Consider the following 461,373-nt stretch of genomic DNA (forward strand, 5'->3'; position numbering starts at 1 on the left):
GGGCGTTCACAGCCGTGCTGCTGTTCTTCCCGGTGTCGCTCGGCGTCTATCGCAGCGCGGCGGCGGAAGGCCAGCTGTCAGCGCTGACCCTCATCGGGGCCATCGTCGGCGGGGTGTTGCTGGCGGTGTACCCGCTCGTCCTGCTGCGGCTGAGGAGCCTGCCCTATTTCAGGCAGGCCCCCTAGCCGGGCCGTCCTCAGGCGCCGACGCTCTCCAGCGTGGGATAGTCGATGTAGCCCTTGGCGCCGCCACCATAGAGATGGTCGCGGTCGAGCTCGTTGAAGGCCGCGTCCTGCTTCAGGCGCTCAACGAGATCCGGGTTGGAGATGAAGAGCTTGCCGAAGGCGACGAGGTCGGCCTTGCCGGAGGCGAGCGCCTGTTCGGCCATGGCCTTGTCGTAGCCGTTATTGACCATCCAGGTGCCGCTGTAGCGCTGGTGCAGGGCCTCGAAGTCAAAGCCGGGCACCACGTCGCGCGGGCCGCCGGTGGCGCCCTCGATCATGTGGACATAGACCGGGGCGATCGTCTCCAGCACGTCCATGACATGGGCGAAGAGCGCGGCCGGGTCGCTGTCGGTCAGCCCGTTGGCCGGGGTGACCGGGGAGATGCGCACGCCGGTGCGGCTGGCGCCGATCTCGCCGACGACGGCCTCCATGACTTCCTTCAGGAACCGCACGCGGTTCTCGATCGAGCCGCCATAGGCGTCGGTGCGCTGGTTGGCGCCGTCGCGCAGGAACTGGTCGATCAGGTAGCCGTTCGCGGCATGGATCTCGACGCCGTCGAAGCCGGCGCGGATGGCGTTGGCGGCGGCCTTGCGGAAGTCGTCGACGATGCCGGGGATCTCGTCGAGCGTGAGCGCGCGGGGCTCGTCGACCTCGACGAAGGTGTTGTTCACGTAGGTCTTGGTCTCGGCGCGGATGGCCGAGGGCGCCAGCGGGGCGGCCCCGCCGGGCTGTAGCGAGCGGTGCGAGACGCGCCCGACATGCCAGAGCTGCACGAACATGCGCCCGCCCTTGGCGCGGACGGCGCTGGTGATCGCCTTCCAGCCCTCGACCTGGGCGTCGGTGAAGATGCCGGGCGTGTCCTGGTAGCCCTGCGCGGTGGCGGAGACCTGCGTGGCTTCGGTGACGATGAGGCCGGCCGAGGCGCGCTGGGCGTAATACTCGACCGCGAGCGGGGAGGGCACCAGCCCGGCGACGGCGCGGTTGCGCGTCAGCGGCGCCATGACGATGCGGTTCGCCAGCGTGATGTCACCGAGGCGATAGCTTTCAAACAGGTCGGGTGTGGAGGTCATGCTCAGATCCTTCTGGACCATGTGAGGAGTAAATCTCGGGGGACATAAGCATTGCGGTGCAGCATGCCAGGGGTAATCCCCGCGCGGGGCAGACATGCGAAATTCGCATAACATATCATATCGACGCATATAATAACGCGAGTTATATTATGCCTCGTAAAGGAGGTGGTGATGCCCCATCTGCCCGAGGACGACATTCTCACGGTCATTCACGAGGTCGCGCATCTGATGCGCACCCGTTTCGACCAGCGCGCCCGCGCCCATGGCATGACGCGCGCGCAGTGGGTGATCCTGGTCAAGCTGCGTCGCGGCCCGGCGCCGACACAGAACGAGCTGGCCGCGATGGTCGAGGTGGAGCCGATCACCGTCGCGCGCCTGATCGACCGTCTGGAGGCGCGTGGTTTTGTCGAGCGTCGCCATGACCCCGAGGACCGCAGGGCCTGGCGTCTGCACCTGCTGCCGGCCGCCGAACCGATCCTCGAGGAGATCGCGGTCGCGCGGGCCGAGATGCTTGCCCAGTTGCTGGGAAGTGATGTGGACGCGCGGGAAGCCGCCTCCACCGAGACCACGCTGCGCAAGATGAAATCGAACCTGCAATCGGCGGACGGGCGCTCCTGCGCCGCCGTCTCCTGAAGAGAACCGCCATGCTCGACCGTACCCGCACGCCCGGCGATGCCGAGGCCCCCAACGAGACCCTTTCAACTGCCGCGACCCCGGTGGCGGCGCCGCCGCTTCAGCCGGCGCTGGCGCCCAAGCGCCGCTCGCGGCTGCGTTCCGTGCTGATGCTGGGCGGCATCGCCGTGGTGGCGATCGGCTCCGGCTATTTCTGGCTCACCGGCGGTCGCTACGTCTCGACCGACGACGCCTATGTGCGCGCGGCCAAGCTGATGGTGTCGACCGATGTCTCGGGCCTCGTGAGCGATGTCGACGTCAAGGAAGGCCAGAAGGTGAAGGCGGGCGATGTGCTGTTCCGCATCGACCCGCGCCAGTACCAGATCGCGCTTGAGAATGCGCGGGCCAACCTCGCCGAGACCGCGCTGGATCTGAAGGCGGAGAAGGTCGACTACCAGCGCATGCTGAGCGACATCGCGGCGCAGGAGGCGACGGTCGACAACGACCAGGCCACCTTCGACCGCTACGCCACGCTGGTGAAGGACACCGCCGCGCTGTCCAAGGCGCAGTACGACCAGGCGCGCTTCGCCCTTGAAGGTGACCAGCACAAGCTGGATGCGCTTCGCCAGCAGGCCCAGGTCGCCCTCGCCAAGCTGGGCGGGAACCCCGACGTCGACGTGGAGCAGCACCCGCAATATCTGCAGGCCAAGGCCGCGGTCGACGAGGCGCAGCGCCAGTTCGACCACGCCACGGTGCGTGCGCCTTTCGCCGGCACGGTGACGGGCGTCGACAGCCTCCAGCCCGGCCTCTACCTCGTCGCCGCCACGGCGGCGCTGACCAACCAGGGCGCGGTGGGATTGGTCTCCAGCGCCAAGGTCTGGATCGATGCCAACATCAAGGAAACCGACCTCACCTATGTGAAGCCCGGCGACAGCGTGGATGTGACCATCGACGCGTATCCCGGCCGTACCTGGAAGGGCACGGTCCAGAGCATCGCCCCGGCGAGCGGCTCGGAATTCTCGATCCTGCCGGCGCAGAATGCGAGCGGCAACTGGGTCAAGGTGGTGCAGCGCGTGCCGGTGCGCGTGGTGGTGGAGAGCGCGGCCGCCGAGCCCGGTTCGCCCGCCGCGCCGGACTTGCGCGCGGGAATGAGCGCGCAGGTGTCGATCGACACCGGCCACGAACTCTCACTGCGGCAGACGCTGACCGGACTGATCTGACGGGCCGGGAGGCCGGCCGCGAACCGGAACAACGTCAACACGGCCCGCTCGCCTGACGGGTGAGCGGACGGCAACGCCGGCAACGGGTAGCCCCGATCCGGAGGTTCATCATCATGTCCACCACAGCTGCGATGCCCGCACAGGTTCCGGCCGACAAGGCCGGGACGACCCGGATCCTGGTCACCATCTGCGCCATGATGGCGACGCTGATGCAGGCGCTGGATTCCACCATCGCCAATGTCGCGCTGCCTTACATGCAGGGCTCGCTTTCGGCGACGGCGGACCAGATCACCTGGGTGCTGACCTCCTATATCGTCGCCGCCGCGATCATGACCGCGCCGGTGGGCTGGCTGTCGGCGCGCTTCGGCCGCAAGACCATCTTCATCGTCAGTCTCGTCGGCTTCACCGTGGCCTCGATGCTGTGCGGGGTGGCGCAGTCGCTGACGCAGATCGTGGTGTTCCGTCTCGCGCAGGGCGTCTTCGGCGCCGCGCTGGTGCCGCTGTCGCAGGCGACCATGCTCGACCTCTATCCCGAGGAGCAGCGCGGGCAGGCAATGGCGGTGTGGGGCATGGGCGTGATGCTCGGCCCGATCCTGGGCCCGACGCTCGGCGGCTGGCTGACCGATGCCTATAACTGGCGCTGGGTGTTCTATGTGAACCTGCCTTTCGGCGTGCTCGCGACGACCGGGCTGGTGCTGTTTCTCAAGGATGAGAAGCGCGACAGCGGCCTGCGCTTCGACTGGATCGGGTTCGGCGTGCTCGCGCTCGGCATCGGTGCCTTGCAGCTGATGCTGGACCGGGGCGAGCAGAAGGACTGGTTCGGCTCCACTGAGATCATCGCCGAGGCGGTGCTGGCCGGGCTCGGCCTCTATCTCTTCACCGTCCACATGATCACGGCGGAGAAACCGTTTCTCAGCCCGCGCCTGTTCAAGGACCGCAATTTCGTGAGCGGGCTGGTGATCATGTTCGCCATCGGCATGGTGCTGCTGGCGACCTCGGCGCTGCTTGCGCCCTATCTCCAGCGTCTGGGCGGCTACCCGGTCGCGACGGCGGGCCTGCTGATGGCGCCGCGCGGCTTCGGCACGATGATGGCGATGATGGTGGCGGGGCGGCTGGTGTCGAGAATGGACCCGCGGTGGCTCATGCTGCTCGGGCTCGGGCTGATCGCCTGGAGCCTGTGGGACATGACGAGCTGGAATCCGGATGTCAGCGCCTTTGGGCTGCTCTCCAACAGCATCTTCCAGGGAGCGGGGCTGGGCTTTGTGTTCACGCCCCTGACCGTGGTCGCCTTCGCCACGCTGGCGCCGGAACTGCGCACCGACGGCACCTCGCTGTTCAGCCTGGTGCGCAATGTGGGCAGCGCGATCGGCGTGTCGGTGACCTCGTTCCTGCTGGCGCAGAACACCCAGATCATGCACGCCTCGCTCGCCGCGCATGTGACGCCGTTCAACCGGATGCTCCAGTCCGGGGGCGCGTTCGAGTTCTGGAACATCGCCAATCCCGCGACGCTGGGCGCGCTCAATGCGGAGATCACCCGCCAGGCCACCGCCATCGCCTATCTGGACGATTTCAGGTTCATGATGTGGGTGACGCTGCCCACCGCCCTGCTGCTGCTGCTGATGCGGGCCCCGCGCAAGACGCCCGGCGGGCAGGCCCATGTCGAGGTGCTGGACTGAGAAGAGAGGGCGAACGGAGCCTTCCGCGCGTTCGGCGCTAGGAAGGGCCGGTCCGCTTCGGCTAGAAGGGGGGACCCGCAGTTTCAGAGCCCCGCCATGATCGACATCGCTTCCCGCGTCTATAACCACACCTGGAAGATCGACCCGATCGTGCGCTCGGTGCTGGACACCGATTTTTACAAGCTGCTGATGGCGCAGACGATCTATCGCCGCCATTTCCAGACCCGCGTGACCTTCGGCATCATCAACCGCACGTCGCAGATCCGCATCGCCGATTTCGTCGACGAGGGCGAACTGCGCGAGCAGCTCGACCATGTGCGCTCGCTCTCGCTGACGCGGGGCGAATCGACCTGGCTGCGCGGCAACACCTTCTATGGCCGGCGGCAGATGTTCTCGCCCGACTTCATGGCCTGGTTCGAGGGCTTCCGGTTCCCGGACTATCATCTGGAGCGGCGCGACGGGCAGTACGAGCTGACCTTCGAGGGGCCGTGGATCGAGACTACCATGTGGGAGATCCCCGCGCTCGCCATCATCAACGAGCTGCGCTCGCGCGCCGTGCTGCGCAGCATGGGGCGGTTCGAGCTGCAGGTGCTCTATGCGCGCGCCATGACCCGCGTATGGGAGAAGGTGGAGCGGCTGCAGCGGCTCGGCGATGTAAACGTGGCCGATTTCGGCACCCGCCGGCGCCACGGCTTCCTGTGGCAGGACTGGTGCGTGCAGGCGATGATGGAAGGGCTCGGCGAGCGCTTCCTCGGCACCTCGAACTGCCTCATCGCCCTGCGCCGCGAGGTCGAGGCGACGGGCACCAACGCCCATGAGCTGCCGATGGTCTATGCCGCCCTTACCGACAGTGACGCGGCGCTGGCCGAGGCGCCCTACAAGGTGCTGGCCGACTGGCAGACCGACTATGAGGGCAATCTCAGGGTGATCCTGCCCGACACGTTCGGCACCGAGCATTTTCTCGCCCACGCCCCCGACTGGGTGGCGCGCTGGACCGGCATCCGCATCGACAGCAAGGAGCCGATCGAGGGCGGGGAGGAGGCGATCGCCTGGTGGCGGGCGCGTGGGCAGGACCCGCGCGAGAAGCTTGCCATTTTCTCCGATGGCCTCGATATCGACGACATCGAGCGGATCTACCGCCATTTCAACGGCCGCATGCGGATGGGCTTCGGCTGGGGGACGCTGCTGACCAACGATTTCCGGGGCTTCGCGCCGGACGGGGCGCTGGATCCGATCTCCATCGTCTGCAAGGTGATTTCCGCCGACGGCCGGCCGACCGTGAAACTGTCGGATAATCCGACCAAGTCCATGGGCCCGCCCGAGGAGGTCGCGCGCTATCGGCGGGTGTTCGATTCCAAGCCGGAGCACGCCCGCGCGGTGCTGGTGTGACGCGGTACGCGGGTGCCCAGTTTGGAGGTATTAAAATATGCTGAAAGATTCGAATTAATTGCCGACCAAGAGTTGCCGCAATCTGCGGTCAGGTTGATATTTCAAGGTCTGTGGTTTTCTTGCATCAAGCGCCTGATGCCTTTAGTTAGGCATTGAGCTCAGAACGGTGGTGCGGAACGGGCGCGGCGGTCTTGCGACGGCGGCCCACAACGAACTGGACGTAAGGCATGCGAAGTGGTCAGCACCGTGCAACCGAACATGAGGCCACAGGTGTTACCCGATCCTGTGCCTGCGCAACCGGACCTGATGCAGACAGCTTTGTAATTCCTCGGTTTTCGACCGTATCGCGCGGGTCCAAACCCGTCCTGTTCGGGTGAGCCGCGCCATGACCGTCTCATCACCGGAGCCGCGCGGGAACGGGCTCTCGACGTCGCTTGTCACCGATTTCCGCGCCATTCTCGATGCGCTCGAAAAAGAAAAGTGCGCCCGCTCGGGAACCGCTCCCCACGAATCAGCCGGCGCTGCCGGCGCTGCCAGCGGCGAGGGTGGAGCCGAGAGCCCGGCCACTTCGCCCACCGATTCCACGGTTCCTGCTTCGCCGGTTGCCGCCGGCTCCGATCCGACGCCGGTTGAAGGCGGTCGGTCTGCCGTTCCGGTGGAGCCCTCGGTGCCGATGATGCGCGACCGGACCCGGAGCGTACGCGGGGAGGCCGCGCCGAAGCCGACGCCGATGGCGCTCTCCGATGTCCGCAGCCGGATCTCCGCTCTGGGGGACGTGCGCGACATGTTCCCGCAGCGTTCGTCTCCCCGCGACAGCGAAGGGGTGGCCGAGGCTGCCGCTGCCGCCGCCGAGATTTCCGAGGCCCGGAACCCCGAAACAGGGGCCTCGCTGATCACCCGGCTGCTGGCGAGGAAGCAGCCTCCGGCCGCTGCCGCCGCCGTGACCGAGATGCCGACGCCCCGCCGGCGCGCCTTTGGTGCCTCGGGCCGTGGGGGAGAGGCCGAACAGCCGGTGCGCCGCCGCAAGTCCGCCTCCAAGGATGTCATCACCTGGCAGCGGCTGGGTGTTCTGGCGGTGTGCGTGGCGGTGTTCGGCGGCGGGCTCGTGGCCCTGCAGCGCCTTGCCGCCCGCGAGGAAGCCGTCGTCGCCCCCGAAGAGATCGGCAATGCGGCGATCGCCAGTGTCGCTCCTTCGGCGCCGCTCGCTGTCGCGGCCATTCCGGCGGCGGAGACGGTTGCCGTCGCCGCGGCTCCGGTTTCGCAGCCGATGGCCGAGCGGACGACGCCGGCCAGCGTTGCCGATGTGGTCGCCGAAATTCCCAAGCTCAATCTGCGCGATGCCGAGCCGGTGTTCGACGGTCCGGCAACGCCCGCCGCCCCCGCCGGCGTGACCGCCTTCGCCGCCCCCGAGCCCCCCGCCTCGCCGCGCCTCAGCGAGACCGCCGATGCCGGCGCGGCAGACGGCGCGGAGGCCGCCCATGTGGCGCTGCCCAAGCAGGCGCCGCTGCCGCCGGTCAAGCTGGCCGCGCTGGAGACCCCCGAAGCCACCACCGCCGCCGCCGAGCCGGAAACCGAGGATACCGCTGTCGAGGCCGGTGATGCCTCCGGCGCCGATCCTGTCGGCACCGCGGTGGTGCGCAGCGCCGTGACCATGCGCGCCGGCCCCAAGAAGAGCTCGGCGGCGGTGCTGAACCTGCAGGGCGGGGAGAAGGTGGAGCTGGTGGCCTGCAAGGGCTGGTGCGAGGTCGTCGCCGAGGGCAAGCGCGGCTTCATCTACAAGAGCTTCCTCAACACCCAGGCCGTGCAGCAGGCGGAAGCCGCGGCGGAATGAGCACCGGGGCGCGAGCGCCGGCGCGGTAACATCCTGAATCAATGATTGAACCTGAGCGGGCGGTGAATTGCACCGCTTTGCCTCGTCACGTTCCGGGGCGCGTGTTAGACCCCGGTCACCTTCAAAGAGCCGACACAGGAACCGATCATGTCGAAAAGCCCGACCGAGACGCCCCCGCCGATCCGCGTCGGAGTCATCGGAGTCGGTGTGATGGGCTACAATCATGCCCGCGTGCTTTCCGACCTGCCGGGCGCGACGCTGGTGGGAATCGCCGATCCCGATGACGGGCAGCGTGGCAAGGTTGCCGCATTGCTCGGTTGCGAGGCGGTGCCGGGCATCGAAGACCTGATCGAGCGCGGCGTCGATGCGCTCGTGGTGGCCGCACCTACCCATCTTCACCACGACATCGCCCTTACCGCGATCCGCGCGGGCAAGCATGTGCTGGTTGAAAAGCCCATCGCCCCCGTGGTGGCCGAGGCCGAGGCGATCGTCGCCGCCGCCCGCGCCAAGGGCGTCGCGCTGATGGTCGGCCATGTCGAACGCTTCAACCCGGCGGTCGACGCCATCAAGAACGCGATCCGTGGCGAGGAGATCCTCTCCATCGGCATCACCCGCGTCGGGCCGTTTCCCCCGCGCATGTCCAATGTGGGAGTGGTGATCGATCTCGCGGTGCACGACATCGACCTGATCTGCCATTTCACCGGCTCGCACATCACCGAGATCCAGCCGCAGGTGAAGGCGGCGGTGGCCGACCGCGAGGACATCGCCCTGCTGCAGTTCCGCACCGCCAATGGCGTGCTGGCGCACATCAACACCAACTGGCTGACGCCGTTCAAGGCGCGCACGGTTCACGTGGCGACGCGCAACAAATACGTCATCGGCGATCTGCTGACCCGGCAGGTGACCGAGTGTTTCGATTACAAGCCGGATGGCAGCTATTCCATGCGCCACCTGCCTGTCGCCTATGCCGAGCCGCTGCGCGTGGAACTGACCCGCTTTCTCGAAGCCGTGCGCGGCGAGAAGCCGGCGGCGGTGACCGGCGAGGACGGCGTCGCGGCCATCGCCACTGCCATACGCTGCCTCGGTGTCGAGGACGATGCCACGCCGCGCCTCGTGAAGGTCGCAGGCTGAGCCAGGAAGACATGATGAACACGCATGTGAAGACCGAGTTGGCCCCGATCCCCTTCATCGACATCGCGGCCCAGCGGGCCCGGCTCGGCACGCGGATCGACGAGGCGGTGATGCGGGTGCTGAACCACTGCCGCTTCGTCAATGGGCCGGAAGTGACCGAGCTGGAGAGCCAGCTTGCCGCCTTCGCCGGGGCCAAGCACGCGATCTCCTGCTCCAGTGGCACGGACGCGCTGGCGATGCTGCTGATGGCGTGGGGCGTGAAGGCGGGAGATGCGGTGTTCTGCCCGTCCTTCACCTTCTGCGCGACCGCCGAGGTGGTGCCGTGGGTCGGCGCGACTCCGGTGTTCGTCGATGTGCTGGCGGACACGTTCAACATGGACCCTGCGAGCCTGGAAGCCGCGATCGAGGTCGCCAAGCGCCAGGGGCTGACGCCGAAGGTCGTGGTGCCGGTCGACCTGTTCGGCCAGCCGGCCGACCTCGACGCGATTATCGCGATCGCCAGGGCGCATGGGCTGAAAGTGCTGTGCGACACCGCGCAGGGCTTCGGCGCGACCTGGAACGGCAAGCGCACCGGCTCGTTCGGCGATGCCACGGCGACCAGCTTCTTCCCGGCCAAGCCGCTGGGCTGCTTCGGCGATGGCGGGGCGGTGTTCACCGACGATGACGAGCTGGTTCCCGTGCTCAAGAGCGTGCGCGAGCACGGGCAGGGCGTCGACAAGTACCAGAACGTGCGCATCGGCATGACCGGGCGACTGGACACCATTCAGGCGGCGATCCTGCTGGAAAAGCTCGCGATCTTCGAGGACGAGATCGCGGCGCGCCAGAAGGTCGCGGCGCGCTACAACGAGGCGCTGAAGGACGTGTGCATCGTGCCGGCGGTGGATCCGCGCGCGACGTCGGTCTGGGCGCAGTACACCATCCGGCTGCCGCAGGGCGTGCGCGACGGGCTTGGCGTGGCGCTGCAGAAGGAAGGCGTGCCGACTGCGGTGTACTACCGGATCCCGATGCACCAGCAGCCGGCCTATGAGCAGTTTCCCTCCGCGGGCAACGGCCTGCCGGTGTGCGAGCAGCTCTCCGGTGAGGTGATCAGCCTGCCCATGCACGCCTATCTTGACGAGGCGAGCCAGGCGCGGGTGATTGCTGCCGTGCGGGGTGCGCTGGGCAAGTGAGCGTGCGGGCGGCCTAGACGTTCTTCGCCAGCGCGGGCTGGCGGGGCGCGGCGCGGGCGGCTAGCTTCTGCGCCGCGCGATTTTCCTCGCGACGATCCCTTCGTGACCGGCTCGCTGGCGTTCCATGATTCGTTCGATCTTTTCCGTCGGTGGCTGGACGCTGCTCTCGCGGCTGACGGGCTTCGTGCGCGACATCGTGATGGCCGCCGTGCTCGGCGCGGGGCCGGTGGCGGACGCGTTCTACATCGCCTTCCGCCTGCCCAACCATTTTCGCTCCATCTTTGCCGAAGGGGCGTTCAACACCGCCTTCATTCCCGCCTATGCGCGGGTGAAGACGGTGGAGGGCGACGCGCAGGCGCGCCGCTTCGCCGATGGCATTCTCACCGCCGTGGTGCTGGTGCAGCTCGTGATCCTCGCCTTCGCGCTGACGGCGACGGACTGGGTGGTGGCGACGCTGGCGCCGGGGCTTTCGGGCGACCTTGAGCGTTTCGCGCTGACGGTGGATTTCACCCGTATCACCTTCCCCTATCTCGGCCTGATCGCGGTGGTGACGCTGGTCGGGGGCGTGCTGAACGCCAATGAGCGGTTCTGGGCGGCGGCGGCGGCCTCGATACTGCTCAACGTGTCGATGGTGGGCACGCTGACCGCGGTCGGGCTGTTTCCCAATGCCGGCGCGGCGGCGGCGTGGGGCGTGCTGATCTCCGGTTTCCTGCAGGTCGCGCTTCTGGTGTTCGACGCCGAGACCCACGGGCTGCGCCTGCGCTTCGGGAGGCCGCGCCTCGATCCGGAGACGCGGCGCTTTCTCATCGCGCTCGGACCGGCGATCATCGGCTCGGCAGGGGTGCAGCTGGCGATCTTTGCCGACACCATCATCGCCTCGTTCCTGCCGCAGGGCGCGATCGCGGCGCTGTTCTATGCCGACCGGCTGAACCAGCTGCCCATCGGTGTGGTCGGCATTGCCGCGGGCATCGTGCTGCTGCCGGAACTGTCGCGGAAGATCGCGGCGGAGGATTTCGAGGGCGCGCGCCACGCGCAGTCCCGCGCCATCGAGCTGACGATCCTGCTGGTGCTGCCGTTCCTGGCCGCGTCGCTGGTCATTCCCGAACTGATGATGCGGGCGCTGTTCATGCGTGGCGCGTTCACGCCCGAGGCGGCGACGGCGGCGGGCGCGACGCTGGCGGCCTATGGGCTGGGGCTGCTGCCTTTCGTGGTCATGCGCGCCTTTATGGCGCCGTTCTACGCCCGCGGCGATACCCGCACGCCGGTGATGGCGACCCTGGGCGCCGCTGTCGTGAACATCCTCCTCAAGATCTGGCTGATGGACAGCCTGGCGCAGGTGGGGCTGGCCTTCGCCACCTCGGTCGGCGGCTGGATCACGGTGCTGCTGCTGGCCTTCCTCGCCCGGCGGCGCGGCTATGAATGCGGCGACGCCCAGCTGCTGCGCATTCTGCCCCGGCTCGTCGCGATCGGCCTGGCGGTGGCGGCGACGCTCTATGGGGCGGCGGCGCTGTCGGAGCCGCTGGTCGCGCATCTCAGCTCGCTGCGGAACGAGACCCGGCTGCTCTTGTGCATCGCAATGGCCGGGGCGGTGTATGGGGGGCTGGTGTTGACGCTGATCGGCCCCCGCTATCTGCGCGCGCTGCTCAGCGGGAGGCCCAACCCGAAGGCGGGCTGATGCTTTTACCGCTTACGCGGTGCAGCAAAAACGTGCTACGTGCGTGGCACGCTGAGCGTTCCCGCGTGCGGGGCGGGTCGCCTTGCGTTGCTTCGGGTGGGGGCCGCCGAAGCGCTTGTTTGCCTTTCTCGGAGACGGCTCAATGAACACCGCGTTGTCGCGCCTGCCTGCCATTGTCACCGTTGTCGGCGTGCTGTCGCTCGCGGCCTGTTCCGAGCAGCAGGCCCCGCCGCCGGCGCCCCAGGCCCCGCAGGTAACCGTCGCCAAGCCCATCTCGCGCAACATCACCGACTATGACGAGTATGTCGGCCGTTTCGCGGCGGTCGATCTCATCAACATGTATGCCCGCGTCTCCGGCTATCTGGCCTCGATCAACTTCACCGACGGCCAGCTGGTGAATAAGGGCGACCTGCTGTTCACCATCGACAAGCGCCCGTTCCAGATCGCGCTGGATCAGGCGGAGGCGAACCTCGCCAAGGCGCAGGCCGACGTCGATTTCTCGACCTCCGATCTGCAGCGCGCCCAGACCCTGCTCCAGGACAAGACCTCGACCGCGATCTCGAAGCAGACCTTCGACCAGCGCCTGCAGACCGAGCGCGCCGCACACGCAGCGGCGGCCGGGGCGGAAGCCGCCGTGCAGGCGGCGAAGCTGGACCTTGAATTCACCGATCTGCGCGCGCCCGTCACCGGCCGTATCGGCGACCGCAAGGTGGCGGTCGGCAATCTCGTGACCGGCGGCTCGGGCGGCACCAACACCAATACGCTGCTCGCCACCATCGTCTCGATCGACCCGATCTATTTCGAGTTCACCTATGACGAGGCCTCGTATCTGCGCTACCAGCGCATGGCCAAGGAAATGGGCGACGCCGGCCAGTCGATCCCGGTGAGGCTGGAGCTGATCGACGAGAAGGGCTTCCCCCATAAGGGCGTGCTCGACTTCGTCGACAACAAGATCAGCGAGACGACCGGCACGATCCGTGGCCGGGCCCAGTTTGCCAATCCCGACAGCGTGTTCACGCCGGGCATGTTCGGGCGCATCCAGGTGCCCACGTCCGCCGAGCATCCGGCGCTGACCGTGCCGGACGTCGCGATCGCGACCGAGCAGACCCGCAAGTTCGTCTATGTGCTCCAGCCCGGCGACGCGCCGCAGGTGCCGACGATGAAGTATGTGACGCTGGGGCGTGTCTATGACGGCCAGCGCGTGATCGATTCCGGCCTCGATAAGGACGATCTCGTCGTGGTCAACGGTCTCTCGCGGATCCGGCCGGGCGCCAAGGTTGTCGGCAAGCTGGAGGCGCCGGCTGCGCCTGCTGCGTCGGCTGGGACTGCCACGCCGGCTGCGCCCGCCAAGCCGGCCACGCCGGCCGCGGGCACGGCGCCCGCCAAGCCCGCCAACTGAGCGCGGGAACCGGATCCATGCGATTTTCACATTTCTTCATCGACCGCCCGATCTTCGCTTCGGTGGTTTCCGTCGTCGTGATGATCCTCGGTGCGGTGGCCTATGTCGGGCTGCCCGTCGCTCAGTATCCCGACATCGCCCCGCCGGTGGTCAACGTCTCCGGTCAGTATCCCGGCGCGAGCGCGGAAACCGTCGCCGACACGGTGGTTGCGCCAATCGAGCAACAGATCAACGGCGTGGAGGGGATGCTCTACATCTCCTCCAACTCCACCGCCGATGGCCGTTTCTCGATCGCGGTGACCTTCGACATCGGCACCGATCTCGATATCGCGCAGGTTCAGGTGCAGAACCGGGTGGCCACGGCAACGCCGCGCCTGCCCCAGGAAGTGCAACAGATCGGCGTCACCGTCGCGAAGGCCTCGCCTGACATCCTGATGGTGGTCAGCCTGTTCTCGCCGGACAATTCGCGCGACTCGCTGTTCATCTCCAACTACGCCAATTTGCAGATCAAGGATCAGCTCCAGCGCGTGACGGGCGTGGGCTCGATCACGGTGTTCGGCTCGCGCGACTATGCGATGCAGGTGTGGCTCGACCCGATGAAGCTGCAGGCGCTGAACCTGACTGCGTCGGACGTTACCGCCGCGCTCCAGGCGCAGAACCTGCAAGTTGCCTCGGGCGTGCTGAATGCGCCCCCGGTGCCGAACCAGCTCGCCTTCCAGGTCGCGGTGCGAACGCTCGGGCGGCTGTCCACGCCGGAAGAGTTCGGCGACATCGTGGTGCGCGAGACGGGCGATGCGGTGGTGCGCCTGCGCGACGTCGCGCGTATCGGCATCGAAGCGCAGGACAATTCGTCGATCTCCTACTTCGATTCCAAGCCCTCCGTGGCGCTCGGCATCTTCCAGCTTCCCGGCTCGAACGCACTGGCGACCGGCCAGGCGATCGAGAAGGAAATCGCGGAGATCGCCAAGAGCTTCCCGGCGGGCATGACCTATTCCACGGCGTACAACCCGACGCAGTTCATTGCGGAATCGGTGCGCGCGGTGGAGGACACGATCATCGAGGCGATCGTGCTCGTCGTGATCGTGGTGATCCTGTTCCTGCAGACATGGCGCGCGGCGATCATTCCGATTCTCGCGATTCCGGTTTCGCTGATCGGCACCTTCTTCATCATGAGCCTGTTCGGCTTCTCGCTGAACAACCTGTCGCTGTTCGGACTGGTGCTCGCCATCGGTATCGTGGTCGACGACGCGATCGTCGTCGTGGAGAGCGTGGAGCACAACATCTCCACCGGCCTGAGCCCGCGCGACGCCGCTTACAAGACGATGGACGAGGTGGGCGGGGCGCTGGTCGCGATCTCGCTGGTGCTGGCCTCGGTGTTCATTCCCTCGGCCTTCATCACCGGCATTTCCGGCCAGTTCTACCGGCAGTTCGCCCTGACCATCGCGGGCTCCACGCTGATCTCGCTGCTGGTCTCGCTGACGCTGTCGCCGGCGATGTGCGCGCTGCTGCTGCGCCCGCACAAGGGGCCGGACCATAAGCCGGCCTGGTATGCGCGCCCGTTTACCGGCTTCTTCTATTATTTCAACAAGGGCTTCGACGGGCTCTCGCGCGGCTATGGCCGGTTCACCGGCCGGGTGGTGCGCTTCGCCGTGATCGTGCTGGTGGTCTATGCCGGCATCCTCGCCGGCGGCTTCCAGCTGTTCCGCATGACGCCGCAGGGCTTCATCCCCTCGCAGGATCGCGGCTATCTCATCGTCGCCGCCCAGCTTCCCGGCGGCGCGGCGCTGGCGCGAACCAATGACGTGATGACGCGGGCGGCGAAGATTGCCCTCGACACGCCCGGCGTCGCCCATGTGGTGAACATTGTCGGCTTCTCCGGCGCGACCTTCACCAACGCGCCGAATGCCGGTGCCATGTTCATCATTCTCGGCCCCGCCGCCGAGCGCGCCCTGCATCCGGGCCAGTCCGCCGCCGCGATCCAGGGCCAGCTCTTCGGCAAGCTCGCCTCGATCGAGGAAGCGTTCATGATCGTCGTCATGCCGCCGCCCGTTCAGGGCATCGGCAATGCCGGCGGCTACCGGATGATGATCGAGGACCGCAACGGCGCCGGCTATGGCGCGCTGCAGAACGCGGTCTATGCGATGATGGGCAGGGCGAACCAGACGCCGGGCCTCAAGCAGGTCTACTCGCTGTTCGAGACCTCCACGCCGCAGATCTTCCTCGATATCGACCGGACCAAGGCGCAGCTGCTCGGCGTCAACATGGCGGACGTGTTCTCGACGCTGCAGACCTATATCGGCTCGGCCTATGTCAACGACTTCAACCTGTTCGGGCGAACCTACCGGGTGCAGGCGCAGGCCGACGCGCCGTTCCGCCTGACCCAGGACGATTTGCTCCAGCTCCGCGTCAGAAACTCGCATGACGAGACGGTCCCGATCGGCTCGTTCGCGACGGTGAAGGACATTGCCGGCCCCTACCGCGTGCCGCGCTACAACCTCTATCCGGCGGCGGAACTCGACGGCGACACCATGCCCGGCACCTCGCAGGGCGAGGCGATCCAGATGATGCAGAAGATCGCCGCCGAGACCCTGCCCAGTGGCTTCTCCTATGAGTGGACGACGCTGGCCTACCAGCAGGTGAGGGCAGGCAACACCGCGATCTTCGCCTTTGCGCTCGGCGTGGTGTTCGTCTTCCTGGTGCTCGCGGCGCAGTATGAAAGCCTGACGCTGCCTCTTGCGGTCATCCTCATCGTGCCGATGTGTCTGATCGCGGCGGTTGCGGGCATTTTGCTGCGAGGGCAGGACAACAACATCCTGTCCCAGGTGGGCTTCATCGTGCTCATCGGTCTGGCGGCGAAGAACGCGATTCTGATCGTGGAATTCGCCAAGCAGCTCGAGGATCGCGGCGAGGACCGCTTCACCGCCGCCCAGCATGCCGCGCAGCTGCGCCTGCGCCCGATCATCATGACCTCGCTCGCCTTCATCCTCGGCGTGGTGCCGCTGGTGCGGGCGACCGGCGCGGGCTCGGAACTGCGCCAGGCGCTCGGCACGGCGGTGTTCTCCGGCATGATCGGGGTGACCTTCTTCGGCCTGCTGTTCACGCCGACCTTCTACGTGGTGTGCCGCTGGCTCGCGGGCTTCGGCGAGCGCCGCCGCCAGCGCAAGGCGGAAGCGGCGAGCGGCTCGCACTGACCTCAATGCAAAAGGGCGCCCCGTCGGGCGCCTTTTTCGTCTCGCGAGGTGGGGCCGCGATCAGTCGAGAACCGCGGCTTTGAGCAGGCACACCATGGTCGCGTGGGCCGGCTCGGTGCCGGTGTTGCGGATCACGTGGCGGCGGTCGCAGCGATAGCGCAAGGTTTCGCCCGCACGGGCGGTTTCCAGCACATCGGCACATTCCACCTGAAGCTCGCCCGCCAGAACCGACAGGCACTCGATCGAGCCGCGCTGGTGTCCGTCCGAAATAAGCTCGCCGCCGGGCTCGGCGACGAAGTCGAACCACTGCAGCCATTCCACCGTCTTGATCCATCCGGTGATGGTGAGGCGGCACTTGCCGTCTTCGGAGACCAGCATCGGGGTGTCGGCGCGGGTCAGGTGCTCGACAAAGGGCTCGTCATCGGTGGCGGCCATGAAGCGGTCGATGGACACGTCCAGGGCCTGCGACAGACGCCACACGGTGGCAAGGGTGGGGTTGGTTTCGTTGCGCTCGATCTGGCTGATGATCGACTTGGCCACGCCCGACTGCTCCGAAAGTTCGGAGAGCGAGAGATTATACGCCTTGCGCAGGCGCTGGATGGTTCGCCCGAGCTGGCCGGTAATGGCCTGGGCACCCGCCTCCATGCCGCTCCGGTCGATACTTCGCGTGCGGCCCGACATGCCTGCTCCCGTTTGTGTTCAAAGCGACATTAGGTTGAGCCGAGCGAACGGCGCAAGTCGCCGAAAGACGCGCTCAACCGCCGCCCGTCCTCGTGATGAACGGCATGATTTGCCGTGCGCGGCGCGCCGACCGGGGCTAGACTTGCCTCATGATGCAAAGCAACGCCCTCCCCACCATTGATGACGTCACCTCTGCCGCCGAGCGGCTGGCCGGTGTGGCGGTTCGCACGCGGCTGGTCAACTCGTCCCGGCTCGACGAGATTACCGGCGGCCGGATCTTCCTGAAGCCCGAGCCGTTGCAGCGGACCGGTTCGTTCAAGTTCCGCGGCGCCTATAACCGCATCTCGCGCCTTCCCGCCGAGCAGCGCGCGGGCGGGGTGGTGGCCTGTTCGTCGGGAAACCACGCCCAGGGCGTGGCGGCGGCGGCGACGCTGATGGGCATGCCCTCGGTGATCGTGATGCCCAAGGACGCACCGGCGATGAAGCGGGCGCGCACCATCGCCTTCGGGGGCGAGGTGGTGGAGTATGACCGCGAGACCGAGGACCGCGACGCCATCGCCGACAGGATCGCCCGCGAGCGCGGGGCGGTGTTCGTGCCGCCCTATGACGATTTCTACATCATCGCCGGGCAGGGCACGGTGGGGCTGGAGATCGCCGAGGATTTCGCCGCCATGGACCTCGCGCCGGATGTCGTGCTCGCCAATGCCTCCGGCGGCGGGCTGATTTCCGGCACCGCCATCGCGGTGAAGAGCCGGTTCCCGCAGGCGCGGGTCATGACCGCCGAGCCGGCGGGGTTCGATGACCACGCGCGCTCCTTCGTCTCGGGCGGGCGTGAGCGCAACGCGCGCGTCAGCGGCTCGATCTGCGATGCGCTGCTGGCGGCGACGCCGGGGCGGCTGACCTTCGAGATCAGCTCCCGCATCGTCGGCGAGGGGGTTTCGGCCAGCGACGAGGAAGTCGCCCGCGCCGTGGCCTTCGCCTTCGAGGAACTGAAGATCGTGGTGGAGCCGGGTGGCGCGGTTGCACTTGCCGCCGTGCTGGCCGGTCGGCTCGACCTCAGGGGCAAGGTTGCCGCCATCGTGTTGTCCGGCGGCAATGTCGACCGCGAGATGTTCACGCGCTGCCTCGCGGCGGCGTGACGGGGATCAGCCGGCGGCTGCCTTCGGCGCCAGCACGCGGTGCTGCGCCGTGGCGATGTTGTTGAGGAACTGCTCGGTGCAGGCGCGCCAGGAATAGCCGAGTGCGTAGGTGCGGGCATTGGCGCGGTCGATGTCGAGCGCACCGAGCGCGGCGCGGCGCAGGTCCGGGTCAAGCACGCCCACCGGCGCATCGGCGGGCGCGGCGTCGATCACGTCCCGCGGGCCGGTGACGGGAAAGGCCGCCACCGGCAGGCCGCTCGCCATCGCTTCCAGCAGGACGATGCCGAAGGTGTCGGTGAGGCTTGGAAAGACGAAGACGTCGGCGGCGGCGTAGATGCGCGCGAGGGCCTCGCCTTCCTTCATGCCGAGAAAATGGGTGTCCGGGTACTGGGCCCGCAGCGAGGCGAGAGCGGGGCCGTCGCCGACCACCACCTTGCTGCCGGGAAGGTCCAGCTTGAGGAAGGCGCCGATGTTCTTCTCCACCGCGACACGGCCGACCGAGACGAAGATGGGGCGCGGCAGGGCCTGCACGAAGGCGTCGCAGTCCTCCGGCGGGCGCGGCTGGAACAGCGTGGCGTCCACGCCGCGCGACCAGCGCATGATGTTGTGGAAGCCGCGACCGCGCAGCTCCGTCTCCAGCGTCGGCGTCGAGACCATGATGCCCGCGCCGGCATTGTGAAAGCGGCGCAGCCACGCATAGGAGAGCTTCTCGGGCACCGGGGCCCGCGCGGCGAGATACTCGGGAAAGCGGGTGTGGTAGCTGGTGGTGAAGGGCTGGCCGCGCGACAGGCACAGGCGCCGCGCCATGATGCCGACCGGGCCTTCGGTGGCGATATGCACGCATTCGGCGCCGATCTCGTCCATCCGGCGGGCCACCCGTGAAGGGGTTGCCAGCGCCAGGCGGATTTCCGGGTAGGTCGGCATCGGCAGGGTTCGGAAATCGGCGGGCGTCAGAAACTGAATGTCGGCGCCGAGAGCGGCCGCCTCGCGGGCGGTGTTCTGCAGCGAGCGGACGACGCCGTTGACCTGCGGCGACCAGGCATCCGTCGCAATGACAATGCGCATCAGGCAGCGACCTTCGGCCGTTCCAGCAGCAGGGGCGCGCCGGTCCGGGCGCGGGTCTGGCGGGCCCAGTCGATAAGCTCGAAGCGGCCATCCTCGTGCTCGACGATCGCCGTGCAGCTCTCGACCCAGTCGCCGCAGTTAATATAGCCCACGCCGAAATCATTATGCATCGTGGCATGATGGATGTGGCCGCAGATCACGCCATCCACCTTGTGCCGGCGCGCCTCGGTGGCCACGGCCTCCTCGAAGCGGCCGATGAAGCTGACCGCGTTCTTTACCTTGAGCTTGGCCCACTGGCTCAGAGACCAATAGGGAAATCCGAGCTTCCGGCGCACCCAGTTAAGGTAGGTGTTGATGCCGAGCGCGAAGGAGTAGGCGCCGTCGCCGAGGAAGGCGAGCCATTTGGCATGGCGCACGACGACGTCGAAGACGTCGCCATGGATGACAAGATAGCGCTTGCCGTCGGCGGCTTCGTGGATCGCGGTTTCAACCACTTCAATGCCGCCGAAATGGCTGCCGTAATAGTCGCGCAGGAACTCATCGTGGTTTCCCGGCAGGTAGACGATGCGGGTGCCCTTGCGGCCCTTGCGGAGCAATTTCTGCACCACGTCGTTGTGGCTCTGCGGCCAGTACCAGCCCGAGCGCAGGCGCCAGCCATCGACGATGTCGCCGACGAGATAGAGCGTCTCGGCGTCGTGGTATCTCAGGAAGTCGAGCAGAAGGTCGGCCTGACAGCCCTTGGTGCCGAGATGGATGTCGGACAGGAACAGGCTGCGGAACCGGCGCCCGTCAGGTGCATCGCTCAAATCGGGGGCTGTCTGTGCCATGCCTTCCCCTATGAGGTGCGAAGGTTTCATGAGCGACATAAGCCCGACTCGCATCACGCTTTTATGACGGATGCTGCGGTGCGGCTTTCAGAGGAAAAGCATGACCACGCTGGCGGCGACCAGGGCCGCCATCAGATAGTTGACGATGCGGCGCTGGCGCGGCTCGGCGAGCAGGTGGGCGAGCAGCGAGCCGAAGCCGGCCCACAGGCACAGGCAGGGAAAGCTGACGGCGCCGGATACGGCCGCGATCACCAGCACCTCGGCCAGGACGTTTTCGGCGCCCACGCTGGTAAAGGCCGGCACGATGCTGAGCGCGATGGTCCAGGCCTTGGGATTGACCCACTGGAACAGCGCCGACTGAAGCATCGTCATCGGCTTTTCGATCGCCGCGCCGCCGGCCGGGCCGGTGGCATTGGCGATCTTCCAGGCGAGATAGAGCAGATAGAGCGAGCCGGCGATCTTCAGCGTCTCGTGCAGGTAGGGCACCGCCGTGAACAGGGCGCCGAGCCCCATGCCGACCGCCAGCACCATGATGGTGAAGCCGACACTGACCCCCCAGATCTGCGGCATGGTGCGCCGGAAGCCGAAGGCGGCGCCGGAGCCGGCGGAAATCATGTTGTTGGGGCCAGGTGTCAGCGCGCCGGCAATCGCGAACAGGAACAGCGAAACGATTTGCACGGACACGATGTTCTCTCCCGGCCAACGCCTGCCGCGTGGCCCGGCAAGCTGCTAGCGGGCGCGCGGGCGCGGGGCAACCCGAAACCGACCGGGGAGAGCCGCTGTCTTCGGTGCGAAGGGCGCCGGCGGCGTGCCGACGCCCTTCCTCATGCGATCAGTGCGCGCAGAACAGCGGCGCGGGAGGCTTGGCCAGCATGGAGGCGGTGACACCGCCCAGCACCATCTCGGCAAGGCGCGAGTGGCTGTACGCGCCCAGCACGATGAGGTCGGCGCCGAACGTCCCGGCCTCGGCGGCGATGGCCTTCGCGGCGGAGGGCGCCTCGAGGTGGACGTGCGCGGCCTTGACCCCATGGGTGCCGAGGAAGGTGACGAGCTTTTCACCGGAGGCCGAGGCGCCCGGGGTGCCTTCATCAATGGTGAGAACCTCCACCTTGTCCGCCAGCGCCAGCAGCGGCAGGGCGAAGCGCACCGCGTGACCGGCCTCGCGCGAGGGCTTCCACGCAATCAGGACGCGGCCGATACGCTCGGGCACCTTGACGCCTGTCGGCACCACGACGAGGGGGCCATTGCAGGCGAGGGCGAGACTCTCGGGGAGGGTGGCGGCCAGCTGGTCGTCGACGGTGCCTTCCGAGGTCTCGCTGACGACGGTGAGGTCGGAGAACGTCACGGCGTTGCGCAGCTCCCGGGTGACGTCGCCTTCCACCGTCTCCCAGCTTCCGGTGACGCCGGCGGCGGCCGTGGCGCTTTCGAACCGGGCCTTCACCTCGCCTTCCTTCGCCTTGGCTTCGTGCACCAGCTCGTTGATGTAGATCGACAGGGCCCGGCCCACATGCGGCACGCCGGCCGGGTGGAAGGTGTAGACCGCCCGTATGGCCGCGCCGGACTGGCGCGCGAGCGCGACGGCGAAGGTGAGGCGATCGGTAAAGCCGCTATCGGGAGCGGCATGAAGGAGGATGGTGCGCAACGACATGGCAGGCTTCTTTCGTAGTTGGCGTTTGCAGTGGGCGTTTCGCTTCGCAGCTTATGACGTTAGGTCAAACATTGCCGATGGAAATCAGGGGAATCCCCATCCGCACCCGTTAGTATAGGGCGGTCGTTCCCATAGGTAACAGGCGTTCATCACGAGCGCGCGACGAACGGCACGACCCGATTGCCATCGTTTGGAGCCTTACTAAGGTGGGTCGGGAGGTTTGCGCTGCAGCAAACCGCCGAATCAGGAGCTGCCTATGAGTCGCCGTCTGGCCTTCGCCGTGACCACACTTTCCCTCGTCGCCCTTGCAACGACCGCCGTCGTCGCACAATCCGACGTCGTCAAGCAGCGCGAGGCGCTGATGAAGGAATATGGCAAGGCCACCAAGGCGGCCGGCGGCATGCTGCGCGGCGCCGCCCCGTTCGATCTCGCCACGGTTCAGGCCACGCTGGCGCTTTACGTCAAGAACGCCAAGGAGCTGAAGCCGCTGTTCCCGGAAGGCTCCGGCGAGGGGACGGACGCGCTGCCGGCGATCTGGGAAAAGAAGGCGGAATTCGACGGATTGCTCGACAAGCTGGCCACCGATGCCGACGCGGCGCGTGCCACGATAACGGACGAGGCAAGCTTCAAGGCGAATTTCCCCACCGTGATCCGCACCTGCGGCACCTGCCACGATTCCTTCCGCAAGAAGAGCTGACGTGAGCGTCGTCCTCGGGGAAAGCGCCTCCACGCCGGCCTCCGTGCTGGCGTGGGACCTGCCGACGCGTCTGGCCAAATGGCTTCTGGCCGCGCTGGTCGGGCTCGCCTTCGCCAGCAAGTATTTCGGCGATGTCGGCATGGTCTGGCACCAGTGGAACGGGCTGGCGATCCTGGTAGTGCTGGTGTTCCGGCTGCTGTGGGGGATTGTCGGCGGCAGCACGGCGCGGTTCTCCCGCTTCGTGCGCGGGCCGCTGGCGGCGCTGCGCTACGGCATGGACCTGCTGCGCGGGCGGCCGGGGCATTATCTCGGGCACAATCCGCTCGGCGGGTGGATGGTGGTCGCGCTGCTGCTCATTGTCGGCGCGCAGGCGCTGACCGGCCTGTTCACCACCGACGACATCATCGTCTACGGACCGATGACAGCCGTGGCCAGCGACGAGACCATCGCCCGCGCCTCGGCCCTGCACCAGCAGATCTACCCGATCCTGCTGGCGCTGATCGGGCTGCATGTGGCGGCAAACCTCGCCTATTCGGTGCTTGGCCGCGACAATCTGATCCGCGCCATGATCGTCGGCCGCAAGCCGGCGGAGCGCTATGCCGACCCGGCGCCGGCGACGCCGGGCTCGGTCGTGGCGGCGCTTCTTTGCCTCGCGCTGGCCATTGCCGTCGTCTTCGGCGGTATTGCCATGGCGGGAGGAAATCCTTTTCCCTGATTGTGCCCTCGACCCGCTTGCGGGGCGAGGGGGACTCGTGCTCCTTGGCGCCATCATGAATGCGCTCAGGGGGATCGCGCTGCAGGTTTGCGCGACCTTCATCTTCACCATCATGTCTGCGCTGGTCCGTATCGTCTCGGGACGAATCCCGACAGGCGAAATCGTGTTCGCGCGCTCGTTCTTTGCGCTGTTTCCGCTGCTGGCGCTGCTCGCCTTCCGGCGCGAGATCAGTTCCGCGGTGCGCACGGCCAATCCGGTCGGACACATCGTGCGAGGCTCGGTCGGCGTTCTGGCGATGTCGTCGAGCTTCGCCGCGCTGGCGCTCATCCCGCTGGCCGACGTAACGGCGATCGGCTTCACCGCGCCGCTGCTGACCGTGGCGCTGGCGGCGGTGATGTTGCGGGAGAAGGTCCACGTCTATCGCTGGAGCGCGGTGTGCGTCGGCCTGGTTGGCGTCGTGATCATGCTGTCGCCGCATATCGACGGGGGCTATGGCTCCGGCCAGGGCGGCATGGGGGCTCTGATCGCGCTGTTCGGCGCGGCCTGCACCGCCGTGGCGATGATCCAGGTGCGGCGTCTCACCTCGACGGAAACCACGGCCGCCATCGTGTTCTATTTCCAGGCCCTCGCCGCCGTGGCGGGGCTCGCGACGGCGGCCTGGGGCTGGGTGCTGCCGGACGCGGGAGATGCGCTGATGCTGCTCTCGATCGGTATTCTCGGCGGAATCGGGCAGATCCTGCTGACCGAGAGCTACCGCCACGCGCCAGCCTCGGTGGTCGCGCCCTTCACCTATTCGGCGATGCTGTGGTCGCTGCTGCTGGGCTTCATCCTGTTCAGCGAAATCCCGCCCTTGACGGTGCTGGCGGGCGCCGTGATCGTCATCGGCGCCGGGCTGTTCGTCATCTGGCGCGAGCAGAGGCTCGGCATCGAGCGCGCGAAAGCGATCGAGGCGGCGCCGCCGGCCGGACCCGCGGTCTAGCCGGCCGCGCTAGCTGGCGAAGGCCTTGAAGGTGATGATGGTGCGCGTGTCCTGAATTCCGGAGATGCGCTGCACCTTCTCGTTCACGAAGTGGCCGATATCGGTGCCTTCGGCGACATAGAACTTCACCAGGAGATCGAACTCGCCGGCGGTCGAGTAGATCTCGGAAGCGATCTCCGCATCGGCGATGGCGTTGGCCACTTCATAGGAGCGGCCAAGCTGGCATTTGATCTGGACGAAGAACGGGACCATCGCGGCTTCCAGGCACGTTTAAGGGAGCGCAACAGGAACAGAAGCGCGCGGCGCGCGCAAGCCCCGTGCCGGCATCGCGGGAAGGCCATGGCGCGGGCGCGGGTGCGCCTATCTTGCAAGCCGCCGAGGCTTCGCCTATGCCTCCGATAACGATCGCGTTGGGGTGCCGTAGAGGCTGAGAGGCAATCCTGCCAACCCACGAACCTGATCCGGGTCATGCCGGCGGAGGAAACGGGTCGCGCTCACCAGGCGGCGTGCCGCGGCAGTGGGCTGCTTCTCTTCCTCGCTTGTGTTGGGGGGCGTGCCGATGAGTGAAGCACAGGCGCAGAGCGCAATCGCGGTGACCATAGCCGGTTCGGATTCCGGCGGCGGGGCCGGCATTCAGGCGGATATCAAGACGTTTTCGGCACTCGGGGTCTACGGGGCCAGCGTGATCACGGCGCTGACCGCGCAGAACACGCTGGGCGTGACCGGTATTCATGACGTGCCGGCCGACTTCATCACCCAGCAGATGGAAGCGGTCTATTCCGATCTCGATGTCGGCGCGACCAAGATCGGCATGCTGTCGCGTCCGCAGGCCATCCTTGCCGTGGCGGCGGGGCTCGATCGTCACCAGGTGACCAATGTGGTGCTGGACCCGGTGATGGTGGCGGCATCCGGCGACCGGCTGCTGGTGGCTGAGGCGATCGCGACGCTGCGCGCCGAGCTGCTGCCGCGCGCCTCCATCATCACCCCGAACCTTCCCGAAGCGGCGGCATTGCTCGACGAGGCGATGGCGACGAATCTCGAGGAAGTGCATGCCCAGGCGGAACGGCTGCGCGCGCTTGGCGCCAAGGCGGTGCTGATCAAGGGCGGGCACAGCGAAGGGCCGGAAAGCGTCGACGTGTTGCTCGACGACGAGGGCTTCATGGAGTTCCGTGGCCCCCGGATCGTCACCGAGAATACCCATGGTACCGGCTGCACGCTGTCGTCGGCGATCGCGGCCGGGCTTGCCAAGGGCGAGGGGCTGCGCGCGGCGGTGCAGGCTGCCAAGCATTACCTTTCGCGGGCGCTGGCGCGTTCCGATGAGCTGCATATCGGCCACGGCCACGGGCCGGTTCATCACTTCCACGCCTGGTGGAGCTGACCCGGCAGGGCGGTTCGCACGCGGCCTGCCGGGCCGCTCGCGAGGCCGCTCGCCAGCGCGCTGCCGGACTGCTAACGAAGGGCTCCCGCGCCCTTTGAGTCGTCCATCGTGCCCGTTGTCGCGCCGCGCTATTCCATCGCCGTCGTCTATGCTGGGCTGTTCTTCGGCATTGGTGTCTATCTGCCCTTCTTTCCGGTCTGGCTGGCCGGGCGGGATTTCGATGCCAACATGATCGGGTTCGCCCTCGCGGTGCCGATGGCGGTGCGGCTTTTCACCATGCCTCTGGGTGGGTTGCTGGCGGACCGCACCGGGCGGCCGCGCGCGACGCTGATCCTATACGCGCTTGGGACGGCGCTCTGTTTCATCGGTGTCGCGCTGGCGCCGAATGCCGTGATCATGCTTGTCGCGCTCGGGCTCGCCGCCAGCTTCTGGCAGCCCAGCCTGCCGGTGCTCGACGCCTACACGATGGCCCGGCGCGCCGAGGGGCTGGTCGATTACGGCCGGGTGCGGCTGTGGGGGTCGCTGTCGTTCATTCTCGGCAATATCGCCGCCGGCCTCGCGCTGCGGGCGCTCTCGGCCGACACGCTGATCTGGATGATCGTCGGCGGCGGGCTGGTGTCGGCGCTGGCGGCCTACATGCTGCAGGAGAGCACGCTGCCGCCCCGGCCGGCATCGGCGGGCACGCCGGCGATGCCCACCGTCCTGAAGGTCGGCATAGCCGCCGCCGCGCTGGTGCAGGCGTCTCACGCGCTGCTCTACGCGTTCGGGTCGATCCGATGGCGGGAAGAGGGTCTGTCGGATACGGCGATCGGCCTTCTGTGGTCGGTGGGGGTGCTGGCGGAGGTGATCCTGTTCCGCTTCGGCACCCGCGTGACCGCGCGGATCGGACCGGAGCGCCTTTTGCTGTTGGGCGGGTTGGCCGGGCTGGTGCGTTTCGGCGCGATGGCGTTCGATCCGCCGGCCGCGGTGCTCCCGGTGCTGCAACTGCTCCACGCGGCCACTTTCGGCTGCACGTATCTTGGCACCGTCGAACTGGTGGCCCGCTTTGCCCCGCCCGGCCGGGGCGCCGCGATACAGGCTGTCGCCGCCTGGGGCATCGCGATCGCCATGACCGGCGCGACGCTGCTTTCCGGCCCGCTCTGGCAGGCGTTCGGGCCGCTCGCCTTCGTGTTTTCGGCGGCGCTGGCCGGCTGCGGCGCGGGGCTCGCGCTGCTGGCGTGGTCGGGATTGGCGGGTCAGCCCCAGAGCGCGGGCTCGGGAGGGTAGACCAGGCTGCCCTCGTAGCGCAGGGCGGGCGTGCGGTCGCGGGCGAGCAGCAGCGGCCCGTCGAGATCGACAAACCGGGCAAGTGGGGCGAGCAGCAGCGCCGGTGCCATCGCCAGCGAGGTGGCGACCATGCAGCCGACCATGATGTCGAGCCCGGCCGCGCGGGCCTCGCGGGCGAGCGCCAGTGCCTCGGTCAGCCCGCCGGTCTTGTCCAGCTTCACATTGATGGCGTCGTAGCGGCCGATGAGCTGGGGGAGCGTGTCGCGCCCATGCACGCTCTCGTCGGCGCAGACGGGAACCGGGCGCTCGATCTCGCCGAGAAGCGCGTCCGCGCCGGCGGGAAGCGGCTGCTCGACCAGTTCGACGCCGGCATCGGCGCAGGCCGCGAGGTTTTCGGCGAGATCACCGGGCGTCCAGCCCTCATTGGCGTCGACGATGAGCCTTGCCGTGGGCACGGCGGCGCGGATGGCGGACAGACGCGCTGGGTCGCCCGCGCTGCCCAGCTTGAGCTTGAGGAGCGAATGCCCGCAGCTGCGCGCGGCCTCCGCCATCGCTTCAGGGGCGTCGAGGCTGAGGGTGTAGGCGGTCACCACGGGAGCCGGGCCGGGGAGGCCGGCAAGGGCGTGAACCGGTCGGCCGGCATGCTTGGCCTCAAGGTCCCACAGCGCGCAGTCGAGCGCGTTCCGCGCCGCGCCGGGCGGCATCAGGCGCTGAAGCGCGCGCCGGTCGAGGCCGGCCGCGAGCGCGCCACCGACGGCCTCGATGGCGGCCACCACGCCTTCGGTGCTTTCTCCATAGCGGGCATAGGGCACGCATTCGCCGCGCCCCGTGAAATCGCCGTCGCGCAGCTCGGCAAGCACCACCACCGCCTCGGTCTTCGAGCCGCGCGCGATGGTGAAGCGTCCACGGATCGGAAAGCGCTCGATTGTGGTCTCAAGGACAGGCATGGCGGGGTCCGGGCAGGGCGTCTACGCGAATCACCTCGGCGGTGAACCGGCAGGATAACCGCGCCCCTCGCGCTCCGCCGTCACAGGGAAAGCACAGTCCCCGGCCGGACAGCCGGAATGAGCTACTATAATACCTCAATCCAGAGCTATCGCTCGACAGGACGGAAGACCTGCCGTTAAGAAGTCGGTAGGGGATTTCGCAAGCACCGGACGGGCTTAAGGGCTGAGTCCACGGTCTTTGCGGAGCCGGCATCGGACCAGGGAAAGGGCCGGATCTTGGGAGCAGCCGAAGCGCCGCTTCTGGCTACTGCGCGCAACGGACGCGAGCTTGTGTTCGTCGGCAACGGCCGATGGATCGCGACGCAGAGCCGTGCGCTCGAAGGCGCCGTTGAAGCCGGTCTCGCCGAATTGGCGGCGGGACAGGTGGAGAAGGCGCGCGTCGACTTGTCCGGGGTGCGGGCTCTCGACACGCTCGGTGCCGTCATGGCCGACCGGCTGGTGCGCGAGCTGGAAGCGGCGGGCGTCCAGTGCCAGCTGATCGGGCTTGAGCGCCGGTTCCAGCCGCTGATCGAGGAAATCGGGCGCGGCTGCCATCAGGTGCCGCCCCGGAAGAAGCCGGGCAGTGCCGTCGGCGACGGGTTGGAGACGATCGGCCATACCGTCGACCTGATGTACGACGACGCGCTGCGCTTTCTCTCCTTCGTCGGCTCCGTGATCACTTCCGTGCTGCGCGTGGTGGTTCGCCCGCACACCTTTCGCTGGACGTCGATGGTGTACCACCTCGAGCGGACCGGGCTGCGGGCGGTGCCGATCATCGCGCTGATCACCTTTCTGATCGGCTGCATCATCGCCCAGCAGGGCATCTTCCACTTCCGCAAATTCGGCGCGACGACCTATGTCGTGGACATGGTCGGCATCTTGACCCTGCGCGAGCTGGGCGTGCTGATAGTGTCGATCATGGTGGCCGGCCGCTCCGGCAGCGCGTTCACGGCCGAGCTCGGTTCGATGAAGATGCGCGAGGAGGTCGACGCGTTGCGCGTGATGGGCTTCGATCCGAATGAGGTGCTGGTGCTGCCGCGCCTGGTATCGCTGATCATCGCCGTGCCGCTGCTGACCTTCATCGGCAACATGTGCGCGCTGTTCGGCGGCGGTCTCGTGGCCTGGTTATATGGCGGCATCTCGCCGGACATCTTCCTCAACCGGCTGCGTGAGGCGATTGCGCTCAACACCTTCGAGGTCGGCATGATCAAGGCGCCGTTCATGGCGGCGATCATTGGCCTGATCGCGTGCATGGAAGGCATGAGGGTCGGCGGCAGTGCCGAATCGCTCGGGTCGCACACCACCTCTTCGGTGGTGAAGGCGATCTTTCTCGTCATCGTGGTGGACGGGCTGTTCGCCATGTTCTTCGCCGCGGTCGACATGTGAGGCGCCCGGTGAATTCTGGAACCACCACAGCGAACCTCGCCACTCCCCGCCCGGGCCGCAACCCGCCCGCCAGGGCGGCGGACGACGTCGTCATCAGCGTGCGCGATATCGTCGTGGGTTTCGGCGACAAGATCATTCTCAAGGGCCTCTCGCTCGACGTGATGCGTGGCGAGATCCTCGGCTTCGTCGGCGCCTCGGGCGGCGGCAAGTCGGTGCTGACCCGCACCATTCTCGGGCTGACGAGGAAGCGTTCCGGCACGGTCGACGTGTTCGGCCAGAACCTCGACACGCTGTCCTATATGCAGCGCCGCCAGCTTGAGCAGCGCTGGGGCGTGCTGTTCCAGCAGGGGGCGCTGTTCTCGTCGCTTTCCGTGCGGCAGAACATCCAGTTTCCGATGCGCGAATATCTCGACATGTCGCCGCGGCTCATGGACGAACTGACCGTCGCCAAGATCGAGATGGTCGGCCTGTCACCGGATGTCGCGGAGAAGGCGCCGTCCGAACTGTCGGGCGGCATGATCAAGCGCGCGGCCCTGGCGCGAGCGCTGGCTCTCGATCCGGAAATTCTGTTCCTCGACGAGCCGACATCGGGGCTCGATCCCATCGGCGCCGCCGAGTTCGACGAACTGATTGCGACATTGCAGCAGACTTTGGGGCTGACCGTATTCATGGTAACGCACGATCTCGACAGCCTTCATACGGTGTGTGACCGAATCGCCGCGCTCGCGGATGGACAGGTCGTCGCCGTTGGTCCGATCGAAACCATGCTGGCCTCGGATCATCCTTGGGTTTCTGCCTATTTTCATGGGAAGCGGGCGCGCGCGGCCGGCTTCGGTCAGAACGGCGGGCGGTGAGGTCGGAAGATGGAAACACGCGCCCACTACATAGTTATCGGCCTGTTCACGATCGCTGTCATCGCGGCCGGTTTCGGCTTCGTCTGGTGGTTCTCCAACGCGAGCAGCCGGGGGCCGCGTACCAATTATGACGTCGTGTTCAATGGTGCGGTGAGCGGCCTGCAGACCGGCTCTCAGGTGACCTTCAACGGCATTCCCGTTGGCGAGGTGACCAAGCTGCGGCTTGACGCTAAGGACCCGCGCCGGGTGATCGCGACCATTGCCGTTCAGCCCGACACGCCTATTCGCGACGACACCCGCGCCAATCTCGACAGCCAGCTCCTGACCGGCCTTGCCTCCGTGGGGCTGATCGGTGGTTCGACCAACGCCCAGCCGCTGCCGACACCGGAAGAGGGGGAGCTTCCGCGTATCGATGCCAATACGTCCGCCGTGCAGGACCTTGTGAAAAGCGCGCGCGAGGTCATGGGCCGGGTCGATGACATCGCCACGCGGGTGGACGATCTGCTGCGGGCCAATGACGCCAAGATCACGTCGGTGATCGACAATGTCGACAAATTCAGCAAGGCGCTGGGCGACAATGCCGACAACATCGATTCCTTCCTGAAGGGTGTTGGCGGCGCCGCCGACCAGGTCAAGCAGCTCGCGGCGAACATGGACAAGGTGGTGACATCGTTCGACCCGGACAAGGTGGGGCAGACGGTCGACGACATCAGCAGCTTCACCGCCAAGCTGGACGGCATGGCGGCGAAGTTCGACGAGATACTTAACAATGTCGATGCCCTGACCAAGAGCGACGAGGGCAAGGGCATGTTCTCCGAGATTACGGCCGCCGCCGCCGAAGTGCGCAAGCTGGCCGCCAATCTCGACACGCGCACGGCCGAGCTGTCGGACAATCTGAACAAGTTCACAGGTCCGGGCCTGCGCCAGTATGAAGCGTTGGCGGCGGATGGCCGGCGGACACTGGCTGAAATTGAACGCGTGTTCCGCAGGCTGGAGCGTAATCCGCGTCAGTTCATCTTTGGGGGCTCATCCGTTCCCGGCTACAATGGACAATAGGCATGGGAACGCTGGGTACGTTCGGGGGCAGGGGACGACGATTGACCGTGAGTGAGAACCAGTCCCGCGGGAGGCTGAAGGGCACCGTGGCCACGTTGTGTCTTGCCCTGGCGCTGGGCGGCTGCGCCTCGGCGCTGTCGGGCGGCGACAAGGCGGTGCCGACCTTCGACCTGACGGCGCCGAACGACTTCTCGGTGCCGAATTCGGGCCGTGGGCAGCTCGTGATTGCCATGCCGACCGCCCTGCAGGTGCTTGATACCGAGCGGATCGTGGTCGAGCCGGCGTCCGGGCAGATCACCTATCTCAACAAGGCGCAGTGGGGCGACCGGCTGCCGGCGCTGTTTCAGGCGCGGCTGATCGAGAGTTTCGAGAATGGCAGCCGGGCGCGAGCCGTGGCGCGCGCGGACAGTGCGATCACCGCCGACTACCTGCTGCTGACCGATATCCGCACCTTCGGTATCCAGACCTTCGGCGGCGGGCCCGAGGCGGTGGTCGAGGTCTCGGCCAAGATCGTCGGCAACAATTCCGGCCGCATCGCCGCCGCGCAGGTGTTCAGGGCGCGGGTGGCGGCCGGCGGAACCGACGGGGTTCAGGCGACGCAGGCACTGGATCAGGCCTCTGACGAGGTTTTCGTTGCGATCGTGCGCTGGGCCGCGAGCCGCTGATCACGGCGCCGGCCCGGGGTCGGCTCGACGTTCAGATCAAAGCGCGCTGACCCGAGTTTTGAGCGCGCGGGCGAGCGGGGTTGTCCTGGCTTCCCTTGTCGATCCGGAGAACGAAAAAGGGCCCCTTCCGGGGCCCTTTTCATGTCTGGAGACCGCCGTGTCTGGCGAGGGCTTCGAGATCACTCGAAGCGGCCGGCGGCGTGGGCCAGCAGGGTGTAGACCTTACCGGTATCCGAGGTGAGGTAGGTGTTGGTCAGCTGCTGGCCGCGATCGTCGCGGGCAACCTGCTCCAGCAGCCGCTCGAACTCGCCGATGTAACGATCGACGGTGTCGCGGAATTCGAGGTCGCGGCGGTACTTGCGGCGAATTTCCTCGAAGGTCTGCTGACCCTGCATGGTGTAGAGCCGGCGCGTGAACACGTTGCGTTCGCCGCGCTTGTAGCGCTCCCACAGGTCGACGGCGGCCTCATGATCAATCATGCGGGCGATGTCGACCGAGAGCGAATCCAGCGACTCGATGGTGTGGTGCACCGGGCGCTCGGGCTGGGGGTTGCTCGCCTCGCGGCCCCGCGCGTTGCGCGGCACGCCGGGAGCCATTGACGGGCTCTCGGAATCGGACGCGCGGGCGAGGAGGTCGGAAAGCCAACCGCTCTGTGTCTCGCCACCTGCCGGGGCACTGCGCGTCGCCGCCGGACGGGCCGGAGCGGCGGGTGCGGGCGCCTGACGGCGGACCGGCTGGGGCGCCGGCGCCGCCGGGCGGGCGGCGGCGGGACGCGGCGCGGGCGCCGGACGCGCGGCTTCGAAGCGCGGGGCAGGGGCCGGCTGAGCGGCTTCCTGACGGGCGGGCGCGGGCCGGGGTACCACGGGTGCGGCAGGTGCCGGCGCGGCGGGAGCGACCGGTGCCGCGCTGACGGGCGCTGCATGGACGGCTGCCACGCCCGCCTGGGCGACAGGACGATTGCGCGAGCCGGTGTCCGCATCGAGAGAGCGGCCGTGACGGGCAACGATCTCGTTCAGCTCGGCCAGGGCCTTGATCTGCTCGGCGACCGTGCGCCGCATCGCGGCGGCATTGGCTTCGGTCTCCTCGGGCAGTTCGAGGATGTTGCGCTTGAGCTCCTCGCGGGTGGTCTCAAGCACACGCTGCACCTCGGTGGCCGAGCTGCGAAGCTCGCCGGCCGCGGTGGTGAAGCCCTCATTGGCACGACCCAGCAGCGCGTTGACCTCGCCGACCGCCTGTTCGTAGGTGGCCCGAAGGGCCGCGAGGGTCCGCTCCTGCTCGCTCTCGCTGATGGTGCGGATCTTCTCGTGCTCGCTGATGACGGCCTCGGCGGAGGCGCCGGTCTTGTCGAGGATCGACTTTGCAATCTCCGCCGCACGGCTCTCCGCCCGACCGAAGGTCTCTTCGATGGTGCGGGTGTAGTGCGCCAGGCGCTCGTCGAGTTCCGAGGTGCGGCTTCCAACCTGCTCCGCGAGCGTCAGCAGGGCCTCATGGCGCCCGCCAAGGGTCTCGTCGAGGTTCTCATGGGCCGAGCCGAGCGCGTTGGCGACACCGGTGATGATGTTGGCCTGCTCGGTGAAGTTCTGGCTGAGCGAGGCGACATCCTGCAACACGTCGGTGGACACCGAGCGCAGGTCGCGGATCTGCTCGTCCATGCGGCTGGAGGCGAGGCGGCTGGCCTCGTCGACATTGTTGACCGTGCTGTGGAAGGTCGTGAGGCGCTCGGTGATGGCGCTCTCGATCGCGGCGAGGTTCGTGACCGAACTCGCGAGCACGTCCTGCAGCTGGATGTTGACGGTGCCGAGCCGCTCCAGCAGGGCGGAGACGTCGCCCTGCAAGGCCTCGTTGGTGCTGGCGATCTCGGTCACGGCGTTGCGGCCGCTCTCGGTGATCGCCTGGATGAGGCCGCTGCCGCGTCCTTCCAGCGTGTTGACCATTTCCTCCGACAGCCGCGAAAGCTCGTGGGTGGCGAATTCCGTGGTCTGGGTCGCCGCGTCGAGCATGGCGCTGCCGCGTTCGTCCAGGGTCCGCACGAACTGCTCGGTCAAGCGGGTGAATTCCGCCGAGGTGACGTCGCCGGAACGGCGGGCGGTATCGACAAGCTGCGAGCCGCGGCTGTCGAACTCGGTCAGCAGTTCGCTGCTGGCCCGCGAGATTTCGCCGGTCACCTGGGAGGACAACTGCTGGAGGCCGGAGACCACCTCGCCGCCCTGATTGTGCAGGATGGAGAGGAGATCGTCGCCGACCCGGGCGAGTTCGGTCGCCGCAGTGCTGCCCGAACGCTGGAAGGCGTCGAGAATCCCGGCGGTGCGGTTCTCGACCGTGCCGATCATCTCCTCGCTCATCTGAACGAACTGGTGGGCACGGCCGCCCGTCGCCTGCTCGAAGGCGGCGACAATGGTGTCGGCGCGGCTCTCAAGCGTGTTCAGGAGCTCCTCGCTGGCCCGCATGATCTGGTCGGCGCGCCCGTCCGTCGCCTGCTCGAAGGCGGCGGTGATGGCGCTGGCCCGCGTCTCAAGCGTGCTGAGGATCTCGTCGCTCATCTGCAGGATCTGGTCGGCACGGCCGCCCGTCGCCTGTTCGAAAGCGGCTGCGATGGCACCGGCGCGGGTGTCCATCGTGTTGAGGACCTCCTCGCTCAGCTGGATCAGCTGGTCGGTACGCCCGGCGGTGGCCTGTTCGAAGGCGGCCGCGATGGCCCCGGCGCGGGTGTCCATCGTGTCGAGCAGGTCTTCGCTCATGCGCATGACCTGATCGGTGCGGCCGGAGGTTGCCTGCTCGAAGGCGGCGGCGATGGCTTCGGCGCGTGAATCCAGCGTGCCGAGAAGCTCCTCGCTCATGCGCACGATCTGGTCGGTGCGGCCGGCGGTGGCCTGTTCGAAGGCCGCCGCGATGGCACCGGCGCGGGTGTCCATCGTGTTGAGCAGTTCCTCGCTCATCTGCACGATCTGCTCGGAACGCCCGGAGGTGGCATTCTCGAAGGCCGAGACGATGGCGCCGGAGCGCGACTCGAGGGTGTGCAGCAGTTCCTCGCTGGCGCGGCCGATGTCATCGACGGCGCTGGCGCGGGTGTTCTCCAGCGCCCGGACGAGGTCGTCGCGGTGGTCGTCGATCGCCGCGAGCAGGTCGCCGCTGGCGCGCGAGATTTCGCTGGTGATGCCGAGGCTGCGGTCTTCGAGGGCCGTGAGCAGGCCGTTGCCGCGCTCGTCGACGATGCGGGCGATGGCTTCGGTACGGGTGTCGAACATCTCGGCGACTTCGCCGGCGCGGTCGACCAGCGTGCGGCTGACATTGTCGACGAGCGAGCTGAGGCTGGTCTCGATCTCCGAGGCCTCGCCGCGAAGCTGCCCCGCGACGGCGCCGATCCGCTGGCCGAGCAGGTCGGCCATCGCCGCGCCGCGCACCTCGACCGAGGTCGCGACACTGTCCATGCGGCCGATGACGGTCTCTTCGAACCGACCGACGCGGGTATCGAGGGTTTCCGCGATGTCCTGAGCGCGGGCCGCGAGCGTGCGGTCCGCCTGCTCGATGCGGTCGGTGAGCTGCTCGGAGATGGTGCTGGCGCGATCGTCGAAGAAGTTGCTCAGCACATCCAGCGAACGGTTCATGGCGTCGTTCGCACGATGGGCGCCATCGGTCAGCGCGCGGGCCGCCTGGTCCATGCGGTCGCTGATATTGGTGGTGACGTCCTGTGCATGCTGCGTGAAGAAGCCGTCCAGCACGTTCAGGGACTTGTCCATGGCATCGGTGGCGAGGCGCGCACCTTCGGTCATGGTCTGGGCGAATTCCTGGGTGCGTCCGGCAAGCGTTTCGTTGATGCCCTCGAGGCCGCGGTCGAGCACGCCTTCGACATTGGCGATGCGCAGGTCCAGCGACGAGGCGATCTGCTCCGCCTTGGCGGAGACCTGATCGTCGAAACCGGTCAGATTGTCGTCCATGGCGCGGGTGACGGCGTCGACGCGCTCGGTAACGAGGCGGACCATGTCCGAGCCGTGGGTCTGCATGACGGTGTCGAAGTCGCGCAGCCCGTCCGTGATCTGGCGGCCGAGGAGGGTGGTGTCGCTGGAAATGCGATCCGCCAACTCGTTGCCGCGCACGGAAATGGTTTCTTCCAGCGCCTTGAGGCGGGAGTTGAGCATTTCGCGGGCGGATTCGCTCTTGCTGGTGAGCGTCGCGGTAAGCTCTTCGGCCGTCTCACGGAACTGGTCGTTGACCTTGTTGCCCCGCGCCGAGATGGACTGAACCAGTTCCGCGCCAACCTGGGTGAACTGGTCGTTCATCGACTGGCTGCGATAGGCGACTTCCTGCGCGAAGCGATCGGCGGATTCGGCGAGCGAATCGTGGACGCCCGCGCCGGCCTCGGAAATCTGATGGACCACGCGCTGCCCGGTCTCGCCGAGCAGGTGCTCCAGCTCGCCACCGCGCACGGCGATGGTGTCGTAGATGCGATTGCCGGTCTCGGCGATGCGGTCGGCCAGATCGTCGCCGCGCACGGTGATGGTGTCGGCCACGCGGTTGCCGGTCTCTTCCAGCTTGCGCACCACGTCGCCGCCGCGCACCGAGAGGTCGAGCACCAGCGCGTCGCCGCTGGTCTTCAGGGTCTGGTTGACCTCGTTGGCGCGGATGGCGATCTCGTCGGCGAGGCGGGTGCCGGTTTCGACCAGCGCGTCGGTGATCTCGCTGGAGCGCGCCGACAGCGTCTCGGTCAGGTTGTGGGTGGTTGCGGTGAGCTTCTCGCCCATTTCGTCGGTGCGGCTCGTCACCACGCCGGACAGCTCGGAAGCGGTACGCAGCAGCTGGGCGCTGATCTCGTCGGTGCGGGTGGCGAGCTGATCGGTGAGATTCGCGGTAACGCCCGACAGGCGCAGCGAAATCTCTTCGGTCTGGCCGGTCAGCGTCGTGATGAGGTGCTCGCTGGCGTCCGACAGGTTGGTGTTGACGTCGGAGCCGGTCGACTGCAGGCGATCGATCAGGTCGCCGCCCTTGTCGGTCAGCGCGTCGATGATGGTGTCGCCCACGCGGCCGAGGGCGAGAGTGATGTGCTCGCCCTTCTCGGAGAGCGTGCCGGTGACACGATCCGCCGCTTCCATCACGGTCATGCTTATGCGTTCGCTGACGCCGTCGACCTCGTGGCTGAAGGAGAAGTGCGCGGAGGCGATGGCCTCGCGGATGTGCTCGGAATGGGAGAGGATGACCTCACGCTCGGACTGGAGCCGGTCGATGAGGTTGCGCATGCGCGCCTCGTTCTCTTCGAACGCGTGCTCAAGCGAGGAAATCTCGGTGCGCACCAGCGCTTCGAGCTCGCTGGCGCGGGCGAAGGTGCGCTCGACGCCGTCGCCCATCGCGGCGACCTCGCGGCGCACGACCTGGCCGACATTCACCACCGCGTCGGTGGACACGGGGTCGGGTTCGGCAAGGCGGATCGCGACCTGCGCCATCGAATGGGCGACGATGCGCATTTCCTGCATGCGGCTGATCATGGTGGCCAGCATGAAGAAGAAGATCGGCGGCACCAGCAGGCCCGCCGCCGTCGCCAGAAGTGTCGGAGAGGACAACAGGGAGCCGTCCGGACCCGGCTGGACATGCGAATAGGCAAGCAGGCCGCCGACCACGATCCACAGCACCGACGCCGCGGCCGCGATGTAGAGCGGGGTCGCGGCGGGGCGGCGCTGAAGCGCGGAGAGCAACTGGCCGATGGTCTGGCGGTCGTCATTGGCCGCACGCCGGCCCTGCGGGGCGGCGGGACGGGGCGCAGGCGCCGACGGTTGGGCGGTGGAAGCCGCCGCGGCGCCGGCAGCCATGCCCGCGGCCACGTCGAGACCGGGATGGACGTCGTGGGCCTGACGATCCTCTTCGGTGATCTCGGGCGCCTCGAACGTATGTTCGGGACCGAAGTCGAAATGGGGCTCTTGCTCGTCCGTACGCGTTTCGGCATCCGGCGCGGCCTCGAACCCGTCATCGCCGATGCTTGGCTCGGGGGCGGTGAACTCGGTTTCGAAATCGCTGTCGAGATCGCGCGCCGAGAGGAACGGCGTCTCGTCGCCGTCATCCTCGAAGGGAGAGCGCATCCGTGCCTCGATCCGTGGCCCGCCAGGCTCTCGCGCAGGCGGCAGATCGTATTCGTCGTCCGAAGCGGGCGGCGTCGTGGACTCGTCTTCTAGGGTCAGGTCGAGGTTAAGAGCTTCCTCGATAGCGGATAGCGCGGCCTCGGCCGGATCCTGCTGAACCTTCTTCGTGCTCGTCGACATGGGCGCCTGCCTCCGGTCCGTACGCTACTCCGACCGGCTTGCGCCGTCGGGCCGGGGTTTCGCGATCAACTGAAAAATCCCCTCTTTCCGACAAGTGCCGGAAGAGGCGGGGAAACGTCAGTTCACCGCACCTTCATCCTACGCTCTAGGGGAGTAAAAATGGAACTGGGGTTAACAGGCCGATTGAGGTTATCGTTAACGGCCTGTTCACCATGTCCGCTAACCGTTGATTCTGTTCCTCTCGTGACCATGAGAGGGCGGCAGGAATCTTTCGTATGCGGCATGCTGGCGTTAGCCCGCGACGGGCGTTATCTAGGTCAGCCTACCTTGTAGTCCTTCAAGATCGTTGAAGCTGTCCATGCCCAAGATCACCTATATCGACACCGCCGGCACTGAACGTCCCGTGGAAGCACAGAGCGGCTCGACCGTCATGGAAGCGGCGATCCGCAACGGAGTGCCGGGCATCGACGCCGAATGCGGGGGCGCCTGCGCCTGCGCCACCTGCCATGTCTATGTCGACGAGGCCTGGGTGGAAAAGGTCGGTGAGCCGGGACCGATGGAAGAGGACATGCTGGACTTCGCGTCCGACGTGCGGCCGAATTCCAGGCTGTCCTGCCAGATCAAGGTGACGGATGAGCTTGACGGCCTGATCGTGCGCACGCCCGAACATCAGGGCTGAGCGCGCCTTTCCGGCCTCAACTCAGTTCGGGGACGGGTCCTTCTCGGTCACCTTTTTGGCTGCAGGCTCCTTGCCTGCCGGGTCCCGCGTGATCAGGCCGGAGGCGACATCCGACAGTGCCGGAGCCGGCAGCGCGGCAAACGGCAGGGGGCGGGTGACCTCGATCGCGGCGAGGCCCAGACGGGCGGTGAGCAGCCCGTTCACGACACCTTCGCCGAGGCGGGCGGAAAGCTTCGCCGCCAGGCCGTGACCGATCACCTGCTGAATCAGGGAATCGCTCGCCGCCATGCCGCCGGTCACGGCGAGATGGGCGATGACCTGCCGGAACAACCGCACCATGCCGAGCGTGCCGGGCCGTCCGCCATAGAGCAGGGCCAGCCGGCGAATGAGCCCGACCGCCGTCAGCGCGACGAAGACGAGATCCACCGCCGCCCGCGGCGACACCGCCGTGACCACGGACACCCGCTTGGCGGCGTTCGAGACCAAGCGGGTGGCCTCGGCATCGAGCGGGGACATGAGATGGCGCTCGGTCAGGCGGATCAGATCGGCGCCGTCGATGATCGCGTCGAGGTGGCTTGAGAGCTCGGTGCGGGCGCGCAGCAGGCCGGGAGAGGCGCGCGAGAGCGTGATCAGCTCCTTCGTCACGCCTTCGGCGATCCGGCGGTCGTCCTTCTCCAGCGCCTTGGCGGCCCTTTCTCGCAGATTGTTGAGCGTGCGAAGGCGCATGAGCCCGAACATCTCGCGCGCCAGCAGACCGAGGCAGGCGACGACGAAGACGCTGGCGAAGCCGAGCCCGACATAGCCGAGCCAGTCGGCACGGGCGAACAGGTCCTCGACCAGTCGGGCGACGGCGAGGCCGAGACCGAGGCTGACGAGCCCCCCGAGCCCGGACCAGAACAGCACGCCCCAGCGCGAGGTTTTCGCGGGAGCGGGGGGAAGCGCGACCTCTTCCGCCATCTCGGGAAGCGACGCCGTGGGCGTGACCACGACGGCCCCGCGCGGGGTGGGCTGGCCTTCCTCGGCCAGCACCACGCCGGGGTCGTCGAGGCGGAAGGCCTGGGGGCGGCGATGGGTTTTGTCGGTCATGGCGTCACCTCAGCCGGTCGCCGATGAGGAATTCCAGCGCGCGGTCGAGCCGGATGTGGGGCAGCGGCAGGGCCTGCCCCGTGCCGTTGCGCTCGACAAGGGGCGGGCGGAAACGCAGGAAGCGGAAGTCGCCGCCCTCGGCGTCCGAAAGCCCTTTGAATCCAAGCGACTGGTCGAACAGCGCCGAGGGGTTTTCCGGCAGGTCGCCGGGGAAGACGGCGGCTTCCGCGAGGCCGTCGAATGCGTTGGCGTCGTGCTGCCCGGCTTCCGGAACGCCGACAATGGCGGGCAGATGGGCACGGCCGCGCTTGACCATGGCCTCGCGCGTGGCGCGCACGGCGGCCAGCGCCACCACGTCGATATCCGCACCCGCGCCTTCCGCCCGCGAAAGAGCGCGCTCGACGAGGCGGCGCAGGATGGCTTCCAGCGGGTCATGGCTGGTGTGATGAAGATGGTCGGCCTTGGTGGCGGCGAACAGCACCTTGCCGATGCGGTGCCGGAACAGCGCGCCGAGCCAGGAATTGCGCCCGACGCGGAACGCGGCGAGGATTCCGTCGAGCGCGGCTTCGAGGTCGGCGAGCGCCGCCGGGCCGGCATTCAGCGCGGCCAGAACGTCGATCAGCACGATCTGCCGGTCGAGCCTCGCGAAATGGTCGCGGAAGAAGGGGCGCACGACGCGGTCCTTATAGGACTCGTAGCGGCGCTGCATCATCGCCGCCAGCGAACCGGGCGGCGCGTGTGTGTACGCACCCTGGTCGGTGAGGCGCGTTAGGTCGATGGGGGCGAAGGTGAGCGCGGGAGAGCCTTCGAGGTCGCCCGGCATCAGGAAGCGACCGGGCGGGAGCAGGCTCATCGACACCGCTTCCGCGCGGCAGGCGGCGAGATAGCTGGTGAACAGCTCCGCCAGCCGGCGGGCCGTGCCCTCATCGGCGGACGCGGCCGGATCGACCTCGGCCAGCGCGGCAAGGAAGGGGGCGGCGAGTTCCCGGCGGGCGGGGGCGCTAGCAAGGCGCAGGCTCTCGGCGGCGAAGTCACCATAGGAACTGTCCAGCAGCGGAAGGTCGAGCAGCCACTCGCCGGGGTAGTCCACAATGTCGAGGGTGAGCGTGCGCCGCCCGCCACGGGCCGGCGCGTAATCGATGGCGAGGCGCAGCTCGCTGATGCGCCGTGTCGATTCCGGCCAGCGGCGTTCATCGACCAGCGCGGCGAGGTGCCCCTCGTAATCGAACCGCGGCACGTTGTCGTCGGGCTGAGGTTCCAGCGTGGCGCGGGCGATGCGGCCCTCGTGCATGGCGCGGAAGACGGGAAGCCGGCCGCCGCGCGTCAGGGCGTGGATCAGCGCGGTGGTGAACACGGTCTTGCCCGAACGCGACAGGCCCGTAATGCCAAGCCGCAGGGTCGGGCTTGCCAGATCTTCCGCCCGATCGAGCAGCGTCAGCGCGGTGAGGCGCGCCTCGTCGATCAGGTCCTCGTACCAGCTCGGCACTTTCAGTCCTCTCCTTCCTTCACCACGCCGATCGCTCGCGGGGTGATGAAGCGTTCCAGCGTGCCCTTGCCCGCCTTTGGCTGCGACCAGTCCTCGATCGGCAGGTCGATGACCGCGAGCGCCCCGGTCGGGTATTTCGCCAGCAGCGGCGCACGCTGCTCGCGGGGCAACAGGCGCGCGGCCAGCTGCTCCATGCCGGGATTGTGCCCGACCAGCATCAGCGGGGAGGCGGTGCCCTGGTTCCCGATGAGGGCGAGGAGCGCCTCGGCCGAGGCGTCATAGATCGCCTCCTCGTACAGCGCGTGCGGAGCGGAGGCCACGCGCGCGGAGACGAGGTCCCAGGTCTCTATGGTGCGCCGCGCCGGCGAGACGAGAACGCGGGCGGGTACCAGACCTTCCTTCGCCATATAGTCACCCATGGCCGGCGCGCCACGCCGGCCGCGGGGGCCAAGCGGCCGATCACGGTCGGGCACGTTGTCGGGCCATGCCGATTTGGCGTGGCGCAGCAGGAAGAGGCGCAGCATGGGCACTCCGGTCTCGGCTGAATCGACGGCGCATATTCCCCCCACATATAGTGAGCCTTGAGATGTTTGCGCGATGTGGAGTGCGATGCAGCCGACAATGGTGACCGGATCGCCCTTCGATACCTTCTATGGAGCCCTTGCCTTCGGCCGGGACGAGGTGCCCGCGCCGCGACGTCGGCTGACGCAGGATATCGACTGCGACGTCTGCGTGATCGGGGCCGGCTTCGCCGGGCTGTGGACGGCGCGGGCGCTGGCCGCGCGCGGGCACGAGGTGGTGGTGATCGACCGTGCGCGGGTCGGCGCCGGGGCCTCGGGGCGCAATGCCGGCTTTGTCGGTCCGGGCTTCTCGCTGGATCTGGAACAGCTGGTGCGCCGTGTCGGCATCGAGCCGGCGCGCGCCTTGTGGGCGCTGTCGCGTGAGGGCGTCGAAATGGTGCGTGCGCTGGCCCATGGCGCCGGGCCGGACGCCGCCCTTCGACCCGTCGCCGGCCGGCTCGACGTATGGATGAATGAAGACGAGGCGCGCAACCGGCGCCGCGCCGACTGGCTGGCGCACCGGTTCGACACGCCCTGCGAGCCCTGGTCGACGCGCGAATTGCAGGATGTGCTGCGCACGCCGACCTACCAGCAGGCGCTGCACTTCCCCGAGGCGTTTCATCTCGATCCGCTCGCGCTGGCCCTGCATCTGGCGAACGACCTCGAAACGCAGGGCGTGCGCCTGTTCGAGGCCACCGAGGCGCGCGAAGGCGACCTTGCCGGCGTGCGCAAGCACGTACAGACCGAATCCGGGCGGGTGCGCGCCCACCATGTTGTGCTCTGCGCCGGCGTGCCGAGCGGCAGGGTGCTGCCGGCAGCGGGGCGGGCGGTGATGCCGATCTCCTCCGCGATCGGGGTGAGCGAGGACCTTGGCGACCGGCTGGGCGCGGTGGTGCAGTATGCCGGCGGCGTCTGCGACCCGCGCCGGGCCGGTCCCTCTTTCCGCCGGATCGGCGACCGGCTGCTGTGGGGAAGCGGCGCCTCGACCCGCGCCGCCCCGCCGCGTCGGCTGGCCGCGCGGCTGGCCGGGGAGATCGGCGCCGTGTTCCCGACGCTGAAGGGGGTGCGGATCGAGCACGCCTGGGTGGGGACCATGGCCTATGCGGTCCATGCCATGCCGCTGATCGGTCGGCTCGAACCGGGGGTATGGATCGCCTCGGGCCTTGGCGGGCGCGGCGTGGCGATGGCTGCGATCGCGGGCGAGCTGGTCGCGGCCGGAATCGTGGAGAGCGACGAGCGCTGGAAGATGTTCGCTCCCTTCGGCCTGGTCGACACCGGCGGCGCGCTCGGGCGGCTTGCCGCCGAGCTGCGTTTGCGGGCGGCTTCCCTGCGCAGGCAATAAGTTAACGTGACTTTTCGGCAACCAATGGCATGCGCTCATGTTGTAATAAGGCTGACATGACGAATGGGATGTGAGTGATGCGGGCGAGCGGCGTTGCCGGGTTTTTTGTAGTCGCGGGGATGTTGGGGCTGGCTCTGCCGGCGCAGGCCGCTGATCTTGACATTGAAACGTCGCCCATGGCGGTGGAGAAGGCTCCGGCCTCGATCGACCGTGAGTGGACGCTGACGCTTGGCGGCTACGCCATGGTCCAGCCCGATTATGCCGGCTCGGACGACTATGAGTTCGCCTTCAAGCCGATCATCTACATCAGCCGCGCCGACAAGCTGAGCCGCTGGCGCAGCTTCAACGACAGCGCCAGCATTGCGCTCTGGGACACCGGCGCGTTCGAGGCCGGTGTCGTCGGACAGATCAACTGGAAGCGCGACGCGAGCGATTCCGATGACCTGCGCGGCATGAACAATGTCGATTACGCCTACCAGGTCGGTGGTTACGCCCAGTGGTGGCCTGCGGACTGGCTGCGCCTGCGCACCGAACTGCGCTACGGCTTCGGCGGTTTCGACGGCGTGGTGGCCGACTTCGCGGTCGACGCCGTGCACTTCACCGAATTCTGGGGCGGCATGGCGCTTTCCGCCGGTCCGCGCATGACGCTGGCAAGCTCGGGCTACACCGATGCCTATTTCGGCGTGTCGAACGAGGAAGCTGCGGCGGCGCAGGCGCTCGGCAACAATCTGACGCCTTACGAAGCCGGCGGCGGCATCTATTCCGTGGGCTTCGGCGGCCAGATCCTGAAGCGCTTCACGCCGAACATTCTCGGTTCGGTGTTCGCAGAGTACAAATATCTGATGGACGACGCCGCCGACAGCCCGCTGGTTGTCCAGAACGGCGACCGCAATCAGTTCCAGGCGGGCGTCTCGCTCTCCTACACCTTCTTCCTCGGCTTCGAGTGAGACCGGGCCGCGGGCTTTTCGCCCCGGCTTCCGTGTGATCCACCGCCCCGTCCGCACGCGCTCTTGCGCCGCCGCTGACGGGGCGGTTGTCGTTTGGGGTGCGTGTCGGCGCGTGGCGCGCGAATCACATCCGCTCAGGCGGGCAATGCGTGGGCGCGGCGGGCGCGCTCCGGGCCGTCCGGAAATCGGCGCGGGGACCCGCTGCAGGCCCGGCACGCCCAGCCTTGGGCGACTCATGCGCCTAGCGTGACGCCAAGAAAACAACACTCGGCCGCGCCGTCCCGCCACGGGCCGCCGAGAGTGAAGACGTGGTTTGGCGAGGGCAGCCAAGATCACACCCGTGTTCTCTCACGCAAGTCCATGCCTGCCGCAGGTGTCTCCACGTAGAGGCATCACAGCCTGTGCTTGACCCAGCGCAAAGACGCCAAGTAACGCTGGTCTACCATCGCGTGGATGCTCTACTCGACAGAACAGTCTGCGTTCCGGCGCGATGATCGCACTGCGAACAACATGAGGGCGGGGCGGGGTGGGGATGTAGACACCGCCGACGGTCTCGATCCGGACGGCGGGCGATGAGAACTGCTTGTCCCCACCTTTGTGAATTGCCCGCTTTTGGCGCGCAAGGTGCTGAAAAATCCAGCATTTCGTGTCGTTGTGATGACGATGAGAACTGTTGTACGGCACGGTGCGTAAGGCTATAAGCACCGCCCAAGAGGGGTGGCCCCCGAAAACGAGGACGAAGGCCGATGTCGGTGGAGATCGACCAGGAATATCGCCCGCGCGAGGACGAGCCTTTCATGAATGAGCGGCAGCGCGAATATTTTCGCCTGAAGCTGCTGCACTGGAAGGACGACATCCTGCGGGAAGCGCGCGAGACGTTGCAGCATCTTCAGGACGAAAATCAGAATCACCCGGACATTGCCGATCGCGCCTCGTCGGAAACCGACCGCGCCATCGAGCTGCGGGCCCGGGACCGGCAGCGCAAGCTGATCGCCAAGATCGACGCGGCGCTGGAGCGGATCGACGACAACTCCTACGGCTATTGCGAGGAGACCGGCGAGCCGATCTCGCTCAAGCGGCTGGAAGCCCGTCCGATCGCGACCCTGTCGATCGAGGCGCAGGAGCGCCACGAACGGCGCGAGCGGGTGTATCGCGACGACTGATCCGCTTTCGGGGCGGTGCCGAACCGGACCGGCCCCCGCGAGGGAATATCAAACTGGAAACGGCGGCCCCGGCATTCTGCGGGCCGCCGTTTTCGTTTCCGTAGCTCTCGGGCGCGCCCCGAATCAGGTGCGCCGGGTGCGGCCGAGAAGGCTCGCCATTTCGGCCTCGAAAGCCTCGTTGGAGGCGGCGCGGTCGGTCGCGGAGGGGGGAAGCACCTCCGGCGGGCGGCCGGCGGCCGAGGGGGCCGAGGCCGGGGGAAGAACCTCGGGAGCGGGAACGTCGGATGGGCGCGCCTCGGACGGGCGCGCTCCCGAAAGTCGCGCTTCCGGCCGTGGGGCAACCGTCATGGGGGCCTCGCTCGCCGCCGCCGCAGGCGGAGCGCCGGGCGCGTCACCATTCGCCGCGGTGAGCGGGGGCAGGATCTCGGGCGCCCGGTCCGCCGGCCGGCTGTCGGCGAAGGACAGGGGAGCGATGATTGGCTCCGGGCGCTCGCCGGCCGCGTTCTCGGCGGGAGGAGCGCTGGCGGGAGACGGCGCCGGCGCCGCAGGAGGCGCCGAACGGGCCGTGCGCGGGGAGGTCTCGGTGGCCGGGTTGGGGCGGCGCAGTGTCTCCTCCAGCTGGTCCACCATGCCGGCGAAGAAGGCGTCCACCTTCACCGCGACACGCGGCCCACCCTCGCTGCCGCGCGTGGCGGAGGTGATGACGGGGCTCGGCCGCGCCGGCTCTTCCGGTGCCGCACGCCGGGCCGGGGCCTGCGTCGCGAGCGGAGCGGGGGCCGGCTCGGGAGCCTTCGCGAGAGGGGCCGTGGGGGCCGGGTGGGCGGCAACGGGCGCCGTGGAGGCGATGGGAGGCGCGGAGGCAATGGGAGGCGCGGAAGGATGCGTCGCCGTGGCGGGCGCCGCCCCGATGCCGCTTTCCACCAGAAAATCGCTGCCCCCGCCGAGAATGACGAGATGCTGGACCTCGTCGCGCTGGATCAGCACCAGCCGCCGCGTATCGTCGATCTGGACATGATCGAGCACGGCCAGTCGGTGCCCGCCCGCCGTGCCATGCATGCCCCGCCGGCGCGAACGCCGGCCGAACACGATCACGATGAGAACGAGCACGATGGCGCCGCCAAGCGCCAGCATCAGGCCTGTATTGCCTGCGCCGGTCAGTGCGGACAGCATTTCCGTCATGGGGTGCTTCTCCTCAGCCAAGCCTCGCGCCGCATGTGTTGCGCCGCCGATGGCTCTTTTCCCGCACTTTGTGTCGCGGAAGCGGCGGAGCGGCAAGGGGGAAGGCTGTTGCGGCGATGATTGTGGAGGGGGCAGGCCCGTGGCGCGGGCGCTCCAAGCCGGCCGCGCGGCACCGGTTTGCGCGCCGCCGCCGTGAAGGTGGAAGCCGGATAAGCGCGCCTCCGGCCGAATCGGCCCTTGCCCGATGAGGCCGGGTCAGGCACCAAGGTATGAGGTTGAATCGCCCGCTTCGAGCCCGGCGGCGAGGGGGGCCCTAAGCATCGACATGGCGGAAAGCGCACCTGACGATCCCACCACTGGTCGCCCGGAAATCGGCGGCAGCATCCGGCTCGTGCTGGTTGTTGCGCTTGCGCTCGTGGGGGCGGTCGCCTCCCTGTTGCTGCTGGGCCGAGACAAGGCGGATCCCTGGATCATAGGACTTCTGACGGTTCTGGCGGTGGTCGGCGTGTTCGCGCTGTTCGCCTATGCCGCGGGTCTGCTGCGCTTCGGCGTGCCCGATCCGTGCGACGAGCTTGCGCGGCGCATCGTCGACAGTTCGGGCGAGGGCATGAGCATCGTCGACCCGCTCGGCCGCGTGCTCTACGCCAACCCGCGCTATGGCGAGATCACCGGCGCCGCGAGCCCGGACGAGATTCGCCCGGTCGAACGCCTGTTCACCAGCGATCCCGACGCATCGGAGGCGATCTACCGCCTGGCGCAGGGTGTGCGCGAGGGGCGGGCGCTGACCGAGGAGGTGCGCGTCGCGGTTCCCGGCCTGCCGGTGCGCTGGCTCCGGCTCGGCGCGCGCCCGGCGGGCCGTGCCGCGCGGGGCGGGCGGGCCGTGGTGTGGACGGTGAGCGACCTGACCCGCGAACGCGAGCGGCAGGAAAACGCCTTCCTCGAACTTCAGCACGCCATCGATTATCTCGATCACGCCCCGGCTGGCTTCTTCTCGGCCGCGGCAGGCGGGGCGATCCACTACATCAATGCCACCCTGGTGGACTGGCTCGGCTACGACCTGGCCGAGTTCGGGCCGGGTGGTCTGTCGGTTACCGACATCGTGCCCGGTCCGGCGGCGGCGCTGCTGACCGGCATGGCCCCGGTGCCGGGTGGGGTGCGAACCGAGGTGCTCGACCTCGATCTCCGGCGCAAGAACGGGCAGGCGCTGCCGGTGCGCATCTGGCACCGGGTCGCCTTCGCCTCCGACAGCACGCCAGGCGCCTCGCGGACGCTGGTGGTCAACCGCTCGCGCGAAGATGCGGCCGGCGACCCCGCGCGGGCGGCGGAGGTGCGTTTCGCTCGCTTCTTCCACAATTCGCCGGTGGCCATCGCCACGGTGGACGGGGAGGGCCGCATCGCCCGCGCCAACGCGATGTTCGCCCGGCTGTTCGGCGGGCCGGACGCGGCGGAGGGGCGCAGGGTCGCCAATCTGGTCGGCGGAGCGGCACGGGCGCCGCTGGAGGCCGCCGTGGCGGAGGCGGTGCAGGGCCATGCCCCGCCAGGGCCGATCGACCTTGCGCTCGACCGCGACAGCGGGCGCTCGGCGCGGTTCTATCTCGCCCCGGTGAAGGATGGCGAGGCCAGCGAGGCGGCGATCCTCTACGTGGTCGAGACCACCGAGCAGCGCGCGCTGGAGGCCCAGTTCGCCCAATCGCAGAAGATGCAGGCGGTCGGCCAGCTCGCGGGCGGGGTGGCGCACGATTTCAACAATGTGCTGACCGCGATCATCGGCTATTCGGACCTGTTGCTGGCCAATAGCCGGCCGACCGACCCGTCCTTCCAGGACGTGATGCAGATCAAGCAGAACGCCAACCGCGCCGCCGGGCTGGTGCGCCAGCTGCTCGCCTTCTCCCGCCGCCAGACGCTGCGTCCGCAGGTGCTGAACCTGGGCGACGTGATGAGCGACCTGTCCATGCTGCTGCGCCGGCTTCTGGGCGAGACCATCAAGCTGGAGGTCAAGGAAGGGCGCGATCTGTGGCCGGTGAAGGCCGACCTCAACCAGTTCGAACAGGTGGTGGTGAACCTCGCGGTGAACGCGCGCGACGCCATGCCCGAGGGCGGCCTGCTAACCATCCGCACCGTCAATCTCAGCGCCGACGAACTGGAGCCCTATGGCGAGGCGGGCGAGTCCGGGGTGCCGCGCGCCGACCACGTGCTGGTGGAGGTGATCGACACCGGCACCGGCATTCCTCCCGCCATTCTGGACAAGATCTTCGAGCCGTTCTTCTCCACCAAGGAAGTGGGCAAGGGCACCGGGCTCGGCCTTTCCACCGTCTACGGCATCGTCAAGCAGACCGGCGGCACGCTGCAGGTGGAGAGCGAGCTGGGGCGCGGGACGGTGTTCCGGGTGTTCCTGCCGCGCCATGTGCCCGATGTGGTGGAAATCGCGCCGAAGGTGGCCGAGCCCGAACCGGCGGCCAAGGCGGCCGACCTGACCGGGCGCGGCACCGTGCTGCTGGTGGAGGACGAGGAGGCGGTGCGCGCCTTCGCCGCCCGCGCGCTGGTGTCCCGCGGCTACCAGGTGCTGGAAGCGGGCTCGGGCGTCGAGGCGCTGGAGGTGATGGCCGAGCATGGCGGCGACGTCGAGCTGGTGCTTTCCGACGTGGTGATGCCGGAAATGGACGGGCCCTCGCTGCTGAAGGAGTTGCGCGCGGCCAATCCCGACATCAAGGTGATATTCATGTCGGGTTATGCCGAGGAAGCCTTCGCCAAGAACCTGCCGGAGGGCGCGGATTTCGGCTTCCTGCCGAAACCCTTTACGCTCAAGCAGCTTATCGAGGCGGTGAAGAAGAGTATGGGGCGAAGCGAGTGACGCGCCGTCCCTCCTATGTGTCCGGAGGATCGCATGAGTGACAAGATCGACGACGCCTTCATGGCGCTGGCCGCGGACCATGCGGCGCGCAAGAGCCAGCACGTCGCCGATCTGTTCGCGGCGGACCCCAATCGCTTCGCCGACTTCTCGGTGCGGCTGGACGACCTGCTGCTCGACTTCTCCAAATGCTCGCTGACCGGCGACACGCTGGCGATACTGATCGAACTGGCGCAGGCCGCCGGCGTCGAGGAAAAGCGCGACGCGATGTTCGCGGGCGTGCACATCAACGTCACCGAGGATCGTGCGGTTCTTCACACCGCGCTGCGCGACACGAGCACCACGCCGCTGAACGTGGACGGGCAGGATGTGCGCGCCGACGTGGCGCAGGTTCTGGCCGACATGGCGCGCTTCGCCGAGGGTATCCGCTCCGGCAAGCTCGCCGGATGGACCGGCAAGCCGATCACCGACGTGGTGAATATCGGCATTGGCGGCTCGGACCTTGGCCCCGCCATGGCGACGCTGGCGCTGGCGCCTTATCATGATGGCCCGCGCTCGCATTACGTTTCCAATGTCGACGGGGCGCACCTGTTCGACACGATTTCGCCGCTCGACCCGGCCTCGACGCTGTTCATCGTCGCCTCCAAGACCTTCACCACGCAGGAGACCATGTCCAATGCCGCCTCCGCGCGGGCGTGGCTGGTGGAGGCGCTGGGCGAGCCGGCGGTGGGGCACCATTTCGCAGCGGTTTCCACCGCGCTCGACAAGGTGGCGGCCTTCGGCATCGCGCCGGACCGGGTATTCGGCTTTTGGGACTGGGTCGGCGGGCGCTATTCGGTGTGGTCGGCGATCGGCCTGCCGGTGATGCTGGCGGTCGGCCCGGCCAATTTCCGCCGCTTCCTCGATGGCGGCCATGCGATGGACGAGCATTTCCGCTCCGCGCCGCTGGCGCAGAACCTGCCGGTGCTGCTCGCCCTCGTCGGTGTCTGGCATCGCGATGTCTGTGGCTACGCCACCCGCGCGGTCATTCCCTATGACCAGCACCTGTCGCGCCTGCCGGCCTATTTCCAGCAGCTCGACATGGAGAGCAACGGCAAGCGGGTGACGCTGGAGGGTAAGCCGGTGGCGTATGACACCGGGCCGGTGATGTGGGGCGAGCCGGGCACCAACGGGCAGCACGCCTTCTTCCAGCTGATCCACCAGGGCACCAGCCCGATTCCGGTCGAGTTCCTGATCGCGGCCCATGGGCATAACGAAGACAAGGATCCGCTGCTGAAGCGCCAGCACGCCATGCTGATCGCCAACTGCCTGGCGCAGTCCGAGGCGCTGATGCGCGGGCGCACCGAGGCCGAGGCCAAGGCGCAGCTGCTCGCCGCCGGTCGCGATGAGGACACCGCCGACCGCATTGCCCCGCACCGGGTGTTTCCCGGCAGCCGGCCCTCGGTGACGCTGGCCTATGACAAGCTCGACCCCTTCGCGCTCGGCCGCATCATCGCGCTGTACGAGCACCGCGTGTTCGTGGAAGGCGCGATCTGGGGCATCAACAGCTTCGACCAGTGGGGCGTGGAGCTTGGCAAGGAGCTGGCCAGCACCTTGCTGCCGGCGGTGGAGAGTGGCACGGCGCCGGACAGCCTTTCCGGCTCGTCGGCCGGTTTGCTGCAGCATCTCACGGCCAAGTAGGCGCGGACGCGCCGTGAACCTGTGTGTCCTGCCCGGCCTGTCGCCGTGCGGGATCGAGTTGAGTGGAATTCGGGGGAAACCATGATCCGCGTCGTCGCCACAACGCCTTTCGACGGCCAGAAGCCCGGCACCTCGGGCCTGCGCAAGAAGGTCGCGGTGTTCCAGCAGCCGCATTATGTCGAGAACTTCGTGCAGTCGATCTTCGACAGCCTCGAGGGGTTCGAGGGCGAGACGCTGGTGATCGGCGGCGATGGCCGCTTCTACAATCGCGAGGCGATCCAGATCGTTCTCAAGATGGCGGCGGCGGCGGGCTTTGGCCGGGTGATGATCGGCAAGGGCGGCATTCTCTCCACCCCCGCGGCCTCCTGCGTGATCCGCAAGCACGAGGCTTTCGGCGGCATCATCCTTTCCGCCAGCCACAACCCCGGCGGCGTGCATGGCGATTTCGGCATCAAGTACAATGTCGGCAATGGCGGCCCCGCGCCCGAGCATGTGACCGACGCGATCTTCGAGCGCACCACGTCGATCCGCGAGTACCGCATCTTCGACGCGCCGGACATCGATCTCGACACGCTCGGCATCACCCGGGTCGGGGACATGGTGGTCGATGTCGTCGATCCGGTGGACGACTATGCCGAGCTGATGGGGACGCTGTTCGACTTCGACGCCATTCGCGACCTGTTCGCGTCCGGCTTCACCATGCGTTTCGACGCCATGAGCGCGGTGACCGGGCCCTATGCCCACGCGATCCTGGAGGACACGCTGGGCGCCGCGCACGGCACGGTGGTGAATGGCGAGCCGCTGCCCGATTTCGGTGGGCATCACCCCGACCCGAACCTGGTGCACGCCAAGGAACTCGCCGACCTGTTGATGTCCGACCACGCGCCGGATCTGGGGGCGGCCTCGGATGGCGATGGTGACCGCAACATGATCATCGGCCGGGGGCGCTTCGTCACGCCGTCGGATTCGCTTGCCATCATCGCCGCCAATGCGCATCTGACACCGGGCTACAAGGCGGGGATAAAGGGCATCGCGCGCTCGATGCCGACCAGCGGCTCGGCCGACCGCGTGGCCGCCAAGCTCGGCGTTGCCTGCTACGAGACGCCGACGGGGTGGAAGTTCTTCGGCAACCTGCTCGATGCCGGCCTGGCCACTGTCTGTGGCGAGGAGAGCTTCGGCACCGGCTCCAACCATGTGCGCGAGAAGGACGGCCTGTGGGCGGTGCTGATGTGGCTGAACATCATCGCCGTGCGCCGGCAGGGTGTAGACGAGATCGTGCGCGCGCACTGGGCGGAATATGGCCGCAACTACTACACCCGGCACGACTATGAAGAGGTCGATTCCGCGGCTGTCGACGGGCTTATGGAGACTCTGCGCGGCCAGCTGGAAAGCCTGCCGGGAACGGTGGTGAAGGGGCTGACGATCGCGCGCGCGGACGATTTCGCCTATCACGACCCGGTGGATGGCTCCGTGACGACGAAGCAGGGCGTGCGGGTGTTCTTCACCGACCAGTCGCGCATCGTCTATCGCCTCTCCGGCACGGGGACGGCGGGGGCGACGCTGCGGGTCTATATCGAGCGTTTCGAGCCCGACCCGGCGCGCCACGACCAGGAGACGCAGGCGGCGCTCGCCGATCTGATCTCGGTGGCGCGGGTGCTGCCCGATATCGAGGGCCGTACCGGCCGCACAGAGCCGAGCGTGATCACCTGAGACGGAGCGTCACGCGGGAGCGTTGCGAGCGGCAGAAGGCCGGGAGCGGGGAGGGCCGGCGCTGGCCTCAGCCGGTTTCGCCGTAGCGCAGCGCGCTGGTCCAGAGCAGCTCAAGCCGCCTCAGCACCGTGAACGCCGTGACGAGGTCGTTGGCGTCGATCGAGTTCTGACTATTCGGGCGATGAACATTGTCCTGCATGGTGCGGACAGCGTCGCATAGCCGCTGCGCCTTGTCCGTCAGCCGGAGCCGGGCCGAGCGTCGATCGCGCTGGGAGGCGGCGCGGTGCACATAGTCCGCCTCGACCAGCTGCTTGAGATTGTAGGACGCATTGGAGCCGAGATAGTGGCCGCGCTCCAGAAGGTCGCGCACCGACAGTTCGTCATTGCCGATGGTGAAGAGAAGCATGACCTGCGAGGGGCTGATGTCGTCCGTGCCCAGCCGGGTCAACTCTACCCGCAGAAGATCCAGAAACCGGCGATGCGAACGCTCGATAAGGCGCGCAATCTCCAGATGGGTGACCTGGGTCTCGACCGGGTTATCGAGGACCGTGTCGATGGACGTTATGCCAGGGACGGTGAATGCCAGCCCCTCGGGAGCGGGTGCGCTCAAGGAATCGTTGCGTTCATTCGCCGGCTTGGCTGCCATGCGCCCACTCCCACACAAAGCTACTATCGGGCCGTTCGTCCAAGAATCGTGACGCCACGGCGCGGCGCGAGTATGACACAAACAATGCGGGAAGGTCTTTTCCCCTCACGCCGACAAGACTAGGCAAACTAAAGAAAACCGGATCATGCACTACACAACGGGAGGCGTACTTCCTGTCGCCGTCTCCCGAGTGGTTTTTGGTTACCGTTGCCACCTCTCGCGCCGCCGTTTGCCGTGCCGCAGCCGGCAACTGACGCGGCGCCAGGGACGAATCAGCGTGCGCGGTTGTGCAGGATGCGGCCGATGAAATTGAGCAGCACCTGCGCGGCGAGAATCGATGTCACGCCGGCCGGGTCGTATTCGCGGGCCACTTCGACGAGGTCGATGCCCACGACGGTGCCGCGTTTGGTGAGCCCGTCGAGCAGCTCCAGCACCTCGTAATAGGCGAACCCGCCATGGCTGGGCGTGCCGGTGCCGGGAGCGATCGAGGGATCGAAGCCGTCGATATCGATGGTGACGTAGTAGCGCCGGCCCTCGGGAATGCGTGCCAGCACCGCCTCGGTACCGAGCTTGCGGATCTGCCGCACGCTCAGGATATCGCTGCCCATGGCGCGAGCCGCCTCATAGCCTTCGCGGGCGGTGGAGGAGACGTTGCGGATCCCAAGCTGGGTGAGGCCGGTGACGTAGGGCTTCTCGGCCGCCCGGCGCAGCGGATTGCCATGGCCGCGCCGCACGCCGTGGCGCTCGTCGACGAAGTCGAGGTGGGCGTCGAACTGCACCAGATGGATCGGCTCCTCGTCGGAGAACGCCTCGATGCAGGGGATGTTGATCGAGTGGTCGCCGCCGAGCACGACCGGGAGCGCGCCCGCCTTCAGGATCTTGCGCACGCCATACTCGATGTTGGCGTGGCTCTGCTCGGTGTCGGTGTGCACCATGTCGGCGTCGCCGATGTCGACGATGCGCGTGGTCTCGGCGGCCAGATAGGTGACGTCGTCCTCGTGGTCGTAGGCGCCGGCATGGCCGAAGGCGAACAGCGTGGACGCCTCGCGGATGGCGCGCGGGCCCGAGCGGGCGCCCGAGCGCCATTGGGTGCCGAGGTCGAACGGCGCGCCGAGCACGGCGACGTCGGCATCGATCAGGTCCCAGTCGAGCTGGAGCGGGTATTTTCCGAAGGTGCAGATGCCGACAAAAGGCAGGTCCAGCCGGCCGCTCTCATAACCGTGAGCCATCAGAGCTTTCCTTTCGTTTCCACGACGCCGGCGAGCACGCACAGCAGCTCGAACATGATGGTGGCGCCCGTCAGGGCCGTGAGGCCAGAGGGATCGAAGGGCGGGGCGACCTCGACGAGGTCGGCGCCGATGATGTTCAGCCCGTCGAGCAGGCGCACCATGGCCTGCGCCTCGCGGGTCGAGAAGCCGCCGATCTCGGGCGTGCCGGTGCCGGGGGCCTGCGAGGGATCGATGCCGTCAATGTCGAAGGTGACATAGGTTTTCTGGTCGCCGACGATGGCGCGGACCTCGGCCATGACATCGGCGACGCCGCGCTCGATGAACTCCTCGATGAAGATGATGCGCACACCGACATCGCGGGCGTAGTCGTAATTGCCGGCATCCGAGATCGCCCCGCGCAGACCCACCTGCACGAAGCGCTTCGGGTCGACCAGTCCTTCCTCGATGGCGCGGCGGAACGGGGTGCCGTGGGTGTAGCGGCTGCCGTTGAAGAAGGTGTCGTAAGTGTCCGAATGGGCGTCGAACTGGATCAGCCCGACGGGTCCGTCGCTGGCCAGCCCGCGCAGGATCGGCAGGCTGATGAGGTGGTCGCCGCCGGCGGTGAGCGGCAGCGCGCCGGCGGTGCGTACGCCGGCATAATGGGCGGTGATGAGGTCCAGCGAGCGCATCAGGTCGAACGGATCGATGATGACGTCGCCGCAATCGGCCACGCGGGCGCGGTCATAGGGCGAGAGGCCGGTGACATGGTGCACGCGGCGCATCAGGCTCGACTGGTTGCGCAATTCGCGCGGGCCGTGGCGGGTGCCGGCGCGGTTGGTGGTGCCCAGATCGAAGGGCAGCCCGATGATCGCGATGTCGACCTCCGCCGGCTCGGCGACCGGCAGGCGCATGAAGGTGGGCAGTCCGGCAAAGCGGGGGATGGTGCCGGAATCAAGCGGCTCGAACTTGCCTGTCATGGGGCTCTCGAAGGGGCGATGGGAGGGGGCGTGAGGAGGCGCGCGCAAGGCTTCCGGCCCGGCGACCTGCCGGGTGAGGCGCCGGGCCGGAAGAGGGCGCGGCTAGAGGCGGAATTCCTTGCGGATCGCCTCCGATATGCGGGTGACGTAGTCGTCCATCAGCAACTCGCCCTTCTCGGCGGTCGAGCCGGTGGCGACGGCAAGGACGCCGGAATGGGGCAGCCCGAAGTCTTCCGGCAGGGGGAACTTGTCGTAGGGCGGGAAGGTCGCGGGGCCATCGTCCGGCACCTTCTCCATCTCGACCAGATCCGGCCGCAGCATCAGCATCAGCGAGGTTTCCAGCAGGCTGGCATGCTCAAGGTCGATGCCGGGGAAACCGTCCGGGAACAGGGTGTCGAGCGTGGCGCGCTGGGCGAAGTCCCAGTACTCCAGGCGCATCACTTCCATGTCGTAGATGCCGTCGCGGCGCAGTTCGCGCATGCCCAGGTCGAGCCCTTCGATCGAGGGACCCATATTCTCGTAATGGCCGTTGACCAGCACCAGCCGGCGCACGCCCTGGCGGCCGAGATTGCGGATCACGTCGCGGATGATCAGCGCGAAGGTGTGCGCGTCAAGGCTCAGCGTTCCGGGGAAATGCTCGCCCCCGCCCGAACGCGGCATCGATTTGCAGCCATAGGCCAAGGTGGGGGCAACGAGGCCGCCGACCTCCTTCGCCACCCGCTCGCACACGCCGGTGGGCAGGGTGACATCCACGTTCAGCGGCAGATGGGGTCCGTGCTGCTCGGTGGAGCCGAGCGGCAGCAGCACCGGAGCGCCTGCGGCAACCCTTGCCGCGAATTCGAGCCAGTTGAGTTCGTCGAGACGGACGCTGTCGACCATGTGGTTTCCCCCGATGGATCGCTCAGTGCATGGCCGCGCCGCCATCGACGCTGATGCACTGGCCAGTGATGAATGTCGTGTGGCGGCTGATGAGGAACAGCACCGCCTGGGCTACTTCGGCCGGACGACCGATGCGGGCAGAGGGATTGCTAATCTCCAGCCGCTTCAGTTCTTCGCTCATATTCTCGAAATCGAGCAGGGGCGTGTCCACCGGGCCCGGCGCGACCGCATTTACCTGCACGCGCGGACCCAGCTCGCGGGCCCAGGAGCGGGTGAGGGTAAGAATCGCGCCTTTGGTGGCGGCATAGCCGGAGAAGCCGGCGCGGCCGAGATAGGCCAGCTCCGAGGCGATGTTGACGATGCGCCCGCTCTCGCCGAAATGGCGCAGCGCCTCCCGCGCCATCAGGATCGGTCCGCGCACATTGATCGCGGCCATGCGCTCAAAGGTATCGATATCGAAGCTGTCGAGGGGGGTCTCCACGCAGATGCCGGCGCAGTTCACGATGGCATCGAGACCGCCGAGCTGGTCGACGGCGACCTCCATTCCGTTCACCACCGCGTTCTCGTCGGTGACGTTGGTGATGATCGTCGGCCAGCTCGACTGCTCCGCCGGGTGCAGGTCGAAGCCGATCACGCGCGCGCCCGCCGCCGCGAGCGCATCCGCGCTGGCCCGGCCGATGCCGCTTCCCGCACCGGTGACAATGATGCGCAGGCCTTCGTGGGGCTTCACCATGGGTATTCTCCGCGATCGACCCCGAGACTCTGGCCGGTGATGTTGGCGGCGAGATCGGAGGCCAGGAACAGATAGGTGCCGGCGACGTCGTCCGGGTCCATGAAGCCCGGAAGAATCTGCGCCGCGACGATTTCGTCCAGCAGCGTATCAGGTGCGACCTTCATGCGCGCCGCCATTGCGTGCAGCGAGCGCAGCGAGGCCTCGGTGCGCACCCAGCCCGGGCAGACCGCATTGACGGTGATTCCGCGCGGGCCGAGTTCCTTCGCCCAGGTCTTGGTCAGCCCGATCACCGCGTGCTTGGAGGCGACATAGGCGCTGAACAGCGCCTCCGCCCCGCGCGACCAGATGGAGGCGGTGTTGATGATGCGTCCGCCATGGCCGAGGCTTGGCAACAGTGCGCGGGTGACGAGGAAGGTGCCGACCACGTTGATCTCGACCACGCGGCGGAACGTCGCCTCGTTGCCCGAGCTGCCATCGTCCAACGGCGTGACGAGCTCGAGGCCGGCATTGTTCACCAGCACGTCGAGATGGGGCAGGGAGGCGGCCACTTCGGCAACAGCCTCGGACGAGGTGATGTCCGCGCGATGGGCCTGCGCGCCCAGCCGCTCGGCGGCTTCCGCGATGCCCTCGTCCTCGGCCAGCATGTGAAGCTCGACACCCGCCGCGGCGAAGGCGCGGGCAATGCCGAAGCCGATGCCCCGACTGGAGCCGGTGACAAGGACGGTGCGTCCGGACAGTCCGTCCAGGGTCACGGCAAGCTCCCGGTTCAGCGGTGGAGGAAGGGGCGGCTTTTCAGGGCAGCGGCATCGTCTCGCAGATTCACTTTCAGGAAAATAGGAATTAGTGGAAACTTACATCGACAAATCTCAATGTGAATGGCTCGCCCCATGCGCCGGCTCGACAATATCGACCTCAGGCTGCTGCGCGTTTTCCTCGTGCTCGCGGAAGAGGGCGGCTTTCAGGATGCGCAGATCGCGCTGAATCTCTCGCAATCGACGCTGTCCACCCATCTCGCCGCGCTGGAACGCAAGCTGGGTGGCCAGCTGTGCGAGCGTGGGCGCTCCGGTTTCCGGCTCACGCCGTTCGGCCAGTCGGTGTTTACCGCCGCGCGGGAGCTGTTCGACGAGGTCGAGGCGTTTCAGGGGCGCATCGGGCGGGGCCGGGGGCATCTGGTCGGGCGGCTGCGGCTCGGCATTGTCGACGGCGTTGTCACCAATCCGCGCCTTGGCCTGCAGACCGCGCTGTCGCGCTACATGACCTATGCGTCCGAAGTGTTCGTCGACCTGGAGCTGGGCACGCCGTTGGCGCTGGAGCGGGCGCTGATCGAGGGCGCGCGGGATATCGTGGTCGGGCCGCTGTCGCAGAAGCTGCCCGGCGTCACCTACATTCCCCTGCACCGCGAATCGCAGGCGCTCTATTGCGGGGCCGGCCACGCACTGTTCGCGCTGGAAGACGGCGAGATCACCCATCAGCGGATCGAGCAGGCGCTGTTCTCGGTGCGCAGCTATCGCCACCTCGACGACCTCTACCGGGTGAACCATCCCCGCGCCAGCGCCGCCATCGTGCAGATGGAGGCGCAGGTGATGATGATCCTGTCCGGGCACTTCATCGGCTACCTACCGCGCCATATCGGCGAGGACTGGGCGCGGCGCGGCCAGATGCGGGTGTTGCGACCGGAAAGCTACGGCTTCGATTCCGCCCATTTCGCCGCGACACGGCGCCTGAAGGGCGAGCAGCCGCTGGTCGACGCCTTCGTCCGGGAACTGAAGGCGCAGGCGCAGGCCTCCGAGCCGGCGACGGTTCAGGTAAGCCGGTAGATCCAGGCGGGAAGCAGGTAGCGCCGGCCGAGAAAGACGAAGCCGAGCGGGACGCCGCCGCTCTCGGTCACCGCCGTGCCGAGCGCGAGGGCCTGCTGCTTGCGGGTTTTTTCCGCCCGCAGCACCAGGACATTGCCATCGACGAGCGGGGCAAGCCGCGCGGTGACGCCGGTGGGGTCCTGGGCGGTGGAGCAGAACACGACCGCCTCGAACTCACCGCCGAGCTGCTCCATCAGTTGCCGGGCCTGGGTCATGGGCAGGCGCACGTCGAGCAGCGTGGAACCCTGGCGGCTCGCCAGCGTCCACAGCAGCGGCGTCGTGGTCGGCATCACCGTCAGGCCACCCTTCTCGCGGGCGGAGGGATCGGGTGCGGTTTCCGCGGTGCCGGCCAGATCCACCAGCAGGGTGCGCAGGCCGCGCTGGACGGTGATCTCGTTGGCGACGCCGGCGGCGAGGGGCGACAGCGCCTCGTCCTCACCCGGCGCGACCAATTGCATGGTGCGCACGGGGCGCTCGTCGACCTGGGTGTCGAGCAGCAGGGCCGCGAGGGCGGCGACATCGTGCTGGTTCGCCAGCGGATCGTCGGCACGCGACTGGTTGCCCACCTCGCCCAGCAATGGCAGGGCGAGGGCGCGCTCGGCCTCGACCGGCATGATGAAGGACGAGCGCAGGGCCGAGGCGACGGCACCGGCGGCGGCGCCGAACAGAACGCCGCCCAGAAGGCCCGCGGCCAGGAATGGCAGGCGCATGCTGCGGTTGGTGACGGCGGCGCCGGCCTCCTGCACCAGCCGGATATTGGATTCGCGCTCGGCGGCGGCGGCCTCCTCGATCTGTGCGGCGGTGGCCCGGCGCAGATACTCGCGATAGCCCTCATTGAGGGTGTCGCGGCGGCGGTCGAGTTCGACAAGCTGGGTTTCCGCGGTGCGTAGCTCGGTCAGCCGTTTCTCGGCCTCGACCTGCTGCTGCGCCAGCTCCTTTTCCTGCTGGTCCAGCGCGTCCCGCTCGATGCGCAGGGACAGCACCATGTTGTTCACGTAGCCGATCGAGGGGTTTCGCACGTCGCGGCTGGTCTGGTAGTTGCGCTCATTGCGGCTGGCGATCTGAGCGCGGATGGTGTCGATCTTGCGGTTGATCTCCCGCATCATCGAGCCATTCGCCGCGTACTGCATCGACAGCCGGTCGCGCTCGACAAGCAGCCGCGAGAGGGCGTTGTTGTCGTCGTCATTGCCGAGGGCGTCGCTGTTCTGACTGAAGTCGAACACCGTCTCGGGCAGCTCCTTGAGCTGGCGCTCGGCTTCCGCGATCTGGCCGGCGACCGCGACCCGGCGCTCCGCGACCTGCCGGCGGCGCTGCACCACGGCGTCGACCTGGTTGGCCGCGAGCACGGCATCCTGTGCGAAATCGATGATGCCCACGCGCGTCTTCAGGTCCTCGATGGCGGCATCGGCGGCGGAAAGCTCGCGCTTGAAGCGCTCCACCTCGTTCATGAGAATGCGGGCGGTGGGGTTCTCCATGATGGCGCGCCGGCGCGCCATGTAGACCTCGACCACCTTGTCCGACGCCTCGATCGCCAGTTCGCGATCGGGGTTCGTATAGGACACCTGAATCACGTTGGAGCCGTCCAGCACGCTGGCCCGCAACTCGCGGCGGAACCGCTCGATGGCGGTGTCCATCACGCTGCCATTGCTTGAGAGCATGTCCTTGAGCCGCGACACCAGGCTGGGCGGGAACAGCCGCTCGCGGCCGATGGCCTCGATCACGGTGCGGATGACATCCGCGCTTTCGAGGATCTGCACCTCGGATTCAACCTGCTTCAGCCCTTCGATGGACAGGACCGAGGGGCCGGAGCCGGTGACGTTCTGGTTGTTGGTGACCTCGCGACTGACGATCACCATGACCAGGCTGGACGCGGTGTATTCGGTCTTGGAGAGGGTCGCGGCGGCCACGCCAAGGCCGATGGGCACGAGGGCGACGAGCAGCACGATGCGGATGTGGAAGAACGCGGCGATGAGGAAATCGCGCAGGGTGAAGCTCGACGGACGCTGTTCGCCTCCGGGGTGGGGATGAGTCCCCTCCATCTGGCCGGCAAAGCTGGACGTCATCGACATATTCAGGGCCCATTGCCTCGATCGCGCAGTATCGCGCAGCTCACTCTTCGAGGATCGTACGGCGCAAATCTGAAGAACCGTGGCTAACGGGACGTAAACATGGCAGCAAATACTGCGCTATTTTGCGATTATAGCGCCTGGGGTAAGCGGCAGCGCACCATCAACGTGGTTCCCACGGCGCCCTGGGCGATGACGAGTGCGCTCAGAACCGCCGCGCCGGTCATGCCGAAGGCCGGCACCAGCAGCGCGCCCGCCACGATGCAGGTGCCGAGCTGGGCGAAGTTCAGCCAGCGCAGGACGCTGCCCTGGCCTGTCATCGCCAGCATGATGTCCTGGCACGGCAGCAGGCAGTTGACCAACTGGCCGAGGCACATGATCGCCAGCGCGGTCGCGGCGATCTCGTAGCCCGGGCCGATGAGACCCAGGATGGTGGCGGGGAACAGCATCATCAGCGCGATGGGGGGCAGGCCGGCCAGTGCCACCAGAAGCCGCGCCCGCCGGTTCTGCGCCCGCAGCCCGGCCCAGTCCTGCAGGCGGTGCAGGGCGGCGAAACGCGGCGCGGCGATGGAGCCGATGGCGATGATGACGACCCAGATCAGCTGTGAAAGCCGGTTCGCCACGCTGAAGGCGCCGACCACGCTCGGCGCGGCGACGGCGGCGAGCAGCATGATCGGTATCGCCGTCAGCGATACCTGGACCACCTCCACGACGCCCAGCGGCAGCGCGGTGCGCCACAGCTCGGGCAGGGTCGAAGCGCTCTTGGGACCTTTGCGCACCGCGATCCGGTCCGGACGCGCGCGCACCAGAAATACGACGCCGATCAGCATGGAGGCGAGATTGGCGGCTGCGAGCGCGTAGAGGATGCCATCGAGCGAACGAACACCGGCCAGCATGGCGCCGAGAGTAAAGATCGGCCAGGACGCATTCTGGACGAACTGGCCGGCCACGCCTCGGTCGAGACCGAACAGGGCATGGGCGACGAAGAAGCACAGCGCCTGCGGGAGAATGGCGACGGCGGCGATGAGCAGCGGCGGGGCGAGGCTGGGGTCGGCGAAGATGAGGGTCGCCGCGGGAGTGGCGATGATGAGGGTGAGGAACGTGGCGACGACGCCCCCAAGGAAGACCCACAGGGCGCCGGTCCGCATGGCTGCGCGGGCCGTATCCAGCCGGCCGAGGGCGATTTCGCTGGCGATATGCCGCACCGTCGCCTTTTCGAACCCCGCCCGTGCCGCTGTCGCGGCAAGGCCGACCCAGGTGATGCAAAGAAAGAACAGACCCGCCTCATGCGCGCCCAGAATGCGGGCCGCCAGCATGTAGAGGCCCAGCTTGCCGACAAGCTCGGTACCGCGCACCATCAGCGCGCCCGCATACACGCCATACGTGGCGACATGCCGGTGCAGAGTGGAAAGGCCTGGGAGCTTCATGTTCGAAATCAAAGATTCGACCGGCGGGCGAGGGAAACTGCGCGCAGGATCCATCGTCGCGTATCGCAGGACCCGCGCGGCATGAACCATGCGAGACGCCATGCCGCAAGGCCATTGTTGAAGCAATTGCTGGTCGTCACGCTGCTGGCGTGCGCTGGCGCCTCGCCGCTGCGGGCCCAGGCGGGTATTACCGACCTACCGACGGCGGAGATCGATCCGCGGATCGATCCGTTCCCCTATGACGCGCGAAAATCGCTGCGCGACTATCTCCGCGTCGTCCTGCCCACACGCTGGTGGGCCAATGAGCCCCAGTTCTCGCTGGGGGTGCTGTCGGCGCAGGTCCATGTTCCCGATGGGTGGAAGGGCAACCCGACCTCGGCGATGATGAATTTGTGCCCGCCCTACGAGAACGCGATCTGGCGCCACGTGTCGCGGATCGATCTGGTTCCATTTTACCAGAAGGTGCTCCGGCCGGGGGTGCGCTGCGAGCGCTAAGCCGGCTTAAAAATTCTATTTCTACAATGGGTTAACCATTAAACGTTCATTAACTGCGTTCGTTTAGGTTTTGGCTCACCAGACTGAACCGCCCAGCCGCGTTTCCCAGGCACACCTCCGCCGTTCCCGGCGGCGGCCGGGGTGGCGTTGCGTCTGGGGTGGTGTGCTGGCCGATCGGGAGCCGACACGATGCTTTTTCGCCCGCATGGCGAGCCTTTCTCCACCGTGGGCCACGCGCCGGCGCGCTCGCGAGCGCCGCGCCCGCTCGCGGCCCGATGGGCGGGGCTGGCGGGTGTGGCGCTGTGTGCGCTGGTGCTGGCCGGGTGTCAGACCACCAGTTCGCAGACCACCGGCTCGGTCGGCAAGCCGCAATCGCCGAATGATACCTTCACCACCGGGCAGGAACTGCGCTTCACCGAGGTGAACCCGCAGGGCTTCCGCCCGTGGAGCAGCCAGCTGCCGCCCTACCGGATCGGGGCGGGCGACAAGCTGAAGATCAAGTACTTCCTGACCCGCGAGATGGACGAGGAACTCACCGTCTCGCCGGATGGCACCATCGCGCCGCGCGCGATCGGTCAGCTCAAGGTCGAGGGACTGACGCTGGCCGGGGCCCAGCAGGTGGTGCGCAGCGCCTCCCGCGCGGAACTGGCGGACCAGAAGGTGGTGATCGCGCTGGAAGATGCGGTCTCCGCCAAGGTCTATATCGGCGGCATGGTCGAGCGGCCCGGTCCCTACAACATCTCCGAGATGCGCGCGGGCACGCTTCAGAGCATCCTGACCGCCGGCGGCTTCACCGACGAGGCGCGTACCGGGCAGGTGGCGATCATTCGCCGTGGCCCGGACAATATGCCGATGCTGCGGCTGGTGAATGTGCAGGACATCATCCAGACCGGCTTCACGCTGGACGACGTTCAGCTCGCCGCCGGCGACATTGTCTATGTGCCGCGCAGCTCTGTGGCCGAGCTCAATGTCTGGATCGACCAGTTCATCAACAAAGTTGTGCCGTTCCAGCGGAGCTTCAACTATACGCTCGGCACTCAAAGCAGCGTGGTGCCCTGATCGGGCGGGCTTCAAGGATCCTTTGCCGGTGGCACCTATGTTCACCGATATGGCCGACATGCACAGCGATGCGCCCAAGGGCGAGATTGAGGAGGTCGTGTATCTCGGCGTCCCGATTGCCCGGCTCGGCACGCACGCTGCCGCCGCGCACATTGCCGCGCGCAGGCCGGGCCTGCCCTTCGCCTATGTGGTGACGCCGAATGCGGCGCATTTCACGCGCCTGATCCGGCTGCGCGACCGGCGTTTTCGCGACGCGGTGTCCCATGCCTGGCTGCGGCTGCTCGACGGGCACGTGCCGCATATGCTGGCGCGGCGGCTCTTCGGGCTCGACCTGCCGCTGGCTCCGGGAAGCGACGTGACCGCGGTGCTGCTCGGCGAGCACATGAAGCCGGACGATGCGGTGACCGTGATCGGAGGCGGGAACGGGGTGCGCGAGGCGCTCATGGCGCGCTTCGGCTTGACGCGGGTGGCGCAGCACGAGCCGCCCATGGGCTTCATCGAGCAGCCCGCCGCGGTCGAGGCCTGCGTCGATTTCGTGCTCGCCCATCCCGCGCGCTATGTCTTTCTGGTCACCGGGGCGCCGCAGTCGGAATATCTGGCCTTGCGGATCCTGGAGCGTGGCGGCGCGGTGGGAACCGGGCTGTGCGTGGGCAGCGCGCTCAACTTCGCCACCGGACGGACGCCGCGCGCGCCGCAGTGGGTGCGCAATGCGGGCCTGGAATGGGCTTACAGGCTGATGCGAAACCCGTTGGGTCATGCGCGGCGGGTCTTCGTGGATTCCCTGCCGATCTTCCGGATCGCCATCGAGGCTCGCCTGAAGCCGGCCGCGTTCGGCATGGCAGATCCCCGAAAGGACCGGCCGTGAGCGCCGCCGGCGGGCGGGCGCGCGAGGCCGTGGTCAGCCTCCCGCGCAGCTTCAGCCCGATGCCGGCGGTGATCTCCAACGAACGTTTTCCGGGGCTGATGACGACCTTCATCCTGGTCGCGACCCTGCCGCTGTTCGCGCAGACCTTCTACTACCTCAATGAACTGCCCGTTCCCTACCTGCTCTCCAAGGCATGGCCCATTCTCGTCGTGCCCTTCAGCGTCTACGGGCTGGTCTGGCTGCGCCTGCCGGGCAAGACGGCCTTCATGCTGTTCTTCGCCTACACGCTTGGGTTCAACCCGTTCATCTCCATGGTGAACCTGGGGAACGGCATCACCGACGCGCTGCTGACGACGGTGAAGATCTGGCCGCTCACCTATTATTTCGCGCTGTCGGGAATGCTGGTCTGGGTAGCGCCGAGCTATCGGCGCACGCGGGCGGTGCTGATCGGCCTCGGCGTCGCGACCTTCGCGATCATGCTGCTGCTGTGGCTGGTCGTGCCCTTGAGCTGGTACGTGAACAATCCCGAGCTGGGCAAGCTGTTCATGATCGAGGAAGAGCGCGGCTATCGCATCTACATGCCGATGTTCTTCGGGGCGCTGCTGTTGTTCTTTCTCACGCGCAGCTTCATGCGTCGCCCGCATTGGCTGCCGGCGGTGGGCGTGGCGATCGGCTTCGTGCTGCTGCTGACCATCTTCAAGCAGCGCACCTCCATCGGCGCGATGTTCCTGGTGTGCGGCTACATCATCGTGACGTCGATGGCCCCGCAGCGCCGGCTGGTCGCGATCGGCCTGTTCCTCGCGATCGTGCCGCTCGGCATCGGCTATCTCGCGGTGGAGAATGCGCAGAACCTCGCGCAGTCGCTGGGTGGCTCGCTGACGGTGCGCCAGACCTCGCTGGGCCTCGCGGCGAATTTCCTGGGCGACAATCCCTGGCGCTGGCTGTTCGGCGTCGGCGGCACCACGCGCTTTGGCAGCGTGACGCTGGCGGACATCTTCGGCAACACCCAGTTCTATATCGCCGATATCGGCTGGTTCGGGGTCATCTTCGAGTATGGCCTGGTTGGCGCCGCGCTGCTCGCCATGCTGTATGGCTGGGGGCTCTACCTGGTGCTGAAGGCCACGCGCGGGGTGGACGATCCCATCGTGCTGGCGCTGTCGGACTATATCGTCTTCATGCTGGTGACGTCGGCGGTGTATTCGCTGGTGTTCACGCCGGGCGAGTTCGCCATCTCAATGGCGCTTGCGGTCTATCTCAGCCGCGAAATCGGGCGGCCTGAGTCCGTGGCGCGGCCGGTTCATCGCATTCGTTTCATGGCGCCCTTCTCCCGAAGTGCGCGCGATCATTCAAGGACCTGACATGCTGCGGCGAATTTGCAAGCTGGTGAATCAACCTGCGTTCCGCGAGGCGCCGCTTACCGTGATCGGGCGAGGCGTGGCCTGGTCGTTCGCCGTGCTGACGGGGCGCAGCCCGGTGTTCGAGCTGGTGAAGGGCGGGGCGAAGCTGCGGGTGCCGCCGGACCTGCGCTACACCTCGGTGTCGACCTTCCTGCTGCGCGACACGTCGGAACCGGAACTGCGCTATGTGCAGAAATTCGTCGGCCCGGGTGACGTCTTCGTCGATGTCGGCGCGAATATCGGCCTGTTCACGCTCAAGGTCGCCCCGGCGGCGGCGCGTGTCGTGGCGGTGGAGCCCGGCAAGGAGGCGGGCGAGCAGCTTGACGCCAATGTCGCGCTCAACGGCTTCACCCATGTCAGCGTCGTACGCAAGGCGCTGTCGGACCAGCCCGGCCGGGCGGCGCTGTTCCACAATCCGCTCGGCCACGACCCGCAGGCGTTCTCCCTGCTCAATGACGGCCACGATGCCGAAAGCGAGACGGTGGAGCTGACCACGCTCGACACGCTGGTGGAGCAACTCGGTCTGCCCCGCCTCGATTGCGTGAAGATCGACGTGGAGGGTGGCGAGGGCGCGGTCATTGCCGGGGGGCTGAGCGCGCTGGGCAGGTTCCATCCGACGGTGATCTTCGAGATGAACTGCCCGACGCTGTTCAGGGCCGGCGGCGACCCGGCCGCGGCATGGAACCTGCTGGCGGGGCTCGGCTACCGCTTCTTCCAGCTCGGCAAGGATGGCCAGCTGGCGCCGCTGGCGGCACGGCCGCTGGAGTTCTGCAATGTGGTGGCCCGCCATGAGGCGAGCCCGGCCCTGCGCGCCGCCTAAGGCACCGGTGCCGAGCAGTCGGCAAGGTCGAGCGTGACGCATATGGCGGCGGCCATCGCGCGATAGTCCGGGTTGTCGGGGCCGGGAGGGCCCGGTGGCTCCAGTCGCAACGCGTACAGCATGGCGCCGGCCAGCGGATCGTCCCGCACCGCGCTGAGGATCTCGCCGGTATAGGCGAAGCTGAACCGGGGACCGTTGCCGGGCAACACCTGGACACCGAGCGCCAGCGGGCCCTTCCACAGCGCGCGATAGGCGCGGAAGGCCTGGTCCGGCCGATAGCTGGGGCCGGCGTCGTAGCTCATGATCGACACCAGATCGAGCTTGGCCGCGGCGGGGGAGCGCAGCAGCGCCAGCATCGAGCCACGCCAGGGGCTGCGTGGGGGCGCGGTGGCGAATGCGCCTTCACCATAGGCGCCCACGCTCCAGCCGGCGGCGCTGACCACGAGCGGGCGCGGCAGCGCGCTGCGGATCGTCTCCACGAGCTGGATCGACAGCAGATCGTTGGCGCAGTGCACGCGTGCGGACACGACCACGCAGGAGGGGTTGGCGGGCTCGTAGTCGATGTCGACACCGTCGGCGCCGAGATCGCGCACGAGACGCGCGAGCGCGTCGGCGTCGAGCCGGCTCCAGCCGCCATAGGTCGCACCGCCCACCGCGAGCAGCACCTTCGTGCCGGGCTGGCGCTGCTTCAGCGCGAGGATTCCTGCGCGCAATATGGCGCCGGAATAGGGATATTCGAGCCCGGTTCCCGACAGGTCGAGCGCGCCGGCATAGGTGAGGTCCGGCTTCACGAAGCTCAGCGCCACATGGGTGATGTAGCCCGGCAGGCCGGCCAGCGTGGTGGTGTCGCCCGAGGTGGCCGGCGTCTCGGCCCAGCTGGCATGATAGGCGAGGAACGGGCGCGGCGGCGGGGCCGCCTGTGCCGGCGAAAGCGGCGCCATCAGAAGCAGCGCCAGGAGGGTGCGCCGCGCCGCCTGCCTCAGAATGCCGAGTTGTCGGACAGTCCTCGGGTGACGGTCAGCAGCAGGATGCGGATGTCGAACCATATCGACCAATGCTCGATATAATAGAGGTCGAGCTCGACGCCCCGCTCGGCCTTCTCCACCGTGTAGATACCGCCGCGCATGCCGTTGATCTGGGCCCAGCCGGTAACGCCGGGCTTCATGCGGTAGCGGGCGACGTAGTCACTCACTGCTTCATAGCGCAGATTCTCGGTGATGAGCATGTTCGGGACGTGCGGGCGCGGGCCGACCACCGACATATCGCCCTTGAGCACGTTGAGAAGCTGGGGAATCTCGTCGAAGGAGAGGCTGCGCAGCACCGCGCCGACGCGGGTCACGCGCGGGTCCTGCTTCACGGCGCCGACCGATCCGTCGTCGGTGGGGTCGAAGCGCATGGTGCGCAGCTTGTAGACCATGAAGGGACGGTTGTTCAGGCCAACGCGTGCCTGCCGGAACAGCACCGGACCGGGCGAATCCAGCTTCACCGCGATCGCCGCCAGAAGCAGGATCGGGGACAGGATGATGAGGCCCGCAGTCGCGACCACATAGTCCTCGGCCGCCTTCAGAATGGCGAGCGAGCCCTTGAGGGGACGCTGCTGGACCTGAAGCGCGGCGTGGTCCGCCACCGCGGTCATCCGCGCGTAGTAGGGATAGAAAACCTTCGGCTCCAGCGTGATGATCACGTCCGCCGCGACGCGGCGCATCTCGGTCGCCAGCTGTTCGATGGCGGCCGGATCTTTCCACGGCTTGGTGATGACGACGACGTCCACCGGTGACTTCTTGGCATATTCCAGAAGTTCCTTCAGGCCGCCCAGCATCGGGGGGGCGGAATCCTGCGGCGCGTATTCTTCCTGCTCGCCGTCCTGGAACACGGCGACGAAATCGAGGAGATTGAGGTTCTCCTTGGTTATGGAATAGCTGCGTATGAGCTCATAGGCCCGGCCCAGATCACCGATGACCACGGCGTCCCGCCTGAGCAGATCGTTGCGCATGATCCATTTCATGCCGGCCCGCACCAGCACGAAACGCCCGAAGGCGAGAGCGAGGAGAGTGAAACCGGCCCAGACGGCGAGAAGGTAGATATCATCGTCGCGGGTCTGCACCAGCGCGTAGCAGGCGATCAGCACGGCCAGCATCGCCGGGATGCTGCCGATCACCAGATGCCGGATCGCACGCGTCCATTTCGCGTAATGCTCAACGCGATACGCGTGTCCCGCGGTCAGTGTGCTGAGGAAGGTGGCGGCGCCCAGAACGGCCAGCACGAGGATCTGGCTCCAGCTGAATCGCGGGCAGTAGAAATAGAAGGCGGCCGCCGCCGCCAGGATCATCGCGAGATCGCAGAGTCGGACCAGCCGGTTGACCAGTCCGTGGGTCCAGCGCGTCATCAGCCCGCCACTCCTTCGTACCCGGACTGACGCGAGGTCGTGCGTCCGTTCAGGGCGCCGTCGCGGAATGCAGATCCCTCGATCATCTTGTCCATTGATTGTGGCTAGCGGGCAGGATTGGCGAATGGCGGCTGAAAGGCGGCGCCCGATCTACCTAGCAAGCAATTATTACCATTCGGTCTATGTGACATATCTCGACCTTCGTGGGACGCCGCGGTGCTGTTCCTCGCGGTGGGATATCGTCGCGGATGAAGCGTCAGCGCCTACAGATAGCTTCGTGCCTGCCTGTACCACGCGACGAAGGCGCCGACGCCCTCAATCAGGGGCGTGTCGGGGGTGTAGCCGGTGAGGGCCTGGAGAAGGGCCGGGCTGGCGAAGGTGCGCGGCACGTCGCCCTTCTGCATCGGCAGCATCTTGCGGCGCGCGGGCTGACCGAGAATCTGCTCGATGGTCTCGACGAAATCGAGCAGCCCTACCGGCCTTCCCCCGCCGATGTTCACGACGCGGAACGGGCCCTGATGGGAGAGCGTATCCTCGGCCCGTGCCGGATCGACGCGATTGCTCTCGTCGGGCGGAAGGGCGGAAAGCGCAATGACGGCTTTGATCAGGTCGTCAATATAGGTGAAATCGCGGCTCATCCGGCCTTCGCCATAGATCTCGATCTCGCGGTCGTCGAGCATGGCCTCGACGAACTTGAACAGCGCCATGTCGGGACGCCCCCATGGCCCATAGACCGTGAAGAATCGAAAGGCGGTGGTGGGGATCCTGTGCAGATGGGCATAGGAATGGCCCATGGCCTCCATGCCCTTCTTGCTGGCGGCGTAGAAGGTCAGGGGCTCGTCGGCCCGGTCGCTCTCAAGAAACGGCACCGTGGGGCTGGCGCCATAGATCGAGGAGGTGGAGGCCAGCATCAGGTGCTTGACGCCGATCTGCCGGGCGGCCTCGATGACGTTCCAGGAACCGACGAGGTTCGAGTCCAGATAGGCTTTCGGATTTTCGAGGCTGTAGCGCACACCCGCCTGGGCGGCGAGGTGGAAGATCACCTCGGGACGCGCGGCCTCGGCCAGGCGCATCACCCGCTCACCGTCCTCCAGCCGCCCGATATGGGCCTCGAAGCCGGGGAAGCGAGCAAGCTCGGCGTGGCGCGCTTCCTTGAGCCGCACATTGTAATAGGGCGTCATGCCATCGAAACCGACGACGTGATGGCCCTGCTCCAGCAAGCGGCGGGCTAGATGGTATCCGATGAAGCCGGCGGTGCCGGTGATGAAGTATCGCATACACCCTCGCGCTTCGCGTCGGCAGGCGAGGTGCAGCCTGCAAGCCCTTCGAGCCCGCTGCCGTCCGCGACGGTCTAGATACCGCGTCGTACCCGATCGCTCAGGTTTCGCCTATCCCGGATAATGGCGTTGAGCACAATCTGCTGTTCGGGCGTGCGCGGCAGCAAGGCGAGCTGGTCGATCTGGTTGAGAGCGATGAGCCGCAGCAGGTCATCGCGCACCTCGCCGCGGTCGTCGCGGGGGAGAGCGTCGACAATCTGGATATGCTCGGGCGCAAGAACGTCGGGCAGGCTGGTCGCCAGATGGGTGCGCAGCGCCTGCTCGTCCAGCGAGCCGCCGGATTCGACAAACGCATAGAGCCCGAAGCTGTGACCGGCGGTCGGGAAATCGGCGACATGAGCCGCGCGCACGCCCTGCGCTTCGGCCAGCGTGGCGGCGATGCGCGGACCCTGCTCCATCGCGCGCGGGCCGCGCCCTTCGGTGTCGTGGTAGTTGAGCAGGCGGCGGGTGACGAAATTATAGACCCGCTTGCCGGTGTTCATCCAAATCCGGTTGAACAGGCTCTTGCGGGCGAGGATGCGCCGTTCGCTCGCGGTCAGGGCGTCGCGGCAGTAGCTGCGCTTCTGCTTCAGCAGATGGCGGATGTCCTCATAGGCGGCGATGCGAAACAGCTTGCTCCGCCGATTGAAGCAGACGGCAAGCTGGAAATCCATCAGCACCGCGCGCCCGTCGGCGGCGTAGAGCCAATTCTGCGGCTTGGCGAGATCGTTATGGGCGATGCGGCGGCGGTGGATCTCACGCAGTCCCCGGCGCGCGGAGGCGAAGTAGGCCACGTCGCCATAGGGACGCGCGATCTGCAGCGGCACGCCATCGACGAAGCCGCGCACCAGATGACCCTCTTCCAGCGCGTAGACCGGCACGGTATGGCCGCCGCCCTCGGCGCGGCGCAGCGCGCGGGCCTCGCGATGGGCGAAGTGACGGGCCAGCGGCTTCACCCACCACGCGACCTCGGCATAGTTCCGGCGCACGGCAGGGAAGGCCTGCCCGGCATCATCGTGCCACATGCCGCGCTCGATGGTGCTGAAGATGTCGCGCTTGAGCACGCTGTCGAGCTCGAAACGTCCGGGGGCAGAGGTCCTCTCGTTCACGCCGCAGCCTCGCCGTTGGGGTCGGCATGGGCGCGGGCCCAGGCGTCCATGTCCTCAAGGGCGCGGGCGGCCATGACCTGTTTCTTGGCCACCGTCTTGGCCGTGCCGCGAAGCCGGTTCCCCTCGGCGTCGCGCGTGGGCGCGGTATCGAGCGGCGGGAACAGGCCGAAATTGATGTTCATCGGCTGGAACGAGCGCGGGCCGGCATCGAGGGTTTCGATGTGGCCGCCGGTGATGTGATTGAGCAGCGCGCCGTGCGCCGTGGTCGGCGGGGGCACCGCGGCCGTGCCGCCCGTAAATTCGGCCGCCGTGAACAGGCCCGCGGCGAGCCCCATGGCGGCGCTTTCCACATAACCCTCGCAGCCGGTGATCTGGCCGGCGAAGCGCAGGCGCGGCTGGGCCTTGAGCCGCAGCGTGCCATCCAGCAGCTTGGGCGAATTGAGATAGGTGTTGCGGTGCAGCCCGCCGAGCCGCGCGAACTCGGCGTTCTCGAGGCCGGGAATCATGCGGAACAGCTTCACCTGGTCGGCGTAGCGGGTTTTGGTCTGGAACCCGACCATGTTGTAGAGCGTGCCCAGCGCGTTGTCCTGGCGGAGCTGGACGACGGCGTAGGACTTCACGGTGGGGTTGCGCGGATTGGTGAGACCCATCGGCTTCATTGGCCCGTGACGAAGCGTCTCCGGGCCACGCGCGGCCATGATCTCGACCGGAAGGCAGCCGTCGAAATAGGGCGTGTTGGCCTCGAATTCGCGGAACGGCACGGTGTTGCTGGCGACAAGGGCGGCGACGAAGGTGTCGTACTGCTCCTTGTCCATCGGGCAGTTGATGTAGTCCGCCCCGGTGCCGCCCGGTCCCGCCTTGTCGTAGCGCGACTGGAACCAGCACACGTCCATGTCGATGGAATCGAAATGGACGATCGGCGCGATGGCGTCGAAGAAGGCCAGGGCGTTCTCATCGGTGACGGTGCGCAGGGCGGCTGCCAGGTCCGGGGAGGTGAGGGGGCCGGTGGCGATGATCACCCGCTCCCAGTCCTCGGGCGGCAGTCCCGCAACCTCACCGCGCGCGACGGTGATCTCGGGGCGGGAGGCGATGGCGGCGGTCACGGCTTCGGAAAAGCCGTCCCGATCCACCGCGAGGGCGCCGCCTGCGGGAATCTTGCAGCGATCCGCGCAGGCCATGATCAGCGAACCGAGCCGGCGCATTTCAGCATGCAGCACGCCGACGGCGTTGGACGTGGAATCGTCCGACCGGAAGGAATTGGAGCAGACCAGCTCGGCCAGTCCTTCGCCCTTATGTGCGTCAGTGCCGCGTTCGGGGCGCATCTCGTGGATGATGACGGGAACGCCGCGGCGCGCAAGCTGCCATGCAGCCTCGGAGCCGGCGAGGCCGCCGCCGATGATGTGGACGGGGCGTTGGTCGGTTCTGCTCATTCCCACCCGGTGCGGTTTCTTCTGCCTCTGCCGAGCGGCCCCTTAGCACGGAACACGGCCAAAAAAGAAACGGCCCCGGAGGATATCCGAGGCCGGTTCGTCAGATCGATCGGTTCGGTGATCTGTATGATCAGGCCGCAGCCGCCGCCTGGCGCGCAACACTGACGATCTCGCCACGCGAGACGTTGATGTCGGCAAGGGTGCGGTCGTCGAGCTGCGACAGCTCGGCGAGAGTGCGACGATACGCATTCCAACGGCGGATCTGCTTGGCAACAAGGCCCCAGAGCAGCATTTCAAGTCTCCATCAGGTTCGGAAACGGATCGTGGCCGCCGGGCATTCCCGGTAAGCTGCATGTCCGTTAATCATTCCGTTGCCTAGATATTCGACACTCTGCCCATTTGGTAGGATGTATACCGCATTTCAGACCTGCGCCGCGCGCATGCCGCGCTCATAGTTCATTCACAATCCGCAAAGCTTACCGTCGCGCCTGCGGCGCCGCTGCGCTTAGGCGGCGGCGAGCGCCTGCTCAAGATCGGCGATGATATCGGCCGGCTCCTCGATGCCGATCGACACCCGCACCACGTCCGGCCCCGCGCCTGCCGCCACCTTCTGCGCATCGGCCAGCTGGCGGTGCGTGGTGGAGGCGGGATGGATGATCAGCGAACGGGTATCGCCGACATTGGCGAGATGCGAGAACAGCTTGACGTTCGATACCACGGCCGTGCCGGCGTCATAGCCACCCTTCAGCCCGAAGGTGAATACCGCGCCGGCCCCATTGGGCAGGTAGCGCTGGGCAAGGTTGTGGTAGCGATCGCCCGGAAGGCCGGGATAGCTGACCCATTCCACCTTGGGATGCTCGGCGAGGAAGGTGGCGACCGCAAGCGCGTTGTCGCAGTGGCGCCGCATGCGCAGCGGCAGCGTCTCGATGCCGGTGAGCAGCAGGAAGGCATTGAAGGGCGAGATGGCCGGGCCGAGATCGCGCAGGCCGAGCACGCGCGCGGCGATGGCGAAGGCAAAATTGCCGAAGGTCTCGCCGATCACCATGCCCTGATATTCCGGACGCGGCTGGGACAGCATGGGAAAGCGTTCGTCGCGCAGCCAGTTGAAGCTGCCGGCGTCGACGAGCACGCCGCCGATGGAATTGCCGTGGCCGCCGAGGAACTTTGTCGCCGAATGCACCACGATGTCGGCGCCGTGCTCGATCGGGCGGACGAGATAGGGGGTGGCCAGCGTGTTGTCGACGATGAGAGGCACGCCGGCGCGCTTGGCGACTTTCGAGATCGCGGCGATGTCGACCACGACGCCGCCCGGATTGGCGATCGATTCGATGAAGATCGCCTTGGTGCGCGGCGACACGGCCTTCTCGAACGAGTCCGGATCGTCGGCATTGGCCCACACCACGTTCCAGCCGAAGCTCTTGAAGGCGTGGTTGAACTGGTTGATCGAGCCGCCATAGAGCTTGTTGGCGGCGATGAACTCGTCACCCGGCGACAGCAGGGTCTGGAAGGCGAGCAACTGGGCCGCATGACCGGACGCCGCCGCTACCGCGGCGGTCCCGCCCTCCAGCGCCGCGACGCGCTCTTCAAGCACGGCGGTCGTCGGGTTGGTGATGCGCGTGTAGATATTGCCGAAGGCCTGGAGCCCGAACAGCGCTGCCGCGTGGTCCGCATCGTCAAACACGAAGGACGTGGTCTGGTAGATCGGCGTCGCCCGCGCTTTGGTCGTCGGGTCCGGCTGGGCGCCGGCATGGACGGCGAGGGTGGCGAATCCGGGTGAGCTGGCGTCAGTCATAGGCGTCCTCCTGTGGCGCGGCGGCCGGGCATTCACGCCCGGCGGCTCCGGCAGCATAATGAACGTATAAAAATAGGCATTATATTTTAATAACGAAATTTATATGTTTATTTGACGGACCCGATGGCGGGCAGGCGCAGGCGCGGGATATCTATGGCGGGGCAGCGATTCATGATCATGGCGACGCCCGCCGCCTCGGCCGTCGCGGCGGCCGTGTCGTCCCGCACGCCGAGCTGGCTCCAGATCAGCTTTGGGACCGGCGAGAGGGCGAGCGTTTCTTTGACAACGGCGGCCAGATATTCCGGCGCGCGGAAAACGTCGACCATGTCGATCGGCTCGGGGACATCGGCAAGGCGGGCATAGGTCGGCAGGCCCGCAATGTCGCGGCCGGCCTGTCCGGGATTGATGGCGAACACCTTATAGCCGTGCAGCGCGAGGAAACGCGCGACGCCATGGCTCGGGCGCGCCGGATTCGGGCTGGCGCCGACCACGGCGATGGTGCGGACCTTGCCGAGCCAGTCGGCGATGAAGGCATCGTCATAATGATCATGGTTCATGACCGCGCTTTCCTCTTGCTGTCGCGGGCGAGCCCGCGAAGGGGGCACGGGCCCCATATGGTTATGGCCGCCATCAAAACTATTGGCGTGCGCGTCCTCCGCTCACGCGGCCTAATGCCGATGTCGAGCGGGAGGAAGAAGAGATGCGTATGAACGCGGAAGAACTGCACGCCTATCTCGTCGCCGAGTTTCCCCAGGCCTTCGGCGAGGATCGGCCCCACCGCGTGGTGCGGGTGGATGGCGCGGGGGTCGGGCTCACCCTGTCGGCGAGCGAGGAGCATCTGAGGCCGGGCGACACGGTGTCGGGCCCCTCGATGATGGGGCTGGCGGATATCGCCGCCTATGCCGTGATCCTCGCCGCCATTGGCCCGGTGCCGCTCGCGGTGACGACCAGTTTCTCGATCAACTTCCTGCGCAAGCCGCCGGCGGGGCTGCTGGTCGCCGATGCGCGGCTGATGAAGCTCGGCAAGCGGCTCGCCGTCTGCGAGGTGGGGCTGCGCGCGCCGCATGAGGGAGGCAACCCCTTCGCGGTGACCGGCGAGGAGGAACTGTGTGCGCACGCCGTGACGACCTACTCGATCCCAAGCTGAGACATCAGGAAGCCGCGAAGCCGGCGATAAGGTGATGGCGAAGGGATCATTTCAATGGGTTAGAAGTGGGTATTAAAATACCTATTTTGTAATCCATTGAAATATATGGGATATTTGCGAAGTTGTTGCATTGACGTTGCGCGCGCGCTCGGCTAGAAGCCCCGCCATGAGAGAAGTGTGGCCGCGAAGGGCCGCACGCCCTGCATACGGACATTCCCATGAAGACCTTTTCGGCGAAACCTGCCGATATTCAGAAGAAGTGGATCGTGATCGACGCTTCCGGCCTCGTGGTCGGCCGTCTCGCGACCCTCATCGCGACCCGCCTCAAGGGTAAGCACAAGCCGATCTACACCCCCCACGTCGATTGCGGCGACAACATCGTCGTCATCAACGCCGACAAGGTGGTTCTGACCGGCAACAAGCGCAACGCCAAGGTGTATTACCACCACACCGGCTTCCCGGGCGGCATCAAGGAGCGGACTGCCAAGTTCGTGCTCGATGGCCGTTTCCCCGAGCGTGTTGTCGAGAAGGCAGTTGAGCGCATGCTGGCGCGTGGCCCGCTTGGCCGCAAGCTCATGGGCAACCTGCGCGTCTACAAGGGCGCCAGCCACCCGCACGAGGCTCAGCAGCCTGAGACGCTCGACGTCGGCGCGCTCAACCGTAAGAATGTGGGGATCTGATCATGGCTGAGCTCATCCAGTCGCTCGACGGGCTCGAGGCCCTGAAGTCGCAGGACGCCGAGGCGCCCAAGCACGTCCAGAAGCTCGACAAGTACGGTCGCGCCTATGCCACCGGCAAGCGCAAGAACGCGGTTGCCCGCGTGTGGGTTCGCCCCGGCACCGGCAAGATCGTTGTCAACGAGCGCCCGGTCGAGACCTACTTCGCTCGCCCGGTGCTGCGCCTCATCATCCAGCAGCCCTTCACCACCGCGGCCCGCACCGGTCAGTATGACGTGGTGTGCACGGTTTCCGGCGGCGGGCTTTCCGGCCAGGCCGGCGCGCTGCGCCACGGCATTTCGCGCGCGCTCACCTATTACGAGCCCGAGCTGCGTGCGCCCCTGAAGAAGGGTGGCTTCCTGACCCGCGATTCGCGCGTCGTCGAGCGTAAGAAGTACGGCAAGGCGAAGGCCCGCCGCAGCTTCCAGTTCTCGAAGCGTTGATCGGTTCGCGTTTACGACGATCAGAAGGGCAAGCCGCAAGGCTTGCCCTTTTTTCGTTTCTATCGGGGTCTTGCCGAATCTGTTCGGGAGCGGTTTGGTTCTATGATGAGGGCGGGCCCGTTTCGGGCCCGTGCCCTCAGTGTGCCGAGGGTATCAAGGTCTCAAGAGGTATTGAGCAGTTTCCGGTTGCTATAGAAGGGGCTAGAATGTTGATGCTTCATACCTTGCACGCTGCCTGAACATGCTCGATCCGTGGACGCTCTGGGCGGTCCTCATATCCATCTCATTCCTGCTCGCCTGTGCGATGCTTTATGTGTGGTGGCTGACGCCAGCCGAGCCGGCGCTGGTGCAATGGTCCGCCGCCCTCCTGTTGCTGGCGCTGGGACTTCTTGGCAGCGTACTGCACCGGCAGGTCCCTCATTTTGTGGTGGTGTCGCTGAGCAATAGTGCGCTTCTGGCCGCCTATGGGCTGCTCTGGAGCGGACTGAGGCGTTTCGACCGAAAGCCGGGCCGTCCGACCTATGTGCTGGTGGCGCCGGCCATATGGATCGTGCTCACCCAGCTTCCGCCCTTCAGCCATGACCTCGTGGCACGCGTGATCGTGCTCTCGCTCATGGTATGCGCGCTGTTGGGGCTCTCGATCCGCCAGGCCTGGCGGGGCATGGGCCTGACCAGCAAGGCGCGGCAGGCGCTGGTCGGGCTACTGGGCCTGTCCATCCTGATGAATCTCGCCCGTATCCTGATTGTCGGCCATGAGCCCGATAACAATGATCTGGAGCTGTTCACCAATCCGAACATGGTGTGGTTCGGGCTGGTCGGCGTGGCGATGACCATGTTCCTGAGCTTCACGCTGGTGCTGCTGGTGCGTGAGCGCGTCGAGCTGGTCTACAAGAGCGCGGCCCTGCTGGATTCCCTTACCGGCGTGCTCAACCGGCGCGGTTTCCTTGAGCAGGCGCTGCTATCGGCCGCGAATGGCGGGCTGTTTGCGGTGATGGTTCTGGATCTCGATCATTTCAAGAACATCAACGACCGTTTCGGCCATGCCGAGGGCGATCGGATGCTGGCGGCGTTCGCTCGGGCGATGAGGGAGAGTCTGCGCCAGAGCGACATCATTGGCCGGAGCGGCGGCGAGGAATTCATCGCGCTGCTGCCGGGAGCCGAACCGGCGGCGGCACGGGAGGCGGCGGTCCGGATCCAGCGCACCTTCGCGCAGACCAGTCTTCAGGTGGGGCTAAGGGATGCGGACGGCCCGGTGGTCGGCACGGTCAGCATCGGTCTCGCCTTCATGAATCTGCCGGCGGACATCCCCCTGTTTGAGATCGAGGCCAAGCTTCAACTCTTCATCGCGGAGGCGGATGGCGCGCTTTACGGCGCCAAGGATGCCGGGCGCAACCGGATCGAGGCGGTCGGGGTGCGCGGGGCGGCGGCGGGTTCCGCGCCCGGCGCGGCGACGGGCGTCGCCTGAAACGAAAAGGGGCGCCTTAAGGGCGCCCCTTCCGTGGGAGATCCTGACGGATCAGACCGAGTAGTACATCTCGAACTCGACCGGATGCGGCGTCATTTCGAAGCGCGCAACCTCGACCATCTTCAGCTCGATATAGGAGTTGATGAAGTCGTCGTCGAAGACACCGCCCTTCTTGAGGTAGTCGCGGTCCTTGTCGAGCGAGGACAGCGCCTCACGCAGCGAGGCGCACACGGTCGGGATCTTCTTCAGCTCCTTCGGAGGAAGGTCGTACAGATCCTTGTCCATGGCCGGGCCCGGATCGATCTTGTTCGCGATACCGTCAAGTCCCGCCATCAGCAGCGCCGAGAAGCAGAGATAGGGGTTCGCACCGGGGTCCGGGAAGCGGGTCTCGACGCGCTTGGCCTTCGGCGAGGTGGTGTAGGGGATGCGGCACGAGGCCGAACGGTTGCGCGAGGAATAGGCCAGCAGCACCGGCGCCTCGTAGCCCGGCACCAGACGCTTGTAGGAATTGGTGAGCGGGTTGGTGAAGGCGTTGAGCGACTTGGCGTGCTTGATGATGCCGCCGATGTACCACAGGCATTCCTGGCTCAGGTCGGCATACTTGTTGCCGGCAAACATCGGCTTGCCGCCCTTCCAGATCGACTGGTGCACATGCATGCCCGAGCCGTTGTCGCCGAAGACGGGCTTCGGCATGAAGGTCGCGGTCTTGCCGTAGACGTTGGCCACCTGGTGGATGCAGTACTTATAGATCTGCAGGTGGTCGGCCATGGTGACGAGCGGGCCGAACTTCAGGCCGAGCTCGTGCTGGGCGGAAGCCACTTCGTGGTGGTGCTTCTCGACCTTGGCACCCATGCGGGCCATCGCCGCCAGCATTTCGCCGCGCATGTCCTGGCCGCTGTCGATCGGGGGAACGGGGAAGTAGCCGCCCTTGGTCCGGACATGGTGGCCGAGATTGCCGCCTTCATAGTCGGTATCGGTGTTGGTGGGCAGCTCGACCGAATCCAGCTTGAAGCCGGTGTTGTAGGGGTCGGCCTTGTAGCGCACGTCGTCGAAGATGAAGAACTCGGCTTCGGGGCCGAAATAGACCGTATCGCCGATGCCCGTGGAGTTGAGATAGGCCTCGGCCTTCTTGGCGATGCCGCGCGGGTCGCGCCCATAGGGCTCACCCGTGGTCGGTTCCAGCACGTCGCAGACAACGACGAGCGTGGTTTCCGAGAAGAAGGGATCGATGCATGCGGAATCGAGATCCGGCTGGAGGTGCATGTCGGACTCGTTAATCGCCTTCCAGCCGGCGATGGACGAGCCATCAAATGCCTGACCTTCGGCGAAGAAGTCTTCATCGACCATCGTAATGTCGAAGGTCACATGCTGCCACTTGCCGCGCGGATCGGTGAAGCGGAGGTCGACGTATTTCACGTCGTTGTCCTTAATCAGCTTCATTACATCCTTGGCCGTCGTCATTATATCCGTACCTCTGTTTAATACTGCAGCGCGCTGCGGACAGCGTGGCGCCTGCGATGGTCGAACAACGATACGCGCCGCATCGCGAACGATGCGGCGCGTCCTGTCGGCCCAGGCATATTACGCGTGCAGTCAGATGGCGTCGACGCCCGACTCGCCCGTACGAATGCGAATGGCTTCTTCAATGTTCGAGACGAAGATTTTGCCATCGCCAATGCGGCCGGTCTGGGCGGCGCGGCGGATGGCGTCGATGGCGGTTTCCACCATGTCGTCACCCACGACGACCTCGATCTTCACCTTGGGCAAAAAATCGACGACGTATTCCGCCCCGCGGTAAAGCTCGGTGTGACCCTTCTGGCGGCCAAACCCCTTGGCCTCGGTGACCGTGATTCCCTGCAGCCCTACTTCCTGCAGCGCCTCCTTCACCTCATCCAGCTTGAAGGGTTTAATGATGGCCTCAATCTTCTTCATGTATCTCGTCTCCCTGACCCGACGTTCCGCGACACCCGGTCGAGCCGGATCGCGATCAAGCAGAACCCATGCCAAGCGATGGGTTTCCGGGAAAATAGCGGGATATCCGGCCATTGCGAGCGGGAAAGACCGCATGGTTGCGGGATAATTCCGGGGTATGATCAATAAGTAAGCAAAATGATTATAAAACGTGCAGTTTTGTCAGGTTCGATAGGCGCGGGGGCGCGCGGATATTAGGCAAAGGCGAAGAAATGCCGCGTCGACGTCCGCGGAGGCTCGCCCGGCGGCGCCGAGAGCGCCTAGTCTGGCCGCTCCCGGCCGCCAATTTTTCGCGATGAGACACTCTATGGAACTGCTGACACCTGACGAGATGGGGCGCGCCGACGCGCTGAGGATCGCTTCCGGGGTCGCCGGCGAGCGTTTGATGGAGCGCGCCGGCGCGGCGGTGGCGCGGGTCGCCGGGCTCCATTGCACCGCGGGCGGGCGGGTGCTGGTGCTGTGCGGACCGGGGAACAACGGCGGCGATGGCTTCGTGGCGGCGCGCCTGCTGGCGGGCATGGGCTACCGGGTTCGCCTCGCGCTGCTCGGTACCGTCGACAGGCTGCGTGGCGACGCCGCGACGATGGCGGGGCAGTGGCGGGGCCCTGTCGAGGCGGCGGCTGATGCCTCGCTCGACGCCGTGGATTTTGTGATCGATGCGCTGTTCGGTGCTGGCCTCGCGCGCGATCTCGATGGAGATGCGCGCGCCCTGGTGGAGCGGCTCAATGCCCGCGACCTGCCGGTTCTCGCCGTGGACCTGCCGTCGGGGATCGATGGGGCGACCGGCGCGATACGTGGCGCGGCGGTGCGGGCGCGCTGGAGCGTCACGTTCTTTCGCGCCAAGCCCGGACATCTGCTGATGCCGGGTCGGCTGTCCTGCGGCGAGCTCAGCGTTGCCGATATCGGCATCGGTCCCGAGGTTCTGGACGTCATCCGCCCGTGCGCCTTCGAGAACAGGCCCGCGCTCTGGGCGTCGTCGTTCCCGGTGCCGCGCGCGCAGGGGCACAAGTACACGCGTGGCCACCTCGTCGCGGTTTCCGGTCCGCCGCAGGCGACAGGGGCGACGCGACTCGCCGCCCGTGCCGCGCTGCGGGCAGGGGCGGGGCTGGTGACGGTTGCGTGCCCCGCCGCGGCGCTGCCGATCCATGCGGCAAACCTTTCCGCGATCATGGTGCGTGCGGTCGATCATGCCGGGGAACTGGCGCAGCTTCTTGCCGACCGGCGGCTCGCGACGGTGGTGATCGGGCCCGGGCTTGGGGTCGGGCAGGGTGCGCGTGACCGGCTTCAAGCCTGCGCCGACCGCCGGCTGGTGGTGGATGCCGATCTCCTCAGCAGCTTCGCCGGGGCGCCGGATGAACTGGCCGCCGCGCTGAAGGAATCGCCCGCCGCCATTGCCACGCCCCATGACGGCGAGTTCGCCCGGCTGTTCGCGCGGTGCCCGCAGGTGCTGGAGCCTGTGTCGAAGATCGAGCGGGTGCGGGCGGCGGCCCGCCGGCTGGGGATCGTGGTGGTGCTCAAGGGACCCGACACGGTAGTGGCGGCCCCCGATGGCCGGGCCGCGGTGGCCGCCAACGCGCCGCCCTGGCTGGCGACCGCAGGGGCCGGGGATGTGCTTTCGGGAATCATCGCCGGGCTGCTCTCGCAGGCCATGCCCGCCTTCGAGGCCGCCTGCGCCGGTGTGTGGGTGCACGGCGAGGCGGCGCGGGAGGCGGGGCCTGGCCTTGTGGCGGATGACCTGATCGACGCTCTGCGACCTGTCTACCGGCGGCTGTTCGCCCAGCTTTAGAATTGCGAGCGCGAAGGGCAGGCGGGCGGGCAACGCGCCCGTGTCTCGTTGCAGCGGCATTCCCATGCATTTTGGGCTGGCGCTGCGGCATCGCCGTGCTATAAGCCCGCACCCGGCAGGCGGCACCCTCGCGGGTGCGCGTGTCCGCGCGTCTTCGCGAGCTATTCTCGGGCATACGATGCCCGGACGGCGGTGGGGACGAAGGCACGTATGCGGGCGTGGCGGAACTGGTAGACGCGCGGGATTTAGGTTCCCGTGATGAAAGTCGTGGGGGTTCGAGCCCCTCCGCCCGCACCAGGACCCGCGATCGCCCGCAGCCTCCCGACCGAATTCGCAGCGACGAGGGCCCGCGGCGCAAGAGCGACGTGCCTCGCACAACCATTTCGAGACTCCCCATCCGGGGAAAAAGACGAAGGCCGATAGAACATGCAGGTCACCGAACTCCTCGCCGAAGGTCTGAAGCGCGAATACCGCGTGGTGCTGCCGGCCGCCGAACTCGACGCCAAGGCCAATGAGCGCCTCGCGGAGATGAAGGACAAGGTCCGCCTCAACGGGTTCCGTCCCGGCAAGGTGCCCGTGGCGCATCTCAAGCGCATGTATGGCAAGTCGGTTCTGGCCGAGGTCATCGACCAGGCGGTGAACGACGCCAACTCCAAGATCGTCGAGGAAAACGGCTTCAAGCTCGCCCTGCAGCCCAAGGTGGAGCTGCCGCAGGACGAGGAAGCGGTGAAGGAAGTGATCGAGGGCAAGGCGGACCTGTCCTACACGGTCGGCCTTGAGGTGCTTCCCAAGATCGAGCTCGGCGACTTCAAGTCCATCGCGCTCGACAAGCCGGTTCTGGCCGTGACCGACGAGGAAGTCGGCGAGATGGTCAACCGCATCGCCGAGGGTAACCGCCCCTACGCCGCCAAGGAAGATGTCGCCGCCAACGGCGACCGCGTCACCGTTTCCTTCGTCGGAACGCTGGATGGCGAGAAGTTCGAGGGCGGCTCGGGTGAGGATGTGCAGGTCGTGATCGGCTCAAACACCTTCATTCCCGGCTTCGAAGAGCAGCTTATCGGCATCAAGGCGGACGAGACCCGCACCGTCAACGTGACCTTCCCCGAGAACTACCAGGCCGCGAATCTCGCCGGCAAGGCAGCCTCGTTCGAAGTGACCGCCCAGATGGTCGAAGTGCCGAGCGAGATGACGCTCGACGACGAGTTCGCCAAGACGCTCGGCATGGACAGCCTCGACGCTCTCAAGGAGCAGGTGAAGAGCCGTATCGCCCAGGAGCACAACGCCCAGAGCCGCGCCAAGGTGAAGCGCAAGCTGCTCGATGCGCTGGACGGCCTGCACCAGTTCGAGGTGCCCCCGACCCTCGCCGAGCAGGAATTCGAGGGCATCTGGAATTCGGTGACCACCGAGATGGAACAGCAGAAGCGTTCCTTCGAGGATGAAGGCACGACCGAGGAAGCCGCCCGCGCCGACTACAAGAAGATCGCCGATCGCCGTGTGCGTCTCGGCCTGGTGCTTGCCGAAATCGGCGAGAAGAACAACATCCAGGTCAGCGAGGACGAGGTGACCCGCGCCGTTGTCGAGCGGGCCCGCCAGTTCCCCGGCCAGGAGCAGCAGGTGTGGGAGTTCTACCGCCAGAACGCCCAGGCGCTGGCCAGCCTGCGCGCGCCGATTTTCGAGGAGAAGGTCGTCGATTTCCTCATCGAGCTCGCCAAGGTGAACGAGGTCCCCGTGACCCGTGAAGAGCTCTATGCCGAGGACGAGGCCGACAAGGCCGCGTGAGTTCGGCGTAGCCGGCTCAGCCTGGCGCCTGCGCCCGACTGTTACGGCGGAATAGAAGGGGTCGGCGCAGGCCGGCCCCTTTTTCGTTGCCGGGCAGGCGGACGCCCGCTTCGGTCCGCCCGTCAGAGGTCGCGCGTTCAAGGGGCGCTAGCGAGGGCGCGGCGACCCGTCCGGTCGCGCACGATCTTCGATTGGGCTATCCAGAGATCCCGAATTGCGACCCCACTCTAGCGGGAACGGACTTTCCGCTTATGTTGGGAAAGATGGATTCGCGGCCGGCGCCTTCCGCCGGATCGCTTAGGAGCGGAATATGCGTGACCCTATCGATACCTATATGAACTATCTCGTCCCCATGGTGGTCGAGCAGACCAACCGGGGCGAGCGCTCCTACGACATTTACTCGCGCCTCCTGAAAGAGCGCATCATCTTCCTGACCGGGCCGGTCGAGGACGGCATGGCGACCCTGATGGTCGCGCAGCTGCTGTTCCTCGAGGCGGAGAACCCCAAGAAGGAAATCTCGATGTACATCAACTCGCCGGGCGGGGTGGTGACATCGGGGCTGGCGATCTACGACACCATGCAGTTCATCAAGCCTGCCGTGTCTACGCTGTGCATCGGCCAGGCGGCCTCCATGGGCTCGCTGCTGTTGACCGCCGGCGAGAAGGGCATGCGCTTCGCGCTGCCGAACGCGCGAATCATGGTGCACCAGCCTTCGGGTGGCTTCCAGGGCCAGGTGACCGACATCATGCTGCACGCGCAGGAAATCCTGAGCCTCAAGAAGCGGCTCAACGAGATCTATGTGAAGCATACCGGCCAGACGCTCGGCGCAGTGGAAGACGCCCTGGAGCGCGACAACTTCATGACGTCGGAAGCTGCCAAGTCCTTTGGACTTATCGACAATGTGATCGACAAGCGCCCCGACGACGCCCCCGCCAAGCCCTGATGGGGTCTAGGCTGGGTGATTGGGAAAGCCGTTTCGGCTTCCTATATTAAGGTGCAGGCCCGCCGTCTCTTCAATGGCGGGCTTGCGTGCATCGCGGTATCGCGCTTGCATGACGAACGGATGAAGTGTCGCCGGGAGGCGTGACGGGGTTACGGCAAAGGCGGGTAGAACCGCTGAAGTCGGGGATGGCGAGAATGCCGTCTTGATCGAGCCGCTTCTAGCATGCTTGGCTAGCGCGAACGGTCTAAGCCTTAAGTCGCTTCTTTTTGACGGCCAAAGGTGCCGTCGCGTTTCTCCCCACCTGGAGGCCCGCGGCGGCCTTCGAGACTGGGGCGGTACGGGCAAATGCCTGGCCCGCTGAGCGGACGGAGAGACGCATGAGCAAGGTTGGCGGCGGCGACAGCAAGAATACTCTTTATTGCTCGTTCTGCGGCAAAAGCCAGCACGAGGTTCGCAAGCTTATTGCGGGACCTACCGTGTTCATCTGCGATGAATGCGTCGAGCTGTGCATGGACATCATTCGCGAGGAGAACAAATCCTCGCTGGTGAAGTCGCGCGACGGGATTCCCACCCCTAAGGAAATCTGCAAGGTTCTGGACGATTACGTTATCGGCCAGTTCCATGCCAAGCGTGTGCTTTCGGTGGCGGTTCACAACCACTACAAGCGCCTGAACCACGCAACGAAGCACGCGGGCGATGTCGAGCTCGCCAAGTCGAACATCATGCTGATCGGGCCGACAGGCTCGGGAAAGACGCTGCTCGCGCAGACGCTCGCCCGAATCCTCGACGTGCCCTTCACCATGGCGGACGCGACGACGCTCACCGAAGCGGGCTATGTCGGCGAGGATGTGGAGAACATCATCCTCAAGCTGCTGCAGTCGGCCGACTACAATGTCGAGCGGGCCCAGCGCGGCATCGTCTACATCGACGAGATCGACAAGATCAGCCGCAAGTCCGACAACCCGTCGATCACGCGGGATGTCTCGGGCGAGGGCGTGCAGCAGGCGCTGCTGAAGATCATGGAAGGCACGGTCGCTTCCGTCCCCCCGCAGGGCGGACGCAAGCATCCCCAGCAGGAGTTCCTGCAGGTGGACACGACCAACATCCTGTTCATCTGCGGCGGCGCCTTTGCGGGACTCGACAAGATCATCTCCTCGCGCGGTAAGGGCACCTCGATCGGCTTCGCGGCGGTGGTTTCCGCCCCCGAGGATCGCCGGCCGGGTGAAGTGTTCCGTGAGGTCGAGCCGGAAGATCTGCTGAAATACGGGCTGATCCCCGAATTCATCGGCCGTCTGCCGGTGATCGCGACGCTCGAGGATCTCGACGAGACGGCGCTGAAGCAGATTCTCTCGGAACCGAAGAACGCGCTGGTGAAGCAGTACCAGCGTCTCTTCGAAATGGAGAATGTCGAGCTGTCGATCCACGAGGAAGCGCTGGGCGCCATCGCCCGCAAGGCTATCGAGCGCAAGACCGGCGCGCGTGGCCTGCGGTCGATCATGGAAGGCATTCTGCTCGACACGATGTACGACCTGCCGGGCCTTGAGGGCGTGGAAGAGGTCGTTATCTCCAAGGAAGTCGTCGAGCAGAACGCGCGACCGCTCTACATCTACGCGGACCGGGCGGCGACCGGCGACGCGGGCGCGAGTGCCTGAGGGCCCGCGCGCATATCGCCCGGCCGGATCTCCGGCCGGGGCCATGCCCGGCTCCCTTGACGGAGGCGGGACGCGTCTCCATCTGAATCGAGACCCCCGGTCCACGACCGCATCGACGTGCCCCGCCAGGACGAGCCTGTTCCGGCCTGATCCTCTTCCGCACAGAGATTTCCGTTCGCGTTCCGGCCGCTTCGCGGCCCGGCTCACCTCTTGCATGCCCTCCATGGCAGCAGGAGCGGCCAGTCGCTCATAGAAAGGAAAGAGCCATGACGAGCTCCAAGCCTCGCGCCGCGCTCCCGCCTGGTGTCGCGCAGACCTTTCCCGTGCTTCCGCTGCGCGACATCGTGGTTTTTCCGCACATGATCGTCCCGCTGTTCGTCGGCCGGGAGAAGTCGATCCGCGCCCTCGAAGAGGTGATGCGCAACGACACCTTCATCCTGCTGGCGACGCAGGAAAACGCTTCCGACGACGATCCGGCGACGGACTCCATCTACAAGATCGGCACGCTGGCCTCGGTACTGCAGCTTCTCAAGCTGCCGGACGGCACGGTCAAGGTGCTGGTCGAGGGCATCTCGCGCGCCAGGGTCGATCACTACACCGACCGCACCGACCTCTATGAGGCCGAGGCCGTGGCGATGGAGGAAGAACTCGGCGCCAAGGTCGAGGCCGAAGCGCTCGGCCGCTCGGTGCTGGCCGAGTTCGACAGCTATGTGAAGCTGAACAAGAAGGTGTCGCCGGAAGTCGTCGGCGTGGTCACCCAGATCGAGGATCACTCGAAGCTGGCGGACACCGTCGCCTCGCATCTGGCGGTGAAGATCCCCGAGAAGCAGGCCGTGCTGGAGATCCTCAAGGTCACCGCGCGGCTTGAGAAGGTTCTCTCGCTCATGGAGTCCGAGATTTCGGTGCTCCAGGTGGAAAAGCGCATCCGCAGCCGCGTGAAGCGGCAGATGGAGAAGACCCAGCGCGAGTACTATCTCAACGAGCAGATGAAGGCGATCCAGAAGGAACTCGGCGACGGCGAGGACGGCCGCGACGAGCTGGCCGAGCTGGAAGAGCGCATCAAGACCGTGAAGCTCTCCAAGGAGGCCCGCGAGAAGGCGACGCATGAGCTGAAGAAGCTCCGGCAGATGTCGCCGATGTCGGCCGAGGCCACCGTGGTGCGCAACTATCTCGACTGGCTGCTCTCGATCCCGTGGAGCAACAAGAGCAAGGTGAAGAAGGATCTTCCCTACGCCCAGGGGATCCTGGATTCCGAGCATTTCGGCCTCGACAAGGTGAAGGACCGTATCGTCGAGTATCTCGCGGTGCAGACCCGCCAGAACAAGCTCGCGGGCCCGATCCTGTGCCTCGTCGGTCCGCCCGGCGTGGGCAAGACCTCGCTCGCCAAGTCCATCGCCAAGGCGACGGGACGCGAATTCGTGCGCGTTTCGCTCGGTGGCGTGCGCGACGAGGCCGAGATCCGCGGCCATCGGCGCACCTATATCGGCTCGATGCCCGGCAAGGTGATCCAGTCGATGCGCAAGGCCAAGAAGTCCAACCCGCTCTTCCTGCTCGACGAGATCGACAAGATGGGCATGGACTTCCGCGGCGATCCGTCCTCGGCGCTTCTTGAGGTGCTGGACCCCGAGCAGAACACGACCTTCGCCGATCACTATCTGGAGGTGGACTATGACCTCTCGAGCGTGATGTTCGTGACGACGGCCAACACGCTGAACATCCCGCCGGCCCTTCTGGACCGCATGGAGGTGATCCGCATCGCCGGCTACACGGAAGACGAGAAGGTCGAGATCGCCCGCCGCCACCTGATTCCGTCCGCGCTCACCAAGCACGGGCTGCAGGCCAAGGAATGGTCGATCGACAATGAAGCGTTGCTGACCCTCGTTCGCCGCTACACGCGGGAAGCGGGCGTGCGCAACCTTGAGCGCGAGATCTCCAACCTCGCCCGCAAGGCGGTGAAGGACCTCATCCTCACCAAGCGCAAGACCGTGAAGGTGACGGTCAAGCAGCTCGAGGACTATCTCGGTGCGCCGCGCTTCCGCTATGGCGAGGCTGAGGCGGAGGATCAGGTCGGTGTGGTCACCGGACTTGCCTGGACGGAAGTCGGCGGCGAGATCCTGACCATCGAAGGCGTCATGATGCCCGGCAAGGGCAAGATGACGGTGACCGGCAACCTGCGCGACGTGATGAAGGAATCGATCTCGGCGGCGGCGTCCTATGTCCGCTCGCGCGCGCTCGATTTCGGCATCGAGCCGCCGCTGTTCGACCGCCGGGACATCCATGTCCACGTTCCCGAGGGTGCGACCCCGAAGGATGGCCCCTCGGCCGGCGTGGCCATGGCCACGGTGCTGACCTCGGTGCTCACCGGCATCCCGATTCGTCGCGATGTCGCCATGACCGGCGAGATCACGCTGCGTGGCCGGGTGCTGCCGATCGGCGGGCTCAAGGAAAAGCTGCTCGCGGCGCTGCGCGCGGGCATCAAGAAGGTGCTGATACCCGAGGAGAACGCCAAGGATCTGGCGGAAATCCCGGACAACGTGAAGAACGCCCTGGAGATCGTCCCGGTCTCGCGCATGGATGAGGTGCTGCACCACGCCCTGACGCGCCAGCCCGAGCCGATCGTGTGGGAAGAGAAAGTGATCCCGACCCCCGAGCCGGTGATCGGCCATGACGAGGCCAGCGGGATCGCGGCCCACTGATCCGGCCCCGCTGATCCCGGCTGCGTAGCCCGGAGTCTCGGCTCTTCGAAGGTGACAGGCGGCGGCATCCGAAAGGGTGCCGCCGCTTCCATGTTGAACCCTCGCCATGACCGTTGTGCAACGAATCGGCAGGGCCGCCTAAATTGCAGGCCCTGGCATGCCAGCCTGCGGAGGCCTCAGAATACCTATAACAGCTTCAAAATCGTGTATTCGTGCGGGTTTCTGGCCTCCAGCGCTTGCATTCGCCGCAATTTGGAGAAAGGGTCGCGCCCGTCGTCGATGCATGCAACCGACGATTCTTGTTCAATCAAGGGAAGGACGGTCATATGACCACGAAGAATGAACTCGTCGCCGCCGTGGCCGAGCAGGCCAAGCTGACGAAGGCTGCCGCTGCGGCTGCGGTCGACGCAACCTTCGACGCCATTGCCGCTTCGCTGAAGGCTGGCGAGGAAGTGAAGCTCATCGGCTTCGGCAGCTTCTCGGTTGTGACGCGCGCCGCTCGCGAGGGCCGCAACCCGCGCACCGGTATGCCTGTGAAGATCGAGGCGTCCAAGGCCCCGAAGTTTACGCCCGGCAAGGGCCTCAAGGAAACCGTCAACGGCTGACGTGCGCTTCCACGGCGCTCTTGCGCGCCGCGCCGTCTGGAGAGGTCGTGCTTTCGCGCTTCTCCGCCGGCGGTGATCCGTTGCTTCCCGGACGGCACGCCCGTCCGGTCTGCCCCGGCAATGAGCGCTCGCCGCTCGCCGGGCGTGCCGATGGCGGCGCGGATGCGGCATGCCTGACGCAATGCCACATCCCCGTCACGGGTCTTGAAGCCTCATCGCACTGATGCTTTATGGCGAACGCGCCGCTCCGGTTGATCCGGGGCGGTCGCGCATTCTCGCCGAAGCCCGCGATGATCGTCGCGGGCGATGTGCTTCGGGCGGTTAGCTCAGTTGGTAGAGCATCTCGTTTACACCGAGAGGGTCGGCGGTTCGAGCCCGTCACCGCCCACCACCGGCGTCCTGCTTCTTGTCCGCGGCCTCGCGCCGTAGCGCCGGATGGATCTGACGTGAAACTCGCCTTGTTCGATTGCGACGGTACGCTGGTGGACAGCCAGAATGTCATCGTCGCCGCCATGACCCGTGCCTTTGCGCGCGCGCAGATCGATCTGCCGCCCCGCAAGGCGCTGCTCGGCATTGTCGGTCTCTCGCTGGTCGAGGCGATGCGGCGGCTTGGCGATGGCGACCCGCAGTTTCCCGCCGAGCAGCTGGCGCAGTTCTACCGCGAGGCCTTTCATGCGCTGCGCGGGGAGCCTGATTTCGCCGAACCGCTCTTTCCCGACATTCGCATGGTGCTCGACCATCTCAGTGCGCGCGAGGACGTGGTTCTGGGTATCGCCACCGGCAAGTCGCAGCGGGGCGTCGCCGCCGTGCTGAGCCATCATGGGCTGGAAGGGCGTTTCATCACCATTCAGACGGCCGACGACGCACCTTCCAAGCCGCACCCGGCCATGGTGCTGCAGGCCATGCAGGCCACGGGCGCCGCGCCGATGGATACGATACTGATCGGCGACACCAGTTTCGACATGACGATGGCCCGTGCAGCGGGCGCGCGCGCGATCGGCGTGACGTGGGGCTATCATGCCTCGGATCTGCTGCGCTCTTCCGGCGCTGAGCGCCTCGTTTCCGACGGCACCGCGCTGCTGACGGCAATGGACGAGCTGTGGACCTGGCCCGCGCAGGGTGGGCACGCCGAGACGGCGGCCAGCCGGGCGGCACCCGCGGAGTCGAACGATGAACGCGGATGACGCGCCGGCCGGCAGCGGCCTGCCCAAGGTCCGGCCGCTCCCCAAGCGATTCTACTCGCAGGCCGGTGTTGCGGACGCGGGCGAGGGGCTGTTCCGTGTCGAGCTGGACGGGCGCCCGGTGCGCACGCCCGGACGCCGCCTGCTGGCGGTTCCCAGCCGGCGGCTGGCGGAAGCGCTGGCGGGCGAGTGGGCGGAGCAGGGCGAGCAAATCGACCCGATGACCATGCCCCTGACCCGGCTGGCCAACTCCGCGCTCGACGGGGTGGAAGACGCGCGCGAGGCGGTGGCCGCCGAGATCGTCCGTTATGCTGCCAGCGACCTGCTGTGCTACCGCGCCGACTCGCCCAGGCGACTGGTCGAGCGGCAGGCCGAGCACTGGGACCCGCTGCTCGGCTGGGCGCGGGAGACACTCGGCGCCACGTTCATCCTGAGTGAGGGGATTCGATTCGTCAGCCAGCCTGAGCGCTCGCTGGACGCTATCCGCCGATCCTTGCCGGATGATTCTCTGCGACTCGCCGCGCTCAACCTGATGACGACGCTCAGCGGGTCGGCCGTGATCGCCCTTGCCGTCTGGCATCGGCGCCTCACGCCCGAGGCGGCCTGGCATACGGCACACTTAGATGAGTTGACGCAGGAGGAGGCCTGGGGTGCTGACGCGGAAGCAATGTTGCGGCGCGATAGTCGTTACCGGGATTTCCGAGGCGCGTCGGAGTGCCTCTTGCACCTCACTTGAAGATAGGCCGGCAGTATTATTTTTCTTATTGTTTGCGTAAATGTGCGTGTACATTATCGAAATGATCGAATTAACCCGAAGTTAAGCCTACGTTCTTTTGATTGTTATCCGAATATCGCCCATATGCTGATGTCCGGGGTGGCGGTCATGGTGTCGTTATCTAGAGATTCGAAGTAAAATACGGTCATGTTTGAGTCGGTTGATTGCGCGAGTCCCTTTGAGAGGCACTCATGTACCTAGAGGTTACGCATCAACGGGGTTTGGTGTGACATTCTTGCACTAGCGAGGGTGGGGATCTGTGCTATCGTCACGGAAGGAATTAATGGGTAGTGGGGCGAATATGAAAAGCGGGTCTCTGCGGTCAGCCGTCTTGGCAATCGCTACCGGTTCGCTGGTGGCGTGGATGAGTGTCGCTCATGTCGCTCCTGCGTTTGCGCAGGGGGTTTTTGCGCAGGGGGGTTCTGTGCCCCAGCGGCCAGCTCGGATAACGGATGCCGCGTCGGCCAAAACTGCGGTGGAGGCTCTTGTCGTTGCCTTCGTGCAGTCCGGGGAGAACAGCGCCGAGCAGTTGCGTAGGGCGATTGCGCGGCTGCTCTTGACCAATCCGGGGTTTGCGCAGGAAATTACGGCCGCGGTGATTGCCGTGAGCGAGAGTGGTGTTCCCGGGTTGCCGGCGAATGACAGTCTTACTGGTGTGCTCGCGGACGGTGTTGCCATCGCGGTGGCGTACTGGCAACGGACCGGCGCTAACGGCTCTCCGGTGGCGCAGGCGGCGATAGAAGGTGTCAACCTCGCCTTCGTTGCTGGTGGTGTTTCGAACGGTTCGGTTTTTGGTGTGGCCTTCACATCCCAGCTGGGTCGTTATGGTGGGGCTATCCTGCCTCCGGTTCTCCGTCCTCCGTCGGAGATCCTGACTGCGGCGATCCTCTTTGTTCCCAAAGATGAAACTTCCAACGTAAGTCCGAATTCCGGCGGAAACCTCTGAGGGGCATGGGCATGAAATTGGGGCGTATTGCGGCTTTTGGCGCCGTATCTGGTTTTCTGGTGTTGCCTTTCACCGGTGTTGCGATGGCAGCGGACTATCCTGCTTCGTCGCGTGCGTCGGTTGAAGTGGACCCTTCGATGGCGGCTGTTGGCGAGCGTGTTCCCGAAGGGTACGACGCGGTCGGCATTCCGGTCGGGACGTTCGTTTTCCTCCCGTCTTTGTTCCTCGGGGCAGGCTACGACAGCAACATCACCGCTTCCGGCACCAACGAGAAGAGCGACTGGGTCTTCACGGTTCAGCCGGCCTTCCAGCTGCAGTCGGACTGGGTTCGCCATTATCTGTCCTTTGACGGTTACTTCCAGAGCGGAAGCTACGCCAAGTACAGCGATGCGGACTATCAGAACTGGTCTCTCGGTTCTAACGGTCGTATCGATGTCACCGAGGACTTCGAGCTGATCGGGTATGTCAATTACGCACACCTGAACGAGCTGCCGGGTGACGACGAGACGCAGACGGGCCTGACTTCGCCCCTGCCATATGACCGCACCACCGCCGGTGTTGGCTTCCGCAAGGAATTCAACCGTCTCTGGACCAAGGCCACGTTCGATTTCCGCGATCGTGACTATGACAACTTCCTTGACGGTGTCCCGACCGACCAGAGCTATCGTGACGGTCAGACCTATTCGGTGAACGGCCGTATCGGCTACGAGATCAGCCCGCTGACGAGCGTGTTCGTCGGTGGTAGCTACCTCTGGTACGACATGCAGAACGTCGATTACGACGCCGAAGAGTACAATGTTGTAACCGGCCTCAAGTTCGAGCCGTCCCGTCTGCTGCGCGGCGAGGCCTATATCGGCTACCGCGACTGGTCGTCGGACAACGGCTACTTCGAAAGCGCTTCCGGCGTGACCTATGGTGCGGACCTGAACTGGTTCGTTACCCCGCTCGCGACGGTGACGTTCACCGCGCTGCAGGAAGTTCTGACGTCGAACTACATTTATGGCGGCTACAACGGCTCTGCCGTCAACAGCAACGAGGTTGGTATCCGGCTCGACTACGAGCTGCGCCGGAATATCCTGCTCTCGGGCTGGGTGAATTATCAGAAGCAGGACTACGAAGAGTATCCCCGCGACGACGACACCTACTTTGTTGGCGCCGAGGTTCGTTACCTGATCAACCGCTACGCCACGGCCAAGCTGAACTACACCTACACGGACTTCAGCTCCAACTTCAACAACGTGGGCGGTGTTGAAGACTACAACCGGAGCGTTGTGACCGCTGGTGTTACGCTCAGCTACTGAGGGCTCGACACCGTCGCCTTTGGTTTAGAGTTGAACTCCCCGCTACGGCGGGGAGTTCTGTTTTGAGCGGCGTTCGTGCCGTGCTTGAAGCGCATGCCTCTGATATAAGGGGCGTCTCCAGCTAGTAAGCGGCCAGGCAGGGCATGTTCTTTTCCCGCTTTCGCGGATACGCGTCGCAAAAATCCAATCCCCGTATTCCTGACGGTCAGCGTGTCTACGCCATCGGCGACGTTCACGGTCGCTATGACCTGCTTCGCACTCTTCTGGACCGGATCGAGCAGGACAGCACGGGCGGAGAGACCGCCACGCCGGCCGGCGTCTCGCCGCGCATCATCCTGCTGGGCGATTACATCGATAGGGGCACCGAGAGCGACAAGGTCATCGAGACCGTGCTCGGCGGGCACGATGTCCGGGGCTGGGACTGCCTGAAGGGCAACCACGAAGCCATGCTCCTCGCCGCGCTCGATGGCCAGATGGACTGGGAGATGTGGCTGGCGAATGGCGGGGTGGAGACGGCATTCGCCTATGGCGTCGCCACGCGGGAATACACCTCCACCGGACGGACGGCTGAACTTGGCGGCGCCTTGGCGGAGGCCATCCCTGAGGCCCATCTCGCCTTCCTGCGCAGCCTGCCCACCCATGTTGAGCTGGGCGACTATTTTTTCTGCCATGCCGGCATCCGCCCCGGCGTGGCGATCGATGCGCAGATGCCGGAAGATCTGATGTGGATCCGCGATCTGTTCCTGGATTCCCGTGCGGACCATGGCAAGCGTATCGTGCACGGCCACACGCCGAAGATGGAACCGGAAATCCTGCCGAACCGGATCAACGTCGATACGGGTGCGTATCTGACCCACCGCCTGTCATGCGTCGTGCTCGAGGCTGATCAGGTGAGGGTCATCCATACATGAACCGGCCCCGGCCGCCTCTAGCGCCTGGAAGATCTGCACCGCCGCGCCAGGAGGCGAGGGGCGGGGCGTTCCTTCGGCGGCGTGATCTCGCCGATACATATGACGACGCCCTCTTTCTCGGTCTGCTGATGGTTCTTGCCTGGGTGCCGTTCCGGTTCGGCTCCAACCATCTGATCAGCTGGAGCATCAATGCCGTTCTGCTCAGTCTCCTGCTGGTGGCGTTCGAGGCGGGCAAGCTTGTCCTGGGTGCGAAAAGGCCGGTCGCGATCCGCCACATCGCCTGGGCGGGGGCGGTGCTGGCGGGTTTGATCGGCTGGATCCTGTTCCAGCTGTCGCCTTACGCGCCGTCCGCATGGCAGAACGACTTCTGGTCTTTGACGCGCGACGTGCTCGCACAGATACCGGGCGCCGAGGTGGTGCAGGGCCGCATTTCGGTAACGCCGGATGCGGGTTTGATCGGGCTCATGAAGCTGGTGACATGTGCGGCGGCGTTCTATCTGGCGCTTCAGCTTTGCCGCGATCAGCGCCGGGCCGATTTTTTGATGATCGGATTCGTCCTCATTGCCCTCGGTTACGCGATTTTTGGCATCGTCCAGGAGGTGGCCTTTCCGGACAGGGTGCTTTGGATCCAGAAGACGGCGTATGAGCACTTCGTCGTCTCCACCTTCATCAACCGGAACAATTACGCGACCTATGCCGGCATGGGTGTCATCGTGACACTTGGGGTGCTGTTCGAGAGCTATCGCCGCGCCGGCGTCGGGCGCAGGCTGCCTTTCGGGCAGCGGCTGGCGACCTTGATCGAGGTGACGCCGCGGACGGGTCTGCCGATCGCCGTCGCTCTTGTCACGATCATGATCTCGTTGATCTGGACGGGATCACGCGGGGGCGTGCTGACGACCCTTGGCGGCGTGACCATGCTGCTTTTGCCGCTGTTTCTGATGGCGGGGAGCCGGAAGACCATGCTGGTGGCGACGCTGGCCGTCGTCGCGGCGGTCCTGCTGGTCATGGTGGGCTATGGCGGGGATCTCGCCGAGCGGTTCGCCGACAGCGCGGGAGCAGGAGAGCGGCGCTTCGATGTGGTCCGTCGTGTGTGGGAAGCTGCCCTCGATGTGCCGTGGACCGGCTTCGGCTATGGCAGCTTCGATCGGATGTTCGCGGTCTACCGCAATACGGACATGCTGCTGCGGGCGCATTGGGACAAGGCCCATAATACCTATGTCGAGCTGCTGTTCGATCTCGGCTTTCCGGCGGCCATCGCTTTCTTCGGGCTGGTCGGGGGGCTGATCGGTTCCATCGTGTTCCGGCTCTCGCAGCGCGAGACGCGGCCGATCTACTGCCTTGTGGTGCTGGCGGTCAGCTTCCAGGTGCTGATGCATGCGGTCGTCGACTTCAGCCTCCAGATCCAGGGGGTAACGATCACATTCTGGATTTTGCTCGGCGCCGGGGTGGCGCAGAGCTGGAGCCGGCAGGTGGATACGTCGATCTAGCGGGTGCTCAGGCCGGTCTGGGGCCCGTAGATGCAAACGGCCAAGGGCCGCGCTGCCAGGTTCAAATCAGGGCGATCATCTGGGGAGTAGGTCGCGCGGCATGAACGCCGGGAAGGGCCGAGCTCGCGGCCCTCTGGGGATCAGACTGCCCGGCGCCACGGCCGGGCAGAGGATCGTTCGGCAGGTTGCCCGGCTCTAGAAGAGCCGCTCGGACACGCGGACGATATCGCCCGGGAACACCATTGTCGTCGTCGTCGCGGGGTAGGAGTATTCCTGGCTCTGGCCGGCACGACGGATATAGACCGTCTGATCATTGGCGCGGTAGGTGAACCCGCCGGCAACCGCCACGGCGCTCATGAGATTCATGCCGTTGCGGTAGGGGTACTCGCCAGGCTTGGAGACCTCGCCGATGATGTAGAACGGCCGGTATTTGAGGACTTCAACGTTGACCCGGGGGTCGCGCATGTAGCCGGAGGAAAGCTTGGCGGTGATCGCCTGCTCCAGAGCGCGGGGCGTTTCGCCGGATGCCTTCACGTTTCCGATCAGTGGAATCGAGATCATGCCGGAGGCATCAATCTCGAATTCGCCAGAAAGGGTGGGTTCATTGAAGACGGTAAGCCGAATCCGGTCGCCCGTTCCCAGCGTGTATTCCGCAACGGAGGCCCCCTCGGTGGAGGCTGCGGGTGGCGCGCTGGGCACGACAGAGCATGCCGCCAGGAGAATGAGGGCGGGTAGCAACAGGCAGATTTGCCGGATCAGTGAGCCGAGCCCGCGGGAAGTTAACTGCACGACAGCTTTTCCAATACGCATCTTTCTACCAGGATACCTATAGCATGAGGCTCTTACGAACCGTCCCTATATCGGCTTTATCGAGGTGTGTCTCGGAGGCGGTATGAGAGACATTCGAACTAATCTTCAGCATGCCGATTTTTATAGCATTCCTGTCGGCCTGTCGTCTCTATGAATCCAAGCAGGCATGGCTATAATGTGTTAGGTCCGCGCCGTCAGTGAGCCTGGCTCGCAAATCAGTATGCGGTGTGCGAACTGCCGCGTTGATGTGCCGGCTCGGAACGAAGTCTTAGGAACGAGTTTAAGATGCACGGGCAGATTGCGGCCGGACAACAGGTCGAAGACGGGGATCGCTTCGACCTCCATTTTATCGTCGATTTTCTCGCGCGTCGGTGGATGCTGATCCTGGCGGTCATGCTGTCAGTTCTGGCTCTGACGTTCGTGATCGTGATGACGCTGACACCGCGCTACACCAGCAGCGCGCAAATTCTGCTTGATCCCAATTCGCGCCAGAATCTGGGTGGCGATCTGGCCGGCATCGGCGTCTCGATCGACAGTGCGGTGTTCGACAACCAGACGTCGATCATCAGCTCGGTGAACTTTCTCCGCCGGGTGGTCGAGAAGCAGAATCTGACCAAGGATCCCGAGTTCGGGGTGTCGTCGAATTCGCCATCTTTCTTTTCGGCGATCGTCTCCTCCATAATGTCGCTGTTCTCGTCGTCCGATATGCCGGAACAGGACAAGAGCATCGCTGACGGGACCATTCCGCCCGACGTGCGCACGAGCATCGCCAAGCTGAAAGCTGGGATGTCGGTGAACCGGCTCCAGCGGACCGCAATTCTGAACGTTTCCGTGACCTCGACGGATCCGGAACGCGCCGCCCGGCTGGCCAATGCCATTGCGGACGAGTTCATCGTCGATCAGCTCGAGAACAGGTTCGAGTCAGCCCGGCGTGCCTCGGACTGGTTGACCGATCGCTTGCAGTCTCTGCGCGAGGCGCTGCGCCAGTCGGAAGAGGCTGTCACGAAATTCCGCACCGAGAACAAGCTGTTCCAGGTCACTGGGTCTACGACGCTGAACCAGCAGCAGCTCTCGGAGGTCAATGCCGAGCTGCTGAAGATCCAGACCGAAACCGCCGCAAAACGCGCGAAGTACGAGCAGGCCCAGCAGATCACCAAGGAAGGTGGCAGTGTCGAATCGCTGCCGGACGTGATCCAGTCTCCCGTGATCGGCTCCTTGCGCGGCAGGCTGGCGGAAGTGTCGTCGCGCGAAGCCGATCTTGTGACGCGTTACGGTGCGCGTCATCCGATGGTGGTCAATGTGCGCGCGGAGCGCCGGGAGATCGAGAACCAGATCAACGCCGAGGTCCAGCGCATCGTCGCGAACCTCAAGAACGACTATGAGGTGGCGCAGAGCCGCGCCGATGCGATGTCTGCGAACGTCGCGGCGGCTTCCGGCCAGACCGGGGCCGAATCCTCCCTGGCCGTGCGCCTGCGCGAATTGGAGCGCGACGCTTCGGCCAACCGCGTTCTCTATGAGACCTTCCTCAATCAGTCGAAGCTGACCGAAGAACAGTCGCAGGTCACCATTCAGGAAGCGCGCATCATTACCCCGGCGCTGCCGAGTTCGGTCCCCTCATTCCCGAGCAAGTCTCTGTTCCTGACGATCGGTGGGGCCTTCGGGTTGGCCTTCGGGCTTGGTCTTGCCGTGCTGCTGGATATGCTCAATGTCGGCTTCAGCAGTCCGCGCCAGGTTGAGGAACAGACCGGCCTCGCCGTCCTGTCCACGATCGAATGGGTGGATCTGACCGAAGGTGGTGGCCAGGGTGGCGTTCCGTCCGTTGACTACCTCGTCAGCAAACCCCTGTCGCGCTTCAGTGAATCCATCCGCAGCCTTCGAGCGGGCATCCAGATGTCGAACGTCGACAATCCTCCCCGGATCGTCGAGGTCACGTCGGCCGCGCCGGGCGAGGGCAAGTCGATGCTCGCCATCTCGCTTGCTGTTTCAGCGGCCACCTCGGGCAAGCGCGTGCTTCTGATCGACTGTGACCTGCGGCGTCCTTCCGTGACGCAGCAGTTCGGTCTGCAGGACCGGCCCGGGCTGGTCGAGCTGCTGGCGCAGAGCGCTTCCACGGAGGGCATTCTGCATCGCGACAAGGCGTCAGGGGTCTATGTGCTCGCTTCGGGTGCCAAGACGCAGAACCCGCCCGACCTGCTGGGTTCGGCGCGCATGCAGCATCTTATCGAGCAGCTGCGGGAGAGCTTCGATTTCGTCGTGCTGGATGCGCCCCCCATCGGGCCCGTGATCGACGCGTCGGTGCTCGCCCCGCTGGTCGACAAGGTGCTGTTCGTGGTGCGCTGGAACGCGACGGCACGCGAATTCGTCAAGCACGCGATCGATCGGATTCCCGGCGATCGCAAGATCTGCGGCCTCGCCCTCAACATGGTGGATCTGCGCCGCACGCCGCGTTATGGGCGCTATTCGTACTACTCGTCCGCTTACTACAAGAAGTACTACGTCGGATGAGTGGAGCCGCTCCGCTGGCATCGCCCCGGCTCGCCGGCGCGGCGTGGTCGGTGCTGCTTATCGTGGTGTCCTTCGTCACCGTGTACTACGCGGTCCAGTTCCTGCGCTTCGATCAACTCGATCGTGCCATCAGCGCGCAGACGTCGGGTGCGTACTGGGAACGCGATTATGTCGGTGAGCTGACCACGCTGCGGGAAGATATCGCGCCGTGGCGCGAGATGCCTGGTGTGCGGTCGCGTGCCCGGAAAGTGTACGAGACGGCAGGAAAGGTCCTGAATCTGCCGTCGCAGACGACCTTCCTCGACACGGCGAACCTGCTGCAGATCGATCCGGTAAATGGCTGGACGTGGCTTGATATCGCGCGCGAGGGTGTGTTGACGGGCGCGCCTTTGACCTTGGTGGCTCAGGCCCTGACAATGTCGTCGGTCTCCACACCGCGCGAATACACGGCTCTTGTCGGGCGGGTGAACCTGATTATGGACTTGTGGGACGTGGCCACCGACGAGCAGAAACGGCAGTTTTTGTCGGAGGCGAACCTGCTTTCCCGCATGTGGGCTCATTACGGAGGCCTGAAAACGTCGACCTGGTGGCGTGACGCGCTGGCAAGGCAGCCGGACGCGCGTCGCGATGAAATCGAAGACGCGTACCGGGCGTACGATTCAACCTACTGAATGCGGTCCTTCTGAACGCTGGCGCATGGGGGACGTGTATTCCCGGCATGCCGGAGCAGTGATCATTGCCGCATTGTGAGCAGGCGAAGCGTGTGCCGAGCGATCATCAGTTCCTCGTCGGTCGGGATCGCGAACACACGGGTGGTGCTGCCCAGGCCGAGGTCGATCTCATTTGTGATATTGCGCCCTTCATCGATGCCGACGCCGAGAAAGCGCAGTCGAGCGCAAATACGGGCGCGTACGTCAGGTGAATGCTCGCCGATGCCGGCGGTGAAGATGAGCGCATCCAGTCCGCCAAGTGTCACGGCATGGCGCGCAACGGCCTGGGCCACGTGAAGCGCGAAATAGTCGATGGCCAGCGCTGCCTCGGGCGCGTCGCTCGCCAGCAACTCGCGTATGTCGCCGCTGATACCGGAAAGACCCTTCAGCCCGCTGTCGTGATAGAGCATATGGCCGACTTCGGCGGGGCTCATGCCCATCTGTTCGATCAGATGCAGCACCACGCCGGCGTCGAGAGAGCCGCAGCGCGTGGCCATGGGCAGGCCGTCCAGCGCGGTGAAGCTCATGGTGCAGTCCATGCTGCGGCCCCCCAGCAGCGCGCAGGCCGACGCGCCTGAGCCGAGATGGGCAATGACGACGCGCCCCCCGGCGATATCGGGGGCAATCTCCGTGAACCGGCTGGCGACGTATTCGTAGGAGAGTCCGTGGAAACCGTAGCGCCGGACGCCGTCGTCATAGAGCGCGCGGGGCAGGGCGAATCGGTCGGCGATTTCGGGATGGTCGCGGTGGAAGGCGGTGTCGAAGCATGCCACCTGGGGCAGATCGGGCCGGCGCTGACGGATAACGCGGATCGGGTCGAGATTGGTGAGCTGGTGGAGCGGTGCCAGCGGGATGAAACTCTCCAGCGTGCCGAGCACCGCGTCGTCGACCAATACCGGGTGATGGTACGTCGCGCCGCCATGGACGACACGGTGGCCGATCCCGATGAGCCGTTGCTCGGCAAGGAGAGGCGCCAGCCAGTCGCCTATGGCGTGCTGGGCGTCGGCCGAGTTGGCGATCTCGGCCGGCTCAAACGCGCGGTCCACCATCACGGCGCCGTCGCCATCGCGCGCGCGGAGCTTCGGGTGGGAGCCGATGCCGTCGAGCGCGCCGCCGATCATGAGCGAGAGGTGGTCACCTTCGACGCCGAACAGCTTGAACTTGATGCTGGACGAACCGGCATTGACGACGAAAAGAGCCTCCGTCACCGCTAGCCTCCCAATCTCGGCTCGCGCAACAGCGCCTGCGCATAGAGGACCGCCACGGCGCAGGATGCCAGGCGGGTTTTGAGGGTATCGGCGCGGCTCGTGAGGATGATGGGTACACGGGCGCCGAGCACGATGCCGGCCGCATCCGCACCAGACATGAAGGTGAGGTTCTTGGCCAGCATGTTGCCGGCTTCAAGATCGGGAACCACCAGGATCTGGGCGCGTCCCGCCACCGGCGAGACGATGCCCTTGATGAGGGCCGCCTGCGGGCTGATCGCGTTGTCTAGCGCTAGCGGACCGTCAATATCGGCGCCGGTGATCTGACCCCGCTCGGCCATCTTGCACAGTGCCGCCGCCTCGATCGTGCTCGGAATGCGGGTCGTCACCGTCTCGACGGCCGAGAGCACCGCCACACGCGGGCGCCCGAGGCCCAGACCAATGTGAAGGTCGATGGCGTTCTGCACGATGTCGCGCTTGGCATCGAGATCGGGAAAGATGTTCACGGCCGCATCGGTGATGAACAGTGGTTCGGCGTAGGACGGCACGTCCATAATGAAGACGTGGCTGACGCGTCTGGCCGTGCGCAGGCCGGTATCATGTGCCGTGACGGCGGCGAGCAACTCGTCGCTGTGAAGGCTGCCCTTCATCATCAGCGCGGCGCGGCCGCGCCTGACCAGTTCCACCGCCATGGCGGCGGAAGCGACGCTGTGCGGGGTGTCCACGATCTCGAAGCCGGCGAGGTCCACGCCCGCCGCCTCGGCCGCCGAAATGATCCGTGCCGAGGGGCCGACCAGTACCGGGGTGATCATTCCCGCTTTGGCGGCGTCGACCGTGCCCTGAAGGGAGGACACGTCGCAAGGATGGGCGACAGCGGTCGTTAGCGGGCCGGCCTGCGCGGCGCGGGTGATGAGGTCGCTATAGCGACCATGCCTGTGCGTGGCGTCTTGGGTGCTGGCGTCCATCCGGCGGTCTCCGTTCCGGGCACAGCCTAGGGCAGACGCGCCGGCATTGCGATGACACAGACCCGTTCGGGACCTGCGCCTCCTTGACCTGCCGCAATCAGGGACGATTCCGTTCCGCGCGAGCCAACCGAAAGACGGAATGCCGGGGCTGGGGAGGAGGCGTTCAGCCCTCGTTGGCCGCACGCATCTGCTTTTCCAGCAGTTTGCGTTCCACGGAATGGAGGTGGGCACGCATCGCGATCGCAGCGCCCGCCATGTCACGATGTTCGATGGCGTCGACCAGCGTCTCGTGCTCGACGAAGCTGTGGTGGCTGGGCAGCGGGCGTACCGGTGCCGTGCGCAGCCGGCCCCAGGTGACCGCCCGGCGGACGGCGTTCAGCGTGTCGAACAGACCAACCAGCAGGCTGTTCTGCGTGGCTTCAGCAATGGTGCGGTGAAGCCGGGTGTCCCAGCCCTCATATTGCCGCCAGGTCTCGGCCTGCCGTGAGCGGGACAGGCAAAGACGCATTTCCGAGATCGAGGCGGGTGTCGCGGTGAACGCGGCGGCTCGCGCGATTTCCGGCTCGATGACGAGGCGGGCGCGCATCACTTCCGCAGGATTGGACCGGCGGGCCAGGGCGGCAATGTCTGCGAAAGTGTCGAGTGGGCGGCTGCCCACAAAAGTGCCCTTGCCGACGTGCCGCCAGAGCTGCCCCTCCGATTCCAACACATCCAACGCCTTGCGCAATTCGGTGCGGGACACGCCGAGCGCGGCCGAAAGCTCGCGCTCCGGCGGCAGCCGGCCGTCTTCAGGCAGGTCTGTTTGCGCAAGGTAGGCGCGCAATTGGGTTACAATGGTCTTTTCGGGATGTGCGTCGTTGGGCGTGAGCATTGCTTGAATCGGTTTGACCAAGTTTAACATTGGTCCAATCTATGAAATGCAATTAGCCCTAGGTCAAGCGTTTCGCCTTGACCAAACAGCACAGCCAATATAAACCAAAAGATAATTGGTTTCCAACCTCGCGGGGTTGGAGGCGTCTGCGGATCAACCGCGGATATGAAAGGGAACCAGGAATGCTCAGGAATCTGCCAATGAAATTCTCACGCATCACCGGAACAGCTGCCGCGCTTGCCTGCGGCGCCATGATCGCTCTTGCCGCGCCGGCGGAAGCCAAGGTGCGCGTCGCCTATGGCGACATCGCCAGCGTCGAGAACCTCCATCTGCTCGCGGCGTTCGAGCTTGCCAAGCAGAGGGGTGTCGAGATCGAGATGACCTATCTGAAGTCCGAGGATATCGCGGCGCAGGCCGTGGTGGGCGGACAGGCGGATATCGGCGTCGGCGGTCCCTACGCACTGATCCAGAAGGTTAAGGTGCCCGTGCGCATCTTCCTGCAGCTTTCCACGCTGCGCTTCTACCCGGCGGTCAACGCCGAGTTCTACAAGACCTGGAAGGACCTCGACGGCCAGGAAGTCGCGGTGCATTCGCGCGGTTCCGGTACCGAGGCGATCATGAAGCTGATGGAAGAACGCGAGGGGATCAAGTTCTCCAAGATCAGCTACATCCCGGGCTCCGAAGTGCGTACCGGCGCCCTGCTTCAGGGCAATGTGAAGGCCACCATCGTCGATTCCTCCGGCCGCCGCCTGCTGCAGGAAAAGGCGCCGGGCAAGTTCATTATCCTTCCGATGGAAGGCGTGAACGCAACCGACGAGGCGCTGTTCGCCCGCCAGGACTTCCTCGACAAGAACCAGAAGGACGTCGACATCATCGTCGAGTCCATCCTCACCACCTGGCGCGAAGTGACGGCCAACCCGGCGATCGTCGCCGAGTGGCGCACCAAGTACAACCTGCTGCCCGATCTGCCGGCCGACCAGGTCGCCGAGATCACGCCGTACTTCACCGAACTCGCGGAAGGCAAGGCGTTCCCGGTCAATGGCGGCGGCGAGGCCGCGGCGAAGGATGACTTCGCCTTCTACACGATTTCCGGCCAGCTTCAGGGCAAGCCGGCAGAGCTGAAGGTGGAAGATTTCTGGGCCCTGGAGCCTCTGAATCGCGCCCTCGGCAAGGTCGGAACGAACTGAGGCGGAGTGAATGGTGGCTCCCGCACATCTGGACGGCTCCTCGCGAGCCGTCCACCCGCCCGAGGTCTCGCCGCTGCGGCAGAGACTGACGCGGCATCGCGCATCGATCTGGCGCATCGCGTCGATCGGTCTCTTCTTCCTGGCCTGGGAGATCGCCGGCCGCATTCCGATCAGCTACGCCTTCCCGACCTTCCTGGAGACGCTACGCGCCTTCTTGACCATGCTGTTCGACGGTTCGCTTGTTGCCGCTTATGCGGAAACGCTGCAGCCGCTGATCATCGGCGTTGCCGTCTCCGCCGTGGTCGGCGTGAGCCTGGGTATCGTGATGGGTCTGTCGCGCTTTTCCGAATGGCTGATCGCGCCGGTGTTCATCGTGCTGCAGGCGGCGCCCATGGCGGCGCTGATCCCGCTGATCACCTTCGTCTACGGCATCGGTCTGTTGTCGAAGACGCTGGCGGTGATCATGCTCGCTCTGCCGGTGATCGTGCTGAATGGCTACAAGGCGGTGCGCAACGCCAATCCCTCGCTGGTGGCCATGTGCTACTCGTTCCAGGGCAATTGGTGGCAGCGGATCACCAAGATCATCATTCCCGACGCCAGCCCGGTGATCTTCGCCGGTTTGCGTCTCGGCCTCGCGGCGGGCTTCATCGGCGTCATCCTTGCCGAACTGCTGATCACCCCCACGGGTATTGGCGATCTCATCACCTATCACCGCTCGGTGGCGGACTATCCCGAGATGTATGCCGCCGTCGTCTCCATCATCCTCGTGTCCACCCTGACGCTGGCCGCGCTTGAGGCTTTCGAGCTTCGCGTGCTGCGCCCCGAGAAGAGGAAGTCCTGATCATGCGGAACATCACCGCCCAGGCGAGCGCCGCCGCCGCCAAGCCCGCCGGATCCGACGTCGCCGTCGAGGTGCGCGGCGTGTGCAAGATGTATAACGAGGTCGAGGCGCTGCGCTCCATCGATCTCGACTTCCCGGTCGGCAAACTGACGACGCTGCTGGGCCCTTCCGGCTGCGGCAAGACCACGCTTTTGAAGATCATCGCCGGCCTGATTCCGGCGACGTCCGGCGAGATCCGGGTCAACGGCAACGTCGTCACCGGCCCCGGCCCCGAGCGCGCCTTCGTGTTTCAGGACTTCGCCCTGATGCCCTGGGCGACCGTGATGCGCAACGTCGCCTTCGGTCTCGAACTGAAGGGGATGGGCAAGGATGAACGCCAGTCGATCGCCCGCAAGTACATCGCCGAGGTCGGGCTTAGCGGCTTCGAGAACAAGTACCCGCACGAGCTTTCTGGCGGCATGCGCCAGCGCGTCGGCCTCGCCCGCGCCTTCGCGGCGAACGCGGACGTGCTGCTGCTCGACGAGCCGTTCTCGGCCGTCGACGAACAGAACCGCCGCAAGTTCCAGGAGGACCTGCTGCGCCTTGTCGAGCTGGAGAAGAAGACCTTTATCTTCGTCACCCACTCGATCGAGGAGGCGGTCTACTGCTCCGACCGCATCGTCATCCTCTCGCGCCGTCCGGGCCGTATCGCGCAGGTGATCGAGCCCGATATCGACCGCGAGGCCGATCCCGATGCCATCCGCCGTGACCAGGGTTACCTCGATACGGTCGAGGAAATCTGGCAGGGCCTCAAGCGCTACGTCGACTGAGGACACCGCCATGAAACTCTTCGGCTATCGAATTCCGATGATGGCATCGCTCATCGTCTGGTGCGTGATCTGGGAACTGGTCGGGCGCTCGGGGATAATGTTCCTCATTCCTCCGCTGTCCGATGTGCTGGTGGCGGCCGTGCACCTGGTGCAGACCGGCACCTGGCAGTCGGCCGCGATCACCACGCTGAACAGCTTCCTTCTCGGCATGTTCTTCTCGGTCGTCGTCGGCATAACCCTCGGCGTGCTGATGGGGCGCTCGAAGACCGCCGACGACCTGTTCGGCATCTGGGTCAACATCTTCGTCTCCGCGCCGCTCTCGGCTCTGGTGCCGGTGCTGATGATCCTGTTCGGCATGGGAGAGACCACGGTGGTGGTCACCGTGTTCCTGTTCGCGGTGTGGATCATCGTGCTCGACACCCGCGCCGGCATCCAGAGCGTGCCGCCCTCGCTGATCGAGATGGGGCGCAGCTATGGCGCCTCGCGCTTCGAAATGTATACGAAGATCATCCTGCTTGCGGCGCTGCCGGAGATTCTGGCCGGTATCCGGCTGGGTGTGATCCGCGGCGTCAAGGGCGTGGTGATCGGCCAGCTGCTGGTCTCGATCATCGGCTATGGCGAGCTGTTCGAACTCTATTCACGCAACTTCGACATGGACAACTTCTGGGCGCTGACGATCATCCTGTTCGCTGCCGCCATGCTGCTGTCCACCATTATCGAATCCATTGAGAAACGCGTCGACTATTACGCTGGAGTACGCTGATGAACGCGCCTATCGACACTTCCGCCTACGTGATCACGCCTCCCGGCATCCCGACGCTCCCGATCGTGGATTCGGACAAGCTGTTCCCGATCCACCGCATCTACTGCGTCGGCCGCAACTATGCCGAGCACGCCATCGAGATGGGCCACGATCCCGACAAGGAGCCGCCCTTCTTCTTCCAGAAGAACCCCGACAACGTCATCACCAACGGCACGTTCCCGTACCCCGACAAGTCCAGCGACGTTCATTTCGAGATGGAGATGCTGGTCGCGCTCGGTAAGGGCGGCGTCAACATTCCGCTCGACAAGGCGATGGAGCATGTGTGGGGCTACGGCGTCGGTCTCGACATGACCCGCCGCGACCTGCAGGGCGAGGCCAAGAAGCTCGGCCGTCCGTGGGAAGTGGGCAAGTCATTCGAGGCATCCGCCCCGTGCTCGGCGCTGGTGCCGGCCTCGAAGATCGGCCATCCCGACCATGGCAAGGTGTGGCTGAACGTGAATGGCAAGCCGCGCCAGGTGGGTGACCTCAACCAGATGATCTGGAAGGTGCCGGAGATGATCTCCTACCTGTCGGGCCTCTTTGAACTGCAGCCCGGCGACATCATCATGTCGGGCACGCCCGCCGGCGTGGGCGCCATCGTGCGCGGCGATCTGATGGAAGGCGGCGTCGACGGCGTCGGCACGCTGAACTTCAAGGTCGTCTGAACCCACAGATTCCCGCCTGCCCACCCGTCGGCCCATGTGGCCGGCGGGTTTTTTTGTTCCTCCGACTATGTCCGCCAGCATCGACCCGACGGTGCGCGGGAACCGAAAACCGCTTCGGCGCTTTTACTCCTGTCGCGACGCAACATGTCCGGCAGAGCAGGAAGCGAGGTCGTGAATGCATCGTCGGGACGTAATGATGGGCGCGGCTCTTTTGCCGCTGTTGGCAGCGCTACCGGCGGCGTTTCTGTCGGGGACCTCCGAGCCAGCGCAGGCAAAGGCCGCCGACAAGGCGCCGTCCACCGAACCCGTGCCGTTCGATGCCCAGACCGTGCGCCAGCTCGCCCGCGACCTCGCCGCCAAGCCCTTTGTCGACAGCGATCGTGATCTGCCTGCCGAGCTCGACAAGCTGAGCTACGACGACTACCGCAACATCCGTTTCAACACCGACCAGTCGCTCTGGCGCGGCCAGGGGACGGCGTTTGAGATGCAGCTCCTGCATCGGGGCTTCCTGTTCCGGGACAAGGTGGCCATCAATCTCGTCACGGACGGACAGGCGCGTCCGCTTCCCTACACGCCGAGCATGTTCCGCTTCGAGCACGGGTTGAAGGCGCCTGATCCCACGCTCGATCTCGGCTTTTCCGGTTTCCGCCTGCACAGCCCGATCAACAAGCCGGACTATTTCGACGAGGTCGCGGTGTTCCAGGGCGCGAGCTATTTTCGCGCCGTCGGCAAGGGGCAGGGCTACGGCACCTCCGCGCGCGGCTTGTCGATCAAGACCGGCGATGCCGGTGGCGAGGAATTCCCGCTGTTCAAGGCCTTCTGGATCGAGGAGCCGCGACCGGGAGTGGATTCGATCGTCGTGCACGCGCTGCTCGACAGTCCCAGCGCTGCGGCGGCGCACCGCTTCACCATTCGCCCCGGCGACCCGACGCTGATGAGCGTCGAGATGACGCTGTACCCGCGTGTCGACGTCGACCAGGCCGGGTTGGCCTCGCTCACCAGCATGTTCATGTTCGGGCCCAACGATCGGGACAACATCGACGACTTTCGGCCCATGGTCTGCGACTCCAGCGGGCTCGCCATCCTCACCGGCACGGGTGAGCGGCTGTGGCGCCCGCTGACGAATCCATCGCGGCTGCAGATCTCGTCCTTTGCCAGCACCAATATGCGTGGCTTCGGGCTGATGCAGCGCCAGCGCTCATTCTTCGACTATCAGGACCTTGAGGCGCGCTATGAACGGCGCCCGAGCGTGTGGGTGGAGCCCATCGGCGACTGGGGCGATGGCGCGGTGGTGTTGGTCGAGATCCCGACCCCCGAGGAGGTGCACGACAACATCGTCGCCTTCTGGCGGCCGAAGGAGCCGCTGCGCAAGGGGCGCGAATATGCCTACACCTACCGCCTGCACTGGGGGTGGGATGGCCCCGACAAGGCGGACATCGCGCGCTTCGGCCAGACGCGTGTCGGCGGTACAGATGAGCGCCGCCTGTTCGTGCTGGACGTGGTGGGCGACAAGGTGAAGGGCCTGTCGCCGGAGGGGCTCTCCGCCGCTGTCACGGCGAGCGAGGGCGCGGTGTCGGACATCGTGCTCCAGCCTAATCCCGACATACAGGGCTGGCGCATCTCCTTCACCTTCGCGCCGCAGGGCGCGGATCTTTCGGAACTGCGCGCCGAGTTCCGGCGTGGGGAAGAAAAACTCTCCGAGAGCTGGGTCTACCGATGGACGGCCTAGCGACGTTGCCGGCGCGCGCGCGATTGAACGACGAGGAGGTCGCGCCGCAGACCGTTGCGCCGGCTCTTCCCGAAAGCTCACCACTGGACATGCCGGTTCAGTCGCTGGCCGCCCATACGCCCGCGCCGCGACCGCCAAGCCGGCGGGCGGTGCTGTTCGCCCGGCGGACCTTTGTGATTGGCGGTGCGGGGCTGATGACCGCCTTCGCGGCCTATGAGATGTATCGCGTGCTTGAGGTCGGCGGGCTGACGGTGCTCGAAGCGTTGGTGCTCGGTCTTTTCGTGGTGCTGTTCGCCTGGATCGGCTTTTCCTTCACCAATGCGCTCGGCGGCGCGATTGCCGTGCTGGGACGCAGTACCGGCGAACTCGGCATCACGCCGGGGGCGGCATTGCCGTCGCTGTCGCAGCGCACGGCGATCCTGATGCCGACCTATAACGAGGCGCCCGCGCGCGTGTTTGCCGGCTTGCAGGCGACGTATGAATCGATCGAGGCGACGGGCGCGATCGAGGCTTTCGACTTTTTCATCCTCAGCGACACCACCAGCGCCGATGTCTGGATTGCCGAGGAAGCAGAATTCCTGGCGCTGCGCGCCCGCACCGGCGGGGCAGGGCGTATCTTCTACCGGCGCCGGGTTCGAAACACGGACCGCAAGGCCGGCAATATCGGCGAATGGGTGACGCGCTTCGGCGGCGCTTATGAGTGCATGCTGGTGCTCGACGCCGACAGCGTGATGAACGGGGACTGCGTGGTACGCATCGCCAGCGCGATGGAGTGCAATCCGCGCGTCGGCCTGATCCAGACGCTGCCGGTCATCGTGGGCGGGCGGACACTGTTTGCGCGCATGCAGCAGTTCGCCGGCCGGCTCTATGGGCCGCTGATCGCGCGCGGCCTTGGCTGGTGGCACGGGCCCGACAGCAACTACTGGGGCCACAACGCGATCATCCGCACGCGGGCCTTCGCGGGGTGCGCCGGCCTGCCTCACCTGCAGGGGCGCAAGCCCTTTGGCGGGCACATTCTCAGCCATGACTTCGTTGAGGCCGCGCTCATGCGGCGCGGGGGCTGGGCGGTGCACATGGTGCCGTGGCTCGAAGGTTCCTATGAGGAGGGGCCACCCTCGCTGACCGACCTTGCCGTGCGTGACCGGCGCTGGTGCCAGGGCAATCTCCAGCACGCGGCGGTGCTGACCGGACGGGGGCTGAACCCCGTGAGCCGGCTGCACATGCTCACGGGCATCGGCTCCTACGTCACCGCGCCGCTATGGCTCGCCATGCTGCTTGCGGGGTTGCTGACCGCACTGCAGGCGCGCTTCGTACCCCCGGATTATTTTCCCTCCCAGTTCTCGCTGTTCCCGAGCTGGCCGGCGCAGGATCCGATCCGCGCCGCCTGGGTGTTCGCCGGCACCATGGCGGTGCTGCTGCTGCCCAAATTCATCGGCTATGGGCTGATGCTGTGGCAGCGCTCGGAGCGGACGGGATTCGGCGGTGGCTTTCGCGCCCTCGCGGGGCTGCTGGCGGAGACGCTGATCGCGGGCCTCGCGGCGCCGGTGATGATGCTGGCGCAGTCCGCCGCGGTGGCCGGCATTCTCGCCGGCCATGATGGCGGCTGGCAGCCGCAGCGCCGCGACGATGGCAGTGTGAGCGTGAGGGAGACGCTGAGGCACTTCCTGCCGCATACTCTGTTCGGCCTCCTTCTCGGTGTGGCGGCACTGGCCATCTCGCTGCCGCTGCTGCTGTGGATGACGCCGGTGGTGCTGGGTCTGCTGCTCGCTATCCCGTTGGTGGTATGGACCGGGGGCGTGCGGAATTCGTTTCGTGGCCTGCTGGCGATACCCGAGGAGGCGAACCCGCCGCCGGTGCTGCAACGCGCCTGGGAACTCACGCGGCAGATCGGCGGGGGCGAGGAGCCGGAAGAGAGCGTAGCGCGACTTGCGGGCGAGCCGGAGTTGCTCGCCGCCCATCGTGCCATGTTGCCCAATGAGGGGCTGCGTCCGGCGGGCGATCACGCCCCGGAACGACTGGTGGCACGGGCCAAGGCCGAAGACGCGCCGGACCTTGCCGCCGCGCTGGCGTCGCTCAACCCGCGCGAGAAGGCCGCCGCGCTGGGCGACGCGCAGGCGCTGGGACGGCTGCTGGAACTGGCGCGGCGCTGAGGCTCAGGGCCGGCGGGCGATGAGGTCGATCTCCACCAGCGCGTCGCGGGCGAGCCCGGTAACACCGACGCAGGTGCGTGCCGGACGGCGATCCGCCGGGAAGTAGGACGCATAGGTCGCGTTCATCGCCGGATAGTCGCGCTTGAATTCGGTGAGATAGACCCGCGCCTGCACGACATGGCTCATGTCGAGGCCGACGCCGTTCAGCACCAGAATGAGGTTGTCCATGACACGCCGCGTCTGGGCCTCAACGCCCTCGGGCAGGGGACGGGAATCGTCGTCGGGCCAGGTCGGCATCTGGCCGGTGATGAAGACGAAGCCGTCCGTCTCGACGGCATGGCTGAAGGGAGCAACCGGCGTCGGAGCGCCGGAAACCATCAAGAACTGCGGCGCCATGGGTATCTCCATCAGGACGCGATTTTGGTGAGCGCGGCGCGGAAGCGCGCCTCGACGGCGTGGCGGGCGCGGTGGCGACCGTTTTCGACCAGCTTGTCGCCGCGCCGCCAGACACAGTCAACGGCCGGACGCGCGGCCGCGAAGATCCAGGCGTCGAGAGCGGCAGCGCCGGTGCGACCGGCGAGGGCGGGATGCTCGACGTCCAGGCTCACAAGATCCGCCGGGGCGCCGACGGTGAGTGCAGCCACCGCGCCGAGCGCCTGTGCGCCGCCATTCAGCGAGGCGTCGAACAGCGCACCGCCGGTCGAGCGGCCCTCACTCAGGGCAAGCACGTTGCGGGCGCGGTGGGCGAGGCGCTGGGAGTACTCCAGCAACCGCAGCTCGCCAGCCGCGTCGATCTGCACGTTGGAATCGGAGCCGACGCCATAGCGTCCACCCGCCGCGAGGAAATCGGGGGCGGGGAAGATGCCGTCACCGAGATTGGCCTCGGTGATCGGGCAGAGCCCTGCGACGGCGCCACTTTGAGCCATGCGGCGAGTCTCGTCATCGCTCATATGGGTGGCATGGATGAAGCACCAGTGCGCATCGACCGGCGCATGGTCGAGGAGGTACTCAACCGGGCGCTGGCCGCTCCAGCCGAGGCAGTCGTCCACCTCCTTGGTCTGTTCGGCGACATGGATGTGTATCGGGCCGCCCTCCGCCAGCGGCAGGATGGCGCCGATCTCCCCGGCGGTGGCCGCACGCAGACTGTGCGGGGCAATGCCGACAACTGCATCGGGAAGGGAGGACGTGGCGCGGCGGGCGGACTCGATGAGGCGGCCGAAGCTGTCCACCGAATTGATGAAACGGCGCTGGCCGTGGTTCGGCGCCTGGGCGCCGAAGCCGCCATGGGCGTAGAAAACTGGCAGCAAGGTGAGGGCGATGCCTGTCTCCTGCGCCGCCGCCGCGATGCGATGGGCGAGTTCGCCGATATCGGCGTAAGGGGCGCCGTCACGGTCGTGGTGGAGATAATGAAACTCGCCGACACGGATGAAGCCGGCTTCCAGCATCTCGACATAGACTTGCGCGGCGATCGCCTGGATGTGCTCCGGGTCCATGCGGTCGACGGCGCGGTACATCGCCTCGCGCCAGGTCCAGAAGCTGTCGCCGGTGGGCCCGCGCACTTCCGTGCCGCCGGCGAAGGCGCGCTGGAAGGCATGGCTGTGCAGATTGGGAAGGCCGGGAAGGGCAAGAGCGTGGCGTTCATCCCCCTGTCCGGGCACGGCGCCAGACGTGATGGCCTCGATGCGCCCTTCCGCGATGTCGATGGCGACATCGTTCGCCCAACCGGTGGGAAGGAGGGCGGTTTCGAACCAGAGGCGGGTCATCACGTCATCTCTCTCCGGGAGCTATGGACAAGCGAAAGTGGATGTTATTATGTATAGACATTAATGGCAGAGCTGCCAAACGCATTCGTTGCAATCGAGAGGGGAACCGATGCGCTGCGACCGGGTATGGCGAGGGGCGACGCTGGCGACGCTGGATCCCGCACGGCCGGGCCTCGGGGTCGTCGAGGACGGGCTGATTGCCGCCAGTGACGGGCGCATTGCCTATGCCGGGCCGGCCCTGGACGCACCCGCCTTCGAGGCCGACGAGGTTATCGACTGCGAGGGGCGCTGGATCACGCCCGGTCTGATCGACTGTCATACGCATCTGGTCTTCGGCGGGAATCGGGCCCATGAGTTCGAACTGCGCCTCGCCGGCGCCTCCTATGAGGAGATCGCCCGCGCGGGCGGCGGCATCGTATCCACCATGAAGGCCACGCGCGAGGCGAGCGAGGCCGAACTTGTGGCTTCCGCCGTGCGCCGGCTTGATGCGTTGCTCGCCGAGGGTGTCACCACCATCGAGGTGAAGTCCGGATATGGGCTTTCGCAGGCGGCCGAACTGAAGAGCCTGCGCGCCGCCCGTGCGCTGGGCGCGGCGCGGCCGGTGAGCGTGACGACGACGTTTCTCGGTGCTCATGCCCTGCCTCCCGAGTTCAGGAACGACCGGGGCGCCTATGTGGACGCCGTCATCGCCATGCTGCCGGAAATCGCCGAGGCGGGGTTGGCAGACGCCGTCGATGCGTTCTGCGAGGGCATCGCCTTCCAGCCCGACGAGATCGCGCGGGTGTTTGCGGCGGCGACCGCTCTAGGTCTGCCGGTGAAGCTGCACGCCGACCAGCTCTCGAACCTTCACGGCGCAAAGCTCGCCGCCAGCTTTGGTGCGCTCTCCGCCGACCATCTCGAACACACCGATGAAGAGGGTGCGGCCGCGATGGCGAAGGCGGGCACGGTCGCCGTGCTGCTGCCGGGCGCGTGCTATTTCATCCGCGAAACCAAGATGCCGCCGGTCGAGCTGTTCCGGAAGCACGGCACCCCTATCGCCTTGGCGACCGACTGCAACCCGGGCACCTCGCCGCTGACCTCGCTGCTGCTGACCATGAATATGGGCGCAACCCTGTTCCGCATGACGGTGGACGAGTGCCTTGCGGGCGTCACGCGCGAGGCGGCGCGGGCGCTGGGACGTCTTGACGATATCGGCACGCTGGAAGCCGGCAAGAGCTGCGATCTCGCGATCTGGGACATCGAGCGCCCGGCCGAGCTTGTCTATCGCATCGGATTCAACCCGCTTTATGCGCGGGTTTGGAGGGGCAAATGAACGACATCGTGCTGAAGCCGGGCAACGTCTCGCTCGCCGAGTGGCGCGCCATCTATCTAGGCGCCGGCCTTGCGCTCGATCCTGCATGCCTGCCGGCCGTGGAGCGGTCGGCCAAGGCGGTGGCCGATATTCTGGCCAAGGGCGAGCCGGTTTACGGGATCAATACCGGCTTCGGTAAGCTCGCCACGGTAAAGATCGGCGACGAGGATCTGGCGAAGCTTCAGCGCAACATCGTGCTGTCCCACGCGGCGGGCGTTGGTGAGCCGATGCCGGTTCCGGTGGCGCGGCTGATGATGGCGCTCAAGCTCGCCAGCCTGGCGCAGGGTGCCTCCGGCATCCAGCCGGCGACGCTCCGCTTGCTGGAGGCCATGCTGGTGAAGGGCCTCACGCCGGTCGTGCCCTGCAAGGGTTCGGTCGGTGCTTCCGGTGACCTCGCGCCGCTGTCGCACATGACCGCGACCATGATCGGTGTCGGCGAGATCTTTGTGGGCGGAAAGCGGCTGCCCGCCGCCACAGCGCTGGCGCAGGCCGGTCTGGCACCGGTGGAGCTGGGTCCGAAGGAAGGCCTTGCCCTTCTCAACGGCACGCAGTTCTCGACCGCCAATGCGCTGGCCGGGCTGTTCGGCGCCGAGAACCTCTTCCGCTCGGCACTGGTGACGGGCGCACTGTCCACCGACGCGGCGCGGGGTTCGGACGCGCCGTTCGACCCGCGCATCCACGCCCTGCGCAAGCATCGTGGCCAGATCGAAACCGCCGACGCGCTGCGCAATCTGATGGCGGGTTCGGCAATCCGCGCCTCCCATCTCATCGGCGACGAACGCGTGCAGGACCCCTATTGTCTGCGTTGTCAGCCGCAGGTGATGGGCGCCGCGCTCGACGTGCTGCGGCAGGCGGCGACCACGCTGGAGACGGAGGCCAACGGCGTTTCCGACAACCCGCTTATCTTCGCCGAGGATGGTGTTGCGCTTTCCGGCGGCAATTTCCACGCCGAGCCGGTGGCCTTTGCCGCCGATATGATCGCGCTGGCAGTGTGCGAGATCGGCTCGCTCAGCGAGCGGCGCATCGCCATGCTGGTGGACCCGGCGCTGTCCACCATGCCGGCCTTCCTGACGCCGAAACCGGGTCTCAATTCCGGGTTCATGATCCCGCAGGTGACGGCAGCAGCGCTGGTCTCGGAGAACAAGCAGCGCGCCTATCCGGCCAGTGTCGACTCCATTCCCACCTCCGCGAACCAGGAAGACCATGTGTCCATGGCCGCCCATGGCGCGCGCCGGCTGGCGGAGATGGTTGAGAACGCGGTCTGCGTCGTCGGCATCGAGTTGCTGGCGAGCGCGCAGGGCTGCGATTTCCATCAGCCGCTGGCTTCCAGCCCGGTGCTGGAAAAGGTTCGGGCGCGGCTGCGGGCCGAGGTGCCCCATCTCGACGAGGACCGCCACTTCGCCCCCGATATGGAGGCGGCGAACGCGCTTGTGCGCTCGGGTGTCATCGCCGCACTGGCCGCTGATATGCTGCCGGCGATCAGTGGAGAGTGAGCCGTGACGCATCCCGAATTCATCACCATCCATCGCGGGAATGCGCCGCTTGTGATGTCGCTGCCGCATACGGGCACCGACCTGCCGCCCGAGATCGTCGACGACCTCGTCTCGCCGTGGATCGCCCGCAAGGACTGTGACTGGTGGATCGAGAAGCTCTATGACGTCGCCGTCGAGCTGGGGGCGAGCGTGGTGCGGACCTCGATCTCGCGCACCGCTATCGACGTCAATCGCGATCCGTCGGGCGTGTCGCTCTATCCCGGGCAGGCAACCACGGAGCTGTGCCCGACGACGACCTTCGACGGCGAGCCGCTCTACAAGGAGGGCAGGGCGCCGGATGTGGCGATGCGCCGGGCCCGCTGGTTCGATCCCTATCACGCCGCGCTCGGTGCCGAGATCGCGCACGTGCGCGAGAGGCACGGCACCGTGGTGCTGTATGACTGCCACTCGATCCGTTCGGTAATTCCGCGCCTTTTCGAGGGTACGCTGCCGAATTTCAACATCGGCAGCAATTCGGGGGCGAGCTGCGCGCCCGAGTTGCAGGCCGACGTCGAGCGCATCTGCGACGCCACCGATTTCAGCCGCGTCAGCAATGCCCGCTTCAAGGGTGGCTATATCACCCGGCACTATGGCGCGCCTGACAAGGGCGTTCATGCGGTGCAAATGGAACTGGCCTGCCGCACCTACATGCCCGAGCCGCTGGGGCCTGTGGGACCGGAAAACTGGCCGAGTGCCTACGATCCCGCCTATGCCGCGCCCTGTCGTGCGGCCGTGACCGATATTCTCAAAGCGTGCCTCGCCTTCGCACGCTCGCGCGCCTGAGGAGAGCCCCATGTCCCGTCTCGACAATTCCCGTGTTGTCCGCGCCCCCCACGGCACCGAGCTGTCCGCCAAGAGCTGGCTGACCGAAGCGCCGTTGCGCATGCTGATGAACAACCTCGACCCCGACGTCGCCGAAAAGCCCGGCGAGCTGGTGGTTTATGGCGGCATCGGGCGTGCGGCGCGGGACTGGGAGTGCTTCGACAAGATCGTCGCGACGCTAAGGACACTGGAGACCGACCAGACACTTCTGGTGCAGTCCGGCAAGCCGGTGGGCGTGTTCCGCACCCACAAGGACGCGCCACGGGTTCTGATCGCCAACTCAAACCTGGTGCCGCGCTGGGCGACCTGGGAGCACTTCAACGAGCTCGATAAGAAGGGGCTCATGATGTACGGCCAGATGACGGCCGGTTCTTGGATCTATATCGGCGCCCAGGGCATCGTGCAGGGCACCTACGAGACCTTTGTGGAGATGGGTCGCCAGCATTTCGGCGGTTCGCTGAAGGGCAAGTGGATCCTCACGGGCGGGCTTGGTGGCATGGGCGGCGCGCAGCCGCTGGCGGCGACGATGGCGGGTGCGAGCTGCCTCGCCATCGAGTGCCGGCCGTCTTCCATCGAGTTTCGCCTGCGCACCGGCTATCTCGACACCTCGACCACCAGCCTCGACGAAGCGCTGATGATGATTGAGAAGTCCTGCGCGGAGGGCAAGCCGCTCTCGGTCGGCCTTCTCGGCAACACGGCCGAAATTCTGCCCGAGCTGGTGAGGCGTGGGGTGAAGCCGGACGTGGTGACCGACCAGACCTCCGCGCATGACCCGGTGAACGGCTATCTGCCGATCGGCTGGACGCTCGCTGAGTGGGAGGACCGCAAGCAGAGTGACCCGGCCGGCGTTTCCAAGGCCGCCAAGGCTTCGATGGCCGTTCATGTGAAGGCGATGCTCGACTTCTACCATGCGGGCATCCCGACGGTGGACTATGGCAACAACATCCGCCAGATGGCGCTGGAAGAGGGCGTGTCGAACGCCTTCGACTTCCCCGGCTTCGTTCCGGCCTATATCCGCCCGCTGTTCTGCCGCGGTATCGGTCCGTTCCGCTGGGCGGCGCTCTCGGGCGACCCGGAAGACATTTACAAGACCGATGCCAAGGTGAAGGAGCTGATCCCGGATAACGCCCATCTGCACAACTGGCTGGACATGGCGCGCGAGCGCATCCACTTCCAGGGGCTGCCGGCGCGCATCTGCTGGGTAGGCCTGGGCGATCGCCACCGGCTTGGCCTCGCCTTCAACGAGATGGTGCGCAAGGGCGAACTGAAGGCACCGATCGTGATCGGCCGTGACCATCTCGACAGCGGCTCCGTCGCCTCGCCCAATCGCGAGACCGAGGCGATGCGCGACGGCTCGGACGCGGTGTCCGACTGGCCACTGCTCAACGCGCTTCTCAACACCGCCTCGGGCGCCACCTGGGTGTCGCTGCACCATGGCGGCGGTGTCGGCATGGGCTTCTCCCAGCATGCGGGTATGGTGATCTGCTGCGACGGCACCGCGGATGCCGATGCACGCCTCGCCCGCGTTCTGTGGAACGACCCGGCGACCGGCGTGATGCGCCATGCGGACGCCGGCTATCAGATCGCCATCGATTGCGCCCGGGAGCACCAGCTCAACCTGCCGGGCATCCTCGGCTAAGGGGCGCCCGATGCGGATCCTTCGCGCCGCCGATCATGCGGTCATGCCCTGGAAGAACGGCGCCGGCGCGACGACGCAGATCGCGGTCGCGCCGACCGGTGCCGGGCTCGACAGCTTCGACTGGCGTGTGAGCATGGCAGCGGTGATCGAGGACGGGCCGTTCTCGACCTTTCCGGGCGTCGACCGCACGCTTGCGGTGCTGGAGGGGGAGGGGATCGTGCTGGACGTCGCAGGCCGTGCGCCGTGCGAGTTGACGCGGGAGAGCCCGCCGGCGGCCTTTCCCGGCGATGCGCCGACCCATGGCCGGCTGATCAACGGACCCATCACCGATCTCAACGTCATGAGCCGGCGCGGGCGCCTGAGTCACCGGCTGACGCGGTGTGTCATCGACCAACCCGCGATGATCGCGCCGGAACAGGGCATCATGATGCTGCTCACTCTGGCGCCGGGCCTCGTGGTTGACGGCGAGCGGCTGGGCACGCTGGACGCGGTCCTGTTCGACACCCCGGTGGCGGTCGAGGGAGATGCGCCGGCAGGGGCGGGCGTCGTCTGCTTTCTGGTGGAGCTGTGGGAAACGGCCGGCGACCTCGACAAATAAGTCTATACAAATAACAATGACATTTCGGCCTTGAATGAACGTCTTCAGGATGTGTGACTTGGAAAGGCTCAGGTTCGGACGGATCGTCCACCCTCGCGGCGCCGCCGCGCGGGGGCGTCGTGGCCTTTCGAGGACTGCGGACCGACGTCCCGTGCCCGCGCGCTTGGCTGGCATCTTGCTTTCCATACGTTCCTTTACGTTATCCCTGGTGGGCTTTTCGACGTTCCCCAGGGGCGTTGGAGCGCACGTGCCGGCATCGTGTAAGGATGACGGGGCGGCGTGGAACAAGACGCGTCTCAGCCTGGAGCCTTGATGTTCAATACCGAGATCATCATCAAATCCCTGCCGCTGCTGCTGCACGCCTCGATATGGACCGTGGTCTACTCGCTGACGTCGGTCGCGATCGGCTTCTGCATCGGCACACTGATGTGCGCGGCAGGGCTGTCCTCCTCGCGCGTCGGCCGGGGTATTTCCACCTTCTACGTCAGCTTCTTCCGAGGCGTGCCACTGCTGGTGCAGCTTCTCATCTCCTATTACTGCCTGCCGCTGATCGGGATTAACGTACCGTCATCGGTGGCGGCGGTCGGCACGTTGGCACTGTGCACGGGGGCCTATATCGCGGAGATCCTGCGCGGCGGTTTTCTCGGCATCCCTGCGGGCCTGGTCGAAGCCGCGCGGATGGTAGGACTGTCGCGCGCCCAGATCATCACCCGCATCGAAGTGCCGCTCGCCGTGCGCTTCACGCTGCCGTCGCTGATCAATGAGACGACGATGATGGTGAAGGCCTCGTCGCTGATCTCAGTCGTCGGCGTGCTGGAACTGACGCGCCTTGCCCAGAACATCGCCACTTCCACTTTCCAGCCGCTTGAAATCTATCTGACGGCGGGCGCGATTTATTTCGCCATCAACGGCGTGATCACCATGCTCGGTTCGCTCGTCGAGAGCCGCTTCCAGCTGGAGAAAGCGCGATGACGTTCAATCCAGCTATATTGACCGACCACTGGCGTGAACTGCTCGACGGCATGATACTGACCATCCTGATCTGGGTGGGCGGCACGGTGCTTGGGCTGGCCATCGGGCTTGTGGTGGCGACGCTGCAGCTTTTTACCAATCGCTGGGTGGCGGCCCCACTGACCTTCTACGTCGCGCTGATGCGCGGCACTCCGTTCCTGATCCAGCTCTTCGTGATCTACTATGGCGGCCCCTCCTTCGGCCTCGACCTGACGCCGATGGTTGCCGGCGTAGCCGGTCTTGCGCTCTATGGCGGGGCCTACTTCTCGGAGATCTTCCGCGCCGGCTTCCTCTCGGTTCCGCCCGGCCAGATCGAGGCGGCGCGGATGATGGGCATCAGCCGGTTGAGCATCGTTCGCCATGTGCAGCTGCCCCAGATGCTGGTGATCATCCTGCCGGCACTCGCCAACATGACGGTGCTGCTCTCCAAGGAGACTGCGGTGCTCTCGGTCATCACCGTGAACGAGCTGACCTCGGTGGTGCAGTCGATCGGCTCCACCACCTTCGCTTTTGCCGAGACGCTGCTGTTCCTTGCGCTCGTCTACTGGGCATTCCTCGAAATCGTCACCGCCGCCGCGCGCCGACTGGAAAAGCGGGTTGGCCGCTTCATGCTGCGTGGACAGGGCTAACGGGAGATGACGGATATGAGCAACCGGCCGATCATCGACGTGCGCGAGGTCTGGAAACGCTTCGGCAATGTGGAGGTGCTGAAGGGCATCGACCTGTCGATCAACAAGTCCGACGTGACCTGCATTATCGGACCGTCGGGTTCGGGCAAGAGCACCTTGCTGCGCTGCATCGCCTTCCTTGAGGAATACAGCGAGGGCGAGATCTATATCGAGGGCGAACTGCTCGGCTTCTCGCTGGAGGGCGGCAAGCGGCGGCGCGTTTCCGATGCCGAGGTGCAGCGCGTGCGCCGCAATGTCGGATTCGTGTTTCAGCAGTTCAATCTGTGGCCGCATATGACGGCGCAGGAGAACGTGGCGGCGCCGTTGAGGCTGGGCCGCGGCATCGGGCCGGCCGAGGCGGCGCAGCGTGCCGGCGCCATGCTGGAGAAAGTCGGCCTCTCCGCGCGGGCCAACGCCTATCCGAGCCAGCTTTCCGGTGGCCAGCAGCAGCGTGTCGGTATCGCCCGCGCGCTCGCCATGGAGCCGCATATCATGCTGTTCGACGAGCCGACCTCGGCGCTGGACCCCGAGCTTGTCGGCGAAGTGCTTCAGGTGATGCGCGACCTGGCAGCCGAAGGCATGACCATGGCGGTGGTGACACACGAGATGGGCTTCGCCGCGCAGGTGGCGGACACGGTGGTCTTCATCGACGAGGGAAAGATCGCAGTGAGCGGCTCGCCGGACCATGTGTTCCGCCGCGATCCCAATCCCCGGCTCCGGCAGTTCCTGCAAAACTATTTCGAGCGTAACGTATTCTGGCAATCGGAAGAGACGCCCTCGTCATGAGCGCCGGGCACGCACCGTAAGTGGTCATGTTGCGGCTCTCGACCTCTTATGTCTATACTTAATAGTCAAAGAAACACGGACGGCCGCTGCGTCACCCGTGACAATCCGTTGGGGAACAGGAGAGACCTATGCAGCTTCTCGATCGGCGCTCCGCCGTGATCCGCACCGTTCGGCTCGCCGCCCTGGGCGTGGCCGCTTCCATGACCTTCGCCGGGCTTGCCCACGCTGAGGATCTACTTGCCAAGGTTAAGGCCAAGGGCGAACTGACCGTCGGCACTGAGCTGCAGTTTGCGCCATTCGACTTCATCGAGGACGGCAAGCAGGCCGGCATGAACAAGGAGATCTTTGCCGAGATCGGTAAGGAACTCGGCGTGAAGATCACCTTCCTCGACCTGCCGTGGCCGAGCGTGCTTCCCGGCCTCGAGGCGGGCAAGTTCGACATGGTGGCCGGTCCTGCGACGATCACCAATGCCCGCATGGAACGCTACCGCTTCTCTTCGCCGATCGCGAACGCGACCGTCGCGATCCTGAAGAAGAAGGGCGACACCTCGATCACCAAGCCGGCAGATATTGCAGGCAAGAAGGTTGGTTCAGGCAAGGCGACCGCCCAGCTCGCGCAGCTTCAGGAGTTCGGCAAGACGCTGTCGCCGGAGCCGACGATCCAGGAATATGTCGACTTCAGCCAGTCCTATGCGGATCTGGGCGCTGGCCGCATCGTCGCGGTGGCGAACTCGCTCCCGAACATCGCCTTCCTCGCCAAGCAGAAGCCCGATGTGTTCGAGGTGGTCGAGCCGCCTTTCGGCAAGCCGGTCTATTTCGGCTTTATCGGCGCCAAGTCCGAGGACGCCAAGTCGCTGATGGATGCGGTGGACGCGGTCATCATCAAGATGAAGCATGACGGGCGTCTGGCCGCGCTGCAGAAGAAGTGGTTCGGCACCGAGATGTCGACGCCGGATACTGTCGAGAAGGCCAGCTTCTGACGCTGCTTCCCGGCACCGCGTGAGAATTTTGTTGGAGGCCGTCGCATCTTCGGGTGCGGCGGTCTTTTTCTTTTTCGGTGCTTGCTCAACCCTGCGGCGAGAAGCGGGCGATAAGATCGTAGAGATCGCCACGAAAGACCTGCCGGACGAAGGTGACGGTGGCGTTGTTGCGCCAGGTGCGCCGTTCCAGGGTCAGGCAGGCCGCTCCCTTCGGGATCGCGAGCGACTGCGCAACGCGCGCGGAAGCGTTCACCGCGCTGATGCGGTGCTCGGCCTCCGTCCAGGGAACATGACGCAGAAGCCAGGAGCCTGGCGTTTCGCTGGCGAAATCGACCTTCGCCGCTTCCGGCACGGTGTCGAGGCCGATAAGCCGTTCCTCCAGCGCGAAGGGCCGGCCGTTGGACAGGTGGCGGCAGGTGATGTCGAGTACTTCCGCGCCAGCGGCCAGCGCTGTTTCCAGCCGGTCGTGGGCGTTGGCGAGCCGGCGGTGGCAGGCGATCAGTTCGTATCCATAGGTCTCGCCGCGTGCCGCGATCTCGACGGGAATGTCCGGAATACGCAGCACGGCCGAATGAATGCGCGGCTGCGCCACGAATGAGCCGGCGCGCCGCCGTCGCTCGATGAGGCCCGCCGCGACCAAACCGGCGATGACCTTGTTGACGGTCATGCGGGCGCAGCCATACTGAGCCATCAACTCGTGCTCGAACGGGATACGATGGCCCGGCGGCCATTCGCCTGAGAGAATGCGCGCTTCCAGATCCGCGCGGATCCGTTGATTAAGCGTGACGCCGGCCGTGTTCGTGGGGCGGAGATCGGGGCGGGCTGTCACGGCGCGATGCTCCCTCTTCACTCAACGGAGGGGAGTATTCTAACCCACACGCCTCATATGTATAGACATTAATCTCCGTCGACCCGCTGCCGGCAATAAACGACGGTCGGGCGCGCGTGGCCAAGCCGACTTTGCGGCCGACGCGGGCACCGCATGAGGAGAGGCGCCCGCGCCGAGCTAATTGATCGGGCCCATGACCTGATCCGGCAGCCAGGTAACGATGCCGGGGAATATACTCAGGATCACGATACCCAGGAGCATCAGCAGCACATACGGCACGGCGCCGCTGAGCACCTGTCCCGACGGCACCTGCGGAGCTATCGCCTTGACCACGAACAGGTTGAGCCCCACCGGCGGCGTGATCAGTCCGATTTCCATGTTGATGGTGAGGACGACCGCGAACCAGTAGGGGTCGAAGCCGGACGAGACGATGATCGGATAGAGCAGGGGCGCCGACATCACGATGATGGCGACGGGTGGCAGGAACATGCCCGCCAGCAGCAGGAACAGGTTGATCACCCCCATCAGTACCCAGCGGTTCACGTCGAGCGCGGCAATCTCGGCGGCGATGGTCTGGGTGATGAAGAGCGAAGACAGCGCGAAGGCGAACAGCTCCGCCGAGGCCATGATCATCATGATCATGACGCTCTCGCGCAGGGTCGTCGAGAAGATGTCGAAGATCGGCTTGGGCCGGCTCAGCCGGTACATGACGATGACGACGCCGAGGGTGAGAAAGGCGCCCGCGCCCGCAGCCTCGGAGGGCGTCGCCACCCCGCCATAGAGCACGTAGAGCGTGCCTAGAATGATGACCAGAAAGGGGGCCACCTTAGGCAGGGCCGTGAGCTTCTGCACGAAGGTGAACCGGGAGCCCTGAACGTCGAAGCGAAAGCCCTTGCGCCGGCAGTCATAAACCGCCCAGCTCATGAACATCGTGGTGAGCATCAGGCCGGGCAGCACGCCGGCGAGAAATAGCCGGCCGATCGATGTCTCGGTCGCGATACCGTAGACGATCATTGTCACCGACGGTGGGATAAGGATGCCCAGCGTGCCGCCCGCGCAGATGGAGCCCGTCGCGACGCTGGCCGGATATCCCCGCTTGAGCATTTCGGGGATGCCCATCTTGCCGATGGCGGCGCAGGTTGCCGGGCTCGATCCGGTCATGCCGGCGAAGATGGCGCAGGCGCCTATATTCGACAGTACCAGACCTCCGGGGACGCGGCTCAGCCATCGGTCAAGCGCCTCGTACAGGTCGCGGCCGGCCGGGGTCGCGGCAACCGCCGCGCCCATCAGCACGAACATCGGGATCGACACATAGGCGAGGTTGGCGATCCCTGAGAACATGGTCTCGGCCAGCACATCGAACACGCCGATGCCGTTGGCGAACACCAGCCCACCAATGGCCGTGAGGCCAAGGGCGAAGGCGATGGGCATGCCGGTGGCCAACAGGAACAGCAGCAGCCCGATGATCAACATGCCCGAGGAGGTGGGAGACAGGGTCATCATGCCTCAACTCCCGCGGTGCGGGGGCCACGGACGCGGCGGATCAGCTCGGCAACATATTGCAGCGAGAGCAGCGCGAAACTGACGGGCAGGGGAAGCAGCGGAATCCACAAGGTGATCGCGGCCACGGACGAGGTGTGCCAGTCGTTCACATAGGCCTCATGGAAAAACATCGCGCTTGCGATCGTCATCAGCACGGCGAAGAGCAGTCCGAGCAGCGCGCCGAATATGCCGAGCCAGCGCTGCGCGGGCGGCGCGAACATCAATTCCACGACGTCGACCCCAACATGGCCGCGCGTGTGAAGCACATAGGGCGAGCCGAGGAACATCGCGGCAGTGGCAGCGAAGACCACGAAGTCCGTTTGCCAGATGGTGGGGGAACGGAACACATATCGCAGGAAGATCATCTCGCAGATCACCAGCATGGCGGCGACCAGCAGCAGGCCGGCAAAGATGGCACAGGCTTTGGAGATGAAGTCCACCGTTCGCAGGAACAGGTTTGTCATCTGGGCGCTTTCGTCCGTAGGGGTGGGCTGGTTCGCTGCGCTGGGGCGGTCCGGGCCGGTGCTTGCGTGACGGATCGGCGGCACGGGGCGGTCGGGCGTCGGCGGCGGATGGACCGTGCGCGCTCCCCATCGGCAGCGCGCACGGTCAGCGTGTGATCACTGAACGGCGAGCGCCTTCTTGATCAACTCGTCGCCGCCCTTCACCTTCTCGGAGAAGTTCTTGTAGGCGCTTTCCTGAGCGACCTTCAGCCAGGCGTCGTAATCGGCGCCCGACATCTCGACCACTTCGACGCCCGCACCCTTGAAGGTATCGATGAGCTTCTGGTCGGCCTTGCGCACTTCGACCGCGAACCAGGCCTGGGCCTTTTTGCCGGCGGCGAGAATGGCCTTCTGCTGGTCCGGGTTCAGGCGATCGAACACGCGCTTCGACATCAGCACCGGCTCATACATGAACCAGAGCGCGTTCTCGCCCGGTGCGGTCAGGCACTTCACCTGCTCGAACAGACGGTAGGAGACGAAGCTCGAAGACGACGTGTTGGTGGCATCGAGCACGCCGGTCTGCATGCCGGAATAGATTTCAGACGAGGGCATCGAGGAAATCGAGGCACCGGCCGCGGCTAGCATCTGCTCGAAGGCCGGTCCGGCGGCGCGCGTCACCTGACCCTTGATGCTCTCCGGATTGGTGATGCAGTTCTTCTTGGAGGCAAAGGCGCCGGAGAGCCACGCATCGGCGATGACGATAGCCCCCTGTTCCTCGATGATCTGCTTGATTTCCTTCATGAACGGCGAGTCGTTCATCCGGTCCGCGCGGTCGAAGTTGCGCACCAGCCCCGGCATCAGCGTGGCCGAAAACTGCGGCACGCGGCCGGAGGCATAGTCGAGCGGGAAGCTCGACATGTCGAGCTGCCCCTTTGTCAGGGCGCCCCACTGCTCGTTCGCCTTGAAGAGCGAGGAGCCGGGAAAGACCTGGATCTTGATCCCGACATTCGCCGCCTCTACGTCGCGGGCGATCATCTGCACCATCTCGTCGCGCGGGTCGCCCTTGCCACCGGGAAACTGGTGCGAGGCGCGCAGGGTGATGTCCTGGGCGAAAGTGGACGAGGCAAAGGCGAGAGCGCAGGTGAGTGTGAGCGCACGCGCAATGGAACGCGTTCCGGTCATGACTTTCCTCCTTTTTGGCCCGCTGTATGGCGGACTGCTGGCGTTTCCAATGTTATTTAGATGTCGCGGAAGTTGACCCACCGTCGACTTTTCCGCCCTTTCCCAGGCGGCGGTATCTTAGGCAATATTGCGGTAGATGTCCCGATAGGTGTCCCTCAGGATGTTCTTCTGCACCTTACCCATGGTATTGCGGGGAAGTTCATTCACAAAGAAGACCCGCTTGGGTTGCTTGAAGCGGGCAAGGCGACTTTCAAGGGCCTTCTGGATGCCCTGCTCGGAAAGATCGGCGCCCTTGGCCATCACCACCACGGCGGTCACGCCCTCGCCAAAATCGGGATGGGGAACACCGATGATCGCGCTTTCCACCACGCCGGGCAGGGCGTCGATCTCGCCTTCCACCTCCTTCGGATAGACGTTGAAGCCGCCGGTGATGACAAGATCCTTGCCGCGCCCAACAATGTGCACATAGTCGTTCGCGTCGATCTTCCCGAGGTCGCCCGTGACGAAGAATCCGTCATGGAACTCGCTCGCGGTCTTTTCCGGCATCCGCCAGTAGCCCTTGGTGACGTTCGGACCCTTCACCTCGATCATGCCAATCTCATCGGAGCCGAGCACCGTGCCTGATTCAGGATCGACGACCCGCACGCTGACCCCGGGCAGGGGTAAGCCAACGGTGCCGGCGATCCGCTCGCCCTCATAGGGATTGGACGTGTTCATGCCCGTCTCGGTCATGCCGTAACGCTCGAGAATGGCGTGGCCGGTCCGTTCGCGGAAGGCGCGGTGGGTTTCGGCCAGCAAGGGCGCCGAGCCAGAGGTGAACAGCCTCATATGCTGCGTCGCCTCGCGGGTGAGGCCCGGCTGGTCAAGAAGGCGGGTGTAGAAGGTGGGAACGCCCATCAGGCATGTCGCCTGCGGCATCAGCTCTATGGCTTCGCGGGCATCGAACTTGGTGCGGAACAGCATGGATGCGCCGGACATGAAAATGACGTTGGCGGCGACGAACAGTCCGTGCGTGTGGAACAGCGGCAGGGCGTGGATCAGCACGTCATTCGAGGTGAAGCGCCAGTAGTCCTTCAACGTCACAGCGTTGGAAAGCAGGTTGCGATGCGTGAGCATGGCTCCCTTGGCGCGCCCGGTGGTGCCTGACGTGTAAAGGATGCAGGCGAGTTCATCGGGCCCGCGCGCCACATCGGGGAACGTGGGCGACAACGCCGCTGCGGAAACCGTCAGCGATCCGACACCATCGTTTCCAAGGGTTTCGACGCAGGGAACGCCGATCTCGGTGGCGAGTGCGCGCGCCTCGGTCTCGATCTCGGGGCGGCAGACGAACAGCGCCGGCTCGGCGTCGGTCAGGAAGTATTTCACCTCGTTGAGTGTGTAGGCCGTGTTGAGGGGCAGGTAGACGGCGCCCGCCCGGATGGTGGCGAGATAAAGGGCAAGGCTCGGCCAGGACTTTTCCACCTGTACCGCCACGCGGTCCCCCGGTTTCACGCCGCGCGATACCAGCAGATGAGCAAGCCGGGCGGAGAGCGCGAAAGCGTCGCCATAGGTCTCGATGCTGCCGTCGGCGAGCCGGGCCAGCGGCGCGTCGAGAGAAGGGACGGCCGCGACGATGGCGGAAAACAGGTGGTTGTCAGACGCGGTTTTGGACATGGTGGTTCTCAGGCGGCTTTCAGGAGGCCGAAACGAGGGATCGGGAACTCGTATCGGCCTTGACCAGCTTTCGCACGGCCGGGCTCGATACCACTTCACCCTTGCCGGCAAAGGCTTCGTGATTCCGTTCGATATCGGAGAGGATGTAGCGATAGTTCACCATCAGGCCGGCGGCCTGGGCGATGCCCTTGGGCGACAGATCGCCCATGGGATTGATGCGCTCAAGGCGCGCGCCATTGCCGAGATGGAAACGGGCGACCGGATCGAGCGGCTTGTTCTTCGGGGTGCGGGCGGTAAGGAAATAATAGGCCGCGAGCGGGCTCAGCACCGCGGCAAGTTCCTGGCGAACCTCGGGCTTTTCGGTCCAGTCCGATGTGTCGAGTTTTTCCAGTGCCTTCCGGTCCGCGCCTGAGAGGGCGACGCTGTGCTCGGACGCGCGTTCGCCGTCCAGCCATTTGCGAAAGCCGGGAGCAGGCGACAGCGTGACGAAGGTGGTGAGGGATGGCAATTCGCGGGATATCTCCTCGACCACCTGCTTGATCAGCAGATTGCCGAAGGACACGCCGGCGAGGCCTTTCTGGCAGTTGGAGATGGAGTAGAAGACGGCGGTCTTCGCCTCTTGCGGCTTCAGGTGCCGGCGCGACTGGTCGAGGACCGGGGCGATGGCGCCCGGTGTATCCTTCGTCAGCGCGACTTCCACGAAGATCAGTGGTTCGTCGATCAGCGCGGGATGGAAGAAGGCGTAGCAGCGTCGGTCGGGGCTATCGACGCGCGCGCGCAGGTCGTTCCAGTCCTGAATGGCGTGCACCGCCTCGTAGCGGATGATCTTCTCCAGCACGTTGGCGGGCGTCGACCAGTCAATGCGCCGAAGGACGAGGAAGCCGCGATTGAACCAGGACGAGAACAGATGAGCGAAGTCGCGATCGACCACGGCGAGCTCGGCGTGCAGGGGGAGTACCTGCATCAGTTGCTCGCGCATGTGCACCAGTGAACGCGTGCCACCCGGCGCCAGATTGAAGCGGCGAAACAACTCCTGGCGGCGAGGTTCGCTGGCGACGTGAATCTCGGCCGCGTCGAGGGGCGAGCCGGTGCGCGCATAGGTCTGGATCGCTGCATCGAGGCGTGCGCGGTCCGGGCCAAAGTCGCGGGCGAGGGCCTCGAAAAAGGCAAGGCCTTCCGCAGGCTTCACACGGGTGTAACGGTCAAGAATGTCAGCCGCGAGGGCCACTCCCGAGGCTTCGCCCTGACCGGACAGAAGGGCCTCGCAGCGATCGATCAGCGTCTCCAGCCGCGTGGTGCCACTGCTGCGATTCGAACGCTCGAGCAGCGTGCGACCATGCTCCGCGATGGAGTTAAGCAAACCCGTGACGAACGATGTGTTCGAACCCATGGCATTTTCCCGCGCTGGGGCACCGCCCGCCGCTGTTCCATGTCCGGTTTTCCACGCCCAAGGTCGCGAAAGTCGCCATCAGGTGAGCTTCACGTGCCGGCTGGACGTTGGCGTATGTATCGAATGAAGAGCAATGCGCACGCGATGTCAACGATCTTGTATACATGAAGTTCGATCTTGCATCTTTGATCGAAACGCGGCTTTCTTCGGACAGAGGTGACCCGTGCGTGGTGAACAAACGCCCAGGCTTCGCGAAGCACTGGAAGAAGACATCGTCGTGGGACGGCTTCGGCCGGGACAGCGGCTTGACGAGGTTGGTCTCGCCGAGCGTTTCGGCGTGTCGCGGACGCCGATCCGGGAAGCGCTGATCCAGCTCGCGGCATCGGGCATGGTCGAGATGCGCCCTCGGCGTGGCACCTTCGTCACGCTGCTCGGACCGCGCGAATTGGTCGAGTCTTTCGAGTTGATGGCCGAAGTGGAGGCCTCCTGCGCCCGTCTCGCGGCCCAGCGCATGGGGCCTTCCGATCAGAAGGCGATTTCCGAGGCGCACGCTGCCTGTTGCCAGGCGGTGGCGGACGGTGATGAGGCGGCCTACTACCCCGCGAACGCGCTCTTTCACGCGGCAATCTATGCCGCGACCAATAATCGCGTGCTTCGCGCGGAGGCTCTGCGCCTTCAGCTCACCTTGCAGCCCTATCGTCGCCTGCAACTGAAGGTCCCTCGGCGGATAGATGCTTCGCTCGCCGAACATGAATCCATTCTTGAGGCCCTGCTCAAGGGCGATGGTGCGTCGGCATCCGAACGGATCCGTGCGCATGTGCTCGTGCAGGGCGAGCGCTTCATGTCGCTGCTCGCCGCGCTGCAGGCCGAGACCGAAGACGCGATCTGAGAGGCGCTGTTCGGTGGGGCCTGCCTCATTGTGCAGGTGACGAGAGCCCCCAAGGCGTGGCCCTGCGGGCACGGTTGCCGCAAACGCGGGTGCGCTGCGCGTGGCATGCCCTTCCCCCGGCCGGCCAAATGGCCTAAGCGCGCTGCAACATCATTTGAAGGTTGCGTGCACGCATGATCCGTCTCGATTCCATCGGCAAACAGAATGGCAAGCAGATCGTCTTCATCGAGGCGTCTGCGACCCTGCTGAAGGGGGAGAAGGTCGGCCTCGTCGGCCCCAATGGCGCGGGCAAGACGACGCTGTTCCGTCTGGTCACCGGTGAGGAGCAGCCCGATGAAGGGCAGGTCTCCGTCGATCGCGGCCTGACGATCGGCTATTTCAGCCAGGACGTGGGCGAGATGGCGGGTCAGACGGTGCTGGCCGAGGTGATGGACGGGGCTGGCCCGGTGAGCGCCATCGCCGCCGAACTGCGCGAACTGGAAGCCGCGATGGTCGACCCCGACCGCGCCGACGAGATGGACGCGGTCATCGAGCGCTACGGCGAGGTTCAGGCCCGCTTTGAGGAACTCGACGGCTATTCGCTCGAGGGCCGCGCGAGCGAGGTGCTGGCCGGTCTCGGCTTCAGCCAGGAAATGATCGAGGGTGACGTCGGCAAACTCTCCGGCGGATGGAAGATGCGCGTCGCGCTCGCACGCATCCTGCTGATGCGTCCGGACGTGATGCTGCTCGACGAGCCGTCCAACCATCTCGACATCGAAAGCCTCATCTGGCTGGAGGCGTTCCTGAAGAATTTCGACGGTGCGTTGATGATGACCTCGCACGATCGCGCATTCATGAACCGCATCGTCAACAAGGTGGTCGAAATCGACGCCGGCACGCTGACCTCCTATTCCGGCGACTACGAGTTCTACGCCCAGCAGCGCGCGCTGGCGGAGAAGCAGCAGCAGGCCCAGTTCGAGCGCCAGCAGGCGATGCTGGCCAAGGAGATCGCCTTCATCGAGCGTTTCAAGGCCCGTGCCTCCCATGCCGCGCAGGTGCAGAGCCGGGTCAAGAAGCTCGACAAGATCGAGCGCGTCGAGCCGCCGCGCCGCCGCCAGACCGTTGCGTTCGAGTTCCAGCCGGCCCCGCGTTCCGGGGAGGACGTTGTCAGCCTGAAGAACGTGCATAAGAGCTATGGCGCGCGGAGCATCTATGAGGGGCTGGACTTCCACGTGCGCCGGCGCGAGCGCTGGGCAGTGATGGGCGTTAATGGCGCCGGCAAGTCGACGTTGCTGAAGCTGGTGACGGGATCCACCGAGCCGGATATCGGGACGGTGGCGATCGGCGGCAGCGTGAAGATGGCCTATTTCGCCCAGCACGCCATGGAAGTGCTGGAGGGTGAGCGTACCGTGTTCCAGTCGCTGGAAGACGCGTTCCCCCAGGCCGCGCAGGGCTCCTTGCGTGCGCTTGCCGGCTGCTTCGGCTTCTCGGGCGATGATGTGGACAAGCGCTGCCGGGTGCTCTCAGGCGGCGAGAAAGCCCGTCTCGTGATGGCGAAGATGCTGTTCGATCCGCCGAACTTCCTCGTGCTCGACGAGCCGACCAACCATCTCGACATCGCCACCAAGGAGATGCTGATCGCGGCGCTGGCGAGTTACGAGGGCACGATGCTGTTCGTCAGCCATGATCGGCATTTTCTGGCCGCGCTGTCGAACCGCGTGCTGGAGCTGACGCCTGACGGCATTCATCAGTATGGCGGCGGCTATACGGAGTATGTCGCCCATACCGGCAGCGAGGCGCCCGGACTGCGCAGCTGAGGCGCAGCGAGCCTGGTGAAGAATGCCCTGCGGAAACGAAAACGGGCGGCGCTGGAAGCGCCGCCCGTTTCGTATTGTTCTGAAGCCTGACGTGGTCTTGCCCGTTCAGCACGGGCACAATGCCGGTGACAGGTCAGGAAGGGGCGGTGAACCCTTGAGCTTCTTCCGCCCGTTGCAGTCTCACTGACCCTTCGCCTTCGCGAGGAACGAACCGTCGAAGGTCTTCGACAGGTCGATGCTGGCGGCATCGAACTTCGGGTCCGTAGTGGTGAGCAGGTTGAGGGCGATCTTCATGCTGGCTTCGTCGATGTTGCCGTCGGTCGAATAGGCCTGGCGGGTCGCGTTGAACGCCTTGATGTAGAGGTTCTTGTCACCGAGCCAATAGGCCTCCGGCACCGTCGCGGCGACCTCTTCCGGCGTTGCCTTCTCCAGCCACTTGAGCGTGCGGTAGAAGGCATTGGTGAGCGCCTGCACGGTGTTCGGGTTATCCTTGATGAAGCTCTCCTTGAAGTAGAGCACGGCCGCCGGGTTCATGCCGCCGAACACCTGTTCGGTGCCTTCGGTGGTGCGGGTGTCGACCAGGATCTTCAGCTCGCCCATGTCCTCCAGCTTGGAGATGACGGGGTCGAGATGCGAGATGGCGTCGATCTCGCCATTCTGCATTGCGGCCACCGCGGAGGCGCCACCGCCCACGCCGATGAAGGAGGCCTCGTCCGGGTTGAGCCCCGCCTTCTGCATCAGGTACTGCACCAGGATGTAGGTGGACGAGCCCGGAGCCGTCACGCCGATCTTGGCGCCCTTCAGGTCGGCGACGGACTTGATCTTGTCCGCCTCGGCGGTGCGCACGCCGACGACGATGCCGGGATAGCGCCCGAGGTCGATGACCGCACGTACGTCCTGCTTCTTCTGCTGCATGCGGATGGTGTGCTCATAGGCACCGGTCACGCCGTCGACCGAGCCGCCGATAAGCGCCTGGAGCGACTTGGAGCCGCCGCCGAAATCGTTGATCTCGACATTCAGCCCTTCATCCTTAAAGTAGCCGAGCCGCTCCGCCAGCGTCAGGGGGAGATAGTAGAGCAGGGGCTTTCCGCCAACGCCCAGGGTGACGTTCGGCTTCTCGATTTCGCCCGCCTGCGCGGCGCCGAGCGCGGGGATGAGAAGGCTCGCTGCAAGCAGCAATGTGCGTATTTTCATTGTCTTTCCTCCCGTTTCTTGTCGGTTTCGTTGTCAGTTCTGCTCGCCCGTCGGCTGGGGCCGCCACACGAGAAGGCGTCGCTCGACCCGGGTCACGCCCACGTCGATGACAAGCACGAAGGCGGCGAGAATGACCATGCCGGCAAACACGCCGGTCACGTCGAAAACGCCCTCTGCCTGATGGATGAGGTAGCCCAGCCCCGCCGACGAGCCGAGATATTCGCCCACCACCGCACCGACCAGCGCGAAGCCGACCGAGGTGTGCAGCGAAGAGAACATCCAGGACAGGGCAGAGGGCCAGTACACGTTACGAAACAGCTGGCGCTCGTTCATTCCCATCATGCGGGCATTGGCGAGAACGACCGGGCTCACCTCTTTCACGCCCTGATAGACGTTGAAGAACACGATGAAGAACACCAGCGTGACGCCCAGCGCGACCTTCGACCAGATGCCGAGGCCGAGCCACAGCATGAAGATCGGCGCCAGAACAACGCGCGGAAGGGCGTTAGCCATCTTCACATAGGGGTCGAATACCGCCGCAACGGTCGGCTTGCGGGCGAACCAGAAGCCGATGACGATGCCGCCTACCGAGCCGATGATGAAGGCCAGCACAGTTTCGGTGAGGGTGATCCGCAGGTGCTTCCAGATCACGCCGGTCGCGAACAGTTCGTAGACCCGGGAGATCACATCCCAGGGCTTGGAGAAGAAGAACTCCGGCAGCAGATAGTCGCCGCCGATCGGCACGGTCGCGCCGAACTGCCAGAAGGCGATCACGGCAACGGCGACGAGGATCTGCAGCAGAAGCAGCTTCGCGGGGTGCGTCTTCATGAGGGCATGTCCTCCCCGTAGGTCTTTGCAACTTCGCTCTTCAGCTGATCCCAGATCTGCCGGTGCAGATCATGGAAGCCCGGGTCGAGCCGGATCTCGGCGGTATCGCGCGGACGAGCGAGATCAATCGGGAAGTTACCGATGATCCGCGCCTCGGGTCCGGCCGACATGATGACGACGCGATCCGACAGCGCGATGGCTTCCTCCAGATCGTGGGTGACGAACATCACCGCCTTGCGGTCCTGAGCCCACAGGTTCAGCAGCAGCGTTCCCATTATCTGCCGCGTCTGGGCATCGAGTGGGCCGAACGGCTCGTCCATCAGCAGGATCTTGGGGTGACGCACCAGCACCTGGGCGAGGCCGACGCGTTTGCGCTGGCCGCCGGAAAGCTGATGGGGGTAGCGGTCGGCGAAACGCGACAGTCCGACCTTCTTCAGCCAGTTCTGGGCCTCGGCCAGCGCGTCGGCGCGGCGCGTGCCATTGATCTCGAGCGCGATCGCGACATTGTCGAGCGCCGATTTCCACGGCATCAGCGCGTCCTGCTGGAACAGGTAGCCGGCCTGCGGGTTCAGCCCGGCGAGAGGCTCGCCGAAGATCGTGACCTTGCCGCCAGCAGGCGTCAGTAGCCCGGCCGTCGCGTTGAGCAGGGTCGACTTTCCGCAGCCCGTCGGGCCGACAATGGCGACGAACTCGCCTTCGCGCACGTGGAGCGATGTCGGCGCAACCGCTTTGTAGACGGGCTGCCCCTTCATCGCGAAGCTGATGCTCACGTCGTCGAGCGCCACCGCCAGCGGTGCGGTGGCGGCGACGGGCGACATCGGCTCGGCGGGCTGGTGCCGCACGGCTGTGTCCATGTCATATCCTCCCATTCGGCGCTTCTTGTTATTTCGCCGCGAGGTGAATGTCTGCCGGGGCAGGGTGGAGATCACCGCTCCGACCCGCTTTGGCAACCTGTCCGGGGATGTCGTGACCGAGCAAGGCTGGCAGGCTCCGCGCGAGCGCGAGGAGACCTGCAAGATCGACCCCGGTGGGGATGCCCATCTCGTCCAGCATGTGGACCAGATCCTCGGTCGAGATGTTGCCGGTCGCGCCCGGCGCGAAAGGGCAGCCGCCAATGCCGCCGAGCGAGGCATCGAAACGGTCCGCGCCGACACTGAGCGCGGAGACGACGTTGGCCAGTCCCATCCCGCGCGTATTGTGAAAATGAAGCGTCAGCGGCACGGATCCGAACCGGCGGCGAAATGCCGATACGAGGTCCGCGACCTGCCGGGGATTGGCCATGCCGGTGGTGTCGGCAAGGGTGATGGAATCGAGGCCTAGGGAGAGGTAGTCCTCCGCCAGCTTCAGCACCTTCGCCTCGGGCTGCTTCCCCTCAAAGGGGCAGCCGAAGGCGGTGGCGATGGAGCCGTTAAGCGTGGCTGGCGTACCGCGGGCGGATTCGACGATCGTGCGGAAACCTTCAAGCGACTGCTCGGGCGTCATGCGCATGTTCGCGCGATTGTGGGTCTCGCTCACCGACATGACGAGGTTGAGCTCGTCCATATTGGCCGTCAGCGCCTCCTGCGCGCCGCGCAGGTTCGGCACCAGCGCGACATAGGTGACGCCGGGGCGGCGCTTGATCAACTTTGCCACGTCGCGCGCATCGGCGAGGTTCGGGACCGCCTTGGGCGAGACAAAGGACGTCACCTCGATCTTCGCCACTCCGGTCTGCGACAGCGCGTCAATCAGCGCGACCTTGTCCTGGGTCGGCAGGAAGCGGGGCTCGATCTGAAGACCGTCGCGCGTCACGACTTCCTGAATATAGACGTGCCCGGGTAAGTTCTCCCACGTCATGCGCCGTCTCCTTCGGCGTCCGAGCGCGCCACCACGCCGCTGGCGACGAGGGTTTCTATCTCACTGGGGTCATAGCCGAGCCCGGCCATCAGTGCGGATGTGTGTTCGCCGAGCCTGGGGCCGGCCCAGTTCACCACGCCGGGCGTTTCCGACAGTTTGGGCACGATGCCAGGCATCTTCACGTTGGTCCCATCGGGAAGCTGCGAGGGCAGGATCATATCGCGGCTGAGGTATTGCGGGTCGCTAATGATGTCGGCGACCGAATAGATCCGCCCGTTGGGAACGTCGGCTCGGTCCAGCGCCGCGGTGACCTCCTCGATGGAATGACGCCGCGTCCATTCGGTGATGACGCCGTCGATCTCCTCGACATGGGTCACACGGCCATCATTCGAAGCGAGGCGGGGGTCGTTGGCGAGATCCGCGCGACCGATCGCCGTCATAAGTCTCTTGAAGATGGCGTCGCCATTGCCGGCGACGATCACATAGCTGCCTTCGGCAGTGGGGTAGGAGTTCGACGGCGCAATGCCCGGAAGAGAGCCGCCGGACCGTTCGCGCACATATCCCATGAGGTCGTATTCGGGAACGAGGCTCTCCATCATGTTGAAGACGCTCTCGAACAGCGACACGTCGACCACCTGTCCCGCCCCGTGCCCCGACTTGATGCGCACCAGCGCCATCAAGGCGCCCATCACCGCGTGAAGGGCGGCGAGGGAGTCGCCGATGGAAATGCCGGTGCGCGCCGGCGGGCGATCCGGGTCACCGGTGGTGAAGCGCATGCCACCCATCGCCTCGCCCACCGAGCCGAAGCCGGGGCGCTCGCGGTAGGGGCCGTCCTGGCCGAAGCCGGAAATCCGGACCATGACCAGGTTGGGATTGATCTCCTTGAGGACATCCCAACCCATGCCCCAGCGCTCCAGCGTGCCGGGACGAAAATTCTCGATCAGCACATCCGCGTCCCGCACTAGGCGGCGGACGATCTCCTGGCCCTCAGGCACGCGAAGATTGATGGCAATGGACTTCTTGTTGCGCGACTGCAGGTACCACCACAGGGATGTGCCGTTGTGGAGCTTGCGCCATTTGCGAATGGGATCGCCTTCGCCCGGAGCTTCGACCTTGATGACTTCCGCACCGAATTCCGCCATCAGCCGCGCAGCAAAAGGGGCGGCGATCAGGTTGCCGAGCTCGACAACGCGAATTCCGGCAAGCGGACCCCCATTCGGGATCTCTGCGGATCCTTCCATATGCGACGCTCCTCCCAGATATGCTTTTTTTTGCTCTATCGGTCGAAAGCCGCCGCAGGTCCAATAGTCTTTAGACAAAGACCGTTCGCGATACGCGAACGGTCTCAGTCGATCGTGCGGCGCACACGACGCTCCGACCGGTCCTTGGCACGCAGGTGTTCGAGCAACAACCGCGCCGTCGGCGGCAGGCTCTCGACCTCGCGCACGACCAGCTTGAGCTGTCGCCGGGCCCATGGGTCGCGCAGCGGAATCGCTTTCAAATTCATGCTCTTGCCCAGAATATCGAAGGCTCGATCGGGAATGATGCCAAGGCCCATATTGGCTTGCACCATGCGGCACACGGCGTCGAAGCCGGGTACATGCACGCGCAGCTTGATGCTTCGTCCCGCGAGGCTGGCGGCGTATTGCGAGCGCAGGAAGATGGAACTGGCCGCGTGCAGGCCGATGAAGTCGAAATCAAGCGTCTCCTCGAAAGAGACGCGCTCGTGGCCGGCCAGTGGATGATCCCGGCGGGCGACGACGACCAGCCGGTCCCGGCGGTAGCGGAAGGTCTCAAGCGACCGGCTTTCGATGTCTCCTGCGCATATGCCGATGTCGGCCGCGCCCTCCTCGATGCCGCGCACCACGTCCGAGCTGGGGCATTCCTGGAGGTCGAAGCGCAGCAAGCTGTGCGTTTCCAGAAACGCCGGCAGGTCCTCCGGCAGGAATTGGACGATGGCGGAGAGGTTGGCCAGCATGCGCACGTGACCGCGCACGCCCATCGAGTATTCTCCCAGTTCGGCGCCCATCTTCTCGATGGTTCGTATTGTGATGCGGGCATGGTGCAACAGCGTTTCGCCGGCCGGGGTAAGCGCCATGCCGCGCGCTAACCGGTCGAATAGGGACACGCCGAGGATCCCCTCCAGATCGGACAGTCGCTTGGAGACCGCGGAGGCGGCAATCCCTTCACGCAGGGCCGCGCGTGTCAGCGAGCCCTCCTCGCAAATGGCGATGAAAAGCCGAAGCGACGTCAGGTCGACGCGCCGGAGAAACTGCTGCATCGCCGATTCCGACGGTTCTGCCGGTGCGGCCTCTGTCAGTGTGATCTGCATGAGGCCCTCCCGGTGCCACATCGTGCCTCTCGGCCGGCAAGACTGGCTGCTCTATCGTTCGGATCGTGGCGACCAATATGACCGTTTGACCCTTGGCTTCATTGCCGTCATGCCGGTCGGTAGCATTTATAGCCACTCCTATGAGTGTGCGACCAGAACAGCCACCGTGGCCGCCCAGGCTTTCGATGGTGGGGAGCACTGTAGGGTCGCTCCCCGCACTGTCACTTTGTGCGCCGCGGCGGCGAATTTGCGTGCGCTCCTTGCCCAGCAAGGGACGAGGTGATCGGCGATGTCGACCTCTCGCCGGTGACAAATCGTGGGAAGCTCAATGGCTGGCGTTGGCTTGGGGTGGTTTCGCTTCCCCCCCGCGGGGTGGAGGTGTTGGCAGCCTGCGCGGCCGGCAAAGTACTCAAGCGGCGACGGCGCAAGGAGCGGTCGGGTGCGTTGTGCTGGGTGATCTCGGCCACTACTGTTGCTTCGGGTACGAAAGCGACGTCTTACTGCGATAGGAAAGGCCTCTCCGGGAGCGCTTTTTGCCGATGAGGTGCGGTGCCCGTGCGCCGGTTGCTGGAATGACCGCCAGACAGCGTTCGGCAGACACCACTTCGGACTTCATCGGGTTTCAGCTGCCGGTACGTCGCGGACGGAAACCTCCACCTCCATCGCTTCGAACGCATTGCTCATGCCAATAAACTCGCCGATTACCGGCATCACCTGACGGATGTCCCGGCCCACCGCGACAGGAATGAGGTTGGCCCCGCCGACGCTTTGGTTCGTCGGATCAAAGGTGATCCATCCGGCTCCGGGTACATAGACCTCCGCCCATGCATGAGTGGTTCCTGCGCCGGTTGAGCCCACGATCTCCTGGGAGGGATTGTGCAGATAGCCGGAGACGATCCGCGCACCGAACCCCAGCGTGCGGACAGCCTCGATGAGCAGCACGGCCATGTCGCGGCATGATCCCCAGCCGCGGTCGAGGGTCTCTATCGGCGACTGGGTGCCTTCATCGTCGCGACCCTGATAGGAAATCCACGCAGCGACGCCGGAATTGATGTCCTTCAATAATGCCAGAGTGTCGGTGGGAGCGCTTCGGACGAACGCCTGGCTCCATGCTCGCAGTCTTCCCGTCGGATCGGGATATTGGGGCGTCGTCAGGGCGCCGAGATCTGTCCATTCGTCCAGGCTGTACTGGAAGGGATAGAAAATCGCCGATGCGGCGACCTCGAAGACCGGCCATTCCACGGCATCGAGTTCGATCTCAGAGATGCTCTCGATCATCAGCCTGTCGGTCATCGCGTGAAATGTCGCGGTCGCGACCATGTTTCCGGCGACGTCGTGCGCCCATGTCACCATCGCCTCCGGTTCGACGATCAGTTCCATGGAGCCCAGTCTAAGCTCGCGGGACTCCCGCGGGCGCAACATGAGGCAATGGGGGCGCAGGCTCACGGAGCGGTTGTAGCGATAGGTCGTCCGGTGCCGAATTCTCAACCTGATCACTGAAATCTCCCGCTTCATCTGCTGCCGCCTTCAATGGGCAACGCCGCGTCTCGAGCCGGTGCTCGCTGTGCCTCATGTTCCGCAATGCGCGAACACGTTGGGGGCCATTCTCAATGCTGGAACGACACCAGGCATAAGAAAAAATGGTTCGAATATTAAAAACCCGCCGCGCTTGTAATATCCATCTTGAGAGCACATATTAATTCAGTCGATAAACGGCAAGATGAACGTCTATCTCTCGAACGCTTTTTCGGGTCATTAGGTTCTCTCTTCCTGAAAATGCGATTTCGACGGTCTGCGTTTTTGCGGGCAAGCCAGAATAATAATTATAAAGGGGTTTCCCATGACCACGGGAACCGTAAAATGGTTCAACGCTCAGAAGGGCTTTGGATTCATCGCGCCGGATGACGGCGGTAGCGACGCGTTTGTTCACATCAGTGCTGTGGAGCGCGCCGGCATGAGCGATCTGCGCGAAGGTCAGAAGGTGGGCTTTGAGCTCGTCGCTGACCAGAGAAGCGGTAAGATGTCCGCCGACAGGCTCCAGTCGATCAGTTGATGGCACGACATCGGCGGGCGCCCGATCTTCGGGTTCGCCGATAACACATCGCCTCGCCGGTCGACCACGGATGTACTGGCGGCCAGGACGAACGATGAATATGCGATCCGAGGCGCCTTGCGCCTTGTGGCCCCGTGCCTCCCGCAGGTCGCGGGGCTTTTCGTTCTGACGTCGCCCGGTCAATGCGACATGGAGAGTACGTCAGGGCCAAGGGCCAGCTGCGCGGTAATCGCGAGGCGAGGAAGCCGAAGAAAATCAGGGGGCCTGTCGTCGTTGGCTCGCCCGAAGACAGGCAGCTCGCATCGATCAGGCCGCCGAAAAAGAAGGGCTGAGCATCGCCATGACGATTCGAACCCGCGAAACCACGGTGACGTTCAGGCATCCATTCAAGTTGAGCGGCATCGATAGTCCGCAGCCGGCCGGGACTTATCGACTTGTGATCGACGAAGAGGCGATTCCGGACCTCACCTTCCTCGCTTATCGGCGTTCCGCAACGATGCTCCATACGCCGGCCATCATCACACCGGGCAATTCCGGCCAGGTCCATGTGGTCAATTCCGACGAGCTGACAAAAGCGCTGGAAGACGACGCCCGGACCTAACAGCACACCCGACAAGGAGAAAGCGGCCATGGACTATCTTGGTGGACTTCGTGGGACCGGCCAGCTTCTCTGCGCAGGAGCAGCGGTCGCGCTGACGCACTATGATTTCGACGGTTATCTCTCAAATTCCGGCCAGGTCATGAGCTGCGGCGAGATCCGCCTGCCGGCCTCGACGCTGAAACAGGTATTCGGTCGGGACGATCTGAGCCTGCGCACGGACGAAGGTCGATTGCTGAATCTTCGCTTCTCCGAGAAGCGCCTGTCGCCGGACGGGGGCGCCGCGCATGTCGACCTCGTGGGCGAACTGCCGGCGGCTCAACATTGGCACCGGCGTTCAGGCTGGCGCGCGCCTCAGGCTGCTGCTGCGGTGCCGTCTTCGAACCGTCCGCTTCATTCCGGCGTCGCACGCGCATAGCCGGCACGCCTCGGTCGCGCCGTCGTCCGTCCTTCGGCCACGTTGCGTTCGAACAGACTTGCTGTTTGTCGACGGCTATGGCCCTCGACCGCCGCCTGCCCATGCCTCTCGCGCCACGCCGGACCGGAAGGTATCCATGAACCCGATCGCTGATCTTCGCCGCTGCTATGAAACCCAGCTTTCGACGTGGCGGGGGCGCCCGTGGAGAGGCTCTGTCTGGGACGACACGTCGCCAATCCGCGAGGAGCTGTTCGGCGCCGAGCGGTTGGAACAACATGCAAGAAGTCTGGCGAGAGCCCAGTCGATCACGTTGCCACCGCCATCCGTGCCCTCGCTGCACGCGCGGCTGAGAAGCAACGCCAGCGTCCTGCTCACTGCCTATCGGGCGACAGCGGGAGACGCAGAAGCCCATCGCACCGTGGTGCCCGCGGCTGAATGGCTGCTCGACAATTATCATCTCATCGAGGAGCAGATCCGCGAAATTCGCGATGACCTGCCACCGGGTTACTACAGGCAGCTACCCAAGCTCGCCGACGGGCCGTTCGCCGGCTATCCCAGGGTGCTTGGCCTTGCATGGGCTTATGTTGCCCATACCGACAGCCATTTCGATCCCGAGATGCTGCGCCGCTTTATCGCGGCCTATCAACAGGTACAGCCGCTGACCATCGGCGAACTGTGGGCGGTGGCGATCACGCTGCGCATCGTACTCATCGAAAACCTGCGTCGGCTAGCCGACCAGATCACCGCTGGACGCCAGGCGCGTCGTGAGGCCGACCTCCTTGCGGACCAGCTGCGCGCCTCCGGAGAGGCCCGGACGGCGCTCGACGCGGACATACTGATCCGTTCTCCGGAGCCTTTGTCGGCAGCGTTCGCGGCCCAGCTGGTCAAGCGTCTCAGGGACCAGGACCCCCGGACGACTCCCGCGCTGGGATGGCTGGAGACGCGACTGGCAGCACAGGGCAGCTCGGTCGAGGGCGTGGTCCAGCACGCTCAGCAGCGGCTGGGCGCTTCCAATGTCAGCGTGCGGAATGTCATCACCAGCATGCGGCTGATCTCGGACATCGACTGGGCCGAACTGTTCGAGAGCGTCAGCCTGGTCGATGAAAGGCTGGGTGCGGGCAGCGCCTTCGCCACGATGGATTTCCCCACACGCGATCTCTACCGAAACGCGATCGAGCAACTTGCCCGCGCCTCGTCGGAGTCCGAGTTGGGCATTGCCAATTTGGCACTGGAAGCCGTGGCTGCCGCACAATCTGCCCAGTCACAGCAGGGGTCGTCCGACCCGGCCTGCGATCCCGGCTACTATCTCATCGGCTATGGGCGGAATGCGTTCGAGCGGACGGTCAACTTCCGCCCGCCGGTGCGTCTTCGTCTCAGTCGCCTCAGCATCCGGCTGGGGATCGGGGGCTATGTCGGCACCATTCTCGCGGTTACCTGCGTACTGGTCGGGCTGGCGCTTTACGCTCTTTCGTCGTCGGGACTGTCGCTGGGGTGGCTGGTGACACTCGCCCTGGTTGGCTTCATCCCGGCCAGCGAGGTTGCGACCGCCATGGTGAACCGCGCCGTCGCCTTGTTGTTCGGCGCGACCAGTCTGCCCGGTTTGGAACTTGCGGGCGGCGTGCCGCCCTCGCTGCGCACCCTTGTCGCCGTGCCGACGCTCCTCACCAACGAGGCGGATCTTCGCGAACAGGTCGAGCGGCTCGAGGTTCACTTTCTCTCCGGTGCCGGCGGGGATCTCACTTTTGCCTTGCTCTCTGACGGCGTCGATGCCGATGGCGAAGTCATGATTGGCGACGCGCCGCTTTTGGAGTGCGCGTCGCAGGCGATCGAGCAGTTGAACCTGCGTCACGGGCCAGGTCCGGGTGGCGATCGCTTCCTGCTGTTGCATCGTCGACGCCGGTTCAATCCAGCCGAAGGCAAATGGATGGGATGGGAGCGCAAGCGGGGCAAGCTGCATGAGCTCAACCGTCTGCTGCGCGGAGCCGACGATACGTCCTTCATGACTGTCGCGGGGCATGCGCCTCGCGTTCCGGCGGACGTGCGCTACGTCATCACACTCGACGCCGATACGCGGCTTCCGCGTGACGCGGCGCTCCGACTGATCGGCAAGATGGCACATCCGCTGAACCGGCCGATGTTCAGCCCCGCTGAGCAGCGTGTCGTCGGGGGCTACGGCATTCTCCAGCCGCGGGTCACGCCCTCGCTGCCGATAGGCCGCGAAGGCTCATTCTACCAGAGGGTCATTTCCGGCGGCGGTGGCATGGACCCTTATGCCGCGGCGGTTTCCGACGTCTATCAGGATCTGTTCGGTGAAGGTTCCTACACCGGCAAGGGCATCTATGAGGTGGACGCCTTCGAGGCCTCGCTGGCGGGACGCATTCCTGAGAATACGCTGCTCAGCCACGATCTCTTCGAGGGTGTCTTCGCACGCGCGGGGCTGGCCTCGGATGTCGAGGTCGTGGAGGAGTTCCCCTCGCGGTATGATGTCGTCGCCAAGCGGCAACATCGCTGGATGCGCGGCGACTGGCAGCTGCTCCCGTGGATCTTCGGACACGGAACCGGACCGCGTGCGCTGACCCCGGTGGGGCGGGGGAAGATGCTCGACAACCTCCGGCGCTCCACGCATGCGCCGCTCACATTGTCGGCCATGTGCCTCTGCTGGCTGTTTCCGATGCCTGCAGCGCTTATCGGTACGCTGTTGACCCTTGGCACTATAGCCGTTCCCGCTTTCCTGCCGATCGTCTTCCGCCTGATCCCGCGCCGCCCCGATGTGCGGATGCGAAGTCACCTCGCCGGGTTGATGGATGATGTGAATCTTGCCGCCGCCCAGACATGGCTGGCGCTCGTCTTTCTTCCCGATCAGGCTTGGCGTGCCGCTGATGCAGGGGTTCGCACACTGGTGCGGGTGCTTGTGACGCGCCGACATCTGCTGGAATGGACGACGTCCGCCACGTCCTCCGCTGGCCCGCAACTGGACCTCCTCGGTTTCTACCGGCAGATGGCGTGCTCCAGCGTCCTGACCCTCGTCTTGGCGGCTGGCGCTCTCGCGCTGGCGCCGTCCTCCTGGCCTCTTGTCTTGCCGTTTACGTTGCTCTGGTCGAGCGCGCCCCTTATCGCGCGATGGGCGAGCCGCTCCCCCAAAGTGTCGCGTCGGCTGGTGCTCGGAAATTCCGACGCGCGTGACTTGCGGCTGATCGCTCGGCGTACCTGGAGGTATTTTGAGACCTTCGTGACGCCGGACGACAACATGCTGCCGCCGGACAATTTCCAGGAGGTGCCGAAGCCGGTCATCGCCCATCGGACGTCACCGACGAATATCGGCCTTTATCTACTCGCTGCCGTCGCCGCCCGTGACTTTGGCTGGGCCGGCACCATCGAGACTATCGAGCGGCTGGAAGCGACGTTCGGGACGCTGAAGAAGTTGCCGCGCTTCCGCGGGCACTTTTTCAACTGGTATGAAACCCGTCACCTTGCGGCACTGCCGCCGGACTATGTCTCATCGGTCGACAGCGGTAATTTCGCCGGCCACCTCATCGCGCTGGCCAATGCCTGCGAAGAATGGACGGACGCACCAGTCGCCGAGAATGCGCGCTCAGGGATTGCCGATGTGCTCGCGTTGGCGCGAGCGGCAATCGCTGCCTTGCCGACAGCCGGGAGCCTGCAGGGGCGAGCGTTGACCGAGGCCCTGGACGAAATCGACGCCCAGCTTAACGGCGTGCAGGCCTTCGAGGCCGTAGCTCCGATTCTGAAACGGCTGGCGGACAGGGCCGCGCGTATCGCGCAGGAGATGTTCCCCGCGACCGGCAACAAGAGCTTCGCGGACTTCGCGTACTGGATCGACGCGCTTGGCAAAGCGGTTGGCGAGCATGAACGCGACCGACGGCACCTCTTGCAGAGCGATGCAGCGACAAGAACTCGCCTGACCGTGCTCGCCGACACGGCGCGGACCATGGCGATGGAGATGGATTTCGCTTTCCTGCTCGATCCCGAGCGGAAACTGCTGTCGATCGGCTATTCGCTCGCCGAGAACGGTCTCGATCCAAGTTGCTACGACCTTCTGGCCTCCGAAGCACGGCTGGCCAGCCTGTTTGCCATCGCAAAGGGCGATGTCCCCAGCCGCCATTGGTTCCGGCTCGGTCGGTTGGCGACCCCGCTGGGCAATGGTTCCGCACTGATTTCGTGGTCCGGATCCATGTTCGAGTACCTCATGCCGTCGCTGGTGATGCGGGCGCCAGCGGGGAGCGTACTCGAACAGACCAACCGCCTCGTGGTTCAGCGGCAGCAATCCTATGGGCGGTCGCTTGGCATTCCGTGGGGCATGTCCGAATCCGCCTATAATGCGCGCGATATCGAGTTCACCTATCAGTATGCCAATTTCGGTGTGCCGGGGCTCGGCCTGAAGCGCGGTCTGTCGGAGAACGTCGTGGTCGCTCCCTATGCCACCGGGCTCGCCAGCATGGTGGATCCCGAGCACGCACGGGAAAACTATGCCCGGCTCGCGGGATTGGGCGCGCAGGGCATCTATGGCTTCTATGAGGCCCTGGATTTCACGCGGTCACGGCTGCCGGAAGGTGAGGAGGTGGCCATTGTCCGCAGCTTCATGGCGCACCACCAGGGCATGACCATCGTTGCGATCGCCAACACGCTTCTGGGTGGCGAGATGCGGGCCAGATTCCATCGTGAACCGATGATCCGCGCCAGCGAGCTTCTGCTGCAGGAACGCTCGCCGCGCGACGTTGTTGTGGCCCGTCCCCGCGCCGAAGAGGTTCGGGCCGCCGCTGCCGATGCCCGAAGCGAGAGCGTGACGGTGCGCCGCCTGACCACGCCTGCCGACGGCGCGCCGGTGACGCATCTGCTCTCCAATGGCAGCTACGCCGTCATGATGACGGCGGATGGTGGCGGCTACAGCCGTTGGCGAGATATCGCGGTGACCCGCTGGCGCGAGGACGCCACATGTGACGACTGGGGCTCCTTCATTTTCCTTCGGGACATGAAGAGCGGCAACGTCTGGTCCGCCACGACACGGCCGATGGCGGGCGAAACGGGCGAAAGTAACGTTGTATTCGGCGAGGACCATGCCGAGTTCATCCGTCACGATGCCGGCCTGACGACGACGATGGATGTCATCGTTTCCGGCGAACACAATGGCGAGGTGCGCCGCGTTTCGCTGACCAATACCGGACGGCGAAGCCGCGAGGTCGAACTGACCTCGTATGCGGAGCTGGTTCTCGCGACCCCGGCCACCGACAATGCTCACCCGGCCTTTGCCAAAATGTTCGTCGAGACGGAGCATCTGCCGGAATTCGGCGCCCTCGTCGCCACACGGCGACTGCGCACGCCGGGTGAGACGCAGATATGGGCCGCGCATTTCGCGGTGGTGGAGGGCGAGGTCGCTTCCGATCCGCAGTACGAGACCGCCCGAGCCAATTTCATTGGACGCGGGCGCCGCATCAATGCCGCCGAAGCGATGTCGGATGGTTGTCCGCTGTCGAACACCGTCGGCCGGGTGCTGGACCCGGTCTTCTCGCTACGCCAGAGCGTACGTATCGCCCCCGGCAAGATTGCGCGTGTCGCCTTCTGGACCGTGGTGGCGTCGACGCGGGAGGAGCTTCTCGATCTGATCGACACGCATCATGATCGCAGTGCATTCGACCGTGCGCGGACACTGGCCTGGACCCAGGCCCAGGTTCAGCTCCGCCATATCGATGTGGACATGGGTGAGGCTGCCGACTTCCAGTGGCTTGCCGCGCCATTGCTCTATGCCGACCGGCGTTTCAGGTCGGCATCGGAGACCATCATTCGCGGAGCCGGCCCGCAACAGGGGCTCTGGCAGCACGCGATCTCCGGTGATCTGCCGATCGTGCTCCTGCGAATCGACGATATCGAGGACATTGCCCAGGTTCGCCAGTTGCTGCGCGCGCGTGAATATTGGCGAATGAAGCGGCTCGCCGTCGACCTCGTCATCATCAATGAGCGCGCCTCCTCTTATGTGCAGGACCTTCAGATCGCCATAGAGACGGCCGTGCGCACCAACGCGTCTCATCCGCTCGTCGGCGACGAACAGGCCAAGGGCTCGATCCACGTGCTTCGTGCCGACCTCATGAGTGTGGAGTCGCGCGCACTGCTGCAGTCTGTCGCTCGTGTCGTGCTTGTGGCGCGGCGTGGAACCATCGCCGATCAGCTCGCTCGCGTGCGCCGAACGTCGGCTGCTCCCTCCGTTCGTCCGCGTGTCCGGCTGCTGCCCGCGATGCAGAATCCGACGCCGTGGCGCCAGCCACTGAGTCTCGAGTTCTTCAATGGCCTTGGAGGCTTCGATAAGGATGGGCGTGAGTACGTGACCATCCTGGAGCGGGGGGCCACGACACCCGCTCCCTGGATCAACGTTGTTGCCAATGCCGGCTTCGGATTCCAGGTGTCCGCGGAGGGCGGCGGTTACAGCTGGGCCCAGAATAGCCGGGAAAACCAGCTCACCCAATGGTCGAACGACGCGGTCGTGGATCCCGTGGGCGAGGCGATCTATGTGCGCGACGAAGTGAGTGGGGATCTTTGGTGCCCGACCGCGCTCCCCATCCGCGACAAGGGGGTTTATGTCGCGCGACATGGCTTCGGCTATAGCCGTTTTGAGCATGAGGCGAACGGTGTGGCGCTCGACCTGCTGCAGTTCGTGCCGCTGGACGATCCCATCAAGATTTCCCGGTTGACGTTGACCAACCGCTCGGGGCGGCCGCGACGGCTTTCCATCACGGCCTACACAGAATGGGTGCTCGGTGCCCTGCGTGGTGTCTCCGCTCCGTTCATCACGACAGAAATTGACGAACAGAACGGGGCGATGCTGGCGCGCAACCGCTGGAATGCGACCTACGGCTCCCGCGTCGCCTTCGCCGATCTCGCTGGGCGGCAGACGGCCTGGACCGCTGACCGTGCGGAATTCCTCGGCCGCGACGGCGGCCTCATCTCACCGCTCGGTCTCGTGGGCACGGTGCCACTTTCGGGCACGACCGGCGCGGGACTTGATCCGTGTGCCGCGCTGCAGACGGTGGTCGAACTCGGCATAGACGAGACGGTGGAGGTGGTGGCGTTCCTTGGCCAATGCGGGTCAGCGGATGAAACACGGGCACTGATTTCACGCTATCGCCAGGCCGACCTCGACGCCGTTCTCGCAACGGTGACGGCTCACTGGAGGGAGGTGCTCGGCACCGTTCAAGTGAAGACGCCGGACCGGGCGATGGACATCATGCTCAACGGCTGGCTGCTCTACCAGACGCTTGCCTGCCGCATCACTGCGCGTTCGGCCTTCTACCAGGCCAGCGGCGCGTACGGGTTCCGTGACCAATTGCAGGACGGCATGGCCCTGACACTGGCGCTGCCGGCGGAGGCCCGCAGCCATATCCTGCGCGCCGCCGGGCGGCAGTTCGTCGAGGGCGACGTCCAGCATTGGTGGCTGCCCCAATCGGGCCAAGGTGTACGCACACGCATATCCGACGATCACGTGTGGCTTGCCTTCGCGGCAGCGACCTATGTCGACAGCACAGGCGATGCCACCATTCTCGACCAGAGTGTGCCCTATCTCGACGGGCCGAAATTGCGGCCGGAAGAGCATGAGCATTTCTTCCAACCCATGCCAGCGGAGACGTCAGATACGCTCTTCGAGCATTGCGCCCGCGGTCTCGATCATGCCGTCACGCTTACCGGCCCTCTCGGCCTGCCATTGATGGGCACCGGCGACTGGAATGACGGCATGAATCGCGTCGGTGAAGGTGGCAAGGGCGAGAGTGTCTGGCTCGGATGGCTGCTGATCCGCACCATTGAGCTGTTCGCACCGATGGCCGAAAGCCGTGATCCCGAACGCGCGCGGCTGTGGCGCCGGCATGCGGCATCCGTCCGGCGGGCGCTGGAGCGCTCGGCCTGGGACGGGGACTGGTATCGCCGGGCCACCTTCGACGATGGGACCTGGCTTGGTTCGAAAGACAGCGGAGAGTGCCGGATCGACTCAATCGCGCAGTCCTGGGCGGTCTTGTCTGGCGCCGCCGATTCCCTGCGCGCCACGACGGCCATGGCCTCCCTCGAGCGCCATCTGGTTCTTACCGACGATAAGCTCGCTCTCCTGTTCACCCCTCCATTCGACCAGACGCCGCTGGATCCGGGTTACATCAAGGGTTATCCGCCCGGCTTGCGGGAAAATGGCGGTCAGTACAGTCATGCGGCCATGTGGGCGGTCCTCGCCTTTGCCAGGCTCGGCGCGGGCGACAGGGCTCACAACCTCTTCACACTTCTCAACCCGATCAACCACGCCCGCACGGCCCAAGACGCCCAGCGCTATAAGGTCGAGCCCTATGTGGTTGCCGCCGACATCTACTCCGTCGCCCCGCATGTCGGGCGCGGTGGCTGGACCTGGTACACCGGCTCAGCGGCCTGGATGCATCGGGCCGGCATTGAGGGCATCCTGGGCCTACGCCGGGAAGACGGCGTCCTCGTCATCGCGCCCTGCCTGCCTGTCGCATGGCCAGGATTCACGGCGACGGTGAGGATCGACTCCGCGGACTATAAGATCGACGTTCGCTCCCTCGACAAGGCCGACGAGGAGGGCAAACCTTATGCGGTGCTGGACGGTGTGCGCGTGCCGTCGCCCGATCGGTCCGTGAGAATACCGATTGATGGCGGGACCCATGACTTGGTGATGTTCATATGACCAGCGGCGCGCGCGGCCCGGAGCCGCGAAATGGCTCTGAAGTCGCATGCCGCCGATGCCTGGCAATCTGGGTATCCGAGGCCCGGCGCCTGACACAACGTGAAGCCGATCGCGCCCCACCACCGCGAGTTCTCGCGAAGACATACATGGAACATATTGCGAACATCGAACAAAACAGGTACATATTCGCCAAATGCCGACGAACCTATCTCCCACCCCTTGCGCGCGAACCGGAGCCCGGCAATGACTCAATCGACTTTGCGACTCGTCGAAGGATCTTCCATGGACAAGGCCAAGGCGCTCGACGCCGCGCTTACCCAGATTGAGCGCCATTTCGGCAAGGGCTCCATCATGCGGCTCGGTAAGAACGATCGCATAATGGAGATAGAAACCGTATCGACCGGTTCGATCGGGCTGGATATTGCGCTCGGCATCGGCGGGTTGCCGCGCGGGCGTGTCGTCGAGATCTTCGGCCCGGAATCTTCCGGCAAGACCACGCTTGCGCTGCACACCATCGCCGAAGCGCAGAAGAAGGGTGGGGTTTGCGCCTTCATCGACGCCGAGCACGCGCTGGACCCGATCTATGCCCGCAAGCTGGGTGTCGATCTGGACAACCTTCTGATTTCGCAGCCCGATGCCGGTGAGCAGGCTCTCGAGATTGCGGATACGCTGGTGCGTTCGGGTGCCGTCGATGTGCTGGTGGTGGATTCGGTGGCTGCGCTGACCCCGCGCGCCGAACTTGATGGCGAGATGGGCGACAGTCAGCCCGGCATGCAGGCGCGGCTGATGAGCCAGGCTTTGCGCAAGCTCACCGCCTCGATCAACCGTTCCCATACGATGGTGATATTCATCAACCAGATCCGCATGAAGATCGGTGTGATGTATGGCAGTCCTGAGACGACGACGGGTGGCAATGCGTTGAAGTTCTACGCCTCTGTGCGTCTTGATATTCGCCGTATCGGAGCGATCAAGGATCGCGACGAGGTGGTCGGCAACCAGACGCGCGTCAAGGTGGTGAAGAACAAGCTGGCGCCGCCCTTCAAGCAGGTCGAATTCGACATCATGTATGGCGAAGGCGTTTCGAAGATGGGTGAACTGATCGATCTCGGCATCAAGGCCGGGGTGGTCGAAAAATCGGGCGCCTGGTTCTCGCATGACAGTCAGCGGCTCGGTCAGGGGCGTGAGAACGCGAAGTCGTTCCTGCGCCAGCATCCGGATGTCGCCGGGCGTATCGAGGCTACGATCCGGCAGAATGCCGGCCTGATCGCGGAGCAGATTCTTGCTGGCGAGAAGGAAGAAGATGACGACGCTGGGGATGGCGACGGCGAGGCGTGACCCGTTCTGGCGCGCGCCTTGTTTTGTCGTGATTTTTCCACGCCTGCCCGGCGCAGCGTGGCTTGTGCATTCGCGGTAATCCGTCGTCATTGAGCAGCGGCCATGTGCCTTTCTGGACAAGGTCTTGGCTCGTCGTTAGAACCTTCCACTCGCGCCCAGCGGCGCGAGCCGGCGTCCTTTCGGTGCCGGTTGTGTAGATTGCGACGGACCGGATTCAATGAGCGGTGTTAACGAGATACGTTCGACCTTCCTCGACTATTTCGCGAAGAACGGTCATCAAGTGGTCGAGTCATCGCCGCTCGTGCCGCGCAACGATCCGACATTGATGTTCACCAATGCCGGGATGGTTCAGTTCAAGAACGTCTTCACGGGTATTGAGAAGCGGCCTTATTCACGCGCGGCAACGTCCCAGAAGTGCGTGCGAGCGGGTGGCAAGCACAATGATCTCGACAATGTTGGCTACACGGCCCGTCATCATACATTTTTCGAGATGCTCGGAAATTTCTCCTTTGGCGATTATTTCAAGGAGAATGCAATCGAGTTTGCTTGGAATCTGATCACGCGCGAGTTCGAGCTTCCGGTCGAGAAGCTTCTCGTTACGGTCTATTCCGAGGATGATGAGGCTTTTTCGCTGTGGAAGCGCATTGCGGGCCTGTCGGATTCGAAGATTATTCGTATCCCGACGTCGGATAATTTTTGGCAAATGGGAGATACGGGCCCGTGCGGTCCGTGTTCTGAGATATTTTATGATCATGGCTCGCATATTGCTGGCGGACCTCCAGGCTCGCCTGATGCGGATGGCGACCGGTTCATCGAAATCTGGAATCTCGTTTTCATGCAGTTCGAGCAACTGCCGGGCGGCGAGAGGGTAAATCTTCCGAGGCCTTCGATCGATACCGGCATGGGCTTGGAGCGCATCTCAGCTGTGCTTCAAGGCACGCATGACAATTATGAGATCGACCTCATGCGCGCGCTCACTGGCGCGGTTGAGGAGATGACCAATATTCCTGCCGATGGTCCGCAGAAGGCGAGCCATCGCGTCATTGCCGATCATCTGCGTGCCGCTACATTCCTGGTTGCGGACGGCGTGCTTCCCTCGAATGAGGGGCGCGGCTATGTGCTGCGTCGCATCATGCGCCGTGCCATGCGCCATGCACAGCTGCTGGGTGCTCAGGACCCGCTGATGCATCGTCTCGTTTCGGTTCTCGTTCGCGAAATGGGCAGAGCCTATCCCGAGATTGTTCGGGCTGAATCTCTGGTCACGGAAACGCTTCGGCTTGAGGAAACACGTTTCCGCAAGACGCTCGAGCGCGGATTGTCGATTTTGGAGACGGAGAGCCAGGGGCTCGGGTTCGGCGCGAAGTTTTCCGGCGAAACGGCGTTTAAGCTCTACGACACCTATGGTTTTCCGCTCGACCTCACTGAAGACGCGCTGCGTGCGCGTGGCGTCAGCGTGGATGTTGCCGCCTTTGACACAGCGATGGAGCGCCAGAAGGCAGAGGCGCGCGCCTCCTGGTCTGGGTCCGGCGAAGCCACGACCGATACCGTGTGGTTCGCGGTGCGCGAGGAGGTCGGTTCGACCGAATTCCTTGGATACGAGACGGAAGTTGCTGAAGGTGCGGTAACGGCGCTCGTTTCGCAGGGCCGTCAGGTCAAGGAAATCTCCGCGGGTGCGCAGGGCGGCGTTGTGCTCAATCAGACGCCGTTCTATGCGGAGTCTGGTGGCCAGGTTGGCGATACCGGCCAGATGATCGGAGAGGACGGTCTGGTTGTTCGCGTGCTGGGCACGCAGAAGAAGCTGGGTGACGTTTTCGTTCACGACGTCGAGGTCACTGCGGGCACTCTCACCGTTGGTACAGCTGTTGCCCTTTCAGTCGATGGTGATCGGCGCCGTGCCATCCGAGCCAACCACTCCGCGACGCATTTGCTGCATGAGGCGCTGCGCCGTGTGCTGGGAGACCATGTGGCGCAGAAGGGATCGCTCGTCGCGCCGGATCGCCTGCGTTTCGATTTCAGCCATCCGAAGCCGGTTGATGAGGCCGAATTGGCAAAGGTGGAGGACGTGGCCAACCGCATCGTGCTCCGTAATGAGCCGGTGGTGACACGTTTGATGGCGGTCGACGACGCCATAGAGTCCGGTGCAAGGGCGTTGTTTGGCGAGAAATATGGCGATGAAGTTCGCGTCGTCTCCATGGGTACGGATCCGGGAGATGGAACGGCTTACTCAATCGAGCTTTGCGGCGGCACGCATGTGTCGCGCACCGGAGATATCGGGATTATCAGCGTCGTCGCGGAAGGCGCGGTTGGCTCAGGTGTGCGGCGCATCGAGGCGATTTCCGGTGACGCCGCCCGTCACCACCTCAACGGGGAGAGCCGTGCACTGCGTAGCGCTGCCGCCTTGCTCAAGGCTCCACTTGGTGAAGTGGAGGCGCGTGTCGCTCAGCTTGTCGATGAGCGCCGCAAGCTTGAGCGTGAGCTCGGCGAGGCCCGCCGCAAACTTGCCATGGGTGGCGGTGATGCCGTTGGCGAGGAGGCACGGACGGTCGGTTCGGTGAAGCTGTTGGCGCGGCAGGTTTCGGGCATCGATCTGAAGGATCTGAAGAGCCTGGTCGACGAGGGCAAGAAGCGGCTCGGGTCCGGCGTGGTGGCGATCATCGGTGTGACAGATGAAGGTCGCGCAGGGATCGTGGTCGGCGTGACCAGCGACCTGACGGGTACCTATGACGCGGTTGCCCTGGTGCGCCGGGGGGCCGAGGCTTTGGGCGGCAAGGGTGGCGGTGGCCGTCCGGACATGGCTCAGGCCGGTGGGCCTGACGGTGGTCGTGCAGCGGAGGCCCTGGCCGCTATTGAGAGTGCGCTGGCGGGCTGACGTCCGCCGGAATGGGCCTGAGGGAGTGACGGGCATGAACGCCGGCGAACGCGAAGCGGGCTGGCTTTCTGCATCCTGGCGCCGTCGCCGTCGCCGGCGCGCCTATGAGGTGCTTGAACGTGATTCCGCAAAGGATCGGTTCGCTGAGAGGGTCAATCTCGGCTTAATCGCACTTATCCTGCTTAACGTGCTGTCGGCTGTGCTGGAGACGGAGCGGAGCTTGATGCTTCGCGATGCGGTGCTGCTTCGTGCGTTTGAACTGTTCTCTCTTGCCGTCTTCGCCATCGAGTACGTGATGCGTGTCTGGGTCGCGCCGGAGAATCCGCGGTACCGTGGACTCTCGGATCGTCAGGCACGTTTGGTCTATATCCGCACGCCGGCGGCGATCATCGATCTGATCGCGTGGCTGCCTTTCGTGCTCACGATGTTCTTTGGCATTAATCTTCGTACGTTAGCGATCCTGCGGCTTCTCAGATTCGTGAAGCTTGCGCGGTATTCACCCGGAATGCAGTCGTTGTTCGAGGTGCTGCATAGCGAACGGCAGTCTTTGACCGCCTGCTTCTGGTTGCTGGCCGCGTCCGTGTTGATTTCTGCGTCCGCGATGTATGTCGCCGAGGGTGCCGTTCAACCAGACCGTTTGGGTTCGATACCTGCCGCCATGTGGTGGGCCATGGCGACGGTGACGACGGTCGGCTATGGCGACGTCTATCCGGTCACAATTCCTGGTCGCATCGTGGCCGCGTTCACGATGGTCACCGGTATCATCATGATCGCGCTACCGGTCGGCATCATCGCGACGGCCTTCGTCGATGTGATCAAGCGGCGCGACTTTGTCGTCACCTGGGGCATGGTCGCGCGTGTGCCGTTGTTCGCCGATCTTGATGCCAAGGGTATCGGCGAGATCCACAAAGTGCTTTCAGCGCATACGGCCAAGCCGGGAGAGCTGATCGTTCGGCGCGGGGATGATGCGACGTCGATGTATTTCATCGCGTCTGGAGAGGTCGCCCTGGAACTCGCGACGGAAACAGTTGTGTTGTCGGATGGCCAGTTCTTCGGCGAGATGGCGTTGCTGCAGCATGCCAAACGGGCCGCAACGGCGCGTGCACGCACGCGCACCATGCTCCTGATGCTTGCTTCAAGGGATCTTGAGGACGTCATCAGTCGCCATCCGGAGATTGGCGAACGCATTCAGGCGATGATCGCGGCCGAGGAAGGGCCGCGCGCGGTCCGGCGAAAGAGCGATATCGCGGTGCATGAACTTGAGACGAAGGACGCGGCGGACGAGTGATCGCCCGCCGCGTGTGTTCCGGTCGAGGCCGTTGAGCTCAGGCGAGCGCCTTCTGCAGATTCTCGGAGATCTTGTCGAGGAATCCGGTGGTCGAGAGCCACTTCTGGTCAGCGCCGACGAGCAGGGCAAGATCCTTGGTCATGTAGCCGCTCTCGACCGTGTCGACACAGACCTTCTCAAGCGTCTTGGCGAATTCGGCCAGTTCCGTGTTGCTGTCGAGCTTGGCGCGATGGGCGAGGCCACGGGTCCAGGCGAAGATCGATGCGATGGAGTTGGTCGAGGTCTCCTTGCCCTTCTGATGTTCGCGATAATGGCGCGTCACCGTGCCATGCGCGGCTTCGGCTTCGACGACTTTGCCATCCGGCGTCATCAGAACCGAGGTCATGAGCCCGAGCGATCCGAAGCCCTGCGCGACGATGTCGGACTGCACGTCGCCATCATAGTTCTTGCAGGCCCACACATAGCCGCCGGACCACTTCAACGCCGAAGCGACCATGTCGTCGATCAGGCGATGCTCGTACCAGATCTTGTTCTTTTCGAATTCGGCCTTGAACTCGGTCTCGTAGATTTCCTGGAAAATCTGGCGGAAGCGGCCATCGTACTGCTTGAGAATGGTGTCCTTTGTGGACAGGTACACCGGGTACTTTCGCATGAGGCCGTAGTTCAACGAGGCGCGGGCGAACTCGACGATGGATTCGTCGACGTTGTACATCGACATCGCAACGCCGGAGCTCTTGAAGTCGTAGACCTCGTGCTCGATCGTGTCGCCGTTCTCGCCGACGAACTTGATGGTCAGCTTGCCCGGGCCGGGAACGGTGAAGTCGGTCGCGCGATACTGATCGCCGAACGCATGACGGCCGACGATGATCGGCTGGGTCCAGCCGGGAACAAGGCGGGGCACGTTCTTGCAGATGATCGGCTCGCGGAAGATCACGCCGCCGAGAATGTTGCGGATGGTGCCGTTGGGCGAACGCCACATCTTCTTGAGGTTGAATTCGGTCATGCGGCCGGCATCAGGGGTGATGGTGGCGCATTTCACGCCCACGCCAACCCGCTTGATGGCCTCGGCGGCATCGATAGTGATCTGGTCATCGGTGGCATCCCGGCTCTCGACGCCGAGATCATAATATTCCAGATCGATATCGAGATAGGGATGGATCAGCTTGTCCTTGATGTACTGCCAGATGATCCGCGTCATCTCATCGCCATCGAGTTCGACGACGGGATTCGCCACCTTGATCTTCGCCATGAATAGCCACCTCGCACGGAAATCGTTGTCGGAGGGTCGGCGTCGTGTCCGCGCGGCAGACGCCGGGTGCGCGGGTGATAGCGCGCCACGGACGCGAGGGAAAGCACGAGGCGGGCCAATTTTCGACCAATAGGGCGATCGGCGTGATTTATTGCGCCTGTCCAATCGCGCAGAGGACTGTGGCTTCGCTTTCGGCGGCGCGCCCACTATATCAGCGGACTTTCGACGACAGAGGCAGGAGGAGGGGACAATGCCCGGCGCGGGGACGGACAGCACCAAGCCATGGCACGAAGGTGGGCCCGTGGTGATTCTGGTTGAGCCGCAGCTCGGCGAGAACATCGGTTCAGCGGTGCGGGCGATGGGAAATTTCGGTCTCTCGCAGCTTCGTATCGTCAATCCGCGGGAGGGGTGGCCCAACCCCAAGGCAGTGACCTTTGCCTCCGGTGCCGACCGCATTCTGGAAGAGGCGCAGATTTTCCCCGATCTGCGTTCGGCCATCGCCGACCTGAACTTCCTCGCCGCCGCGACCGCCCGCGAGCGCGGAATGCAGAAGACGGTGATTGGGGCCGACACCATGGCCACCGAGGCTGCCGAACGAATCTCCGCTGGCGAGAAGGTCGGTCTTCTGTTCGGGCGTGAACGCACGGGGCTCTATACGGAGGAGGTTTCGCTTGCCGATGTCATCCTCACCCTGCCGGTCAATCCTGCCTTCGCCTCGCTCAATCTGGGCATGGCGGTTGCCGTGGTGAGCTACGAGTGGTTCAAGCTCGTCTCCGCAGGTGCGCTACCGTTCCAGCAGCCGGATCGCTATGTCCTCGCCGACAAGGGCGATCTCCTCGCGTTCTTTGACCATGTCGAGCGTGAACTGGATGCGGCGCTGTTCTTTCGGTCGAAGGAAAAGCAGCCGGTGACAACGCGCAATATCCGCAACATTTTCCACCGGGTGGGGCTGACCCGCCAGGATGTGGCGACGCTGCATGGCATGGTGGCAGCCCTCGTCGAAGGGCGTGAAAAGCGCGTGGCCCGCACCGCTGCGCGGCTCGGCACGGGGGCCGAGGCGGGCGCGAGGGGCGAAGACGACGGGGGCTGACCCGCCTCGGCGTGTCAGTAGCCGAGGACTGAAAGATTCCGTTCACCAGAATGCGTCACAATGCTGCCGGGGATGGAGGACATCAGATGCGTATCGAGGCTTCACCCGTTTTCGGCCCAGGCCCAGGCCCGCGCGGCGTCTCGCTCTCTTCTTCAGGGCCTTCTCAGGTTTCCGCGCTCGTGTCTTCGGCGACGACCCATCCTCCCGCACCGGCACTGCGAGCGCCCACGATACTGGTATTCGATTCCGGTCTCGGTGGACTGTCGGTTTTCCGCGAGCTGGCACGCACGCGACCGGATGCGCGCTTCGTCTATGCCGCCGACGATGCGGGCTTTCCCTATGGGGGACGTGACGCCGCCGATCTTGTCGCCCGTGTGCTCGCGGTGATGGAGGCGTTGATGGCGCGCGTGGCACCCGACGCCGTGGTTATCGCCTGCAATACCGCTTCAACGCTCGTTCTGCCTGCACTGAGAGCGCGCTACTCGATTCCCTTTGTCGGAACGGTTCCCGCCATCAAGCCGGCCTGCGAAGCCTCGCTGTCGCGTCGTGTGAGCGTGCTGGCAACACCTGGCACAGTGCATCGCGACTACACGCAGGCGCTTATCCGGGACTTTGCCGGTGGCTGTTCTGTCAATCTGGTAGGCGCCCCGCGTCTTGCCGCTCTGGCCGAGGCAGCGATGCGGGGTGATGCTGTGGCCGATGAAGAGATCGCCGCTGAAATCGCGCCGGCTTTTCTGCGTGAAGGCAAGGCGCGTACGGATACGATTGTGCTGGCCTGCACGCACTATCCGCTCATCCTCAGCCGATTGGAAAAGCTCGCGCCCTGGCCGGTTCGCTGGATCGATCCAGCGGCGGCGATCGCGCGCCGTCTCAGTTCCCTGATCGGCCCGGTGGCATTCGCGTCGAGCCCTCTCCCGCTTCGACTGTTCTCTACGGGCGCTGTGCTGGATGCGACTCTGGTCGAGCGTATCGTGGGCCGCTCAGCGCGTCCGGGCGAGGTGGTTCCGGGCTCCGCGGCGATGGCGTGAGACGAGCGCGGCAACAACGCCTTGCCGCCGACACGATCCGCCCCCAGCATGACGAAACGGCAGGTTTGTCCAAGGGAGTCGTTTCGTGAGCGGTGACTGCGAAAATGGCGTGAGTCGCGCTGCGCGAGCCGCATTGTCGCGTCGCGATCTTCTCCTCGCCGGCGGGGTGACCGTGCTGCTCGGCGGCCGAGCTCAGGCGCAATCGTCCAAGCAGCCCTTTCATGTCTGGGTGGCCGAGTTCCGCGCCAAGGCGCGTGCGCGGGGCATTAGCGATCAGGTCTATGACCATGTGACGAGCGGGCTGCAGCCCGATCTCTCCGTCTATGCCAAGGATGGAGCGCAGCCGGAATTCCGAGAGCAGCTTTGGCAGTATCTGAACAGGCGCATCTCGGAATGGCGGCTGATAACCGGAGCCGCCGCGGCGAAGGACAATGCGAAGCTCCTGAAGCAGCTCCACGCCGACTATGGTGTCGAGCCGGATGTTCTGCTCGGGCTCTGGGGCATGGAGAGCGCGTTCGGCGAACTGGTACGCGATCCCGACCACATGCACCCGGTTTTTCCTTCCCTTGCTGCGCTGGCCTGGGGCGAGCCGCGCCGGCGGCGCTACTGGGAAACCGAGTATCTCAACGCCCTGGCAATTGTTCAGCGCGGGTGGGGAAGACCGGACGACATGCTTGGCTCCTGGGCCGGCGCGATGGGGCATACCCAGTGGATGCCTGAGGTGTGGCTGAATCTCGGTGTCGCCTATGACGGCAAGGGGTATCCCTCGCCCTATTCCGTCGCGGATGCGCTGGCGGGCAGTTCTCGCTACCTGATCAAGCGCGGCAAGTATCAGCGTGGCCTGCCGTGGGGTATCGAGGTCACGATGGCGGGCGTGCCGTCGAAGTATGCGGACGCGAAGACGTGGCGTACGGTCGAGGACTGGGCGAAGCTGGGTATCAAACCAGCGGCTGGCGGCCGGTTCGCCTTTACCAAGGCTCGCACACGGCTGTGGGCGCCGGTAGGTGACGAGGGGCCGTGCTTTCTGCTGACGCAGAACTTCTATGCGGTGCGCAGCTACAACCCGTCCATGAACTACGCGCTTGCGGTTTGCTATCTCGGGGATCGGGTGCTTGGTGGCGAGCCCTTCATCACGCCCTTCCCGGGCGGTGAACGAGCGCTCACCCTCGCTGAGATCCAGGAGGTCCAGCGCCGCCTGACACAGATCGGGCTGGACACGGGCGGCGTCGACGGGCGCGTCGGCAACATGACGATGAAGGCCGTTGCCAGCTTCCAGCGCCGCATGGGTGTCAATCCCGACGGCTACGCCGGCCTCGACATGCTGGCCGCGCTCCGGAAGGGGCAGTGACGCTTTTTGTCGGCCAGCCGCGTCGGGGCAGTGGTGACAAAATACCTTCATTGGCGGCCGCGAAGGCGATAACTAACGAGCCCGCTCGTCTGCCGGACGGCATATTTGTCCCCCAGGGCGATGGCGCCGTTCGCTCGGATGGCAATCCATTGACTCGAGGCGGTTTCGCGACTAGAAGGCGGCCACCTTGCGGGCCAGATCGGCCCGCTTGGCGTTTCACGCACCCGTGGATCCGTCCGGCGCGTTCGGAAGGTCCTGTCAGCCCGAGAGGGCAGAGGAGGGGGCGCGATCCAACCCGCAACGTTATGCGAAGAGGACCAGCGCATGAGCAAGCGCGTTTCGGCCAAGCACAAGCTTGACCGCCGTATGGGCGAGAATATCTGGGGTCGTTCCAAGAGCCCCATCAATAAGCGTGAATACGGCCCCGGCCAGCATGGCCAGCGCCGCAAGGGCAAGCTCTCCGACTTCGGCGTGCAGCTGCGCGCCAAGCAGAAGCTGAAGGGCTATTACGGCTCGATCGGCGAAAAGCAGTTCTATGCCGTTTATGTCGAGGCTTCGCGTCTCAAGGGCGATACCGGCGCCAACCTGATTGGCCTGCTGGAGCGTCGCCTTGACGCCGTCATCTATCGCGCCAAGTTCGTTCCCACCGTGTTCGCTGCTCGCCAGTTCGTGAGCCACGGCCACATCAAGGTGAACGGTCGTCGCGTCAACGTCCCGAGCTACAAGGTCAAGGTCGGTGACGTGATCGAGGTCAAGGAAGCCTCCAAGCAGCTTGCGCTGGTGATCGAGGCTAATGCCTCGGGCGAGCGTGATGTGCCGGATTACCTCGAGGTCGATCACTCCAAGATGACCGCGAAGTACACCCGCGTGCCCGAGCTGAACGAGGTGCCCTATCCGGTTGTGATGGAGCCGAACCTCGTGGTCGAGTTCTATTCACGCTGATCCTTCGTCGGATCGCCGAATACACGGAAGCCGCCCGAAAGGGCGGCTTTTTTGTTGTGCGCCAGGGCGATGAATCATTTTGCTGAAGTGCTACTTCAGCGTGACTCTCCCGTACGGCAGGCATGTCGTGTCGCCAGACCGAGAAGGTCTTAAGGCTTGGGCTCCCCCCGCTGCCGTCTCCTGCGACCCGTGGACTCGCCTCAGGTCTTCCCGCGCTCCCGGCGATCTTTCTGGATCACCTAAAGAAAAAGCCGCCCCGAGAGGCGGCTCTTCGTATTGTCGCTCGCGCGCATATCTCAGGCGCTGGCGCGGCCCATGACCGGAATGCCCTTCTCTTCGAGCAGGGTCTGAAGTTCGCCCGACTGGTACATCTCACGTACAATGTCGCAGCCTCCGACGAACTCGCCTTTCACGAAAATCTGGGGAATGGTCGGCCAGTTGGTGTAGGCCTTGATACCCTGACGCATCTCGTCGGAATCGAGGACGTTGATGCCCTTATAATCGGTGCCGAGCAGCGTGAAGATCTGCGCCACCTGGCCCGAGAAGCCGCACATGGGGAACTGGGGGGTTCCCTTCATGAAAACAACGACGTCGTTGCTTTTCACCTGGCTATCAATGAAATCCTGGATGCTCATCTAACGTTCACCCGTTGGCGGCCCAGGGCCGCATGGTCATGTACCAGAATAAAGTGATGGCACCGCCGCGCCATTCAACCCTTGAGCCCAATATAAACGAAGCCCCGTGCGCTGTCGCTTCCGGGCTCCTTCAAACATCTGCCAGTCAGGGCTTCGGCAGCTCGGTCTGCAGGGCGAGAGCGTGCAGTACGCCCCCCATGGGCTCACCAATAGCGGCATACACCATCTGATGCTGCTGCACGCGGGACTTGCCGCGAAAGCTCTCGCTCACCACCGTGGCGTGCCAATGGTTACCGTCGCCAGCCAGATCCCGCATCGTCACCTCGGAATCCGGCAGGCCCGCCTTGATCAGTGCAACGATTTCCGACGCTTCCATTGCCATGGTCAGGGCTCCCTCACATCATGCCCGCGCCCATATAGATGGGCAGCCAGGCTTCATTACGCTCGCGCAGCGCTTCCAGCACGATCGCCCGCTCGCCGGGAACGGCGATCTTGTCGCCGCCGGTAGTGCCGAGCTTGGCAAGGGCGATGCCGGCCGCCTCGGCGCGTTTGACGACGATCGACTTGGCGCCACCGGTCACGGTGAGCACATAGCGGGCCTGATCCTCGCCGAACCAGTAGGCGAAAGGATTCGTATCGGCAGGCGGAGACGCGAGTGTCACGCCGATTCCCGAAGCCATAGCCATCTCGGCTACTGCGACCAGCAGGCCGCCATCCGAGACGTCATGCACCGCCGTAACGAGACCTTCCTCGATGAGCGCGCGCACGAAATCGCCATTGCGCCTCTCATGGGCGAGGTCGACCGGCGGCGGCGCGCCTTCTTCGCTGTCCAGCACTTCGGCGAGAAAAGCGGACTGACCGAGCCAGCCCACGGTTTCGCCGACAAGCAGGACGGTCTCGCCATTTGCCTTGAAAGCGAGCGTGGCCATCTTGTCGATGTCGGCCAGCAGGCCGACGCCGCCAATGGTCGGCGTGGGCAGGATACCGCGGCCGTGGGTCTCGTTGTAGAGGCTGACATTGCCGGAGACGACAGGGAAGTCGAGCTCACGCGCGGCTTCCCCGATACCCCGCAGACAGCCCACAAGCTGACCCATGATCTCCGGCTTCTCGGGATTGCCGAAGTTCAGATTATCCGTGAGCGCGAGAGGCTTGGCGCCGACCGCGGTAATGTTGCGCCAGACCTCGGCCACCGCTTGCTTGCCACCCTCGAACGGGTCCGCCTCGCAGTAGCGCGGGGTAACGTCGCACGCCATGGCAAGGGCCTTCGGGCCGTCCCCGACGCGCACGACGGCAGAGTCACCACCCGGCCGCTGCACCGTGTTGTTGAGGATCAGGTGGTCGTACTGCTCCCAGATCCAGCGCTTGGACGCGAAGTCGGGCGAGCCCATGAGCCGCTCCAGAGAGCCGGCAACGCTGTCGGAAATCTCGAGCGAGGCGGGATCAATGCGCTGCTGCTTGGGCGTTTCGACCCAGGGGCGATCATAAAGCGGGGCTTCGTCGCCCAGTTCCTTGATCGGCAGGTCGGCCTTAACCTCACCCTTATGCTTCACGATGAAGCGCAGGTCGTCCGTGGTGCGGCCGACAATCGCGAAGTCGAGGCCCCATTTCTTGAAGATCGCCTCGGCCTGCTCTTCCTTGCCAGGTGCGATGACCATGAGCATGCGCTCCTGGCTCTCGGAGAGCATCATTTCGTAGGCGCTCATACCCGCCTCGCGGCAGGGGATGGCGTCGAGGTCGAGCTCGATGCCGAGATCGCCCTTCGCGCCCATCTCCACCGCCGAGCAGGTAAGGCCGGCGGCGCCCATGTCCTGGATCGCGACGACGCAGCCCGCATCCATGATCTCGAGACACGCCTCGAGAAGCAGCTTCTCGGCGAAGGGGTCTCCGACCTGGACGGTCGGGCGCTTTTCTTCCGCGCCCTCACCGAACTCGGCTGAGGCCATGGTGGCGCCGTGGATGCCGTCGCGGCCTGTCTTGGAGCCGAGATAGACCACGGGCAGGCCGACGCCCGTCGCCGCTGCGTAAAAGATCTTGTCCGTATCGGCCAGGCCAACCGCCATGGCATTCACCAGGCAATTGCCGTCATAGCGCGTGTGGAAGCCCACCAGTCCGCCCACCGTCGGAACACCGAAGGAGTTGCCATAGCCGCCAATGCCCGCGACCACGCCGGCCACCAGATGGCGTGTGCGCGGGTGCTTCGGGTCGCCGAAGCGCAGGGCATTCAGCGCCGCTATGGGGCGCGCGCCCATGGTGAACACGTCGCGCAGAATACCGCCAACGCCCGTCCCAGCTCCCTGATAGGGCTCGATGTAGGACGGGTGATTGTGGCTCTCCATCTTGAAGACGGCCGCCTGTCCGTCCCCGATGTCGATCACGCCGGCATTTTCGCCCGGTCCCTGGATCACCCAGGGCGCCTTGGTGGGCAGGCCGCGCAGATGCAGGCGTGATGATTTGTAGGAGCAGTGCTCGTTCCACATTGCCGAGAAGATGCCGAGCTCGGTGAAACTCGGCTCCCGGCCGATGAGCTCCAGAATGCGCTGATACTCATCAGGCTTCAGGCCGTGTTCGGCGATGAGCTCGGGGGTGATTTTCGGTTCGGTGGCTGTCATGCGGAATCAGTCATTCTGTTGCGCGAGGTGAGGGCAGGGGGCTGCGGGTCTCACACCCGCTCCAGCGCATCCACCATGCTCTCGAACAGGCCGCATCCGTCGGTGGAACCGAGGAGAGGGTCGACATGGTTCTCAGGGTGCGGCATCAGCCCGAGCACATTCAGCTTGCTCGAAACAATGCCGGCGATCGAATTGGCAGCGCCATTCAGCACCTGCGTGTCGTCCCGCCTGCCGTTTGGCATGACATAGCGAAACACCACGCGGCCCTCGCCCTCAAGGCGTTTCAGGGTTTCAGCGTCGGCCGTGTAGTTGCCCTCGCCGTGAGCGACGGGATAGCGAACGATGGCGCCCTTGGCGTAGCGACTGGTGAAGGGGGTATCTGTGCGCTCGACCTTCAGCAGGGCTTCGCGGCAGATAAAGCGAAGACGGGCATTGCGCACGAGTACCCCCGGCAGCAGCCCGCTCTCGCACAGGATCTGAAAGCCGTTGCAGATGCCGAGCACCAGCCCGCCACGTTCGGCGTGGGCGCGCACCGAGTCCATGATGGCAGCGCGCGCGGCGATGGCGCCGCAGCGGAGATAGTCGCCATAGGAAAAACCGCCCGGCAGAACGACCAGGTCGGTACCGGCGGGAAGTTCGGTGTCGGCGTGCCAGACCACGGTCGGGGTGGCGCCGGCCACATGCTTCAGCGCGCGGGCAACGTCGCCTTCGCGATTTGAGCCGGGGAAGAGGATAACGGCGGCTTTCATCGGTGCGGCCTCATCCGACGAATTCGATGCGGTAGGTTTCAATCACCGTATTGGCGAGGAGCTTCTCGCAGGCCTCCTTCAGCGTCGCCTCAGCCTTAGCCTGGTCAGTGCCGTCGATCTCGATGTCGAAGACCTTGCCCTGGCGGACGCTGGCGATGCTCGGGACGCCAAGTGAGCGCAGCGCGCCCTCAATGGCCTTGCCCTGCGGATCGAGCACGGCGGATTTCAGGGTGACGAGTACGCGTGCCTTCATCAGACCACTCTTGACGACAATGGTTCAGGAACAAAGAAGCGGGGGCTTTCGTGCCCCCGCCTATCATCTGACCGCGAACGGCTCAATGCAGGAATGCGAATGGCTGCCGAGTGAACCGCGCATCGCAATGCGCGTTCCCGGCAGACCGATCATCATTCTTCCGGTTCGGATTTCACCAGGACCGGGCCATTGCCCTGGAGCCGCTCGTTCTCGGACATGATGCCGAGACGGCGCGCGACCTCGGAATAGGCCTCGACAAGGCCGCCCATGTCGCGCCGGAAACGATCCTTGTCGAGCTTGTCGTTCGACTTGATGTCCCACAACCGGCACGAATCCGGGCTGATCTCATCGGCCACGACAATGCGCATCATGTCGTTTTCCCACAGCCGGCCGCATTCCATCTTGAAGTCGACCAGACGGATGCCGACGCCAAGGAAGAGGCCGGAGAGGAAGTCGTTGACGCGAATCGCAAGCGCGATGATGTCATCGATTTCCTGGGTCGTGGCCCAGCCGAACGCCGTGATGTGCTCTTCCGACACCATCGGGTCATTGAGCTGGTCGTTCTTGTAATAGAACTCAATGATCGAGCGCGGGAGTTGCGTACCCTCCTCGATGCCGAGGCGTGTCGACAGCGAGCCGGCAGCAACGTTGCGCACGACCACTTCGAGAGGAATGATCTCCACCTCGCGGATGAGCTGCTCGCGCATGTTCAACCGTCGGATGAAGTGGGTGGGGACGCCAATCTCGTTCAGCTTCTGGAATACATATTCCGAGATGCGATTGTTGAGGACGCCCTTGCCATCGATGACGTCGTGCTTCTTGTTATTGAAAGCAGTGGCGTCATCTTTGAAGTGCTGAATCAGGGTGCCGGGCTCAGGACCTTCATACAGGACCTTCGCCTTACCTTCGTAAATGCGGCGGCGGCGGCTCATGGGGGGGTACCGTCGGTTGAGGAAGTCCATTGGTGTGCCGAGGCTCCGGTGTGTACGGCTTCACGGCGGGGGCGCCGGACTTTCTGCGCGACCCCTCGCGTCACGATTCGCGTCGCATAGGCACGGCACCCACGGTTCGACACTAGCCGATCGGGGGAGCGGATACAAACGCATCGACGAGCAGCATAGCTGTAGGCTTCGTTTTGCAACGGCTCGGGGAGGGTGAGCGTCACATTGACGTAGGGGCTCCGATGTCGCGTCGACGCCGTTGATTTGGGGGCAAGGGCGCGATAATCAACCCCGCAACTTTCGGAACACGGGGGCGGAGCCGCATGAGCACGTTCGATAAGCGCGAAGATGCGTTCGAAGCTAAGTTCGCCCACGACGAGACGCTGCGCTTTAAGGCGCAGGCGCGTCGTAACAAGGCACTCGGTATGTGGGCCGCCGAGAAGCTCGGGCTGACCGGCGCTGAGGCTGAGGCCTATGCGCTGACACTGGTCGAAGCCGACCTTCAGGAGGCTGGCGACGAGGATGTCTACCAGAAGGTCAGGAACGATTTCGACGCCAAGGGCGTAGAGGTTTCCGAGCACCGTATCCGCCGCACCATGGACGAACTGCTGTCCGAGGCCGTTCAGGCGCTCAAGGCCGAAGGCTGAGGCGGTTCAAACGTTTCTGGCGGCGAATCGCAGTGGCACGCATGAAGGTTGCAGGTTGGCAACCATCTTTTTGACATTTGATTGCGCAGGGAGGTGATTCCGGGCAAGCGTGAAGGTGGGCTGTTGCCGTCTGGGTAGGGCGACAGCATCAGGAGGACCCGATGCGGTTCACGACATCCTTCGCGCTGGCATCTGGGATCGTGTTGGCCGGCACATTGGCTGCGAGCGCGTGGCCGGCGACGACGCGCGCAAATTCGAATGTGCGTAGCGGCCCCAGCGGCGCGTCCAGTGTGCTGGGTACGCTCCCGGCTGGAGCGCCGGTTGAGGTTGTCTCCTGCAGGGCAAACTGGTGCCAGACCCAGTACGGCTATGTCAGCTCCAGCCTGCTGACGCAGGTCGCAGGGGTGGGGTCCTACATGGCTGCCCCCACCTATTCTTCCCAGCCTGGCGTTGTGCCGTCGGTCGTGCCCTATGTGGCGCCGGGGGTGACGCCCCAGCCTGGGATAACGGGCGATGCGGCGCATCCGGGTGATGACGCCACCATGTCCGGAACCCGGACCACGGTTGGCACCGCCAATGTACGCAACGGGCCCGGCACACAATACGAGATCATCAAGACCTTGCCGGACGCGACCTCGGTCGAGGTGAAGGGCTGTGCCGATTCATGGTGCCAGACCAATGAAGGCTATATCAGCCTGTATGTGCTCTCACGTGGCGCGGTGCGGCAGGTTTTGACGCCGCAGGCCCAACCGCGACTTCCCGGCACGCAGCCGCAGGGCATGGTGACGGGCTACAATCCGGCCCTTGTGACCGGGCGCGGCTATGCGCCCGGTGTCGTCGGAGCCGTTGCCGCGACCACGGCGACGACCGCGACGGTGAATGTGCGCTCGGGGCCCGGCGTTGGTTATGATGTTCTTGGCACGCTGCCGGCGGGTTCCCCGGTCAGCGTGGTCGGCTGTTCGGGCGCCTGGTGCCAGACCCAGTACGGCTATGTGAGCGCGCGCTATGTCGGCCAGGGCTATCAGGGCGCGGCCAGCGGCATGCTCGCGCGCCAGCCGATCTCCGCCGCGCCAGCGGCGACCTACGTGCCTCCCTCCTATCGCCAGCCTGTGACAGCGGTGCCGGTGGGTGTTCCTGCCTATTCTCCCCAGCCTGGCGTTGTGCCGTCGGTGGCGCCCTACGGGGCGCCGGGGATCGCACCCCAGCCTGGGATAGCGGGGGATGCGGCGCATCCGGGCGATGACGCCACCATGTCGGGAACCCGGACCACGGTTGGCACGGCCAATGTGCGCAACGGGCCCGGCACACAATACGAGATCATCAAGACCTTGCCGGACGCGACCTCGGTCGAGGTGAAGGGCTGTGCCGATTCATGGTGCCAGACCAATGAGGGCTATATCAGCCTGTATGTGCTCTCACGCGGCGCGGTGCGGCAGGTTCTGACGCCGCAGGCCCAACCGCGACTTCCCGGCACGCAGCCGCAGGGCATGGTGACGGGCTACGATCCGGCCCTTGTGACCGGGCGCGGCTATGCGCCCGGCGTCGTCGGTGCCGTTGCCGCGACCACGGCGACGACAGCGACGGTGAATGTGCGCTCGGGGCCTGGCGTTGGTTATGATGTTCTTGGCACGCTGCCGGCGGGTTCCCCGGTCAGCGTGGTCGGCTGCTCGGGCGCCTGGTGTCAGACCCAGTACGGCTATGTGAGCGCGCGCTATGTCGGCCAGGGCTATCAGGGCGCGGCCAGCGGCATGCTCGCGCGCCAGCCGATCTCCGCCGCGCCGGCGGCGGCGCAGGTTCCGAACTATGGTTCGGTAACTGCCGGGCGCGCCTATGCGCTTCCCTCCAGCTCTTTCCAAGCCAGTCTGCCTGCCCAGGGACCCGCCGGAGGTCGTTTGACGCAGATGCCCGCGGGCTACGCGGCTGTCACCGTTTCCAATGTGAATGTCAGGACGGGGCCGGGTACTGGCTATGATGTTATCGGCACCCTGCCGAGTGGCAGCAATGTCGACGTGCGCTCATGCAGTGGAAGCTGGTGCGAGACCGTCTACGGCTATGTCAGCGCTCCGCACCTTTCGACGAACGGCGGCGGCGCGACACGTGTGACTGTGCGTCCTTCGCGGGTTTCGTCGGGCGGCTATTCCAACGTGGCGTCTTCGGTTCCCGTCTATGCCGACACCGCAGATTACGGCTATGCGGCCCAGAACTACCCCCTCCAGAATTATCCAGGACAGTACTATCCGGGCGGAACCTACCCGGTCTATTCGGGCTCGCCGATCCTCGCCGCACTCGCCGCGCCGGTCGTCGGCGTGGTGGCTGCCGTCGACACCCTTGCAAGTGGCTTCGATGGCTGGTCCGGCGGTGCGCCAACCTATGGCTATGGCTACGGTTTCAACTATCGTTGGCGGGCGAGCTGGGGACCCGGTTATTGGGGCCCGGGGCTGAATGGAAGAAATCGTCCCTCATCCTGGGGCGCCCGGCCGAGCTATTGGGGCGGACGTCCCACCTACTGGAACATGCACCCTGGCTACGCCAACAACGCCCGGTTTGGCGACCGAAAGGGTAACACCTATTGGTCGGCGCGCGGCGGCGGGCGACTGCCGCAACGGCCGAGCTACTATTCAAGCCTTGGACCCAATTGGCAGGGGCCGTTTCGCGAAGGCCCGGGTTACCGCGGCAGACCGGTCGTGTGGCGCTCGCCCTCGCTTTCATACTGACGATGACGTGATCGTCCGGGTTGAGCGCATAGGTGGTGCAACCGATTGCCGATTCGGTGGTTGCATTCTCACATGACGTTCAACGCTGCCTTTAGGGCAGTGCACGCGGGCATGAGGCCCGGCGTCGTGAGGAGAGTGCCATGTTCGTGCGCAGCCGCATTTTACCCCGATCACTGGCGTTGGCCTTTGGCCTGCTCGTGTTCGGCACCGTCGCCGCGCTCGCGCGGCCAGCGATCGTTACAACCGATCTCAACGTGCGTAGCGGACCAGGCACGCGCTACAAGATCGTCGGTGCCCTGCGGGCTGGCCAGAGAGTGGATGTCGGACAATGCACCAGTGGCTGGTGCCGTGTTGGTCGTGGCTATGCGAGTTCCCGTTATCTCTCAACGGGCAGTTCCGGTGCCCAGATCATCGTACGGCCTGACTATTATGACGATGACGACTTCGGCTACACTTATGGGCCGGCGTTCGGACTGGGCTGGGGTGGCGGCTATTGGGGGCCATGGGGCAACTACGGCGGTCCGCCTCGCTATTACGGACGCAATTACTGGGGTCCCAATCCGTCACCGGGCTACAATCCCCGACACGGCGTGAGGCCGCCGCCGGGCTATAAGCCTCAGCACGGCTACAGGAAACCTCCGGGATATCGTCCCAATCCGGGGAACAGGCCCCGTCCGCCGCATGCGGGCGGCCGGCCGCCGGGTAATGGACCAAGGCCTGGCTACCGTCCGCCGAATCGGAGCGCACATGTGCCCACCAACGTGCCGCACGCTGCGCCGCGTGCGATGCGACCCGGTGGAGGCGGTGGCGGACGTCCGCCGGTGTACCGGCCGGGTATGTCCCGCCACTGAGGGGTAACCGCGGCTTCAGGCGCGTCCAAAGACGCGCTTGAAGATCGTGTCGACATGCTTGAGGTGATAGCCGAGGTCGAATTTCTCGGCGATCTCCTCGGCGGTCATGAAGTTGCGCACCTCGGGGTCGTTGGTGAGCAGCGTCTGGAAATCGCCTTCTCCCCGCCAGACCGGCATCGCGTTGCGCTGTACGAGGCGGTACGCGTCCTCGCGCGAGGCGCCCTTCTGGGTGAGTGCCAGCAGCACGCGCTGCGAGTGCACAAGCCCGCCCAGAAGGTCCAGATTCTTCTGCATGTTCTCTGGATAAACCACCAGCTTCTCGACGACGCCCGCGAGCCGGTTCAGGGCGAAGTCGAGCGTGACCGTCGCATCCGGGCCGATCATGCGTTCGACCGACGAGTGCGAGATGTCGCGCTCGTGCCAGAGCGCGACGTTCTCGAGAGCCGGCGTGACCATGCCGCGCACAAGGCGAGCGAGGCCGGTGATGTTCTCGGTGAGAACCGGGTTGCGCTTATGCGGCATGGCTGAAGAGCCCTTCTGGCCCGCGGAGAAGAACTCCTCGGCTTCCAGGACTTCGGTGCGCTGGAGATGGCGGATCTCGGTCGCCACACGCTCCATGGACGATGCGACGACGCCAAGGGTGGCGAAGAACATGGCGTGGCGGTCGCGCGGGATCACCTGCGTCGAGACGGGCTCGACGGCGAGGCCCATTTTCTCCGCCACATACTCCTCAACACGAGGGTCGATCTGGGCAAAGGTGCCGACCGCGCCCGAAATCGCGCAGGTGGCGACTTCGGTCCGTGCCGCGACGAGACGGGCACGGTTACGCTGGAACTCCGCATGGGCTTGGGCCAGCTTGAGGCCGAAAGTGGTCGGCTCGGCATGGATGCCGTGCGAGCGGCCGATTGTTGGCGTGAGCTTGTGCTCGAATGCGCGCGCCTCGAGTGCGGCGAGCAGCCGGTCCACATCCTTGATGAGGATGTCGGCGGCACGCACGAGCTGGACGTTCAGGCACGTGTCGAGCACGTCAGACGAGGTCATGCCCTGATGAACGAAGCGCGCTTCGGGGCCAACGATTTCGGCGAGATGCGTGAGAAAAGCGATCACATCGTGCTTGGTGACGGCTTCGATCTCATCAATGCGATCAACGTCGAAGGTGGCGTCCTGCGCCATCTCCCAGATCTTGGCCGCAGCTTCCTTCGGCACCACGCCGATCTCGGCGAGGGCATCGGTGGCATTGGCCTCAATCTCGAACCAGATGCGGAAGCGGGTCTGCGGCTCCCAGATGGCGGCCATCTCGGGACGGGTATAGCGCGGGATCACGGGCGGCTCTTTCGGCAAGCGGCGATGGATGTCGCGCATTAGCAGATAGGAGAGTGCGGGACAAACCTTCGCTCGCGCTCGACGTTCAGTACCTAGCCTTCTTCATACCATTTCGCCCCGCTCGCGCGCAGCGGCTTCGCGAATGGCGGCGATGTTCGCGGCGTAGGCCGAGGGGCCGCCCTTGAAGACGGCGGAGCCCGCTACCAGGGCGTTCGCACCGGCGGCCATGCAGGCGGGCGACGTTGTCGGGGTGACGCCGCCGTCGATCTCTATGTCGATCGGCCGGTCGCCGATCATCGCGGCGATCCGGCTTACCTTCTCCATGACCGGGGTGATGAAGGCCTGTCCGCCGAAGCCGGGGTTCACCGTCATGACGATGACGAGATCGATGATATCGAGCACGTACTCGATCGTCTCGGCCGGTGTCGCGGGATTGATTGCCACACCTGCCTTCTTGCCCAGTGCGCGTATCGCCTGCAGCGAGCGGTGGAGATGCGGTCCGGCCTCGACATGGACCGAAATGTGATCGGCGCCCGCCTTCGCAAAGGCTTCCAGATAGGGATCGACCGGCTCGATCATCAGATGCACGTCGAAAGGTTTGGAGGAGAACGGCCGAATGGCCTTTACCACATCCGGACCGAAGGAGATGTTGGGCACGAAATGGCCGTCCATCACGTCGATGTGGATCCAGTCCGCACCGGCGGCATCCACCGCGCGTACCTCCTCGCCGAACTTGGCGAAGTCACTGGCAAGAATGGAAGGGGCGATGATGAGCGGTCGGGTGATCATGGCAACGTCTCCGGCTGGGGCGGCCCGTAGCACGCGATGGTATGACCGGCAATAATACCAACAATGTGGATAAAGCCCGGATGCGCGAATGACGTAGGGGCGCTAGGCTTCGATTCGTGACGATGCGGTCGGCCGCGCAAGCGAGAATGGTCGAGGAGGAGAGCCGGTTATGAAACGTGCACGTTATCTGGCCGCGGGCGCTGTGTTTGCGTTCGCTGGCCTTTTCGCTGCGATGCCGGAGGCGAATGCCTGGCGCGCCGGGGCCTGTGGGGCTCGCGGCTGCGTCGGTGCGGCCGGTCCGGGTCGCTATTATGGCAATCCCGGCCATTATTATGGAGCGGGGCGCTATTACGGGCCGGTTCCGCGCGGCGGTGGCGTCGTGGTGGTGAATCCGCGCCGCTACTGGGCGCCCGGCGGGGCTGTCGCGGCCGGTGCCGCGCTCGGCTTCCTGACCGGTGTGGCTGCGGCGAGCCTCGCTGGCCCGCCCCCCCAGCCGAATTATTGCTGGTTCTACACCAACCCTCAGCGCACGACCGGCTTCTGGGAGCCTTGCCCCTGAGTTCACGGTTTCCGGCCTGAAGACACAACGCGGTCGGGATTGCCTCCTGACCGCGTTCTTGTTGGTGGCGTCTGTCTGTGCCGGACTGCGCTTCGACCAGGCCTCGACCTTGCCGTGGCAGCGGGGTCGCCGCCGGGGTTTATGCCGATCGTCTTGCCGCCGAACATGTCTTCCTTGCCCTTGATGCCCTCAATTAGGCTGATGTCGACAAGCGTGGGCATAGCGAGACCGATCTTGGCCCCGGTTCGTTCGGGCCGAGATCGATCACCTTGTCATTCAGCATCTTGTCGCAGGCGGCGTGTGGCGCCGGCAGTCAGGCCGCTGCCATGGCGCCCGCCTCGCCGGTCGCGACCGGCTGCCACATGGCAGCCCCGGAAAGCGGGACGATCTTCGCGGTGTCGCCTTTGTCCTCCAGCGCGGCCTTGATGACGTTGGTGGCCACAACGGCATCTGACCATTCGACACAGGCGATGGTCAGATCCTTCTTTTCCGCGTGCGCGGCGCCTGTGGTGAGAACGAAGGCGGCAGCGGCCGCTCCCCTTCCTTGCCGGGCATCGTGATCAGCTGCCCCAGCGCTCGCGCCAGCTCGCCATGGTTCCCTGCTGCGGCAGAGCCGTGGCCTCAAATACAGCTCTGGCGCAAGCGCGGGCCAAAGTCTGCACCACGGCCGAGCCGATGAGAGCGAGGTCAAAGACCGGATCCGCAAGCGAGTGTTTCCCGGTAGCCGCGGCGAAAATGGTGTCGCCGTCGAGAGGGGTATGAACCGGCCAGATGGCGCGCGCGTAGCCGTCGTGAGCCATGATGGCGAGGCGTTTGCACTGTGCCTTGGTCAGGATGGCATCGGTCGCGACGACCGCGATCGTGGTATTGGCAATCGCCGCTTCAGATCCGGCAGGCAATCCCTTCAGTGCCGGCCGATCCGGCAGGGCGGGGAGGGGGCTCGGCAGGCCGAGGCCTCCGAATTCCCCGTTGCGCTCAAACGGCGCCGACCAGAAATGCGGGCCATCACCCACATTGGTCGCTCCGCAGGCGTTCACGGCGACCAGCGCACCCACGACATGGCCTGACGCCGCCACCATCGAGGCGGAGCCAAGCCCGCCCTTGAGATTCACCGTCGTCGCACCGGTGCCGGCGCCGACGGTGCCTAGTGGAAAATTGAGGCTCGCCGCATTCGCGGCCTCGAAGCCGAGCTCGCGGTAGGGGGTGAAACGGCCCCAGTTCTTGTTTCCTCCATTGAGCAGATCGAACAGAACCGCCCCGGGCACGATGGGAATCCGCGCATCGCCGACGGGGAAGCCGATGCCCCGCTCTGCGAGTGCCGCCACTACGCCGGCTGCCGCATCGAGTCCGAAGGCGGATCCTCCGGAAAGGGTGAGGGCGTGGATCGCGCCGACCGTCTCATCGGGAGCCAGCAGATCGGTCTCTCTCGTCCCCGGACCACCGCCACGCACATCGACCGAGGCCACGGTCGGTTCGTCGAAGACAACGACCGTAACGCCGGAGGCGAGCGCGAGATCGGTGGAGTTGCCAACCCGAAGGCCGGCGACATCTGTAATAAGATTACGCAAGGGAAGTCTCCGGTCGTCGCTATCACATCACGGGGAGTGTCTAAGGGGCCGCATTGCATAAGCCAGAGTGGGCGTGCATTGGGAAGCTCTCGAAACGATGCAAGGTTGCCCAGCTTCATGGCCGACGTCACGCTTCCGGCCGCTTTCGTGGCCGGCATCGCCAGCTTCGCCTCTCCCTGCGTCCTGCCGCTGGTGCCTCCGTATCTATGCTATCTCGCCGGTACGAGCCTTGACCAGATTACGCACAAAGCCCCGACCGACGCCGCCGCGCGCCGCACCTTGGGGGCGGCTCTGCTGTTCGTCGCTGGCTTTTCCACGGTTTTCGTCGCGCTTGGGGCAGGGGCCTCGGTCGTGGGCGGCTACCTGCGTCTTTATTCGCAAGAGTTCGCCTTCGTGGCCGGGATCGCGATCCTTTTGATGGGGTTACACTTTCTCGGTATTCTTCGGTTCAATTGGCTCACACATACCAAACGCGTTCATGTCGATGCACCGTCGACGCTCGCCGGTGCCTATGTCATGGGGCTTGCCTTCGCCTTCGGGTGGACCCCCTGCATCGGGCCGGTGTTGGCGGCGATCCTCGCGGTGGCGGCGAGCGAGCAGACGCTGGCCCGTGGCGCCGGGCTGCTCGCGGTCTACTCGGCGGGGCTTGGTGTCCCCTTCATCCTGGTCGCCGCGATGGCACGACCCGCCCTCGCCCTTCTCAGCCGCACGCGGCGCTATCTCCCGATGGTCGAGAAGGCCATGGGTGCTCTGCTGGTGCTCACCGGCATCGGCTTCCTCTCGGGATGGATGTCGACGCTGAGTTACTGGATGCTTGAGACGTTTCCCGCGTTGGCGAATTTCGGCTGAGACCCTCAAGGACGGTCGTTCGGCGACGGCGGGCTATAGGAGTTCAGCTTCGAGCACGCTCAAGCTGCCCCGTGAGAGGCCTGGACGCGCGTGGGTCGATAGCTTCTGCGCAGCCCGCCGCTTTGTGGCAGCACCGCTGCCTGCTCGCACCATTTCAGGAGCGGTGGCGCTCCCACGCTTTGGCGACGCCGGCACAAGCGCACGCGTTCGGCTGTTCCCGCGCGGTCATTCCGGCGCGGAGACCTTCCCGGGAAGATGGACCGACGATTTCTCTTAAGTTCTTATTCCCGGCAACAAAAAACCCACCGGCGTTAGCCGGTGGGTCTGATGTTTAGCCTTCTTCCAGGCGCCTTGAGGGCGCTTGGACTCAGAGCTCGCTGTAGCCGCCGTCCTTCCAGACGTAGACGACATAGTCGCCGCTGGTACGGTCACCCTTCTTGTCGAAGGAGAGCTTGCCCAGCACCGTGTCGAACGTCTTGCCGGAGTGCATGTACTCGGCAACCTTCATCGGATCGAGCGACTTGGTGGCTTCAACGGACTGCTGGAGCACCTGACCAGCGGCGTAGGTGTAGAGAACGTAGCCTTCCGGATCGATATTGTTCTTGGTGAACTCCTCGACAACCTTGGCGGCCGAGGGGATCTTGCGCGGATCCGAGCCGAAGGTCATGAGGGTGCCAGCAGCGCCCGGACCGGCGATGGTCCAGAACTCCTTGTCGGTGATGCCGTCACCCGAGAAGAGCACGGTGTCCATGCCCTGGTCGCGCATCTGGCGCACCAGCAGGCCGGCTTCGGTGTGCAGGCCGCCGAAGTAGAGCACTTCAACGCCGGCCGCCTTGAGCTTGGAAACGAGAGCGGAGTAATCCTTCTCGCCGGGGTTGATGCCTTCATAGACGACTTCTTCGACGCCGCCCGTGTTCATCGCCTTCTTGGTCTCGTCGGCCAGACCCTTGCCGTAGGGGGTCTTGTCGTGGACGATCGCGACCTTCTTGTCCTTAAGGTTCTTAAGGATGTACTCGGCGGCGATGGCGCCCTGCTGGTCGTCACGACCGCAGGTGCGGAACACCGCGGCAAGGCCACGCTCGGTGAGGGTCGGGTTGGTCGAGGCCGGCGAGATCATCAGAACGCCAGCTTCGTCATACTGCTCGGAAGCGGGGATCGACACGCCCGAGTTGAAGTGGCCGAGCACGAATTTCACGCCGTCGGCAATGAACTTGTTGGCCACCGAAATGCCCTGCTCGGGCTTGGAAGCGTCGTCACCGACGACGATCTCCACCTTCTGGCCGAGAAGGCCACCGCCGGCGTTTACGTCGGTCGCCCACTGCTCGGCACCGTTCTTGAGCTGCGCGCCGAACGTGGCGTTCGCTCCGGTGATCGGGCCGGCAACGCCGACCTTGACCTGTGCCGAGGCCGGTACGGCCAAAGCCGCCATAGCGCCGAGCGCGATGCCGGCAAACAGAAGCTTCTTCATGAACTTCTCTCCTGGTTATCCAAGGTTGGTGTTCTAACGGCCTCAACGGCGCGGTGGCTCTGCCCCCGGGCCGATATCATGTCCATTTCCCTGCTCGTGTCGATGTCGAACCAAAGCATGGTGAACGTAGCTCAAGCCGAAGTCTCGGCGGTTGTCTGGCCGGGGGTATCCCTCCAGCCGAACGGTCCTGCCCGACGGTAAATCCAACCATAGCGCGTCGTCATCTGGTTTGCTCGTTCGGCGCGAAAGCCGAGCGTCGTGAGGGCGACGAGGAAGGCTGTGTCGGTAAGGAAGTAATGGAGGGAAAGCAGCGTCCCCTCGAACAAGGCGAAATGGAAGAAGCGGACGACGCAGCCCAACAGCAGCGCGTAAAGCACCGCTTGCCGATAGCTGCGCCAAGTGCGCGCCATGGATTGCCCGGACAGCCACGCTGCGCCGCCGCCAAGGAAGACGGTGACCAGCGCAAAGTCGCCGCGGGAGATCTCGACGACCATTGACGGCGCAACGATCGCCGCGAGCAAAACCGCAATGGACACGACGATCGGCACCACGACAGCAAGGCTGGTCGGGGCGCCCTGGGAAATGAGGGTGCCGTCGCGATCGGACATCAGTGTTTTCCGCCTTCGAGATAGGCTGCCCGGACTTCCGGGCGCTCCAACAATTCGCGCCCGCCGCCCGAAAGCGTAACCTCTCCATTGACGAGCACATAGCCGCGATGGGCGAGCTTGAGCGCATGGAACGCATTCTGCTCGACGAGGAATACGGTCAGGCCCTCGGCCCTGTTCAACTCGCGGATCGCATCGAAGATCAGCTTGACGATAAGGGGCGCCAGGCCGAGCGATGGTTCGTCCAGCATGAGCAGGCGTGGGCGGCTCATTAGTGCCCGGCCGATGGCGAGCATCTGCTGCTCTCCGCCCGACAAGGTGCCGCCGCGCTGGTTGATGCGCTCCTTGAGCCGGGGGAACAGATCGAACACCTTGCGCAGGTCGTCGTCGAAATGGCTGAAGCCGTCGACCGAAGCGCCCATCTGCAGGTTTTCGAACACGGTCATGCGCGGGAAAATGCGTCGGCCTTCGGGCGACTGGGCGATTCTGAGCTGCGCGATCTCGTGGGTCGGCATCTTGGTAATGTCGCGCCCTTCGTAGACGATCGCCCCTTCGCGAGCACGCGGTTGGCCGAAGATGGTCATCATCAGCGTCGATTTGCCGGCGCCGTTGGAGCCGATGAGGGTGACGATCTCGCCCTTGTAGACGTCGACGTCCACGCCCTTCAGCGCCATGATGTTTCCGTAGAACGTCTTGACGCCCCGAACCGACAGCATCGGGGTCGCCTCGCCATTACCCGAGGGCCGGGATGCCGCCAGGGGGGCCGCAGCCAAGGTGTCGCTTACACTCACGATGTCACCCCTGTGGTGCTGCCGGCGACTTCGGCCTCGATCTCCGCCTCGACTTCCTCCACCGCGTCCTCGTCGACGCCGAGATAGGCGGCAATGACGCGCGGATCATTCTTCACGTGGTCGGGCGTGCCGTCGGAAATCTTGGTTCCGTAGTCGAGCACGATGACGTGGTCGGAAATTTCCATCACGACGCTCATGTCGTGCTCGATGAGCAGGATCGAGGTGCCATGCTCGGCACGGATCGAGCGCAGCAGGTCATTCAGTTCCAGACTCTCGCGGGGGTTGAGGCCTGCGGCGGGCTCGTCAAGACATAGGAGGATGGGCCCCGAGCACATGGCGCGAGCGATCTCAAGGCGCCGCTGGGCACCGTAGGGCAGGTCACCAGCGGGGTCGTCGGCGCGGTCGGTGAGGCCGACCTTATCCAGCCAATACGTCGCCGTCTCAGTGGCCTCGAACTGCGCCCGCGTCCAGCTGGGCAGTCCGAACAGTCCCTTCAGAGAATAGCCCGAGGCGGCCATCAGCGCATTGTGCTGAGCAACCATCAGATTTTCCAGCACCGTCATGCCCGTGAACAGCCGGATATTCTGGAAAGTACGCGCGACCTTTGCCTCGCCCGACACGCTGTGGTCGGGCATGCGCTCGAGCAGGAAGACGCCCGAGCTGGCGCCGACCAGCGAACGTTCGCCGATCAGCGTCACGCTGGCCAGCTCGTGCGGGGTCGGCGCCCGGCCATGGGCGAGCACAAGACGGCCCTCGCTCGGCTTGTAGAAGCCGGTGATGCAGTTGAAGACCGTGGTCTTGCCCGCGCCGTTCGGCCCGATCAGCGCGGTGATGTCGCCACGCCCAACCTTGAAGCTGAGATCGTTGACCGCGACCAAGCCACCGAACCGCATGAACAGGTGTTCGACCATGAGGATCGGATCGGCTTCCCATCGCGGGAGACTGCTGTCGAGAACGGGTGCCATCAGCCATGGCCCTCCTTCACGAGATCACCCGAGACCGCTTTCTTCTCCTTGAGGAAGATCGTCGGGTCGCGTGTCGATACCAAACCTCGGGGTTTCCAGACCATGATAGCGACCATAGCGAAGCCGAAGATGAGCATGCGATAGAGGCTGGGATCGAACTCGTCGCCAAAGATCTCGCGCAGGAAGCCGAGATTGCGGAGCATCTCCATCCCGCCCATCATTACCGCCGCGGCAACAGCCACGCCGATCTGCGAGCCCATTCCACCGAGCACCACGATGGCGAGGATCATCGCCGAGATGTCGAAGGTGAAGCTCTCCGGGCTTACGAAGCCGGCCCGCACGGCGAAGAAGCAGCCGGCAAAGCCGCCGAACATGGCGCCGGTGGCGAAAGCGGAAAGCTTGGTCGTTGTGGTGTTGATGCCAAGTGAGCGGCAGGCGATCTCGTCCTCGCGCAGCGCTTCCCACGCCCGGCCGACCGGCAGTCGCCGCAGCCGGACCGTTGCGAAGGCCGTGATCAGGGCAAGTGCCAGGATCACGAAGTAGAGGAAGATGATGCGATGCATCGGGCTATAGGTCAGCCCGAACAGAGCGGCGAACCCGTTATCGCCCCTTTCGAAGGGGATGCCGAAAAACGTGGCCCGCGGGATGGACGCGATGCCGGCGCCACCACCGGTGAAGTCGACCCAGTTGATCAGCACGAGGCGGATGATTTCGCCAAAGGCGAGCGTCACGATGGCGAGATAGTCACCGCGCAGGCGAAGCACCGGGAATCCCAAGATCATGCCCCAAAGACCTGAGAAAATTCCGGCCATCGGCAGGCAGAACCAAAACGCCCAGTCAGCCCAGAAGTCCTCTCCGACCAAGGCGGCAAAGAAATTGTGGATCGGCTCCGAGGTGGCGAGCAGGGCGTAGGTGTAAGCGCCCACGGCATAGAAGGCGACGTAGCCGAGGTCCAGCAGCCCTGCCAGCCCGACCACGATGTTGAGGCCCCAGCCGAGCATCACATAGGTCAGGATGAGGATGCCGAGATCGATCAGGTAGCGGCTCTGGCTGAGCCCGCCCGTCGCATAGATCGAAATAAACGGGAAACACACGGCGAAGGCAAGCAGGGCCGGTTTGACCCCCGGTCCAATGAATGTGCCGGCCCGATCCATGATCGAGGGGCCGCTGCGTACTTTCGGCTGACGGTGGGGTGACCACACCGTCAGGTTGAGCAGAAGACGGCCCACGAAGATGATGCCGACCATGACCGCCAGAATGAACGGGCGGTAATGAAGACCCAGCGCGCCATCGATGATGACGGTCTCGAAGCCGATCAGCGGCCCAAGCAGACCGACGGCGATGAGGCCGGTGATGAACGCGTCCTTCAGCGCATGGGCGAGAAGGGAAACGGAGTCTGAAGACGGCGCCGAGGCGGGCGCGGTATCGGCGATCTGCGCCATGACGACCTACCTCAGACCTTCTCGACTTCGGGACGGCCGAGCAGGCCTTGAGGCATGAAGATGAGGGTGATGGCCAGGATCGAGAAAGCTGCAACGTCCTTGTATTCAATGGAGAAATAGGCGGACCAGAAGACCTCGATCAGGCCGATCAGGAGCCCCCCGAGCACCGCGCCGGGCAACGAGCCGATGCCCCCGAGCACGGCGGCCGTAAACGCCTTCACGCCGGGAACGAACCCGTCCGCGAAGTGCGATACGCCGTAGTACATCAGGTACATGACGCCCGCGACTGAGGCGAGCGCGGCGCCGATGACGAACGTCAGCGAGATGGTGTGGTCGACGTTGATGCCCAGCAGCGCGGCCATCTTGCGGTCCTGTTCGCAGGCACGCTGCGCGCGGCCGAGCGACGTCTTCTGCACAAGGTACCAGAAGGCAGCAAGGAGAACGGCGGTCGAGGCCATGATGATGACCTGCTTCCAGGCCAAGGTGACCTGATAGCCGTCGCGTTCCATCAGCACGATGACGTCGGTGACCATCGGCGGAATGGGCTTGTTGCGCGGGCCCTGCGTGACCTGCACGAAGTTCGCCAGGAAGATCGACATGCCGATCGCCGAGATCATCGGCGCGAGGCGGAAGGAGCCACGCAGCGGGCGATAGGCAACACGCTCGATCGCCCAGTTGGTCAGCGAGGTGAAGAACATCGCCACCACCAACACAATCGCCAGCGCCAGGAAGATCGATGTGATGCCGATAACGGTGGTCAGGAACAGAAAGCAGATCAGGCCGATGAAGGTCGACACCATGAACACGTCGCCATGGGCGAAGTTCACCATGCCGATGATGCCAAAGACCATGGTATAGCCGATCGCGATGAGCCCGTAGATCGAGCCCAGCGTCAGCCCGTTGATGAGCTGCTGAACAAATATTTCCATTGTGCTTTCCGGCTCCCCTCAGCCGCATCGGGTAAGCGCGCACGCCGGGCCTTGCACATATTATGATCGTGCCCGTGTCGTGTGCGCTCCCTGACTCTTAGCGCGCACCGAGATCCGATACAATTCGATCAAAAGACGAAATGCAATTCATCGAAACAAATGATACAACGGTATTATAGTAGCGATATGTCGCTAAGCCGTTGTGTTTCAATCACTTGCACGCCGACGTTGCCGTCGTGAAGTTGCCATGATTCTCAACGCAAGGCTGTTGGCAAACGCGGATCGCCGCCTTCCCGAGGTGATTTGAGGGCTGGCTGTGCGAAATTGACAGCCGGCTTAAGCAGCAACCGTGTGGATATCGGAGGTGGGTGTGGACGATGCGAACAACCACGGGCCGGTTCATGGGGCTGAGCATCATGTCGAGGCGGGACTTTATCGCGAGGCGATGAGCCGGCTTGTGGCCGCGGTCCACGTGGTTACGACCCGCACGTCCGAGGGGCGGACCGGTTTCACGGCGACAGCCGTCGTCTCGGTCTCCGACAGTCCTCCCACGCTTCTGGTCTGCCTCAACCGGCGCAACCACTCCGCGCCGGCGTTTCGTCGTGCGGGTGTGTTCGCGGTGAACATGCTGGCGGGGGACCAGCAGCCCGTCGCGCTGGGGTTCGGAGGGCGGAATGATCTTGCCGGTGAACAGCGATTCGCCATCGGTCACTGGCATGAAGGTCATCTCGGCATCCCGGTTCTCGCGGGGGCCGTCGTGGTCTTCGAGTGCCGGCTGGTCGAGGCCCGCACAATCGCCACCCATGACGTGCTGGTTGGCCGCGTGGAGGCCGTCACACTTGGACGGGATGGGCCAAGGCTGGCTTATCTTGGGCGGGAATTCCTCGTCGTCTGATCTTTCAGACGAACTGGCCGGCAACCCAGCCGGAGGACCATGCCCATTGAAAGTTGTAGCCGCCCAGCCAGCCGGTGACGTCGACGACCTCGCCGATAAAGTAGAGCCCGGGAACGCTGCGAGCCTGCATGCTGCGTGAGTCCAGATCGGCAGTATCGACCCCGCCCAGCGTCACCTCCGCTGTGCGGTAGCCTTCCGAGCCGGCGGGCTTGATCTTCCAGCCATTCACCGCTGCGTCGAGGCGGCGCAACGCCTTGTCAGACAGATCTGCCAGTCGCGCGGGGCCTGTCTCACGTTCGCCGATCGCGTGGGCGAGGCGCTTTGGTAGTATCGTCGAGAGCAAGCTCGCGGCCGCCTGCTTGCCATTTGCCGCTCGGGCGTCGCGCAGCTGCGCAAAGACGTCGAGATGCGGGGCGAGGGCGAGTTCAATCTCGTCACCTTCATGCCAGTAGGACGAGATCTGCAGGATTGCCGGGCCGCTGAGGCCGCGATGGGTGAAGAGCAGCCCCTCTTCGAACGCGATCCGGCCATGCCGCGCGCGCGCCTCGACCGCAACGCCGGCAAGTGGTGCGAGCCGCTCCAGTAAGGCCGGGTCGAGTGTGAGCGGCACGAGGCCCGGTCGGGTCGGCACGATATTCAGCCCGAAACGCGACGCGGTATCGTAGCCGAAGCCCGTGGCGCCCATTTTCGGGATCGACTTCCCGCCGGAGGCGACGACCAGCGAGCGGCAGGCGAGCGAGCCCCGGTCCGTGGTGACGAGAAAGCCGTTGCCCGTTTTCTCGATGTCTCGAATGGAGGTTGAGAGCCTCAGCTCGGCGCCCACATCGGACAGACCGTCAGTAAGCAGGTCGACGATCTGCCGGGAGGAGCCATCGCAGAAGAGCTGGCCGAGCGTCTTCTCGTGATAGGCAATGCCGCGCCGCTCAACCTCGGTGATGAACGCCTGCGCCGGGAAGCGTTTCAGCGCTGAAATGCAAAAGCTGGGATTGGCGGACAGATAGTTGTGCGGGGACGCATCGCGATTGGTGAAATTGCACCGCCCACCGCCAGAGATGCGGATCTTCTCGCCCGGCGCACGGGCATGATCGATCACGCTCACGCGGCGTCCACGTCGTCCCGCTTCGATGGCGCACATCATGCCGGCCGCGCCCGCGCCGATGACGACGACGTCGGTTTCTGTCGCAGGCGGGTTCACGTCGCCTCGCCATACGAATGCACGCCGCCGCAGTAATCCGTGACGTGCCATCCGTCGGGGGTGGGTTCCAGATATGATGAGCTGATTGGCACCTTGCCGTGGCCGCCGGGAATGTCGAGCACGTAGGTCGGCAGGGCGATCCCCGACAGCCTGCCGCGCAAGGCTCGCATAAGCTCCTGGCCGCGGGCGATGGGCAGGCGAAAATGCGCCGTGCCGGGTGCAAGATCAGGGTGGTGCAGGTAGTACGGCTTCACCCGGCACTCGACGAAGGTGCGGAACAGGTCGGCAAGCGTGGTGGCCTCGTCGTTCACGCCGGCGAGAAGAACGGTCTGGCCTAACAACACGATACCCGCATCCGCAATGTGGGCGAGGGCAGCGCGGGCTTCGGGTCCGAACTCGCGCGCATGATTGGCGTGGACCGCAACATAAGTGGTCGCGCCATCCACACGCAGTGCCTCGATCAATGCCGGCGTCACCCGTTCCGGCGCGGCGATCGGTACGCGGGTATGGAAGCGGATGATCTTCACATGCTCGATGGCGGCCAAGCGCGCCATCAGCGCTGCGAGGCGGCGTGGTGCGACCACCAGGGGATCGCCCCCGGTTAGGATCACCTCCCAGATATCCGGGTGTCCGGCGATATAGGCCAGGGCGGTTTCGAGGGCGTCGTCCGAGAGATTGCTCTGCGCGCCCGGTCCCACCATCTCGCGCCGGAAGCAGAAGCGGCAGTAGACGGCGCACACGCCCACCAGCTTCAGCAGCACCCGGTCCGGGTAGCGATGGACGATGCCGGGCACGGGGCTATGCGCCTCGTCGCCTATCGGGTCCGTAAGCTCCCGAGGATGGGTGTCCAACTCGCGCACATCCGGCAGGAATTGCCGGCCGATCGGATCTTCCGGGTTCGTCGGATCGATCAGGCCGGCGAGCGTCGGAGTGACCGCGATGGCATAGCGATCCGCGACGGCTTCAAGACCCTCATGCCCGACCAGCAGGCCGGCATCGGCCAGCTCCTCCACGCCACGCAGCGTTCGGGGCGGGAGGGGAAGCGTCGGGGCGGACCGTTGGCGGATGGCACTCATGGCCGTCCTTTTGATAGCATCCGTCTTTATGGGCAAGGTGCTGCATGCTGCGCTGCGCTATATTCGCTCGCGTACGACCCATTCGACAGGCTACCGGAGACTCTGATGTTCGCGCGCGAGGAAGACGTGCTGGAGGCCGCCGCCGGCTGGCGCCGCGAGGGACGGGGAGTTGTTTTAGCGACCGTCGTTGAAACCTGGGGGTCGGCGCCGCGTCCGGTTGGCAGCCACCTCGCTGTCGATGAAGCGGGTAATTTCCTTGGCTCGGTGTCGGGCGGCTGCGTCGAGGGCGCGGTGGTCGCGGAAGCCGCCGAGGTCATCGCGGACGGCCGGCCGCGACTGCTGGAATTCGGCGTTGCCGACGAGACGGCATGGCAGGTCGGGTTGTCCTGTGGCGGGCGCATCCGCGTCTATGTCGAGAAGGTTTCCTGATGGACCTCGCCGTTCTCGAACGTCTGAATGCCGAGCGCGCCGCCCGTCGCGCCACGATACTGGTCACCGAGCTTGGTAGCGGGCGGCAAAGAATGGTCACTCCGCTCGACGTGGCCGCCGATCCGCTTGCCGACCGTCTTGCCGAAGGATTTCGCACCGGACGCAGCGCGCTGGTGGAGGTGGGCGATGACAAGGTGTTCCTGACCGTTCAGGTGCCTTCGCCACGACTGGTTATCGCGGGCGCTGTTCATATTTCGCAGGCGCTGGTTCCGATGGCCAAGAGCGCAGGATTTGATGTGACCATCATCGATCCACGTACGGCTTTTGCCACGCCCGAGCGTTTCCCGCAGGTCGATCTGCGGGCCGAATGGCCGGACATCGTGCTGCCCGCCCTTGCACTCGACCCCTTCACCGCGGTTGCCGCCTTGACGCATGACCCGAAGATCGACGATGCCGTTCTTGTCGACGCGCTGGCGAGGGATTGCTTCTACGTCGGCGCACTGGGCTCGCGCCGCACCCACGCCGCGCGTGTTGAGCGGCTTGTCGAAAGGGGTGTCACGCGGGAGAAGCTGGCGCGTCTGCACGCCCCGATTGGTCTCGACATCGGGGCGGTGAGCCCTTCCGAAATCGCGGTATCGATTCTTGCCGAGGTCATCGGCGTGCTTCGGCGCCGCCCGGTCGCAACGGAGCGGACAGGTTGAAATTCGGGCGTATTGCCGCCGCCGAGGCGGAAGGTGCGGTCAATGTGCACGGGTTGCGGTTGCCCGGGCTGGCCCTGAAGAAGGGCGCGGTGATCGATCGACGCACGGTCGAGGCGCTTGGCGCGGCGGGCATTGAGAACCTGGTCGTGGCACGGCTGGAACCGGGCGATGTTGGCGAGAACGAAGCCGCGACGCTGATCGCCGCGGCGATCGCCGGGAACGACGTGCAGGTGGAGCGGGCATTTACCGGGCGGGTCAATCTTCGCGCGGAAGCTTCTGGCCTGCTGGTTGTCGACCGAGCCGGCGTCGATGCCTTCAACCACATTGACGAGGCGGTGACGCTCGCCACCTTGCCGGCGTTCCATCCGGTCGACGTCGGCACGATGGTCGCGACGGTCAAGATCATTCCCTTCGCTGTACCTGCCCGGGCCATGGAGCGTATCCGCGACACCTTTCGACCCATGGTACGCGTCGCGCCCTACCGGCTTGATCGGGTGGCGGTGATCTGCACCAAGTTGCCGGGTTTCGCTGAAAAGGTCGTATCGGCCACCCTGCGCACGACGGCGGCCCGGCTTTCGTCCGCCGGCGCGCGGATCGTCAGCGAAGAGAGCGTCCGCCATGACGAAATGGAGGTCGCGTCCGCGCTCCGCCGCGCGTCGGCCAGCGGCGCACAGATCGCACTCGTATTCGGTGCCTCGGCGATAGCTGACCGGGCTGATGTGATCCCTGCGGCGATTGAGGCGGTGGGAGGGCGCGTCGAGCATTTCGGGATGCCAGTCGATCCGGGCAACCTGCTGCTGCTCGGCCGCATCGGCTCCATGCCGGTGCTCGGCGCACCGGGGTGTGCCCGTAGCCCGAAGGAGAACGGCTTCGATTGGGTGCTTCGTCGGTTGCTGGCCGGCCTTGACGTGACGTCGCCGGACATCATGTCGATGGGAGTTGGAGGTCTGCTCATGGAAATTCCCTCACGCCCGCAACCTCGCGAGAAGACATCCGCCGGGAAGGATGGTGTCGGTGTGGTCGTGCTCGCGGCGGGGCGAGGCACACGCATGCCTCAGTCCTACAAGCTGACCGCGACCATCGGCGGGGAGGCCTTGGTGAGGCGTGTCGTTCGCGCGGCACTCGCTTCGCGGCAGCGCCCGGTTGTCGTTGTTACCGGTCATGAGGCCGAGCAGGTGAGGCAGGCGCTTTCCGGCCTTGATATCAAGTTCGTCCATAATCCCGACTTTGCCGAGGGGCTGTCGACCTCGCTCAAAGCTGGCATCATGGCGCTCCAGCCGGAGGCCGCCGGCGCCGTGGTCATGCTCGCGGATATGCCGAAAGTCGGCGCTCCCCTCGTCGATCGCCTTGCGGAGGCGCTCGCTCCGGAGACGGGCGGGTTGATCGCCGTGCCGGTTGCTGACGGGAGGCGCGGCAACCCTGTCGCCTGGTCACGTCGCCTGTTTCCGGAATTGATTGCGCTGAGCGGCGATATCGGGGCGCGCCATCTCATCGCGGAAAACCCCGAGGCGGTGGTCGAGGTGCCGGTCGAAGGAGACGCAGCGTTCGTCGATGTCGATACGCGGGAGCAACTGGAAGCGCTGGAGATTCACGAGATCGCAGCGGGTGCCGACGTCGACGCCCGGGCGGCGCTCGATGCCATGAAGGCCGAGGACGCTTGAGGCCGCACGTGGTCGCATCCAGGCCAGTGTCCCTATCCGACGCGCATGCTCCGCTAGAAGGGCGCGTAGAGCGACAGGCTCGCATAGGGACCATCGTCGCTGTCGCTGCTCCAGCGCCATCCGCCGCTGGCGCGCCACTGTCGGCCGGGCAGGGGTGCCGCAATGAACAGGCCCGCGCGTGCATCCTGGGAGAGCCAGTCGGTCGAGGCACCGACCTCGGTGCCGAGATCGAACAGTTCGTGGACATGCCGGCCGGCCGTGCCGCGAATGAACGCCCTGCCATCGGCCGTTGACCCGCCGATGGTTCCTGTGAATGTCCAGTGAGGGTCGTAGCTACAGTACCATTCTGCGAGTGCCTTCGCGCCGACTGCCGTGCCCTGTTCGCGATTCAACGGGTCGGGCTGATCGAGAAGGTTCTGGGTGACATTGACCCCGCCATACACCGCGAGCGCATGGGGCCCGCGCAGGAACTGCCAGCCGACAAGCAGTTCGCCTTCTGTCTTGTTGACCGTGTTCCAGCCGCCCGCCACGTCGGGGGTTCTGTAGCGGTACTGGCCACCACCTCCCTGCAGGCGGATGCGTAGCCCTTCCTGATCCATCAGGCCGGAAGGCGACCAGGCAGCTCCGGCCCAGCCATAGACGTTGTCTCGGGCGACATCGACGCCGGAGTAGAAGTACAACCTGTCGGTGAAGGCGTTGGGTGGCGTCTTGTCGATGCCAACATCTCCGCCCATTGCTGCCCGGACACTGAGAGCAAGCAAGGTGCCAGACGTAAGACATGATGCGGCAAACCCCGACAACCCGGCCGCCCCCCAGCCCCGTTGAATATCGAAAGTTCGCGCCCTTGGGCGCACAACTCATCCGAGCATTTCGGGTGGGTTGTGCTCAATCAATCGAGGATTGAAATGTTCGCGCCTATGGTTGTGCGTGCGTGCCAATTTGTCGCATTGGGCCGTCGAGATCACACCGGAGGCGCCGCAAGGTGCTGGATTGGAACGCCAATCCTCTCGCAGATGAGTTCGGCGATGATCTGCCTGTGGCAGTGTTCCGGGTGGCGCTCATAGCAGAGGAGGCACACAGGACGCCCGGTGGCGACAAGGCGGCTGAGTTCGTCGAGCTGGTCCTGCGCGGTTGGCGTCGCAATATGCTCGGCAAAAATGCGCCGCATCTCTTCATGTCGGCCGGCTCGGGCGGCTTGGCGACCCTCCGCCGGCGTTCCAAGGCCGCGCAGATGGAGATAGCCCATGCCACGACTGGCGACGCCGGCGGACAGCAGGCTCTTGGAGAATCCGGCGCGCCGGGATGAAGCAACAGCTCGTACGTCGACCAGAAGTCCGACACCGGCATCGGCGAGTGTGTCGAGCACGGAGGACGCTGAAACCTGTTCGTAGCCAATCGTGAAGAGCGGCGGCATCGGTCGGGCCTCACATTAAAGGCCGCCGCCGCGCCTCGACGGGGCCGCGCTGCCTTCTTTTTTGTCGATTGTCCCCGGAGCGGAAACGCCGAGTCAACAGCCGTGGGCGGGTGGCCGTTGAAGTTATCGAGCACAGCCCCGGTCATGATAACGATCGCACATTGCGGCTAGCAGCACGGTGCCATCGGCGCGCGGCGGACAACAGCCTAATGCTCGGAACAGCCAGAGACTGGCTGCCACGCACGTTTCTCGAGCCCAGAACTCGGATGCCCCGCTCCGGTATGAGATCGCTCGGCGTCTGAATGAACCAGCGTGAGGAAATTGCGGAACGCTCAGGATGCCCCTTTGCCGCGATGGGTGTCGAACATGTCGTACCCGGCGCAGAGCAGCGTGACAGCGACCCACACAGCCAGGTCGACGCGAGGTACCCAGATCACGAGTATCGAGAGAAACGCGGCAAGTGCCGCGAAGGCAAGCAGAGCCATCAGCCGGTCGATCATGAGGCTTCTCCCTCGGTTGCGGCAACGCGCTCCATAAGCCAGAGTGCGGCGCGCAGAAGCCTGCCATCATCGCCGCGGCGGCCCACGAGCTGCACGCCCATCGGCAGACCGTCGACCTGCAGCACCGGAAGGGTGACGGCAGGCACGCCGAGCAGCGTCCAGAGCGAATTGAAGACGGCGTCGCCTGTGCTCTCAATGCCGAGAGGTGCTGGGCCGGGGGCTGCCGCAGTGAGGATCACGTCGCAGCGATTGAAGACCTCGGAGAGACCGGCATAGAGCACGTCCGGCCAGTCGAGAGCGGCTATGTAGTCCCGCGCGGGAATAGCCTTGCCGGCGTCGATCGCGGTTCGAAGCTCTTCCGACAGCAGATCGCGGCCGCGGCGTTCATAGGTGTGGTAGCACTTCGCCATCTCGGCCAGATAGATCCGCCCATGCGCGGCTCGTGCGCCATCGAAGGCCACTGGCAGGTCCACTTCAAAGCACTGCTGGCCAAGAAACTCGGCAATTTCAGCCAGCGCGTCCTGTGTCTCCTGCGTGGCCATCTCCCAGTTGGGGGGCTTTACGAAGGCGAAGACCGGCGGCAGGGGAGGCGATGTGCTGGCCGTCTCCAGCAGTCGTGGCGCAGGTGCCAGGCTGGTCGCTCGGTCGTTCTGGTCGTGACCAAAGATCACGTCGGCGATGAGCGCGACGTCGCGGACCGTGCGCGCAAAAACGCCGACCGTGTCGAGACTGGGGCTCTGGGCAAGGATGCCTGTTCGCGGAATCGCGCCAAAGGTCGGCTTAAAGCCCACGGTGCCGCAGAAGGCGGCCGGGCGGATCAAGGAGCCGCCCGTCTGGGTGCCGATGGACAGCGGCACCTGGCCCGCCGCTACCGCCGCGGCCGAACCAGACGACGAGCCGCCGGGAGTGTGCTCCGGGTTGACCGGGTTGCGGGTTGGTCCCGGATGCAGATAGGCGAGCTCGGTGATTGCCGTCTTGCCCATGATAACAGCCCCCGCCGCCTTCAGCTTGGCGGCGACGAACGAGTCATGTTCCGGCATGCGTCCTTCGTCGAGGGAGGTGCCGTTCGCCGTCGGGATCTTGACTGCGTCGATGATGTCCTTCAGGCCCACCGGTACGCCGTGCAACGGTCCGATCGGTCGGCCGGTGCCGCGATAGGCATCAAGCGAGCGAGCCTGAGCCCGCGCATGGTCGGGATCAAACCACGCCCAGGCGTGGATGTCCGGCTCGGTCGCGTTGATGCGCGCGATATAGGCTTCGGTCACTTCTTCGGCTCGTAGAGCGCCGGAGGCGATGCGGTCGCGCTGGTCGACTGCGCTGAGGCTGATGATCGCCTCTGCGCCGCGGAAGGCTGGTTTTGCTGTCATCGGCCATACACCAGGTTCGGCAGGTAATAGACCACGTCAGGCACCGCATAGACGATCGCCATGGCGATGAAGACCATCAGCAGGAACGGCATGACGCCTCGGAAAATGTCGGTGAGCTGCACCTCTGGAGGGGCTATCCCCTTGAGATAGTAGGCCGACATGGCCATGGGTGGCGTGAGGAAGCTGGTCTGCAGATTCAGCGCGACAAGAATGCCGAAGAACAGTGGATCAATGTTGAAGTGCGCCAGCAGCGGCAGGAAGATCGGCACGAAGATGATGATGATCTCCGACCATTCCAGTGGCCAGCCGAGGAGAAAGATAATCAGCTGGGCAAGGATCAGGAAGGCGAGGGGCGAGAGATTGAGGCCGGTCACGAACTCCGAGATGACCTGCTCGCCGCCGAGATAGGAGAACACCGAGGAGAAGGTGTAGGAGCCGACGAAGAGCCAGCAGACCATCGCCGTGGTGCGTGCCGTCAGATAGACCGATTCACGCAGCCGCTGGAAGGTGAGTGCGCGGTAGGCGACCGCCAGCAGGATTCCGCCCAACGCGCCGATCGAGGCGGCCTCGGTCGGTGTCGCGAGCCCGAAGAGGATCGAGCCGAGCACGGAAAGAATCAGCACCGCGAGCGGGAAGAATGAGGTCGCCAGCATCCAAAGCACGCGGCCGAGGGGCACATCCGGCACTTCATCGTCCGTGGGGCGCGGCGCCGAACTGGGCTGGAGGATGGAGCGGCCCACCACGTAGATGAGATAAAGCCCGACCAGAAGGAAGCCCGGCAGCAGAGCGCCCGCGTACAGCCGGACGATGGAGACGCCCGAGGCGGCGGCATAGACGATCAGCATGATGGAAGGTGGGATCAGGATGCCCAGCGTACCGCCCGCGCAGATGATGCCGGTCGCGAAGCTCTTATCGTAGCGCGCCTTCAGCATGGCGGGCAGGGCGAGCAGGCCCATGAGCGTTACCACGGCGCCGACGATGCCGGTGGCCGTTGCGAAAAGCGCGCAGGTGATAAGCGCCGCGACGCCCATTGAGCCGGGGACGTTCTTGGAAGCGACATTGAGGGTGGAGAACAACCGGTCGACGATGTTCGCGCGTTCGACGATGTAGCCCATGAACAGGAACAGGGGGACCGCTGTCAGCACTTCATTCGACATGACCGTATAGGTCTGGTTGATGAAGAGATCGAAGATACGGTTATTGAAGAAACCCGCTATCCAATCTGACCATTGGTCCCACGCACCCGCTGTTTCGGAGAGCCTATTATAGGCCCTCCACATGCGGTCGCCGTCGAAATAGGCGAAATAGCCAAAGCCGATGCCCATCGCCATCAGTGTAAAGGCGATAGGAAAGCCCAAAAATACTACGAAAATGAAGAGCCCCAGCATCAGCAGGGCGACTTGAGGATCAGTCACAGACGTGCTCCGTCGGGATCTCTAAGCGGGCGGTCACGAATGGGCCCGCTGCTCGAGTTCTTGCTCGCGCTGATGGATGAGGGCTTCCTCGGTCTCCTCGACGTCCTTTTCGGCGCGCAGCCATTCGCCCGTTCGCAGGCAAAGCACGCAGCGGAAAATCTGGGCGACGCCCTGGATCGCGAGCAGGAGACCGGCGGCTACCATCACCGACTTGAACTGGAAGATAGGCACGCCGGCAGGGCTGTTGATGCTGACTTCGCCATAGCTCCACGAGCGGCTCGAGTACTTCCAACCGGTGATGATCAGGGCGAGCACACCAGGGAAGAAGAAGATCAGGTAGAGGACGAGGTCGACGGCCGCCTGCGTTCGGGGTTTCCAGAGCCGGTAGACAAAGTCGCCTCGGACGTGGCCACCCTGAGAAAGCGTGTAAGCGCCCGCCATCAGAAAGAGCGTGCCGTACATTATGAAGGACATGTCGAACGCCCAGGGCGTCGGCGCGTTCAGCACATAGCGCACGAAGACTTCGTAGCTGGTGCCGAATGTCATCAGCAGGATCAGCCACGCGAATGTCTTGCCAAACCAGCCGGACAGCCGATCGGCCAAACGTATGAATCCAATCAATGGAAGGTGCTCCCCGGTCACTAAGCCGGGAGCGCCACAGGCGCTCCCGGCAGGTGCAGGCTCCGAGTGAAGGTCAGATCGCGAGTTTTCCGGGGAAGTAGTGATTGTAGGCGAGGCCGAGATCGGCCGCGTTCATCAGCTCATAGTAGGTGACCCGTTCCACCCACGCGCGCTGGCTCTCCATCACCCGGCGCATGTAATCGTCCTTCGAGAGCGTCTCGATCAGCGCGTCCCAAGCGACCAGCTGTGCCGCGAGGATGTCCTTGGGCGTGCGGTACACCGTGACGCCGAGCTGTTCCTGGAGCTTCTTGAGGTCGGCCGAGTAGTTGTCGAGCGCGAAATAGGTGTTCGACGCCGCCGAGGCATCGACGCCGTGCCGCAGGATCGCCTGCAGGTCGGGGTCGAGATCGTCCATGAAGTCCCGGTTGAACAGGAATTCGAAGGCTTCAGATGCCTGATGATAGGAGCTGAGATAGTAGTTGGTGGCCACGTCTGCCGTGCCGAAGCGCAGGTCCGACGAGGGATTGTTGAACTCGAACGCATCGATGACGCCGCGTTCCATCGCTGGCACGATTTCGCCGCCTGGAAGCTGGGCGACGCTCATGCCCATCTGCTGCATCAGGTCGGCCGCCAGTCCGACGGTACGGTACTTGATGCCCTGAATGTCGGCGACGCCGTTGATCGGCTTCTTGAACCAGCCAAAGGGCTGCGCCGGCATCGGGAAGCCGAACAGGCCGTAGACGTTGAGGCCGAGGATGTCCTGGGTAAGCTCGCGATAAAGTTCCTGTCCGCCGCCCTGGTAATACCAGCCGAGCATCGTGGTGGCGGAGCCGCCAAAGACGGGGCCGGTTCCGAAGAAGGACGCGCCCTTGTGCTTGCCGTACCAATAGGAAGACACGCTGTGCGCGGCGTCGATCACGCCGTCATTGACGCCGTCGAGCACCTGGAAGGCACCGACCACCGCGCCAGCGGGCAGGAGATCGATCTTGAGACGTCCGCCCGACATTTCCTCAACGGCGACGACATACTGACGGGCGAAGTCCATCCAGATGTCCGATGCCGGCCAGGAAGTCTGCATCTTTACCACTACCGGGGCCTGGGCAAGCACGGCCGGTGCGGCGAGAGCGCTGGCGGCGACGCCACCCGCGAGAGCGCCCGAGCTGAGAAATGAGCGACGCGAGAGCGCCTTCGTAGACTTCGACATTCGTTCCTCCCGTTTTCGGATTCCGGATATTGATCCGGTTGAATTCGGCACTTTAAGCGGCCGATTTACATTTAGGTGATCGAGTAGGCGATATTACGAGTGATCGGCAAATGACGTTTAGTTCAGTCCGTAGAAGTTGTTATTAGCTTTCAGGTTCTCCAGAGCAGACAAGAAAAAGCTGTCGGTCGAGCGAAGTGCTGACCGTTATACATGCTGTGCTGGACCCCAATGCTGATCCCTCGGCAGTCCTACAGGTGGTTCAGTTGCGGGTCTTCAGTTACGCAACGACGTCAGCGGCGTGGATTACCTTGTCGCGCCACCTCATGCTCCCATGGCGATCGTCACATGCGTCTCGCAAGCAACTAGGAGCGTGTTGTGGAGATACGCAGCATCCACTTCAGCGTCGCTTGAACCGCAGCCTGCAGGCCATTGGCTCGGAGCGGGTGTTACGCGCGTCCCGAACCGTTGGAACCCCGTCTAGCAACGTGCAGCCCGTCATCGGGCCAATACGTGCTTGCGGCACTGCCGTGGAATAAATGGCTCATACTTCCTCCCAATGTGCGTACCCAGATGAACTGAGTTCTCCACACTGCGAGACCGGGCATCCGGTCTCGCCGGGCAGCGCTTGTGCGCCTTGTCCCGATGGCACAAGGAGACGATGCCCGGGGGGCAAGCGCAAGTACTAAATTGTAGCTTTTTACCCAATCGGATTGGACGAAAGTCGTAGACGGCGGCGCTATCGCAACGATTCCGCGTGATTTCGTCATCCCCTTGTCATTCGCAGATACTTGAAGTGCGCCCCAAGGCGGACTCGGGGTCCGCGCCACCAGGGATCTCACTCATGCGCTCCATTCTTCTCGCAGGCGTGTCGGCCATCGTGCTTGGCCTTGCGGCTTCCGCAGCTGTTGCCCAGTCGCCGGCGCCGTTCAATCGCATTGCGACGTTCAATGTCATCGACAACCTGCCCGCAGGCGCGGATCCGTCAAAGTCGACAGCGGCCGAGATCATCACCTTTACCGAGGATGGCAACACGCTGATCTACAGCGACAGCCCCGGGCATCGGATCGGCTTCGTCGACATCACCGATCCGAATATGCCGAAGGCCGCCGGTGTGGTGGCTCTGGACGGCGAGCCGACGACGACCGTCGTTATCGGTGGCAAGGCCTATGTCGGCGTGAACACCTCGGTGACGAAGTCGAACCCTTCAGGCCATCTCGCGGTGGTCGACATCGCCACGCGCAAGGTCGAAGACAAGATCGACCTGGGCGGCCAGCCTGATGCCGTGGCCAAGAGTCCGGATGGCAGCTACCTGGCCATCGCCATCGAGAATGAGCGCGATGAGGAGATCAATGACGGCGCGATGCCCCAGCTGCCGCCGGGCAACCTGACCTATTTCGAGGTCAAGAACGGCCGCGTGGTCGACGAGTCCAAGAAGGTTGTTGATCTCACGGGCCTCGCCGCCGTAGTGCCCGAGGACCCCGAGCCTGAATATGTCGACATCAACTCCCGCAACGAAGTCGTCGTGACGCTGCAGGAGAACAATCACATCGTTATCGTGGACCTGCCCACCGGCAAGGTGACGAACAGCTTCTCCGCTGGCACGGTGGACCTCGACCAGATCGATACCAAGAAGGACAAGGTGATCGACCTGTCCGGCTCGATGAAGGATGTGCCGCGCGAGCCCGACACCGTTCAGTGGATCGATGACAACCGCTTTGTCATTGCCAATGAAGGCGACTGGAAAGGCGGCACGCGCGGCTTCAGCATCTTCGACAAGACCGGCAAGCTGCTGTTCGAGTCCGGCAACGTGCCGGAGCACATGGCGGTGAGCCTTGGGCACTACCCCGACAAGCGCAACAAGAAGGGCATCGAGATGGAGGGCGCAGAAGTCGCGACCTTCGGTGATGACCGCCTGATCTTCGTTGCCTCCGAGCGCGGCTCCATTGTTTTTGTGTACCGCGACAAGGGTGGTGCCGAGGCACCGGAATTCCTGCAGGTGCTGCCGGGTGGCATCGGGCCGGAGGGGCTGATGGCCATTCCGAGCCGCAACCTGTTCGTCACCGCCAGCGAAACGGACCTGCGCGATGAAGGCGGGATTGGTTCCGTCGTGACGGTCTACGAGCGCCAGGCTGGCAAGAGCTCGACCTATCCGACCATCAAGTCGGTGAACGGGCCTGACGGTCTGCCGATCTGGTGGTCCGCGCTCTCCGGCTTCGCGGCGGATCCCGCAACGCCTGCCAAGCTCTATGCCGTGACCGACAGCGCGTATGCGCAGGCCCGGGTACTGACCGTCGACGCTTCGTCGATCCCGGCGAAGATCACCGACGCGATGGTGCTGACCCGCGACGGGCAGCCGGCCAAGGGGCTCGACCTCGAAGGCATCGCGGTTCGGCCGGAAGGGGGCTTCTGGATCGTTTCCGAAGGCAATCCGGAGAAGAAGGAAAATCCGACGCAGAATCTTCTGCTGCGCGTGGGTGCCGATGGCGCGATCGCCGAGGAGATTGCCCTTCCTGAAGCCGTCGCCGCACAGGCCAAGCGCTTCGGCTTCGAGGGTGTGGCCGTGGTCGGTTCCGGCGCGAACGAGACGGTCTGGATCGCCGTTCAGCGGGAGTGGAAGGACGATCCCAAGGGCTTCGTGAAGCTGATCGCCTACACGCCCGCAACGATGAGCTGGGCTTATGTGCGCTATCCGCTCGACCAGCCCGAAAAGGGGTGGATCGGCCTCTCTGAGCTGACCGCCTACAAGGACGGCTTTCTGGTGATCGAGCGCGACAACCAGATCGGCCCCAGCGCCAAGGTGAAGAAGCTCACCTATGTCTCGCTCAAGGGAGTGACCCCGGTCGCCCTGGGGTCGGAGGCCCAGCCGCCGGTGCTGGTCAAAACCGACGCGAAGGACCTTCTGCCGCTTCTCAAGGCTCCCAACGGCTATGTGCTCGACAAGATCGAGAGCTTTGCCATCGACAAGGACGGCAATGCGTTTCTCGTGACGGACAATGACGGCGTCGACGGTTCTTCCGGCGAAACCCAGTTCTTCGCCATCGGCAAGATGAACTGATCGCATAACCATAGCCATCAAGGTGGACGGGCGCCCTCGCGGCGCCCGTTTTGCGTTTGGCCTGGGTGCATTCCGGCGAGGGGCCTGCCTGTCATGAAGGAACCCTCGTCAAACGGACCATGTTGATTTATGACTGACTGGTCAGTCATAGAAGGAGGGCGGCGTGGCCGACGAATCCGACGCGCACGGAGGTACTGTTTCGCCGGCGCGTGGCCGGAAAGCGGGCAGGGACCCGGCCGATCGCCGTCGGGCGATACTCGACGCCGCCCTTGTGGTGTTCGCAGAGCGCGGTTTCGCCGGGGCGCGCATGCAGGACGTGGCCACCCGCGCCGGCGTCGCGAAAGGCACGCTTTACCTCTATTTCAAGGCCAAGGAGGCGCTCTTCGAAGGGCTTGTGCGTGAAGCGATCGATCCGGTTTTGGGCCGGATGGAGCGCGAATTCGCGGAGTTTACCGGCAGCACACGGCAGTTCCTCTCGGTGCTGTTCGCGCATCTGGCCAACGAAGCGGTGCGTTCACCGCGCCGGCATGTCATTCGGCTGCTGCTTGGCGAGGGGGAGCGCTTTCCCGAGCTTGCCGATTTCTATTATCGCGAGGTGGTATCGCGGGGGCTCGGCCTGTTGCGTGCGATCAACGCGCGTGCGCTGGAGCGCGGTGAGATCTCCTCCGACGCGGGACTGCGCTTTCCCCAGCTTCTCGTCGCCCCTCTTCTCGTCGCCACGGCGTGGGAGGGCTTGTTTCAGCGCAACGAAACACTGGACGTGGCGGGCATGTTGGAAGCGCATGCTGAGATCGTGCTGAGGGGGCTAGGGTGGAGGGATTCATGAGGCGCATCCGCTCAAAGGGGGGCCTCGGTGCGCTGCTGCTCGCCCTTGCGCTGGCGGCGTGCGCCGACAAAGGCCCGCCGCGCTATCAGGGCTATGCCGAATCCGAGCTTATTTTCGTTGGCCCCGATGAGAGCGGTCGGGTGACGCGGCTTGATGTCGATGAGGGCGACCGTGTGCAGAAGGGCCAGATGCTCTTCCAGATCGACCCTGTGCTGCAACAGTCCGAGGTCGATTCAGCTGTGGCCAATCTGGACGAGGCCAAGGCCCAACTCGCCGATCTCAAGGCCAGCGCCCAGCGCCCTGAAGAGATCGCGGTGCTGGAGGCCAGCCAGCGGCGCGCTCAGGCGGCGCTGGAACTGTCGCGCATCGAGCTTGGAAGGCAGCAGGATCTTTACGCCAAGAAAGTCGGCTCCAAGGCGGCGCTGGACAGCGCGCAGGCGAGTTTCGACCAGAACCAGGCGGCGCTGGACGAAATCAGCAAGCAGATGGATGTCGGGCGCCTGGCATCGCGTGATGAGCGGGTGACGGCCGCTGAGAAGGCCGTGCTCGTCGCGCAGGCAAACCTCGACGCGGCGACAACGAGGCTTGAACGCCGCAAGCTCACCGCGCCTTCCGATGGCTCGGTGGAGACGGTTTATTTCCGCCCAGGCGAATTGGTGCCGGTCGGGCGACCGGTGCTGTCGCTGCTGCCGCCGGAACTCATCAAGATGCGCTTCTTCGTGCCCGAACCGGACCTGAACCGTTTCAAGCTCGGCACAAAAGTGCAGGTGAGCTGCGACGGCTGCGGGGAGGGCGTTGCCGCCACGGTAAGCTACATTGCCGAGGAGGCCGAATACACGCCACCGGTCATCTATAGTCTCGACGAGCGCGCCAAGCTTGTCTTCATGCTGGAGGCCAGGCCGGAAGATCCGCTGAAGTTGCGCCCCGGCCAGCCAATCACCGTCGAGATCGCGCAATGACGGAGGGCGGGCGAGACGTCGACTATGCCATCGAGGTCGAAGGACTCAGCAAGAAGTTCGGCGACCGCGTGGTGGTACGTGACCTCACCATGCGGGTCCGCCGCGGGCAGATCTACGGATTTCTGGGGCCCAACGGCTCAGGCAAGACGACGACCATTCGCATGCTGTGCGGCCTGCTTACCCCGGATTCCGGACGCGGCACCTGCCTCGGCATGGATATCCTCACCCAGTCACGCGCCATCCGGCGTCATGTCGGCTACATGACGCAGCGCTTCAGCCTCTATGCGGACCTCTCCGTTCGCGAGAATCTGGAATTCGTCGCACGGGTCTATGGTGTGCCGGATCCGGTGGGCGCTGCACGGGCGGCGGTGCAACGGTTGGGGCTGGAAGGGCGCGGACGGCAGCTCGCAGGATCGCTTTCCGGCGGTTGGAAGCAGCGGCTCGCGCTTGGCGCCTGCATATTGCCCTCGCCGAAAGTGCTGCTGCTCGACGAGCCGACAGCGGGCGTGGACCCCAAGGCGCGGCGTGAGTTCTGGGCGCAGATTCACGAACTGGCGGCCGAGGGGCTGACCGTGCTGGTGTCGACCCACTACATGGACGAGGCGGAGCGATGCCATGAGATCGCGTATATCGCCTATGGCGATCTGCTCGCGCAGGGCACGGTCGATCAGGTGATCGCGTCTGTCGGGCTGGTGACATGGAACGTCTCCGGACCCGATCCCGCCGCGCTGGCGCGTGAACTCGCCGAACTGCCCGGCGTTGAGATGGTTGCACCGTTCGGCAACTCCGTTCACGTGGGCGGGCACGATGCTGCCGCGCTGGAGGCGGCCATCGCGCCGCTGCGCGAACGTCCCGGCCTGGTCTGGCGGCGGGATGAGCCCACGCTGGAAGACGTCTTCATCGACCTCATGAGCCGGTCGAAGGACAATTTCCAATGATCCTGAGCGGCTTCTTCCAGCGCGTCGGGGCGATGGTGCGCAAGGAGTTCCTTCAGCTTGCCCGTGATCGGGTGTCCTTCGCCACCATGATCAGCATCCCTCTGCTGCAACTGGTGCTGTTCGGTTACGCGATCAACACGACCCCGCGTCATCTGCCGACCGCCGTGCTCGCCTACGAAAACACGTCGCTGACGCGCTCCATTCTCGCCGCGATCGAGAACACCAAGTATTTCGCCGTCGTCGCACAGCCATCCAGTGCGGTCGAGGCGGACCATTTGATGCGCTCAGGTGATGTGTCTTTCATCGTGGAAATCCCGGCGGGTTTCGAGCGCGCGGTGCGGCGGGGTGAAAGCCCATCCATGCTGGTCGCGGCCGACGCCACCGACCCCGTCGCGTCCGGCAGCGCGGTCGCAGCGCTGAGGGCGCTGGTGGATACGGCGGTTCAGCGGGAACGCTTCACCAAGGAGGGAGGACCATCGGGATCGGGTCTCGAGGCCGCGCCGCCCCCGTTTCAGATCATCACCCACGCCCGCTACAACCCGGCGGCGGTGACGCAGCTGAACATCGTGCCCGGATTGCTCGGCACTATTCTCACCATGACGATGCTGATCTTCACCGCCCTCTCCGTTACGCGCGAGATCGAGCGGGGGACCATGGAATCGCTGCTGGCCATGCCGATCCGGCCAGTGGAGGTGATGCTCGGCAAGATCGCGCCCTATGTGCTGGTGGGGGCGATGCAGGCGGCGATGATCGTGCTGGCAGGCCTGTTCCTGTTCAACGTCCCCATGATCGGGTCTCTGGGGCTGCTTACCACGCTCACCGTGCTGTTCATCGTCGCCAACCTGTCGATTGGCTACACATTCTCGACGCTGGCCCAGAACCAGCTCCAGGCGGTGCAGATGACGTTCATGTACTTCCTGCCCAACATCCTGCTTTCCGGTTTCATGTTCCCCTTCGCAGGCATGCCGGACTGGGCGCAATGGATCGGAGAAACGCTGCCGCTGACGCACTACCTGCGCATGGTGCGCGGCATTCTGTTGAAGGGCGCGGATGCCGCCGACCTGATGAACAACATCCTCGCGCTGTCCGCCATCATGGTGGTGGCGATGGTGATCGCCGTTAAGCGCTTCCGGCAAACGCTGGACTGAGGCGCCGCTACACAAAGTTGGATGGCATCGCACCTCGATTTCCCGAGCCCGAGTATCCGGCTCGACCTGTCACAGCGCATTCACGCCGCTCGCCGTAACTGATGTCTGCCAGCTTATTGGGGGATGAAATGACGCGAGAGAGTTCAACCGGACGTGCGGCGGGTGCCGGGAGAAGGGTGCAGGACTACATCGACGAGTTTCCCCTCTGGCCCGATGGGACCCCCGTCGGGCGGGCGCCGATGACGGCCATGCAATGGCGCATCTGGTGGCTCGCCGCCTTCGGCAAGTTCTTCGAGGGCCTCGTCGTCTTTATGACGGGCGTCGCCCTGCCGCTGATTTCGGCTGAGTTCGACATGGACGCCACCCAGCACGGCTTCGTCGGCGCGGCTTCGCTGGCGGGTATCCTGGTTGGCGCACTCGCTCTCGGCGGGCTTTCGGACACATTCGGCCGCAAGTTCATGTTCGTGGTCGAGATGATCATCTTCATGGTTTTCCTCGTCCTGCTGTCGGTGAGCCCCAGCTACTTCTGGCTCGTCGTCTTCCTGTTCGGCGTTGGGGTGGCTCTGGGCTGTGACTACCCAACCGCGCATCTCATCATTTCCGAGAGCATTCCGAGCGCATCGCGCGGGCGTCTGGTTCTGGGGGCGTTCGGCTTTCAGGCGCTTGGAGCACTGGTCGGCAGCGCCGTTGGCTACGTGGTTCTGGTCAATCTTCCAGACGTCTCGGCCTGGCGCTGGATGTACGCGACAGCCATCATCCCGGCCGCCCTGGTCACGCTTGGTCGCTTCTACGTCACCGAAAGCGCCCCGTGGCTGTTCGCCCATGGCCGCATCGATGAAGCCGAGCGCGAGGCTGCCAGGCTCCTCAAGCGCGATCCCACCTATCCCCGCACAGTCATGCTTGTCCGCCAAAGTGCTCGACACCATCAGCACCCTTCCCAGATGGGCTGGTCGGCGCTGTTCAACAGGCAGAACCGCCGGGCCACCATTCTGGCTTCAGTGCCCTGGTTTCTGCAGGATCTTGGCACCTATGGCATCGGCCTGTTCACGCCGACCATCCTGGCCGCCGCCCTGGGCCATTCGGCTGTCCAGGTGCACAACGTCACCGATATTATCGGCAATCAGATCCTTGCGGCGCAGGGCGTGGCGCTGGTCGACGTGCTGTTGATCGTGGGTGTTGTCGGAGCGGTAATGCTGGCGGACCGGGTAGGACGTATTCCGCTGCAGGTGCTCGGCTTCATCGGTTGCGCCGCTGGGCTGCTGATCGCGTCCTTCTCCACCCAGTACACCGGCGTGGCGCAGACAGTGCTCATCTTCGCCGGGTTCATGCTGTTCAATTTCATGACCAATCTCGGTCCGAACGCACAGACTTACCTTCTGGCCGGTGAGGTGTTTCCGACTGAGGTTCGCGGCAAGGGTGCCGGCTTTGCGGCGGCCTTCGCCAAGATTGGCGCGGTCTCGACCGCCTTCCTGTGCCCCATCCTGCTGGCCGATATCGGCACGACCAATCTTCTCTACGGCCTGGCGGGAACCTCGTTGCTGGGCGCTCTCATCACCTGGCTGTTTCGTATCGAGACAGCAGGCGTCAATCTCGATCGCGCTCACGAGCGGGAACTGGATGCCGGGTACGACGCGGCGGCGGGCGAGGGACGCGAGGCCGCGTGATCCCGGCGCTTCGGTCGCAATCGCCCATACAACGAAAAAGGCGCGGCTTTCGCCGCGCCTTTCCCATTCAGAAGCGTGGAACGTCGATCAGAAGTCCATGCCGCCCATGCCGCCGCCCGGCATGGCCGGGGCCGCGCCGCCCTTCTTGGGCAGTTCGGCGATCATGGCTTCGGTGGTGATCAGCAGCGAAGCCACCGACGCCGCGTTCTGGATCGAGGAACGCAGCACCTTGGCCGGATCGATCACGCCCGCCTTGAACATGTCGACATATTCGCCGGACTGGGCGTTGAAGCCGAAGGAGTAGCTGTCCTTCTCAAGGATCTTGCCGACGATGACGGAGCCGTCCTCGCCCGCATTGCTGGCGATCTGGCGAGCCGGAGCCTGGATCGCCTTGCGGACGATATCCACGCCGGTCTTCTGGTCGGAATTGGCGGTCTTGACGCCTTCCAGCACCTTGGTGGCACGCAGCAGAGCAACGCCGCCGCCCGGAAGGATGCCTTCTTCGACGGCCGCACGGGTGGCGTGCAGGGCGTCGTCGACGCGGTCCTTCTTCTCCTTGACTTCGACTTCGGTCGCGCCGCCGACGCGGATCACCGCGACGCCGCCCGCGAGCTTGGCCAGACGCTCCTGGAGCTTCTCACGGTCGTAGTCCGAGGTGGTCTCCTCGATCTGCGCCTTGATCTGGGCAACGCGGCCCTCGATGTCCTTCTTCTTGCCGGCACCGTCGACAATCGTGGTGTTTTCCTTCTCGATCACCACCTTCTTGGCGCGGCCGAGCATGTCGAGCGTCACCGAGTCGAGCTTGATGCCGAGGTCCTCGGAGATGGCGTCGCCACCGGTCAGGATCGCGATATCCTGCAGCATGGCCTTGCGGCGGTCGCCGAAGCCGGGAGCCTTCACGGCCGCGACCTTGAGGCCGCCGCGCAGCTTGTTGACGACGAGCGTGGCCAGAGCCTCGCCCTCGACGTCCTCAGCGATGATCAGGAGCGGCTTGCCCGACTGGACAACAGCCTCGAGGACCGGGAGCAATTCCTGCAGGCCCGAGAGCTTCTTCTCGTGGATGAGGATGTAGGGGTCCTCGAACTCAACGCGCATCTTCTCGGCGTTGGTCACGAAGTAGGGCGAAAGGTAGCCACGGTCGAACTGCATGCCCTCGACGACGTCGAGCTCGGTCTCGGCGGTCTTGGCTTCCTCGACGGTGATGACACCCTCGTTGCCGACCTTCTGCATCGCCTCGGCGAGGAACTTGCCGACATCGGCGTCGCCATTGGCGGAGATGGTGCCGACCTGGGCGATCTCGCTGTTGGACGTCACCTTGCGGGCGTTCTTCTTGAGATCGGCAACGATCGCCTCGACAGCGAGGTCGATGCCGCGCTTGAGGTCCATCGGGTTCATGCCGGCGGCAACCGCCTTGGTGCCTTCCTTGACGATCGCCTGGGCGAGCACGGTGGCGGTGGTGGTGCCGTCGCCTGCGAGGTCATTGGTACGCGAGGCCACTTCGCGCACCATCTGGGCGCCCATGTTCTCGAACTTGTCCTCGAGCTCGATCTCCTTGGCGACGGTGACGCCGTCCTTGGTGATGCGCGGGGCGCCGAAGCTCTTCTCGATGACGACGTTACGACCCTTGGGGCCGAGCGTGACCTTCACCGCATTGGCGAGGATGTCGACGCCGCGCAGCATCTTGTCGCGCGCATCCGTCGAGAATTTTACTTCTTTGGCAGACATGTATTTTCACTCCGGTGAAGTGTGGCGAGCCGCGTTAAAGCGTGCTCACGCGGCCTTCTTGGCCGATGCGGTGGCTTCCAGGACGCCGAGAATGTCGGATTCCTTCATGATCAGATAATCGACGCCGTCGATCTTGACCTCGGTGCCGGACCACTTGCCGAACAGCACCTTGTCGCCCGCCTTGACGTCGGGCGGGACCAGCTTGCCGGCCTCGTCACGCGCGCCGGGACCAACCGCGACCACCTCGCCCTGGGAGGGCTTTTCCTTGGCGCTGTCGGGGATGATGATGCCGCCGGCGCTCTTCTCTTCCGCGTCGATGCGCTTGACCACTACCCGGTCATGCAGGGGACGGAACTTCATCGGTTCTCTCCAGAATTCGTATCGATCGCTAAATCTGTTGCGGCACGATTCCGGGATCGTCACCGTACCGCTGGCCGACATCTAGGAGTCGTCCAAATGCGACGCAAGGGCCGGACGGCAAAAAACTGGCAGTCACGAGGTGAGAGTGCCAGCGGGTGACGGCGGCGTCCTGTCAGCACTCCGTCAAACATGCTGCCAATGCATTGATATTGAACAGGAAATGCAAATTTTAACCTTGCGGGACGGTCGAGGGGTCCACACAATTGGAATCATCGCGACAGGAGGTTCCACATGGCATTCCAAGACGCGTCGAACGGGCCCACCACGGAAGCGCGCGCGCCGCGAGGTGTTGCATCACCGGACTTCATTCGGCAACTCACCGGCTATGGACTGACAACCGCGCAGATTCTCTATCGCATGCCCGACCACCCGGCGCTTCTACAGACCTATCTCTGGCAGCACTATGATCTGAGCCCGCATTTCCCGGAGTTGAACCGCTTTCTTGAATTCTGGGCGCGTGAACTGGAAGGCCCGCTGCACTCGGTCACGGTAGCCCACTCGCAACTCATCAAGCCGGCCGAATTGCGTCGCGTGGACGGAGTGTTCCGGTTGAACTGAGCGCTCCGGTGGTCGACCTGTGAGCGGAGGGCCGAGGCCTTTTTCACGCCGATGCCCTCTCCTTGCCGCTTTCCCCGTGCTATGAGGTCGGCGAAACGGGGGCCGGTTGGGTCATCCGTGGCATGAGGTGTCAGGTCGACCCGTGGATCACCGCTCCCCGCGCACGTCGGAGCTGCTCTCCGCGATCGTGACCGCCCATTCGGCGGAACGCATCGGCGTTGGCGAAGTCGTGCACGCATTGCGAAACCGTGCGTTCGGCCTCTCGCTCCTTCTGCTCGGCCTGCCGAACTGCCTGCCCATGCCTCCCGGAATTCCGGTGATCTGCGGCGTGCTGCTGAGCTTCGTCGGCGTGCAGATGATGCTTGGGCGGGATGAGCTGTGGCTCCCGCGCTGGCTTGCCAGTCGCACGTTCTCACGCAGCCTGCTCGAGAAAATCATCAACGGCGCCTTGAAATGGATACGCCGTTTCGAAGGGTATTCCCGGCCCCGGCTGATCTATTTCTCCAGCGCCTCCGCGCGCCTGGTGCTGGGGGGAATGGTGCTCGTCCTAGGGTTGTTGCTGCTGCTGCCGATACCGATCTTCGGCAACCTGCCGCCCGGTATCGCAGTCTGCATCCTTGGGCTCGGTCTGGTGGAGCGCGACGGCGCCTTCATTTGTGCGGGCATCGTCGCGACGCTGATCAGCCTTGGCGTGATGGGCTTTTTGAGCTGGATCCTGTTCCAGGGTGCTCTCGCCTATCTGTGAGGCCGAAATTCGGGCTTATCCCCGTCCCACGAACGGTGCGGCCGAGGCCATGATCGTCATGGTCAGCACATTGGCTTCAAGTGGCAGACTTGCCATGTAGGCCACCGCCCGGCCGGCATCGGCGGGATCGAAGGTCGGCTCGACCATGATCTGACCGTTCGGCTGGAGGATGCCGGTTTTCATCTTCACCGCCATGTCCGTATCGGCATTGCCGATATCGATCTGCCCGCAGGCGATGTTGTGGGCGCGTCCTTCCAGCGCGACCTGCTTGGTGAGGCCGGTCACAGCGTGCTTGGTCGCCGTGTAGGGGCCCGTCAGAGGGCGCGGCGCATGCGCCGAGATCGACCCGTTATTGATGATCCGTCCGCCCTTTGGATTCTGCGCCTTCATCATCCGCATCGCATGCTGGATGCACAGAAACACGCCTGTCAGGTTGACGTTCACGACGCGCTGCCAATCCTCCAGCGGAATGTCTTCGATAGGCGTCGCGGCTGACCAGCCACCTGCATTGTTGAACAGCAGGTCGAGCCGTCCATGGCGATCGGCGACCGTGTCGAACAGCGTTGCCACAGACTGAGGATCGGAAACGTCCGCTGGAATGACGTCAGTGCCCGCTCCGATCGCCTTGGCAACCGCCTCAAGAGGCTCAGGGCGGCGACCCGTGAGCACCACGGTGAACCCGGCTTCGACAAGGGCGATGGCGGCGGCCTTGCCGATGCCGGTGCCGGCGCCGGTGACGAGGGCGATGCGTGTGCGATTCATGGCGTTCTCCTCCGCGAGCGCGGAAGATGAACGAGCCTCACGGAAGGGGCAAGGCGTGCGCACGCACCACGAGCGAACCGATGCGCCTCACAAAAGCGTGGGAACCAGTTATCGCTGTCCGCGTTGTTACTGCGAAAGAGGTTGAACAACCCAAGTCATAGAACGAACATCAAGATTAATGAGGACGAAGGAGGCTCAATATGCCCGCTATTCTGATGTGGCTCATCGGCATTCCCATTCCGATCATCATTCTTCTGTACTTGCTGACCTGACGGTCTTTCGTCCGCCCGCGGATGTGGGCGGTAATACAACATAGGGACGACCGGAAGGCTGAACATCTTCCGGTCGTCTTTTGTATTTTTACGCGTCAGCGCACATCGCCATAGGGCGGACGTGGGATGGAAGTGTGCGCTGCCCTCAGTGCCGCCGACCAGCGCTCGCGAAGATCATGGAAATAGGGTTCGCCCGGCTCGATCCGGTAGCTCAGTTCCGCCTGGGCAGCATCACGCCGGGCGACCAGAATATCGATCGGCATGCCAACACCCAGATTGGAGCGCATGGTCGAATCCATTGAGATCAGCCCGGACTTCAGCGCGTCGTACAGATCGGTGTCGAACGTGATCGAGCGGTCGAGAACCGGCTTCCCATATTTGTGCTCGCCGATCTGCAGGAAAGGCGTGTCGTTCGTGCACTCGATGAAATTGCCCGCTGCGTAGATCATGAACATCCGCAGCCGTCCGCCATTCACCTGGCCGCCGAACAGGAACGACACGTCGAACCGAACATCGGCCGCCTTCAGGCTTTCGCCGTAGAGGCTGTAGACGTAGCGCGTCGCGCGACCGACCAGTTGCGTCGCCCGGAACATGCTGGTGCAGCCGACCAGCGTTTCCTTCTTGCCGGTCTCGGGGTTTTCGAGGCCTTCCTGAAGAGTGCTGATCACCGCCTGCGAGATGGACAGATTGCCGGCTGTGGCGAGAGCCATGATATGGCGGCCCGGCTCCTCGAAGATGTGGAGCTTGCGGAAGGTCGAGACGTTGTCCAGTCCGGCATTGGTCCGCGTGTCGGCGATCATGACCAGACCGTCATTCACGAGAATCCCGCAACAATAGGTCATGGAAGGCACTTCCCCTTAGATCCGCAGCGCCAAGGCGTGCGGACTCGCCCCCTGCGCGCCCTTATAGCGGGGCGCTTTCCTGATCGGCAACACGTCAGCCCTGAATCTGCCGGCTTGATTGGTCGACCTGCAGGGCGACAGAAAGTTGCTCGTCGCCTCCGCCATAGCGGTTGCCGCGAACCGGCGCGGCGCCCAGATAGTCCAGTCCTATGGCGAGCCGGATATAGGCGTCGGTCGGGCATTGCTTGTTCGTGGCGTCGAACCCAATCCAGCCCAGATCCTCGACATAGGCTTCTGCCCAGGCGTGGCCTGCCTGATGGCCAGCGCCGGTGTCGGCTGCCGCTCCATCCCCGACCAGATAGCCGCTGACATAGCGGGCAGGAATGCCAAGATGGCGCGAGCACGCGATAAAAATGTGCGCAAAGTCCTGGCACACTCCGCGTTTCAACGCGAATGACTCGGCTGCGGTGGTCGAGGCGTGGGTCGGGTCAGGGTCATAGCTCATGACGTCGCCTATCGCGTCCATGAGGGCATGAAGCGTCGCCAGTCGGCTAGTGTCGTCGGTAACGATGGAATCAGCCAGGGCGCACAGTTCCGCTTCGGGCGCTGTCAGCTCCGTCTCGCGCATGAACAGCGATGGCGGAAAGCGCTCCTTGATACCGCGGACCACGCCGGCGGTGTCCTGGGTTTCCACCTCGCCTTCGACCAGCACACGCAGCTCGGAGATTGGCCCGTCTACGGCAAAGCTGTGGGTTATGTTGCCGAACGCGTCCTGATGGGCACGCAGCCGGCACCCCTCCGACACATCGATACGCCACCGGACGACATACTGGCCGTCATAGTTGCCAGGCGTCAGCCGTAATACCTGAATCGCTCCATTGGCAGGTGGATCGTACGTATAGGTCGTGGCGTGGTTTACATTAATACGCATGACGCAAGGACCCGTGGGCTGTTCACAGCAAGTACTGTTCGGTGACCGTGCCACCGACGCGGTTGTTCTCAAAAACGAAATTATCGATGTATTCGTGCAGGCCCGTCTGAAAAATGTCGTCCATGCGACTGTTGCCGAGCTTGGTCAGCGTCGACCGCGCAAGGCGCTGCGCTTGCCCCTGTCTCCCGTAGTAAGCGGCGATATCGTCGAGATAGCGGGTGATGTTCTGATAGCAGCTGGTCAGGGAGCGCGGCATCTGCCCGTTGAGAATGAGAAGATCGGCAACGAGCCAAGGCTTCACACTCTCGCGGTAAACCCAGTGGAAGCTGGTCAGAGCGGAGACCGAGCGAAGGATCGATGCCCACTGGAAATAGTCCAGAGGGCCGCCGACATGCTCGGAATCCGGCAGGAGCACATGATACTTCACATCAAGGATGCGGGCGGTGTTGTCTGCCCGCTCCACATACATTCCCACGCGTGAGAACCAGAACGCATCGTTGCGCAGCATGGTGCGGTACGCGGCGCCGTCGAAGCGCAGCGAGGTCTCCTTGACGAAGTTGAGGAACCGGGCAAGTTCCTCACGGGTCATGCTCTTGGTCGAGTATCGCTTCAGCTCAAGCCATGCGGAATTGATCGTCTCCCACATCTCGATGGTCAGCGCCGTCCGCACGGAGCGGGCATTTGTGCGCGCGGTTTCGAAGCAGTTGCGGATGGAGGACGGGTTTTCCTGCGCGAACGCCAGGAAGGCGATCACATTCTGCTCGTTCGCCTCATCGCCATGAAACTGCTTGAAAAGATCGGCGCATCCTGCGGTCAGAAGTGCCGAGCGCCACTCATTGGTCGAGCCGCCGTAAGCGGTCGGGAGCTGCGCCAGCCGCTGTGTCACATCGATGATGCGGGCGAGGCAGTCCGCTCGCTCCATGTAGCGGGCAAGCCAGTAAAGATTGTCTGCTGTGCGTGAAAGCATGGGACCCGCGTCTATTTGGCGTTGCGCCAGGCGAGCGTGGCGACGCCCGCCCCGATCAGAAGGGAGCCGCCGACACGATTGATGGCGGCGATGATGGATGGACGGCCGATCGTCTCACGCATGCGGCCAGCAACCAGCGCGAAACCAAAGGCATTGGCGCCGGCGAGGACGAGAAAGGTCAATTCAAGAATGACCATCTGCGAAAAGAAGTTCCGTCCAGGGTCGAGAAATTGGGGCAGGAAGGCAACGAAGAACGTGATGCTCTTCGGGTTGAGAGCGGTCACGATCCAGGAATGGGCGATGAGCCTTCCCGTTGATCCGGTCGATCGGGCTTCGCCGAGCCGAGCCTGTCCGCCGCTGCGCCACAGCTTGATGCCAAGCCAGATCAGATAACACGCACCGATCCATTTCAGTGCCGTGAACAGGGCAGCCGAAGTCGCCAGCAGGGCGCCAAGGCCAAGCATAGAAAGAGTCATGGCGGTGAAATCGCCAAGTGTCACGCCGATGGCGACCGGCAGTGCAACACGCCGTCCTTGGCCAAGAGCATAGGACACGACGAGCAATATCGTTGGGCCCGGAATCATCAGGAGAACCGCAGAAGCGGCGACGAAGGTCAGCCATGTTTCAATCGGCATCGATTCGCTCCAACCCACACTCGTGCGTATCGACATCCCAACACCGGGGAGACCGGACTGAAGGGACACTCTCTCGTTGCGGGCGGAAACCGGAACGACCGGCAGCCGTTCCGCCCCTCACCCTTATCACTAACCCGCCGTCAGCTCTCCTCCAGGACCCAGGTGTCCTTGGTGCCACCACCCTGGCTCGAATTGACGACCAACGAACCCGCCTGGAGTGCCACGCGGGTGAGCCCACCCGGCACAATGCGCACGCGATCCGAGCCGGTCAGTACAAACGGACGCAGATCCACATGGCGCGGAGCAATGCCTTCTTCCACGAAGGTCGGGCACGTCGACAGCGCCAGGGTCGGCTGGGCGATGAAGTTGTTCGGGTCTTCGATGAGCTTCGCGCGGAACAGTTCAATCTGTGCCTTGTCCGCACGTGGGCCGATCAGCATGCCGTAGCCGCCCGATCCGTGGACCTCCTTGACGACAAGCTCACTCAGATGATCGAGCACGTATTTCAGGTGGTCCGGCTCGCGGCAGCGCCAGGTCGGCACGTTCTTCAGCAGTGGCTCCTCGCCGAGATAGAAGCGGATGATATCCGGCATGTAGCTGTAGACCGCCTTGTCGTCGGCGACGCCGGTACCGACCGCGTTGGTCAGCGTGACATTGCCGGCGTTATAGGCGCTCATCAGCCCGGGCACGCCCAGAGCGCTGTCCGGCCTGAAGGCGAGGGGGTCGAGAAAGTCGTCGTCGAGGCGGCGATAAATCACGTCGACGCGGCGCGGCCCCTCGGTGGTGCGCATGAACACCACGTCGTTGCGTACGAACAGGTCCCGGCCTTCAACGAGTTCCACGCCGAGCTTGTCGGCAAGGAAGGAGTGCTCGTAATAGGCCGAGTTGTAGATGCCGGGCGTCAGCACGACCACAACCGGATCGCTCGTCGCCGTGTTCGGTGCGAGTGACTTCAGCGTCGCCAGCAATTCATCGGTGTAGTTCTCGACCGGGGCGACGCGGTTGTCCGCGAACAGTTCGGGGAAAAGCCGCATCATGATTTCGCGGTTTTCCAGCATGTAGGAAACGCCGGATGGCGTGCGGGCGTTGTCCTCCAGAACATAGAACGTCTCGGAATCCACACGCACCACATCGATGCCGGCGATATGGACGTAAAGATCGTGCGGGACCTTCTGGCCATTCATCTCTGGCCGGAAAACAGGGTTCTGGTAGACGAGATCCTCGGGCACCACACCCGCCTTCAGGATGTCGCGCTTGGTGTAAACGTCCTTGATATAGAGGTTCAGCGCCTTGGAGCGCTGTTCCAGTCCGCGTGACAGTCGACCCCACTCGCTGCTCGTCAGAATGCGCGGAATGATGTCGAACGGGATCAGCCTTTCCTGCGCATCGCTGTCGCCATACACCGCGAAGGTGATGCCGATGCGGCGAAATATGAACTCCGCCTCCTTCCGGCGATAGTCCAGGACATCAGGCGGAACTTCGCTGAGCCAGCGAGCCAGGGCGGAATACGCGGCACGGATAGAACCGTCCGGATTGGTCATTTCGTCGAAAGCGACGCTCATCGGTTCAAATCTACTCCCCAACTCCCACAAGTTAGCTACAAACGCGGGGCCAGAGGAAGAGGCGGAAGTTTCCAGATGGCGATATTCGACGAAAAGGCGAGCATTTGCCTAATCGATAGGCTTCGTGCCCTTGCTTGCGGCGTGGGCTGCGTTCATTTGTGGCGAAATGGCCGGTCGGCGGGGGCCATGGGTCATCATTCTGGAGTGGAATCGGATGAGCGGCGCGGTTGAGCCGGTCACGGCAGCCATCATGGTCGTGGGCGATGAAATTCTGTCGGGACGCACCAAGGACAGAAACATCGGCTACATCGCTGAGTATCTCACAGCCATCGGTATCGACGTCTGCGAGGTGCGTGTGGTGCCTGATATCGAGGAAGAGATCGTTGCTGCCGTGAACGCTCTTCGCGCGCGCTACACCTATGTGTTCTCGACCGGTGGCATCGGGCCCACCCACGACGACATCACGGCCGACTCGATCGCGAAGGCGTTCGGCGTGGCTATCGATGTCGATCCGAGGGCCCGCGCTATGTTACTCGAGCGCATTGCTGAGGCCGACCTGAACGAGGCGCGCCTGCGCATGGCGCGCATTCCCGCCGGGGCGGAACTGGTGCCGAATCCGGTTTCAAAGGCGCCGGGATTCTGGATCGAGAACGTGATCGTCATGGCGGGCGTGCCGACCATCATGCAGGCCATGCTCGACGAGGTGGCGCCGAAGCTTAAGACCGGCATCCGCATGCTCTCGGAAACCATTCCCGCCAATGCGAAGGAGGGCGATGTCGGAGGTCCGCTGCGCCTGATCGCGCAGGCCCATCCTGATGTCACCATAGGTTCCTATCCGTTCATCGCGGAGGATGGCCGGCCGAACACGAACCTCGTGGTTCGTTCGCGTGACCCCGGCAAGCTTGCCGCCGCCATGTTCGATGTTCGCGCGATGGTCGCTGACATTGCGATGAAGCTTGCACCCTGACGCGCGCGAACGGGGATATCGTGTGCTGCCACTGGAGTAGCGGCGGCGCCGCAGCTAATGATCTTGAACGCCTTTGCTGAGACCATTCGAGGTAAACTGATCCATGTCAGACGACCGCCAGACCAAGGCCTTCCCGGTCTCCTGGGATCAGTTCCATCGCGACGCGCGTGCGCTGGCCTGGCGGTTGGCGGGGGCCGGTCCCTTTTCCGGGATCGTGTGCATAACGCGCGGAGGTCTGGTGCCTGCCGCGATCGTGGCGCGGGAACTCGGCGTTCGGCTTATCGAAACGGTCTGCATCGCCAGCTATCACGACTACAAGAACCAGGGTGACACTGAGGTCCTGAAGCCGATCGCCGAAGCGGTGATCAAGGCCGCCGGGGCCAATGGCAGGGGCATCCTCGTAATCGATGACCTCGTGGACACCGGCAAGACGGCGAAAGTGGTGCGCGACATGCTGCCCGAGGCGCATTTCGCGACGGTCTATGCCAAGCCACTCGGAAGGCCCATCATCGACACCTTCATAACCGAGGTGAGCCAGGATACCTGGATCTACTTCCCTTGGGACATGGGGCTGACCTTCCAGCCCCCGATACGCGACGGCGTTGCCTGACAGAAGGCATTGAGAGGCTGGTATGGCTGACTGGAACGAGACGCCGCAAGACGAAGAAGAGAGCTATGAGGAAGTCTATGAAGAGCACCGCTCGGCGCTCTACGACCAGCTCATGGCGTACGCGGACGCGCATGATCTGAGCGATGGCTTCATGTCCGACCTCGTCTCGGATCTCGGCCTGTCGCTGCGCATGGTCGCTTATGCTGCCGAGACGGAGAAGCCTTCCGTCGGGGGGCTGAGGCTGGATCTCGAACGGTATACGCGCGAACTTGCAGAAAGCGTACGCGAGGCCAAGCGACAGGCCGCCGAGTTCATCGCCGAGGCCAAGGCCGCCCGCGAGCAGGACGAGGCTGAGAACCCGGACGAGCCGACGGATGCACAGGAGACGCGCCAGTAGCGTCCGCGGCGCCATGGGGGCGCTCGCCTTCAACTGTGCGTTACGCTATTTCTTCGGGTCGTAGCTCCACAAGGAACGACGTCATGACACCGGCTCTCATCTCCGGAATCCTGCGGTCCCCCATCACGGCCTTCGTCGCGCGACTTCTGTTGGTTTTCATGTTTCTCGGAAGTGGTATCGACAAGCTCGTGAACTTCGGCAACGCGCAGGAAGAGATGGCCTATTTCGGGCTGAATCCGCCGGCGCTTTTTGCGGTGCTCACCATCATCGCCCAACTCGGTGGCGCGGCGCTCATTTTGATCAACCGGGCTACCTGGCTCGGGGCAGGTGGGCTGGCGATCTTCACCGTCCTGACCATCCCCATCGCCCATCACTTCTGGACCATGGAAGGCGAAGCGCGGCTGATCGAATTTTACTTTGTCGTCGAGCATCTGGCGGTTGTCGGCGGCATGATGCTCGTGGCCATTCTGGCCGAACGCACACGCGTGGCCTGAGGGCGAGGGAGGAGCGGCAATCATCATGAACAAGGCAGTGCGTGAGATCGATCCGAACAGCGACGCGGCAATCGCGGCGCGGGTCGACCCTCGTCCGATCGAAGAGATTGGCGCCAAACTCGGCGTGCCGGTCGACGCCCTTTTTCGCTATGGCCACTACAAGGCCAAAATCGCGCTGGACTTCGCCCGCCGAGCCGAGGTCAGGGCTGACGGCAAACTGATCCTGGTCACTGCCATTAATCCCACACCGGCAGGTGAGGGCAAAACCACGACGACGATCGGTCTTGGCGACGCATTGGCGCGCGCGGGCAAGAAGGTCGCCATCGCCCTGCGTGAGCCCAGTCTCGGACCGGTCTTCGGTTCGAAGGGGGGCGCTACCGGCGGCGGGCATTCGCAGATCATCCCGATGCAGGATATCAACCTGCATTTCACCGGGGACTTTCATGCCATCAGCGCCGCGCATAATCTTCTCGCGGCAGCGATCGACAATCATGTCTACTGGGGAAATGCGCTCGATATCGACACGCGCCGCATCAATTGGCGTCGTGTCGTCGATCTGAATGACCGTGCGCTGCGCAGCGTCGTGGTGGGTCTCGGCGGTCCCGCCAATGGCTTCTCGCGCGAAGACGGCTTCGACATCACGGTCGCCAGCGAAGTGATGGCGATCTTCTGTCTTGCTCGCTCGCTGAATGATCTTGAAGAGCGTCTTGGCCGTATGGTGGTGGCCCAGACCCGCGCCCGTCAGCCGGTGACAGCCAGCCAACTGAAGATCACGGGCTCGATGACGGCGCTGCTGCGCGACGCCTTCCAGCCGAACCTCGTGCAGACGCTGGAAGGTACGCCCGCCTTTGTCCATGGCGGTCCTTTCGCCAACATCGCCCATGGCTGCAATTCGGTGATCGCTACGCGCACGGCTCTCGGGCTTGCCGATTATGTCGTCACGGAAGCGGGCTTTGGTGCGGATCTTGGTGCGGAGAAGTTCCTTGACATCAAGTGCCGGCAGGCGGGCCTTGCGCCTTCGGCGGTGGTGATTGTGGCGACGGTGCGTGCGCTGAAAATGCATGGCGGTGTGGCGCAGAAGGATCTGGGCCCGGAGAATGTCGAGGCCGTACAGCGCGGCGCGGGCAACCTCGTGCGGCACATCGAGAACATGAAGGCATTCGGCGTTCCGGTGGTAGTCGCGATCAACCGCTTCACCAGCGACACTCCCTCGGAGATCGCCGCGATCGAGGCTGCTTGCGCGGCGGTGGATGCAAGCGTGCACCTTTGCTCGCATTGGGCCGACGGATCGGCCGGCGCTGTTGCGCTTGCAGAAGAGGTCGTGAGCCTTACGCAGCAGGCGTCCAATTTTAGCCCGCTCTATGAGAGCGGGCTTCCGTTGGTGCAGAAGATCGAGACCATCGCGCGGCGCATCTACCGCGCCGGTGGGGTCTCGATCGAGCCGGGCGCGCTAAAGAAGCTCTCGGAGTTCGAAGCCATGGGTTATGGCGATCTGCCGATCTGCATGGCCAAGACCCAATATAGCTTCTCCGCCGACCCCACGAGGCGCGGGACGCCGGAGGATTTCATCCTGCCGATCCGGGATGTGCGACTGTCGGCCGGAGCTGGCTTCGTCGTTGCGCTGTGCGGCGAGGTGATGACCATGCCGGGTCTGCCCTCGCACCCTGCCGCCGAAAATATCTTCGTCGACGAGACCGGTTTTATCGGCGGCCTGAGCTAAGGCGCTTCTGGGCGTCTGGTGAGGGTGGCGAAGATACAGAAAACGCTGATAAGCAGAGACGTGCTCTCAGGCCAATTCGGGCTGGTCTTCGTGGGGCCGTGGCTGAGAGCAGGGGCGGGCGTGGCGAAACGGGTAGACGCAACGAACTTAAAATTCGTTTCTCTATGAGAGTGCCGGTTCGAGTCCGGCCGCCCGCACCAAAGACAAGCGTCACGGAGAAGCATCCGTTTTACCGACCCACAAGGCAGTCCCCGCTGGATGACAGACAGGGCTCACAGCAAGGGCGGTCTGGGGTCCGCCCACGTTTGACGCTTCGGAATCCAATGGTAGCATGCGGCCGCTTGGGGAGTGGGGCATGCACTTTCGCAGTCGGGTGGGTGAGCGCGCTGTGAGGCATGGCTTCAGCGCTATTTCTGCTATTGGCATGGGACTCGCGGTCATCGCGCCTTGCCGCGCCCAGGTAGCCGAGGAGTCAGCTTATATTCCGCTCCACCCGGCAAATGGGCAGACCGCGACCGTTTCGGTGGAGGTCGGCGGTGGACCTGCCACGCAGGTTTTGTTCGACACCGGCTCGAACGGTCTCCGGATATTGTCCAGTGAGGTCGGTTCCGACATTGTCGTGACGTCGACGCAGATCATTTATGGATACGGTTCCGGCCTCCAGTTCGAGGGCAGCCTCGCTTATGGGAGCGTGACCTTCAACGAGGCGTCGACGCCGAACGGTCAACCGCTGACCACGGCAGATCCGATTCCCTTCCAGTATGTGACAAGCTGCAACGGTTCCACCAACCTCGCCACGTGCCAGGTACCTACCGGTACGAGCGGCATCATGGGAGTGGGCTATGAGAACCGGGTTACCAGCAGTCAGGACGTCTCGTTCAATCCGCTCGCCCAGCTTCCCGGCAATTTCGCGAACGGCTTCATTGTGGAAGGGTGGAACACCCTGACCACGGCGAGTCCCAACGCACAGGTTGTGGTGGGCCTTACCTCTGCAAATACCGCGGACTTCATGTTTGTCCCGCTCTCGCCTTCGCCGAACTCGACTCCGCCAGACGGAGTGAACGCCTGGGACACCACGCTCTATACCTGTTTTTCGGTGAATGGTGCGGCACCCATCTGCGGTCCAGCGCTCCTCGATACGGGCGAGACCACCGGGCATTTCGATGGCACGGTTGATCCGGCCCTGCTGGAGCAGGGGGACATTATCAAGAGCGGAAACAGTGTCGCTGTAAGCGTGGGTAGCTTGCCAACCCTGGTCATCACCACCGGTGGCGAAGGCGCAACATATAAGACAACTTCGGAAGAGCGTGGAAATACCGGCCAGCTTATCTATCAATACTATACGGTGGCCTTCGACAATGTGAACGGGCGCCTCGGTTTCGCGCCTCTTATGAGTCTGGTCTACGGGGAGTTCTACCCTGATAGCGATGCCAGTTTCGGAGCGCCAGGCATCTCAGTCGGTCTTGATGCGAAGCTATTCCTCAATGACGGCTTCTCCAGCTCTCGAGCCTTCCTGATCGGCTCGGATGCCGAAATAAAAGTACACGAAGGTGCGACGGCCGTGCTCTCCGGCACGCTGTCGGGCGCCAACGGCTTGGTTGTCACGGGGCAGGGCACGCTGGTTCTCGATGGCCTCAATACCTATACCGGCGGTACCCTGGTGAGTGGCGGGGGCGCCTTGCTGGCAACCGGGGATGGCGCGTTGGGAGTCGCGGGTGAGGGGGTCGTGCTGCAGGGAGCGACCCTTGCCACGACAGATGGATTCCTTTCCCCCAACCGCGCGCTGGTGATCGGCGGTCTTGGCGGGGCTCTGGCCAGCGAGGGCCGCACCACCTGGGGCGGCCTCATTAGGGGCGACGGCGAACTGCACTTTGAACAGGGGGTGTGGAACCTCACCGGCAGTGGTGCGACCGAGGGAGGCGCACATGTCGAGGCCGGCGCCAGTCTGGCTGCGAACGGCGACTTTTCCGAATGGAATGTGCTGGTTCACCAAGGCGGGACGCTTTCGGGCACAGGCGTGGTGGGCGCAACCGAGGTTCTAGGCGTTTTTGCGCCGGGTAATTCCATCGGTACGCTCACGGTCAACGGATCGCTGGCGCTTCAGCCCGGTTCGGCGCTCGCGATTGAACTCGGCGCGCCGGGGAGCAGCGACCGTGTCGACGTGGAGGGCCCCGTCACCATTGAAGGCGCCGTTCTCCAACTCACTGGCACCGGCGGGATGGTGCCGGCCTTGGGCAGCAGCTATACGATCCTCACCTCCACAGGCGGCATTTCGGGTGCCGGTTTTTCCGATGTGGGGGATCCCTTCGGCTCCCTTTATCCCTTTCTCGATGCGCAGCTGAACTCCGGCCCGAAGAGCCTTGCGGTCGATGTGGTTCGCAGTACCACGCCGTTCGCCTCGCTGGCCGGCACCGCCAATCAGCGCTCAGTCGCACAGGCGCTCGATCAACTGCCGGCGACGAATCTTCTGGCCGAGCAGGCGGCTTCCCTTACCGGAGTGCAGGCGCCAACAGCATTTTCCGCCTTATCCGGCGGGATCTACCCCAGCGTATCGACGGTGCTGGTCGACCAGAGCACGATGCTGCGGGGTATCATTGCGGAGCGTGCCCATGTTGCCGCAGGGGTTCCACCGACGGCCGCCGCGAGCCCGCTCTCTTCTGGTAAGGCGAATAGGGATCGGGCCGATGGCGCAACGGGCGACAGTGGTGCGTTCTGGGCCGAGGCATTCGGCAATTCCGGCAACATCGATGGCACAGGCAATACGGCCGCGGTGGGGATCCGTACCGGGGGCATCCTCGTGGGTTACGACCGAACTTTCGGCGAGGGATGGCGAATTGGCGTAGCGGGCGGTTACAGCCACGATAGTTTTTCCGCGGACAGCCTTTCCTCGTCGGGTTCGTCGGACAATTACCACATAGCGGCGTATGGCGGCGCCGTAGCGGGGGCATGGGGGCTGAGGCTCGGCGGGGTCTTCAGTTGGAACGACCTTTCCACTGACCGCAGCATTCTGTTCGGTAACTTCGCCGATCAGCTTACCGCGGATTATTCCGCTCATACGGGGCAGGTATTCGGAGAACTTGGCTACACGACGTCCGTCGGCGAACTCGGTATCGAGCCATTCGCCGGGCTGGCTTATGTGAAGGTGGACACCGATGCCTTCCAGGAGGCGGGTGGGCCCGCGGCGCTCTACGGTTATTCGGAAAGCACCGCCGTCACCTATTCAACGCTTGGCGCACGAATTGCCGTTCCGCTGCCCCTCGGCGTGCCCGCCACGTTGCGAACGATGCTCGCCTGGCAGCACGCCTTCGGCGATACGGATCCGGTCTCGCAGCTGGCATTCGGCGCCTCAAACGCGTCCTTTACCGAGAGCGGTGCTCCTATTGCCACCGACTCCGCCCTGATCGATGTGGGTTTGGAGATGGCGCCGACCGAAAACGCCCGGCTCAGGATTTCCTATTTCGGTCAGCTCGCGGAAAACACATCGATCAATGCGGTGAAAGGGAGCTTTACACTGCGCTTCTGAATCCGGGATGCGGTAAGAGACTGAAGCCCACCTGTTCGCCACCCGACACATGGACACCTGCGCCAAACGATCGCTGGTGCTGTCGGCGCCACGGGCATTGCGAACTGGGGAGCTAGACTCTGGCGAGCGGCCATGGCGGACTGAATTCTATGGCACCGTGGTGCTGGACGTCATGGCGCCGACGACAAAGGCGAGATTGGCGGCGCCGATGAGAGACGCTGCATGGGCGTCAGCCAGTGCTTCCCGCGCGTCGAGCAAGCCGCTGTCGGCTGCTGTGGCCGCCGTTACCGTCCCAACGCCGTTCTTGTAGGCTTCCAGCGCCGCGTCATAGGTCGTGGCCGCCGCCTTGGTGAGTGCCGTCGCTGCGCGGTAAGACTCGAGGGCCGTGCGCAGCTGGTTGTTCGCGGCGACGATTTCCGTCACAGCGAGGGTCTGTGTGCGCCGGAAGGCGCTTTCAGCGGCATCGGAACGGGATTGCGCTTGCTTGAGCTGCGCGGCGCGAAGTCCCGCGTCATAGAGTGGCACGCTCGCGCCGACCAGTACACCTGATCCTGTCGCCTGCTGGCCGATTGTCGGCAGTCCGTTCGCGTTGAAGCTTCCCTCGCCGGACGCCACCGCGCCTGCGACGAACACCTTGGGCATGAACTCGGCCTCAGCCGCCGTGATGCCGGCCTTGCTGGCCTGTAGCGCTGAATAGCTGGCAACCACGTCCGGCCGCTGCGCCAATGCGAGTTTGATCACGGCATCGAGCGGCACCTTCGAGGCATCGGGAAGGTTGCGACGGTCTGCATTTCCCACGCGAATGCGCAGCGTCGCGTTGATGCCCATGGCGGCGAGAAGTGTCTGGTAGGCATCCCGCTCCTGACCCTCTGCCTGCACGCGTCGAAGCTCAGATTGCGCCACCTGTTGGCGCGCCTGGGCGACCTCCACCGTCGTCGCCAGCCCTCTGGCCTGTCGGCCTTCGGCTGCATCTCGGATCGCGATGGAGTTTCGCCGGGTCTGCTGGGTGATCTTCGTGCGCTGTACGGACGCCCCGTAGGCATAATAGGCACGGGTGACATCGAAGATCAGCTTCTGATGCTCGCCGTTGAAAAGCACATTGGCAGCGAAGGCGCCGTGCTTTGCGGCGTCGGCGACGGCGGCACGCTGGCCGAAGTCGAAAATGAGCCATTGCAGCGCAATGGAGGGTGACACGCCCTCTGCGGTCGTCTCGAAATAACGTTGGTTGCCAAGCGCTACCGGCAGGGGCGTTTCGACGTCTTGCCGCCCACCGATAACATTGGCGGTGATGAGCGGCAGATAGGTCGCCTCGACCATGCCAACCGCAAGCGCGGCCTCGCGTGCTCGCTGCCAGGCGATACGGGTCGTCGGGTTGTTGCGCTGGGCGATGTCGATGAGCTGAGGCAGCTCATAGGTGCGATTGAGATCCAAATCCGGCGTATTGGGCAGCTCGGCCAAAGTGGGGCTGGCGGGTACGCTGAAATCCCTCGGCGCGCCGGGTGCCTCGGCACCATCCGTCATCGGCCGAGCTGTGCTCCAAAGGCCACCTTCCTCACCGCTTGGGTGCCATGGCCGGTCGGGGGAGGGCGATGCCATGTTCACCGCATTCGGCGCACAGCCGGCGATCATCATGGCCGCGAGGATCGCGGTCCATCGGCTGGATCTGGAAGCGCCATGCGCGGGGGACAAGGTCATTGGCCCTACTTCACCACGGCCGTTTCAAGGCGGTCCAGACTCACGTTTATGAGGGAGGAGTTCCCTGTTGCTGGGCGGGCGGTGGTCACGGGGGTGTCCGTGGTCGGTTCACGGATGACCCGCGAAAGTTCTTCGAGCCGCGATGCCAGTGGAGAGAGGTCGCCGCGGTCGAGATAAATGCCACGGGCGAGAGCCTCTATTTCTTCGGCCGCTACATGCAGTGCGTTTTCCCTCGCCTGCGATGGTCGGATTGCACGAGGCTCGAAGGCAATGAGTTCAAGAGACGCGCCGCATTTGGCGAGCGTGTTCTCGATCGCTGCGACGTGAGGAACAGCACCAAGCCTTCTCGCTGGCTCCATGTGGGCGAGCCTGGCAAGCGCGGAGAGCGCATCTGCCAGCTGATTGCGCACCGTCTTCTCGATCGAAACAGCCCAGACCTGCGTGAAGATGACATAGACGACAAAATTGCCCAGCAGGATGCCGAAGATGCGGTCGCGCGCGGCATCGAGGTCCAGACTGGGACCAAAGCCCTGTACCACGGTGAGCAGGAAGGCTAGGGCGATCTGCACACCGCCATAAGAGATCCGTTCATTGCCACTGGAGACCCAACCTCCGACCAATGTGCCGACGAAGACCAAGGTCATCAGTCCGCCAACAGATTCGAGGTGGGGCATGACGAACAGAATCGCGCCAATTCCCATCGCCGCGCCGATCAGGCAGCCAACAATGCGCAACCCCAGTTTATGGACGGTCTCACCCGTCGTTCCCAGTGCCGCCACGTAGCAGGTGATCATCGCCGTGTGGATGCCCTGCCAGTCGATGCCGGTGTAAATGACGTAGCAGACCATCGCGGCGGCTGTCGTCTTCAGGGCGAAGCGCTGATAGTCGGGATTGGTGAACGCGTCGGGATTGAAGAAGGAAGGCTTTGCGGCGGAAACAACGGTTCCTTCCAGTTCGCCGGCGAGAACGGCGAGAGCTTTCCATATCTCCTGCTCGGCCACATTCAGCGGCGTTGCCTGGTCCATAGGCGTTGGTGGAAGCAAGCCCTGGTCCAGTGCCAGGAGCGTGTGTTCGATTTGGGTAGCGATCGCCGCCCGACGGGTGGGATCCAAATCCTCCGGCAGGCAGGCTACGGCGACCATGAGACGATAGGCGGCGCGCACGTCCCGGGCGACCTGCCCGGCAGCATCGGAAGAGACGAGGTGAAGCACGCGCACGAAGGTCGCTTGCTTCTCAACATCCTCATTGCCCTCTCCGAGGAGGTCGGCGAGCGCGCGGCGAGTCTGGGCGGTATCATCGGAGATGACACGCAAGGAAGCCTGGAGGCGCTGCCGCAGCTTTTCGCGCAGAAGGCGGACGGGGGACATGCCGACAAACAGATTAAAGACGATCATCAGCGCCATCGGCATCGCGGCCATATACCACGCGTAGCGCAGGGCCATCGTCACGGCATCGCCGAACGGAGCATTGCTCAACAGTGTCAGCACGAATGCTATGACGAGGGCGATGACGCCTCCTATTTCGCCAAGCTGGCTCGCCGCACCGATAAACAGGAAGCCGAACGAAATCAGCGCGATCAACGCCAGACGCAGCGCTGGGGACTCGATGGCCACGTGGGTCAGCAGCACGACGAACGCGACGACCAACGTGACGAGGACGATGAGACCGAGGGCGGTTCCGATGTTGACCACGGCGTCGGGCTTCATGAGGAAGATGATCAGATAGCAGCTGATCGATGCTTCCGGCAGTTCGTAGACCATGGCAACCAGGGTCACCAGCGCACATAGGAGAGCGACACGCCAGGTGAGCGCCGCGCGGCCGGGAAACGGTGCGAGGTCGGCGAGTGCCTGACGGAGCAGGCCGCCTGCGCGATCAGCAGCTATTGCCATGGCGCACGATCGCTACGGCGGATGCCCCCATCCGCATGAGGTCCTCGGGAGGGTCGATCAGTTTGATACGCACTGGAAAACGCTGAACGATCCTGACCCAGTTCAGGGACTTGGGGACGTAGGGTAGGTTGCGGGGGATGTTGAGAATATCCTCCGATACAACGCCCCAACCAATGCCCTCGACCCTGCCGTCGATCGGGGTCGCGCGGTTCGCCAGGGCGAACACGCGAGCACAATCACCAACGTTGATGTTCTCAAGCTCTGTCTCCCGGAAGAAGGCGGAGGCATACCAACTTTCGGTATTGATGAGGGTGAACACCGACTGCCCCGGCGCCACGATTTCTCCGGTCGAGATCGCGAGCCCGACGACCCGGCCGTCGTGAGGCGCGCGCGTTTCGGTGTTGGCGAGATTGCGCTCGGCAATAGCGAGCGCCGCTTGGCGGGCCTCCACAAGGGCATCCGCCGCGTCGAGAGAGGTCACCAGACTGTCCGCTGCCGCCGCCTGCTTCACGGATTGGCTGAGGCTGAGTGCTGCGTCGTCGCGGGCGGTGCGGGCGTCGTCGACCTGCTGGGCGGTCACGTAGCCTTTAGGCAGCAGGGGCAGGAGACGCGCGAGGGTCTGTTCGGCGAGGGCGAGATTGGTACGTGCACGGTTGATCTGCTCAGCCGCGATTGCCGCGTTGGATTGTTCGGCCGCAATGGTACGTCTCTGAGTGTCTCGGGCCGCCTCGGCAATCCTCAGGTCCGCCTTCGCCTGATCCACGGCGAGCCGATAGGGCTCCGGGTCTATGACGAACAACACGTCGTTCCGGGATACTTTTTGATTCTCGGAGACGGAGATGTCGACGATACGGCCAGCGACGGTGGAGGCGACGTTGACGATGCTCGCGGTCAGTACCGCATCTTCGGAAAGCGGATTGCGTTCTGCCTGCCGAAAATAGAGCCAGCCAACCGTGATCGCGCCGACAATTATCAGAGCGCCGAGCGTTGAGCCCAAGAGGCTCCTGCGATGAGAGTAGGCGGAAGAAGCCATGGCCTAACGCCCGTACACGAGGAGGGCGAGGCTGAAGCCGATGACCGCAGCAAGACAGGTGTACACGACAAGCCGCCAGGGCAGCGCATCGTCAACGCCCAAGGGGATGAAGAGGGCGCGTATCGCGAGCGCGCCTATTACGCCTGCTGCTGCGCAGAAAAGCCAGAATGGGAAATAAGCACCGAACAGGGGTAGGGAGGGGCTGGCGTGCCGGGTGCATCCCCCGAGGCCGAACAGGCCAATCGCAAGAACGCTGGATATGCGAGCAATAGGTACTCCGCGCATCTCGCCCCCGGTCATCACGCGCTTGATCGCACAGTTAACAGGCGCTGCCGGCCAATCCAACCCTGATGCCTGGTCATGTGCCGTGTTTTGAACGGGTTGCGCGTTGTATCGCACGCTGCGTGGCAAATCTGTCAGAGGGTCGCGGCTCATTCGGCGCTCGCCTGCCGACTTTCGCGCATTGACAGGACGGCGCCGACGAAGAAGCAGAGTGCGCCGACAAAGAGATGGGCAGTGGATACGTTCATGATCCACGCTGCTTCGGGGCCGCGCGGGACGTAAGCGAGGACGGCAGCGGTCATGAAGGCAATGCAGCCAAGGAGATTTATGAAGACGATCTGCCAGTCCAGGCGCCGAGGATTCCAGCTCCAGTAGCCATGGCCGGCTTCTATGAAAGCGAGATAGGCAGAGACGAGGAACAGGATCGACCCCACCATGTCGGGTAGCCAGATGGCGATATCCTGCATGTACCAGCGGCTCGGCGCGTGGATCGTGTCGTAGGTGTTGATGTTGAACGCGAGGGTGCCGACGAACTGCGTGAACGTGCTCAACCAGCCCGGACTGTGTGGGTGCCAGCCAAGTAGAGCCGGGCGGTTGCGTGGCATATGAGACGCGGGGTCGAGCGCAAACGCGCTGGCATTCGCCGCCTGCAAGTGCTGCATATAGGCAGCCGTTGTGAAGGGAACAGAACCGGCGAAGAAGATGCTGTTGATCACGTGAAGTGGCACGCCGGCCCCACCCGGGATGAGCGAAAGCGCGCTTCCCAGCATGAAGAGGAACGAGCCCGCCGCAAAGATCAGGCCGACGTACCAGTTGTAGATCTGGGTCTGCCAGAACGCGATGGGAACCGTCTCAAGTGCCCGCGATTCGCGATCAAGACCCTTGCGATGCTGGCGGTCGCGCCAGACAATGTGGCGGCCGGCCAGACTGTAGCTATGGAACGTGATGAACGGCCAGGGGCCGGCTCCTTTCACGCGCGCGCCGTGCTGCCGGCCGGTAGCGTCCTTCATGCGCGCGGTCCGGATCGGCAATCGTTGCGCTGGGTCCTCAGGGCCGTCGTAGCCCGGATCGCGGCTGAACTCATGAAGGCGTCGCGCCCTTGAGTATTTCGGTCGCGTCCATGGCAGCTCCATTGAGCTTCTTTAGTGGCAGCACCTTCGGCTGCGCCGTGCCGGCGAGTGCGCCCAAATCGATGCAGCTGAAGTTCAGACTCTGATAGTCGCGAACGAAGAACAGTCGTCGGTCGAGGTCGGCGAGGCTGGTCCAGGTGGTGAATTCGGTCGCGTATTCAGTCGTCTTGTCATTCTCCAGGCCCGCCACCTCCAGGTGCCCGCCTGACAGCTCCGGATAGTCGATTGTAATGCCGCGCGGCCTGTCAAAATTGTTCATGATGTGGGCGACAGCGCGCACGGCGAGGTCAGGCGTCGCCGCTTTCTCGGCAAACTGAGCGTAGAAGGCGGCGCGTACAAAGCGGCCAACCGATGTGTTGGAGGCCGGCAGGCCAGCCGTCGCAATACCGGAATCCGGCTGTGCCACTTTCAGCGAACCAAAGCTTGCGCTGGACTGGTCCACATTGGAAAGGAACGTGTAGTTGCTGAGGTTGGTAAGGTGCCAGCGGAAGTCCGGCCCGTTGGTCATGACGCCGACGGGGTTGTCATGGACCGACATCTCTCCGCGGTTAAACTCGATAACGGCCGAGGCGCCGGTGGCGTCGTGCATGACATAGTGGAAGGGGGATTCCACGCCGCCGAGAATGGCAAGTGGCGTCAGCAGGATGGGCTGCTCCGCCAGCGCGGCTTTCACCTCCGCTACGGTTGAGAACTGACCGAGTACCCAGGTTCCAAGATCGGAAGCTGAAAGGACGCTTTGCGTCATCGCGACCGAATGATGCCCGCCACCGGCAGTAGGATAGGACAGAAGGCTGAAAGTGAGGCCTTGATCATTGATGCCCTCAAGAACCTTCAGATCTTCGATGCCGATCGGTGAATCGGCTGTAGGCACCCGGCATGGCATGGTCACCGACAGCATGGCCCGTTTGGCCTTGTACTCGACGGCAGGGTGCCCCGCGATCTGCGAGCGGGTTGGGAAGCCGGCCGGCAAGTAGACGATCTGGTAGGGCAGATCGATCGTGAGTTCCAAGGTGCGGCCGAAATAGGCCTTTCCGGCCGCGTCGCTATAAACCAGTGACGTGCACATATCCGCATACTCCCTGAACGCTGCCGGTGGAGGTTGGCCGCCATATGCCAAGCTCCCTTGCTTTCACGGCCTGAATGTTTCTTACTCTAGGTATATGGGAATGGGTAGGGTGTCTATCGTGCCGGAATTGAAGAATATGGCCTGTCTGATTGTCAATCTTGTTGATTGGTAACTGCCATGTGAGATCTATATATAGATGGATAGTTTATGGCATGAAGATGAAATTTAATTAATGTTAAAGACAGAATTTTACTGTATTGTTGTTGTTTGTTTGGATGAACTATCATCTTAAAGGAGGCCAGCCTTGACATCCCACCGTTCCGGCAGGGAGTTGCGCAGCGAGGTTCTCGATGACGTCTACTCGTCGAGCGATCTGCTGAAGCAGCTGCCAAAGTTCCACTTTCCCAAGGCTGAGAGGGATCCGCGGCATGTCTTTGCCGCCGTGCGCGACGAGTTGATGCTGGACGGGAATTCGCGCCAGAACCTGGCCACCTTCTGCCAGACATGGGTGGACGACGAGATCCAGGACCTGATGTCCTTGTCGATCGACAAGAACATGATCGACAAGGATGAGTACCCCCAGACCGCCGAGATCGAGGCGCGCTGCGTACACATGCTGGCCGATCTGTGGAACTCGCCCGACCCGAAGGGTACGGTTGGTTGCTCTACGGTTGGTTCTTCAGAGGCGGCGATGCTCGGCGGGCTGGCGCTCAAGTGGCAGTGGCGCAAGAGGCGCGCTGCTGCTGGGCTTTCCGCGGACAGGCCGAACATGATCTGTGGTCCAGTGCAGATTTGCTGGCATAAGTTCGCCCGCTATTTCGACGTGGAGCTGCGCGAAATTCCGCTTGAGGGCGACCGCCTCATCATGACGCCGGAGGAAGTGCTCAAGCGCGTCGATGAGAACACGATCGGGGTCGTGCCCACCCTCGGCGTGACGTTCACCTGCCAGTACGAGCCGGTGAAGGCCGTGAGTGACGCGCTCGATGATCTGCAGACGCGGACGGGATTGGATATCCCCATCCATGTGGATGGTGCGAGCGGCGGCTTCCTGGCGCCCTTCTGCGCGCCCGAACTGGAATGGGACTTCCGGCTGCCTCGGGTGAAGTCGATCAACACCTCCGGTCACAAGTTCGGTCTTGCTCCCCTCGGCGTAGGCTGGGTGGTATGGCGTGAGGTCGAGGATCTGCCGAAGGAGCTTATCTTCGATGTGAACTATCTCGGCGGCGACATGCCGACCTTCGCGCTCAATTTCTCGCGCCCGGGCGGTCAGGTGATCACCCAGTACTACAATTTCCTGCGGCTGGGCCGGGAGGGGTACCGGAAGATTCACACGGCCTGCTACGACGCGGCCCAGTTTCTTTCCAAGCAGATAGCGGCCATCGGTCCCTTCGAGATCCTGTTCGACGGCGACAGCAAGAAGGGCATTCCTGCGCTGTGCTGGAAGTTGAAGGACGAGGCTGCGATCGGGGGGTATACACTTTACGATCTGGCTGATCGCCTGCGCAGTCGAGGCTGGCAGGTTCCGGCCTATTCCATGCCTGCGGACCGAGAGGATCTGGTGATCCAGCGCATTCTGGTGCGCCACGGCGTCAGCTTCGATCTCGCATGCCTGCTCCTCGACGATATCAAGCGGTCGGTCGAGTTCTTCGCGATGCATCCGGTAACGCGGCCGATGACCTCGGATGAGGCGGGCGGTTTCAACCACAACTGAAGGCAGGTTCTGCCTCATTGATTAGTGGCCTCGTCGGCACGTCGTCGGCGGGGCCGTTTTGTTGGGTCGATTGATGTTTGCCGGGACAGGAGCAGGATGCTTTTGCGCCGTCTCTATAGCGTGTCAATCTGGAACTAGTCCAAATTAAAATCCATCTATATTTTTAATTTATCAAAATTGTTGCAAATGCTGAAGTCAGAAATTGCCTATTTTTGAAGTATTATACTTAAAGAACATAACGTTTGACTCATTTTTTAACAAAATTTACTCCACCTCATAGGTGGATGTAATGTCCCGTTCGAGTTCGGGCGACGCGACGTTCATTCCCTACAAGACTGTTCTGCCTTCTGTCAGGGGATGATTGATGGACCGCGTAGTCCGCCGCTCGTTTGGGTATTCCTTTTCATCGTGTGCCCGTGGAATCGGGGGCGGCATTTCGTTGCTGGCGCTGGCGGCCGCGACGCCGGCCTTGGCTCAGGAAACGGGCGTCACCGCTGGGTCGACGGCGGCGGTCGTGGTGACCGACGAGGTCGTCGAGCTGGATCCGATCACCGTGGTCGCGACACGGACGCAGGAAAACTGGATCGATACCCTCGCTGCCGTGAGCGTCGTGCGCCCGAGCGAAATTGAGATGATGATGCCCACGCGCACGGAGGATCTTTTCCGTGGCATGCCCGGCGTCACCGCGATCCAGAACGGCAATTCGCCTCAGACGGCGATCAACATCCGCGGCCTGCAGGATTTCGGTCGGGTTGCCGTGTTCGTGGATGGTGCCCGGCAGAACTTCACCCAGCTCGGGCATGGCAACGGTGCCGGAACCTTCTTTCTCGAGCCGGGATTGATCGCCGATGTCGACGTGGTGCGCGGGCCGGTGTCGAACATCTACGGTTCGGGGGCGATCGGTGGCGTGGTGACGATGCGCACCAAGGACGCCAATGACATCATGAAGCCGAATGAAACCTGGGGCGTCGAGGCCGATGGTGAGTTCGCCGGCAATGGGCCAATGGGTTACGGCTCCCTGCTAGGTGCGGCCAGGGTGGGTGAGAATGTCGACCTCTTTGTCGGCGGAACCTATCGCAACCAGGGCAACTACAAGGACGGCAACGGGGAAGAGGTTGCCTATACGGGGTACGAGACCTGGACCGGTATCGCCAAGGCTACCATTCGCCCGGCGGACTTCCATGAGCTGAAATTCGAGGTCATGAACTATGAGAGCCAGTTCACCACCGGAAGTTCCGCCTCTTCGACCGCCACGCAATATGCAACCGATGTGACGAACACCACAGCGACAGCGAGCTGGAGCTACTCGAATCCCGACGACAATCTGTTCGACTGGCGCTCCAGCGTCTACTGGAACCGCGTGGACGAGGATCAGGTGAAGGTTGCAGGAAGTTCCAGCCTGATCACCGGCGATATCGGCGATCCCCGGAGCTTCGTGGTCGACACCGTCGGCTTCGACGCCAATAATACCAGCCGCTTCACCTGGGGGGCGGTGGAGAACGCCATCACCTATGGTGGCGACTATTTCCACGATGACGTTGATAACACTGACGCCTACGGGTTCGGCGAGGGCTACAATCCCTCGGGCGAGCGGGGCGTGGGCGGTGCCTTCGTGCAGTGGAAGGCCAACTATTCGACGTGGCTCGAGGCGGTCGCCGCGCTGCGCTACGACGCTTATTCGCTCAGCTCCGACGATGGCGGCACCAGCGGTGACCGCCTCTCGCCCAAGTTCACACTCGGCGTTACCCCTGTCGAATGGCTGACAATCTACGGCACCTATGCGGAGGGCTATCGCGCGCCAAGTGTTACCGAGGCGCTGGTGGCGGGCCAGCATCCGGCTTTCTTCAGCGGCGGCCTCGCGCCCTTCACCTTCCTGCCGAACCCGGGTCTTGAAGCGGAAACCGGAAAGAACAAGGAAGTCGGCGTCAATATCCGGAAGGACGACCTTTTTGTCACTGGTGATCGGCTACGTATCAAGGCGAATTATTACCAGAACGATGTCGAGAACTATATCGAGCTGGTGACCTATGGCGATCCTGCCTGCATCTATTCGGTGCGTGGTCGCTGCTTCGCCTATAATGACTACTCACTAGCCCAGTATCAGAATGTCGATGAAGCGCGGCTGCGTGGATTCGAATTCGAGGGTACGTATGATGCGGGCGCGTGGTTCCTGGGCCTGCAGGGCCAGGCGATGACCGGCGAGGTGACGGCCGGGCCGGACGAGGGGCAGCCGCTCTCCACCGTGCCGCCGGACCAGATCACAACGACGCTCGGCTTCCGGTTCTTCGAAGGCAAACTTACCGTCGCCGCACGCTGGACCGCAGTCGCGGCTGTGACGGCCGCCGACCTGCCGACCAATTCAGTCTACGACCCGACCGACAGCTTCAACCTCGTCAGCCTCTACGCCGGCTACCAGCCGAACGAGAACACGCTTGTTCGGCTGTCAGTCGAGAATCTGCTCGACGAGCAGTACACCCAGTACCAGAACTTTCTTCCGAGCGCGGGGCTGACGATCAAGGCCGGACTTACGGTTCGTTTCGGCGGCGGACAGGTCGCGCAAGCCTCGCCCGATCTCATTACCAAGTAGGCCCGCGGCGTCGAAGAGCACAAGCAGGACAGATGATGACGATTATTACTGACGCCGAGCCGCAGACGCGGGCCAAGCGGCTTCGCGCGGCCACCAACGCCCTCCATGAGCGTGTCGACCACGCCGTGATGGCTGCGAAGCCCTTCGCTACCAAGGAAAGCTATGTCCGGTTCCTGCGCTTTCAATATCGGCTACACCGTCATGTCGAACCGCTTTATGCGGATCCCTCGATGCAGATCCTGCTTCCCGATCTGTCGTCTCGCTCGCGTCTTGCGGCCCTGGAGCAGGACTTTGCGGATCTCGGGCTGTCCTTGCCGGAGGCGGCATTCGGGCCCGAGCTTCCAAAGGCCGAGGCGTTGGGCTGGCTGTATGTTGTGGAGGGCTCCAACATGGGCGCGGCGTTTCTTGCCAAGGATGCCGCCCGGATCGGCTTCTCCGACACTTTCGGCGCGCGCCATCTGGCCGGGCATGCCGAGGGGAGAGGTCTGCACTGGCGTCGTTTCACCACCGCGCTCGATACTGTCGACCTTACCGAGGAGGAGGACAAGCGGGCGCAGGCTGCCGCCGCCTTGGCATTCGAGCACGTCTACCGCCTTGTCGAGCAGGAACTCCGCTAGTCCGAGTGGACGCATCGGTCCGGGTGGCGGCCTGAGAAAGCCCTGGGTATCCTCGATGCGGCTTTTGGACGTCCCACCGACTTGGAGGGCGGCGACGTCCACCAGGACGGCGAATCGGGAACTGTTCCACGCGTTGACGCCATTCAAGGCGACGCTTCCGCGACGAGGGGCCAAGGTCCGCCACAGCTGGCCGTTTCCCGTGCTCCTTTCGCCGGACCTGGCGGCTCCATCGGCAACCACAACGACGCACCCATTCGGGGTCGTGCTGCCGTAGAGATCGGTGGTGGGATAGGCGCCGGGGACGCTGTAGGTTCTGACGGCCTTGAACGTGGTCACCTTCTGCTCGCCAATCATCCATGATGAGCTTGTGCCGGTTTCATCCGTTCAGGGCGCTCCGCCCGCTTTCTCCGCCTTGGACAGGCCCCGCGCGGTCCCGAGTGAGCTTCCGTGCAAGGGATCAGTCCACGATCGATTGTGGTAGCAGGAATGGCGTTTCCGGTGCCCAGCTGACACGGGCCGGAACGCCGTACAATGTGCCGATCGCCGCGTCAGTGAGGATTTCTTTCGGTGTTCCGCAGGCGACGACATGTCCGTTTTTCAGGGCCGTGATGTGGTCCGCTGCCATGGCCGCGAGGTTAAGGTCGTGGAGGACGGCGAGTATTCCGATGCCGCGCTCGGCGGCAAGCCGGCGCATCAGGCGAACGACGAGAACCTGCTGGGCGAGGTCAAGACTGGCGGTTGGCTCATCGAGCAGTAGATAGCCGGCGCTCCGACCTCGATCGAGTTGAGCCAGTGCGCGCGCGAGCTGGACCCGCTGGCGCTCTCCGCCCGAGAGCCGGTCGTAGGGGCGCTGCTCGAATCCCGAAAGTTCGACCTCCTTCAGTGCCCGCGCGACGGGTGCGGAACCGATGCGGTCGCTCCCCGCGCCGATCGCCACGACTTCGGCGACTGTGAAGGGAAAAGCAATCTGCGCATGCTGGGGCACCACCGCGCGGAGCATGGCGAGACGTGCCGGTGGCAGGGTCGAAATGTCTGCGCCGTCCAGCAGGACGTGCCCGCTTTGGGGGCGAAGCTCGCCCGCCATGACTTTCAGAAGCGTGGACTTGCCTGCCCCGTTGGGACCAATGAGGACAGAGACACGGCCAGGCGTGATTGCCGCGCCCGCATCGGTTAGCAGGGCACGTCCTCCCAGCCGAAATGTGATGCCGTGGGCGCGGTACATTGTGCCTAACCGAACAGAGCGCCGCGGCGGCGCATCAGGAGGCCGATGAAGAACGGTGCGCCAAGCGCCGCGGTGACGACGCCCAGCGGAAGTTCGGCCGGGCTGGCAATAGTGCGCGCTATGACATCCGCGCCAAGCAGGAGCGCACCACCAAGGAGGGCGGTTGCGGGAAGGAGCGTTCGATGTGCGGGGCCGAGCGCCAGTCGGACGAGATGGGGAACGACGAGGCCGATAAAGCCGATCACGCCAGCCACCGCGACCGCTGCCCCCGCGCCCGCCGCGATGCCGGCAATGGCCACGCGCTTCGTGCGCTGAACATCCACGCCGACGTGAAAGGCTTCGGCCTCGCCGAGCGCCAAGGCGTCGAGCGGGCGGCCGAGACGGGAAGCGATGAGCGCGAGGAACAACATGAAGGGCAATGCGGCCAGCACCTTGCGCCACGTCGCCCCACCAAGGCTGCCAAACGACCAGAAGGTGAAGTCGCGCAGTTGCTGATCCGAGGCCATGAAGATCATGATCCCCGTGCCGGCGGATGCCAGCGCTCCGATTGCAATGCCGGCAAACAGCATGGTCGGCACGGACGTACGACCTTGATACGTGGCGATGAGATAAAGCGTCACGGTAGCGAAGAGCGCACCAAGGAATGAGACGAGGGGCAGTCCCGCATCCGCCAGCATCGGCGGTAGCAGGTCGGCGACATGCGCGCCGAGCACGATCCATATGACAGCGGCCAGCGCGGCTCCATTTGAAACGCCGATCAGGCCGGGATCGGCCAGCGGATTGCGAAAAATGCCCTGCATCACGGCACCGGCCGTCGCGATCCCGCTACCAACAAGCAGCCCCAGTAGCGTGCGCGGCAGGCGGATGTCGAGAACGATCACGGTCTCGCGCAGCGCCGCGCCACTCGCTGACCGCTGGCCGACAAGCGCATCCAGCAGGATAGTCACCACCTGCCTTGGCGGCACCCTGACGGGGCCTATCGCCAGCGATGCCAAGCAGGCGACGACAAGAAGCGTGGCGCACAGGGCCATGCCCAACGCGGCGCGGGTCAGGCGAGGTTTCGTAGCTGTCCCGTGATGCAAGGCGGTCTCGCTCACGGGACGTCCTGGTCGTTGGTCCATGGATGGGCCGGGAGGGTGGGGAAATCGTGCTCGGGATAGATGAGTGTCGCGAGGTGTCGCGCGGCCTGCGGCGTGCGCGGGCCGAAATTGAGAAGGTACCCACCATCAATGCGATAGAGACGCCCATTTGCGATCGCCTGCGTGCCGGCAAAGGCCGGCATCTGCGCGACGGCCGCGTCGGTAAGTCCATGACCCCGATCCTTCATGAGGATGATCGCTGAAGGATCGGCTGCGAGAACGGCCTCGTCCACGGCGGGCTTGTAGCCGGACATTGCCTTCATCGCATTGTCGACCCCGGCAAGCGCCAACATGGCATCGGCGCCTGTGCCGGAGCCGGCGACAATCGGTGTGGTGCCGGCGGCCGACAGCACAAAGGTCGCGGTGCGGCGAGCGGTGATCGTCTCCCTCATGGCGGCAACAGCCAGAAAGTCGCGCTTCACGGCTTCCGCGAGTGCCTCCCCACGTTCGGAGGTGCCCATCAGCGTCGCAACGGTTTGGATGTTCGCGATCACACCCTTTGCGTCGCGGGCTTCGGCAATGGTTTCGAATGGAATGGACGCGCCCTTGAGCACCGCGACGGCGTCGGGCGGGCCGGCGCCTTCCTGCGCGATGATGAGATCCGGTCCGACCGAGAGAACGCCTTCCGGTGAAAGCGCGCGGATGTAGCCCACATTGGGCCGCTCGGCGACTGCCTCGGGCGGGTAGGTGCTGGATGTGTCGACCGCGATGACGCGGTCTCCAAGACCCAGCGCGAACAGGATCTCCGTGACGGATCCTCCAATGGCGACGACGCGCCGTGCTTCACTCGCCGTTGAATGAGCAGCCTCCTCCGCTTGCAACTGCGAAAATGGGGCGATCGTGACGGCAAGGAGCGCGACCAGGGAAAGGAGCGTAGTGCGCGATCCGGGGGTGGGTCTCGACATGGATGATCTTCTGCATGGGTGAGCCGAAGGCGTGCGGGGAGCACTTCATTCGCCTATGCAGATATCGCCTGTCATGACCTAATTGAAATGAAATTCAGTTTCATTCATTAGATTGGAATTAGTGAAATTAAGTAATCGGCTCTTTGAATAAAGTCGTGGCGGTTGTTCGGCGGTGCGGCTGTCGTTTCTCAACTGATGTCGACGGCACTGATTGCGATGTCGTGCAGGGGCGAGGTGCCCGTCTTTGGCGAGCTAACGCACCAGTTCGCCGCGGAATGCCCAGCGTGTCATGCGTTTTTCGATGAGTGCGCACGCGGCGTAGACGCCGATGCCCATAATGGCGATGGCGAAAAGACCGGCAAAGGTGGTGGCGGAATCATTGCGCGCGCTGGCGGAGAGCATAAGAAATCCGATGCCGCGATTGCCGCCCACGGTTTCCGACAGCACAGAGCCAACGAAGGCCAGGGTGGCTGCGACTTTCAGGCTGGCAAAGAGGTAAGGCATGGCGCGGGGGATGCCGACCTTCATCAGGATCTCGCGATTGCTGGCGCCAAGAGAGCGCATCAAATCGCGCATCTCCGGCTCGATGGTGGCAAGCCCGGTGGCGACATTCACCACGATTGGGAAAAATGAGATGACGAAGGCGGTGATGATCGCCGGCAGCGCGCCGATGCCGACCCAGATCATGAGGATCGGGACGATGGCGACCTTCGGAATGGCGTTGAAGGCAATCAGCAAAGGGTAAAGCCCGGAATAGACGAAGGGCGAAGCGCCGATGGCGAGGCCGAGCAGCAGGCCAAAGCCTATGGCGAGGAAAAAGCCGATCAGCGTCGTCCACAGCGTCTCCATGCAGAAACGCAGCAACAGGTCCCAGCGCTGGATGATGACCTCTACGACGCGGGTTGGCCGCGGAGCCACGATCTCGGGCACGTCGAAGGCGATGCAGGCCACCTGCCACATGATCAGCAGGACAAGCAGGGCGAGCCAGGGCATGGCGAAGCGCAGATAGCGCTGCTGAAGCGCGGTCATTCGGCGTGCTCCAGTTGAATGCGCTCGCGTAGTTCGTGAACAATGTCAACGAATGCGGGTGTGAAGGTTGTCTCCAGCGTGCGTGGACGCGGGAGGTCGACCGTTCGGACTTTCACGATCCGACCCGGACGTTTGCTCATCACGTAGACGGTGTCGGCGAGATAGACAGCCTCGCGCAGGTCATGGGTGACAAGCACAGCGGTAAAGCGACGCTCCAGCCAGAGCTGCTGCATGATTCCCCACAGCTCCTCGCGGGTGAACGCATCCAGAGCGCCGAAGGGCTCATCGAGCATCAGAATCTGGGGTTCATGAATCAGCGCGCGGCAGACATTCGAGCGTTGCTGCATGCCTCCCGACAGCTGCCAGGGATATTTGTCACCGAAGCCGCCAAGGCCAACGGAGGCGAGCAGGGCATCCGCGCGGGCGACATACTCCGCACGGTTGGCGCGCAGGCGGCCCTTGTGAGGCTGGACCACCTCCAGTGGCAGCATGATATTGTCGCGCGTGGTCCGCCACGGCATCAATGTGGCATTCTGGAAGGCCATGCCGACGCCCTTGATCGGGCCGGTAACGCGCTGACCGCGCACGCTGATTTCGCCACTGGTGGGGGGCAGAAGGCCCGTAACCAGTTTCATCAGCGTGGACTTGCCGCAACCTGACGGTCCGACCACGGCGACGAATTCGCCATCCGCGATGCTGATCGTCGCGTCACCGAGCGCGACCATGCGCTCGCTGCCCTCACCATAGGCAAGACTGACATTCTTCAGTTCGACAAGGGGAGTTGAAGGCATGCGGGCTTGGGTCTCACGCAAAGGGGGCGGCGCCCGTGGGGCGAAGGTCACTCAGGGCGCCGCGGCATTTCTCAGGGGGCGACCATGCGGTCTTCCTTGGGGGGGAGATAGTAATTGGTGAACACCTTCTCGGGCTCCGGCGCGTTCGGCAGGCCGAAGGCGTCGGCGACGTCCTTCACCGAGCGGGCGAAACGCTCGGGATCCACGTCGCCCATGCCGTGCTCTTTCACATAGGGCGTCAGCACATTCATCTTGAGCGACATGTTGAGGCGCTCGGTTTCGAGCGCATCATCGATGAGCGGGTCCCGCGCCTTGGCCGCCGCGACGCCGATCGAGGGATCGGCCGCCACTTCCTTCCAGGCCTTGGCAGTTGCGCGCAGGAAGCCCTTCACCACTTCCGGTTTCTCCGCCATCTCCGGCGACACGATGATGCCATTGCCATAAACGTCCATGCCGGCATCGCTGTAGGTGAAGGCGACGATGTCCTCCTCCTTCACTCCTCGCGCCTTGAGATCGAGGATGGACGAGAAGTAGTGGCCGGAGATGAAATCGACCGTGCCCTGAACCAGCGACTGCTCGCGTAGTTGAGGGGAAAGGTTGACGTGCTCCACGCTCGCCGGATCGATGCCGACCTTCTTGGCGTAGGCGGGGAAGAGGCGGAAGGAGGCATCGAACACCGGTGCGCCCAGCTTCTTGCCTACAAGATCCGTCGGCTTGGCTATGCCCGATTTCTTCAGCGCATAGACGCCGAAGGGCGGGTAATCATAGGCCATGAAGACGCACAGGATCTCCTTGCCGGGGTTCTTGGCGTTGTATTCGATCAACGCGTTGACGTCGGCGAAGCCGATATCGTAAGCGCCGGAGGCCACCCGCTGCACCGCGCCGGCGGAACCCTGGCCCGGGTCCATCGACACATCCAGACCCTCGTCCTTGTAGTAGCCCTTCTCCAGGGCCACCAGGAAGGGCGAGGTCGGGCCCTGAAAGACCCAGTCGAGGGTGAACTTCACCGGCGTGTCGGCGTGGGCGCCGGCGGTTGCGGCGAGGGCGATGAGGGCGGCGAGGCCGGTCGTTCCTGCAAGTCGCGCCGCCATGCCGGACCGCCCCATTGGCCGTGAACGGTGTCCGCTTGGTCGTAAACGGGCAGCGAGGCGGCGGAACAGACTGGTCATGGCGGTCATCTCCCGACAATAGGACGCGCAATATGGCCTCATGCGACGGCTTGGGCGCAATGGGGCACACGAGGTCCCGGCGCATGCAAGACCGCCGCCAAGCCTTGCGTGGCGCCGCGTTGCGCGTTGAATTGACAGTGTTTTTCGTCAGTAGCCGAGGGCGCAGCCATCCTTGCGCGGGTCGGACGCGCCGGTCAGGACGCCGGTGTTCCAGTCGATCCGGATGGCCTGAGCACCGCCGATGGGGCGGGCGGGGCGCACGATGCGATGGCCAAGGGCGGCGAGGCCGCGCTGGATGTCCTCCGGCATGCTGGCTTCCACCTCCAGCGCGTCGGTGCCGAAGAGGGGGGAGGCGCGGGGGAGGTCGATCGCGCTCTGCATATCGAGCCCGTAGTCGAGAATGCGGGCAAGGAAATAGGCCTGACCGAGCGCCTGGTACTGGCCGCCCATGACGCCGAAACAGTGCTCGATGCGGCCCTCGCGCGTGGTCAGACCGGGGATGATGGTGTGCAGCGGACGCTTGCCGCCGGCGATGGCGTTGGGGTGTAAGTCCTTGAGCGAAAAGCCTTGTGCGCGGTTGTTCAACAGCACGCCCGAGCGCGGGGCGACGAGACCGCTTCCGAATGGGGTGAAGATGGAGTTGATGAAACTCGCCACGTTGCGGTCCTTGTCGACCACGGCGATGTAGACCGTGTCGTCATGGCTCGGCAGGTCGACGACCGGCAGTTCCTCAAGACGCTTGTCGGCGCGGATCATGCCGGCCAGCTGGGCGGCCAGCGTATCGGAGAGCAATTCGCGGAGCGGTATTTGGGAATGGTCCGGATCGCTCAGGACGGCGTCGCGGACCGAGTAGGCGAGGCGGGCCGCCTCCATCTCGAAATGCACACGCTCCACAGTGAGTGGTGAGGAGTCTGTGGTGGCGCGTGAGAGTATATTCAGGAGCATGAGTGCGATGACGCCCTGCCCATTTGGTGGGCACTCATGCACCGTCACATCGCGGAACGGGGCGGAGATCGGCGTGACGTAGGCGCCCCGCGTGGCGGCGAAATCCTCCAGCGTGTGGAGGCCGCCCAGACCCTGAAGATAGCCGACGATGTCCTGTGCGACGGCGCCGCGATAGAAGCCGTCCGGTCCGTCCTCGGCGATGCGTTCCAGCGTGGCGGCGAGTTTGGGCTGCTGGTGCAGGGTGCCCGGATGGGGGGCATGGCCGCCGGGCAGGAAAATACGCGCGGCGTTGGCGTCCTTTTCCAAGAGGGCGGACTGCTCGCGCCAGTCGAGGCCGACGCGGGGGGCGACCGCGTAGCCCTCGCGGGCCAGCGCGATGGCGGGCTGCAGCAACTCGCCGAGCGAACGGGTGCCGTGGTCTTGCGTCAGCCGGGCCCAGGCTTCCACCGCGCCGGGCACGGTGACGGCATGGGCGGACTGGCGCTCGATGGCGGTGATGCCGTGATCGGCGAAATAGGCGGTACTGGCCGCGGCCGGGGCGCGGCCGGAACCGTTATAGGCCACGATGTCATCGGTGCCGCCGCGCGAATAGAGCACGAAGCAGTCGCCCCCGAGCCCGGTGGAGCCCGGCTCGACGACACCCTGCACCGCGCAGGCCGCGATGGCCGCGTCCATGGCGTTGCCGCCGGCCTGAAGCACGTTCAGCGCTATGAGGCTGGCGAGCGGGTGCGAGGTGGCCGCCATGCCGTGCGTGGCCATGACCAGCGAGCGACCCGGCGTCTCGAAATCTCTCATCACAGCAGCCTCCGTCACCAATGAGCGGGCTTCACGCGGCCCCGGGCGCGAGAATCCGTTCCACGAGTCGTACCCAGTAGCTGGCCCCGACGGGAAGAAGCGCATCGTTGAAATCGTAACCCGAGCTGTGGAGCGCCGGACCCGGACCGCTGCCGAGCCAGAGGTAGGCGCCCGGCTTCTGCTCCAGCAGATAGGCGAAATCCTCCGAGACCATGGAGGAAGCGGGGTCGGAAAGGATGTGGTCCGCACCCATCGCCGCGCCGGCGGCCTCCAACGCGAGGGCGACCTCGCCGGCGCTGTTCACGGTCGCGGGGTAGCGCCGGTCGTACCAGAGCGTGGCGGTGGCGCCGTGAATGGCGGCAACGCCCTCGGTGATGGCCTTCATGCGGGCCTCGATCAGGTCGCGCAGGGCGGGCGTGAAGGTGCGTACCGTGCCACGCAGCACCACCTCGTCCGGGATGATGTTCCAGGCGTCGCCGCCATGGACCTGGGTGATGCTGACGACGCCCGATTCCAGCGGGTCGAGGGTGCGGCTGGCAATGGTCTGGAGCGCGCCGATCAATTCACCGGCGGCAGCAATGGGGTCGATGCCGAGATGGGGCATGGCGGCGTGGGCGGCGCTGCCCCTCACCGTGATCTCGAACACGTCCGAGGAGGCCAGCATCGGCCCCGGCTTGCCGGCGAAGGTGCCGAACTGCTGTCCCGGCCAGTTGTGAAGGCCGAAAACGCGCTCCATGGGGAAACGGGCGAACAGGCCCTCCTCGACCATCACCTTGCCGCCGCCCGCCATTTCTTCGGCCGGCTGGAAGATGAAATGAACCGTGCCGGCGAAATCGGGATTTTCGGCGAGATGGCGCGCGGCGCCGAGCAGCATGGTCATGTGCCCGTCATGGCCGCAGGCGTGCATCTTGCCGGGAAGGGTGGAGCGGTAGGGCAGGTTTGTCGCCTCGACGATGTCGAGCGCGTCCATGTCGGCCCGCAGCCCGATGGCGGGGCCGTCGCCGGCCCGGCCCTTCAGCGTCGCCACGATGCCGGTCTTCGCGATCCCGCTTTCGAAGGGGATGCCGAAGGAGGCGAGCTTCTCGGCGACGAAGGACGCTGTCCAGTTTTCCTCGAAGGCGGTTTCGGGATGGCTGTGCAGGGCGTGCCGCCACTGTTTCATCGTGGGAAGAGCGTCGGCGATGGCGTCAACCAGCGGCATGGACGGTGTCCTGTAACAGGGGGCGGATGAGGTGGCGCGGCTCGGCCGGGAACGGGTGTGGGTCGAGAGCTTTCCGTTTCGACGTGTTGTCTTCACGCCAACCGGAAGGCGCTCCGGTGGAGATCGCCCTAGCGCGTATCTTGTGCGTGAGGATCTGGCGCAGACGTGCCGGCACCGGCAGCGCGAGCCAGATCCGCCAGGGCGGCCGCGATGTCGATGCTCGGCACATAGCCGAGCAGCGCCTGTGCCCGGGTGATGTCGAGCGGGCCAACCCGCCCGTCATCGTCGCAGCCGCGATCGGCGATGACGGTGATGTCGGCATCCGGCATGCCGGCGGCCAGGATGCGCACGATGGCCTCCTCGGACAGATAGGTCCCGCCGGTGATGTTGATCGGGGTGAAGCCGGGATGCTCGGTTTCGACCGCGCGGCATACCGCCTCGACGGCGTCATCGATATGGATGAACTGGCGCATGTTCGAGCGCTCATCGGTGACGGTCAGCGGCGCACGGCGACCGAGCGCGTCGAGGGTCTGCGAGATGAGATAGGGCGTCACCCGGCCCGGCCCGAAGACGGAGGACACCCTGAGGGCCAGCGTCGAGATGGCGTGGCTCTCCCCATAGCAGCGCAGCACCGCCTCGGCGGCGAGCTTGGAAGCGCCATAGGCATCGCTGGGACCAAGCGCGGCGCTTTCCGACACCGGCGCGCGGCTCGGGGCAGGGGCGTAGACCGCGTTTGAGGACAGGAACACCAGTCGCGGCACCCCGGCGCGGCGCATCGCCTCGACGAGGTTCAGCGTGCCCGCGACGTTGACGTCGAACATCAAGGCGGGGTCGTCGATGGCGAGCATTGTGCCCGAAATGGCGCCGGCATGGACCACGATGTCGGGCGCGAGATCGGCGATATGGGCGATGACACCGGCGCGCTCGCGCAGATCGAGCGCGGCGACCTCCTCGCTGCCGTGGAGATCGCTGGCGCTGACCTCATAGCCCTCGCCTGCCAGCCGGGCGGCGACGGCGCGCCCGATGAAGCCGCTGCCCCCGGTGACGTGGACGCGGGGCCGGGACGGGGCCGCGCCCATGCGCATCGACATCATGGCGCGGGATGCACGCTGCGCCAGTGCGCGGCGATTTCCGCGCCGGTGGCGATCCAGACGTCGGGATGGCTGGCGACATGGTCGAGGAAGCGCATCAGGCCGGTGATGCGGCCGGGGCGGCCGATGAGCCGGTCATGGATGGCGAGCGACATCAGGCGCGGCGTGTGGGCGCCCTCGGCATAAAGCACGTCGAAGCAGTCGCACATGTAGCGGGCGAAATCGTCGCCGGTGCTGAAGCCGCTGTTTTCGTTGAAGCGGTTGTCGTTGGTCTCGAACGAGTAGGGCACGACGAGATGCGGGCGGCCCTCGACGGTCAGCCAGTAGGGCAGCTCGTCATTGAGCGAGTCGCGGTCATAGGCGAAACCGCCATGTTCGACGAGAAGGCGGCGCGTGTTCTGGCCCGGCCGGCCGGTCATCCAGCCCGTGGGGCGCACGCCGGTGACGGCTTCCAGCGTCTCGACGGCGCGGCGGATATGCGCGCGCTCGATCTCCTCGGGCACCAGCTGGTAGTCGATCCAGCGATAGCCATGGGAGACCAGCTCGTGGCCGTCAGTGACGAAGGCGCGGGTGAGGGCGGGATTGGCCTCGGCGGCCTTGGCGACCGCGAGCAGACACACCTTGATGCCGCGCTCGCGGAACAGGCGCAGCAGGCGCCATCCACCCACGCGCGAGCCATATTCGAACACGCTCTCGACCAGCGGGCTGCGGCGTCCCTCGATGGAGGGCTGGCCGATGTCGTTCAGCATGCCTTCCGAGCAGCCATCCCCTTCGAGAATCGAACGCTCGCCGCCGCCTTCGAAATTGAGATTGATGTTGAGCGCGAGACGCGCCCCGTTCGGCCAGTTGGCGTGGGGCGGGTGCTCGCCATAACCCACGAAATCGCGGTCGGACATGACGTTCTCTTGGCTGGGACGGTGGGGCAGGTGGGCGTGCAAGTGACTTGCATGGTATGCAAAGAGCGTGTTAGCTGCAAGATGTTTCGCGGAACGGGGACCTCGATATGCGCGTGCGCGATGGAGCGGAATACCGCAGCGGTCTGAATGATGGCCGCCGGGTGCTGATCGACGGTGAGCCGGTCGCCGACGTCACCACCCACCCCGCCTTTCGCAACGCCGTGGCCTCCTTCGCCCGTTTCTACGACCTGCAGGCCGACCCGGCCAACCGGGAACGGCTGACATTCGAGGTTGGCGGGGCGCGGGTCCACAAGGCGTGGTCGATTCCGCGCAGCCATGCCGAATTGGTGGACCGGCGCCGCGCCATCGCGGAGTCGGCCGCGCTGCATTGCGGCTTCCTCGGGCGCTCGCCGGACCATCTGGCGACGACGCTGACCGGGATGATGATCGGCCTTCCGGTGATGGCCGGCTTCGATGCGGCGCGGGCGGAGGCTTTCGCGGCCTATTTCGAGCAGGTGCGCGCCCGCGATCTGTTCGTGACCTATGTCATTCAGAACCCGCAGGCCGACAAGACGCGCGCGGCCTCCGAGCAGGCGCGCGACGTGGTGGCGCATGTGGTGTCGCAGGACCGCGAGGGGATCGTGGTGTCCGGCGCGAAGATGCTGGGCACTTCGGCGGTCATGGCGGACGAGATTTTCGTCGGCACGATCCAGCCGGTGCGGCCCGGCGAGGAGCGTTACGCACTGAGCTTCGCGGTGCCGGTGAACCATCCCGGCGTGCGACTGCTGTCGCGGCGCTCCTATGAGCAGGGCGCGACGTCGGGCTACGACTACCCGCTCTCCAGCCATTTCGACGAAAACGACGCGGTGCTGTTCTTCGACGAGGTGCGGGTGCCTTGGGAACGGGTGTTCGTGTGCGGAAACGTGGCGGCGGCGGCGGCGCAGTGGCACGGCACGCCCGCCCATGTGATGCAGAACTACCAGTCGCAGATACGGCTGATGGTGAAGATGCGGTTCCTGACCGGGCTCGCGCGCCGCATCGTCGAGATCAACGGCACGATCGAGGTTCCCCAGGTCCGGGGCATGCTCGGCAAGCTGGCGGCGCAGGCCTCGCTGGTGGAAGGGCTGGTGGCCGGCATGGAGGCCGAGGGGCGCATGATCGGCGACTATTACGTGCCGAGCGCCCATCTGCTCTATGCCGCGCAAACGCTGACCCAGGAACTCTACCCACTGTTCGTGATGGCGATCCGCGATCTCGCGGGCGGCGGCGTGATCATGCTGCCGTCATCGGTGGCGGACATGACCAGCCTCCACACCCGCGACTATGTCGAGGCGACGCAGGTGTCCTCCATCGTCGACGCCGAAGAGCGGGTGCGCACGATGAAGCTGGCCTGGGACGCGCTCGGTTCGGAATATGCCTCCCGGCATACGCAGTACGAGATGTTCTACGGCGGCGCGTCCTATGTGAACCACGCGCACATGCTGCGCACCTTCGACTGGGAGGCCGCGCGCGCCCTGGTCGCCGGCGTGCTGCCGCCGCCGCTGGCCATGCCGCGCTAGGTCCTGCCCGGTAAAGGCATGAAGCGGCGGGCGCTCGCATTGTCGCCCCGGTCAATCCTGTGGCGAGCCGCTTGCCTCAGCGCCCGGGCTGTCCTCCCGCGAGCGCTTCATTGAGCGCGTCGTCGCAGGAACCCAGCAGGCCATGGGTCACCCGGCTGATCGACTTGAGATCGCGCCCGCCAAGTGTCTGAAACAAAATGTCATTTACCCGGACCTGCAGCGGCGCGATGTCGTTGAGCGCTGTCAGGGCCTGCTGGGTGAGAACCAGATTGACCCGGCGCCGGTCCACCGGATCGCCACGCTTCTCCAGCAGGCCGAGCGTATCGAGCCGGCGCGTCTCGGTGACGATGAAGGGCACGCTTACGCGCAGGCGATCGGCAAGGTCGGTCACGGTGACGTCGCCGCCCATCTGAGAGAGCGTCATGAGGATGTTGTACTGCGGTGGAGTGAGGCCCATTGCCCGCGCGATCGCTTCGCGTATCTCCTGCAGCCGGCCGGCAAAGTCGACAAGTTCGCGGATCATTTCCCGAAAGACGTAGTCGCTTCCCTCGCTGAGCAGCGCGGGACGGGACGTGGTCAGCGGCCGTGGCTGGTCTTTCTCACCCATTCGGAGTCCTCATTCTGTCGTCCTGATGCCCCGAATTTGATTACCGGATGCCGCGTCGCTCGCAAAGTCTGTTGAATTCATTATGTTCGTGAACGCACTGACTAATTGACAAACCTAAGTAACTTATCATTATCATGGGCCGGTAGCGGAGATGCAGCCCCATGTCACACAAGACAGCCGAAGACCACCTGCGCAGCCTGGACGACGGGAGGCGTGTCTTTATCGATGGAGAGCGGGTCGAGAAGGTCACCGAGCATCCCGCGTTTCGCAACGCGGCGCGCTCGGTCGCCGGGCTCTATGACTTCCAGAAGCGGCCGGAACAGCTTGAGAAAATGACGTTCGACGCCGGTGGCGGGCGGCGTGTCAGCCGGTCCTGGGAGCTGCCGACGAGCTATGACGAGCTGGTGCGGCGGCGCGAGGCGCTGGTGAGCTGGGCCGAGCTGCACCATGGCTTCATGGGACGCTCGCCCGACCATGTCGCCTCAACGATTTCGGCGATGTATATGGGCGTTGATGTCTTCGAGGCCCATCAAGGCGGCCGGCCCGATGCGGTACGGGACTATTACGCCCATGCCCGCGACAACGATCTCTACATCTCCTACGTGATCATCGACCCGCAGGGCGACCGCTCCAAGGCGACCAGCGCGGAAGGAAATGCCGATCTGGCGGTGGCCATCGTCGACGAGGATGCCGGCGGCATCACCGTGCGCGGCTCGAAGATGCTGGGCACCGGGGCGGTGCTCTCCAACGAAATTCTGGTGACCACGCTGCGCCCGCTGAAGGCGGACGAAGCGCGCTACGCCTTTACCGCGGCGGTGCCGCTGAACCTTGCCGGCATGTCGCTGCTCTCGCGGCGCTCCTATGAGGGGGCGGCGTCTTCTTCCTTCGACTATCCGCTGGCCAGCCGGTTCGACGAAAACGACGCGCTGCTGTTCTTCGACGACGTGAAGATTCCGTGGGACCGCATCTTCGTGCACCGCGATCCCACCTGCCAGCTTGCCCAATGGCACGACACGCCGGCGCATGCCTACCAGAACTACCAGGCCGAGATCCGGCTGCTGGTGAAGCTGCGCTTCCTCGTCGGGCTGGCGCGCAAGATCACCGAGACCATCGGCACGTATCATTTCCCGCAGGTGCGCGAGACGCTGGGCGAACTGGCCGGCCATGTCGGCATGATCGAGGCTTTCGTGCACGGCATGGAGGCCAAGGGGCGGCATCGCGGGCGCTATTTCCTGCCCGATGCCGGGCTGGTCTATGCCGCGCAGGTGCAGTCCCAGCTGCTCTATCCGAAGATCATTCACTTCCTGCGCGAGCTGTCGGGTGGAGGCATGCTGATGCTGCCTTCCACGGTCGAGGATTTCGCTCACCCCGAAATCGGCCCCATGATCGCGCGCACCCAGTATTCGCCCCATCTCAGCTCCGAGGAGCGGGTGAAGCTGTTCAAGCTGGCCTGGGACGCGGTGGGTTCGGAATTCGCCTCGCGCCACACCCAGTACGAGATGTTCTATTCCGGCCCCCGGACCGTGACCACGGGGATGGCGTTCCGGACCTTCGACTGGGAGCAGGCGACCGGCGCGGTCGACACCATGCTTGCCAGCTACCCCACGCCCGACATCGCCCCCGCGCAACCGTCCGCCCCCGTTCGGCGTGCCGGCTGACGAGCGATCTACCGAGGAACTTATGGACGATCTCACTCTCGAAGGTTTCACCGTCGCCCCCGGCCAGCGCCTGAAGGCGCGGGTGCCCGCGCTCGAACTGGCCGACGGCACCGTGATCAGCCTGCCGCTGATCCTGATCAACGGCGTCCGCCCCGGCCCGCGCATCTATATCGGCGCCGGCATTCATGGCGACGAGGTGAACAGCGTCGCGCTGGTGACACGGGCGCTCGCGACCATCGACCCGGCCCAGCTGGCGGGCAGCGTCGTCTGCGTGCCGGTGCAGCAGCCGCTGGCGCTGCAGGCCGATCATCGCCTGCCGCTGGCGCAGTATCTGAAGTCCCCGCTCGACCAGGTGCCGGCCGATGCCTGGACCTGCTTTCCCGGCGACGCCAATGGCAACATCGCGCAGGTGATCGCGGCGAAGCTGTTCGGCATGATCACGCAATGCGATGTCGCGCTCGACGTGCACACGCCAACGCGCGGGGGCAAGTACGTGCCCATCGCCATCCTGCCGCACCACGGCATGGGCGCGCACGCCAAGCGCGCCGAGGAACTGGCGCACCTGCTGGCGACCGGCTGGATCGTGCGCGGCGAGCGCGGCATGTATGTCAGCGAGGGCATACTCTGCGTCGAGGCGACCCGTGCGGGCGTGCCCTGTTTCACGTTCGAGATCGGCGAGGGCGGGCGGCTCGACATGGACTTTGTCGAAACCGGCACGCAGTGCGTGCTGAACCTGCTGCGCGGCCTCGACATGATCCCCGGCGTGCGCGTGGAGCCGGCAGTCACGCATGTCATGCGCGATTTCGTGGGAATCCGCGCCAGCCATGGCGGCGTGCTGGTGACCGAGGTCAAGCTCGGGCAGGCCGTAAGCCGCGGGCAGCGGCTCTGCCGCATATTCGACGTGTTTGGCGATCTGGCTGAAGAGGTACTGGCGCCGGTCGACGGGCTGTTCGTGCGGGCGACGACGCTCGGGACGGTGTCGCGCGGGGAACGCGTGGCGACTCTCGGCGTGCTGTGACGGCCCTGGGGGCCGCGTGATGGCGGGTGGCGCTGTTCTGGGCAGCGCCTCCCGATTTGCCTTTCCCCTGTGCAGGGGTCGGGTGTCAGGGAGCGGAAATGCCCCGGACGGGTGTGTGCGATCGTTGGCATAGGAATTGCTGACATTGATCATCATGCAAGAAAAATTGCATGCGATTTAAATCGATTGCCAATTCAAGGCCGGCGGTTCGAGCCGTGGCCGCACACCCAGGAGACGGAAATGAGCGTTCGCCTTTCCCTTGCTGCCGCCGCGACATTCGCGGCGGGGCTGCTGGTTGCCAGCAGTGCCTTTGCGGCCGACCCTGCCTGCGAGCCGGACAAGGTCGCCACCAAGTACCCCTCGCTCGCCGGCAAGACGGTGACATTCGGCGCCGATCCGCAGACGCCGCCTTATGTGGCGCGCGACGGCATGGACATGAACAAGCTCAGCGGCATCGCGGTCGACATGGCCAAGGCGGTGATGGACTGCGCCGGCGTGAAGTATGAATTCACCCTCGGGGCGTGGTCGGGAATCCTGCCGGCGGTAAGCTCGGGCCAGATCGATGCGATGTGGGATGACCTCTACTACAAGCCCGACCGCGCCAAGAACGTGGACTATGTGATGTACATGGGCGCGGGCACCGGCGTGCTGGTTCCCGATGGCAACCCGAAGAAGCTGGAGAGCCTTGCCGACTTCTGCGGCAAGACCGTCGCCTATGGCGTCGGCTCGATCGAGGAAGCGGCGACGCTGAAGCAGCAGGAAACCTGCAAGGCCGAAGGCAAGGAGCCGATCACCACCATGCCGTTCCAGGATCTCGCGGCGGGCCTGCGCCTGCTGGAGAGCGGGCGCACCGACGCGATGATGTGGGACCTCGGCTATATCGACTTCATGGCCAAGAGCAATCCGGGCAAGTTCACCCGCGCCTTCGGCATCGTCTCCGGCTTCCAGATCGGCGTCGGCGTCGGCAAGGGCAAGGATGATCTGGTCAAGGCGATCTATGACGGCATCCGCGTCATCCAGGCCGACGGGACCCAGAAGAAGATCTTCGCCAAGTACAACACCGATCCCTCGCTGGAAATTCCGGCCGAGATCCGTACCAAGTGACGTGACGGTCTGAGCCGATACGGCATCGTGCCATGCCGGAACGGAGACCCGTTCCGGCATGTGCTCGTCTTGAGCCTGACCGGACGGTGCCGGGCCGGCCCGGTTTCCGTCGGTCGGCTGCAACGGAGACTTCCCTATGACACGATCTGCCAGGATGGCTGCCCGCAGGACCCGCGCGCTCAGGCTGATTGCGGGCGTGAGCGTGCTGGTCGTGGCCGGCGCGGGCGTGGCCCTCGCCCAGGCGCAGGGGCAGTCTATCCAGGACATGGCGAGCGGCCTGATGGTGCGCGACCCCTATGCCGAGATGGCGTTCGGCTGGTTCTGGGAGTTCCTCAACTATTGCCGCTCCAGCTTCCTGTGGGCGGGGGCCTGGGTGGCGGTGCAGATTACCGCGATCTCGATGACGCTCGGGCTGCTGCTCGGGCTGGTGCTGGCGCTGATGCGTCTTTCCTCGCAGAAGCTGGTGAACGGGGCCGCCTGGCTCTACATCTTCTTCACCCGTGGCACGCCGCAGCTTCTGCAGCTCGTGTTCATCTTCAACGCGCTGCCGTTCATCGGGCTGCGCTTCGACAGCTTCACCACGGCGGTGGTCGGCTTTTCGCTGAACCAGGCCGCGTTCAGCGCCGAGATCATTCGCGGCGGCATCCTGTCAGTGAACCGCAACCAGTCGGTCGCGGCGAGTTCGCTGGGCATGGGGCCGTTCCTCACCCTGCGCCGGATCATCCTGCCGCAGGCGATGCGCGCGATCCTGCCGGGGATCGGCAACGACACGATCAGCATGCTGAAGCTGACCTCGATCGCCTCGATCGTGTTCGTCAACGAACTGACCTTCCGCTCGCAGCAGATCGTCGGCCAGAACAACAAGTTCTTCACCGTCTTCGCCGCGACCTCGGTGATCTACCTCCTCATGGTGAGCGTGATCTCGGTGGCGCAGGCCTTTGCGGAACGGCGCTTCGACCTGGAGAAGGACACCCGCTCCAATGCCGGCGCGATGAACCGCATGCTCGGCTTCCGGCTCAGCCGCGAGGAGGCGGTGCCGGATGCGGGCGCTCTCGCCGCTGCCGGGGAGCTGGAGGGCGCGGACAGCACCTCGCACGACAGCGCGGCCGAAGCGGCGGCTGCGGCGGCGAGCGATTCCGACGACCTGTTCCGGACCATCGTCAACGCCGATGCCGACCCGGTGCCGCGCGGCGAGCCGCTGGTGGTGTGCCACAACGTCCAGAAGGACTACGGCGCCAACAAGGTGCTGCGCGGCGTCGACCTGACGGTGAAACGCGGCGAGGTGGTTGTGCTTCTGGGGCCGAGCGGCTCGGGCAAGAGCACGTTCCTGCGCACCATCAACCATCTCGAGCCGGTGGACTGGGGCACCATCACGGTCGGGGGCGACTATGTCGGCTATGAGCCCGGACCGGGCGGCCAGCCGCGCCCCACCGGGCGGCTGGCACGGGCGCGCGCGCGGGCCCGCATTTCGATGGTGTTCCAGCACTTCAACCTGTTCAACCACCTGACGGCGCTGGAAAACGTGATGGAAGCTCCGGTACGGGTGTTCGGCGTGCCGGCGTCGCAGGCCCGCGAAACCGCGCTGCGCCTGCTGGCGGCGGTGGGGTTGCAGAACCACGCGAACCACCTGCCGCACCGGCTTTCCGGCGGGCAGCAGCAGCGGGTGGCGATCGCCCGCGCGCTGGCGACATCGCCGCGGGTGATGCTGTTCGACGAGCCGACCTCGGCGCTCGATCCGGAACTGGTCGGCGAGGTGCTTGGCGTCATGCGCAAGCTCGCCGATGCCGGCATGACCATGATCGTGGTGACCCACGAGATCCGCTTCGCCCGCGAGGTCGCGGACCGCGTGGTGTTCATGGATGCAGGCGTGGTGGTCGAGGAGGGGCCGCCGGAGATGGTGATCGACAATCCGAGCCAGGAGCGCACGCAGCGCTTCCTGCGCGCGGTCAATCACGGCGCCTGAGAGGCGGCCTTGCGGGGGCCCTGCCGGCCGAAGCCGACACGGCAGGGTTCCTCAGAAGGTCGGCGGGGTGTTGACCCAGATGACGCGGCAATTCTCGTTGCCGGAGGCGCGATAGCTGTGGATGCGGTCCGACTGGAAGAAGAAGCTGTAGCCGGTCTGCACCCGGTAGTGCTCGCCCTCGACGTGGAGTTCGAGTTCACCGGAAAGAATGTAGCCAACCTCTTCGCCCGCATGCTGGAACGGCCCGCACATCGGCCCATGCGCCGGCATTTCCAGAAGCAGCCCTTCGAGCTGGCGGTGTTCGGCGAAGGGGGTGAGGATCTCCGCGGTGCTGCCGTCGCCTTCCTCGGCCGCGCGGGTGTAACGCGGCCGGTTGTTGGGCCCGTAGATGGTGCAGATCTGCTCTTCCTTGGGGTCGATCAACGCCGCGACATTGACGTTGAGCGCCTTGGAAAGCCGGTGCAGCGTGCTCAGCGAGGGCACCACCAGCGCGTTCTCGATGCGCGAGAGCAGGCTCTCGGAGCAGCCGGCCATGGCGGCGAGGTCCTTGAGGCGGAGCCGGTGCAGCCGGCGCAGATAGCGCACGCGGGGGCCGACGGCGGCCACGCCTTGATCGACTTTGTCGGCTTCCGAATTGACCATTGCCGCCTTCAAACCTCTTGCCGCCAGATCTCGGCACGCTGCCGGATTTCGATCTGTTCGGCCTCGATTCCCGGCCGACCGAACAATTTTTCTAGCAGAACCAATTTCACTTGTGCACCGCGCAAGTCGCACAGGATCACTGAGGGTGATGCAAATGTAATTGATTAATATGCAACTCTTTTGCATAGAATGCATATGGGCTGGATGGAGTCAGGTAAAATGCGGATGTCGATCGACGTGGGCGGCACCTTCACCGACTTGATGGTGGATGCGCCCGGCAAGGCGGCGACGATGTTCAAGTCGCCGACGACCTATCCCGACCCGATCGGCGGCATTCTCGGCGCGATCGAGCTGGCGGCGCAGGCGCATGGGGTCACGGTCGCCGAACTGCTCGGCGCGACCGAGATCCTGTTCCATTCGACCACGCGCGCGATCAATGCCGTGGTCACGGGAAACGCCGCGTGCACGGCGCTGCTGGTGAGCGAGGGGCATCCCGACATCTTGCTGATCCGCGAGGGCGGGCGCACCGACCCGTTCAACTACCGGATCCCCTATCCCGCTCCCTATATCCCGCGCGCTCTGACATTCGAGGTGCCCGGCCGGATCTGGGCGGACGGGCGCATCCATGCCGCGCTGGACGAGGCGGCGGTGATCGCCACGCTCGCCGGGCTCAGGGACAGGAAGGTCGAGGCGGTCGCGGTCTCGCTGATCTGGTCGATCGTCAATCCGGTCCACGAGGAGCGGGTGGGGGAACTGCTGGAAGCGCACCTTCCCGGCGTGCCCTACACGCTGTCGCACCGGCTGAACCCGACCGTACGGGAATATCGCCGGACCTCGTCCTGTGCCATCGACGCCTCGCTGAAGCCGATCATGAGCGACTATCTGCGCACGCTCAAGGCGCGGCTGGAGGAGCGCGGGCTCTCCGGGCAGATCTTCGCCGTCACCTCCCAGGGCGGGCTGGTGGACGTGTCCGACCTGGCGGAGCGGCCCATTCTCGCACTGAATTCCGGGCCGGCCATGGCGCCGGTCGCCGGACGGCACTTCGCCGAGATCGAGGGCGCGCGCACCGCGATCGTCACCGATGCGGGCGGCACCACCTATGACGTCTCGCTCGTGCGTGACGGCACGCTGCCGTGGACGCGGGAGACGTGGCTGGGGCCAATCTACCAGGGCAACCTCACCGGATTTCCGTCCGTCGACGTGAAGAGCGTCGGCGCCGGCGGGGGCAGCATCGCCCGTGTCGACGCGGCGGGACTGCTGCATGTCGGCCCCGAGAGCGCGGGCTCGACGCCGGGTCCAGTGTGCTACGGGCGCGGGGGCACCCGGCCAACGGTGACGGATGCCGCCGTGGTGCTGGGCTATATCGACCCCGCCTTCTTCCTTGGCGGGCAGATGAGCCTTGGCCGGGACGCCGCGCGGGCGGCGATCGAGACGGAGGTGGCCGGGCCGCTGGGCATCGGCGTGGAGGAGGCGGCGCTGTCGATGCTCGACCTCGCCACCGAGAGCATGGTGCACGCGATCGAGGACATCACCGTCAAGCAGGGCATCGATCCCGAGGAGACGGTGATGATCGGCGGCGGCGGCGCGGCGGGCATCAACGCGGTGCTGATCGCGCGGCGGCTGCGCTGCGACACGGTGATCTTTCCCGATGTCGGCGCGGCGCTGAGCGCGGCGGGGGCGATGATGTCCGAACTGACCACCGAATTCGCCCGCACCGCCTTCATGAAGACCACGGCCTTCGACCGCGACAAGGCCAATGCACTGATCGCGGAGCTGACCGCGCAGGCGAAGGGCTTCTTCGCCAAGGCCGGACCGCACGCCCGCGACAAGCGGATCGACCTCTCCATAGAGGCGCGCTACCCGAGCCAGGTGTGGGAGATCGACGTGCCGCTGCGCGGGGCCTCGTTCGACGGCGAGGAGGACGTGGCGGGCCTTATCGCCGATTTCCATGCCCGCCATACCGAGCTGTTCTCGTTCCGCGACGATGGCGACGCGATCGAGGTGATGAGCTGGCGCGCGCTGGCACGCTGCCGTCTCTCGGATGCCACCTCGATCCGGCTGGCGCAGGAGCAGGCGGCGCAGGATTCCAGCCGCCGCCCGATGTATTTCCGCGAGACCGGGCTTATCGATGCCCCGGCCTACCGGCTGGAGCACATGGCGGAGGGCGAGGAGATCGCGGGCCCCGCCGTGGTCGACAGCAACTTCACCACCATCGTCGTGAACCCCGGAGCGAGGGCGGTGCGCCGGCCCGGCGGTCACCTCGTCGTGCGCAGCGCAGCTTGAGGAGAGCGGCAGATGAACGTGCAGGCCCCGCCCTCGACCGCCCCGCTCGCCAGCGGCGTCAAGCTCGCCATCATGCAGAAGCGCTTCGACGGCGTGACGCGCAAGATGGCCAACACGCTGCTGCGCACCGCGCGCTCCGGCGTCATCAACACGGCGCGGGATTTCTCCTGCGCGCTGGTGACAGCCGATTGCGAGCTTCTCACCGCCGCCGACAGCTACCCGATCCATGTCATCGGCGGGGCCGACCTGATGGCGCGGGCGATGCTGGACATCCACCCCGACCTGAAGCGCGGCGACGCGTTCCTGCACAACTCGCCCTATCACGGCAACTCGCACGCCGCCGACCACACCATTCTCGTGCCGGTGTTCGACGACAATGACGTGCACCGCTTCACCGTGGTGTCCAAGGCGCATCAGGCGGACTGCGGCAACTCGTTGCCCACCACCTACATGGGCAATGCGCGCGACGTGTACGAGGAAGGCGCGCTGATCTTTCCGGCGGTGAAGGTGCAGTCCGACTACGTCGACAACCGCGACATCATCAACATGTGCATGATGCGCATTCGGGTGCCGGAGCAGTGGCGCGGCGACTATCTCGCCATGCTCGGCGCGGCGCGTATCGGCGAGCGCGAGATCATGCGCATGGGCCGGGAGCTGGGCTGGGAAGCGCTGAGCGACCACGCCACGCAGTGGTTCGACATGACCGAGCGGCGGATGGTGGAGATCATCTCGACCATCGCCTCCGGTTCGGCGCGGGGCACCTGCACCCACGACCCGCTTCCGGGCACACCCGCCGGCGGTATTCCCGCCAATGCCGATGTCACGGTGGATGCCGAGAACGGGCGTATCACGGTCGACCTCACCGACAATATCGATTGCCTGCCGGTGGGGGTGAATCTCAGCGAGGCGTGCGCGCGCACGGCGGCGCTGGTGGGGGTGCTGAACAGCCTTCCGCAGCCGGTGACGCCCAATGCGGGCAGCCTGCGCCGTATCGAGGTGCGGCTGCGCGAGAATTGCTGCGTGGGCATTCCCCGTCATCCGCATTCGACATCGGTCGCCACCACCAATCTGGGCGACCGGGTCTCCAACGCCGTGCAACTCGCCATGGCGGCGATCGACCCCAAGGTCGGCATGGCTGAAGGCGGCGCGGCGCTGCCACCGGCGGCGGGCGTGATCTCCGGCCATGATCCGCGCAACGGCCATGCCTTCGTCAACGAGGTGATCCTGGCGGCCGGCGGCGGACCGGGCACGCCGGTGGAAGATGGCTGGCTGTCGCTGTTCTGCATGGGCAATGCGGGCATGCCGTTCTACGACAGTGTCGAGATCGACGAGATGCTGCATCCGATGATGATCGAGACCCGCAAGATATTGACCGACAGCGAGGGCGCGGGCGCCCATCGCGGCGCGCCGGGCATCGTCACCGTGTTTCGGCCGATCGACTGCGACTTCGAACTCGGCTTCTGCTCCGACGGCACGGTGAACCCCTCGCTCGGCACGCAGGGCGGCGGCAATGCCCGGCCGGCGCGGCAGTATCTCGAATCCGACAGCGGCGAGATCACCGAGATGACCACCTCCGAGCATGTGCATGTGCGGGCGGACCAGCGCGTGGTGTCGATGACCAATGGCGGCGGCGGCCATGGCGACCCGGCCGTGCGCGATCCCCGGCGGGTGGCGCGCGATGTGGAAGAGGGCTGGGTCAGCCCTGAGCGCGCCCGCGCGGTCTACCGTGTGGCGCTGACGCCCGAGGGCGCGGTGGACGAGGCCGCGACCGCGGCTCTGAGGGTGGCGTAGCTATGGAGCGCGGGACGTTTCAGGACGCGCTGAATGAGGGCGCGGCGGGCGATGGCGACTGGCTGGTCGCGGCGACCCGGCGTCTGGTGGCCTGCCCGAGCGGCACGCCGCCCGGCGACACGCGCGCCATGGCGGATGAGATCGCGGCGCTGATCGCCGAGGTGCCGGGGATCGAGATCGAGCGCTATCCGGGCGCGGAACACGTGATGAACCTGGTGCTGCGCCTGAAGGGCGGCAGGCCGGGCCCCCGGCTGGTCTTCAACGGCCACATGGACACGTTTCCGCTCGGCAATCGGGCCGAATGGACCGCCGATCCGGCGGGCGAGGCGCGCGAGGGCAAGCTGTACGGGCTTGGCGTTTCCGACATGAAGGGCGGCCTCGCGGCCATTCTCTTCGCCCTGCGCTGTCTCGCGCCGATCCGTGAGCAACTTGCCGGGGAGGTCGTCGCGACCTTCGCCGGCGACGAGGAAACCATGGGTGTGCTGGGTTCCCGGCTGCTGCTGGACACCGTGCCTCATGCGCGCGGGGACGCGATGATCAGCGCCGACGCCGGCTCCCCGAGGGTGCTGCGCTTCGGCGAGAAGGGCATGATCTGGCTGAACCTTTCCGCCACCGGGCGCGCCGCCCATGCCGCCCATGTGCACAAGGGCGAAAGCGCGCTGGAGAAGCTGATCGACGCCATCGTGGCGCTGCGCGCGCTTCGAGAGCTGCCGGTCGCCGCGCCGCCCGAGGTGCTGGCCGCGATCGAGGCGGCGGGGCCGGTGTCGGAAGCGCTGTCGGGTGCGGGCGAGAGCGAGGTGCTGCGCAAGGTGACGATCACGTTCGGCACAATGAGGGGCGGGCGGCTGTCCAACCTGATCGCCGACCACGCCGAGGCCAGCGCCGATGTGCGCCTTCCTGTCGGCATCAGCGTGGCGCAGGTGGAGGCCGAGATCGTGCGCATCGCGGCCCTGCATGGGGTCGCGGTCGAGATTACCCGCCGCTACGAGCCGAGCTGGACCGATCCGGACCATCCGGTGATCCGCCTTCTGGCGCAGAACTGCCGCAAGGTTCTGGACATCGAACCGGTGGTGAACATGCGTGTCGGCGCCTCCGATGCGCGCCACTACCGCGCGGCGGGCGTGCCAACCGTGGTGTGTGGCCTGACGCCGGTGAACATGGGCGCCGCCGACGAGCACGTCGCCCTCGATGAGCTGATCGCGCTCGGGCGCATCTATGCGCTGACCGCCTTCGACTATCTGGTGGAGCGGGTATGACAAGCGATCTGGCGGGGAAGACGGTGCTGATCACGGGCGCGGGCTCGGGGATCGGGCAGGCGCATGCGGTGCATTTCGCGGGGCTCGGCTGCCGCGTCGTCGTGCATGACATCACACTCGCGGCGCTCGCGGCGACGCTGAAACGGGTGCCGCGGGCGCAGCCGCTGGCCTGCGACGTGATGGAGGCGAAGCGCTTCGAGGAAGCCGTGCACGCGCTGGACGCGGCGCAGGGGATCGACGTGCTGATCAACAATGTCGGCATTGCCGGCGATGGTGCCCTCGACTCGGTGTCGTACGGCTTCATCGAGGACGTGTTCCAGGTGAATGTCTGGGGCACTATCGCGGCCATGCGGGGCGTGATCGGCGGCATGAAGGCCCGGCGCGCGGGGCGGATCGTCAACACCTCGTCGAACTGGGGCGTGTTCGGCCACGCCAATTCATCGATCTACGCCGCGTCCAAGGCCGCGATCCTCGGTCTTACCAAGTCCTGGGCGCTGGAATTCGCGCCGTGGGGCATCACGGTCAACGCGATCGCGCCGGGCGGCATCGAGACCGCGCTGCTGGAGACCAGCCCCGAGCGGCTGGCCGGCATTCCGCTTGCCCGCCATGGGCGCACCGAGGAGGTGGCAGGGCTGGCCGCCTTTCTCGCGTCCGATGCCGCCGCCTACATGACCGGGACCGTGCTCCACCTCAATGGCGGCGAGAACCTGACCGGCTAGACCGCGCCGACCCGTCGGCTCCGGATCGGCGTTGCGAGTCCGCACGGCGGGGACTCACGCAACGGGGAGGGCGCTCAATCGGGTCTTGCCCTCAGGTGAGGGCTTTGGCTTAGTCCTGTGAGCGGCGGCAGGCTGCGGCCTCGGGCCGGCGTGCGGCCGGAGGTTCAGCACAGGATACAGACACGACATGGCCGTCGACGCCGCTCACGCCACGGAGGCCGTTTCCCACGGCTTCGATCTCGTGCCCATCGTGGTCATGCTTGGCGCCGCCGTGGCCGCGGTGCCGCTGTTCAAGCGGCTGGGGCTGGGCTCCGTGCTCGGCTACCTCGCCGCCGGGCTTGCCATCGGGCCGTTCGGGCTGGGGCTGTTCACCGATCCACAGGCGATCATCCATGTCGCCGAACTCGGCGTGGTGATGTTCCTGTTCGTGATCGGGCTGGAAATGCAGCCCTCGCGGCTGTGGTCGATGCGCGGGGAGATCTTCGGGCTGGGCCTCGCCCAGGTCGTCGCCTGCATCGGGCTGCTCACCTGCGTCGGCCTCGCGCTCGGCTATCCGACCGCGGAGAGTTTCGTCGCCGGCACCGGATTCGTGCTGACCTCGACCGCCATCGTGATGCAGATGCTGGAAGAGCGGCGGGCGATGACGCTGCCGAAGGGACGGCGCATCGTTGCCATCCTGCTGCTGGAAGACCTCGCGATCGTGCCGCTGCTGGCGCTCGTCGTCTTCCTGGCGCCGGGCGGGGAGGACGCCACGCTCGCCGACCGGCTGACCAGCATCGCCATCGGGCTGGCTTCGATCGCGGCGCTGGTGGTCGCTGGCCGCTATTTGCTTGATCCGATGTTCCGCATCCTCGGCAAGGCGCGTGCGCGCGAGGTGATGACGGCGGCGGCGCTGTTCGTCGTGCTCGGGGCGGCGCTGGCCATGCAGCTCGGCGGGCTGTCCATGGCGATGGGCGCGTTCCTGGCCGGCGTGCTGCTGTCGGAATCCTCGTTCCGGCACCAGCTGGAAGCGGATATCGAGCCGTTTCGCGGCATCCTGCTCGGGCTGTTCTTCCTCGGTGTCGGCATGGCGCTCGACCTTCACGTCATCGTCGCCAACTGGCACCTGATCGCGCTCGCCGTGGTGTCCTACATGGTGCTGAAAATGCTCGGCATCTATGCCATTGCCCGGTTGTTCCGGGTCAGCAACCGCGAGGGAATCGAGCGCGCGGTCCTGATGGCGCAGGGCGGGGAATTCGCCTTCGTGCTCTACGCGGCGGCAACGGTGGTCGGCATCATCGATGCCGAGGCCAATGCGATTCTCACCGCCACCATCATCGTCTCGATGGCTCTGACGCCGATCCTGATCATTCTCCACGACCGGCTGATGCCGAAGGCGCAGCCTTCGATGGACGGGATCGACGAGGTCGACAGCCTCTCCGCCAGCGTGCTGCTGGTCGGGTTTGGACGGTTCGGGCAGATCGTCAGCCAGCCATTGCTGGCCCATAGCTGCTCGATCTCGATCATCGAATCCGATCCCGACATGATCCGCGAGGCGCGCGACTTCGGCTTCAAGGTCTATTACGGCGACGGAACGCGGCTCGACATCCTCCACGCCGCCGGTGCGTCAGAGGCGCAGCTGATCGTGGTGGCGGCGAACGACCCCGAGTCGGTGGTGAAGACCGTCGAGCTGATCAAGGCCGAATTCCCGCTCGTGCCGGTGCTGGCGCGGGCCCGGGACCGCGAGCATGCGGTGGAACTCGTCCATGCCGGGGTCGACTGGCAGATCCGCGAGACCTTCGAATCCGCGCTGGCGCTGGGCGAGCAGGCGCTGAAACTCATGGATGTGGAGGATGAGGAGCGCGCGCGGGTGATCGAGGAGATCCGCCGTAACGACGGCGCGCGCTTCGCCGAGGAACTGACCGGCGGCATCTATGCCGGGCGCAACTTCATCCATGGCAATGCGCCTTACACCGGCAAGCCGATTCCGCCGAAGGGCGCATCGTGAAGCGCGTGCCCGAGGTCGTCACCTTCTGGCACGCCGCCGGGGAGGAGCGCTGGTTCGCAAAGGACGAGGCGTTCGACCGGGAGTGCGAGGAGCGGTTTCTCACGCTCCACATGGCAGCCGCGGCGCGCCGTCACGATGACTGGATGGCGACGGCGGAAGGGGCGCTGGCGCTGCTGATCCTGACCGACCAGCTCCCGCGCAATGTGTTTCGCGGCACCGGCCACATGTATGCGACCGACCCGCTGGCGCGGTTCTATGCACGCGCGGCGCTGGAGGCGGGGTTCATGGAGCATGTCGCGCCCGAGCTCAGGCTGTTCTTCAGCCTGCCATTCGCCCATTCCGAGGATCTGGCGGATCAGGAGATCTCGGTCGCGCTGTCCCGCCAGCTGGGCGGGGACGCGCTGGAGCACAGCCTGGGACACCGCGACATCATCGCCCGCTTCGGCCGCTTCCCCCATCGCAACCCGCTCCTGGGGCGCGAGACCACGGAAGAGGAAGCCGCCTTCCTCCGCGCCGGGGGATTTGCCGGCTAGAACCAAGGATCCGGCATCGGTGACCGGAAACCCGCCACGGCAGGAAGCGCGTGGCGATTGATACGTATCGGTGTTGATGTCATTAATAGTGACATGAATGCAGAGTCAGTGACAAAATATAACAGCCCGCTGCGGGCCGATCAGACGCTGGCCACGCGCGAGCGCATTCTGGCCAGCGTGCGCGTGATCTTCGAGCAGGACCCGGACAGCGCGCTCAGCTTTGATCGGCTGGCCGAGGTTTCCGGCGTGAACCGGCGGACGATCTTCCGGCACTTTCCGACCAAGGAAGACCTGCTCGACGCGTTCTGGAACAGCGCCAATGCCTCGCTGGGGGTCCGGTTCTGGCCGGAGAGCGAGGCCGATCTCGTCGATCTGCCGCCCCGGCTGTTCGCATCGCTCGACGGCATCGAAGGCGTGGTCCGCGCGTCCCACAGCAGCGCCGCGGGACGGGACATGCGGCTGCGGGCGAATGCTGAGCGACAGGCGGCGTTCAGAAAGAGCCTGTCCGCTCTTACCGCCGGGCTGCCGCCCGAACGGGCACGGCAGCTGGAGGCGAGCGTGCAGCTGCTGTTCAGCGCCACCGCCTGGCAGACGATGAAGGACTACTGGGGCCTTTCGGGCAAGGACGCCGGCGAGGCGGCTGCATGGGCGATCCGCGCCTTGCTCACCGCGGCCCGAGCGGAAACCGGGAACACAAGGGAACCATGAAATGAACGCCAACGCTTCCGCCACCGTCCATCCGGCGGCGGCCGCCAGCCGCTTCTGGGTGCTGGGCGATCAGCTCTCCATCCGCGGCAATCTGGAAGGCACGACGCTCAACGTCGTTGATGTCGTGGTGCCGCCGGGCGGTGGCACGCCGCCTCACAGCCACCCTTCGCCGGAAATCTTCCGCATCCTCGACGGCACGATCCGGATCTGGAGCGTGGTCGATGGCCGGCCGACGGAGATGGATGCCGGTGCCGGCGACGTCGTGACCATCGCCGCCCATGCTCCCCATGGCTATCGCAATGTCAGCGGCGCGCCGGTGTCGCTGATGGCGGTGGTCGATGAGCAGACGATGGGGTTCTTTCGCGCCGCCGCGACGGATGAGGCGCCCGAGGGACCGCCCACGGCGGATGTCATCGGCCAGATCATGAAGCTGAGCGCCGACCACGGCATCACCATCCTGACCGCCCCTTGAGCCCCCCTGCGGGGCCGGGAAAAACCGGGGCAGGGCAGGCCGAGCCTCGCGTGGCGGGTGCCCCCGCAAAAACAATGACCCGGCTCCAGCTGGCGAATGTGCATTCACCAGATGGGACCGGGCCAGAGGCTGGCTCAGGCGATGCCGGCCGCTCGAAGGAAGAGCCGCCTCACTGCGAGTCGCGGGTCATCTCATAGAGGAACCACGCCCGGCGTTCGGCTTCATCGATCCAGTTTTCGATCAGGCTGGCGCTGGCGACGTCCTCATACTCGTCGCAGACGCCGTGCGCCTCGCGCAGGAAGACGACCATGCGGCGATTGTCCTCGGCCAGCTCGGCGAGCATGTCCTTGGGGGTGACATAGTCGGCGTCGTTGTCGGCAAGGCGCTGGAGGCGGCTGATATGGCCGATCGAGCGCAGCGTCGTGCCGCCGATCTTGCGGGCGCGTTCGGCCAGCGCATCAGTGGTGGCGAAGATCTGGTCGCCATGTTCGTCCAGCAGCAGGTGATAGTCGCGGAAATGCGGGCCGGACATGTGCCAGTGGAAGTTCTTGGTCTTCAGGTAGAGGGCAAACATGTCGGCAAGCACGCCGGTCAACGCGGACGCCACGTCGCGCGTGGCATTCGAACCGAGATCGGTGGGGGTGGCGAGAGGAGCCTTCCGGCGGCTCTTTGCGGTTTCCGTATCCATGATCGAGCTCCATTGGCAGTCGAGTGAGATTGAGCCTTGCAGTTCGCCCGAACGCTACACCCGTGGACGGGCACGGGGCGAGGGGTCGAGCGATCACCTATTGATCTAAGACGGTGGTGGCGGTTTGAGAATTGACCGCAGGTGTACCGACCCCATACCTCCGTTTGCTTGCGCGACCCGACGTCTAGCGCAGCGACGCACGTAGCCGGCGCAACAGCCGCCGGGCCTCCTGTTTGAACTGGTCAAGCCGGAGCCAGGTGAGGAGGGAGCGCTGTACCGAAGTCACGGTCTCGATCATCCACGCCACCCAGCCAATGGTCATGAGCTTCAGGCGGCCGGCGGAATAGATGCGCTCGACGATGACGAAGCTCAGCAGATAAGCCACGATGAGCGTGATCGTTCCCGTACGGACCGCACCATTGGCGATCCAGATCAAGGCGATGAACTTGAAGGGTTCCACCAGCACATAGGGAATGGCGAGCAGCACCAGGATGGTGAAGGGCGAGCGCGCGCCGATCCAGCGCTCAAGAGCCTGCATCAGCTTCAGGGCGGCGATGCGGGCGACCAGAGGCCGGTAGAGCGGGCGAAACAACTCGTCGACGATGATGAAGACAGCGAGCACCAGCTGGAACAGGAAGCGCGCGGTCGCGCGCAGCGGTCCTCTCCGTCGTCGTTCGCCCGAGGCTGATTGTTTCATCTGGAAACTATGACCGATCCGCCGTCCGGTTTCACGGTTTCCCACGCGTCATGGGCGCCATGTCTCGGGCGTCCTGTCACGGGCCGGTCGGCGCCACGCCGCGCAGGGCCAGCGCCCGGTCGATGCACTCGATCATCGCCAGGCCGTCAAACGGTTTTGCCAGGAAGCCGATCGCCCCGCCGGCGTCCGCCTGGCGACGGACGCGCTCTTCAGGGAAGGCGGTGATGAAGATGAGGGGGGTATCGGCCCCCCGCGCGCGCAGCTCGCTCTGCAGCTCCACCCCGCTCATGCCGGGCATCTGCACATCGGTGATGACGCATGCGGTCTCGTCTATGAGTGCCGAATTCAGGAAATCCTCGGCGGACGCAAATGTGCGGGCGGTCAGCCCCAGCGAACGCACCAGACTTTCCGTCGCCTCGCGGACGGCTTGATCATCATCGATGATCGAAATCATCGGGAGGGAGGACACGGCGACATTCCTCGAAACTGAGGGTCCGGCGCGACGCTGCGCTGCCGGGTTGACCCAAACATAGGGGTTTAGTCTCGAATTTCTAATTATACGCAGGTTTGCCTGCCTATCTCTTGGCATCATGCAGGCCGAGTGTCTCGGCCATCCGCACCAGATCGGCCAGCGAGCGCGCGCCCATTTTCCGCATGACATGGCCGCGATGGATCTTCACCGTGATCTCGCTCAGCCCGACCTCGGCGGCGACCTGCTTGTTCATGAGGCCGGTGGTCACGAGTGTCATGATTTCCTTCTCGCGCGGGGTGAGGGTTTCGAACAGGGTGCGCACATCGGCCACGCTCTTGTCGGCCTCGCGCCGGTCGCGGTCCACCTGGAGCGCGGTCGCGACCGCATCGAGCATGTCCTGGTCGCGAAACGGCTTGGTCAGGAAGTCAATGGCGCCGGCCTTCATCGCCCGCACGGTCATGGGAATATCGCCGTGGCCGGTCATGAAGATGACCGGCATCTCGATGTTCGAGCGCGCCAGCTGGCCCTGGAAATCGAGCCCGCTCACGCCCGGCAGGCGGATGTCCAGCACCAGGCAGCGCGGCACATCCGGGAGTTTGGCCGCCAGCAGATCGTTCGCGGAGGCGAACAGTTCGACTTTGAGGCCTATGGAGCGGAAGAGGCTGGACAGGCTTTCGCGCAGATCGAGGTCATCGTCGACCACGATAACCACGGGATCCGTCGACGGAGAGGCGGGGCGGGCAATCACGGTTGGGTCTCCTCCGGCACGGGCAGCTTCACGCTGAATGTCATACCCCCGGTTTCGTTCAGCGCGGCGAGAATCCGTCCGCCATGGGCTTCGATGATCGAGCGCGAGATGGACAGGCCCATGCCCATGCCATCCGGCTTGGTGCTGTAGAACGGCTTGAACAGGAGGGGCAGCTTGTGCGCGTCAATGCCCGGCCCGCGATCCCGGATCTCGATCACCACCCAATGGCGGTCCTCTTCCTCCTGTTCGCGGGTGACGATGGAGAGCCGCCGTCCCTGGGGAGGCACGTCGTCCATGGCCTGCATGGCGTTGAGCGCGAGATTGATCGTCACCTGCTGGATCTGCACCCGGTCACCGGCGATGATCGGCAGTTTCCGGTCCAGCGACAGTTCCAGCGCCACGCGGTGATGGGCCAGTTCGCGTTCGAGGAGCAGCAGCATTTCCTCGATGGTTTCGTTGATCTCGACCGGCAATTGGCCGGGCTCGCCGCTACGTGCCAGCGTGCGCAGCCGCGCCACGACCTCGCTCGCGCGCCGGCCGTTGCTGATCATCCGCTCGACGCTGAGCTTCGCCTCGTCGATGTCAGGCGTCTCGCGGCCCAGCCAGCGCAGGCATGCGGCGCCGTTGGTGACCACCGCGGCGAGGGGCTGGTTGATTTCATGGGCGATGGAGGCGGTCAGCTCGCCGAGCGTGGCGACGCGGGTGACATGGGTCAGCTCGCTGCGGGCCTGATGGAGCGCGTCTTCCACGTCGCGCCGCTCCGTGATGTTGCTGTTGGTTTCCATCGTCACCGCGGGGCGGCCACGTTCGTCGCGCTGAAGCGACCAGCGGCTCATCACGACAACCCGGCGGCCATCCTTGCAGGTGTGCGAGAGCTCGCCCTCCCACCGTCCGGTGCGCAGCAATTCGCGGCGTATGGTGGCCATGGCGCAGGGAAAGCCCGTCATCAGGAGGTCTGCGGTGGTGCGGCCGACAGCTTCCCCGCGCGTCCAGCCATAAAGCTCCTCGGCGCCGTGATTCCAGTAGAGGATGGTGTCCTCCGTATCACGCACCAGGATCGCGTCACGCGTCAGGTCCAGCAGCGCCGCCTGCTCTTTCAGCGAATCGGTGGCGTCGTGGTTTCGCAATAACAGCAGCGTCGTCACCGCGATGGCGGCGATGCTGACGGCGCACCGGGCGGTCGAGCCCAGATCAAGGCTGTCGCTGTGGGTGATGTAGTAGCTGAGTAGCGTGAGAGCCGCGCATAGTCCCGCTATTCCCAAGAGGCTGCGTCGCCCCACATGGTCCGCCGCCATGAGGACGACGACGAGGTAGAGCACCGCGATCGCCATATCGACGGGCAAAAACGTATCGAGGGTGAAAATTCCACCGGCGAGGAGCGCCGCCATCGCCGCCATTTGCCAATTCTGCGTCGACTTGGTCTTCAGTTCGTCACGCCCGGAAGTGGCGCCCGCCATGCTCATTATCCCGCCCGTCCGTCGCCAGAAGCATCCCATACCCGCGCGCCATGCCGCACGGTGACCCTGCCACAATCAAGGGTCGCGTGCCCATGCCAGTCTATCGCAATCGCACGGACCAGCCGAAACGCACCGATCTGCCCAATGGCACGGGCGGGGCGGCGGCGTTCGGGGCCGCGCAGGCCCAATCTGCTGCCGCCATACGAAGGTATGGGTCCGTCACACTCATCATATAACCGACCAAACCCAGGTAGAATGGAGAGGCGGACAGGCGTCGATCATTGTCGGGACATCGCCAGAAACGAGCGGAACGCTTCGTCTGGAGACGAGATCAAGCAGCTGTCCCCCGCGGGCCGGTTTCGGCACTGCACGGCGGCGATGATCGGATCCAGGCGGCATTCAGCGGGTTCTGCAGCTTCGAGGATTTAGAGGATCAGGCCATGTCAATTCATGTCACGCCGTCTTTCGAAGGTCTCGCCATCACCCCCCGCATCGTCGATCGCGCGCCGGCCGTGCGTCGTGCCGCTGCAGCCGGCGAACGGCCGATTTACTCCGACGCCGCCACCAGCGATCGCCTGTCGGTCCAGCTCGACCATGTCGGCATGTCGGTCGCCGTGTCTGCGCTGCCGGCAGGTCAGGGCGCGGGTACGCATGTGGTTCGCCCGGGTATGCCGCAGGCGGAGTTCGATCGCCTCCTGGAGAAGCTCTCGGCAGAAGCCGGGCTTGGGGCGGGGAATATTGATCCGGTGCTCGACAGGTTGACCCTCGCGCTGGAAGCGACGCGGACCAACGGCAGTGAATATGCCGGGCTCTACGCCGATGCGCTGCGTCTCGCGATCCTCACCCGCCGTCTCGCCATGCCGGCAGGTGCAACTACTCATCGGGAGATCCTGGAGCCCGAGGCTCGGGCAGTAGAACCCGTCGAAGCGCGCCGGCCGAAATCCGGTCTTCCGAAATGGCGCCTCAAGCGGGTGACCGCCTATGTCGAGGAGAACCTCGCGGAGAGCATCACCCTCGCCGACATGGCGTGTGCGGCGGGGCTGAGCCGGATGCACTTCGCCGCGCAGTTCCGCGTCGCAACCGGCATGCGTCCGCATGATTACCTGCTTCGCCGCCGGATCGAAACCGCGCAGCAGATGATGGTGGAGAGCAGCGACACGCTGATCCAGATCGCCCTCAGCGTCGGTTTCCAGACTCAGGCGCACTTCACCACCGTGTTTCGCAAGATTGTCGGTGAGACACCCTTTCAATGGCGCAGCGTGAACAAGGCGCGCCACTGAGCCGGTATCTTCGCCATCGAGCGCGCCTGGTCCGCTCGAAGGTAATCCCTGCCATTTCCACCCCCGTTTCCACCTCGTTGGCATCGCCAGCGAGACCTCCCGATAGACCTTATCGACCTGCAGAAAAAGGAACTGCGTTATGGGCTATGTCACCACGAAGGACGGCGTTGAGATTTTCTTCAAGGATTGGGGTCCCAAGGACGCCCAGCCGATCGTCTTCCATCACGGCTGGCCGCTGTCGTCCGATGATTGGGACGCGCAGATGATGTTCTTCCTGTCCAAGGGATATCGCGTTGTCGCCCATGACCGTCGTGGCCATGGCCGTTCGGCCCAGGTGAGCGATGGTCACGACATGGACCACTACGCCGCCGACGCCTCGGCGGTGGCCGAGCATCTCGACCTGAAGAATGCCGTGCATATCGGCCACTCCACCGGCGGCGGCGAGGTCGCCCGCTATGTCGCCCAGTACGGCCAGCCGCAGGGCCGGGTCGCCAAGGCGGTGTTGGTCTCCGCGGTGCCGCCGCTGATGTTGAAGACCGACGCCAACCCCGGTGGCACACCGATCACGGTGTTCGACGGGTTCCGCTCCGCGCTTGCGGCCAACCGCGCGCAGTTCTTCCTCGATGTCGCCGCGGGCCCGTTCTACGGCTTCAACCGCGATGGCGCAAAGGTTTCCGAGGGCGTGATCCGCAACTGGTGGCGGCAGGGCATGATGGGCAGCGCCAAGGCCCACTATGACGGCATCAAGGCGTTCTCCGAGACCGACCAGACCGAGGACCTCAAGGCGATCACCGTGCCGACCTTGGTGCTGCAGGGCAATGACGACCAGGTGGTTCCCTACACCGACGCCAGCCTGCTTCAAGCCAAGCTGCTCAAGGACGCCACGCTCAAGGTCTATGACGGTTACCCTCACGGCATGCTGACCACTCATGCCGACGTCATCAATCTCGACCTGCTCGCCTTCGTCGAGGGCAAGGCGCTGGCCAAGGCCGCGTGAGCGGTCGATCCTGCTTGAGGAAAAGGGTGGCGAGCAATCGCCACCCTTTTTCGCTGGGCCTCAGCCGATGCTCATAAGGCTGGCATTGCCGCCGGCCGCCGCCGTGTTGGTGCTGGTGGAGCGCTCCAGCATCAGCATGTCGAGCGGATAGAGCGAGCCGGCTTCCAGTGCTTCCGGCGTCAGGCCGTGCACCATAATGATGGCCCCCTCACGGGCGGCGATGTTCTGGTTGAGACGGCGCAGCGCATCGCCATCGCCCTCGAACAGCACGGCGTCGAAATGCGCCTCTTCCAGGCTCTCGACCATGGAGACGAGTGCCTCCATGCCGGCCGGCAACGGCGGGCGTGTCGAGCCTTCCAGCAGCACCTGGTTGCCGGTGGCCAGCACGGACGCGATCTGCACCGCGAGGCCGCTCTCGCTGGCGGCCAGGCACAGCACCGTGCCGCGGGGGCTCAGCGCATAGACGTTCCGCTCGCCGACCGGGCCGGCGAGTTCAGCCTGATAGGCGAGTGGCGCGAGGCCGACCGCGCGTCCGCACAGGTCCCTTGTCAGCGGATCGGACTGGAAGTCGACCCAAAGCCGCGCCGCGTCGGAGGCGGAGGCCGCGGGCAGGCTGCCTGCCGGGCGCTGGGCGAGCAGGCGCAGCAGGTAGAGCGGTCCGCCCGCCTTCGGGCCTGTGCCTGAAAGGCCATGGCCGCCAAAGGGTTGCACCCCGACCACGGCGCCGATGATGTTGCGGTTCACATAGACATTGCCGACCTCGATCCGGGCCGTGACCTGCGCGATCGTCTCATCGATACGGGTGTGCAGGCCGAAGGTGAGGCCGTAGCCGGTGGCGTTGATCGCCTCGACCAGCGCGCCCAGCGCCTCGCGCTTGTAGCGCACCACGTGCAGCACGGGGCCGAACACTTCGCGCTTCAGTTCGCCGATATCGTCGATCTCGATCAGCGTTGGCGGCACGAAGGTGCCGTGGCGACACTCCTCATCGAGAGCAACCTGCTCCACCCGTCGCCCGGCCTCGCGCAGCCGGGAGATGTGAGCCTCGATACCGGCCTTGGCCTCGGCGCTGATGACGGGGCCAATATCGGTGGACAGGTGAACCGGATTGCCGACCGCCAGTTCGTTCAGCGCGCCGCGCAGCATTTCCAGCGTGCGGTCGGCCACATCCTCCTGAAGGCAGAGAATGCGCAGCGCCGAACAGCGCTGGCCGGCGGAATCGAAGGCGGAGGCGAGCACGTCCGCCACCACCTGCTCGGCCAGCGCCGAGGAGTCCACGATCATCGCGTTCTGCCCGCCGGTCTCGGCGATGAGCGGGATGACGTCACCATCGGGGCTCAGCCTTTCCGCCAGCTGACGCTGGATGAGGCGGGCGACCTCGGTCGAGCCGGTGAACATGACTCCGCGCGTATGGCGATGGGCGACCAGCGCAGCACCGACATCGCCCGCGCCCGGCACGAACTGAACGGCGCCCGGCGGGACGCCGGCCTCATGCAGAATGCCGATGGCGGCGAAGGCGATGAGCGGGGTCTCCTCCGCCGGCTTGGCCAGCACGGCATTGCCGGCCGCCAGCGCCGCCGCGACCTGGCCGGTGAAAATGGCGAGCGGGAAATTCCACGGGCTGATGCACACCACGGCCCCCAGCGGGCGGTGGGTGTCGAGGGAAAACCCGTCGCGCACCTGCGCGGCGTAATAGCGAAGAAAATCAACCGCTTCGCGCACTTCGCCGATGGCGTTGGGATAGGACTTGCCGGCCTCGCGAATGATCACGCCGATCAGCGCGGGCATGCGCGCTTCCATGATCTCGGCGGCACGCAGCAGACAGGCGGCGCGCTCGTTCGGCGGGGTGGACTGCCAGATGGGGGCGCTGGCATGGGCGAGGTCCATCGCGCGGGCGACCGTCTCGGGCGTTGCCTCCTCGACCGTGCCCACCTCATCGCGATGGTCGGCCGGGTTCAGCACCGGGCGCGCGGTACCGGGCGCCGGCCCGTCGCCGAGCAGCGGCGTGGCCTTTAGCGGCGCGGCGCTGCCGGCAAGAAGGGCGGCGGCGAGCGAGGCGAGGCGCTGCTCGTTGGACAGATCGAGGCCCGCGGAATTGCGCCGGGTCTCGCCGAACAGTTCGTCGGGGGCCGCAATGCGCGGATGCGGCGCCCCCAGCGGCTCCACGCGCCCGGCGGCGTCCACCGGGCTCTCGATCAGCTCCTCGACCGGCACGGCGGGATCGGCGATGCGGTTGACGAAGGAGGAGTTGGCGCCGTTCTCCAGAAGCCGGCGCACCAGATAGGCGAGCAGGGTCTCATGGGTGCCGACGGGGGCGTAGATGCGGCAGGGCCGGCCCAGCTTCTCGCGGCCGACAACCTCCTCGTAAAGGGGCTCGCCCATGCCATGTAGGCACTGAAATTCGTATTGTCCTGCATAGTAGTTAGCGCCAGCCATTTCCATGACGGTTGAAAGCGTCTGGGCGTTGTGGGTGGCGAATTGCGGGAACACCGCATCCGGCGCGGCAAGCAGCTTCCGGGCACAGGCCAGGTAGGCGACGTCGGTGTGGATCTTGCGCGTATAGACCGGGAAGCCCTCCAGCCCATCGGCCTGGGCGCGCTTGATCTCGCTGTCCCAATAGGCGCCCTTCACCAGCCGGATCATCAGGCGGTGGTTCGAGCGGCGCGCGAGATCGATCAGGTAGTCGATCACATAGGGGCAACGCTTCTGGTAGGCCTGAATGACAAAACCGATGCCATTCCAGCCGCTTAGGGACTCTTCGAAACAAAGAGATTCCAGAAGGTCGAGCGACAGTTCAAGCCGGTCGGCCTCTTCCGCGTCGATGTTGATGCCGATGTCGTAGTGTCGGGCGAGCTTCGAAAGCGCCACAATACGCGGAAGCAACTCATTGATAACGCGATCATATTGCGCGCGGGCGTAGCGCGGATGGAGCGCCGACAGCTTGATCGAGATGCCGGGTCCTTCATAGATTCCGCGCCCGGCCGACGCCTTGCCGATGGCGTGGATGGCCTGTTCGTAATCGGCGAAATAACGCTCGGCGTCGGCGGCGGTGGTGGCGGCTTCGCCCAGCATGTCGAAGGAATAGCGGAAACCCTTCGCCTCCATCCGCCGCGAATTGGCGAGGGCCTCGGAGATGGTCTGGCCGGTGACGAACTGCTCGCCCATCATCCGCATGGCGACGTCGACTCCCTTGCGGATGAGTGGCTCGCCGCCGCGACCGATGAGTTTCGTGAGAGCGCCAGTGAGGCCGGTCTCGCTCGATGTGGTGGTCAACCGGCCGGTGAGGACGAGGCCCCATGTCGCCGCGTTCACGAACATCGAGGGACTGTGTCCCAGATGGGCCTGCCAGTCGCCATGCCCGATCTTGTCGCGGATCAGCGCGTCGCGGGTGGCGCGATCGGGAATGCGCAGCAGCGCCTCGGCGAGGCACATCAGCGCCACGCCTTCCTGGCTGGAAAGCGAGTACTCGTGGATGAGACCTTCCACCGGTCCCTTCTGACCCTTCTCGCGCAGGGCTTCGACCAGCCCGCGGGCGCGGGCCTTGGCGGCGTCGGCGCGCGGGGTGGGCAGGGTGGCGGTGCCGACCAGCAGCGGCAGGCATTCGGTCTCGGGCATGCGGTAGGCGCCGGTGACGCGCGCGCGCAGCACGGTCTGGGGGCGGATGCCGCGGGCGAAGGGAAGGAACGGGCTCTCGCCGGTGCCGGCCATGCCGTCCAGCATGGCGGCACTGGTTGCACTTTCGCTGCTGGCAGGGGGCAGGCCAAGCTCGGTGCGCTCGATGGCGGTGATCAGCGCCTGCTTGACGAGGGCGTGCGGGGAGCGACCCTCGCGCTCGGCCGCGGCCTTCAGGCGGCCGCGGATCTCGTCGTCGATCTTCACGCCGATGGTGGTCGCGGCCATGCTGTCTTCTCCCTGAAGGTGCTACCTCATGCAGCAGGAATTCCATATCGGTGAAACCCGAGATCGGCAAGGTGCAACCATTCAGGTTCCGTCATCGTTTTCATCGGTGTGCCCCGTGTGCCGCACGCCGTCCGCCTCCGTCTTTCGGATCTCTGGCTTGCGGGCCGCCGGTGGGCTGCCCATCTCAGGCCAATGACCCGTCTCTCCGCAACTCCGCTCTCCGTGCTCGATCTTTCCTTCGTGACCTCCGGCGGCACCGGGCCGCAGGCGTTGCGCGGGACGGTCGAGCTGGCCCGCCATGTCGATGCGCTCGGCTTCGCCCGCTTCTGGGTCGCCGAGCATCATAACCTGCCTTCGGTCGCCTCGGGCGCCCCCGACATCATGTCGGGCCAGATCCTGGCGGCGACGGAACGCATACGCGTCGGCTCGGGCGGGGTGATGCTGCCCAACCATGCGCCGCTGATGGTGGCGGAGCGCTTCAAGGTGCTGGAGGGGCTCTATCCGGGCCGGGTCGATCTCGGCCTCGGGCGCGCACCGGGTACCGACCAGCTTACCGCGCTGGCGCTGCGACGCCGGCAGGACGTGGATCCGGGCGACGATTTTCTTGACCGGCTGAAGGAGCTGATGGCCTGGGACACCGGCCGCTGGCCGGCCGACCATCCGTTCCGCAACATTCAGGTGATGCCGGTGGATGTGCGGCTGCCGCCGATGTGGCTGCTGGGCTCTTCGGGCTACAGCGCGCGGCTGTCGGCGCAATTGGGCATGGGCTTCGCCTTCGCCCACCATTTCGCCCAGCACGACGTGCTCGACGCCATGCTGAGCTACCGCGACGGCTTCCAGCCTTCCGAGCAGATGGACCGGCCGCACGCGATCCTGGCGCTCTCGGTGGTGTGCGCGCCGACCGACGAGGAAGCCGAGTGGCTGGCCGGGAGCGTGGACCTGTCGCATCTCAGGCGCATGCGCGGCGATTACGGGCCGATCCCGAGCCCGGAGGAGGCGGCGGCCTATCCCTATACGGACGCCGACCGCGCCTTCATCCGCCGCAACCGGTCACGCGTGCTGGTCGGAAGCCCGCAGGTGGTCGCGCAGGGGCTTGAGCGTTTCCTCGACACCACGCTGGCGGACGAGCTGATGATCACCACCCCGGTGCATGATCTCGGTGCCAAGCTGCGCTCCTACACGCTGGTGAAGGCGCTGCAGGCCACGCACGAGCTGGCGTGAGGGCGCGGGACCGGGAGGCGGCGGGCGCTTATGCCCGCGCCGGCCGCGTCACCAGCCAGATTCCGAAGGCGATGGGCACGACGCCCAGAATGTCCAGCGGCGGCACCGCCTCGCCGAGCAGCAGCCAGCCGAAGAACAGACCGAGCGGCGGCATGAGAAAGTGCAGGCTGGACGCCGCCGTCGCGCTGGAGCGGCTCAGCAGATAGAACCACAGCCCGAAGCCGCCGATCGACACCGCGATCACCAGATAGGCCAGGCCCGCGAACAGGCTGGTCGTGTAGTGGATGTCAGCGGTGCTTTCGCTCGCAAGCGCGATCGGCACCAGTGTCAGCCCGCCGGCCAGGCACTGGATGGCGTTGCCGGTCCACACGCCGCCGCGCGGGCGCAGATATTTGAACGCGAGGGTGCCCGCCGACAGCGCCATCACCCCGCCGCCGACCAGCAGCGTCCCGGCCACGCTTTCATGCGCGCCGGCAAGGCGCGAGCGCAGCACGATGACGACGCCGACAAGGCCGAGGCCGATTCCCGCCCATTTCATTACCGTCATCCGCTCACCCAGCAGCGGCCCCGCGGCCAGGGCGACGATGAGCGGCAGGCAGCTGGTAAGCACGGCCGTATAGGCCGAGGAGGTGAAGGTGAGCGCTGTCCAGTTGAGCCCGAGATAGACCGAATTGTTGAGGATGCCGATGAACACCAGGGCGAGCACGTCGCGCCGCTTCAGGTTCGGCCGCCCGTCCACACTCCACGCCAGCGCGATCATGATGGCGCCGGCGATGAGCAGCCGCGCCGAGAGCAGGATCAGCGGCGGGCAATCGGCCAGCGCCATCTTCGCGCCCGCAAACGCCGACGACCACAGCACGCAGAACAGCGCGATGAGCAGGGGCAGCGGCAGGAAGCCGCGTGGTTCCGCGCGCGCGGACGCTGCGAGGGAGACGGGGGACGGCATGGGTTCTCTCCGGCACCGCTCCGGCGGAGGTGAGTCAGCGGCGGCCGGACGCTAGCGCGGTGCGCGCCGATCAGAAAACGAGTTGTTTTCATGGCGGGTATCGCGAGAATCGATCCGGAAGCCCGCAAGCCCATGGGCCGGCGTCGTTTTTGGCGAGACAGGCCGGTGCCGAGCGGGCGATTGCCCTGCGGTTTTCAGCGATTGTCGGGAGGGGCAAGCGGGCGGGCGGCGGAGATTTCCTCCATCACCCAGCTGCGCAGCACCGCCACTGCCGGCTGGTCTTCCGTGTCGGCGGGGTAGACCAGATTGTAGGGTAGGCCCTCGATCGCCGGACCGAAGGGCTGGACCAGCGCGCCCGAGGCCAGCTCGGCGGCGACCAGCGGCAGGCTGAGCAGGGCGACGCCATGGCCGGCGATGACGGCCTGGATGGCGCTGGTCTCGTCGCTGAAGGAGATGCCGCCCTCGGTGTCGAGCATCCGCAGCCCGGCCTTGCGGGCCCATGCCGACCAGCTCGGCAGCACGGCTTCCAGTGTCGAATGCAGGCCACGAATGTGCAGAAGCGTCGCGCCCGTGAGATCCTGCGGCCGCCGGATCGGCAGGTGGACGCTGCAGACCGGGGCGAAACCTTCGGTCAGCACCGGCAGGGCCGTGAGGCCGGGAAAAGGGCCGCGCCCGTAGCGGATCGCGACATCGGCCTCGCCGGCCATGAGGTCCACGGGCTCGTCGGAGGCGTGCAGGCGCAGGTCCCACCCCGGATGGCGGGCGCGAAAGCCGGGAATGCGGGGTACCAGCAACCGGGCGCTCAGCGCGGTGGTGGCGGAGAGCGTCGCTACCCGGCGGGTGGTGCGATGACGTACATTTTCCACGGCCTCGGTCATGTCGTCGAAAGCGGTGCGCAACGGCGCCAGCAGGGCGCGCCCCTCGGGGGTGAGCGTGACCTTGCGGGTCTGGCGCACGAACAGCGCGACGCCGAGATCGGCCTCAAGCTGGCGGATCCGGTGGCTGATCGCGGTGGGAGTGACGCCGAGTTCGCCCGCCGCACGCTTGAAGCTCTGAAGGCGGCCCGCAGCCTCGAAGGCGCGCAGCGATCCCAGCGGGGGCAGGCGGCGCATGGATCACCTCATGAATGAATTCAGCTCATTCATGAGGTGAGAATTCGGCGTTTGTCCAGTTGGTTCTGTCGTGAATATATCCAACGCGATTCATCTGTCCCGCCGCGCATCAGGGCGTCTCGCCGCGCGGTGAACCTTAGCGGAGCTTGAAAACGTGGCCTGGGTCTATCTCGGTATTGCCGGTCTGCTCGAAGTGGTGTTCGCCATGAGCATGAAGAGTGCGGAGGGCTTCACCCGCCTCGGTCCAACTGTGCTGACGGTGATCACCGGGGCGTTCGGCTTCCTGTGCCTGGGCATGGCGTTGAAGGATCTGCCGGTGAGCGTGGCCTATCCAATCTGGACCGCCATCGGCACGCTGGGCACGGTGCTGTTCGGCACGCTCATTCTGGGCGAGACGCTGGGCGTGGGGAAGATGATCTGCCTGGCGATGATCGTGATCGGCATCACCGGGCTGAAGGCGGCAGTCTAGAGCATTCTCAGCCGGCATGTGCTCCGGATCGCGTGACCGGACCCCGTCCAGAATGCCCTAGGCCGTCTCGGCGCTCCAGCCATAGATCCACCGGTAGCGTTCCAGCAGCGCGCTGCCCGCCCGCGCGCGCATGACCAGATCGCGCGCCATCCGCGCCGGGCCGGAAAGGTGATAGATGCGATCCATGGAGCGCGCCGCGCGCTGCACCGCGGCCGTGCGGGACAGGCGCAGCCCTTCATAGCGGGCAAGGGCGGCCGAGGCGTCGGGGGCATCCTTCAGGCAGCGGGCGAGCACCACGGCATCCTCGATCGCCTGCGCCGCGCCCTGGGCGAGGAAGGGCGGCATGGCGTGGGCGGCGTCGCCGAGCAGGGTGACGGGCCCCGTCCCCGCTCCAGGTTCCGTGCTCTGGCCCCATGCCGGCATCGGGTCGAGGTCGAACAGCGCCCAGCGCAGCCAGCGCTCCGGGGCGCCGAGCAGCGCGCGGGCGTCCGGGCTCCAGTCGCGGTAATGGGCGAGAAGCTCGTCCGGCGCGCCCTCCAGGCTCCAGCCATGGACGGGACGCTCGTCCGGCGTCACCGCCACGAGGTTGATCGCCGTGCCGGATTTCACCGGATAGCTGACCAGATGCGCCCCCGGCCCGAGCCAGAGCCGCGTCACCGGGGTGGCGAGGGCGGCGGGCAGGGCGTGCGCGGGGACGGTGGCGCGCCAGGCGGCGCGGTGGCGGAACACGGGCCGTGCGCCGGGCCGAAGATGCTGGCGCACCCGCGAGCGCAGCCCGTCCGCGCCGATGAGCGCCTGCGCCTGCAGGGTCCGTCCGTCGTGACTGTGGACCGAAACACCGTCCGCCGCCGCCTCGAAACCCTCGACCGCGCGATCGAGATGGAGCGTGATTCCCGCGATTTCGCGGGCCGCGCCGAGCAGGGCGGCCTGGAGGTCGGCGCGGTGAATGACGATGAAGGGGCCGCCGAAGCGGGCTTCGGCTTGCGCGCCCATCGGGGCCTGCGCGATCGCGGCGCCGCGCCGGCCGTCCATGACGGCGAAGCCCGTGGGGGTCACGGCGTTGGCGGCGACGCGTTCATAAAGGCCGAGCGAGGCGAGGCATCGGGTGGCATTGGCGGCGAGCTGAACACCGGCCCCGGCTTCTTCAAGCGCGTGGGCGCGCTCCAGAATCTCGACCTCGAACCCCGCCCGCGCCAGCGCTATGGCGGCCGTGAGCCCGCCTATGCCGGCGCCGGCAATGGCGATGGGGCGGCGCGTCATGGTCTTGCTGCCAGATCAGGCGGCGACCGGCGTCTCATAGAGGCAGCCGGGAGGCACCGATTCCGTGCCGTGAAGCTTGGCGTTGAATTTGTAGAGGGTGGAGCAATAGGGGCAGATGATCTCGTCATCCGATCCCATGTCGAGGAAGACATGCGGGTGGTCGTAGGGCGGCAGTGCGCCGACGCACATGAATTCCTTGGCAGCGACAGTGATGGTCGGGACGCCCGCCGAATTATGAAAATGGGGAACGACGTGACCCGCCATGATCTTCACCTTGTCTGCACGGATTGAACCTGCCGGCACAATAGCCCTTCATTGCGCGGCGGCAAAGGGGCGATACGCCGGCGACGGGGGATTGGTGAGTATCGTGGCACCGCGGCTGCCCGCCGCCGGGCCCATCTGCCGGCCGTCGGGCGCTCACCTTCCCCATCGGCCTGCCACAATGGCGGTGCATAGCCGGGGCTCGCCGATCCCCTTCAAACCTCTCTGGCTGCTTCCTCGACCGCTCATGTACCGCATCCTCGCCGCCGCCGGCTTCCTTCTGGCCTTCGCGGGTGCCGCCCACTGGGTGGTGCCGGCGGGACGCTATGCCGTTGAGCTGGTGGCGGCCGGCGAGGATTCCGCGCGCATCGCCGATCTCCAGCTCGACGCGGCGCTGGACGAGGGGCGGGTGGCGCGCGAGATCGAGGACGCGCTGGCCAATGGGGATGGCGAGCTGGCGGCGAGTTTCGAGGAACTGGCCACGGCGCGCGGCATTCCTGTCTCCCCCGAGCTCGCGGCGCGGGTTGCGGCGGCCGATGATGGGCGCGCGCGCGCCGCGCGCTCGGCCGGCGCCTTCGGTCGTGGCTTTGTGACCGGGGAGGGCGAGGACCTTGCCGGGCTTGCGGGGGCGGCGGCGGGCGACCTGACCGTGTGGGGCGACCTGCGCGATGCCGGCCGCGAGGCGCTGCACTGGGCGCGGGGCGAGCCGGTGGACGAACTGATGCTGGGCCTTGCCGGCGCGGGCATTGTCGCGACCGGGGCCACCTATGCCGCCTTCGGCGCGCCGATCACGCTGCGGGCGGGGCTGAGCCTGATCAAGGGCGCGCGACGGGCCGGAGCGGTGAGCACGCGGCTCGCGGGCCGGCTCATAACCGGTCTGCGTGGCGGCAAACGCGCCGAGGCGGCGCTGGTGATGGCTGATCTTGGCCGTACCGGTGCCAAGGCCGGCACGCGCGCGGCGATCTCCGGCCTGCGCCATGTGGACGATGCCGCCGGCGCGGCGCGGCTGGCGCGACTTTCCACCGTCAAGGGCGGCCAGACGCTGGCGATCATCAAGACGCTGGGACGGGGGGCGCTGTTCGTGACCGAGGCGATGGCGAAGCTCGCCTTCTGGATCATCGCGGCGGTGGTCAACGTGATCGGGCTGGTCAGCTCCTTCAACGCCATGGTGGTGGCGATGGTGCGCCCGCTGTGGCGCCGGCCGCGCAGAGGCCGCCTCGCGCGGCCGGCCCATGCCTTCGCCGCCCTTGGCAGGGGGCTGCTGGCTGTCTAGCTTCCCCGCGAATTCGCGACGAAGCCAGGAAGACGCCCCATGCCGACCTTTCAGCACGACGGTATCGAATTTGCCTATCTCGACGAGGGGGAGGGCGATCCGGTCATTCTCGTCCATGGCTTCGGTTCGACCAAGGAGATCAACTGGGTCGGGCCCGGCTGGGTTTCGACGCTGACCGGCGCCGGGCGCCGGGCGATCGCGCTCGACAATCGCGGCCACGGCGCCTCCGGCAAGCTTTACGACTCGGCGGCCTATGATCCGTGGATCATGGCGCGCGACGTGCTGGCGCTGATGGACCATCTCGGCCTGCCACGCGCCGACCTGATCGGCTATTCGATGGGCGGGCGGATCAGCGCATGTGTCGCACTGGAGGCGCCCGAGCGGGTGCGCTCGCTCATTCTCGGCGGCATCGGCATCCATCTCGTGGAGGGGGCGGGACTGCCGCTGACCATCGCGGACGCCATGCGCGCGCCGAGCCTCGATGAGGTGAGCGATCCGATGGGGCGCACCTTCCGCGCCTTCGCCGACCAGACCAAGGCCGACCGCGAGGCGCTGGCGGCGTGCATCGTCGGCTCGCGCCGCACGTTGAGCGGCGCGGAGGTGGCAAGCCTCGCCGTGCCGACGCTGATCGCGGTGGGCACGAGCGACGACATCGCCGGCGCCGCGGCCCCGCTCGGCGCGCTCATTCCCGGCGCGCAGGTGGTCGACATTCCCGGCCGCGACCACATGCGCGCGGTGGGGGACGCCGTGTTCAAGAAGGCGGCGCTGGCGTTTCTGGAGGGCCGGGCGTGAGAAAGCGATTGAGCGGAGCCTGAGATTCTGGGGGCAGGAAATCGTGAGTCCGTGGAATCGGTTGGCGGCAAGCGTTGAGACGGTGATTCCGGTGACTGCCGGCCCGGTTCAATCCAAGCCGACACGCATAGGCTGGTTCTCGCGGTTGTGCTAAAAAGGGACCAACTTCGAACAGGCACCGGGCCGTGAGGCGGGTGCCAGGTGACATACGCCGAGGACATTAAGCTGATGGCGCAGAACTCACTCCATCGCGTCGACATGCATGGCCGCGCGCTCGACAAGGTCGATCCGGTCTGGTCGCGCATTCGCGCGGAAGCCGAGGACATTGCCGCGCGCGAGCCGGCGCTGGCGAGCTTCATCTTTTCCACCGTGCTCTATCACCACACGCTGGAGCGCGCGGTGGCGCACCGCATTTCCCAGCGGCTCGACCATGTCGACGTGCCGGGCGAACTGATCCGGCAGGCCTTCGACGACGCGGTGGCGGCCGACCCCGAGCTTGGCGTCGCCTTCCGCGCCGACATTCTCGCCGTGTGTGATCGCGACCCGGCGACGGAGCGGGCCATCGAGCCGCTGCTCTATTACAAGGGCTTCCACGCCATTCAGACCCACCGGCTGGCGCACTGGCTGTGGCGCAACGGGCGCAAGGACTTCGCGCTTTATCTGCAGAGCCGCTCCTCGGCCGTGCACCAGGTCGACATCAACCCGGCGGCTCCGTTCGGGCGGGGCATCTTCTTCGACCATGCCACCGGCATCGTGGTCGGCGAGACCGCCGTGATCGAGGATAATGTCTCGATCCTGCAGGGCGTGACGCTGGGCGGCACCGGCAAGGAGCATGGCGACCGCCACCCGAAGATCCGCCACGGCGTGCTGCTGGGCGCCGGCGCCAAGGTGCTGGGCAATATCGAGGTTGGCCATTGCGCCCGCGTGGCGGCCGGCTCCGTGGTGCTCAAAGCCGTGCCGCCCAAGACCACCGTGGCCGGCGTTCCCGCCCGCGTGGTGGGCGAGGCCGGCTGTTCGCAGCCCTCGCGCAGCATGAACCAGACCTTCGAGCCCGGCGGCGCCGGCGAGGCGGGCTGAGGACGGAGCGGGCTGAGGACAGACTTGCCTGCGCGGTTGCGCCCGCGCGCCCGGCGTGGCAAGCCTGCGGCCCACTGAAACGCATTCCGGGAGCATCTGCCTTGGAGAAGAAGGATTGCGAGCGCATCCAGACCTATATGCGCCGCTTGTTCAGCAACACGCAGATCCGCGTCGTCGGCCGTCCCAAGAAGAAGGATTCGGCCGAGGTCTATCTCGGTGACGAGTTCATCGGCGTCATGTTCGAGGACAAGGAAGACGGGGATCTTTCCTACAACTTCCAGATGGCCATCCTCGATACCGATCTCGAAGAAGACGAGTGAGATAGAAGGGCCGGGCCATGACGATCTACGCGCTTGACGGCATTGCGCCGGATGTTCCGGCGCTGGGGCGTTACTGGATCGCGCCCTCCGCCGAGGTCATCGGCAATGTGCTGCTGGGCGACGAGGCGAGCGTGTGGTTCGGCTCGGTGATCCGCGGCGACAATGAGCGCATCACGCTCGGCTCCCGGGTGAACATCCAGGAGCTGTGCGTGCTGCACACCGACCCCGGTTTCCCCATGACCATCGGGGATGACTGCACCATCGGCCACAAGGCCATGCTGCATGGCTGCACCATTGGCGAGAACAGTCTGATCGGCATGGGCGCGACGGTGCTGAACGGCGCCCGGATCGGGCGTAACTGCCTTGTCGGCGCCGGCGCGCTGGTGACCGAAGGCAAGGAATTTCCCGACAATTCGCTGATCGTGGGGGCGCCGGCCAAGGCGATCCGCACGCTCGACGAGAGTTGGGAGAAGCGCATCCACGGTACCGCCGCGCATTATGTGCGCAACTGGCGCCGTTTCTCCGACGGACTCAAGAAGCTTGACTGAGGAGGCGCTCGGTCGCGGCCGGGAAGTTCGCGGGAGGCGGCGGCCGCTCAGTTGCGGCCGACGGTGAGCGGGGCGAGTACGTCGCCGAGCGACACCCACTGGTCCGGACTGCCCTGCGCCTGGCGCTTGACGAAACGATAGCCTGTTTCGTGCCACGGCATGATCGCCGCTTCCTGATTGTCGAGCACCAGATCGCCGTGATCGGTGACGACGGTAAGCACCGAGTGACCTTCGCCCTGATGGTCACGGACCACGGTGATGAGCAGCGTTTCGGCCGGCCAGCCCAGCTCGATCAGCGTGCGGCGCTTGAGCAGGACGTAATCCTCGCAGTCGCCATAGCCGTCATTGGGGTAGGTCCACAGCTCGACCACTCCATAATGATCGATGTCGGTCATCGGCTTGATGCGCATGTTGATGTCGTCGTTCACCGCCGCGAGCTGGGCGAGGTCGGCATCGCTGACGGCGACCTTGCCGCCGCGATGGTTGCCGCCACCGCATTCGGCGGGCGAGGCGGCGCAGAACTGGGCGTAGCCGATCGGCGTGGAGGTGTCCCCGCCGGCGATCATGTTGGGCGCGAAGCTTGAATGCATCGCCACCCGGTCATTCGCCTCGGCGGGAACATTGCCCACCAACGCGCCTGCCATCGTACCTGCCACGACCGCCACCGCCGCCGCGAGAAGGGCCCGTTCGAGCCTCTTTTTCATCGCGCACCTCATTCCTGTCTATGGAAGACATCATGACATGCAGGGTTTTATTCTGATCTAAGCGATGCGGAAGATTCGCGACTACAGCGGATAGAGCCTGTTAATATGTTTTCTATTGGCGTTAACCAAGGCTATAGGCAAACTGTTCATAACGCCAATTAAGGCCCTTGCAACCTCTCCACGCCGGCGTCCGGCGGCCCTGTCACCTCTTGCTGACTTGCCGCGCCGCGCGTCGGCGCCTATGTGAACGCTGTGCTTGATACGACCCAGCTTTCCCACCAGAAAGGCCAGCCGCTCCTCAACGTGCCGACGGTGATCACCGTCCTGGCCGTGGTGATGCTCGCCATCCAGCTGGTGCGCGACTATCTCGACCCGGACAGCGCGGTCGAGGTGCTGGCGCTGTTCGCCTTCATTCCCGCGCGCTACGACCCCTCGGTGTTTGCCGAGGGCGTGCTGCCCGGTGGCTGGGGCGCGGATCTGTGGACCTTCGTCACCTATGCCTTCCTGCATGGCGGCTGGACCCACGTCGGGCTGAACCTGCTGTGGCTGCTGGCCTTCGGCAGCCCGGTCGCCCGGCGATTCGGTACCGTGCGTTTCCTGCTGTTCTTCGCCGTGACGGCGGCGGCGGGGGCGGGGCTGCATCTTCTCACCCATGAGGGCGAGGTGGTGCCGGTGATCGGCGCCTCGGCGTCGGTGTCGGGCTGCATGGCGGCGGCGATACGCTTCATGTTCGCCTCCGAGGCCCATGTGCCCTGGGGAGCGGACATGTACAGCCAGTCGGTGAACTACCCCGCCGCCCCGCTGACCGTGGTGATGCGTGACCGCAGGGTGCTGGCCTTTGTCGTGGTGTGGTTCCTGATCAATCTGGGCGTCGGCCTTGCCGGGACCAGCGGCATGGTCGACGGCAGCGTGGCGTGGGAAGCCCATATTGGCGGCTTCCTCGTCGGGCTGCTCATGTTTCCGCTGTTCGATCCCGTCGGCCGGACCCCTGGCCCCGGCCCGTATGCCGACCGCCGCGTCTGAGCGCCTTCCCCATCGACACAGCCTATTGCCTCCCGCTGCGTTAGGGTCAATCATCGCGACCTGAACGCCCGCGTCCCCGGGGACAAACCTCGGGGAGAGACGGGTGGGGAGGGTGGCGCGTCCATTGTCGCGCCCGCTCCGGCGGGAAGGAGATAGGCCATGACCGTGAGGTCGATACTCGACGAGAAGGGTTACGACGTTCAAACCATCAGCCCCGGTTCCACGCTTCGCGAAGCGGTGGAGGTGCTGGCGGAAAAGCGCATCGGCGCCATCGTGGTGACGGATGCCGACAAGCGCGTGGTTGGCATTCTTTCCGAACGTGATGCCGTGCGCGTCATCGGACGCGACGGGCCGGGACGGCTGAACGATCCGGTAAGCGCGGTGATGACCAGCAAGGTCGTGACCGCCGACGGCAACGAGACCGTGCATCAGGTGATGGAACACATGACCGGCGGGCGGTTTCGCCATCTGCCGGTGGTGCAGGGCGGCAAGCTGATCGGCATCATCTCGATCGGCGACGTGGTCAAGCATCGGCTGGCGGAGATGGAGCGCGAAAGCGTCGCCATGCGCGAGTACATAATGTCCACCTGAGGCGCGCGGCGCGGGGCAGGGCGGACGCCTTGCTCCGTCGCAGACGGGGGCGCGCGCCTGCCGGCGTGAGGCTCAGAAGCGCGGCGTGTCGGTCTTCTTCGGCGCGCCGTAGACCTGTGCCGGGTCGAACAGCTTGCCGGAATCATTGACCGCGAGGCGCAGTTCCGGCGAAGGCACGTTGCCGAGCGGAACCGAGCGGAAGAAGCAGGAGCGGTGCCCGGTGTGGCAGGCCGCGCCGGTGCCGCCCATGCGCACCCGCATCACCACAGCGTCCTGGTCGCAGTCGACGCTGAGCTCGACCAGCTTCTGGACGTGGCCGCTCTCCTCGCCCTTCTTCCACAGCTTGCGACGCGAGCGGCTGTAATAGTGCGCCTCGCCGGTCTCGATGGTGAGGGCCAGCGCATGCGCATCCATGTGGGCGACCATCAGCACGGCGCCGTCATCGGCATCGACGGCGACAGCGGTGATCAGGCCGTCGGCGTCGAATTTGGGTGACAGACGATCGCCCTCCTCGACGGCGGCCGTGTCGCCGCGCGGGGCGAAAAGAGACGCGGAATTGGACACGTCAGACCCGCACGATCATGACCGGACACCGCGCAGCAGGCTCATGAAGCGCACCTGCTCCTGCGGGTCGTCGCGGAACACACCCGTGAACTGGGTGGTGACGGTGGACGCGCCCGACTTGCGCACGCCGCGCATCGCCATGCACATGTGCTCGGCCTCGATGAGGATGGCCACGCCGCGCGGCTTCAGCGCCTCGTCGATCGCGGTGAGGATCTGCGAGGTCAGGTGCTCCTGGGTCTGCAGGCGGCGGGCGAAGACGTCGACAATGCGCGCGATCTTCGACAGGCCGACCACCCGCTCCACCGGGAAATAGGCAAGGTGAACCTTTCCCACGAACGGCACCATGTGGTGCTCGCAGTGGGAGTGGAATTCGATGTCGCGGACAAGAACCAGATCGTCGAAATTGCCGATTTCGCCGAAGGTGCGGTCGAGAAGGGTGCCAGTCGTGGTGCGGTAGCCGCTGTAGAGCTCCTCATAGGCCCGGACCACCCGCTTGGGCGTGTCGATCAGGCCCTCGCGCTCGGGGTCGTCCCCCGCCCACGCGATGAGGGTGCGCACCGCCGCTTCCGCTTCCTCGCGCGAGGGGCGCGTGGACGCGTCGATCGCGGCGTTGGCCTGGGCGGCGGCATCCGCTTCGCTCTTGGCGCTGGCCATCAGGGATTTAAGCACGGCATCCATGACGAACTCCGTTCGACGGCGCATCAGGAACCGGGCGCCGGGGCGTCACCGGTTGCGTGCCCTATACGCACCGGCACGCCAAAAGGTTCACACCATCGTACCCGATTTCCGCCCGTGTCATTCCGGAACACGGCCGGTTTCGCGAGCGATATCCGCTCCTATATAAGGAACCGACGGCGCGCCGCAATGCGATGATAGCGCGTAGGCACTGTTGGACGGACAAGCCATGCTGAACGAGGTTTATAATCGCCGCATACTTGAACTGGCTGCGGACATACCACGGCTCGGGCGTCTTGCCTCGCCGGATGCGACGGCAACGGCGCATTCCAAACTTTGCGGCTCGACGGTGACCATCGATCTCGCCCTGCGCGATGGCGTGGTCAGCGACTTCGCACATGAGGTGCGGGCCTGCGCGCTCGGGCAGGCGTCGTCCTCGATCATGGGCGAGCATGTGGTGGGCTCCACCGCCGCCGAGCTGCGCGAGGTGCGCGAGGTCATGCGCCGGATGCTCAAAGAGAACGGCCCGGCCCCCACCGGGCGCTGGGCGGAACTCGCGGTGCTGGAACCGGTGCGCGACTACAAGGCGCGCCACGCCTCGACCCTGCTGACCTTCGACGCCGTGGTCGACGCGCTCGACCAGATCGAGGCCCGCGCCTCGACCCCCGCGTCGGCGGAGCAGGCGGCCGAGTAAGGCGCCGCGCACGGGCGCCTACCGCTCGGTGAAGAAGGTGAAGAGCACCTCGTCATTCACGCCGGTGAGGCAGAGGAAGCGGTTGGCGGTGTCGGAGCGGTCGCGTTGAATATAGGCCTCGCCCATGATCACGCCTTTCACCGGGGTGTCGCCGATTTTCAGATCCGCCTGCGCGATGGTGAGGCCGTCGACATCGAGATAGATGTCGTCGATGGAGGCCGAGTTCTGCTTCAGCCGCTTCAGGGCCTCGGTCTTGCAGGCGGCGACGCGCTGCATGTCCGGGTTGACGTCCGGCGATTCCGCCGCCGCGGGCGCGGGCTGCGTGCCGCCGACGGGGCCGGGCGGGGGCTCATGGGCGACGGACGCCTTGGGCTCGGGCTTTTCTGCCGTGGGGGCGCCGGCCGTGGTGGGCTGCGGTGCCGGCATGGGGGCCACGGGCGCGGCCGCGGCGGGCGCGCCGGCATCGGGCGTCTTGGTAGCCGGGGCGAGCGGCGCGCTGGTGACAGGGGCGCTGATGGCGGGCGAGCTGACACCGGGAGCCGGCGCCGGAGAGGGGGGCTTCTTGGGCGCAGGCTGCTGGGCCATTGCCGATGTGACGGCGAAAAGAACCGCCACGAGGGCGAGGGCGGGCAGATGGGACGGTGTCGTCATGCGGTCCTCCGGCGGGCACTTCTGTGCCTGGCATGGGGCAACGTTTGCCGCTGCCGGAGGTTCCCCGTTAGGGAGGCGCGCGCATGACGCTTCGCGAGGCGATCGGCCGGCTGCCCCGGCTCGTGCTGCGGGTGCCGATCCTGTTCTACCGCTACACCCTGTCCGCCTTCATGGGGCGGCAGTGTCGCTATCTGCCGACCTGCTCGGAATTCGCCGAAGAAGCGATCGAGCAGCATGGCGCCTGGGCCGGGGGATGGATGGCGGCAGGGCGGGTGTGCCGCTGCCACCCCTGGGGCGGGCATGGCTTTGAGCCCGTGCCTGTCGAATTGCCGCCAAAAGCGGTGTGGTATATGCCGTGGCGCTACGCCCGCGCGCCCGGGAAGGACGCGGGCGGCAAACTGTAAGCCTAACCCAAAAAGCCTACCTGCGTGGTTCGCAGGAGTGGGCAGGAGAAAAGCCGATGTCCGAAAATCCCGCGAGTGAGAACGTTGCCGGCGGCCCGGCAACCGTGAACCTCACCTTTCCCGACGGCGCCGTCCGAGCCTTTGCCTCCGGCACCACCGGCACCGAGGTCGCCGCCTCCATCGCCAAGTCGCTCGCCAAGAAGTCGCTGGCGATGAAGCTCGACGGTGCGCTGACCGATCTTTCCGACCCTATCACCACGGATGCCCGCTTCGAGCTGGTCACCCGCGAAAGCCCGGACGCGCTGGAGCTGATCCGCCACGACGCGGCGCATGTGCTCGCGCAGGCGGTGCAGGAACTGTGGCCCGGCACGCAGGTGACCATCGGCCCGGTGATCGAGAACGGATTCTATTACGACTTCTTCCGCAATGAGCCGTTCTCGCTGGACGATTTCCCCGCCATCGAGAAGAAGATGCGCGAGATCATCGCCCGCGATGCGCCCTTCTCCAAGGAAGTGTGGGACCGCGACGAGACCAAGCGCGTCTTCGCCGAGAAGGGCGAGGCGTTCAAGGTCGAGCTGGTGGACGCTATCCCCGCCGACCAGACGATCAAGATCTACAAGCAGGGCGAGTGGTTCGACCTCTGCCGGGGCCCGCACATGCCGAGCGTGGGCAAGGTGGGCGACGCCTTCAAGCTGATGAAGGTGGCCGGGGCCTACTGGCGCGGGGATTCCCGCAACCCGATGCTGACGCGCATCTACGGCACCGCGTGGCGCACCCGCGAGGAGCTGGACACCTATCTCCACCAGCTGGAGGAGGCGGAAAAGCGCGACCATCGCCGGCTTGGCCGGGAGATGGACCTGTTCCACTTCCAGGAGGAAGGGCCGGGCGTCGTGTTCTGGCACCCGAAGGGCTGGAGCATGTTCCAGAACCTCATCGCCTATATGCGCCGGCGCCTTGCCGCCGACTACCAGGAGGTGAACGCCCCGCAGGTGCTGGACAAGTCGCTGTGGGAGACCTCGGGCCACTGGGGCTGGTACAAGGACAACATGTTCAAGGTGCAGCCCGCCGGCGACACCGAGGACAATGACCGGGTCTATGCGCTGAAGCCGATGAACTGCCCCGGCCATGTGCAGATCTTCAAACACGGGCTGAAAAGCTACCGCGACCTGCCCCTGCGCTTCGCCGAATTCGGCGCGGTGCACCGCTACGAGCCCTCTGGCGCGCTGCACGGGCTGATGCGGGTGCGCGGCTTCACCCAGGACGACGCCCACATCTTCTGCACCGAGGAGCAGATGGCGGCGGAGTGCCTGAAGATCAACGATCTGATCCTGTCGACCTATGCCGATTTCGGCTTCGAGGAAATCGTGGTGAAGCTCTCCACGCGCCCGGACAAGCGCGTCGGCTCCGACGAGGTGTGGGACCACGCCGAGGAGGTGATGGGCCGGGTGCTGAAGCAGATCGAGGCGCAGTCCGGCGGCCGCATCAAGACCGACATCCTGCCGGGCGAGGGCGCGTTCTACGGGCCGAAATTCGAGTACACGCTGCGCGACGCCATCGGGCGCGAGTGGCAGTGCGGCACCACGCAGGTCGACTTCAACCTGCCCGAACGCTTCGGCGCGTTCTATGTCGACGCCGACGGCAGCAAGAAGACGCCGGTGATGATCCATCGCGCCATCTGCGGCTCGATGGAGCGCTTCACCGGCATCCTGATCGAGCACTTCGCCGGGCATTTCCCGCTGTGGCTGGCGCCGACGCAGTCGGTGGTCGCGACGATCACGTCCGACGGCGACGACTATGCGCGGGAGATTGCGGCGGCGGCCACCAAGATGGGGCTGCGCGTGAGCACCGACCTGCGCAACGAGAAGATCAACTACAAGGTCCGCGAGCACTCCCACGCCAAGGTGCCCGCGCTGCTGGTGGTGGGTCGCAAGGAAGCCGCGGATCGGACGGTTTCGATCCGCCGCCTGGGTTCTCCGAACCAGACCACGCTGCCGCTGGACGAAGCGCTGGCGGCGCTGGTGGCCGAGGCCTGCCCGCCCGATACCGCACGGGCGGACTGACCGACGCAACGGCGCGATTTCCGCGATGGCCGGCCGGTGAAAAAGTACTCATCGGCCGGCAGCGCGGCGCGTTGCGCCGGCACGCATGCGCCGATAGCGTCGGTATCGGACGTCGTACGTGAGTCGGCGCCCGGGGATCAGTGGTCATGCGTTTGGCGCGGTGCTGGATCCCTCCCGCTGCGAGACGCCAGACCCCTTTCTCCGCAACGGTGCTCACACAGGCAGGTCCTGTGTGACGAGGGGGGCGTTATCCATGAAAACCGTGAAATGGCTGTGCGCGGCCGGGCTGGTGGCTGCGGGAATGCTGCCGTATTCCGGCGCGCAGGCGGCCGACCCGGCTGCCACACCGGCACCGGCTGAATCCCTGGTTCCGGCGAGCGCTTTCTTCGTCGGCGGCGGCGGCAGCTTCAATTCGACCCGCTTCACCGACCAGACACTTTACGCACAGGGCGTCTCGACGATCTATCTGGGCGGTGTGGAGATCGGCGATGGCTATGCCGGCGGGCCGATGACGCCGAACTTCGACAGCTCGAACGATTTCAGCGGCATGCTGCAGTTCGGCTATTTCCGGCACTTCACCGGCACCGACTGGCTCTGGGGCGCCAAGGTGACCTACAACTATATCGGTGCGGAGTCCGAGATCGAGCCGGTGATCGTGCCGCAGGTCGGCGCCTTTACCGGGCCGTCGCCGGGCACTTTCGAGGGCAACGTGGTCGCCCGTTCCTATTCTACGCGCGTCAACAACCAGTTCGCGCTGGTTCCCTTTCTCGGTCGCTCGTTCGACAAGGGCTTCTTCTACTTCGGCGCCGGCCCCACGCTGTCGCGCGTGGAATACGCCTTCAACGATGTCGTGGGCTTCGCCGATCTCAGCGGCGTGCACTATGACATCACCGGATGGTCGGACAGCTATTCCAGCACGAGCTGGGTCTGGGGCGGCGAGGTCGTGATCGGCGCGACCTATTTCCTGACGCCGGACTGGTTCGTCGACGCCAGCTACACCTATTCCACCACGGAAAAGACCAGCAAGGGCTATTCCGGCCCGTTCGCTACCGAGACGCGCACGGGTTACACCGATACCGGCGTGCTGAGCGGCAGCTTCACCGGTCGTTCCAACACCCAGACCTTCATGGTCTCGATCAACCGGGCATTCTGAACCCGGTCGCGGAAACGCGGCAGCGGACTTGCCTTCCCGCGCTCACGGCGTGCGCGGGGAGGGAGCCGGCGGCAGGACCGTGCGGTTGAACGGGTTGGTCTCTCGCTGGGTCGGGTTAGTGTTGGCGCCCGGAACGTTGAGCGAGCGCTGGCCCGGCGTCCAGTAGGACGGACCCTGCATCAGGTTCTGCTTGTTGGGCTTCACGGCGTCCGGGCGCGAGGGCATGTAGTTCGGCGTCACCTTGTTGGGCGTGGTGGAAAGTTGCGCCTGCGCCGCGCCGGTCGCCCCCACCAGCAGCGCAAGCGCGCCACACACCCATATTCTGTTCATTTCCAACCTCGCATTCCTCCTCTCATGTAGGGCGCGCGGCCACCGAGCGCCATGGCCGGGCTCACCCCGGGAACGCATAGGTGGCGAATGGCCGGGAGAATCCGGCGCGCGGCGTTGCTAAGCCGGTGCTTTGCGTGGATATTCCGCCCCACGCCTCTTCGGGCGGCTCTCTTCCAGGGACGGCGGATTCGGACACATGGCAGACCAGAACCCGCAGATTCTGGTGGTCGACGATGTCGCCGAGAATCGTGACCTGCTTATCCGTCGGATGCGGCGGCTCGGTTTCACGCGCATCGACGAGGCCGCGGACGGGGTCCAGGCGCTCGCAGCCATCGGGCAGACGTCCTACGATCTTGTGCTGCTCGACATCATGATGCCGGAGCTGGACGGTTTCGGTGTGCTTGACGCGCTGCGCAGCGACGGGCGGATCAATGACATACCGGTGATCGTGATCTCCGCGCTCAACGAGATCGAGCCGGTGGTGCGCTGCATCGAGCTGGGCGCCGACGATTTCCTGTTCAAGCCATTCAACCCGACGCTGCTGCGCGCCCGCGTGCTCGCCACGCTGGAGAAGAAGGCGCTACGGGACCAGACGCGCGACGAGCTGAAGCGCAAGCTGGTGGAGCTGAACGAGGCGCGCACCCTGCAGCTTTCGCTCGTTCCGCCTGCCTTCGACGCCGCCTTCGGCGGGCGGCGGCTCGGTATCGACGTGCTGCTGGAGCCGGCGAAGGAAGTGGGCGGCGACCTGGTCGACTACTTCCCTGTCGGCGACGCGCTGATGGTTCTGGTGATCGGCGACGTTTCCGACAAGGGCGCGGCGGCGGCGCTGATGATGGCGCGCACCTATTCGATTTTCCGCGCCCTGTCCGGCCGTCCCGATGCGGTCGACCTCTTCGCCGATCCGGCGAAGGCGGTGGATCTTGCCAATGATGCGCTGGCACGGGCCAATCCCGGCTGCATGTTCGTCACCCTGCTGCTGGCGAGCGTGCATGTGTCGAGCGGGCGGCTGTCCTATGTGCGCGCGGGGCATGTGCCGCCCTATCTGCGCGGCACCGACGGGAATGTGCAGCGGCTGTCCGGGGCCGGCGGGCCCGCGCTCGGCGTGGTGGAGGGGTTCGCCTACCGCTCGGCCGAGATCGGGCTGGCGCCGGGCGACAGGCTGCTGACCGTGACGGATGGTTTCACCGAGGCCCAGAACGCGGCCCAGGAACTGTTCGGCGAGGAGCGGGTAGGCGCCTTCCTGGCGAGGGGAGGCGTGCCGGCCGGCAACACGCTGGGCACGCTCGCGGCCGAGGTGCGGGTCTTCGAGGCTGGGCAGCCGGCCTTTGACGACATGGCCGCGATCCTGCTCAGCTATGACGCGCCGGAAGCCTAGATCTATGGGAAGATACGCCATGCCGGAGAATGCTCTGGACCAGACGCAGGCGGGCCGCGAGGCCACGCTGCTGCGCGCCACGCTCGAGAACATGTCCCAGGGTGTCGCCATGTACGACGCCGACCACCGGCTGGTGACGTGGAACACGCTGTTCTGCGAGTATCTCGACATGCCGGCCGAGTTTCTCGGCTCCGAGCACACCTTCGAGGACTACATCCGCTATCTCGGCTCGCGCGGCGAATTCGGCGACGTCGACATCGAGACCGCGCTCGCCAAGCGCGTCGCCCAGCTCGACAAATCCCACTCCTTCGAGCGCACCCGTCCCGACGGGACGATTCTGGAGGTGCGGCGCGACCCGGTGCCGGGCGGCGGCTTCATCGCCATCTATACCGACATCACCCAGCGCAAGATCGCGGAGATGAAGCTGCGCGAGGACGAGGAGCAACTGCGCGCCATCGATTCCGCCGCGCCCGTGGGCGTGCTCATCATGGATATCGCCACGCACACCGTGCGCCATGCCAATGGCTGCTTCGCCCGGCTGATCGGGCGCCAGGCGGGCGAACTGATCGATCGGCCCGTCGCCGCGCTGTTCGCCGAGCCGGCGAAAGGCGCCGAGCTGACGGACGTACTGCTGACGCCGCTCACCGAAGGCCGGGAATTCTACCTGCCGCGGGCCGATGGCACCGAGATCTGCACCATGGTCTCGCACGAACCGCTGGAATTCCGGGGTTCCAGCGCTGTCATCGCCACCTTCGTCGACATCTCCGACCGCGTGCGCATGGAGCAGCAACTGCGCGAGGCGAAGGAAGCCGCCGAATCCGCGAGCCGGGTGAAGTCCGCTTTCCTCGCCAATATGAGCCACGAGCTGCGCACACCGCTCAACGCCATCATCGGCTATAGCGAGATCCTGTCGGAGGACGCGGCCGACGAGGGCAACACCGCCATGGTGGCCGACCTCGACAAGATACAGGGCGCCGGCAAGCATCTGCTCGGGCTGATCAACGACATCCTCGACCTGTCCAAGATCGAGGCCGGGCGCATGGATGTCTATCTGGAGCAGGTGTTCCTCGCGCGCATGGTCGACGAGGTGAAGACCATCGTCGGGCCGATGATGGCCAAGAACGAGAACCGCTTCGTCATCGACTGTCCGATCGATATCGGTTCACTGCGCACCGATGTGACCAAGCTCAAGCAGAGCCTCATCAATCTGCTCAGCAATGCCGCCAAGTTCACCAAGAATGGCGAAGTGGCGCTGCATCTGTCGCGCCATCAGGGCGAGGAGGGTCCGGTGATCCGCTTCGACGTGACCGACAGCGGCATCGGCATGAATGACGAGCAGATGGGGCGGCTGTTCCAGGCCTTCACCCAGGCGGATTCCTCCACCACGCGCAATTTCGGCGGCACCGGCCTCGGGCTGACCATCACCAAGCACTTTGCCGCCATGCTGGGGGGCACCATTGCGGTGCGCAGCACGCCCGGCGAGGGATCGACCTTCACCATCGAGCTGCCGTTGGAGCGCGACGCGGCGGCGGCCGTCGACCTGCCGGACATCGACAGCGCCGCGCCCGCGGATCCCGGCGCCATCACGGTGCTGGTGGTGGATGACGACCCTGCGGTGCACGAGGTGCTGGCGGCGACGCTGGGCAAGGAGGGCTATGTGCTGCGCCACGCGCGCGATGGCGTCGAGGCGCTGAACATCATGCGTCACGATCCGCCGGACATCGTGACGCTCGACGTGATGATGCCGAAGATCGACGGTTGGTCCGTGCTCGGCATCATGAAGTCCGAGCCGGCGCTGGAGCATATCCCGGTGATCATGCTCACCATCGTCGATGACCGTAACCTCGGCTATTCGCTCGGCGCGGCGGAATACATGACCAAGCCGGTCGACCGGCAGCGTTTGATCGCGCTGATCCACAAATTTGCGCCGGGCGACGACCATTCGGTGCTGGTGGTCGACGACGATCCGCAGGTGCGGGCCATGGTGAGCAAGACCATTGAGGGCGTGGGCCTGCACCCCATCGAGGCGGCGAACGGCCAGAAGGCGCTCGACTGGCTGTACGCCCATCCGCGTCCCTCTCTGGTGCTGCTGGACCTGATGATGCCGGAGATGGACGGCTTCAGCTTTCTCGAGCATGTGCGCGGCAAGCCGGAATTCGACGACCTTCCCATCGTGGTGCTGACGGCCAAGGAACTGACCGAGGACGAGCGCAGCTTCCTCGCCCGCAACACTCTGCTCATTCTCAGCAAGAGCGCACAGCCGCTCGGCACGCTCGGCGCCGCACTGGCGAACATCGCCGGGCACGGAACGCCGGCGCGGCCGGCAGGGCGATAGGCGGGAGTTTCGACCATGGCCAAGATCCTGCTCGTGGAAGACAACGAGATGAACCGCGACATGCTCTCGCGGCGGCTGGAGCGCAAAGGCTTCGAGGTCATCGTCGCCGTGAACGGGCAGGAGGGCGTGGACCTCGCCCTGGCGCAGAAGCCGGACCTGATCCTGATGGATATGAGCCTGCCGGTGATGGACGGCTGGGAGGCGACCCGCCAGGTGAAGGCGAATGCGCAGACGGCCGCGATTCCGGTCATCGCGCTCACCGCCCACGCCATGGCGCAGGACCGCGAGGAGGCAATGGCGGCGGGGTGCGACGACTTCGACACCAAGCCGGTGGAACTGCCGCGCCTGCTGGCCAAGATCGAGGCCTTTCTCGCGCCGGGCTAGGGCATGCGGGCGCTGCCGCAAGTCCTTGCCCAGCCCGCCATTTCTCACCACTGGATTGCGCCGCGTCCTCTCAACCCGAGTTGCCTTTGACCCCGCCTTGCTGCCTCCCCTTTGCTGCCGCCGCCTGCAATGTTTACGGGCCCACGCACATGCCGCGCCGCCGGGCGTGCATGCCATGAGCACGCTCGCGACGATCGCGTCCCTCATGAGCGGGCTCGGCCTGTTCTTCCTCGGCGTGCGGGGACTTTCCGCCAGCCTTGTGCCGCTGATAGGGCGGCGCGCCCGCGCGGCCTTCGCGGCTGCCCTTCAGGGGCAGGTGAGCTGTGCGGCGAGCGGAATCGTTGCCGGTCTGGTGACGCAGAGTTCGACGGCGGTCTCCTGGATCATCGTCTCCTTTGTGAAGGGCGGCGTGCTGGGAGAGGGGAAGGCGCTGCTGGCGCCGACCTGGGCCAATGTCGGCACCGCGCTGCTGCCGATGATCGTGGCCATCGATACGTCGGTGGCGGCGGGGCTGATCATCGGCATTGTGGGCTTTGCCACCTATTTCAAGCTGGCGCGCGGCGACCGGCTTCGGCAGGCGCTGGACGCGGCGCTGGGCGCGGCGCTGCTGCTGTTCGGCATGCATCTGGTCTCGGTCGCGGTGGAGCCGCTGCGCGAAGGGTTGATGCAGAACGCCTGGTGGGACGCGGCGCTGCAGTCGCCCCTGCTGCTTGCGGCCATCGGCGGCGTCTTTGCGTTGGCCGCGCAGTCTTCCTCCGTCGCCGCGGCCATTGCGGTGGCGGCCGTTGCTACCGGTCTGCTCGACCTTGCCGAGGCGCTGCCGCTGGTGGTGGGGGCCAATTTCGCCGGGGCGCTGAACAATGCGCTGCTGATACCCGGCGAGAGCGCGGCCGGGCGGGTCGTGTTCGGCCTGCAGGTGGTGCAGAAGCTCGGCGGGACGCTGCTGCTGCTGGTGCTGTTCCTCTATGGCGCAATCGACGGGGAGGCACTGGCCAACCTGCTCGACGCCATGGGCGAGCACGCCGCGGCGCAGCTCGCGGTCCTGTTCGTACTGGCGCAGGTGGCCGGGGCGTTGATCACGAACCTCATGGAAAAACCGACACGGCGGTTGCTCCGGCGGCTGAAGTCCAATACGGCGGAGACGCTCGGCCAACCGGCTTTCCTGATGCGCGAGGCGCTGAACGACCCGACCACCGCGCTCGACCTTGCCCTGCGCGAGCTGGCCCGGCTGACCGCGCGGCTGCCGCAGATGCTCGACCATGTGCGCGACGAGGCCGTGGCCTCGACACCCCCGCCCATGGTGCTGCGCGCGGCGGGGCTGACCCTGACCGGCACGGTGAAAGCCTATCTGGCGTCGTTGCTCGACCGCCAGCTCGCCAGCTCCCGCGTTTCCAGCGCGCTGCTGCTTGATGATGTGGCGGCGACGGTGGCGGCCCTCAACGAGGCGCTCGCCGAATTCGTCGATGCCGCCAGCCCGGCGTCACAGCTACCCAGCGCGGGGCGGCTGATCGAGGCGCTGCACGCGATACTGGAGGCTGTGGCGGACCATGCCGCGAGCCTCGGCGCCGAGGATCCGGAGCTGGTGCTGAGCCTGCTGGGACATCGCGACCAGCTGATGGACGAACTGCGCCACCGGCTCTCGACCGAGGCCGGGGTGGCCCCGCGGGCGCTGGATGGGCTGTTCCGCATGACGGTGCTGTTCGAGCGCATCGTGTGGCTGTCGCGCCGGCTGGTGAACGGCTTTTCCCAGGCGCACCGTTCGCTGGGCGCCGATATGTGAGCGCCAGAGCGCCTCAGGCAAATGCCGGCCAACGTCGCCGCTCCGGTCGCTTGTTTTGACGCGTTGTCATCACGCGCGCCGGAACCGGCGTCGGTTGAGAGCGCTCTAGTCGAGCGAAAGCGTGAGCGCGACTATGTTGTGACCGTTCTCGCGGCGGTAAGCGAAGCTCCGCGCCAGATTGCGTACCAGATGCACGCCCAGGCCGCCGATGGGCCGCTGCTCGATGGAGCCGTCGAGGTCCGGCTCGGGGGCGGTGAAGGGGTCGAAGGCGTCGCCGTCGTCACTCAGCGTGAGTTCAAGAACCGCGCCTGCCAGGCGCGCATGAACGGCGATCTCGCCACGGCGCCCGTCGGGATAGCCGTGATCGACTGCGTTGTTGACGAACTCGTCGACCGCGAGGTGAAGGCGATGGGTGGTCTTGGGCGGCAGCCCGGCCGCATCCGAGAAGTCGTCGATCCGGGCGACAAGCGCCTCCATCTCCGACAGGTCGTTGGCAATGCGGACGTCCATCTCACGGAGTGTCATGTTCCCGTCCGAGGGTGGCGGACTTCAGAAAGCCACCCCTACGTAAAGGAAGCAAGTGCCGTTTCGCGGGTTTGATGAATGGGGATCAGCGAGGAGAAGCCGGAGACCTCGAACACCTCGTGCACCTGGGGCGTGAGAGCGCACACCGCGAGCGCGACGCTGGAGGAGCGGGCGAGCTTGGCGGCCTTGAGGACGACGCGCAGGCCCGCCGAGCTGATGTAGGTCAGTTCCGCGAAATCGAGCAGAACCGCCGTGCTGCCGTCGGGAATGACGGCCAGGAGTTCGTCGAGGCGTGCCGAGGAGCTGCTGTCGAGGCGGCCCTTGACCACCGTGACGACGATATTGCCTTCCACCAGCCGGTCGATCTGCATTGTGTTTTCGATCTCTCGTCAGTCTTCATGCGTCGGCAGGAAGCAACCGTCCCGCAGGCGCGGGTGACTGTCGTGCCTATCTCGTGAGCGTGCCCAGAACTAAACAGAAAGGCTGACGCGCGCAAGCCGACCAAAGGTCAGGCGAAACACGCCGCCAGCCGCGCGCTAGGCGCGCCTTGCCGCGTGCGCAGGGGACGCGTCGGCCCGCTCAGTGCTCAAAGCGCAGCGTCAGCGTCTGCCGCTCGCCGAGCCGGCCCAGCAACAGCCGGTCGGCGCGTTTGGAGAGCATGTAGCCGACGAAGCGTGCCACCGCCGCCGCGTCGCCCAGAAGGTCCTCGGGCGAGGGGCGCAGCGTGGGAATCTCGATCGGCGCGCCGCGATAGAGCAGCGTGACATCGAGGTCGTTCTCGTCGAAACGCGCGCGCAGCACCACGCCGTCCTCGGCGACGCCGGTATCGAGAAGCATTTCCGCCGCCTCGGCGACAACGGGAATGGCGGAGCTGATGACATCGCGCCGGGCGCCCCAGATGTCGCCCTGGTGTTCCAGGAACGTGGTCGTGGCCTCGAACGGGTTGTCGTCGGTGGTCACCGGGACCGAGGCCTCCTGTCGGATGCCAATGCGGAACAGCAGGTTGAGCGCGATCGCGACGCCCGTGGACACGGAGAGCGGCGAGCCCAGGATCGGGTGCGCCCAGTCCGGCGTCGCGTCCACCAGCTCGGGCAGGATGGCCACGGCAAGTCCGGCCATGACCGCGAGGCCGACGGTGAAGATGCGCCGGTCGCTGAGGCGGCGGGAAAGGATAAGCTCCATGCCGGCGACGACGAGGAAGGCGGAGCTGTAGACGAGGATCGCGCCGACCACCGGATCGGGAATCACCGACAGCGCGGCGATGAGCCGTGGCGAGAAGGCGGCCAGTACGACGATGACGCCGGACACCACGCCCACCCGCCATGCCGTGGTGCCGGTGGCGAAGGCGACGCCGATCGCTGCCGACGACGAGGCGCTGGCGAAGCCGCCGGTAACGGCGGCTCCCATGTCGGCCACGGTGTTGGGACGGATGGCGCGCGCGGCCTGGTTCATGTCGGCGCGGTGCCAGTCGGCATCGTCCATGCGCTGCATGGAAACGACCGTACTGATCATGTCGACCGCCGAAATGACGCCGGTGAGGATCGCCGCCGGCAGCATGGCCCAGGAGAAGGCCAGTCCGGGCCAGCCGAGCTGGGGCAGGTCGATCAGCGGAAGGTCGGCAAGCGCGCGCCCCGTGGGGCCGTGGGTGAGGCCCACATAATGCGCCAGACCCCAGCCGACGCCGGTTCCAATCGCGACCGCGAAAAGACGCAGCGGCCCGCGCGAAAAGATGGCCAGTACGACGATGACGACCAGCGCCGCGAAGCTGACCATTGGGTAGCGCAGGTCCATCGCCGCGCCGCCCTGATCGGCGAGGCCGAACATACGCCGGAGTGCCGGTTCGGCCAGCGCCACGCCGAGCATGGTGACCGCGACGCCGCAGACCTCCGGTGGGAACAGCTTGCGCAGCGCCCCGGTGAAGAAGGTGAGCGAAAGCTGGGACAGCGCGGCGATCAGGCTCATCACCGCATAAAGCGCAGGACCGCCCGCCGCCAGCGACTGGACGGCGAGGGGCAGGTGGCTCGTGTTCGGTATCTGCACCAGCAGGAGGCCGGATCCGAAGCGCGGCCAGCATTCCAGTATCGTCGCCAGCCCCATGAAGATGACGCAGCTGGTGATGAGGATCTGCGTATCCTCGAACGACAGCCCGGCCTCCGTCGCGGCCACCAGCGGATAGACCACGAACAGCAACGCCAGCGAGGCATGCTGGACGCCAAGGCTGATCAAGGTGCCGAGCGGGACCTTGTCCGCAGCAGCGTAGACGATGTTGGATGGTTTACGCGACATGTTGCGGGGCCGGGGCGTCGTCGTGGAAGGGGCCAGCTCTCTACGCCGCCTGTGTGGCGATGGCGTTAAGCCGGGGCTCCAGCCGGGCGGTCCGCCGCGAAAAACGTCGCGCCAGCCCGGCCCCTAGAATCCAGTGCGGACTATGAAGACTCGGGTGTGGTGTCGCAAGGCGGCCGTGTCCGCACCCGTGGACGGCGACGCGTGGGCGCAAGGGGATCAGCCAGGGGAAGAGGTGGTGGCCCTATCGGGCGTTCCTTCCAGGCGATGTAGGCGGCGAGGGCGGACTCAAGGTCGGAAATTGAGCGCCTGGCATCGAGATTTATGACGCCGGCGGCGATTTCAACGGCGAAGACTGGCCAGTAACGATCCACCGCAGCGGGAAGATCGAGTTGGTCGATAAGGGCTCCGCCCCCCAGGCCGATCTCGCATATCGCGCGTGCGCGACCCTCGATTCCGTCCATGTGAAGATAGTAACCCAACGGGGGCTTTTGAGCACTAAAATTTTGCAGCGCGATATTTTAGGCACATGGCCCGGTTGCAGTGCGAGGTCGACCTATGCCAGCGGACCGGCGGCGGTGCGGTGGCTCGGGTCCTGCGGACGGTGCGCCGCCGGCGAAGGAGCCACCGGAGCCGGCCCGCCGCCGGCGTCGCCGGCGCGTCTGAAGCTGGACTATAGTACCCGCAATCGCCCTGAGGTACGGCCCGCCATTTGGGGATGGACCAGGCCGCAACGAAGCTCATGGCCTGCAAGTGGATTAACGTTGTCGTGCGTTCGCAGATGCTGCAGGCAAACGACAAGGCCGACAAATACAGGATAGAGGGGGTGGCAGGCTGGAACAGCGAGCGGACATTTAAAGTGAAGCTATCCAGAAATGTCGATGGATAGATCGCTCGGGAAAAGCTGAGCCGTCCCGAAACCGGGGGGTGGCTCCCTGAGCAGGACTCGAACCTGCGACCATTCGATTAACAGTCGAACGCTCTACCAACTGAGCTATCAGGGACCAGAGGTGCCCAGCGCCAGGCGCTGAACACCGCGGAGGCCGGCCGTATAGCAATGCTCGGCCGGTTTGTGAAGCCGCAATGCGCAGCCTGTTGATATCCTTCAGGCGCTGAGCCGCTCCTGCTGCCCGGCGAACTGAAGCTGATGGAAGGAGAAGTAACGCCCGCGACGGGCCACAAGCTCATCGTGGCAGCCGCTTTCCACCACACGTCCGCCGTCGATCACGAAGATGCGGTCGGCGTTGACGACCGTCTGCAGACGATGGGCGATGACCAGCGTGGTGCGGTCCATCTGCAGCGAACGGAGCGCCTTCTGCACCTCGGCTTCCGATTCGCTGTCCAGCGCGGCTGTGGCCTCGTCCAGCAGCAGGATAGGCGCATCCTTGAGGAAGGCGCGGGCGATGGCGATACGCTGGCGCTGGCCGCCCGAAAGCTGGGCGCCGTGTTCGCCGACGCGGCTGTCATAGCCTTCCGCGAAGGTCATGATGAAGTCATGCGCGTGGGCGGACTTTGCCGCGGCGATGATCTCCTCCTCGGTCGCGGACGGGCGACCGAAGGCGATGTTCTCGCGCACCGAGCCCGAGAACAGGAAGACGTCCTGACTGACGAAGCCGATGGCCTCGCGCAGGGAGCGTCGCGTGACCTCGTTGGTCTTCTGCCCGTCGATGGCAATGGAGCCGGATTCGACTTCATAGAACCGCTCGATGAGGCTCATCACCGTGCTCTTGCCGCCACCGGAGGGGCCGACCAGAGCGGAGGTCTTGCCGGCCTCGGCGACAAAGGAAAGGCCACGCAGGACAGGCTCGTTCTCACGATACCCGAAATAGACGTCGTTGAACTCGATCTGCCCGCCCTTGAGCTGGAGCACCGGCGTGCCAGGCTCGTCCTGTTCGATGGCCTTCATGTCGAGGATCTCGAACAGCATGCGCGCGCCCAGCAGATGCGACGTCATGTCGATGTTCAGGCGCGCGAGACGCTTGGCGGGCTCGTAGCTGAGCAGCAGCGCGGTGATGACCGAGAAAAACTCGCCCGGCGTGCGTCCGGCATGCAGCACGCCATAGCCCGCATACATGACCACCAGACCGATGGCGACGCCGCCCAGCGCCTCCATCAGCGGGCCAGACTGCGACTGGGCGCGGATCATGCGGTTGGACGCCTTCTCCAGCGCGTCGATGCGCCCGTTGATTCGCACGCGCAGCGGGTCCTCCATGGTGAAGGACTTGATGGTGCGAATGCCCTGAAACGCTTCGAGCGATTCGGTCATGATCTGCACCGCGCTGTGGAACTCGCGGCTGAAGATTTTCTGCACCTTGCGGATGAGGCTGCGTACGCCGCCTACCGCGATCGGCATCACCAGGAGGCCGATGAGCGCCATGAACGGGTCTTGCAGGATCATGACCATCGTCAGGCCGATGACGGAGAGCAGGTCGCGGCCAAGGCTGGTAATGATGAGATTGAGCACGTTGCGTGCGCCCTGCGCGCCCGCATTGAAGCGCAGCATGAGCTCGGCGGTGTGGTTGGCGCCGAAGTAGCGCACATCCTGCGCCAGCAGCCGGTCCAGCACGCGCTTCTGGTTGTCGGCGACGATGCGGTTACCGACCTTCGCCAGCGTGACGGCCTGCCCGTAGGACGAGAAGCCCTTGATGATGCTCAGCGCCAGCACCGTTCCCGACAGGATCCAGATCGCGGCCGAATTCTGCTCGACGAAGATGCGGTTGATCACGTCGCCCATGAGATAGGCCAGGCCGGAGGTGGACCCTGCCATCACGCCCATGAAGACGAAGGAGATTGCGTATCCCTTCCAGTGGCGGCGGCCATCGGTCAAGAACAGGCGGTAGATCGTGTCCCGTGTTTCGGGACTGATCATGTTCTTGATCGAATTGGCCAGCTTGGGCGGCAGCAACATCAGATACTTCCTCTGCAACGGAACGCGAGGGCGGGGTTCGTCGGCCTCGTGCGTTCCGATCACGACGCGCGCGTATCGCGCGCAACGTTGAATTCCGGTTTCATCAACGACGATCAACCGGTCTTGTCAAACAATTGAGGGTGGTCCGGCAGGCGGCAGTGTCCCTACTGTGTCCCGCGCATCACGCGTCGCCGGCGTCAACTTAATGCCCGCCGGCGACGCGTGTGTGAACTGGAGGCCACGGAGGGAATCGAACCCCCGTACGCGGATTTGCAGTCCGCTGCGTAACCACTCCGCCACGTGGCCAGACGGCCGGCACACAGCCAAGCCGAAAGACCGGGGCGCCTCATAACAGAGCCGTTCGTGATCGGCAACGCCGCTCGTCGTTCCTCAACAGGGCAGGGGGGCGCCAATCGGCGCAAACGGCACACATGCACCGTCAGAAAGCTCGGAGAAGGCGCGGGAAACCGCCGACGAGGCTTGCATTGCGGGCGCCGGTGCCGCAATTCTCCTCTCAGTTTCGGTCGGGAGCCACCGGACCCGGTGCGGCGGCTCCTATTGCGAGGTTGTCCGAGAATGATCGATTTCGCCGAGATGCGGCGCGCCATGGTGGACGCGCAGGTGCGTGCCAACGATGTCACCGACCTGCGGATCGTCGCCGCCATGCTGGAAACTCCGCGCGAGCGCTTCGTGCCGCCGGGGCTGCAGAACTTCGCCTATATCGACGATGACCTGCTGGTGAAGCCGGGCACGCCGGCTCGCTACCTGATGGAGCCGATGGTTCTCGCCAAGCTGCTTCAGGCCGCGGAGATCTCTTCCGACGCGCTCGTGCTCGATGTCGGTGCCGCGACCGGCTATTCCACGGCCGTGCTCGCCAAGCTGGCGGGGCAGGTGGTCGCGCTTGAGGAAGACGCAGAGCTGGCGGCACAGGGTTCGACGCTTCTTGTCGAGCTTGGTCTGCTGAATGCCGCCTATGTTCAGGGGCCGATGACCGCCGGTTGGCCGGGTGAGGCGCCTTACGACGTGATCCTGCTGAACGGCTCGATCGATTCGGCGCCCGAGGCGCTGCTTGCCCAGCTCAAGCCCGAAGGGCGCCTCGTGGCGGTTCTCGGACAGGGGCGTTCGGGCCGCGCGACCGTCTATGTCAACACCCCCGGCGGTATCGGTTCGCGCATCGTGTTCGATGCCGCCGTGCCCACCCTTCCGGGCTTCGAAGCCCGTGCCGGCTTCGTTTTCTGAGGCTTCCGAATCGTCGAGCACAAGGTGCGAGCCACCTTGTGCGTGCCTCGCGGCGGGTCGCTGTGGCGCATCTGCCGCGTTCCTCCGCAAAACGCCCGCCGAAGTGAACCGGGTAGTTCACATACCCTCCTTCAGCACCTATTCTGTGCATGCGTCATTCACAGAATGAGAGTCTCCCACTCGTAGGGGATTCCGAAGAAGTTAGCGTTCTCAGGGGTTTGGGACCATGTGGCTTTCTGCTACCGGGGGCAAGATCGTTGCATCTGCGGCGGTCGTGTTTGTGTTGAGTGCGCTTCCGGCTCGTTCCCAGACTCTGGAGCAGTCGCTTGTCGCCGCCTATTCGAACAATCCGACACTGAACTCCCAGCGTGCGGCGACCCGCGCGACGGATGAGTACGTGCCGATCGCGCTGTCGGGCTATCGCCCGCAGATATTCGGCAGCGCCTATGTCGGCATGCAGTGGGCCGAGACGCGCGTGGACGGCCGCTATGCGGCGTTGGCGGGCACTGGCACGGTCTCCAACAATCAGCTCTCTCCGTCAGGCGTCGGCGTCACGATCAGCCAGACGATCTACAACGGACTGAAGACCGCCAACTCCGTGCGGGGCGCCGAATCGCAGGTGAAAGGGCAGCGCGAATTGCTGCGTAACACCGAGCAGCTCGTCCTGCTCGATGCCGCCACCGCCTATATGAACGTGCTCCAGAACAAGGCGCTGCTTGAGCTGCAGCAGCAGAACCTGGAAGCCCTGCGCGAAGAGCTGCGCGCGGCCCGCGACCGTTTCTCGGTGGGTGAAATCACCCGTACCGACGTCGCGCAGGCCGAGGCGAGCGTTGCCAATGCCGAGAGCGAGCTCGCTCTCGCGCAGTCAAACCTCAATACCTCGAACGCCGTCTTTTTCCAGGTGATCGGTCTCAAGCCGACCAGCCTGAAGCCGGGCCGGCCGATCGACAACCTGCTGCCGAAGTCGATGGACCTGGCGGTCAAGGAAGGGCTGAGCCATCATCCGGCGGTGAAGGCGGCGGAGTTCGCGGTCGATGCCGCGCTCGCCAACGTCAAGGTTGCCGAAGCGGCGCTTTCGCCCTCGTTGACTTTGAACGGCTCGGCCTCGTCGGATTACAACAGCTCGTCCAATGTCGAGCGCCAGACCTCGGCAGCGGTGGCACTGAACCTGTCCGTGCCCATTTATCAGGGCGGCGGCGAGTACGCCTCGATCCGGCAGAACAAGGAACTGCTGAGCCAGCAGCGCATCGAGGTCGATGTGAACCGCGATCAGGTGCGCGCGAATGTCGTGCAGTATTGGGGTGCGCTCGAAGCCGCCAAGGCGGCGATCGAATCGGCGCAGGCTTCAGTGGCTGCCAACGAAATCGCGCTTCGCGGTGTGCGTGAAGAATGGCGGGTCGGCCAGCGCACCACGCTTGACGTGCTGAACGCGCAGACCGCCCTGTTCGATGCCCGCGCCAGCCTCGTGATCGCCCAGCGCGATCGCGTGGTCGCCTCCTACGCCGTGCTGTCGGCGTCGGGCAATCTGGGCGCAAGCCGTCTTGGCCTCAAGGTCGCGCGGTACAATCCGCAGGTGCATTACAATCAGGTCCGTGACGCCTGGTTCGGCGTGCGCACCCCCGGCGGCCAGTGAGGTCCGGCTGGAGTCGCCGTCCACAGTCCTGAAGGTCTGTCGGCTTGGCGCGTCGCTTGGCGCAATGCCATATTCATGACTGTTAACAGGTGATTCGCGGTGTTTCGTGGATCGCACTGTTAACGCCGGTCACAACAATCGGATGCAGCGCATGTCGGTGGGTGCGAGGGCCAGCGAACCGTCGATGGAGGAGATTCTCGCCTCCATCCGGCGGATTATCTCGGACGAGGTCGCGGGCGATCCTTCGCCGGCTGCTGCGCCGTCTCCGTCAAAGGCCGCGCGGGAGGTTGACGTCGCCCCCTCGCCGGAAGTTGCTGCTTCTCCCGAGAGCCGGGCGTCGGCCGCGACGTCTGATTCCGACGAGGACAACGCCCCCTCAAACGACTCGAAAGCGCCGGACGTTGCCGCGTGGCGCCACGAGGACGGAGCTGCGATGCGTGGCTCCGCACGTTCGATCTCCGCTGGGGGTGGAACGGCCGGGCGACCGCGCAGTGCGGAGGCCGCCGCGCGCAGCTACGCACCTTCCGCGGCGCGCGCGGGGCAGGCGGTGGCCGGGCAGGCCTACTCAAGCTATGTGCCTGCAGGCCGCGTGCCGGCGTCCGACCCCTTCGCGGCCCGTTCGCGTGCGCTCGGATCGGCCCAGCCCGCCGAATCGCCGATGGCAACCAGCTCCGTGGCACTCGCCTCGGCTATGGCAGTGCCGGCCGACCGGGGCGGCGAGCCCGATGCCGACGAGGTCAAGGCCAATGAGGCGAGCGCCAACGAGGCGCTGGATCTCGATCGTCCCTTCACGTCGGCGCTGATCGATCTTGCTCTGGTCGAGCAAGCGGTGCAGGCCGAACTCGCTACCGTTGCCGAGGAAGCCGAGGCGTCCGTCCAGGCCCATGCCGCCGCTCAGGAGAGCCGCGACGCGGCTGTTCTCGATGCGCTCGCTCGGGACATGGCGTCGCAAGAGGCCGCTGTCACACCCGATTCTCTCGAAGCAGAGTCTGCCGCGGCAGACGGCTTCGAAGCCCGAACCACCACGGAGGCCGCAGATATGCAGGTGAACGCCAAGCCCACCGCCGTTCAGCGCCCCGCCGCCGAACACGCGGAAGAACGCCGCCCGATGGAGGCCCGTCCTGTTGACGCGCGGTCGCCCGAGACGCGTGCGGTCGAGGCTGGAGCGCCTTTCCCGCGCACCTCGGAGCCTCGCCTTTCCGCGCCGCTGCGGACTGCCCAGGAAGCCGGGCCGGTCGCACCTCTCGATCCGGTGCGCGAGCGGCTGGTTTCGGGTGCTACGAACAGCGCAGTGTCGGCCGCCTTCGGTTCGCTGGCGCGTACCGTGGCCTCGAACTCGCGTACGGTCGACGATCTGGTGGCCGAGGCGATCCGTCCGATGCTGAAGGACTGGCTGGACGAGAACCTGCCGACGCTCGTGGAGCGCCTCGTGCGCGCCGAAATTGAGCGTGTCGCCCGTCAGGGTCAGTGACGCGGCCCGCCGTGCCGGATTGGGCGCTGTGACCTGGTGGGACCTGTCCGGGTCGATTCGGGATGCGGCGCCCGGACCGTGACGCCATTTCCTCTTCAACTGAATGTGCCATTGAAGCGCCGTCGGTTCTTTGGTGGCTCGGCGTGCGGGATACTCTCCCGTGCGGCCCGCAATGCCGTGGCACCTTCCCGAGTGCCTGTCACCGACGCGTGTCTCGCGAGGCCCCCGATCTGGTTTTCTGGCGCGAAACGGCGCCTAAGAGTGTCGCGATGGGCGTCGCGAGTTGACTTGAGCGACGGGCTCCGCTTTCTCTCGCACCCGTTCCAATCGAGGTGCCGGAGCCATCATGCTCGACAACAGGTTCGATCCCGCTGCCGTTGAAGACCGTATCTACCAGGCCTGGGTGGATGCGGAGGCGTTCAAGGGCGGGCGTGCTGACAGGTCGGGCGCCGAGCCCTATTGCATCGTCATTCCGCCGCCGAACGTGACCGGCTCGCTCCATATGGGGCATGCGCTGAACAACACGTTGCAGGACATTCTCTGCCGCTTCGAGCGGATGCGCGGCAAGGACGTGCTCTGGCAGGTCGGCACCGACCATGCCGGAATCGCGACCCAGATGGTGGTCGAGCGCCAGCTCGCGGAGCGCCAGCTTCCCGGCCGTCGCGAGATGGGCCGCGCCGCCTTCCTCAAGCGTGTCTGGGAATGGAAAGAGGAATCGGGCGGGACGATCATCAACCAGCTGCGCAAGCTGGGTGCCTCGTGCGACTGGTCGCGCGAGCGCTTCACCATGGATGAAGGGCTGTCCCGCGCCGTCCTCAAGGTGTTTGTCCGGCTCTATAAGGAAGGGCTGATCTACAAGGACAAGCGCCTGGTCAACTGGGACCCCAAGTTCCAGTCCGCCATCTCCGATCTTGAAGTCCTGCAGGTCGAGGTGAAGGGCAGCCTCTGGCACTTCCGCTACCCGCTGGACGGCGGCGTGACCTACGAGCACCCCGTTGCCTTCGACGAGAATGGCCAGCCCTACGAGTTCGAGACGCGCGACTATATCGTCGTCGCGACCACCCGGCCGGAGACCATGCTGGGCGACACCGCGGTCGCGGTGCACCCGGAAGATCCGCGCTATCAGGGTCTGGTTGCGGCCAAGGCCATGGTCCGCCTGCCGCTGGTCGGCCGGCTGATTCCGATCGTGGCCGATGAATATTCCGACCCGACCAAGGGGACGGGCGCGGTGAAGATCACGCCCGCGCATGACTTCAACGATTTCGAGGTCGGCCGGCGGCACAACCTGCCGATGATCAACGTGCTCGACGCCGAGGCGCGCCTGACGCTGGTTGGCAATGGCGAGTTCCTCGACGGCGCGCAGTCCGGTCCCGAGCTTGATGTCGTGCTTGCTCTCGATGGCCAGAGCCGCGAGGCCGCGCGCAAGGCGATCGTCGCATTGATGGAGGAGCGCGAGCTGCTCGACGCGATCGAGCCGCACACCCACATGGTGCCCCATGGCGACCGCTCGAATTTGGTGATCGAGCCTTGGCTCACCGACCAGTGGTATGTGGATGCGCACACGCTCGCGCAGCCTGCACTCGCCGCGGTGCGCGAGGGAGAGACCACTTTCGTTCCCAAGAACTGGGAGAAGACCTATTTCGAATGGCTGGAGAACATCCAGCCCTGGTGTATTTCGCGCCAGCTCTGGTGGGGGCACCAGATCCCGGCGTGGTACGGGCCCGACGGGACGGTTTTCGTTGAGGAGAGCGAGGAAGAGGCGGTCGCCGCCGCTCTCGCCCATTGCGTCCAGACCGGCATCATCACGGACGCCGAGGCCAAGGATCTGGCCGCGAACCCGGACAAGCGCGCGGCGCTCATCACCCGCGACGAGGACGTGCTCGATACCTGGTTCTCCTCCGCGCTGTGGCCGTTTTCGACCCTTGGCTGGCCGGACGAGACGGCGGAGCTGAAACGGTTCTACCCGACCTCGGTGCTGATCACCGGCTTCGACATCATCTTCTTCTGGGTCGCCCGGATGATGATGATGGGGCTGCATTTCATGGACGGCGACGTGCCGTTCAAGGACGTCTACATCCACGCCCTCGTCCGTGACGAGAAGGGCGCCAAGATGTCGAAGTCCAAGGGCAACGTCATCGACCCGCTGGATCTTGTGGCGAAGTACGGTGCCGACGCGCTGCGCTTCACCCTCGCGGCGATGGCGGCTCAGGGGCGCGACATCAAGCTGGCCACCTCGCGCGTCGAAGGGTACCGCAACTTCTCGACCAAGCTCTGGAACGCGGCGCGCTTCGCGGAGATGAACGAGTGCCGGCGCGACCCCGAATTCAGTCCGCGCAACGCTGAATCGACGCTGAACCGCTGGATCCTCGGCGAGATGCAGAAGACCAGCGTCGAGATCACCCAGGCGCTTGAGGGCTACCGGTTCAATGAGGCGGCCGGCGCGGCCTATCGCTTCGTGTGGAACATCTTCTGCGACTGGTATCTGGAACTCGCCAAGCCGGTTTTCATGAGCCCGGGTGGGGGATGGAAAAACGAGACGCGAGCGACCACCGCTTTCGTGCTCGATGAGATCCTCAAGATGCTGCACCCCTTCATGCCCTTCCTCACGGAAGAACTCTGGGGGCTGACGGCAGATGCCGCCGCGCCGCGCGACACGCTTCTGGTGCTCGCCTCCTGGCCGGCGCCCAAGGGGCTTGAGGCCGCGGAGGCGGAGGCGGAGATCGGCTGGCTGATCGATCTCGTGACCGAGATCCGCTCGGTGCGCGCCGAAATGAACGTGCCCGCCGGTGCGCAGCTTCCGCTGGCCATCATCGGTGCGAGTGACGAGACGCGCCAGCGGGTCGTGATCTGGAACGACGCGCTGCTGCGCCTTGCCCGGTTGTCGAGCGTGTCCTTCGAGGACGAGGCGCCCGCCGGCGCCGCGCAGCTGCTGGTGCGCGGGGAGACGGTGGCGTTGCCGCTGGCCGGCTTCATCGACATGGAGGCCGAGGCGGCGCGACTGACCAAGGAACTGGCCAAGGCGACGGATGACGTGGCCCGGGTGGATGCCAAGCTCGGCAATGCCGACTTTATCCGTCGCGCGCCGGAAGAGGTGATCGAGGAGCAGCGTGAGCGGCGTGAAAGCGCTGAAGCACGAGGCTCCAAGATTCGCGAGGCTCTTGCACGGCTCGGCAGGACGGTCTGATCCACCCGGGGATCGCGGCGCACAGGGGGAAGCGGGTGCCTTTCATCGAGAGCTTCCAGGCGAGCGATTTCCTCTCAACGCTGATCAGCCTGGCGGCGGCTTTCGCGCTCGGCACGCTGATCGGCGCCGAACGTCAGTTCCGCCAGCGTACGGCGGGGCTGCGCACCAACGTGCTGGTCGCGATCGGCGCCTGCCAGTTTGTCGATATGGCCATGCATCTGTCCGGACCCGAGGGCGCGGTGCGGGTGGTGGCCTATGTCGTCTCCGGCATCGGATTTCTCGGTGCCGGCGTGATCATGAAGGAAGGCGCCAACATACGCGGGCTGAACACGGCGGCGACGCTGTGGTGCTCGGCGGCTGTCGGTGCCTGCGCGGGCGCGGACCTCATAGCCCAGGCGGTGCTGCTCACGGCTTTCGTTCTCGCCGGCAACACCATGCTGCGGCCGCTGGTGACGGCGCTGGAACGGGCGCCGCGCGACGAGGCCTCAACCGAGGCGACCTATGGCGTCAGCATGGTGGCGGCGGCCGCCGGGGCGGATGACCTGCAGGCGCAGGTCTCCGCGCTCCTGGAGGCGGCGCAGTTCCCCGTCGACGTGATCGACCAGCAGAACCGGCCAGATGGCATGGTCGAGTTGAAGGCAACGCTGGTGAACACCTCCGTCAGCCTCAACGAACTGGACGCGGTGATCGCGCGCTTGCGCACGCTGACGGGCGTGGCCTCCGCAACCTGGACCCGAAGCGCGGCCGACTAGGCAACCCGCGCCGGCCTCGTCGCGCCGGGAGCCGGCTTCAGGAAGGGGGCTGTTCGCCAAGGGCGCCGGCTGCCTGCGACTGGACACTCTTCAGCAGGGTTTCCATCCGGTCCAGCTCGGCCCGAAGCCGCTCGATAACGTCGGCGGCCTCCGAGAGCTCGTCTTCGACCTTGTCGCGACGGAACTGTTCAAGATCCGCCGCCATAGCGCGCAGCCGTTCCACGATATTGCCGCTCGTCATCTGTAGCTCCAATGCCTTAGGCGATGTTTACGGCCTCGCCCCGCCGCCTATGGAGCTATCGCGAATTTGTGACTGGACCGCAACACTGTCACGCATTCGCAACCATATGGAGAGGTGAGGGGCCTTGCGCCCCGAAGACGCCACAAACCGGCACGAAATCCGACCGATAGATAGGCGAGAGTAGTGTCCGGGTGCAGTTACCCGAGAACCGCCGCGCCGGGATGCATAGAAAAAAATGAACGTCAGGACCCTCATCGACAAGCGGAAGCTGCCGAGCCGTCATGTGACGGAAGGACCGGCGCGCGCCCCGCATCGGTCCTATCTCTACGCCATGGGCCTGACCAAGGATCAGATCCACCAGCCGCTGGTGGGAGTTGCGTCCTGCTGGAACGAGGCCGCGCCCTGCAATATTTCGCTGATGCGGCAGGCTCAGGCGGTGAAGAAGGGCGTGTCCGCGGCAAACGGCACGCCGCGCGAGTTTTGTACGATCACGGTGACCGACGGCATCGCGATGGGCCATGACGGCATGAAGGCGTCGCTGGCCTCGCGCGAGGTGATTGCCGACAGCGTCGAGCTGACCATGCGCGGCCATGCCTATGACGCGCTCGTCGGCCTCGCCGGCTGCGACAAGTCGTTGCCGGGCATGATGATGGCGATGCTGCGCCTCAACGTGCCGTCGATCTTCATTTATGGCGGGTCTATCCTGCCCGGTTCGTTCCGCGGCCAGCCGGTTACGGTGCAGGATCTTTTCGAGGCGGTTGGCAAGCATTCGGTCGGGGCGATGTCCGCCGATGACCTCGACGAACTCGAACAGGTGGCGTGCCCCTCTGCGGGCGCTTGCGGCGCGCAGTTCACCGCCAACACCATGGCGACCGTGTCCGAGGCGATCGGCCTGGCACTGCCCTATTCGGCCGGCGCGCCGGCGCCCTATGAAATTCGCGACAGATTCTGCATGGCAGCCGGCGAGCAGGTGATGGACCTCGTCGCCCGCAAGATCCGCCCCCGCGACATCGTTACCCTGAAGGCGTTGGAGAACGCGGCGACGGTGGTGGCGGCCTCGGGTGGTTCGACCAACGCCGCGCTGCACCTGCCCGCCATGGCTCATGAGGTCGGCATCAAGTTCGATCTGTTCGACGTCGCCGCGATTTTCAAGCGCACCCCCTACATCGCCGATCTCAAGCCCGGCGGGCGTTATGTCGCCAAGGACATGTTCGAGGCCGGCGGCATTCCTCTGCTGATGAAGACGCTGCTGGAGCATGGCTTCCTGCACGGCGACTGCATGACCGTGACCGGCCGCACGATCGCGGAGAACCTTGCCTCGGTGAAATGGAACCCGCATCAGGATGTGGTGCGCCCGGCGAACGATCCCATCACGGTCACGGGTGGCGTGGTCGGCCTCAAGGGCAACCTCGCCCCCGACGGCGCGATCGTGAAGGTGGCGGGGCTGAAGAACCAGACCTTCACCGGGCCGGCGCGCTGCTTCGACGGCGAAGAGGCCTGCTTCGAGGCGGTGAGCAACCGCGCCTATGAGGAGGGCGAGGTTCTGGTGATCCGCTACGAGGGGCCGAAAGGTGGCCCCGGCATGCGCGAAATGCTCTCGACCACCGCCGCTCTCTACGGGCAGGGCATGGGCGACAAGGTGGCGCTGATTACCGATGGACGCTTCTCGGGTGCCACGCGCGGTTTCTGTATCGGCCATGTCGGGCCGGAGGCGGCTGTCGGAGGCCCGATCGGGCTGATCCGTGACGGCGACATCATCACTATCGACGCGATCGAGGGCACGCTTGACGTGGCGCTTTCGGACGAGGCCTTCGCCGCCCGCAAGGCGGAGTGGAAGCCGCGTCCCTCACCTGTCGGCTCGGGGGCCATCTGGAAGTTCGCGCAGGCCGTGGGGCCCGCCCGTGACGGGGCGGTCACTCATCCCGGCGGCGCGGCCGAGACATCGTGCTATGCGGATATCTGAGCGAATTAGCCTGCCCGCCCTCAGGGGCGTGCTCGTCGCTTCGGCGCTGGCGGCCGTGCTGGCACCGGCGAGCGCCTTTGACGGCTCGCCCAATGGCAGCATCACCGGCGCGGCGTTGCCGGTCACGCCCGGCGGGGCGCGGCCGATCGAGGAGATGGTGCGCCTGGGCACACAGGCGCTGCGTTCGGGCGAGACCGAGAAGGGTATCGATTCACTGCGCTACGCCGCCGATCAGGGCCACGCCGGCGCGCAGTGGAAGCTCGGCCGCATGTATGCGGAAGGCGAGGGTGTCGAGCGCAATGACATCAAGGCGTTCGAATATTTCAGCATGATCGCCAACATGCATGCCGACGACAACCCGGCGACCCCGCAGTCCCGCTTTGTCGCGGATGCGTTCGTGGCGCTCGGTTCCTACTACCTCGTCGGCATTCCCAACAGCAAGGTGCGGCGCGATACCACCCGAGCACGCGACATGTTTGCCTATGCCGCGTCCTATTTCGGCGATCCGGAAGCGCAGTACCATCTCGCCCGGCTTTATATCGACGGCGATGGTGTGCGTCGCGACCCGCGCTTCGCTGCGCGCTGGCTGGGTCTCGCCGCCCACAAGGGACAGTACGAGGCGCAGGCGGCGCTTGGCGGGCTGCTGTTCAAGGGCGATGAAGGTATTCCTCGCCAGGCGGCGCAGGGCCTGATGTGGCTGACGATGGCGCGCGACGCGGCCGCTGGCCCGGAGGACAAATGGGTGGTCGACCTTTATGACGACGCCTTCGCGACCGCGACACCGGACGAGCGCTCGATGGCGCTGGTCTATCTCGAAAAATATATGAAGATCGCTCGCTGAGCCTCTCGCCCGGCGCGGTCGTGCAAGAGCGCCCGTTCAGCGGCCGATGGCGAGATCCGCCCAGACCGGGACATGATCGGACGGCTTCTCCCAGCCGCGCACATGCTTGTCGATACCCACGGCTTTCAGCCGGTCTGCCGCCTGGGGAGAGAGCAGCAGGTGGTCGATGCGGATGCCGTTGTTCTTCTGCCACGCGCCGGCCTGGTAGTCCCAGAAACTGTAGAGCCCGCCTTCGTCGCTTGCCGCACGTAACGCATCGGTGAGGCCGAGATTGATGATTTCTCGAAAGGCGGCGCGGGTTTCCGGCAGGAACAGCGCATCGTCGACCCACAATTCGGGGCGGGCCGCGTCCTTGGGTTCAGGAATGACGTTGTAATCGCCGCAGATCACCAGCGGCTCCTCGAGCGCGAGGCGATCCGAGATGTGGGCCTTCAGCCGCGCCATCCAGTCCAGCTTGTAGGGATATTTCTCGCTGCCCACAGGGTTGCCATTCGGCAGGTAGATGCCGCACACACGCACCACGCCATCCGGAATGGAGACCACCACCTCGATGAAACGCGACTGCACGTCGCCATCATCGCCCGGCAGGCCCGTCTTGACCTCGTCGATCGGCAGGCGCGAGAGAACCGCCACGCCGTTGAAGGCCTTCTGTCCATGGACGGCGACATTGTAGCCGGCCTGCTCGAAGGCCTCGCGCGGGAACTGCTCGTCCTGACACTTGATCTCCTGCAGGCAGACGACGTCCGGCCGGGTCTCCCCGAGCCACGCCAGCATGTTGTCCAGCCGGAGCCTGACGGAATTGACGTTCCAGGTGGCGATGCGCATCGGCGGGGCACTCCGTGCGGGATGCTCGGTGAAGGATTCGCCGGCACTCTACAGCACAGGCAGCAGCCGGCGCACGATGAGCGCGGAGGAAAGCGCCACCTCGTCCACGAACTGGCGGAAATCGAAGTGGGATTCGTGCCCGGCGAGGTCGGACAGCGCGCGCACCACAAGCCAGGGCACACCGAAGGCGGCGCAGGCCTGCGCCATGGCGGCGCCTTCCATCTCCACTGCCAGCCCACCCAGTTCGCGGAACAGTCGCTCGCGCAGCGCTTCAGAGGCGACGAACTGGTCGCCGGTAAGCACCCGGCCGAAAAGCAGACGTGGCGGCCGTGCGGGGTCGCCGGCGGTGAGGGGGCTGAGTTCCAGATCAGAGAGAACGGCACGCACACGCACCATCACCGCCGGGTCGGCGGTGTGGCCAAGCTCTTCATGCGGACTGAAGAAGGGCAGGTGGCCGGGCTGGTAGACGGTGAAACCCTCCGCCGTGGTGTAACCGGCATCGTGCTGGACCACGTGATCGGCGACCACCACGTCGCCGATCGTGAGCGATGGATCGAGCCCGCCCGCAATCCCGGAAAACAACACCAGCCGGCAACCAAATCGCTCAATCAGCAAGGTAGCGGCTATGGCCGCATTCACTTTGCCCATACCGGCCTGCGCCAGCACGACCTTATGGCCATCCAGACGGCCGGCATGAAAAGACATGCCAGCGGCGCTGGAAGACTCGGCGTGATCGAGATTGTCAGCCAGAAAGGCAAATTCCTGTGGAATTGCGCACAGGACGCCGATCGGCCCTGTCACAGCGCGAAGCTGGTGCCGCATCCGCACGATGCGGTCGCGTGGGGTTCTCGATCTTGAACGCGGCGCCCATCAGGTCGTCGACGAAGTCGATATGTGAGCCCGACATATATTCGAGCGAGACCGGATCGATGACAATGCGGGCCCCGCCTTCGTCGATCAGCACATCATCGGCCTCGCGTTCGCGGGTTATGTCGAACTTGTACTGGAAGCCGGAGCAGCCGCCACCTTCCACGCTGACGCGCAGCAGGCTGTCGGGCGTTTCGGTCGAGAGAATCTGCGCAATGCGCTTGATGGCGCTGGGAGTAACGCCAACGGCCAGCGGCGTCGCGGCCGCCGCCGGGTGCGAAGCGGTCGGGCTTGCGCTCAAGATGCTGGCGCCTAGTGTGCTTGCGCTCATGTCGCGGGCCTTCAGGTTGCAACTCTGCGGGTTGAATGTGACTTGCCTGAATAGTTAAGTGCTGCCGGCCCCGAGTCAAAGGGGCGTTCTGCAAGGGAGACCCGCGCATGGCGGTGGCCGGAGCCGAGCCGCGCGCGGCGTGGGCGTCGAAAGCGGAGGAGAGCCGGGGCCGACTCGTCCCCGAGCCGGAGGGCGATGGACGCAGCGCGTTCCGTCGCGATGCTGATCGCATCATCCATTCTTCGGCGTTCCGGCGGCTTGCCTACAAGACGCAGGTTTTTTCGTATCACGAGGGCGATCATTACCGGACCCGCCTGACCCACACGCTGGAGGTGGTGCAGGTCGCGCGTTCGCTGGCGCGCGCGCTCGGACTCGACGAGGACCTCGCCGAAGCGCTGGCTCTGGCCCATGATCTCGGTCATCCACCCTTCGCCCATGCTGGCGAGCGCGTGCTGGATGCCTGCATGAGCGCCTATGGCGGCTTCGATCACAACGCTCAGTCTCTGCGGGTCGTGACGCGGCTGGAGAGCCGCTATCCAGCCTTTGACGGTCTCAATCTTTCCTGGGAGACGCTGGAGGGGATCGTAAAGCACAACGGGCCGCTCACCGGCCCGCTTCCCCATGCCATCGCCGTGCATGCGGAAAAGCAGGATCTGTGGCTGTGGAGCTGGCCGGGCGCGGAAGCGCAGGTCGCGGCCATCGCCGACGACATCGCCTATGACGTTCACGACCTCGACGACGGGCTGCGGGCCGAACTGTTCACGGTGAGGGAGATCGCCGATCTTCCGCTGGTGGGGGACATCATCGCCGATATCGCGGTGGGCTGGCCCGATCTCGACACCTCGCGGTTCATCCATGAGGTCGGCCGGCGGATGATCACCGCGTTGATCGACGATGTCGTGCGCGAATCCCGCCGTCGGATCATCGTCGCGGCGCCGGGCACCGCGGACGATATCCGCCGCCACGGCGGGGCGGTGGTGGGCTTCTCGGCGCCCTTTGCGGAAGCCGAGAGGGCGATCAAGGCGTTTCTGTTTCCGCGGATGTATCGCCATCCGCGAGTGGTGCGCGACATGGAACGGGCGGGCGTGGTGGTGCGCGCGCTGTTCACCCGCTACATGGCTGACCTCGATGCCCTTCCCGCCGAATGGCGTGCCAGTGTGCAGGGGCGGACAGAGGATGCGCGCGCGCGTCGGATTGCCGATTTTCTCGCCGGGCAGACCGACCGCTATGCGTTGGCGGAATATGCGCGGCTCTTTGACAGGGCACCGGAACTGCGGTAGCGGCAGCGGCCCTTTGAGGCCTGCCGTGCCGGGAGCTTCTGCAGATGAATCTGTTCGCGACTTTCGCCGATCACGTTCGCGCCGCCGTGGGCGAACTCGCCCGAGAAGGCGTGCTGCCGACGGATCTCGATGTGACGCGCGTCGTCGTCGAGCCACCGCGTGATGCGAGCCATGGTGACCTGGCGACCAACGCGGCGATGGTGCTGGCCAAGGAAGCGGGCATGAAGCCGCGCGACCTCGCCGAAAAGATCGCTGGCAAGCTTGGCGCCGTCGCCGGCGTCGACAGGGTCGATGTGGCGGGGCCCGGCTTCATCAACATCGCGCTGGACGGCTCATACTGGCCGCAGGTCATCTCTGCCGTGCTTGACCAGGGGCTCGGCTTCGGCGGCGCCGACATCGGCGCCGGCAGGGCGATGAACGTCGAGTATGTCTCGGCCAACCCGACCGGGCCGATGCATGTCGGCCATTGTCGGGGCGCCGTGTTCGGCGATGCGCTGGCGAACCTGATGGCCTTTGCCGGCTGGAAGGTGACGCGCGAGTACTACATCAACGATGCCGGGGCGCAGGTCGATGTGCTCGCCCGCTCGGCGTTCATTCGCTACCGGGAGGCTCTGGGCGAAACCATCAGCATTCCGGAGGGGCTTTATCCCGGCGACTATCTCAAGCCGGTCGGCCGCGATCTCGTCGCCAAATACGGCAAGACGCTGCTCGAAAAAGACGAGGCGGAATGGCTTCCGCTGGTTCGGAACATCGCCATCGATTCGATGATGGTGATGATCCGCAACGATCTCGCCGCGCTGAACATCCATCACGACGTGTTCTTCTCCGAGCGCACGCTGCACGAGCGCTCCGGCGGGGCGTCGAGCATCATCGACCGGCTGCTGGCGGACCTGCGCGCGCGCGACCTGATCTATGAGGGGCGTCTGGCGCCACCCAAGGGCCAGCTCCCGGAGGACTGGGAGGATCGCGAGCAGACACTGTTCCGAGCCACGCGGTTCGGCGACGATGTCGATCGTCCGCTGGTGAAGTCCGATGGCGCCTATACCTATTTCGCCGCCGACATCGCCTATCACAAGGACAAGTACGATCGCGGCTTTTCCCACATGATCGACGTGTGGGGGGCCGACCATGGCGGCTACGTCAAACGCATGCAGGCCGCCGTCAAGGCCGCGAGCGACGGGCAGGCGAGCCTGGATGTCGAGCTGTGCCAGCTGGTACGGCTGCTGCGCCACGGCGAGCCGGTGAAAATGTCCAAGCGGGCCGGTGACTTCGTGACCCTGCGTGAAGTGGTCGACGAGGTCGGCCGCGATGCCGTGCGCTTCATGATGGTCAACCGCAAGAACGATGCGGTGCTCGACTTCGACCTCGCCAAGGTGATCGAGCAGAGCAAGGACAACCCGGTCTTCTATGTGCAGTACGCCCATGCCCGGGCGCGCTCGATCCTGCGGAACGCAGGTGAGGCTTTCGCCGACCTGCCACCCGATGCCGCCGGCTTCGCCGATTCGGATCTGACGCTGCTGAGCGACGAAGGGGAAGTCGCGATCGCGAAGCTGATTGCCAACTATCCGCGGCTGATCGAGCAGGCAGCGCTCGCCCGCGAGCCGCACCGGGTCGCGTTCTACCTCTACGATCTCGCCAGCGCGCTGCATGCGCAGTGGAATCGCGGCAAAGACATGCCTCATTTACGCTTCATTATCGAAGATGATCGAAAGTCGACTTATGCGCGGTTGGCATTGGTTCATGCCGTCGCGCTGATCATCGCTTCAGGACTTTCCATCCTCGGAGTTGGTGCTCCCGAAGAAATGCGGTGAGCGTGCCGCGCGGTTTTCCGCGCCCGCCACCGCCGTACCGCCGCCTCCCCCGGGGCGAGGTTTCGAGACGCAGCGAACAGGTTCGGTGAAATGGGCAACGATACGATGCGTAATCGGCAGGACTCCCCAGCCGAGGACCCGCTTGCCGAACTCGCCCGACTGATGGGCCAGGAAGACGAGTTCGCCGAGATTCTGCGCAAGCCGCAGGCACCCGTACCGCAAGGTGCCGGTGTGCCGGGGGCTGCTCCCGTGCGCCCGCGCCCTGCCGCGCCGGCTCCTTCTGCGCCGCCGCGCGCCCCGCTGCCGCCTCGTCCGGCCGCCCCGGCCCCGCGTCCGGCAACGCCGCCCCCCAGCCGTCCGGCGGCGCCCAATCCCTTTTCCGGGCTCGCGGCCGAACTTCGAACCGAGCCACGCGCCGAGGCCCCGGTCCGCGCGCCATTGCCGCGTTCCGAACGCTCGTCGCTGGAGGACACGGCGCGCGATCTCAGCCGCAGTCTGCGGACCGAGCGTCCGGCCGCCCCGGCGCCGCGTGCGCCCGAGCCGCGCGCGCCCGAGCCTCGTCCTGCGCCGGCGGCCGAGCAGGCGCCTTTCCTGCCGCCGCGCCCGCGTCCGACCGAGCCGGCCATGCGCGCGCCCACACCGCCAGCTTCGCGCGGGTTTGAGCGTTCCACGGTTTCCGATGGTGCGGCCGACGCGATTTCGCGCGCGCTATCGGAGCCGTTCGATCTTGGCGACGAGCTGGGTCATCCCGAGCCCCGCGCCGATGCGTATCGCACGGAGCCGAAGGCGCCCGAGCGCCCGCTGCCGGCCTGGATGGCACGTGGTGCCGCTGACCCGGCACCGGCCGCGCGAGCGGAGGCCAGGCCGCAGGCGACGCCGCAAGCCCGTGCACCAGCCAAGCCGGCACCTGACTTCGACGTCGCTGACGATGCCTATGATTATGGCCGTTCGGCGCTGGAAGGTGACAGCTACGAGCCACAGGAAGGCGTCGATCAGACGTATGAGATCGAGCCTGACGAGGCGCCGCCGCGTCGCGGCAAGGGCCGCCTGGTCATGATTGGCGGCCTCGTGGTCGTTGCCGTCGTGGCGACGGCGGGCGTCTACGCCTACATGTCGGGTTCCGGCGGTTCCTCGACCGCTTCCGGCGAGCCGCCGGTCATTCGCGCCGACCAAGGCCCGAACAAGGTCGTTCCGGCCCAGCCCACGCCGGATCAGGCCGGCGAGGGCCAGAAGCTGATCTATGACCGTGTCGGCGGCAGCCCGACCACGGGCAATGAGAAGGTTGTCTCCAGCGAGGAGCAGCCGGTCGATATGTCTCAGGCGGCGCAGCCCCAGCCGCGTGTGATTCAGACCGCGCCGGGCGCCGCGCCGACCAGCGCGGCTCCTTCCACCTCCGCGACGGACGCCGTGACCGAGCCCAAGCGCGTACGCACGCTGACCGTTCGTGCGGATGGCACCATCGTTGAAGACTCTTCGCCCTCGCCGATGCCCAGCGGGAGTTCGTCCGCGGCTTCTTCCTCGGTTCAGCCGACGGCGTCGACGCCCATCCCGCTCAGCCCCGGTTCGGGCGCGCCTGTCTCCACCGATCCGACGCCGATATCCAACACTCCGTCGATCGTGCCGAATGTGCCGCTGCCGCCGACGCGGCTTGCGGCCAACCCGATGCCGGCGGCTTCCTCCGCTCCGGCGGCAACGTCGGCTCCGGCTCCGGCGGGCGCCTATGTGGTGCAGATCGCCTCCGTGCGGTCCGAGGCTGAAGCGCAGGCGACATGGAAGGCGATGCAGGCGAAGTATCCCGGCGTGCTCGGCAACCAGCAGGTGGCCATCCGCCGGGCGGATCTGGGCGATCGCGGCATTTATTACCGCACGCAGGTCGGCAACTTCTCCGATCGGGACCAGGCCAACAATCTCTGCCAGGCCCTGAGGGCGGAAGGTGGCGACTGCATGGTCCAGCGCAACTGATCGCTGGCTGGATCCGATGAATACCAGCACGGCGCCTCGCGCCTTCATTACCGGCTGTGCCGGCACCCGCCTGTCCGCGCAGGAAGCGGAGTTCCTGCGCGAGACGCGCCCCTGGGGGCTTATCCTGTTCCGCCGCAATGTGGAGACACCCGAGCAGGTGGCGGCTCTGGTCGCGGCGTTTCGTGAGCATGTTGGCCGTTCGGACGCGCCTGTCCTGATCGATCAGGAGGGCGGACGCGTCCAGCGTCTCGGGCCGCCGCACTGGCCGGCCTATCCGCCCGCCGGTGTCTTTGCCGCCCTTGCCGAAGCTGGCGAGGAGGCACGGGCAGTCGAGGCGGCGAGGCTCGGTGCGCGGCTGATGGCGGACGATCTCGCCGCGCTGGGCATCACCGTCGATTGCGTGCCCTGCGCGGATCTTCGTTTGCCCGAAGGGCACGGCATCATTGGTGACCGCGCCTATGGTGAGACGCCGGAGCGTGTCGCGCTGCTGGCGCGGGCGGCCGCGGACGGGATGATGAGCGGGGGCGTCCTGCCCGTGCTCAAGCACATTCCCGGCCATGGACGGGCACGCGCCGACAGCCATTTGAGCCTTCCGGTGGTGGAGACTTCGCGTCCGGTTTTGGAAGCCACGGATTTCGAGGCGTTCCGCCGGCTCAACGACCTGCCGCTCGGCATGACCGCCCATGTGGTCTATGCCGCGATCGATGCCGACCAGCCCGCGACGACCTCCCGCCGGGTGATCGATGAGATCATTCGCGGCTTTATCGGCTTCGACGGCGCGTTGATGAGCGATGATCTCTCCATGGGCGCACTTGCCGGCTCTCTGGCGAGCCGGGCGGAGGCGTCGTTTGCGGCCGGCTGCGACCTTGCCCTGCACTGCAATGGCGATATCGAAGAGATGCGCGCGGTCGCTTCGCGGTCTCCGCTTCTGGCTGGCGAGGCGGCGCGACGCTGCGAGGCCGCGCTGGAACAGCTCGTCCGACCCGAGAAAATCGAACAAGCGCAGGCGCGCGCTCATTTTTCGGATATGATCGCGGTTTCCTGAACACCAGCCGCGATCTGCCATGGAACAAAGCCAATTCGCTTTCGAGGCGGACGCCCTCCGAGAGAAGGGCGAGCCCGCGCTGGTGGTCGACGTCGACGGCTTCGAAGGCCCGCTCGATCTGCTGCTGGCGCTTGCCCGCACGCAGAAGGTCGACCTGTCGCGGATCTCGATCCTTGAGCTTGCGGAGCAATATCTCGTCTTCGTCGAGGCGGCGCGGCGCATAAGGCTGGAGCTGGCGGCCGACTATCTCGTCATGGCGGCCTGGCTGGCCTATCTCAAATCGCGTCTGCTGCTTCCTGAGCCGGCCAAGGAGGAGGGGCCGAGCGCGGCCGACCTCGCGGCCGACCTGACCGAGCGTCTGCGCCGGTTGGAGCGGATCCGTGCCGCCGCCGCGCATCTGGCGACGCGTGACCGCATAGGTCACGAAGTGTTCGGGCGCGGGGCACCGGAGCCGCTGCGCCGGGACGGGCCACAGGTTTATGAGGCGACCCTCTACGAACTTCTCGCCGCCTATGGCGCGCAGCGCCAGAAGATGGCCCTGTCGCAGGTACGTTTCGCCCCGCGCAACGTGCTCTCGCTGGCCGATGCCCGCGAGCGGCTGGAGCGGCTGATCGGCCGGCTGGGGCTTGTCGGTGACTGGGCGCGGCTGGACGGCTTCCTGCTCAACTGGATGGCCGATCCGAAGATGCGTGCGACGGCGCTCGCTTCCGGCTTCTCGGCCAGCCTCGAAATGGTGCGCGAGGGCCTGATCGACGTGCAGCAGGACGAACCGTTCGCGCCGATCTGGATCCGGAGCCGCGGCGCGGCGGCTTCGGACGGGGAGGGCCGATGAGTGCCGATGCGGCGCGCGCGGCGTCGCCTTTCCCTTCCGCACCGGAAAACGCGGCGCATGCTGTCCGGACGCCGGCGCTTCGCCTGCTGGAGGCGATGCTGTTCGCGGCCGGTGAGCCGCTGGATGAAGCAACGCTTGCTTCCCGGCTGCCCGAGGGGGCGGATCTTCGCGCTCTGCTCGCCGAACTGTCGGCCGACTATGCCCCGCGTGGGGTGAACCTAGTGCGCGTGGCCGGCAAATGGATGTTGCGCACCGCGCCCGATCTCGGCTTCCTGCTCGCCCGTGACAAGCCGGAGCCACGCCGGCTTTCGCGCGCGGCGCTTGAGACGCTGGCGATCATTGCCTATCACCAGCCGACAACGCGGGCGGAGATCGAAGAGATCCGCGGCGTCTCCACCAGCAAGGGCACGCTCGACGTGCTCCTGGAATCGGGGTGGGTGCGCATGCGCGGGCGTCGACGCAGTCCGGGGCGCCCGGTGACCTACGGCACCACCGAGCTGTTCCTGGTGCATTTCGGCCTCGATGCCATCGGCGACCTGCCGGGCCTGGAGGAGCTGCGCGGAACCGGGCTGATTGACGCGCGGGTATCGGCTGGCCTAACGGTGCCGCTGCCGAACGACGACACGACGCTGAAGGACGACGAGGATCCGCTGGAGCCCGAGTTCAACCTTTCCTTCGCGCCCGAGCCGGAAACGGACGAGGACACGGAGGAGTGAAGGCGTGTCGGCGTCCGATTCACGACGATGAAAGAGCCACATGCAGCACCCGCCCTCCCGAACCCCGGTCTCGCTGGCCAGCCGTCTCATCCTTGAAGATGTGCGCCATGGCTATGGGACGGTGGAGGCGGTGCGCGGCGTCTCGCTGGTTGTCGAGCCGGGCGAGATCCTGTGCCTTCTGGGCCAATCAGGCTGCGGCAAGACCACGCTTCTGCGGCTGATCGCCGGCATCGAGCGCCCGAGCAGCGGGAGCATCCGGCTCGACCGCCACGTGGTGGCAGGACCGGAAGGGTTCGTTCCTCCGGAAAAGCGCAATATCGGGCTGGTGTTTCAGGACTACGCGCTGTTTCCCCACCTCACCAATCTGGAGAACGTGTCCTTCGGTTTGCGGGCGCTGAGTGCGACGGAGGCCCGTGAGGAGGCACTGCGCGCGCTCCGGCGGGTGCGGCTGGAGCATTACGCGCAGGACTATCCCCATGCGCTGTCAGGGGGTGAACAACAGCGTGTCGCGCTTGCCCGCGCGCTCGTGCCGCGCCCCGGCATTCTCCTTATGGACGAACCGTTCTCCGGGCTCGACAGTCGCCTGCGCGGAAGTGTGCGTGCGGATACGCTGAAGGTTCTGCGCGATGCGCGCGCGACCTGCATCATCGTCACCCACGACCCGGAGGAGGCGATGCGGCTGGGCGATCGCATCGCACTGATGCGTCAGGGCGAGATCGTGCAGATCGGCACTCCCGAAGAGATCTACCGTCACCCGGCGGACATCGCCGCCGCCCGTTTCTTTTGCGAAATCAACGAAGTGGATGGCGTTGTCGGCTCGGGCCGTGTCATCACGCCGCTCGGCGCCTTCGATGCGCCGGGAATGGATGACGGGCAGGATGCGGTGGCCGCGATCCGCCCACAGGGGGTGGAGCTGCGGGCGCCGGGCACGGGCGTGCCGGGCCGGGTCGTGAGCCACCGATTCCTTGGCGAACTTGATCTGTATGAGGTCGCGGTGGAGGGTGTGGACCGTCCATTGGTCGCACGTCGCCGGACGACCGCAGGTCTGTCACGCGGCCATGACGTAGGCGTGCACATAGATCCGGCAGAGGTTCTTGTCTTCGCGGCGGCCCGGCCCTAGTGTCCGGGTTCTGTTTTGCGATGCGCGGCCGCGAGGGGCCGGCGGCGCTTCGATAAGGGAGTTTGAATAATGGGTTCGTTGAGCATCTGGCATTGGATCATAGTGCTGGTGGTCGTGCTCCTCCTCTTCGGCCGCGGCAAGCTGTCGGAGCTGATGGGTGATGCTGCGAAGGGCATCAAGGCCTTCAAGAAGGGCATGGCCGATGACGACGAGACGCCGCCCGCCAAGCCTGCGGAGCCGCTGCGTAACATCGATCACCAGCAGACCACTGAAGCCGAGCGCACCAAGGTTGGCTGATTCCCGATCTTCGGGGTCCTAAGGATCGGGAAGGGTCGCTTTTGCGCGGCCCTGTCATAACCTATGTTTGATATTGGCTGGTCCGAGTTACTGGTGGTCGGCATCATCGCGCTTATCGTGATCGGGCCGAAGGAATTGCCGCGTGTGCTGCGCACCCTTGGGCAGTCCGTGGGCAAGCTGCGCCGCATGGCCGGCGAGTTTCAGGGGCAGTTCAACGAGGCACTTCGCGAGGCGGAGCTGAGCGATCTCAAGGACGGTATCTCCGGCCTGAAGAGCGAGATCAGCGGCTTCGCCACCGACGCGCAGAAGAGCATTTCCGGCGCGCTGCCGAGCAACCCTCTTCACGACATCGATGATGAGCTGAAGAACGCCAACCAGCCGGTGGAGCGGGCAGACCTGCCCGCGCCCGGGCCGGGCTCGCTATTGCCCGAGCCGAGCGAGCTGGAGCCTTACGCGTTCGAGGATGTCGAGCAGGAGGTAAAGGCGGCGGCCGCAAAGCTGGACGACAGGCCCGAAGCGGCCGTCGGCAAGACGGCGACGACCGAGCCTGCCGCGACGGCGCCGGCGAAGCCCAAGCGGGCCCGTGCAACGAAATCCCCCGCCTCGGAGGCCAGTGCCTCGGCCGAGGTGCCCGCGAAGCCCAAGCGCGCGCCGCGTGTCAAGGCGTTGCCGGCCGAGCCTGAAGTCGCGGAGGCTGTCGCTTCCCTCGACGATACAACGCCGCCGAGCGCGGCGAAGGCGCCCCGCAAACCGCGGGTGAAGAAGACCGTGTCGGATGAGGCCCCGGCCGCCCCGTCGACCAAAGGCAAGGAAGGGCCGGCGGCATGAGCCAGGAGGATATCGACGCCAGCAAGGCGCCGCTGATCGAGCATCTGATCGAGCTGCGCTCGCGGCTGATCAAGTCCGTGCTCGCCTTTCTGGTCGCGTTTTTCGTCTGCTTCATGCTGGGCAAGGTGATCTACAACGTCCTGCTCTGGCCGTATGAATTCGCCGCTGGCGGTACGGAGCATGTGAAGCTCATCTACACGGCGCCGCAGGAATTCCTGTTCACGCAGATCAAGCTCGGCATGTTCGGGGCGGCGTTCATCTCCTTCCCGGTGGTGGCGACGCAGATCTACATGTTCGTGGCGCCGGGGCTCTACAAGCATGAACGCGGTGCCTTCCGTCCCTATCTGATCGCGACGCCGGTGTGCTTCCTGATTGGGGCAAGCTTTGTCTATTTCGTCGCCATGCCACTGGCGATGACCTACTTCCTCTCGATGCAGCAGATGGCGGGGCCGGATTCGCCGGAAATCTCCATGCTGCCGCAGGTCAGCGAATATCTGTCGCTGATCATGACCCTGATCTTCGCCTTCGGCATCTGCTTCCAGCTGCCCGTCATCCTGACGCTGCTGGCGCAGATCGGCGTGGTGACCTCCGACCAGCTCAAGAAGTTCCGCCGCTACGCCATCGTCGGCGTGTTCGTCGCCGCGGCGGTGCTGACGCCGCCGGACGTTGTCAGCCAGATCGCGCTCGCGGCGCCGACGCTGTTGCTCTACGAGGTCTCGGTGTTCCTGGTGCGCCTCATCGAGAAGAAGAAGGCGGCGAAGGCCGACGAGGACGAAGCCGAGAGCGCGGCGTCCTGAGCGGGCGGTAACACTCCTGAAGGGGTCCAAGGCAGGCCGCTCTTGCCTGCCGAGGCGCGCGTGAGGCTTGTCGCGGCCGCGCTGATTGGGTAGGTCCGTGCGACCCGGGCGCAGGCCCGCGACAACGCCAAGGGGCGAAAGCGAGACTTCCATGCACGACATCAAATGGATCCGCGAGGAGCCGCAGGGACTCGTCCGCGCTCTCACGCGGCGCGGGACGGCGGAGACCGAAGCGCAGGCTCTGGTGGACAGCCTGCTGGTGCTGGACGAGCGCCGCCGCTCCGGGATCGTGAAGCTGGAAGAGCTGCAGGCCCGCCGCAATGCCGCCTCCAAGGAGATCGGCGCCGCCAAGAAAGCTGGCGAGAACGGCCGGGCCGAGGCGCTGATGGCCGAGGTCGGCAAGCTCAAGACCGACATTCCCGCGATCGAGGAGGACATGAAGGCGGCCGAGACCGAACTTCACGGTCTGCTCGCCGCCATTCCCAATGCGCCGCTGGATGCCGTGCCGGACGGGGCCGACGAGCACGACAACGTGCCCTACGAGCCTGTTCCCCATCCCGATGCGTCGGGCAGCGCCCTCGTCATGCCCGCGATCCGCGATTACGCCTTCGCGCCAAAGCAGCATTTCGAGATTGGCGAGGCGCTGGGACAGATGGATTTCGAGGCCGGTGCCAAGCTGTCCGGCGCGCGTTTCGTGGTGCTGAAGAACCGCCTCGCGCGGCTGGAGCGCGCCATCGGCCAGTTCTTCATCGACACCCACACCGAAGAACACGGCTACATGGAAGTCGCCCCGCCCGTTCTGGTGAAGGACGAGGCGATGTTCGGCACCGCGCAGCTGCCGAAGTTCCGAGACGATCAGTTCATGGCGGGTACGCCGGAGATTACGGACGCGTATCGAAGAGCAATCACGAGCGCTCTGCATGGTCTCTCTGACGCATCTAAAGGCGACACCTTTCCGTTGGCGACTGTCAAAGCCGTAGCTGAAGCTATCACCAACAACATCGACGCCTCCGCCGTTGATAAGCGCCGCTGGCTCATCCCCACTGCCGAAGTGCCGCTGACCAATCTCGTCGCGCAGTCCATCCTGTCCGAGGAAGAACTGCCGCTGCGCTTCACCGCGCTCACGCCCTGCTTCCGGGCCGAGGCCGGGGCGGCGGGGCGGGATACGCGCGGCATGATCCGCCAGCACCAGTTCAACAAGGTGGAGATGGTCTCCATCGTCACGCCCGAGAACGCGCTCGCCGAGCAGGAGCGCATGCTGGCCTGCGCCATCGCGGTGCTGAAGAAGCTCGGCCTGCCGCACCGCGTGGTCACGCTGTGCACCGGCGACATGGGCTTCGCCTCCGCGCGCACCTTCGACATCGAGGTGTGGCTGCCGGGGCAGAATGCCTATCGCGAGATTTCCTCGGTCTCGACCTGCTCGGACTTCCAGGCCCGGCGCATGAATGCGCGCTACCGGCCGAAGGAGTCCAAGAACACGCGCTTCCTCCACACGCTGAACGGTTCGGGCGTCGCGGTCGGGCGGGCACTGGTGGCGATCCTTGAGAATTACCAGAACGAGGATGGCTCGGTCACAGTGCCGGAGGTGCTGGTGCCCTATATGGGCGGACTGGCGAAGATCGAGAACAACTGAGCGGGCTCGCGCCGGCATCCCCGGCCGGCGATGACGTTTTCAAGAGCAATGAGCGAGTCGATGCGAATCCTGGTCACCAATGACGACGGCATTCACGCCCCCGGTCTGGAAGCGTGCGCGCGGATCGCGCGGGCGCTGTCGGACGATGTGTGGGTCGTGGCGCCCGAGACCGACCAGTCCGGCGTGTCGCATTCGCTCTCGCTGTCCGATCCGCTGCGGCTGCGCCAGATCGACGAACGCCGCTTCGCGGTGAAGGGCACGCCGACCGACTGCGTCATCATGGCGGTGCGCCATCTGCTCAAGGACGCCAAGCCGGACCTGGTGCTCTCCGGTGTCAATCGCGGGCAGAACGTGGCCGAGGATGTCGGCTATTCGGGCACGGTAGCCGGCGCCATGGAGGGCACGGTGCTCGGCATCTCTTCCATTGCTATGTCGCAGGCCTACGGCTTCGAGACACGCAAGGCGCCGGCCTACACGGTGGCCGAGCATTTCGGCCCGGAGGTGGTGCGCACCCTGCTTGAGGAAGGCATTCCCGACGGCATCCTCATCAACGTCAACTTCCCCAACCGGCCGGTGGAGGAGGTGAGGGGCGTCAGGGTGACGGCGCAGGGCAAGCGCAATCAGGATCTGCTGCGCATCGACGAGCGCGCCGACGGGCGCAGCAATCCGTATTTCTGGATCGCGTTCGAGAAGCGGATCTTCGATCCGGCCAATGGTTCGGACCTGCACGCGCTCGACGAGGGCTGCATCTCCGTCACTCCGCTGCGGCTCGACATGACGGATGAGCCGATGATGACCCGGCTGGCCCAGATATTCCGCGCTGCGCGTTGACAATCATGGTCCGCTGATCCCATTGGGAAGGGAGGCGGAGGCTGCGGTGACGGAAGCCGAGAAGGAAGCGGTCGAGCGCGCGGAGCTGCTGCTCACGCTGCGCAAGCGGGGCATGCTCGACAGGCGCGTGATGCGGGCCTTCGAGCAGGTGCCGCGTGAGCGTTTCGTCGATCCCGCCTTTCGCGATCTGGCATGGGCCGACCAGGCCCTGCCCATCGAATGCGGCCAGACCATCAGCCAGCCTTCAGTGGTGGCGTTGATGACGGAAGCGCTGGATCTCGATGCCAAGCATTCGGTGCTGGAAGTGGGAACCGGCTCGGGCTACCACGCCGCGATCCTCGGCCATATCGTCCGCCATGTGGTGACGCTGGAACGCTATCGTACCCTGGCGCATTCCGCGGCGGTGCGGCTACGCCAGCTTGGGCTCGCCAATGTCGAGGTGATCGTCGCCGATGGCACCCAGGGGCTGCTGGCGCGCGCGCCCTTCGACCGCATCGTGCTCAACGCCGCGGTGCGCGAAATTCCCGCACCACTGATCGAACAGCTTTCGCCTGACGGCATTATCGTCGCGCCGCTTGGCCCGCCCGACGAAACCCAGATGTTGGTGCGCTTCCACAAGGCGGAGGAAGGCCTGGAGCGCCGCGATCTGGGGCTGGTCCGTTTTGTGCCGATGCGAGAGGGAATCGCGGCCACGCTTTGATCTTTCGCCCTGAATTTGCCGCCAATCCGGCATTCGGCCGATTGATTTAAGCCGACGTTTACCTATCCCGCGCTTTAATCCGTGCGTGTTTAGAGTACGGGTGGTGCGATGCGTGATTTCCTGTCGGCTTCCGGTTGCAGGCCTATTGTGCGGCTGTCCATTGTTGCTCTCCTCGGGGGGGCGGCGGCCGGGTGCAGTTCGGATGTCGGTCGCTTCAGCAATCCCAACAGCAGTCCGTTCAGTGCGCAGGCGGGCGGTCCGGCCTATACGGGGTCGGTAGCCGCAGCGCCGAGCGGTGCGGTCCAGAGGGCACCCATGGCGCCGGCGAACGGTGCCGCGGTCGCCTCCGGTTATCCCGCGCCTTATGGCGCTCCGGCGCAGCCCGCCTATGGTGCGCCGCAGCAGGTTGCAAGCGCGAGCCCCGCACAGCAGCCGGTGTACGGCGGACGGCCGCAGCCGCTCTATAGCGGACAGCCCCAGCCGCTTTATGGAGCGCAGCCCCAGCCCGCTCCTGCTCCGGCCCCCGTCGCGGCGGCGCCGGTTCGGGCTCCGGCGGTCGCGGCGACCGGCGGTGGGGCGCATACGGTAGCGCCCGGTGAGACGCTCAGTTCAATTTCGCGGACCTATGGCATCCCGCGCGGGACTCTGGCCTCGGCCAATGGCCTCGACATGAACGCGCAGGTGCGTATCGGCCAGCAGCTGAGGATTCCCGCGTCCGGTACTGCGGTCGTCGCGAGTGCACCGAAGGCGCTGGCAGTGCCTCCGGCGCCTCCCGCAACGAAGCCGATGTCCGCACCCACGCCGGCTGTTGCTGCGGCGCCGGCTGCTCCGGCGACGGAGGCTGCCAAGCCGCAGACCATCGCGGCGGTGAAGCCTTCCGAGACGCCGGATGACGTGCGCAGTGGCAACGGCATGCAGTTCCGCTGGCCGGTCCGCGGGCGTGTGATTTCGGGCTTCGGGCCCAAGCCGGGTGGCCAGCAGAACGAGGGCATCAACGTCTCGGTGCCGGAAGGTACCTCGATCAAGGCCGCCGAGGATGGTGTCGTCGCCTACGCCGGCAGCGAGCTGAAAGGCTATGGCAACCTCGTGCTGATCAAGCACTCGGATGGCTACGTGACCGCCTATGCTCACAATAGCGAGGTGGACGTGAAGAAGGGCGACACCGTCCGGCGCGGGCAGGTGATCGCGAAGGCGGGTCAGACCGGCAACGTGTCCACCCCGCAGTTGCACTTCGAGATCCGCAAGGGATCGCAGCCTGTGGACCCGTCGCAGTATCTCGCCGGGCTCTGAACCCCGCACCATGGAACCGGCGGGGCCGTGCCCCGCCCATCAATACCGGCGCGACGTTCGGACCTTGGCGCCGGTCAGCGCGGGGTGGCAGGCGGTTCAGAAAGCGAAACGCCAAGCCGCCCCGCGACATCCTGCACGTACTGCCAGGCTGTGCGGCCGGAGCGCGACCCGCGCGTGGTCGCCCATTCGAGTGCTTCGCTGCGCAGCGTCTCCGCGTCGATCGGGATGGCGAAATGGTCGGCATAGCCGTTCACCATCGCCAGATATTCGTCCTGGTTGCATTTGTGGAAGCCTAGCCAGAGGCCGAAACGGTCCGACAGCGAGACCTTCTCCTCCACCGCTTCGCCGGGATTGATCGCGGTCGAACGCTCGTTCTCCACCATTTCGCGTGCCAGCAGGTGGCGGCGGTTCGAGGTGGCGTAGAAGATCACATTCTCCGGCCGCCCCTCGATGCCGCCCTCCAGCACCGCCTTCAGCGACTTGTAGGAAGTGTCGTCGGCATCGAAGGAGAGATCGTCGCAGAATACGATGAAGCGGAACGGCGTCGAGCGCATCAGCGCCATCAGCGCGGGAAGGGTCTCGATATCCTCGCGATGAATCTCCACCAGCTTGATGGGCAGCCGGCCCTCGTCGACCATGGCGCGGTTGACCTGCTCATGGGCGGCCTTGACCAGCGAACTCTTGCCCATGCCGCGAGCGCCCCACAGGAGGGCGTTGTTCGCGGGCAGTGCACGGGCGAAGCGCAGCGTGTTGTCCACCAGCATGTCGCGGGTGCGGTCGATTCCCTTCAGAAGATCCATTTCGACCCGGTTGACCCGTGGCACCGGTTCGAGGTGCCGGGCTTCCGCCTGCCAGACGAAGGCATTGGCGACGGTGAAGTCTACGGATGCGGCACTGGCAGGCGCGATGCGCTCCAGCGCGTCGGCGATGCGGGCGAGAACGGCACCGAAATCCTGGGAAGCGAGGTTGTCCGACAACGGGTTCATGGCATGGCTCCTTGGGCGAGGCGGGAATAGCCAGATGAGGCCATTCGGACAAGCCATTCCGGTGTCGCGCCGCGCCCTTTCGCATCCGTGACCTGCGGGCGCGTTGTCGGCGTTTGCAATCGGCAGGCGCGCCAGTATAGTCCGCGCCGCTTCGCCGGGCCTTTCGCCCGCCATTATTCGACGGACAAGGAACCGACATGTTCATTACGCCCGCCTATGCGCAGGCCGCTGGCCCCGCCGGTACCGACATGCTGATGTCGTTGCTGCCCTTCGTGCTGATCTTCGTGATCATGTATTTCCTGATCCTGCGGCCGCAGCAGAAGAAGGTGAAGGCCCATCAGGAGCTGGTGAAGAACATCCGCCGCGGTGACACCGTGGTCACCACGGGCGGCCTGATCGGCAAGGTTGCGCGGGTGGTCGACGATTCGGAGCTTGAGCTTCAGCTCGCCGAAGGCGTGAAGATCCGCCAGCTTCGTGGCATGATCTCGGAAGTGCGCGCCAAGGGCGAGCCGGCCAAGGAAGAAGGCGCCGCGTGACGGCATCCGTTTGACGGCTCCCCTTGCGGCCGCTCCCTGAAGGGCGGCCGGAAAGATCGACATGCTTTATTTTTCCAAATGGAAGGCCATTGCGATCCTGGCGGCGTGCGCGATCATCGGTTTGATGATCGTGCCGAGCCTGCTTTCGACGGCCGCTTACGACAGCCTCCCGGGCTTCCTGCAGCGCAAGATCGTGCTCGGTCTCGATCTGCAGGGCGGTTCCTACATTGTCTTGCAGGTCGAACAGGCCGAAGTCCGCAAGGGCCGTCTCGAACAGCTCCGCGACGATGCCCGTCGCGTGCTGCGCGATGCGAAGGTCGGCTATAGCGGGCTCAACATCGAGGGCGATTCCGTCCAGGTGCGGATCCGCGAGGGGCAGGACGTCGAAAGCGCCTTGACGGCGCTGCGTGGGCTCGCCCAGCCGATCGGTGGCCCGCTGGCCACCACCGGCCAGCTCGATACCGATGTGGCGCGCGATGGCAGCTTGATCACGCTGACGCCCTCCAGTGCCGGTGTCCAGGCGCGAACCATCCAGGCGGTGTCGCAGTCGATCGAGATCATCCGCAAGCGTATCGACCAGCTCGGTACGACGGAGCCGTCGATCCAGCGCCAGGGTGCCGACCGCATCCAGGTGCAGGTGCCGGGCCTTCAGGATCCCTCGCGGCTCAAGGCCCTTCTCGGTCAGACCGCCAAGCTGAGCTTCCGTCTCGTCGACACCACGATGAGTGCGCAGCAGGCGCTGCAGGGACGCCCGCCGGCCGGCACCCAGGTGCTGACGTCCGACGGCAATCCTCCCGTTCCGTATCTCATCGAAGACCGTGTGCTGGTGGCGGGTGAAGACCTGACCGATGCCCAGCCGAGCTTCGATCCGCAGACGCGCGAGCCGGTCGTTACCTTCCGCTTCAACACCAATGGCGCCCGCCGCTTCGCCGAAGCGACCCAGGCCAATGTGGGGCGGCCCTTTGCGATCATTCTCGACAACAAGGTGATTTCGGCGCCGGTCATCCGGGAGCCGATCCTGGGAGGCTCCGGCCAGATCAGCGGCAGCTTCACGGTGCAGGAAGCCAACGACCTCGCCATCCTGCTGCGCGCCGGCGCGCTGCCGGTGCCGCTTCAGGTCGTGGAGGAGCGCACGGTCGGGCCTGGCCTTGGCGCGGATTCGATCCGCTCCGGCATCATCGCCTCGATCGTCGGCGCGGTCGCGGTCGCGGTGTTCATGATCGCGACCTACGGGGTCTTCGGTGTCATCGCCGTTGTCGCCGTGGCGGTGAACGTTTCGATGATCATGGGCCTGCTCGCCATGCTCGGCGCGACGCTCACATTGCCCGGCATCGCCGGTGTCGTGCTGACCGTCGGCATCGCGGTGGATTCGAACGTGCTCATCTATGAGCGCATTCGCGAGGAGGCGAGGGCCGGTCGCTCGGCGATTTCGGCCATCGACGCGGGCTTCTCGCGCGCGCTGTCGACCATCCTCGATTCCAATATCACCACATTCATTGCGGCGGCCGTGCTGTTCTATGTCGGCTCGGGTCCCGTTCGCGGCTTCGCCATTACCTTCGGCATCGGCATCATGACGACGGTGTTCACCGCCTTCACGCTGACCCGCCTGATGGTGGCGCTGTGGGTGCGCTGGCGGCGCCCCCAGCATGTGCCGATCTGAGAAAGGCGAGCACCACCATGCGTTTGCTTCGCATCGTACCGGACGACACCAAGTTCGACTTTATCCGCTTTCGGCGCATCAGCTTTCCGATCTCGGCGCTGCTGTCGATCCTGGCGCTGGGGGCCTTCCTCACGCTCGGGTTGAACTTCGGCATCGACTTCAAGGGCGGTACGCTGCTTGAAGTGCGCTACGCCAACAACACGCTGAACATGGCGGACGTGCGCTCCAAGCTGGAAGCGCTCGATCTCGGCGAGGTGCAGATCCAGGAGATCGGCAGTGACGGCGAGGTGCTCATCCGCGTTGCGCAGCAGCCGGGTGGGGAGAGCGCCCAGCAGGCGGTTGTGGGCAAGGTGAAGGCCGCGCTCGGGGAAGGCGTCGAGTATCGCCGTGTCGAGGTGGTCGGCCCCCGCGTGTCGCAGGAATTGCTGAGCTATGGCATCGTCGGGATGATGCTCGCGGTGCTCTGCATCCTGATCTATCTGTGGTTCCGGTTCGAATGGCAGTTCGCGCTGGGAGCCTCGATCGCCAACTTCCACGATATCGTGCTCACGATCGGGTTCATGGCGATCTTCCAGATCGACTTCGACCTGACCAGCGTTGCCGCGCTGCTCACCATTCTCGGCTACTCGTTGAACGACACGATCGTCATCTATGACCGCATCCGCGAGATGCTGCGGCGCTACAAGAAGATGCCGACCGAGGATCTGCTGAACCAGTCGATCAACTCGACGCTGTCGCGCTCGGTCATCACCCACGTTACGGTGACGCTGGCGTTGCTGGCTCTGGTGTTGTTCGGCGGGCGGGCGATCCACTCGTTCTCGATCACGATGCTGTTCGGTGTGGTGCTGGTGGGCACGTACACGTCGATCTTCATAGCGTCGCCGCTGCTGATCTATCTCGGCGTCACCACGCGCACGCTTGCCGAGAAGGAAGACAAGACCGCCAATCCGCGCGCCGAGCGGGCCGCTCCCTGACCCGGTGGTTCAGGGCGCGGATGTCTCGGGCAGGGATGCGGCTCCGGTAGAGGCTGCCGTTCGAGCCCGGCGGCCGTCCGGAAAATGTCGGGCGGGTCTCAAAAGGTAGCTGTCCCGAAGAGGTAGTCATGGCCACGCCCGACGCCCATCTCCCGAGCCAGGTACCGATAGCGGGCTATGCCCGCTATGCCTTTCACTTCGCCGGCATGGCATCGGACGGCTCGCTGCTGGCGCTGCCATCGGGCATGCACGCCTGGGCGGCGCGGACACAGGCCGACATCGACGTCGCGGCGCTGGCGCGGGTGTTCGAGCAGGCGGAACGGATCGAACTGCTTCTGATCGGCACCGGCATGGACCCATGGGTGGTGCCCGATTCTCTCCGCTGGCGCCTGCGCGATGTCGGCATCTCGGTCGACGCGATGCCGACACGGGCCGCAGCTTCGACCTACAACGTGCTGCTGGCTGAGGACAGGCCGGTCGCTGCCGCCCTGTTGGCCCTGCCATGACCATGCGCGATGTCGATTATTGCGCCGAGCTGGTTCGGGGCCTCGACCGCGACCGTTATATGGCGGATCTGTTCGCGCCAGCGGAGAAGCGCGGCGCGCTCTTCGCGCTTCATGCCTTCAATGCCGAGGTGGCGCGGGTGCGCGAAGCCATCACCAACCCGATGGCGGGGGAGGTGAGGCTGCAGTGGTGGAGCGAGGCGCTTATCGGCGGCGCGCGCGGTGACGTGCGGGCGAATCCGGTGGCGGGAGCCCTGCTCGATGCGGTCGACCATTATGCCCTGCCGCGCGAGACCTTCTTCGCGCTGCTCGATGCCCGCATCTTCGATCTCTACGACGATCCGATGCCCACGGTGAATGATCTGGAGGGGTATGCGGGCGAGACCTCCTCCGCGTTGATCCGCCTTGGCACGATCATCCTGACCGGTGCCACCGATCAGGCCTCCGCTGAAGCCGCCGGCCATGCCGGCGTCGCCTATGCCATCACCGGACTGCTGCGTGCTTTTCCCGTCCATGCCCGGCGAGGCCAGTGCTACGTACCGCTCGACATCCTCGCCGCGCACGGCCTGACCCGTGAGGACGCGGTATCGGGTCCCGCGAGCGCGGCGCTGCGGGCGGCGCTGGGTGAGATGAGGGCGCTGGCGGCCCGGCACTATGACAAGGCGATCAAAGCCCTCAGAGGTGTCGATCCGGCCAATCTGCCCGCCTTCCTGCCCATGGTGCTGGTGCCGGGTGATCTGTCGCGGATGAGCCGCCCCCACGATCCGTTTGCCGTGGTGCCGGCGATGTCGCCGCCGCTGCGTATCTGGAAGCTGTGGCGCGGGGCGCGGCTGCTGCGGCGGGCGGTCTGAGCGACCCTCCGGCATTGACGATGTCGCATGCCAACCGCCATAAAGTGCGAGATCCTTCCCGCCGCATAAACAGGACCTTCAATGTTCCCGAAGCCGCAGGCGTCGCTGAAGCCGAATACGTATGCCTATGAGACTGTGCCGCTGGTGAAGCCGACCGGCTTTCGCGAATATGACGCGCGGTGGCTCTTCGGCAGCGAAATCAACCTCATGGGTGTTCAGGCGCTTGGGCTGGGGCTCGGCACGCTTATCCACGAGCTCGGCATCCGGCCCGAAATCGTCATCGGACACGACTTTCGCGGCTATTCGTCATCGATCAAGCAGGCGCTCGCGCTCGGGCTGATGAACGCCGGCATCAAGGTCCACGATATCGGCCTCGCGTTGTCACCCATGGCCTATTTCGCCCAGTTCGCGCTGGATATTCCCTGTGTGGCGATGGTGACGGCGTCGCACAACGACAATGGCTGGACCGGCGTGAAGATGGGCGTGAACCGCCCCATGACCTTCGGGCCCGACGAGATGAGTCGTCTGAAGGAAATCGTGCTCGGCGGCATGGCGCAGGCGCGGGAGGGCGGCAGCTATCACTATGTCGAGAACTTCCCCGAGGTCTACTTCAAGGACCTGACCGACCGCCCCAAGCTGAAGAACCCGATCAAGGCGGTGGTCGCCTGCGGCAACGGCACGGCAGGTGCGTTCGCCCCGCGCATTCTCGAAGCGCTGGGCGTGGAGGTCGTGCCTCTGGATACCGAGCTCGACCACTCGTTCCCGAAATACAATCCCAATCCCGAAGACCTCGAAATGCTGCACGCGATGCGCGACGCGGTTCTGGCTTCGGGCGCCGATGTCGGGCTTGGCTTCGACGGGGATGGCGATCGCTGCGGTGTGGTCGATGACCATGGCGAGGAGATCTTCGCCGACAAGGTGGGCGTGATGCTCGCCCGCGACCTCTCGGCGATCTATCCGCAGGCGAAATTCGTGGTCGACGTGAAGTCCACGGGGCTGTTCGTCACCGACCCGGTGCTCATCGCCAATGGCGCGCACACCGACTACTGGAAGACCGGCCACTCCTACATGAAGCGCCGCGTCAACGAGAGCGGGGCCCTGGTCGGGTTCGAGAAGTCGGGCCACTACTTCTTCAACACGCCAATCGGGCGTGGCTATGATGACGGCCTGGTCTCGGCCATTGCCATCCTGGACATGCTGGACCGAAATCCAGGCAAGAAGCTCTCGGAACTGAAGGACGCACTGCCCAAGACCTGGTCCTCGCCGACCATGTCGCCGCACTGTCCGGACGAGAAGAAATATGGCGTGGTCGACGCTGTGGTGAAGCACTTCGAAGGGCTTGCCGCGCGCGGCGAGACCATCGACGGGCAGCCGATCCGCGACCTCGTCACGGTGAACGGGGTGCGGGTGACGGCGCAGGACGGTTCATGGGGGCTGGTACGTGCCTCGTCCAACAAGCCGGAACTGGTCGTTGTGGTGGAGAGCCCGGTGTCCGAGGCCCGCATGCACGACATGTTCAAGCTCGTCGACGGCGTGCTGCGCACCCATCCCGAAGTCGGGGCCTATAATCAGAGCCTCTGAGGGGCGCCGATCCGCCGGGTCAGAACGGTCCGGCTGACTGATCCCGCGATCACGCCGACACAGGCACCGGTCGAGCCGGAGAGAAACTGCGCCAGCTCCGCACTGCGCGTGAGCGTGAGGAGCTGAGCGGTCTCCAGCGTAGCTGCCACCAGGATGAGACCGATGGCGGCCAGGACGCGATGGCGGGGAACGGCGATGGCCAGGCCCAAAAGAAGGCCGGTTCCGCCATAGGCGAGGAAGTGCTCGAAATTTTTCCCCGCGCCCGTGCGCTCAACGACGGTTGCCGGCAGAAGTGACAGCAGCGGCAGCGTAATGAGGCAGGCCGCGCTGCCGAGGCGCGCGGCCCATTCGAGCCAGCGCAGCGGGAACGATGCGGCCTGCGTCAACCGGCGAGATCTTTCGCCAGCCGGTCGAAGGCCTGGAGCCGCGCGATCAGCGCTTCGAAATCCTTCAGCGGCACCATGTTCGGCCCATCGGAGGGCGCATGGTCGGGATCCGGGTGCGTTTCGATGAACACACCGGCGACACCGACCGCCACCGCCGCGCGCGCCAACACCGGCACGAACTCACGCTGGCCGCCCGACGAGGTGCCCTGTCCGCCCGGCTGCTGGACCGAATGCGTGGCATCGAAGATCACCGGCGCGCCCGTGGTCTCTGCCATGATCGGCAGCGCGCGCATGTCCGTGACGAGTGTGTTGTAGCCGAAGGAGGCGCCGCGCTCGGTGACGAGCACGTTGGGGTTGTCACTGTCGATGAGCTTGGCGACAACGTTCTTCATGTCCCACGGGGCGAGGAACTGGCCCTTCTTCACGTTGACGACACGGCCGGTGGCGGCCGCGGCGATCAGCAGATCGGTCTGGCGGCACAGGAACGCCGGGATCTGGAGAATATCCACCACCTCGGCCACCGGGGCGCACTGGTCATTGTCGTGCACGTCGGTGAGCACCGGCATGCCGAAACGCTCGCGAATTTCTGCGAAGATGGGCAAGGCGGCCTTCAGCCCCATGCCGCGCGCACCCTTGATCGAGGTCCGGTTCGCCTTGTCGAACGAGGTCTTGAACACCACGCCAATGCCGCAACGGGCCGTGATCTCCTTGATCGCGGCCGCGCATTCGAGCGCATGCTCGCGGCTCTCCATCTGGCAGGGGCCCGCGATCAGCGCCAGCGGCAGCGCATTGCCGAAACGGACGTCACCGACGGTGACGATGGGATTGGCGGACGTACCGCTCATGTGGCGTACCTCGGTGGATGTCGGCGGGCGTCAGATGACGCCGGCGCGCAGCAGGTCATGAATGTGAAGAATGCCGACGGGCTGGCCGGCGCTGACCACGAAGAGCACCGTGATCTGCAGGCGGCTCATCTGGCCAAGCGCGGAGCTGGCGAGATCGGCGGGTGCGATGACGAGAGGCGAGTTCGTCATCACCTGTTCCACGAGCCGCGGCAGGAGGTCGACGCTCATGTGGCGCCGCAGGTCGCCGTCGGTGATGATGCCGACCAGCTGGCCCTGGGCGTCGACGACACCGCAGCAGCCGAACCGCTTGCCGGTGATCTCGATCAGCGCCTCGCTCATCGGCGTGCCAATGGCCACCAGCGGCACGCTGTCGGCCTCGTGCATGAGGTCGGCGACCTTGAGCAGACGCGCGCCAAGCTTGCCGCCGGGATGGAAGACACGAAAGTCAGAGGCGGAGAAACCGCGCCGCTCCAGCAGCGCCAGCGCCAGCGCGTCGCCCAGCGCCAGCTGCATCAGCGTGGAGGTGGTGGGGGCCAGCCCGTTCGGGCAGGCCTCCTCGACACGCGGGAGTGTGAGCACCACGTCGGCGGCGCGGCCGAGCGTGCTTTCGGCATTCGATGTCATGGCGAGAAGCGGCACCGCGAAGCGGCCGGCATAGTGCACGATGTCGCCGAGTTCGGCGGTCTCGCCGGACCAGGAGATGGCGAGAAGCACGTCATCGGGCGTGACCATGCCGAGATCACCATGGCTGGCCTCGGCGGCATGAAGGAACAGCGCGGGCGTGCCGGTTGAAGCAAGCGTGGCCGCGAGCTTCCGGCCGATGTGCCCGCTCTTGCCCATACCGGTCACGATGACGCGGCCCCGCGCCGCCTCGATCAGGCGTGTCGCGCGTTTGATCGCGCTGCCGAGCGGTCCGTCGACGGCCTCGCAGAGCGCCGCAAGCCCCCGCGCCTCGACGGCGAGGGTATGCCGTACGCTGTCGAGGATGGGATCTTCCTCGCGGACCGATTCGGCGGCGGGGATATTCTCCGACGGAGCCATGCCCACTGCGATACTCCCTTGGCTCGCGCAACGCGCGATCACCGCGCCCGAGGCCGGCGATAACAGACGCAGAGGGGCGTCAATAAGCGCCATCGACCTGCGATGCAATGCACGCGCCGGAGACAGGGCGTTTCGCTCAGCTCCGGTTGTAGACGTCCTCGAGGCGGACGATGTCGTCTTCGCCAAGATAGGAACCGGTCTGCACCTCGATCAGCTCCAGCGGGATCTTGCCGGGGTTGGCAAGGCGGTGGACGCCGCCAAGCGGCAGATAGGTCGATTCGTTCTCGCGAACCTCAAACACCTTTCCGTCGAGCGTGACCTCGGCAGTGCCCTTCACCACGATCCAGTGCTCGGCGCGATGATAGTGCTTCTGAAGCGAAAGCCGGCCGCCGGGCTCGACGACTATCTTCTTCACATGAAAGCGTTCGCCCCGGCAGACCGTCTGGTAAGTGCCCCAGGGTCTATGCGCCCTCAGGTGCTCGCTCGCGGCATTGTGGCCGTCCGCCTTCAGCTTCGCGACGAGGGCCTTCACATCCTGCGAGCGATGCGCGGGCATCACGAGGACGGCGTCGTCGGTGGCAACCACCGACACATCGTCGAGTCCCACGGCGGCAACAAGCGGTCCGTCGGTGTGCACGAAGGTATTGTGCGAATCGAGCAGGGTGACCGGGCCGAAGGTGACATTGCCTGACGCATCGCCTTCGGAAATATCGCGCAAGGCATCCCAGCTGCCGATATCGGACCAGCGGAAGCGGCCCTCGACCACGGCCGCGCGCGAGGTGCGCTCCATCACCGCATAGTCGATGGACTTGGCGGGCGAACTGGCGAAAGCCTTGGCATCGAGCCTGATGAAGCCGAGGTCTTCCACCGCGAGCTCGACGGAGGCGCGGACGGCGGCCACGATCTCGGGCTCGAAACGCTCGGCCTCTTCAATCAGCAGCCCGGCGGGGAACAGGAAGTTGCCCGAATTCCAGAGATAGCCCTCGGTCAGATAATGGGCGGCGGTGTTCTTGTCGGGCTTCTCGACGAAGGCGTCGACGACGCGGCTCCCGGGCTGTCCGGTTTCCTTGCCCGGCCGGATGTAGCCATAGGCGGTGCTCGGCTCGGTCGGGGTGATGCCGAAGGTCACGATCTTGCCGTCGCTCGCGGCAATGGCCGCGGTTCGGCAGGCATCAACAAAAAGCTGGTCGTCGAGAACGATGTGATCGGCGGCAAGCGCGAGAACCAGGCAGCTCTCTCCGGCGACACGCTGGGCAATCATCGCGGCCGCCAGCAGGGCAGGCCCCGAATCGCGGCGAACCGGCTCAAGCGCCACGGTGGCGTCGATTCCAATCTCGCTCGCCTGCCGGCGCGCAAAGAAGCGGAAATCTTCATGAGTCAGAACGATGGGCGGGGCGAAAAGTGTGCGATCCGACACGCGCTTCAAAGTATCCTGATACAGCGTATGGTCGCCGATCAAGGCTTGGAATTGCTTGGGAAGGCTGTCTCGCGAAACCGGCCAAAGCCTCGTTCCGCTGCCGCCAGCAAGGATGACGGGAACGACGGGCGTAGGGCTCAACATGGATTTCGTCTCTCCTTTGTTGCGGCGCAGAATGCCCGAAATGGAGGATTTGTCCATGCAGCCGCGCGTCCGACGCACGCGCGACCGCAAACCGCGATGCCCTCAATCCCGGTATTGCGAACCTCGCCGGAACCGACGGCCAAGGTGGGCGTTCTCCCTCCGGTCGCCAGCACATGCCGCGCGCCGGGAGAGGTATCCAAGCATGAAATTGGACGGGGCGGGCGAGGCAGTCGGGGACGTATCGCCTCCCGGTTCGTTCCAGGCCGCCGCCCGGGGGCGTCAGGGCACGCCGCCGCTTAACGAGCGCAATGAGCGGCTCTGGCTGCGGGTGACGCAGGTCGCGATCATCGCGGTAGCGGTCATACTCATCGCCGCCGCGCTTGTGGTGGCGCGCGCCGTGCTCGTGCCGATCGTCGCGGCCATCATCATGGGCAGCGTGATAGGCCCGGCGATCGAGGCCATGTCGCGACGGGGACTGCCGAGCTGGCTCGGCTCGATCCTGATCGTCGCCCTGATGGTGGCTGCCGTGTATGGCGCGGCGGTCGCGCTCACCACGCCCTTGGGTGACTGGATCTCGCGGGCTCCCGAAATCAGCGCGATTCTTGAGGAACGCTTTGCCGCGTTCAAACCGGCGCTTCACAGCCTGTTCTCGTTCGTCGAATCGATCGAATCCATGGGGCGGGTGGCCGCGCCTCCCATGGAGGTGGCCATTGCCGATTCCCGGATGCTCGAAAGCGTGCTGGGGCTGATCACGCCGGCAATAGGGGAGTTCATCCTCTTCGTCGGGTCGCTGCTGTTCTTTCTGGCGGGACGCATCCAGATCAAGCGGCGCGTGGTCCAGGCGATGACCCCGCGCGCCACGCGCCTGACGGCGCTGCGGGTGTTTCGCGAGATCGAGGAGCGTCTCGGCGCCTATCTGGTGACAGCGACACTGATCAATTTCGGTCTCGGCGTCGCTACAGCCATCATGGCCTATGCCCTCGGGCTTCCCAACGCACTGATGTGGGGCGCGATTGCCGGTGTGCTGAATTACATCCCCTATCTGGGACCAGCGGCGATGACGGCTCTGCTGGCGGTAGCCGGCATCGTCACTTTCCCCAGCCTTTTTCAAGGGTTGCTTCCGGCGGCGGCATTTCTGGCGCTCACCGGTATCGAGGGCCAGTTTCTGACGCCGATGATCGTCGGCCGCCGGGTGGCGCTCAATCCCTTTGCCGTGTTCCTTTCCATGGCGTTGTGGACGTGGCTCTGGGGGCCTGTTGGAACCTTCCTGTCGGTGCCGCTGCTGATCGCCGCCATGGCCCTTATGGACGGCATCCTGACCAAGCGCCGCCCACATCTTCCGGGATGAAGCTGTGGGCTTACTGATGGACGCGCTTGACACCTGTCAGGGGCGGCCTTAAGACCCGCCGCACTCGACGACGAGGTCACCGCTGACCAGTCGTTCGGGGGTGTAGCTCAGTTGGTTAGAGCGCCGGCCTGTCACGCCGGAGGTCGCGGGTTCGAGCCCCGTCACTCCCGCCAGTCCCTGATCGGGACATCTGACAAATATCCTTCCCATTCATCACGGCCCGAACAGTTGCGCTGAGCGCGTACTGGAGCGTTGGCATTGTCCTCGGCCGGCTGCATGTGGGCCTGACCGGCGCGGCCGCTCGATTTCAGGGCAGGGGGCTGCTTCTGCTAGGACCGCGCGTGGCGCGGCTATGCGCGAATGCGAGCGGAAGCCGTCTCGGCTTACCTAAGATCCTGCCCATGGGGCAGCCGACGCGGGCTGTTTGCCGCGATCTGCGTCGGCGGTGCAAAATGCCGGTCGCCGTCATAATCGCGACGTGACACAATGACATGCCGCAATGCGGTGGGGACCTGACAGGGCTCGATCGCAAGCTGTGAATTCTGTATACCACACGGCGGTGAAGGCCCACGGATGCCCTTGCCTCGCCTAGGGCGGTGCGATAAGCCTGCCTCGTGCTTTGAATAATTCGCGACTAGCGGCGATGCCGTCTGGCGCACCTCACCGGGGAGGAGGAAGGTCGATGAGCAGCCTGCTCCAGGACTATCTGCCCGTCGCTATTTTCATTGGCGTTTCGGCTGTCATTGGTCTCGCGCTTCTCGTCGCGCCGTTTCTGGTTGCGTACAGCAACCCCGATCCGGAAAAGATGTCGGCTTACGAATGCGGCTTCAATGCGTTCGACGACGCGCGCATGAAGTTCGACATCCGGTTCTATCTGGTCTCGATCCTCTTCATCATCTTCGATCTGGAGGTCGCATTCCTGTTCCCCTGGGCCATCACCTTCGGGGAGCTGGGAAATTTCGGCTTCTGGTCGATGATCATCTTCCTCGGCGTGCTGACCGTCGGCTTCGTCTATGAATGGAAGAAGGGAGCGCTGGAATGGGATTGAGCGCGAACAGTCCGGTCGTTGCTCCGGCAGCCAAGGGCATCATCGATCCGTCGACCGGCCGTCCCGTCGGGGCCAATGATCCCTTCTTCGTCGAGGTCAATGCCGAGCTGGCCGACAAGGGCTTTCTCGTCACTGCGACGGATGACCTGATCAACTGGGCCCGTACCGGCTCGCTGATGTGGATGACGTTCGGTCTGGCCTGCTGCGCCGTCGAGATGATGCAGACCTCGATGCCGCGCTACGATGTGGAGCGCTTCGGCTTCGCGCCCCGCGCCAGTCCGCGCCAGTCCGACGTGATGATCGTCGCCGGCACGCTGACCAACAAGATGGCTCCCGCGCTCCGCAAGGTCTACGACCAGATGCCGGAGCCGCGCTATGTCATCTCCATGGGCTCCTGCGCCAATGGCGGCGGCTATTACCACTATTCCTATTCGGTGGTTCGTGGCTGCGATCGCATCGTGCCGGTCGACATCTACATTCCGGGCTGCCCGCCGACCGCGGAAGCCCTGCTGTACGGCGTGCTTCTGCTGCAGAGGAAGATCCGCCGGACCGGCACCATCGAACGCTGATCCTCGTCGTCACGGAAGCCTGACGCGGAAAGACAACGCGAGAACGACATGGACGAGACGCTGAAAGAGCTTGGCGCACATGTGAAGGAAGCGCTGCAGGAGGCGGTCGCGGAGGTGAGCGTCGCCTTTGGCGAGCTGACCGTCGTCGCGTCGGCCGGTGACATCATCAAGGTGCTCACATTCCTGCGCGATGACCCTTCCTGCCGCTTTGTCAGCTTTATCGACATCTGTGGCGTCGATTGGCCCAGCCGCGAGAAGCGTTTCGACGTCGTCTACCATCTGCTGTCGCCGACCCATAACGCCCGCATCCGGGTGAAGATCGAGACCGACGAGACGACGCCCGTGCCTTCCGCGACTTCCGTTTTTGCCGGCGCCTTCTGGTTCGAGCGGGAAGCCTACGACATGTACGGGATCCTGTTTTCCGGCAATCCGGAGCTGCGCCGCTTGCTGACCGATTACGGCTTCGACGGCTATCCGCTGCGCAAGGACTTCCCGACAACGGGCTTCGTCGAGGTTCGCTACGATGACGAGCGCAAGCGCGTCGTCTACGAGCCGGTGAAGCTTGCCCAGGAGTTCCGCAACTTCGACTTCCTGTCGCCGTGGGAGGGGCCCGAATACGTGCTCCCCGGCGATGAGAAGGCCAGCGCCCCGAAGGCGGGCTGAGGTGAGGTCAGATAAATGAACGCACCCGCCAAGGTCGATCCGAGCGTCCGCAATTTCCAGATTAACTTCGGCCCGCAACATCCTGCCGCGCATGGTGTTTTGCGTCTCGTGCTGGAGCTGGACGGCGAGATCGTGGAGCGCGTCGATCCGCATATCGGGCTGTTGCATCGCGGCACCGAGAAGCTGATCGAGGCCAAGACCTATACCCAGGCCGTGCCCTATTTCGACCGGCTCGACTATGTCGCGCCGATGAATCAGGAGCATGCCTTCTGCCTCGCCATCGAGCGCCTTCTCGGCGTCGAGGTGCCCAAGCGCGGCCAGCTGATCCGCGTTCTGTATTCAGAGATCGGCCGCATCCTCTCCCACATGCTGAACGTGACCACGCAGGCGCTTGACGTCGGCGCGCTCACGCCGCCGCTCTGGGGCTTCGAGGAGCGCGAGAAGCTCATGGTGTTCTATGAGCGGGCGTCCGGTTCGCGCATGCATGCGGCCTATTTCCGGCCCGGCGGCGTGCATCAGGACCTGCCGCGCGCGTTGGTCGAGGACATTCTGGCCTGGACCCACACCTTCCCGGCCTTCATGGACGACCTCGACGGACTGCTGACCGACAACCGCATCTTCAAGCAGCGGAACGTCGACATCGGCATCGTGAGCCTTGAGGACGCGTTCGCGTGGGGCTTCTCCGGCGTCATGGTCCGTGGTTCGGGCGCGGCGTGGGACCTGCGCAAGTCGCAGCCCTACGAGTGCTATGACGAGCTGGAATTCGACATTCCGATCGGCAAGAACTGCGATAATTACGACCGCTACTGCATCCGCATGGAGGAGATGCGGCAGTCGGCCGACATCATGCGCCAGTGCTGCGAGCGCCTGCTGAAGGAGGCCGGTCCGGTCTCGATGGTCGACAACAAGATCGTCGCGCCCAAGCGCGGCGAGATGAAGCGCTCGATGGAAGCGCTCATCCATCACTTCAAGCACTACACTGAAGGCTTCCACGTTCCGGCTGGCGAGGTCTATGCCGCCGTGGAGGCACCCAAGGGTGAGTTTGGCGTCTATCTCGTCGCCGACGGCACCAACAAGCCCTATCGCTGCAAGATTCGCGCGCCTGGTTTCGCGCATCTTCAGGCAATGGATTTCCTGTGCCGCGGCTACATGCTTGCGGACGTCTCGGCGATCCTCGGATCGCTGGACATTGTGTTCGGAGAAGTGGACCGCTGAGCCCCACGGGGTAGGGCGGTCCGATCGGAAGGGTACGGCATGTCTGTCCGTAGGCTTGCGCCAAAAGAGGTTCAACCCGAGAGCTTCGTGTTCACGGATGAGAACCTTGCATGGGCCGAGAAGACCATCGCGAAATATCCGGCGGGCCGGCAGGCCAGCGCGGTTATTCCGCTGCTCATGCGTGCGCAGGAGCAGGCGGGAGGGTGGGTCTCCGAGCCGGCGATGCGCTATGTCGGCGAGATGCTCGGCATGGCGCCGATCCGTGTCTACGAGGTCGCGACCTTCTACACGCAGTTCCAGCTCCAGCCGGTCGGCAAGAAGGCCCATGTTCAGGTGTGCGGCACCACGCCGTGCATGCTGAGGGGCGCCGAGGACCTGATGAAGGTCTGCAAGAAGCGCATCAACGCCGAGCCGTTCCATCTCTCCGCGGATGGCGACTTCTCCTGGGAAGAAGTCGAGTGCGCGGGAACCTGCACCAACGCGCCGATGATCCAGGTCTTCAAGGACGTCTATGAAGATCTGACGCCGGAGGATCTGGAGAAGATCCTCGACGCCTTCGAGCGTGGCGAGAAGCCCACGCCCGGGCCGCAGAACGGGCGCCGTACATCCGAGCCCGTCACGGGCCTGCGCGTGCTCACCTCGCCGGAACTCTATGACGGTTCGATGGTCGGCACCGGCGCGGGTCTGGCCCTCGCCCGCGAGGCCATCGCCGCAAAGGCCAATGGCGATACGCCGCCTGCCGCCCCGCCTCCGGCCGCGGCCGCCGCCGCTCCTCCGGCTCCGCCCAAGAGCGATCCGGCTCCCGCCGTCGCCCCGGCGGCCAAGGCTGTGGAAGCGGCCGCCGTGGCCGATGCCGAGAAAGTGCCGGACACGTTTCGTCCGAAGGGGCTGACGGCCGCCAATGACGGCAAGGCCGACGATCTGACGCTGATCTGGGGCGTCGGCGAGAAGCTCGCGGCCGTCTTGCACGGTCTGGGCGTCTATCATTTCTCGCAGATCGCGGCCTGGAACGAAGACAACCTCAAATGGGTCGATCAGAACCTCGAAGGGTTCCCCGGTCGGGCCTCGCGCGACAAGTGGATCGAACAGGCGGCCAAGCTGGCGACGGGTTGGCGGCCTTCCGGTCCCGACGGCGACAAGCCGAACTGAGGAGCGAACCATGCTTGCCGACAAGGATCGCATCTTCACCAACATCTACGGTTTCCAGGACTGGGGACTGCAGGGCGCGCTGAAGCGTGGCTCGTGGGATGGCACCAAGACCATCCTCGATGCCGGCCGCGACTGGATCATCGAGCACATGAAGGCCTCGGGCCTGCGCGGGCGCGGTGGCGCCGGCTTCCCGACCGGCCTGAAATGGTCGTTCATGCCCAAGCAGTCGGACGGGCGTCCACATTATCTCGTCGTCAACGCGGACGAATCCGAGCCGGGCACCTGCAAGGACCGCGAGATCCTGCGCCACGACCCGCACCATCTGGTGGAGGGGTGCCTCGTCGCCGGTTTCGCGATGGGCGCGCACGCGGCCTATATCTATGTACGCGGCGAATTCATCGTCGAGCGCGAGAACCTTCAGGCGGCGATCGACCAGGCCTATGAGGCCCGCCTCATCGGCAAGAACAACATTCATGGCTGGGACTTCGACATCTATGTCCACCATGGTGCCGGCGCCTACATCTGCGGCGAGGAAACGGCACTGCTGGAGAGCCTGGAGGGCAAGAAGGGCCAGCCGCGCCTGAAGCCTCCGTTCCCCGCCAATGTCGGCCTTTACGGCTGCCCGACGACGGTCAACAACGTCGAATCGATCGCGGTTGCGCCCACCATCCTGCGGCGTGGCGCGGCCTGGTTCTCGGCGATCGGCCGTCCGAACAATGTCGGGACGAAGCTCTATGGCATCTCCGGCCATGTGAACACGCCCTGCATCGTCGAAGAGGCGATGGGCATTCCGTTCAAGGAACTGATCGAGAAGCATGGCGGCGGCGTGCGCGGCGGCTGGGACAACCTGCTGGCGATCATCCCGGGCGGCGCCTCGTGCCCGATCATTCCGGCCGACCAGTGCGATGACCTGATCATGGACTTCGACGGCTGCCGCGCCGTGAAGTCCAGTCTCGGCACCGCCGGCGTGCTGGTGATGGACAAGTCCACCGACGTCATCAAGGCGATCGCCCGCATCTCGTACTTCTTCCGCCACGAGAGCTGCGGCCAGTGCACGCCGTGCCGCGAGGGCACGGGCTGGATGTGGCGGGTGATGGACCGCATGGTGCAGGGCCGCGCGCAGAAGCGCGAGATCGATCTCCTGCTCCAGGTGACGACGCAGGTCGAGGGTCACACCATCTGCGCGCTGGGCGATGCGGCGGCGTGGCCGATCCAGGGGCTGATCCGGCATTTCCGTCCGGAGATCGAGAAGCGGATCGATCAGTATGCGGCGAATCCGCATTCCGACCCCGTTCCCGTTCCGGTCGCGGCGGAGTGATACCCATGGAACTTCGCAAGACCGTCGAGGTGATTGACGCCAACGATGCCAATCTTTCCGGGTCGGCATTCGTCAACGTCAATCTTGCCGGATCCCGTTTCGACGACGTCAACATGTCCGGCTGGTCGGTGAACAACGTCAATTTCACCGGCCTCTCGCTGGAGTGCGCGAACATGTCGGGCGCGCGCATTTCGCGTGCCGATCTGGTGGGCGTGTCGATCGCCGAATGCCGGATCGACGGTATGCGGATCGATGGAATTCTCGTGACCGATATGCTGGCGGCGTATCGCGCAGAGCATGAGGCGAAGTGATGGCTAAGATCATCGTCGACGACATCGAGCTTGATGTTCCTGCCGAGTTCACGCTGCTTCAGGCGTGCGAGGCTGCGGGCGCGGAGATTCCGCGATTCTGCTTCCACGAGCGGCTGTCGATCGCCGGCAATTGCCGGATGTGCCTTGTCGAGGTGAAGGGCGGGCCGCCCAAGCCGACGGCGAGCTGCGCGATGAACGTGCGCGACCTTCGTCCCGGCCCGAATGGCGAGCCGCCCGTGGTGCTGACCAAGAGCCCCATGGTGAAGAAGGCGCGCGAGGGGGTGATGGAGTTTCTGCTCATCAACCACCCGCTGGACTGCCCGATCTGCGATCAGGGCGGCGAGTGCGACCTCCAGGACCAGGCCATGGCCTATGGCGTCGACACCTCGCGCTACGCGGAGAACAAGCGCGCGGTCGAGGACAAGTATATCGGTCCGCTGATCAAGACCTCCATGACCCGGTGCATCCAGTGCACCCGCTGCGTGCGCTTCACCACCGAGGTGGCGGGCGTCGCCGAGCTCGGCGCCATCGGGCGCGGCGAGGACATGGAGATCACCACCTATCTCGAGGCGGCCATGTCGTCTGAGCTGCAAGGCAATGTCGCCGACCTTTGCCCGGTCGGCGCGCTGACCCAGCGCCCCTACGAGTTTCATGCCCGTCCGTGGGAACTGGTGAAGACCGAATCCATCGATGTGATGGACGCGGTTGGCTCCAATATCCGCGTCGACACCCGTGGCCGTGAGGTCATGCGCGTCCTGCCGCGTCTCAATGAAGACGTGAACGAGGAGTGGATTTCCGACAAGACCCGCTACATCTGGGACGGCCTGAAGACCCAGCGCCTCGACCGCCCCTATGTGCGCGTCAACGGCAAGCTGAAGCAGGCGAGCTGGCCCGAGGCGTTTGCCGCGATTGCCGCGAAGATGAAGGGCGTGCCCGCCAACCGCGTCGGCGCGCTTGTGGGCGATCTCGCCTCGGTCGAGGAAGTGTTCGCGCTCAAGCAGCTCCTCGCCGCGCTCGGATCGACGAATATCGACTGCCGGCAGGACGGGACCAAGATCGACCCGGCGCTCGGCCGCGGCTCCTATCTGTTCAACCCGACCATTGCCGGGATCGAGCAGGCGGACGCGCTGTTGATCATCGGCGCCAACCCGCGCCTTGAGGCGAGCGTGCTCAATGCCCGCATCCGCAAGCGCTGGCTGGCCGGCAATTTCCCGATCGGGCTGGTCGGCGAGCATGTCGATCTGACGTATCCCTACGAATATCTCGGCGCCGGGCCGGACACGCTGACCGATCTCGTCGGCGACGGGACCTTTGCCACCACGCTGAAGGGCGCTGAGCGCCCGCTGGTGCTGATCGGGCAGGGCGCGCTGTCGCGGCCGGACGGCGCGGCGGTGCTGGCGCTTGCCGCGCGGCTCGCCGTCTCTGTCGGGGCGGTGAAGGATGGCTGGAACGGCTTCGGCGTGCTGCACACCGCAGCTTCGCGCGTCGGCGCGCTCGATGTCGGCGCCGTGCCGGGCGAGGGTGGCCTCGACGCCGTGGCAATGACAAATCCGGGTGGTGCGGACGTGCTGTTCGCGCTTGGCGCGGACGAGATCGACATCGCACCGGGCGCCTTCGTGGTCTATCTCGGCACCCATGGCGATCGCGGGGCACACCGCGCCGACGTGATCCTGCCGGGCGCGGCCTACACCGAGAAGTCGGGCACCTATGTGAACACCGAAGGCCGGGCCCAGCTCGCCAACCGTGCGGCGTTCCCGCCCGGTGAGGCGCGTGAGGACTGGGCGGTGCTCCGGGCACTGTCCGACGTGATCGGCGCCCGCCTGCCATTCGACAGCCTGTCCGCGCTGCGGGCCGCGCTCTACGCGTCCTATCCCCATCTTGCGCGTCTCGACCATGTGGTGCCTGCCGATCCGGCGGCAGTGGTCGCGCTGGCGGGGATGGGTGGCACGACCGATCGGGCGCCGTTCCGCGCCGCCATTACCGAATTCTATCTCACCAACCCGATCGCCCGCGCTTCGGCGGTGATGGCCGAGTGTTCCGCGCTCGCCCATGGCCGTCTCGCGGCGGCGGCTGAGTGAGGGGGAGAGCATGACCGATACCAGCTGGCTCGACACTCTCATCCAGGTCGTCATCATCCTCGCACAGAGCCTTGCGCTGCTGGTCGGGCTGCTGATCGTCGTGGCCTATGTGCTGCTTGCCGATCGCAAGATCTGGGCGGCGGTGCAGTTGCGGCGCGGGCCGAACGTGGTGGGCCCCTTCGGTCTGTTCCAGTCCTTCGCCGACCTGATCAAGTTCGTGCTCAAGGAGCCGGTTATTCCGGACGGGTCGAACAAGGGCGTGTTCCTGCTCGCGCCCTTCGTCACCTGCCTCCTGGCGCTGGCGGCCTGGGCCGTGGTGCCGCTGGACGCGGGATGGGTGGTCGCCGATATCAATGTCGGCGTGCTCTACATCTTCGCGATCTCCTCGCTCGGCGTTTACGGCGTCATCATGGGCGGCTGGGCGTCGAACTCGAAGTACCCCTTCCTCTCCGCGCTGCGCGCGGCGGCGCAGATGGTGTCCTACGAGGTCTCGATCGGCTTCGTGATCGTGACCGTGCTGATGTGCGCGGGATCGCTGAACCTGTCGGCGATCGTGGAGGCGCAGAACACGCCTTACGGCATCCTCGGCTGGTACTGGCTGCCGCTGTTCCCGATGTTCGTGATCTTCTTCATCTCGGCGCTGGCCGAGACGAACCGCCCGCCTTTCGATCTCGGTGAGGCGGAATCCGAACTCGTCGCCGGCTTCATGGTGGAATACGGCTCCACCCCGTACATGATGTTCATGCTCGGCGAGTATGTGGCGATCATGACCATGTGCGCGCTGACCGCGATCCTGTTCATGGGTGGCTGGCTGCCGCCGCTGCCGTTCGCGCCCTTCACCTGGGTGCCGGGTATCATCTGGTTCCTGCTGAAGGTGCTGCTGGTCTTCTTCATGTTTGCCATGGTGAAGGCGATGGTTCCTCGCTATCGCTACGATCAGCTTATGCGTCTGGGCTGGAAGGTGTTCCTGCCGATCTCGCTGTTCATGGTCGTGCTGGTGGCGAGCGTGCTGCATTTCACCGGTCTGGCGCCCGGGGGAGGCTGAGATGAGCGACGGTGCGCTGACGATCCTGATGGAAGCGTCTGCCGTGGCCTGGTTCGGGGCACTGGTCGGTGCGCTGTTCGGGGCCGTCGAATGGTTCCTTCTGCCGCGGGTGGTTGAGATCTCGATCCGCGGTTCGCGAGAGGCCCGGAGGCTGAGCCGAGATCAGCTCGAGGGTGTGATTTCCTGGTGGAAGACGGTGATCCGGGTGTTCGCCGTCTCTATGCCGCTGGTGGGCTTCGGCCTCGCCGCGGCCATGGCCGAATGAGGAGAGCGACATGAGATTGGACCTGGCCGCACGCCAGCTGCTGCTCACCGAGTTTGTCTCGGCGTTCTTCCTGGCTATGCGCTATTTCTTCAAGCCCAAGGCGACGCTGAACTATCCGTTCGAGAAGGGGCCGGTCTCGCCGCGCTTTCGCGGGGAGCACGCCCTGCGGCGCTACCCGAACGGCGAGGAGCGCTGCATCGCGTGCAAGCTGTGCGAGGCGATCTGCCCGGCGCAGGCCATCACCATCGAGGCCGGCCCGCGCCGCAACGACGGTACCCGCCGCACAACGCGTTACGACATCGACATGGTGAAGTGCATCTACTGCGGCTTCTGTCAGGAAGCCTGCCCGGTCGATGCCATCGTCGAGGGGCCGAACTTCGAGTTCGCCACCGAGACGCGCGAGGAACTCTACTACGACAAGGCCAAGCTGCTCGCCAATGGCGACCGCTGGGAGCGTGAAATCGCGCGGAACATGGCGCTCGACGCGCCTTACCGCTGAGCGACGCAAGGGATTTAGCGACGTGAAGATCGTGACGAGAGATGCCGTAAAGGCGAGCACTGCCGGCGGACGCGCTGTCCGCGCGGCGGGACGGACCAGAGGGAGCCGGGCATGAGCCTCGCCGCGTTGTTCTTTTATGTCTTCGCCGGCGTGGCGGTCGCGTCGGCGTTCATGGTCATCGCGTCGCGGAACCCCGTGCACTCGGTGCTGTTCCTGATCCTGACCTTCGTGAATGCGGCGGGCCTGTTCATCCTGATCGGGGCCGAATTCCTCGCGATGATGCTTGTCGTGGTCTATGTCGGCGCGGTCGCGGTGCTGTTCCTGTTCGTGGTCATGATGCTCGACGTCGACTTCGTCGAGCTGCGCCAGGGCTTCCTGCAGTATCTGCCGGTCGGGGCGCTTGTCGGCCTCGTCTTCCTCGCCGAGCTGGTGCTGGTGTTCGGGTCCTGGACGTTTGGCGAAGGGGTCACCGGCGCGGTCTTGCCGGCGGCGTCCGACGTGTCGAACACGGTGCAGATCGGCCGGGTGCTCTACACCGACTACGTGTACTTCTTCCAGACGGCCGGTCTGGTGCTGCTGGTGGCTATGATCGGGGCGATCGTGCTGACGCTTCGTCACAGGACGAATGTGAAGCGCCAGAGCATCCCTGTGCAGAACGCGCGCACCAAGGCGACGGCGATCGATATCGTCAAGGTGCCTTCGGGCAAGGGGCTGTGACCATGGTGATTGGACTTCCCCACTATCTGACGGTCGCGGCGATCCTGTTTACGATCGGCACGCTCGGCATCTTCCTGAACCGGAAGAACGTCATCGTCATCCTGATGTCGGTCGAGCTGATCCTGCTGGCGGTGAACATCAACTTCGTCGCCTTCTCGGCCTTTCTGGGAAATATCACCGGACAGATCTTCGCGCTGTTCGTGCTGACCGTGGCTGCCGCCGAGGCGGCCATCGGCCTCGCCATCCTCGTGGTGTTCTACCGCAATCGCGGTTCGATCGCCGTCGAGGACATCAACACGATGAAGGGGTGAGGGGCCTTTCATGTATCAGGTCATTGTCTTCCTCCCCCTGTTGGGATTTCTGATCGCCGGTCTGTTCGGGCGGATGATCGGGGCGCGCGCCTCCGAGCTCGTGACCACGACGCTGCTGTGCATCTCGGCGTTCTTCGCCTGGATCGTGTTCTTCCGCACCACCTTCGGGGGCGTGGATGGCACGGTCGAGCTCTTCACATGGATGAAGACCGGCGGGCTTGATATCACCTGGGCGATCCGCGTCGACACGCTGACCGCGGTGATGCTGATCCTCGTCACCACCGTGTCCTCGCTCGTGCACCTCTATTCGATGGGGTACATGCACGAGGACCCGAGCCGGCCGCGCTTCTTCGCCTATCTCTCGCTGTTCACCTTCGCCATGCTGACGCTGGTGACGAGCGACAATCTGGTTCAGATGTTCTTCGGCTGGGAAGGCGTGGGTCTCGCTTCCTACCTGCTCATCGGCTTCTGGTACGACAAGCCGGCGGCGTGCGCGGCGGCGATGAAGGCCTTCATCGTCAACCGTGTCGGTGACTTCGGCTTCGCGCTGGGCATTTTCGCCATCTACATGATGACGGGCTCCGTTGCCTTCGAGCAGATCTTCGCCACCGCGCCCTCGCTGATGGACAAGAGCATCCTGTTCCTTGGCCATGAATGGCACGCGCCTACCGTCATCTGCCTGCTGCTGTTTGTCGGTGCCATGGGCAAGTCGGCACAGCTCGGCCTGCACACCTGGCTGCCGGACGCTATGGAAGGCCCGACCCCGGTGTCGGCGCTCATCCATGCCGCGACCATGGTGACGGCGGGCGTGTTCATGGTCGCGCGGATGTCGCCGCTGTTCGAGCTGTCGCAGACCGCACTCAATGTGGTTCTGTTCATCGGCGCCTCGACGGCGTTCTTCGCCGCGACGATCGGCTGCGTGCAGAACGATATCAAGCGCGTGATCGCCTACTCCACCTGCTCGCAGCTCGGCTACATGTTCACGGCGCTGGGCACGGGGGCCTATTCGGTCGGCGTGTTCCACCTGCTGACGCATGGCTTCTTCAAGGCGCTGCTGTTCCTGGCGGCCGGCTCCGTGATCACGGCGATGCACCATGAGCAGGACATGCGCCACATGGGCGGCCTGTGGCGGAAGATCCCCTTCACCTACGGCACCATGATGATTGGTGGCCTCGCGCTGACGGGGTTCCCCTTCACCGCCGGCTACTATTCGAAGGACGCGATCATCGAGACCGCCTTCGTCAGCCAGAGCCCGTTCGCGACCTATGCCTGGGTGATGACGGTCGGCGCGGCGGCACTGACCGCCTTCTACACCTGGCGTCAGATGTTCATGACCTTCCACGGCGAGACGAGGGCGGATCATCACACCTTCGATCACGCGCATGAATCGCCGCTGACGATGCTGATCCCGCTGGGAGTGCTCTCCTTCGGAGCCCTCTTCGCCGGCATGATCCTCTACCCCTATTTCGTGGGGCATGACGTTCACAGCTTCTTCCGCGACGCGATCTTCATGGGCGAGGAGAACAAGATCCTCGAGGAGATGCACCACATCCCGTTCTGGGCCAAATGGGCGCCGACGGCGATGATGGTGCTGGGCTTCCTGACCGCCTACTGGATGTACATCTCCAACCCGGCGGTTCCGAAGGCTCTCGCGAAGCAGAACGACGTGCTGTACCGCTTCCTGCTCAACAAGTGGTACTTCGACGAGATCTACGACTTCCTGTTCGTGCGGACCACCAAGTGGGTCGGCAACTTCCTGTGGAAGCAGGGCGACATCCGGGTGATCGACGGCTACGGCCCGAACGGCGTGTCGGCGCGTGTGGTTGACGTGACCAACCGCGTGGTCCGGCTGCAGACCGGCTATCTCTACCACTATGCGTTCGTGATGCTCGTGGGCGTCGCGGCCCTCATTACCTGGTTCATGTTCGGGGGCGCGCACTGATGTACGACTGGCCCATTCTCTCCGTCGTAACCTTCCTTCCCCTGGTCGGCGCCCTTCTCATCGTGCTGATGATCCGTGGCGATGACGAGGTTGCCAAGCGCAACGCCCGTTGGGTGGCGCTGTGGGCAACGCTGGTGACGTTCGTCATCTCGCTGCTGCTGCTCACCGGCTTCGACGCCTCGGGAACCGAATTCCAGTTCGTCGAGATGCGGAGCTGGATCGGCGACGTGGCCGCCTATCGCATGGGCGTGGACGGCATCTCGCTGCCCTTCGTTCTGCTCACCACGCTGCTGATGCCGATGTGCATCCTGGCAAGCTGGGAGTCGGTGCAGCTGCGCGTCAAGGAGTACATGATCTGCTTCCTGGTGCTCGAGACGCTGATGATCGGTACCTTCGCGTCGCTGGACCTGCTGCAGTTCTACATCTTCTTCGAAGGTGGCCTGATCCCGATGTTCCTGATCATCGGCATCTGGGGCGGCAAGCGGCGTATCTATGCGACGTTCAAGTTCTTCCTCTACACGCTGGCCGGCTCGGTGCTCATGATGCTCGCCATCATGGCGATGTACTGGCAGGCCGGCACCACCGACATCACCTCGCTGCTGCACTTCAACTTCCCGTCCGGCATGCAGAAGTGGTTGTGGCTGGCGTTCTTTGCCTCCTTCGCGGTGAAGATGCCGATGTGGCCGGTGCACACTTGGCTCCCCGACGCGCATGTCGAGGCACCAACGGCCGGTTCCGTGATCCTGGCGGGTATCATGCTGAAGATGGGCGGCTATGGCCTGCTGCGCTTCAGCCTGCCGATGTTCCCGGAAGCCTCGGCCTATTTCGCGCCGTTCGTTTTCACGCTCTCGGTGATCGCGATCGTCTATACCTCGCTCGTCGCCCTGATGCAGGAAGACATCAAGAAGCTGATCGCCTACTCCTCCGTCGCCCATATGGGCTATGTGACGATGGGCATCTTCACCCTGACCCAGGAAGGTATCCAGGGCGCGGTGTTCCAGATGGTCAGCCACGGCTTCGTCTCGGGCGCGCTCTTCCTGTGCGTCGGTGTGGTTTATGACCGCATGCACACGCGTGAGATCGCGGCCTATGGCGGGCTGGTGCATCGCATGCCGATCTACGCCACGGTGTTCATGGTGTTCACCATGGCCAATGTGGGCCTGCCCGGCACGTCCGGCTTCATCGGTGAGTTCCTGACGCTGCTCTCGGCCTTTGGCCGGAACACGTGGGTTGCGTTTTTCGCCACCACCGGCGTCATCCTCTCGGCCGCCTACGCGCTGTGGCTCTACCGCCGCGTGATCTTCGGGCCGCTGGAGAAGGAAAGCCTGAAGAGCATCATGGATATCAATCACCGCGAGATGCTCTCTCTGGTGCCCCTGCTGTTCTTCACCATCCTGTTCGGCATCTGGCCGCAGCCGATCCTCGACGCCTGCGATGTCGCCGTGAGCGCCATTGTGGCGCGCGCCGACCTCGCTGTCGGCGCCGTCAAGGCTGCAAGTCTGGTGCTGCCGTGACCCGAACCGAGACCCCCGCGGAGCCCCGTTCATGATGTTTTCCCTGTCTGCGCTCGGCCCCGCGTTGCCTGAATTGCTGCTGGCCGTGTCCGCCGTTGCGCTCATTCTGTTCGGCGCCTTCGTCGGCCCGAAATCGACCGATACCGTCAACGGCCTCGCTCTCGCCGCCATCTTCGCGGCGCTGGTGCTGGTGATCCTCGGTCCCTCGGACGCGACGCTGTTCGGCGGCAGCTTCCAGCTGGACGCCTATGCCCGCTTCCTCAAGGTGCTGGCGCTGCTGGGCGCCGGCGCCACCCTCGCCATGTCGGTCGACTGGCTGAAGGCCGAGAAGCAGAGCCGCTTCGAGTTCGCGATCCTGGTCCTCCTGTCGACGCTCGGCATGATGATCCTGATCTCGGCCGGCGACCTGCTGGCGCTCTATATGGGCCTCGAACTGATGAGCCTGGCGCTTTACGTGATCGCGGCCAACAACCGCGATTCCGTGCGCTCCACGGAAGCCGGCCTGAAGTATTTCGTCCTCGGCGCGCTGTCCTCGGGCATGCTGCTCTACGGCGCGTCGCTGCTTTATGGTTTCACCGGCACGATCAACTTCCTGCAGATCGCCGAGATCGCGCGCGAGCCCTCGCTCGGCCTGATCTTCGGTATCGTATTCGTCTTCGCGGGCCTGTGCTTCAAGGTGTCCGCCGTGCCGTTCCACATGTGGACACCGGACGTCTATGAAGGCGCGCCGACGCCGGTCACCGCCTTTTTCGCCGCCGCGCCGAAGATCGCGGCCATGGCCGTCTTCGTGCGGGTCGCCGTCGAAGCGCTGCCCCACGTCGTGCATCAGTGGCAGCAGATCATCGTTTTTGTGTCTATCGCGTCGATGGCGCTGGGTGCATTCGGGGCGATCGGCCAGCGCAACATCAAGCGCCTCATGGCCTATTCCTCGATCGGCCACATGGGCTTCGCCCTGGTGGGTCTGGCGGCCGGCACCGAGCAGGGCGTGCGCGGCGTGCTGATCTACATGACCATCTATATGGCGATGACGCTCGGCACCTTCGCCTGCATCCTGTCGATGCGCCGCAAGGAAGGCATGGTCGAGAACTATGACGATCTCGCGGGCCTGGCGCGCACCAGCCCGGTGAAGGCGTTCATGCTGGCGACGCTCATGTTCTCGCTGGCCGGTATCCCGCCGCTGGCGGGCTTCCTGGCGAAGTACTACGTGTTCCTCGCCGCCATCGAGGCCGGCCTCTACACGCTGGCGGTGATTGGCGTGCTGGCGAGTGTGGTGGGCGCGTTCTACTATCTGCGCATCGTCAAGGTGATGTACTTCGACGAGCCGGCGGAGGCCTTCGAGCCGATGCCGACGGAGCTGCGCGCGGTGCTGGGCATTTCCGGCCTGTTCACGCTGCTGTTCTTCGTCTACCCGGCGCCGCTGCTTGCGGCGGCCAGCGCGGCGGCGAGGGCGCTCTTCTGAGCACGGCGCGCACGCGGGGCGCGACGCCGGTCGTACGTTATCCCTCCGTCGGCTCGACCAATGCCGAGGCGATGGCGCAGGCGAGGGGACCCGCCCCGCGCTGGTTCGTTGCCGAGCGGCAGACCGGCGGACGGGGGCGGCGGGGGCGACCGTGGACGTCCGAGCCGGGCAATCTTTACGCGTCGCTCCTGCTTGTCGATGCCGGCCCGGCGGCGCGCCTGCCGGAGCTCTGTTTCGTCGCCGCGCTTGGTCTCTACGATGCGGTGCGCGCGGTGACAGGTATCGATCCGCTGCGCATTGGCCTCAAATGGCCGAATGACGTATTGATTGACGGCGCCAAGCTGGCGGGGATCCTGCTGGAGGGGACCGTGCTGCCGGACGGGCGTTCGGCAACGGTGATCGGCTTTGGCGTGAATTGCGCCCATCATCCCCTCGACACACCCTATCCGACGACGGATCTCAGTGCGGCCGGTTACCCGACCCGGCCCTCGGAACTGCTGGACGCGCTCGATGTGGCGCTGCGGGACAGGCTGGACGAGTGGGCGCAGGGCGCGGGCTTTGCGCAGACGCGCGAGGCGTGGGTGCGCCGGGCGCCGGGCCTTGGCCACGAGGTAAGGGTGCGCTTCGGTGAGCGAGAGGCGTATGGAGTGTTCGAGGCACTGGACTTTTCCGGTGCTATGATTCTGCGCCGCGCGGATGGTGCGCGTGAAACGATAAGCGCCGGCGACGTATTTCCGTCGCCAGGTGCGCAGGCTTGAAAGGCAAGTGTAAGTGAGCAAGTCGCCGGATGAGTTGGTATTCGCCGCACTGGGAGGTGTCGGCGAAATCGGCATGAATCTCGGGGTTTATGGCTTCGGGCCCAAGCACCGGCGCAAATGGCTCGCGGTCGATCTCGGCATTTCGTTTGCCGCGCCGGATGTCCCGGGCATCGACATCATCATGCCGGACGTGACGTTCCTGGAACAGGAGCGCGAGCGCGGCAATCTGGTCGGGCTGGTGCTGACTCATGGCCATGAGGACCATGTGGGCGCCCTGGTGGACCTTTGGCCGAAGCTGGGTTGCCCGGTCTATACGACGCCGTTCACCCATGCGCTCGCCGAGGCGCGCCGTCTCAACGAGCCGGGCGCGCCCAAGATTCCGTTCCACGTCGTGCCCTCGGGCGGCCGCGCCAAGATCGGGCCTTTCGAGGTCGAGTTCGTGCCGGTGGCCCATTCCATTCCCGACAGCCACGCGCTGGCGCTGCGGACGGAGCTCGGGCTGTTCGTCCACACCGGCGACTGGAAGATCGACCCCACCCCCGTGGTCGGCAATGTGACCGATCCGGAGCGCTTCACGGCGCTTGGCAATGAGGGCGTTCGCGCGGTCATCTGCGATTCGACCAACGCCATTCGCGAGGGCGTGTCGCCGTCGGAAACCGATGTTCAGGGCGTGCTGGCCGAGCTGATCTCGAAGGCTCCCAACCGCGTCGCCGTCACGACCTTCGCCTCCAATGTCGCGCGCGTCCGCTCCATCGCGGAAGCGGCGATCCGGTGTGGGCGCGAGGTGGTTCTTGTCGGCCGCGCCATGGAGCGGGTGGTTTCCGTGGCGCGCGAGCAGGGCCTGCTGAATGGCCTTCCCGCGTTTCGCCCGGTGGATGCCTATGGCTTCCTGCCGCGCGACAAGGTGGTGGCGATTCTGACCGGCAGCCAGGGCGAGCCGCGCGCGGCGCTGGCGCGCATCGCCGATGACGACCATCCCGACATCGCGCTGTCGCCGGGCGATCAGGTGATCTTCTCCTCGCGCACCATTCCCGGCAATGAGCGGGCCGTGAATCGCATCATCAACGCGCTTGTGCTTCAGGGTGTGAAGGTGCTGACCGACCGCGACGCGCTCGTGCATGTGTCCGGCCATCCCCGCCGGGGCGAGCTCGAACAGATGTATCGGTGGTTGCGTCCGCAGATATCCGTGCCCGTTCACGGCGAGCCGCTCCATCTGTCCGAGCACGCGGATCTGGCGCGGGCCATGGGCGTGCCGGAGATTGTCCGCCTCGTGGACGGCGACATGGTGCGCCTCGCCAGTGCGGACACATCGCTGGCCGCCGAAGTGATCGACGAGGTGCCGGTCGGTCGTCTCTACAAGGACGGCCATGTGCTGGTGTCCTCCGCGGATTCCTCCGTTGCCGAACGCCGGCGCCTGTCCTTCGCCGGCCTCGTCTCGGTCGCGCTGGCGATGACGGCGAAGGGGGAGGTGGTCGGTGATCCGATGATCGATCTCTCCGGCATTCCCGAGCGCGGGTCGGGTGGCAAGATGCTCGATGAGGTGATCGAGGACGCGGTGCTGGACTGCATCGACGGCCTGCCCAAGGCGCGCCGGCGGGACCCGGACGCCGTCGCCGAGTCGCTGACCCGTGCCGTGCGTGGCTCGCTGAACGGGGTGTGGGGCAAGAAGCCGCTCTGCCATGTGCTCGTAATCACGGTATGAGGAGACAGGTCCGGGGCGCGCGCGGCGAAAGTTGAATGCCTTTCGCCGTGAGGGCGTGCTCCAACAGTGCCGTCCGCGTGGGCGGCCGGTGTGCGGGGAGCGCTGTCAGATGATTGGTCGTCTCAACCATGTCGCCATCGCGGTGCCCGACCTTGCCGCGGCGATCGCCACCTATCGCGATACGCTTGGCGCGCGGGTGTCGGACATCGTGCCCCAGCCCGACCACGGTGTGAACACGGTGTTTGTCGAGCTGCCCAACACCAAGATCGAGCTGCTCGGCGCGCTGGGCGCGGGGTCTCCGATCGTGAAGTTCCTGGAGCGCAATCCCGAGGGCGGCATCCACCATCTCTGCTACGAGGTGGAGGATATACTGGTGGCGCGGGACAGGCTGCTGGCGGCCGGCGCCCGCGTGCTGGGCTCGGGCGAGCCGCGCCTCGGGGCTCATGGAAAGCCGGTTCTCTTCCTGCACCCCAAGGACTTTCTTGGAACGCTGGTCGAGCTGGAACAAGCCTGAGGACGTGCCATGGGCCTGACCACCTATATCGCGATCTACTTCATCGTCTGGTGGGTGGTGATCTTCGCCATTCTTCCCTTCGGCGTGCGTTCGCAGCACGAGGACGGGAAAGTGGAGGACGGGACCGAGCCCGGCGCGCCGCAGCGTCCGCTGATGCTTCGCAAGGTGTTGATCACTTCGGTCATCGCCGCGGTACTCGTCGCGCTGCTCGCATGGACCATCGAGTCAGGCAAGGTGACGCTGGACATGTTCCCGATGCCGTTCGACGCCAAGCTTTATGATCTGAAATAATCGAACCCGCACGCGTGGCAGGTTGAATGCATCGCGCGAGATTAGATCGCGCGAAGGCATGGGCTTGAATCGTACAAAGGACGATATGAGCAAAAAAAGAGGCGGGACCAAAGGTCCCGCCTTCTCTTGATCTAGCCGCCCGCACCCGATTCCGTGTCGTTTCGACATCCGCCGGGGGGCTTTCTTGACCGTCATTCCTCCCGAGACCTGGACCGGCATCGCGCATATAGCGGCGAGTGACGGACCTCTTTCTAGAGGCCGGCAACATAGATCAAACGAACCACTCTTGTCATCCTTGCGTCGCAATAGATCTGTTGTGCGTCGCAATAGGGCGATGCTGTGGCCTCGTTGTGCAGGTCTTGTGATCCAACGTCGGCGCTGTCGCGTCGCAAGGGCTTGTCTTTTCGCGACCGATCCGGTTTCACTCGCCCATCCTGCCGCGCGCCCGTCGCTGGTCGAATCGTGAGTCTTCTCTATGCGCCTGTCCCGCTATTTCCTTCCGATCCTCCGTGAAGTCCCGAAGGAAGCGGAAATCGTCTCGCATCGTCTGATGCTGCGCGCCGGCATGATCCGTCAGGAAAGCGCGGGCATCTATGCCTGGCTGCCGCTCGGCAAGCGGGTCCTCGACAAGATCTGCAATGTGATCCGCGAGGAGCAGAATCGCTCCGGCGCGATCGAGATCATGATGCCGACCATCCAGTCGGCCGATCTGTGGCGCGAGAGCGGGCGCTACGAGGACTATGGCAAGGAGATGCTCCGCATCAAGGATCGGCACGAGCGCGAGATGCTCTACGGGCCGACCAATGAGGAGATGCTCACGGAAATCGTGCGCGCCTATGTGAGGTCCTACAAGGACCTGCCGCTGAACCTCTACCATATCCAGTGGAAGTTCCGGGACGAGGTGCGCCCGCGCTTTGGCGTCATGCGGTCGCGCGAATTCCTCATGAAGGACGCCTATTCGATCGACCTCGACTTCGAGAGCGCGGTCGTCGCCTATAACCGCATGTTCGTCGCCTATCTGCGCACCTTCGAGCGGCTGGGGCTGAAGGCGATTCCCATGGTCGCCGACACCGGCCCGATCGGTGGCAACCACAGCCACGAGTTCATCATCCTGGCCTCCACCGGCGAGAGCCAGGTCTTCTGCCACTCGGGCTACCTGGAAATGGACACGCCCGACGTTGGCGTGAACTTCGATGACCCCGAGGAACTGCAATCCATCGTGAACCGCTGGACGAGCCATTATGCGGCCACGGAAGAAAAGCACGATGAAGAGGCTTTCGCGGCGATTCCCGAGGATCAGCGCCTCTCCGCCCGTGGCATCGAGGTTGGTCACATCTTCTATTTCGGCACCAAGTATTCCGAGCCCATGGGCGCCAGGATCGCGGGTCCCGATGGCGTGGAGCGGCCCGTGCACATGGGCTCCTACGGCATCGGCCCCTCGCGTCTGGTGGCGGCCATCATCGAAGCCTCGCATGACGAGAACGGCATCATCTGGCCGGAGGCGATCGCGCCTTTCCAGGTTGGCGTGCTGAATCTCAAAGTGGGCGACGCGGCCACCGACGCGGCCTGCGAATCCCTTTATGCAGAGCTGACGGCCCGCGGCGTCGACGTGCTGTACGACGACACCGAAGAGCGCCCGGGCTCCAAATTCGCGACGGCGGACCTCATCGGCCTGCCGTGGCAGATCATCGTCGGGCCGAAGGGGCTTGCCGCCGGTACTGTCGAGCTGAAGCGCCGGGCCGATGGCTCGCGCGAGACGCTGTCGGTCGACGCGGTACTGGCCCGGATCGCCGGCTGATCACGAAGGGCGGACGGAGAACGCATGGCGGCACACAGCAAGGCACAGCAGGGCGGGGCGACGCAGAGCGCGGAGCCCAACGGTACCCGGCCGTTCAGTGCCTTCGAATGGATGCTCTCGCTGCGCTATCTGCGTGCGCGCCGCAAGGAAGGCTTCATTTCCGTCATCGCCGGCTTCTCCTTCCTCGGCATCATGCTCGGGGTCGCGACGCTCATCATCGTCATGGCGGTGATGAACGGCTTTCGCACCGAGCTCCTGTCGAAGATCCTCGGGCTCAACGGGCACCTGCTGGTGCAACCGCTGGACGGGCCGCTGACCGACTACGATGCCGTTGCAAAGCGCATCGCCGGCGTGCCGGGCATCAAGCTGGCCGTGCCGCTGGTGGAAGGCCAGGCGCTGGCCTCCTCGGCCTTCAATGCCGGCGGTGTGCTGGTGCGGGGCATTTCGGAGGCCAATCTGCGCGCGCTGCCGTCCATCAGCTCGAATATCCGCGAGGGTACGCTGGAAGGCTTCGATCAGGGATCGGGCATCGCCATTGGCAAGCGCCTGGCCGAACAGCTGTCATTGCGGGCGGGCGACAATCTCACCCTGGTGGCGCCGCGCGGGGCGGTCACGCCCATGGGCACGACGCCGCGCATCAAGGTCTACAAGATCGCGGCGGTGTTCGAGATCGGCATGTCGGAATATGACAGCGCCTTCGTCTTCATGCCGCTCGCCGAGTCGCAGGCCTATTTCAACAAGAACGGCGATGTGACCGCGATCGAGGTCTACACCGACAACCCGGACGACATGGACCGGCTGCGCCCGCTGGTTCACGCCGCCGCGGAGCGGCCGGTGTTCATCGTCGACTGGCGCCAGCGAAACTCGACCTTCTTCAACGCTCTTCAGGTCGAGCGGAACGTGATGTTCCTCATCCTCACCCTCATCGTCGTGGTTGCGGCCTTCAACATCGTGTCCGGGCTCAACATGCTGGTGAAGGACAAGGGGCGCGATATCGGGATATTGCGCACCATGGGCGCCTCGCGCGGATCGATCATGCGCATCTTCCTCGTCACCGGCGCGGCGATCGGTGTCGTGGGCACCATTGCGGGCTTCCTGCTTGGGCTGGTGGTCTGCCTGAATGTCGAGGAGATCCGCCAGTTCATCTCCTGGATCACCGCGACCGAGCTGTTTTCGCCGGAGCTCTATTATCTCAGCCGCCTTCCGGCCGAGATGAATGCGGGTGAAACCGCGACCGTGGTTCTGATGTCGCTTGTGCTTTCCTTCCTTGCCCCGCTCTACCCGTCCTGGCGCGCCGCGCGCCTCGATCCGGTGGAAGCGCTGCGTTACGAGTGAGGTTGGAATGGCCGTCGCACTTCAGCTCGAAGGGATCGAGCGCAGCTACACGCAGGGCGAAGGCCAGCTGCACATCCTGCGTGGCGCCAATTTATCGGTACTGGAAGGCCAGTCGGTCGCGCTGGTCGCCCCCTCGGGAACGGGCAAGTCCACGCTGCTGCACATCGCCGGGCTGATGGAGCATCAGGATAAGGGCGAGGTCTATATCGGCGGTGCCGGGACCTCGGGGCTCGCCGACGCGGCGCGTACCCGGATCCGGCGCAACGATGTTGGCTTCGTCTACCAGTTCCATCACCTCCTGCCCGAGTTCTCCGCGCTGGAGAACGTCATGCTGCCGCAGATGATACGGGGGCTCTCCCGCCGCGAGGCACGTACGCGCGCCTCGGACCTTCTGGGGTATCTCGGCCTCGGCAAGCGCCTGGAGCATCGCCCGGCGGAGCTTTCCGGCGGCGAACAGCAGCGCGTCGCCATCGCCCGCGCCGTCGCCAACGCGCCGCGCGTGCTGCTGGCGGATGAGCCTACCGGCAATCTCGACCCCACCACGGCCGATCATGTGTTCCATGCCCTGTCGCAGCTGGTGGAGGCGACCGGCCTCGCCGCGGTGATCGCCACGCACAATCTCGAACTGGCCGACCGGATGCATCGCCGCGTGACGTTGCAGGACGGGATGGTCGTCGAGCTGGGATGAGCTTCGGCGGCCGTCGCGCACGCGTTCTTGGAAGTCTTCACGCAAGTCTTCACGCGCGCCTTTGTCGTCGTGCCGCTCCTCTCGCCAGGTGTCTTTTCACTGATGGGCGGCCCTTGCCTTGATCCGTGCTCTGCGATGCCCCACACGCACGGGCGCCGACGGTTGCGGTGACATTTGACCTAACCTAACGTGCCATTGGCGGGTGTGGAGTCGGGGGTTATGCCGGAGTATCTGTCGCACTATCTGGGTGCGTTCAAACCGATGACGCTGCTCACCTTGGGCGTCGTCGCCGCTGTTGCCATCATCATCCTGCTGCGCTGGACCGGTCAGCGCTATGTCCCGCCGAAAGCGCGCCTGGCGCTGAAGGGAGATGGCAGCTTCGAGTACGGCGTCACGGGTACTGGCGAGCACCAGCCCCTGCTGGCTCGCGTCGCGGGACACAGCCCCCCGTCTTCCGGCCAGGAATGCATCGCCGAGCTGCTCCCGGAACGGGACGGGAGCGGTGAGACGAAGGCGATACGGGTCTGCGTCGAGGGCGCGCCGGTCGGCCAGATCGCGCCCGATGAAATCAGCGTGTTCGAGGCCGTGTTGAAAGGGCGTCCGGCCCGATGCGACGCCATCGTGGTGCGCGGCACACGGTCGAACACCTTGCAGCTCAAGCTCGATCTCATCTGGCCCCCAAGCCTGCGGACCTCTTAAGGTTCGGTGCGAAATGCATCGCATTCGTTTCCGCATCGTAAACCATAAGCGGGAACGAAAGAAGAACGTGGTTTGATTCTGGGGATTGCGAGGATAATGTTCTCCATATGTTCCATGGAGGTCGACATGATCCGTATCTTTCTTCAGGAAGTCGCCACGCTCGCCTCGGTCGGGCTGTTCGTCGCCATGATCGGACTATGGGCCGGCGTCCTCACCGGGATCTGAGGACAGCGGGGACGAGTACCCCCTGTTGGTGGACGCCGCCCGCCGGGGAGCCCACCATTCGATTTTACGATTCGGGGAGGAAGTCATGGCGACGTCAGATGTCGGATTCGTGCACCTGCACGTCCATTCCTCCTTCTCGCTGCTGGAGGGCGCGCTCACCATCGGCAAGCTGGCCGACCTCGCCAAGAAGGACCGCCAGCCCGCGATCGCGCTCACCGATACCGGAAATCTCTTCGGGGCCCTCGAATTTTCCGAGAAACTGGCAGGGGCGGGCATACAGCCGATTCTGGGATGTGCGCTGGCGATCGACTTCCCGGGTTCCCAGCCGCGCGGTCCCGCCAGCGCGCAGCGCCCGCGCATCGTGCTGCTCGCCGCCTCCGAGGAGGGATGGGGCAATCTGATGGCGCTGGTGTCGCGCTCATTTCTCGACACCGCGGCGGACGGCGCGCCGCTGATCAAGATGGAATGGCTTGAGGGGCTCACCGGTGGCCTCATCGCCCTCACTGGCGGTCCCAGCGGTCCCATTGACCGCGCCCTTGTGGCGGGGAGCCCGGATCACGCCGAGCAACGGCTGACCGCGCTCAAGGAGCTGTTCGGCGACCGTCTTTATGTCGAGGTGCAGCGTCACGACGTGGCGGAAGAGCGCCGCGTCGAAGGCGCGCTGATCGAGCTGGCCTATCGTCTGGACCTGCCGCTGGTGGCCGCGAACGAGCCGTTCTTCGCGGCGGAGGCCGACTACGAGGCTCATGACGCGCTGATCTGCATCGCGGAAGGCCGCATCGTCGCCGACCCGGATCGCCGCCAGCTCTCGCCGCAGCACCGTTTCCGCACCCGCGCCGAGATGATGGCGCTGTTCGCGGATCTGCCCGAGGCGCTGGCAAATACCGTCGAAATCGCGCGCCGCTGTGCCTACCGGCCGCGGACCGTCAAGCCGATCCTGCCGCGCTTCACCATGGAGCGCGATGAAGCCGAGGAGCTGAGGGTGCAGGCCGAGGAGGGGCTGCGACAGCGTCTCGCCGTGCATGGCCCGGCGCCGGGCCTGAGCGAAAAGGACTATACGGACCGTCTGGCCTTTGAGCTTGGCATCATCGAGAAGATGAAGTTTCCGGGCTATTTCCTTATCGTGTCTGACTTTATCAAATGGGCGAAGGCGCAGGGGATCCCCGTGGGGCCGGGCCGTGGTTCGGGCGCCGGCTCGCTCGTCGCCTATTCGCTGACCATCACCGACCTTGATCCGCTACGCTTCGGCTTGCTGTTCGAGCGCTTCCTGAACCCCGAGCGCGTGTCGATGCCGGACTTCGATATCGACTTCTGCCAGGAGCGTCGGGACGAGGTGATCCGCTACGTGCAGCAGCGCTACGGGCGGGACCAGGTCGCGCAGATCATCACCTTCGGTACGCTTCAGGCGCGCGGCGTGCTGCGCGACGTCGGCCGCGTGCTGGAAATGCCCTACGGCCAGGTCGACAAGCTGTGCAAGCTGGTGCCGCAGAACCCGGCCAGTCCGGTGACGCTGACGCAGGCCATCGAGGGTGAGCCCCGCCTTCAGGCCGAACGCGACGCCAATCCCGTGGTGAAGCGGGCATTCGACATCGCGACCCGGCTCGAAGGGCTGAACCGGCACGCGTCCACCCACGCCGCCGGCATTGTGATCGGCGACCGGCCATTGTCGCAGCTCGTGCCGCTGTACCGCGATCCGCGCTCCGACATGCCGGTGACGCAGTACAACATGAAGTGGATCGAGCAGGCGGGGCTGGTGAAGTTCGACTTCCTGGGCCTGAAGACGCTCACCGTGCTGCAGACCGCCGTGCGCCTCGTCGCGCAACGGGGCGTCGAGCTCGATCTGTCGACCATCCCGCTCGACGACAAGACAAGCTACGCCATGCTCACGCGTGGTGAGACGGTGGGCGTGTTCCAGGTTGAAAGCGCGGGCATGCGGCGCGCGCTGGTCGACATGAAGCCCGACCGGCTGGAGGACATCATCGCCCTCGTGGCGCTCTATCGTCCGGGCCCGATGGCGAACATTCCGGTCTACTGCGCGGTCAAGAACGGCCAGGAGCAGGCGGTCTATGTTCACCCCGCGCTCGAAGCCAGCCTGAAGGAAACCTACGGCGTCATCATCTACCAGGAACAGGTGATGCAGATCGCGCAGACGCTGTCCGGCTATTCGCTGGGCGAAGCGGACCTGCTGCGTCGCGCCATGGGCAAGAAGATCCGCGCCGAGATGGACAAGCAGCGCGAGCGCTTCGTCGATGGCGCGGTGGAGCGCGGCGTGCCGAAGGCGAAGGCGTCGGAGATCTTCGATCTGCTGGCGAAGTTCGCCGACTACGGCTTCAACAAGAGCCACGCTGCCGCCTATGCGCTGGTCGCCTACCAGACCGCCTATATGAAGGCGAACTACTGCACCGAGTTCCTCGCCGCCTCGATGACGCTCGACATGGGCAACACCGACAAGCTGGCGGAATTCCGCCAGGAGGCGCAAAGGCTGGGCATCGAGGTGCTTCCGCCCTCCGTCAATCATTCCGGCCGCGAATTCGCGGTGAAGGACGGGCGCATTCTTTATGCGCTCGCCGCGATCAAGGGCGTGGGTGGGCACGCGGTCGACGCCATCGTCGAGGCGCGCGGTGACAAGCCCTTCACCAGCCTTTCGGATTTCGCCTCGCGCATCAACGCCAAGGCGTTGAACAAGAGGACCATGGAGAGCCTTGTGAATGCGGGTGCCTTCGACGCGCTGGAGCCGAACCGGGCCCGCGCGGCGGCGGCCGTCGACACCGTGCTGGCACATGCCGCGTCCGTGGGCGCGGAAGCCGCTTCGGGGCAGGTGAACCTGTTCGGCGGTCCGGCGCAGGCGGCCGAGTTGCCGATTCCGGCGGCTGCGCCCTGGCTGCCGGCGGACCGGCTACAGAAGGAATACGACGCCATCGGCTTCTTCCTTACCGGCCATCCGCTCGACGATTACGCCAAGGCGCTCGACAAGCTCCGGGTGCAGCGCTGGACCGATTTCACGCGGTCGGTGCGGGCAGGTTCGATTGCCGGGCGTCTGGCCGCGACGGTGGTGAGCCGGCAGGAACGGCGCACCAAGAGCGGCAGCAAGATGGGCATCATCGGGCTCTCCGATCCGTCCGGCCAGTTCGAGGCAATTCTCTTCTCCGAGGCGCTGGCGCAGTACCGCGAACTGCTGGAACCGGGGAAGGCGCTGCTGCTGCAGGTGTCCGCCGAGCTTCAGGGAGAAGACGTGCGGGCCCGAATCCAGACCGCAGAGCCGCTCGACGCGGCGACGGCCCGCATGCAGAAAGGCATGCGCATATTCCTGCGCTCGTCCGATCCGCTGGACAGTGTTGCCGCACGGCTCGGCTCGCTCGCGGGCGGGCGAGGGGACGGCGAGGTTGCTTTCGTGCTGCTGCTGGGCGAGCGCGGGGCGACGGAGGTCGAGGTGAAGCTGCCGGGCCGTTTCAACCTGTCGCCGCAGATCGCCGGCGCCATCAAGGCGGTGCCGGGCGTCGTCGCGGTCGAGGCGCATTAGGCGGATCCCGGAAGCCTTACACGCGATCCCGTTGTGCCTGCCTTCGTCGGGTATAGGCGCGTCGGCGCCTGAAGCCGCGCCTGTTTCACTCGGCGGCGGTTTGGGACACGGCGAGGGGGTAATCTGGGAGGGGAAACGGGGCGTTGGCGATCGACAGCTTGCGCGCGAGGGCTGGCTCGCGTATATGCCGCGCCATTCCGCACGCGGACTCGCGGCTGAGTACCCTTTGACGTGACTGCACGCATTTGCGTGGCTCGATGAGGGTGCTCTCAGGCCGTTCCGGTGCCGTAAGCCGAAATCCCTCGGCACGGCCATGTCCGCGGAGGCCTAACCGGACGAGTAACGACCATGGCGCTTCCTGATTATTCCATGCGTCAGCTCCTTGAAGCTGGCGTGCACTTTGGGCATCAGTCCCACCGCTGGAACCCGAAGATGGCCCCCTTCATCTTCGGCACCCGCAACAACATCCACATCATCGATCTGGCCCAGACCGTGCCGGCGCTGCATCGCGCCCTGCAGGCGGTGTCGGACACCGTCGCCCGTGGCGGCCGCGTGCTGTTCGTCGGCACCAAGCGTCAGGCCGCGGACGCAGTGGCGGATGCCGCCAAGCGTTCGGCCCAGTATTACGTCAATTCCCGCTGGCTCGGCGGCATGCTGACCAACTGGAAGACCATTTCGCACTCCATCGCGCGCCTGAAGAAGCTCGAGGAACTCCTGAATGCCGGCGAAGGCGTCGGCTACACCAAGAAGGAGCGCCTGACGCTGCAGCGCGAGAAGGAGAAGCTTGATCGCGCTCTCGGCGGCATTCGCGACATGGGCGGCATCCCGGACCTGCTGTTCGTCATCGATACGAACAAGGAAGATCTGGCCGTCGCCGAGGCCCGCCGCCTCGGAATCCCGGTCGCCGCCATCCTCGACACCAACTGCGATCCCGATGGAATTGCTTTCCCGGTGCCGGGCAATGACGACGCCGGCCGCGCCATCAACCTTTATTGCGACCTCATCGCCCGCGCTGCGATCGACGGCATCGGCCGCGCCCAGGGCGATGTCGGCATCGATGTCGGCGCCGCCGAAGTGCCGATGGTCGAGGACCTGCCGGTCGAGACCATCTGGTCGACCTTCGAGCCTCTCTCGGGTCCGCGCGGCATCGCCGACGACCTGAAGAAGCTGACGGGCGTTTCGCCGGAAATCGAGAAGAAGCTCACCGATCTCGGCTTCTTCCACTATTCGCAGATCGCGGGTCTCGACCAGGCGGATGCGCACCGCCTCGGCGAGGAAGTCGGTCTGCCGGGCCGCGTCGACGGCTGGGTTGCTCAGGCGAAGGGCCTCACCGCCGAAGTCGAGTGAGCCTTCGTTTTCGCGACGGCGTCACATAGCGACGCCAAGCATTACATCGCGCGGCCGGCCCGGAACCCTCCGGCCGGCCGTGTCGTCGAATGACACATGAGATTGTGTGAGGAATTGAATATGGCCAACATCACCGCGGGCATGGTGAAGGAACTGCGCGAGAAGACCGGCGCTGGCATGATGGACTGCAAGGCCGCGCTCACCGAAGTCGAGGGCGACATCGAAGCCGCCGTCGACTGGCTGCGCAAGAAGGGCCTCAGCAAGGCTGCCAAGAAGGCTGGCCGCGTCGCCGCCGAAGGACTGATCGGTCTGGCCATCTCGGGCACCGAAGGCGTTGTCGTCGAGGTGAACTCGGAGACCGACTTCGTTGCGCGCAACGAACAGTTCCAGCAGCTGGTCCGCGACATCTCTACCGTTGCGCTCGGCTCGTCCGGCGATGTCGAGGCGATCAAGTCGGCGGCGTATCCCTCGGGCGGTACCGTTGCGGATGCGATCAACACGGCGGTCGCCACCATCGGCGAGCACATGAACCTGCGCCGTGCCGGCAAGCTCTCCGTCACCTCTGGCGTGATCGGCTCCTATGTTCACGGCTCGGTGGGCGAGGGTCTCGGCAAGATCGGCGTGCTGGTCGCGCTGGAATCGACCGGCAAGCAGGATGAGCTCGCGGCCCTTGGTCGCCAGATCGCCATGCATGTCGCTGCGGCGAACCCGCAGGCGCTTGATGCGTCCGCGATCGATTCCGAGATCGTCGCCCGCGAGCGTGGCGTTCTGGCCGAGAAGGCCAAGGCCTCCGGCAAGCCGGACAACGTCGTCGAGAAGATCGTCGAGAGCGGCCTCAAGACCTTCTATAAGGAAGTCACGCTGGTCGAGCAGTCCTTCATCCACGACTCTTCCAAGACCGTCGCCCAGGCGGTGAAGGAGAGCGAGGGCAAGGTCGGCGCGCCGGTGCGCATCGTCGGCTTCATTCGCTTCGCGCTTGGCGAAGGCGTTGAGAAGCAGGAGAGCGATTTCGCCGCCGAGGTCGCCGCCGCTGCCGGCGCGTGATCTCCGACGGTTGATAAGATCACGCCGGGAGCCGACAGGTTGCCCGGCGTGCGTTACTGAGCACGAATAGATTTGTGCCAAGTTTGAGGTGCCCCATGTCGACTCCGTCGGAGCCAAACAGTCCTGCCTATGGGCGAGTGTTGGTGAAGGTTTCCGGGGAGGCGTTGATGGGAAGCGAGGCGTTTGGCCTCCACTGGCCGACCATCGAGCGCATCGCCCGCGATCTGGTCGAGGCGAAGGACTCGGGTGCCGAGATCGCCGTGGTTGTCGGCGGCGGCAATATTCTTCGTGGTGCGAGTGTTGCGGGCGAGGGGCTGGATCGGGCCACTGCCGACCACATGGGCATGCTTGCCACCGTCATGAACGCGCTGGCGCTGGAGAAGGCGGTCGAACACGCCGGAAGCCCGGCACGAACGCTTTCGGCGATTCCCATGCCGACGATCTGCGAACCCTATGCCCGCCAGACCGCGGCGCGCCACCTGTCCCGCGGACGCATCGTTCTTCTCGCCGGCGGCACGGGAAATCCCTATTTCACGACCGATACCGGCGCGGTGCTGCGGGCGGCCGAACTTGAATGCAATGCGGTGATGAAGGCCACCAATGTGGATGGCGTGTACACCGCAGATCCCAAGCTCGATCCATCGGCCACCCGCTATGATCGGCTTAGCCACGACGAGGCTCTGGCCAAGGACCTCAAGGTCATGGATGCTGCGGCATTCGCACTTGCCCGCGAAGCGCGATTGCCGATTGTCGTGTTCTCGATCCGCGAACCGGGCGCCATCGCCGCCGCGGTTCGGGGACAGGGGCGCGCCACGACGGTTGCGCCTTAACCGCTTGCCTCAGGCGGTAAGACATTCGATATAACCGCAACCCGACACGGGCCCGGCCCGAATGACCGACGCGCTTGCCGCGCCGGAAGCATTATGAGACGAGGTTTGCCATGAGCTCTGAGCCGATCGATATCGCTGACATCAAACGCCGCATGCAGGGCGCCATCGGCGTGCTGAAACAGGAGCTTTCGGGCTTGCGCACCGGGCGTGCTTCCGCGAGCCTGCTTGAGCCGATCCAGGTCAACGCTTATGGCAGCCACATGCCGCTGAATCAGGTCGCTTCGGTCAACGTGCCCGAACCTCGCCTGCTTTCGGTGCAGGTGTGGGATCGCGGTATGGTGTCGGCGGTTGAGAAGGCGATCCGTGATTCCAACCTTGGCCTCAATCCGCAGACCGAGGGGCAGGTGCTTCGGGTCCGGATCCCTGAACTCACGCAGGACCGTCGCCAGGAACTGGTGAAGGTCGCCCACAAATATGCCGAGGCTGCGCGTGTTTCGGTTCGCCATGTTCGACGCGACGGGCTGGACACGCTGAAGAAGGCGGAAAAAGACGGCGAGATGAGCTCCGACGACCTCGACCGCATGGCTGATCAGGTCCAGAAAGCGACGGACCAGTCCATTGCTGAGGTCGACCAGGTGCTGGCGGCCAAGGAAAAGGAAATCCTGGCCGTCTAGGTGCTCCAAGCTCCTAGAGGGGGGCCTCTGTGAATATTATGAAGCTAGGGGTGCGAAGGGGCGCCTCGACAGAGTCCGAGACAGTGACGACGGCGGGAAATGCGGGCCCCCGCCATGTCGCCATCATCATGGATGGGAATGGCCGATGGGCCAAAGCCCATGGGCTTCCGCGCGTCGAGGGCCACCGCCGGGGCGTCGAGGCCGTGCGTCGCACGGTTGCGGCGGCGCGAGAGCTCGGAATCGAGGCGGTCACGATCTACAGCTTCTCGAGCGAGAACTGGACCCGGCCTGCCGCCGAGATCAGTGAGCTGATGTCGCTGATGAAGCGCTTCATCCGCTCCGATCTCAAGAAGCTGCACGAGCACAATATACGTGTGCGCGTCATCGGCGAGCGGCATCCCTCGGATGTCGAGATGCAGTCCCTGCTCGAAGAAGCCGAAGGGCTGACCCGGGACAATTCCGGCCTCAAGCTGACGGTGGCGTTCAATTACGGCGCGCGCAACGAAATGCTCCGCGCCACGCGCAAGCTTGCTGCGGAAGTCGCGGCGGGACGGCTGGACGCTGACGCGATTTCCGAAGAGCACGTCGCCGGTGCGCTGGATACGGCAGATCTCCCCCCGCTCGACCTCATGATCCGCACCAGCGGCGAGCAGCGCCTGTCGAATTTCCTGCTGTGGCAGGCCGCCTATGCTGAGCTGGTCTTCCTGCCGGTGCTTTGGCCGGATTTCGATCGCAGCAGCCTGGAACAGGCGCTGAGTGAGTATGCGAGGCGCGACCGCCGTTTTGGTGGCATCTGCCAGACGGAGCTTTGATGTCGGTACGTCTGGGTGCCGATTTTCTGCCGCGTCTAATGTCCGCCCTTGTGCTGGGTCCGGTTGTCATCGTCGCCGCGATACTGGGGGAATGGCCGTTCGAGATCCTGGTCGGCGTCGCGGCGATCCTTGTGCTCTGGGAATGGGTCAGCATGGTCGGCGTGCGTCCGAAGTGGGCGCTGGTCGGAGCTGGCGGGCTGGGGCTGGTCGCCGCGCTGCTGATTCTCCATGTCCGCCCCCCCGCGACAGCTCTGGCGATCGTGATGGTCACCATGATCGCGTGCGCGCTCATGGGGCGGGGCCACCGGCAGCAGCGGCTCTGGTCGCCCTTCGGCGTGCTCTATGCCGCGGCGATGGCGCTTCCCGTGGAAATATTGAGAGACGATGCCACTCTCGGGCTCGCGAGCCTGGTCTGGCTGCTGGCCGTGGTGTGGAGCACCGATATCGCGGCCTATTTCTGCGGCCGGCTTCTCGGCGGCCCGAAGCTCTGGCCGCGGGTCAGCCCCAACAAGACATGGTCCGGGGCGATCGGGGGCACGGCGTTCGGCACCTGTGCGGGAATGCTGGTCGTGTTTCTGTTCGGCATCGACAGCGCTCTCCTCGCCGCGCCCGTCGCGTGCATCGCCAGCATTGCGAGCCAGGGAGGTGATCTGTTCGAATCTTCCATGAAGCGTCGCTTCGGCGTGAAGGATTCTAGCGCGCTCATTCCCGGCCATGGCGGGCTGATGGACCGCCTGGACGGACTTATCGCGGCGGCGGCGCTGGCGCTGCTTATTGGCATGCTGCGCAATCCCGCCGCGCCGGCGCAGGGGCTGCTGCTCTGGTGATGCGGCAATCGGGCCGGCACTCCCGGTCAATTGCTCAGGACTTTTGCCCAAGTTCGCCTTAAACCACCCCTAAGGGTTTAGCGCGGATCATTCGGCGCCGACTTTGGGAACCTCACTATGGAAATTCTCGCCTCGATGGGCGGTACTGCGAGCTGGCTTCTCGGCTACGTCATTCCGTTTCTGTTCGTGCTCACCATCGTGGTGTTTTTCCACGAACTGGGACACTTCTGGGTGGCGCGCCGCGCGGGCGTGAAAGTGGTGGCGTTTTCTCTCGGCTTCGGGCCGGAACTCTTCGGCTTCAATGACAGGCACGGCACGCGCTGGAAGGTCTCCGCGATTCCGCTGGGGGGCTACGTCAAGTTCCTCGGCGACGACAACGCGGCCAGCACCCCGGACCGCGCGAATCTGGAGCAGATGAGCGAGGCGGATCGCCGCGTCAGCTTCTTCCACAAGTCGGTCGGTGCGCGCGCCGCTATCGTCGCGGCCGGGCCGATCGCGAATTTCATTCTCGCCATCGTCATCTTCTCCGTGCTGTTCATGACCGTCGGTCGTCCGGTGATGACCCCGCAGGTCGACACGGTGCAGGAGGGGAGTGCGGCGGAACGGGCCGGCTTCCAGCCGCAGGACATCATCCTGTCGATCGACGGCACGCCGATCGAGACCTTCGGCGACATGCAGCGCATCGTCAGCGCCAGCGCCGAACAGCCCCTGCGAATCGTGGTCGATCGCGGGGGCGAGCATGTGAACCTGACCGCGACGCCGGATCGGCGTGAGATCACCGACAGCTTCGGCAATGTCCACCGTCTGGGCGTGCTTGGCATCTCGCGCGCCACCGGCGGCGCGGTGAAGACCGAGACCTACGGCCCGGTGAAGGCCGTGAGCATGGCGACTCACGAGGTCTGGTTCATCGTGGATCGCACCTTCAGCTATCTTGGAGGCGTGGTGACGGGGCGCGAATCTGCCGACCAGCTGGGTGGGCCGATCCGAATCGCCCAGGTTTCGGGGCAGGTCGCGACATTCGGCATTGCCGCGCTGCTTCAGCTTGCCGCGGTGCTTTCTGTGTCGATCGGTCTTCTTAACCTCTTCCCGGTACCCTTGCTCGACGGTGGGCATCTGCTCTTCTACGCCATCGAAGCGTTGCGCGGACGGCCGCTCAGCGACCGCGCGCAGGAGGTCGGGTTCCGCATCGGGCTGGCGCTGGTGTTGATGTTGATGCTTTTTGCGACCTGGAACGATATCCTCAATATATCAAAATCTTGAGCCGTTCTTAAAACGGCGTGGCGCCCGCGCCACGCCGTTTGGAAAAGGTGTCTGTAGGTGTCTGTAAAAGTCTGGCTTGGTTTGCAGGCCCCCTAAAAGCCTGTACAAGCGGGACGCAAGGTGAAGAATTGTGGCGGCCTGCGCGCGCTTGCGGCCACGATGTGAGAACAACGGTAAGGTTGCGCACCAGATGGCTGCATGTGTCCGGTTTGTGAGTAAGATGGCGTCGGTCGCCGGTGTGGTTGCACTGATGGCTGTTGCCGGTGTTGCCGGAAGTGTCGTGGCGCCCGTCGCCGCAATCGCTCAGAGTTCGAGTTCGATCATTGTCGAAGGCAATCGTCGCGTGGACGCGGATACGATCCGCTCCTATTTCGCGACTCAGCCCGGTCAGTCGCTGACCCCGGCGAAGATCGACGAAGCCCTCAAGTCGCTCTATGCGACCGGCCTGTTTTCCGATGTCACGATCACGCATCGTGGCGGTCGTCTCGTGGTCTCCGTGCAGGAGAACGAGGTGATCAATCGCGTTGCCTTTGAAGGCAACCGCAAGATCAAGGACGACCAGCTCGCCAGCGAAGTTCAGTCGAAGGCGCGCTCTCCCTTCTCGAAGACCACGGTTCAGGCCGACACCCAGCGCATCATCGAGCTGTATCGCCGCTCGGGCCGCTATGACGTGCGCGTGGTTCCCAAGACCATCGATCGCGGCCAGGGTCGCGTGGACCTCGTCTTCGAGATCACCGAGGGCGACAAGCTTGGCGTCGCGGCGATCCGTTTCGTCGGCAACAAGGCGTATTCCGCCTACAAGCTGGAAGACGAGATTACCACGACCGAGAGCAACTGGCTGTCGTGGATCAAGAACACCGACGTCTATGACGTCGACCGTATCAACAACGACCAGGAATTGCTGCGCCGGTTCTATCTGCGCAACGGCTATGCCGATTTCCGCATCGTGTCGGTGACCGCCGACCTCGATCGCGCCAAGGACGGCTTCATCCTGACCTACGTTCTCGACGAGGGCCCGCAGTACCGCGTGGGCACGGTCGATGTCGTCTCCGGCATCAAGGATGTCGACGCGAACCGTATCCGCTCGGCCCTGCGCGTCAGCCCCGGTCAGGTCTACAATGCCGAACTGGTCGAGAAGTCGGTCGAGAACGCGACCATCGAGGTGTCGAAGAGCGGCTACGCCTTCGCCCAGGTCCGTCCCCGCGGCGACCGCGATGTTCAGACCCGCAAGGTCAATCTCGTCTTCGCGGTCGAAGAGGGGCCGCGCGTCTACATCGAGCGCATCGAGATCCGCGGCAACACCCGCACCCGCGACTGGGTTATCCGGCGCGAGTTCGACCTTGCCGAGGGCGACGCCTATAACCGTGTGCTGATCGATCGCGCCGAGCGTCGGCTGCGCAACCTTGGCTACTTCAAGGACGTGAAGATCACCAACGAGCCGGGCACCGCGCCCGACCGTGTGATCCTGGTCGTGCAGGTTGAGGATCAGCCCACGGGCGAGTTCTCGGTCTCGGGTGGTTACTCCACGACGGACGGCTTCATCGGCGAAGTGTCGATCTCGGAGAAGAACTTCCTCGGCCGTGGCCAGTATGTGCGTCTGGCGGGCCAGCTCGGCGAGAATATCGAGGGTGCGGACTTCAGCTTCACGGAGCCCTATTTCCTGGACTACCGCGTCGCGGCCGGTTTCGACCTGTTCTGGAAGAACACCACGGCCACCTCGTACAGCCCGTATGAGACCTCGACCGCGGGTGGCACGCTGCGCGTCTCGCTGCCGCTGACCGATGAGTTGACACTGGGCCTGCGCTACACGCTGTCGACCAAGGAAATCTCGATCACGGAAGAGGACGAGTACTACAACAACATCTCCTGGGCGCTGCTCGAGGTGAACAACGATCCGGCGCTCACCTCACTGGTCGGCTATACGTTGAGCTACAACATGCTCGACAACAATCTTGAGCCGACGAGCGGTTACCTGCTCGAACTGAAGCAGGATTTCGCCGGCCTCGGCGGCGACGTGAACTACATCAAGTCGACCTTCGACTCGCGCTGGTACCTGCCGGTCTATGGCGACTTCGTGCTGATGCTGCGTGGCCAGGCGGGTAACGTTGCCTCCTGGGGCGGCGAGGATCTGCGCATCCTGGACAACTTCTTCAAGGGGCCGGACATCGTGCGCGGCTTCGAGCCGAACGGCATTGGCCCGCGCGACCTTGCGTCCGGCGTCGATGGTTCGGATCCCGATGCGCTGGGTGGTACGCTCTACTGGGGTACGACGGCGGAACTGCAGTTCCCGCTCTCCTTCCTGCCGAAGGAGCTGGGGCTGAAGATGGCGGTGTTCGCGGATGCCGGCTCGCTGTGGGATTACCAGGGCAACACCACGTTCCAGAATATCCCGGACTGGCAGGACAACCTGACCGACTGTAGCGCGATCCAGGGCTCGACCACGAAGGGCATGAACAATGTCTGCGTGGCCGACAGCGATCTGGTGCGGTCCTCGGTCGGTGTCAGCCTGATCTGGAAGTCGCCTTTCGGTCCGCTGCGCTTCGACTACGCCTGGGCGCTGACCAAGGAAGACTACGACCAGACGCAGGCTTTCCGCTTCAGCGGCGGCACGCGCTTCTGATATAGACTGAGCCAGTACGGCAACGCGCGGCGGTCCGGACCATCCGGGCCGCCGGTTCGTTTGAGCAACAGGTCAGCGACCCTTCAGGCATGAACGATCCGGTCTTTCATACGGCGCCGACGCCGCTGTCTGTCCGCGACATCGCCGCGCTCGTCGGCGGTACGCTGGCCGAGGGCAGCGATAGCGAGCGCCGCATTGCTGGCCTGGCGACGCTGGAAGAGGCCGGGCCCGCCGATCTCGCCTTTATGGATGGCACCCGCCACGTGCCGGAACTCCAGCGCTGCCGCGCCGGCGCCTGCCTTGTGTCCGCGCGTTTCGCCAGCTTCGTGCCAACGGGTACCGTCGCCATCATCGTGCCCAAGCCCTATGCCGGCTTCGTCACGCTAGCGCACCATCTCTATGCGGGCGCCTTGCGCCCGGGTTCGGTGTTCGGTCAGCCGGGCGTCACCGCGGGGGCCATGGTTCATCCGCTCGCCCGGCTGGAGACGGACGTCACGGTGGATCCCGGCGCGGTCGTCGGTCCGGAGGCGGAGATCGGTTCGGGTACTGTGATCGGGGCTGGCGCCGTTGTGGGCCCGGGCGTGCGCATCGGGCGCAATTGCTCCATCGGCGCGGGCGCCAGCCTGCTGCACGCGCTGGTGGGCGATCGCGTCATCATACATCCGGGCGCGCGCATCGGGCAGGACGGCTTCGGCTATCTCGGCAGCGCAAAGGGGCACGCCAAGGTCCCGCAGATCCGCCGCGTGATTCTCCAGGACGACGTCGAGATCGGTGCCGGCACTGCGATCGACCGTGGAGGCCTGCGCGACACGGTTATTGGCGAAGGCAGCAAGATCGACAATCTGGTTCAGATCGCGCACAACGTGGTCATTGGCCGGCACTGCATTGTCGTGTCCCAGACGGGAATCGCGGGCAGTGCGACGCTGGGCGATTTCGTCGTGTTGGGAGGCCAGGTCGGCGTCATTGGCCATGTCCGCATCGGCGACGGTGCGCGCATTGCCGCGACCAGCAATGTGAAGGATGACGTCCCACCGGGCGTTGAATGGGGTGGTTCGCCCGCCCGGCCAATGCGCGAATGGTTTCGCGAGGTCATGGCTCTGCAGCGCCTCGGGCGCGGCGAGATGCCAAGGGGCGGACGCGAGGAGGCACGGGAGAGGGAATGAACCTTCAGGCCGACATCAATCTCGGTTCAGCCGATATTCTGCGAATCCTTGCGGCGTTGCCGCATCGCTATCCCTTTCTGATGGTAGACAAGATCGTCGGCATCGAGGGTGAGCAGCGCGCGATCGGTATCAAGAACGTTTCCGCCAACGAGCCGCACTTCCAGGGGCACTTCCCGGACAATCCGGTGATGCCGGGCGTGCTCATTCTCGAAGGCATGGCGCAGACAGCGGGCACGATCTGCCTGCTGAACAGCGCGAGCGACGGACGGCCCTCGCTGGTCTATTTCATGACCGTCGACAAGGCGAAGTTCCGCAAGCCCGTCGTGCCCGGCGACGTTCTGGAATATCACATGACCCAGATGACGAAGCGGCGGAACATGTGGTGGTTCCGAGGAGAGGCGAAGGTGGACGGCCAGCTCGTCGCCGAGGCCGAGGTGGGCGCCATGATCGCCAAAGAAGCTCAGAGATAGGCACGCAACATAATGAGCAGTTCCGCGAAGGTCGATCCCACCGCGCGCGTCGAGGATGGCGCCCAGCTTGCCGACGGGGTCGAGGTCGGACCGTTCTGCACCATCGGGCCGAATGTGGTGCTGGAGGAGGGCGTCAAGCTCATCTCCCATGTCGCCGTGGCCGGCCACACCACGATCGGTGCCGGAAGCTCGGTCTATCCCTTCGCCTCGCTCGGGTTTCCGCCGCAGTCGTTTCACTACAAGGGCGAGCCGAGCCGACTGGTGATCGGGCGTGATTGCATCATCCGCGAGCATGTGACGATGAACACCGGCACGGCCGGCGGGCACATGGAGACGCGCGTCGGTGATGGCGGCCTGTTCATGGTGGGCTGCCATATCGCCCACGACTGCATTATCGGCGAGAAGGCGGTGTTCGCCAACAATGCCACGCTGGGTGGCCATGTCACTGTGGGCGACAACGTGTTCTTCGGAGGGCTCGCCGCCGTCCACCAGTTCGTGCGCATTGGCGACAACTGCATGATTGGCGGCATGTGCGGCGTGCATTTCGACGTCATTCCCTTCGGCCTGTTGATGGAAGGGCATCGGGGTCTGCGCGCGCTCAACTATCGCGGACTGCAGCGGCGCGGCGCGACGCGTCAGCAGATCCGCGACCTGCGTGTCGCCTATCGCGAGCTGTTCTATGGCTCGGGGGCACTGAGCGAGCGGGCCGAGCGTGTGGCCGGGCTCTTCCCCGAAGACCCCAATGTGATGCTGATCGTCGATTTTGTCCGCACGGCGGGCAAGCGACGCCTCACCGTGCCGCCCGATGCGGATAATGCGGTTGAGCCCGAAGCCGCCTGAGGCCGTGGCCTCCGGCGCACCCCTCGCCATCATCTGCGGCGGCGGCGCCTTTCCGCTGGCTGTGGCGGAATCCGCGCGCCGGGCGGGGCGCGAGGTGGTGCTGTTTCCGATTCGCGGCTTTGCCGGGCCGGAGGTCGAGGCCTGGCCGCATGTGTGGATCCACATCGGCCGGTTTGGGCATCTCACGGCCGAGATGCGCCGTCGGGGCTGCCGCGAGGTGGTGATGATCGGCAATGTGCTGCGTCCCCGCGTGCGCGATATTCGTCTGGACTGGACGACGTTCTGGCTGTTGCCGGCCGCGTTCCGCATGCTGCGCGGGGGCGACGACCATCTGCTCACGAGTCTGGCGCGTTTTTTCGAGGAAGCGGGATTCCGGCTTGTGGGCGCCCATGACGTGGCGCCGGAGATCCTGCTGCCCGCCGGCCAGCTGGGACGAATCGGGCCAAGTGTGGAGGAGCTGGAAGACATCGCACTTGGCTGCCGGGTGCTGGATGTCACCGGTCCACTGGATATCGGTCAGGGCCTTGTGGTCATGAACAAGCATGTCGTGGCGATGGAGGCGGCGGAAGGCACCGACCTGATGCTCGCTCGTATTGCAGAGCTTCGTGCGAATGGCCGGATCAAGATGCCTGCGCGCTGCGGCGTGCTGATCAAGAGGCCAAAGGTCGGGCAGGATCGCCGCCTTGATCTGCCTTCGCTCGGTGTTCGCACCGTCGAGGGCGTCGCGCGCGCCGGGCTCGCGGGTATCGCCCTGGAGGCGGGCGGCGTCATAGCAGCTGAGTCCGAAGCGTTGATCCGGGCCGCCGACGCGGCGGGCGTGTTCGTCTATGGCGTCGACCCCTCCGCTGGCGTGGAGAGTGGGCGGTGAGCGGGGACTGTATATCCGCTTCCTCGCTCGATGTCTTCCTCATCGCCGGCGAGGAATCCGGTGATACCCTCGGTGGTGGCCTGATGGCGGAGCTGAAGGCCCTGAGGCCTGAGGCCCGTTTTCGCGGCGTCGGCGGCGCGCGGATGCAGGGCGAGGGGCTTTTGCCGCTGTTCCCGATGGAGGACATCACCGCCATGGGATTCGCGCAGGTCATTGGCGGTCTGCCGCGGATCCTGCGCCGTATGAGTGAGGTGGTGGAAGCGATCGTCGCGCGCCCGCCCGACATCCTGGTCCTGATCGACGCACCGGATTTCACCCATCGCGTCGCACGCAAGGTACGCGCCCGCCTGCCGGATCTGCCGATCGTCAAATATGTCGCACCCACCGTGTGGGTCTGGCGTTCCGGCCGGGCGCGGGCGATGGCGCCTCATGTTGATCAGGTGCTGGCTCTTCTGCCGTTCGAGCCAAAGGTAATGCACGATCTTGGCGGGCCGCCCACCACCTATGTCGGCCACCCCCTGCTTGGCGAGTTGGACAGGCTTCGCCCGCAAGGCGACGAAGCCGAGCGCCGGCGGGCCGGGCCGCCGCTGGTTCTTGTGCTGCCGGGCAGCCGGCGGGCGGAACTGGCCCGGCTGGGCAAGACCTTCGGCGAGGTCCTGGCGCTGGTGCATCGCACCTTGCCGACGGCGGAATTCGTGCTCCCGACCCTGCCGCGCCGGCTCGCCCAGGTCGAGGAAATGATCGAGAACTGGTCGCTCGCGCCGCGTGTCATCACCGACGAGGAGGAAAAGCGCGCGGCGTTCCGCACCGCCCGCGTCGCGTTGGCCGCGTCCGGCACGGTCACGCTGGAGCTGGCGCTTTCCGGCATTCCCACCGTCGCGGCGTACCGCGTGCCGCGGCTGGAGGGCTGGATCGCGCCATATATTCTCAAAGTCACGACCGCGATCCTGCCGAATCTCATCCTCGGCGAGAATGTCGTGCCCGAATTCCTGCAATGGCACATCGATCCGCCGGTGATGGCGGCTGCGCTCACGCGGCTGGCGGAAGGTGGGCCGGAGCGCGAAACCCAGCTCGCGGCCCTCGCGCGGCTTGACGCGATCATGGGGCTGGGCGGTGACCCGCCAAGCCGGCGCGCGGCGCGTGCCGTGCTGGAAACACTGGCCTCTACCCAGAATTGAAAAGCCCTGCCGTCCGTCGGGAGGGCAGGGCTTTCATATCACTCAGCGGCGGTTGCCGGCGCGTGGTCGCCTTTGCGGCGTGGCGCGCCGGCCTCGGCTCACTTGCGGCGGGCGATCGGCACGTAGTCGCGCGAGGTGGCGCCGGTATAGAGCTGGCGAGGGCGGCCGATGCGCTGGCCCGGATCCTCGATCATTTCCTTCCACTGGCCGATCCAGCCCACGGTGCGGGCGAGGGCGAACAGCACGGTGAACATGGAGGTCGGGAAGCCGAGCGCGCGCAGCGTGATGCCCGAATAGAAGTCGATGTTCGGATAGAGCTTGCGGTCGACGAAATACTCGTCCTGCAGCGCGATACGCTCCAGCTCGACCGCGATATCGAGCAGCGGGTCGTCCTTGATGCCGAGCTCGCCGAGCACTTCGTGGCAGGTCTTCTGCATGATCTTGGCGCGCGGATCATAGTTCTTGTAGACGCGGTGTCCGAAGCCCATCAGGCGGAAGGGATCGTTCTTGTCCTTGGCGCGGTTGATGAATTCGGGAATCCGGTCGACCGAGCCGATCTCGCCGAGCATCTTCAGCGCGGCCTCGTTGGCGCCGCCATGGGCCGGCCCCCACAGGCACGCAATGCCGGCGGCGATGCAGGCGAAGGGGTTTGCGCCGGACGAGCCGGCAAGGCGCACCGTCGAGGTCGAGGCGTTCTGTTCGTGATCGGCGTGCAGAATGAAGATGCGGTCGATGGCGCGCGAGAGCACCGGATTGACCTTGTACTCCTCGCAGGGAACCGAGAAGCACATGCGCAGGAAGTTCGAGGCGTAGTCGAGGTCGTTCTGCGGGTACACGAAGGGCTGGCCGACATTGTATTTGTAGGCCATGGCCGCCAGCGTCGGGAGCTTGGCGATCATCCGTACCGAGGCGATCATCCGCTGCTGCGGGTCCGAGATGTCCGTGCTGTCGTGATAGAATGCCGAAAGAGCGCCCACCGAAGCCACCAGCACCGCCATCGGGTGCGCGTCGCGACGGAAGCCGTGGAAGAACCGGCTCATCTGCTCGTGCACCATGGTGTGGCGCGTGACGCGGTAGTCGAAATCGGCCTTCTGCGCGGCAGTCGGCAGCTCGCCGTAAAGCAGGAGATAGCAGGTTTCGAGAAAGTCGCCGTTTTCGGCGAGCTGTTCGATGGGATAGCCGCGATAGAGCAGGACGCCGGCGTCGCCGTCGATATAGGTGATCTGGCTTTCACAGCTCGCGGTCGAGGTGAAGCCGGGATCGTAGGTGAACATGCCGGTCTGGCCATAGAGCTTGCCGATGTCGACGACATCGGGACCGACCGTCCCCTTGAGGATGGGCAGATCCCAGCTCTTATCACCTACGGTCAGAGTCGCGGCATTCGCCGAAGTGCCGTTGATGGCGTCCATGCGGGATCTCCCTGAAAATCTGGAACCGATGACGGTGCGCGTCTTGCGGGTGCCGCGCCGGACCTCTCGGCCTGAAGCGGTGGAAGCGAGGGGGGCGTGCTTCATCGCAACTTGGCAAGGGAAGTCGTAACGGTTTCGGATCGTGCTCGCAAGCGCAGCGTAAATCGCGGGCTGTGGTGCGGCGACACCATCTGTGCCGCCGCTTTGCACCATTCGCACCTGCAGGAGGGGCGCCACGCTCAGGCGTCGGCGATCACGCCTGTCTGGTCGCTGATTCGTGCCAGCGACTCGTCCTTGCCGAGCACTTCCAGCACATCGAAGATTCCGGGCGAGGTGGTTCGTCCGGTCATGGCGGCGCGCAGGGGCTGTGCGATGGCGCCCAGCTTCACGCCGCGCGCCTCGGCCACCTTGCGCACAGCCGCCTCGGTGCCGGCGGCGGTCCACTCGTCGACGGCCGCAAGTCCGGCAGAGGCGTCGGCGAGCAGGCGCCGGGCGTCATCGGTGAGCAGGGCCGCGGCCTTGTCCTCCAGCTGGAACGGGCGCGACTTCCAGATATAGGCGGCGCTGTCGATGAGCTCGACCAGCGTCTTGGCGCGCTCCTTCAGGCCCGGCATGGCCGCCAGCATCTGCGCGCGCCGGGTGGAATCGAGCGCACCGGCGATCTCGGCGCCGTTCGGCAGGTTGGGCAGCAACTGGTCGATCGCGTCCATCAGCTCGGCGTCCGGCGTGGAGCGCATATAGAGGCCGTTGATGCTCTCCAGCTTGGCGAAGTCGAACCGCGCCGCCGAACGGCCGACCTTGTCGAGGTCGAACAGCTGGCTCATTTCCTCGGTGGAGAAGATCTCCTGATCGCCATGGCTCCAGCCAAGGCGGACCAGATAGTTGCGCAGGGCGGCCGGCAGGTAGCCCATGGCGCGATAGGCGTCGACGCCGAGCGCGCCGTGGCGCTTGGAGAGCTTGGCCCCGTCCGGCCCGTGGATGAGCGGGATATGGGCCATGGTCGGCACATCCCATCCCAGCGCGCGGTAGATCTGCGTCTGGCGCGCGGCATTGGTCAGGTGGTCGTCGCCGCGGATGATGTTGGTCACGCCCATGTCGTGGTCGTCGACCACGACCGAGAGCATATAGGTGGGGTTGCCGTCCGAGCGCAGCAGGACCAGATCGTCGAGTTCCTTGTTCTGGAACACGACGCGCCCCTGAACCAGGTCCTCGATCACGGTCTCGCCCTCGTTCGGGGCCCTGAGCCGGATCGCCGGCTTGGCACCGGCCGGTGCCTCGGATGGGTCGCGGTCGCGCCAGCGCCCGTCATAGCGCGGCGCGCGGCCCTCGCGGCGGGCGGTCTCGCGCATCTCCTCAAGCTCGGCGGCGGTCGCGTAGCAAGGGTAGGCATGCCCCGCTGCCAGCATCTGCTCCACAGCCTCGCGATGGCGGGCGGCGCGGGCGAACTGGTAGATGACCTCACCCGACCAGTCGATCCCGAGCCATTTCAGGCCGTCGATAATCGCTTCGATGGCTTCGGGCGTGGAGCGCTGCCGATCGGTGTCCTCGATGCGCAGCAGCATCTTGCCGCCCTTGGCCCGGGCATAGAGCCAGTTGAACAGCGCGGTGCGCGCGCCGCCAATATGCAGGAAGCCGGTGGGCGAGGGGGCGAAGCGGGTGACGATTTTCTCGGACATTTCTCTCGTCTCGCGCGGCGGTGATCGACGACGGGTGTCGGCGATGGACGGGTTGGCATGGCGGGCGCGGACGGTGCGTGTACCATAGGTCCGCGACAGGGGAAAAGCCGCCGCAGCACACGTTTGCGCGCGGTGCGGGCGGCCGGAGCGGGGCGTGGACGCGGCAGGCGAGGGCGACGGGGGCGATCGGCGGGGTGAACGGGCGCGTCAGGGCCGCGCGCGCGCCGTCGCCATTGCGCTCGCTCCGCGATTTCCGACCCTTGCCACAGGCGGGTTCGCGGCGGGATGGAGCGCCCTTTCGCGCGGACTGCGGGCCTGCGCCGTGCGCGAACTGGAAGACCGTCGCGGATTTCTATTCCTGCCGATTGCCTTCGCCGCTGGTGCCGCACTTTATTTCGGCGCCGGTCACGAACCACTGGTCTATGGCGGTCTGGTGCCGACGCTGGTGTTCGGCGCGCTTGCCATCCTCGCCCGCGAGCGGCCTTTCGCCTTCCATTTTTTCGTGCTGCTGGCGGCGATCAGTGCCGGCTTCGCGCTTGCCAGCCTTCAGGTGCAGCGCATCGCGCATCCCGTGCTGGCGAAGCCGCTCCAGGCGGTGGAGGTGGCCGGGTTCGTGGAGGCCGAGGAGCGCCGCCCCCGTGGCAGCCGCATCACCCTGAAAGTAACCGGGCTGGGCCGCAAGCTCGATGCCCCGCCGCAGCGCGTGCGGGTGACACTGGCGTCCTCCGAGCCACCGCCGGTTGGCGCCCATGTCCGGCTGCGAGCCAATCTCGCACCGCCGCCGGGCCCGGCCTATCCGGGCGGGTTCGATTTCGGGCGCGCCATCTGGTTCGATGGCATCGGCGCCACGGGCTACGCGCTGGGAAAGGTGCAGATCGTGCCCGGACCCGAACCGCCGCCGGGCCTCGCCTTCGCCGCGTGGCTGGAGCGCAGCAGGGAGGCCATCGCCGCCCGAATCCTCGCAACGCTGTCGGGCGGGGCGGGGGGCATCGCGGTCGCGCTGGTGACGGGCCTGCGCGACGGCGTGCCGGAGAGCATCGAGGAGAGCATGCGCATCTCCGGCCTGTCGCATGTGCTGTCGATCTCGGGGCTGCACATGGCGCTGGTGGCGATGACGGTGTTTTTCCTGGCCCGGGCGTTGCTGGCGCTCTCGCCCGCTCTCGCCTTGCGCTACCCGATCAAGAGCTGGGCGGCGCTGCCCGCGCTGCTTGCCGCGACCTATTATCTGCTGCTGTCCGGAGCCGAGGTGCCGACCCAGCGTTCCTATGTGATGACCCTGCTGGTGCTGCTCGGGGTTATCGTCGGCCGGCCCGCTCTTACCCTGCGCACCCTGGCGATCGCGGCTCTTTGTGTCATGGCGCTGATGCCATGGGCGATCCTCGATCCGGGCGCGCAGATGTCCTTCGCCGCCACGCTGGCCTTGGTGGCCGCCTATGAGCGGTTCGGGCATTTGCTGGTGCCGTCGTCCGGGGGGCCGCGCGCGCGGCGCTGGTCGCTCTGGCCGGCGCGTTACATAGCAGCGCTGGCGCTCACTTCACTGGTGGCCGGGCTGGCGACCGCGCCCTTCGCCGCCTTTCATTTCCAGCGCCTTGCGCCCCTGAGCCTCCTCGCCAATCTGGCCGCGATGCCGGTGGTCTCGACCATCGTGATGCCGGCGGGGCTGGCGGGGTCTCTTCTGATGCCGTTTGGCTGGGATGGCCCGGCCTGGCGGGTGATGGGCTGGGGCATCGATCGGATGATTGCCATTGCGGCCGCGGTGTCGGCTCTGCCGGGCGCGGATCGCGGCCTAGCAGCCATGCCGATCGCGAGCCTGGTGTTGATGAGCCTCGCCCTGGCGGCTCTTTGCCTGCTGCGCACGCGCCTCGCGCTCGTGGCGCCGCTGTTGGCGGGGTGCGCGGCGTGGATCACGCTCACCGCACCGCGCCCAGACCTCTACGTCGATTCGCGGGCCCGCACGGTGGCGGTTCGCGGACCCGACGGGAACCTTGCGCTGATGGGCACCCGCACGGCACGCCTTGCCGAACGGTTCGAGGTCGGCCAGTGGCTCAGTGCGGAAGGGGCGCGGGGCACGGAGGCATCGGAGCGGCTGACGGCCGTGGCGGCGTGCGATTCCCTCGGCTGCACGCTGCCCGGTCCGAACGCGGCGCGTGTGGCCTATTCGCGGGACCGGGCGTCCCTGTTCGAGGACTGTCGGCGGGCCGATCTGGTCGTGACGCCCTACGAGCCCCCGGAGGATTGCGCGGCGACGGTTCTTTATGTCGACGCGTACCGCCAGCACGGGGGGCTGGCGGCTCAGTATCTGGATACGAAAGAATGGGAATTGATAATGGCGCGACCGGCCGGGGCGCCACGGCCCTGGCAGCCACCTGCACCCGCCGCGGCCGATATCCTTCGCCGGTCCGCATCGGTTCCCGCGACCGATTCTACGATCAACCGTCCATCGATCCCAAGGGCACGGGGCGCGGCGGCGGTTCGGGAGGCGGATCCCGATAACGCTTCCACGCCCGATGTCGACCCTGGGGCCGACGGGCCAGACGATGCCGTGAACGCCTCGGAAAACTGAACCCTGAATACCCGCGTGAACCCAGGGAACCAAACAGACGCCCCGCCACCACTGAAATTACGCCGCGCCTTGCCGGATCACGCCGTCTCCCGTCGTCCCTCCACGGGATGCCGCGCCAGCCGGTCCCTCCAGCATTCGGCGCATCCGCGCGGCGTGGTCATGTCAGTAGCGCCGGAAAAGCCCGACAAGACGCCCCTGGATGCGGACCCGGTCGGGGCCGAAAATGCGTGTTTCATATGCGGGGTTCGCCGCTTCCAGCGCGACGGAGGCGCCCTTACGGCGCAGCCGCTTCAAGGTTGCTTCCTCGTCGTCGATCAGCGCCACGATAATGTCGCCGCTATTGGCGGTGTCGCTCTTGCGGATCAGGGCAAGATCACCGTCAAGAATCCCGGCCTCGATCATCGAATCGCCGCGCACTTCGAGCGCGAAATGCTCGCCACCGGCAATCATTTCCGGGGGCATGGAGATGGTTTGATCGCGGCTCTGGATCGCCGAAATGGGCGTTCCCGCCGCGATGCGGCCCATCACCGGGATCGACACCGAACGCGAGGCACTGTCGTCGACGGGCGCGCGCGACCGGCCGAGGCTGCCCTCAATGACATTTGGCGCGAAATTGCGCGAAGAGCGTGTGGGCTGGGAATCTTCCGGCAGCCGCAGGACCTCCAGCGCCCGCGCCCGGTTGGGCAGGCGGCGGATGAAGCCGCGTTCCTCGAGGGCCGTGATCAACCGGTGGATGCCGGACTTGGATTTGAGATCCAGGGCGTCCTTCATCTCCTCAAACGAGGGAGGCACCCCATCCTGTTTGAGGCGATCATTGATGAAGCGAAGCAGCTCATGCTGTTTGCGAGTGAGCATCGATCCTACTCCGTCCGTGCCGCGCAATGAAAACAAATCACGAACAAACACTATCCGTTCTTTTTGTGTTCCACAATCGGTAATTGGATCGCTAAGCGCCGGCAGTCGAGCCGCAATTCGTTGATCGTGTATGCAATGGCTTCCATTGTGCGCAAGTGTTGTGCATTATCGGGCGGAACAGGAAGGGTGACACATTGATCGGCACGATTTCGGACCTTCTCGCAGCGCATCGCTCGGGCGCTGCGCGTCCGGCGGACACTATTGCGCGCTGCGTCGAGCTCATCGAGCGACACGGTGATCCTGCCATTTTCACGTCGATCAGCCCGCCCAAGGCGATTGCGGCTGCGCTCAAGGCGCTGGAGGGCTTGGACCCGGCGACCCTGCCGCTCTATGGCATTCCCTTCGCCGTGAAGGACAATATCGACGTCGCCGGCCTGCCCACCACCTGCGCCTGCCCGGACTTTGCCTATGACGCGACGCGCGACGCGTCGGTCGTGGTTCGGTTGCGCCGGGCCGGTGCCATCGTCATCGGCAAGACCAATCTCGACCAGTTCGCCACGGGGCTGAACGGCACGCGCTCGCCCTATGGGACGCCGCGCAACGCGGTGCGGCCGGATCTGGTGCCCGGCGGTTCGAGCTCGGGCTCCGCTGTTTCGGTGGCGGCGGGGCTGGTGCCCTTCGCCCTCGGCACCGATACGGCGGGATCGGGCCGCGTGCCGGCTGGGCTGAACAACATTGTCGGGCTGAAGCCCAGTCTGGGGCTGATCTCGACCAATGGCGTCGTGCCGGCCTGCCGCACGCTCGACTGTGTCTCGGTGTTTGCCTTGTCCGTGGAAGATGCGTTTGCGGTGCTGCGCGTCGCCGCGGGTCCCGATGACGCCGATCCGTTCTCACGCCCGCTTCCCGTCGGCCAGCCTGGGGGCTTTCCTGCCAAGCCGCTTCTGGCGGTGCCGCGCCGCGAGGATCTGGTCAGCTTCGGTGATCGGCTGGCCGAGAAGGCCTTTGCCGCCGCCGTCGCCCGTTTCCAGGCTCTTGGCGCCCGGGTCGAGGAAATCGACATGACGTCGTTCTTCGAAACCGCGAAGCTGCTTTACGAGGGGCCGTGGGTCGCCGAGCGTCTGGCTGCGGTCGGCCCCTTCCTGGAATCGCGCCCGGCCTCCTTTCACCCGGTGGTGCGTTCCATCGTCGAGCAAGGGCGCGGCCTGAGCGCCGTCGACGCCTTCCGGGGACAGTACCGCCTGGCGGAGCTGAAGGTGGAAGCGCGGGCGATTCTCGGTCGCTTCGATGCGTTGACGGTGCCGACCATGCCCACCGTCTACACGGTCGAGGAGATGCTGGCGCAGCCGGTGCGCTGCAACAGCAACCTCGGCGTCTACACCAACTTCGTGAACCTGCTGGATATGTGCGGCCTTTCGGTGCCGGCCGAGATCCGGCCGGACGGCGCCCCGGCCGGCGTGACCCTGCTGGCGCCTGCGGGGCGGGACGCGCATCTGGCGGCGCTGGGCGCCCGCTTCCACGCCGATACCGGTCTCACCATGGGCGCGACGGGCGCGCCATTGGTCACCCGCCCGGCGGCGAGCGTGCGCGCGGCGCCGGGATATCTCGAACTCGCCCTGTTCGGCGCGCATCTGTCCGGCCTGCCGCTCAATGGTGATCTGCTTGCCGCGGGCGCCGTGTTCCTGCGCGCGGCGCGCACCAGCGCCGACTATCGGCTTCATCTGCTGCCGGAAGGGCGTGTGCGCCGGCCCGGCCTGCTGCGCGGGCGGCCGGGATCGGGCGCGGCGATCGACTGCGAAGTGTGGGCGCTCCCGGCGGATGCCTTTGGCCGTCTGGTCGCCGGAATTCCTGCCCCGCTCGGGGTGGGAACCGTGCAACTAGACGACGGCACCGAGGTGAAGGGCTTTCTGATGGAGGCGGCCGCCGCGGCAACCGCGCGCGACATCACCGCTTTCGGCGGCTGGCGCGCGTTCCTCGCGGATGAGGAGGCACGGCGCGCAGAAAGCCAGCCCGTCGGCGGCTGAGGTTCTGGAAGAGAGTCCGAAAATCTCGTTAAATTGCTGATATCACACGTTTTGTGCGTATTGCTCATACGCGTCGTGAACGATCGCGATATGGCTGCGCATCGCGGCGTTGGCGCTGTCGCGGTCGCCGCGCAGAATGGCCGTCACGACGCGGTCGTGCTCGGTGTGTGACAGCGCTAGGCGGCCCAGCGCCCGGAACTGCGCCCTGCGGAAGGGAGACAGGCGCCGCCGCGTTCCGAGCGTGATTTCAATCAGATAGCCGTTATGGCTGCCATCATAGATCGAGGTGTGAAACTGCTCGTTCGCCTCGCGATAGGCATTGAAGTCGCCCTGCCGCATCAACGCGCTCATCTCGGCATGCAGCTGCTCCAGCTGGCGCCGTTCGGGCGGCGTCATCTGCAGCGCGGACAACCCCGCGCACAGCCCTTCCAGCTCCGCCATCACATCGAACATGTTCTGCAGGCGCTCGACGCTTGGGCGGGCGACCACCGCGCCGCGATGGGGGCGCGCATCGATCAGGCCGGAGGCCGCCAGTTCGCGCAGGGCCTCGCGTACCGGCGTGCGTGACACACCAAAGCGGGTAGCGAGGGCGGTCTCGTCGAGCGTCGTTCCGGGAAGCAGCAGGCCGCGCGTGATCTCGTCGGCGAGCTGAATGCGCAGGCCCTCGGCGCGGGTTACGCGCGGCCTACCCGCCTGTGCGGCGGGTGTCGATTCGGCGGGAGGCGGGACGGAGACCACGGACATCGGCGATAATGTACCCCGCAACGCGGCGAGTCGCTGCCGAAAAAACACCGCAGCGCCCGATCTTTAGCATGAGAGGAGAACAAGATCCTTAAGCGGGGACCGGCTCGTTGATCACGCTGACATGGGCCGCCACCACCTTCCAGCCCTCGGGCGTGCGCATCCAGGTCTGCATCTGCCGCCCGACCTTTCCGACCATGCCCTCGCGCCGGAACAGCGTCGAGGCGACGCCGAAATCGCGGCCATAAGTGGTGATCTGCGTCCCTTCGAGCGAGCGGTCGAGCCCCACCGGCGAACGGGTGGCGCGAAAGGCGCGAATGGCCTCGATGCCGTAGAGATTTTCGCCCCCGCCATAGCGCGTCGTGGTGGGATGATCGAAGAACAGCGCGTCGAGCGCTTCCACGTCATTGGTCACGAGGGCGCGCTCGTAGCGGTCAAACGCGGCCTGCATCTCGGCGACGATCTCGGGCAGATTGATGTCCATCAGCAGTCTTTCCCGCCGGCCACGAGGCCGCTTGAACTGGTTGAAACACGGCCCAGCACACAGGCTGCGCCAGTCGCGGTCAATCCTCGAGGGCGAGAAACACGCAGGGCTCGCCTTCGGCCGCTGCCGGCGCATTCGGGTGGCGGACAAGCAGGACATCGGCGCGGGCCAGCACGCTCAGCATGGAGCTGTCCTGAACCGGAAGCGGGCGCACGATGGGCACGCCCTCATGGTCGCCGGCGAGGGTGGCGCGGATGAAGTCCATGCGGTGATCATTCGCCTTCACATCCGCGCCGAGCCGGGCAGGCTTCAGAACCGGCTGGGTCGGCACCGTCTCGCCTTGGAGCGCGCGCAGCAGGGGCACGAGGAACACCAGCGCGCACACATGGGCGGACACCGGGTTTCCCGGCAGCCCAAGCACATGGGCGCGCGTGTCATCGGCGCGCGTGTCGCCGCCGGCCGTGTCCCGCTTCGGGGCGAGGCCGAACATCAGCGGCTTGCCCGGCCGCAGCGCGATCTTGTGCACGGCGAGTTCCACGCCCTGCGAGGTGAGCGCCGGGGCCACCAGATCGTGGTCGCCGACCGAGGCACCGCCGGTGGTGACCAGCACGTCAAGACCTCCCGCAAGCGCGTCGTGCACGCCGCGCTGCGTCGCCTCCATGCTGTCGGGCAGCACGCCGAGATCCATCACCTCGGCGCCCGCGCGCCGGGCCAGTGCGCCGAGGGAGTAGATGTTGGACAGGATGACGTTGTGCGAACCCGCGCCGGTGCCGGGGCGCACTAATTCGTCGCCGGTGGAGAGCAGGCCGACGCGCGGGCGCCGGAAAACGGCAAGTTCGGCGATGTCGGCGGAGGCGGCCAGCGCCAGATCCCGCGCGCGCAGCCGATGGCCGGCGGCGATCAGCAGGTCACCCGTGGCGAAGTCGCCGCCGGCGCGGCGAATGTGCCGTCCCGGCGTTGCCGCCTGCGTAAGGGTAATCGTCTCGCCCTCTCGTTGGGTGTCTTCCTGGATCACCACGGCGTCGGCGCCCTCGGGCATCACCGCGCCGGTGAACACGCGCACCGTCGTGCCCGGCTCGACCCGCCCTATGAACGGGCGGCCGGCGGCGGATTCGCCGATCAGCTCAAGCGCCGCCATGGCGCTGGCGTCGCCGGCCCGTACGGCATAGCCGTCCATCGCCGAGACGTCGGCTCCCGGCGTGGTGCGCCGTGCCACGACCGGGGCGGCGAGCACGCGCCCGTCGGCCGCGTCGAGCGCGACATTCTCGATGCCAAGCGGCCGGGCGGCGGAAAGCAGGCGGCGCAGCGCCTCTTCTACGGGCATCAGTGCCTGCATGTTCCCGTCCTCAGCCGGCGCGCCAGTGACCGGAACGGCCGCCGGCTTTCTCGATCAGTTGGATCGCCTCGATGCGCATGCCGCGATCGACCGCCTTGGCCATGTCGTAGATGGTGAGGCAGGCGAGGGAGACGGCGGTCAGCGCTTCCATCTCGACGCCGGTCTGGCCGCTGGTGCGCACCGTGGCGCGGACCCTCAGGCCGGGCAGCGCGGCGTCCGGTTCGATTTCCACCGCGACCTTGGAAAGCAGCAGCGCGTGGCACAGCGGAATCAGCTCATGCGTGCGCTTGGCGGCCATGATGCCGGCGAGGCGGGCCGTGCCGATCACGTCGCCCTTCTTGGCGTTGCCGCTCTCGATCAGCGCCAGTGTGGATGGCTCCATCACCACGCGCCCCTCGGCGACGGCGATGCGGTCGGTGATCGCCTTGTCGGCGACGTCGACCATGTTCGCCGCGCCGCTGGCGTCGATGTGGGACAGTGTGGGCTCGTCGTCGGCGCCCATCGGTTCAGCCCGCCGCGCGCAGCGAGGGGGCGAGAAGGGCGGCGGTGGCGGCCGTCACGTCCTGCTGGCGCATCAGGCTTTCGCCAACGAGGACGGTGCGGATATCCACCTTCGCCAGCCGCGCCACGTCCTCGGGCGTGAAGATGCCGCTCTCGCCGACGATCACCCGGTCGGCCGGAATGCGCGGAGCGAGGTCCTCGGAGGTGTCCAGCGTGACTTCGAAGGTCCGCAGGTTGCGGTTGTTAATGCCGACCAGCCGCGCCGGCAGTGTCAGTGCGCGGTCCAGTTCGGCAGCGTCGTGCACTTCCACCAGCGCATCCATGCCAAGGCCGTGAGCGGTCTCGATCAGATCCCGCGCCAGCGCGTCGTCCACCGAGGCCATGATGACCAGAATGCAGTCCGCGCCCCAGGCCCTCGCTTCGAACACCTGATAGGTGTCGTGCATGAAGTCCTTGCGCAGCGCCGGCAGCGAGCAGGCGGCGCGGGCGGCGGTGAGGAATTCCGGCGCGCCCTGGAAGGACGGGCGATCGGTGAGAACGGAAAGGCAGGTCGCACCGCCCACCTCATAGGCGCGGGCGAGGGCGGGTGGATCGAAATCAGGGCGGATCAGCCCCTTGGAAGGGCTCGCCTTCTTGATTTCGGCGATTAGCGCGGTCCCGCGCGCGGCAATGTCCCGCTCAATGGACTTAAGGAAGCCGCGCGGCGCCTCCACCTGTTCGGCGCGCGCGCGCAGGTCGGCGAGCGGCACGGCCTTCTTGGCCTGCGCGATCTCCTCGCGCTTGTAGGCTTCGATCCGCTGGAGAATATCGCCCATTGCTGCCTCCCTCACACCATCGCGGAAACGGCGACGAGGCGATCCAGCGCCGCCTCGGCGTGGCCGCCGGTGAGGCTGGCGCGGGCGATCTCCAGACCGTCGCCCAGCGTGTCGGCCTTGCCGGCGACGATCAGCGCGGCGGCGGCGTTCATCAGCGACACATCCGCATAGGCGCTCGGCTGGCCGGCCAGCACGGCGCGCAGCGCGGCCGCATTCGCGGTGCCGTCGCCGCCCTTCAGGGAGTCGGGCGTCGCCCGGGCAATACCGAATTCTCCCGGCTCGATCTCGAAGCTGCGGATCTCGCCGTTGGAAAGTTCGGCCACATGGGTCGCCCCGGTGGTGGTGATCTCGTCCAGCCCGTCGGAGCCGTGCACGACCCAGGCGCGGGTCGAGCCGAGCGAGCGCAGCACCTCCGCGATGGGCTCCACCCAGTTGCGCGAGAACACGCCGACCATCTGGCGGGTCACGCCCGCCGGGTTGGACAGCGGGCCAATGAGGTTGAAGATCGTGCGCGTGCCCAGCTCCACGCGGGTGGGGCCGACATGCTTCATCGCCGGGTGGTGGGCCGGCGCGAACATGAAGCCGATGCCCGCCTCCTTGATGCAGCGCGAGATCTGCTCCGGCGTCAGGTCGATCTTGACCCCCAGTGCCATCAGCACGTCGGCGGCGCCGGACTTGGAGGAGAGCGCGCGGTTGCCGTGCTTGGCCACCGGCACGCCGGCACCGGCGACGATGAACGAGGCGCAGGTCGAGATGTTGTAGGAGCCGGAGGCGTCGCCCCCGGTGCCCACCACGTCCACGGAATCGGCGGGGGCCTCCACGCGCAGCATCTTGGCGCGCATGGTGGTGACCGCGCCGGCGATCTCCTCCACGTCCTCGCCACGCACGCGCAGGCCCATGAGGATGGCGCCGATCTGCGAGGGCGTGGCCTCGCCGGACATCATGATGTCGAAGGCGAACGCCGCCTCGGCGCGGGTCAGGGTGGTGCCGGTGGCGATCTTGCCGATGACGGCCTTCAGGTTTTCCATGCTCTCCCCGCGTTGCTTCAGGCGGCCCGCGAGCGGCGCGGACCGGAATTCCACGCCCGCGCCAGGTCGAGGAAGTTCTTCAGGATCGTGTGCCCGTGCTCCGAGGCGATGCTCTCGGGATGGAACTGGACGCCGTGCACCGGCAGTTCCTTGTGAGACAGCCCCATGACCAGCCCGTCATCGGTCTCGGCGGTGATGGCGAGCGCGGGCGGCAGGGTCTCGCGCCGCACGATGAGCGAATGGTAGCGCGTGGCCTTGAACGGCCCATTGATGCCGCGGAACACGCCTTCGCCGCGATGGCGGACGTCGGAAAGCTTGCCGTGCAGCGGCAGCGGCGCGCGGATCACCTCGCCGCCGAAGACCTGGCCGATGGCCTGATGGCCAAGGCACACGCCGAACACCGGCACGCCCTCATTGGCCGCTCGCCCGATCAGGTCCAGGCAGATGCCCGCCTCGTTCGGCGTTGCCGGGCCGGGAGAAATGACGATGGCTTCCGGCTTCAGCGCCAGTGCCTCGTCCACTGTGAGGGTGTCGTTGCGGCGTACATCCACCTCGGCGCCGAGCCCGCCGATATAGTGGACCAGGTTCCAGGTGAAGCTGTCGTAATTGTCGACAAGAAGGATCATCGCGCGTCCATCCGCCGGTCTTGGGCCGGCATCAAAAGCTCTAGGGTGTTGACCGACGCCGGGTCAAGCCGCGCGGTCGTCTCGACCGGGCTCGCCCTGCGCCGGGCGGCGAGGAAACGTGTCGCCGGCTTCACCATCGCTCGTGACGGACGTGCGCCATCCTCATTGCCCCCTGCTGGCGCGGGCGGCGAAACGCACCGCTTCCTCGCCGGCGCGGAACAGCGCCTTGGCCTTGTTCACGCATTCCTGCAGCTCGCTCTCAGGCACCGAGTCGTAGACGATGCCCGCGCCGGCCTGCACATGCATCTGGCCGTCCTTCACCACGGCAGTGCGCAGCACGATGCAGGTGTCCATCTCGTCATCGGCGCCGAAATAGCCGATCGCCCCGGCATAGATTCCGCGTTTGTCACGCTCCAGCTCGTCGATGATCTCCATCGCACGCACCTTTGGCGCGCCTGACACCGTGCCGGCCGGAAAGCCGGCGGCGAGTGCGTCCAGCGCGTCATGGCGGGGGTCGATGTCGCCCTCGACATTGGAGACGATGTGCATCACCTGGCTGTAGCGCTCGATGAAGAAGCTGTCGGTGACATGCACCGACCCGATCTTCGAGACGCGGCCGACATCGTTGCGGCCGAGATCCAGCAGCATGAGATGCTCGGCGCGCTCCTTCGGATCGGCGAGCAGCTCCTCTTCGAGCGCTTTGTCCTCGTGGGGCGTGGCGCCGCGCCGGCGGGTGCCGGCGATGGGACGGATGGTGACGGTCTCGCCACGCAGCCGGACCAGTATTTCGGGACTGGAGCACACCAGCGCGAAGCCGCCGAAGTTGAAATAGACCAGGAACGGCGCCGGATTGATCCGCCGCAGTGCGCGGTAGAGCGAGAACGGCGGCAGGGTGAAGGGCGCGTCGAAGCGCTGGGACAGCACCACCTGGAAGATGTCACCGGCGCGGATGTACTCCTTCGCCCGCTCGACCATGGCGAGATACGTCTCCGGCGCCGTGTTGGACACCGGCTCCACCGCCTGATGGAACGCATCTTCCGCCGCCAGGTTCGGCAATGCGCTGTCCAGCGCGGCAACGACCGCGTCCAGTCGCTCGCGTGCGGCTTCATGCGCCACCGATGCGCTGATGCCGGGTTGCGGGCGCACGGGGGTCACCACGGTGATCTCGTCGCGCACTGCGTCGAACACGACCATCACGGTCGGCCGCACGAAGATCGCGTCCGGCACACCGAAGATGTCCGGCTTGGGCTGCGGCAGGCGCTCCATCTGGCGGACCATGTCGTAGCCCAGATAGCCGAACACGCCCGCCGCCATCGGCGGCGAGCCCACCGGCAGGTGAATGCGCGATTCCGCGACCAGCTTGCGCAGCGAGATCAGCGGCTTGTCGGGGCAGGGCTCGAACCGGTCCGGCGCCCGCGCGGCGTGGCGGTTGATCTCGGCCGCATCGCCGTGGCAGCGCCAGATGATGTCCGGCTCGATGCCGATCATGGAGTAGCGCCCCCGCGTGGCGCCCCCTTCCACCGATTCGAGCAGGAAGCTGTTGGGCTTCTCGCCGGCGATCTTCAGGAAGGCGGAGACCGGGGTCTCCAGGTCGGCGATCAGCGTGGTCGTCAGCACCTGGGCCTCGCCGCGCTCATAGGCGGCGGCGAAGTCCGCGACGTCAGGGTGGGTCTGCATGGTCGCGGTCCCTCAGTTGACCGCGTCCGCGCCGACGATCTGGTCAAGCGCCGTCCGGTTGATCTTGGCACCCAGCTCGGACTGGAGCGCGACGAGATATTCGGTCATCAGGTCGTTTTCCAGGCCCTGCCGGATGTCGGACATCAGGCGCTCGTTGGGAGTCGCGTTGCTGGGCACGTTGACGCTCAGCACATTGAACAGGATCCGGCTGTCGCCGCCCTCCGCAAGCGCGCTGCCGACGCCGCCATTGGGGGTGTCGAACACGGCGTTGAGGATTTCCTGCGGCACGCCATCGGCGGCGCGCCCGCGCTTCAGGCCATTGGCGGCGCGCAGTTCGAGCCCGGCATCGGTCACCGCGATGCCGAAGGAGGTGCCGGCGGCAACCTTGGCCTTGATGTCCTCGGCCATCTTGTCCAGCGCCTCGGAGGCCTTGTCCTGCTTCCAGCGCTCCAGCACCAGCGGCTTGGCCTGCTCGAAGGTGCGGTCGGCCGGCGGAGTGATGGCCTCCACCTCGTACCATACATAGCCGCCCGGCTGGCCCGCGTTCTGCGGAAGCTGCACGGGGTCGTTGTCGACATCGACGTCGGAGGCGAAGGCCCCGCGCAGAACGTCGCTGCGGCCGGGAATGGTGGGGATCGTCGCGTTGTCGGGAGTGCGGCCCTGGATGTCGGTGTCGACGGTCACCAGCGGGAGGCCGACCTTGGTCGCGATCTCGGAGAGCTGGGCGCCGCTGGCGCGTTCATCCTCGATCTCGTCGTACTTCTGGCCGACCATGCGGTTGGCGGCGTCGAGCTGCAGCTTGGCGCGGATCTGCGCGGCGACCTCGCTGAGCGGACGGACATTGGCCGGGGTCACGGCGCCGACATGGACGATCACCGGGCCGAAACGGCCCTCGACCACGCCGCTGGTGCCGTCGGGCGCCAGCGAGAACGCGGCATCGGCGATGCTCGGGTCGATGATGTCCGAACGAGTGATGTTCCCCAGATCGATATCCTTGTCCGCCAGCTTGCGATCGGCCGCGATGTCCGCAAACGACGTGCCGGCGGCGATACGCGCCGCCGCGGCCTTGGCTTCCTCGTCATTGGGGAAGACGATCTGCTGGACAACGCGGCGTTCCGGCGTGCCGTAGGACGAGAGGTTGGCGTCATAGGCCGCCTGAACTTCGGCATCGGTCACGGTCTGCGCGGCGGCGATGGACTGCGGCGTCAGCGCCAGAACCTCGATCTTGCGGTACTCGGGCGCCTTGAAGGCGACCTTGCGGGCCTCGAAGAAGCTGCGCAGTTCCTCGTCCGTCGGGTCAGCGGCGGCGGGCAGGGCGGCGGTGGTCAGCATGGCGTAGTTGACCGAGCGCTCCTCACTCTCGAATCGGGTCGCGGCGTCCTTGAGAACCTGCGGGATCTCGACCCCGCCGCCGAGCGACTGGATGAGCTGCTGGCGCAGAGCCAGCCCGCGTTCGGCCTGGACGAAGCGGGCCTCGGTGAAGTTGTTGGCGCGCAGCAGCCGGGCGAAATAGGCCGGGTCGAACTGGCCGGACGGGCCGTGGAACGCCGGGTTGTCCTGCACGCGCTGGGCGATCTCGGCGTCGGAGAGGGCGAGGCCCAGCCGGCGGGCCTCGTCATCGAGGGCGGCCTCGGCGAGCCGCTCGTTGAGAACCTGGTCGGGAATGCCGAGCGCACGGGCCTGGTCGGGTGTCAGGCCGCGCTTGAGCTGCTGGCTGATCTGCTGGAGCCGCTGCTGATAAAGCTCGCGGAACTCGGGCACGGTGATCTCGGAATCCCCGATGGTGGCCAGTGTCTGGCTGCCGAATCCACGGAACACATCCGCGATGCCCCATATGCCGAAACTCACGATGAGGAGGGCCATGAGGATCTTGGCGACGATTCCGGAAGCGCTCTTGCGCAGGGTCTGCAGCATCTTGTTTCTCGTTGGCGGGCGCTGGAAAGGGAGCTGGCGCGCGAAAGGCGCGCATCATAGGGACCGCTCCGGCAGGCCGCAATGTCGCATGCGCCGTCATTTGCCGATGTTGGCGGGGTCTGTTACCCGAAGGTCAGCCTGTTCTGAGGTATTGATGGTCATATTCAAGGTGTAGGAGCGTAAATCGGCATGACGAAGCGTCGCCCCCTGGTCGCTGGCAACTGGAAGATGAACGGCCTGAAGGCCTCTGTCCCGGAATTCGGGCGCATCGTCGATGGTTGCGACGCGTCGCTCGTCGCCAAGCTCGACCTGATGGTCTGCCCGCCGGCCACCCTGCTCGCGGCATTGGCGGCCGCCGCGCCCGGTTCGCCGGTCAGCCTGGGCGGACAGGATTGCCACACCGACGCCAGCGGAGCGCATACGGGCGACATATCCGCGGAGATGCTGGCCGATGCCGGCGCGAGCGCGGTGATCGTGGGGCACTCCGAGCGCCGCGCCGATCATGGCGAAAGCGACGCCGAGGTGCGGGCCAAGGCCGAGGCCGCGCGCCGCGCCGGGCTGGTCGCCATCATCTGCGTCGGCGAGAGCCGTGAGGAGCGCGAGGCCGGCAAGGCGCTGGACATCGTGCGGAGCCAGCTCGCCGGCTCGGTGCCCGAGGGCGCCACGGGCGAGGGGGTCGTTATCGCTTATGAGCCGATCTGGGCCATCGGCACCGGTCTCACCCCGACCACGACAGACATCGCGCAGATGCATGGCGCGATGCGCGAGGTGCTGACCGCGCGCTTCGGCAAGGAAGGCGAGCGGATGCGCCTGCTCTATGGCGGCTCGGTGAAGCCGGAGAATGCGCGGGAGATCCTCGCCGTTCCCGATGTCGACGGCGCTCTCGTCGGCGGTGCCAGCCTGAAGGCCGAGTCTTTTCTCGGCATCGCGCGCGCCTATCTATAGAGACAGCGATAAACACCCTCTTTCGATACCTTGTCGCCGGGTGCTGGAAACGCCCGGCGCAATCGTGTAGGAACGCGCCAACGTTCGCGGTGGGCCGGGCCGTCCCGCCGCCTATTCCTTGAAGGCATAAGATGCAGACCGTACTCATCGTCATCCATCTCATGGTGGTGCTCGCCCTTATCGGCGTGGTTCTGATCCAGCGCTCCGAAGGCGGCGGGCTCGGCATCGGTGGGGGGAGCGGCGGCGGTGGTGGCGGCGGCGGCTTCTTCAGCGCACGCGGCACCGCGAATGTGCTGACCCGCGCCACCGCGATCCTTGCGGCGCTGTTCTTCGTCACCAGCCTCTCCCTCACCGTTATGGCGAGCTGGGGCCGGGGTCCGGCGACGATTTTCACGGCACCCGCCACCACGCCCGCCGCCCCTGGCGCGCCGGCTCCGGGTGGTTCCGTGCTCGACCAGCTTCAGGGCGCGCAGCCCGCACCTTCGGCGCCGGCCGTTCCGCAGGTTCCGCAGTCGCAGTGATGATGCGCGGCTTCCGAGCCGCGTAGAGCTTACCCACAGGCGAGAGGTCTCCGTCATGCGCGGAGCTCTCGCCGAATCGTTTTTTTGCAGTTAGAAACCGAATTCCATGGCGCGCTATATTTTCATCACGGGCGGCGTCGTGTCCTCGCTCGGCAAGGGCCTCGCTTCCGCCGCTCTCGGTGCATTGCTGCAGGCCCGTGGTTACAAGACCCGGCTGCGCAAGCTGGACCCCTATCTCAACGTCGATCCGGGCACGATGAGCCCCTATCAGCACGGCGAGGTGTTCGTCACCGATGACGGCGCCGAGACCGATCTGGATCTGGGGCACTACGAGCGGTTCACCGGCCGTCCCGCGACCAAGCAGGACAACATCACCACCGGGCGGATCTACCAGGACATCCTGTCGAAGGAACGGCGCGGCGACTATCTCGGCGCGACCATCCAGGTCATTCCCCACGTTACCAACGCGATCAAGGAATTCGTGCTCGCCGGTAATGAGGGCTACGACTTCGTGCTGGTCGAGATCGGCGGCACGGTCGGCGACATCGAGGCGATGCCGTTCCTGGAGTCGATCCGCCAGATCGGCAACGAGCTGCCGCGCAAGCACTGCATCTATGTGCATCTCACCCTGCTGCCCTTCATTCCCTCCGCGGGCGAGCTCAAGACCAAGCCGACCCAGCATTCGGTGAAGGAGCTGCGCTCCATCGGCATCGCGCCGGACATCCTGCTGTGCCGCACCGACCGCGAGATTCCGCGCGAGGAGCGCCGCAAGCTCGGCCTGTTCTGCAACGTGCGCGAAAGCGCGGTGATCGAGGCCCGCGACGCCGACAACATCTATGCCGTGCCCTCGGCCTATCATGACGCCGGGCTCGACACCGAGGTTCTGGCCGCGTTCGGCATCGAGCCGACGCCCGAGCCGGACCTGACCCGCTGGAAGAATGTCGAAACCGGCATCCGCAACCCGGAAGGGGCGGTGACGATCGCCATCGTCGGCAAGTACACCGGCATGAAGGACGCCTACAAGTCGCTCATCGAGGCGCTGGCCCATGGCGGGCTCGCCAACAATGTGCGCGTCAATCTCGACTGGATCGAGAGCGAGATCTTCGAGCGCGAGGATCCCGCGCCGTTCCTGGAGCATGTCCACGGCATCCTGGTGCCGGGCGGCTTCGGCCAGCGCGGCGCCGAGGGCAAGATCCGCGCGGCGCAGTTTGCCCGCGAGCGGCGCGTGCCTTATCTCGGCATCTGCTTCGGCATGCAGATGGCGGTGATCGAGGCCACCCGGAACCTTGCCGGCGTCTCCGAGGCGAACTCGACCGAATTCGGCCCTACAGGCGAGCCCGTGGTCGGCCTGCTCACCGAGTGGCTGCGCGGCAACGAGCTGGAGAAGCGCGGCATTGGCGGGGATCTCGGCGGCACCATGCGGCTGGGCGCGTATCCCGCCGAACTCGCCGAGGGCAGCCGGATTTCCCAGATCTACGGTTCCACGACGATTTCCGAGCGCCACCGTCATCGCTACGAGGTGAACCTCGCCTATCGTGAACGGCTGGAAGCCTGCGGCATGCGGTTCTCCGGTATGTCGCCGGATGGGCTGCTGCCGGAGATCATCGAGTATCCGGACCATCCGTGGTTCGTGGGCGTGCAGTTCCACCCGGAGCTGAAGTCGCGTCCGTTCGAGCCGCATCCGGTCTTCGCATCCTTCGTGGGGGCTGCCGCCGTGCAGAGCCGGCTGTTCTGATTTCCAAGATCCGCCCAGGGAGGCGCCTGTGATCCGAGGTCTCGACCATGTGGTTCATGTCGTGCGGGATCTCGATGCGGCGGGTGAGCTGTACGACATGCTCGGCTTCACCGTCGGCAGCCGTAACCGCCATCCCTGGGGCACGCATAACCGGCTGATCCAGCTGCCGGGCTTCTTCATCGAGCTGCTCGAAGTCGCCGATCCCGAGGCCATTCCTCCCCACGAGGAAGGGCGCTTTTCCTTCGGCGCCTTCAATCGCGACTTCATTGGTGAGGTCGGCGAGGGTCTTTCTATGCTGGTGCTGGAAGGACGGGACCCGGTCATCGACAAGGAGGAGTTCGACCTCGCCGGCGTCGGTGGGTTCGAGATCTTCGATTTTGCGCGCATGGGCAAGCGGCCCGATGGTTCGGATGTCGAGGTGGCGTTCTCGCTCGCCTATGCACGCGAGATGGCCTCGCCCCATACCGGTTTCTTCACCTGCCTGCAGAGGCGGCCGGAGAACTTCTGGGCTCCGGACCTTCAGCGCCACATGAACGGGGTGACCGACATTATCGGCGTGGTGCTCACCGCCGCCGACCCGGCCGCCCATGTCGACTTCCTCTCGGTCTTTGTCGGCGCCGATCTTCGGCGCGCGGTGGATGGCTGGTACGTCGTGAACACGCCGCGCGGGGCCGTCGACCTGATGAGCCACGACCTGTTTGCCGAGCGCTTCGGCTTCCCCGCGCCTGCCGAGGCCGGGCTGCGGCTTGGGGCGATGCGCTTTGCCGTGGCCGACATGGACAAGACCCAGCGGCGTCTTTCCTCCTCGCGCATGGCGGTGGAGGAAATTGAGGACGTGATGGTGGTGGGTCCGCGCGCCGCGCTCGGTGCGACGCTGGTGTTCGAGCTGGCCGCCCAGCCGGACTGAACGCGTCTATTCAGCCTAATAAAAAAGACAAAGGCCCGGAATCACTTCCGGGCCTTTCTTCATATGCAGCCTCAAGCATGTGCTCAGGGCCGGATCTTCTCCGGCAGGATGGTCTGGCTGGCCGCTAGACGTCCCGGGATCAGCCCCAGCGCACGCTCGCGCATGGCCAGCCAGGGCGCGAAGGCGTTGAGAGCCGAGCCTTCCAGCCAGCCGATCACGGCGGCGGCGAGGAAGGGCAGGCTCTGGATCGCCAGCGCCAGGGCGAACAGGTCGATCTCCACCACCGCGTGCCAGTTGGTCATACGCAGCGCGATGGCCGAGAGCAGCAGCCCGCCGCCGATCACCGCCTCCGGCAGTGCCGGGAAGGCACGCGCGGCGCCGGCGAGCCAGCTGCCCTTGGCGGTGCGGGCGAAGGCGAGGTCCTTGTAGCGGAAGCTGTCATAGACCGCCTTGGCGACGGTGAACTGCACCGCCATCGCCGCAAAGGCCGCGCCCAGCATGCGCACCGGCGTGGTGGCGACACGCAGCCGGTAGAGCGCGATGAAGTGCAGGATGTAGATACCGAAGCAGAACAGGATCGGCAGGGTGAGGATGCGCTGGGGCACGGCGATGCCGAAGCCCAGCACAAACGGCACCCAGGCGAGGCTGAGGATCGCGACCAGCGCGCCCACGCTCTCCGATCCGAGCCAGCTTACCCAGCCGATGCTGAATTCGCGGCGCTGGGCGGCATTGAGGCGGGTGCCGCCGTTCGGCAGCATCCGGCGCCAGTGCTTGCGGATGATCTGCATGCCGCCATAGGCCCAGCGGTGGCGCTGCTTCTTGAACGAGGCGAAGTCGTCCGGCAGCAGGCCCCAGCCGTAGCGGGTGTTGGTGTACAGGCTCTTCCAGCCGCTCTCGACGATGGACAGGCCGAGATCGGTGTCCTCGCAGATCGTGTCGCTGGACCAGTCGCCGGCTTCCACCATGGCGGCGCGGCGCATCAGGCACATGGTGCCGTGCACGACGATGGCGTCGTGCTCGTTGCGCTGGACCATGCCGATGTCGAAGAACCCGGCATATTCGGTGTTCATCGCCTCGTGCATCAGGCTGCGGTTGGCGTCGCGGTGGTCCTGCGGCGCCTGCACGATGCCGACGGTGGGGTCCTCGAAGGCGGGCACGAGATCGTGCAGCCAGTTCGCGTCGACCACATAGTCGGCGTCGATCACGCCGATGACCTCGGCGTCGGGCGCGGTGTGCGTCATGGCCACGCGCAGCGCACCCGCCTTGAAGCCGGCAACCTTGGGCAGGTTGATGAACTTGAAGCGGTCGCCGAGCTCACGGCAATAGGCCTCGATCGGCTCCCAGAAGGCCGGGTCGGGCGTATTGTTGATGATCACCAGGCACTCGAAGTTCGGCCAGTTCAGCCGGGCGACGCTGTCGAGCGTCTGCTTCAGCATCTCCGGCGGCTCCTTGTAGGCCGGAATATGGATCGAGACCTTGGGCGTGCGCGCGGGCAGGGAGGTCGGGGTGGCGCGCAGCAGGCGGCGCGGGGTGCGGCCGAAGGCGATCGTCGCCAGTTCCTCGACGCGGTACAGCATCACCACCACAAGCGGCACCAGCAGCACAAGGCTGGCAATGAAAGTGACCTTGTTGCCGCCGACCACGTAATGCGTCAGCCAGTGGTCGGTGACGGTGGCGATCCACGCGCCGACCAGATTGGCGCCGGCGGCCATGATCACGGCCTGCGTCAGGGTCAGGCGGGCGAAGCGGAACACCGGGATCGAGAAGGCGATGCCCAGCAGCAACGCGATCGCGGCCGTGGCCGAATAGGTCGCGGGAACAATCGGGCCGGCGAGCGGGAATTTAAGCTCGCGGTTGGCGTCCAGAATGCCCCAGTACTGGCCGACGCTGCCTTCGAAGCTCTTCCACGGGGCGTCGAACGCCTCGATGAGATTGTACTCGATGCCGAGCGCGTCGGCGCGGGCGGCGAAGCTGCGGATGATCTTGGCCTGCTCCAGCTCGCCGGGAATGGCGGCGTCGCGGTTGTAGCCCGCGCTCGGCCAGCCGAACTCGGCGATCACGATGCGCTTGCCGGGATAGGCGGCGCGCAGGCGCTCATAGATGTTGATGGAGCGATCCACCACCTGGTCGTCCGGCACGCCCTCCCAGTAGGGCAGGATGTGCGCGGCGATGAAGTCGACCGCCGATACCAGCTCGGGATGATCCAGCCACACATCCCACGTCTCGCCGGTGGTTACCGGCACATTGGTCTGGCTCTTCACCTTGCGGATGATGTCGATCAGCTGCTCGGGCGTGCGCTCGGCGCGCAGGATCGACTCGTTGCCGACCACGATGCCGGTAACGTTCGAATTCTTGCGAGCGGCGTCCAGCGCGTTGGCGATTTCGAGCTTGTTGCGCGTCTCGTCGGTGTCGATCCACGCACCGATCATCGCCTTCAGCCCGTCCTCGGCGGCGAAGTGGGCAACGTTTTCGAGCCCGCCGGTCGAGGCGTAGGTACGCACGGCCCTCGTATAAGGGGCGACGGCGTCGATATCAGCGCGGATCTGTGCGTCGGTGGTCGCCTGGCCCTTGTCGGGATTGGCGTCGCGCCCATACGGCGCGAACGACATGCTGGTGAATCGATCGGGGACGGAAGGAGCGGTTACCTCCTCCCGCATAGCCAGCCAGATAAAGGCATGCACGGACGTGACTACCGCAACCGCAGCGGCAGCGACACGAACAGCGGGACGCATGAGCACAACCCACGGAAATGAGGAGGTAACGGGTGATCTATAATCCAAATTTAACGCAGTTGCAGCACGAACTTGCAGCGTCGATGAGAGAAACGAATCACCTTGGCGAATCGCCCCTCCGACAACGCCGTCGCAGCCTCAACGCATTGAATCCGGTGTTGGTTCCCGAAAAATGACAGCGCTCTGTGGCAGGGACGTGTCTCAACGTTGCCCTGTACATGATCTCATTGCGCTGCGGGAGGGGCAGCCGCAGGCGCCGGAGCCGGCGCGTCGGGATTGACCCAGCAGGCATGCGCGCGCTCGGAAAGGCGCTCGGGCGACTTGGAGTCGATGTTGCCCTGACGGACAAGGCAGCGGAACGCGATCTTGAGGTGCTCGGTGGGGCAGCCGAAGCGCTCGTAAAGGTCCATGTGGCGGCGCGCGGTGTCGATATCGTCGCGCCACAGCAGCATGGTGATGCGGCGCCCGCTCCACACGCATTCGGGCAGGCCGGCATTGCCGGGCAGCTTCGCCGCTTCGGCATATTCCTCGACGGAACGGCGCTGGGCCTCGTCCTTTGCCTGTTCCTCGGGCGTCTTCTGCTCCGCCTGCTTGGGCTCGGAGGAGCTGCCCTGGGCGAAAGCGGTGGCGGCGGGGGCAGCTGCAAGGATGAAGCCGCCGAGAGCGACGACGGCGAATGTACGAAGCGAGCTAAGCATGATGGGAAACGTCACACGCAAGGGGTAAGGCACAGGGTGAAGTTCTTGCCAGGTCACACTAGGTGAACCTGCCGAATTTGTCAGCATGACGGCGCCTGCACACAGGCGAGGCTTCATCGAACCGCACCGGCTTCCTGATAGCCCTTTCCAAGGCTAAAAGGGGTTTCGCGTTGCAGCATGTGACAACATGCCCGTCCGCCTGTCCGGGAGAGTTTCTAGATGCGTTTCCCTCTTGCGCTCGCCGCTGTCGTCTGCGCGGTGATCGTGGCTGTCTGGGCCTGGATGGGCCATCCCGTGCCGGCGCCGGCCTCGCCGCTTGGGGCGGGAGAGAAGCTGCCCTGCGTCTCCTACGCGCCGTTCCGGCCGGGCCAGTCGCCCTTCGTGGCCGGACTGGTGATTCCCCCGGAGCAGATCGACGACGATTTCGAGCGTCTGGCCAAGATCACCGAATGCGTGCGCACCTATTCCACCGAAATGGGGCTCTCGGTGGTGCCGGAGCTGGCCCGCAAGCACGGGCTCAGCGTTCTGCAGGGCATCTGGCTGGGGCGTGATGCGGCAAAGAACCAGGTCGAGATCGACGCGGCGGTGAAGGCGGCGCAGGAGAACCCGGACGTCATCAAGGCGGTGATCGTCGGCAACGAGGTGCTGCTGCGCGGCGAGCTTGCCGCCACCGACATTGCCGGCCTCCTGCGCGAGGTGCGCGCGAAAGTGCCGGAGCAGGTGAAGGTCACCTATGCCGATGTCTGGGAGTTCTGGGAGCGCAATCCCCAGCTCGCCAGCGCGGTGGATTTCGTCACCGTGCACATCCTGCCGTTCTGGGAAGATATTCCGGTCGCCGCCGACAAGGCGGTCAGCCATATCGGCGAGATTCGCGAACATGTCGGCAAGGTGTTCCCCGACAAGGAGATTCTGATCGGCGAAACCGGCTGGCCGAGTGCGGGCCGCATGCGCGAGGGCGCGCTGCCTTCACCCTCGAACCAGGCCAATGTGATTCAGGAACTGCTCGCCCTGGCCAAGGAGCGTGGCTATCGGGTCAACGTCATCGAGGCCTTCGACCAGCCGTGGAAGCGCGCCTCGGAAGGCACGGTGGGCGGGCATTGGGGTTTCCTCGACGCCTATACGCGCGATTTCAAGTTCGTCTGGGGCGAGCCGGTTTCCGACCATCCGCGCTGGATCGGGCAGGCGCTGGTCGGGGTGGTCTTCGCCGCGCTCATCTTTGCCGTCGCCGGCGCCACCAACGCCCGCTCGGGCCGGGGCCGCATGCGACGCCGGCGGTGGTTCGCGGTGGCCGGCATCGCGCTGTCGGCGGGGCTGCTCTATGGCCGGTTACTGGAGACCCTGCCTGTTGAAAGCCTGGGTATCGGGGGCTGGGCCCGTGGCATCGTGATGCTCGTGCTGGCGAGCGTGGTGCCGGTGGCCTGCGCGGTCGCCATCGCCTGGCAGGCGCGTATGCCGACGCTGGCCGTGGCCCTCAACCCGGATATGGCGCCGCCGGCCACGCGGCTCGAAAAGGTGCTCGCCTGGCTGCTGGCGATCGTCATCGTGCTGGCGATCCAGATTGCCTTCGGGCTGGTGTTCGACCCGCGCTACAAGGACTTTCAGTTCGCCGGGCTGACGCCGATCATCATGGCGCTGTTCTTCTTCTCCCGCGTCGCCCCCAAGCTGCGCGGCGGCGAGAGGCGACTGGCGGAGAAGACGGCCGCGGGCATCTTCCTCGGCAGCGGTTTCTACATCGCGCTCAACGAAGGCGTGTCGAACTGGCAGGGGCTGTGGACCGGCGCGCTTATGGTGATCCAGGCGATCACGCTTTGGCGCGTCGCCAAGGCCGGTCCAAGGAAATGAGCAGAATCCCGGCAGCCAGCGCGGCGAGGTTGTTGTTGTACAGCACCACGCCCGCGGCCGACGCCATGGCGCCGATGACGAAGATCGGCACCCTCGGGCGGATGAACTGGATGATCGAGGCCACCAGCGCGGTGATTCCGAAAGCCGAATAACCGAACAGCCAGATCACCAGCGCGCGCGTATGGCAGGTGGCCGTCTCCACGCCGATGCAGGCGAGGCCGACCGATGATTGCTCGACCAGCGCGTAGCGCATGTAGATCGCCCAACCGAGCGCGAATCCGCCCAGCAGAACGATGAAGAGCGTCGTATGGGGGCCGGGATGGAAGCTGCGTCGTGCCACAGTGGTCGTCCTTGCTCGCTGCTCATTGCATGCCACGCCACCGCGTGGTGATCAACGCGCGCTTTCGAGGAGCGGTTGGCTGCGCTAAACAGCGGCGCTTCAGTTTCGGGGAGAGAGAACGCCATGCGCAGCCTTCTGGTCATCGTACTCGCGGCCGGCGAGGGGACACGGATGCGTTCGTCCCGGCCGAAGGTGCTGCACGCACTGGCCGGGCGCTCCATGCTTGCTCATGTGCTCGACACCGCGACGCGCGCGGGCGCCGCGCAGGTGGCGGTGGTGATCGGGCCGGACCACGACGCGGTGGCCGATGAGGCGCGCCGCGCCGCGCCGGAAGCCGAGGTGTTCGTGCAGACGGAGCGTCGCGGCACCGCGGATGCGGTTCTGGCGGCGCGCGAGGCTCTGGCGCGCGGCTTCGACGATGTCGTCGTGATGTATGGCGACACGCCGCTGGTGCGCCCCGAGACGCTGGCGGCGCTGCGCGCCCCTCTGGCGGCGGGCGCGGCCGTCGCGGTGCTTGGCTTCCGCCCCGAGGATCCCGCCGGCTATGGCCGCCTGCTCACGGATGAGGGCGAGCTCGTCGCCATTCGCGAGGACAAGGACGCGAGCCCGGCGGAAAAGGCGATCGGCCTGTGCAATGCCGGGTTGATGGCCTTTGACGGACGGGTTGCGCTCGACCTGCTCGGCCGTATCGGCAATGCCAACGCAAAGGGCGAATTCTACCTCACCGACGCGGTCGAGGTGGCCCGTTCGCTCGGCCGCCGGTCGGGCGTGCACGAGGCGGCGGTGGAGGAGGTGGCGGGCGTCAACAGCCGGGCCCAGCTGGCGGAGGCGGAGGCGTTGATGCAGGCGCGCCTGCGCCGGGCGGCACTTGATGGCGGGGCGACGCTGGTGGCGCCGCAGACCGTGTTCTTCTGCCACGACACCCGAATCGGCCGCGATGTGCTGGTGGAGCCGAATGTGGTGTTCGGTCCGGGCGTGCACATCGAGGACGGCGCCACCATCCGCGCCTTCAGCCATGTGGAAGGCGCCCATGTCGGCGCCGGGGCCATTGTCGGCCCCTTCGCCCGGCTGCGCCCCGGCGCGGAGCTGGGGCAGGGGGTCCATGTCGGCAATTTCGTGGAGATCAAGGCCGCCGACCTCGCGCCCGGGGTCAAGGTCAACCATCTGTCCTATGTCGGCGATTCCAGTGTCGGGGCCAACACCAACATCGGCGCGGGCACCATCACCTGCAATTACGACGGCTTCCGCAAGCACCGCACGCTCATCGGCGCCAACAGCTTCATCGGCACCAACACCCTTCTCGTTGCGCCGGTGTCGGTCGGCGACGGGGCCTATGTCGGCACCGGCTCGGTCATCACCGAGGACGTGCCGGCCGATGCGCTGGCGATCGGGCGGGCGCGCCAGGTCAACAAGCCGGGCTTCGCCGCGCGGCTGCGCGAGCGGCTCTCCGCGGGGCTCGCCCCCAAGAAATAGTGGGGCGGGGCGAAAAGAAGCGACATTCGAATTGATTTCGGTATCGCGGTGACACCCGGTTAAACCGGGCGGTGTAGTTTTGTGCCTTGCACGGAGAGCGGCATTCCATGTGTGGGATTATCGGCATTGTCGGCACGGCCCCGGTGGCCGAGCGTCTGGTTGAATCGCTCAGGCGGCTCGAATATCGCGGATATGACTCGGCCGGCATCGCAACGCTGGAAGAGGGCCGTCTCTCCCGCCGGCGCGCCGAGGGCAAATTGCGCAATCTCGAAGCCGTGCTGCGCGAGGCGCCGCTGGAAGGGCGTATCGGCATCGGCCACACCCGCTGGGCCACCCATGGCCGCCCGAGCGTCGCCAACGCCCATCCCCATGCGACCACGCAGGTCGCGGTGGTCCATAACGGCATCATCGAGAATTTCCGCGAGCTGCGCGACGAACTGCTCAAGGACGGCTCCAATTTCGAGAGCGAGACCGACACCGAGGTCGTCGCCCATCTGGTCAGCCGCGAGCTGCGCGGCGGGCGCAGCCCGCAGGACGCGGTGGCCGCGACGCTGCCCCAGCTCAAGGGCGCCTTCGCGCTCGCCTTCCTGTTCGACGGCGAGGACAATCTGATGATCGGGGCGCGCAAGGGCAGCCCGCTCGCGGTCGGCTATGGCGCGGGCGAGATGTATCTCGGCTCCGATGCCATCGCGCTCGCGCCCTTCACCGACACCATCGCCTATCTGGACGATGGCGACTGGGCGGTGATGACCCGCGACGGCGCGGTGATCCGCGATGCGGCGAACACCGAGGTCACACGGCCGGTACAGAAGACGACGGCGTCCGCCTTCCTGGTCGAGAAGGGCAATTTCCGCCACTTCATGGCCAAGGAGATGCACGAGCAGCCCGAAGTCGTGGCGCACACGCTGGCGCATTACATCGACATGGCAAACGAGACGGTCCAGCTGCCCACCGATCTGCCGTTCGACTTCACGAAGCTGGAGCGCGTTTCGATCGCCGCCTGCGGCACCGCCTATTATGCCGGTCTCATCGCCAAATACTGGATCGAGCGCTATGCGCGGCTCCCGGTGGAGATCGATGTCGCCTCCGAGTTCCGCTATCGCGAGGCGCCGCTGCCCAGGGACGGGTTGATGGTGGTGATCTCCCAGTCCGGCGAGACCGCCGACACGCTGGCTTCGCTGCGCTACGCCCGCGAGCAGGGCCAGCATGTGATGGCGGTGGTCAACGTGCCCACCTCCACCATCGCCCGCGAGGCCGATGTCGTGATGCCGACGCTGGCGGGACCGGAAATCGGCGTCGCCTCGACCAAGGCCTTCACCTGCCAGCTCGCCACGCTCGCCGCGGTCGCCGTAGCGGCGGGGCGGGCGCGGGGCGTGCTCTCGGCGGACGAAGAGCGCCGGCTGGTGCGCGCGCTGGTCGAGGTTCCGCGCCTGATGAACGAGGCGCTGAAGCTGGGCCCGGTCACGGAGACGCTGTCGCGTGCGGTGTCCCGCGTGCGTGACGTGCTCTATCTCGGCCGGGGCACCTCCTTCCCGCTGGCGCTGGAAGGCGCGCTGAAGCTGAAGGAGATCTCCTACATTCACGCCGAAGGCTATGCCGCCGGCGAACTCAAGCACGGCCCGATCGCGCTGATCGACGAGAACATGCCGGTCGTCGTGATCGCGCCTTATGACAACGTGTTCGACAAGACCATGTCGAACATGCAGGAGGTCGCCGCGCGCGGCGGGCGCATCGTGCTCATCACCGACAAGACCGGGGCGGAGCATGCCTCGCTGGAGACCGAGGCGACGCTGATCATGCCGGACATGGACCCCGCGATCACGCCGCTGGTCTATGCGATCCCGGTGCAGCTCCTCGCCTATCATACCGCCGTCCAGATGGGCACCGACGTCGACCAGCCGCGCAATCTGGCGAAATCCGTCACGGTTGAATAGCGTTCTCCGGCGAGAGTCCTTCTGTGCCGCAGCCCCTTGCAGAGATAGGCTTTGCGCGTGACGTGCCCGCCCAGGCCTTCCCTTGGGAGCGGGACTGTGGATGGGCCGTTGTCATGCTGGCACCTCTTTCGCATGTCACACGGGTCGAGTAGAAGCGCCGACGAACTCTGCGTAGGCGAGCGAGGAACTGGGGAAACGTATGACCGCCATTGTCGATATCGTTGGGCGTGAAATTCTGGACAGCCGCGGCAATCCGACCGTCGAGGTCGATGTGGTGCTGGAGGATGGCTCCAAGGGCCGCGCTGCCGTTCCTTCGGGCGCCTCGACCGGCGCGCATGAGGCCGTCGAGCTGCGCGACGGCGACAAGGAGCGCTATCTCGGCAAGGGCGTGCTTCAGGCCGTCGACGCCGTGAATGGCGAGATCTTCGACGCCATCGGCGGCATGGACGCCGAGGACCAGATTGCGATCGACCAGATTCTCATCGAGCTGGACGGCACGCCGAACAAGGCACGTCTCGGTGCCAATGCCATTCTCGGCGTCTCGCTGGCGCTGGCCAAGGCAGCCGCCGCGGCCCGCGATCTGCCGCTCTACCGCTATGTCGGTGGCGTCAACGCCCGCACCCTGCCGGTGCCGATGATGAACATCGTCAATGGCGGCGCCCATGCCGACAACCCGATCGACTTCCAGGAATTCATGATCCTGCCCGTCGGCGCGCCGACCTTCGCCGAAGCGCTGCGCACCGGCGCGGAGATCTTCCACACGCTGAAGAAGGCGCTCAAGGACGCCGGCCACAACACCAATGTCGGCGACGAGGGTGGCTTCGCCCCCAACCTGCCGTCGGCCGACGCCGCGCTCGCCTTCGTGGTGAAGGCCATCGAGACCGCCGGCTACAAGCCGGGCGAGGACGTCTATATCGGCCTCGACTGCGCCTCGACCGAGTTCTTCAAGAACGGCAAGTACGACTATGAAGGCGAAGGCGTCGTCCGCGATATCGAGACCCAGGTGAAGTACCTCGCCGATCTCGTCGCCCGCTATCCGATCTGCACCATCGAGGATGGCATGGCGGAAGACGACTGGGAGGGCTGGAAGCTCCTCACCGACACCATCGGCTCCAAGTGCCAGCTTGTCGGCGACGATCTGTTCGTCACCAACGTCACTCGCCTGTCGGCCGGCATTAAGCAGGGCGTCGCCAACTCGATCCTGGTCAAGGTGAACCAGATCGGTTCGCTCACCGAGACGCTGAACGCGGTCGAGATGGCCCATAAGGCCGGCTACACCGCGGTCATGTCGCACCGCTCGGGCGAGACCGAGGATTCCACCATCGCCGATCTCGCGGTGGCCACCAATTGCGGGCAGATCAAGACCGGCTCGCTGGCGCGCTCCGACCGCACCTCCAAGTACAACCAGCTTCTGCGCATCGAGCAGGAACTCGGCCCGCAGGCCATCTATGCCGGCCTGTCGGCGCTGAAGGGGCTGGGCTGAGGCGGGCAGGGCGCCGTCTGTCGCTCCCCGCGCAACAGCGCACGATCTGCATCCCCGGGGCAGGCCCCGGGGATGTCACGCAAGCCGCGATCGTTGGTTACTTTACAGTGACGGTGATGCAGCCCGAGAGTGTAACGCCCGGTGCCTTCGGTGTGGTGTTCCGGGTACAGAAGCGATCTCTGCCCTTGAAGCCGGCATTGGGCGTGTAGAGAATACCGCGGCCCTTCACCACTTTGATCTTTCCGGACTTCGGCGACTGGGTGACGGATACTTCCGTCGCCGGGATGCGCGTTCCCGCCTGCTCATTGATCACGCCGGGAAAGGAGATGCGGCATTCCTTATCGCCGGTACTCATTTCGAACGCTCCCGCACCTTTGCCGCTCGCCCATCCCCGGCCATTCGAGCCTGAGCAGGCCGCCTGCGCGGCTGTGATAGTGAGACACCCTGTTACAGTCACGATTGCTGCAGTCGAAACAATGCGCATGTGTCGCTCCAGTGTTGAGACAAGACATACTATGTAATGGAGTCTCCGGCGCGGCAACCTTACGTAGCGGTTCCGGCGTTGCAGGAATTATATGACGATGCACGTCATGATCGGCCGTGAAGTGCATGGGTCGCCTCATCTGCCGGGAGATGTCGGGTCCTGAACGGTTGGGGCAGGGCTCGCCCCGGGGCAAATCCCGGCGTTCCGCTTCATTAGCCAGCACAGTTAACGGAGCATCAACCGGGCCGGCGCTAGTGTGGCGCCATGATCATTCGCACCCGCTGGCGCTCCATTCTCCAGACCGTCACCCTGCATCTCGGGGCTGCGGTTCTGATCGGCTATTTCGCCTTCCAGGGCTATAACGGGCAGTATGGCCTGCTTGCCCGGCGTGGGTTCGAGCGTCAGCTCACGGAGCTGACGGCCGAGCGCGACCAGCTGCGGGCGCATCGCGAGGCCATCGAGTCCAAGGTCCGCCTGCTCTCGCCGGAGCGGATCGATGCCGACCTGCTGGACGAGGAAGCGCGCGCGCTTCTGAATCTCGTCCATCCCAAGGATCTCGTTTTGCTGCGCAAGCCCGGAGCGGCACCGCGCGCGCAATAAACTTCAGGTGGCGTTGTGGGGTTTGTTTCTGGCATGCCAGATACGGGCGTGTTGGAAACCTCGATTTTGCAATCGCTTAACTGGAAGTGAGCCAATTCATAGAATTAACTGATATTAAGTTAAAACGCGGAAACTGCTGCGTCTACAGCATGTTGTGCGTTGCAGCATTGCGTTGAGAGCGTAGCGCGGTGCGTAAAGGTGCGTTATTAAGCTCGTCAAATTCTGCAACGAGCTGAGGATGCGCCATGGTAGTTGCCGCGAAGAAATCGGCCGCCAGCAAGACCGTCGCGAAAGCCGCCACGCCGAAGGGAACGTCCCGGCGTTCGGAAAAGGCGCCGTCGGTTCCCGAATTCTCCAAGGCAGACGAGCTCAAGGCGTATCGCAGGATGCTTGAGATCCGCCGCTTCGAGGAGAAGGCGGGCCAGATGTATGGCATGGGCCTCATCGGCGGCTTCTGTCATCTCTATATCGGCCAGGAAGCGGTCGTTATCGGAATGCAGGCGGCGCTGAAGGATGGTGACCAGGTCATCACCGGCTATCGCGACCACGGCCACATGCTGGCCTGCGGCATGGACCCCAAGGGGGTCATGGCCGAGCTTACGGGACGCCGCGGCGGCTATTCCAAGGGCAAGGGCGGCTCGATGCACATGTTCAGCATCGAGAAGGGCTTCTTCGGCGGTCATGGCATCGTCGGCGCCCAGGTCTCGCTCGGCACCGGCCTCGCCTTCGCGAACCGCTATCGCGAGAATGACGGCGTCTGCCTCACCTATTTCGGTGACGGCGCGGCCAATCAGGGCCAGGTCTATGAGAGCTTCAACATGGCGGAGCTGTGGAAGCTCCCGGTGATCTTCATCATCGAGAACAACAAGTACGCCATGGGCACGGCGGTCAACCGCGCGTCGGCGCAGACCGACTTCTCCAAGCGCGGCAGCTCGTTCAACATTCCCGGCGAGCAGGTCGACGGCATGGATGTGCGTGCGGTGCAGGCCGCCGGTGAGCGCGCGGTGGAGTTCGCCCGCTCCGGCAAGGGCCCCTACATTCTTGAAATGCTCACCTATCGCTATCGCGGCCACTCCATGTCCGATCCGGCCAAGTATCGGTCGAAGGAGGAGGTGCAGAAGATGCGTACCGAGCATGACCCGATCGAGCAGGTGCGTGCGCGCCTGCTGGAGAAGAAGTGGGCCACGGAAGAAGAGCTGAAGGCGATCGACGCGGAAATTCGCGACACCATGAACGCGGCCGCCGACTTCGCCTCGCACGATCCGGAGCCGGATCCGTCCGAGCTCTACACCGACATTCTCCGCTGAGCGGCGGGTAGAACGCATGCTCGCCGAAGGGTTCTGGGTCGCGATCGTCGTGGGGGTTTCCGCCGCCGTGGTGATCTGGGTGCTCGCGGTCCGGGCCGCTTACCGGATCGTCTCGCGCACCTCGACGAGCCTTATGACCCGCCTTCTGGCCGTGGTGTGGCCCTTCGGGGTTCGCCAGTCCGCCGATGTGTCGGCCGAAACCGCCGCCAGCTTCAACAAGATGCTGGTGGCTTTCTTTATCGCCATTCTCGTGGCCATCGCTTCGGTGGCCGTCTACAGCAACCTGACATTCGTGCCGCCGGCACGGATGCAGTGACGCGCGATCTTGCCGAGGAACGCCGCCATGCCGACCGAAGTACTGATGCCTGCCCTGTCTCCCACGATGGAGAAGGGCAATATCGCCAAGTGGCTCAAGAAGGAGGGCGACGCGGTCAAGTCCGGCGACGTCATCGCCGAGATTGAGACCGACAAGGCGACCATGGAGGTCGAGGCGATCGACGAGGGCACGCTGGGCAAGATCCTGGTGCCGGAGGGTTCGCAGGACGTCGCGGTCAACACGCCCATCGCGGTGATTCTCGCCGATGGCGAGGATGCCAGCGCGATGTCCGCCGCCCCCGCGCCCAAGCCGGCGGAAACGGCCCCCACCGTCGAGGCCGCGCCCGCGCCGTCCCCGGTCGCCGACTCCGCCCCGGCGGCGCCGGCGAGCGTGACGTCGGCCGTTGCCGCCCCGCCGCAGCCGGAAGCGGTGCCCGAGCCCGAGGTTCCCGAGGGCACGGAGATGGTGAACATCACCATGCGCGAAGCGCTGCGCGATGCCATGGCCGAGGAGATGCGCAAGGACGGCGACGTCTTCGTCATGGGTGAGGAAGTCGCCGAGTATCAGGGCGCCTACAAGATCACGCAGGGGCTGCTGCAGGAATTCGGCGCCCGCCGCGTCATCGACACCCCGATCACCGAGCACGGCTTCGCCGGCGTCGGCGTCGGCGCGGCGATGGCCGGGCTGAAGCCGATCGTGGAGTTCATGACCTTCAACTTCGCCATGCAGGCGATCGACCAGATCATCAACTCGGCGGCCAAGACCCATTACATGTCCGGCGGCCAGATCGGCTGTTCCATCGTGTTCCGTGGCCCGAACGGCGCGGCGGCCCGCGTCGCCGCCCAGCACAGCCAGGACTTCACCTCCTGGTTCAGCCACGTTCCCGGCCTCAAGGTCGTCGCTCCCTATACGGCGGCCGATGCGAAGGGCCTGCTCAAGGCGGCGATCCGCGATCCCAACCCGGTGATCTTCCTTGAGAACGAGATTCTCTACGGCCACTCCTCGCCGGTGCCGAAGCTGGACGACTTCATCGTCCCGATCGGAAAGGCCCGCATCGCGCGTCCGGGCAAGGACGTGACGCTGGTCGCGTGGTCGATCGGCATGAACTACGCGCTGAAGGCGGCCGAGGAGCTGGCCAAGCTCGACATCGACGCCGAGGTCATCGATCTGCGCACGATCCGCCCGATGGACGTCGACACCATTATCGCCTCGGTCCGCAAGACCGGGCGCTGCGTGACGGTGGAAGAAGGCTGGCCCCAGTCCGGCGTCGGCGCGGAGATCGTCGCCCAGCTCATGGAGAAGGCGTTCGACTATCTCGACGCGCCGGTGCTGCGGGTCACGGGCCGGGACGTGCCCATGCCCTACGCCGCCAATCTCGAAAAGCTCGCCCTGCCGTCGGTGCAGGACGTCATCGAGGCCGCCCGGGCGGTCACCTATCGCTGAGGTCGGAGAGCAAGCATGCCCATCGAAATCCTGATGCCGGCCCTGTCTCCGACCATGGAGAAGGGCAATCTCGCCAAATGGCTGAAGAAGGAAGGCGACAAGGTCGCCCCCGGTGACGTGATCGCCGAGATCGAGACCGACAAGGCGACGATGGAGGTCGAGGCGATCGACGAAGGCACGCTCGCCAAGATCCTCGTCGCCGAGGGCACGGCCGACGTGCCGGTGAACCAGCTCATCGCCGTGCTGGCCGCGGATGGTGAGGACGTTGGCGCGGTTGCTTCCGGAAGCGGCGCGGCGCCCAAGGCCGAGGCGCCCAAGGCTGACGCTCCCAAGGCCGAGGCCCCTAAAGCCGAAGCCGCGCCGGCTCCCGCGCCCGTCGCTGCTCCGGCTCCCGCTGCCCCGGCGCCTGCGGCTCCTGCTTCCGCCCCATCCGGCGAGCGCGTCTTCGCCTCGCCGCTGGCGCGTCGTCTGGCCAAGGAAAAGGGCGTCGATCTTTCTGCCGTGAAGGGCTCCGGCCCGCATGGCCGCGTGGTCGCGGCGGATATCGCCTCGGCGACGCCCGGCGCGGCGAAGCCCGCTCCTGCGGCTTCCGCGCCTGCAGCCGCCGCGCCCGCGCCGGCAAGCGCTCCCGCCGCGGTATCCGCCAGCGCGGTTCTGGAGCAGGCCAAGGCCTATTACGAGCCCGGCACCTATGAGGAGGTTCCGCTCGACGGCATGCGCCGCGTCATCGCCCAGCGCATGACGGAGGCACGGCAGACGGTTCCGACCTTCTACCTCACCGTCGACTGCGACATGGACGAGCTGCTCAAGCTCCGCGAGACGCTGAACAAGGCGGCGCCCGAGAAGGATGGCAAGGCGGCCTACAAGCTGTCGGTCAACGACTTCATCATCAAGGCCTACGCGCTCGCGTTCCAGCAGGTGCCGGATGCCAACATGGTGTGGGGCGGGGATCGCTACCTCAAGCTGAAGCACTCCGATATCGGCGTCGCGGTGGCGATCGACGGTGGCAAGGGTCTGCTGACCCCGATCATCCGCAAGGCCGAGACCAAGACGCTCTCCGCGATCTCCAACGAGACCCGCGACCTCGCGCTGCGCGCCCGCAACAAGAAGCTGGCGCCGAATGACTACCAGGGCGGATCGTCGGCGATTTCAAACCTGGGTATGTTTGGAATCAAGGACTTCACGGCGATTATTAATCCTCCGCATGCGACGATCCTCGCGGTCGGCGCCAGCGAACAGCGTGCCGTGGTGCGCAAGGGCGAGCTCACCGTCGCCACCCAGATGACGGTGACCATCTCCTGCGACCACCGGGTAATGGACGGTGCCATGGGGGCCCAGCTCATCGGCGCGTTCAAGCAGATCATCGAAAAGCCGATGTCGATGCTGGTCTGATACCGCTCGTCATGGCCGGGAGGTTTTCCCGGCCATCCACGTCTTTCAGCGGCGCACCGGGCCCTTGAGCCCGTGTCGGGCCCGCGCATGACGGAAGAATCCAGATGGCGAATGCTCCCTACGACGTTCTCTTCATCGGCTCCGGCCCCGGCGGCTATGTCGGCGCCATCCGCGCCGCGCAACTCGGCCTCAAGGTCGGCGTGGTCGAGCGCCAGTACATGGGCGGCATCTGCCCGAACTGGGGCTGCATCCCCGCGAAGGCGCTGCTGCGCTCGGCGGAGATCTTCCACTATATCGAGCACGCCAAGGACTACGGCCTGGTCGCCGAGAAGTACGGCGTCGACATCGCCGGCGTGGTGAAGCGCTCGCGCGGCATCGCCAGCCAGATGAGCAACGGCGTCGCCTTTCTGCTCAAGAAGAACAAGGTGGACGTGATCTGGGGGCAGGGCACCATCACCGCGCCCGGCAAGGTTTCGGTCACCGCCACCGAGGGCGCGCCCAAGGGCGCGCTGGCGGCGGGCGAGTACACCGCCAAGAACCTGGTCATCGCCACCGGCGCCCGCCCGCGCGTGCTGCCGGGCATCGAGCCCGACAAGAAGCTGATCTGGACCTATTTCGAGGCGCTGGCCCCGGCCAGCGTGCCGAAATCGCTGCTGATCATGGGCTCGGGCGCCATCGGCGTCGAATTCGCCTCGTTCTACAAGGCGATGGGCTCGGATGTGACCATCGTCGAGCTTCTGCCGCAGATTCTCCCCGTCGAGGACGAGGAAATCGCCGCCCATGCCCGCAAGCGCTTCGAGAAGCAGGGCATAAAGATCCTCACCGGCGCCAAGGTGTCGAAGGTGGTCAAGGGCGCGGACAACGTCACCGCCACCATCGAGACGGCGGACGGCAAGAGCCAGACCATCACCGCCGACCGGCTGATCGCCGCCGTGGGCGTGGTCGGCAACATCGAGAATCTCGGCCTCGAGAAGCTGGGTGTGAAGATCGATCGCGGCTGCGTCAGTGTCGATGGGCTGTGCCGGACCAATGTTCCCGGCATCTACGCCATCGGCGATGTCGCCGGCCCCCCGATGCTCGCCCACAAGGCCGAGCATGAGGGCGTGATCTGCGTCGAGGGCATTGCCGGCCTTCATGCCCACCCGATGGACAAGCTGATGATTCCCGGCTGCACCTACTGCATGCCGCAGGTCGCCTCCGTCGGCCTCACCGAGAAGAAGGCAAGGGAAGCGGGCTTCGACATCAAGGTCGGCCGCTTTCCCTTCATCGGCAACGGCAAGGCCGTGGCGCTGGGCGAGTCGGAAGGTCTGGCGAAGACCATCTTCGACGCCAAGACCGGCCGGCTGCTGGGCGCCCATCTCGTCGGCGCGGAAGTGACCGAGCTGATCCAGGGCTTCGTGGTGGCGATGAATCTCGAAACCACCGAGGAAGAGCTGATCAATACCGTCTTCCCGCACCCGACGGTTTCTGAGACGATGCACGAGAGCGTGCTCAGCGCATATGGGCGCGTCATTCACGCATGAGGCGGGCCTTGCGGCCCGTCGGCACGCATGTAGGCCATCAGGAGCCTTCCCATGGAAATGGACACCTATTCGGCCCTGAACCAGCCCGGCGTCGGCTGGTTCGCCATGATTGTCATCGGCCTTCTCGCGGGCTGGATCGCGGAAAAGGTGACGGATAGCGATCATGGGCTTTTCGCCAACCTGCTGTTCGGCCTGATCGGTGCCTTCCTCGGCAAATATCTGGCGGAAATGGCGGCGGTCCCGATCTTCGGCTTCTTCCGCACGCTGATCGCGGCCACGGTCGGCGCCATCATCCTCCTGTTCCTGTGGCGCAAGATTCGCGGACGCTAGGGCGTTCCGCGGCGGGCCGCCCGCCTATAGAGCGGGTGCCCACGCGCCGGGGCGCGGGGCCGGTATGCGTCCCGCAGGGGGCGGATGCGAGCGTCAGGCCCTTTCGCTTCGGCGGAACCGGGCTTAACTGTGGGTCATCCGGTCCCGAAAAGGCAACGGAAAGCGAATGGTCGTCGTTCTCAACACCCTGAACCGTGCTCTCGAAAAGCCGCGCCATCCTGAAAAGGCCAAGCGCGCCGAGACGCCGGCGCTGAAGAAGCCGGACTGGATTCGCGTGCGCGCCCCCGGCACGCCCGGTTGGGCGGAGACCGCCTCCATTGTGCGCGCCAACGGCCTCGTCACGGTGTGCGAGGAGGCGAGCTGCCCGAACATCGGCGAGTGCTGGCAGAAGAAGCACGCCACCTTCATGATCATGGGCGACACCTGCACCCGCGCCTGCGCGTTCTGCAACGTGCGCACCGGCATGCCGAACGCACTCGATCAGGATGAACCGCAGAAGGTGGCGGACGCGGTTGCCAAGCTCGGGCTTGAACACGTCGTCATCACCTCGGTGGACCGCGACGACCTTGCCGATGGCGGCGCGGAGCACTTCGCGCGCACCATCCGCGCCATCCGCGCGACCAGCCCGGCGACCACCATCGAAATCCTGACCCCGGATTTCCTGCGCAAGGACGGCGCGCTGGAAGTTGTGGTCGAGGCCCGCCCGGATGTGTTCAACCACAATCTGGAATGCGTGCCCTCGCTCTATCTCACCGTGCGTCCCGGCGCGCGCTACTTCCATTCGCTGCGGCTGCTGCAGCGGGTGAAGGAGCTGGACCCGTCCATCTTCACCAAGTCCGGCATCATGGTCGGGCTGGGCGAGGAGCGGAACGAGGTGCTTCAGCTGATGGACGACCTGCGCTCGGCCGAGATCGATTTCATGACCATCGGCCAGTATCTCCAGCCGACCCGCAAGCATCACCCGGTGATGTCCTTCGTGACACCGGAGGAATTCGCGTCCTTTGAGACCATCGCCTACACCAAGGGCTTCCTGATGGTCTCCTCCAGCCCGCTCACGCGCTCCTCGCATCATGCCGGGGAGGACTTCGCCCGGCTGCGTGCCGCGCGCGAGGCCAAGCTGGGCGTGGCGCGCGGCGGCGCGGCCTCTCCCGCCCCCGCGGCTGCGGCCGCCCCGGCGACCGCCTGAACGATGCCGTCTTTCCGCAACAAGCGGCACGTGCAGCACACCGCGACCGACATGTTCGACCTGGTGGCGGATGTGGAGCGCTATCCGGAATTCGTGCCGCTCTGCGAGAGCCTGCATGTGCGCCGCCGGGTGGCGAGCGGGGAGGGTGTCGACATCCTCGTCGCGGATATGAGCGTCGCCTACAAGATGTTCCGCGAGAGCTTCACCAGCAGGGTTACGCTCGACCGGCCGCGCATGAGCATCACGGTGGAATATCTCGACGGCCCCTTCAGCCGGCTGGAAAATCGCTGGAGCTTCAGGCAGGGCGAGGGGCACAGCTGCGACGTGGAGTTCTTCATCTCCTACGAGTTCCGTTCACGCACGCTTGGCCTGCTCATGGGCGCCATGTTCGACGCCGCATTCCGCCGCTTCGCCGAAGCGTTCGAGAAGCGGGCGGACGAGGTGTATGGCCGTCAGGGCGTCACCGGTTCCTGAGCCGCCAGCTCGCACAGCATGGCCAGGGCCGTCAGCACCGAGAGCCGGCGCACGCCGGCGCGGTCCTGTCCGGCGAAAACCTCCCGGCGCACGATCATCCGTCCCCCCGCCGTCCCCGCGGCAAAATGCACCAGGCCGACCGGCTTGGTCGCCGACCCGCCGCCCGGTCCCGCAATGCCGGTGATCGAAACCCCGAGCGAGGTGTGCGAAACGCGCAGCAGTCCCGCGACCATTTCGCGCGCCGTTTCCTCGCTCACGGCACCGTGGGTGTCGAGCGTGGCGCCGGAGACGCCGAGCATCTCCATCTTGGCCAGGTTCGAATAGGTGACGAAGCCGCGATCCACGACATCGGACGATCCGGCGATGCCGGTCAGCGCGCCGGCGACCAGTCCGCCGGTGCATGATTCGGCCGTGGCGACGGTGAGCCGGCGTGCCCGGCACAGGTCGAGCACCCGCATCGCCTGCAGATCGATCTCATCGGCCCGATCACCCTCACTGGTCATCCCATCGTCCTCATCGGTCAGCGTGGAGCGTCAGTCTACCCAAGGCAGCCGCACCGTGGCGCTCGCCAGCGCGGCGATGCCTTCGCGGCGGCCGGTAAAGCCGAGCTTCTCGCTCGTCGTGGCCTTGACGCTGACCCTCGCCAGCGAAATTTCCGCAATGGCTGCAATACGTTCGCGCATCGCCTCGCGATGTGGGCCGATCTTGGGCGCCTCGCACACCACCGTGGCGTCGAGATGCGCGACCCGCCCCCCGGCCTTGCGCACCAGCGCGACGGCGTGAGCGAGGAACACATCGGAGGCCGCGCCCTTCCATTGCGGATCGGAAGGGGGAAAATGATGGCCGATATCGCCGCTGCCGATGGTTCCCAGCAGCGCATCGGTCAGCGCGTGGAGCACCACATCGGCGTCAGAGTGCCCGCTAAGTCCTTGATCAAAAGGTATTTTTATTCCGCCCAGCATGACATGGTCGCCGGGACCGAAGGCATGAACGTCAAAGCCCGTGGCGGTGCGGACGTCGGTGAGTTCCAGGGCGGCATTGCGTTCGGCAGTCACGAAATCCTCGGGGGTGGTGATCTTGGTATTGGTTGGGTCGCCGGGAAACGCCGCCACCCGATGCCCCGCGGCCTCGGCAACCGCCGCGTCATCCGTCAGGTCGTCCGTGCCGATCCTGGCACGGTGCGCGGAGAGGATCAGGTCATAGCGAAAACTCTGCGGCGTCTGCACGCTGCGCAGGCTGTTGCGGTCCGGTCCGGATCCGACAAAATCGTTATTTGTCAGTGCTTTGATGGTATCGACAAGCGCGAGCGCCGGCACCGCGGCGCCATGCAGCCGCGCCGCCGCGATGGCGTCGGCAACGAGCCGGGCGGAGACGAAGGGGCGGGCGGCGTCGTGGATCAGCACGACATCGGGGGGATCTGCGGCCAGTGCTTCCAGGCCGGCGCGTACCGAAGCCTGCCGGGTGGCGCCGCCGGAAACCGGTGGCAGCACGCCCTCCAGTCCCGCCATGACCTCGGCGCACCAGGCGCCATGGTCAGGATGGATCACCGGCAGCACATGGCGAATGCCAGGCTGGCCGAGAAACGCTTCCAGCGTGCGGCGAAGCACGGCGCGACCGCCCACCGTACGGAACTGCTTGGGTATGCCATCGCCCGCTCTTTGGCCGCTTCCTGCCGCGACCACGATCACGTCCGTCCGCATTTCAGCCCGTTCCGCCTTGGTCCGTTGATCGTCGCTTCATCAAGCGCGACTTGTCCTGTCGGCCCGTTTAGCGCAAAAGCGAGCCATGTTTACAAAAGTTTTGACGTATCGTCGTCACAAGGGTTGATGATGGGCGCGCCGTGGCTATTATGTAGGCAATGCCTTACAGGCCCATTTCGTGTGCATCGAGTGACCACGGCTTGATCTCTTCTGCTTCTGCGATAGCCAATCTGCGCATCGGCTCCGTTCCGGTGCCCAATAATGTTGTGCTTGCTCCCATGGCAGGCATAACCGACGCGCCCTTGCGGCGTATGGCGTTGCGCTATGGGGCGGGACTGGTTGTCTCCGAAATGGTGGCCTCCCAGGCGCTGGAGGATGGCCACGAGGAGACCGTGCTTCGTGCGGAAGGCGAAGGGGTCGCGATCCACGCGATCCAGCTGGCCGGCAACGAGCCAGCCTCGATGGCCCGCGCGGCGCGAATCGCTGAAGCGGCGGGTGCGGCCATCATCGACATCAACATGGGATGCCCGGCCAAGCGCGTCACGACCGGGCTCGCGGGGTCGGCCTTGCTGCGCGACCTAGATCTCGCCCAGAGGATCATCGAGGCGGTTGTCGGCGCGGTGAAAGTTCCCGTGACGCTGAAGACGCGGCTGGGTTGGGACGATGCCGCGACCGTTGCGCCGGAACTGGCTCGTCGTGCCGAGGCGATCGGGGTCCAAATGATCACGATACATGGCCGCACAAGATGCCAGTTCTATAACGGCAAGGCGGATTGGACGGCCATTCGGCAGGCGAGTGAGGCTGTCTCGATTCCCGTGCTCGCCAATGGCGATCTTGTCCGGGCCGATGACGCCCCCGCCATGCTCGCGGTTTCAGGCGCTGCAGGGGTGATGATCGGGCGCGGAGCCCAGGGACGTCCGTGGTTTCCCGGCCAGGTGGCCGCGCGGTTGAGGCATGGGCAGGTGCCGGATGCGCCGCCGCTGGACGAGCAATGCCGCGTGCTGCTGGAACTTTATGACGGATGGCTCAGTCATTACGGACGCGAGCTGGGCGTGCGGTGCGCACGCAAGCATATTGGCTGGGCCCTTGCCGCCGCTGCGGTTTCCGTTGGACTTACGGTGGAATCCGCCAACGCCTGGCGTCAGCGTCTGCTGACGCTCGATGCGCCCGAACGCGTGGTCGGGGGCATTGTCGACGCCTTTGACGACCTCGCTTGTGACGCCCTCGCTTGGAGTGCAGCGGCATGAAGTCGGCTTCTTCGGAACGCCCCGCCCCCCTTGTCCCCACCGCTGAAGCGGTGATGAACGCGCTTCCGCACCCGGTGATCACCGTCGCGGAAGACGATCGCATGGTCGACGCAAACGTCGCCGCGGAAGCCTTCTTCGAGGCCTCGCTGGCGGTTCTCCAGCGCCATCGCCTGCAGGAGTTCGTCCCGTTCGGTAGCCCGATCCTGTCACTGGTCGAGCAGGTGCGCACGCGTGGGGCGGCGGTGAACGAATACCGTGTCGATCTTGGCACGCCGCGCAATGGTGGAGAGCGCATCGTCGACATTCATGTTGCCCCGCTCTCCGAGGTGCCGGGCCATGTGGTGATCATGCTGCAGGAGCGGACCATCGCCGACAAGATGGACAGGCAGCTCACCCATCGCGGCGCGGCGCGCTCGGTAACGGCTCTTGCGGCCATGCTGGCCCACGAAATCAAGAATCCGCTCTCGGGCATACGCGGCGCGGCGCAGCTGCTGGAGATCGCGGCCAGCGACGATGACCGTTCGCTGACGCGTCTCATCACCGAAGAAGCCGACCGTATCGTCAAGCTGGTCGACCGGATGGAAGTGTTCTCGGACGAGCGCCCGATCGAGCGTGAGCCCGTGAACATTCACGCCGTGCTGGAGCACGTGCGTACGCTGGCGTCGTCCGGATTTGCCCGCAACATCCGCTTCGTCGAGGAGTACGATCCCTCGCTGCCTCCAGTGCTGGCCAATCGCGACCAGCTGATCCAGGTTTTCCTGAATCTGGTGAAGAACGCTGCCGAGGCGGTGGGCGACGTGCCCGATGCCGAGATCCAGCTCACTACCGCGTTCCGGCCGGGCGTAAGGCTGATGGTGCCGGGCGCGCCGGCCCGGGTGAGCCTTCCCCTCGAATTCTGCGTCAAGGACAACGGCCCCGGCGTGCCGGAAGACCTGATGCCCCATCTTTTCGATCCCTTCGTGACAACGAAGCCCACGGGAACCGGCCTTGGCCTTGCGCTGGTGGCCAAGATGGTCGGCGATCACGGTGGGATCATCGAGTGTGACAGCCAGCCGCGTCGAACCACGTTCAGGGTCCTCATGCCCATGTATCGCGGTGGCCGTGATAACGAAAAGAGTTGAGAGCGCCATGCCGACAGGAAGTATCCTGGTTGCCGATGACGATGCCGCCATCCGCACCGTGCTCAATCAGGCTCTATCGCGAGCGGGCTACGAGGTGCGCTCCTGCGGCAATGCCGCGACGCTCTGGCGGTGGGTGAGCCAGGGCGACGGCGATCTCGTCATCACCGACGTGGTGATGCCGGACGAGAACGCCTTCGATCTTCTGCCGCGCATCAAGAAGGTGCGGCCGGATCTGCCGGTCATCGTTATGAGCGCGCAGAACACCTTCATGACGGCAATCCGTGCCTCGGAGAAGGGGGCCTACGAGTATCTTCCAAAACCCTTCGATCTGAAGGAACTCATCGCTATCGTCGGGCGCGCTCTGTCCGAGCCGAAAAAGCCCGAGGCGGCGCTGCGGGCGGGTGGCGAGGACGTCGACAATATCCCGCTGGTGGGTCGCTCGCCGGCGATGCAGGACATCTACCGCGTCCTCGCACGGCTGATGCAGACCGATCTCACGGTGATGATTGCGGGAGAGAGCGGCACCGGCAAGGAGCTGGTGGCAAAGGCGCTTCACGACTATGGCAAGCGCCGCAACGGCCCGTTCGTCGCCATCAACATGGCGGCGATCCCGCGCGATCTCATCGAATCCGAACTGTTCGGGCATGAGAAGGGTGCGTTCACCGGCGCCAATGCGCGCTCCGCCGGCCGCTTTGAACAGGCCGAAGGCGGCACGCTGTTCCTCGACGAGATCGGCGACATGCCGATGGAGGCGCAGACGCGCCTGCTGCGCGTGCTTCAGCAGGGCGAATACACCACCGTCGGCGGGCGTACCGCGATCAAGACCGACGTGCGCATCGTTGCGGCCACCAACAAGGACCTGCGCATCCTGATCCAGCAGGGGCTGTTCCGCGAGGATCTGTTCTTCCGCCTCAACGTGGTTCCGCTGCGCCTGCCGCCCTTGCGCGAGCGCACCGAGGACGTGCCGGACCTAGCCCGCCACTTCTTCCTGCAGGCCGAGCGTGAAGGGCTGCCCATCAAGCAGATCGATGCGGCCGCCCTCGATCGGCTCAAACGCTATCGCTGGCCGGGCAATGTGCGCGAGCTGGAAAACCTGATCCGCCGCCTCGCCGCCCTGTATCCGCAGGACATCATCACCGCATCCATCATCGAGGCGGAACTCTCGACGCCGATCTCGACCTCCTCGCCGGAGGAAGGCGGGCAGGACGAGACGCTGTCCTCTTCCGTGGAGCGGCACCTGAACGCCTATTTCGGCGGTTTCGGAGAGAACCTGCCGCCGCCCGGCCTCTATCATCGCATTCTGAAGGACGTGGAGTATCCATTGCTCTCCGCTGCGCTGGCGGCGACACGCGGGAATCAGATCAAGGCGGCGGAGCTTCTCGGGCTCAACCGGAACACGTTGCGGAAAAAAATCCGCGACCTTGATATCCAGATAATCCGCACCAGCAGGTGACTTGGCGCCACCTTCCGGTGAATAAATCCGGGATGTGGCGGCCAATGTCACATTTTTGCACCAGTGTCGTCTCACTGCATCACTCGTGCGGGCCGACTCTGCGGCCCTTCGGGTGATCAATGAGCGATTCGGCCAACCGCGATACCGACCGTCACGACGGTCCCGATTTCGCTGCGCTCGGATTCCGGTTCTCGCTGTGGGGACTGGCGCCTCTTGCCGTTCTTCTTGCGCTGCTTATCGCGCTGGCGAGCTTTATCATCCTCATCGGGCTGACGCCCCTGGTGCCCTCCCAGGACGTGGTCGTCATCGTCCTTGCGATCAACGGGGTGATGTCGCTGGTTCTCGTCGGCATCATCGGCCGCGAGATCTGGCGCATCGTGAAGGCGCGACGACGGGGGAGGGCGGCGGCTCGCCTCCATGTGCGGATCGTCGGGCTTTTTGGCATCGTTGCCGTGGTGCCGGCGCTGCTGGTTGCGCTGCTTGCCAGCATAACGCTCGATCGTGGTCTCGACCGCTGGTTCTCGGTGCGCACGCGGGCGATCGTCGACAACGCGGTGTCGGTTGCTCAGACCTATGTCCGTGAGCATGCCTATTCGATCCGCGGCGATATCATGGGCATGGCGCGCGACCTGCAGCGCATTCGCCCACTGTGGGACCAGGATCGCAGCCGATTCCGCCAGGCGCTGACGGCCCAGGCCGTCGTTCGCGGCCTACCGGCCGCCATGATCATCCAGCGTGACCTGACAATCGTCGATCGGGCGACGATCCGCGTCGGACGTGAATTCGTCGTGCCGCAGAATCTGCAGCTCAAGGACGCGACCGAGGAGCAACCGCTCATCTATCTGCCGAACGACGCGGACTTTGTCGGCGCCGTGATTCCGCTGAAGGATTTCGGCGACCTGTTTCTCTATGTGGCGCGCCCGATCGATCCGCGCGTGATCGAGTATCTGAAAGAAACGCAGGCGGCTGTCGCGGACTACAGCAGTCTGGAGCAGCAGCGTGTTGGCGTGCAGGTGGCGTTCGCTCTGCTCTACGCTGTGATTTCGCTCACCGTGCTGTTGTGCGCGGTCTGGCTCGGCATCCATTTCGCCAATCGTCTCGTGGCACCCATCCGGCGGCTGATCGGGGCCGCCGATCTTGTGGCGGCGGGAAATCTCTATGTCGAAGTGCCTGTACGCCGCGCGGAAGGCGATCTTTCGAGCCTTGCCGAAACCTTCAACAAGATGACCCAGGAACTTCGCACCCAGCGTGACGACCTGGTGCAGGCGCGCGATCAGATCGACACCCGCCGCCGTTTCACCGAAGCGGTGCTCTCAGGCGTCGGAGCGGGCGTTATCGGCGTCGATTCGACCGGGCGCATCTCGATCATCAATCGGCCTGCCGAACGGCTGCTGGGCATAGCTGAAGGTGATGTGCTCGGGACCGAGCTCGGCGCGGTCATTCCCGAGATTTCGGCCTTGCTTGCCGAGGCGATGCAGGCCGATCAGCGCAGCGTTCAGGGCAATGTGACGGTCACCCGCAACGGACGTGACCGGGTTATCGCGGTGCGCGTCACCACGGAGCAGTCGCGGGAAGCGGACCACGGCTGGGTGGTTACGCTCGACGACATCACCGAACTTGTCGTGGCTCAGCGCACGTCGGCCTGGGCGGATGTCGCCCGGCGCATCGCGCATGAAATCAAGAATCCGCTCACGCCGATCCAGCTTTCCGCCGAGCGGCTTCGCCGTCGCTACGGCAAGGTGATCGGGGAAGACCGCGAGGTCTTTGATCAGTGCACGGACACCATCATTCGTCAGGTCGGCGACATTGGGCGGATGGTGGACGAGTTCTCGTCCTTCGCGCGGATGCCCAAGCCCGTTGTCGAGGCCCAGGACGTTGCCGAGACCACGCGGCAGGTGGTTTTCCTCATGCGGGTCGGCAATCCTGAGATGTCGATCGACTTCGTCGTGCCGGACATGCCGGTGATCGCACGCTTCGACCGCCGTCTGATCTCGCAGGCACTGACGAACATCATAAAAAACGCCACAGAGGCCCTCGCGGCCGTGCCACCCGAGGAACGGGTCGAGCCGGCGCGCATCAAGGTGGACCTGACCGGCGACGAGCGCATGGTGACGATCGATGTCATCGACAATGGCAAAGGCCTGCCCACCGAGAACCGGGCGAGGCTGCTGGAGCCTTATGTCACCACGCGCGAGAAGGGCACGGGTCTCGGCCTCGCCATCGTGGGCAAAATCATGGAAGAACATGGCGGCGGCATTGAACTTCGGGACGCACCGGACGGGAAGGGTGCTTGGATCCGCCTCACCTTCGCCCGGGATGGCGGTCCCGCCACTGCCGGCTCTGCCGCTGGCGGTAACAGCACTTCAACCGGCAGACTGGTTGGCTAGAGGAGAACGGACTCATGGCGACTGACATTCTGATCGTCGACGACGAGGCCGATATTCGTGGGCTGGTGGCCGGCATTCTCGAAGACGAGGGCTATGGCTGCCGCACGGCGAAAGATAGCGATGAAGCGCTGGCCGCGATCGAGGCGCGCCGCCCTCATCTCGTGTTCCTCGATATCTGGATCGAGCGTAGCAAGCTGGACGGGCTGCAGCTTCTTGAACTGATCCGGAAGCATCATCCCGATGTTCCCGTGGTGATGATTTCGGGTCACGGCACCATTGAGACCGCCGTCGCGGCGATCAAACAGGGCGCTTATGATTTCATCGAGAAGCCGTTCAACTCGGATCGGCTCATCCTCGTCGCGGAGCGTGCACTGGAAACGCTTCGGCTGAAGCGCGAAGTGAAGGATCTCAAGCAGCGGGCTCCCATTGCCCAGCAGCTGATCGGGCGCTCTTCGGTGCTGAACCAGTTGCGCCTGGCGATCGAGCGGGTCGCTCCGACCAACAGCCGGATCATGATTGTCGGGCCTTCCGGATCGGGCAAGGAACTGACGGCGCGCATGATCCACGCCGCGTCGGGGCGCGCCAGTGGTCCGTTCGTGGTCATCAACGCCGCCGCCATCACGCCCGAGCGGATGGAGGTCGAACTGTTTGGCGTTGATGAGGCGAGCGGGCAGGGGCGGCAGACCGGGGCGCTTGAAGAGGCGCATGGCGGCACGCTGTTCATCGACGAGATCGCGGACATGCCGCGCGAGACGCAGAACCGCATCCTGCGCGTGCTGGTGGACCAGAATTTCCTGCGCGTCGGCGGGACAACCCGGGTCGGGGTGGACGTCCGGATCATTTCATCCACCGCGCGCAATCTGGAGAAGGAGATCGCCGAGGGTCGCTTCCGCGAGGACCTTTATCACCGGCTCGGCGTGGTACCGATCCGTGTGCCGCCCTTGGCCGAACGGCGTGACGATGTGCCTGAACTGGTTGAGTTTTTTCTCGATCAGATCTCGCAGGGAACGGGTCTGCCGCGTCGCCGGGTCGCGGATGACGCGCTCGCGGTTCTGCAATCGCATGACTGGCCGGGCAATGTTCGGCAGTTGCGCAACAATATCGAGCGGCTGCTGATCCTGGCCTCGGGCGATGCCGACGCGCCGGTGACCGCCGACATGCTCCCTCCCGATGTCGGCTCTCTGGTGCCGAGTCTGCCCAACGGCAATGGCGGCGAGCATTTGATGGGCCTGCCGCTGCGAGACGCGCGCGAGGTGTTCGAGCGTGAATATCTCGTGGCCCAGATCAGCCGTTTCGGCGGCAACATCTCGCGTACCGCGGAATTTGTCGGCATGGAACGCTCGGCGCTCCATCGCAAGCTGAAGGCGCTCGGCATCGGCTGACGATCAGGCGCGTGAGGAGGCCAGTGGGGGGCGTGAGGACGGTGAGTGCGATGTGGCCCGACGTCGCCGGCACGTGAGATCACGGTATCGGCGAGAGGCGTCTGCGGTCGCCGGCGAAACTGCTATAGAGTGACTCGAACTAGGCAGGCCGATGGTGGCCGGGCGGGACGTGCCGCCGGGCGTGCGTTCGAACGAGGCGATGCATGAAGGTCGTGATTTGCGGTGCCGGGCAGGTGGGGTTCGGCATTGCCGAACGTCTGGCCGCCGAGCAGAACGACGTGTCGATCATCGATACGTCGCCGCGACTGATACAGGCGATCACCGATTCGCTGGATGTGCGCGGCTTCGTTGGCCATGGCTCTCACCCGGATGTGCTGGCGCGGGCGGGAATCGAGGCCGCCGACATGCTGATCGCGGTGACGCTGCATGACGAGGTGAACATGGTGGCCTGCCAGGTCGGCCATGCCCTGTTCGACGTGCCGACCAAGATCGCCCGCGTGCGGGCACAGAGCTATTTGCAGGGGCACTGGCGCGACCTGTTTTCGCGCGATCACCTGCCGATCGACGTCGTCATCTCCCCCGAGGTCGAGGTCGGCGAGACGGTGCTGCGCCGCCTTTCGCTGCCGGGGGCGATCGACACGGTGAGCTTCGCCGATGGCGAGGTCGTGGTCGCGGGCGTGCTCTGCGAGGAAGACTGCCCGGTACTGGACACGCCGCTGCGCCAGCTTACCGACCTGTTCCCCGACCTTCAGGCCGTGGTGGTCGCGGTGAGCCGCAAGGGGCGGATGTTCGTGCCCCACAGCGCGGACCAGCTGACCGCCGGCGACGTGGCCTATTTCGTCGCCCAGAGCGACCAGGTGACGCGCACGCTTTCCATTTTCGGCCATGACGAACCGCCGGCCCAGCGGATCGTGATCTGCGGCGGCGGGAACATTGGTTACTACGTCGCCCGCGAGCTTGAGGCGCGTAACCCGCGTGCGCGGGTGAAAATCATCGAATCGGACCTCAATCGGTCCGAGGAAATCGCCCAGGGGCTTTCCAAAACCGTGGTGCTGCGCGGCAGCGCGCTGGACCGGACGATCCTGGAGGAGGCGACGGTCGACGCCGCCGACACGGTGATCGCCGTTACCAATGACGACCGGGTCAACATCCTGTCCTGCCTGCTGTCGCGGGAGCTGGGCGCCAAGCGGATGCTCTCTCTGCTCAACGATCCCGCCTATCCCGCCTTCGCCCGCGGGCTGGGCATCGACGCCTACGTCAATCCGCGCCAGATCACCGTTTCCAAGATCCTCCAGCACGTGCGCAAGGGGCGCATCCGGGGGGTGCATTCGCTGGTGAACGGGCAGGGCGAGGTGATTGAGGCCGAGGCACTGGAAACCTCGCCTCTGGTCGGCAAACCGCTGAGGCAGCTCGATCTGTTCGACGGCATGCGGATTGGCGCGGTGATCCGGGGTCAGCGCGTGCTGCTGCCGCGCGGCGACATGGTGATTCAGGCGCGCGACCGGGTGGTGATCTTCGCTCTCGCGGGTAAGGTGAAGAGAGTCGAGCAGCTGTTCCGCGTCAGCCTCGAATTCTTCTGAGAGCCCGCCGATGATCGCGGTCGCCCGCCACAGCGCCATTGCCGCCGGGGTCATGGCCTTCTTCCTGGTCATCGTCTCGCTGGTCTCGCTGTTTCGCAACGAGGCCGGGGCCGATGCCTTCATCATGACCGCGCTGCTGACGGTGTTCGGCGCGGGAGCGGTGCATCTTGCCGTGCGCAATCGCGGCGGCCGGATGGACCGGCGCGCGGCCTATGGCTTTCTGGTGCTGATGTGGGTGGGGGTGCCGGTGGTGGCCGCGCTCCCGGTGGCCGCGACCACGTCGCTCACCCCGGTGCAGGCCTGGCTGGAGACGGTGTCGGCCTTCACCACGACGGGCGCGGTACAGATCCATGAACTCGAAAACGTGCCGCGCGCGACGCTGGCATGGCTGCTGACGCTTCAATGGGGTGGGGGGCTGTTGACGCTGGTCGGGTTCGTGGCGGTGCTCGGGCCTGCCGGCATTGGCGGGCTGCCCGACCGAAGCTCCCGCGCCGAACGGTTCGGCGGCACGGAGGCGCACGATATCGACGACACGCTGCGGCAGGTGCTGCCGATCTATCTCGGCGCGACGATTGCCTGCGCGCTGACGCTGTTCGCGGTCGGCGTGCGTGGGTTCGATGCGCTGGGCCTCGCGGGGGCGGCGCTCTCCACCGGCGGGCTGCTGCCGGATGCCGACGGCATACCCGCCTATGGGCATTTCTCGGTCAAGGTCGTGATGATGGTGTTCATGCTGGTGGGCGGCACCAGCGTGCTGTGGCATCGGCTTCTGCTGACACGGCGTTTCCGGCTCGCCATGGGGCAGCAGGAGAACATCGCCTTGATCGCGGTGTGCCTGATCGTCGGCATTCTGACGGCGGCCATTCATTACAACACGCCGATCGGCCAGCTTTCCCTGCCTCTCGCGGTGACGGACGGGCTGTTCACCGCCGTGTCGCTGGTGACCACGACGGGCGCGCAGCCCTATGGCAACGCCTTCGCCACCTTGCCACTCGCCATGGTGCTGTCGCTGGTGTTTATCGGCGGCGCCGCGTTCTCGACCGCCGGCGGGATCAAGATGTACCGGGCCGGCATCATGATGCTTCAGAGCTATCTGGAGCTTGAGCGGCTGGTGCATCCCCATGCGGTGCGCATGCGCCGGCTTGGCCAGCAGAGCGTGTCGCTTCAGATGATGAAGGCGATCTGGATCATGTTCGGCATCGCGTGCTCGACGGTGGCCGCGATGGCGGCCGCGCTATCACCGGCGATGCCAAGTTTTTCGGCGGCCTTCGTGGCGGTGCTGACCGCGTTGTGCAATATCGCCCCGGTCTACGCCACCGCGTGGCCGGATGCGATCGGCTGGCCGGAATGGGGAACGCTGCCGGCCTATGCGCAGATACTCTTGGCCGTCACGATGATTCTCGGCCGGCTGGAGATTCTCGTCGTGCTCGGGTTGGCCAATTTCACGCTTTGGCGCCGTTAAGCTGGGGAAAAACATGTCGCGCATCGCCTATGTGAACGGGCAATACGTGCCGCACGAACAGGCGGCGGTACATATCGAGGACCGGGGCTACCAGTTCGCCGACGGCGTCTATGAGGTCTGCGAGGTCAGCGGCGGGCGCATGGTGGACCAGCGCCGCCACATGGAGCGCCTCGTCCGTTCGCTCGGCGAGATCCGGATCGCGATGCCGATGCCGATGGCGGCGCTGGACGTGGTGATACGCGAGACCGTCCGGCGCAACCGGGTGCGCGACGGCTTCGTCTATGTGCAGGTCACGCGCGGCGTGGCCCGGCGCGACCATTTCTTCCCGGATCCCTCGACCCCCCCCTCCATCGTCGTCACGGCGCGATCGGTCGATCCGCGCAAGGCCGATGCGCTGGCGCTTAAGGGAATCGCCGTCATCACGGCGCCGGACAACCGCTGGGAGCGGGTGGACATCAAGACCATCGGGCTGCTGCCCAACGTGCTGGCCAAGGAAGCCGCCAAGGCGGCGGGGGCGCGCGAGGCCTGGTTCGTCGACGGGCAGGGCCGGGTAACGGAAGGCGGCTCGACCAATGCCTGGATCGTGACGGCGGAGGGCAAGCTGGTGACGCGTCAGGCCGACACCGCGATTCTGCGCGGCATCACCCGCACGGTGATGATGGAGGTGGCGGAAAAGCTGCAGCTGCGGGTAGAGGAACGGGCGTTCACCGTGGCCGAGGCGCTGGCCGCACGGGAGGCCTTCGTGACCTCCGCCACCAACTTCGCCATGCCGGTGGTGCGAATCGACGGGCATCCAGTGGGCGAGGGCCGGCCCGGACGCGTGGCACGCGCCCTGCGCGAGCACTTCCACGAGAGCGCTGAAATCACCTAGTGATGCGGGCCGGCGGGCCTTCTGCGAAAGCATCTTGCGCGATAGTCACGGTGTGCGATGCTTGCAACGCACGTGTTCATCGCTGGTGGGCCCCGGACGGGCCGCGCCACGGTGAAGACGGCCGCGCCGACCTACGAGCAACAACAAACAAACGGATCAAAAAAACATGGCCGCGGAACGTTCCCAGAATCTGCAGGACACCTTCCTCAACCACGTCCGCAAGAACAAGACGCCGCTCACGATCTTCCTCGTCAACGGTGTCAAACTCCAGGGTGTCGTAACCTGGTTCGACAATTTCTGCGTCCTGCTGCGTCGCGACGGGCATTCCCAGCTCGTCTACAAGCATGCGATCTCGACCATCATGCCCGGCCATCCCGTGCAGCTCTTCGAGCCGGACGAGACGGCGGAGAAGGCCTGACTTGGAACTCAAGGGATCCCGGCGCTCACCCGCCGGTCGTACCGCCGGGCTTCCGGCTGAGCATGCTACCGAGGGCGACGCGACCCGCGTCGTGGTCATCGTCCCCCACCATGCCCGGCGCGGCGCCGAGGAGGACGCGACCCGGCGTACGCCGGAGGCGCGGCTTGACGAGGCGGTCGGGCTGGCGCTCGCCATCGATCTCGATGTCGTCGCCGCCCTGACCGTCAGCCTTTCCCAGGTCCGGCCGGCGACCTATCTGGGCACGGGCAAGGTCGAGGAAGTCGGTGAACAGGTGAGCGCCAACGAGGCCGGTCTGGTCTTCGTGGACGCTCCCCTGAGCCCGGTGCAGCAGCGCAATCTTGAAAAAGCGTGGTCGGCCAAGGTGATCGACCGCACCGCGCTGATTCTCGAAATCTTCGGCCAGCGGGCACGCACCAAGGAAGGCGTGCTGCAGGTGGAGCTTGCCCATCTCAATTATCAGCGCAGCCGGCTGGTGCGTTCCTGGACCCATCTGGAACGTCAGCGCGGTGGCTTCGGCTTCCTTGGCGGGCCCGGCGAGACCCAGATCGAGGCCGACCGCCGCCTGATCGGGGAGCGGATCGTCAAGATCGAGCGCGAGCTGGAGCAGGTGAAACGCACCCGTGCGCTGCACCGGGCCAGCCGCAAGAAGGTGCCGTATCCGATCGTCGCGCTGGTGGGCTACACCAATGCCGGCAAGTCGACGCTGTTCAACCGGCTGACACGGGCCGAGGTGAGGGCGCAGGACCTGCTCTTCGCCACGCTGGACCCCACGCTGCGCGCGGTGCAGCTATCGGGTGGCGAGCGTGTGATCCTGTCCGACACGGTGGGCTTTATCTCCGACCTGCCGACCCAGCTCGTCGCCGCGTTCCGCGCCACGCTGGAAGAGGTGATCGAGGCCGATCTCATCCTGCATGTGCGCGATGTTTCCCACGAGGATGCCGAGGCGCAGGCCCATGATGTCGAACAGGTGCTGTCCGATCTCGATATCGATCCGGCCGACCATCACCGGCTCATCGAGGTCTGGAACAAGATCGACCAGCTCGACGAGGACGGGCGCACGCGCCTGTTCAACACGGTTTCCCGCCGCGAGGGCGAGGCGCGGCCCATACCGGTCTCGGCGCTGACCGGGGAGGGGATGGACACCCTCCTCGCCACGATCAGCACGCGGCTCGGCCGCGACCGGGTGATGCTGAGCGTCGAATTGGAGGCGCCCGATGGCGAGGGCCTGAGCTGGCTCTACCGCCATTCCGAGGTGATGGACCGGCGCGAGGGCGAAGACGGGCGGCTGCATCTCGTCGTCCGCGTTCCCGAAGACCGCGCGGAGCATATCGAGCGCCGCTTCGGCGCCCGCCGCATGAAGGCGCGCGGGGCGGCCTGAGACTAGTCGCCGTCGCCGGAGGGGGCAGGGGCGGCGGATTTGGCGGCCTGCCAGTGTGCCTCCATTTCCTCCAGGCTGGCCTCGCCCGGTGAGCGCCCCTGCTCTGCCAGCCGGTCCTCGATATAGCCGAAGCGGCGCATGAACTTTTCGTTCGTGCCCCGCAGCGCGGCCTCGGGATCGACGTCCAGATGGCGGGCCAGATTGGCGAGCGCGAAAAGCAGGTCTCCCACTTCGCCCGCCGCCGCCTGCCGGTCGCCGCTGACGATCTCGGCCTCGACCTCGTCGATTTCCTCGCGGATCTTGTCGAGAACCTGCCGGGTATCGGGCCAGTCGAAGCCGACAGTGGCCGCCTTGGCCTGAAGCTTCACCGCGCGGGCGAGGGCAGGCGCGCCCGCCGCCACGCTGTCCAGGGTGCGGCCTGCAGGCGGCTCCGGAGGCAATCCGCGCTGGACCCGGCGCTGTGCGCGCAGAGCCTTCTCCTCGGCCTTTATCGCCGCCCAGGCCGCATTCACCGCCGACACATCGCGCCCACGGGCGTCGCCGAAGACGTGGGGATGGCGCCGGATCATCTTGGATGTGATCGCGGTGACGACATCGCCGAAATCGAAAGCGCCGCGCTCCTGCGCCATGCGGGCGTGGAATGCGACCTGCAGCAGAAGATCGCCAAGCTCGTCGCACAGATCCTCAAGGTCGTCGCGCGCGATGGCGTCCGCGACCTCATAGGCCTCCTCGATGGTGTAGGGCGCGACAGAGGCGAAGTCCTGCTCCAGATCCCAAGGGCAGCCGGAACCGGGCGTGCGCAGCGCGGCCATGATCTCGAGGAGGCGGGATATGTCCCGTGATGGCGTCATGCCCGCATCTCCAAATTCACCCATATACGAGTCGCAGAAGACATATTATGGAAAACAAAGATATTGTTGGCGCCACGCTTTGGATCAGAGATACCGTCCAACTACCTGTCACAGCGTGATTTTCAGGCCGTCATAGGCGGCGGTGACCGATTGCGGCAGATCACGCGACACCGCAGCGTAGTCCAGGTCGGTGTGCATGTTGGTGAGCACGGCCTGTCTGGGCTGCATGCGTCCGATCCACTCCAGTGCCTCGCTCAGCGAGAAATGGGTCGGATGCGGCGTGTGCCTGAGCGCGTCGATGATCCACACATGAAGGCCTTCCAGATGCCGCAGGCTGCGTGCCGGCAGATCATGAAGGTCGCTCGAATACGCCAGCCCGTCGATGCGGAAGCCGTAAGAGATGATGCTGCCGTGATACTGCTGGAACGCCGTCGCCTCGATCGGGCCGCCCGGACCCTCAACGCGGATGGTGTCACCGTCCTTGAAGCGGTGCTCGGCGAGGATCGGCGGATAGTCGCTTCCCGGCGGCGTCTCGAAGCAGTAGCCGAACCGCTGGTGCAGCACGGCCGAGGTCTCGGCGTCGACATGCACGTTGACGCGCCGGCGATGCATAATCGTCAGCGGCCGCAGATCGTCGATGCCGTGGGTGTGGTCGGCGTGCTCATGGGTGAACAGCACGCCGTCAAGCCGGTCGACACCGGCATCCAGGAGCTGCTCGCGCAGGTCCGGCGAGGTATCGATCAGTACGCGCGTGGGCTGTGCATCCGTCTCACCGAAACGCTCAACGAGCAGCGAACAGCGCCGGCGCCGGTTGCGGGGTTCCGTCGGATCGCAGGCTCCCCACCCCTGCCCGACACGCGGCACCCCGCCAGAGGAACCGCAGCCGAGAATGGTGAAGACGTAAGCCATGCGCCAATGGTGCCCTAGTTCAGTGCGCCCGCGAGAACAGGCGGAAAAAATTCCCAGTGGTCAGCGCCGCCATCTCTTCCGGTGAAACACCGCGCGCCTCGGCCAATATACGGGCTGTCTCGACCACATAGGAAGGCTCGTTGCGCTTGCCGCGCCACGGATTGGGGGCGAGGTAGGGCGCATCGGTTTCCACCAGCAGGCGCTCGGCCGGAAGGCTGGCCGCGATGTCGCGTAGCGGCGCGCCGGACTTGAAGGTCAGGATCCCTGAAAAGGAAACATAACCGCCGAGCGCGACCGCACGGCGGGCGAGCGCCTCGCTGGCTGTGAAGCAGTGCAGGACGAAGGAAAAGGCGCCCTTCGCGCTCTCCTCTTCCAGGATCGCGGCCACGTCCTCGTCGGCGTCGCGGGCATGGATGACCAGGGGAAGCCCGGTCTGCCGTGCCGCCGCGATATGAAGCCGGAAGCTCGCCGCCTGCGCGTCGCGCGGGGCGGTGTCGTAATGGTAGTCGAGCCCCGCCTCGCCGATGGCGACCACCTTGGCGTGATCGGCCTCGGCAAGCAGCTCTTCGAGTGTGACGTCGGCTTCCTCTCCCGCATTATGGGGGTGGGTGCCGACGGAGCAGAACACGTCGTCGAAGCGCTCCGCGATCGCCCTCACCTGCGCCGAGCGGCGCACGCGCGTGCCGATGGTCACCAGACGGCCGACACCGGCCGCGCGGGCACGGGCGACGACGGCGTCGAGTTCCGCCGCGAAATCGGGGAAGTCCAGATGGCAGTGGCTGTCAACGATCATGCCGGGCTCGACGTCTCAGGCTCGATATAGCGCGGGAAGACCCCGGCCGGGGCCGGCAGAGCTGTGCCTCCCGCGAGGCGGCCCGCCGCACCGAGGCTGTCGAACGCGCGCGCGGTCTCGGGAACGGCGAGCAGGTCCAGCAGCTTGGCGGCGCCCGTGGGCACGAAGGGCTGGGCGAGGAGGGCGACCTGGCGGATCAGCTCCGCCGTGGTCCACAGCACGGTGCCGAAGCGCTCGGGATCGGTCTTGCGAAGCTCCCACGGCGCGGCGCCGGCGAAGTAGCGGTTGGCCTCGGCAACGACCGCCCAGATCTCCCCGAGCGCCTGATGGAGCTGCTGCTGCTCCATCGCCGCCCTCACCTTCTCCCCGAGCGCGTCAACGGCGGCGAGCATCGCCGCGTCGTCCGGCGTCGGGCTGCCGGGGGCGGGCAGCGCGCCGCCCAGGTTCTTGGCGATCATGGACAGCGAGCGCTGGGCCAGATTGCCGAGATCGTTGGCAAGGTCGGCATTGGTGCGCGCGACGATGGCTTCGTGGCTGTAGGAGCCGTCCTGGCCGAAGGGAATCTCGCGCAGCAGGAAGTACCGCAGCGCGTCGACGCCATAGGCCCTGGCGAGGTCGAAGGGGTCGATGACGTTGCCGACTGACTTCGACATCTTCTCCCCGCGATTGTGGATGAAGCCGTGCGCGAAGACCGTCTTCGGCGGTGCCACCCCGGCCGACATCAGGAAGGCCGGCCAATAGACCGCGTGGAAGCGGATGATGTCCTTGCCGATGACGTGGAGGTCCGCCGGCCAGTAGCGCTTGAAGCTGTCGCTGTCGGTTTCCGGGTAGCCGACGCCGGTGATGTAGTTGGTCAGCGCGTCGACCCAGACATACATCACATGGTCCGGCGCGTCCGGCACCGGGATGCCCCAGGTGAAGGTGGTGCGGCTGATGGAAAGGTCCTGCAGCCCGCCCTTCACGAAGCTCAGAACCTCGTTGCGCCTCACCTCGGGGCGAATGAAGTCCGGATGCGCGGCGTAGTAGTCGAGCAGCTTCTGCTGATAGGCCGAGAGGCGGAAGAAATAGCTCTTCTCCTCGGTCCATTCGACCGGGGTGCCCTGCGGCCCGAGCCGTACGCCGTCCGGGCCGACGGTGGTCTCGTCCTCGGCGTAATAGGCTTCGTCGCGGACCGAATACCAGCCGGAATAGGCGCCGAGATAGATGTCGCCAGCCTCCACCATGCGGCGCCAGATCGCCTGGGTCGAGGCGATGTGGTCGTCGTCGGTGGTGCGGATGAACCGATCATAATTCACACCAAGAAGCGCATCCATCTCCTTGAAACGGTTCGCATTCCTGGTAGCCCACTCGATCGGCTGAAGGCCCTGCTTCTCGGCGGTCTGGGCCATTTTCAGGCCGTGCTCGTCGGTGCCGGTCAGGAAGAACACGTCGTAGCCGTCGAGCTTCTTGAAGCGGGCGAGCGCGTCCGTGGCGATCTTCTCATAGGCATGGCCGATATGAGGAGAGCCGTTCGGGTAATCGATGGCGGTGGTGATGTAGTAGGCGGGTTTCACGCGGGTGTTCCTGCGGCACGGCCGGACCCCGGAGCTGTCACGGGCGGACGGCCTCGTTGAGCGTCGCGAAGATCCTGAAAACGAGGGTCTTGCGGTCGAGATTATAGGTATCAGCGTCGACCGCAGCGCGGCGAACCTTGTCCCACACCTCCGGCAGGCGTGCAAGGCGCAGCGCGGGGCTCTGGCGGCGTCCGGTGGCATGATCGGAGATCCAGAGTTCCACCGTGGCCACAAAACTCTCCAGCGCCCCTCCCCGGTCGCCCTGTAGGCTGTCGCCGAGCGCGTGCAACGCCTTCGGGTCAGTGCCCGGCAGCGTGTCCAGGAGAGCGGTCGTCGCGCGGCGGACGGCCAGGCCATCGCCCGAGAGCAAGGCCAGCGCAGCACGCACGCTGCCTTCACTGGCCTCGGCGGCCTCCTCGAAGCGGGCGCGGTCGAGATCGGGCATGGAAGCCGCGAGATCGTCGAGCGCGGCGACCACCTGCCCAGGTGCCAGTCCCCGCAGCGGCACCATGCGGCAGCGCGAGCGTATGGTCGGCAGCAGCCGGCCCGGCGCGTGGCTGACGAGCAGGAAGAGCGAGCGCTCGGGCGGCTCCTCCAGGGTCTTCAGGAGGGCGTTCGCGCCCTGGGCGTTCATTTCGTCGAGCGTGTCGACGACACAGACGCGCCAGCCGCCCAGCGCCGCCGTGGAGCCGAAAAAGCTGCGCACGCGGCGCACCGTCTCGGCCGGGATCATGGACGGTAGCTTGCCGCTGTCGTTGGGCGTTCGGCGCAGCACCAGAAGATCGGGATGCGACAGCGCGGCCACCTGGCGCGCGGCCGGATTGGAGGCGTCGACATCAAGGCTGTGCGCCGGCGCCGCGCCGTTCGCGAGCACGAAGCGCGCGACATGATAGGCGAAGGTCGCCTTGCCGACGCCCTCCGGCCCCCCGATCAGCAGCGCATGCGGCAGGCGGCCGGCATCCCAGGCCTCGCGGACCATGGCGATGGCCTCTTCATGCCCAATCAGGCGTTGACGCTCGCGCGGAGCGGGCGCGCCGGGCAGGCGGTCGGCTTCGGGAAGTTCGCTCATACCGGCGTTCCCTGCTTGATGTCGTCGAGCGGGAGGCGGGCGCGGACCGCCTGCCAGACCGCCTCGGTGACAGCGTCCGCATCCTGGCGGCCATCCACCAGCACGCAGCGTTCGGGTTCGCGCTCGGCAAGCTCCAGAAAGGCCTCGCGCAGATGGCGATGGAAGCTCAATCCCTCGCTCTCGAAGCGGTCCGCCGAGGCGCCGGAGCGGGCGACGGCGCGGCCGAGGCCCTGCTCGGCGGGAACGTCGAGGATGATGGTCAGGTCGGGCCGCGTGGGCCCGACGGTGATGGCTTCCAGCGTGGCGATAAGCTTTGGGTCCACATCGCCGACCGCGCCCTGATAGACCCGCGTGGAATCGGCGAAACGGTCGGAGATGACCCAGGCGCCGCGATTGAGTGCGGGGCGGATGGTGACATCGAGATGATCGGCCCGGGCCGCGGCGAACAGGGCGGCCTCGGCCAGCGGTCCGAGCGGCTTGGCGGCGCCCGACAGCAGCAGGTGGCGAACGATTTCCGCACCGGGCGAGCCGCCCGGCTCGCGGGTGGTGACGACCTCCAGGCCGAGCGCGGCCAGCCGCTCACCAAGGCGGCGGACCTGCGTGGACTTGCCGGCCCCCTCGCCTCCCTCAAAGGTGATGAAGCGGCCCGGCATTCGCGAACGCTCCAGGGGGGCTCGAAGCCCGGTGGTGCCGGCTTTGCGGGTGGCCATGTTCAACTTGTGAGTTTCGCGTAGCCCTGGCGGAACAGGTTGACCATCAGTTCATAGGCGCCATCCATCGCCCGGCGCCAGAGCGGGCCGCGCTCCACCGCCTCGGCCGCGACGAGAGGCACCTGAAGCGCGAGCTGGTCGCCACGATAGACATCGAGCCGGGCGATCTGCGCGCCCTCCTCGACCGGCGCGGCAATGGGCCCCTCAAAGCGGATGCGCGCGGTTAAGCGCTCGTCGCCCGAGCGCGGCACGACGACACGGATCGGGCCGGTTCCGGTCAGGGGCGCACCGCCACGCGCGCCGCCGTAGAGCGTCGCCTCGCCGACGATCTGGCCGCTCTCGAACAGGAGACGCGATTCGAAGGAACGAAAGCCCCATTCGAGCAGCTTGCGGGCATCCTCGGCTCGATCCTTCGCGCTGTTGGCACCCATGATGACCACGATCAGGCGCTGGCCGTTCTGAACCGCCGACCCGACAAGATTGTACCCGGCCTCCTTGAGGTAGCCGGTCTTCAGGCCGTCCGCGCCGAGACTCATACCAAGCAGCGGGTTGCGGTTGTTCTGGCGGATCTTGTTCCAGGTGAAGCTGGTCTCGCCATAGATCGAATAGAAGTCGGGATAGGTGCGGATGATGTGGGCCGCGAGCTTCGACATGTCACGCGCGGTGGTGTTCTGCTCGGGGCTCGGCAGGCCGTTCGAATTGACGAACAAGGAGTTCGTCATGCCGATCCGCTTGGCTTCCTCGTTCATCTTGGTGGAGAAGGCGAGTTCGTTGCCGGCGATGCCTTCGGCGAGAACGATCGCCGCGTCGTTGCCCGACTGGATGATCACGCCGCGCATCAGGTCGCTGACCTTGATCGAGCTATTGAGCGCCGCGAACATGGTGGAACCGCCCGCCGGGGCGCCGCCACGCCGCCACGCATATTCGCTGACCGTGAATTCGGTGTCGGGCGTCAGGCGGCCATCCGCGATCTCGCGGAACACCACAGCCATGGTCATGAGCTTGGCAAGGCTGGCGGGGGGGCTCGGCGTGTCGGCGGCGCGCTCGAAGAGGACGCTGCCGCTTTCATAGTCGATCAGAATCGCCTGCGGTGCGGAAATGGCCGGCGGCTGGGACTGGGCAAGGGCTGCCGACGACAGCGGCACCATCAGCAACGCGAGCAACGTCAACGCATACGCGCGCAGAACTCCCGGACGGAAGGCTGGACTACCGCTCGTTGCGCCTGTCGTGCTCATCGGCCCTCCCTGCCACTGTGCAGAGTTACCAGCCGACAGATGCTCCGGCAATGCAACTCCCGCCTGGGATCAATAGAGACCGCGTCCGCTGCCTACCGGCGTCACCACGGCTTCGGATGCGTAGCCCATTGCCGGGGCGGGGCCGACCATCCAGCCCGTCGGCGCGGACGCCGGCTCGTCGGCGAGCGGCGCGCTCGGAACGCTGCTGGCCACGCGGACCGGGCGCGGCTTGGCCGCCGGCTCCGGCGCTGCCACGGCAACGGTACGCGGCTTGCTGACGGCGCGGACCGGCGCGGCCTCGGCCACCATCGGGCCCGACGGCTCGCCGAGATCAAACGGACGGGCGGGCGGAAGCGGAACATTCTGCGGCGCGGCGGCGACACGGGTCGGCATGGGACCGGCAGAGGCGAGCATCACGGTCGGCGCCGGTGCCGCGCCGTTCATGCGCAGCGTGGAGGCGAGCTGAATGTCGTCCGAGCCTTCCAGCGGTGCCGGGCCGATATATTCCATCTGAACCCGGGCCGTGCCCTTGTTCTTGAAACCAAGCATATCGGCGGCGCGGTTCGACACATCAAGCATGCGGTTGCCGTGGAACGGGCCGCGGTCATTGACGCGAACCATCATCGACCGACCGTTGCTGAGATTGGTCACGCGGACATAAGACGGAAGCGGCAGCGTGGGATGGGCCGCCGCGATCGCGTTCATGTCGAAGATTTCGCCGTTGGCGGTCAGGCGGCCATGGAAATCGTCGCCATACCAGGAGGCGAGACCCTCGGACTTGTAGCCCTTCTTCGGAGTGGTCGGCGTGTAGGTCTTGCCGCCAACGACATAGGGCTTGCCGACGCGATAGGTGCCGCCGCCCTTCGGTACCGGTTCGCCGGCCTTGACGACGCGTGGGCTGGCGGAAACGCCGTATTTGGGGTCGATCTTGCTGGAAAGCTTGGAAGAGCCGCTGCAATTGGCAACCACCAGGCCGACACCGCACAGAAGCGCGACCCGACCGATGCCAGTGAGGACTTTATTCGCCGGCATCATACCGGCGGCTCGAGCAAGAGCTTGTTTCGTCCCCATGCACCCCGACCACTTCGCGTGCACCCTGCCCTCCGTGATCATCCCACACGGCCGGTAAAGGCGCGCCTCAATTCAAACCGCAGGATGGATCCCCACGACCCCACTGCATGTTGCACAAGAGGCTGTCCGAGTGGGGCAAAAATGCGGCGCACATTACATTATGGTAAAGGAAGGGTAAGTTTCGGTCGCCGCAGGGGAATTCGCGCCTTACGGGTGCTGGATCCGCGCCCGGCGGCGTTTTCCGGCGCGTTCACGCCCTGAGCGCCCCGGCGGGCGACTGACGATAGGCCAGCACCGCCGGCAGGCTGGCGATGAGCGCGGTGACCGCCAGCAGCGAGGCCAGCCGAACCAGATCGCCGGCTTCGAACACGACCGGCAGGGCGATGCCGCTGGCGGCGGTGAAGACGGTGGACAGGGCGCGCGCCGCACCGTAGCCGACCGCGAAACCAAGGCACAGTCCGGCGCCGATGATGAGGAAGGCCTCCGACCACACAATGGCGAAGATCGCGCCGCGGGGGGCGCCCAGCGCCCGCAGGGCGCCGATCTGGCGGCGGCGCTGCAGGATGTGGACGGTGACGACCAGAAGGATCGCCGCCCCCACCAGTGCCTGCGCGCCGGCGGCCACCATGGTGAGCACGTAGCGCACATCGCCGAGCGTGCCGTAGAGCCGGGTCAGCACCTCGCCGGGGAACACGGCGATGGTGTGATCGTTGCGGTAGCTTTGCCGGAGCTTGTAGGCGTCGGCGATCGATTTCGGCTTCACGACAATGGCCGGCAGGCCCGGCGCGTCCGGCGCGGCCACGGCGTCGGGCCGGATCGGAGCGGCGAAACCGAGGCCGTCGGGATGGTCGCCGTCCGGCTCATGGGGAGGCTGGAAGAAGGGTTCCGGCACCGCGCCGGCGGTGGGCTTTGCGGGTGCCTCGTGCTGGTGGAGATGCCAGACCGCTTCGATCGGCACCAGCACGGCGCGGTCCCAGGCCGTGCCGGTCGGCCTGAGCCGGCCGACGACATGATAGCTGGCCTCGGTATGAACCCCGGCCGGCTCGCCTACCCGGCCATGCTGGGGATGGAACGTGTCGGCGATGCGCATGCCGACCGAAGCGCCGATGATCGCATCGCCGACATGCTCGAACGCCCTGCCCTGCGACACGCCGCCGACGCCCTCGACCAGCGCGGAGGTGGTGCCGACGATCGGGCTGCCCTCGACGAAATCGCCGAATCCGACCGGAGCCGCCCAGGCGACGCGGGGATCGGCGAGGAGGCCGGCGAGCACGCTGCCAGGCATGAGCGGCAAGGGCGCGGCCTGCAGGAAGACCGAGGACAGCACGAGCTGGGTCTCGCTTCCCGGCGCGCCGATGACGAGGTCGAACGCCTCCGCCGCGCGGGCGCTGCCGAGCCGTAGCGCGCGCTCCTGCAGCGTCACCACCACGCCGAGCGCGGTGGCAAGGGCGACGATGAGGGTGACGGCGACGACGCCGGCCCAGTGGCGCCTGAGGTCGGCCTGAATGAAGCGGAACATGGCTCAGCTCTCCAGTCGGCCGCCGTCGAGGCGCAGGGTGTGCCCGAGGCGTTCCACCAGCCGGGGGTCGTGGCTGGCCACGATCAGCGTGGCGCCGGCCTCCCCGGCCAGTCCGGTGAGGAGTTCGGCGACCGCCGCGCCGGAAGCACCGTCGAGGCTGGCGGTCGGCTCGTCGGCGACGATGATGCCCGGTCGGGCGACCAGCGCCCGGGCCACGGCCACCCGCTGCATCTGGCCACGCGACATGGTCTCAATTGGCTGTTCCAGCCGGGTGATGCCGACGCGCCCGAGCAGGCGCACCGCTTCGTCCCTCACCCCGGCCGGAAGGCGGAACCGAGCCAGACGCTGCGGGAGCAGCACGTTCTCCAGCGCGGAAAGACCGGGGAACAGGTGGAAGTCCTGCATGACGAGGCCGACATTGGCGGCGCGCCAGCGGTCGCGCTCGCCCTCGCCCAATGTTGCGAGATCCGTGCCGTTCCACGCGACGCGGCCGTGGCTGACGCGCTCCAGGCCTGTCAACACATTGATCAGCGTGGTCTTTCCGCATCCCGAGGGGCCGGTGAGCGCGACCTGTGCGCCGGCGGGAAGGTCCAGCGCGGGAATGGCGAGCGCGGGGCTTTCCAGCCCGGGAAAGCGCACCACGACGTCGCGCAGCAGAAGGTCGGACATGATCAGGCCGCGCGAAAGCTGGCGCCGACGATGCGCAGGAGACTGACGAAGCCGGTCGCGGGATCGGTCCAGGAACCGACCTCCAGCGTGCCCTCAACTTCGATCAGCGCATTGGCCTGCTCGAAGGTCTGGGCCCGGTTCAGGCGAATGACGACGATGTTGTCCGGCCAGTCCGCATCGGAGGAGCAGAACGGGCAGAGCGACATCGGAATTTCGGTGAGCACGAAGAAGTCGGCCTCCGCCTTGAGCGGCGGCGCCATGAAGCCGCGCATCGCGACCTCGTGGCCGTTCAGCGCCTTCACCTTGTCGGAAAAGGTCAGGCCGAGCACGCCGACCGTGCCGTAAAGCTCGTCGAAATCGAGCAGGGTCGCGGCATAGGCCGCGCGGGACGTCATGAGGCAGGAGCCGGCGCACAGGCCGGCGGCGGCCTGTAGCAGGTGCCGCCGCGAAAGCGCGTGTCGTGCCCTCTTCTGCGCCATGTGCCGTACTCCCCCGAATGGGCCCGGCCCGGGCGCTGCCGCCCGGGCCGGGAAGGTCGCTGTGGATCACGCGTGTCAGTTCTGCTTGGGGGCGAGGGCCATCGCATCGACCAGCGCGCGGTAGACGTCGCTCTGCTCCATGTAGCCGCGGAAGCCGTCCCCACCCGGGCCGGTAACCTGCAGCACCACGTCGTCGACCGCGTGGACCGCCGTGTCGCCGTCGCGGGGGATATTGCCGATGCGCAGCACGGCGCCGGGCACGTCCTTGTACTGCTCGTTCGCCACGTACTCGCCCTTCTCGTTCTTCACCGCCGGCTCGAACGGACCGTCAAGCTTGGGACGGAAGGTTTCGTAATAGTCGGGGAAGTTGTTGGAGAAGAGCATCAGCCGACGGGAGACATCGATGCGGTCGGGGTAGCCGTCGCCGTCCTTGTCCTCATAGTTCGGGAAGCCGGCATCGGCGTAGGTACCGACTTTCTCGCGCATCTCGGTGCCCGGCTTGTCGTCATCGACCGTGCCGATGATCGACACGCCGTGGGTGTGGTCGCCGGTGACGACGATCAGCGTGTCGGGATGGGTCTTGGCGAAGTCGACGGCGATGCCGATGGCCTGGTCGAACTCGATGGTGTCCACCAGCGCGCGGTCCCAGTCCATCGGGTGGGACATCTTGTCGATGGAGGAGCCTTCGACCATCAGGAAGAAGCCCTCCGGGTTCTTGGCCAGTTCGTCGATCGCCACCTTGGTCATATCGACCAGGCCCGGCTGGTTCGGGAACTTCGACACCGTGCCCTTCTTCAGGAACTGGCGGTCGAGTTCCGCGTCCATGTTGCCGGTGTGGAACAGGCCGAGAATCTTGCCCGAATTGGTACCCGCTGCCGTGGCCAGCTCGTCCTTGCTGGTGGCCAGCGTGTAGCCGGCATCGCGGAACATCTGGACGTAGTCCTTCTCGTCCTTGCGCTTCGAGCCCGGCGTCGCCTTGGGCAGGAAGTAGGCCGAGCCGCCGCCCAGGAGGACCTCGGGCTTGATGTCGAACAGGTCGCCGACGATCTCCGCCTTGCGGGCCCGCAGGCGGGTGTGGGCGACGACGGCGGCCGGGGTGGCGTCCTCGACCTCGGACTTCGCCACGATGCCGATCGACTTCTTGGTGGTACGGCGCAGGGCCTCGGCGATGTTCTCCACGCGCGGATCGTCGAAGGGATCCTTGGTGCGGTCGGCATAGACGCCGATAGCGTTCACGGCAGTCTTGTGGCCGGTCATGTAGGCCGACATTGTGTTGGCGCTGTCGGTGGCGATGGCGTTCGTCGCCGAGGTACCGATGAAGGCGGCCGGCGGGATGTCGTCCATGTTCAGGCGGCCGTCGGCCTTGCCCTCATGCATGCCCTTGGACATGAGACGGGCGCCGGTGCGGTGCGCCACCGAGAGGCCGTCGCCTAGGAAGAAGATGACGTTCTTCGCCTTGGGCGTCGCGGGCGTCGCGTAGACATCCCAGACTACGGTGCGGGTCTCGGCGCCGGCCTTGGCTTCCACGGTGTAGGAGCCCGGGCTGGCGATGCGGACGGCGCGCACGAGCACGGCGGAGGCGTCGGCGCCCTCCTCCTTCTCGACGAACTCGACGCTCTTGCCGAGAACCTTCTCGGCCGGCTCGCCATTGATGGTGACGGTGACGTCGGCCGGCGCGACGACGGTGTCGAACTCCACCTTCAGGTCGAAGGGCGAGCCTGCGAGTATGGTGGCGCGGTCAAGAGGATAAACGGTCGCCGCATTGGCAACCGAGACAAGACAGGTGGTGGCCGCAAGGGCCACGAGCAGGCTTCGCATCCGCGTTTCTCCCGAGGAATTTGGGCGTGCCTCCGGTTAGTCCCGCTGGATGTCAGGGCGATGACTGTCGCCCTGCGCAAAAGGGCGAAGTACCCGTCGGCAGGGCGATGCCCCGCGGCTCCCATGGCGCCGCCTTTTTTCCTGCTACAGTTGGCCGACACAGGCGATGGACGCGCCGCGCGAACGACCCCGCGATGATGGATATCAAGGGGTGGGCGTGGCGGGCGTGTAGTGTGCTCCACGAGGAGAATTCTGCGATGGAGACGAACGGAAATGTCGTGGCCGTCCGGGGAGCGGTGGTGGACATCGACTTCGGCGAGGGGGCGATGCCGGAGATCAACGAATCCGTGTCGATCGGCGACGACCGCAGCGGCACCATCATTGCCGAGGTGCAGGCCCATCTCGACCGCAGCACGGTGCGGGCCATCGCCCTGCAGGCCACCACCGGGCTGAGGCGCGGCGACGTCGTCAGACGCTCCGGCGGGCCGATCGAGGTGCCGGTGGGCGATGCGGTGCTGGGCCGCCTGCTCGACGTGGTCGGAACGGTGGGTGATCGTCTGGGTCCCCTGCCCGGCGATGTGCCGAAGCGACCGATCCATCGCGCCGCGCCCGCGCTCGACAGGCAGACCGGCACATCCGACCTCTTCGCAACCGGTATCAAGGTGCTGGACCTGCTCACGCCGCTGGCGCAGGGCGGCAAGGCGGCGATGTTCGGCGGGGCGGGTGTCGGCAAGACCGTGCTGGTGATGGAGCTGATCCACGCCATGGTGGCCAGCTATCAGGGCATCTCGGTCTTTGCCGGTGTCGGCGAGCGCTCCCGCGAGGGGCACGAAATGCTTCAGGACATGACCGCCTCCAAGGTACTGGACCGCACCGTGCTGGTTTACGGCCAGATGAACGAGCCGCCGGGCGCGCGCTGGCGGGTGCCGATGACCGCGATCACCATCGCCGAGTATTTCCGCGACGAGCTGCACCGCAACGTGCTGCTGCTGATGGATAACGTGTTCCGCTTCGTGCAGGCGGGGGCGGAGGTTTCGGGGCTGCTCGGGCGCATTCCCTCGCGCGTCGGCTACCAGCCCACGCTGGCGAGCGAGGTGGCCGCGCTTCAGGAGCGCATCGCGTCCGTCGGCGGCGCGTCGGTGACGGCGATTGAGGCGGTCTATGTGCCGGCCGACGACTTCACCGACCCGGCGGTGACCACCATCGCCAGCCATGTCGACAGCATGGTCGTGCTCTCGCGCTCCATGGCAGCGGAGGGGATGTATCCGGCGATCGATCCGATCACCTCATCTTCGGTGCTGCTCGATCCGCTGATTGTCGGGCAGGAGCACGTGGATGTTGCGAATGCGGTGCGCCAGACCATCGAGCATTACCGCGAGCTTCAGGACGTGATCTCGCTGCTGGGCATGGAGGAACTGGGAACCGAGGACCGGCGCATCGTGCAACGCGCGCGGCGGTTGCAGCGCTTCTTCACCCAGCCCTTCACCGTGACCGAGGCGTTCACCGGGGTGCCGGGACGTTCGGTGGCGGTGGCGGACACCATCGCCGGGTGCAAGGCGATCCTCGCCGGCGCGTGCGACGACTGGCAGGAGAGCTCGCTCTACATGATCGGCACGCTGGACGAGGCACGGGAGAAGGAGAAGGCGGCGCAGGGAGGCGGCAAGGCCGCGCCCGCCCAAGCCCCGCAGGCCAAGGAGAAGGCGGCATGAGCCGGACCCTTCGCCTCACCATCACCACCCCCGCGAGCGTGCTTGTCGATCGCGCGGATGTTGCGTCGATGCGGGCGGAGGACGAGAGCGGCGGCTTCGGGATCCTGCCCGGCCATGCCGATTTCCTGACTGTGCTGCCCGCCTCGGTGGTGCGCTGGCGCGGTGCCGGGGGACAAGAACACTTCTGCGTGGTCGAGGGCGGCGTGCTGACGGCGACGGGTGGCGCGCGCGTCGCCATCGCCTGCCGGCAGGGAACCCTCGGCGACGATCTCGGCACGCTTGAGGCGAAAGTCGCCGCCATGCGTCTCGCCGACACCGACGCGGATCGCAAGGCCCGCACCGAGCAGCTACGTCTTCATGCGCATGCCGTGCGCCAGCTCATGCGCTATCTGCGTCCCGGACAGACAGCGACCGCCGAGGCGGTGCTGGGCCAGATACAGGGCGAGGAGGCAGGATGAGCGCCGTACCGCCGCCAGACCGAATGAGCGAGGCCGCACGTGCGGCCGCCGATCGGGCGGCACGCGGCGTGCAGACGCCCGAACCCTCGCTCGGCGCGCGGCTCGGGCAGATCGGCATTCTGGGATGGACCATCGTGGTCCCCACCCTGCTCGGTGTGTTTCTGGGCCGCTGGCTGGACCACGCCTTCGCCAGCGGGGTCTTCTTTTCGGCGCCGCTGATTATGATCGGGGCCGCGCTGGGTTTCTGGTCAGCCTGGAAGTGGATGCATCGCCCGTGATCGAGACCTTGTCGCAGAGCCTGACGGCGCAGAACGTGCTCCATATCGCGGTGGGGCTGGCGGTCGGCGCCGTGGTCGGGTTCATCCACTTCGCCACGTTGAAGCGGAACACCGATCTCTATCTCGGCGGCGGGTTCGCGCTTGCCTTCGGGCTGCAATTGCTTCGCTTCGCCATTCTCGGCGCCGTGTTCTACGCGCTGGCGCGGCTTGGTGCGGGGGCGCTGCTCGCGGGGGCGATCGGGCTTTTGGTCACGCGCCGCGTCTTCCTGCGTCGGGTGGGAGGCCTGTGATGAATTCGCCGCTGACGCTCGACGCCCAGTTCTATCTCGGCCCGGTGCCGATCACCTCGCCGGTGCTGGTGACCTGGGCGATCATGCTGGTGCTGACTGTGGTGCTTCACCTCGCGACCCGCCGGCTGGCGCTGCAACCTTCGCGCCTGCAGGCGATGCTGGAGGCGCTGGTGAGCATGATCGACGGACTGGTCATCGACACGATGCAGGCCGAGCCGGCACGGTATCGCGCGCTGATCGGCACCATCCTGATCTATGTGCTGGTTGCCAACTGGTCCTCGCTCGTGCCGGGAATCGAGCCGCCGACGGCGCATCTGGAAACCGACGCCGCGCTGGCGCTGATCGTGTTCTTCGCGACCATCTATTACGGCGTGCACACGCGCGGGCTCTGGGGCTATCTGAAGACCTTCGCCGAGCCGAGCTGGGTCATGATCCCGCTCAACCTGATCGAGCAGATCACGCGAACCTTCTCGCTGATCGTCCGCCTGTTCGGCAATATCATGAGCGGTGTGTTCGTGATCGGCATCATCCTCTCGCTCGCCGGCTTCCTGGTGCCGATCCCGCTCATGGCGCTGGATCTGCTGACCGGCGCCGTGCAGGCCTACATCTTCACCGTCCTCGCCTGCGTCTTCATTGGCGCCGCCATCAGCGAGGGACAGCCGCCCCGCAAGACCGCCCCGGAGGAGCAGACACGCCCATGAACATGTCGATCGAAATGGTGAGCATTCTCGCGGCGGCGCTCGCGGTGTCCTTCGGGGCGATCGGGCCCGCGCTCGCGGAGGGGCGCGCGGTGGCGGCGGCGATGGACGCGATCGCGCGCCAGCCGGAAGCGGCGGGCACGTTGTCGCGCACGCTTTTCGTCGGCCTCGCGATGATCGAGACCATGGCGATTTACTGCCTGGTGATCGCGCTGCTGGTGCTTTTCGCCAATCCCTTCATCAAGTGAGCATCAGCGCACGATGAAGATCGACTGGTGGACCCTCGGCCTGCAGACGGCCAATGTGCTCGTCCTCATCTGGATTCTGAGCCGGTTCCTGTTCCGGCCCGTGGCCGCGATGATCGAGGAACGGCGCGCCCTGGCGACCAAGTCGCTGGATGACGCCAAAGCCGATCGCGCTGCAGCGGAGGCGGAGCGGCACAAGGCCGAGGAGGCGACGGCAGGGCTGGCGCAGGCGCGCGTGGCGGCCCTGAAGAGCGCCGCCGAGGAGGCCGAGGCGGAGAAGCAGGGCATTCTCGCCAGCGCGCGGGCGGAGGCGGAGCGGCTGCGCAAGGCGGCCGAAGCCGACATCGCGCGCGCCCGCCAGGACGATGCCGCCGCGATTGAGGGGCGGGCAAGCACGCTGGCGCTCGACATCGCCGACAAGCTGCTGTCCCGCCTGCCGGAAGAGGCGCGCGTGGCGGGCTTCATCGACGGGCTGGTCGAGGCGCTGGCCGCCCTGCCCGCGCCGGTTCGGGCCAGTCTTGGCACCGGCGGCGCGGCCCTTCCTATCCGCTCGGCGCGCATGCCGACGCAGAGCGAGGCGAAACTGTGCACGGAACGCCTGTCTCAGGCACTCGGCCGCCCGCTCGAACTCGCCTGGACGGCGGATCCCGCGCTGATCGCCGGGCTTGAACTCGACCTGCCCCATGCCAGCGTGCGCAACAGCCTGAGGGCGGATCTCGACCGGGTCGCGGCAGCACTCGCCACGTCGGGAGGGCCGACGCCATGACGGGGGAAACGCCGCAAGACACGCCCCTACCCGCACCCCTTCCCGCTTCCCCTGCCCCGCCCGCTGGCGATGACGCCGCCAGCCAGTGGCTGGCGCGCAGCCGCGCGGAGCTTTCCGGCACGGCGCTGGGGCCGGAGGCGGTGTCGATCGGGCGGGTCGAACGCATCGCCGATGCAATCGCTCAGGTGTCCGGCCTGCCGGAGGTGCGGCTCAACGAACTGCTGCATTTCGAGGGCGGCCAGACCGGGTTTGCGTTGACCCTCGACAGGGACACGATCAGCACGGTCATCCTGGACGCGGCGAGCGCCATCGAGGCCGGGATGAAGGTGTCGCGCACCGGCGCCGTGGTGCAGGTGCCCATCGGGCCCGGGCTGCTCGGGCGGATCGTCGATCCGCTAGGCCGCCCGCTGGATGGAGGCGATCCGGTGGTGGCGGAGGCGTATCACCCGGTAGAGCGCCCGGCGCCCTCGATCATCGAGCGCGATCTGGTGACCGAGCAGGTCAATACCGGCATTCTCGTCGTCGATGCGCTGTTCACGTTGGGGCGCGGGCAGCGCGAGCTGATCATCGGCGACCGGGCGACCGGCAAGACGGCGATCGCGGTCGACACCATCATCAGCCAGAAGGACTCGGACATCGTCTGTGTCTATGTCGCGGTCGGGCAGCGTGCGACGGCGGTCGAGCGGGTGATCGAGGCGGTGCGCCAGCATGGCGCGCCGGAGAAGTGCATCTTTGTCGTTGCCTCCGCCGCCTCCGCGCCGGGCCTGCAATGGATCGCGCCCTTCGCGGGCATGACCATCGCGGAGTATTTCCGCGACAAGGGACAGCATGCGCTGATCGTCATCGATGATCTGAGCAAGCACGCCGTCACCCACCGCGAACTCGCCCTGTTGACCCGCGAGCCGGTGGGGCGCGAGGCCTATCCGGGCGATATCTTCTATCTCCACGCGCGCCTGCTGGAGCGGGCGTCGAAGCTCTCCAAGGAGCTTGGCGGCGGCTCGCTCACCGCGTTGCCGGTCGCGGAGACCGACGCGGGCAATCTTTCCGCCTATATCCCGACCAACCTGATCTCGATCACCGATGGGCAGATCGTGCTTGGCTCGCAGCTGTTCGCCGCGAACCATCGGCCGGCAGTCGATGTGGGGCTGAGCGTCAGCCGCGTGGGTGGCAAGGCGCAGCATCCGGCGCTTCGCCAGGTGTCCGGGCGCATCCGGCTCGACTATTCGCAGTTCCTTGAACTGGAGATGTTCTCCCGCTTCGGTGGCATCGCCGACACGCGGGTGAAGGCGCAGCTGACCCGTGGCGAGCGCATCCGCGCCCTGCTGTCCCAGCCGCGCTTCGCCACGCTGCGGCCGGTGGATGAGATCGCGCTGCTTGCCGCGCTCGCCGCCGGTGTGCTGGACGAGGTGCCGGTCGCGGCCATGCCGGAGCTGCGCGCCCGCATTCCCGGCCATATCGACGCCTCCGTGCCGGACGCGGGCAAGGCGCTGGCGGGAGATGCCAAGCTCGACGATGGGATGCGCGACAGGCTTGTCGAGACCGTGCGGTCTCTGGCGGCGGGGCTCAGGGAACCGGGTTCGTGAGGGCGCGGCGATGAGCGAGCGGCTGAGCGATGTTCTGGTCCGCATCCAGTCGGTGCAGCAGCTCTCCTCCGTCATCGCGGCCATGCGGGGCATCGCGGCAGCGCGCTCGCGGGAGGCACGCGGGCAGCTCGACGGCATACATGCCTATGCCGACACCATCGCGGCGGCCATTGGCGACGCGCTAGCCCATCTGCCGTCAGGCCTCGCCCCGGTCTCATCCGTCCTGCCCGAGGACCGCCACGCCATCGTCGCGCTGTGCGCCGAACAGGGCTTTGCGGGAACGTTCAACGAACGGGTGCTGGACGCGGTTGATCGCCGGATGGAACAGGTGCCGCAGGGGGCGCGGCTGATGATCGTCGGGGACCGGGGGCTGATGGCCGCCGCCGAGCGTGGCCTGGAGGTGAGCTGGTCCGCGTCCATGGTCGCCCATGTCGGGCAGGCAAGCGCGCTGGCGAACCGGATCGTCGACGAACTTTATCGCGCGCTCGGACGGGACGAGGTGCGCAGCGTGTCGATCATCCATGCGCTGCCCGGTTCTTCCGCGACGCTGGAGGTGCTCGACAGGGTGCTGGTTCCCTTCGATTTCGCGCGGTTCCCGCGAATGGAGCGCGCCGAACCCCCGATGGTGACACTGGCACCCGACATCCTGCTCGCCCGCCTGGCCGAGGAGTACATCTTCGCAGAGCTGTGCGAGGCGGTGATCCAGTCCTTCGCCGCCGAGAACGAGGCGCGCATGCGGGCGATGATCGCGGCGAAGACCAATGTCGAGGACACGCTCGGCGAGCTTGTCGGCCGCTCCCGTCGGTTGCGGCAGGAGGAGATCACCAGCGAGATCCTGGAACTTTCGAGCGCCCAAAGCGAGGCGCCCTGAGCCCTCACTGCGCTAGCGCCCGTCGGGCAGCGCGAACACCGTGAGCTGACCGCCGAGCGCGGTGTAGCTGTTCAGCGCCGAATAGGCATCCTTGGCGCCCGAGCCGGCATTGGGGTCGGTAAGGCCCGCGGCGAGGCCGATGCCGGCCCAGCCGCCGATGCCCGACAGCACGGCGACATATTGCCGGCCCTTGTGCTGATACGTCATGACATTGCCGACGATGCCGGACGGGGTCTTGAAGCGGTAGAGTTCCTTGCCGGTGCGGGCGTCGAGTGCCTTCAGGTAGCCTTCCAGCGTGCCGTAGAACACCACGCCGCCGGCGGTTGCCAGCGCGCCGGACCAGACCGAGAAACGCTCGGGCACGGTCCACACGATGCGGCCCTTCACATTGTCCCAGGCGATGAAGTTGCCGGTGCGCCCGTCCGGGTTGTCGTCGGGGGCGGGATACATGTTGAGCGTGGCGCCGACATAGGGCT

General features: G+C 65.5%; 403 protein-coding genes, 6 tRNA genes, 1 pseudogene and 1 riboswitch (2 of these 411 only partly in view). Of the genes and pseudogenes, 247 read left to right on the forward strand and 163 right to left on the reverse strand.

What is annotated here, in order from left to right:
- Positions 1-185, forward strand: the end of a protein-coding gene (locus G3A50_RS18005; protein WP_163076528.1) for an HXXEE domain-containing protein. It extends 289 nt beyond the left edge of the window; only the last 185 of its 474 coding nucleotides appear in the window; its start codon lies off the left edge, out of view; its stop codon occupies positions 183-185.
- Positions 186-196: 11 nt separating this feature from the next.
- On the opposite strand, the gene G3A50_RS18010 is transcribed toward G3A50_RS18005, so the two are convergent.
- Entirely contained in the window at positions 197-1,294 is a 1,098-nt protein-coding gene (locus G3A50_RS18010; protein ID WP_163076529.1) for an alkene reductase, read from the reverse strand.
- Between the two features lie 171 nt (positions 1,295-1,465).
- Here G3A50_RS18010 and G3A50_RS18015 point away from each other — a divergent pair, with 171 nt between their 5' ends.
- The 10 genes from G3A50_RS18015 (at position 1,466) to G3A50_RS18060 (ending at position 16,587) form a co-directional block, all read left to right on the forward strand.
- Positions 1,466-1,927 carry a MarR family winged helix-turn-helix transcriptional regulator gene (locus G3A50_RS18015; RefSeq protein ID WP_163076530.1) on the forward strand — a complete coding sequence of 154 codons (462 nt, stop codon included), beginning with the start codon at positions 1,466-1,468 and terminating at the stop codon, positions 1,925-1,927.
- Between the two features lie 11 nt (positions 1,928-1,938).
- On the forward strand, positions 1,939-3,126 hold the full coding sequence (locus G3A50_RS18020; RefSeq protein WP_163076531.1) for an HlyD family secretion protein: 1,188 nt from the start codon (positions 1,939-1,941) through the stop codon (positions 3,124-3,126).
- 113 nt (positions 3,127-3,239) lie between these two features.
- Positions 3,240-4,802, forward strand: coding sequence for a DHA2 family efflux MFS transporter permease subunit (locus G3A50_RS18025; RefSeq protein ID WP_163076532.1), 1,563 nt, complete (start codon positions 3,240-3,242; stop codon positions 4,800-4,802).
- Positions 4,803-4,898: 96 nt separating this feature from the next.
- Positions 4,899-6,191: a nicotinate phosphoribosyltransferase gene (gene pncB, locus G3A50_RS18030; protein WP_163076533.1), complete on the forward strand. Its 1,293-nt coding sequence runs from the start codon at positions 4,899-4,901 to the stop codon at positions 6,189-6,191.
- Between the two features lie 385 nt (positions 6,192-6,576).
- A complete protein-coding gene (locus G3A50_RS18035) occupies positions 6,577-8,022 on the forward strand; it encodes an SH3 domain-containing protein (RefSeq protein WP_163076534.1) in 1,446 nt (481 codons plus the stop codon).
- A gap of 147 nt (positions 8,023-8,169) precedes the next feature.
- Complete coding sequence (locus tag G3A50_RS18040; RefSeq protein ID WP_163076535.1) at positions 8,170-9,153, forward strand: Gfo/Idh/MocA family protein; 984 nt, start codon at positions 8,170-8,172, stop codon at positions 9,151-9,153.
- A gap of 14 nt (positions 9,154-9,167) precedes the next feature.
- Entirely contained in the window at positions 9,168-10,322 is a 1,155-nt protein-coding gene (locus G3A50_RS18045) for a DegT/DnrJ/EryC1/StrS family aminotransferase (protein ID WP_163077813.1), read from the forward strand.
- Positions 10,323-10,446: 124 nt separating this feature from the next.
- The gene (gene murJ / locus G3A50_RS18050) at positions 10,447-11,997 is read left to right on the forward strand and encodes a murein biosynthesis integral membrane protein MurJ (protein WP_163076536.1); all 1,551 of its coding nucleotides are present in this window, start codon (positions 10,447-10,449) and stop codon (positions 11,995-11,997) included.
- A gap of 142 nt (positions 11,998-12,139) precedes the next feature.
- Positions 12,140-13,396, forward strand: a complete 1,257-nt coding sequence (locus G3A50_RS18055; RefSeq protein ID WP_163076537.1) for an efflux RND transporter periplasmic adaptor subunit — start codon at positions 12,140-12,142, stop codon at positions 13,394-13,396.
- A gap of 17 nt (positions 13,397-13,413) precedes the next feature.
- Complete coding sequence (locus tag G3A50_RS18060) at positions 13,414-16,587, forward strand: efflux RND transporter permease subunit (RefSeq protein WP_163076538.1); 3,174 nt, start codon at positions 13,414-13,416, stop codon at positions 16,585-16,587.
- Positions 16,588-16,647: 60 nt separating this feature from the next.
- Here the strand turns inward: G3A50_RS18060 and G3A50_RS18065 are convergent, their stop codons facing one another.
- Complete coding sequence (locus G3A50_RS18065; RefSeq protein WP_163076539.1) at positions 16,648-17,268, reverse strand: helix-turn-helix domain-containing protein; 621 nt, start codon at positions 17,266-17,268, stop codon at positions 16,648-16,650.
- Between the two features lie 149 nt (positions 17,269-17,417).
- Here G3A50_RS18065 and G3A50_RS18070 point away from each other — a divergent pair, with 149 nt between their 5' ends.
- Positions 17,418-18,407 (forward strand): threonine ammonia-lyase, encoded by a 990-nt coding sequence (locus G3A50_RS18070; protein WP_163076540.1) that lies wholly within the window; start codon positions 17,418-17,420, stop codon positions 18,405-18,407.
- Between the two features lie 6 nt (positions 18,408-18,413).
- Here the strand turns inward: G3A50_RS18070 and G3A50_RS18075 are convergent, their stop codons facing one another.
- The 4 genes from G3A50_RS18075 to G3A50_RS18090 all read right to left on the reverse strand — a co-directional run bounded on the left by G3A50_RS18075 (position 18,414) and on the right by G3A50_RS18090 (position 21,947).
- Positions 18,414-19,472 carry a glycosyltransferase family 4 protein gene (locus tag G3A50_RS18075; protein ID WP_163076541.1) on the reverse strand — a complete coding sequence of 353 codons (1,059 nt, stop codon included), beginning with the start codon at positions 19,470-19,472 and terminating at the stop codon, positions 18,414-18,416.
- Positions 19,472-20,299: a UDP-2,3-diacylglucosamine diphosphatase gene (locus tag G3A50_RS18080; RefSeq protein ID WP_210255165.1), complete on the reverse strand. Its 828-nt coding sequence runs from the start codon at positions 20,297-20,299 to the stop codon at positions 19,472-19,474. Before G3A50_RS18080 ends, G3A50_RS18075 begins: the two co-directional genes overlap by 1 nt.
- A gap of 87 nt (positions 20,300-20,386) precedes the next feature.
- Entirely contained in the window at positions 20,387-20,983 is a 597-nt protein-coding gene (locus G3A50_RS18085) for a LysE family translocator (protein WP_163076542.1), read from the reverse strand.
- A gap of 148 nt (positions 20,984-21,131) precedes the next feature.
- The gene (locus tag G3A50_RS18090; RefSeq protein ID WP_163076543.1) at positions 21,132-21,947 is read right to left on the reverse strand and encodes a universal stress protein; all 816 of its coding nucleotides are present in this window, start codon (positions 21,945-21,947) and stop codon (positions 21,132-21,134) included.
- Between the two features lie 256 nt (positions 21,948-22,203).
- Here G3A50_RS18090 and G3A50_RS18095 point away from each other — a divergent pair, with 256 nt between their 5' ends.
- Genes G3A50_RS18095 through G3A50_RS18105 form a run of 3 tightly spaced genes read left to right on the forward strand, consistent with a single transcriptional unit; the run spans position 22,204 to position 24,338 of the window.
- Entirely contained in the window at positions 22,204-22,644 is a 441-nt protein-coding gene (locus G3A50_RS18095; RefSeq protein ID WP_163076544.1) for a c-type cytochrome, read from the forward strand.
- A gap of 1 nt (position 22,645) precedes the next feature.
- A complete protein-coding gene (locus G3A50_RS18100) occupies positions 22,646-23,359 on the forward strand; it encodes a cytochrome b/b6 domain-containing protein (protein ID WP_163076545.1) in 714 nt (237 codons plus the stop codon).
- 55 nt (positions 23,360-23,414) lie between these two features.
- Positions 23,415-24,338, forward strand: a complete 924-nt coding sequence (locus G3A50_RS18105; RefSeq protein ID WP_163076546.1) for a DMT family transporter — start codon at positions 23,415-23,417, stop codon at positions 24,336-24,338.
- 9 nt (positions 24,339-24,347) lie between these two features.
- Here G3A50_RS18105 and G3A50_RS18110 read toward each other — a convergent pair whose 3' ends face one another.
- Positions 24,348-24,590 carry an Lrp/AsnC ligand binding domain-containing protein gene (locus tag G3A50_RS18110; RefSeq protein ID WP_163076547.1) on the reverse strand — a complete coding sequence of 81 codons (243 nt, stop codon included), beginning with the start codon at positions 24,588-24,590 and terminating at the stop codon, positions 24,348-24,350.
- Between the two features lie 149 nt (positions 24,591-24,739).
- A riboswitch (TPP riboswitch) is annotated at positions 24,740-24,838 on the forward strand.
- Between the two features lie 59 nt (positions 24,839-24,897).
- On the opposite strand from G3A50_RS18110, the gene thiD reads away from it, so the two are divergent.
- On the forward strand, positions 24,898-25,716 hold the full coding sequence (gene thiD / locus G3A50_RS18115; protein WP_163076548.1) for a bifunctional hydroxymethylpyrimidine kinase/phosphomethylpyrimidine kinase: 819 nt from the start codon (positions 24,898-24,900) through the stop codon (positions 25,714-25,716).
- A 108-nt stretch (positions 25,717-25,824) separates the two neighbouring features.
- Positions 25,825-26,982, forward strand: coding sequence for an MFS transporter (locus G3A50_RS18120; RefSeq protein ID WP_163076549.1), 1,158 nt, complete (start codon positions 25,825-25,827; stop codon positions 26,980-26,982).
- Here the strand turns inward: G3A50_RS18120 and dgcA are convergent.
- Positions 26,952-27,929 carry an N-acetyl-D-Glu racemase DgcA gene (gene dgcA / locus G3A50_RS18125; protein ID WP_163076550.1) on the reverse strand — a complete coding sequence of 326 codons (978 nt, stop codon included), beginning with the start codon at positions 27,927-27,929 and terminating at the stop codon, positions 26,952-26,954. The genes G3A50_RS18120 and dgcA overlap by 31 nt on opposite strands.
- Positions 27,930-28,205: 276 nt before the next feature.
- Here dgcA and G3A50_RS18130 point away from each other — a divergent pair, with 276 nt between their 5' ends.
- The 4 genes from G3A50_RS18130 (at position 28,206) to G3A50_RS18145 (ending at position 31,929) form a co-directional block, all read left to right on the forward strand.
- Entirely contained in the window at positions 28,206-29,354 is a 1,149-nt protein-coding gene (locus G3A50_RS18130) for an MlaE family ABC transporter permease (protein WP_163076551.1), read from the forward strand.
- Between the two features lie 92 nt (positions 29,355-29,446).
- The gene (locus G3A50_RS18135) at positions 29,447-30,208 is read left to right on the forward strand and encodes an ABC transporter ATP-binding protein (protein WP_246252506.1); all 762 of its coding nucleotides are present in this window, start codon (positions 29,447-29,449) and stop codon (positions 30,206-30,208) included.
- 9 nt (positions 30,209-30,217) lie between these two features.
- Positions 30,218-31,264, forward strand: a complete 1,047-nt coding sequence (locus G3A50_RS18140) for an MlaD family protein (RefSeq protein WP_163076553.1) — start codon at positions 30,218-30,220, stop codon at positions 31,262-31,264.
- Positions 31,265-31,350: 86 nt separating this feature from the next.
- Complete coding sequence (locus G3A50_RS18145; protein ID WP_246251851.1) at positions 31,351-31,929, forward strand: ABC-type transport auxiliary lipoprotein family protein; 579 nt, start codon at positions 31,351-31,353, stop codon at positions 31,927-31,929.
- A gap of 179 nt (positions 31,930-32,108) precedes the next feature.
- Here G3A50_RS18145 and G3A50_RS18150 read toward each other — a convergent pair whose 3' ends face one another.
- The gene (locus tag G3A50_RS18150) at positions 32,109-38,174 is read right to left on the reverse strand and encodes an apolipoprotein A-IV repeat region-like domain-containing protein (RefSeq protein ID WP_163076555.1); all 6,066 of its coding nucleotides are present in this window, start codon (positions 38,172-38,174) and stop codon (positions 32,109-32,111) included.
- A 358-nt stretch (positions 38,175-38,532) separates the two neighbouring features.
- Between G3A50_RS18150 and G3A50_RS18155 the strand changes: the two genes are divergently transcribed.
- Positions 38,533-38,853 (forward strand): 2Fe-2S iron-sulfur cluster-binding protein, encoded by a 321-nt coding sequence (locus G3A50_RS18155; protein ID WP_163076556.1) that lies wholly within the window; start codon positions 38,533-38,535, stop codon positions 38,851-38,853.
- Positions 38,854-38,874: 21 nt separating this feature from the next.
- On the opposite strand, the gene G3A50_RS18160 is transcribed toward G3A50_RS18155, so the two are convergent.
- Genes G3A50_RS18160 through G3A50_RS18170 form a run of 3 tightly spaced genes read right to left on the reverse strand, consistent with a single transcriptional unit; the run spans position 38,875 to position 41,949 of the window.
- Positions 38,875-39,939: a YcjF family protein gene (locus G3A50_RS18160; protein ID WP_163076557.1), complete on the reverse strand. Its 1,065-nt coding sequence runs from the start codon at positions 39,937-39,939 to the stop codon at positions 38,875-38,877.
- A 4-nt stretch (positions 39,940-39,943) separates the two neighbouring features.
- Entirely contained in the window at positions 39,944-41,425 is a 1,482-nt protein-coding gene (locus G3A50_RS18165; protein ID WP_163076558.1) for a YcjX family GTP-binding protein, read from the reverse strand.
- Between the two features lie 2 nt (positions 41,426-41,427).
- Positions 41,428-41,949, reverse strand: a complete 522-nt coding sequence (locus G3A50_RS18170) for a SixA phosphatase family protein (RefSeq protein ID WP_163076559.1) — start codon at positions 41,947-41,949, stop codon at positions 41,428-41,430.
- 85 nt (positions 41,950-42,034) lie between these two features.
- On the opposite strand from G3A50_RS18170, the gene G3A50_RS18175 reads away from it, so the two are divergent.
- From G3A50_RS18175 to dksA, 3 genes are all read left to right on the forward strand, one after another.
- Positions 42,035-43,327, forward strand: coding sequence for an NAD(P)/FAD-dependent oxidoreductase (locus tag G3A50_RS18175; protein WP_163076560.1), 1,293 nt, complete (start codon positions 42,035-42,037; stop codon positions 43,325-43,327).
- 176 nt (positions 43,328-43,503) lie between these two features.
- The gene (locus G3A50_RS18180; RefSeq protein WP_246251854.1) at positions 43,504-44,274 is read left to right on the forward strand and encodes a MipA/OmpV family protein; all 771 of its coding nucleotides are present in this window, start codon (positions 43,504-43,506) and stop codon (positions 44,272-44,274) included.
- A 746-nt stretch (positions 44,275-45,020) separates the two neighbouring features.
- On the forward strand, positions 45,021-45,437 hold the full coding sequence (dksA, locus tag G3A50_RS18185; protein WP_163076562.1) for an RNA polymerase-binding protein DksA: 417 nt from the start codon (positions 45,021-45,023) through the stop codon (positions 45,435-45,437).
- Between the two features lie 123 nt (positions 45,438-45,560).
- Here the strand turns inward: dksA and G3A50_RS18190 are convergent, their stop codons facing one another.
- The gene (locus G3A50_RS18190) at positions 45,561-46,616 is read right to left on the reverse strand and encodes a flagellar biosynthetic protein FliO (protein WP_163076563.1); all 1,056 of its coding nucleotides are present in this window, start codon (positions 46,614-46,616) and stop codon (positions 45,561-45,563) included.
- Between the two features lie 325 nt (positions 46,617-46,941).
- On the opposite strand from G3A50_RS18190, the gene cckA reads away from it, so the two are divergent.
- From cckA to G3A50_RS18205, 3 genes are all read left to right on the forward strand, one after another.
- Positions 46,942-49,467: a cell cycle histidine kinase CckA gene (gene cckA, locus G3A50_RS18195; RefSeq protein ID WP_163076564.1), complete on the forward strand. Its 2,526-nt coding sequence runs from the start codon at positions 46,942-46,944 to the stop codon at positions 49,465-49,467.
- Positions 49,468-49,500: 33 nt separating this feature from the next.
- Positions 49,501-51,144: a glucose-6-phosphate isomerase gene (gene pgi, locus G3A50_RS18200; protein WP_163076565.1), complete on the forward strand. Its 1,644-nt coding sequence runs from the start codon at positions 49,501-49,503 to the stop codon at positions 51,142-51,144.
- 81 nt (positions 51,145-51,225) lie between these two features.
- The gene (locus G3A50_RS18205) at positions 51,226-52,854 is read left to right on the forward strand and encodes an alpha-D-glucose phosphate-specific phosphoglucomutase (protein WP_163076566.1); all 1,629 of its coding nucleotides are present in this window, start codon (positions 51,226-51,228) and stop codon (positions 52,852-52,854) included.
- Positions 52,855-52,921: 67 nt separating this feature from the next.
- Here the strand turns inward: G3A50_RS18205 and G3A50_RS18210 are convergent, their stop codons facing one another.
- From G3A50_RS18210 to G3A50_RS18235, 6 genes are all read right to left on the reverse strand, one after another.
- Positions 52,922-53,500: a MarR family winged helix-turn-helix transcriptional regulator gene (locus G3A50_RS18210; RefSeq protein WP_163076567.1), complete on the reverse strand. Its 579-nt coding sequence runs from the start codon at positions 53,498-53,500 to the stop codon at positions 52,922-52,924.
- Positions 53,501-53,772: 272 nt separating this feature from the next.
- On the reverse strand, positions 53,773-54,729 hold the full coding sequence (speB, locus tag G3A50_RS18215; RefSeq protein WP_163076568.1) for an agmatinase: 957 nt from the start codon (positions 54,727-54,729) through the stop codon (positions 53,773-53,775).
- Positions 54,729-55,685 (reverse strand): agmatinase, encoded by a 957-nt coding sequence (speB, locus tag G3A50_RS18220; RefSeq protein ID WP_163076569.1) that lies wholly within the window; start codon positions 55,683-55,685, stop codon positions 54,729-54,731. Before speB (G3A50_RS18220) ends, speB (G3A50_RS18215) begins: the two co-directional genes overlap by 1 nt.
- 102 nt (positions 55,686-55,787) lie before the next feature.
- Entirely contained in the window at positions 55,788-56,564 is a 777-nt protein-coding gene (locus G3A50_RS18225) for a creatininase (protein ID WP_163076570.1), read from the reverse strand.
- Between the two features lie 22 nt (positions 56,565-56,586).
- Positions 56,587-57,297, reverse strand: a complete 711-nt coding sequence (locus tag G3A50_RS18230) for an SDR family NAD(P)-dependent oxidoreductase (RefSeq protein ID WP_163076571.1) — start codon at positions 57,295-57,297, stop codon at positions 56,587-56,589.
- Entirely contained in the window at positions 57,291-58,049 is a 759-nt protein-coding gene (locus G3A50_RS18235) for an SDR family NAD(P)-dependent oxidoreductase (RefSeq protein WP_163076572.1), read from the reverse strand. The genes G3A50_RS18230 and G3A50_RS18235 overlap by 7 nt, the downstream gene beginning before the upstream one ends.
- Positions 58,050-58,172: 123 nt before the next feature.
- Between G3A50_RS18235 and G3A50_RS18240 the strand changes: the two genes are divergently transcribed.
- Entirely contained in the window at positions 58,173-59,114 is a 942-nt protein-coding gene (locus G3A50_RS18240) for a LysR family transcriptional regulator (protein WP_246251857.1), read from the forward strand.
- Here G3A50_RS18240 and G3A50_RS18245 read toward each other — a convergent pair.
- Positions 59,099-61,216: a Wzz/FepE/Etk N-terminal domain-containing protein gene (locus G3A50_RS18245; protein ID WP_246251860.1), complete on the reverse strand. Its 2,118-nt coding sequence runs from the start codon at positions 61,214-61,216 to the stop codon at positions 59,099-59,101. The genes G3A50_RS18240 and G3A50_RS18245 overlap by 16 nt on opposite strands.
- Before the next feature lie 134 nt (positions 61,217-61,350).
- Positions 61,351-62,646, reverse strand: a complete 1,296-nt coding sequence (locus G3A50_RS18250) for a lipopolysaccharide biosynthesis protein (RefSeq protein ID WP_163076574.1) — start codon at positions 62,644-62,646, stop codon at positions 61,351-61,353.
- An 81-nt stretch (positions 62,647-62,727) separates the two neighbouring features.
- On the opposite strand from G3A50_RS18250, the gene G3A50_RS18255 reads away from it, so the two are divergent.
- From G3A50_RS18255 to G3A50_RS18275, 5 genes are all read left to right on the forward strand, one after another.
- On the forward strand, positions 62,728-63,141 hold the full coding sequence (locus G3A50_RS18255) for a hypothetical protein (RefSeq protein ID WP_163076575.1): 414 nt from the start codon (positions 62,728-62,730) through the stop codon (positions 63,139-63,141).
- Between the two features lie 189 nt (positions 63,142-63,330).
- Entirely contained in the window at positions 63,331-64,200 is an 870-nt protein-coding gene (locus tag G3A50_RS18260; RefSeq protein WP_163076576.1) for a polysaccharide biosynthesis/export family protein, read from the forward strand.
- A gap of 37 nt (positions 64,201-64,237) precedes the next feature.
- Positions 64,238-65,065 (forward strand): WecB/TagA/CpsF family glycosyltransferase, encoded by an 828-nt coding sequence (locus G3A50_RS18265; protein WP_210255166.1) that lies wholly within the window; start codon positions 64,238-64,240, stop codon positions 65,063-65,065.
- Complete coding sequence (locus tag G3A50_RS18270) at positions 65,062-66,423, forward strand: hypothetical protein (protein ID WP_163076577.1); 1,362 nt, start codon at positions 65,062-65,064, stop codon at positions 66,421-66,423. Before G3A50_RS18265 ends, G3A50_RS18270 begins: the two co-directional genes overlap by 4 nt.
- Position 66,424: 1 nt before the next feature.
- Positions 66,425-67,282: an FkbM family methyltransferase gene (locus tag G3A50_RS18275; protein WP_163076578.1), complete on the forward strand. Its 858-nt coding sequence runs from the start codon at positions 66,425-66,427 to the stop codon at positions 67,280-67,282.
- Here the strand turns inward: G3A50_RS18275 and G3A50_RS18280 are convergent.
- The 8 genes from G3A50_RS18280 to G3A50_RS18315 form a co-directional block, all read right to left on the reverse strand.
- The gene (locus tag G3A50_RS18280) at positions 67,279-68,223 is read right to left on the reverse strand and encodes a glycosyl hydrolase family 18 protein (protein WP_170308649.1); all 945 of its coding nucleotides are present in this window, start codon (positions 68,221-68,223) and stop codon (positions 67,279-67,281) included. The genes G3A50_RS18275 and G3A50_RS18280 overlap by 4 nt on opposite strands.
- Before the next feature lie 38 nt (positions 68,224-68,261).
- Positions 68,262-69,668, reverse strand: a complete 1,407-nt coding sequence (locus tag G3A50_RS18285; RefSeq protein ID WP_163076579.1) for an exopolysaccharide biosynthesis polyprenyl glycosylphosphotransferase — start codon at positions 69,666-69,668, stop codon at positions 68,262-68,264.
- Between the two features lie 263 nt (positions 69,669-69,931).
- A complete protein-coding gene (locus tag G3A50_RS18290) occupies positions 69,932-70,945 on the reverse strand; it encodes an NAD-dependent epimerase/dehydratase family protein (protein ID WP_163076580.1) in 1,014 nt (337 codons plus the stop codon).
- A gap of 74 nt (positions 70,946-71,019) precedes the next feature.
- Positions 71,020-72,093, reverse strand: a complete 1,074-nt coding sequence (locus G3A50_RS18295) for a serine/threonine protein kinase (protein WP_163076581.1) — start codon at positions 72,091-72,093, stop codon at positions 71,020-71,022.
- Entirely contained in the window at positions 72,090-73,523 is a 1,434-nt protein-coding gene (gene trmFO, locus G3A50_RS18300; protein WP_163076582.1) for a methylenetetrahydrofolate--tRNA-(uracil(54)-C(5))-methyltransferase (FADH(2)-oxidizing) TrmFO, read from the reverse strand. Before trmFO ends, G3A50_RS18295 begins: the two co-directional genes overlap by 4 nt.
- Positions 73,524-73,653: 130 nt before the next feature.
- Positions 73,654-73,815: a DUF1127 domain-containing protein gene (locus G3A50_RS18305; protein WP_163076583.1), complete on the reverse strand. Its 162-nt coding sequence runs from the start codon at positions 73,813-73,815 to the stop codon at positions 73,654-73,656.
- Between the two features lie 213 nt (positions 73,816-74,028).
- Positions 74,029-75,315, reverse strand: coding sequence for an O-acetylhomoserine aminocarboxypropyltransferase (locus G3A50_RS18310; RefSeq protein WP_163076584.1), 1,287 nt, complete (start codon positions 75,313-75,315; stop codon positions 74,029-74,031).
- Positions 75,316-75,422: 107 nt separating this feature from the next.
- Entirely contained in the window at positions 75,423-75,872 is a 450-nt protein-coding gene (locus G3A50_RS18315; protein ID WP_163076585.1) for a CoA-binding protein, read from the reverse strand.
- A gap of 149 nt (positions 75,873-76,021) precedes the next feature.
- Between G3A50_RS18315 and G3A50_RS18320 the strand changes: the two genes are divergently transcribed.
- From G3A50_RS18320 to G3A50_RS18335, 4 genes are all read left to right on the forward strand, one after another.
- The gene (locus tag G3A50_RS18320) at positions 76,022-76,462 is read left to right on the forward strand and encodes a PaaI family thioesterase (RefSeq protein ID WP_163076586.1); all 441 of its coding nucleotides are present in this window, start codon (positions 76,022-76,024) and stop codon (positions 76,460-76,462) included.
- Positions 76,463-76,680: 218 nt separating this feature from the next.
- Positions 76,681-77,142, forward strand: a complete 462-nt coding sequence (gene rplM, locus G3A50_RS18325) for a 50S ribosomal protein L13 (RefSeq protein WP_163076587.1) — start codon at positions 76,681-76,683, stop codon at positions 77,140-77,142.
- A gap of 2 nt (positions 77,143-77,144) precedes the next feature.
- Positions 77,145-77,621 carry a 30S ribosomal protein S9 gene (gene rpsI / locus G3A50_RS18330; RefSeq protein ID WP_163076588.1) on the forward strand — a complete coding sequence of 159 codons (477 nt, stop codon included), beginning with the start codon at positions 77,145-77,147 and terminating at the stop codon, positions 77,619-77,621.
- Positions 77,622-77,862: 241 nt separating this feature from the next.
- Positions 77,863-79,086, forward strand: a complete 1,224-nt coding sequence (locus G3A50_RS18335) for a GGDEF domain-containing protein (protein ID WP_163076589.1) — start codon at positions 77,863-77,865, stop codon at positions 79,084-79,086.
- A 51-nt stretch (positions 79,087-79,137) separates the two neighbouring features.
- Here the strand turns inward: G3A50_RS18335 and glnA are convergent, their stop codons facing one another.
- Entirely contained in the window at positions 79,138-80,547 is a 1,410-nt protein-coding gene (gene glnA / locus G3A50_RS18340) for a type I glutamate--ammonia ligase (RefSeq protein WP_163076590.1), read from the reverse strand.
- A 132-nt stretch (positions 80,548-80,679) separates the two neighbouring features.
- Positions 80,680-81,018 (reverse strand): P-II family nitrogen regulator, encoded by a 339-nt coding sequence (locus tag G3A50_RS18345; RefSeq protein WP_163076591.1) that lies wholly within the window; start codon positions 81,016-81,018, stop codon positions 80,680-80,682.
- 346 nt (positions 81,019-81,364) lie between these two features.
- Here G3A50_RS18345 and G3A50_RS18350 point away from each other — a divergent pair, with 346 nt between their 5' ends.
- The 14 genes from G3A50_RS18350 to G3A50_RS18415 all read left to right on the forward strand — a co-directional run bounded on the left by G3A50_RS18350 (position 81,365) and on the right by G3A50_RS18415 (position 97,119).
- Complete coding sequence (locus G3A50_RS18350) at positions 81,365-82,843, forward strand: NAD(P)H-hydrate dehydratase (RefSeq protein ID WP_163076592.1); 1,479 nt, start codon at positions 81,365-81,367, stop codon at positions 82,841-82,843.
- Positions 82,844-83,055: 212 nt separating this feature from the next.
- Positions 83,056-83,140: transfer RNA gene (locus G3A50_RS18355), tRNA-Leu, on the forward strand.
- Positions 83,141-83,269: 129 nt separating this feature from the next.
- Positions 83,270-84,622, forward strand: coding sequence for a trigger factor (gene tig / locus G3A50_RS18360; RefSeq protein ID WP_163076593.1), 1,353 nt, complete (start codon positions 83,270-83,272; stop codon positions 84,620-84,622).
- 310 nt (positions 84,623-84,932) lie between these two features.
- Positions 84,933-85,565: an ATP-dependent Clp endopeptidase proteolytic subunit ClpP gene (gene clpP, locus G3A50_RS18365; protein WP_163076594.1), complete on the forward strand. Its 633-nt coding sequence runs from the start codon at positions 84,933-84,935 to the stop codon at positions 85,563-85,565.
- 377 nt (positions 85,566-85,942) lie between these two features.
- Positions 85,943-87,217 (forward strand): ATP-dependent Clp protease ATP-binding subunit ClpX, encoded by a 1,275-nt coding sequence (clpX, locus tag G3A50_RS18370; RefSeq protein WP_163076595.1) that lies wholly within the window; start codon positions 85,943-85,945, stop codon positions 87,215-87,217.
- Between the two features lie 266 nt (positions 87,218-87,483).
- Complete coding sequence (gene lon / locus G3A50_RS18375) at positions 87,484-89,913, forward strand: endopeptidase La (RefSeq protein ID WP_163076596.1); 2,430 nt, start codon at positions 87,484-87,486, stop codon at positions 89,911-89,913.
- A 326-nt stretch (positions 89,914-90,239) separates the two neighbouring features.
- On the forward strand, positions 90,240-90,518 hold the full coding sequence (locus G3A50_RS18380) for an HU family DNA-binding protein (RefSeq protein ID WP_163076597.1): 279 nt from the start codon (positions 90,240-90,242) through the stop codon (positions 90,516-90,518).
- A 315-nt stretch (positions 90,519-90,833) separates the two neighbouring features.
- A tRNA-Val gene (locus tag G3A50_RS18385) sits at positions 90,834-90,909 on the forward strand.
- A 55-nt stretch (positions 90,910-90,964) separates the two neighbouring features.
- Complete coding sequence (locus G3A50_RS18390) at positions 90,965-91,702, forward strand: HAD-IA family hydrolase (RefSeq protein WP_163076598.1); 738 nt, start codon at positions 90,965-90,967, stop codon at positions 91,700-91,702.
- Positions 91,689-92,435 (forward strand): ATP12 family chaperone protein, encoded by a 747-nt coding sequence (locus tag G3A50_RS18395; RefSeq protein WP_163076599.1) that lies wholly within the window; start codon positions 91,689-91,691, stop codon positions 92,433-92,435. Before G3A50_RS18390 ends, G3A50_RS18395 begins: the two co-directional genes overlap by 14 nt.
- A 370-nt stretch (positions 92,436-92,805) precedes the next feature.
- Positions 92,806-93,420 carry a hypothetical protein gene (locus tag G3A50_RS18400; RefSeq protein WP_163076600.1) on the forward strand — a complete coding sequence of 205 codons (615 nt, stop codon included), beginning with the start codon at positions 92,806-92,808 and terminating at the stop codon, positions 93,418-93,420.
- A 5-nt stretch (positions 93,421-93,425) separates the two neighbouring features.
- Positions 93,426-94,721 carry an outer membrane beta-barrel protein gene (locus G3A50_RS18405; protein WP_246251862.1) on the forward strand — a complete coding sequence of 432 codons (1,296 nt, stop codon included), beginning with the start codon at positions 93,426-93,428 and terminating at the stop codon, positions 94,719-94,721.
- A gap of 143 nt (positions 94,722-94,864) precedes the next feature.
- The gene (locus G3A50_RS18410; protein WP_163076601.1) at positions 94,865-95,632 is read left to right on the forward strand and encodes a metallophosphoesterase family protein; all 768 of its coding nucleotides are present in this window, start codon (positions 94,865-94,867) and stop codon (positions 95,630-95,632) included.
- A 128-nt stretch (positions 95,633-95,760) separates the two neighbouring features.
- On the forward strand, positions 95,761-97,119 hold the full coding sequence (locus G3A50_RS18415; protein WP_163076602.1) for an O-antigen ligase family protein: 1,359 nt from the start codon (positions 95,761-95,763) through the stop codon (positions 97,117-97,119).
- 195 nt (positions 97,120-97,314) lie between these two features.
- On the opposite strand, the gene G3A50_RS18420 is transcribed toward G3A50_RS18415, so the two are convergent.
- Entirely contained in the window at positions 97,315-97,908 is a 594-nt protein-coding gene (locus G3A50_RS18420; protein WP_246251864.1) for a polysaccharide biosynthesis/export family protein, read from the reverse strand.
- Positions 97,909-98,214: 306 nt separating this feature from the next.
- Here G3A50_RS18420 and G3A50_RS18425 point away from each other — a divergent pair, with 306 nt between their 5' ends.
- Together G3A50_RS18425 and G3A50_RS18430 are read left to right on the forward strand one after the other, a co-directional pair.
- Complete coding sequence (locus G3A50_RS18425) at positions 98,215-100,434, forward strand: GumC family protein (RefSeq protein ID WP_163076604.1); 2,220 nt, start codon at positions 98,215-98,217, stop codon at positions 100,432-100,434.
- Positions 100,431-101,105: a hypothetical protein gene (locus tag G3A50_RS18430; RefSeq protein ID WP_163076605.1), complete on the forward strand. Its 675-nt coding sequence runs from the start codon at positions 100,431-100,433 to the stop codon at positions 101,103-101,105. Before G3A50_RS18425 ends, G3A50_RS18430 begins: the two co-directional genes overlap by 4 nt.
- Positions 101,106-101,167: 62 nt before the next feature.
- Here the strand turns inward: G3A50_RS18430 and G3A50_RS18435 are convergent, their stop codons facing one another.
- The 3 genes from G3A50_RS18435 to G3A50_RS18445 all read right to left on the reverse strand — a co-directional run bounded on the left by G3A50_RS18435 (position 101,168) and on the right by G3A50_RS18445 (position 104,185).
- Positions 101,168-102,352 (reverse strand): acetate/propionate family kinase, encoded by a 1,185-nt coding sequence (locus G3A50_RS18435; protein WP_163076606.1) that lies wholly within the window; start codon positions 102,350-102,352, stop codon positions 101,168-101,170.
- A 2-nt stretch (positions 102,353-102,354) separates the two neighbouring features.
- Positions 102,355-103,314 carry a phosphate acetyltransferase gene (locus G3A50_RS18440; RefSeq protein WP_163076607.1) on the reverse strand — a complete coding sequence of 320 codons (960 nt, stop codon included), beginning with the start codon at positions 103,312-103,314 and terminating at the stop codon, positions 102,355-102,357.
- 163 nt (positions 103,315-103,477) lie between these two features.
- A complete protein-coding gene (locus G3A50_RS18445; RefSeq protein WP_163077824.1) occupies positions 103,478-104,185 on the reverse strand; it encodes a FadR/GntR family transcriptional regulator in 708 nt (235 codons plus the stop codon).
- Between the two features lie 251 nt (positions 104,186-104,436).
- Between G3A50_RS18445 and G3A50_RS18450 the strand changes: the two genes are divergently transcribed.
- The 7 genes from G3A50_RS18450 to mdoH all read left to right on the forward strand — a co-directional run bounded on the left by G3A50_RS18450 (position 104,437) and on the right by mdoH (position 112,368).
- Entirely contained in the window at positions 104,437-105,372 is a 936-nt protein-coding gene (locus G3A50_RS18450; protein ID WP_425483481.1) for an ABC transporter substrate-binding protein, read from the forward strand.
- A gap of 10 nt (positions 105,373-105,382) precedes the next feature.
- Positions 105,383-106,213, forward strand: coding sequence for an ABC transporter permease (locus G3A50_RS18455; protein WP_163076609.1), 831 nt, complete (start codon positions 105,383-105,385; stop codon positions 106,211-106,213).
- A 2-nt stretch (positions 106,214-106,215) separates the two neighbouring features.
- Positions 106,216-107,022, forward strand: a complete 807-nt coding sequence (locus G3A50_RS18460) for an ABC transporter ATP-binding protein (RefSeq protein WP_163076610.1) — start codon at positions 106,216-106,218, stop codon at positions 107,020-107,022.
- Between the two features lie 10 nt (positions 107,023-107,032).
- Positions 107,033-107,785, forward strand: coding sequence for an ABC transporter permease (locus tag G3A50_RS18465; RefSeq protein WP_163076611.1), 753 nt, complete (start codon positions 107,033-107,035; stop codon positions 107,783-107,785).
- A complete protein-coding gene (locus tag G3A50_RS18470) occupies positions 107,785-108,489 on the forward strand; it encodes a fumarylacetoacetate hydrolase family protein (protein ID WP_163076612.1) in 705 nt (234 codons plus the stop codon). The genes G3A50_RS18465 and G3A50_RS18470 overlap by 1 nt, the downstream gene beginning before the upstream one ends.
- A gap of 175 nt (positions 108,490-108,664) precedes the next feature.
- Positions 108,665-110,218 (forward strand): OpgD/OpgG family glucan biosynthesis protein, encoded by a 1,554-nt coding sequence (locus G3A50_RS18475; protein ID WP_210255168.1) that lies wholly within the window; start codon positions 108,665-108,667, stop codon positions 110,216-110,218.
- The gene (mdoH, locus tag G3A50_RS18480) at positions 110,206-112,368 is read left to right on the forward strand and encodes a glucans biosynthesis glucosyltransferase MdoH (RefSeq protein WP_163076613.1); all 2,163 of its coding nucleotides are present in this window, start codon (positions 110,206-110,208) and stop codon (positions 112,366-112,368) included. Before G3A50_RS18475 ends, mdoH begins: the two co-directional genes overlap by 13 nt.
- Positions 112,369-112,371: 3 nt before the next feature.
- Here the strand turns inward: mdoH and G3A50_RS18485 are convergent, their stop codons facing one another.
- Complete coding sequence (locus G3A50_RS18485; protein ID WP_246251867.1) at positions 112,372-112,764, reverse strand: RidA family protein; 393 nt, start codon at positions 112,762-112,764, stop codon at positions 112,372-112,374.
- A gap of 11 nt (positions 112,765-112,775) precedes the next feature.
- Positions 112,776-114,131, reverse strand: coding sequence for a formimidoylglutamate deiminase (locus G3A50_RS18490; RefSeq protein ID WP_163077829.1), 1,356 nt, complete (start codon positions 114,129-114,131; stop codon positions 112,776-112,778).
- A gap of 109 nt (positions 114,132-114,240) precedes the next feature.
- Here G3A50_RS18490 and hutI point away from each other — a divergent pair, with 109 nt between their 5' ends.
- The 9 genes from hutI to G3A50_RS18535 all read left to right on the forward strand — a co-directional run bounded on the left by hutI (position 114,241) and on the right by G3A50_RS18535 (position 123,518).
- Positions 114,241-115,443: an imidazolonepropionase gene (hutI, locus tag G3A50_RS18495; RefSeq protein ID WP_163076614.1), complete on the forward strand. Its 1,203-nt coding sequence runs from the start codon at positions 114,241-114,243 to the stop codon at positions 115,441-115,443.
- Entirely contained in the window at positions 115,440-116,975 is a 1,536-nt protein-coding gene (gene hutH / locus G3A50_RS18500; protein ID WP_210255169.1) for a histidine ammonia-lyase, read from the forward strand. Before hutI ends, hutH begins: the two co-directional genes overlap by 4 nt.
- Before the next feature lie 3 nt (positions 116,976-116,978).
- Positions 116,979-117,797, forward strand: coding sequence for an N-formylglutamate deformylase (hutG, locus tag G3A50_RS18505; RefSeq protein ID WP_163076616.1), 819 nt, complete (start codon positions 116,979-116,981; stop codon positions 117,795-117,797).
- 10 nt (positions 117,798-117,807) lie between these two features.
- A complete protein-coding gene (gene hutU / locus G3A50_RS18510; RefSeq protein ID WP_163076617.1) occupies positions 117,808-119,475 on the forward strand; it encodes a urocanate hydratase in 1,668 nt (555 codons plus the stop codon).
- A 10-nt stretch (positions 119,476-119,485) separates the two neighbouring features.
- Positions 119,486-120,073, forward strand: a complete 588-nt coding sequence (locus G3A50_RS18515; RefSeq protein WP_163076618.1) for a HutD/Ves family protein — start codon at positions 119,486-119,488, stop codon at positions 120,071-120,073.
- Between the two features lie 327 nt (positions 120,074-120,400).
- Complete coding sequence (locus G3A50_RS18520) at positions 120,401-121,045, forward strand: amino acid ABC transporter permease (protein ID WP_425483483.1); 645 nt, start codon at positions 120,401-120,403, stop codon at positions 121,043-121,045.
- The gene (locus G3A50_RS18525; protein WP_163076620.1) at positions 121,042-121,713 is read left to right on the forward strand and encodes an amino acid ABC transporter permease; all 672 of its coding nucleotides are present in this window, start codon (positions 121,042-121,044) and stop codon (positions 121,711-121,713) included. Before G3A50_RS18520 ends, G3A50_RS18525 begins: the two co-directional genes overlap by 4 nt.
- A gap of 15 nt (positions 121,714-121,728) precedes the next feature.
- On the forward strand, positions 121,729-122,538 hold the full coding sequence (locus G3A50_RS18530; protein ID WP_163076621.1) for an amino acid ABC transporter ATP-binding protein: 810 nt from the start codon (positions 121,729-121,731) through the stop codon (positions 122,536-122,538).
- A 128-nt stretch (positions 122,539-122,666) separates the two neighbouring features.
- Positions 122,667-123,518 carry a transporter substrate-binding domain-containing protein gene (locus G3A50_RS18535; RefSeq protein ID WP_163076622.1) on the forward strand — a complete coding sequence of 284 codons (852 nt, stop codon included), beginning with the start codon at positions 122,667-122,669 and terminating at the stop codon, positions 123,516-123,518.
- Between the two features lie 85 nt (positions 123,519-123,603).
- On the opposite strand, the gene hutC is transcribed toward G3A50_RS18535, so the two are convergent.
- The 6 genes from hutC to G3A50_RS18565 form a co-directional block, all read right to left on the reverse strand.
- On the reverse strand, positions 123,604-124,347 hold the full coding sequence (hutC, locus tag G3A50_RS18540; RefSeq protein WP_163076623.1) for a histidine utilization transcriptional repressor HutC: 744 nt from the start codon (positions 124,345-124,347) through the stop codon (positions 123,604-123,606).
- Positions 124,348-124,524: 177 nt separating this feature from the next.
- On the reverse strand, positions 124,525-125,841 hold the full coding sequence (locus G3A50_RS18545; RefSeq protein WP_210255331.1) for a TRAP transporter large permease: 1,317 nt from the start codon (positions 125,839-125,841) through the stop codon (positions 124,525-124,527).
- A gap of 5 nt (positions 125,842-125,846) precedes the next feature.
- The gene (locus G3A50_RS18550) at positions 125,847-126,353 is read right to left on the reverse strand and encodes a TRAP transporter small permease subunit (protein WP_163076625.1); all 507 of its coding nucleotides are present in this window, start codon (positions 126,351-126,353) and stop codon (positions 125,847-125,849) included.
- A gap of 156 nt (positions 126,354-126,509) precedes the next feature.
- Positions 126,510-127,514, reverse strand: a complete 1,005-nt coding sequence (locus tag G3A50_RS18555; RefSeq protein ID WP_163076626.1) for a TRAP transporter substrate-binding protein — start codon at positions 127,512-127,514, stop codon at positions 126,510-126,512.
- A gap of 117 nt (positions 127,515-127,631) precedes the next feature.
- On the reverse strand, positions 127,632-129,167 hold the full coding sequence (locus G3A50_RS18560; RefSeq protein ID WP_163076627.1) for a malonate--CoA ligase: 1,536 nt from the start codon (positions 129,165-129,167) through the stop codon (positions 127,632-127,634).
- Between the two features lie 19 nt (positions 129,168-129,186).
- On the reverse strand, positions 129,187-130,557 hold the full coding sequence (locus G3A50_RS18565; protein ID WP_163076628.1) for a malonyl-CoA decarboxylase: 1,371 nt from the start codon (positions 130,555-130,557) through the stop codon (positions 129,187-129,189).
- A gap of 223 nt (positions 130,558-130,780) precedes the next feature.
- Between G3A50_RS18565 and G3A50_RS18570 the strand changes: the two genes are divergently transcribed.
- Positions 130,781-131,446, forward strand: coding sequence for a GntR family transcriptional regulator (locus tag G3A50_RS18570; RefSeq protein WP_163076629.1), 666 nt, complete (start codon positions 130,781-130,783; stop codon positions 131,444-131,446).
- Between the two features lie 173 nt (positions 131,447-131,619).
- Positions 131,620-133,242: an ABC-F family ATP-binding cassette domain-containing protein gene (locus tag G3A50_RS18575; protein ID WP_163076630.1), complete on the forward strand. Its 1,623-nt coding sequence runs from the start codon at positions 131,620-131,622 to the stop codon at positions 133,240-133,242.
- A gap of 180 nt (positions 133,243-133,422) precedes the next feature.
- Here G3A50_RS18575 and G3A50_RS18580 read toward each other — a convergent pair whose 3' ends face one another.
- From G3A50_RS18580 to G3A50_RS18610, 7 genes are all read right to left on the reverse strand, one after another.
- Positions 133,423-134,436, reverse strand: coding sequence for an ABC transporter substrate-binding protein (locus tag G3A50_RS18580; protein ID WP_163076631.1), 1,014 nt, complete (start codon positions 134,434-134,436; stop codon positions 133,423-133,425).
- 33 nt (positions 134,437-134,469) lie between these two features.
- Positions 134,470-135,264, reverse strand: coding sequence for an ABC transporter permease (locus G3A50_RS18585; RefSeq protein WP_163076632.1), 795 nt, complete (start codon positions 135,262-135,264; stop codon positions 134,470-134,472).
- Positions 135,261-136,118: an ABC transporter ATP-binding protein gene (locus G3A50_RS18590; protein WP_425483420.1), complete on the reverse strand. Its 858-nt coding sequence runs from the start codon at positions 136,116-136,118 to the stop codon at positions 135,261-135,263. Before G3A50_RS18590 ends, G3A50_RS18585 begins: the two co-directional genes overlap by 4 nt.
- 28 nt (positions 136,119-136,146) lie before the next feature.
- On the reverse strand, positions 136,147-137,097 hold the full coding sequence (locus G3A50_RS18595; RefSeq protein ID WP_163076633.1) for a hydroxymethylglutaryl-CoA lyase: 951 nt from the start codon (positions 137,095-137,097) through the stop codon (positions 136,147-136,149).
- Positions 137,094-138,338 carry a CaiB/BaiF CoA transferase family protein gene (locus G3A50_RS18600; RefSeq protein WP_163076634.1) on the reverse strand — a complete coding sequence of 415 codons (1,245 nt, stop codon included), beginning with the start codon at positions 138,336-138,338 and terminating at the stop codon, positions 137,094-137,096. The genes G3A50_RS18595 and G3A50_RS18600 overlap by 4 nt, the downstream gene beginning before the upstream one ends.
- Before the next feature lie 104 nt (positions 138,339-138,442).
- A complete protein-coding gene (locus G3A50_RS18605) occupies positions 138,443-139,429 on the reverse strand; it encodes a LysR family transcriptional regulator (RefSeq protein ID WP_246251869.1) in 987 nt (328 codons plus the stop codon).
- Positions 139,430-140,041: 612 nt separating this feature from the next.
- A complete protein-coding gene (locus G3A50_RS18610) occupies positions 140,042-140,926 on the reverse strand; it encodes a transglutaminase family protein (protein ID WP_163077835.1) in 885 nt (294 codons plus the stop codon).
- Between the two features lie 343 nt (positions 140,927-141,269).
- Between G3A50_RS18610 and G3A50_RS18615 the strand changes: the two genes are divergently transcribed.
- The 7 genes from G3A50_RS18615 to G3A50_RS18645 all read left to right on the forward strand — a co-directional run bounded on the left by G3A50_RS18615 (position 141,270) and on the right by G3A50_RS18645 (position 156,679).
- Positions 141,270-141,482, forward strand: a complete 213-nt coding sequence (locus G3A50_RS18615; protein WP_163076635.1) for a cold-shock protein — start codon at positions 141,270-141,272, stop codon at positions 141,480-141,482.
- Positions 141,483-141,822: 340 nt separating this feature from the next.
- Complete coding sequence (locus G3A50_RS18620) at positions 141,823-142,083, forward strand: hypothetical protein (RefSeq protein ID WP_163076636.1); 261 nt, start codon at positions 141,823-141,825, stop codon at positions 142,081-142,083.
- 28 nt (positions 142,084-142,111) lie between these two features.
- Complete coding sequence (locus G3A50_RS18625; protein WP_210255170.1) at positions 142,112-142,498, forward strand: hypothetical protein; 387 nt, start codon at positions 142,112-142,114, stop codon at positions 142,496-142,498.
- A gap of 136 nt (positions 142,499-142,634) precedes the next feature.
- Positions 142,635-151,187, forward strand: coding sequence for a glycoside hydrolase family 94 protein (locus tag G3A50_RS18630; protein ID WP_163076637.1), 8,553 nt, complete (start codon positions 142,635-142,637; stop codon positions 151,185-151,187).
- A gap of 243 nt (positions 151,188-151,430) precedes the next feature.
- Positions 151,431-152,522, forward strand: a complete 1,092-nt coding sequence (gene recA, locus G3A50_RS18635; RefSeq protein ID WP_163076638.1) for a recombinase RecA — start codon at positions 151,431-151,433, stop codon at positions 152,520-152,522.
- Positions 152,523-152,739: 217 nt separating this feature from the next.
- Positions 152,740-155,391 (forward strand): alanine--tRNA ligase, encoded by a 2,652-nt coding sequence (alaS, locus tag G3A50_RS18640; RefSeq protein ID WP_163076639.1) that lies wholly within the window; start codon positions 152,740-152,742, stop codon positions 155,389-155,391.
- A gap of 34 nt (positions 155,392-155,425) precedes the next feature.
- Positions 155,426-156,679 (forward strand): cyclic nucleotide-gated ion channel, encoded by a 1,254-nt coding sequence (locus G3A50_RS18645; RefSeq protein ID WP_163076640.1) that lies wholly within the window; start codon positions 155,426-155,428, stop codon positions 156,677-156,679.
- 37 nt (positions 156,680-156,716) lie between these two features.
- On the opposite strand, the gene G3A50_RS18650 is transcribed toward G3A50_RS18645, so the two are convergent.
- On the reverse strand, positions 156,717-157,928 hold the full coding sequence (locus G3A50_RS18650) for an NADP-dependent isocitrate dehydrogenase (protein WP_163076641.1): 1,212 nt from the start codon (positions 157,926-157,928) through the stop codon (positions 156,717-156,719).
- A 250-nt stretch (positions 157,929-158,178) separates the two neighbouring features.
- Between G3A50_RS18650 and G3A50_RS18655 the strand changes: the two genes are divergently transcribed.
- The 4 genes from G3A50_RS18655 to rpsD all read left to right on the forward strand — a co-directional run bounded on the left by G3A50_RS18655 (position 158,179) and on the right by rpsD (position 162,336).
- Positions 158,179-159,018, forward strand: a complete 840-nt coding sequence (locus tag G3A50_RS18655; RefSeq protein ID WP_163076642.1) for an RNA methyltransferase — start codon at positions 158,179-158,181, stop codon at positions 159,016-159,018.
- Between the two features lie 179 nt (positions 159,019-159,197).
- Positions 159,198-160,046 (forward strand): glutamate racemase, encoded by an 849-nt coding sequence (gene murI, locus G3A50_RS18660; protein WP_246251871.1) that lies wholly within the window; start codon positions 159,198-159,200, stop codon positions 160,044-160,046.
- Positions 160,047-160,155: 109 nt separating this feature from the next.
- On the forward strand, positions 160,156-161,394 hold the full coding sequence (locus G3A50_RS18665; RefSeq protein WP_210255171.1) for a lytic murein transglycosylase: 1,239 nt from the start codon (positions 160,156-160,158) through the stop codon (positions 161,392-161,394).
- A 324-nt stretch (positions 161,395-161,718) separates the two neighbouring features.
- Positions 161,719-162,336 carry a 30S ribosomal protein S4 gene (gene rpsD / locus G3A50_RS18670; protein WP_163076645.1) on the forward strand — a complete coding sequence of 206 codons (618 nt, stop codon included), beginning with the start codon at positions 161,719-161,721 and terminating at the stop codon, positions 162,334-162,336.
- A 296-nt stretch (positions 162,337-162,632) separates the two neighbouring features.
- Here the strand turns inward: rpsD and grxD are convergent, their stop codons facing one another.
- The 6 genes from grxD to purC all read right to left on the reverse strand — a co-directional run bounded on the left by grxD (position 162,633) and on the right by purC (position 167,544).
- Positions 162,633-162,971 carry a Grx4 family monothiol glutaredoxin gene (gene grxD, locus G3A50_RS18675; protein ID WP_163076646.1) on the reverse strand — a complete coding sequence of 113 codons (339 nt, stop codon included), beginning with the start codon at positions 162,969-162,971 and terminating at the stop codon, positions 162,633-162,635.
- 145 nt (positions 162,972-163,116) lie between these two features.
- Positions 163,117-163,353: a BolA family protein gene (locus tag G3A50_RS18680; RefSeq protein ID WP_163076647.1), complete on the reverse strand. Its 237-nt coding sequence runs from the start codon at positions 163,351-163,353 to the stop codon at positions 163,117-163,119.
- A 13-nt stretch (positions 163,354-163,366) separates the two neighbouring features.
- Positions 163,367-165,580 carry a phosphoribosylformylglycinamidine synthase subunit PurL gene (purL, locus tag G3A50_RS18685; RefSeq protein ID WP_163076648.1) on the reverse strand — a complete coding sequence of 738 codons (2,214 nt, stop codon included), beginning with the start codon at positions 165,578-165,580 and terminating at the stop codon, positions 163,367-163,369.
- Between the two features lie 50 nt (positions 165,581-165,630).
- The gene (gene purQ, locus G3A50_RS18690) at positions 165,631-166,329 is read right to left on the reverse strand and encodes a phosphoribosylformylglycinamidine synthase subunit PurQ (RefSeq protein ID WP_163076649.1); all 699 of its coding nucleotides are present in this window, start codon (positions 166,327-166,329) and stop codon (positions 165,631-165,633) included.
- A 10-nt stretch (positions 166,330-166,339) separates the two neighbouring features.
- Complete coding sequence (gene purS / locus G3A50_RS18695; RefSeq protein WP_163076650.1) at positions 166,340-166,582, reverse strand: phosphoribosylformylglycinamidine synthase subunit PurS; 243 nt, start codon at positions 166,580-166,582, stop codon at positions 166,340-166,342.
- Between the two features lie 152 nt (positions 166,583-166,734).
- Complete coding sequence (purC, locus tag G3A50_RS18700) at positions 166,735-167,544, reverse strand: phosphoribosylaminoimidazolesuccinocarboxamide synthase (protein ID WP_163076651.1); 810 nt, start codon at positions 167,542-167,544, stop codon at positions 166,735-166,737.
- 302 nt (positions 167,545-167,846) lie between these two features.
- Between purC and G3A50_RS18705 the strand changes: the two genes are divergently transcribed.
- The 3 genes from G3A50_RS18705 to G3A50_RS23020 all read left to right on the forward strand — a co-directional run bounded on the left by G3A50_RS18705 (position 167,847) and on the right by G3A50_RS23020 (position 171,735).
- On the forward strand, positions 167,847-168,170 hold the full coding sequence (locus G3A50_RS18705; protein WP_163076652.1) for a DUF1476 domain-containing protein: 324 nt from the start codon (positions 167,847-167,849) through the stop codon (positions 168,168-168,170).
- Positions 168,171-168,331: 161 nt separating this feature from the next.
- Entirely contained in the window at positions 168,332-170,884 is a 2,553-nt protein-coding gene (locus tag G3A50_RS18710; RefSeq protein ID WP_163076653.1) for an SH3 domain-containing protein, read from the forward strand.
- 140 nt (positions 170,885-171,024) lie between these two features.
- Positions 171,025-171,735: an SH3 domain-containing protein gene (locus G3A50_RS23020; RefSeq protein WP_163076654.1), complete on the forward strand. Its 711-nt coding sequence runs from the start codon at positions 171,025-171,027 to the stop codon at positions 171,733-171,735.
- 15 nt (positions 171,736-171,750) lie between these two features.
- Here G3A50_RS23020 and purB read toward each other — a convergent pair whose 3' ends face one another.
- Positions 171,751-173,058: an adenylosuccinate lyase gene (gene purB, locus G3A50_RS18720; RefSeq protein ID WP_163076655.1), complete on the reverse strand. Its 1,308-nt coding sequence runs from the start codon at positions 173,056-173,058 to the stop codon at positions 171,751-171,753.
- A 102-nt stretch (positions 173,059-173,160) separates the two neighbouring features.
- The gene (gene rpe, locus G3A50_RS18725; RefSeq protein ID WP_163076656.1) at positions 173,161-173,847 is read right to left on the reverse strand and encodes a ribulose-phosphate 3-epimerase; all 687 of its coding nucleotides are present in this window, start codon (positions 173,845-173,847) and stop codon (positions 173,161-173,163) included.
- A gap of 169 nt (positions 173,848-174,016) precedes the next feature.
- Between rpe and G3A50_RS18730 the strand changes: the two genes are divergently transcribed.
- Positions 174,017-174,406, forward strand: a complete 390-nt coding sequence (locus tag G3A50_RS18730; protein WP_163076657.1) for a hypothetical protein — start codon at positions 174,017-174,019, stop codon at positions 174,404-174,406.
- A 313-nt stretch (positions 174,407-174,719) separates the two neighbouring features.
- On the opposite strand, the gene G3A50_RS22710 is transcribed toward G3A50_RS18730, so the two are convergent.
- Positions 174,720-174,848: a hypothetical protein gene (locus G3A50_RS22710; RefSeq protein ID WP_246251874.1), complete on the reverse strand. Its 129-nt coding sequence runs from the start codon at positions 174,846-174,848 to the stop codon at positions 174,720-174,722.
- Between the two features lie 118 nt (positions 174,849-174,966).
- A complete protein-coding gene (locus G3A50_RS18740) occupies positions 174,967-175,974 on the reverse strand; it encodes a P1 family peptidase (protein ID WP_163076658.1) in 1,008 nt (335 codons plus the stop codon).
- A 117-nt stretch (positions 175,975-176,091) separates the two neighbouring features.
- Here G3A50_RS18740 and G3A50_RS18745 point away from each other — a divergent pair, with 117 nt between their 5' ends.
- The gene (locus G3A50_RS18745; protein ID WP_163076659.1) at positions 176,092-176,823 is read left to right on the forward strand and encodes a cytochrome c biogenesis CcdA family protein; all 732 of its coding nucleotides are present in this window, start codon (positions 176,092-176,094) and stop codon (positions 176,821-176,823) included.
- A 367-nt stretch (positions 176,824-177,190) separates the two neighbouring features.
- On the opposite strand, the gene G3A50_RS18750 is transcribed toward G3A50_RS18745, so the two are convergent.
- The 6 genes from G3A50_RS18750 to G3A50_RS18775 all read right to left on the reverse strand — a co-directional run bounded on the left by G3A50_RS18750 (position 177,191) and on the right by G3A50_RS18775 (position 183,023).
- A complete protein-coding gene (locus G3A50_RS18750) occupies positions 177,191-178,291 on the reverse strand; it encodes a branched-chain amino acid ABC transporter substrate-binding protein (protein WP_163076660.1) in 1,101 nt (366 codons plus the stop codon).
- A 131-nt stretch (positions 178,292-178,422) separates the two neighbouring features.
- On the reverse strand, positions 178,423-178,785 hold the full coding sequence (locus tag G3A50_RS18755; protein WP_210255332.1) for a DUF6867 family protein: 363 nt from the start codon (positions 178,783-178,785) through the stop codon (positions 178,423-178,425).
- A gap of 113 nt (positions 178,786-178,898) precedes the next feature.
- Positions 178,899-179,612, reverse strand: a complete 714-nt coding sequence (locus G3A50_RS18760; protein WP_163077837.1) for an ABC transporter ATP-binding protein — start codon at positions 179,610-179,612, stop codon at positions 178,899-178,901.
- A gap of 71 nt (positions 179,613-179,683) precedes the next feature.
- Complete coding sequence (locus tag G3A50_RS18765) at positions 179,684-180,652, reverse strand: ABC transporter ATP-binding protein (RefSeq protein WP_163076662.1); 969 nt, start codon at positions 180,650-180,652, stop codon at positions 179,684-179,686.
- On the reverse strand, positions 180,652-182,094 hold the full coding sequence (gene livM, locus G3A50_RS18770) for a high-affinity branched-chain amino acid ABC transporter permease LivM (protein ID WP_163076663.1): 1,443 nt from the start codon (positions 182,092-182,094) through the stop codon (positions 180,652-180,654). Before livM ends, G3A50_RS18765 begins: the two co-directional genes overlap by 1 nt.
- An 11-nt stretch (positions 182,095-182,105) precedes the next feature.
- Positions 182,106-183,023, reverse strand: coding sequence for a branched-chain amino acid ABC transporter permease (locus G3A50_RS18775; protein ID WP_163076664.1), 918 nt, complete (start codon positions 183,021-183,023; stop codon positions 182,106-182,108).
- 370 nt (positions 183,024-183,393) lie between these two features.
- Between G3A50_RS18775 and G3A50_RS18780 the strand changes: the two genes are divergently transcribed.
- Positions 183,394-183,918 carry a flavin reductase gene (locus G3A50_RS18780; RefSeq protein ID WP_246251877.1) on the forward strand — a complete coding sequence of 175 codons (525 nt, stop codon included), beginning with the start codon at positions 183,394-183,396 and terminating at the stop codon, positions 183,916-183,918.
- Between the two features lie 4 nt (positions 183,919-183,922).
- Here G3A50_RS18780 and G3A50_RS18785 read toward each other — a convergent pair whose 3' ends face one another.
- On the reverse strand, positions 183,923-185,113 hold the full coding sequence (locus tag G3A50_RS18785) for a BaiN/RdsA family NAD(P)/FAD-dependent oxidoreductase (protein WP_163076665.1): 1,191 nt from the start codon (positions 185,111-185,113) through the stop codon (positions 183,923-183,925).
- On the reverse strand, positions 185,110-186,189 hold the full coding sequence (locus tag G3A50_RS18790; protein ID WP_163076666.1) for a lysine-2,3-aminomutase-like protein: 1,080 nt from the start codon (positions 186,187-186,189) through the stop codon (positions 185,110-185,112). The genes G3A50_RS18785 and G3A50_RS18790 overlap by 4 nt, the downstream gene beginning before the upstream one ends.
- A 105-nt stretch (positions 186,190-186,294) precedes the next feature.
- Between G3A50_RS18790 and G3A50_RS18795 the strand changes: the two genes are divergently transcribed.
- From G3A50_RS18795 to G3A50_RS18805, 3 genes are read left to right on the forward strand one after another with little or no spacing between them, the layout of a single operon-like run.
- Positions 186,295-186,618: an XdhC family protein gene (locus tag G3A50_RS18795; RefSeq protein WP_163076667.1), complete on the forward strand. Its 324-nt coding sequence runs from the start codon at positions 186,295-186,297 to the stop codon at positions 186,616-186,618.
- Positions 186,618-187,319, forward strand: coding sequence for an XdhC family protein (locus G3A50_RS18800; protein ID WP_163076668.1), 702 nt, complete (start codon positions 186,618-186,620; stop codon positions 187,317-187,319). The genes G3A50_RS18795 and G3A50_RS18800 overlap by 1 nt, the downstream gene beginning before the upstream one ends.
- Positions 187,316-188,980 (forward strand): NTP transferase domain-containing protein, encoded by a 1,665-nt coding sequence (locus G3A50_RS18805; RefSeq protein ID WP_163076669.1) that lies wholly within the window; start codon positions 187,316-187,318, stop codon positions 188,978-188,980. Before G3A50_RS18800 ends, G3A50_RS18805 begins: the two co-directional genes overlap by 4 nt.
- 53 nt (positions 188,981-189,033) lie before the next feature.
- Here G3A50_RS18805 and bcsS read toward each other — a convergent pair whose 3' ends face one another.
- From bcsS to G3A50_RS18835, 7 genes are all read right to left on the reverse strand, one after another.
- Positions 189,034-189,714: a cellulose biosynthesis protein BcsS gene (gene bcsS / locus G3A50_RS18810; RefSeq protein WP_163076670.1), complete on the reverse strand. Its 681-nt coding sequence runs from the start codon at positions 189,712-189,714 to the stop codon at positions 189,034-189,036.
- Positions 189,715-189,941: 227 nt separating this feature from the next.
- On the reverse strand, positions 189,942-190,394 hold the full coding sequence (locus G3A50_RS18815) for a DUF488 domain-containing protein (protein ID WP_163076671.1): 453 nt from the start codon (positions 190,392-190,394) through the stop codon (positions 189,942-189,944).
- Positions 190,395-190,726: 332 nt separating this feature from the next.
- Positions 190,727-190,894: a hypothetical protein gene (locus G3A50_RS22425; protein WP_170308650.1), complete on the reverse strand. Its 168-nt coding sequence runs from the start codon at positions 190,892-190,894 to the stop codon at positions 190,727-190,729.
- Positions 190,891-192,261 carry an amidase gene (locus G3A50_RS18820; RefSeq protein WP_163076672.1) on the reverse strand — a complete coding sequence of 457 codons (1,371 nt, stop codon included), beginning with the start codon at positions 192,259-192,261 and terminating at the stop codon, positions 190,891-190,893. The genes G3A50_RS22425 and G3A50_RS18820 overlap by 4 nt, the downstream gene beginning before the upstream one ends.
- Positions 192,258-193,676 (reverse strand): TRAP transporter large permease, encoded by a 1,419-nt coding sequence (locus G3A50_RS18825; protein WP_163076673.1) that lies wholly within the window; start codon positions 193,674-193,676, stop codon positions 192,258-192,260. Before G3A50_RS18825 ends, G3A50_RS18820 begins: the two co-directional genes overlap by 4 nt.
- A gap of 33 nt (positions 193,677-193,709) precedes the next feature.
- On the reverse strand, positions 193,710-194,297 hold the full coding sequence (locus tag G3A50_RS18830; protein ID WP_163077841.1) for a TRAP transporter small permease subunit: 588 nt from the start codon (positions 194,295-194,297) through the stop codon (positions 193,710-193,712).
- A gap of 73 nt (positions 194,298-194,370) precedes the next feature.
- Positions 194,371-195,501, reverse strand: coding sequence for a TRAP transporter substrate-binding protein (locus G3A50_RS18835; RefSeq protein WP_163076674.1), 1,131 nt, complete (start codon positions 195,499-195,501; stop codon positions 194,371-194,373).
- 841 nt (positions 195,502-196,342) lie between these two features.
- On the opposite strand from G3A50_RS18835, the gene G3A50_RS18840 reads away from it, so the two are divergent.
- From G3A50_RS18840 to G3A50_RS18865, 6 genes are all read left to right on the forward strand, one after another.
- The gene (locus G3A50_RS18840) at positions 196,343-198,556 is read left to right on the forward strand and encodes an esterase-like activity of phytase family protein (protein ID WP_163076675.1); all 2,214 of its coding nucleotides are present in this window, start codon (positions 196,343-196,345) and stop codon (positions 198,554-198,556) included.
- Positions 198,557-198,719: 163 nt separating this feature from the next.
- Positions 198,720-199,382, forward strand: a complete 663-nt coding sequence (locus tag G3A50_RS18845; RefSeq protein ID WP_163076676.1) for a TetR/AcrR family transcriptional regulator — start codon at positions 198,720-198,722, stop codon at positions 199,380-199,382.
- A complete protein-coding gene (locus tag G3A50_RS18850) occupies positions 199,379-200,341 on the forward strand; it encodes an HlyD family secretion protein (RefSeq protein WP_163076677.1) in 963 nt (320 codons plus the stop codon). The genes G3A50_RS18845 and G3A50_RS18850 overlap by 4 nt, the downstream gene beginning before the upstream one ends.
- A complete protein-coding gene (locus G3A50_RS18855) occupies positions 200,338-201,279 on the forward strand; it encodes an ABC transporter ATP-binding protein (RefSeq protein ID WP_163076678.1) in 942 nt (313 codons plus the stop codon). Before G3A50_RS18850 ends, G3A50_RS18855 begins: the two co-directional genes overlap by 4 nt.
- The gene (locus G3A50_RS18860; RefSeq protein WP_163076679.1) at positions 201,276-202,427 is read left to right on the forward strand and encodes an ABC transporter permease; all 1,152 of its coding nucleotides are present in this window, start codon (positions 201,276-201,278) and stop codon (positions 202,425-202,427) included. The genes G3A50_RS18855 and G3A50_RS18860 overlap by 4 nt, the downstream gene beginning before the upstream one ends.
- Positions 202,428-202,666: 239 nt before the next feature.
- Positions 202,667-204,091: an MFS transporter gene (locus tag G3A50_RS18865; protein ID WP_163076680.1), complete on the forward strand. Its 1,425-nt coding sequence runs from the start codon at positions 202,667-202,669 to the stop codon at positions 204,089-204,091.
- Positions 204,092-204,178: 87 nt separating this feature from the next.
- Here the strand turns inward: G3A50_RS18865 and groL are convergent, their stop codons facing one another.
- On the reverse strand, positions 204,179-205,816 hold the full coding sequence (gene groL, locus G3A50_RS18870) for a chaperonin GroEL (protein ID WP_163076681.1): 1,638 nt from the start codon (positions 205,814-205,816) through the stop codon (positions 204,179-204,181).
- 45 nt (positions 205,817-205,861) lie between these two features.
- The gene (gene groES, locus G3A50_RS18875) at positions 205,862-206,176 is read right to left on the reverse strand and encodes a co-chaperone GroES (protein ID WP_163076682.1); all 315 of its coding nucleotides are present in this window, start codon (positions 206,174-206,176) and stop codon (positions 205,862-205,864) included.
- A 291-nt stretch (positions 206,177-206,467) separates the two neighbouring features.
- Here groES and G3A50_RS18880 point away from each other — a divergent pair, with 291 nt between their 5' ends.
- Positions 206,468-206,794 carry an usg protein gene (locus G3A50_RS18880; RefSeq protein ID WP_163076683.1) on the forward strand — a complete coding sequence of 109 codons (327 nt, stop codon included), beginning with the start codon at positions 206,468-206,470 and terminating at the stop codon, positions 206,792-206,794.
- A 142-nt stretch (positions 206,795-206,936) separates the two neighbouring features.
- Positions 206,937-207,539, forward strand: a complete 603-nt coding sequence (locus G3A50_RS18885; protein ID WP_246251879.1) for an exopolysaccharide biosynthesis protein — start codon at positions 206,937-206,939, stop codon at positions 207,537-207,539.
- Between the two features lie 15 nt (positions 207,540-207,554).
- Here the strand turns inward: G3A50_RS18885 and G3A50_RS18890 are convergent, their stop codons facing one another.
- The 6 genes from G3A50_RS18890 to G3A50_RS18915 all read right to left on the reverse strand — a co-directional run bounded on the left by G3A50_RS18890 (position 207,555) and on the right by G3A50_RS18915 (position 213,510).
- Positions 207,555-208,301: an SDR family oxidoreductase gene (locus G3A50_RS18890; protein WP_163076684.1), complete on the reverse strand. Its 747-nt coding sequence runs from the start codon at positions 208,299-208,301 to the stop codon at positions 207,555-207,557.
- 367 nt (positions 208,302-208,668) lie between these two features.
- The gene (locus G3A50_RS18895) at positions 208,669-209,415 is read right to left on the reverse strand and encodes a proteasome-type protease (protein ID WP_163076685.1); all 747 of its coding nucleotides are present in this window, start codon (positions 209,413-209,415) and stop codon (positions 208,669-208,671) included.
- Between the two features lie 94 nt (positions 209,416-209,509).
- A complete protein-coding gene (locus G3A50_RS18900; RefSeq protein ID WP_163076686.1) occupies positions 209,510-210,346 on the reverse strand; it encodes a transglutaminase family protein in 837 nt (278 codons plus the stop codon).
- 22 nt (positions 210,347-210,368) lie between these two features.
- A complete protein-coding gene (locus tag G3A50_RS18905) occupies positions 210,369-211,313 on the reverse strand; it encodes an alpha-E domain-containing protein (protein ID WP_163076687.1) in 945 nt (314 codons plus the stop codon).
- An 11-nt stretch (positions 211,314-211,324) separates the two neighbouring features.
- Positions 211,325-211,948, reverse strand: a complete 624-nt coding sequence (locus G3A50_RS18910) for a LysE family translocator (RefSeq protein WP_163077845.1) — start codon at positions 211,946-211,948, stop codon at positions 211,325-211,327.
- Between the two features lie 140 nt (positions 211,949-212,088).
- Complete coding sequence (locus tag G3A50_RS18915; RefSeq protein WP_163076688.1) at positions 212,089-213,510, reverse strand: circularly permuted type 2 ATP-grasp protein; 1,422 nt, start codon at positions 213,508-213,510, stop codon at positions 212,089-212,091.
- 214 nt (positions 213,511-213,724) lie between these two features.
- Here G3A50_RS18915 and G3A50_RS18920 point away from each other — a divergent pair, with 214 nt between their 5' ends.
- The 7 genes from G3A50_RS18920 to G3A50_RS18950 all read left to right on the forward strand — a co-directional run bounded on the left by G3A50_RS18920 (position 213,725) and on the right by G3A50_RS18950 (position 221,221).
- Positions 213,725-214,477 (forward strand): competence/damage-inducible protein A, encoded by a 753-nt coding sequence (locus tag G3A50_RS18920; RefSeq protein WP_163076689.1) that lies wholly within the window; start codon positions 213,725-213,727, stop codon positions 214,475-214,477.
- 103 nt (positions 214,478-214,580) lie between these two features.
- Positions 214,581-215,087 carry a xanthine phosphoribosyltransferase gene (gene gpt, locus G3A50_RS18925; RefSeq protein WP_163076690.1) on the forward strand — a complete coding sequence of 169 codons (507 nt, stop codon included), beginning with the start codon at positions 214,581-214,583 and terminating at the stop codon, positions 215,085-215,087.
- A 22-nt stretch (positions 215,088-215,109) separates the two neighbouring features.
- Positions 215,110-215,484, forward strand: coding sequence for a hypothetical protein (locus G3A50_RS18930; protein WP_163076691.1), 375 nt, complete (start codon positions 215,110-215,112; stop codon positions 215,482-215,484).
- 83 nt (positions 215,485-215,567) lie between these two features.
- Complete coding sequence (locus tag G3A50_RS18935) at positions 215,568-215,978, forward strand: DoxX family protein (protein WP_163076692.1); 411 nt, start codon at positions 215,568-215,570, stop codon at positions 215,976-215,978.
- A gap of 25 nt (positions 215,979-216,003) precedes the next feature.
- Positions 216,004-217,698, forward strand: coding sequence for a formate--tetrahydrofolate ligase (locus G3A50_RS18940; RefSeq protein ID WP_163076693.1), 1,695 nt, complete (start codon positions 216,004-216,006; stop codon positions 217,696-217,698).
- Between the two features lie 114 nt (positions 217,699-217,812).
- Positions 217,813-217,898: transfer RNA gene (locus G3A50_RS18945), tRNA-Leu, on the forward strand.
- 155 nt (positions 217,899-218,053) lie between these two features.
- Positions 218,054-221,221, forward strand: coding sequence for an autotransporter family protein (locus G3A50_RS18950; RefSeq protein WP_163076694.1), 3,168 nt, complete (start codon positions 218,054-218,056; stop codon positions 221,219-221,221).
- Positions 221,222-221,368: 147 nt separating this feature from the next.
- Here G3A50_RS18950 and G3A50_RS18955 read toward each other — a convergent pair whose 3' ends face one another.
- From G3A50_RS18955 to G3A50_RS18980, 6 genes are all read right to left on the reverse strand, one after another.
- Entirely contained in the window at positions 221,369-222,742 is a 1,374-nt protein-coding gene (locus tag G3A50_RS18955; RefSeq protein ID WP_246251881.1) for a TolC family protein, read from the reverse strand.
- A gap of 179 nt (positions 222,743-222,921) precedes the next feature.
- Complete coding sequence (locus G3A50_RS18960) at positions 222,922-224,805, reverse strand: FUSC family protein (protein ID WP_163076695.1); 1,884 nt, start codon at positions 224,803-224,805, stop codon at positions 222,922-222,924.
- Positions 224,789-225,838: a multidrug transporter subunit MdtN gene (gene mdtN, locus G3A50_RS18965; RefSeq protein ID WP_163076696.1), complete on the reverse strand. Its 1,050-nt coding sequence runs from the start codon at positions 225,836-225,838 to the stop codon at positions 224,789-224,791. Before mdtN ends, G3A50_RS18960 begins: the two co-directional genes overlap by 17 nt.
- A 3-nt stretch (positions 225,839-225,841) precedes the next feature.
- Positions 225,842-226,273, reverse strand: a complete 432-nt coding sequence (locus G3A50_RS18970; protein WP_246251884.1) for a YtcA family lipoprotein — start codon at positions 226,271-226,273, stop codon at positions 225,842-225,844.
- Complete coding sequence (locus G3A50_RS18975; RefSeq protein ID WP_163076697.1) at positions 226,270-227,130, reverse strand: hypothetical protein; 861 nt, start codon at positions 227,128-227,130, stop codon at positions 226,270-226,272. Before G3A50_RS18975 ends, G3A50_RS18970 begins: the two co-directional genes overlap by 4 nt.
- A 70-nt stretch (positions 227,131-227,200) precedes the next feature.
- Entirely contained in the window at positions 227,201-228,316 is a 1,116-nt protein-coding gene (locus tag G3A50_RS18980) for a linear amide C-N hydrolase (protein WP_163076698.1), read from the reverse strand.
- A 304-nt stretch (positions 228,317-228,620) separates the two neighbouring features.
- On the opposite strand from G3A50_RS18980, the gene gad reads away from it, so the two are divergent.
- The 3 genes from gad (at position 228,621) to G3A50_RS18995 (ending at position 233,231) form a co-directional block, all read left to right on the forward strand.
- Positions 228,621-230,027, forward strand: a complete 1,407-nt coding sequence (gene gad / locus G3A50_RS18985) for a glutamate decarboxylase (RefSeq protein WP_425483422.1) — start codon at positions 228,621-228,623, stop codon at positions 230,025-230,027.
- 364 nt (positions 230,028-230,391) lie between these two features.
- Entirely contained in the window at positions 230,392-232,614 is a 2,223-nt protein-coding gene (locus G3A50_RS18990) for a TonB-dependent hemoglobin/transferrin/lactoferrin family receptor (protein ID WP_163076699.1), read from the forward strand.
- Positions 232,615-232,649: 35 nt separating this feature from the next.
- Positions 232,650-233,231 carry a biliverdin-producing heme oxygenase gene (locus G3A50_RS18995; RefSeq protein ID WP_163077859.1) on the forward strand — a complete coding sequence of 194 codons (582 nt, stop codon included), beginning with the start codon at positions 232,650-232,652 and terminating at the stop codon, positions 233,229-233,231.
- Positions 233,232-233,688: 457 nt separating this feature from the next.
- Here the strand turns inward: G3A50_RS18995 and G3A50_RS19000 are convergent, their stop codons facing one another.
- From G3A50_RS19000 to G3A50_RS19045, 10 genes are all read right to left on the reverse strand, one after another.
- Entirely contained in the window at positions 233,689-234,453 is a 765-nt protein-coding gene (locus G3A50_RS19000) for a heme ABC transporter ATP-binding protein (protein WP_163076700.1), read from the reverse strand.
- Positions 234,454-234,458: 5 nt separating this feature from the next.
- On the reverse strand, positions 234,459-235,574 hold the full coding sequence (locus tag G3A50_RS19005) for a FecCD family ABC transporter permease (protein WP_163076701.1): 1,116 nt from the start codon (positions 235,572-235,574) through the stop codon (positions 234,459-234,461).
- Positions 235,547-236,497, reverse strand: a complete 951-nt coding sequence (locus G3A50_RS19010; RefSeq protein ID WP_163076702.1) for a heme/hemin ABC transporter substrate-binding protein — start codon at positions 236,495-236,497, stop codon at positions 235,547-235,549. The genes G3A50_RS19005 and G3A50_RS19010 overlap by 28 nt, the downstream gene beginning before the upstream one ends.
- A 252-nt stretch (positions 236,498-236,749) precedes the next feature.
- Complete coding sequence (locus G3A50_RS19015; protein ID WP_163076703.1) at positions 236,750-237,526, reverse strand: ABC transporter permease; 777 nt, start codon at positions 237,524-237,526, stop codon at positions 236,750-236,752.
- Complete coding sequence (locus tag G3A50_RS19020) at positions 237,523-238,317, reverse strand: ABC transporter ATP-binding protein (RefSeq protein ID WP_163076704.1); 795 nt, start codon at positions 238,315-238,317, stop codon at positions 237,523-237,525. The genes G3A50_RS19015 and G3A50_RS19020 overlap by 4 nt, the downstream gene beginning before the upstream one ends.
- Before the next feature lie 71 nt (positions 238,318-238,388).
- On the reverse strand, positions 238,389-239,408 hold the full coding sequence (locus G3A50_RS19025) for an ABC transporter substrate-binding protein (protein WP_163076705.1): 1,020 nt from the start codon (positions 239,406-239,408) through the stop codon (positions 238,389-238,391).
- Between the two features lie 225 nt (positions 239,409-239,633).
- Positions 239,634-241,226 carry a gamma-glutamyltransferase gene (gene ggt / locus G3A50_RS19030; RefSeq protein ID WP_163076706.1) on the reverse strand — a complete coding sequence of 531 codons (1,593 nt, stop codon included), beginning with the start codon at positions 241,224-241,226 and terminating at the stop codon, positions 239,634-239,636.
- Between the two features lie 31 nt (positions 241,227-241,257).
- Entirely contained in the window at positions 241,258-242,427 is a 1,170-nt protein-coding gene (locus G3A50_RS19035) for a M20 aminoacylase family protein (protein WP_163076707.1), read from the reverse strand.
- Positions 242,428-242,555: 128 nt separating this feature from the next.
- On the reverse strand, positions 242,556-243,521 hold the full coding sequence (locus G3A50_RS19040; protein ID WP_163076708.1) for an NAD-dependent epimerase/dehydratase family protein: 966 nt from the start codon (positions 243,519-243,521) through the stop codon (positions 242,556-242,558).
- Complete coding sequence (locus tag G3A50_RS19045; RefSeq protein ID WP_163076709.1) at positions 243,518-244,414, reverse strand: polysaccharide deacetylase family protein; 897 nt, start codon at positions 244,412-244,414, stop codon at positions 243,518-243,520. The genes G3A50_RS19040 and G3A50_RS19045 overlap by 4 nt, the downstream gene beginning before the upstream one ends.
- A gap of 107 nt (positions 244,415-244,521) precedes the next feature.
- Here G3A50_RS19045 and G3A50_RS19050 point away from each other — a divergent pair, with 107 nt between their 5' ends.
- On the forward strand, positions 244,522-245,973 hold the full coding sequence (locus G3A50_RS19050; RefSeq protein ID WP_163076710.1) for a 4-hydroxyphenylacetate 3-hydroxylase family protein: 1,452 nt from the start codon (positions 244,522-244,524) through the stop codon (positions 245,971-245,973).
- 76 nt (positions 245,974-246,049) lie between these two features.
- Here the strand turns inward: G3A50_RS19050 and G3A50_RS19055 are convergent, their stop codons facing one another.
- Positions 246,050-246,580 carry a MarR family winged helix-turn-helix transcriptional regulator gene (locus G3A50_RS19055; protein WP_163076711.1) on the reverse strand — a complete coding sequence of 177 codons (531 nt, stop codon included), beginning with the start codon at positions 246,578-246,580 and terminating at the stop codon, positions 246,050-246,052.
- A gap of 161 nt (positions 246,581-246,741) precedes the next feature.
- Here G3A50_RS19055 and G3A50_RS19060 point away from each other — a divergent pair, with 161 nt between their 5' ends.
- From G3A50_RS19060 to G3A50_RS22875, 4 genes are all read left to right on the forward strand, one after another.
- On the forward strand, positions 246,742-248,238 hold the full coding sequence (locus tag G3A50_RS19060; RefSeq protein ID WP_163076712.1) for a 4-hydroxyphenylacetate 3-hydroxylase family protein: 1,497 nt from the start codon (positions 246,742-246,744) through the stop codon (positions 248,236-248,238).
- Positions 248,239-248,260: 22 nt separating this feature from the next.
- Positions 248,261-249,256: a succinylglutamate desuccinylase/aspartoacylase family protein gene (locus G3A50_RS19065; protein ID WP_163076713.1), complete on the forward strand. Its 996-nt coding sequence runs from the start codon at positions 248,261-248,263 to the stop codon at positions 249,254-249,256.
- A gap of 240 nt (positions 249,257-249,496) precedes the next feature.
- Positions 249,497-250,360 carry an ABC transporter substrate-binding protein gene (locus G3A50_RS19070; RefSeq protein ID WP_163076714.1) on the forward strand — a complete coding sequence of 288 codons (864 nt, stop codon included), beginning with the start codon at positions 249,497-249,499 and terminating at the stop codon, positions 250,358-250,360.
- A gap of 136 nt (positions 250,361-250,496) precedes the next feature.
- On the forward strand, positions 250,497-252,323 hold the full coding sequence (locus G3A50_RS22875) for an amino acid ABC transporter permease/ATP-binding protein (RefSeq protein ID WP_281355825.1): 1,827 nt from the start codon (positions 250,497-250,499) through the stop codon (positions 252,321-252,323).
- A gap of 51 nt (positions 252,324-252,374) precedes the next feature.
- Here G3A50_RS22875 and G3A50_RS19080 read toward each other — a convergent pair whose 3' ends face one another.
- Positions 252,375-252,965 (reverse strand): helix-turn-helix domain-containing protein, encoded by a 591-nt coding sequence (locus tag G3A50_RS19080; protein WP_163076715.1) that lies wholly within the window; start codon positions 252,963-252,965, stop codon positions 252,375-252,377.
- 225 nt (positions 252,966-253,190) lie between these two features.
- Here G3A50_RS19080 and G3A50_RS19085 point away from each other — a divergent pair, with 225 nt between their 5' ends.
- The 8 genes from G3A50_RS19085 (at position 253,191) to G3A50_RS19120 (ending at position 262,714) form a co-directional block, all read left to right on the forward strand.
- Positions 253,191-255,248, forward strand: a complete 2,058-nt coding sequence (locus tag G3A50_RS19085) for a hydantoinase/oxoprolinase family protein (RefSeq protein WP_246251887.1) — start codon at positions 253,191-253,193, stop codon at positions 255,246-255,248.
- 12 nt (positions 255,249-255,260) lie between these two features.
- Positions 255,261-257,039 (forward strand): hydantoinase B/oxoprolinase family protein, encoded by a 1,779-nt coding sequence (locus G3A50_RS19090; protein ID WP_163076717.1) that lies wholly within the window; start codon positions 255,261-255,263, stop codon positions 257,037-257,039.
- Positions 257,040-257,041: 2 nt separating this feature from the next.
- Positions 257,042-258,295, forward strand: a complete 1,254-nt coding sequence (locus G3A50_RS19095; protein WP_163076718.1) for a M20/M25/M40 family metallo-hydrolase — start codon at positions 257,042-257,044, stop codon at positions 258,293-258,295.
- On the forward strand, positions 258,292-259,014 hold the full coding sequence (locus G3A50_RS19100) for an SDR family NAD(P)-dependent oxidoreductase (RefSeq protein WP_163076719.1): 723 nt from the start codon (positions 258,292-258,294) through the stop codon (positions 259,012-259,014). The genes G3A50_RS19095 and G3A50_RS19100 overlap by 4 nt, the downstream gene beginning before the upstream one ends.
- A 187-nt stretch (positions 259,015-259,201) precedes the next feature.
- Complete coding sequence (locus tag G3A50_RS19105) at positions 259,202-261,001, forward strand: monovalent cation:proton antiporter-2 (CPA2) family protein (protein ID WP_163076720.1); 1,800 nt, start codon at positions 259,202-259,204, stop codon at positions 260,999-261,001.
- A complete protein-coding gene (locus G3A50_RS19110; RefSeq protein WP_246251890.1) occupies positions 260,998-261,534 on the forward strand; it encodes a DUF924 family protein in 537 nt (178 codons plus the stop codon). Before G3A50_RS19105 ends, G3A50_RS19110 begins: the two co-directional genes overlap by 4 nt.
- 108 nt (positions 261,535-261,642) lie before the next feature.
- On the forward strand, positions 261,643-262,242 hold the full coding sequence (locus G3A50_RS19115) for a TetR/AcrR family transcriptional regulator (protein ID WP_163076721.1): 600 nt from the start codon (positions 261,643-261,645) through the stop codon (positions 262,240-262,242).
- Between the two features lies 1 nt (position 262,243).
- Entirely contained in the window at positions 262,244-262,714 is a 471-nt protein-coding gene (locus tag G3A50_RS19120; protein ID WP_163076722.1) for a cupin domain-containing protein, read from the forward strand.
- A gap of 169 nt (positions 262,715-262,883) precedes the next feature.
- Here the strand turns inward: G3A50_RS19120 and G3A50_RS19125 are convergent, their stop codons facing one another.
- From G3A50_RS19125 to G3A50_RS19145, 5 genes are all read right to left on the reverse strand, one after another.
- A complete protein-coding gene (locus G3A50_RS19125; RefSeq protein WP_163076723.1) occupies positions 262,884-263,402 on the reverse strand; it encodes a Dps family protein in 519 nt (172 codons plus the stop codon).
- A gap of 184 nt (positions 263,403-263,586) precedes the next feature.
- Positions 263,587-264,099 carry a hypothetical protein gene (locus tag G3A50_RS19130; protein ID WP_163076724.1) on the reverse strand — a complete coding sequence of 171 codons (513 nt, stop codon included), beginning with the start codon at positions 264,097-264,099 and terminating at the stop codon, positions 263,587-263,589.
- Between the two features lie 76 nt (positions 264,100-264,175).
- A complete protein-coding gene (locus G3A50_RS19135; RefSeq protein ID WP_163077864.1) occupies positions 264,176-264,553 on the reverse strand; it encodes a response regulator transcription factor in 378 nt (125 codons plus the stop codon).
- A 121-nt stretch (positions 264,554-264,674) separates the two neighbouring features.
- A complete protein-coding gene (locus G3A50_RS19140) occupies positions 264,675-265,319 on the reverse strand; it encodes a response regulator transcription factor (RefSeq protein WP_163076725.1) in 645 nt (214 codons plus the stop codon).
- Entirely contained in the window at positions 265,316-266,776 is a 1,461-nt protein-coding gene (locus tag G3A50_RS19145; protein ID WP_246251893.1) for a two-component system sensor histidine kinase NtrB, read from the reverse strand. Before G3A50_RS19145 ends, G3A50_RS19140 begins: the two co-directional genes overlap by 4 nt.
- A gap of 281 nt (positions 266,777-267,057) precedes the next feature.
- On the opposite strand from G3A50_RS19145, the gene G3A50_RS19150 reads away from it, so the two are divergent.
- Together G3A50_RS19150 and G3A50_RS19155 are read left to right on the forward strand one after the other, a co-directional pair.
- Positions 267,058-268,056 (forward strand): helix-turn-helix domain-containing protein, encoded by a 999-nt coding sequence (locus tag G3A50_RS19150; RefSeq protein WP_163076726.1) that lies wholly within the window; start codon positions 267,058-267,060, stop codon positions 268,054-268,056.
- A gap of 139 nt (positions 268,057-268,195) precedes the next feature.
- The gene (locus tag G3A50_RS19155; RefSeq protein ID WP_163076727.1) at positions 268,196-269,053 is read left to right on the forward strand and encodes an alpha/beta fold hydrolase; all 858 of its coding nucleotides are present in this window, start codon (positions 268,196-268,198) and stop codon (positions 269,051-269,053) included.
- A 60-nt stretch (positions 269,054-269,113) separates the two neighbouring features.
- Here the strand turns inward: G3A50_RS19155 and putA are convergent, their stop codons facing one another.
- Positions 269,114-272,950 carry a trifunctional transcriptional regulator/proline dehydrogenase/L-glutamate gamma-semialdehyde dehydrogenase gene (gene putA, locus G3A50_RS19160; protein ID WP_163076728.1) on the reverse strand — a complete coding sequence of 1,279 codons (3,837 nt, stop codon included), beginning with the start codon at positions 272,948-272,950 and terminating at the stop codon, positions 269,114-269,116.
- Between the two features lie 192 nt (positions 272,951-273,142).
- Between putA and G3A50_RS19165 the strand changes: the two genes are divergently transcribed.
- Entirely contained in the window at positions 273,143-274,171 is a 1,029-nt protein-coding gene (locus G3A50_RS19165) for an LLM class flavin-dependent oxidoreductase (protein WP_163076729.1), read from the forward strand.
- Positions 274,172-274,199: 28 nt separating this feature from the next.
- Here the strand turns inward: G3A50_RS19165 and G3A50_RS19170 are convergent, their stop codons facing one another.
- Complete coding sequence (locus G3A50_RS19170) at positions 274,200-275,117, reverse strand: DMT family transporter (protein ID WP_246251896.1); 918 nt, start codon at positions 275,115-275,117, stop codon at positions 274,200-274,202.
- Between the two features lie 194 nt (positions 275,118-275,311).
- On the reverse strand, positions 275,312-276,229 hold the full coding sequence (locus tag G3A50_RS19175; protein ID WP_170308652.1) for a LysR substrate-binding domain-containing protein: 918 nt from the start codon (positions 276,227-276,229) through the stop codon (positions 275,312-275,314).
- A gap of 154 nt (positions 276,230-276,383) precedes the next feature.
- On the opposite strand from G3A50_RS19175, the gene G3A50_RS19180 reads away from it, so the two are divergent.
- On the forward strand, positions 276,384-276,698 hold the full coding sequence (locus G3A50_RS19180) for a DMT family transporter (protein ID WP_163076730.1): 315 nt from the start codon (positions 276,384-276,386) through the stop codon (positions 276,696-276,698).
- 57 nt (positions 276,699-276,755) lie between these two features.
- Here G3A50_RS19180 and G3A50_RS19185 read toward each other — a convergent pair whose 3' ends face one another.
- Together G3A50_RS19185 and G3A50_RS19190 are read right to left on the reverse strand one after the other, a co-directional pair.
- Positions 276,756-277,958: an FAD-dependent monooxygenase gene (locus tag G3A50_RS19185; protein ID WP_163076731.1), complete on the reverse strand. Its 1,203-nt coding sequence runs from the start codon at positions 277,956-277,958 to the stop codon at positions 276,756-276,758.
- A 15-nt stretch (positions 277,959-277,973) separates the two neighbouring features.
- A complete protein-coding gene (locus G3A50_RS19190) occupies positions 277,974-278,222 on the reverse strand; it encodes a zinc-finger domain-containing protein (RefSeq protein ID WP_163076732.1) in 249 nt (82 codons plus the stop codon).
- A gap of 244 nt (positions 278,223-278,466) precedes the next feature.
- On the opposite strand from G3A50_RS19190, the gene G3A50_RS19195 reads away from it, so the two are divergent.
- From G3A50_RS19195 to G3A50_RS19215, 5 genes are all read left to right on the forward strand, one after another.
- A complete protein-coding gene (locus G3A50_RS19195; protein ID WP_163076733.1) occupies positions 278,467-279,492 on the forward strand; it encodes a hypothetical protein in 1,026 nt (341 codons plus the stop codon).
- 39 nt (positions 279,493-279,531) lie between these two features.
- Positions 279,532-280,284, forward strand: a complete 753-nt coding sequence (locus tag G3A50_RS19200; RefSeq protein WP_163076734.1) for an alpha/beta fold hydrolase — start codon at positions 279,532-279,534, stop codon at positions 280,282-280,284.
- Positions 280,285-280,512: 228 nt separating this feature from the next.
- Positions 280,513-281,361: a serine O-acetyltransferase gene (gene cysE / locus G3A50_RS19205; protein WP_163076735.1), complete on the forward strand. Its 849-nt coding sequence runs from the start codon at positions 280,513-280,515 to the stop codon at positions 281,359-281,361.
- 101 nt (positions 281,362-281,462) lie between these two features.
- Positions 281,463-281,681 carry a DUF3126 family protein gene (locus G3A50_RS19210; protein ID WP_163076736.1) on the forward strand — a complete coding sequence of 73 codons (219 nt, stop codon included), beginning with the start codon at positions 281,463-281,465 and terminating at the stop codon, positions 281,679-281,681.
- A gap of 17 nt (positions 281,682-281,698) precedes the next feature.
- Positions 281,699-282,229, forward strand: coding sequence for a gamma carbonic anhydrase family protein (locus G3A50_RS19215; RefSeq protein ID WP_163076737.1), 531 nt, complete (start codon positions 281,699-281,701; stop codon positions 282,227-282,229).
- Between the two features lie 47 nt (positions 282,230-282,276).
- On the opposite strand, the gene G3A50_RS19220 is transcribed toward G3A50_RS19215, so the two are convergent.
- Positions 282,277-282,933 (reverse strand): transglutaminase-like cysteine peptidase, encoded by a 657-nt coding sequence (locus G3A50_RS19220; protein ID WP_163076738.1) that lies wholly within the window; start codon positions 282,931-282,933, stop codon positions 282,277-282,279.
- Positions 282,934-283,185: 252 nt separating this feature from the next.
- Here G3A50_RS19220 and G3A50_RS19225 point away from each other — a divergent pair, with 252 nt between their 5' ends.
- Positions 283,186-283,956 (forward strand): rhomboid family intramembrane serine protease, encoded by a 771-nt coding sequence (locus G3A50_RS19225; RefSeq protein WP_163077870.1) that lies wholly within the window; start codon positions 283,186-283,188, stop codon positions 283,954-283,956.
- A 159-nt stretch (positions 283,957-284,115) separates the two neighbouring features.
- Complete coding sequence (locus G3A50_RS19230; RefSeq protein WP_163076739.1) at positions 284,116-284,547, forward strand: CBS domain-containing protein; 432 nt, start codon at positions 284,116-284,118, stop codon at positions 284,545-284,547.
- A 72-nt stretch (positions 284,548-284,619) separates the two neighbouring features.
- Here G3A50_RS19230 and hisI read toward each other — a convergent pair whose 3' ends face one another.
- Together hisI and folE are read right to left on the reverse strand one after the other, a co-directional pair.
- Entirely contained in the window at positions 284,620-285,111 is a 492-nt protein-coding gene (gene hisI, locus G3A50_RS19235; RefSeq protein WP_163076740.1) for a phosphoribosyl-AMP cyclohydrolase, read from the reverse strand.
- A gap of 15 nt (positions 285,112-285,126) precedes the next feature.
- A complete protein-coding gene (gene folE / locus G3A50_RS19240) occupies positions 285,127-285,789 on the reverse strand; it encodes a GTP cyclohydrolase I FolE (protein ID WP_163076741.1) in 663 nt (220 codons plus the stop codon).
- 226 nt (positions 285,790-286,015) lie between these two features.
- Here folE and G3A50_RS19245 point away from each other — a divergent pair, with 226 nt between their 5' ends.
- Positions 286,016-286,480, forward strand: coding sequence for an iron-sulfur cluster assembly scaffold protein (locus G3A50_RS19245; RefSeq protein WP_163076742.1), 465 nt, complete (start codon positions 286,016-286,018; stop codon positions 286,478-286,480).
- A gap of 18 nt (positions 286,481-286,498) precedes the next feature.
- On the opposite strand, the gene G3A50_RS22725 is transcribed toward G3A50_RS19245, so the two are convergent.
- On the reverse strand, positions 286,499-287,131 hold the full coding sequence (locus G3A50_RS22725; RefSeq protein ID WP_246251898.1) for a hypothetical protein: 633 nt from the start codon (positions 287,129-287,131) through the stop codon (positions 286,499-286,501).
- A gap of 83 nt (positions 287,132-287,214) precedes the next feature.
- Between G3A50_RS22725 and yidD the strand changes: the two genes are divergently transcribed.
- The 3 genes from yidD (at position 287,215) to G3A50_RS19265 (ending at position 290,748) form a co-directional block, all read left to right on the forward strand.
- Positions 287,215-287,535: a membrane protein insertion efficiency factor YidD gene (gene yidD / locus G3A50_RS19255; protein WP_163076743.1), complete on the forward strand. Its 321-nt coding sequence runs from the start codon at positions 287,215-287,217 to the stop codon at positions 287,533-287,535.
- A gap of 56 nt (positions 287,536-287,591) precedes the next feature.
- Positions 287,592-289,595 (forward strand): threonine--tRNA ligase, encoded by a 2,004-nt coding sequence (thrS, locus tag G3A50_RS19260; RefSeq protein WP_163076744.1) that lies wholly within the window; start codon positions 287,592-287,594, stop codon positions 289,593-289,595.
- Positions 289,596-289,848: 253 nt separating this feature from the next.
- Entirely contained in the window at positions 289,849-290,748 is a 900-nt protein-coding gene (locus G3A50_RS19265; protein WP_163076745.1) for an outer membrane protein, read from the forward strand.
- Positions 290,749-290,790: 42 nt separating this feature from the next.
- Here G3A50_RS19265 and G3A50_RS19270 read toward each other — a convergent pair whose 3' ends face one another.
- Complete coding sequence (locus G3A50_RS19270) at positions 290,791-291,078, reverse strand: hypothetical protein (RefSeq protein ID WP_163076746.1); 288 nt, start codon at positions 291,076-291,078, stop codon at positions 290,791-290,793.
- Between the two features lie 196 nt (positions 291,079-291,274).
- Between G3A50_RS19270 and G3A50_RS19275 the strand changes: the two genes are divergently transcribed.
- The 4 genes from G3A50_RS19275 (at position 291,275) to G3A50_RS19290 (ending at position 296,952) form a co-directional block, all read left to right on the forward strand.
- Positions 291,275-292,453, forward strand: coding sequence for a PP2C family protein-serine/threonine phosphatase (locus G3A50_RS19275; RefSeq protein WP_163076747.1), 1,179 nt, complete (start codon positions 291,275-291,277; stop codon positions 292,451-292,453).
- Positions 292,454-292,472: 19 nt separating this feature from the next.
- Positions 292,473-294,788 carry a response regulator gene (locus G3A50_RS19280; RefSeq protein WP_163076748.1) on the forward strand — a complete coding sequence of 772 codons (2,316 nt, stop codon included), beginning with the start codon at positions 292,473-292,475 and terminating at the stop codon, positions 294,786-294,788.
- A gap of 15 nt (positions 294,789-294,803) precedes the next feature.
- Positions 294,804-295,172, forward strand: coding sequence for a response regulator (locus G3A50_RS19285; RefSeq protein WP_163076749.1), 369 nt, complete (start codon positions 294,804-294,806; stop codon positions 295,170-295,172).
- 175 nt (positions 295,173-295,347) lie between these two features.
- The gene (locus G3A50_RS19290; RefSeq protein ID WP_163076750.1) at positions 295,348-296,952 is read left to right on the forward strand and encodes a Na/Pi cotransporter family protein; all 1,605 of its coding nucleotides are present in this window, start codon (positions 295,348-295,350) and stop codon (positions 296,950-296,952) included.
- A gap of 105 nt (positions 296,953-297,057) precedes the next feature.
- Here G3A50_RS19290 and G3A50_RS19295 read toward each other — a convergent pair whose 3' ends face one another.
- The 6 genes from G3A50_RS19295 to G3A50_RS19320 form a co-directional block, all read right to left on the reverse strand.
- The gene (locus G3A50_RS19295; RefSeq protein WP_163076751.1) at positions 297,058-297,477 is read right to left on the reverse strand and encodes an ATP-binding protein; all 420 of its coding nucleotides are present in this window, start codon (positions 297,475-297,477) and stop codon (positions 297,058-297,060) included.
- Between the two features lie 38 nt (positions 297,478-297,515).
- Positions 297,516-297,848 carry an STAS domain-containing protein gene (locus tag G3A50_RS19300; protein WP_163076752.1) on the reverse strand — a complete coding sequence of 111 codons (333 nt, stop codon included), beginning with the start codon at positions 297,846-297,848 and terminating at the stop codon, positions 297,516-297,518.
- A gap of 208 nt (positions 297,849-298,056) precedes the next feature.
- Complete coding sequence (locus G3A50_RS19305; RefSeq protein ID WP_163076753.1) at positions 298,057-299,763, reverse strand: solute carrier family 23 protein; 1,707 nt, start codon at positions 299,761-299,763, stop codon at positions 298,057-298,059.
- Between the two features lie 925 nt (positions 299,764-300,688).
- Positions 300,689-300,764, reverse strand: a tRNA-Asn gene (locus tag G3A50_RS19310).
- 101 nt (positions 300,765-300,865) lie between these two features.
- Positions 300,866-302,665, reverse strand: coding sequence for an ABC transporter ATP-binding protein (locus G3A50_RS19315; RefSeq protein WP_163077872.1), 1,800 nt, complete (start codon positions 302,663-302,665; stop codon positions 300,866-300,868).
- 235 nt (positions 302,666-302,900) lie between these two features.
- Positions 302,901-302,974, reverse strand: a tRNA-Cys gene (locus G3A50_RS19320).
- Between the two features lie 270 nt (positions 302,975-303,244).
- Here G3A50_RS19320 and G3A50_RS19325 point away from each other — a divergent pair.
- The 5 genes from G3A50_RS19325 to G3A50_RS19350 all read left to right on the forward strand — a co-directional run bounded on the left by G3A50_RS19325 (position 303,245) and on the right by G3A50_RS19350 (position 310,947).
- Positions 303,245-303,907, forward strand: a complete 663-nt coding sequence (locus G3A50_RS19325) for a protein-L-isoaspartate O-methyltransferase family protein (protein ID WP_163076754.1) — start codon at positions 303,245-303,247, stop codon at positions 303,905-303,907.
- A gap of 226 nt (positions 303,908-304,133) precedes the next feature.
- Entirely contained in the window at positions 304,134-305,540 is a 1,407-nt protein-coding gene (locus G3A50_RS19330; RefSeq protein ID WP_163076755.1) for a TolC family outer membrane protein, read from the forward strand.
- 433 nt (positions 305,541-305,973) lie between these two features.
- A complete protein-coding gene (locus tag G3A50_RS22730) occupies positions 305,974-307,011 on the forward strand; it encodes a DUF2497 domain-containing protein (protein WP_246251902.1) in 1,038 nt (345 codons plus the stop codon).
- Between the two features lie 346 nt (positions 307,012-307,357).
- A complete protein-coding gene (locus tag G3A50_RS19345) occupies positions 307,358-310,195 on the forward strand; it encodes a valine--tRNA ligase (RefSeq protein WP_163076756.1) in 2,838 nt (945 codons plus the stop codon).
- Positions 310,196-310,230: 35 nt separating this feature from the next.
- A complete protein-coding gene (locus G3A50_RS19350; RefSeq protein WP_163076757.1) occupies positions 310,231-310,947 on the forward strand; it encodes an MgtC/SapB family protein in 717 nt (238 codons plus the stop codon).
- A gap of 37 nt (positions 310,948-310,984) precedes the next feature.
- Here G3A50_RS19350 and G3A50_RS19355 read toward each other — a convergent pair whose 3' ends face one another.
- Positions 310,985-311,188, reverse strand: a complete 204-nt coding sequence (locus G3A50_RS19355) for a hypothetical protein (protein ID WP_163076758.1) — start codon at positions 311,186-311,188, stop codon at positions 310,985-310,987.
- Positions 311,189-311,423: 235 nt separating this feature from the next.
- Between G3A50_RS19355 and ilvD the strand changes: the two genes are divergently transcribed.
- Both ilvD and G3A50_RS19365 read left to right on the forward strand, forming a co-directional pair.
- A complete protein-coding gene (gene ilvD / locus G3A50_RS19360; protein WP_163076759.1) occupies positions 311,424-313,151 on the forward strand; it encodes a dihydroxy-acid dehydratase in 1,728 nt (575 codons plus the stop codon).
- Positions 313,138-313,992, forward strand: coding sequence for a tetratricopeptide repeat protein (locus tag G3A50_RS19365; protein ID WP_163076760.1), 855 nt, complete (start codon positions 313,138-313,140; stop codon positions 313,990-313,992). Before ilvD ends, G3A50_RS19365 begins: the two co-directional genes overlap by 14 nt.
- A gap of 36 nt (positions 313,993-314,028) precedes the next feature.
- Here the strand turns inward: G3A50_RS19365 and xth are convergent, their stop codons facing one another.
- The 3 genes and pseudogenes from xth to G3A50_RS19380 form a co-directional block, all read right to left on the reverse strand.
- On the reverse strand, positions 314,029-314,817 hold the full coding sequence (gene xth, locus G3A50_RS19370; protein ID WP_163076761.1) for an exodeoxyribonuclease III: 789 nt from the start codon (positions 314,815-314,817) through the stop codon (positions 314,029-314,031).
- Positions 314,818-314,865: 48 nt separating this feature from the next.
- Complete coding sequence (locus G3A50_RS19375; protein WP_163076762.1) at positions 314,866-315,639, reverse strand: 5'-methylthioadenosine/adenosylhomocysteine nucleosidase; 774 nt, start codon at positions 315,637-315,639, stop codon at positions 314,866-314,868.
- A pseudogene (locus tag G3A50_RS19380) lies at positions 315,615-316,015 on the reverse strand (HesB/IscA family protein). The gene G3A50_RS19375 and the pseudogene G3A50_RS19380 overlap by 25 nt, the downstream one beginning before the upstream one ends.
- 107 nt (positions 316,016-316,122) lie before the next feature.
- On the opposite strand from G3A50_RS19380, the gene G3A50_RS19385 reads away from it, so the two are divergent.
- The 14 genes from G3A50_RS19385 (at position 316,123) to G3A50_RS19450 (ending at position 331,157) form a co-directional block, all read left to right on the forward strand.
- Complete coding sequence (locus tag G3A50_RS19385; RefSeq protein WP_163076763.1) at positions 316,123-317,295, forward strand: deoxyguanosinetriphosphate triphosphohydrolase; 1,173 nt, start codon at positions 316,123-316,125, stop codon at positions 317,293-317,295.
- A 44-nt stretch (positions 317,296-317,339) separates the two neighbouring features.
- Positions 317,340-319,106 (forward strand): arginine--tRNA ligase, encoded by a 1,767-nt coding sequence (gene argS, locus G3A50_RS19390; protein WP_163076764.1) that lies wholly within the window; start codon positions 317,340-317,342, stop codon positions 319,104-319,106.
- A 105-nt stretch (positions 319,107-319,211) separates the two neighbouring features.
- Entirely contained in the window at positions 319,212-321,068 is a 1,857-nt protein-coding gene (locus G3A50_RS19395) for an SPOR domain-containing protein (protein ID WP_246251903.1), read from the forward strand.
- Positions 321,069-321,084: 16 nt separating this feature from the next.
- On the forward strand, positions 321,085-322,113 hold the full coding sequence (gene nagZ / locus G3A50_RS19400; RefSeq protein WP_163076766.1) for a beta-N-acetylhexosaminidase: 1,029 nt from the start codon (positions 321,085-321,087) through the stop codon (positions 322,111-322,113).
- Between the two features lie 19 nt (positions 322,114-322,132).
- Complete coding sequence (locus G3A50_RS19405; RefSeq protein ID WP_163076767.1) at positions 322,133-322,945, forward strand: segregation and condensation protein A; 813 nt, start codon at positions 322,133-322,135, stop codon at positions 322,943-322,945.
- Positions 322,942-323,661 (forward strand): SMC-Scp complex subunit ScpB, encoded by a 720-nt coding sequence (gene scpB, locus G3A50_RS19410; RefSeq protein ID WP_163076768.1) that lies wholly within the window; start codon positions 322,942-322,944, stop codon positions 323,659-323,661. Before G3A50_RS19405 ends, scpB begins: the two co-directional genes overlap by 4 nt.
- Positions 323,662-323,701: 40 nt before the next feature.
- Positions 323,702-324,781, forward strand: a complete 1,080-nt coding sequence (locus G3A50_RS19415) for an ABC transporter ATP-binding protein (RefSeq protein ID WP_163076769.1) — start codon at positions 323,702-323,704, stop codon at positions 324,779-324,781.
- A gap of 69 nt (positions 324,782-324,850) precedes the next feature.
- Positions 324,851-325,078, forward strand: coding sequence for a twin-arginine translocase TatA/TatE family subunit (locus G3A50_RS19420; RefSeq protein ID WP_163076770.1), 228 nt, complete (start codon positions 324,851-324,853; stop codon positions 325,076-325,078).
- 63 nt (positions 325,079-325,141) lie between these two features.
- Positions 325,142-325,906 carry a Sec-independent protein translocase protein TatB gene (tatB, locus tag G3A50_RS19425; RefSeq protein WP_163076771.1) on the forward strand — a complete coding sequence of 255 codons (765 nt, stop codon included), beginning with the start codon at positions 325,142-325,144 and terminating at the stop codon, positions 325,904-325,906.
- Complete coding sequence (gene tatC, locus G3A50_RS19430) at positions 325,903-326,703, forward strand: twin-arginine translocase subunit TatC (RefSeq protein WP_163076772.1); 801 nt, start codon at positions 325,903-325,905, stop codon at positions 326,701-326,703. The genes tatB and tatC overlap by 4 nt, the downstream gene beginning before the upstream one ends.
- Before the next feature lie 151 nt (positions 326,704-326,854).
- Positions 326,855-328,336 (forward strand): serine--tRNA ligase, encoded by a 1,482-nt coding sequence (gene serS / locus G3A50_RS19435; RefSeq protein WP_163076773.1) that lies wholly within the window; start codon positions 326,855-326,857, stop codon positions 328,334-328,336.
- Between the two features lie 60 nt (positions 328,337-328,396).
- Positions 328,397-329,167 carry a 5'/3'-nucleotidase SurE gene (gene surE / locus G3A50_RS19440; protein WP_163076774.1) on the forward strand — a complete coding sequence of 257 codons (771 nt, stop codon included), beginning with the start codon at positions 328,397-328,399 and terminating at the stop codon, positions 329,165-329,167.
- Positions 329,168-329,213: 46 nt separating this feature from the next.
- Positions 329,214-329,867 (forward strand): protein-L-isoaspartate(D-aspartate) O-methyltransferase, encoded by a 654-nt coding sequence (locus G3A50_RS19445; protein ID WP_163076775.1) that lies wholly within the window; start codon positions 329,214-329,216, stop codon positions 329,865-329,867.
- Positions 329,868-330,182: 315 nt separating this feature from the next.
- On the forward strand, positions 330,183-331,157 hold the full coding sequence (locus tag G3A50_RS19450) for a peptidoglycan DD-metalloendopeptidase family protein (protein WP_343037819.1): 975 nt from the start codon (positions 330,183-330,185) through the stop codon (positions 331,155-331,157).
- A 74-nt stretch (positions 331,158-331,231) separates the two neighbouring features.
- On the opposite strand, the gene G3A50_RS19455 is transcribed toward G3A50_RS19450, so the two are convergent.
- Positions 331,232-332,143: an ATP-binding protein gene (locus G3A50_RS19455; protein WP_163076777.1), complete on the reverse strand. Its 912-nt coding sequence runs from the start codon at positions 332,141-332,143 to the stop codon at positions 331,232-331,234.
- A 197-nt stretch (positions 332,144-332,340) separates the two neighbouring features.
- On the opposite strand from G3A50_RS19455, the gene yajC reads away from it, so the two are divergent.
- From yajC to G3A50_RS19485, 6 genes are all read left to right on the forward strand, one after another.
- Positions 332,341-332,679: a preprotein translocase subunit YajC gene (gene yajC, locus G3A50_RS19460; protein WP_163076778.1), complete on the forward strand. Its 339-nt coding sequence runs from the start codon at positions 332,341-332,343 to the stop codon at positions 332,677-332,679.
- A 61-nt stretch (positions 332,680-332,740) separates the two neighbouring features.
- Positions 332,741-334,339, forward strand: a complete 1,599-nt coding sequence (gene secD, locus G3A50_RS19465; RefSeq protein WP_163076779.1) for a protein translocase subunit SecD — start codon at positions 332,741-332,743, stop codon at positions 334,337-334,339.
- Between the two features lie 17 nt (positions 334,340-334,356).
- Positions 334,357-335,313, forward strand: a complete 957-nt coding sequence (secF, locus tag G3A50_RS19470) for a protein translocase subunit SecF (RefSeq protein ID WP_163076780.1) — start codon at positions 334,357-334,359, stop codon at positions 335,311-335,313.
- 128 nt (positions 335,314-335,441) lie between these two features.
- Entirely contained in the window at positions 335,442-335,819 is a 378-nt protein-coding gene (locus G3A50_RS19475; protein ID WP_163076781.1) for an Mth938-like domain-containing protein, read from the forward strand.
- A complete protein-coding gene (locus G3A50_RS19480; protein ID WP_163076782.1) occupies positions 335,816-336,667 on the forward strand; it encodes a phytoene/squalene synthase family protein in 852 nt (283 codons plus the stop codon). Before G3A50_RS19475 ends, G3A50_RS19480 begins: the two co-directional genes overlap by 4 nt.
- 81 nt (positions 336,668-336,748) lie before the next feature.
- On the forward strand, positions 336,749-338,248 hold the full coding sequence (locus G3A50_RS19485) for a phosphomannomutase/phosphoglucomutase (RefSeq protein ID WP_163076783.1): 1,500 nt from the start codon (positions 336,749-336,751) through the stop codon (positions 338,246-338,248).
- On the opposite strand, the gene G3A50_RS19490 is transcribed toward G3A50_RS19485, so the two are convergent.
- From G3A50_RS19490 to G3A50_RS19505, 4 genes are all read right to left on the reverse strand, one after another.
- Positions 338,236-338,634 carry a VanZ family protein gene (locus G3A50_RS19490; RefSeq protein ID WP_163076784.1) on the reverse strand — a complete coding sequence of 133 codons (399 nt, stop codon included), beginning with the start codon at positions 338,632-338,634 and terminating at the stop codon, positions 338,236-338,238. The genes G3A50_RS19485 and G3A50_RS19490 overlap by 13 nt on opposite strands.
- On the reverse strand, positions 338,631-339,479 hold the full coding sequence (gene kdsA / locus G3A50_RS19495) for a 3-deoxy-8-phosphooctulonate synthase (protein WP_163076785.1): 849 nt from the start codon (positions 339,477-339,479) through the stop codon (positions 338,631-338,633). Before kdsA ends, G3A50_RS19490 begins: the two co-directional genes overlap by 4 nt.
- Positions 339,480-339,509: 30 nt before the next feature.
- On the reverse strand, positions 339,510-340,520 hold the full coding sequence (locus G3A50_RS19500; protein ID WP_163076786.1) for a KpsF/GutQ family sugar-phosphate isomerase: 1,011 nt from the start codon (positions 340,518-340,520) through the stop codon (positions 339,510-339,512).
- Between the two features lie 136 nt (positions 340,521-340,656).
- The gene (locus tag G3A50_RS19505) at positions 340,657-342,081 is read right to left on the reverse strand and encodes a mannose-1-phosphate guanylyltransferase/mannose-6-phosphate isomerase (protein ID WP_163076787.1); all 1,425 of its coding nucleotides are present in this window, start codon (positions 342,079-342,081) and stop codon (positions 340,657-340,659) included.
- 202 nt (positions 342,082-342,283) lie between these two features.
- Here G3A50_RS19505 and G3A50_RS19510 point away from each other — a divergent pair, with 202 nt between their 5' ends.
- The 40 genes from G3A50_RS19510 to lpxB all read left to right on the forward strand — a co-directional run bounded on the left by G3A50_RS19510 (position 342,284) and on the right by lpxB (position 384,995).
- Positions 342,284-343,429, forward strand: a complete 1,146-nt coding sequence (locus G3A50_RS19510) for an AI-2E family transporter (RefSeq protein ID WP_163076788.1) — start codon at positions 342,284-342,286, stop codon at positions 343,427-343,429.
- 96 nt (positions 343,430-343,525) lie between these two features.
- Positions 343,526-343,602, forward strand: a tRNA-Asp gene (locus G3A50_RS19515).
- Positions 343,603-344,111: 509 nt separating this feature from the next.
- Positions 344,112-344,477, forward strand: a complete 366-nt coding sequence (locus G3A50_RS19520; RefSeq protein ID WP_163076789.1) for an NADH-quinone oxidoreductase subunit A — start codon at positions 344,112-344,114, stop codon at positions 344,475-344,477.
- Positions 344,468-345,046 (forward strand): NuoB/complex I 20 kDa subunit family protein, encoded by a 579-nt coding sequence (locus tag G3A50_RS19525; protein WP_163076790.1) that lies wholly within the window; start codon positions 344,468-344,470, stop codon positions 345,044-345,046. Before G3A50_RS19520 ends, G3A50_RS19525 begins: the two co-directional genes overlap by 10 nt.
- 48 nt (positions 345,047-345,094) lie before the next feature.
- Positions 345,095-345,709 carry an NADH-quinone oxidoreductase subunit C gene (locus G3A50_RS19530; RefSeq protein WP_163076791.1) on the forward strand — a complete coding sequence of 205 codons (615 nt, stop codon included), beginning with the start codon at positions 345,095-345,097 and terminating at the stop codon, positions 345,707-345,709.
- A gap of 15 nt (positions 345,710-345,724) precedes the next feature.
- Positions 345,725-346,924, forward strand: coding sequence for an NADH-quinone oxidoreductase subunit D (locus G3A50_RS19535; RefSeq protein ID WP_163076792.1), 1,200 nt, complete (start codon positions 345,725-345,727; stop codon positions 346,922-346,924).
- A gap of 39 nt (positions 346,925-346,963) precedes the next feature.
- Positions 346,964-348,073 (forward strand): NADH-quinone oxidoreductase subunit NuoE, encoded by a 1,110-nt coding sequence (nuoE, locus tag G3A50_RS19540; protein ID WP_163076793.1) that lies wholly within the window; start codon positions 346,964-346,966, stop codon positions 348,071-348,073.
- A 10-nt stretch (positions 348,074-348,083) separates the two neighbouring features.
- On the forward strand, positions 348,084-349,391 hold the full coding sequence (nuoF, locus tag G3A50_RS19545; RefSeq protein WP_163076794.1) for an NADH-quinone oxidoreductase subunit NuoF: 1,308 nt from the start codon (positions 348,084-348,086) through the stop codon (positions 349,389-349,391).
- A gap of 5 nt (positions 349,392-349,396) precedes the next feature.
- Positions 349,397-349,702 carry a pentapeptide repeat-containing protein gene (locus G3A50_RS19550; protein ID WP_163076795.1) on the forward strand — a complete coding sequence of 102 codons (306 nt, stop codon included), beginning with the start codon at positions 349,397-349,399 and terminating at the stop codon, positions 349,700-349,702.
- On the forward strand, positions 349,702-351,780 hold the full coding sequence (gene nuoG, locus G3A50_RS19555) for an NADH-quinone oxidoreductase subunit NuoG (protein WP_163076796.1): 2,079 nt from the start codon (positions 349,702-349,704) through the stop codon (positions 351,778-351,780). The genes G3A50_RS19550 and nuoG overlap by 1 nt, the downstream gene beginning before the upstream one ends.
- A gap of 10 nt (positions 351,781-351,790) precedes the next feature.
- Positions 351,791-352,825 carry an NADH-quinone oxidoreductase subunit NuoH gene (gene nuoH / locus G3A50_RS19560; RefSeq protein WP_163076797.1) on the forward strand — a complete coding sequence of 345 codons (1,035 nt, stop codon included), beginning with the start codon at positions 351,791-351,793 and terminating at the stop codon, positions 352,823-352,825.
- 1 nt (position 352,826) lies between these two features.
- Positions 352,827-353,090 (forward strand): hypothetical protein, encoded by a 264-nt coding sequence (locus tag G3A50_RS19565; protein ID WP_163076798.1) that lies wholly within the window; start codon positions 352,827-352,829, stop codon positions 353,088-353,090.
- 10 nt (positions 353,091-353,100) lie between these two features.
- On the forward strand, positions 353,101-353,589 hold the full coding sequence (gene nuoI, locus G3A50_RS19570; RefSeq protein WP_013166662.1) for an NADH-quinone oxidoreductase subunit NuoI: 489 nt from the start codon (positions 353,101-353,103) through the stop codon (positions 353,587-353,589).
- 111 nt (positions 353,590-353,700) lie between these two features.
- Positions 353,701-354,306, forward strand: a complete 606-nt coding sequence (locus tag G3A50_RS19575) for an NADH-quinone oxidoreductase subunit J (RefSeq protein ID WP_163076799.1) — start codon at positions 353,701-353,703, stop codon at positions 354,304-354,306.
- 2 nt (positions 354,307-354,308) lie between these two features.
- On the forward strand, positions 354,309-354,617 hold the full coding sequence (nuoK, locus tag G3A50_RS19580) for an NADH-quinone oxidoreductase subunit NuoK (protein ID WP_163076800.1): 309 nt from the start codon (positions 354,309-354,311) through the stop codon (positions 354,615-354,617).
- A gap of 10 nt (positions 354,618-354,627) precedes the next feature.
- The gene (nuoL, locus tag G3A50_RS19585; protein ID WP_163076801.1) at positions 354,628-356,559 is read left to right on the forward strand and encodes an NADH-quinone oxidoreductase subunit L; all 1,932 of its coding nucleotides are present in this window, start codon (positions 354,628-354,630) and stop codon (positions 356,557-356,559) included.
- Positions 356,559-358,073, forward strand: a complete 1,515-nt coding sequence (locus G3A50_RS19590; protein ID WP_163076802.1) for an NADH-quinone oxidoreductase subunit M — start codon at positions 356,559-356,561, stop codon at positions 358,071-358,073. Before nuoL ends, G3A50_RS19590 begins: the two co-directional genes overlap by 1 nt.
- A 31-nt stretch (positions 358,074-358,104) precedes the next feature.
- Positions 358,105-359,532: an NADH-quinone oxidoreductase subunit NuoN gene (gene nuoN, locus G3A50_RS19595; protein ID WP_163076803.1), complete on the forward strand. Its 1,428-nt coding sequence runs from the start codon at positions 358,105-358,107 to the stop codon at positions 359,530-359,532.
- On the forward strand, positions 359,529-360,290 hold the full coding sequence (locus G3A50_RS19600) for a biotin--[acetyl-CoA-carboxylase] ligase (RefSeq protein WP_281355860.1): 762 nt from the start codon (positions 359,529-359,531) through the stop codon (positions 360,288-360,290). Before nuoN ends, G3A50_RS19600 begins: the two co-directional genes overlap by 4 nt.
- Before the next feature lie 13 nt (positions 360,291-360,303).
- The gene (locus tag G3A50_RS19605; RefSeq protein WP_163076805.1) at positions 360,304-361,992 is read left to right on the forward strand and encodes a ribonuclease J; all 1,689 of its coding nucleotides are present in this window, start codon (positions 360,304-360,306) and stop codon (positions 361,990-361,992) included.
- 109 nt (positions 361,993-362,101) lie between these two features.
- Positions 362,102-362,506, forward strand: coding sequence for a methylmalonyl-CoA epimerase (gene mce / locus G3A50_RS19610; RefSeq protein ID WP_163076806.1), 405 nt, complete (start codon positions 362,102-362,104; stop codon positions 362,504-362,506).
- A 9-nt stretch (positions 362,507-362,515) separates the two neighbouring features.
- Complete coding sequence (locus G3A50_RS19615; RefSeq protein WP_163076807.1) at positions 362,516-362,797, forward strand: DUF1467 family protein; 282 nt, start codon at positions 362,516-362,518, stop codon at positions 362,795-362,797.
- A 475-nt stretch (positions 362,798-363,272) separates the two neighbouring features.
- Positions 363,273-364,595 (forward strand): proline--tRNA ligase, encoded by a 1,323-nt coding sequence (gene proS, locus G3A50_RS19620; RefSeq protein ID WP_163076808.1) that lies wholly within the window; start codon positions 363,273-363,275, stop codon positions 364,593-364,595.
- 24 nt (positions 364,596-364,619) lie between these two features.
- Positions 364,620-365,930 carry a lipoprotein-releasing ABC transporter permease subunit gene (locus tag G3A50_RS19625; protein ID WP_210255174.1) on the forward strand — a complete coding sequence of 437 codons (1,311 nt, stop codon included), beginning with the start codon at positions 364,620-364,622 and terminating at the stop codon, positions 365,928-365,930.
- Between the two features lie 7 nt (positions 365,931-365,937).
- Positions 365,938-366,618 (forward strand): ABC transporter ATP-binding protein, encoded by a 681-nt coding sequence (locus G3A50_RS19630; protein WP_163076809.1) that lies wholly within the window; start codon positions 365,938-365,940, stop codon positions 366,616-366,618.
- A gap of 219 nt (positions 366,619-366,837) precedes the next feature.
- Positions 366,838-367,317 carry a hypothetical protein gene (locus tag G3A50_RS19635; protein ID WP_163076810.1) on the forward strand — a complete coding sequence of 160 codons (480 nt, stop codon included), beginning with the start codon at positions 366,838-366,840 and terminating at the stop codon, positions 367,315-367,317.
- Between the two features lie 310 nt (positions 367,318-367,627).
- Complete coding sequence (dnaE, locus tag G3A50_RS19640) at positions 367,628-371,062, forward strand: DNA polymerase III subunit alpha (RefSeq protein WP_163076811.1); 3,435 nt, start codon at positions 367,628-367,630, stop codon at positions 371,060-371,062.
- Positions 371,063-371,410: 348 nt separating this feature from the next.
- Positions 371,411-372,409, forward strand: a complete 999-nt coding sequence (locus G3A50_RS19645; protein WP_163076812.1) for a 30S ribosomal protein S2 — start codon at positions 371,411-371,413, stop codon at positions 372,407-372,409.
- Positions 372,410-372,529: 120 nt separating this feature from the next.
- Positions 372,530-373,453, forward strand: coding sequence for a translation elongation factor Ts (gene tsf / locus G3A50_RS19650; RefSeq protein ID WP_163076813.1), 924 nt, complete (start codon positions 372,530-372,532; stop codon positions 373,451-373,453).
- Between the two features lie 95 nt (positions 373,454-373,548).
- Positions 373,549-374,283: a UMP kinase gene (pyrH, locus tag G3A50_RS19655; RefSeq protein WP_163076814.1), complete on the forward strand. Its 735-nt coding sequence runs from the start codon at positions 373,549-373,551 to the stop codon at positions 374,281-374,283.
- Between the two features lie 110 nt (positions 374,284-374,393).
- A complete protein-coding gene (gene frr / locus G3A50_RS19660) occupies positions 374,394-374,957 on the forward strand; it encodes a ribosome recycling factor (RefSeq protein ID WP_163076815.1) in 564 nt (187 codons plus the stop codon).
- A gap of 38 nt (positions 374,958-374,995) precedes the next feature.
- Positions 374,996-375,769, forward strand: a complete 774-nt coding sequence (locus G3A50_RS19665) for an isoprenyl transferase (protein WP_163077877.1) — start codon at positions 374,996-374,998, stop codon at positions 375,767-375,769.
- On the forward strand, positions 375,769-376,596 hold the full coding sequence (locus G3A50_RS19670) for a phosphatidate cytidylyltransferase (RefSeq protein WP_163076816.1): 828 nt from the start codon (positions 375,769-375,771) through the stop codon (positions 376,594-376,596). Before G3A50_RS19665 ends, G3A50_RS19670 begins: the two co-directional genes overlap by 1 nt.
- A 117-nt stretch (positions 376,597-376,713) precedes the next feature.
- Positions 376,714-377,856 (forward strand): RIP metalloprotease RseP, encoded by a 1,143-nt coding sequence (rseP, locus tag G3A50_RS19675; protein ID WP_163076817.1) that lies wholly within the window; start codon positions 376,714-376,716, stop codon positions 377,854-377,856.
- 220 nt (positions 377,857-378,076) lie between these two features.
- The gene (gene bamA / locus G3A50_RS19680; protein WP_163076818.1) at positions 378,077-380,476 is read left to right on the forward strand and encodes an outer membrane protein assembly factor BamA; all 2,400 of its coding nucleotides are present in this window, start codon (positions 378,077-378,079) and stop codon (positions 380,474-380,476) included.
- Positions 380,477-380,565: 89 nt separating this feature from the next.
- The gene (gene lpxD / locus G3A50_RS19685; RefSeq protein WP_163076819.1) at positions 380,566-381,639 is read left to right on the forward strand and encodes a UDP-3-O-(3-hydroxymyristoyl)glucosamine N-acyltransferase; all 1,074 of its coding nucleotides are present in this window, start codon (positions 380,566-380,568) and stop codon (positions 381,637-381,639) included.
- Complete coding sequence (gene fabZ / locus G3A50_RS19690) at positions 381,636-382,109, forward strand: 3-hydroxyacyl-ACP dehydratase FabZ (protein ID WP_163076820.1); 474 nt, start codon at positions 381,636-381,638, stop codon at positions 382,107-382,109. Before lpxD ends, fabZ begins: the two co-directional genes overlap by 4 nt.
- A gap of 12 nt (positions 382,110-382,121) precedes the next feature.
- Complete coding sequence (lpxA, locus tag G3A50_RS19695; protein WP_170308653.1) at positions 382,122-382,949, forward strand: acyl-ACP--UDP-N-acetylglucosamine O-acyltransferase; 828 nt, start codon at positions 382,122-382,124, stop codon at positions 382,947-382,949.
- Positions 382,924-383,817, forward strand: coding sequence for an LpxI family protein (locus G3A50_RS19700; RefSeq protein WP_163076821.1), 894 nt, complete (start codon positions 382,924-382,926; stop codon positions 383,815-383,817). The genes lpxA and G3A50_RS19700 overlap by 26 nt, the downstream gene beginning before the upstream one ends.
- Entirely contained in the window at positions 383,814-384,995 is a 1,182-nt protein-coding gene (lpxB, locus tag G3A50_RS19705) for a lipid-A-disaccharide synthase (protein ID WP_246251906.1), read from the forward strand. The genes G3A50_RS19700 and lpxB overlap by 4 nt, the downstream gene beginning before the upstream one ends.
- Before the next feature lie 98 nt (positions 384,996-385,093).
- Here lpxB and gltA read toward each other — a convergent pair whose 3' ends face one another.
- Both gltA and gltX read right to left on the reverse strand, forming a co-directional pair.
- Positions 385,094-386,404, reverse strand: a complete 1,311-nt coding sequence (gene gltA, locus G3A50_RS19710) for a citrate synthase (RefSeq protein ID WP_163076822.1) — start codon at positions 386,402-386,404, stop codon at positions 385,094-385,096.
- A 239-nt stretch (positions 386,405-386,643) separates the two neighbouring features.
- On the reverse strand, positions 386,644-388,080 hold the full coding sequence (gltX, locus tag G3A50_RS19715) for a glutamate--tRNA ligase (protein ID WP_163076823.1): 1,437 nt from the start codon (positions 388,078-388,080) through the stop codon (positions 386,644-386,646).
- Positions 388,081-388,234: 154 nt separating this feature from the next.
- Here gltX and G3A50_RS19720 point away from each other — a divergent pair, with 154 nt between their 5' ends.
- On the forward strand, positions 388,235-390,643 hold the full coding sequence (locus G3A50_RS19720) for a ComEC/Rec2 family competence protein (protein WP_246251908.1): 2,409 nt from the start codon (positions 388,235-388,237) through the stop codon (positions 390,641-390,643).
- A gap of 162 nt (positions 390,644-390,805) precedes the next feature.
- Here the strand turns inward: G3A50_RS19720 and lexA are convergent, their stop codons facing one another.
- Positions 390,806-391,498, reverse strand: a complete 693-nt coding sequence (gene lexA, locus G3A50_RS19725; RefSeq protein ID WP_163076824.1) for a transcriptional repressor LexA — start codon at positions 391,496-391,498, stop codon at positions 390,806-390,808.
- Between the two features lie 194 nt (positions 391,499-391,692).
- On the opposite strand from lexA, the gene atzF reads away from it, so the two are divergent.
- Positions 391,693-393,519, forward strand: a complete 1,827-nt coding sequence (gene atzF, locus G3A50_RS19730) for an allophanate hydrolase (protein ID WP_163076825.1) — start codon at positions 391,693-391,695, stop codon at positions 393,517-393,519.
- A gap of 42 nt (positions 393,520-393,561) precedes the next feature.
- Here atzF and G3A50_RS19735 read toward each other — a convergent pair whose 3' ends face one another.
- From G3A50_RS19735 to G3A50_RS19775, 9 genes are all read right to left on the reverse strand, one after another.
- Positions 393,562-394,263, reverse strand: coding sequence for a GntR family transcriptional regulator (locus G3A50_RS19735; protein ID WP_163076826.1), 702 nt, complete (start codon positions 394,261-394,263; stop codon positions 393,562-393,564).
- Positions 394,264-394,351: 88 nt separating this feature from the next.
- A complete protein-coding gene (gene hpxZ, locus G3A50_RS19740) occupies positions 394,352-394,744 on the reverse strand; it encodes an oxalurate catabolism protein HpxZ (protein WP_163076827.1) in 393 nt (130 codons plus the stop codon).
- Between the two features lie 79 nt (positions 394,745-394,823).
- Positions 394,824-396,080 (reverse strand): molybdopterin molybdotransferase MoeA, encoded by a 1,257-nt coding sequence (locus tag G3A50_RS19745; protein ID WP_163076828.1) that lies wholly within the window; start codon positions 396,078-396,080, stop codon positions 394,824-394,826.
- Positions 396,081-396,090: 10 nt separating this feature from the next.
- Complete coding sequence (moaC, locus tag G3A50_RS19750; RefSeq protein WP_163076829.1) at positions 396,091-396,582, reverse strand: cyclic pyranopterin monophosphate synthase MoaC; 492 nt, start codon at positions 396,580-396,582, stop codon at positions 396,091-396,093.
- A 4-nt stretch (positions 396,583-396,586) separates the two neighbouring features.
- A complete protein-coding gene (gene trpC / locus G3A50_RS19755) occupies positions 396,587-397,396 on the reverse strand; it encodes an indole-3-glycerol phosphate synthase TrpC (RefSeq protein ID WP_163076830.1) in 810 nt (269 codons plus the stop codon).
- An 11-nt stretch (positions 397,397-397,407) separates the two neighbouring features.
- Positions 397,408-398,424: an anthranilate phosphoribosyltransferase gene (gene trpD, locus G3A50_RS19760; RefSeq protein WP_163076831.1), complete on the reverse strand. Its 1,017-nt coding sequence runs from the start codon at positions 398,422-398,424 to the stop codon at positions 397,408-397,410.
- A 17-nt stretch (positions 398,425-398,441) separates the two neighbouring features.
- A complete protein-coding gene (locus G3A50_RS19765) occupies positions 398,442-399,050 on the reverse strand; it encodes an anthranilate synthase component II (protein WP_163076832.1) in 609 nt (202 codons plus the stop codon).
- Positions 399,051-399,212: 162 nt separating this feature from the next.
- Positions 399,213-400,727, reverse strand: coding sequence for an anthranilate synthase component I (trpE, locus tag G3A50_RS19770; RefSeq protein WP_163076833.1), 1,515 nt, complete (start codon positions 400,725-400,727; stop codon positions 399,213-399,215).
- A 12-nt stretch (positions 400,728-400,739) separates the two neighbouring features.
- Complete coding sequence (locus tag G3A50_RS19775; protein WP_163076834.1) at positions 400,740-402,641, reverse strand: SurA N-terminal domain-containing protein; 1,902 nt, start codon at positions 402,639-402,641, stop codon at positions 400,740-400,742.
- A 189-nt stretch (positions 402,642-402,830) separates the two neighbouring features.
- Here G3A50_RS19775 and tpiA point away from each other — a divergent pair, with 189 nt between their 5' ends.
- From tpiA to G3A50_RS19795, 4 genes are all read left to right on the forward strand, one after another.
- Positions 402,831-403,586, forward strand: coding sequence for a triose-phosphate isomerase (gene tpiA, locus G3A50_RS19780; protein WP_163076835.1), 756 nt, complete (start codon positions 402,831-402,833; stop codon positions 403,584-403,586).
- A 131-nt stretch (positions 403,587-403,717) separates the two neighbouring features.
- The gene (gene secG / locus G3A50_RS19785; protein ID WP_163076836.1) at positions 403,718-404,107 is read left to right on the forward strand and encodes a preprotein translocase subunit SecG; all 390 of its coding nucleotides are present in this window, start codon (positions 403,718-403,720) and stop codon (positions 404,105-404,107) included.
- A 106-nt stretch (positions 404,108-404,213) separates the two neighbouring features.
- The gene (gene pyrG / locus G3A50_RS19790) at positions 404,214-405,842 is read left to right on the forward strand and encodes a CTP synthase (protein ID WP_163076837.1); all 1,629 of its coding nucleotides are present in this window, start codon (positions 404,214-404,216) and stop codon (positions 405,840-405,842) included.
- A 28-nt stretch (positions 405,843-405,870) separates the two neighbouring features.
- Positions 405,871-406,749, forward strand: coding sequence for a VOC family protein (locus G3A50_RS19795; RefSeq protein ID WP_163076838.1), 879 nt, complete (start codon positions 405,871-405,873; stop codon positions 406,747-406,749).
- 83 nt (positions 406,750-406,832) lie between these two features.
- Here the strand turns inward: G3A50_RS19795 and G3A50_RS19800 are convergent, their stop codons facing one another.
- Together G3A50_RS19800 and G3A50_RS19805 are read right to left on the reverse strand one after the other, a co-directional pair.
- Positions 406,833-409,358: a glycosyltransferase gene (locus G3A50_RS19800; RefSeq protein ID WP_163076839.1), complete on the reverse strand. Its 2,526-nt coding sequence runs from the start codon at positions 409,356-409,358 to the stop codon at positions 406,833-406,835.
- Positions 409,359-409,705: 347 nt separating this feature from the next.
- A complete protein-coding gene (locus G3A50_RS19805) occupies positions 409,706-410,179 on the reverse strand; it encodes a hypothetical protein (RefSeq protein ID WP_163076840.1) in 474 nt (157 codons plus the stop codon).
- A 219-nt stretch (positions 410,180-410,398) separates the two neighbouring features.
- Here G3A50_RS19805 and G3A50_RS19810 point away from each other — a divergent pair, with 219 nt between their 5' ends.
- Positions 410,399-412,021, forward strand: coding sequence for a glycoside hydrolase family 17 protein (locus tag G3A50_RS19810; RefSeq protein ID WP_163076841.1), 1,623 nt, complete (start codon positions 410,399-410,401; stop codon positions 412,019-412,021).
- On the opposite strand, the gene G3A50_RS19815 is transcribed toward G3A50_RS19810, so the two are convergent.
- A complete protein-coding gene (locus G3A50_RS19815; RefSeq protein ID WP_163076842.1) occupies positions 411,981-412,361 on the reverse strand; it encodes a hypothetical protein in 381 nt (126 codons plus the stop codon). The genes G3A50_RS19810 and G3A50_RS19815 overlap by 41 nt on opposite strands.
- A gap of 123 nt (positions 412,362-412,484) precedes the next feature.
- Here G3A50_RS19815 and glmU point away from each other — a divergent pair, with 123 nt between their 5' ends.
- The 3 genes from glmU to eno all read left to right on the forward strand — a co-directional run bounded on the left by glmU (position 412,485) and on the right by eno (position 417,251).
- Positions 412,485-413,834 carry a bifunctional UDP-N-acetylglucosamine diphosphorylase/glucosamine-1-phosphate N-acetyltransferase GlmU gene (gene glmU / locus G3A50_RS19820; protein ID WP_163076843.1) on the forward strand — a complete coding sequence of 450 codons (1,350 nt, stop codon included), beginning with the start codon at positions 412,485-412,487 and terminating at the stop codon, positions 413,832-413,834.
- A gap of 107 nt (positions 413,835-413,941) precedes the next feature.
- Positions 413,942-415,768, forward strand: a complete 1,827-nt coding sequence (gene glmS, locus G3A50_RS19825; RefSeq protein WP_163076844.1) for a glutamine--fructose-6-phosphate transaminase (isomerizing) — start codon at positions 413,942-413,944, stop codon at positions 415,766-415,768.
- Between the two features lie 199 nt (positions 415,769-415,967).
- Positions 415,968-417,251 carry a phosphopyruvate hydratase gene (gene eno / locus G3A50_RS19830; protein ID WP_163076845.1) on the forward strand — a complete coding sequence of 428 codons (1,284 nt, stop codon included), beginning with the start codon at positions 415,968-415,970 and terminating at the stop codon, positions 417,249-417,251.
- 97 nt (positions 417,252-417,348) lie between these two features.
- On the opposite strand, the gene G3A50_RS19835 is transcribed toward eno, so the two are convergent.
- Positions 417,349-417,606 (reverse strand): hypothetical protein, encoded by a 258-nt coding sequence (locus G3A50_RS19835; protein WP_210255176.1) that lies wholly within the window; start codon positions 417,604-417,606, stop codon positions 417,349-417,351.
- A 393-nt stretch (positions 417,607-417,999) separates the two neighbouring features.
- Between G3A50_RS19835 and G3A50_RS19840 the strand changes: the two genes are divergently transcribed.
- From G3A50_RS19840 to G3A50_RS19880, 9 genes are all read left to right on the forward strand, one after another.
- On the forward strand, positions 418,000-418,335 hold the full coding sequence (locus tag G3A50_RS19840; RefSeq protein WP_163076847.1) for an FtsB family cell division protein: 336 nt from the start codon (positions 418,000-418,002) through the stop codon (positions 418,333-418,335).
- A 245-nt stretch (positions 418,336-418,580) separates the two neighbouring features.
- Positions 418,581-419,642, forward strand: a complete 1,062-nt coding sequence (gene pdhA, locus G3A50_RS19845) for a pyruvate dehydrogenase (acetyl-transferring) E1 component subunit alpha (protein WP_163076848.1) — start codon at positions 418,581-418,583, stop codon at positions 419,640-419,642.
- Between the two features lie 16 nt (positions 419,643-419,658).
- Positions 419,659-419,958 (forward strand): hypothetical protein, encoded by a 300-nt coding sequence (locus G3A50_RS19850; protein ID WP_163076849.1) that lies wholly within the window; start codon positions 419,659-419,661, stop codon positions 419,956-419,958.
- A gap of 27 nt (positions 419,959-419,985) precedes the next feature.
- Positions 419,986-421,401 (forward strand): pyruvate dehydrogenase complex E1 component subunit beta, encoded by a 1,416-nt coding sequence (locus G3A50_RS19855; protein WP_163076850.1) that lies wholly within the window; start codon positions 419,986-419,988, stop codon positions 421,399-421,401.
- Positions 421,402-421,416: 15 nt separating this feature from the next.
- On the forward strand, positions 421,417-422,793 hold the full coding sequence (locus G3A50_RS19860; protein WP_163076851.1) for a pyruvate dehydrogenase complex dihydrolipoamide acetyltransferase: 1,377 nt from the start codon (positions 421,417-421,419) through the stop codon (positions 422,791-422,793).
- Between the two features lie 104 nt (positions 422,794-422,897).
- A complete protein-coding gene (lpdA, locus tag G3A50_RS19865) occupies positions 422,898-424,316 on the forward strand; it encodes a dihydrolipoyl dehydrogenase (protein WP_163076852.1) in 1,419 nt (472 codons plus the stop codon).
- Positions 424,317-424,367: 51 nt separating this feature from the next.
- Positions 424,368-424,646: a GlsB/YeaQ/YmgE family stress response membrane protein gene (locus G3A50_RS19870; RefSeq protein WP_163076853.1), complete on the forward strand. Its 279-nt coding sequence runs from the start codon at positions 424,368-424,370 to the stop codon at positions 424,644-424,646.
- 166 nt (positions 424,647-424,812) lie between these two features.
- Entirely contained in the window at positions 424,813-425,832 is a 1,020-nt protein-coding gene (lipA, locus tag G3A50_RS19875; RefSeq protein WP_163076854.1) for a lipoyl synthase, read from the forward strand.
- A gap of 3 nt (positions 425,833-425,835) precedes the next feature.
- Positions 425,836-426,306, forward strand: coding sequence for a type II toxin-antitoxin system RatA family toxin (locus G3A50_RS19880; protein ID WP_163076855.1), 471 nt, complete (start codon positions 425,836-425,838; stop codon positions 426,304-426,306).
- Here the strand turns inward: G3A50_RS19880 and G3A50_RS19885 are convergent.
- Both G3A50_RS19885 and G3A50_RS19890 read right to left on the reverse strand, forming a co-directional pair.
- The gene (locus G3A50_RS19885) at positions 426,285-426,809 is read right to left on the reverse strand and encodes a CinA family protein (protein WP_163076856.1); all 525 of its coding nucleotides are present in this window, start codon (positions 426,807-426,809) and stop codon (positions 426,285-426,287) included. The two genes, G3A50_RS19880 and G3A50_RS19885, sit on opposite strands and share 22 nt — an antisense overlap.
- A gap of 30 nt (positions 426,810-426,839) precedes the next feature.
- Complete coding sequence (locus G3A50_RS19890) at positions 426,840-428,006, reverse strand: bifunctional 2-C-methyl-D-erythritol 4-phosphate cytidylyltransferase/2-C-methyl-D-erythritol 2,4-cyclodiphosphate synthase (RefSeq protein ID WP_163076857.1); 1,167 nt, start codon at positions 428,004-428,006, stop codon at positions 426,840-426,842.
- A gap of 200 nt (positions 428,007-428,206) precedes the next feature.
- On the opposite strand from G3A50_RS19890, the gene dusB reads away from it, so the two are divergent.
- From dusB to hflX, 10 genes are all read left to right on the forward strand, one after another.
- Positions 428,207-429,253 (forward strand): tRNA dihydrouridine synthase DusB, encoded by a 1,047-nt coding sequence (dusB, locus tag G3A50_RS19895; RefSeq protein ID WP_425483423.1) that lies wholly within the window; start codon positions 428,207-428,209, stop codon positions 429,251-429,253.
- Positions 429,250-430,374 (forward strand): two-component system sensor histidine kinase NtrB, encoded by a 1,125-nt coding sequence (locus G3A50_RS19900; protein ID WP_163076859.1) that lies wholly within the window; start codon positions 429,250-429,252, stop codon positions 430,372-430,374. Before dusB ends, G3A50_RS19900 begins: the two co-directional genes overlap by 4 nt.
- Before the next feature lie 7 nt (positions 430,375-430,381).
- Positions 430,382-431,827 (forward strand): nitrogen regulation protein NR(I), encoded by a 1,446-nt coding sequence (gene ntrC, locus G3A50_RS19905; protein WP_163076860.1) that lies wholly within the window; start codon positions 430,382-430,384, stop codon positions 431,825-431,827.
- Positions 431,828-431,946: 119 nt separating this feature from the next.
- Positions 431,947-434,214 carry a sensor histidine kinase NtrY-like gene (locus tag G3A50_RS19910; protein ID WP_163076861.1) on the forward strand — a complete coding sequence of 756 codons (2,268 nt, stop codon included), beginning with the start codon at positions 431,947-431,949 and terminating at the stop codon, positions 434,212-434,214.
- A 14-nt stretch (positions 434,215-434,228) separates the two neighbouring features.
- Positions 434,229-435,596 carry a nitrogen assimilation response regulator NtrX gene (gene ntrX / locus G3A50_RS19915; RefSeq protein WP_163076862.1) on the forward strand — a complete coding sequence of 456 codons (1,368 nt, stop codon included), beginning with the start codon at positions 434,229-434,231 and terminating at the stop codon, positions 435,594-435,596.
- A 203-nt stretch (positions 435,597-435,799) separates the two neighbouring features.
- On the forward strand, positions 435,800-437,176 hold the full coding sequence (gene trkA, locus G3A50_RS19920; RefSeq protein ID WP_163076863.1) for a Trk system potassium transporter TrkA: 1,377 nt from the start codon (positions 435,800-435,802) through the stop codon (positions 437,174-437,176).
- A 10-nt stretch (positions 437,177-437,186) separates the two neighbouring features.
- Positions 437,187-438,635, forward strand: coding sequence for a TrkH family potassium uptake protein (locus G3A50_RS19925; RefSeq protein WP_163076864.1), 1,449 nt, complete (start codon positions 437,187-437,189; stop codon positions 438,633-438,635).
- A gap of 13 nt (positions 438,636-438,648) precedes the next feature.
- Positions 438,649-439,506 carry a D-amino-acid transaminase gene (locus G3A50_RS19930; RefSeq protein ID WP_163076865.1) on the forward strand — a complete coding sequence of 286 codons (858 nt, stop codon included), beginning with the start codon at positions 438,649-438,651 and terminating at the stop codon, positions 439,504-439,506.
- 166 nt (positions 439,507-439,672) lie between these two features.
- The gene (gene hfq / locus G3A50_RS19935) at positions 439,673-439,924 is read left to right on the forward strand and encodes an RNA chaperone Hfq (RefSeq protein WP_163076866.1); all 252 of its coding nucleotides are present in this window, start codon (positions 439,673-439,675) and stop codon (positions 439,922-439,924) included.
- 1 nt (position 439,925) lies between these two features.
- Positions 439,926-441,323: a GTPase HflX gene (gene hflX, locus G3A50_RS19940; RefSeq protein ID WP_210255177.1), complete on the forward strand. Its 1,398-nt coding sequence runs from the start codon at positions 439,926-439,928 to the stop codon at positions 441,321-441,323.
- Between the two features lie 2 nt (positions 441,324-441,325).
- Here hflX and mazG read toward each other — a convergent pair whose 3' ends face one another.
- The 12 genes from mazG to G3A50_RS20000 all read right to left on the reverse strand — a co-directional run bounded on the left by mazG (position 441,326) and on the right by G3A50_RS20000 (position 453,999).
- Positions 441,326-442,174 (reverse strand): nucleoside triphosphate pyrophosphohydrolase, encoded by an 849-nt coding sequence (mazG, locus tag G3A50_RS19945; RefSeq protein ID WP_163076868.1) that lies wholly within the window; start codon positions 442,172-442,174, stop codon positions 441,326-441,328.
- A gap of 108 nt (positions 442,175-442,282) precedes the next feature.
- Positions 442,283-443,083 carry an MBL fold metallo-hydrolase gene (locus tag G3A50_RS19950; RefSeq protein ID WP_163076869.1) on the reverse strand — a complete coding sequence of 267 codons (801 nt, stop codon included), beginning with the start codon at positions 443,081-443,083 and terminating at the stop codon, positions 442,283-442,285.
- A 19-nt stretch (positions 443,084-443,102) separates the two neighbouring features.
- A complete protein-coding gene (locus G3A50_RS19955; RefSeq protein ID WP_163076870.1) occupies positions 443,103-443,876 on the reverse strand; it encodes a TatD family hydrolase in 774 nt (257 codons plus the stop codon).
- The gene (metG, locus tag G3A50_RS19960; protein WP_246251911.1) at positions 443,873-445,429 is read right to left on the reverse strand and encodes a methionine--tRNA ligase; all 1,557 of its coding nucleotides are present in this window, start codon (positions 445,427-445,429) and stop codon (positions 443,873-443,875) included. The genes G3A50_RS19955 and metG overlap by 4 nt, the downstream gene beginning before the upstream one ends.
- A 37-nt stretch (positions 445,430-445,466) precedes the next feature.
- Positions 445,467-446,498: a DNA polymerase III subunit delta' gene (locus G3A50_RS19965; protein ID WP_163076871.1), complete on the reverse strand. Its 1,032-nt coding sequence runs from the start codon at positions 446,496-446,498 to the stop codon at positions 445,467-445,469.
- The gene (gene tmk / locus G3A50_RS19970; RefSeq protein ID WP_246251913.1) at positions 446,495-447,208 is read right to left on the reverse strand and encodes a dTMP kinase; all 714 of its coding nucleotides are present in this window, start codon (positions 447,206-447,208) and stop codon (positions 446,495-446,497) included. Before tmk ends, G3A50_RS19965 begins: the two co-directional genes overlap by 4 nt.
- A 2-nt stretch (positions 447,209-447,210) precedes the next feature.
- A complete protein-coding gene (locus tag G3A50_RS19975) occupies positions 447,211-448,443 on the reverse strand; it encodes a D-alanyl-D-alanine carboxypeptidase family protein (protein WP_210255178.1) in 1,233 nt (410 codons plus the stop codon).
- 69 nt (positions 448,444-448,512) lie between these two features.
- Complete coding sequence (locus G3A50_RS19980; RefSeq protein WP_425483484.1) at positions 448,513-449,475, reverse strand: septal ring lytic transglycosylase RlpA family protein; 963 nt, start codon at positions 449,473-449,475, stop codon at positions 448,513-448,515.
- 289 nt (positions 449,476-449,764) lie between these two features.
- Positions 449,765-451,033: an ABC transporter permease gene (locus G3A50_RS19985; protein ID WP_163076873.1), complete on the reverse strand. Its 1,269-nt coding sequence runs from the start codon at positions 451,031-451,033 to the stop codon at positions 449,765-449,767.
- Positions 451,034-451,036: 3 nt separating this feature from the next.
- Complete coding sequence (locus G3A50_RS19990) at positions 451,037-451,702, reverse strand: ABC transporter ATP-binding protein (protein WP_163076874.1); 666 nt, start codon at positions 451,700-451,702, stop codon at positions 451,037-451,039.
- Between the two features lie 2 nt (positions 451,703-451,704).
- Positions 451,705-452,181, reverse strand: a complete 477-nt coding sequence (locus G3A50_RS19995) for a hypothetical protein (protein WP_163076875.1) — start codon at positions 452,179-452,181, stop codon at positions 451,705-451,707.
- A 75-nt stretch (positions 452,182-452,256) separates the two neighbouring features.
- Positions 452,257-453,999, reverse strand: a complete 1,743-nt coding sequence (locus G3A50_RS20000; protein WP_163076876.1) for an alkaline phosphatase — start codon at positions 453,997-453,999, stop codon at positions 452,257-452,259.
- Positions 454,000-454,256: 257 nt separating this feature from the next.
- Between G3A50_RS20000 and atpD the strand changes: the two genes are divergently transcribed.
- The 9 genes from atpD to G3A50_RS20045 are packed head-to-tail and all read left to right on the forward strand — an operon-like array spanning position 454,257 to position 460,897.
- Complete coding sequence (gene atpD, locus G3A50_RS20005) at positions 454,257-455,708, forward strand: F0F1 ATP synthase subunit beta (RefSeq protein ID WP_163076877.1); 1,452 nt, start codon at positions 454,257-454,259, stop codon at positions 455,706-455,708.
- Positions 455,705-456,166 carry a F0F1 ATP synthase subunit epsilon gene (locus G3A50_RS20010; RefSeq protein ID WP_163076878.1) on the forward strand — a complete coding sequence of 154 codons (462 nt, stop codon included), beginning with the start codon at positions 455,705-455,707 and terminating at the stop codon, positions 456,164-456,166. Before atpD ends, G3A50_RS20010 begins: the two co-directional genes overlap by 4 nt.
- Entirely contained in the window at positions 456,163-456,444 is a 282-nt protein-coding gene (locus tag G3A50_RS20015; protein WP_246251915.1) for an AtpZ/AtpI family protein, read from the forward strand. Before G3A50_RS20010 ends, G3A50_RS20015 begins: the two co-directional genes overlap by 4 nt.
- On the forward strand, positions 456,441-456,734 hold the full coding sequence (locus G3A50_RS20020; protein ID WP_246251917.1) for an N-ATPase subunit AtpR: 294 nt from the start codon (positions 456,441-456,443) through the stop codon (positions 456,732-456,734). Before G3A50_RS20015 ends, G3A50_RS20020 begins: the two co-directional genes overlap by 4 nt.
- Positions 456,734-457,435: a F0F1 ATP synthase subunit A gene (locus G3A50_RS20025; RefSeq protein WP_163076879.1), complete on the forward strand. Its 702-nt coding sequence runs from the start codon at positions 456,734-456,736 to the stop codon at positions 457,433-457,435. The genes G3A50_RS20020 and G3A50_RS20025 overlap by 1 nt, the downstream gene beginning before the upstream one ends.
- A 2-nt stretch (positions 457,436-457,437) precedes the next feature.
- On the forward strand, positions 457,438-457,680 hold the full coding sequence (locus G3A50_RS20030; protein ID WP_425483485.1) for a F0F1 ATP synthase subunit C: 243 nt from the start codon (positions 457,438-457,440) through the stop codon (positions 457,678-457,680).
- 13 nt (positions 457,681-457,693) lie between these two features.
- Positions 457,694-458,443 (forward strand): F0F1 ATP synthase subunit B, encoded by a 750-nt coding sequence (locus G3A50_RS20035; protein WP_163076881.1) that lies wholly within the window; start codon positions 457,694-457,696, stop codon positions 458,441-458,443.
- A complete protein-coding gene (locus G3A50_RS20040) occupies positions 458,440-460,026 on the forward strand; it encodes a F0F1 ATP synthase subunit alpha (protein ID WP_163076882.1) in 1,587 nt (528 codons plus the stop codon). Before G3A50_RS20035 ends, G3A50_RS20040 begins: the two co-directional genes overlap by 4 nt.
- Positions 460,027-460,036: 10 nt before the next feature.
- Positions 460,037-460,897: a F0F1 ATP synthase subunit gamma gene (locus G3A50_RS20045; RefSeq protein WP_163076883.1), complete on the forward strand. Its 861-nt coding sequence runs from the start codon at positions 460,037-460,039 to the stop codon at positions 460,895-460,897.
- 12 nt (positions 460,898-460,909) lie between these two features.
- Here the strand turns inward: G3A50_RS20045 and G3A50_RS20050 are convergent, their stop codons facing one another.
- Positions 460,910-461,373: the 3' portion of a methanol/ethanol family PQQ-dependent dehydrogenase gene (locus G3A50_RS20050; protein WP_163076884.1), read on the reverse strand. The gene runs 1,357 nt beyond the window's last position; the window shows 464 of its 1,821 coding nt (coding positions 1,358-1,821); its start codon lies beyond the right edge, outside the window; it ends in the stop codon at positions 460,910-460,912.

Origin of the sequence: Ancylobacter pratisalsi, assembly GCF_010669125.1 — a bacterium.
GTDB lineage: Bacteria > Pseudomonadota > Alphaproteobacteria > Rhizobiales > Xanthobacteraceae > Ancylobacter > Ancylobacter pratisalsi.

Coding starts and splice junctions, on each gene's coding strand:
- G3A50_RS18010 (WP_163076529.1), bottom strand. CDS start 1,294: ATGACCTCCACACCCGACCTGTTTGAAAGCTATCGCCTCGGTGACATC.
- G3A50_RS18015 (WP_163076530.1), top strand. CDS start 1,466: ATGCCCCATCTGCCCGAGGACGACATTCTCACGGTCATTCACGAGGTC.
- G3A50_RS18020 (WP_163076531.1), top strand. CDS start 1,939: ATGCTCGACCGTACCCGCACGCCCGGCGATGCCGAGGCCCCCAACGAG.
- G3A50_RS18025 (WP_163076532.1), top strand. CDS start 3,240: ATGTCCACCACAGCTGCGATGCCCGCACAGGTTCCGGCCGACAAGGCC.
- pncB (WP_163076533.1), top strand. CDS start 4,899: ATGATCGACATCGCTTCCCGCGTCTATAACCACACCTGGAAGATCGAC.
- G3A50_RS18035 (WP_163076534.1), top strand. CDS start 6,577: ATGACCGTCTCATCACCGGAGCCGCGCGGGAACGGGCTCTCGACGTCG.
- G3A50_RS18040 (WP_163076535.1), top strand. CDS start 8,170: ATGTCGAAAAGCCCGACCGAGACGCCCCCGCCGATCCGCGTCGGAGTC.
- G3A50_RS18045 (WP_163077813.1), top strand. CDS start 9,168: ATGAACACGCATGTGAAGACCGAGTTGGCCCCGATCCCCTTCATCGAC.
- murJ (WP_163076536.1), top strand. CDS start 10,447: ATGATTCGTTCGATCTTTTCCGTCGGTGGCTGGACGCTGCTCTCGCGG.
- G3A50_RS18055 (WP_163076537.1), top strand. CDS start 12,140: ATGAACACCGCGTTGTCGCGCCTGCCTGCCATTGTCACCGTTGTCGGC.
- G3A50_RS18060 (WP_163076538.1), top strand. CDS start 13,414: ATGCGATTTTCACATTTCTTCATCGACCGCCCGATCTTCGCTTCGGTG.
- G3A50_RS18065 (WP_163076539.1), bottom strand. CDS start 17,268: ATGTCGGGCCGCACGCGAAGTATCGACCGGAGCGGCATGGAGGCGGGT.
- G3A50_RS18070 (WP_163076540.1), top strand. CDS start 17,418: ATGATGCAAAGCAACGCCCTCCCCACCATTGATGACGTCACCTCTGCC.
- G3A50_RS18075 (WP_163076541.1), bottom strand. CDS start 19,472: ATGCGCATTGTCATTGCGACGGATGCCTGGTCGCCGCAGGTCAACGGC.
- G3A50_RS18080 (WP_210255165.1), bottom strand. CDS start 20,299: ATGGCACAGACAGCCCCCGATTTGAGCGATGCACCTGACGGGCGCCGG.
- G3A50_RS18090 (WP_163076543.1), bottom strand. CDS start 21,947: ATGTCGTTGCGCACCATCCTCCTTCATGCCGCTCCCGATAGCGGCTTT.
- G3A50_RS18095 (WP_163076544.1), top strand. CDS start 22,204: ATGAGTCGCCGTCTGGCCTTCGCCGTGACCACACTTTCCCTCGTCGCC.
- G3A50_RS18105 (WP_163076546.1), top strand. CDS start 23,415: ATGAATGCGCTCAGGGGGATCGCGCTGCAGGTTTGCGCGACCTTCATC.
- G3A50_RS18110 (WP_163076547.1), bottom strand. CDS start 24,590: ATGGTCCCGTTCTTCGTCCAGATCAAATGCCAGCTTGGCCGCTCCTAT.
- thiD (WP_163076548.1), top strand. CDS start 24,898: ATGAGTGAAGCACAGGCGCAGAGCGCAATCGCGGTGACCATAGCCGGT.
- dgcA (WP_163076550.1), bottom strand. CDS start 27,929: ATGCCTGTCCTTGAGACCACAATCGAGCGCTTTCCGATCCGTGGACGC.
- G3A50_RS18140 (WP_163076553.1), top strand. CDS start 30,218: ATGGAAACACGCGCCCACTACATAGTTATCGGCCTGTTCACGATCGCT.
- G3A50_RS18150 (WP_163076555.1), bottom strand. CDS start 38,174: ATGTCGACGAGCACGAAGAAGGTTCAGCAGGATCCGGCCGAGGCCGCG.
- G3A50_RS18155 (WP_163076556.1), top strand. CDS start 38,533: ATGCCCAAGATCACCTATATCGACACCGCCGGCACTGAACGTCCCGTG.
- G3A50_RS18160 (WP_163076557.1), bottom strand. CDS start 39,939: ATGACCGACAAAACCCATCGCCGCCCCCAGGCCTTCCGCCTCGACGAC.
- G3A50_RS18170 (WP_163076559.1), bottom strand. CDS start 41,949: ATGCTGCGCCTCTTCCTGCTGCGCCACGCCAAATCGGCATGGCCCGAC.
- G3A50_RS18175 (WP_163076560.1), top strand. CDS start 42,035: ATGCAGCCGACAATGGTGACCGGATCGCCCTTCGATACCTTCTATGGA.
- G3A50_RS18180 (WP_246251854.1), top strand. CDS start 43,504: ATGGCGGTGGAGAAGGCTCCGGCCTCGATCGACCGTGAGTGGACGCTG.
- dksA (WP_163076562.1), top strand. CDS start 45,021: ATGTCGGTGGAGATCGACCAGGAATATCGCCCGCGCGAGGACGAGCCT.
- G3A50_RS18190 (WP_163076563.1), bottom strand. CDS start 46,616: ATGACGGAAATGCTGTCCGCACTGACCGGCGCAGGCAATACAGGCCTG.
- cckA (WP_163076564.1), top strand. CDS start 46,942: ATGGCGGAAAGCGCACCTGACGATCCCACCACTGGTCGCCCGGAAATC.
- pgi (WP_163076565.1), top strand. CDS start 49,501: ATGAGTGACAAGATCGACGACGCCTTCATGGCGCTGGCCGCGGACCAT.
- G3A50_RS18205 (WP_163076566.1), top strand. CDS start 51,226: ATGATCCGCGTCGTCGCCACAACGCCTTTCGACGGCCAGAAGCCCGGC.
- G3A50_RS18210 (WP_163076567.1), bottom strand. CDS start 53,500: ATGGCAGCCAAGCCGGCGAATGAACGCAACGATTCCTTGAGCGCACCC.
- speB (WP_163076568.1), bottom strand. CDS start 54,729: ATGGCTCACGGTTATGAGAGCGGCCGGCTGGACCTGCCTTTTGTCGGC.
- speB (WP_163076569.1), bottom strand. CDS start 55,685: ATGACAGGCAAGTTCGAGCCGCTTGATTCCGGCACCATCCCCCGCTTT.
- G3A50_RS18225 (WP_163076570.1), bottom strand. CDS start 56,564: ATGGTCGACAGCGTCCGTCTCGACGAACTCAACTGGCTCGAATTCGCG.
- G3A50_RS18230 (WP_163076571.1), bottom strand. CDS start 57,297: ATGGTGAAGCCCCACGAAGGCCTGCGCATCATTGTCACCGGTGCGGGA.
- G3A50_RS18240 (WP_246251857.1), top strand. CDS start 58,173: ATGGCTCGCCCCATGCGCCGGCTCGACAATATCGACCTCAGGCTGCTG.
- G3A50_RS18245 (WP_246251860.1), bottom strand. CDS start 61,216: ATGACGTCCAGCTTTGCCGGCCAGATGGAGGGGACTCATCCCCACCCC.
- G3A50_RS18250 (WP_163076574.1), bottom strand. CDS start 62,646: ATGAAGCTCCCAGGCCTTTCCACTCTGCACCGGCATGTCGCCACGTAT.
- G3A50_RS18255 (WP_163076575.1), top strand. CDS start 62,728: ATGAACCATGCGAGACGCCATGCCGCAAGGCCATTGTTGAAGCAATTG.
- G3A50_RS18260 (WP_163076576.1), top strand. CDS start 63,331: ATGCTTTTTCGCCCGCATGGCGAGCCTTTCTCCACCGTGGGCCACGCG.
- G3A50_RS18265 (WP_210255166.1), top strand. CDS start 64,238: ATGTTCACCGATATGGCCGACATGCACAGCGATGCGCCCAAGGGCGAG.
- G3A50_RS18275 (WP_163076578.1), top strand. CDS start 66,425: ATGCTGCGGCGAATTTGCAAGCTGGTGAATCAACCTGCGTTCCGCGAG.
- G3A50_RS18280 (WP_170308649.1), bottom strand. CDS start 68,223: ATGGCGCCGCTTTCGCCGGCACAGGCGGCCCCGCCGCCGCGCCCGTTC.
- G3A50_RS18285 (WP_163076579.1), bottom strand. CDS start 69,668: ATGACGCGCTGGACCCACGGACTGGTCAACCGGCTGGTCCGACTCTGC.
- G3A50_RS18290 (WP_163076580.1), bottom strand. CDS start 70,945: ATGCGATACTTCATCACCGGCACCGCCGGCTTCATCGGATACCATCTA.
- trmFO (WP_163076582.1), bottom strand. CDS start 73,523: ATGAGCAGAACCGACCAACGCCCCGTCCACATCATCGGCGGCGGCCTC.
- G3A50_RS18305 (WP_163076583.1), bottom strand. CDS start 73,815: ATGCTGCTCTGGGGCCTTGTTGCCAAGCAGATCCGCCGTTGGAATGCG.
- G3A50_RS18310 (WP_163076584.1), bottom strand. CDS start 75,315: ATGACTGACGCCAGCTCACCCGGATTCGCCACCCTCGCCGTCCATGCC.
- G3A50_RS18315 (WP_163076585.1), bottom strand. CDS start 75,872: ATGAACCATGATCATTATGACGATGCCTTCATCGCCGACTGGCTCGGC.
- G3A50_RS18320 (WP_163076586.1), top strand. CDS start 76,022: ATGAACGCGGAAGAACTGCACGCCTATCTCGTCGCCGAGTTTCCCCAG.
- rplM (WP_163076587.1), top strand. CDS start 76,681: ATGAAGACCTTTTCGGCGAAACCTGCCGATATTCAGAAGAAGTGGATC.
- rpsI (WP_163076588.1), top strand. CDS start 77,145: ATGGCTGAGCTCATCCAGTCGCTCGACGGGCTCGAGGCCCTGAAGTCG.
- G3A50_RS18335 (WP_163076589.1), top strand. CDS start 77,863: ATGCTCGATCCGTGGACGCTCTGGGCGGTCCTCATATCCATCTCATTC.
- glnA (WP_163076590.1), bottom strand. CDS start 80,547: ATGACGACGGCCAAGGATGTAATGAAGCTGATTAAGGACAACGACGTG.
- G3A50_RS18345 (WP_163076591.1), bottom strand. CDS start 81,018: ATGAAGAAGATTGAGGCCATCATTAAACCCTTCAAGCTGGATGAGGTG.
- G3A50_RS18350 (WP_163076592.1), top strand. CDS start 81,365: ATGGAACTGCTGACACCTGACGAGATGGGGCGCGCCGACGCGCTGAGG.
- tig (WP_163076593.1), top strand. CDS start 83,270: ATGCAGGTCACCGAACTCCTCGCCGAAGGTCTGAAGCGCGAATACCGC.
- clpP (WP_163076594.1), top strand. CDS start 84,933: ATGCGTGACCCTATCGATACCTATATGAACTATCTCGTCCCCATGGTG.
- clpX (WP_163076595.1), top strand. CDS start 85,943: ATGAGCAAGGTTGGCGGCGGCGACAGCAAGAATACTCTTTATTGCTCG.
- lon (WP_163076596.1), top strand. CDS start 87,484: ATGACGAGCTCCAAGCCTCGCGCCGCGCTCCCGCCTGGTGTCGCGCAG.
- G3A50_RS18380 (WP_163076597.1), top strand. CDS start 90,240: ATGACCACGAAGAATGAACTCGTCGCCGCCGTGGCCGAGCAGGCCAAG.
- G3A50_RS18395 (WP_163076599.1), top strand. CDS start 91,689: ATGAACGCGGATGACGCGCCGGCCGGCAGCGGCCTGCCCAAGGTCCGG.
- G3A50_RS18405 (WP_246251862.1), top strand. CDS start 93,426: ATGGGCATGAAATTGGGGCGTATTGCGGCTTTTGGCGCCGTATCTGGT.
- G3A50_RS18410 (WP_163076601.1), top strand. CDS start 94,865: ATGTTCTTTTCCCGCTTTCGCGGATACGCGTCGCAAAAATCCAATCCC.
- G3A50_RS18415 (WP_163076602.1), top strand. CDS start 95,761: ATGGTTCTTGCCTGGGTGCCGTTCCGGTTCGGCTCCAACCATCTGATC.
- G3A50_RS18425 (WP_163076604.1), top strand. CDS start 98,215: ATGCACGGGCAGATTGCGGCCGGACAACAGGTCGAAGACGGGGATCGC.
- G3A50_RS18430 (WP_163076605.1), top strand. CDS start 100,431: ATGAGTGGAGCCGCTCCGCTGGCATCGCCCCGGCTCGCCGGCGCGGCG.
- G3A50_RS18440 (WP_163076607.1), bottom strand. CDS start 103,314: ATGGACGCCAGCACCCAAGACGCCACGCACAGGCATGGTCGCTATAGC.
- G3A50_RS18445 (WP_163077824.1), bottom strand. CDS start 104,185: ATGCTCACGCCCAACGACGCACATCCCGAAAAGACCATTGTAACCCAA.
- G3A50_RS18450 (WP_425483481.1), top strand. CDS start 104,437: ATGATCGCTCTTGCCGCGCCGGCGGAAGCCAAGGTGCGCGTCGCCTAT.
- G3A50_RS18455 (WP_163076609.1), top strand. CDS start 105,383: ATGGTGGCTCCCGCACATCTGGACGGCTCCTCGCGAGCCGTCCACCCG.
- G3A50_RS18460 (WP_163076610.1), top strand. CDS start 106,216: ATGCGGAACATCACCGCCCAGGCGAGCGCCGCCGCCGCCAAGCCCGCC.
- G3A50_RS18465 (WP_163076611.1), top strand. CDS start 107,033: ATGAAACTCTTCGGCTATCGAATTCCGATGATGGCATCGCTCATCGTC.
- G3A50_RS18470 (WP_163076612.1), top strand. CDS start 107,785: ATGAACGCGCCTATCGACACTTCCGCCTACGTGATCACGCCTCCCGGC.
- G3A50_RS18475 (WP_210255168.1), top strand. CDS start 108,665: ATGCATCGTCGGGACGTAATGATGGGCGCGGCTCTTTTGCCGCTGTTG.
- mdoH (WP_163076613.1), top strand. CDS start 110,206: ATGGACGGCCTAGCGACGTTGCCGGCGCGCGCGCGATTGAACGACGAG.
- G3A50_RS18485 (WP_246251867.1), bottom strand. CDS start 112,764: ATGGCGCCGCAGTTCTTGATGGTTTCCGGCGCTCCGACGCCGGTTGCT.
- G3A50_RS18490 (WP_163077829.1), bottom strand. CDS start 114,131: ATGACCCGCCTCTGGTTCGAAACCGCCCTCCTTCCCACCGGTTGGGCG.
- hutI (WP_163076614.1), top strand. CDS start 114,241: ATGCGCTGCGACCGGGTATGGCGAGGGGCGACGCTGGCGACGCTGGAT.
- hutH (WP_210255169.1), top strand. CDS start 115,440: ATGAACGACATCGTGCTGAAGCCGGGCAACGTCTCGCTCGCCGAGTGG.
- hutU (WP_163076617.1), top strand. CDS start 117,808: ATGTCCCGTCTCGACAATTCCCGTGTTGTCCGCGCCCCCCACGGCACC.
- G3A50_RS18515 (WP_163076618.1), top strand. CDS start 119,486: ATGCGGATCCTTCGCGCCGCCGATCATGCGGTCATGCCCTGGAAGAAC.
- G3A50_RS18525 (WP_163076620.1), top strand. CDS start 121,042: ATGACGTTCAATCCAGCTATATTGACCGACCACTGGCGTGAACTGCTC.
- G3A50_RS18530 (WP_163076621.1), top strand. CDS start 121,729: ATGAGCAACCGGCCGATCATCGACGTGCGCGAGGTCTGGAAACGCTTC.
- G3A50_RS18535 (WP_163076622.1), top strand. CDS start 122,667: ATGCAGCTTCTCGATCGGCGCTCCGCCGTGATCCGCACCGTTCGGCTC.
- G3A50_RS18550 (WP_163076625.1), bottom strand. CDS start 126,353: ATGACAAACCTGTTCCTGCGAACGGTGGACTTCATCTCCAAAGCCTGT.
- G3A50_RS18555 (WP_163076626.1), bottom strand. CDS start 127,514: ATGACCGGAACGCGTTCCATTGCGCGTGCGCTCACACTCACCTGCGCT.
- G3A50_RS18560 (WP_163076627.1), bottom strand. CDS start 129,167: ATGTCCAAAACCGCGTCTGACAACCACCTGTTTTCCGCCATCGTCGCG.
- G3A50_RS18565 (WP_163076628.1), bottom strand. CDS start 130,557: ATGGGTTCGAACACATCGTTCGTCACGGGTTTGCTTAACTCCATCGCG.
- G3A50_RS18575 (WP_163076630.1), top strand. CDS start 131,620: ATGATCCGTCTCGATTCCATCGGCAAACAGAATGGCAAGCAGATCGTC.
- G3A50_RS18580 (WP_163076631.1), bottom strand. CDS start 134,436: ATGAAAATACGCACATTGCTGCTTGCAGCGAGCCTTCTCATCCCCGCG.
- G3A50_RS18585 (WP_163076632.1), bottom strand. CDS start 135,264: ATGAAGACGCACCCCGCGAAGCTGCTTCTGCTGCAGATCCTCGTCGCC.
- G3A50_RS18590 (WP_425483420.1), bottom strand. CDS start 136,118: ATGGACACAGCCGTGCGGCACCAGCCCGCCGAGCCGATGTCGCCCGTC.
- G3A50_RS18595 (WP_163076633.1), bottom strand. CDS start 137,097: ATGACGTGGGAGAACTTACCCGGGCACGTCTATATTCAGGAAGTCGTG.
- G3A50_RS18600 (WP_163076634.1), bottom strand. CDS start 138,338: ATGGAAGGATCCGCAGAGATCCCGAATGGGGGTCCGCTTGCCGGAATT.
- G3A50_RS18605 (WP_246251869.1), bottom strand. CDS start 139,429: ATGCAGATCACACTGACAGAGGCCGCACCGGCAGAACCGTCGGAATCG.
- G3A50_RS18615 (WP_163076635.1), top strand. CDS start 141,270: ATGACCACGGGAACCGTAAAATGGTTCAACGCTCAGAAGGGCTTTGGA.
- G3A50_RS18620 (WP_163076636.1), top strand. CDS start 141,823: ATGACGATTCGAACCCGCGAAACCACGGTGACGTTCAGGCATCCATTC.
- G3A50_RS18625 (WP_210255170.1), top strand. CDS start 142,112: ATGGACTATCTTGGTGGACTTCGTGGGACCGGCCAGCTTCTCTGCGCA.
- G3A50_RS18630 (WP_163076637.1), top strand. CDS start 142,635: ATGAACCCGATCGCTGATCTTCGCCGCTGCTATGAAACCCAGCTTTCG.
- recA (WP_163076638.1), top strand. CDS start 151,431: ATGACTCAATCGACTTTGCGACTCGTCGAAGGATCTTCCATGGACAAG.
- alaS (WP_163076639.1), top strand. CDS start 152,740: ATGAGCGGTGTTAACGAGATACGTTCGACCTTCCTCGACTATTTCGCG.
- G3A50_RS18645 (WP_163076640.1), top strand. CDS start 155,426: ATGAACGCCGGCGAACGCGAAGCGGGCTGGCTTTCTGCATCCTGGCGC.
- G3A50_RS18650 (WP_163076641.1), bottom strand. CDS start 157,928: ATGGCGAAGATCAAGGTGGCGAATCCCGTCGTCGAACTCGATGGCGAT.
- G3A50_RS18655 (WP_163076642.1), top strand. CDS start 158,179: ATGCCCGGCGCGGGGACGGACAGCACCAAGCCATGGCACGAAGGTGGG.
- rpsD (WP_163076645.1), top strand. CDS start 161,719: ATGAGCAAGCGCGTTTCGGCCAAGCACAAGCTTGACCGCCGTATGGGC.
- grxD (WP_163076646.1), bottom strand. CDS start 162,971: ATGAGCATCCAGGATTTCATTGATAGCCAGGTGAAAAGCAACGACGTC.
- G3A50_RS18680 (WP_163076647.1), bottom strand. CDS start 163,353: ATGGCAATGGAAGCGTCGGAAATCGTTGCACTGATCAAGGCGGGCCTG.
- purL (WP_163076648.1), bottom strand. CDS start 165,580: ATGACAGCCACCGAACCGAAAATCACCCCCGAGCTCATCGCCGAACAC.
- purQ (WP_163076649.1), bottom strand. CDS start 166,329: ATGAAAGCCGCCGTTATCCTCTTCCCCGGCTCAAATCGCGAAGGCGAC.
- purS (WP_163076650.1), bottom strand. CDS start 166,582: ATGAAGGCACGCGTACTCGTCACCCTGAAATCCGCCGTGCTCGATCCG.
- purC (WP_163076651.1), bottom strand. CDS start 167,544: ATGGACTTCCTCAACCGACGGTACCCCCCCATGAGCCGCCGCCGCCGC.
- G3A50_RS18705 (WP_163076652.1), top strand. CDS start 167,847: ATGAGCACGTTCGATAAGCGCGAAGATGCGTTCGAAGCTAAGTTCGCC.
- G3A50_RS18710 (WP_163076653.1), top strand. CDS start 168,332: ATGCGGTTCACGACATCCTTCGCGCTGGCATCTGGGATCGTGTTGGCC.
- G3A50_RS23020 (WP_163076654.1), top strand. CDS start 171,025: ATGTTCGTGCGCAGCCGCATTTTACCCCGATCACTGGCGTTGGCCTTT.
- rpe (WP_163076656.1), bottom strand. CDS start 173,847: ATGATCACCCGACCGCTCATCATCGCCCCTTCCATTCTTGCCAGTGAC.
- G3A50_RS18730 (WP_163076657.1), top strand. CDS start 174,017: ATGAAACGTGCACGTTATCTGGCCGCGGGCGCTGTGTTTGCGTTCGCT.
- G3A50_RS18745 (WP_163076659.1), top strand. CDS start 176,092: ATGGCCGACGTCACGCTTCCGGCCGCTTTCGTGGCCGGCATCGCCAGC.
- G3A50_RS18750 (WP_163076660.1), bottom strand. CDS start 178,291: ATGAAGAAGCTTCTGTTTGCCGGCATCGCGCTCGGCGCTATGGCGGCT.
- G3A50_RS18755 (WP_210255332.1), bottom strand. CDS start 178,785: ATGGTCGTCGAGATCTCCCGCGGCGACTTTGCGCTGGTCACCGTCTTC.
- G3A50_RS18760 (WP_163077837.1), bottom strand. CDS start 179,612: ATGCTGTCGGTTCGGGGCGTCAAGACGTTCTACGGAAACATCATGGCG.
- G3A50_RS18765 (WP_163076662.1), bottom strand. CDS start 180,652: ATGGCACCCGTTCTCGACAGCAGTCTCCCGCGATGGGAAGCCGATCCG.
- livM (WP_163076663.1), bottom strand. CDS start 182,094: ATGGCGCAGATCGCCGATACCGCGCCCGCCTCGGCGCCGTCTTCAGAC.
- G3A50_RS18775 (WP_163076664.1), bottom strand. CDS start 183,023: ATGGAAATATTTGTTCAGCAGCTCATCAACGGGCTGACGCTGGGCTCG.
- G3A50_RS18790 (WP_163076666.1), bottom strand. CDS start 186,189: ATGAGTGCCATCCGCCAACGGTCCGCCCCGACGCTTCCCCTCCCGCCC.
- G3A50_RS18795 (WP_163076667.1), top strand. CDS start 186,295: ATGTTCGCGCGCGAGGAAGACGTGCTGGAGGCCGCCGCCGGCTGGCGC.
- G3A50_RS18800 (WP_163076668.1), top strand. CDS start 186,618: ATGGACCTCGCCGTTCTCGAACGTCTGAATGCCGAGCGCGCCGCCCGT.
- bcsS (WP_163076670.1), bottom strand. CDS start 189,714: ATGGGCGGAGATGTTGGCATCGACAAGACGCCACCCAACGCCTTCACC.
- G3A50_RS18815 (WP_163076671.1), bottom strand. CDS start 190,394: ATGCCGCCGCTCTTCACGATTGGCTACGAACAGGTTTCAGCGTCCTCC.
- G3A50_RS22425 (WP_170308650.1), bottom strand. CDS start 190,894: ATGATCGACCGGCTGATGGCTCTGCTTGCCTTCGCGGCACTTGCCGCG.
- G3A50_RS18820 (WP_163076672.1), bottom strand. CDS start 192,261: ATGACAGCAAAACCAGCCTTCCGCGGCGCAGAGGCGATCATCAGCCTC.
- G3A50_RS18835 (WP_163076674.1), bottom strand. CDS start 195,501: ATGTCGAAGTCTACGAAGGCGCTCTCGCGTCGCTCATTTCTCAGCTCG.
- G3A50_RS18840 (WP_163076675.1), top strand. CDS start 196,343: ATGCGCTCCATTCTTCTCGCAGGCGTGTCGGCCATCGTGCTTGGCCTT.
- G3A50_RS18850 (WP_163076677.1), top strand. CDS start 199,379: ATGAGGCGCATCCGCTCAAAGGGGGGCCTCGGTGCGCTGCTGCTCGCC.
- G3A50_RS18855 (WP_163076678.1), top strand. CDS start 200,338: ATGACGGAGGGCGGGCGAGACGTCGACTATGCCATCGAGGTCGAAGGA.
- G3A50_RS18860 (WP_163076679.1), top strand. CDS start 201,276: ATGATCCTGAGCGGCTTCTTCCAGCGCGTCGGGGCGATGGTGCGCAAG.
- G3A50_RS18865 (WP_163076680.1), top strand. CDS start 202,667: ATGACGGCCATGCAATGGCGCATCTGGTGGCTCGCCGCCTTCGGCAAG.
- groL (WP_163076681.1), bottom strand. CDS start 205,816: ATGTCTGCCAAAGAAGTAAAATTCTCGACGGATGCGCGCGACAAGATG.
- groES (WP_163076682.1), bottom strand. CDS start 206,176: ATGAAGTTCCGTCCCCTGCATGACCGGGTAGTGGTCAAGCGCATCGAC.
- G3A50_RS18880 (WP_163076683.1), top strand. CDS start 206,468: ATGGCATTCCAAGACGCGTCGAACGGGCCCACCACGGAAGCGCGCGCG.
- G3A50_RS18890 (WP_163076684.1), bottom strand. CDS start 208,301: ATGAATCGCACACGCATCGCCCTCGTCACCGGCGCCGGCACCGGCATC.
- G3A50_RS18895 (WP_163076685.1), bottom strand. CDS start 209,415: ATGACCTATTGTTGCGGGATTCTCGTGAATGACGGTCTGGTCATGATC.
- G3A50_RS18900 (WP_163076686.1), bottom strand. CDS start 210,346: ATGCGTATTAATGTAAACCACGCCACGACCTATACGTACGATCCACCT.
- G3A50_RS18905 (WP_163076687.1), bottom strand. CDS start 211,313: ATGCTTTCACGCACAGCAGACAATCTTTACTGGCTTGCCCGCTACATG.
- G3A50_RS18910 (WP_163077845.1), bottom strand. CDS start 211,948: ATGCCGATTGAAACATGGCTGACCTTCGTCGCCGCTTCTGCGGTTCTC.
- G3A50_RS18915 (WP_163076688.1), bottom strand. CDS start 213,510: ATGAGCGTCGCTTTCGACGAAATGACCAATCCGGACGGTTCTATCCGT.
- G3A50_RS18920 (WP_163076689.1), top strand. CDS start 213,725: ATGAGCGGCGCGGTTGAGCCGGTCACGGCAGCCATCATGGTCGTGGGC.
- gpt (WP_163076690.1), top strand. CDS start 214,581: ATGTCAGACGACCGCCAGACCAAGGCCTTCCCGGTCTCCTGGGATCAG.
- G3A50_RS18930 (WP_163076691.1), top strand. CDS start 215,110: ATGGCTGACTGGAACGAGACGCCGCAAGACGAAGAAGAGAGCTATGAG.
- G3A50_RS18935 (WP_163076692.1), top strand. CDS start 215,568: ATGACACCGGCTCTCATCTCCGGAATCCTGCGGTCCCCCATCACGGCC.
- G3A50_RS18940 (WP_163076693.1), top strand. CDS start 216,004: ATGAACAAGGCAGTGCGTGAGATCGATCCGAACAGCGACGCGGCAATC.
- G3A50_RS18950 (WP_163076694.1), top strand. CDS start 218,054: ATGCACTTTCGCAGTCGGGTGGGTGAGCGCGCTGTGAGGCATGGCTTC.
- G3A50_RS18955 (WP_246251881.1), bottom strand. CDS start 222,742: ATGACGGATGGTGCCGAGGCACCCGGCGCGCCGAGGGATTTCAGCGTA.
- G3A50_RS18960 (WP_163076695.1), bottom strand. CDS start 224,805: ATGGCAATAGCTGCTGATCGCGCAGGCGGCCTGCTCCGTCAGGCACTC.
- mdtN (WP_163076696.1), bottom strand. CDS start 225,838: ATGGCTTCTTCCGCCTACTCTCATCGCAGGAGCCTCTTGGGCTCAACG.
- G3A50_RS18970 (WP_246251884.1), bottom strand. CDS start 226,273: ATGAGCCGCGACCCTCTGACAGATTTGCCACGCAGCGTGCGATACAAC.
- G3A50_RS18975 (WP_163076697.1), bottom strand. CDS start 227,130: ATGAAGGACGCTACCGGCCGGCAGCACGGCGCGCGCGTGAAAGGAGCC.
- G3A50_RS18980 (WP_163076698.1), bottom strand. CDS start 228,316: ATGTGCACGTCACTGGTTTATAGCGACGCGGCCGGAAAGGCCTATTTC.
- G3A50_RS18990 (WP_163076699.1), top strand. CDS start 230,392: ATGGACCGCGTAGTCCGCCGCTCGTTTGGGTATTCCTTTTCATCGTGT.
- G3A50_RS18995 (WP_163077859.1), top strand. CDS start 232,650: ATGACGATTATTACTGACGCCGAGCCGCAGACGCGGGCCAAGCGGCTT.
- G3A50_RS19000 (WP_163076700.1), bottom strand. CDS start 234,453: ATGTACCGCGCCCACGGCATCACATTTCGGCTGGGAGGACGTGCCCTG.
- G3A50_RS19005 (WP_163076701.1), bottom strand. CDS start 235,574: ATGGACCAACGACCAGGACGTCCCGTGAGCGAGACCGCCTTGCATCAC.
- G3A50_RS19010 (WP_163076702.1), bottom strand. CDS start 236,497: ATGTCGAGACCCACCCCCGGATCGCGCACTACGCTCCTTTCCCTGGTC.
- G3A50_RS19015 (WP_163076703.1), bottom strand. CDS start 237,526: ATGACCGCGCTTCAGCAGCGCTATCTGCGCTTCGCCATGCCCTGGCTC.
- G3A50_RS19020 (WP_163076704.1), bottom strand. CDS start 238,317: ATGCCTTCAACTCCCCTTGTCGAACTGAAGAATGTCAGTCTTGCCTAT.
- G3A50_RS19025 (WP_163076705.1), bottom strand. CDS start 239,408: ATGGCGGCGCGACTTGCAGGAACGACCGGCCTCGCCGCCCTCATCGCC.
- ggt (WP_163076706.1), bottom strand. CDS start 241,226: ATGAGAGATTTCGAGACGCCGGGTCGCTCGCTGGTCATGGCCACGCAC.
- G3A50_RS19035 (WP_163076707.1), bottom strand. CDS start 242,427: ATGCCGCTGGTTGACGCCATCGCCGACGCTCTTCCCACGATGAAACAG.
- G3A50_RS19040 (WP_163076708.1), bottom strand. CDS start 243,521: ATGATGTCGATGCGCATGGGCGCGGCCCCGTCCCGGCCCCGCGTCCAC.
- G3A50_RS19045 (WP_163076709.1), bottom strand. CDS start 244,414: ATGTCCGACCGCGATTTCGTGGGTTATGGCGAGCACCCGCCCCACGCC.
- G3A50_RS19050 (WP_163076710.1), top strand. CDS start 244,522: ATGCGCGTGCGCGATGGAGCGGAATACCGCAGCGGTCTGAATGATGGC.
- G3A50_RS19055 (WP_163076711.1), bottom strand. CDS start 246,580: ATGGGTGAGAAAGACCAGCCACGGCCGCTGACCACGTCCCGTCCCGCG.
- G3A50_RS19060 (WP_163076712.1), top strand. CDS start 246,742: ATGTCACACAAGACAGCCGAAGACCACCTGCGCAGCCTGGACGACGGG.
- G3A50_RS19065 (WP_163076713.1), top strand. CDS start 248,261: ATGGACGATCTCACTCTCGAAGGTTTCACCGTCGCCCCCGGCCAGCGC.
- G3A50_RS19070 (WP_163076714.1), top strand. CDS start 249,497: ATGAGCGTTCGCCTTTCCCTTGCTGCCGCCGCGACATTCGCGGCGGGG.
- G3A50_RS22875 (WP_281355825.1), top strand. CDS start 250,497: ATGACACGATCTGCCAGGATGGCTGCCCGCAGGACCCGCGCGCTCAGG.
- G3A50_RS19080 (WP_163076715.1), bottom strand. CDS start 252,965: ATGGTCAATTCGGAAGCCGACAAAGTCGATCAAGGCGTGGCCGCCGTC.
- G3A50_RS19085 (WP_246251887.1), top strand. CDS start 253,191: ATGTCGATCGACGTGGGCGGCACCTTCACCGACTTGATGGTGGATGCG.
- G3A50_RS19090 (WP_163076717.1), top strand. CDS start 255,261: ATGAACGTGCAGGCCCCGCCCTCGACCGCCCCGCTCGCCAGCGGCGTC.
- G3A50_RS19095 (WP_163076718.1), top strand. CDS start 257,042: ATGGAGCGCGGGACGTTTCAGGACGCGCTGAATGAGGGCGCGGCGGGC.
- G3A50_RS19100 (WP_163076719.1), top strand. CDS start 258,292: ATGACAAGCGATCTGGCGGGGAAGACGGTGCTGATCACGGGCGCGGGC.
- G3A50_RS19105 (WP_163076720.1), top strand. CDS start 259,202: ATGGCCGTCGACGCCGCTCACGCCACGGAGGCCGTTTCCCACGGCTTC.
- G3A50_RS19120 (WP_163076722.1), top strand. CDS start 262,244: ATGAACGCCAACGCTTCCGCCACCGTCCATCCGGCGGCGGCCGCCAGC.
- G3A50_RS19125 (WP_163076723.1), bottom strand. CDS start 263,402: ATGGATACGGAAACCGCAAAGAGCCGCCGGAAGGCTCCTCTCGCCACC.
- G3A50_RS19130 (WP_163076724.1), bottom strand. CDS start 264,099: ATGAAACAATCAGCCTCGGGCGAACGACGACGGAGAGGACCGCTGCGC.
- G3A50_RS19135 (WP_163077864.1), bottom strand. CDS start 264,553: ATGATTTCGATCATCGATGATGATCAAGCCGTCCGCGAGGCGACGGAA.
- G3A50_RS19145 (WP_246251893.1), bottom strand. CDS start 266,776: ATGGCGGGCGCCACTTCCGGGCGTGACGAACTGAAGACCAAGTCGACG.
- G3A50_RS19155 (WP_163076727.1), top strand. CDS start 268,196: ATGGGCTATGTCACCACGAAGGACGGCGTTGAGATTTTCTTCAAGGAT.
- putA (WP_163076728.1), bottom strand. CDS start 272,950: ATGGCCGCGACCACCATCGGCGTGAAGATCGACGACGAGATCCGCGGC.
- G3A50_RS19165 (WP_163076729.1), top strand. CDS start 273,143: ATGACCCGTCTCTCCGCAACTCCGCTCTCCGTGCTCGATCTTTCCTTC.
- G3A50_RS19170 (WP_246251896.1), bottom strand. CDS start 275,117: ATGCCGTCCCCCGTCTCCCTCGCAGCGTCCGCGCGCGCGGAACCACGC.
- G3A50_RS19175 (WP_170308652.1), bottom strand. CDS start 276,229: ATGCGCCGCCTGCCCCCGCTGGGATCGCTGCGCGCCTTCGAGGCTGCG.
- G3A50_RS19185 (WP_163076731.1), bottom strand. CDS start 277,958: ATGACGCGCCGCCCCATCGCCATTGCCGGCGCCGGCATAGGCGGGCTC.
- G3A50_RS19190 (WP_163076732.1), bottom strand. CDS start 278,222: ATGGCGGGTCACGTCGTTCCCCATTTTCATAATTCGGCGGGCGTCCCG.
- G3A50_RS19195 (WP_163076733.1), top strand. CDS start 278,467: ATGTACCGCATCCTCGCCGCCGCCGGCTTCCTTCTGGCCTTCGCGGGT.
- G3A50_RS19200 (WP_163076734.1), top strand. CDS start 279,532: ATGCCGACCTTTCAGCACGACGGTATCGAATTTGCCTATCTCGACGAG.
- cysE (WP_163076735.1), top strand. CDS start 280,513: ATGGCGCAGAACTCACTCCATCGCGTCGACATGCATGGCCGCGCGCTC.
- G3A50_RS19215 (WP_163076737.1), top strand. CDS start 281,699: ATGACGATCTACGCGCTTGACGGCATTGCGCCGGATGTTCCGGCGCTG.
- G3A50_RS19220 (WP_163076738.1), bottom strand. CDS start 282,933: ATGAAAAAGAGGCTCGAACGGGCCCTTCTCGCGGCGGCGGTGGCGGTC.
- G3A50_RS19230 (WP_163076739.1), top strand. CDS start 284,116: ATGACCGTGAGGTCGATACTCGACGAGAAGGGTTACGACGTTCAAACC.
- folE (WP_163076741.1), bottom strand. CDS start 285,789: ATGGATGCCGTGCTTAAATCCCTGATGGCCAGCGCCAAGAGCGAAGCG.
- G3A50_RS19245 (WP_163076742.1), top strand. CDS start 286,016: ATGCTGAACGAGGTTTATAATCGCCGCATACTTGAACTGGCTGCGGAC.
- G3A50_RS22725 (WP_246251898.1), bottom strand. CDS start 287,131: ATGACGACACCGTCCCATCTGCCCGCCCTCGCCCTCGTGGCGGTTCTT.
- yidD (WP_163076743.1), top strand. CDS start 287,215: ATGACGCTTCGCGAGGCGATCGGCCGGCTGCCCCGGCTCGTGCTGCGG.
- thrS (WP_163076744.1), top strand. CDS start 287,592: ATGTCCGAAAATCCCGCGAGTGAGAACGTTGCCGGCGGCCCGGCAACC.
- G3A50_RS19265 (WP_163076745.1), top strand. CDS start 289,849: ATGAAAACCGTGAAATGGCTGTGCGCGGCCGGGCTGGTGGCTGCGGGA.
- G3A50_RS19270 (WP_163076746.1), bottom strand. CDS start 291,078: ATGAACAGAATATGGGTGTGTGGCGCGCTTGCGCTGCTGGTGGGGGCG.
- G3A50_RS19275 (WP_163076747.1), top strand. CDS start 291,275: ATGGCAGACCAGAACCCGCAGATTCTGGTGGTCGACGATGTCGCCGAG.
- G3A50_RS19280 (WP_163076748.1), top strand. CDS start 292,473: ATGCCGGAGAATGCTCTGGACCAGACGCAGGCGGGCCGCGAGGCCACG.
- G3A50_RS19285 (WP_163076749.1), top strand. CDS start 294,804: ATGGCCAAGATCCTGCTCGTGGAAGACAACGAGATGAACCGCGACATG.
- G3A50_RS19290 (WP_163076750.1), top strand. CDS start 295,348: ATGAGCACGCTCGCGACGATCGCGTCCCTCATGAGCGGGCTCGGCCTG.
- G3A50_RS19295 (WP_163076751.1), bottom strand. CDS start 297,477: ATGACACTCCGTGAGATGGACGTCCGCATTGCCAACGACCTGTCGGAG.
- G3A50_RS19300 (WP_163076752.1), bottom strand. CDS start 297,848: ATGCAGATCGACCGGCTGGTGGAAGGCAATATCGTCGTCACGGTGGTC.
- G3A50_RS19305 (WP_163076753.1), bottom strand. CDS start 299,763: ATGTCGCGTAAACCATCCAACATCGTCTACGCTGCTGCGGACAAGGTC.
- G3A50_RS19325 (WP_163076754.1), top strand. CDS start 303,245: ATGATCGATTTCGCCGAGATGCGGCGCGCCATGGTGGACGCGCAGGTG.
- G3A50_RS19330 (WP_163076755.1), top strand. CDS start 304,134: ATGTGGCTTTCTGCTACCGGGGGCAAGATCGTTGCATCTGCGGCGGTC.
- G3A50_RS22730 (WP_246251902.1), top strand. CDS start 305,974: ATGCGTGGCTCCGCACGTTCGATCTCCGCTGGGGGTGGAACGGCCGGG.
- G3A50_RS19345 (WP_163076756.1), top strand. CDS start 307,358: ATGCTCGACAACAGGTTCGATCCCGCTGCCGTTGAAGACCGTATCTAC.
- G3A50_RS19355 (WP_163076758.1), bottom strand. CDS start 311,188: ATGACGAGCGGCAATATCGTGGAACGGCTGCGCGCTATGGCGGCGGAT.
- ilvD (WP_163076759.1), top strand. CDS start 311,424: ATGAACGTCAGGACCCTCATCGACAAGCGGAAGCTGCCGAGCCGTCAT.
- G3A50_RS19365 (WP_163076760.1), top strand. CDS start 313,138: ATGCGGATATCTGAGCGAATTAGCCTGCCCGCCCTCAGGGGCGTGCTC.
- xth (WP_163076761.1), bottom strand. CDS start 314,817: ATGCGCATCGCCACCTGGAACGTCAATTCCGTCAGGCTCCGGCTGGAC.
- G3A50_RS19375 (WP_163076762.1), bottom strand. CDS start 315,639: ATGCGGCACCAGCTTCGCGCTGTGACAGGGCCGATCGGCGTCCTGTGC.
- G3A50_RS19385 (WP_163076763.1), top strand. CDS start 316,123: ATGGCGGTGGCCGGAGCCGAGCCGCGCGCGGCGTGGGCGTCGAAAGCG.
- argS (WP_163076764.1), top strand. CDS start 317,340: ATGAATCTGTTCGCGACTTTCGCCGATCACGTTCGCGCCGCCGTGGGC.
- G3A50_RS19395 (WP_246251903.1), top strand. CDS start 319,212: ATGCGTAATCGGCAGGACTCCCCAGCCGAGGACCCGCTTGCCGAACTC.
- nagZ (WP_163076766.1), top strand. CDS start 321,085: ATGAATACCAGCACGGCGCCTCGCGCCTTCATTACCGGCTGTGCCGGC.
- G3A50_RS19405 (WP_163076767.1), top strand. CDS start 322,133: ATGGAACAAAGCCAATTCGCTTTCGAGGCGGACGCCCTCCGAGAGAAG.
- scpB (WP_163076768.1), top strand. CDS start 322,942: ATGAGTGCCGATGCGGCGCGCGCGGCGTCGCCTTTCCCTTCCGCACCG.
- G3A50_RS19415 (WP_163076769.1), top strand. CDS start 323,702: ATGCAGCACCCGCCCTCCCGAACCCCGGTCTCGCTGGCCAGCCGTCTC.
- G3A50_RS19420 (WP_163076770.1), top strand. CDS start 324,851: ATGGGTTCGTTGAGCATCTGGCATTGGATCATAGTGCTGGTGGTCGTG.
- tatB (WP_163076771.1), top strand. CDS start 325,142: ATGTTTGATATTGGCTGGTCCGAGTTACTGGTGGTCGGCATCATCGCG.
- tatC (WP_163076772.1), top strand. CDS start 325,903: ATGAGCCAGGAGGATATCGACGCCAGCAAGGCGCCGCTGATCGAGCAT.
- serS (WP_163076773.1), top strand. CDS start 326,855: ATGCACGACATCAAATGGATCCGCGAGGAGCCGCAGGGACTCGTCCGC.
- surE (WP_163076774.1), top strand. CDS start 328,397: ATGCGAATCCTGGTCACCAATGACGACGGCATTCACGCCCCCGGTCTG.
- G3A50_RS19450 (WP_343037819.1), top strand. CDS start 330,183: ATGGCGCCGGCGAACGGTGCCGCGGTCGCCTCCGGTTATCCCGCGCCT.
- G3A50_RS19455 (WP_163076777.1), bottom strand. CDS start 332,143: ATGAACCCGTTGTCGGACAACCTCGCTTCCCAGGATTTCGGTGCCGTT.
- yajC (WP_163076778.1), top strand. CDS start 332,341: ATGTTCATTACGCCCGCCTATGCGCAGGCCGCTGGCCCCGCCGGTACC.
- secD (WP_163076779.1), top strand. CDS start 332,741: ATGCTTTATTTTTCCAAATGGAAGGCCATTGCGATCCTGGCGGCGTGC.
- secF (WP_163076780.1), top strand. CDS start 334,357: ATGCGTTTGCTTCGCATCGTACCGGACGACACCAAGTTCGACTTTATC.
- G3A50_RS19475 (WP_163076781.1), top strand. CDS start 335,442: ATGGCCACGCCCGACGCCCATCTCCCGAGCCAGGTACCGATAGCGGGC.
- G3A50_RS19480 (WP_163076782.1), top strand. CDS start 335,816: ATGACCATGCGCGATGTCGATTATTGCGCCGAGCTGGTTCGGGGCCTC.
- G3A50_RS19485 (WP_163076783.1), top strand. CDS start 336,749: ATGTTCCCGAAGCCGCAGGCGTCGCTGAAGCCGAATACGTATGCCTAT.
- kdsA (WP_163076785.1), bottom strand. CDS start 339,479: ATGAGCGGTACGTCCGCCAATCCCATCGTCACCGTCGGTGACGTCCGT.
- G3A50_RS19500 (WP_163076786.1), bottom strand. CDS start 340,520: ATGGCTCCGTCGGAGAATATCCCCGCCGCCGAATCGGTCCGCGAGGAA.
- G3A50_RS19505 (WP_163076787.1), bottom strand. CDS start 342,081: ATGTTGAGCCCTACGCCCGTCGTTCCCGTCATCCTTGCTGGCGGCAGC.
- G3A50_RS19510 (WP_163076788.1), top strand. CDS start 342,284: ATGAAATTGGACGGGGCGGGCGAGGCAGTCGGGGACGTATCGCCTCCC.
- G3A50_RS19520 (WP_163076789.1), top strand. CDS start 344,112: ATGAGCAGCCTGCTCCAGGACTATCTGCCCGTCGCTATTTTCATTGGC.
- G3A50_RS19525 (WP_163076790.1), top strand. CDS start 344,468: ATGGGATTGAGCGCGAACAGTCCGGTCGTTGCTCCGGCAGCCAAGGGC.
- G3A50_RS19530 (WP_163076791.1), top strand. CDS start 345,095: ATGGACGAGACGCTGAAAGAGCTTGGCGCACATGTGAAGGAAGCGCTG.
- G3A50_RS19535 (WP_163076792.1), top strand. CDS start 345,725: ATGAACGCACCCGCCAAGGTCGATCCGAGCGTCCGCAATTTCCAGATT.
- nuoE (WP_163076793.1), top strand. CDS start 346,964: ATGTCTGTCCGTAGGCTTGCGCCAAAAGAGGTTCAACCCGAGAGCTTC.
- nuoF (WP_163076794.1), top strand. CDS start 348,084: ATGCTTGCCGACAAGGATCGCATCTTCACCAACATCTACGGTTTCCAG.
- G3A50_RS19550 (WP_163076795.1), top strand. CDS start 349,397: ATGGAACTTCGCAAGACCGTCGAGGTGATTGACGCCAACGATGCCAAT.
- nuoG (WP_163076796.1), top strand. CDS start 349,702: ATGGCTAAGATCATCGTCGACGACATCGAGCTTGATGTTCCTGCCGAG.
- nuoH (WP_163076797.1), top strand. CDS start 351,791: ATGACCGATACCAGCTGGCTCGACACTCTCATCCAGGTCGTCATCATC.
- G3A50_RS19565 (WP_163076798.1), top strand. CDS start 352,827: ATGAGCGACGGTGCGCTGACGATCCTGATGGAAGCGTCTGCCGTGGCC.
- nuoI (WP_013166662.1), top strand. CDS start 353,101: ATGAGATTGGACCTGGCCGCACGCCAGCTGCTGCTCACCGAGTTTGTC.
- G3A50_RS19575 (WP_163076799.1), top strand. CDS start 353,701: ATGAGCCTCGCCGCGTTGTTCTTTTATGTCTTCGCCGGCGTGGCGGTC.
- nuoK (WP_163076800.1), top strand. CDS start 354,309: ATGGTGATTGGACTTCCCCACTATCTGACGGTCGCGGCGATCCTGTTT.
- nuoL (WP_163076801.1), top strand. CDS start 354,628: ATGTATCAGGTCATTGTCTTCCTCCCCCTGTTGGGATTTCTGATCGCC.
- G3A50_RS19590 (WP_163076802.1), top strand. CDS start 356,559: ATGTACGACTGGCCCATTCTCTCCGTCGTAACCTTCCTTCCCCTGGTC.
- nuoN (WP_163076803.1), top strand. CDS start 358,105: ATGATGTTTTCCCTGTCTGCGCTCGGCCCCGCGTTGCCTGAATTGCTG.
- mce (WP_163076806.1), top strand. CDS start 362,102: ATGATTGGTCGTCTCAACCATGTCGCCATCGCGGTGCCCGACCTTGCC.
- G3A50_RS19615 (WP_163076807.1), top strand. CDS start 362,516: ATGGGCCTGACCACCTATATCGCGATCTACTTCATCGTCTGGTGGGTG.
- proS (WP_163076808.1), top strand. CDS start 363,273: ATGCGCCTGTCCCGCTATTTCCTTCCGATCCTCCGTGAAGTCCCGAAG.
- G3A50_RS19625 (WP_210255174.1), top strand. CDS start 364,620: ATGGCGGCACACAGCAAGGCACAGCAGGGCGGGGCGACGCAGAGCGCG.
- G3A50_RS19630 (WP_163076809.1), top strand. CDS start 365,938: ATGGCCGTCGCACTTCAGCTCGAAGGGATCGAGCGCAGCTACACGCAG.
- G3A50_RS19635 (WP_163076810.1), top strand. CDS start 366,838: ATGCCGGAGTATCTGTCGCACTATCTGGGTGCGTTCAAACCGATGACG.
- dnaE (WP_163076811.1), top strand. CDS start 367,628: ATGGCGACGTCAGATGTCGGATTCGTGCACCTGCACGTCCATTCCTCC.
- G3A50_RS19645 (WP_163076812.1), top strand. CDS start 371,411: ATGGCGCTTCCTGATTATTCCATGCGTCAGCTCCTTGAAGCTGGCGTG.
- tsf (WP_163076813.1), top strand. CDS start 372,530: ATGGCCAACATCACCGCGGGCATGGTGAAGGAACTGCGCGAGAAGACC.
- pyrH (WP_163076814.1), top strand. CDS start 373,549: ATGTCGACTCCGTCGGAGCCAAACAGTCCTGCCTATGGGCGAGTGTTG.
- frr (WP_163076815.1), top strand. CDS start 374,394: ATGAGCTCTGAGCCGATCGATATCGCTGACATCAAACGCCGCATGCAG.
- G3A50_RS19665 (WP_163077877.1), top strand. CDS start 374,996: ATGAAGCTAGGGGTGCGAAGGGGCGCCTCGACAGAGTCCGAGACAGTG.
- G3A50_RS19670 (WP_163076816.1), top strand. CDS start 375,769: ATGTCGGTACGTCTGGGTGCCGATTTTCTGCCGCGTCTAATGTCCGCC.
- rseP (WP_163076817.1), top strand. CDS start 376,714: ATGGAAATTCTCGCCTCGATGGGCGGTACTGCGAGCTGGCTTCTCGGC.
- bamA (WP_163076818.1), top strand. CDS start 378,077: ATGGCGTCGGTCGCCGGTGTGGTTGCACTGATGGCTGTTGCCGGTGTT.
- lpxD (WP_163076819.1), top strand. CDS start 380,566: ATGAACGATCCGGTCTTTCATACGGCGCCGACGCCGCTGTCTGTCCGC.
- fabZ (WP_163076820.1), top strand. CDS start 381,636: ATGAACCTTCAGGCCGACATCAATCTCGGTTCAGCCGATATTCTGCGA.
- lpxA (WP_170308653.1), top strand. CDS start 382,122: ATGAGCAGTTCCGCGAAGGTCGATCCCACCGCGCGCGTCGAGGATGGC.
- G3A50_RS19700 (WP_163076821.1), top strand. CDS start 382,924: ATGCGGTTGAGCCCGAAGCCGCCTGAGGCCGTGGCCTCCGGCGCACCC.
- gltA (WP_163076822.1), bottom strand. CDS start 386,404: ATGGACGCCATCAACGGCACTTCGGCGAATGCCGCGACTCTGACCGTA.
- gltX (WP_163076823.1), bottom strand. CDS start 388,080: ATGTCCGAGAAAATCGTCACCCGCTTCGCCCCCTCGCCCACCGGCTTC.
- lexA (WP_163076824.1), bottom strand. CDS start 391,498: ATGCTCACTCGCAAACAGCATGAGCTGCTTCGCTTCATCAATGATCGC.
- G3A50_RS19735 (WP_163076826.1), bottom strand. CDS start 394,263: ATGTCCGTGGTCTCCGTCCCGCCTCCCGCCGAATCGACACCCGCCGCA.
- hpxZ (WP_163076827.1), bottom strand. CDS start 394,744: ATGGACATCAATCTGCCCGAGATCGTCGCCGAGATGCAGGCCGCGTTT.
- G3A50_RS19745 (WP_163076828.1), bottom strand. CDS start 396,080: ATGCAGGCACTGATGCCCGTAGAAGAGGCGCTGCGCCGCCTGCTTTCC.
- moaC (WP_163076829.1), bottom strand. CDS start 396,582: ATGGGCGCCGACGACGAGCCCACACTGTCCCACATCGACGCCAGCGGC.
- trpC (WP_163076830.1), bottom strand. CDS start 397,396: ATGGGCGATATTCTCCAGCGGATCGAAGCCTACAAGCGCGAGGAGATC.
- trpD (WP_163076831.1), bottom strand. CDS start 398,424: ATGGAAAACCTGAAGGCCGTCATCGGCAAGATCGCCACCGGCACCACC.
- G3A50_RS19765 (WP_163076832.1), bottom strand. CDS start 399,050: ATGATCCTTCTTGTCGACAATTACGACAGCTTCACCTGGAACCTGGTC.
- trpE (WP_163076833.1), bottom strand. CDS start 400,727: ATGCAGACCCACCCTGACGTCGCGGACTTCGCCGCCGCCTATGAGCGC.
- G3A50_RS19775 (WP_163076834.1), bottom strand. CDS start 402,641: ATGCTGCAGACCCTGCGCAAGAGCGCTTCCGGAATCGTCGCCAAGATC.
- tpiA (WP_163076835.1), top strand. CDS start 402,831: ATGACGAAGCGTCGCCCCCTGGTCGCTGGCAACTGGAAGATGAACGGC.
- secG (WP_163076836.1), top strand. CDS start 403,718: ATGCAGACCGTACTCATCGTCATCCATCTCATGGTGGTGCTCGCCCTT.
- pyrG (WP_163076837.1), top strand. CDS start 404,214: ATGGCGCGCTATATTTTCATCACGGGCGGCGTCGTGTCCTCGCTCGGC.
- G3A50_RS19800 (WP_163076839.1), bottom strand. CDS start 409,358: ATGTCGTTCGCGCCGTATGGGCGCGACGCCAATCCCGACAAGGGCCAG.
- G3A50_RS19805 (WP_163076840.1), bottom strand. CDS start 410,179: ATGCTTAGCTCGCTTCGTACATTCGCCGTCGTCGCTCTCGGCGGCTTC.
- G3A50_RS19810 (WP_163076841.1), top strand. CDS start 410,399: ATGCGTTTCCCTCTTGCGCTCGCCGCTGTCGTCTGCGCGGTGATCGTG.
- glmU (WP_163076843.1), top strand. CDS start 412,485: ATGCGCAGCCTTCTGGTCATCGTACTCGCGGCCGGCGAGGGGACACGG.
- glmS (WP_163076844.1), top strand. CDS start 413,942: ATGTGTGGGATTATCGGCATTGTCGGCACGGCCCCGGTGGCCGAGCGT.
- eno (WP_163076845.1), top strand. CDS start 415,968: ATGACCGCCATTGTCGATATCGTTGGGCGTGAAATTCTGGACAGCCGC.
- G3A50_RS19835 (WP_210255176.1), bottom strand. CDS start 417,606: ATGAGTACCGGCGATAAGGAATGCCGCATCTCCTTTCCCGGCGTGATC.
- G3A50_RS19840 (WP_163076847.1), top strand. CDS start 418,000: ATGATCATTCGCACCCGCTGGCGCTCCATTCTCCAGACCGTCACCCTG.
- pdhA (WP_163076848.1), top strand. CDS start 418,581: ATGGTAGTTGCCGCGAAGAAATCGGCCGCCAGCAAGACCGTCGCGAAA.
- G3A50_RS19850 (WP_163076849.1), top strand. CDS start 419,659: ATGCTCGCCGAAGGGTTCTGGGTCGCGATCGTCGTGGGGGTTTCCGCC.
- G3A50_RS19855 (WP_163076850.1), top strand. CDS start 419,986: ATGCCGACCGAAGTACTGATGCCTGCCCTGTCTCCCACGATGGAGAAG.
- G3A50_RS19860 (WP_163076851.1), top strand. CDS start 421,417: ATGCCCATCGAAATCCTGATGCCGGCCCTGTCTCCGACCATGGAGAAG.
- lpdA (WP_163076852.1), top strand. CDS start 422,898: ATGGCGAATGCTCCCTACGACGTTCTCTTCATCGGCTCCGGCCCCGGC.
- G3A50_RS19870 (WP_163076853.1), top strand. CDS start 424,368: ATGGAAATGGACACCTATTCGGCCCTGAACCAGCCCGGCGTCGGCTGG.
- lipA (WP_163076854.1), top strand. CDS start 424,813: ATGGTCGTCGTTCTCAACACCCTGAACCGTGCTCTCGAAAAGCCGCGC.
- G3A50_RS19880 (WP_163076855.1), top strand. CDS start 425,836: ATGCCGTCTTTCCGCAACAAGCGGCACGTGCAGCACACCGCGACCGAC.
- G3A50_RS19885 (WP_163076856.1), bottom strand. CDS start 426,809: ATGACCAGTGAGGGTGATCGGGCCGATGAGATCGATCTGCAGGCGATG.
- G3A50_RS19890 (WP_163076857.1), bottom strand. CDS start 428,006: ATGCGGACGGACGTGATCGTGGTCGCGGCAGGAAGCGGCCAAAGAGCG.
- G3A50_RS19900 (WP_163076859.1), top strand. CDS start 429,250: ATGAAGTCGGCTTCTTCGGAACGCCCCGCCCCCCTTGTCCCCACCGCT.
- ntrC (WP_163076860.1), top strand. CDS start 430,382: ATGCCGACAGGAAGTATCCTGGTTGCCGATGACGATGCCGCCATCCGC.
- G3A50_RS19910 (WP_163076861.1), top strand. CDS start 431,947: ATGAGCGATTCGGCCAACCGCGATACCGACCGTCACGACGGTCCCGAT.
- ntrX (WP_163076862.1), top strand. CDS start 434,229: ATGGCGACTGACATTCTGATCGTCGACGACGAGGCCGATATTCGTGGG.
- trkA (WP_163076863.1), top strand. CDS start 435,800: ATGAAGGTCGTGATTTGCGGTGCCGGGCAGGTGGGGTTCGGCATTGCC.
- G3A50_RS19925 (WP_163076864.1), top strand. CDS start 437,187: ATGATCGCGGTCGCCCGCCACAGCGCCATTGCCGCCGGGGTCATGGCC.
- G3A50_RS19930 (WP_163076865.1), top strand. CDS start 438,649: ATGTCGCGCATCGCCTATGTGAACGGGCAATACGTGCCGCACGAACAG.
- hfq (WP_163076866.1), top strand. CDS start 439,673: ATGGCCGCGGAACGTTCCCAGAATCTGCAGGACACCTTCCTCAACCAC.
- mazG (WP_163076868.1), bottom strand. CDS start 442,174: ATGACGCCATCACGGGACATATCCCGCCTCCTCGAGATCATGGCCGCG.
- G3A50_RS19950 (WP_163076869.1), bottom strand. CDS start 443,083: ATGGCTTACGTCTTCACCATTCTCGGCTGCGGTTCCTCTGGCGGGGTG.
- G3A50_RS19955 (WP_163076870.1), bottom strand. CDS start 443,876: ATGATCGTTGACAGCCACTGCCATCTGGACTTCCCCGATTTCGCGGCG.
- G3A50_RS19965 (WP_163076871.1), bottom strand. CDS start 446,498: ATGAGCGAACTTCCCGAAGCCGACCGCCTGCCCGGCGCGCCCGCTCCG.
- tmk (WP_246251913.1), bottom strand. CDS start 447,208: ATGGCCACCCGCAAAGCCGGCACCACCGGGCTTCGAGCCCCCCTGGAG.
- G3A50_RS19975 (WP_210255178.1), bottom strand. CDS start 448,443: ATGAGCACGACAGGCGCAACGAGCGGTAGTCCAGCCTTCCGTCCGGGA.
- G3A50_RS19980 (WP_425483484.1), bottom strand. CDS start 449,475: ATGCCGGCGAATAAAGTCCTCACTGGCATCGGTCGGGTCGCGCTTCTG.
- G3A50_RS19985 (WP_163076873.1), bottom strand. CDS start 451,033: ATGTTCCGCTTCATTCAGGCCGACCTCAGGCGCCACTGGGCCGGCGTC.
- G3A50_RS19990 (WP_163076874.1), bottom strand. CDS start 451,702: ATGTCCGACCTTCTGCTGCGCGACGTCGTGGTGCGCTTTCCCGGGCTG.
- G3A50_RS19995 (WP_163076875.1), bottom strand. CDS start 452,181: ATGGCGCAGAAGAGGGCACGACACGCGCTTTCGCGGCGGCACCTGCTA.
- G3A50_RS20000 (WP_163076876.1), bottom strand. CDS start 453,999: ATGCGAAGCCTGCTCGTGGCCCTTGCGGCCACCACCTGTCTTGTCTCG.
- atpD (WP_163076877.1), top strand. CDS start 454,257: ATGGAGACGAACGGAAATGTCGTGGCCGTCCGGGGAGCGGTGGTGGAC.
- G3A50_RS20010 (WP_163076878.1), top strand. CDS start 455,705: ATGAGCCGGACCCTTCGCCTCACCATCACCACCCCCGCGAGCGTGCTT.
- G3A50_RS20015 (WP_246251915.1), top strand. CDS start 456,163: ATGAGCGCCGTACCGCCGCCAGACCGAATGAGCGAGGCCGCACGTGCG.
- G3A50_RS20025 (WP_163076879.1), top strand. CDS start 456,734: ATGAATTCGCCGCTGACGCTCGACGCCCAGTTCTATCTCGGCCCGGTG.
- G3A50_RS20030 (WP_425483485.1), top strand. CDS start 457,438: ATGTCGATCGAAATGGTGAGCATTCTCGCGGCGGCGCTCGCGGTGTCC.
- G3A50_RS20035 (WP_163076881.1), top strand. CDS start 457,694: ATGAAGATCGACTGGTGGACCCTCGGCCTGCAGACGGCCAATGTGCTC.
- G3A50_RS20040 (WP_163076882.1), top strand. CDS start 458,440: ATGACGGGGGAAACGCCGCAAGACACGCCCCTACCCGCACCCCTTCCC.
- G3A50_RS20045 (WP_163076883.1), top strand. CDS start 460,037: ATGAGCGAGCGGCTGAGCGATGTTCTGGTCCGCATCCAGTCGGTGCAG.